This is a genomic window from Sphingomicrobium sp. XHP0239 (genome assembly GCF_039555325.1).
Taxonomy (GTDB): Bacteria; Pseudomonadota; Alphaproteobacteria; order Sphingomonadales; family Sphingomonadaceae; genus Sphingomicrobium; species Sphingomicrobium maritimum.
On record NZ_CP154608.1, the window covers coordinates 1 to 451,063 of the forward strand.

The 451,063-nt window shown below is 65.3% G+C and carries 441 protein-coding genes, 8 tRNA genes and 2 pseudogenes (1 of these 451 cut by a window edge); 217 read left to right on the plus strand and 234 right to left on the minus strand.

Translation table 11 applies throughout. The features are described 5' to 3' along the window. The first annotated feature begins 273 nt into the window (after window positions 1-273). The 5 genes from WJT74_RS00005 to WJT74_RS00025 all read left to right on the plus strand — a co-directional run bounded on the left by WJT74_RS00005 (window position 274) and on the right by WJT74_RS00025 (window position 11,938). Entirely contained in the window at window positions 274-5,970 is a 5,697-nt protein-coding gene (locus WJT74_RS00005; protein ID WP_432215242.1) for a DUF5801 repeats-in-toxin domain-containing protein, read from the plus strand. A gap of 72 nt (window positions 5,971-6,042) precedes the next feature. Next, window positions 6,043-7,458, plus strand: coding sequence for a TolC family outer membrane protein (locus WJT74_RS00010; RefSeq protein WP_343345345.1), 1,416 nt, complete (start codon window positions 6,043-6,045; stop codon window positions 7,456-7,458). Window positions 7,459-7,476: 18 nt separating this feature from the next. Further along, a complete protein-coding gene (locus WJT74_RS00015) occupies window positions 7,477-9,636 on the plus strand; it encodes a type I secretion system permease/ATPase (protein WP_343345348.1) in 2,160 nt (719 codons plus the stop codon). Further along, window positions 9,633-10,649 (plus strand): cell wall hydrolase, encoded by a 1,017-nt coding sequence (locus WJT74_RS00020; RefSeq protein ID WP_343345350.1) that lies wholly within the window; start codon window positions 9,633-9,635, stop codon window positions 10,647-10,649. Before WJT74_RS00015 ends, WJT74_RS00020 begins: the two co-directional genes overlap by 4 nt. Then, window positions 10,649-11,938, plus strand: coding sequence for an HlyD family type I secretion periplasmic adaptor subunit (locus WJT74_RS00025; protein ID WP_343345353.1), 1,290 nt, complete (start codon window positions 10,649-10,651; stop codon window positions 11,936-11,938). Before WJT74_RS00020 ends, WJT74_RS00025 begins: the two co-directional genes overlap by 1 nt. On the opposite strand, the gene WJT74_RS00030 is transcribed toward WJT74_RS00025, so the two are convergent. Beyond that, complete coding sequence (locus WJT74_RS00030) at window positions 11,935-12,774, minus strand: transglutaminase-like cysteine peptidase (RefSeq protein ID WP_343345354.1); 840 nt, start codon at window positions 12,772-12,774, stop codon at window positions 11,935-11,937. The two genes, WJT74_RS00025 and WJT74_RS00030, sit on opposite strands and share 4 nt — an antisense overlap. A 71-nt stretch (window positions 12,775-12,845) precedes the next feature. Further along, a complete protein-coding gene (locus tag WJT74_RS00035; RefSeq protein ID WP_343345356.1) occupies window positions 12,846-13,637 on the minus strand; it encodes an alpha/beta fold hydrolase in 792 nt (263 codons plus the stop codon). 65 nt (window positions 13,638-13,702) lie between these two features. On the opposite strand from WJT74_RS00035, the gene WJT74_RS00040 reads away from it, so the two are divergent. The 3 genes from WJT74_RS00040 (at window position 13,703) to WJT74_RS00050 (ending at window position 15,622) form a co-directional block, all read left to right on the plus strand. Continuing rightward, complete coding sequence (locus WJT74_RS00040) at window positions 13,703-14,242, plus strand: (2Fe-2S)-binding protein (RefSeq protein WP_343345358.1); 540 nt, start codon at window positions 13,703-13,705, stop codon at window positions 14,240-14,242. Between the two features lie 11 nt (window positions 14,243-14,253). Continuing rightward, window positions 14,254-15,270: an RcnB family protein gene (locus tag WJT74_RS00045; RefSeq protein ID WP_343345361.1), complete on the plus strand. Its 1,017-nt coding sequence runs from the start codon at window positions 14,254-14,256 to the stop codon at window positions 15,268-15,270. Between the two features lie 112 nt (window positions 15,271-15,382). Then, on the plus strand, window positions 15,383-15,622 hold the full coding sequence (locus WJT74_RS00050; protein ID WP_343345364.1) for a hypothetical protein: 240 nt from the start codon (window positions 15,383-15,385) through the stop codon (window positions 15,620-15,622). A gap of 72 nt (window positions 15,623-15,694) precedes the next feature. Here the strand turns inward: WJT74_RS00050 and WJT74_RS00055 are convergent, their stop codons facing one another. After that, window positions 15,695-17,287, minus strand: a complete 1,593-nt coding sequence (locus tag WJT74_RS00055; protein WP_343345366.1) for a lysine--tRNA ligase — start codon at window positions 17,285-17,287, stop codon at window positions 15,695-15,697. An 86-nt stretch (window positions 17,288-17,373) separates the two neighbouring features. Between WJT74_RS00055 and WJT74_RS00060 the strand changes: the two genes are divergently transcribed. Beyond that, the gene (locus WJT74_RS00060; RefSeq protein WP_432215243.1) at window positions 17,374-20,082 is read left to right on the plus strand and encodes an ATP-dependent DNA helicase; all 2,709 of its coding nucleotides are present in this window, start codon (window positions 17,374-17,376) and stop codon (window positions 20,080-20,082) included. Then, complete coding sequence (locus tag WJT74_RS00065) at window positions 20,075-20,575, plus strand: SixA phosphatase family protein (protein ID WP_343345369.1); 501 nt, start codon at window positions 20,075-20,077, stop codon at window positions 20,573-20,575. Before WJT74_RS00060 ends, WJT74_RS00065 begins: the two co-directional genes overlap by 8 nt. Here WJT74_RS00065 and WJT74_RS00070 read toward each other — a convergent pair. From WJT74_RS00070 to WJT74_RS00100, 7 genes are all read right to left on the minus strand, one after another. Next, window positions 20,572-20,952: a MerR family transcriptional regulator gene (locus tag WJT74_RS00070; protein ID WP_343345371.1), complete on the minus strand. Its 381-nt coding sequence runs from the start codon at window positions 20,950-20,952 to the stop codon at window positions 20,572-20,574. The two genes, WJT74_RS00065 and WJT74_RS00070, sit on opposite strands and share 4 nt — an antisense overlap. A gap of 10 nt (window positions 20,953-20,962) precedes the next feature. Continuing rightward, window positions 20,963-21,295 carry an integration host factor subunit alpha gene (locus WJT74_RS00075; RefSeq protein ID WP_343345373.1) on the minus strand — a complete coding sequence of 111 codons (333 nt, stop codon included), beginning with the start codon at window positions 21,293-21,295 and terminating at the stop codon, window positions 20,963-20,965. A gap of 116 nt (window positions 21,296-21,411) precedes the next feature. Beyond that, a complete protein-coding gene (locus WJT74_RS00080; protein WP_343345376.1) occupies window positions 21,412-22,374 on the minus strand; it encodes a beta-ketoacyl-ACP synthase III in 963 nt (320 codons plus the stop codon). Further along, on the minus strand, window positions 22,371-23,441 hold the full coding sequence (gene plsX / locus WJT74_RS00085; RefSeq protein WP_343345379.1) for a phosphate acyltransferase PlsX: 1,071 nt from the start codon (window positions 23,439-23,441) through the stop codon (window positions 22,371-22,373). Before plsX ends, WJT74_RS00080 begins: the two co-directional genes overlap by 4 nt. Before the next feature lie 24 nt (window positions 23,442-23,465). Further along, complete coding sequence (gene rpmF / locus WJT74_RS00090; protein ID WP_343345382.1) at window positions 23,466-23,645, minus strand: 50S ribosomal protein L32; 180 nt, start codon at window positions 23,643-23,645, stop codon at window positions 23,466-23,468. A gap of 134 nt (window positions 23,646-23,779) precedes the next feature. Continuing rightward, complete coding sequence (locus WJT74_RS00095; RefSeq protein ID WP_343345385.1) at window positions 23,780-24,451, minus strand: MBL fold metallo-hydrolase; 672 nt, start codon at window positions 24,449-24,451, stop codon at window positions 23,780-23,782. Next, window positions 24,444-25,691 carry a dipeptidase gene (locus WJT74_RS00100; protein ID WP_343345388.1) on the minus strand — a complete coding sequence of 416 codons (1,248 nt, stop codon included), beginning with the start codon at window positions 25,689-25,691 and terminating at the stop codon, window positions 24,444-24,446. Before WJT74_RS00100 ends, WJT74_RS00095 begins: the two co-directional genes overlap by 8 nt. A gap of 129 nt (window positions 25,692-25,820) precedes the next feature. On the opposite strand from WJT74_RS00100, the gene pabB reads away from it, so the two are divergent. Then, on the plus strand, window positions 25,821-27,560 hold the full coding sequence (gene pabB, locus WJT74_RS00105; protein WP_343345391.1) for an aminodeoxychorismate synthase component I: 1,740 nt from the start codon (window positions 25,821-25,823) through the stop codon (window positions 27,558-27,560). On the opposite strand, the gene pdeM is transcribed toward pabB, so the two are convergent. From pdeM to WJT74_RS00125, 4 genes are read right to left on the minus strand one after another with little or no spacing between them, the layout of a single operon-like run. Further along, the gene (gene pdeM, locus WJT74_RS00110; protein ID WP_343345393.1) at window positions 27,557-28,219 is read right to left on the minus strand and encodes a ligase-associated DNA damage response endonuclease PdeM; all 663 of its coding nucleotides are present in this window, start codon (window positions 28,217-28,219) and stop codon (window positions 27,557-27,559) included. The genes pabB and pdeM overlap by 4 nt on opposite strands. Window positions 28,220-28,246: 27 nt before the next feature. Then, window positions 28,247-28,702, minus strand: coding sequence for a hypothetical protein (locus tag WJT74_RS00115; protein ID WP_343345396.1), 456 nt, complete (start codon window positions 28,700-28,702; stop codon window positions 28,247-28,249). A gap of 11 nt (window positions 28,703-28,713) precedes the next feature. Beyond that, window positions 28,714-31,128 carry a ligase-associated DNA damage response DEXH box helicase gene (locus WJT74_RS00120; protein WP_343348204.1) on the minus strand — a complete coding sequence of 805 codons (2,415 nt, stop codon included), beginning with the start codon at window positions 31,126-31,128 and terminating at the stop codon, window positions 28,714-28,716. Continuing rightward, window positions 31,125-31,310, minus strand: a complete 186-nt coding sequence (locus tag WJT74_RS00125; protein WP_343345399.1) for a hypothetical protein — start codon at window positions 31,308-31,310, stop codon at window positions 31,125-31,127. Before WJT74_RS00125 ends, WJT74_RS00120 begins: the two co-directional genes overlap by 4 nt. A gap of 57 nt (window positions 31,311-31,367) precedes the next feature. Here WJT74_RS00125 and WJT74_RS00130 point away from each other — a divergent pair, with 57 nt between their 5' ends. The 3 genes from WJT74_RS00130 to WJT74_RS00140 are packed head-to-tail and all read left to right on the plus strand — an operon-like array spanning window position 31,368 to window position 34,181. Continuing rightward, entirely contained in the window at window positions 31,368-32,369 is a 1,002-nt protein-coding gene (locus WJT74_RS00130; RefSeq protein WP_343345401.1) for a ligase-associated DNA damage response exonuclease, read from the plus strand. Next, window positions 32,369-33,028 carry a hypothetical protein gene (locus tag WJT74_RS00135; RefSeq protein ID WP_343345402.1) on the plus strand — a complete coding sequence of 220 codons (660 nt, stop codon included), beginning with the start codon at window positions 32,369-32,371 and terminating at the stop codon, window positions 33,026-33,028. The genes WJT74_RS00130 and WJT74_RS00135 overlap by 1 nt, the downstream gene beginning before the upstream one ends. A gap of 40 nt (window positions 33,029-33,068) precedes the next feature. After that, window positions 33,069-34,181 (plus strand): NAD(P)-dependent alcohol dehydrogenase, encoded by a 1,113-nt coding sequence (locus WJT74_RS00140; protein WP_343345404.1) that lies wholly within the window; start codon window positions 33,069-33,071, stop codon window positions 34,179-34,181. A 3-nt stretch (window positions 34,182-34,184) separates the two neighbouring features. Here WJT74_RS00140 and pgmG read toward each other — a convergent pair whose 3' ends face one another. After that, the gene (gene pgmG, locus WJT74_RS00145; protein ID WP_343345407.1) at window positions 34,185-35,552 is read right to left on the minus strand and encodes a phosphoglucomutase/phosphomannomutase PgmG; all 1,368 of its coding nucleotides are present in this window, start codon (window positions 35,550-35,552) and stop codon (window positions 34,185-34,187) included. Between the two features lie 4 nt (window positions 35,553-35,556). Beyond that, window positions 35,557-36,342: a division plane positioning ATPase MipZ gene (locus tag WJT74_RS00150; RefSeq protein ID WP_343345410.1), complete on the minus strand. Its 786-nt coding sequence runs from the start codon at window positions 36,340-36,342 to the stop codon at window positions 35,557-35,559. A 61-nt stretch (window positions 36,343-36,403) separates the two neighbouring features. On the opposite strand from WJT74_RS00150, the gene panC reads away from it, so the two are divergent. Beyond that, window positions 36,404-37,255 (plus strand): pantoate--beta-alanine ligase, encoded by an 852-nt coding sequence (panC, locus tag WJT74_RS00155; protein WP_343345412.1) that lies wholly within the window; start codon window positions 36,404-36,406, stop codon window positions 37,253-37,255. Between the two features lie 127 nt (window positions 37,256-37,382). Beyond that, window positions 37,383-37,694: a hypothetical protein gene (locus WJT74_RS00160; RefSeq protein ID WP_343345416.1), complete on the plus strand. Its 312-nt coding sequence runs from the start codon at window positions 37,383-37,385 to the stop codon at window positions 37,692-37,694. A gap of 56 nt (window positions 37,695-37,750) precedes the next feature. Here WJT74_RS00160 and pal read toward each other — a convergent pair whose 3' ends face one another. The 6 genes from pal to ybgC are packed head-to-tail and all read right to left on the minus strand — an operon-like array spanning window position 37,751 to window position 42,057. Continuing rightward, window positions 37,751-38,266, minus strand: coding sequence for a peptidoglycan-associated lipoprotein Pal (gene pal / locus WJT74_RS00165; protein ID WP_343345419.1), 516 nt, complete (start codon window positions 38,264-38,266; stop codon window positions 37,751-37,753). A 15-nt stretch (window positions 38,267-38,281) separates the two neighbouring features. Next, entirely contained in the window at window positions 38,282-39,616 is a 1,335-nt protein-coding gene (tolB, locus tag WJT74_RS00170) for a Tol-Pal system beta propeller repeat protein TolB (protein ID WP_343345422.1), read from the minus strand. A gap of 12 nt (window positions 39,617-39,628) precedes the next feature. Continuing rightward, window positions 39,629-40,453, minus strand: coding sequence for a hypothetical protein (locus tag WJT74_RS00175; protein ID WP_343345425.1), 825 nt, complete (start codon window positions 40,451-40,453; stop codon window positions 39,629-39,631). Then, a complete protein-coding gene (gene tolR, locus WJT74_RS00180; RefSeq protein ID WP_343345427.1) occupies window positions 40,450-40,902 on the minus strand; it encodes a protein TolR in 453 nt (150 codons plus the stop codon). The genes WJT74_RS00175 and tolR overlap by 4 nt, the downstream gene beginning before the upstream one ends. 1 nt (window position 40,903) lies before the next feature. Continuing rightward, window positions 40,904-41,593 (minus strand): protein TolQ, encoded by a 690-nt coding sequence (gene tolQ, locus WJT74_RS00185; RefSeq protein ID WP_343348206.1) that lies wholly within the window; start codon window positions 41,591-41,593, stop codon window positions 40,904-40,906. Between the two features lie 14 nt (window positions 41,594-41,607). Further along, window positions 41,608-42,057 carry a tol-pal system-associated acyl-CoA thioesterase gene (ybgC, locus tag WJT74_RS00190; protein ID WP_343345429.1) on the minus strand — a complete coding sequence of 150 codons (450 nt, stop codon included), beginning with the start codon at window positions 42,055-42,057 and terminating at the stop codon, window positions 41,608-41,610. 183 nt (window positions 42,058-42,240) lie between these two features. Between ybgC and WJT74_RS00195 the strand changes: the two genes are divergently transcribed. From WJT74_RS00195 to WJT74_RS00205, 3 genes are read left to right on the plus strand one after another with little or no spacing between them, the layout of a single operon-like run. Then, on the plus strand, window positions 42,241-42,690 hold the full coding sequence (locus WJT74_RS00195) for a hypothetical protein (RefSeq protein WP_343345432.1): 450 nt from the start codon (window positions 42,241-42,243) through the stop codon (window positions 42,688-42,690). Between the two features lie 2 nt (window positions 42,691-42,692). Beyond that, window positions 42,693-43,160, plus strand: coding sequence for a hypothetical protein (locus WJT74_RS00200; RefSeq protein ID WP_343345435.1), 468 nt, complete (start codon window positions 42,693-42,695; stop codon window positions 43,158-43,160). Next, complete coding sequence (locus tag WJT74_RS00205; protein WP_343345438.1) at window positions 43,157-43,363, plus strand: helix-turn-helix transcriptional regulator; 207 nt, start codon at window positions 43,157-43,159, stop codon at window positions 43,361-43,363. The genes WJT74_RS00200 and WJT74_RS00205 overlap by 4 nt, the downstream gene beginning before the upstream one ends. Window positions 43,364-43,366: 3 nt before the next feature. On the opposite strand, the gene WJT74_RS00210 is transcribed toward WJT74_RS00205, so the two are convergent. Genes WJT74_RS00210 through ruvA form a run of 4 tightly spaced genes read right to left on the minus strand, consistent with a single transcriptional unit; the run spans window position 43,367 to window position 46,570 of the window. Beyond that, on the minus strand, window positions 43,367-44,500 hold the full coding sequence (locus WJT74_RS00210) for a DUF3089 domain-containing protein (RefSeq protein ID WP_343345440.1): 1,134 nt from the start codon (window positions 44,498-44,500) through the stop codon (window positions 43,367-43,369). 2 nt (window positions 44,501-44,502) lie between these two features. Next, window positions 44,503-45,537: a Holliday junction branch migration DNA helicase RuvB gene (gene ruvB / locus WJT74_RS00215; RefSeq protein ID WP_343345442.1), complete on the minus strand. Its 1,035-nt coding sequence runs from the start codon at window positions 45,535-45,537 to the stop codon at window positions 44,503-44,505. Window positions 45,538-45,587: 50 nt separating this feature from the next. Next, window positions 45,588-45,974: a hypothetical protein gene (locus WJT74_RS00220; RefSeq protein ID WP_343345446.1), complete on the minus strand. Its 387-nt coding sequence runs from the start codon at window positions 45,972-45,974 to the stop codon at window positions 45,588-45,590. Then, entirely contained in the window at window positions 45,971-46,570 is a 600-nt protein-coding gene (gene ruvA, locus WJT74_RS00225; RefSeq protein ID WP_343345449.1) for a Holliday junction branch migration protein RuvA, read from the minus strand. The genes WJT74_RS00220 and ruvA overlap by 4 nt, the downstream gene beginning before the upstream one ends. A gap of 103 nt (window positions 46,571-46,673) precedes the next feature. On the opposite strand from ruvA, the gene WJT74_RS00230 reads away from it, so the two are divergent. Further along, window positions 46,674-47,642 (plus strand): YncE family protein, encoded by a 969-nt coding sequence (locus WJT74_RS00230; RefSeq protein ID WP_343345451.1) that lies wholly within the window; start codon window positions 46,674-46,676, stop codon window positions 47,640-47,642. Here the strand turns inward: WJT74_RS00230 and WJT74_RS00235 are convergent. The 5 genes from WJT74_RS00235 to WJT74_RS00255 form a co-directional block, all read right to left on the minus strand. Continuing rightward, window positions 47,594-48,649, minus strand: coding sequence for a glycerophosphodiester phosphodiesterase family protein (locus WJT74_RS00235; RefSeq protein WP_343345455.1), 1,056 nt, complete (start codon window positions 48,647-48,649; stop codon window positions 47,594-47,596). The two genes, WJT74_RS00230 and WJT74_RS00235, sit on opposite strands and share 49 nt — an antisense overlap. Before the next feature lie 25 nt (window positions 48,650-48,674). Further along, a complete protein-coding gene (gene ruvC / locus WJT74_RS00240) occupies window positions 48,675-49,157 on the minus strand; it encodes a crossover junction endodeoxyribonuclease RuvC (protein WP_343345458.1) in 483 nt (160 codons plus the stop codon). Then, complete coding sequence (locus WJT74_RS00245) at window positions 49,154-49,906, minus strand: YebC/PmpR family DNA-binding transcriptional regulator (protein WP_343345460.1); 753 nt, start codon at window positions 49,904-49,906, stop codon at window positions 49,154-49,156. The genes ruvC and WJT74_RS00245 overlap by 4 nt, the downstream gene beginning before the upstream one ends. A 72-nt stretch (window positions 49,907-49,978) precedes the next feature. Continuing rightward, window positions 49,979-50,299 carry a heavy metal-binding domain-containing protein gene (locus tag WJT74_RS00250; RefSeq protein ID WP_343345462.1) on the minus strand — a complete coding sequence of 107 codons (321 nt, stop codon included), beginning with the start codon at window positions 50,297-50,299 and terminating at the stop codon, window positions 49,979-49,981. Between the two features lie 25 nt (window positions 50,300-50,324). Further along, the gene (locus WJT74_RS00255; protein WP_343345464.1) at window positions 50,325-50,567 is read right to left on the minus strand and encodes a DUF2312 domain-containing protein; all 243 of its coding nucleotides are present in this window, start codon (window positions 50,565-50,567) and stop codon (window positions 50,325-50,327) included. A 112-nt stretch (window positions 50,568-50,679) separates the two neighbouring features. Here WJT74_RS00255 and pyk point away from each other — a divergent pair, with 112 nt between their 5' ends. The 8 genes from pyk (at window position 50,680) to WJT74_RS00295 (ending at window position 59,501) form a co-directional block, all read left to right on the plus strand. After that, window positions 50,680-52,152 carry a pyruvate kinase gene (gene pyk, locus WJT74_RS00260; protein WP_343345467.1) on the plus strand — a complete coding sequence of 491 codons (1,473 nt, stop codon included), beginning with the start codon at window positions 50,680-50,682 and terminating at the stop codon, window positions 52,150-52,152. An 81-nt stretch (window positions 52,153-52,233) separates the two neighbouring features. Beyond that, entirely contained in the window at window positions 52,234-53,766 is a 1,533-nt protein-coding gene (locus tag WJT74_RS00265; protein ID WP_343348208.1) for an acyl-CoA carboxylase subunit beta, read from the plus strand. Beyond that, window positions 53,763-54,275, plus strand: coding sequence for a hypothetical protein (locus WJT74_RS00270; protein ID WP_343345470.1), 513 nt, complete (start codon window positions 53,763-53,765; stop codon window positions 54,273-54,275). Before WJT74_RS00265 ends, WJT74_RS00270 begins: the two co-directional genes overlap by 4 nt. Further along, on the plus strand, window positions 54,272-54,691 hold the full coding sequence (gene mce, locus WJT74_RS00275; RefSeq protein ID WP_343345472.1) for a methylmalonyl-CoA epimerase: 420 nt from the start codon (window positions 54,272-54,274) through the stop codon (window positions 54,689-54,691). Before WJT74_RS00270 ends, mce begins: the two co-directional genes overlap by 4 nt. Next, window positions 54,691-54,933 (plus strand): hypothetical protein, encoded by a 243-nt coding sequence (locus WJT74_RS00280; protein ID WP_343345475.1) that lies wholly within the window; start codon window positions 54,691-54,693, stop codon window positions 54,931-54,933. The genes mce and WJT74_RS00280 overlap by 1 nt, the downstream gene beginning before the upstream one ends. Before the next feature lie 37 nt (window positions 54,934-54,970). Continuing rightward, entirely contained in the window at window positions 54,971-57,100 is a 2,130-nt protein-coding gene (gene scpA / locus WJT74_RS00285) for a methylmalonyl-CoA mutase (RefSeq protein ID WP_343345478.1), read from the plus strand. Further along, entirely contained in the window at window positions 57,097-57,489 is a 393-nt protein-coding gene (locus WJT74_RS00290) for a hypothetical protein (RefSeq protein WP_343345480.1), read from the plus strand. The genes scpA and WJT74_RS00290 overlap by 4 nt, the downstream gene beginning before the upstream one ends. A 2-nt stretch (window positions 57,490-57,491) precedes the next feature. Beyond that, on the plus strand, window positions 57,492-59,501 hold the full coding sequence (locus WJT74_RS00295; protein WP_343345483.1) for an acetyl/propionyl/methylcrotonyl-CoA carboxylase subunit alpha: 2,010 nt from the start codon (window positions 57,492-57,494) through the stop codon (window positions 59,499-59,501). 3 nt (window positions 59,502-59,504) lie between these two features. Here the strand turns inward: WJT74_RS00295 and WJT74_RS00300 are convergent, their stop codons facing one another. After that, window positions 59,505-60,629 carry an alpha/beta hydrolase gene (locus tag WJT74_RS00300; protein ID WP_343345486.1) on the minus strand — a complete coding sequence of 375 codons (1,125 nt, stop codon included), beginning with the start codon at window positions 60,627-60,629 and terminating at the stop codon, window positions 59,505-59,507. A gap of 193 nt (window positions 60,630-60,822) precedes the next feature. Between WJT74_RS00300 and putP the strand changes: the two genes are divergently transcribed. Genes putP through WJT74_RS00355 form a run of 11 tightly spaced genes read left to right on the plus strand, consistent with a single transcriptional unit; the run spans window position 60,823 to window position 69,652 of the window. Further along, window positions 60,823-62,289 (plus strand): sodium/proline symporter PutP, encoded by a 1,467-nt coding sequence (putP, locus tag WJT74_RS00305; protein WP_343345488.1) that lies wholly within the window; start codon window positions 60,823-60,825, stop codon window positions 62,287-62,289. After that, the gene (locus tag WJT74_RS00310; RefSeq protein WP_343345490.1) at window positions 62,286-63,389 is read left to right on the plus strand and encodes an S-(hydroxymethyl)glutathione dehydrogenase/class III alcohol dehydrogenase; all 1,104 of its coding nucleotides are present in this window, start codon (window positions 62,286-62,288) and stop codon (window positions 63,387-63,389) included. The genes putP and WJT74_RS00310 overlap by 4 nt, the downstream gene beginning before the upstream one ends. Before the next feature lie 13 nt (window positions 63,390-63,402). Further along, window positions 63,403-63,789, plus strand: a complete 387-nt coding sequence (locus WJT74_RS00315; protein WP_343345493.1) for a VOC family protein — start codon at window positions 63,403-63,405, stop codon at window positions 63,787-63,789. Next, the gene (fghA, locus tag WJT74_RS00320; RefSeq protein ID WP_343345495.1) at window positions 63,786-64,628 is read left to right on the plus strand and encodes an S-formylglutathione hydrolase; all 843 of its coding nucleotides are present in this window, start codon (window positions 63,786-63,788) and stop codon (window positions 64,626-64,628) included. Before WJT74_RS00315 ends, fghA begins: the two co-directional genes overlap by 4 nt. A gap of 11 nt (window positions 64,629-64,639) precedes the next feature. Then, window positions 64,640-65,467 carry a universal stress protein gene (locus WJT74_RS00325; RefSeq protein WP_343345498.1) on the plus strand — a complete coding sequence of 276 codons (828 nt, stop codon included), beginning with the start codon at window positions 64,640-64,642 and terminating at the stop codon, window positions 65,465-65,467. A gap of 15 nt (window positions 65,468-65,482) precedes the next feature. Beyond that, on the plus strand, window positions 65,483-66,253 hold the full coding sequence (locus WJT74_RS00330; protein ID WP_343345500.1) for a sulfite exporter TauE/SafE family protein: 771 nt from the start codon (window positions 65,483-65,485) through the stop codon (window positions 66,251-66,253). Continuing rightward, complete coding sequence (gene moaA, locus WJT74_RS00335) at window positions 66,250-67,236, plus strand: GTP 3',8-cyclase MoaA (RefSeq protein WP_343345503.1); 987 nt, start codon at window positions 66,250-66,252, stop codon at window positions 67,234-67,236. The genes WJT74_RS00330 and moaA overlap by 4 nt, the downstream gene beginning before the upstream one ends. A 1-nt stretch (window position 67,237) precedes the next feature. Further along, on the plus strand, window positions 67,238-67,456 hold the full coding sequence (locus WJT74_RS00340) for a MoaD/ThiS family protein (protein ID WP_343345506.1): 219 nt from the start codon (window positions 67,238-67,240) through the stop codon (window positions 67,454-67,456). After that, a complete protein-coding gene (gene moaB, locus WJT74_RS00345) occupies window positions 67,453-67,965 on the plus strand; it encodes a molybdenum cofactor biosynthesis protein B (protein WP_343345509.1) in 513 nt (170 codons plus the stop codon). Before WJT74_RS00340 ends, moaB begins: the two co-directional genes overlap by 4 nt. A gap of 2 nt (window positions 67,966-67,967) precedes the next feature. Then, window positions 67,968-68,444, plus strand: coding sequence for a cyclic pyranopterin monophosphate synthase MoaC (moaC, locus tag WJT74_RS00350; protein WP_343345512.1), 477 nt, complete (start codon window positions 67,968-67,970; stop codon window positions 68,442-68,444). Next, complete coding sequence (locus WJT74_RS00355; RefSeq protein ID WP_343345515.1) at window positions 68,432-69,652, plus strand: molybdopterin molybdotransferase MoeA; 1,221 nt, start codon at window positions 68,432-68,434, stop codon at window positions 69,650-69,652. Before moaC ends, WJT74_RS00355 begins: the two co-directional genes overlap by 13 nt. Window positions 69,653-69,704: 52 nt before the next feature. Here the strand turns inward: WJT74_RS00355 and WJT74_RS00360 are convergent, their stop codons facing one another. The 3 genes from WJT74_RS00360 to WJT74_RS00370 are packed head-to-tail and all read right to left on the minus strand — an operon-like array spanning window position 69,705 to window position 76,443. Then, the gene (locus tag WJT74_RS00360) at window positions 69,705-69,899 is read right to left on the minus strand and encodes a hypothetical protein (protein WP_343345517.1); all 195 of its coding nucleotides are present in this window, start codon (window positions 69,897-69,899) and stop codon (window positions 69,705-69,707) included. After that, window positions 69,899-74,119, minus strand: coding sequence for a translocation/assembly module TamB domain-containing protein (locus WJT74_RS00365; RefSeq protein WP_343345520.1), 4,221 nt, complete (start codon window positions 74,117-74,119; stop codon window positions 69,899-69,901). Before WJT74_RS00365 ends, WJT74_RS00360 begins: the two co-directional genes overlap by 1 nt. Then, window positions 74,119-76,443, minus strand: coding sequence for an autotransporter assembly complex protein TamA (locus WJT74_RS00370; RefSeq protein ID WP_343345522.1), 2,325 nt, complete (start codon window positions 76,441-76,443; stop codon window positions 74,119-74,121). The genes WJT74_RS00365 and WJT74_RS00370 overlap by 1 nt, the downstream gene beginning before the upstream one ends. Before the next feature lie 101 nt (window positions 76,444-76,544). On the opposite strand from WJT74_RS00370, the gene WJT74_RS00375 reads away from it, so the two are divergent. Beyond that, window positions 76,545-77,591 (plus strand): YihY/virulence factor BrkB family protein, encoded by a 1,047-nt coding sequence (locus WJT74_RS00375; RefSeq protein ID WP_343345524.1) that lies wholly within the window; start codon window positions 76,545-76,547, stop codon window positions 77,589-77,591. A gap of 153 nt (window positions 77,592-77,744) precedes the next feature. Here the strand turns inward: WJT74_RS00375 and WJT74_RS00380 are convergent, their stop codons facing one another. Continuing rightward, a complete protein-coding gene (locus tag WJT74_RS00380) occupies window positions 77,745-78,746 on the minus strand; it encodes an extracellular catalytic domain type 1 short-chain-length polyhydroxyalkanoate depolymerase (protein ID WP_343345527.1) in 1,002 nt (333 codons plus the stop codon). A gap of 517 nt (window positions 78,747-79,263) precedes the next feature. Between WJT74_RS00380 and WJT74_RS00385 the strand changes: the two genes are divergently transcribed. Further along, entirely contained in the window at window positions 79,264-80,316 is a 1,053-nt protein-coding gene (locus WJT74_RS00385; protein WP_343345530.1) for a fatty acid desaturase, read from the plus strand. 160 nt (window positions 80,317-80,476) lie between these two features. On the opposite strand, the gene WJT74_RS00390 is transcribed toward WJT74_RS00385, so the two are convergent. The 8 genes from WJT74_RS00390 to WJT74_RS00425 form a co-directional block, all read right to left on the minus strand. Then, window positions 80,477-80,552: transfer RNA gene (locus tag WJT74_RS00390), tRNA-Glu, on the minus strand. 67 nt (window positions 80,553-80,619) lie between these two features. Continuing rightward, the gene (gene recJ / locus WJT74_RS00395; RefSeq protein WP_343345534.1) at window positions 80,620-82,365 is read right to left on the minus strand and encodes a single-stranded-DNA-specific exonuclease RecJ; all 1,746 of its coding nucleotides are present in this window, start codon (window positions 82,363-82,365) and stop codon (window positions 80,620-80,622) included. Next, complete coding sequence (locus WJT74_RS00400; protein WP_343345536.1) at window positions 82,362-83,969, minus strand: PH domain-containing protein; 1,608 nt, start codon at window positions 83,967-83,969, stop codon at window positions 82,362-82,364. Before WJT74_RS00400 ends, recJ begins: the two co-directional genes overlap by 4 nt. Next, window positions 83,966-84,505 (minus strand): PH domain-containing protein, encoded by a 540-nt coding sequence (locus WJT74_RS00405; protein ID WP_343345538.1) that lies wholly within the window; start codon window positions 84,503-84,505, stop codon window positions 83,966-83,968. The genes WJT74_RS00400 and WJT74_RS00405 overlap by 4 nt, the downstream gene beginning before the upstream one ends. Before the next feature lie 53 nt (window positions 84,506-84,558). Next, window positions 84,559-85,536, minus strand: a complete 978-nt coding sequence (gene glpX, locus WJT74_RS00410) for a class II fructose-bisphosphatase (RefSeq protein ID WP_343345541.1) — start codon at window positions 85,534-85,536, stop codon at window positions 84,559-84,561. Window positions 85,537-85,591: 55 nt separating this feature from the next. After that, window positions 85,592-86,068 carry a DUF2721 domain-containing protein gene (locus WJT74_RS00415; RefSeq protein WP_343345543.1) on the minus strand — a complete coding sequence of 159 codons (477 nt, stop codon included), beginning with the start codon at window positions 86,066-86,068 and terminating at the stop codon, window positions 85,592-85,594. 33 nt (window positions 86,069-86,101) lie between these two features. Then, entirely contained in the window at window positions 86,102-86,686 is a 585-nt protein-coding gene (locus WJT74_RS00420; protein ID WP_343345545.1) for a L,D-transpeptidase family protein, read from the minus strand. Window positions 86,687-86,811: 125 nt separating this feature from the next. After that, on the minus strand, window positions 86,812-87,450 hold the full coding sequence (locus tag WJT74_RS00425) for a trimeric intracellular cation channel family protein (RefSeq protein ID WP_343345547.1): 639 nt from the start codon (window positions 87,448-87,450) through the stop codon (window positions 86,812-86,814). 120 nt (window positions 87,451-87,570) lie between these two features. Between WJT74_RS00425 and WJT74_RS00430 the strand changes: the two genes are divergently transcribed. Beyond that, entirely contained in the window at window positions 87,571-89,259 is a 1,689-nt protein-coding gene (locus tag WJT74_RS00430; protein ID WP_432215244.1) for a PHA/PHB synthase family protein, read from the plus strand. Here WJT74_RS00430 and WJT74_RS00435 read toward each other — a convergent pair. Together WJT74_RS00435 and rarD are read right to left on the minus strand one after the other, a co-directional pair. Then, entirely contained in the window at window positions 89,256-89,474 is a 219-nt protein-coding gene (locus WJT74_RS00435; RefSeq protein WP_343345552.1) for a hypothetical protein, read from the minus strand. The two genes, WJT74_RS00430 and WJT74_RS00435, sit on opposite strands and share 4 nt — an antisense overlap. 15 nt (window positions 89,475-89,489) lie before the next feature. Then, window positions 89,490-90,407: an EamA family transporter RarD gene (gene rarD / locus WJT74_RS00440; protein ID WP_343345553.1), complete on the minus strand. Its 918-nt coding sequence runs from the start codon at window positions 90,405-90,407 to the stop codon at window positions 89,490-89,492. A gap of 81 nt (window positions 90,408-90,488) precedes the next feature. On the opposite strand from rarD, the gene WJT74_RS00445 reads away from it, so the two are divergent. The 6 genes from WJT74_RS00445 to WJT74_RS00470 are packed head-to-tail and all read left to right on the plus strand — an operon-like array spanning window position 90,489 to window position 94,277. Next, complete coding sequence (locus WJT74_RS00445) at window positions 90,489-91,169, plus strand: DUF4893 domain-containing protein (protein ID WP_343345555.1); 681 nt, start codon at window positions 90,489-90,491, stop codon at window positions 91,167-91,169. Next, entirely contained in the window at window positions 91,169-91,519 is a 351-nt protein-coding gene (locus tag WJT74_RS00450) for a ribose-phosphate pyrophosphokinase (RefSeq protein ID WP_343345558.1), read from the plus strand. The genes WJT74_RS00445 and WJT74_RS00450 overlap by 1 nt, the downstream gene beginning before the upstream one ends. Before the next feature lie 10 nt (window positions 91,520-91,529). Next, window positions 91,530-92,660, plus strand: a complete 1,131-nt coding sequence (locus tag WJT74_RS00455) for an RluA family pseudouridine synthase (RefSeq protein WP_343345560.1) — start codon at window positions 91,530-91,532, stop codon at window positions 92,658-92,660. Beyond that, a complete protein-coding gene (locus tag WJT74_RS00460; RefSeq protein WP_343345563.1) occupies window positions 92,657-93,343 on the plus strand; it encodes an HAD-IA family hydrolase in 687 nt (228 codons plus the stop codon). Before WJT74_RS00455 ends, WJT74_RS00460 begins: the two co-directional genes overlap by 4 nt. Beyond that, window positions 93,340-93,573 carry a hypothetical protein gene (locus WJT74_RS00465; protein WP_343345566.1) on the plus strand — a complete coding sequence of 78 codons (234 nt, stop codon included), beginning with the start codon at window positions 93,340-93,342 and terminating at the stop codon, window positions 93,571-93,573. Before WJT74_RS00460 ends, WJT74_RS00465 begins: the two co-directional genes overlap by 4 nt. Next, window positions 93,570-94,277, plus strand: coding sequence for an ATP12 family chaperone protein (locus WJT74_RS00470; RefSeq protein WP_343345569.1), 708 nt, complete (start codon window positions 93,570-93,572; stop codon window positions 94,275-94,277). The genes WJT74_RS00465 and WJT74_RS00470 overlap by 4 nt, the downstream gene beginning before the upstream one ends. On the opposite strand, the gene gmk is transcribed toward WJT74_RS00470, so the two are convergent. Beyond that, complete coding sequence (gene gmk, locus WJT74_RS00475) at window positions 94,274-94,915, minus strand: guanylate kinase (RefSeq protein WP_343345571.1); 642 nt, start codon at window positions 94,913-94,915, stop codon at window positions 94,274-94,276. The genes WJT74_RS00470 and gmk overlap by 4 nt on opposite strands. Window positions 94,916-95,074: 159 nt before the next feature. On the opposite strand from gmk, the gene WJT74_RS00480 reads away from it, so the two are divergent. From WJT74_RS00480 to murA, 3 genes are all read left to right on the plus strand, one after another. Further along, on the plus strand, window positions 95,075-95,818 hold the full coding sequence (locus WJT74_RS00480) for a phasin family protein (protein WP_343345573.1): 744 nt from the start codon (window positions 95,075-95,077) through the stop codon (window positions 95,816-95,818). Window positions 95,819-95,997: 179 nt separating this feature from the next. After that, window positions 95,998-96,324, plus strand: a complete 327-nt coding sequence (clpS, locus tag WJT74_RS00485; protein WP_343345576.1) for an ATP-dependent Clp protease adapter ClpS — start codon at window positions 95,998-96,000, stop codon at window positions 96,322-96,324. 41 nt (window positions 96,325-96,365) lie between these two features. Continuing rightward, the gene (gene murA, locus WJT74_RS00490) at window positions 96,366-97,649 is read left to right on the plus strand and encodes a UDP-N-acetylglucosamine 1-carboxyvinyltransferase (RefSeq protein WP_343345579.1); all 1,284 of its coding nucleotides are present in this window, start codon (window positions 96,366-96,368) and stop codon (window positions 97,647-97,649) included. A gap of 4 nt (window positions 97,650-97,653) precedes the next feature. Here murA and WJT74_RS00495 read toward each other — a convergent pair whose 3' ends face one another. Genes WJT74_RS00495 through WJT74_RS00505 form a run of 3 tightly spaced genes read right to left on the minus strand, consistent with a single transcriptional unit; the run spans window position 97,654 to window position 103,588 of the window. Then, complete coding sequence (locus WJT74_RS00495) at window positions 97,654-98,919, minus strand: DUF445 domain-containing protein (protein ID WP_343345582.1); 1,266 nt, start codon at window positions 98,917-98,919, stop codon at window positions 97,654-97,656. Between the two features lie 32 nt (window positions 98,920-98,951). Beyond that, a complete protein-coding gene (locus WJT74_RS00500) occupies window positions 98,952-102,404 on the minus strand; it encodes an efflux RND transporter permease subunit (RefSeq protein WP_343345585.1) in 3,453 nt (1,150 codons plus the stop codon). Beyond that, window positions 102,401-103,588, minus strand: a complete 1,188-nt coding sequence (locus WJT74_RS00505; RefSeq protein ID WP_343345588.1) for an efflux RND transporter periplasmic adaptor subunit — start codon at window positions 103,586-103,588, stop codon at window positions 102,401-102,403. Before WJT74_RS00505 ends, WJT74_RS00500 begins: the two co-directional genes overlap by 4 nt. A gap of 228 nt (window positions 103,589-103,816) precedes the next feature. Here WJT74_RS00505 and WJT74_RS00510 point away from each other — a divergent pair, with 228 nt between their 5' ends. Both WJT74_RS00510 and WJT74_RS00515 read left to right on the plus strand, forming a co-directional pair. Further along, window positions 103,817-104,083 (plus strand): GlsB/YeaQ/YmgE family stress response membrane protein, encoded by a 267-nt coding sequence (locus WJT74_RS00510; protein WP_343345591.1) that lies wholly within the window; start codon window positions 103,817-103,819, stop codon window positions 104,081-104,083. An 83-nt stretch (window positions 104,084-104,166) separates the two neighbouring features. Further along, on the plus strand, window positions 104,167-104,901 hold the full coding sequence (locus WJT74_RS00515) for an SIMPL domain-containing protein (protein WP_343345593.1): 735 nt from the start codon (window positions 104,167-104,169) through the stop codon (window positions 104,899-104,901). A 70-nt stretch (window positions 104,902-104,971) separates the two neighbouring features. On the opposite strand, the gene WJT74_RS00520 is transcribed toward WJT74_RS00515, so the two are convergent. The 3 genes from WJT74_RS00520 to WJT74_RS00530 form a co-directional block, all read right to left on the minus strand. Then, window positions 104,972-105,244, minus strand: coding sequence for a GlsB/YeaQ/YmgE family stress response membrane protein (locus tag WJT74_RS00520; RefSeq protein WP_432215223.1), 273 nt, complete (start codon window positions 105,242-105,244; stop codon window positions 104,972-104,974). A gap of 239 nt (window positions 105,245-105,483) precedes the next feature. Further along, window positions 105,484-105,783 carry a DUF1153 domain-containing protein gene (locus WJT74_RS00525; RefSeq protein ID WP_343345596.1) on the minus strand — a complete coding sequence of 100 codons (300 nt, stop codon included), beginning with the start codon at window positions 105,781-105,783 and terminating at the stop codon, window positions 105,484-105,486. An 89-nt stretch (window positions 105,784-105,872) separates the two neighbouring features. Beyond that, the gene (locus WJT74_RS00530) at window positions 105,873-106,067 is read right to left on the minus strand and encodes a hypothetical protein (RefSeq protein ID WP_343345599.1); all 195 of its coding nucleotides are present in this window, start codon (window positions 106,065-106,067) and stop codon (window positions 105,873-105,875) included. Window positions 106,068-106,142: 75 nt separating this feature from the next. On the opposite strand from WJT74_RS00530, the gene mnmA reads away from it, so the two are divergent. Further along, window positions 106,143-107,249 (plus strand): tRNA 2-thiouridine(34) synthase MnmA, encoded by a 1,107-nt coding sequence (gene mnmA / locus WJT74_RS00535; RefSeq protein ID WP_343345601.1) that lies wholly within the window; start codon window positions 106,143-106,145, stop codon window positions 107,247-107,249. On the opposite strand, the gene WJT74_RS00540 is transcribed toward mnmA, so the two are convergent. From WJT74_RS00540 to pdxH, 3 genes are read right to left on the minus strand one after another with little or no spacing between them, the layout of a single operon-like run. Further along, on the minus strand, window positions 107,246-108,037 hold the full coding sequence (locus tag WJT74_RS00540; protein ID WP_343345603.1) for a PhzF family phenazine biosynthesis protein: 792 nt from the start codon (window positions 108,035-108,037) through the stop codon (window positions 107,246-107,248). The two genes, mnmA and WJT74_RS00540, sit on opposite strands and share 4 nt — an antisense overlap. Further along, window positions 108,034-108,966: a cation diffusion facilitator family transporter gene (locus tag WJT74_RS00545; RefSeq protein WP_343345606.1), complete on the minus strand. Its 933-nt coding sequence runs from the start codon at window positions 108,964-108,966 to the stop codon at window positions 108,034-108,036. Before WJT74_RS00545 ends, WJT74_RS00540 begins: the two co-directional genes overlap by 4 nt. Continuing rightward, window positions 108,963-109,535 (minus strand): pyridoxamine 5'-phosphate oxidase, encoded by a 573-nt coding sequence (pdxH, locus tag WJT74_RS00550; protein ID WP_343348212.1) that lies wholly within the window; start codon window positions 109,533-109,535, stop codon window positions 108,963-108,965. Before pdxH ends, WJT74_RS00545 begins: the two co-directional genes overlap by 4 nt. A gap of 73 nt (window positions 109,536-109,608) precedes the next feature. Between pdxH and WJT74_RS00555 the strand changes: the two genes are divergently transcribed. Genes WJT74_RS00555 through WJT74_RS00575 form a run of 5 tightly spaced genes read left to right on the plus strand, consistent with a single transcriptional unit; the run spans window position 109,609 to window position 113,014 of the window. Continuing rightward, window positions 109,609-110,574 (plus strand): DnaJ C-terminal domain-containing protein, encoded by a 966-nt coding sequence (locus WJT74_RS00555; RefSeq protein ID WP_343345607.1) that lies wholly within the window; start codon window positions 109,609-109,611, stop codon window positions 110,572-110,574. Further along, complete coding sequence (locus WJT74_RS00560; RefSeq protein ID WP_343345610.1) at window positions 110,532-111,593, plus strand: YihY/virulence factor BrkB family protein; 1,062 nt, start codon at window positions 110,532-110,534, stop codon at window positions 111,591-111,593. The genes WJT74_RS00555 and WJT74_RS00560 overlap by 43 nt, the downstream gene beginning before the upstream one ends. Window positions 111,594-111,595: 2 nt before the next feature. After that, window positions 111,596-112,390 (plus strand): enoyl-ACP reductase FabI, encoded by a 795-nt coding sequence (gene fabI, locus WJT74_RS00565; RefSeq protein ID WP_343348215.1) that lies wholly within the window; start codon window positions 111,596-111,598, stop codon window positions 112,388-112,390. Beyond that, on the plus strand, window positions 112,387-112,656 hold the full coding sequence (locus WJT74_RS00570; RefSeq protein ID WP_343345613.1) for an acylphosphatase: 270 nt from the start codon (window positions 112,387-112,389) through the stop codon (window positions 112,654-112,656). Before fabI ends, WJT74_RS00570 begins: the two co-directional genes overlap by 4 nt. Next, window positions 112,631-113,014, plus strand: a complete 384-nt coding sequence (locus WJT74_RS00575) for a YkvA family protein (RefSeq protein ID WP_343345616.1) — start codon at window positions 112,631-112,633, stop codon at window positions 113,012-113,014. Before WJT74_RS00570 ends, WJT74_RS00575 begins: the two co-directional genes overlap by 26 nt. On the opposite strand, the gene WJT74_RS00580 is transcribed toward WJT74_RS00575, so the two are convergent. After that, entirely contained in the window at window positions 113,011-113,721 is a 711-nt protein-coding gene (locus tag WJT74_RS00580; RefSeq protein ID WP_343345618.1) for a class I SAM-dependent methyltransferase, read from the minus strand. The genes WJT74_RS00575 and WJT74_RS00580 overlap by 4 nt on opposite strands. Before the next feature lie 23 nt (window positions 113,722-113,744). Beyond that, on the minus strand, window positions 113,745-115,034 hold the full coding sequence (locus WJT74_RS00585) for an adenylosuccinate synthase (protein ID WP_343345620.1): 1,290 nt from the start codon (window positions 115,032-115,034) through the stop codon (window positions 113,745-113,747). Window positions 115,035-115,162: 128 nt separating this feature from the next. On the opposite strand from WJT74_RS00585, the gene WJT74_RS00590 reads away from it, so the two are divergent. Then, window positions 115,163-115,978, plus strand: a complete 816-nt coding sequence (locus tag WJT74_RS00590) for an aldo/keto reductase (RefSeq protein ID WP_343345622.1) — start codon at window positions 115,163-115,165, stop codon at window positions 115,976-115,978. An 11-nt stretch (window positions 115,979-115,989) separates the two neighbouring features. On the opposite strand, the gene serA is transcribed toward WJT74_RS00590, so the two are convergent. Together serA and WJT74_RS00600 are read right to left on the minus strand one after the other, a co-directional pair. After that, window positions 115,990-117,570 carry a phosphoglycerate dehydrogenase gene (gene serA / locus WJT74_RS00595; RefSeq protein WP_343345623.1) on the minus strand — a complete coding sequence of 527 codons (1,581 nt, stop codon included), beginning with the start codon at window positions 117,568-117,570 and terminating at the stop codon, window positions 115,990-115,992. Continuing rightward, entirely contained in the window at window positions 117,567-118,682 is a 1,116-nt protein-coding gene (locus WJT74_RS00600; protein ID WP_432215224.1) for a phosphoserine transaminase, read from the minus strand. Before WJT74_RS00600 ends, serA begins: the two co-directional genes overlap by 4 nt. Window positions 118,683-119,062: 380 nt before the next feature. Here WJT74_RS00600 and WJT74_RS00605 point away from each other — a divergent pair, with 380 nt between their 5' ends. The 3 genes from WJT74_RS00605 (at window position 119,063) to xth (ending at window position 121,159) form a co-directional block, all read left to right on the plus strand. Next, window positions 119,063-119,974: a M23 family metallopeptidase gene (locus tag WJT74_RS00605; RefSeq protein WP_343345628.1), complete on the plus strand. Its 912-nt coding sequence runs from the start codon at window positions 119,063-119,065 to the stop codon at window positions 119,972-119,974. A gap of 73 nt (window positions 119,975-120,047) precedes the next feature. Beyond that, window positions 120,048-120,371, plus strand: coding sequence for a HesB/IscA family protein (locus WJT74_RS00610; RefSeq protein WP_343345630.1), 324 nt, complete (start codon window positions 120,048-120,050; stop codon window positions 120,369-120,371). Between the two features lie 11 nt (window positions 120,372-120,382). Continuing rightward, window positions 120,383-121,159: an exodeoxyribonuclease III gene (xth, locus tag WJT74_RS00615; protein WP_343345633.1), complete on the plus strand. Its 777-nt coding sequence runs from the start codon at window positions 120,383-120,385 to the stop codon at window positions 121,157-121,159. A gap of 6 nt (window positions 121,160-121,165) precedes the next feature. On the opposite strand, the gene WJT74_RS00620 is transcribed toward xth, so the two are convergent. Next, window positions 121,166-122,041, minus strand: coding sequence for an SDR family oxidoreductase (locus tag WJT74_RS00620; RefSeq protein WP_343345635.1), 876 nt, complete (start codon window positions 122,039-122,041; stop codon window positions 121,166-121,168). Between the two features lie 131 nt (window positions 122,042-122,172). On the opposite strand from WJT74_RS00620, the gene WJT74_RS00625 reads away from it, so the two are divergent. Beyond that, entirely contained in the window at window positions 122,173-123,090 is a 918-nt protein-coding gene (locus WJT74_RS00625) for a hypothetical protein (RefSeq protein ID WP_343345638.1), read from the plus strand. Here WJT74_RS00625 and WJT74_RS00630 read toward each other — a convergent pair. After that, entirely contained in the window at window positions 123,087-124,223 is a 1,137-nt protein-coding gene (locus tag WJT74_RS00630; protein ID WP_343345640.1) for an N-acetyltransferase, read from the minus strand. The genes WJT74_RS00625 and WJT74_RS00630 overlap by 4 nt on opposite strands. 144 nt (window positions 124,224-124,367) lie before the next feature. Between WJT74_RS00630 and WJT74_RS00635 the strand changes: the two genes are divergently transcribed. Beyond that, the gene (locus WJT74_RS00635) at window positions 124,368-125,477 is read left to right on the plus strand and encodes a fatty acid desaturase family protein (RefSeq protein ID WP_343345643.1); all 1,110 of its coding nucleotides are present in this window, start codon (window positions 124,368-124,370) and stop codon (window positions 125,475-125,477) included. A gap of 10 nt (window positions 125,478-125,487) precedes the next feature. Here the strand turns inward: WJT74_RS00635 and lptG are convergent, their stop codons facing one another. From lptG to WJT74_RS00675, 8 genes are all read right to left on the minus strand, one after another. Continuing rightward, window positions 125,488-126,582, minus strand: coding sequence for an LPS export ABC transporter permease LptG (gene lptG, locus WJT74_RS00640; protein ID WP_343345645.1), 1,095 nt, complete (start codon window positions 126,580-126,582; stop codon window positions 125,488-125,490). Beyond that, on the minus strand, window positions 126,579-127,745 hold the full coding sequence (locus tag WJT74_RS00645; RefSeq protein WP_432215245.1) for an LptF/LptG family permease: 1,167 nt from the start codon (window positions 127,743-127,745) through the stop codon (window positions 126,579-126,581). The genes lptG and WJT74_RS00645 overlap by 4 nt, the downstream gene beginning before the upstream one ends. 225 nt (window positions 127,746-127,970) lie before the next feature. Continuing rightward, the gene (locus WJT74_RS00650) at window positions 127,971-129,908 is read right to left on the minus strand and encodes a response regulator (protein WP_343345650.1); all 1,938 of its coding nucleotides are present in this window, start codon (window positions 129,906-129,908) and stop codon (window positions 127,971-127,973) included. Between the two features lie 89 nt (window positions 129,909-129,997). Beyond that, window positions 129,998-131,254, minus strand: coding sequence for a serine palmitoyltransferase (spt, locus tag WJT74_RS00655; RefSeq protein ID WP_343345652.1), 1,257 nt, complete (start codon window positions 131,252-131,254; stop codon window positions 129,998-130,000). Further along, window positions 131,251-131,496, minus strand: coding sequence for an acyl carrier protein (locus tag WJT74_RS00660; RefSeq protein WP_343345655.1), 246 nt, complete (start codon window positions 131,494-131,496; stop codon window positions 131,251-131,253). The genes spt and WJT74_RS00660 overlap by 4 nt, the downstream gene beginning before the upstream one ends. A 69-nt stretch (window positions 131,497-131,565) precedes the next feature. Continuing rightward, window positions 131,566-132,471, minus strand: a complete 906-nt coding sequence (locus WJT74_RS00665; RefSeq protein ID WP_343345657.1) for an NAD-dependent epimerase/dehydratase family protein — start codon at window positions 132,469-132,471, stop codon at window positions 131,566-131,568. 10 nt (window positions 132,472-132,481) lie between these two features. After that, window positions 132,482-133,546, minus strand: a complete 1,065-nt coding sequence (gene obgE / locus WJT74_RS00670; protein ID WP_343345660.1) for a GTPase ObgE — start codon at window positions 133,544-133,546, stop codon at window positions 132,482-132,484. A 4-nt stretch (window positions 133,547-133,550) separates the two neighbouring features. Next, entirely contained in the window at window positions 133,551-134,108 is a 558-nt protein-coding gene (locus tag WJT74_RS00675) for a TetR/AcrR family transcriptional regulator (protein WP_343345663.1), read from the minus strand. A gap of 41 nt (window positions 134,109-134,149) precedes the next feature. On the opposite strand from WJT74_RS00675, the gene WJT74_RS00680 reads away from it, so the two are divergent. Next, window positions 134,150-135,070 carry a metal-dependent hydrolase gene (locus WJT74_RS00680; protein ID WP_343345666.1) on the plus strand — a complete coding sequence of 307 codons (921 nt, stop codon included), beginning with the start codon at window positions 134,150-134,152 and terminating at the stop codon, window positions 135,068-135,070. A 25-nt stretch (window positions 135,071-135,095) separates the two neighbouring features. On the opposite strand, the gene WJT74_RS00685 is transcribed toward WJT74_RS00680, so the two are convergent. The 8 genes from WJT74_RS00685 to WJT74_RS00720 all read right to left on the minus strand — a co-directional run bounded on the left by WJT74_RS00685 (window position 135,096) and on the right by WJT74_RS00720 (window position 140,650). Continuing rightward, window positions 135,096-135,632: a GNAT family N-acetyltransferase gene (locus WJT74_RS00685; RefSeq protein ID WP_343345668.1), complete on the minus strand. Its 537-nt coding sequence runs from the start codon at window positions 135,630-135,632 to the stop codon at window positions 135,096-135,098. Between the two features lie 176 nt (window positions 135,633-135,808). Beyond that, complete coding sequence (gene rpmA / locus WJT74_RS00690) at window positions 135,809-136,078, minus strand: 50S ribosomal protein L27 (RefSeq protein WP_343345670.1); 270 nt, start codon at window positions 136,076-136,078, stop codon at window positions 135,809-135,811. Further along, the gene (rplU, locus tag WJT74_RS00695) at window positions 136,078-136,593 is read right to left on the minus strand and encodes a 50S ribosomal protein L21 (RefSeq protein ID WP_343345672.1); all 516 of its coding nucleotides are present in this window, start codon (window positions 136,591-136,593) and stop codon (window positions 136,078-136,080) included. Before rplU ends, rpmA begins: the two co-directional genes overlap by 1 nt. A gap of 143 nt (window positions 136,594-136,736) precedes the next feature. Beyond that, window positions 136,737-137,072: a heat shock protein HspQ gene (gene hspQ / locus WJT74_RS00700; protein ID WP_343345675.1), complete on the minus strand. Its 336-nt coding sequence runs from the start codon at window positions 137,070-137,072 to the stop codon at window positions 136,737-136,739. Window positions 137,073-137,110: 38 nt separating this feature from the next. Continuing rightward, window positions 137,111-138,511: a sensor histidine kinase gene (locus WJT74_RS00705; protein ID WP_343345677.1), complete on the minus strand. Its 1,401-nt coding sequence runs from the start codon at window positions 138,509-138,511 to the stop codon at window positions 137,111-137,113. Continuing rightward, window positions 138,508-139,212: a response regulator transcription factor gene (locus WJT74_RS00710; protein WP_343345679.1), complete on the minus strand. Its 705-nt coding sequence runs from the start codon at window positions 139,210-139,212 to the stop codon at window positions 138,508-138,510. The genes WJT74_RS00705 and WJT74_RS00710 overlap by 4 nt, the downstream gene beginning before the upstream one ends. 70 nt (window positions 139,213-139,282) lie before the next feature. Next, window positions 139,283-139,840, minus strand: coding sequence for an EF-hand domain-containing protein (locus WJT74_RS00715; protein WP_343345681.1), 558 nt, complete (start codon window positions 139,838-139,840; stop codon window positions 139,283-139,285). A 117-nt stretch (window positions 139,841-139,957) separates the two neighbouring features. Further along, window positions 139,958-140,650 carry an SDR family NAD(P)-dependent oxidoreductase gene (locus WJT74_RS00720; RefSeq protein WP_343345683.1) on the minus strand — a complete coding sequence of 231 codons (693 nt, stop codon included), beginning with the start codon at window positions 140,648-140,650 and terminating at the stop codon, window positions 139,958-139,960. A 127-nt stretch (window positions 140,651-140,777) separates the two neighbouring features. Between WJT74_RS00720 and WJT74_RS00725 the strand changes: the two genes are divergently transcribed. Next, window positions 140,778-140,867 (plus strand) — tRNA-Ser (locus tag WJT74_RS00725). Between the two features lie 74 nt (window positions 140,868-140,941). On the opposite strand, the gene WJT74_RS12210 is transcribed toward WJT74_RS00725, so the two are convergent. Next, on the minus strand, window positions 140,942-141,220 hold the full coding sequence (locus WJT74_RS12210; RefSeq protein ID WP_432215246.1) for a helix-turn-helix domain-containing protein: 279 nt from the start codon (window positions 141,218-141,220) through the stop codon (window positions 140,942-140,944). Here WJT74_RS12210 and WJT74_RS00730 point away from each other — a divergent pair. The 4 genes from WJT74_RS00730 (at window position 141,199) to WJT74_RS00745 (ending at window position 145,341) form a co-directional block, all read left to right on the plus strand. Beyond that, a complete protein-coding gene (locus WJT74_RS00730) occupies window positions 141,199-141,774 on the plus strand; it encodes a hypothetical protein (RefSeq protein ID WP_343348218.1) in 576 nt (191 codons plus the stop codon). The genes WJT74_RS12210 and WJT74_RS00730 overlap by 22 nt on opposite strands. Window positions 141,775-142,046: 272 nt before the next feature. Further along, window positions 142,047-142,859, plus strand: a complete 813-nt coding sequence (locus WJT74_RS00735) for a hypothetical protein (protein ID WP_343345684.1) — start codon at window positions 142,047-142,049, stop codon at window positions 142,857-142,859. Between the two features lie 414 nt (window positions 142,860-143,273). Further along, window positions 143,274-144,467 (plus strand): autotransporter outer membrane beta-barrel domain-containing protein, encoded by a 1,194-nt coding sequence (locus tag WJT74_RS00740; RefSeq protein ID WP_343345685.1) that lies wholly within the window; start codon window positions 143,274-143,276, stop codon window positions 144,465-144,467. Between the two features lie 100 nt (window positions 144,468-144,567). Next, on the plus strand, window positions 144,568-145,341 hold the full coding sequence (locus WJT74_RS00745) for an energy transducer TonB (protein WP_343345687.1): 774 nt from the start codon (window positions 144,568-144,570) through the stop codon (window positions 145,339-145,341). 7 nt (window positions 145,342-145,348) lie between these two features. On the opposite strand, the gene WJT74_RS00750 is transcribed toward WJT74_RS00745, so the two are convergent. After that, window positions 145,349-146,881: an MFS transporter gene (locus WJT74_RS00750; RefSeq protein ID WP_343345689.1), complete on the minus strand. Its 1,533-nt coding sequence runs from the start codon at window positions 146,879-146,881 to the stop codon at window positions 145,349-145,351. A gap of 90 nt (window positions 146,882-146,971) precedes the next feature. Then, window positions 146,972-147,979: a LacI family DNA-binding transcriptional regulator gene (locus WJT74_RS00755; protein WP_343345691.1), complete on the minus strand. Its 1,008-nt coding sequence runs from the start codon at window positions 147,977-147,979 to the stop codon at window positions 146,972-146,974. Window positions 147,980-148,163: 184 nt separating this feature from the next. Here WJT74_RS00755 and WJT74_RS00760 point away from each other — a divergent pair, with 184 nt between their 5' ends. Genes WJT74_RS00760 through WJT74_RS00815 form a run of 12 tightly spaced genes read left to right on the plus strand, consistent with a single transcriptional unit; the run spans window position 148,164 to window position 166,290 of the window. Continuing rightward, a complete protein-coding gene (locus WJT74_RS00760; protein WP_343345694.1) occupies window positions 148,164-150,902 on the plus strand; it encodes a TonB-dependent receptor in 2,739 nt (912 codons plus the stop codon). Between the two features lie 60 nt (window positions 150,903-150,962). Beyond that, on the plus strand, window positions 150,963-152,450 hold the full coding sequence (locus tag WJT74_RS00765; RefSeq protein ID WP_343345697.1) for a tryptophan halogenase family protein: 1,488 nt from the start codon (window positions 150,963-150,965) through the stop codon (window positions 152,448-152,450). Next, the gene (locus tag WJT74_RS00770; RefSeq protein ID WP_343345698.1) at window positions 152,450-154,243 is read left to right on the plus strand and encodes an alpha-amylase family glycosyl hydrolase; all 1,794 of its coding nucleotides are present in this window, start codon (window positions 152,450-152,452) and stop codon (window positions 154,241-154,243) included. Before WJT74_RS00765 ends, WJT74_RS00770 begins: the two co-directional genes overlap by 1 nt. Continuing rightward, window positions 154,240-155,853: an alpha-amylase family glycosyl hydrolase gene (locus WJT74_RS00775; protein ID WP_343345700.1), complete on the plus strand. Its 1,614-nt coding sequence runs from the start codon at window positions 154,240-154,242 to the stop codon at window positions 155,851-155,853. The genes WJT74_RS00770 and WJT74_RS00775 overlap by 4 nt, the downstream gene beginning before the upstream one ends. A gap of 2 nt (window positions 155,854-155,855) precedes the next feature. Continuing rightward, window positions 155,856-157,877, plus strand: a complete 2,022-nt coding sequence (locus tag WJT74_RS00780) for a glycoside hydrolase family 97 protein (protein WP_343345704.1) — start codon at window positions 155,856-155,858, stop codon at window positions 157,875-157,877. A gap of 10 nt (window positions 157,878-157,887) precedes the next feature. Continuing rightward, a complete protein-coding gene (locus WJT74_RS00785; RefSeq protein ID WP_343345708.1) occupies window positions 157,888-159,387 on the plus strand; it encodes a tryptophan halogenase family protein in 1,500 nt (499 codons plus the stop codon). After that, complete coding sequence (gene zwf / locus WJT74_RS00790) at window positions 159,384-160,802, plus strand: glucose-6-phosphate dehydrogenase (RefSeq protein WP_343345710.1); 1,419 nt, start codon at window positions 159,384-159,386, stop codon at window positions 160,800-160,802. Before WJT74_RS00785 ends, zwf begins: the two co-directional genes overlap by 4 nt. Then, window positions 160,795-161,496, plus strand: a complete 702-nt coding sequence (gene pgl / locus WJT74_RS00795) for a 6-phosphogluconolactonase (RefSeq protein ID WP_343345713.1) — start codon at window positions 160,795-160,797, stop codon at window positions 161,494-161,496. Before zwf ends, pgl begins: the two co-directional genes overlap by 8 nt. A gap of 9 nt (window positions 161,497-161,505) precedes the next feature. Beyond that, window positions 161,506-163,311 carry a phosphogluconate dehydratase gene (edd, locus tag WJT74_RS00800; RefSeq protein WP_343345715.1) on the plus strand — a complete coding sequence of 602 codons (1,806 nt, stop codon included), beginning with the start codon at window positions 161,506-161,508 and terminating at the stop codon, window positions 163,309-163,311. Then, entirely contained in the window at window positions 163,308-164,294 is a 987-nt protein-coding gene (glk, locus tag WJT74_RS00805) for a glucokinase (RefSeq protein ID WP_343345718.1), read from the plus strand. Before edd ends, glk begins: the two co-directional genes overlap by 4 nt. Continuing rightward, window positions 164,291-164,905 carry a bifunctional 4-hydroxy-2-oxoglutarate aldolase/2-dehydro-3-deoxy-phosphogluconate aldolase gene (gene eda / locus WJT74_RS00810; RefSeq protein WP_343345721.1) on the plus strand — a complete coding sequence of 205 codons (615 nt, stop codon included), beginning with the start codon at window positions 164,291-164,293 and terminating at the stop codon, window positions 164,903-164,905. Before glk ends, eda begins: the two co-directional genes overlap by 4 nt. A 5-nt stretch (window positions 164,906-164,910) precedes the next feature. Further along, window positions 164,911-166,290: an alpha-amylase family glycosyl hydrolase gene (locus WJT74_RS00815; RefSeq protein ID WP_343345724.1), complete on the plus strand. Its 1,380-nt coding sequence runs from the start codon at window positions 164,911-164,913 to the stop codon at window positions 166,288-166,290. A gap of 13 nt (window positions 166,291-166,303) precedes the next feature. Here the strand turns inward: WJT74_RS00815 and WJT74_RS00820 are convergent, their stop codons facing one another. The 8 genes from WJT74_RS00820 to WJT74_RS00855 are packed head-to-tail and all read right to left on the minus strand — an operon-like array spanning window position 166,304 to window position 173,840. After that, the gene (locus WJT74_RS00820) at window positions 166,304-167,929 is read right to left on the minus strand and encodes an MFS transporter (protein WP_343345727.1); all 1,626 of its coding nucleotides are present in this window, start codon (window positions 167,927-167,929) and stop codon (window positions 166,304-166,306) included. A gap of 28 nt (window positions 167,930-167,957) precedes the next feature. Then, entirely contained in the window at window positions 167,958-168,455 is a 498-nt protein-coding gene (locus WJT74_RS00825; RefSeq protein ID WP_343345729.1) for a DUF3833 family protein, read from the minus strand. After that, on the minus strand, window positions 168,455-169,303 hold the full coding sequence (locus WJT74_RS00830) for an HpcH/HpaI aldolase/citrate lyase family protein (protein ID WP_343345731.1): 849 nt from the start codon (window positions 169,301-169,303) through the stop codon (window positions 168,455-168,457). Before WJT74_RS00830 ends, WJT74_RS00825 begins: the two co-directional genes overlap by 1 nt. Continuing rightward, window positions 169,300-169,749 (minus strand): MaoC family dehydratase, encoded by a 450-nt coding sequence (locus WJT74_RS00835; RefSeq protein WP_343345734.1) that lies wholly within the window; start codon window positions 169,747-169,749, stop codon window positions 169,300-169,302. The genes WJT74_RS00830 and WJT74_RS00835 overlap by 4 nt, the downstream gene beginning before the upstream one ends. Window positions 169,750-169,766: 17 nt before the next feature. Next, window positions 169,767-170,075, minus strand: a complete 309-nt coding sequence (locus WJT74_RS00840) for a hypothetical protein (protein ID WP_343345737.1) — start codon at window positions 170,073-170,075, stop codon at window positions 169,767-169,769. A 27-nt stretch (window positions 170,076-170,102) separates the two neighbouring features. Next, window positions 170,103-172,418, minus strand: coding sequence for a transketolase (locus WJT74_RS00845; RefSeq protein WP_343345739.1), 2,316 nt, complete (start codon window positions 172,416-172,418; stop codon window positions 170,103-170,105). A 17-nt stretch (window positions 172,419-172,435) separates the two neighbouring features. Further along, window positions 172,436-173,395 carry a calcium/sodium antiporter gene (locus WJT74_RS00850; protein ID WP_343345741.1) on the minus strand — a complete coding sequence of 320 codons (960 nt, stop codon included), beginning with the start codon at window positions 173,393-173,395 and terminating at the stop codon, window positions 172,436-172,438. A gap of 37 nt (window positions 173,396-173,432) precedes the next feature. Further along, window positions 173,433-173,840: a winged helix-turn-helix transcriptional regulator gene (locus WJT74_RS00855; RefSeq protein ID WP_343345743.1), complete on the minus strand. Its 408-nt coding sequence runs from the start codon at window positions 173,838-173,840 to the stop codon at window positions 173,433-173,435. Between the two features lie 95 nt (window positions 173,841-173,935). On the opposite strand from WJT74_RS00855, the gene WJT74_RS00860 reads away from it, so the two are divergent. Then, window positions 173,936-174,499: an FMN-dependent NADH-azoreductase gene (locus WJT74_RS00860; protein WP_343345745.1), complete on the plus strand. Its 564-nt coding sequence runs from the start codon at window positions 173,936-173,938 to the stop codon at window positions 174,497-174,499. Between the two features lie 18 nt (window positions 174,500-174,517). On the opposite strand, the gene WJT74_RS00865 is transcribed toward WJT74_RS00860, so the two are convergent. From WJT74_RS00865 to WJT74_RS00880, 4 genes are all read right to left on the minus strand, one after another. After that, a complete protein-coding gene (locus tag WJT74_RS00865; RefSeq protein WP_343345747.1) occupies window positions 174,518-175,813 on the minus strand; it encodes a dihydrolipoamide acetyltransferase family protein in 1,296 nt (431 codons plus the stop codon). Next, on the minus strand, window positions 175,813-176,817 hold the full coding sequence (locus WJT74_RS00870; RefSeq protein WP_343348220.1) for an alpha-ketoacid dehydrogenase subunit beta: 1,005 nt from the start codon (window positions 176,815-176,817) through the stop codon (window positions 175,813-175,815). The genes WJT74_RS00865 and WJT74_RS00870 overlap by 1 nt, the downstream gene beginning before the upstream one ends. A gap of 9 nt (window positions 176,818-176,826) precedes the next feature. Then, window positions 176,827-178,083: a 3-methyl-2-oxobutanoate dehydrogenase (2-methylpropanoyl-transferring) subunit alpha gene (locus tag WJT74_RS00875; protein ID WP_343345750.1), complete on the minus strand. Its 1,257-nt coding sequence runs from the start codon at window positions 178,081-178,083 to the stop codon at window positions 176,827-176,829. 150 nt (window positions 178,084-178,233) lie between these two features. Next, window positions 178,234-181,569: an amidohydrolase family protein gene (locus WJT74_RS00880; protein ID WP_343345752.1), complete on the minus strand. Its 3,336-nt coding sequence runs from the start codon at window positions 181,567-181,569 to the stop codon at window positions 178,234-178,236. Window positions 181,570-181,674: 105 nt separating this feature from the next. On the opposite strand from WJT74_RS00880, the gene WJT74_RS00885 reads away from it, so the two are divergent. Further along, window positions 181,675-181,962 (plus strand): DUF3297 family protein, encoded by a 288-nt coding sequence (locus WJT74_RS00885; RefSeq protein ID WP_343345755.1) that lies wholly within the window; start codon window positions 181,675-181,677, stop codon window positions 181,960-181,962. Window positions 181,963-181,993: 31 nt separating this feature from the next. On the opposite strand, the gene WJT74_RS00890 is transcribed toward WJT74_RS00885, so the two are convergent. After that, window positions 181,994-182,254 carry a hypothetical protein gene (locus WJT74_RS00890; protein WP_343345758.1) on the minus strand — a complete coding sequence of 87 codons (261 nt, stop codon included), beginning with the start codon at window positions 182,252-182,254 and terminating at the stop codon, window positions 181,994-181,996. Between WJT74_RS00890 and WJT74_RS00895 the strand changes: the two genes are divergently transcribed. The 5 genes from WJT74_RS00895 to WJT74_RS00915 all read left to right on the plus strand — a co-directional run bounded on the left by WJT74_RS00895 (window position 182,238) and on the right by WJT74_RS00915 (window position 186,413). Continuing rightward, a complete protein-coding gene (locus WJT74_RS00895) occupies window positions 182,238-182,639 on the plus strand; it encodes a hypothetical protein (protein ID WP_343345760.1) in 402 nt (133 codons plus the stop codon). The two genes, WJT74_RS00890 and WJT74_RS00895, sit on opposite strands and share 17 nt — an antisense overlap. After that, window positions 182,632-183,426 carry a PspA/IM30 family protein gene (locus WJT74_RS00900; RefSeq protein WP_343345762.1) on the plus strand — a complete coding sequence of 265 codons (795 nt, stop codon included), beginning with the start codon at window positions 182,632-182,634 and terminating at the stop codon, window positions 183,424-183,426. Before WJT74_RS00895 ends, WJT74_RS00900 begins: the two co-directional genes overlap by 8 nt. Continuing rightward, window positions 183,423-183,881 carry a PspC domain-containing protein gene (locus tag WJT74_RS00905; RefSeq protein ID WP_343345764.1) on the plus strand — a complete coding sequence of 153 codons (459 nt, stop codon included), beginning with the start codon at window positions 183,423-183,425 and terminating at the stop codon, window positions 183,879-183,881. The genes WJT74_RS00900 and WJT74_RS00905 overlap by 4 nt, the downstream gene beginning before the upstream one ends. Then, complete coding sequence (locus WJT74_RS00910) at window positions 183,878-184,108, plus strand: hypothetical protein (RefSeq protein WP_343345766.1); 231 nt, start codon at window positions 183,878-183,880, stop codon at window positions 184,106-184,108. Before WJT74_RS00905 ends, WJT74_RS00910 begins: the two co-directional genes overlap by 4 nt. A 136-nt stretch (window positions 184,109-184,244) precedes the next feature. Further along, entirely contained in the window at window positions 184,245-186,413 is a 2,169-nt protein-coding gene (locus WJT74_RS00915) for a TonB-dependent receptor (protein WP_343345768.1), read from the plus strand. An 11-nt stretch (window positions 186,414-186,424) separates the two neighbouring features. Here the strand turns inward: WJT74_RS00915 and WJT74_RS00920 are convergent. The 3 genes from WJT74_RS00920 to WJT74_RS00930 form a co-directional block, all read right to left on the minus strand. Next, window positions 186,425-186,497, minus strand: a tRNA-Thr gene (locus WJT74_RS00920). A gap of 22 nt (window positions 186,498-186,519) precedes the next feature. Continuing rightward, window positions 186,520-187,374, minus strand: coding sequence for a hypothetical protein (locus tag WJT74_RS00925; protein WP_343345772.1), 855 nt, complete (start codon window positions 187,372-187,374; stop codon window positions 186,520-186,522). 21 nt (window positions 187,375-187,395) lie between these two features. Beyond that, window positions 187,396-188,709 (minus strand): mechanosensitive ion channel, encoded by a 1,314-nt coding sequence (locus tag WJT74_RS00930; RefSeq protein ID WP_343345775.1) that lies wholly within the window; start codon window positions 188,707-188,709, stop codon window positions 187,396-187,398. Between the two features lie 155 nt (window positions 188,710-188,864). On the opposite strand from WJT74_RS00930, the gene WJT74_RS00935 reads away from it, so the two are divergent. Continuing rightward, entirely contained in the window at window positions 188,865-189,038 is a 174-nt protein-coding gene (locus tag WJT74_RS00935) for a hypothetical protein (RefSeq protein ID WP_343345777.1), read from the plus strand. Window positions 189,039-189,048: 10 nt separating this feature from the next. Here the strand turns inward: WJT74_RS00935 and WJT74_RS00940 are convergent, their stop codons facing one another. From WJT74_RS00940 to WJT74_RS00955, 4 genes are read right to left on the minus strand one after another with little or no spacing between them, the layout of a single operon-like run. Then, window positions 189,049-189,525 (minus strand): hypothetical protein, encoded by a 477-nt coding sequence (locus WJT74_RS00940; protein ID WP_343345780.1) that lies wholly within the window; start codon window positions 189,523-189,525, stop codon window positions 189,049-189,051. A gap of 31 nt (window positions 189,526-189,556) precedes the next feature. After that, entirely contained in the window at window positions 189,557-189,994 is a 438-nt protein-coding gene (locus WJT74_RS00945) for a hypothetical protein (RefSeq protein WP_343345783.1), read from the minus strand. Between the two features lie 58 nt (window positions 189,995-190,052). Then, window positions 190,053-191,393, minus strand: coding sequence for a replication-associated recombination protein A (locus tag WJT74_RS00950; RefSeq protein ID WP_343345786.1), 1,341 nt, complete (start codon window positions 191,391-191,393; stop codon window positions 190,053-190,055). Continuing rightward, window positions 191,386-192,534, minus strand: coding sequence for a glycosyltransferase family 4 protein (locus tag WJT74_RS00955; RefSeq protein ID WP_343345788.1), 1,149 nt, complete (start codon window positions 192,532-192,534; stop codon window positions 191,386-191,388). The genes WJT74_RS00950 and WJT74_RS00955 overlap by 8 nt, the downstream gene beginning before the upstream one ends. An 89-nt stretch (window positions 192,535-192,623) precedes the next feature. Between WJT74_RS00955 and WJT74_RS00960 the strand changes: the two genes are divergently transcribed. Further along, window positions 192,624-192,929 (plus strand): hypothetical protein, encoded by a 306-nt coding sequence (locus WJT74_RS00960; RefSeq protein ID WP_343345790.1) that lies wholly within the window; start codon window positions 192,624-192,626, stop codon window positions 192,927-192,929. Here WJT74_RS00960 and WJT74_RS00965 read toward each other — a convergent pair. Genes WJT74_RS00965 through WJT74_RS00980 form a run of 4 tightly spaced genes read right to left on the minus strand, consistent with a single transcriptional unit; the run spans window position 192,926 to window position 197,812 of the window. Then, entirely contained in the window at window positions 192,926-193,816 is an 891-nt protein-coding gene (locus WJT74_RS00965) for a phytoene/squalene synthase family protein (protein WP_343345792.1), read from the minus strand. The genes WJT74_RS00960 and WJT74_RS00965 overlap by 4 nt on opposite strands. A 49-nt stretch (window positions 193,817-193,865) precedes the next feature. Beyond that, entirely contained in the window at window positions 193,866-195,353 is a 1,488-nt protein-coding gene (locus WJT74_RS00970) for a phytoene desaturase (RefSeq protein WP_343348222.1), read from the minus strand. 5 nt (window positions 195,354-195,358) lie between these two features. Then, window positions 195,359-196,501 carry a lycopene beta-cyclase CrtY gene (crtY, locus tag WJT74_RS00975; protein WP_343345794.1) on the minus strand — a complete coding sequence of 381 codons (1,143 nt, stop codon included), beginning with the start codon at window positions 196,499-196,501 and terminating at the stop codon, window positions 195,359-195,361. A 15-nt stretch (window positions 196,502-196,516) separates the two neighbouring features. Next, a complete protein-coding gene (locus WJT74_RS00980; RefSeq protein WP_343345796.1) occupies window positions 196,517-197,812 on the minus strand; it encodes a cation:proton antiporter in 1,296 nt (431 codons plus the stop codon). A gap of 149 nt (window positions 197,813-197,961) precedes the next feature. Between WJT74_RS00980 and WJT74_RS00985 the strand changes: the two genes are divergently transcribed. From WJT74_RS00985 to WJT74_RS01000, 4 genes are read left to right on the plus strand one after another with little or no spacing between them, the layout of a single operon-like run. Next, the gene (locus tag WJT74_RS00985; protein WP_343345799.1) at window positions 197,962-198,399 is read left to right on the plus strand and encodes a hypothetical protein; all 438 of its coding nucleotides are present in this window, start codon (window positions 197,962-197,964) and stop codon (window positions 198,397-198,399) included. Window positions 198,400-198,451: 52 nt separating this feature from the next. Next, window positions 198,452-199,249 (plus strand): sterol desaturase family protein, encoded by a 798-nt coding sequence (locus WJT74_RS00990; protein WP_343348224.1) that lies wholly within the window; start codon window positions 198,452-198,454, stop codon window positions 199,247-199,249. Further along, on the plus strand, window positions 199,173-199,631 hold the full coding sequence (locus WJT74_RS00995; RefSeq protein WP_343345802.1) for a DUF2141 domain-containing protein: 459 nt from the start codon (window positions 199,173-199,175) through the stop codon (window positions 199,629-199,631). Before WJT74_RS00990 ends, WJT74_RS00995 begins: the two co-directional genes overlap by 77 nt. A 33-nt stretch (window positions 199,632-199,664) precedes the next feature. Further along, entirely contained in the window at window positions 199,665-200,582 is a 918-nt protein-coding gene (locus tag WJT74_RS01000) for a mechanosensitive ion channel family protein (protein ID WP_343345805.1), read from the plus strand. Here WJT74_RS01000 and wecB read toward each other — a convergent pair. The 9 genes from wecB to WJT74_RS01045 all read right to left on the minus strand — a co-directional run bounded on the left by wecB (window position 200,543) and on the right by WJT74_RS01045 (window position 209,876). Next, window positions 200,543-201,679 carry a non-hydrolyzing UDP-N-acetylglucosamine 2-epimerase gene (gene wecB / locus WJT74_RS01005; RefSeq protein WP_343345807.1) on the minus strand — a complete coding sequence of 379 codons (1,137 nt, stop codon included), beginning with the start codon at window positions 201,677-201,679 and terminating at the stop codon, window positions 200,543-200,545. The genes WJT74_RS01000 and wecB overlap by 40 nt on opposite strands. Before the next feature lie 75 nt (window positions 201,680-201,754). Further along, a complete protein-coding gene (locus WJT74_RS01010) occupies window positions 201,755-202,036 on the minus strand; it encodes an NADH dehydrogenase ubiquinone Fe-S protein 4 (protein WP_343345809.1) in 282 nt (93 codons plus the stop codon). A 32-nt stretch (window positions 202,037-202,068) separates the two neighbouring features. After that, entirely contained in the window at window positions 202,069-204,495 is a 2,427-nt protein-coding gene (gene hrpB / locus WJT74_RS01015) for an ATP-dependent helicase HrpB (protein WP_343345811.1), read from the minus strand. Window positions 204,496-204,582: 87 nt separating this feature from the next. Continuing rightward, the gene (locus tag WJT74_RS01020; RefSeq protein WP_343345813.1) at window positions 204,583-205,215 is read right to left on the minus strand and encodes a hypothetical protein; all 633 of its coding nucleotides are present in this window, start codon (window positions 205,213-205,215) and stop codon (window positions 204,583-204,585) included. Window positions 205,216-205,283: 68 nt separating this feature from the next. Beyond that, window positions 205,284-206,294, minus strand: a complete 1,011-nt coding sequence (locus WJT74_RS01025) for a polyprenyl synthetase family protein (RefSeq protein WP_343345815.1) — start codon at window positions 206,292-206,294, stop codon at window positions 205,284-205,286. 11 nt (window positions 206,295-206,305) lie between these two features. Next, the gene (locus WJT74_RS01030) at window positions 206,306-207,328 is read right to left on the minus strand and encodes an alpha/beta hydrolase family protein (RefSeq protein WP_343345818.1); all 1,023 of its coding nucleotides are present in this window, start codon (window positions 207,326-207,328) and stop codon (window positions 206,306-206,308) included. Next, on the minus strand, window positions 207,325-208,653 hold the full coding sequence (locus tag WJT74_RS01035; RefSeq protein WP_343348227.1) for an ATP-binding protein: 1,329 nt from the start codon (window positions 208,651-208,653) through the stop codon (window positions 207,325-207,327). Before WJT74_RS01035 ends, WJT74_RS01030 begins: the two co-directional genes overlap by 4 nt. Before the next feature lie 94 nt (window positions 208,654-208,747). After that, entirely contained in the window at window positions 208,748-209,425 is a 678-nt protein-coding gene (locus WJT74_RS01040) for a response regulator transcription factor (RefSeq protein WP_343345820.1), read from the minus strand. 88 nt (window positions 209,426-209,513) lie between these two features. Then, window positions 209,514-209,876 (minus strand): hypothetical protein, encoded by a 363-nt coding sequence (locus WJT74_RS01045; RefSeq protein WP_343345821.1) that lies wholly within the window; start codon window positions 209,874-209,876, stop codon window positions 209,514-209,516. Between the two features lie 128 nt (window positions 209,877-210,004). On the opposite strand from WJT74_RS01045, the gene WJT74_RS01050 reads away from it, so the two are divergent. Together WJT74_RS01050 and WJT74_RS01055 are read left to right on the plus strand one after the other, a co-directional pair. Further along, window positions 210,005-211,786 carry an ABC-F family ATP-binding cassette domain-containing protein gene (locus WJT74_RS01050; RefSeq protein WP_343345823.1) on the plus strand — a complete coding sequence of 594 codons (1,782 nt, stop codon included), beginning with the start codon at window positions 210,005-210,007 and terminating at the stop codon, window positions 211,784-211,786. Between the two features lie 37 nt (window positions 211,787-211,823). After that, on the plus strand, window positions 211,824-212,321 hold the full coding sequence (locus tag WJT74_RS01055; protein ID WP_343345825.1) for an MgtC/SapB family protein: 498 nt from the start codon (window positions 211,824-211,826) through the stop codon (window positions 212,319-212,321). On the opposite strand, the gene prsR is transcribed toward WJT74_RS01055, so the two are convergent. Continuing rightward, a complete protein-coding gene (gene prsR / locus WJT74_RS01060; protein WP_343345827.1) occupies window positions 212,318-213,688 on the minus strand; it encodes a PEP-CTERM-box response regulator transcription factor in 1,371 nt (456 codons plus the stop codon). The genes WJT74_RS01055 and prsR overlap by 4 nt on opposite strands. Continuing rightward, entirely contained in the window at window positions 213,685-215,751 is a 2,067-nt protein-coding gene (gene prsK, locus WJT74_RS01065; protein WP_343345829.1) for an XrtA/PEP-CTERM system histidine kinase PrsK, read from the minus strand. The genes prsR and prsK overlap by 4 nt, the downstream gene beginning before the upstream one ends. Before the next feature lie 85 nt (window positions 215,752-215,836). Here prsK and WJT74_RS01070 point away from each other — a divergent pair, with 85 nt between their 5' ends. Next, window positions 215,837-216,793: an aldo/keto reductase gene (locus WJT74_RS01070; protein WP_343345832.1), complete on the plus strand. Its 957-nt coding sequence runs from the start codon at window positions 215,837-215,839 to the stop codon at window positions 216,791-216,793. Here the strand turns inward: WJT74_RS01070 and WJT74_RS01075 are convergent. The 3 genes from WJT74_RS01075 to WJT74_RS01085 are packed head-to-tail and all read right to left on the minus strand — an operon-like array spanning window position 216,780 to window position 219,530. After that, window positions 216,780-218,099, minus strand: coding sequence for a M20 metallopeptidase family protein (locus WJT74_RS01075; RefSeq protein ID WP_343345835.1), 1,320 nt, complete (start codon window positions 218,097-218,099; stop codon window positions 216,780-216,782). The genes WJT74_RS01070 and WJT74_RS01075 overlap by 14 nt on opposite strands. A gap of 4 nt (window positions 218,100-218,103) precedes the next feature. Further along, window positions 218,104-218,730: a DUF4893 domain-containing protein gene (locus WJT74_RS01080; protein WP_343345838.1), complete on the minus strand. Its 627-nt coding sequence runs from the start codon at window positions 218,728-218,730 to the stop codon at window positions 218,104-218,106. A gap of 14 nt (window positions 218,731-218,744) precedes the next feature. Further along, window positions 218,745-219,530, minus strand: a complete 786-nt coding sequence (locus tag WJT74_RS01085; protein ID WP_343345841.1) for a 3-hydroxybutyrate dehydrogenase — start codon at window positions 219,528-219,530, stop codon at window positions 218,745-218,747. 106 nt (window positions 219,531-219,636) lie between these two features. Here WJT74_RS01085 and ypfJ point away from each other — a divergent pair, with 106 nt between their 5' ends. Further along, on the plus strand, window positions 219,637-220,512 hold the full coding sequence (gene ypfJ, locus WJT74_RS01090; RefSeq protein WP_343345844.1) for a KPN_02809 family neutral zinc metallopeptidase: 876 nt from the start codon (window positions 219,637-219,639) through the stop codon (window positions 220,510-220,512). Here ypfJ and WJT74_RS01095 read toward each other — a convergent pair. The 4 genes from WJT74_RS01095 to WJT74_RS01110 all read right to left on the minus strand — a co-directional run bounded on the left by WJT74_RS01095 (window position 220,509) and on the right by WJT74_RS01110 (window position 224,790). Then, window positions 220,509-221,813 (minus strand): FAD/NAD(P)-binding protein, encoded by a 1,305-nt coding sequence (locus WJT74_RS01095; protein WP_343345845.1) that lies wholly within the window; start codon window positions 221,811-221,813, stop codon window positions 220,509-220,511. The two genes, ypfJ and WJT74_RS01095, sit on opposite strands and share 4 nt — an antisense overlap. 93 nt (window positions 221,814-221,906) lie before the next feature. Then, complete coding sequence (locus WJT74_RS01100; protein WP_343345847.1) at window positions 221,907-222,668, minus strand: EcsC family protein; 762 nt, start codon at window positions 222,666-222,668, stop codon at window positions 221,907-221,909. A gap of 76 nt (window positions 222,669-222,744) precedes the next feature. Further along, the gene (locus tag WJT74_RS01105) at window positions 222,745-223,743 is read right to left on the minus strand and encodes an NADP-dependent oxidoreductase (protein ID WP_343345849.1); all 999 of its coding nucleotides are present in this window, start codon (window positions 223,741-223,743) and stop codon (window positions 222,745-222,747) included. 132 nt (window positions 223,744-223,875) lie between these two features. Beyond that, a complete protein-coding gene (locus WJT74_RS01110) occupies window positions 223,876-224,790 on the minus strand; it encodes an SWFGD domain-containing protein (RefSeq protein ID WP_343345852.1) in 915 nt (304 codons plus the stop codon). A gap of 220 nt (window positions 224,791-225,010) precedes the next feature. Here WJT74_RS01110 and WJT74_RS01115 point away from each other — a divergent pair. Beyond that, window positions 225,011-225,086 (plus strand) — tRNA-Ala (locus WJT74_RS01115). 239 nt (window positions 225,087-225,325) lie between these two features. Beyond that, window positions 225,326-225,949 carry a cation diffusion facilitator family transporter gene (locus WJT74_RS01120; RefSeq protein ID WP_343345854.1) on the plus strand — a complete coding sequence of 208 codons (624 nt, stop codon included), beginning with the start codon at window positions 225,326-225,328 and terminating at the stop codon, window positions 225,947-225,949. 126 nt (window positions 225,950-226,075) lie between these two features. Here the strand turns inward: WJT74_RS01120 and fixJ are convergent, their stop codons facing one another. Then, complete coding sequence (gene fixJ / locus WJT74_RS01125) at window positions 226,076-226,699, minus strand: response regulator FixJ (protein WP_265562450.1); 624 nt, start codon at window positions 226,697-226,699, stop codon at window positions 226,076-226,078. Continuing rightward, window positions 226,689-228,161, minus strand: a complete 1,473-nt coding sequence (locus WJT74_RS01130) for a two-component system sensor histidine kinase NtrB (protein WP_343345860.1) — start codon at window positions 228,159-228,161, stop codon at window positions 226,689-226,691. The genes fixJ and WJT74_RS01130 overlap by 11 nt, the downstream gene beginning before the upstream one ends. A gap of 156 nt (window positions 228,162-228,317) precedes the next feature. On the opposite strand from WJT74_RS01130, the gene WJT74_RS01135 reads away from it, so the two are divergent. From WJT74_RS01135 to WJT74_RS01155, 5 genes are read left to right on the plus strand one after another with little or no spacing between them, the layout of a single operon-like run. Then, the gene (locus WJT74_RS01135; protein WP_343345863.1) at window positions 228,318-229,007 is read left to right on the plus strand and encodes an alternative oxidase; all 690 of its coding nucleotides are present in this window, start codon (window positions 228,318-228,320) and stop codon (window positions 229,005-229,007) included. Between the two features lie 29 nt (window positions 229,008-229,036). Next, window positions 229,037-229,396 carry a histidine kinase gene (locus WJT74_RS01140; RefSeq protein WP_343345866.1) on the plus strand — a complete coding sequence of 120 codons (360 nt, stop codon included), beginning with the start codon at window positions 229,037-229,039 and terminating at the stop codon, window positions 229,394-229,396. A gap of 1 nt (window position 229,397) precedes the next feature. After that, window positions 229,398-229,733 carry a DUF1971 domain-containing protein gene (locus tag WJT74_RS01145; RefSeq protein WP_343345868.1) on the plus strand — a complete coding sequence of 112 codons (336 nt, stop codon included), beginning with the start codon at window positions 229,398-229,400 and terminating at the stop codon, window positions 229,731-229,733. Beyond that, a complete protein-coding gene (locus WJT74_RS01150) occupies window positions 229,730-230,230 on the plus strand; it encodes a group III truncated hemoglobin (RefSeq protein ID WP_343345870.1) in 501 nt (166 codons plus the stop codon). The genes WJT74_RS01145 and WJT74_RS01150 overlap by 4 nt, the downstream gene beginning before the upstream one ends. Further along, complete coding sequence (locus tag WJT74_RS01155) at window positions 230,223-230,696, plus strand: hypothetical protein (protein WP_343345872.1); 474 nt, start codon at window positions 230,223-230,225, stop codon at window positions 230,694-230,696. Before WJT74_RS01150 ends, WJT74_RS01155 begins: the two co-directional genes overlap by 8 nt. 425 nt (window positions 230,697-231,121) lie before the next feature. On the opposite strand, the gene WJT74_RS01160 is transcribed toward WJT74_RS01155, so the two are convergent. From WJT74_RS01160 to WJT74_RS01205, 9 genes and pseudogenes are all read right to left on the minus strand, one after another. After that, the gene (locus WJT74_RS01160) at window positions 231,122-232,420 is read right to left on the minus strand and encodes a hypothetical protein (RefSeq protein ID WP_343345874.1); all 1,299 of its coding nucleotides are present in this window, start codon (window positions 232,418-232,420) and stop codon (window positions 231,122-231,124) included. A 210-nt stretch (window positions 232,421-232,630) separates the two neighbouring features. Further along, window positions 232,631-233,551 carry a ParB/RepB/Spo0J family partition protein gene (locus tag WJT74_RS01165; RefSeq protein WP_343345876.1) on the minus strand — a complete coding sequence of 307 codons (921 nt, stop codon included), beginning with the start codon at window positions 233,549-233,551 and terminating at the stop codon, window positions 232,631-232,633. A gap of 93 nt (window positions 233,552-233,644) precedes the next feature. Continuing rightward, window positions 233,645-235,291, minus strand: a complete 1,647-nt coding sequence (locus WJT74_RS01170) for a hypothetical protein (RefSeq protein WP_343345878.1) — start codon at window positions 235,289-235,291, stop codon at window positions 233,645-233,647. A gap of 63 nt (window positions 235,292-235,354) precedes the next feature. Further along, window positions 235,355-235,636: a hypothetical protein gene (locus WJT74_RS01175; protein ID WP_343345880.1), complete on the minus strand. Its 282-nt coding sequence runs from the start codon at window positions 235,634-235,636 to the stop codon at window positions 235,355-235,357. Window positions 235,637-235,689: 53 nt separating this feature from the next. After that, window positions 235,690-236,349 carry a hypothetical protein gene (locus WJT74_RS01180; protein WP_343345885.1) on the minus strand — a complete coding sequence of 220 codons (660 nt, stop codon included), beginning with the start codon at window positions 236,347-236,349 and terminating at the stop codon, window positions 235,690-235,692. A gap of 80 nt (window positions 236,350-236,429) precedes the next feature. Then, complete coding sequence (locus WJT74_RS01185; protein WP_343345887.1) at window positions 236,430-238,130, minus strand: hypothetical protein; 1,701 nt, start codon at window positions 238,128-238,130, stop codon at window positions 236,430-236,432. A 149-nt stretch (window positions 238,131-238,279) separates the two neighbouring features. After that, window positions 238,280-239,061, minus strand: a pseudogene (locus WJT74_RS01190) (IS5 family transposase). 186 nt (window positions 239,062-239,247) lie between these two features. Continuing rightward, window positions 239,248-239,910 carry a hypothetical protein gene (locus WJT74_RS01200; protein WP_343345893.1) on the minus strand — a complete coding sequence of 221 codons (663 nt, stop codon included), beginning with the start codon at window positions 239,908-239,910 and terminating at the stop codon, window positions 239,248-239,250. After that, window positions 239,910-240,473 (minus strand): hypothetical protein, encoded by a 564-nt coding sequence (locus WJT74_RS01205; protein WP_343345895.1) that lies wholly within the window; start codon window positions 240,471-240,473, stop codon window positions 239,910-239,912. The genes WJT74_RS01200 and WJT74_RS01205 overlap by 1 nt, the downstream gene beginning before the upstream one ends. A gap of 489 nt (window positions 240,474-240,962) precedes the next feature. Between WJT74_RS01205 and WJT74_RS01210 the strand changes: the two genes are divergently transcribed. Together WJT74_RS01210 and WJT74_RS01215 are read left to right on the plus strand one after the other, a co-directional pair. Next, on the plus strand, window positions 240,963-241,595 hold the full coding sequence (locus WJT74_RS01210; protein WP_343345897.1) for a tyrosine-type recombinase/integrase: 633 nt from the start codon (window positions 240,963-240,965) through the stop codon (window positions 241,593-241,595). A gap of 500 nt (window positions 241,596-242,095) precedes the next feature. Then, window positions 242,096-242,317: a GDCCVxC domain-containing (seleno)protein gene (locus WJT74_RS01215; protein ID WP_343345899.1), complete on the plus strand. Its 222-nt coding sequence runs from the start codon at window positions 242,096-242,098 to the stop codon at window positions 242,315-242,317. A gap of 13 nt (window positions 242,318-242,330) precedes the next feature. Here the strand turns inward: WJT74_RS01215 and WJT74_RS01220 are convergent, their stop codons facing one another. Beyond that, complete coding sequence (locus tag WJT74_RS01220) at window positions 242,331-242,702, minus strand: bleomycin resistance protein (protein WP_343348229.1); 372 nt, start codon at window positions 242,700-242,702, stop codon at window positions 242,331-242,333. 412 nt (window positions 242,703-243,114) lie between these two features. Here WJT74_RS01220 and WJT74_RS01225 point away from each other — a divergent pair, with 412 nt between their 5' ends. After that, window positions 243,115-244,029 carry a hypothetical protein gene (locus WJT74_RS01225; RefSeq protein ID WP_343345902.1) on the plus strand — a complete coding sequence of 305 codons (915 nt, stop codon included), beginning with the start codon at window positions 243,115-243,117 and terminating at the stop codon, window positions 244,027-244,029. Between the two features lie 364 nt (window positions 244,030-244,393). On the opposite strand, the gene WJT74_RS01230 is transcribed toward WJT74_RS01225, so the two are convergent. Beyond that, entirely contained in the window at window positions 244,394-244,792 is a 399-nt protein-coding gene (locus WJT74_RS01230; protein ID WP_343345905.1) for a MerR family transcriptional regulator, read from the minus strand. Between the two features lie 67 nt (window positions 244,793-244,859). On the opposite strand from WJT74_RS01230, the pseudogene WJT74_RS01235 reads away from it, so the two are divergent. The 8 genes and pseudogenes from WJT74_RS01235 to WJT74_RS01270 all read left to right on the plus strand — a co-directional run bounded on the left by WJT74_RS01235 (window position 244,860) and on the right by WJT74_RS01270 (window position 254,079). Beyond that, a pseudogene (locus WJT74_RS01235) lies at window positions 244,860-245,478 on the plus strand (cation transporter). Beyond that, the gene (locus tag WJT74_RS01240; RefSeq protein WP_343345907.1) at window positions 245,471-245,854 is read left to right on the plus strand and encodes a DUF3703 domain-containing protein; all 384 of its coding nucleotides are present in this window, start codon (window positions 245,471-245,473) and stop codon (window positions 245,852-245,854) included. Before WJT74_RS01235 ends, WJT74_RS01240 begins: the two are co-directional and overlap by 8 nt. Before the next feature lie 486 nt (window positions 245,855-246,340). After that, entirely contained in the window at window positions 246,341-247,594 is a 1,254-nt protein-coding gene (locus WJT74_RS01245; RefSeq protein ID WP_343345910.1) for a TolC family protein, read from the plus strand. Then, window positions 247,591-248,769 (plus strand): efflux RND transporter periplasmic adaptor subunit, encoded by a 1,179-nt coding sequence (locus tag WJT74_RS01250; RefSeq protein ID WP_343345913.1) that lies wholly within the window; start codon window positions 247,591-247,593, stop codon window positions 248,767-248,769. The genes WJT74_RS01245 and WJT74_RS01250 overlap by 4 nt, the downstream gene beginning before the upstream one ends. 58 nt (window positions 248,770-248,827) lie before the next feature. Next, a complete protein-coding gene (locus WJT74_RS01255; protein ID WP_343348231.1) occupies window positions 248,828-252,091 on the plus strand; it encodes an efflux RND transporter permease subunit in 3,264 nt (1,087 codons plus the stop codon). Window positions 252,092-252,113: 22 nt separating this feature from the next. Beyond that, window positions 252,114-252,485, plus strand: coding sequence for an STAS/SEC14 domain-containing protein (locus tag WJT74_RS01260; RefSeq protein ID WP_343345915.1), 372 nt, complete (start codon window positions 252,114-252,116; stop codon window positions 252,483-252,485). Beyond that, on the plus strand, window positions 252,482-253,120 hold the full coding sequence (locus tag WJT74_RS01265; protein WP_343345917.1) for a cation diffusion facilitator family transporter: 639 nt from the start codon (window positions 252,482-252,484) through the stop codon (window positions 253,118-253,120). Before WJT74_RS01260 ends, WJT74_RS01265 begins: the two co-directional genes overlap by 4 nt. Beyond that, window positions 253,117-254,079, plus strand: coding sequence for a cation diffusion facilitator family transporter (locus WJT74_RS01270; protein WP_343345920.1), 963 nt, complete (start codon window positions 253,117-253,119; stop codon window positions 254,077-254,079). Before WJT74_RS01265 ends, WJT74_RS01270 begins: the two co-directional genes overlap by 4 nt. Before the next feature lie 449 nt (window positions 254,080-254,528). Here the strand turns inward: WJT74_RS01270 and tcmP are convergent, their stop codons facing one another. From tcmP to WJT74_RS01340, 14 genes are all read right to left on the minus strand, one after another. Continuing rightward, window positions 254,529-255,701 (minus strand): three-Cys-motif partner protein TcmP, encoded by a 1,173-nt coding sequence (tcmP, locus tag WJT74_RS01275; RefSeq protein WP_343345922.1) that lies wholly within the window; start codon window positions 255,699-255,701, stop codon window positions 254,529-254,531. Beyond that, window positions 255,701-256,450 (minus strand): DUF5131 family protein, encoded by a 750-nt coding sequence (locus tag WJT74_RS01280; RefSeq protein WP_343345924.1) that lies wholly within the window; start codon window positions 256,448-256,450, stop codon window positions 255,701-255,703. Before WJT74_RS01280 ends, tcmP begins: the two co-directional genes overlap by 1 nt. Window positions 256,451-256,575: 125 nt before the next feature. Beyond that, a complete protein-coding gene (locus WJT74_RS01285) occupies window positions 256,576-256,857 on the minus strand; it encodes a hypothetical protein (RefSeq protein WP_343345926.1) in 282 nt (93 codons plus the stop codon). Between the two features lie 141 nt (window positions 256,858-256,998). Further along, on the minus strand, window positions 256,999-257,775 hold the full coding sequence (locus WJT74_RS01290; RefSeq protein ID WP_343345929.1) for a hypothetical protein: 777 nt from the start codon (window positions 257,773-257,775) through the stop codon (window positions 256,999-257,001). 1 nt (window position 257,776) lies between these two features. Next, window positions 257,777-259,168: a deoxyguanosinetriphosphate triphosphohydrolase family protein gene (locus tag WJT74_RS01295; RefSeq protein WP_343345932.1), complete on the minus strand. Its 1,392-nt coding sequence runs from the start codon at window positions 259,166-259,168 to the stop codon at window positions 257,777-257,779. A 552-nt stretch (window positions 259,169-259,720) separates the two neighbouring features. Then, window positions 259,721-260,494, minus strand: coding sequence for an SDR family NAD(P)-dependent oxidoreductase (locus tag WJT74_RS01300; protein WP_343345934.1), 774 nt, complete (start codon window positions 260,492-260,494; stop codon window positions 259,721-259,723). Window positions 260,495-260,573: 79 nt separating this feature from the next. Then, window positions 260,574-261,404: a universal stress protein gene (locus tag WJT74_RS01305; protein ID WP_343345936.1), complete on the minus strand. Its 831-nt coding sequence runs from the start codon at window positions 261,402-261,404 to the stop codon at window positions 260,574-260,576. A gap of 11 nt (window positions 261,405-261,415) precedes the next feature. Next, window positions 261,416-262,897: a SulP family inorganic anion transporter gene (locus WJT74_RS01310; protein ID WP_343345938.1), complete on the minus strand. Its 1,482-nt coding sequence runs from the start codon at window positions 262,895-262,897 to the stop codon at window positions 261,416-261,418. Window positions 262,898-263,020: 123 nt separating this feature from the next. Continuing rightward, entirely contained in the window at window positions 263,021-265,990 is a 2,970-nt protein-coding gene (locus WJT74_RS01315; RefSeq protein WP_343345940.1) for a VIT domain-containing protein, read from the minus strand. 90 nt (window positions 265,991-266,080) lie between these two features. Beyond that, window positions 266,081-266,515 carry a DUF411 domain-containing protein gene (locus WJT74_RS01320; protein WP_343345942.1) on the minus strand — a complete coding sequence of 145 codons (435 nt, stop codon included), beginning with the start codon at window positions 266,513-266,515 and terminating at the stop codon, window positions 266,081-266,083. Between the two features lie 136 nt (window positions 266,516-266,651). Next, window positions 266,652-269,006 (minus strand): polyribonucleotide nucleotidyltransferase, encoded by a 2,355-nt coding sequence (gene pnp, locus WJT74_RS01325; protein WP_343345944.1) that lies wholly within the window; start codon window positions 269,004-269,006, stop codon window positions 266,652-266,654. A 169-nt stretch (window positions 269,007-269,175) separates the two neighbouring features. Then, window positions 269,176-269,445 (minus strand): 30S ribosomal protein S15, encoded by a 270-nt coding sequence (gene rpsO / locus WJT74_RS01330; protein WP_343345946.1) that lies wholly within the window; start codon window positions 269,443-269,445, stop codon window positions 269,176-269,178. 23 nt (window positions 269,446-269,468) lie between these two features. Continuing rightward, window positions 269,469-270,377: a tRNA pseudouridine(55) synthase TruB gene (truB, locus tag WJT74_RS01335; protein ID WP_343345949.1), complete on the minus strand. Its 909-nt coding sequence runs from the start codon at window positions 270,375-270,377 to the stop codon at window positions 269,469-269,471. A 4-nt stretch (window positions 270,378-270,381) separates the two neighbouring features. Continuing rightward, on the minus strand, window positions 270,382-271,014 hold the full coding sequence (locus tag WJT74_RS01340; RefSeq protein WP_343345952.1) for a thymidine kinase: 633 nt from the start codon (window positions 271,012-271,014) through the stop codon (window positions 270,382-270,384). Window positions 271,015-271,048: 34 nt separating this feature from the next. On the opposite strand from WJT74_RS01340, the gene WJT74_RS01345 reads away from it, so the two are divergent. Beyond that, a complete protein-coding gene (locus WJT74_RS01345; protein ID WP_343345954.1) occupies window positions 271,049-271,636 on the plus strand; it encodes a sulfite oxidase heme-binding subunit YedZ in 588 nt (195 codons plus the stop codon). On the opposite strand, the gene WJT74_RS01350 is transcribed toward WJT74_RS01345, so the two are convergent. From WJT74_RS01350 to rimP, 6 genes are all read right to left on the minus strand, one after another. Beyond that, on the minus strand, window positions 271,633-272,148 hold the full coding sequence (locus WJT74_RS01350) for a hypothetical protein (protein WP_343345956.1): 516 nt from the start codon (window positions 272,146-272,148) through the stop codon (window positions 271,633-271,635). The genes WJT74_RS01345 and WJT74_RS01350 overlap by 4 nt on opposite strands. A gap of 83 nt (window positions 272,149-272,231) precedes the next feature. Beyond that, window positions 272,232-272,630 (minus strand): 30S ribosome-binding factor RbfA, encoded by a 399-nt coding sequence (gene rbfA, locus WJT74_RS01355; protein WP_343345958.1) that lies wholly within the window; start codon window positions 272,628-272,630, stop codon window positions 272,232-272,234. 49 nt (window positions 272,631-272,679) lie between these two features. Further along, entirely contained in the window at window positions 272,680-275,163 is a 2,484-nt protein-coding gene (infB, locus tag WJT74_RS01360) for a translation initiation factor IF-2 (protein WP_343345960.1), read from the minus strand. Between the two features lie 3 nt (window positions 275,164-275,166). Next, window positions 275,167-275,904: a DUF448 domain-containing protein gene (locus tag WJT74_RS01365; protein WP_343345964.1), complete on the minus strand. Its 738-nt coding sequence runs from the start codon at window positions 275,902-275,904 to the stop codon at window positions 275,167-275,169. After that, on the minus strand, window positions 275,891-277,552 hold the full coding sequence (gene nusA, locus WJT74_RS01370; protein WP_343345966.1) for a transcription termination factor NusA: 1,662 nt from the start codon (window positions 277,550-277,552) through the stop codon (window positions 275,891-275,893). The genes WJT74_RS01365 and nusA overlap by 14 nt, the downstream gene beginning before the upstream one ends. Window position 277,553: 1 nt before the next feature. Next, complete coding sequence (gene rimP, locus WJT74_RS01375; RefSeq protein ID WP_343345968.1) at window positions 277,554-278,090, minus strand: ribosome maturation protein RimP; 537 nt, start codon at window positions 278,088-278,090, stop codon at window positions 277,554-277,556. A gap of 184 nt (window positions 278,091-278,274) precedes the next feature. Between rimP and WJT74_RS01380 the strand changes: the two genes are divergently transcribed. After that, the gene (locus WJT74_RS01380) at window positions 278,275-279,504 is read left to right on the plus strand and encodes a PQQ-dependent sugar dehydrogenase (protein ID WP_343345970.1); all 1,230 of its coding nucleotides are present in this window, start codon (window positions 278,275-278,277) and stop codon (window positions 279,502-279,504) included. 77 nt (window positions 279,505-279,581) lie between these two features. Here WJT74_RS01380 and WJT74_RS01385 read toward each other — a convergent pair whose 3' ends face one another. From WJT74_RS01385 to WJT74_RS01495, 23 genes are all read right to left on the minus strand, one after another. After that, window positions 279,582-280,238, minus strand: a complete 657-nt coding sequence (locus WJT74_RS01385) for a peroxiredoxin (RefSeq protein ID WP_343345972.1) — start codon at window positions 280,236-280,238, stop codon at window positions 279,582-279,584. Window positions 280,239-280,309: 71 nt separating this feature from the next. Further along, window positions 280,310-281,347 (minus strand): cysteine synthase A, encoded by a 1,038-nt coding sequence (locus WJT74_RS01390; RefSeq protein WP_343345974.1) that lies wholly within the window; start codon window positions 281,345-281,347, stop codon window positions 280,310-280,312. A gap of 38 nt (window positions 281,348-281,385) precedes the next feature. Continuing rightward, window positions 281,386-282,090, minus strand: a complete 705-nt coding sequence (trmB, locus tag WJT74_RS01395; RefSeq protein ID WP_343345977.1) for a tRNA (guanine(46)-N(7))-methyltransferase TrmB — start codon at window positions 282,088-282,090, stop codon at window positions 281,386-281,388. A gap of 37 nt (window positions 282,091-282,127) precedes the next feature. Next, window positions 282,128-283,363 (minus strand): methionine adenosyltransferase, encoded by a 1,236-nt coding sequence (metK, locus tag WJT74_RS01400; RefSeq protein ID WP_343345979.1) that lies wholly within the window; start codon window positions 283,361-283,363, stop codon window positions 282,128-282,130. Window positions 283,364-283,397: 34 nt separating this feature from the next. After that, the gene (gene lnt / locus WJT74_RS01405) at window positions 283,398-284,987 is read right to left on the minus strand and encodes an apolipoprotein N-acyltransferase (RefSeq protein ID WP_343345981.1); all 1,590 of its coding nucleotides are present in this window, start codon (window positions 284,985-284,987) and stop codon (window positions 283,398-283,400) included. 4 nt (window positions 284,988-284,991) lie between these two features. Beyond that, the gene (locus WJT74_RS01410) at window positions 284,992-285,870 is read right to left on the minus strand and encodes a hemolysin family protein (RefSeq protein ID WP_343345983.1); all 879 of its coding nucleotides are present in this window, start codon (window positions 285,868-285,870) and stop codon (window positions 284,992-284,994) included. After that, window positions 285,870-286,373 carry an rRNA maturation RNase YbeY gene (gene ybeY / locus WJT74_RS01415; RefSeq protein WP_343345985.1) on the minus strand — a complete coding sequence of 168 codons (504 nt, stop codon included), beginning with the start codon at window positions 286,371-286,373 and terminating at the stop codon, window positions 285,870-285,872. Before ybeY ends, WJT74_RS01410 begins: the two co-directional genes overlap by 1 nt. Then, on the minus strand, window positions 286,370-287,380 hold the full coding sequence (locus WJT74_RS01420) for a PhoH family protein (protein WP_343345987.1): 1,011 nt from the start codon (window positions 287,378-287,380) through the stop codon (window positions 286,370-286,372). The genes ybeY and WJT74_RS01420 overlap by 4 nt, the downstream gene beginning before the upstream one ends. After that, window positions 287,380-288,705: a tRNA (N6-isopentenyl adenosine(37)-C2)-methylthiotransferase MiaB gene (gene miaB / locus WJT74_RS01425; protein WP_343345989.1), complete on the minus strand. Its 1,326-nt coding sequence runs from the start codon at window positions 288,703-288,705 to the stop codon at window positions 287,380-287,382. The genes WJT74_RS01420 and miaB overlap by 1 nt, the downstream gene beginning before the upstream one ends. Then, window positions 288,702-289,478, minus strand: coding sequence for a lysophospholipid acyltransferase family protein (locus WJT74_RS01430; protein ID WP_343345991.1), 777 nt, complete (start codon window positions 289,476-289,478; stop codon window positions 288,702-288,704). The genes miaB and WJT74_RS01430 overlap by 4 nt, the downstream gene beginning before the upstream one ends. Then, complete coding sequence (locus WJT74_RS01435) at window positions 289,444-289,872, minus strand: Fur family transcriptional regulator (protein WP_343345993.1); 429 nt, start codon at window positions 289,870-289,872, stop codon at window positions 289,444-289,446. Before WJT74_RS01435 ends, WJT74_RS01430 begins: the two co-directional genes overlap by 35 nt. An 87-nt stretch (window positions 289,873-289,959) precedes the next feature. Beyond that, the gene (locus tag WJT74_RS01440; RefSeq protein WP_343345996.1) at window positions 289,960-290,382 is read right to left on the minus strand and encodes a MucR family transcriptional regulator; all 423 of its coding nucleotides are present in this window, start codon (window positions 290,380-290,382) and stop codon (window positions 289,960-289,962) included. A gap of 94 nt (window positions 290,383-290,476) precedes the next feature. After that, window positions 290,477-290,962, minus strand: coding sequence for a GNAT family N-acetyltransferase (locus tag WJT74_RS01445; protein WP_343345999.1), 486 nt, complete (start codon window positions 290,960-290,962; stop codon window positions 290,477-290,479). Continuing rightward, a complete protein-coding gene (tsaB, locus tag WJT74_RS01450) occupies window positions 290,962-291,579 on the minus strand; it encodes a tRNA (adenosine(37)-N6)-threonylcarbamoyltransferase complex dimerization subunit type 1 TsaB (RefSeq protein ID WP_343346001.1) in 618 nt (205 codons plus the stop codon). Before tsaB ends, WJT74_RS01445 begins: the two co-directional genes overlap by 1 nt. Before the next feature lie 86 nt (window positions 291,580-291,665). Next, window positions 291,666-292,244: a NifU family protein gene (locus WJT74_RS01455; protein ID WP_343346003.1), complete on the minus strand. Its 579-nt coding sequence runs from the start codon at window positions 292,242-292,244 to the stop codon at window positions 291,666-291,668. Between the two features lie 31 nt (window positions 292,245-292,275). Further along, window positions 292,276-293,178 carry a 3-hydroxyisobutyrate dehydrogenase gene (gene mmsB / locus WJT74_RS01460; RefSeq protein ID WP_343346005.1) on the minus strand — a complete coding sequence of 301 codons (903 nt, stop codon included), beginning with the start codon at window positions 293,176-293,178 and terminating at the stop codon, window positions 292,276-292,278. A gap of 11 nt (window positions 293,179-293,189) precedes the next feature. After that, window positions 293,190-293,966: an enoyl-CoA hydratase gene (locus WJT74_RS01465; RefSeq protein ID WP_343346008.1), complete on the minus strand. Its 777-nt coding sequence runs from the start codon at window positions 293,964-293,966 to the stop codon at window positions 293,190-293,192. Continuing rightward, window positions 293,963-295,021, minus strand: coding sequence for an enoyl-CoA hydratase/isomerase family protein (locus WJT74_RS01470; RefSeq protein ID WP_343346010.1), 1,059 nt, complete (start codon window positions 295,019-295,021; stop codon window positions 293,963-293,965). The genes WJT74_RS01465 and WJT74_RS01470 overlap by 4 nt, the downstream gene beginning before the upstream one ends. A 2-nt stretch (window positions 295,022-295,023) precedes the next feature. Continuing rightward, window positions 295,024-296,166, minus strand: coding sequence for an acyl-CoA dehydrogenase family protein (locus WJT74_RS01475; RefSeq protein WP_343346012.1), 1,143 nt, complete (start codon window positions 296,164-296,166; stop codon window positions 295,024-295,026). Between the two features lie 93 nt (window positions 296,167-296,259). Next, window positions 296,260-296,670 (minus strand): hypothetical protein, encoded by a 411-nt coding sequence (locus tag WJT74_RS01480; protein ID WP_343346014.1) that lies wholly within the window; start codon window positions 296,668-296,670, stop codon window positions 296,260-296,262. Then, a complete protein-coding gene (locus WJT74_RS01485; RefSeq protein ID WP_343346017.1) occupies window positions 296,663-297,151 on the minus strand; it encodes a hypothetical protein in 489 nt (162 codons plus the stop codon). The genes WJT74_RS01480 and WJT74_RS01485 overlap by 8 nt, the downstream gene beginning before the upstream one ends. Next, window positions 297,148-297,528, minus strand: coding sequence for a RidA family protein (locus WJT74_RS01490; RefSeq protein WP_343346020.1), 381 nt, complete (start codon window positions 297,526-297,528; stop codon window positions 297,148-297,150). The genes WJT74_RS01485 and WJT74_RS01490 overlap by 4 nt, the downstream gene beginning before the upstream one ends. A 78-nt stretch (window positions 297,529-297,606) precedes the next feature. Continuing rightward, a complete protein-coding gene (locus WJT74_RS01495; protein WP_343346022.1) occupies window positions 297,607-299,106 on the minus strand; it encodes a CoA-acylating methylmalonate-semialdehyde dehydrogenase in 1,500 nt (499 codons plus the stop codon). An 89-nt stretch (window positions 299,107-299,195) separates the two neighbouring features. Here WJT74_RS01495 and WJT74_RS01500 point away from each other — a divergent pair, with 89 nt between their 5' ends. The 3 genes from WJT74_RS01500 to WJT74_RS01510 are packed head-to-tail and all read left to right on the plus strand — an operon-like array spanning window position 299,196 to window position 303,296. Next, entirely contained in the window at window positions 299,196-300,611 is a 1,416-nt protein-coding gene (locus tag WJT74_RS01500; RefSeq protein ID WP_343346024.1) for a M20/M25/M40 family metallo-hydrolase, read from the plus strand. Between the two features lie 40 nt (window positions 300,612-300,651). After that, the gene (gene rnr / locus WJT74_RS01505) at window positions 300,652-302,916 is read left to right on the plus strand and encodes a ribonuclease R (RefSeq protein ID WP_343346027.1); all 2,265 of its coding nucleotides are present in this window, start codon (window positions 300,652-300,654) and stop codon (window positions 302,914-302,916) included. Continuing rightward, a complete protein-coding gene (locus WJT74_RS01510; protein WP_343346030.1) occupies window positions 302,913-303,296 on the plus strand; it encodes a hypothetical protein in 384 nt (127 codons plus the stop codon). Before rnr ends, WJT74_RS01510 begins: the two co-directional genes overlap by 4 nt. 15 nt (window positions 303,297-303,311) lie before the next feature. Here WJT74_RS01510 and dcd read toward each other — a convergent pair whose 3' ends face one another. Next, on the minus strand, window positions 303,312-303,866 hold the full coding sequence (gene dcd / locus WJT74_RS01515) for a dCTP deaminase (RefSeq protein WP_343346032.1): 555 nt from the start codon (window positions 303,864-303,866) through the stop codon (window positions 303,312-303,314). 92 nt (window positions 303,867-303,958) lie between these two features. Here dcd and WJT74_RS01520 point away from each other — a divergent pair, with 92 nt between their 5' ends. Both WJT74_RS01520 and WJT74_RS01525 read left to right on the plus strand, forming a co-directional pair. Then, window positions 303,959-305,452 (plus strand): replicative DNA helicase, encoded by a 1,494-nt coding sequence (locus WJT74_RS01520; RefSeq protein WP_343346034.1) that lies wholly within the window; start codon window positions 303,959-303,961, stop codon window positions 305,450-305,452. A 93-nt stretch (window positions 305,453-305,545) separates the two neighbouring features. After that, the gene (locus tag WJT74_RS01525) at window positions 305,546-307,651 is read left to right on the plus strand and encodes a prolyl oligopeptidase family serine peptidase (RefSeq protein ID WP_343346036.1); all 2,106 of its coding nucleotides are present in this window, start codon (window positions 305,546-305,548) and stop codon (window positions 307,649-307,651) included. Window positions 307,652-308,111: 460 nt separating this feature from the next. Here WJT74_RS01525 and astD read toward each other — a convergent pair whose 3' ends face one another. Then, on the minus strand, window positions 308,112-309,539 hold the full coding sequence (astD, locus tag WJT74_RS01530; RefSeq protein ID WP_343346038.1) for a succinylglutamate-semialdehyde dehydrogenase: 1,428 nt from the start codon (window positions 309,537-309,539) through the stop codon (window positions 308,112-308,114). A gap of 13 nt (window positions 309,540-309,552) precedes the next feature. Next, the gene (locus WJT74_RS01535; RefSeq protein WP_343346041.1) at window positions 309,553-310,974 is read right to left on the minus strand and encodes a protein adenylyltransferase SelO family protein; all 1,422 of its coding nucleotides are present in this window, start codon (window positions 310,972-310,974) and stop codon (window positions 309,553-309,555) included. A 43-nt stretch (window positions 310,975-311,017) separates the two neighbouring features. Here WJT74_RS01535 and WJT74_RS01540 point away from each other — a divergent pair, with 43 nt between their 5' ends. Further along, window positions 311,018-311,899: an alpha/beta fold hydrolase gene (locus WJT74_RS01540; RefSeq protein ID WP_343346043.1), complete on the plus strand. Its 882-nt coding sequence runs from the start codon at window positions 311,018-311,020 to the stop codon at window positions 311,897-311,899. Here the strand turns inward: WJT74_RS01540 and WJT74_RS01545 are convergent. Both WJT74_RS01545 and WJT74_RS01550 read right to left on the minus strand, forming a co-directional pair. Further along, window positions 311,896-312,498 (minus strand): SCO family protein, encoded by a 603-nt coding sequence (locus WJT74_RS01545; protein ID WP_343346044.1) that lies wholly within the window; start codon window positions 312,496-312,498, stop codon window positions 311,896-311,898. The two genes, WJT74_RS01540 and WJT74_RS01545, sit on opposite strands and share 4 nt — an antisense overlap. Continuing rightward, window positions 312,498-312,953: a copper chaperone PCu(A)C gene (locus WJT74_RS01550; RefSeq protein WP_343346047.1), complete on the minus strand. Its 456-nt coding sequence runs from the start codon at window positions 312,951-312,953 to the stop codon at window positions 312,498-312,500. Before WJT74_RS01550 ends, WJT74_RS01545 begins: the two co-directional genes overlap by 1 nt. Window positions 312,954-313,096: 143 nt before the next feature. Here WJT74_RS01550 and WJT74_RS01555 point away from each other — a divergent pair, with 143 nt between their 5' ends. Then, window positions 313,097-314,284, plus strand: a complete 1,188-nt coding sequence (locus WJT74_RS01555; protein ID WP_343346050.1) for a GGDEF domain-containing protein — start codon at window positions 313,097-313,099, stop codon at window positions 314,282-314,284. Here the strand turns inward: WJT74_RS01555 and WJT74_RS01560 are convergent. From WJT74_RS01560 to WJT74_RS01570, 3 genes are all read right to left on the minus strand, one after another. After that, window positions 314,281-315,876, minus strand: a complete 1,596-nt coding sequence (locus WJT74_RS01560; RefSeq protein ID WP_343346053.1) for an alkaline phosphatase D family protein — start codon at window positions 315,874-315,876, stop codon at window positions 314,281-314,283. The two genes, WJT74_RS01555 and WJT74_RS01560, sit on opposite strands and share 4 nt — an antisense overlap. A 71-nt stretch (window positions 315,877-315,947) precedes the next feature. Further along, entirely contained in the window at window positions 315,948-316,736 is a 789-nt protein-coding gene (locus WJT74_RS01565) for a DNA-formamidopyrimidine glycosylase family protein (RefSeq protein WP_343346055.1), read from the minus strand. Window positions 316,737-316,805: 69 nt separating this feature from the next. Continuing rightward, window positions 316,806-316,879 (minus strand) — tRNA-Cys (locus WJT74_RS01570). 157 nt (window positions 316,880-317,036) lie between these two features. Between WJT74_RS01570 and WJT74_RS01575 the strand changes: the two genes are divergently transcribed. The 8 genes from WJT74_RS01575 to WJT74_RS01610 are packed head-to-tail and all read left to right on the plus strand — an operon-like array spanning window position 317,037 to window position 327,485. Beyond that, window positions 317,037-317,708, plus strand: coding sequence for a protein-L-isoaspartate O-methyltransferase family protein (locus tag WJT74_RS01575; RefSeq protein ID WP_343346058.1), 672 nt, complete (start codon window positions 317,037-317,039; stop codon window positions 317,706-317,708). Between the two features lie 19 nt (window positions 317,709-317,727). Next, the gene (locus tag WJT74_RS01580; protein WP_343346060.1) at window positions 317,728-319,266 is read left to right on the plus strand and encodes a TolC family outer membrane protein; all 1,539 of its coding nucleotides are present in this window, start codon (window positions 317,728-317,730) and stop codon (window positions 319,264-319,266) included. An 18-nt stretch (window positions 319,267-319,284) separates the two neighbouring features. Next, a complete protein-coding gene (locus WJT74_RS01585; protein ID WP_343346062.1) occupies window positions 319,285-319,746 on the plus strand; it encodes a DUF2497 domain-containing protein in 462 nt (153 codons plus the stop codon). A 45-nt stretch (window positions 319,747-319,791) separates the two neighbouring features. Continuing rightward, the gene (locus WJT74_RS01590) at window positions 319,792-321,861 is read left to right on the plus strand and encodes a S9 family peptidase (RefSeq protein WP_343346064.1); all 2,070 of its coding nucleotides are present in this window, start codon (window positions 319,792-319,794) and stop codon (window positions 321,859-321,861) included. Window positions 321,862-321,900: 39 nt separating this feature from the next. Beyond that, a complete protein-coding gene (locus WJT74_RS01595; protein WP_343346066.1) occupies window positions 321,901-324,645 on the plus strand; it encodes a valine--tRNA ligase in 2,745 nt (914 codons plus the stop codon). Next, on the plus strand, window positions 324,642-325,625 hold the full coding sequence (hemB, locus tag WJT74_RS01600; protein WP_343346068.1) for a porphobilinogen synthase: 984 nt from the start codon (window positions 324,642-324,644) through the stop codon (window positions 325,623-325,625). The genes WJT74_RS01595 and hemB overlap by 4 nt, the downstream gene beginning before the upstream one ends. Beyond that, complete coding sequence (locus WJT74_RS01605) at window positions 325,622-326,917, plus strand: APC family permease (protein ID WP_343346070.1); 1,296 nt, start codon at window positions 325,622-325,624, stop codon at window positions 326,915-326,917. Before hemB ends, WJT74_RS01605 begins: the two co-directional genes overlap by 4 nt. After that, window positions 326,910-327,485 carry a GNAT family N-acetyltransferase gene (locus WJT74_RS01610; RefSeq protein WP_343346072.1) on the plus strand — a complete coding sequence of 192 codons (576 nt, stop codon included), beginning with the start codon at window positions 326,910-326,912 and terminating at the stop codon, window positions 327,483-327,485. The genes WJT74_RS01605 and WJT74_RS01610 overlap by 8 nt, the downstream gene beginning before the upstream one ends. On the opposite strand, the gene WJT74_RS01615 is transcribed toward WJT74_RS01610, so the two are convergent. Continuing rightward, entirely contained in the window at window positions 327,482-327,976 is a 495-nt protein-coding gene (locus tag WJT74_RS01615) for a hypothetical protein (RefSeq protein ID WP_343346074.1), read from the minus strand. The two genes, WJT74_RS01610 and WJT74_RS01615, sit on opposite strands and share 4 nt — an antisense overlap. 117 nt (window positions 327,977-328,093) lie before the next feature. On the opposite strand from WJT74_RS01615, the gene WJT74_RS01620 reads away from it, so the two are divergent. Further along, window positions 328,094-328,170, plus strand: a tRNA-Arg gene (locus WJT74_RS01620). 435 nt (window positions 328,171-328,605) lie between these two features. Here WJT74_RS01620 and WJT74_RS01625 read toward each other — a convergent pair. From WJT74_RS01625 to WJT74_RS01645, 5 genes are all read right to left on the minus strand, one after another. Further along, window positions 328,606-328,950 (minus strand): hypothetical protein, encoded by a 345-nt coding sequence (locus WJT74_RS01625; RefSeq protein WP_343346076.1) that lies wholly within the window; start codon window positions 328,948-328,950, stop codon window positions 328,606-328,608. A gap of 100 nt (window positions 328,951-329,050) precedes the next feature. Then, complete coding sequence (locus WJT74_RS01630) at window positions 329,051-330,301, minus strand: N-succinylarginine dihydrolase (protein WP_343346078.1); 1,251 nt, start codon at window positions 330,299-330,301, stop codon at window positions 329,051-329,053. Continuing rightward, window positions 330,298-331,317: an arginine N-succinyltransferase gene (locus WJT74_RS01635; protein WP_343346081.1), complete on the minus strand. Its 1,020-nt coding sequence runs from the start codon at window positions 331,315-331,317 to the stop codon at window positions 330,298-330,300. The genes WJT74_RS01630 and WJT74_RS01635 overlap by 4 nt, the downstream gene beginning before the upstream one ends. Beyond that, window positions 331,314-332,525: a hydrolase gene (locus WJT74_RS01640; RefSeq protein ID WP_343346083.1), complete on the minus strand. Its 1,212-nt coding sequence runs from the start codon at window positions 332,523-332,525 to the stop codon at window positions 331,314-331,316. The genes WJT74_RS01635 and WJT74_RS01640 overlap by 4 nt, the downstream gene beginning before the upstream one ends. An 11-nt stretch (window positions 332,526-332,536) precedes the next feature. After that, window positions 332,537-333,019 carry an RNA pyrophosphohydrolase gene (locus tag WJT74_RS01645; RefSeq protein ID WP_343348233.1) on the minus strand — a complete coding sequence of 161 codons (483 nt, stop codon included), beginning with the start codon at window positions 333,017-333,019 and terminating at the stop codon, window positions 332,537-332,539. Window positions 333,020-333,115: 96 nt separating this feature from the next. Between WJT74_RS01645 and WJT74_RS01650 the strand changes: the two genes are divergently transcribed. From WJT74_RS01650 to WJT74_RS01675, 6 genes are all read left to right on the plus strand, one after another. After that, window positions 333,116-334,978, plus strand: a complete 1,863-nt coding sequence (locus WJT74_RS01650; protein WP_343346085.1) for a 2-oxoacid:acceptor oxidoreductase subunit alpha — start codon at window positions 333,116-333,118, stop codon at window positions 334,976-334,978. A gap of 106 nt (window positions 334,979-335,084) precedes the next feature. Beyond that, window positions 335,085-336,095, plus strand: coding sequence for a 2-oxoacid:ferredoxin oxidoreductase subunit beta (locus WJT74_RS01655; RefSeq protein ID WP_343346088.1), 1,011 nt, complete (start codon window positions 335,085-335,087; stop codon window positions 336,093-336,095). A gap of 15 nt (window positions 336,096-336,110) precedes the next feature. Then, on the plus strand, window positions 336,111-337,028 hold the full coding sequence (locus tag WJT74_RS01660) for a metal-dependent hydrolase (protein WP_343346090.1): 918 nt from the start codon (window positions 336,111-336,113) through the stop codon (window positions 337,026-337,028). Further along, window positions 337,021-338,406, plus strand: a complete 1,386-nt coding sequence (locus tag WJT74_RS01665; RefSeq protein ID WP_343346093.1) for a cryptochrome/photolyase family protein — start codon at window positions 337,021-337,023, stop codon at window positions 338,404-338,406. Before WJT74_RS01660 ends, WJT74_RS01665 begins: the two co-directional genes overlap by 8 nt. Further along, the gene (locus WJT74_RS01670) at window positions 338,406-339,650 is read left to right on the plus strand and encodes a cyclopropane-fatty-acyl-phospholipid synthase family protein (RefSeq protein ID WP_343346096.1); all 1,245 of its coding nucleotides are present in this window, start codon (window positions 338,406-338,408) and stop codon (window positions 339,648-339,650) included. Before WJT74_RS01665 ends, WJT74_RS01670 begins: the two co-directional genes overlap by 1 nt. Before the next feature lie 115 nt (window positions 339,651-339,765). Further along, window positions 339,766-340,083, plus strand: coding sequence for a hypothetical protein (locus WJT74_RS01675; protein WP_343346098.1), 318 nt, complete (start codon window positions 339,766-339,768; stop codon window positions 340,081-340,083). Window positions 340,084-340,092: 9 nt separating this feature from the next. Here WJT74_RS01675 and WJT74_RS01680 read toward each other — a convergent pair whose 3' ends face one another. Next, window positions 340,093-340,803, minus strand: coding sequence for an SDR family NAD(P)-dependent oxidoreductase (locus WJT74_RS01680; RefSeq protein WP_343346100.1), 711 nt, complete (start codon window positions 340,801-340,803; stop codon window positions 340,093-340,095). 1 nt (window position 340,804) lies between these two features. Beyond that, on the minus strand, window positions 340,805-342,253 hold the full coding sequence (gene purF, locus WJT74_RS01685; protein ID WP_343346103.1) for an amidophosphoribosyltransferase: 1,449 nt from the start codon (window positions 342,251-342,253) through the stop codon (window positions 340,805-340,807). Between the two features lie 131 nt (window positions 342,254-342,384). Here purF and WJT74_RS01690 point away from each other — a divergent pair, with 131 nt between their 5' ends. The 4 genes from WJT74_RS01690 to WJT74_RS01705 are packed head-to-tail and all read left to right on the plus strand — an operon-like array spanning window position 342,385 to window position 345,295. Further along, on the plus strand, window positions 342,385-342,633 hold the full coding sequence (locus WJT74_RS01690) for a DUF7218 family protein (protein WP_343346105.1): 249 nt from the start codon (window positions 342,385-342,387) through the stop codon (window positions 342,631-342,633). Window positions 342,634-342,638: 5 nt separating this feature from the next. Next, window positions 342,639-343,073, plus strand: a complete 435-nt coding sequence (locus tag WJT74_RS01695) for a hypothetical protein (protein WP_343346108.1) — start codon at window positions 342,639-342,641, stop codon at window positions 343,071-343,073. A gap of 32 nt (window positions 343,074-343,105) precedes the next feature. Beyond that, window positions 343,106-343,495: a MerR family transcriptional regulator gene (locus tag WJT74_RS01700; protein WP_343346110.1), complete on the plus strand. Its 390-nt coding sequence runs from the start codon at window positions 343,106-343,108 to the stop codon at window positions 343,493-343,495. A gap of 3 nt (window positions 343,496-343,498) precedes the next feature. After that, complete coding sequence (locus WJT74_RS01705) at window positions 343,499-345,295, plus strand: acyl-CoA dehydrogenase C-terminal domain-containing protein (RefSeq protein ID WP_343346113.1); 1,797 nt, start codon at window positions 343,499-343,501, stop codon at window positions 345,293-345,295. Window positions 345,296-345,401: 106 nt separating this feature from the next. Here the strand turns inward: WJT74_RS01705 and WJT74_RS01710 are convergent, their stop codons facing one another. The 3 genes from WJT74_RS01710 to WJT74_RS01720 all read right to left on the minus strand — a co-directional run bounded on the left by WJT74_RS01710 (window position 345,402) and on the right by WJT74_RS01720 (window position 350,376). Next, window positions 345,402-348,041 carry an EAL domain-containing protein gene (locus tag WJT74_RS01710; protein WP_343346116.1) on the minus strand — a complete coding sequence of 880 codons (2,640 nt, stop codon included), beginning with the start codon at window positions 348,039-348,041 and terminating at the stop codon, window positions 345,402-345,404. Between the two features lie 140 nt (window positions 348,042-348,181). Then, window positions 348,182-349,426, minus strand: a complete 1,245-nt coding sequence (locus WJT74_RS01715; protein ID WP_343346118.1) for an MFS transporter — start codon at window positions 349,424-349,426, stop codon at window positions 348,182-348,184. Window positions 349,427-349,506: 80 nt separating this feature from the next. Beyond that, on the minus strand, window positions 349,507-350,376 hold the full coding sequence (locus WJT74_RS01720) for an alpha/beta fold hydrolase (protein ID WP_343346121.1): 870 nt from the start codon (window positions 350,374-350,376) through the stop codon (window positions 349,507-349,509). A 129-nt stretch (window positions 350,377-350,505) separates the two neighbouring features. Between WJT74_RS01720 and radA the strand changes: the two genes are divergently transcribed. From radA to WJT74_RS01745, 5 genes are read left to right on the plus strand one after another with little or no spacing between them, the layout of a single operon-like run. Next, window positions 350,506-351,867, plus strand: coding sequence for a DNA repair protein RadA (gene radA / locus WJT74_RS01725; RefSeq protein ID WP_343346125.1), 1,362 nt, complete (start codon window positions 350,506-350,508; stop codon window positions 351,865-351,867). 44 nt (window positions 351,868-351,911) lie between these two features. Beyond that, window positions 351,912-352,415, plus strand: a complete 504-nt coding sequence (locus WJT74_RS01730; protein WP_343346128.1) for a CvpA family protein — start codon at window positions 351,912-351,914, stop codon at window positions 352,413-352,415. Then, on the plus strand, window positions 352,412-353,725 hold the full coding sequence (gene cysS, locus WJT74_RS01735; protein WP_343346131.1) for a cysteine--tRNA ligase: 1,314 nt from the start codon (window positions 352,412-352,414) through the stop codon (window positions 353,723-353,725). Before WJT74_RS01730 ends, cysS begins: the two co-directional genes overlap by 4 nt. Further along, window positions 353,722-354,144, plus strand: coding sequence for an iron-sulfur cluster assembly scaffold protein (locus WJT74_RS01740; protein WP_343346134.1), 423 nt, complete (start codon window positions 353,722-353,724; stop codon window positions 354,142-354,144). The genes cysS and WJT74_RS01740 overlap by 4 nt, the downstream gene beginning before the upstream one ends. After that, window positions 354,141-355,997 (plus strand): monovalent cation:proton antiporter-2 (CPA2) family protein, encoded by a 1,857-nt coding sequence (locus WJT74_RS01745; protein ID WP_432215225.1) that lies wholly within the window; start codon window positions 354,141-354,143, stop codon window positions 355,995-355,997. Before WJT74_RS01740 ends, WJT74_RS01745 begins: the two co-directional genes overlap by 4 nt. Here the strand turns inward: WJT74_RS01745 and aroB are convergent. Together aroB and WJT74_RS01755 are read right to left on the minus strand one after the other, a co-directional pair. After that, entirely contained in the window at window positions 355,994-357,058 is a 1,065-nt protein-coding gene (gene aroB / locus WJT74_RS01750) for a 3-dehydroquinate synthase (protein WP_343346136.1), read from the minus strand. The two genes, WJT74_RS01745 and aroB, sit on opposite strands and share 4 nt — an antisense overlap. Next, window positions 357,055-357,594: a shikimate kinase gene (locus WJT74_RS01755; protein WP_343346138.1), complete on the minus strand. Its 540-nt coding sequence runs from the start codon at window positions 357,592-357,594 to the stop codon at window positions 357,055-357,057. The genes aroB and WJT74_RS01755 overlap by 4 nt, the downstream gene beginning before the upstream one ends. Window positions 357,595-357,690: 96 nt before the next feature. Here WJT74_RS01755 and WJT74_RS01760 point away from each other — a divergent pair, with 96 nt between their 5' ends. From WJT74_RS01760 to WJT74_RS01780, 5 genes are all read left to right on the plus strand, one after another. Continuing rightward, window positions 357,691-357,813 carry a hypothetical protein gene (locus tag WJT74_RS01760; RefSeq protein WP_343346140.1) on the plus strand — a complete coding sequence of 41 codons (123 nt, stop codon included), beginning with the start codon at window positions 357,691-357,693 and terminating at the stop codon, window positions 357,811-357,813. Beyond that, window positions 357,797-359,608, plus strand: coding sequence for a hypothetical protein (locus tag WJT74_RS01765; RefSeq protein WP_343346142.1), 1,812 nt, complete (start codon window positions 357,797-357,799; stop codon window positions 359,606-359,608). Before WJT74_RS01760 ends, WJT74_RS01765 begins: the two co-directional genes overlap by 17 nt. Beyond that, window positions 359,608-360,489 (plus strand): tyrosine recombinase, encoded by an 882-nt coding sequence (locus WJT74_RS01770; protein ID WP_343348239.1) that lies wholly within the window; start codon window positions 359,608-359,610, stop codon window positions 360,487-360,489. The genes WJT74_RS01765 and WJT74_RS01770 overlap by 1 nt, the downstream gene beginning before the upstream one ends. Window positions 360,490-360,526: 37 nt before the next feature. Continuing rightward, window positions 360,527-361,468, plus strand: a complete 942-nt coding sequence (locus WJT74_RS01775; protein WP_343346144.1) for an acetyl-CoA carboxylase carboxyltransferase subunit alpha — start codon at window positions 360,527-360,529, stop codon at window positions 361,466-361,468. 106 nt (window positions 361,469-361,574) lie between these two features. After that, the gene (locus WJT74_RS01780) at window positions 361,575-363,038 is read left to right on the plus strand and encodes a M48 family metalloprotease (protein WP_343346146.1); all 1,464 of its coding nucleotides are present in this window, start codon (window positions 361,575-361,577) and stop codon (window positions 363,036-363,038) included. A gap of 57 nt (window positions 363,039-363,095) precedes the next feature. Here the strand turns inward: WJT74_RS01780 and WJT74_RS01785 are convergent, their stop codons facing one another. Further along, a complete protein-coding gene (locus tag WJT74_RS01785) occupies window positions 363,096-363,275 on the minus strand; it encodes a Flp family type IVb pilin (protein ID WP_343346149.1) in 180 nt (59 codons plus the stop codon). A 110-nt stretch (window positions 363,276-363,385) separates the two neighbouring features. Continuing rightward, window positions 363,386-364,159 (minus strand): methyltransferase domain-containing protein, encoded by a 774-nt coding sequence (locus WJT74_RS01790; RefSeq protein ID WP_343346151.1) that lies wholly within the window; start codon window positions 364,157-364,159, stop codon window positions 363,386-363,388. Window positions 364,160-364,201: 42 nt separating this feature from the next. Between WJT74_RS01790 and WJT74_RS01795 the strand changes: the two genes are divergently transcribed. The 30 genes from WJT74_RS01795 (at window position 364,202) to WJT74_RS01940 (ending at window position 387,246) form a co-directional block, all read left to right on the plus strand. Beyond that, window positions 364,202-364,915, plus strand: coding sequence for a ComF family protein (locus WJT74_RS01795; RefSeq protein WP_343346153.1), 714 nt, complete (start codon window positions 364,202-364,204; stop codon window positions 364,913-364,915). A 42-nt stretch (window positions 364,916-364,957) separates the two neighbouring features. Next, on the plus strand, window positions 364,958-365,215 hold the full coding sequence (gene grxC, locus WJT74_RS01800) for a glutaredoxin 3 (RefSeq protein WP_343346155.1): 258 nt from the start codon (window positions 364,958-364,960) through the stop codon (window positions 365,213-365,215). Window position 365,216: 1 nt separating this feature from the next. Beyond that, a complete protein-coding gene (locus tag WJT74_RS01805; RefSeq protein WP_343346158.1) occupies window positions 365,217-366,041 on the plus strand; it encodes a carbon-nitrogen hydrolase family protein in 825 nt (274 codons plus the stop codon). Between the two features lie 35 nt (window positions 366,042-366,076). Continuing rightward, window positions 366,077-366,153 (plus strand) — tRNA-Arg (locus tag WJT74_RS01810). A gap of 50 nt (window positions 366,154-366,203) precedes the next feature. After that, a complete protein-coding gene (folE, locus tag WJT74_RS01815; RefSeq protein WP_343346160.1) occupies window positions 366,204-366,818 on the plus strand; it encodes a GTP cyclohydrolase I FolE in 615 nt (204 codons plus the stop codon). Window positions 366,819-366,871: 53 nt separating this feature from the next. Then, complete coding sequence (locus WJT74_RS01820) at window positions 366,872-368,425, plus strand: PAS domain-containing protein (protein ID WP_343346162.1); 1,554 nt, start codon at window positions 366,872-366,874, stop codon at window positions 368,423-368,425. 309 nt (window positions 368,426-368,734) lie between these two features. Next, window positions 368,735-369,298 carry a hypothetical protein gene (locus tag WJT74_RS01825; protein WP_343346165.1) on the plus strand — a complete coding sequence of 188 codons (564 nt, stop codon included), beginning with the start codon at window positions 368,735-368,737 and terminating at the stop codon, window positions 369,296-369,298. Beyond that, the gene (locus tag WJT74_RS01830) at window positions 369,295-370,605 is read left to right on the plus strand and encodes a DNA-packaging protein (RefSeq protein ID WP_343346168.1); all 1,311 of its coding nucleotides are present in this window, start codon (window positions 369,295-369,297) and stop codon (window positions 370,603-370,605) included. The genes WJT74_RS01825 and WJT74_RS01830 overlap by 4 nt, the downstream gene beginning before the upstream one ends. A gap of 27 nt (window positions 370,606-370,632) precedes the next feature. Then, window positions 370,633-371,775 carry a phage portal protein gene (locus WJT74_RS01835; protein ID WP_343346170.1) on the plus strand — a complete coding sequence of 381 codons (1,143 nt, stop codon included), beginning with the start codon at window positions 370,633-370,635 and terminating at the stop codon, window positions 371,773-371,775. Further along, window positions 371,772-372,083, plus strand: coding sequence for a DUF6127 family protein (locus tag WJT74_RS01840; protein ID WP_343346173.1), 312 nt, complete (start codon window positions 371,772-371,774; stop codon window positions 372,081-372,083). The genes WJT74_RS01835 and WJT74_RS01840 overlap by 4 nt, the downstream gene beginning before the upstream one ends. Beyond that, window positions 372,080-372,514: an HK97 family phage prohead protease gene (locus tag WJT74_RS01845; RefSeq protein ID WP_343346175.1), complete on the plus strand. Its 435-nt coding sequence runs from the start codon at window positions 372,080-372,082 to the stop codon at window positions 372,512-372,514. Before WJT74_RS01840 ends, WJT74_RS01845 begins: the two co-directional genes overlap by 4 nt. Continuing rightward, entirely contained in the window at window positions 372,504-373,601 is a 1,098-nt protein-coding gene (locus WJT74_RS01850; protein ID WP_343346178.1) for a phage major capsid protein, read from the plus strand. Before WJT74_RS01845 ends, WJT74_RS01850 begins: the two co-directional genes overlap by 11 nt. Window positions 373,602-373,734: 133 nt before the next feature. Further along, on the plus strand, window positions 373,735-375,978 hold the full coding sequence (locus WJT74_RS01855) for a hypothetical protein (RefSeq protein WP_343346181.1): 2,244 nt from the start codon (window positions 373,735-373,737) through the stop codon (window positions 375,976-375,978). Between the two features lie 2 nt (window positions 375,979-375,980). Then, window positions 375,981-376,112: a hypothetical protein gene (locus tag WJT74_RS01860; RefSeq protein WP_343346183.1), complete on the plus strand. Its 132-nt coding sequence runs from the start codon at window positions 375,981-375,983 to the stop codon at window positions 376,110-376,112. Window positions 376,113-376,160: 48 nt separating this feature from the next. Then, window positions 376,161-376,442 carry a hypothetical protein gene (locus WJT74_RS01865; RefSeq protein ID WP_343346185.1) on the plus strand — a complete coding sequence of 94 codons (282 nt, stop codon included), beginning with the start codon at window positions 376,161-376,163 and terminating at the stop codon, window positions 376,440-376,442. Beyond that, on the plus strand, window positions 376,442-376,972 hold the full coding sequence (locus WJT74_RS01870) for a head-tail connector protein (RefSeq protein WP_343346187.1): 531 nt from the start codon (window positions 376,442-376,444) through the stop codon (window positions 376,970-376,972). The genes WJT74_RS01865 and WJT74_RS01870 overlap by 1 nt, the downstream gene beginning before the upstream one ends. Beyond that, a complete protein-coding gene (locus WJT74_RS01875; protein ID WP_343346189.1) occupies window positions 376,969-377,304 on the plus strand; it encodes a phage head closure protein in 336 nt (111 codons plus the stop codon). The genes WJT74_RS01870 and WJT74_RS01875 overlap by 4 nt, the downstream gene beginning before the upstream one ends. Then, on the plus strand, window positions 377,301-377,504 hold the full coding sequence (locus WJT74_RS01880; protein ID WP_343346191.1) for a hypothetical protein: 204 nt from the start codon (window positions 377,301-377,303) through the stop codon (window positions 377,502-377,504). Before WJT74_RS01875 ends, WJT74_RS01880 begins: the two co-directional genes overlap by 4 nt. After that, window positions 377,501-377,899 carry a tail completion protein gp17 gene (gp17, locus tag WJT74_RS01885; RefSeq protein WP_343346193.1) on the plus strand — a complete coding sequence of 133 codons (399 nt, stop codon included), beginning with the start codon at window positions 377,501-377,503 and terminating at the stop codon, window positions 377,897-377,899. Before WJT74_RS01880 ends, gp17 begins: the two co-directional genes overlap by 4 nt. Then, entirely contained in the window at window positions 377,899-378,306 is a 408-nt protein-coding gene (locus WJT74_RS01890; protein ID WP_343348241.1) for a phage major tail protein, TP901-1 family, read from the plus strand. Before gp17 ends, WJT74_RS01890 begins: the two co-directional genes overlap by 1 nt. Further along, a complete protein-coding gene (locus tag WJT74_RS01895) occupies window positions 378,303-378,611 on the plus strand; it encodes a GTA-gp10 family protein (RefSeq protein ID WP_343346196.1) in 309 nt (102 codons plus the stop codon). Before WJT74_RS01890 ends, WJT74_RS01895 begins: the two co-directional genes overlap by 4 nt. Further along, window positions 378,608-378,793 (plus strand): phage tail assembly chaperone, encoded by a 186-nt coding sequence (locus tag WJT74_RS01900; protein ID WP_343346198.1) that lies wholly within the window; start codon window positions 378,608-378,610, stop codon window positions 378,791-378,793. The genes WJT74_RS01895 and WJT74_RS01900 overlap by 4 nt, the downstream gene beginning before the upstream one ends. A 1-nt stretch (window position 378,794) precedes the next feature. Then, a complete protein-coding gene (locus tag WJT74_RS01905) occupies window positions 378,795-379,337 on the plus strand; it encodes a tail tape measure protein (protein ID WP_343346201.1) in 543 nt (180 codons plus the stop codon). Then, entirely contained in the window at window positions 379,338-381,644 is a 2,307-nt protein-coding gene (locus WJT74_RS01910) for a DUF2460 domain-containing protein (protein ID WP_343346204.1), read from the plus strand. Beyond that, window positions 381,644-382,444 (plus strand): DUF2163 domain-containing protein, encoded by an 801-nt coding sequence (locus WJT74_RS01915; protein ID WP_343346207.1) that lies wholly within the window; start codon window positions 381,644-381,646, stop codon window positions 382,442-382,444. Before WJT74_RS01910 ends, WJT74_RS01915 begins: the two co-directional genes overlap by 1 nt. After that, on the plus strand, window positions 382,441-382,854 hold the full coding sequence (locus WJT74_RS01920; RefSeq protein ID WP_343346209.1) for an NlpC/P60 family protein: 414 nt from the start codon (window positions 382,441-382,443) through the stop codon (window positions 382,852-382,854). The genes WJT74_RS01915 and WJT74_RS01920 overlap by 4 nt, the downstream gene beginning before the upstream one ends. Beyond that, entirely contained in the window at window positions 382,842-384,986 is a 2,145-nt protein-coding gene (locus tag WJT74_RS01925; protein WP_343346211.1) for a phage tail protein, read from the plus strand. The genes WJT74_RS01920 and WJT74_RS01925 overlap by 13 nt, the downstream gene beginning before the upstream one ends. 3 nt (window positions 384,987-384,989) lie before the next feature. Continuing rightward, on the plus strand, window positions 384,990-385,487 hold the full coding sequence (locus tag WJT74_RS01930; protein ID WP_343346214.1) for a DUF2793 domain-containing protein: 498 nt from the start codon (window positions 384,990-384,992) through the stop codon (window positions 385,485-385,487). A 95-nt stretch (window positions 385,488-385,582) separates the two neighbouring features. Continuing rightward, a complete protein-coding gene (locus WJT74_RS01935; RefSeq protein WP_343346216.1) occupies window positions 385,583-386,452 on the plus strand; it encodes an outer membrane protein in 870 nt (289 codons plus the stop codon). 122 nt (window positions 386,453-386,574) lie between these two features. Continuing rightward, complete coding sequence (locus WJT74_RS01940; protein WP_343346218.1) at window positions 386,575-387,246, plus strand: superoxide dismutase family protein; 672 nt, start codon at window positions 386,575-386,577, stop codon at window positions 387,244-387,246. Between the two features lie 6 nt (window positions 387,247-387,252). Here the strand turns inward: WJT74_RS01940 and uvrA are convergent, their stop codons facing one another. From uvrA to thpR, 5 genes are all read right to left on the minus strand, one after another. Further along, window positions 387,253-390,198: an excinuclease ABC subunit UvrA gene (gene uvrA / locus WJT74_RS01945; protein ID WP_343346221.1), complete on the minus strand. Its 2,946-nt coding sequence runs from the start codon at window positions 390,196-390,198 to the stop codon at window positions 387,253-387,255. 123 nt (window positions 390,199-390,321) lie between these two features. After that, the gene (locus WJT74_RS01950; RefSeq protein WP_343346224.1) at window positions 390,322-391,398 is read right to left on the minus strand and encodes an NAD(P)/FAD-dependent oxidoreductase; all 1,077 of its coding nucleotides are present in this window, start codon (window positions 391,396-391,398) and stop codon (window positions 390,322-390,324) included. Continuing rightward, window positions 391,395-392,081, minus strand: a complete 687-nt coding sequence (locus WJT74_RS01955; protein ID WP_343346225.1) for a methyltransferase domain-containing protein — start codon at window positions 392,079-392,081, stop codon at window positions 391,395-391,397. The genes WJT74_RS01950 and WJT74_RS01955 overlap by 4 nt, the downstream gene beginning before the upstream one ends. Continuing rightward, window positions 392,071-393,141, minus strand: coding sequence for a type III polyketide synthase (locus WJT74_RS01960; protein ID WP_343348243.1), 1,071 nt, complete (start codon window positions 393,139-393,141; stop codon window positions 392,071-392,073). The genes WJT74_RS01955 and WJT74_RS01960 overlap by 11 nt, the downstream gene beginning before the upstream one ends. Before the next feature lie 14 nt (window positions 393,142-393,155). Further along, window positions 393,156-393,995: an RNA 2',3'-cyclic phosphodiesterase gene (gene thpR / locus WJT74_RS01965; RefSeq protein ID WP_343346227.1), complete on the minus strand. Its 840-nt coding sequence runs from the start codon at window positions 393,993-393,995 to the stop codon at window positions 393,156-393,158. A 122-nt stretch (window positions 393,996-394,117) separates the two neighbouring features. On the opposite strand from thpR, the gene WJT74_RS01970 reads away from it, so the two are divergent. Continuing rightward, window positions 394,118-394,855, plus strand: coding sequence for a Bax inhibitor-1/YccA family protein (locus WJT74_RS01970; protein WP_343346229.1), 738 nt, complete (start codon window positions 394,118-394,120; stop codon window positions 394,853-394,855). A gap of 208 nt (window positions 394,856-395,063) precedes the next feature. Here the strand turns inward: WJT74_RS01970 and WJT74_RS01975 are convergent, their stop codons facing one another. From WJT74_RS01975 to WJT74_RS01990, 4 genes are all read right to left on the minus strand, one after another. Continuing rightward, the gene (locus tag WJT74_RS01975) at window positions 395,064-395,687 is read right to left on the minus strand and encodes a glutathione S-transferase family protein (RefSeq protein WP_343346232.1); all 624 of its coding nucleotides are present in this window, start codon (window positions 395,685-395,687) and stop codon (window positions 395,064-395,066) included. A 31-nt stretch (window positions 395,688-395,718) separates the two neighbouring features. After that, window positions 395,719-397,362, minus strand: coding sequence for a M28 family peptidase (locus tag WJT74_RS01980; protein WP_343346234.1), 1,644 nt, complete (start codon window positions 397,360-397,362; stop codon window positions 395,719-395,721). A 63-nt stretch (window positions 397,363-397,425) separates the two neighbouring features. Further along, entirely contained in the window at window positions 397,426-399,804 is a 2,379-nt protein-coding gene (gene clpA / locus WJT74_RS01985; protein WP_343346237.1) for an ATP-dependent Clp protease ATP-binding subunit ClpA, read from the minus strand. Window positions 399,805-399,893: 89 nt separating this feature from the next. Next, window positions 399,894-400,085: a DUF1192 domain-containing protein gene (locus WJT74_RS01990; protein WP_343346239.1), complete on the minus strand. Its 192-nt coding sequence runs from the start codon at window positions 400,083-400,085 to the stop codon at window positions 399,894-399,896. A gap of 68 nt (window positions 400,086-400,153) precedes the next feature. Here WJT74_RS01990 and WJT74_RS01995 point away from each other — a divergent pair, with 68 nt between their 5' ends. The 7 genes from WJT74_RS01995 (at window position 400,154) to queA (ending at window position 405,447) form a co-directional block, all read left to right on the plus strand. Continuing rightward, complete coding sequence (locus tag WJT74_RS01995; RefSeq protein WP_432215226.1) at window positions 400,154-401,140, plus strand: NAD(P)H-quinone oxidoreductase; 987 nt, start codon at window positions 400,154-400,156, stop codon at window positions 401,138-401,140. A gap of 129 nt (window positions 401,141-401,269) precedes the next feature. Further along, the gene (locus WJT74_RS02000) at window positions 401,270-401,953 is read left to right on the plus strand and encodes a DUF1013 domain-containing protein (RefSeq protein WP_343348248.1); all 684 of its coding nucleotides are present in this window, start codon (window positions 401,270-401,272) and stop codon (window positions 401,951-401,953) included. 31 nt (window positions 401,954-401,984) lie between these two features. Next, window positions 401,985-402,239 carry an exodeoxyribonuclease VII small subunit gene (locus WJT74_RS02005; protein ID WP_343346241.1) on the plus strand — a complete coding sequence of 85 codons (255 nt, stop codon included), beginning with the start codon at window positions 401,985-401,987 and terminating at the stop codon, window positions 402,237-402,239. After that, a complete protein-coding gene (locus tag WJT74_RS02010) occupies window positions 402,229-403,140 on the plus strand; it encodes a polyprenyl synthetase family protein (protein ID WP_432215227.1) in 912 nt (303 codons plus the stop codon). Before WJT74_RS02005 ends, WJT74_RS02010 begins: the two co-directional genes overlap by 11 nt. A 3-nt stretch (window positions 403,141-403,143) precedes the next feature. Beyond that, window positions 403,144-403,641 (plus strand): pantetheine-phosphate adenylyltransferase, encoded by a 498-nt coding sequence (gene coaD / locus WJT74_RS02015; protein WP_343346243.1) that lies wholly within the window; start codon window positions 403,144-403,146, stop codon window positions 403,639-403,641. 82 nt (window positions 403,642-403,723) lie between these two features. Continuing rightward, window positions 403,724-404,416, plus strand: a complete 693-nt coding sequence (locus WJT74_RS02020) for a peptidylprolyl isomerase (protein WP_343346246.1) — start codon at window positions 403,724-403,726, stop codon at window positions 404,414-404,416. Further along, window positions 404,416-405,447, plus strand: coding sequence for a tRNA preQ1(34) S-adenosylmethionine ribosyltransferase-isomerase QueA (queA, locus tag WJT74_RS02025; RefSeq protein WP_343346248.1), 1,032 nt, complete (start codon window positions 404,416-404,418; stop codon window positions 405,445-405,447). The genes WJT74_RS02020 and queA overlap by 1 nt, the downstream gene beginning before the upstream one ends. Before the next feature lie 7 nt (window positions 405,448-405,454). Here queA and lysM read toward each other — a convergent pair whose 3' ends face one another. Beyond that, a complete protein-coding gene (gene lysM / locus WJT74_RS02030) occupies window positions 405,455-405,892 on the minus strand; it encodes a peptidoglycan-binding protein LysM (RefSeq protein ID WP_343346251.1) in 438 nt (145 codons plus the stop codon). Window positions 405,893-405,999: 107 nt separating this feature from the next. Here lysM and WJT74_RS02035 point away from each other — a divergent pair, with 107 nt between their 5' ends. Together WJT74_RS02035 and tgt are read left to right on the plus strand one after the other, a co-directional pair. Then, window positions 406,000-406,905: a DUF481 domain-containing protein gene (locus WJT74_RS02035; RefSeq protein ID WP_343346253.1), complete on the plus strand. Its 906-nt coding sequence runs from the start codon at window positions 406,000-406,002 to the stop codon at window positions 406,903-406,905. 21 nt (window positions 406,906-406,926) lie between these two features. Then, entirely contained in the window at window positions 406,927-408,051 is a 1,125-nt protein-coding gene (tgt, locus tag WJT74_RS02040; protein WP_343346255.1) for a tRNA guanosine(34) transglycosylase Tgt, read from the plus strand. Here tgt and WJT74_RS02045 read toward each other — a convergent pair. Together WJT74_RS02045 and WJT74_RS02050 are read right to left on the minus strand one after the other, a co-directional pair. Then, window positions 408,048-409,496 (minus strand): DEAD/DEAH box helicase, encoded by a 1,449-nt coding sequence (locus WJT74_RS02045; protein ID WP_343346257.1) that lies wholly within the window; start codon window positions 409,494-409,496, stop codon window positions 408,048-408,050. The two genes, tgt and WJT74_RS02045, sit on opposite strands and share 4 nt — an antisense overlap. 101 nt (window positions 409,497-409,597) lie before the next feature. Then, window positions 409,598-410,053: a hypothetical protein gene (locus WJT74_RS02050; RefSeq protein WP_343346259.1), complete on the minus strand. Its 456-nt coding sequence runs from the start codon at window positions 410,051-410,053 to the stop codon at window positions 409,598-409,600. Between the two features lie 210 nt (window positions 410,054-410,263). Here WJT74_RS02050 and WJT74_RS02055 point away from each other — a divergent pair, with 210 nt between their 5' ends. Continuing rightward, window positions 410,264-411,058, plus strand: coding sequence for a SapC family protein (locus WJT74_RS02055; RefSeq protein WP_343346261.1), 795 nt, complete (start codon window positions 410,264-410,266; stop codon window positions 411,056-411,058). A 76-nt stretch (window positions 411,059-411,134) separates the two neighbouring features. Here WJT74_RS02055 and WJT74_RS02060 read toward each other — a convergent pair whose 3' ends face one another. Next, window positions 411,135-411,977, minus strand: coding sequence for an N-formylglutamate amidohydrolase (locus WJT74_RS02060; RefSeq protein ID WP_343346264.1), 843 nt, complete (start codon window positions 411,975-411,977; stop codon window positions 411,135-411,137). Between the two features lie 93 nt (window positions 411,978-412,070). Here WJT74_RS02060 and cpdR point away from each other — a divergent pair, with 93 nt between their 5' ends. From cpdR to WJT74_RS02085, 5 genes are all read left to right on the plus strand, one after another. Continuing rightward, entirely contained in the window at window positions 412,071-412,448 is a 378-nt protein-coding gene (cpdR, locus tag WJT74_RS02065; RefSeq protein ID WP_343346266.1) for a cell cycle two-component system response regulator CpdR, read from the plus strand. 79 nt (window positions 412,449-412,527) lie between these two features. After that, window positions 412,528-412,602: transfer RNA gene (locus WJT74_RS02070), tRNA-Val, on the plus strand. 139 nt (window positions 412,603-412,741) lie between these two features. After that, a complete protein-coding gene (locus WJT74_RS02075; protein WP_343346267.1) occupies window positions 412,742-413,683 on the plus strand; it encodes an MBL fold metallo-hydrolase in 942 nt (313 codons plus the stop codon). Next, window positions 413,680-414,129 carry a YeeE/YedE family protein gene (locus WJT74_RS02080; protein ID WP_343346268.1) on the plus strand — a complete coding sequence of 150 codons (450 nt, stop codon included), beginning with the start codon at window positions 413,680-413,682 and terminating at the stop codon, window positions 414,127-414,129. Before WJT74_RS02075 ends, WJT74_RS02080 begins: the two co-directional genes overlap by 4 nt. After that, window positions 414,126-414,563, plus strand: coding sequence for a DUF6691 family protein (locus WJT74_RS02085; RefSeq protein WP_343346270.1), 438 nt, complete (start codon window positions 414,126-414,128; stop codon window positions 414,561-414,563). The genes WJT74_RS02080 and WJT74_RS02085 overlap by 4 nt, the downstream gene beginning before the upstream one ends. 12 nt (window positions 414,564-414,575) lie before the next feature. Here WJT74_RS02085 and WJT74_RS02090 read toward each other — a convergent pair whose 3' ends face one another. Further along, window positions 414,576-414,950: a response regulator gene (locus WJT74_RS02090; RefSeq protein ID WP_343346272.1), complete on the minus strand. Its 375-nt coding sequence runs from the start codon at window positions 414,948-414,950 to the stop codon at window positions 414,576-414,578. Window positions 414,951-415,211: 261 nt separating this feature from the next. Then, complete coding sequence (locus WJT74_RS02095; RefSeq protein ID WP_343346275.1) at window positions 415,212-416,042, minus strand: class I SAM-dependent methyltransferase; 831 nt, start codon at window positions 416,040-416,042, stop codon at window positions 415,212-415,214. Window positions 416,043-416,287: 245 nt separating this feature from the next. Here WJT74_RS02095 and WJT74_RS02100 point away from each other — a divergent pair, with 245 nt between their 5' ends. The 5 genes from WJT74_RS02100 to WJT74_RS02120 all read left to right on the plus strand — a co-directional run bounded on the left by WJT74_RS02100 (window position 416,288) and on the right by WJT74_RS02120 (window position 421,256). Further along, complete coding sequence (locus WJT74_RS02100; protein WP_343348253.1) at window positions 416,288-417,148, plus strand: UDP-2,3-diacylglucosamine diphosphatase; 861 nt, start codon at window positions 416,288-416,290, stop codon at window positions 417,146-417,148. Next, window positions 417,145-418,269, plus strand: coding sequence for a glycosyltransferase family 4 protein (locus tag WJT74_RS02105; protein WP_343346277.1), 1,125 nt, complete (start codon window positions 417,145-417,147; stop codon window positions 418,267-418,269). Before WJT74_RS02100 ends, WJT74_RS02105 begins: the two co-directional genes overlap by 4 nt. Before the next feature lie 201 nt (window positions 418,270-418,470). Then, window positions 418,471-419,142, plus strand: coding sequence for a DUF4331 family protein (locus WJT74_RS02110; RefSeq protein ID WP_343346280.1), 672 nt, complete (start codon window positions 418,471-418,473; stop codon window positions 419,140-419,142). Further along, complete coding sequence (locus WJT74_RS02115; protein WP_343346283.1) at window positions 419,142-419,849, plus strand: DUF4331 family protein; 708 nt, start codon at window positions 419,142-419,144, stop codon at window positions 419,847-419,849. Before WJT74_RS02110 ends, WJT74_RS02115 begins: the two co-directional genes overlap by 1 nt. A gap of 78 nt (window positions 419,850-419,927) precedes the next feature. Next, window positions 419,928-421,256, plus strand: a complete 1,329-nt coding sequence (locus WJT74_RS02120; RefSeq protein WP_343346286.1) for a tetratricopeptide repeat protein — start codon at window positions 419,928-419,930, stop codon at window positions 421,254-421,256. Window positions 421,257-421,260: 4 nt separating this feature from the next. Here WJT74_RS02120 and WJT74_RS02125 read toward each other — a convergent pair whose 3' ends face one another. From WJT74_RS02125 to WJT74_RS02160, 8 genes are all read right to left on the minus strand, one after another. Then, window positions 421,261-422,763 carry a CpaF family protein gene (locus WJT74_RS02125; RefSeq protein WP_343346289.1) on the minus strand — a complete coding sequence of 501 codons (1,503 nt, stop codon included), beginning with the start codon at window positions 422,761-422,763 and terminating at the stop codon, window positions 421,261-421,263. Window positions 422,764-422,906: 143 nt separating this feature from the next. Beyond that, window positions 422,907-423,164, minus strand: coding sequence for an ATP synthase F1 subunit epsilon (locus WJT74_RS02130; protein ID WP_343346291.1), 258 nt, complete (start codon window positions 423,162-423,164; stop codon window positions 422,907-422,909). A 10-nt stretch (window positions 423,165-423,174) separates the two neighbouring features. Then, window positions 423,175-423,624 (minus strand): hypothetical protein, encoded by a 450-nt coding sequence (locus tag WJT74_RS02135; RefSeq protein ID WP_343346294.1) that lies wholly within the window; start codon window positions 423,622-423,624, stop codon window positions 423,175-423,177. 5 nt (window positions 423,625-423,629) lie between these two features. After that, complete coding sequence (gene atpD / locus WJT74_RS02140) at window positions 423,630-425,096, minus strand: F0F1 ATP synthase subunit beta (RefSeq protein ID WP_343346296.1); 1,467 nt, start codon at window positions 425,094-425,096, stop codon at window positions 423,630-423,632. Window positions 425,097-425,117: 21 nt separating this feature from the next. Then, window positions 425,118-425,996, minus strand: coding sequence for a F0F1 ATP synthase subunit gamma (locus WJT74_RS02145; RefSeq protein WP_343346298.1), 879 nt, complete (start codon window positions 425,994-425,996; stop codon window positions 425,118-425,120). Between the two features lie 9 nt (window positions 425,997-426,005). Next, a complete protein-coding gene (atpA, locus tag WJT74_RS02150; protein ID WP_343346300.1) occupies window positions 426,006-427,535 on the minus strand; it encodes a F0F1 ATP synthase subunit alpha in 1,530 nt (509 codons plus the stop codon). 26 nt (window positions 427,536-427,561) lie between these two features. Beyond that, window positions 427,562-428,128: a F0F1 ATP synthase subunit delta gene (locus WJT74_RS02155; protein WP_343346302.1), complete on the minus strand. Its 567-nt coding sequence runs from the start codon at window positions 428,126-428,128 to the stop codon at window positions 427,562-427,564. A gap of 186 nt (window positions 428,129-428,314) precedes the next feature. Further along, window positions 428,315-428,782, minus strand: a complete 468-nt coding sequence (locus WJT74_RS02160) for a GNAT family N-acetyltransferase (RefSeq protein ID WP_343346304.1) — start codon at window positions 428,780-428,782, stop codon at window positions 428,315-428,317. Window positions 428,783-428,893: 111 nt separating this feature from the next. On the opposite strand from WJT74_RS02160, the gene WJT74_RS02165 reads away from it, so the two are divergent. Beyond that, on the plus strand, window positions 428,894-429,361 hold the full coding sequence (locus WJT74_RS02165; RefSeq protein ID WP_343346307.1) for a DUF1203 domain-containing protein: 468 nt from the start codon (window positions 428,894-428,896) through the stop codon (window positions 429,359-429,361). A gap of 7 nt (window positions 429,362-429,368) precedes the next feature. Beyond that, window positions 429,369-430,406: a bifunctional DNA-binding transcriptional regulator/O6-methylguanine-DNA methyltransferase Ada gene (ada, locus tag WJT74_RS02170; protein WP_343346310.1), complete on the plus strand. Its 1,038-nt coding sequence runs from the start codon at window positions 429,369-429,371 to the stop codon at window positions 430,404-430,406. On the opposite strand, the gene WJT74_RS02175 is transcribed toward ada, so the two are convergent. From WJT74_RS02175 to WJT74_RS02200, 6 genes are all read right to left on the minus strand, one after another. Then, window positions 430,403-431,953 carry a cryptochrome/photolyase family protein gene (locus WJT74_RS02175; protein WP_343346313.1) on the minus strand — a complete coding sequence of 517 codons (1,551 nt, stop codon included), beginning with the start codon at window positions 431,951-431,953 and terminating at the stop codon, window positions 430,403-430,405. The genes ada and WJT74_RS02175 overlap by 4 nt on opposite strands. Before the next feature lie 34 nt (window positions 431,954-431,987). Beyond that, entirely contained in the window at window positions 431,988-433,544 is a 1,557-nt protein-coding gene (locus tag WJT74_RS02180) for a tetratricopeptide repeat protein (RefSeq protein ID WP_343346316.1), read from the minus strand. A gap of 66 nt (window positions 433,545-433,610) precedes the next feature. Next, window positions 433,611-435,776 (minus strand): primosomal protein N', encoded by a 2,166-nt coding sequence (locus WJT74_RS02185; RefSeq protein WP_343346318.1) that lies wholly within the window; start codon window positions 435,774-435,776, stop codon window positions 433,611-433,613. Then, window positions 435,777-436,568: a phosphoribosylaminoimidazolesuccinocarboxamide synthase gene (gene purC, locus WJT74_RS02190; RefSeq protein ID WP_343346321.1), complete on the minus strand. Its 792-nt coding sequence runs from the start codon at window positions 436,566-436,568 to the stop codon at window positions 435,777-435,779. A 70-nt stretch (window positions 436,569-436,638) separates the two neighbouring features. Beyond that, complete coding sequence (locus WJT74_RS02195) at window positions 436,639-438,024, minus strand: PAS domain S-box protein (RefSeq protein ID WP_343346323.1); 1,386 nt, start codon at window positions 438,022-438,024, stop codon at window positions 436,639-436,641. A gap of 126 nt (window positions 438,025-438,150) precedes the next feature. Further along, window positions 438,151-440,967, minus strand: a complete 2,817-nt coding sequence (locus WJT74_RS02200) for a M16 family metallopeptidase (RefSeq protein ID WP_343346324.1) — start codon at window positions 440,965-440,967, stop codon at window positions 438,151-438,153. A gap of 73 nt (window positions 440,968-441,040) precedes the next feature. Here WJT74_RS02200 and WJT74_RS02205 point away from each other — a divergent pair, with 73 nt between their 5' ends. The 5 genes from WJT74_RS02205 (at window position 441,041) to WJT74_RS02225 (ending at window position 446,740) form a co-directional block, all read left to right on the plus strand. Further along, complete coding sequence (locus WJT74_RS02205; protein ID WP_343346326.1) at window positions 441,041-441,856, plus strand: JAB domain-containing protein; 816 nt, start codon at window positions 441,041-441,043, stop codon at window positions 441,854-441,856. 105 nt (window positions 441,857-441,961) lie between these two features. Next, window positions 441,962-444,238 carry a DNA topoisomerase IV subunit A gene (parC, locus tag WJT74_RS02210; RefSeq protein ID WP_343346328.1) on the plus strand — a complete coding sequence of 759 codons (2,277 nt, stop codon included), beginning with the start codon at window positions 441,962-441,964 and terminating at the stop codon, window positions 444,236-444,238. A gap of 60 nt (window positions 444,239-444,298) precedes the next feature. Beyond that, window positions 444,299-446,080 (plus strand): putative bifunctional diguanylate cyclase/phosphodiesterase, encoded by a 1,782-nt coding sequence (locus WJT74_RS02215; RefSeq protein WP_343346330.1) that lies wholly within the window; start codon window positions 444,299-444,301, stop codon window positions 446,078-446,080. Further along, window positions 446,073-446,324: a PilZ domain-containing protein gene (locus WJT74_RS02220; protein WP_343346331.1), complete on the plus strand. Its 252-nt coding sequence runs from the start codon at window positions 446,073-446,075 to the stop codon at window positions 446,322-446,324. The genes WJT74_RS02215 and WJT74_RS02220 overlap by 8 nt, the downstream gene beginning before the upstream one ends. Before the next feature lie 143 nt (window positions 446,325-446,467). Next, window positions 446,468-446,740 carry a PilZ domain-containing protein gene (locus WJT74_RS02225; RefSeq protein ID WP_343346333.1) on the plus strand — a complete coding sequence of 91 codons (273 nt, stop codon included), beginning with the start codon at window positions 446,468-446,470 and terminating at the stop codon, window positions 446,738-446,740. Window positions 446,741-446,742: 2 nt separating this feature from the next. On the opposite strand, the gene WJT74_RS02230 is transcribed toward WJT74_RS02225, so the two are convergent. Genes WJT74_RS02230 through WJT74_RS02240 form a run of 3 tightly spaced genes read right to left on the minus strand, consistent with a single transcriptional unit; the run spans window position 446,743 to window position 449,146 of the window. Next, complete coding sequence (locus tag WJT74_RS02230) at window positions 446,743-447,975, minus strand: CCA tRNA nucleotidyltransferase (RefSeq protein WP_343346336.1); 1,233 nt, start codon at window positions 447,973-447,975, stop codon at window positions 446,743-446,745. Further along, the gene (locus WJT74_RS02235) at window positions 447,972-448,553 is read right to left on the minus strand and encodes a CoA pyrophosphatase (protein WP_343346338.1); all 582 of its coding nucleotides are present in this window, start codon (window positions 448,551-448,553) and stop codon (window positions 447,972-447,974) included. Before WJT74_RS02235 ends, WJT74_RS02230 begins: the two co-directional genes overlap by 4 nt. 32 nt (window positions 448,554-448,585) lie before the next feature. Next, on the minus strand, window positions 448,586-449,146 hold the full coding sequence (locus tag WJT74_RS02240; RefSeq protein ID WP_343346340.1) for a DUF1285 domain-containing protein: 561 nt from the start codon (window positions 449,144-449,146) through the stop codon (window positions 448,586-448,588). A gap of 66 nt (window positions 449,147-449,212) precedes the next feature. Between WJT74_RS02240 and WJT74_RS02245 the strand changes: the two genes are divergently transcribed. The 3 genes from WJT74_RS02245 to WJT74_RS02255 form a co-directional block, all read left to right on the plus strand. After that, entirely contained in the window at window positions 449,213-449,962 is a 750-nt protein-coding gene (locus tag WJT74_RS02245) for an SDR family oxidoreductase (protein ID WP_343346343.1), read from the plus strand. Then, window positions 449,959-450,402, plus strand: coding sequence for a dihydroneopterin aldolase (locus tag WJT74_RS02250; protein WP_343346345.1), 444 nt, complete (start codon window positions 449,959-449,961; stop codon window positions 450,400-450,402). Before WJT74_RS02245 ends, WJT74_RS02250 begins: the two co-directional genes overlap by 4 nt. A 170-nt stretch (window positions 450,403-450,572) precedes the next feature. Next, window positions 450,573-451,063: the 5' portion of an energy transducer TonB gene (locus tag WJT74_RS02255; RefSeq protein WP_343346348.1), read on the plus strand. 208 nt of this gene lie beyond the right edge of the window; 491 of the gene's 699 nt are visible here — the first part of the coding sequence; it begins with the start codon at window positions 450,573-450,575; its stop codon lies off the right edge, out of view.

Here is a 451,063-nt window from a genome sequence, read left to right on the forward strand (position 1 = left end):
GAGTTCGCCGACGGCACGATCTCGATCGCGACCGGCAGCGATACGCTCGCGACGCTCGTCATCGACGGAGTGGACGTTACCAACGGCGGGATTGTGACCGGCGAAAGCGGCACGCTGACCGTCACCGGAAATCCCACCGACGGCTACACCTATACCTATGAATTGACCGAGGCGACCGACGACGTCGACAATGTCGCGGAAACCGACACGTTCACCGTGGTCGCGACCGACAGCGACGGCAGCACCGACGAAGCGCCGCTGGTCATCACCATCGTGGACGACGTACCGACCGCGCGCGACGACGAACGCAACGCGGAAAATGCCGACGATCCCGTCAAGGTGAACGTCATCGGGAACGACACCGCGGGTGCCGACGGCGTCGATCTGGCGACCGGCGTCAGCCTCGTGGCGGACAGCATTGTCGGGAACGGGACCGTCACCTACGACGGCGCCGGCTCCTTCACCTACACCCCCGGGACCAACGACGAGGGCCAGGTCAGCTTCGAATATCGCATCGTCGACGGCGACGGCGACGTCAGCATCGCCGAGGTTCGCATCAATCTGGGCGAAGACAGCGAACCCGTCATCGTGTCGAAGGACAATGCGACGGTCGACGAGGACGGGCTGCCGGGAGCCAATGTCGATGGCGACCCGCTGCAGTCGGATCCGCGCGAGGTCGACGGCTCGGAAAGCCGTGTCTCGGAGGGCCAGATCGTCGTCGACTACAGCGCCGATGTGCCGACCGATCTCACCGATGCGTTCCGCTTCATCAATGCCGACGATCTCGATGGGCAGCTGACCTCGGACGGAAACGAAATCGACTTCACGGTCGACGGCAATGGCGACCTGGTCGGTACGGCCGACGGCAACGAAGTGATCCGTATCGAGATCACCGGCGCGAGCGTCGATGCCGCCGGCGTCGCGACCTACGACTATCGCGTGACGCTGTCGGGCCCGGTCGACCATCCCGATGTCGACAACGAGGAAAACGATCTCGTCGACGCGAATGGCGATCTGCGGCTTCAGATCCAGTTCGACGTGACCGACAGCGACGGCACCGACACGACCGAAGGCAGCTTCTTCGTCAACGTGCTCGACGATGTGCCCACCGCGGGCGACGCGACCGTCGCCCAGCCCGAGGAAGATGGACCGGTCAGCATCGACCTGGCAACGGTCATCACGGCCGGTGCGGATGGGGTTAGCTTCGACACCGTGACCTACGAGGTGGTGTCGGGGGATCCTGCCAACCTCAGCTATGAGAATGGCGTCTTCACCTACACCCCGACCGCCGGCGAGGAAGCGGACGTGGTCTTCACCTACACGGTAACCGACGGCGACGGCGACGAAGCGACCGGCACCATCACCTTCGATCTGCAGGACGACGGTTCGCCCGAAATCGGCACGATCCCCACCGTTCAGGTGGACGAGGACGGACTGCCGGGTGCCAATATCGACGGCGCGCCGCAGGATCCCAGCGAAACCACGGGAAGCGGGAGCGCCAGCGGCGGGTCGAGCTTCCAGGTCGACTTCGGCAACGACGTACCGGACACGCCCGACGGCGCGGTGCGCTTCGTCGAAGCGAACGTCGGCGACTATGACGGTGTCTTCACCCAGGACGGACAGGATATCGAATTCGCCCTCAACGCCGACGGAGAACTCGTCGGTCGCGTCAACGGCGTGGGCGATCCCGTCATCACCCTTTCGATCGCCTATGTCAGCATCTCGAACGGCGTCGCCACCTATCAGCTGAACGTGTTGCTCGAAGGGCCGATCGACCAGCCGCTCGATGACCGCGAAGACGTGTCGACGACGCTCAACGTTTCGATCGAGGCGGTGGATAGCGACGGCAGCGTGTCGGTGCCCCAGACGGTCGGCGTGCAGGTCCTCGACGACGTCCAGACCCTGACCGTCACAGAAAGCGATGGAACCGGCGCCGGTCAGGTGGCGACCACCACCGACGTCGGCACCCCCGGCGCGTCCAACAGCGACCAGATCGCGATCGACGCCCTCGTCGATTATACGATCGTCGACAGCATCGACGGTCGCGCCGGCGAGACCGCGGACTATGCGCTCGTTCTCCTGTCGGGCGCCGCATCCAGCGGGCTGACCTCGCAGGGGGCAGCGGTCAACCTGTTCGTCGGTGGCGACGGCGTGGTCTACGCCTCGACGGCGAACGATCTTGCCGGTGCGATGGCCGATCCGGTCTTCACGGTCGCGATCTCGGGCGGCGACGTGGTGCTGACGCAATTCGCGCCGATCGATCACGCTGCGGGCTCGGACCTGCTGACCCTTGCCGACGATCTTATCGGCCTGTCCTACGACATCACCGTCGTCGACGGCGACGGCGACGTGGCGGACGAAAGCGGAACCATCGACCTGGGCGGCAATCTTGCGTTTGCCGACGATGCACCGCTCGGCATCGACGACGACAACAGCGTGGGCGAGAATGCGGCCGAGGTCGAAGGCAATGTGCTGACCAACGACGTGGGCGGCGCGGATGGCGGCCTCTCGGTCGTGGGCGCGGTTGCGGGCGACAGCGATGGCGGCAGCGTCACCGTGCCCGCCACGCCGCCGACCGGAGAATTGGAGGTCGATGGCCAGTACGGCACGCTCTTCATCCGCCCCGACGGCAGCTATCGCTACGTCCCCGACGACGGCCTCGATCTGAACGAGGGCCAGACGCTCGACGACGTGTTCACCTATACGCTCGTCGATCGCGACGGCGACGCCGACGAGGCGGTGCTGTCGATCACCATTACCAACGAGAATGCGCCCCCGACCGGCGACGCGCAGACCGCGATCGTATCGGAAGAAGGGCTGAGCGCGTTCGACCCCAATCCGGACGGGTCGCCCGGCAATGACGACACCAACAGCGCGACGGCCAGCGGCACGTTTGCCTTCGCCGACGGCGACGGCAATGCTCTGACCTATGGCTTCGGCACGCCGCCGTCCGGCTACAGCGCCGCCGACGGAACCGCGCTCGTGTGGCAGCCGGTCAGCGAAAGCAACGGTGTCCTGACACTGACCGCGACCGCTGGCATGAATGGCGATCCCTATTTGACCATCACGCTCGACGCCGACACCGGCGCCTTCAGCGTGACGCTCGAAGGGCCGCTCCAGCACCCCGATGGCACCATCGAGGACGAGTTCGACATCGTCGTTCCCGTGACCGTGGACGATGGCACCGCCACCGTGAACACGACCCTCACCATCGAGGTCGAGGACGACAGTCCCGAACTGTCCTTCGCCGCGACGCCCAACGATGACAATTCATTGAAGGTGGTGTCGAGCGACGCGACGCTTGGCGACGTCGATGTTTCGAGCGGAAGCTTTCTCGGGGAGTTCGGAACGCTCACCAAAAGCTATGGCGCCGACGGGCAGGGGCCCGCGGACGTCGCGAGCTATTCGCTGAGCGTGACCAACAGCGACAGCGGTCTGACCTCGGGTGGCAACCCGATCACCCTGGAAGTGAACGGTGACGGGGACGTCGTCGGCTCTGCCAACGGAACGCCCGTCTTTACCGTTTCGGTGGACGACAATGGCGTTGTCAGTGTTACCCAGACCGGCCCGATCGATCATGCGAACGGCAGCGATTCCATCGCGCTTCCGGATGGCAAGATCGCGCTCGATGTCGATGTCACCATCGAGGATGCCGACGGCGACGAGGCGAGCGCGAGCGACACGCTCGATCTGGGCGGCAACATCGTCTTCACCGACGACGCGCCGACCGTCACGCCGGGGAACGCCGACGGTGCGCTGGTGCTCGACGAGACCAACCTCATCGGATCCTCGATCAGCGTGTCGACCAATTATGCCGACAATTTCGGCCCGACCCCGTTCGATTACGGCAACGACGGTCCGGCGACGGCCGGGGCGGTCAGCTATTCGCTCGACCTCACGGCGAGCGGAACCGACCCGGTGGCTTCCGGCCTCTTCGCTCTGAATCCGAACTCGACCGGCATGGGCGAGCCGATCTATCTCGTCGAGGAAGGCGGCGTCGTCTACGGCACCACCGATCCCGACGCGCGTACCGCCGGCAACACCTATTTCCAGATCGCGGTGAATGCCACGACCGGGGAACTCACCTTCACTCAGACGAAGAACGTCTGGCACCCCAACACGGGCAGCGACAATGAAGCGGTGAGCTTCAGCCTGTCGGGCGGGAGCCTCGAGATCGTCCAGACGCTGACCGATTTCGATGGCGACAGCAGCAGTGCGGGCATCGATATCGGGAGCGCCTTCACGATCCTCGACGATGGTCCCGACCTCAGCGGATCGCCCGACTACACCACCTCGAACAACCCTTCTACCGCCGATTTCACGGGCTCGATCGGGATCGACGTGTCGACCGACGAGGGACAGACGTTCCAGATCAATGTCGATCTCAACGGGCTGACGTCGAACGGTTCGACGCTTACCCGGCAGGAAGGCACGGCGGACAACGTCTTCATCGCCGAGCGGGGTGACGGCACCGACGTCTTCACCATCACGGTGAATGCGAACGGGACCTACACGTTCGATATGCAACAGCCGCTCGATGGCAATGTTGTAGATGTCCCTATTGGCGGGAACACCGCCTTCGGTTCGGGACCCAACAGTGCGCAGATCCTGACGCCAGCTTCGCAGCCTTCCAACGACATAGCTGTCGTCGTTGGTTTCAATACGTCGAACTTCGACCGAACCGTTTTTAAAGCGGGCGGCTCGATCAGCAGTTCGCTTACCCCGGGCGAGGTCAACGGTTCGACCAATGGCTGGGGCGTTGATAACCAGAACTTCAACACCAATCAGTTCATGCTGTGGGATTTCGGCTCGGGCCCGCTGACCAACATTGACGGAGCGGGTGGATATACGCCTCCGTCTGGGGCCACGCTTCCGGATGCGAGCTACGCTGTATTCGAGTTCATCGGTATGCAGGGAACCACGATCGACTACGTCATCAACTTCACTGACGGTACCTTCACGAGCGGCACCTTCTCGCCCACATCCAGAAACTTCACGTTCCGTGCCCAGGGAACGGAGGACCAGCTTATTGCTGATGTCCAACTGTTCGGGGTGAATGCGGGGGGTGGCGGAAAGGTCGACCTCGTTTCCGTGGGAATCTACGAGGAGACGGTCGATGTGGAGATCCCGGTAACCATCGAAGTGACCGACGGTGACGGGGACAGCGAAACCGACTCGTTCATCATCAACGTAGAGGGCTCGGCGACGTCCCCGACCACCAATGGCGGCACCGCCGAAGCGCCCGCAGGGCACCAGGTGGCAGCCAACGACGATTTCCTGATCGCCGAGATGGAAACCGCCAACATGCTGGGCATGGTGTCGGCGATGGCGATCGGGGTTGGCCTGGCGGCCAGCCACCAGGCTTCATTCGATATGATGCCCGGCGGCACCGCCGAGGGGATCGTCATGGGCGACTTCGCCGCGATGAAGGGCCTCGATTTCGTTGCCCTGGCGCCCGATGCGCCGCTCGCTGCCGAAGCCTCGCTGCTCGTCGGCAGTGCCGGCGGCGGGAGCGATCCGATCGCCTCGACGCAGATGACCGACAAGGTCGCGGTCGACACGGACCTCGCCGCCGAGACGGCGCCGATGGCCGAGCCGACTGCGCCGATGGCCGATGCCGCTCCGGAGGCCGTGATGGCCGCGCCCGATTTCGGCGCCGACATCATGATGCCGGGTGCCGACGCGCTCGCCATGATGGCGGCCGCCCAAAAGGGCTCGGTCGATCTGAAGGCGATCGGCGCGGATGCGCTGGTCGGCGACGGATCGGGTGATGCGGTCGAGGCGGTTCTCGAGAGCGTCGGCGGGACCGACGCGATCGAGGCGATCGCGATGATCCAGCCCGCAAACGACGCCGTACCCATCTGGGACAGCGGCGCCATGGGTGGTTTCACCGCCGAGTTTTCCGCGAATATGGGGGCCGAAGCGATGATGCTCGCCCCCGATGCCGGCTCGCCGATGATCAACGGCTGACCGACAGAAGGCCGGGCGGTCCATCGTGGACCGGATCGCCCGGCCCATCACAATGACCAGAAGGGGCAAGTCATGAAGAAACAGGTGATGGGATTGATGGCAGCGACGGCTTCCATCGTCACGATGGGATCGGCGGCGACCGCAATGCCGCTGCAGGATGCGGTGCGCATGGCGCTCGAGACCAATCCGGAAATCCGCCAGGCGGTCTTCAACCGCGAGGCGACCTATTACGAACGCGAGCAGGCCGAAGGGCTTTATCTTCCGCGCATATCGGTCGAGGCATCGGCAGGCGTGCGCGAACTGCGAAACCCGACCCGCCGCGCGCTCGGTATCGCCAACGACACGCTCACCCCGCTCGAAGTCGGCGCGATCGTCGACCAGCTGCTCTGGGACGGCGGAGCACGGGAAGCGGAAATCCGCTACCAGGCCGCCCGTACCGATGCGGCATCGGCCAGGGTCGAGGAGCGGTCGGAATATGTCGCGCTCAATATCAGCCGCGCCTACATCGACTATATCCTGCAGCAGCGCCTCGTCGCCATTGCCCAGGACAATGCCGGTTTTCACACCGCACTGGCGAGCGATCTCCAGACCGGGGTCGACCAGGGCTCGATCTCGATCGCCGATCTCCAGCAGGCCCAGGAACGACAGGAAGCCGCGCAGGCGCGGGTCGTCGAGGCGCAGGAAGAGCTCGAGCTGGCCGCCTACACGTTCGAACGGCTGGTCGGCGCGCCGATCGGCGACGTCACCATGCCGCCCGATCTTGCCCGCTCGCTTCCGGGCTCGTTGACGCTGGCGGTCGACATGGCCCGCGCCGAGAACCCGCGGGTCGAGGAGGCCGAGGCGGATCTGGTCGCGGCGCGCAACCTTGTTGACAAGGCGCGGGGCGAAACCCGCCCCTCGATCAACCTCGAAGGCCGCGCCCGCTACGGCGAGGACATCGATGGCTTTGCGGGCGAAACCGAGGATTACCAGGCCCGCATCGTGGGACGTTGGACGCTCTTCAACGGCGGCGCGAACATCAACAACATCCGCGAACATCAGGCCCGCGCCAACGAAGCGCACGCCCGGCTGTTCGAAACCCAGCGCCAGGCGCAGGAAGATGCGCAGCAGGCGTGGTCGCGGCTTCGCAATCAGGGGCAGCTGGTGAACGAATTGCGCGCGCAGGCGAGCATTTCGGATGACCTGCTCGCCTCCTATCGCGAACAGTTCAACGTCGGCCGCCGCTCGCTGCTCGACGTGCTGGACGCGCAGAACACCCGCGCCAACGTGCAGGCCCAATACGAAACCGCGCAGCTGGCGCAGATGTATGCCCAGTATCGCGTGCTCGCATCGGTCAACCGACTGGTCGAGGCCATGGGGCTGCCGATGGCGCGCGCCACCTACGAAATGGAAGAACGAGGGATCGCTGCGCGTCCGCTCGACCCCGAAGATCGCGTCGAAACCAGCGTGCCCTATCCGTTGATGGGTCCGCCGGTGCCGCGCAATTGAGCATGACGAGGACAGGATATGAGCTTTTCTAGCTGGCTCGACAGCGACGCCTCGCGCGCGCTCGATCCTGTCCTCGACAGCCTGTCGTTCCTTGCCCGCCGCAACGAGCGCCCGTCTTCGCCTACGCAATTGCGGGGCGGGTTGGCGCTCGACGAGGCGGGTCTCCTTCCGTTTCACCAGATCGAACCCGCGCTCGATCAGGTCGGAATGCGCGGCGAGACGGTCGAGAAGCGCCTGTCGCGCCTGACCGATCGCGATCTTCCCGCGATCCTCGAACTCGACCATGGCCGCGCTGCGGTGCTGCTCGAGCAATCGGGGAGCCAGGTCCTCGTCTATGCGCCCGGTATTGAGGAAGCATTGTGGATCGATCGCGCCGAACTGGCGAACGCCTACGTGGGGCGTGCGGTGCGGGTCGAAGCCGATCCCACCGCCGAGCGCGCCAACGAGCGGCCCTTCGATCGTGCCACCAAACGCCACTGGTTCTGGTCCGAGATCTGGCGGGCACGGGGCCAGTTTCGCCCCGTGATCGTGGCGGCGATCGTGATCAACCTGCTCGCGCTCGCGGTGCCGCTCTTCACGATGAACGTCTACGATCGCATCATCCCGAACGAGGCGGTCAGTTCGCTATGGGTGCTGGCGGCGGGCGTCGCCATCGCGCTGGGCTTCGACTATCTCCTGCGTCTTGCGCGCTCGCGGCTGGTCGACGAGATCGGACGCAAGCTCGATGCGCGCTTCTCGCAGCGCATCTTCGAGAAGGTCATGAACCTTCCCCTCGCCGCGCGGCAGGGCTCGACCGGCGCGATCGCGCGCCGCGTGTCCGAATATGAGAATGTCCGCGACTTCTTCGCGTCGACCAGCGTCGTCCTGCTCGTCGATATCTCGTTCATGGTTATCTTCCTGGGATTCATCGCCTTCCTCGCGGGATGGCTGGTGTTCGTCCCCATCGGGATCATCACCGCCATGTTGTTGGTGGGGTGGTCGCTGCAGAAGGCCATGGGGTCGACCGCGCTCGACGCGCAGGCCGATTCCAGCCTGCAACATTCCATCCTCGTCGAATCGGTCGGCGGAGCGGAAACGCTCAAGGCCGCCGGCGCGGAGGGCCAGATGCTCGGTCGCTGGCAGCGGTTCGCGGGCATGTCCGCGAACACGCAGGAGCGGATGCGCCGGCTGACGGCGGTCGCTGTCAATCTTGCCGCGATTGCGCAGCAGACGATGAGCGTCGGGCTGATCATCGGTGGCTTCTACCTGTTCCATGCCGGCGACATCACGATGGGGGCCATCATCGCCATCGTCATGATCGCGGGCCGCGCGATGGCGCCAGTCGGGCAGTTCGCACTGCTGATGACCCGGGCCAAGCAGGCTGGAGCGACGCTCGACAGTCTTCAGACCATGATGCAGTTGCCGGACGAACGAAGCGCGGGCGCGCGGTCGATGGCGCCGGAGATCCGCGAGGGCGTGGTCTTCTTGGAAAACGTCGATTTCCGCTATCCCAACGCCACCGGGGACAGCCTTTCGCAGGTCTCGCTGTCCATTCGCCCTGGCGAGCGGGTCGGGATCATCGGACGGGTAGCGTCGGGCAAATCGACGCTCGGCCGCGTCATCTGCGGCCTCTACGCGCCGACCGACGGCGCCATGCTCGTCGACGGTCTCGACTGCCGCCAGTATCATCCGCACCAGCTCCGCGAGGCCTTCCGCTACGTGGGGCAGGATGCCGAACTGTTCTCGGGCACGGTCCGCGACAATCTTCTTCTGAGCGGCGCGCGGGCGAGCGACGAGGATCTGGTCGACGCAGTCCGCCGCGCCGGCGCGGACATCTTCCTCGCGCAGGGTGCCGCCGGCTTCGATCTCGACATCGGGGAGCGCGGCGCGCGACTGTCGGGTGGACAACGATCGCTGCTGGTTCTGGCGCGCGCGCTCGTCCGCCCGTCGAAGCTGCTGTTTCTGGACGAACCCACCGGCTCCATGGATACGCAGACCGAACGCTATTTCATCGACAAGCTGGATGCCGCCATCGCCAAGGATCAGGCGCTGGTCGTTTCGACCCACCGCCACCAGATGCTGCGCATCGTCGAGCGGCTGGTCGTGATCGACAAGGGACGCGTGGTCGCCGACGGTCCGCGCGACGAGGTGCTGGCGCAACTGGGTGCCGCCGCCAAGAGCGAAGGAGCCGCCGCGTGAAGAGCGATACTGGCCTCTCGCTTGAACGGATCGGTGCGGCGCTGGTCGCCCTGCTGCTGGTGGGCGCTCTTGCCTGGCCGCGGCCGACCCCCGCCGAACCTGCGAACCTGAAGCAAACCGTTTCCGCCCCCGAAGCCGACGTCATCGATGCCGCCACCGGGGAAGCGGTCGCCGCCGTCGCCGCGCTCGGAGAGGGTGCCGAACTCATTAACGCCGACTTGCCCTTCGCCGCCGGTCCCAATCCCGCCGCGCGCGGCTTTACGGGCTTGAAGGCGGGAAGCGACGCCTTCGCCCGCGCGCAACTCTGCCTCACCCAGGCGATCTACTACGAAGCCGGGTTCGAACCGATCGAGGGCCGCCGCGCGGTTGCGCAGGTGGTGCTCAACCGCGTGCGCCATCCCGCCTTTCCTTCCTCGGTCTGCGCGGTGGTCTACGAGGGCGCCAAGAAACCCGTCTGCCAATTCAGCTTCACTTGCGACGGATCGCTCGACCGCCGCCCCGCGACGGCGGCATGGGCCCGCGCCCGCCAGATTGCTGCCGACGCCCTCAACGGCAAGGTCGAGCCGAGCGTCGGCATGTCGACGCACTATCATGCCGACTATGTCGCGCCGCGCTGGGCCCCGATGCTCGCCAAGACGCACAAGGTCGGGGCGCATATCTTCTATCGCTGGCCGGGCGGATGGGGCCGTCCCGCCGCGTTCGACGATCCGTATCGCGGCGAACCGAACAGCATCGCCTCGCTGCAGCGCACTGCTCCGCCCGTGGTTTTCGACGCGATCGAGGAACTGGCCGAGGCGGTCGCCCCGGCACCCTTTCCGACCCGGGAAGAGGACCCGACCATCCGCCGCGCCGCCAACGATGTCGGCGGGCTCGTCGACATGACCAAGGAATGGCGCCCGAGCCTTCCCGATCCCACCGATATGCCAAGCGCCGCCGAGCGCGTGGCGAAGCAGCAGCATGGCGTGACGACACACGTCGTCGCCGTCGTCACGCTGCATGACGGAGTTCGCTGATGAACGCCTTTTCCTTCATCGCCCCCGACGACACGAAGGCACGTCGCCCCGCGAGCGCGGCGCGGACGATCATTCTGCTCGTCACCGGCGCTTTCGCGGCCTTCCTGATCTGGGCGGGACTGATCGCCGAGGTCGACGAGGTGACGCGCGGGCCGGGTCAGGTCATTCCCTCATCGAAGGTGCAGTTGATCCAGTCGAGCGAACCGGCGGTGGTCGAGGAACTGATGGTCCGGTCCGGCGAACGGGTCGCGGCGGGACAGTTGCTCGCGCGGCTCGACGATACGCAAAGCGCCTCCGAACTCGGCGAAATCGCCGCCGAGACCCGCAGCCTCCAGCAGCGCGAGGCGCGTCTTCGCGCCGAGGGAACGGGGGGCAGCCTCAATTGCGTCGGCGGCGATTGCGGCGTCGAGGGTGCGGTCATCGCGGCGCGGCGCTCGGCGCTCAGCAGTCGGGTCTCCGCCCTCAATGCCCAGGCCCGCCAGGCGCAGGCCGACGCGCAGGAAGCGGTCGCGACCATCAACAGCCTTTCGTCCTCGCTGCGCCTCGCCCGCGAGAATGTCGGACGGCTCGAACCGCTCGCCGCCCGCAACATCGTACCCCAGACCGACCTTTCCGACGCCCGCCGCGAAGTGATCGACCTCGAAGGTCGGATCAACGCCGCGCGCGAACAGCAGCGCCGAGCACAGGCCGCCGTTTCCGAAGCCAATGCCCAGGCCGCCGAAGCGCGCGCCGATTTCCAGCAACAGGCGCTCGACGAACGAAGCCAGGTCGCGGGACAGTTGGCGGTCAATCGCGAGCGGAGCCGGGGGGCGGAGGGACGGGTCGCACGGACCGAGCTGCGTTCGCCCGTCGACGGAGTCGTCAACAATCTGGCCGTGACCACCATCGGCGGCTTCGTGAACGCTGGCGAGAGCGTGATGGAAGTCGTTCCGGTCGGCGACAAGCTTCTCGTCGAGACGCGGGTCCGCCCTTCCGATATCGCCTTCGTTGCGGTCGGCGACGATGCGCTCGTCACCGTGACCGCATACGATTTCTCGACCTACGGGGGCCTCAAGGGCAAGGTGGTCGAGGTCAGTGCCGACAGCATCTATGACGAAGTCGAACGCGAAGCCTATTTCAACGTCATCGTCGAGACCGAACGCGCCTATCTGACCGCCGGATCGACGCGCCTTCCGATCACCCCGGGGATGATGACCGACACGCAGATCATCACCGGTCGCAAGAGTGTCCTCGCCTACCTGCTGAAACCGCTGAACAAGGCGCGCTCGGAAGCGCTGCGCGAACGCTAGAGACTGGCGACGCGCAGGTCGGGGGTCAGCCGGGTCGGCGCGAAGAGAGGCGCTACCCGGGGCTTCGTATAGCCGTGGGTCCAGGCCCGATTTCCGGAAAAAGTGAAGACGGGCCGGTAGTCGCGCACCGCATCGCTGTCGAGCAGTCGGTCGGTGCCGTTGTCGAGGACGAGAAAGCGGTCCTCGTGGCGCACGACCAGAACGGCATGATCGGCACGGCGGGCCAGATCCTTCAGAATCACGAAATGCAGATCGGCCGCATCGAACCCGGCGGCGCGGAGCAATTGCAGCTTGGCGATCGCATAATCCTCGCAGTCGCCGGTGCCGCGGCGAAGCGTCTCGGCGGCCGCACTCCAGTGATCGGGGCTGCCGTGCGCGTGATCGTCGCTGACGAAGGCGACCTTGGAATTCACGAAGGCGTTCGCGGCGAGGATGGCGTCATACCGGTCGAGACGACGAAGCGAGCGCGCGACCTTGTCGGCTTCGCCGAGCGCTGTCGCCTCGAGACTTTCACGAACGCGTGCGTCGAACGGCGTGCTGGCGAGCGAAAGCGCAATGCTCCCGAAGATATCGGGCCGTGCGGCATGCGCCAAGCGAGGGGACGCGCTTGCGGTGATCGGAACGCGCATCGCGACGGGAGTGATCGAGCCGGCGCGCTGACCGCCCTGACGTGCGAGGACCGCATCGAGCGCGGATGAAGCGGCACGGTTCACGCTCGGCAGCGCGCTGGTCGCGAGCGCGGCGGGCGGCGCGTCGCGGTACTGCTCGTTCGGCATGGCATCCGCGCTCGCGGGGGCGAGCAGGACAGCGGCGGCAAGGGCGAACGGCTTCCACATCGCCCCGCTTGTCGCAAACGGAGGCGAACATCCTCCTACGCAACACGGTTAACGGGGCGGAAAGATTCGACCTAGTCGCCGAGGCCGGCGATGAAATCCTCGACGATGCGATTGAAGGCGGTGCTGCGTTCCGCGTTGGGCAGATGGCCGGCCTGCGCAATGTCGGCCCGGCGCGCTCCCGGGATCGCCGCTTCCAGCGCGTCGGACAGGGCGGGGGGCGTCACCACGTCCGCGCTTCCGCACAGGACGAGCGTGGGACAGTCGATCGCCGCGACCCTTTCCGACAGATCGGCCAGCCATACCGCGCGGGCGCCGAGGCGGTAGGCGTCGGGATCGATCCGCGTCATGGTGGCGATGACCTCGTCGCGCAGTCCCTCGGGCGGTTCGTCGCCGAGCAGCCGGTCGACCCGGCTGTTGGCGAGTCCCTCCATCCCCATCTCGTCGAGCGCGGCCAGCGAACCGTCGTGGATCGTGCGTCCGTCGGGATGCACCGCGAACGTGTCGGCCAGCACGAGGCTCGCGACACGATTGGGGTGGTCGAGCGCCATCAGCATCGCGACGATCCCGCCGAGCGACAGGCCGCACACATGCGCTCGCCCGATCTGCAGCGCGTCGAGCAGCGCGATCATCGCTTCGGCATAGTCGGTGCGCGTCGCGTCCGGCACCGGATCGCTCGCCCCGTAGCCCGGATAATCGGCGGCGATCGCGCCGCGCGTCGCACCGAAGCGGTCGAGCTGCGGGCGCCACACGGTCCGGTCGGACCCGACGCCGTGCAGGAACAGGAAAGGCAGGCCGTCGCCGTCGCGACCCAGGCCCCGCGTCGAGACCCCGATCCGTCCCCGCTTTGTCTCGATTACCCCCATGCGACCTGACTTTATCCCCGCTGCAGCCGCTTGCAAGCTAGGCTTTTGGGGCTAGCGTGGCGGCAATGACCCGCATGACGATCAATGGCGAGCCGCTGGCGTTCGACCTCGACCCCGAGACGCCGCTGCTGCACGCGCTTCGCGATGCGGCGAACCTGACGGGCCCCAAGCATGGGTGCGACGATGGGAGCTGTCATGCCTGTACCGTTCTGGTGGATGGACAGGCGGTGCGCAGCTGCTCCCTGTCGATCGCCCGCGCGGAGGGGGCGCAGATCGTCACGGTGGAGGGCCTGCCCCCCGATCATCCCTTGTTCGCCGCCTGGATCGCGGTGCAGCCGACCATGTGCGGCTTTTGCGATCCGGGGTTCCTGTGCGCCCTCGCGGGGCTGCTCCAGGTCAACGTGGCGCCGAGCGATGCCGAACTGGCCGCCATCCCCAATCGCTGCCCGTGCGGCGCGGGTCCCCGGATCGCCGAGGCCGCCCGCGTCGCCGCCGGCGCGATCCGCAGCACCTCGAATGATGTTGAACCCGAAACGACCAACGGGTTCAGCCTAGGGTCAGATGGAATCGGCGATACGGAAGGCGTAGTAACGAGTAGTCCATAAGGAGAGCGCCCATGCGCACTGCATTGACCTTCGTGCTCGCGATGGCGCTTGCCGCGCCGGCAGCGGTCGAAGCCGAAACCACCGAACGATCCAGCGACCGCGCCGAAAGGGCGCAGGGCGCCGAACAGCCCGCACCGCGCCAGGCACGCGGCGAACGACGCGGCAACCGCGGCGAGGCCCGCAGCGACCGCGGCTCCACGCGCAGCGGCGTCGTGCGCCAGAGCCAGCGCGTCGAAACCGCCAGCCAGCCCGACCGCTCCGAGCGTCGCGCCGCGCGGCAGGATCGTCGCAGCGAACGCCGCGATGACAACCGCAACCAGCGCGCCGAGCGTCGCCAGGACCGCGCCCAGCAGGCGCAGCGCGTCGAACGCCGCATCGATGCGCGCGACCAGCGACTGACCGCGCAGCAGGCCGACCGGATCCGCGTCGAACGCGCCCGTGCCGCCGAGCAGCGTACTGATCGTCGCCTCGATCGCGCCCGCGCCGCCGAGCGCCAGGCCGATCGCCGTGGCGAAGGTAGCCGTGCCGACCGGATCACCGATCGCCGTCTCGAACAGGCGCGTCAGGCCGAACGTCGCGGGGATCGCCGCCTCGATCGGGCCCGCGACCAGCGCCGCGACGGCCGTGTCGAACGGGCGCGCCGCGTCTACAACGACGGCCGGACGGTCTATCGCGACCAGCGCGACAGCCGTTATCGCGACCATCGCGGCGAATATCGCCGCTGGAACCGCGACAACTGGCGCAACGACCGCCGCTACAACTGGCGCCACTATCGCGACCGCAACCGTTCGCTGTTCCGCATCGGCTTCTACTACGACCCGTTCGGGTGGAACTACAGCCGCTACGGGATCGGCAGTCGATTGCACTCGGGCTTCTATTCGAACCGCTACTGGATCAACGATCCGTGGCAGTATCGTCTGCCCGAAGTCTGGGGACCGTACCGCTGGGTCCGCTATTACGACGACGCGATGCTCGTCGATATCTACACGGGCGAAGTGGTGGACATCATCTACGACTTCTTCTGGTAAGCAAGCGCGGGGACGCAAAAGCGTCACGGGGCGTCGATCGAAAGGTCGGCGCCCCTTTCTTTTGGGAACGGCGAACGGGGCTCATCCTTTGGTAAGGCAAAGGAGAAGCAACATGGCTGACGTCAATTCCAACCCCAACCAGAAACATACCGGCGGGCCCTCGGTCCAGTCGACCGGCGAGGTCGCGCAGACCAACCAGCCCGACAGCCAGAAGGGCGCGGGCGCCAATGCGGTCGGCGCCAAGGACTATGTCGAGAAGAAGGGCGCGCCCGACGTGGCGCAGTCGGGCGGCAAGCAGCCGACCGATCCCGTCCAGTCGAAGAAGCCGATGGGCTCCGACGAAGAGGAATAGTCCTGTTTCCGACGCAATCGTCGGGAGAGGAAGCATCGAAGGGCTCGCCGGAAACGGCGGGCCCTTTCCTGTTCAACCCTGCGCCAGCGCGTCCGCGAGCAGCGCGCGGGTTTCCGCCACGCCGTAGAGCGCGATGAAACTGCCCATGCGGGGCCCCTGTTCGCTGCCGAGCAACGTCTCGTAGAGCGCGCGAAACCAGTCGCGCAGGCTGGCGAAATCGTGCCGTTTGCCGACCTCGAACACGATATTCTGATACTCCTCCGCCGTGGCGTCGGCATCCGCCTGCTCGAGTTCCGCACCGAGGTCGCGTAGCGCCGCGATCTCGACGCCTTCGGGCGCGCGGCGCTCAAGGCGCGGGACCACGAACTTCTGCGCATAATTGACCGCCAGCCCGATCATCTCGTCCAACCGGGGATTGGCCTCGGGCGACGTGTCGGGCGCGTACCGCTGGACGAACTTCCACGCCAGCGCCTTGTCCTGCACGCCCGGCAGGCTGACGAGGTTCAGGAGCAGGCCGTAGGTGATGGGCGGCACGTCCACGGGCACGTCGCCGAAATGCACATGGTGCACGGGATTGCCAAGCTTCTTGTCGAGCGGCTGGTCGGAATAGTTGCCGACGAACTGCCAATATTCGTCGACCGCGCGCGGGACGAGACCGAGGTGCAGGTTCTTGGCCTTCCTGGGCTCTCGATAGATGTAGAAGGACAGGCTCTCGCGCGTGCCGTAGGTCAGCCATTCCTCGATCGACAGACCGTTGCCCTTCGACTTGGAGATCTTCTCGCCGTTGGCGTCGAGAAACATCTCGTAGATCATGCCTTCGGGCTTCTTTCCGCCCAGCACCTTGGCGATCCGTCCCGACTGCACGCCGCTGTCGGTCAGGTCCTTGCCGTACATCTCGTAATCGACGCCCAGCGCGACCCAACGCATCGCCCAATCGACCTTCCACTGGCACTTGGACTGGCCGCCGAGCGCCGACTGTTCGACACGGCTGCCGTCTTCGTCGGTGAAGGCGATCGTTCCCGCGTCCGCGTCCACGATTTCGACCGGAACCTGCAGCACGCGGCCCGTGGTGGGACTGACCGGCAGGATCGGGGAATAGGTGGCGCGTCGTTCCTCGCGCAGCGTCGGCAGCATGATGTCGAGGATCGCCTGGTTGTTCCGCAGGACGCCGCGCAGCGCCTCGTCGAACCCCCCGCCTTCATACCGGTCGGCTGCCGACACGAATTCATAGTCAAATCCGAAGCGGTCGAGAAAGTCGCGCAGCATCGCATTGTTGTGGGCCGCGAAGCTTTCGTGATCGCTGCCGAACGGATCGGGGATGCGGCTCAATGGCTTGCCCAGATGGTCGGCGAGCCGGTCGCCGTTGGGCACATTGTCGGGCACCTTGCGCAGCCCGTCCATGTCGTCGGAAAAGGCGATCAGCCGCGTGCGCCCGTCCTCGGCGGCGTAGCCCATCAGCTCCTCGTACGCGCGCCGCACCATCGTCGTGCGCAGCACTTCGTTGAACGTGCCGATGTGCGGCAGCCCCGAGGGGCCGTAGCCCGTTTCGAACACCACCGGCCCGTCCTTGCCGTCGGGAAAGCGTTTCGCCAGCCGCTTGGCCTCTTCGTAGGGCCAGGCTTTTGAATTGCGAGCGGCGGCGGAGAGTTCGGCGGGATCGATCATTCGCTGGCGCTAGAGCGAAAGCCGGGCGGCTTCAACTGCGGAGCGAAGCGTTGCCCTTTCGTTCCTGCCGCGCCATCGTCGCCTCCGTGACCGACCGCCTGCCCTTTCCCGCGCTGCACGCCACCCATGCCGGCATGTGGATCGCCGATGGCGAGGGCAGGGTGCGCAGCGTCGGTCGGGGCGAGGCGCTGCAGCGGGCCGCCGCGACCCCGCACCTGCTTCTGAACGCCCCGATGGTGGGCGAGCGATTGGGCAGCGCGGATCTATCGGGCCTCGACCTGCTCGAGCTGTTCGCCTTCGTCCATCCGGCGCGCTTCGTGGTCCCGACGGTGACGGGATTGCAACGGCATTGCGGGCTCGAGGCGAGCGACGACCCCGAACAGGCCGCCGCCGATCTCGGGCGGATCGGGGCCGCGCTGCTGGCGGCGATGGAGGCGCCCGACTGGGCCGAGCGCGAGGGCGCGTGGACGGTCGCGCGTGCCTTGGGTCGGCACGGATGGAGCTGGTGGCAACTGGTCGGCGCACGTCTCAAGACACCGGGCGAGATGGAACGCAGCCTGTTCTCGCGTCTGCCCGAATGGGACGAGGAGGCACGTCCCGACCCGCCGCGCACCGTGCGCGTCGACGAGGTCGAGAGCCTTACCCGGCTGTCCAACCTGCTCGGTCCCGACGCCGAGGGCCGCGAGGGCCAGCGCGCGATGGCGGCGCAGATCGCGCCCGTTTTCGACCCCCGCCCGCGCGAAGGGCAGCCCAACATGCTGCTCGCCAATGCGGGAACGGGGATCGGCAAGACGCTCGCCTATCTCGCCCCCGCCAGCGTGTGGGCGGAAAAATCCGGCGGAACCGTCTGGGTGTCGACCTACACCAAGGCGCTGCAACGCCAGTTGGACGCGGAAGGGCCGCGGATCGAACCCAACGATGAGCGCCGTAAGGAACGCATCGTGGTGCGCAAGGGGCGCGAGAATTACCTGTGCCTCCTCAACCTCGAGGATGCCATGCAGGGCGGATTCCAGGGACGCGCGGCGGTGCTGGCGCAGCTGGTTGCGCGCTGGGCTGCCTATTCGAAGGACGGGGACATGGTCGGGGGCGATCTGCCCGGCTGGCTCCCCAGCCTGTTCCGCCGTGCGGGCGCCACCGCGCTGACCGACCGGCGCGGCGAATGCGTCTACGCCGGATGCGCCCACTATCGCCAATGCTTCATCGAGCGTGCCGAGCGGGCGGGACGGCATGCCGACCTCGTCATCGCCAACCATGCGCTCGTCCTCGTCAACGCGGCCCGTCAGCGACCCGATTCGCCGACGCGGATCGTGTTCGACGAGGGGCATCACCTGTTCGATGCCGCCGACAGCACCTTCTCCGCCGCGCTGACGGGGCGCGAGGCGATCGAGCTTCGGCGCTGGATCGTGGGTCCGGAGGGCAAGCATCGCGGGCGGCGGCGCGGACTGTCGGCGCGGCTGATGGATCTTGCCAGCTATGACGAGGAAGGCGCGCAGGCGATCGACCAGATCGTCGAGGCGGCGCAGGCGCTGAACAGCGAAGGATGGCCCCAGCGCGTGGCCGAGCGTGACCCGTGGGGACCGTTCGAGAAGCTGTTCGTGGCGGTGCGCGATACGACCTATGCGCGGGCCAAGGCGCAGGACGCGGGTTATGGCCTCGAAACCGCGCTCGTCGATCCCGACGGCGCGCTGGTGGAGGCGGCGAGCGGTGCGTTGGAGGCACTGGAGGCGCTGGCCAAGCCGATGGCAGCCTTGTCGCGGCGGCTGGAAGCGGTGCTGGAAGCCGCGCCCGACTGGCTCGATGCGCCTGCGCGCGCGCGGGTCGAGGGGGCGATCCATTCGCTGGGCTGGCGGCGCGAGGAGGTGGCCGGCTGGATCGCGATGCTGGCGCGGATCGGCGGGCCGGCCGATCCCGACTTCGTCGACTGGCTGGCGGTCGCGCGGGTCGAGGGGCGCGAATATGACGTGGGACTCCATCGCCACTGGCTCGATCCGACCCGCCCGCTGGCGAAGGCGGTGATCGAGCCTGCGCACGGCGTGCTCGTCACCTCCGCGACGCTCAAGAGCGGGGAGGGCGAATGGGACGAGGCGCGCGCCCGCACCGGTGCCGACCATCTCGAAACGCCCGTCCGCACGTTCGAGGCGAAAAGCCCGTTCGACTATGCCGCGAAGACGCAGGTGCTGGTCGTGACCGATGTCGGCCGTGACAATGTCGCTGCGCTGGCGGGCGCCTATGCGCGGCTGATCGAGGCCGCAGGCGGTGGGACGCTGGGCCTTTTTACCGCGATCAAGCGCCTGCGCGCGGTCCATGCGCGCATCGCCGACCGGCTGGCGCGCGCGGGCCTCCCGCTGTTCGCGCAGCATGTCGACCCGATCGACACAGGCACCCTCGTCGACATGTTCCGCGACGATCCGCGCGCCAGTCTGCTCGGCACCGACGCGCTGCGCGACGGGGTCGATGTGCCCGGCGATTCGCTGCGCCTCGTCGTCATGGAACGGGTGCCCTGGCCGCGGCCCACCGTCCTGCACGCAGCGCGGCGGCTCGCGAACGGCGGAAGCGCCTATGACGATCGGGTCGTCCGCGCCAAGCTGGCGCAGGCCTACGGGCGGCTGGTGCGGCGGCAGGGCGACGGCGGAACGTTCGTGCTGCTTTCCGCCGCCAGCCCCTCGCGCCTGATGACTGCCTTTCCCGAAGGCGTTTCGGTCGATCGCGTTCCGCTCGACGAGGCGATTGCGCGGATTGAAGACTTGCGTGCGGTGCGCCACCCTGTGCGCGAAGGAGCCGATGCCGATGCCTGATCTCTTGCTGCTGCGTCATGCCAAGTCGGACTGGAAGGACAGCTCGCACGCCGACATGGACCGCCCGCTCAACCCGCGTGGGCAGAAAGCGGCCCGCGCGATGGGGCGCTTCCTCGCCACGCGTCCGCCCGTCGATATGCTGTGGGCCAGCCCGGCGGCGCGGGTGCAGGAGACGGTCCGCGGTATCCGCAAGGTCACCGACGTCCTCCCCGACCAGCAGATCGTGCAGGCGCTGTACGGCGCGAGCGTACGGACGCTGTTGGACCTGTTGCACCAGGCGCGCGGACAGCGATTGCTGATGGTCGGGCACAATCCCGGGATGCATGAGCTTGCCATGCGATTGAGCGACGGGCGGGCGAGCGAGGCGCGCGAACGGATGCTCGCCAAATATCCCACGGGATCGCTGGCCGAACTGCGATTCGACGGCGAATGGGCGGACCTTCGCGAAGGCGGTGCGGAGCTGACGGGCTTCACCCGCCCGCGCGACCTCTAGGCTTCGAGCGCGGCGGCGATTCGATTACGGAGCGCCCTCAGCGCCGCGACATCGACGGCGGGGGCGGGCGCGTCGGCATGGTCGACCGGCGCGGTCGGGGCATGGTTCGCTGCGTCGGGTTCGTCGGAGAGGGTGCGCAACGCCTTCTGCGCGCCCTTGAGCGTATAGCCTTCGCGGTTGACCAGGCGGTCGATCGCGCGCGCCGTTTCGACGTCGGCGGGGCGGTAATAGCGGCGATTGCCCGCGCGTTTCAGCGGTGTCAGCTGCGGGAATTTCGTTTCCCAGTAGCGCAGAATATGCTGCGCCACGCCGATTTCCTCGGACAATTCTCCGATGGTGCGGAAGGCGCCTGAATCCTTCGACGTGGCCCTGGCCACCGCGTCGCGCCTAGCCGGCGATCCGGTCGCGCATGATCTGGCTGGCGCGGAAGGTCATCACGCGGCGCGGCGCGATCGGCACTTCGACGCCGGTCTTGGGGTTGCGGCCGATCCGCTCGCCCTTGTCGCGCAGGATGAAGCTGCCGAAGCCCGAAATCTTCACATTGTCGCCGTTCGACAGCGATTCGCACATGTGCGCGAGCACCCGCTCGACCAGCGAGGCCGACTCCGCGCGGCTGAGGCCGAGCTTGAGGTGGACGACATCGGCGAGATCCGCGCGCGTCATCGTGTTCGGTTCGGTGGTTGCGTTCCCGCTCGCGCGGGCGATGCCTGCATCTGCCATGGTCGTTCCTAAGCCCCCCGTGAAAAACTGTCGTCGAGGCGACTCTAGGCCTGCCTCGGGTCGGTCGTCAACGGGTTGATCTAGCGTCTTTTTTGACGTTCTGACAAGAGGGCGCGTCAATAGCGCAGCGCGGCCGCACCCCAGGTGAATCCCCCGCCCATCGCCTCGAGCAGAACCAGGTCGCCGCGCTGGATGCGCCCGTCGCGCACCGCCAGGTCGAGCGCCAGCGGCACCGAGGCCGCGGACGTATTGGCATGGCGGTCGACGGTGACGACCATCCTCTCGGCGGGCAGATCCAGCTTGCGCGCGGTCGCCTCGAGGATGCGGGCGTTGGCCTGGTGGGGGACGATCCAGTCGACGTCGCTTGGTTCAAGGCCCGCCGCGTCGAGCGTTTCGCGCAAAACCGCCGCAAGATTGACGACCGCGTGGCGGAAGACCTCGCGCCCCCGCATGCGCAAATGCCCGACCGTCTGCGTCGTCGAAGGGCCGCCGTCGACATAGAGCATGTCGTGATGTTCGCCCGCCGCATGGAGCCGCGCGGCGATGATGCCGCGGTCGGTATCGTCCTGCGCCTCCAGCACGATCGCCCCCGCGCCGTCGCCGAACAGAACGCATGTCCCGCGGTCTTCCCAGTCGAGAATGCGGCTGAAGGTTTCCGCGCCGATTACCAGCGCCCGTCGGCCCTGTCCGGCCTTGAGCATCGAATCGGCGACCGTGACCGCGTAGAGAAAGCCGGTGCAGACCGCCGCCACGTCGAACGCGATGCAGTCGGCGATGCCGAGGTTGGCCGCCACCCGTGTGGCGCTGGCCGGAAAGGTCTCGTCCGGGGTCGCGGTGGCAAGAACGATGAGATCGATGTCGTCCGCCCCGATCCCCGCAGCCTCGAGCGCGCGGCGCGAGGCGTCGGTGGCGAGGGTCGACGTCGTCTCGCCTTCGCCCGCGATATAGCGTTGGCGGATGCCGGTGCGCTCGACGATCCATTCGTCGGTCGTGTCGACCGTTTCGGACAATTCCGCGTTGGTCACGCACCGTTCGGGAAGCGCGCTGCCGGTGCCGAGGACGACCGAGCGAACGGTCACGCCGGGGTTCCGTTCGGCGTCGCGCCGTTCATGTCGTCGAGCGTGCGCGCGCGAAACGTGTCGAGGTCGGTGCGGATCTTCTGGGTGATGTCGTTGCGGACCATCGATCCCGCCACGCGAATGGCGTTGGCGACGCCCTTCGCGCTCGCGCTGCCGTGCGATTTCACGACGATTCCGTTGAGACCCAGGAAGACCGCGCCGTTGTGATTGTTGGGATCGAGATGGACCTTCAGGAGCTGCATCGCGGGCTTGGAGATGAGGAACCCCATCTTGCTGCGAAGGCTCGACTGGAACGCGCCGCGCAGAAGGTCGGTGACGAACCGCGCGGTTCCCTCGGCGGTCTTGAGCGCGATGTTGCCCGAAAACCCGTCGGTCACGACCACGTCGATCTCGCCGCGCGAAATCTTGTCGCCCTCGGTGAAGCCCGCAAAATGGAAAGGCAGATAGTCCGCTTCGTTGAGCAGCGCGGCCGCTTCCTTCAATTCCTCGGTGCCCTTCAGCGCCTCGGTCCCGATGTTGAGCAGTTTTACGCACGGACGCTCGTTGCCCATCACGGTGCGCGAATAGGCCGCGCCCATCACCGCGAACTGGACGAGGTTCTGCGCGTCGCACTCGGTGTTGGCACCGAGGTCGAGCATAACGAGGTCCTCGTCCTTCAGCGTGGGAAGCAGCGCCGACAAGGCGGGGCGGTCGATCCCCTCCATCGTGCGCAGCGCCAGCTTGGCGATCGCCATCAGCGCGCCGGTATTGCCGCCCGACACCGCGGCGTCGGCGTTGCCGGATTTCACCGCGCTCACGGCCTCGCCCATGCTGGTGCCCTTGGACTGGCGGATCGCCTGGCTGGGCTTGGCGCTACCCTCGATCACCTTGTCGCAGCCGCAGATCGTCGTCGCGGCGGACAGGTTGGGATATCGCTCCAGCTCGGCCGAAAGCTGCGCCTCGTCGCCATAGAGAGCGAAGCGCAGATCAGGGTCGCGGCGGCGCGCGATCGCCGCGCCTTCGACCATCACCGGCGGACCCACGTCGCCGCCCATGGCGTCGATCGCGATCCGGGGGGTTTTGGCCATAAAAAAACGCGGACCTAGGTCGGCTTAGTCTTCGGGGGCGATGATTTCACGGCCGTTGTAGTGGCCGCAGGCGTCGCACATGTTGTGGGGACGCTTGAGTTCGCCGCAGTTCGGGCATTCCTGAAACGCGCTGGGGCTCAACGCGTGATGGCTGCGACGCATGCCCTTCTTCGAGGGCGAGGTTTTTCTTTTCGGGACGGCCATGACGGCACCTTATCCTGTTGGTTTGGCACAAAAAATAAAGCGACCATCCACGCGCCGGTGCAAGGGCAGGCGCCGGGACGGCCGCTAGGCTGCGCGTGCTATAGCGAAATATTCGCTCGATGCAAGCCGGAGGGTCAGCCCCTCCCGAGCGCCGCGTCGCCCACGTGGGGATTGGTCGCCCGCTCCGCGCCGAACGTGCTCATCGGTCCGTGGCCGGGCACGAAATGGACATCGTTGCCCAGCGGCCAGAGCTTGGTCGTGATCGCGTCGATCAGGTCCTGATGGTTGCCGCGAGGAAAATCCGTGCGCCCAATCGACCCCTTGAACAGGACGTCGCCGACGATCGCCAGCTTCGACGCCTCGTTGAAGAAGACGACGTGACCGGGGGTGTGGCCGGGGCAATGATGAACGCTGAAAACGAGGTCGCCGACCGTCACCCTATCCCCGTCGTTCAGCCAGCGATCGCTCTCGAACGGCTTACCGGGAACGCCGTAGCGTGCACCGTCCTCCTCCAATCGCTCGATCCAGAACCGGTCGGCCTCGTGCGGCCCCTCGATGGGCACGCCGAGTTCCTCGGCCAGCACGCTCGCCTGTCCGCAATGGTCGATATGCCCGTGCGTCAGGATGATCTTCTCCAGCTCGACGCCGGTCTGCTCGACCGCGGCCTTCAGCTTGTGCAGGTCGCCGCCGGGATCGGACAGCGCCGCCTTGTTGGTCCTGGTGCACCACAACAGGGTGCAGTTCTGCTGCAGCGGCGTGACCGGAATGATCGCGGCCTTCAGCGGCGGGGTGATCGGATCAGTCATCGCGATCGCTCGTCGCAAGGCTGGGCGGCGTGTCGCTCATGCCGGCGGCCACCTGCTCCGCGCGCCGCATCACGCGCAGCACGTTGCCCCCCGCAAGTTTCGCGAGATTTTCGTCGGACCAGCCACGGCGCACCAGTTCGGCGAACAGGTCGGGATAATCGTCGACGCTGTCCAGTCCCTCGACCGTCTGGCTGATCCCGTCGAAGTCGCCGCCGATGCCGACATGGTCGTGTCCGGCGACGCGCGCGACATGGTCGATATGATCGGCGGCGTCCGAAATCGTCGCGATCGGCGCGGGATTGGCAGCGTCATAAGCTTCCATCGCCGCCGCGAGCGCGTCGGGGTTGCCGGTGTTGAGCGCGGACAGCCGCGCCTCTTCCGCATCGCGTGCCGCGTCCGCCTGCCACACCGCGTCGGACAGGAAGCTCGGGACGAAGGTGATCATCACCACCCCGCCATTGTCGGGCATCCGGGTCAGCACGCTGTCGGGAACGTTGCGCGGATGGCTGCCTACCGCACGCGCGGACGAATGCGAGAAGATCACCGGGGCGGCGGTCACGTCGAGCACGTCGTGCATCGCCTCCTCGCTGACGTGGGACAGGTCGACGAGCATCCCGATGCGGTTCATCTCGCCGATCACCTCGCGCCCGAAGTCGCTGAGGCCGCCGTGTTGGGGCGCGTCGGTGGCGCTGTCGGCCCAGCCGGTGGTGCGACTGTGGGTCAGCGTCATGTAGGCCACGCCCAGTCGCTTGAACTGTCGCAGCGCGGCGAGGTTGCCGTTGCCGATCTGGTGACCGCCCTCGACCCCCGCCATCGATCCGATCCGCCCGGCGCGGAACGCCTGTTCGACCGCGTTGGCGGTCGTCGCCCAGGCCAGCTGGTCGGGATAGGCCTCGATCATCCGGTCGACGATGTCGATCTGTTCGATGGTGGTACGGATCGCCTCGTCGCCGGTGATTCCGGCATTGATATAGACCGACCACATCTGCGCCCCGACCTGCCCCTCGCGCATGCGGGCGAGATCGGTCATCAGCGGCTGGGTATCCGCCTCCAGCCCCTCGACCGAGAAATCGCGCTGCCCGCGAACCTGGATCGGCAGGTCGTTGTGTCCGTCGATCAGCGGAGTCCGGGACAGCACCCGTTCGACCCGTTCGGCGACATCGTCGCGGTCCTGGGCGAGCGCGGGGGACGCGGCGGCCAGGACGGCCAGCAGCGCGGTGGAAGCAAGGAACGGGCGCATCAACATCTCCATCGAACAATCGTGCGCATGAAAAGCAGATGGCGAGGGTCGCGGCAAGGAATCGCGAGGGCGGGACGATGCACGATCGCTTGTGCGCTGCCGCGTCCGCGTCCAGAGGCTGGTGCCGTCATGCGGATCCTGTTCGACGATGCACGGCCCGGGGGCGATGCGAAGATGCGGCTGTTCGATGCGCCGCGCGGCATCGTGCGCGCCGACCGACTGGACGAGGTCGTGCCCGCGCTCGACCGGCTGCGGGCCGCCACGCGCGCCGGTCATCACGTCGCGGGCTATCTCGCCTACGAAGCGGGCTTCGCGCTCGACCCCGCGCTCGCAGACCTTGACCGCACCGACGGGACGCCGCTCCTCCTGTTCGGGATCTACGATGCGGTCCGGCGCGTGCCGAGTGCCGACCTGCTAGCGGAAGCGGGGCAGGCGGTGTGCACGCCGCCCCGTCCCGTCATTACGCGGGGCGACTATGAAGCCGCGGCGCGCGAGGTGGGGCGGGCGCTTGCTGCCGGCGATTATTATCAGACCAATCTCACCTTCCCCTGCCTGCTGCGCCACGGAGGCGATCCGCTGTCGCTCTACGCCCGGCTGGCGGGGCGGGGCGGCGGCGCCTGGGGGGGCGTCGTCGACCATGACGAGGGCGCACTCGTGTCGCTCTCGCCCGAGCAGTTCTTCACGCTTCGCGGCAACGAGCTGACCGCCCGCCCGATGAAGGGCACCGCGCCGCGCCGCGGCGACCCCGCGGCCGATGCCGCCGAGGCCGAGGCGCTGCTGACCGACGAAAAGCAACGTGCCGAAAATCTCATGATCGTCGATCTGATGCGCAACGATCTGGCGCGCGTCGCGGAAACGGGCAGCGTCGCGGTGCCCGACCTGTTCGCGCTCGAAACCTATCCGACCGTCCACCAGATGACGAGCCGCATCACCGCCCGGCTGCGCGAGGGCCTCGACGCCATCGACGTGCTGCGGACGATCTTTCCCTGCGGTTCGGTCACGGGCGCCCCCAAGATCGCCGCGATGCGCGCCCTCCACGACCTCGAACCGCATCCGCGCGGCGCCTATACGGGATCGATGGGATGGATCGCGCCCGACGGCGATGCGGCATTCAACGTGCTCATCCGTACGATCCAGATCGTGTCCGGCAGGCCACAGGCGCGGCTGGGGTTGGGATCGGGGCTTGTGGTCGACTCGGTGCCCCGCGATGAGTGGGCCGAGTGCTTACTCAAGGGGAGCTTTGTGGACCACGCCGCCAACGACTTCGACCTCATCGAAACGATGGCCTACGACCCGATGGAGGGGATCGCCGACCTCGAGCGGCATCTGGCGCGCATGCGCGATACGGCGGAGGAACTGGGGTTCGCCTTCGACCGTCACGATGCGCGCAACGAATTGCAGGCCGCGACCTTCGGTCACCGCGAGAAAGCCATGGTCCGGCTGCTCGCCAGCCCCAGCGGCGCGATCGCGATCGAGGTGAAGCCGATCGCGCCGTCGCCCGACGAGCCCGTCACGGTGCAGGTCAAGCCGCTGCCTGTCGGTGCCGACGATCTGCGGCTCCGGCACAAGACCACCGCCCGTGCCTTCTACGACGCGGCGCGCGACCCCGACGTGGCTTACGAAACGCTGTTCGTGGACGGCGACGGCTTCCTGACCGAGGGCAGCTTCACCAACCTGTTCGTCGAGAAGGACGGCATCCTCGTCACTCCGCCCCTCGCGCGCGGCCTGCTTCCCGGCGTCCTTCGCGCCCGGTTGATCGAGGAGGATCGCGCCATCGAGGGCGACCTCACCGTCGAGGACCTGTCGGGGCGTTTCTGTATCGGCAATTCGGCGCGCGGCCTGATGCGCGCCCGGCTGGTCGAGGGCTAGGCCGCCAGCGGGAAGCGCAGGACCCGGTCCGACACCGCGACCAGCGCGGCGGCGTTGCCGCCCATCGCGCGCAGGATCTCCGGGTGATTGGCGTCGAGCCCGCCCGTGAACGCGCCATAGGCGGGCAGGATCATCTTCCCCTCGCTCGCCACGAAACAGCGGCGCGATACCCGCCGCCCGCGCGCCTTCAACCGCAGCTTGGGGTGGAAATGACCCGACAGTTCGGGCCGCGTCTCGGCGGCCTCGGCCTCGTGGCGCAGCACCAGCCCGTCGACCACCATCTCGATCGCGATCCGCCCGCCGCAATGATCGATCATCGCCGCATCGTGATTGCCCGTGATCCAGACCCAGTCGACCTGTCCGGTCAGCCGCGTCAGATGCTCGCGCGCCGCCGCCGGAAGCCGGTCGCACCCGAAACTGTCGTGGAAACTGTCGCCCAGGCACCAGACCGCCCGCGCGCCCGTCGCGGCGATGTCCTCGTCTACCCACTGGATCGTCGCCTGGCTGTCGTAGGGCGGCAGCATCTGTCCGAAGCGCGCGAACCAGCTGCCCTTTTCCAGATGCAGGTCGGCGACGAGCAGGGCCTCCTGTTCATGCCAGTAGAGCGCCCCCGAAGGCAGCACCGAAAAGTTTCGGCCAGAGAACGAAAGGGGAACCATGACCCCCTCATAGTCAGCCCGCGCGATTCACGCCAAGTGATTTGTCACATGATCGCGCAACGCCCGCGCATCGTGCAGCGCATTGTGCGGCACCGCGCTGTTCGCGGCGGTCGAAAATCCCGACAGGTTCATCAGCTTGAGCGTGAGCGGCGGGAGGGTCACCATCTCCCCCGGGCCGATGATGGGCAGCATCGCGACATGGGCCAGATCCTCGGGCCAGTCGGCGACGATCTCCGGTGCCGCGTCGTGGCCGAGATAATGCGCCAGCGCCCGCGCCGCCGCCTCGCGCCCCATCGGCGCGTCCTTCAGCGCCTCGGGAACGGTGAACAGATAGGGGACCACGTGCCGCTGTACCCATTCGCTCGAGGCCTCGGCGGGCGCGATGACGGCGTAGAATTCCTCGCCGCCGTCCTCGGGCACCAGCGCGACCGACAGCAGTCGCCCGCCGAACCCGTCATATTCGGTATCGCAGAAATAGCGCATCGGATGCCTTCCTAGTCGAGCCGCATCGCCTCGTCGATCAGCGCCTGCTCCGCCTCGATCAGCAGCGCCTCGTCGGCCGCGCCGCCGGGCGCCTGTTCGCGGCCGATGACGACCATCAACGGCACCGCCATCGGGGTGACGCGGCTGGCCTGCACATGGACCATCGTGTCGCTCGCCCGCTCGACGAGGCGAACCAGCCGCCCCAGTTCGGTCATCCGCGCCCGCGCATCGTCCCACGCCGCGCGCATCAGCAGATGATCGGGCTCGTATTTCTTGAGCACGTCGTAGATGAGGTCGGTCGAGAAGCTGACCTGCTTGCCAGTCTTGCGCTGTCCCGGATGCTGCCGCTCGACCAGCCCGCCGATCACCGCCACCTCGCGGAACGCGCGCTTGAGCAGATGCGATTCCTCGACCCATTCGCGAAACTCGTCCTCGAGGATGTCGGCGGAGAACAAGGCCTGCGGATCGGTCACCGGTTCGAGGCTCGATACCGCGATGGCATAATCGTTGGCGACCCAATTGAGCGGCTTCATCCCCGCCCGGTCCATCCGCGCGGTCAGCAGCATGCCGAGGCTCTGGTGCGCGTTCCATCCGTCGAAGCTGTAGGCGACCATGAAATGCCGCCCTTCGTGCGGAAAGGTCTCGACCAGCAGTTCGTGCGGTTCGGGCAGCACCGACCGGCGCGACTGGACGTCGAGCCACTCGTTCACGTCGTCGGGGAAACGCGACCATTGCGACCGGTCGGCCAGGAAGCCGCGCACCCGCCGCGCAAGATGCGTCGACATGCTCATCCGCTGGCCGCCGTAGCTGACGATCCGCCCCTTCTTGGTCGAAGCGCGCACGACGATGTCGGTTTCCTTGAAGCTCTCGACCTCCACGCTGATACCCGAGAAATAGAAGGCGTCGCCGGGCTTGAGCGTCGCGCCGAACGTCTCCTCGACCCGCCCGATCTTGCGTCCGTTGCGGAAGCGGACGTCCATCATGACATTGTCGACGATGACGCCCGCATTGAGCCGGTGCTTCTGCGCCACGACGGGCTTGGTGATGCGCCATTGACCGGGCGCGTCCTCGGTCAACCGCTGATACTTGTCGTAGGCCTTGAGCGCATAGCCGCCGGTCGAATTGAGGTGCAGGATGCGCTCCCACACCTCTTCCGTCAGCCCCGAATAGGGCGCCGCCGAGCGAACCTCGTCGAGCAGTTCGGCGCTGTCGAACGGGCCCGCGCAGGCGATGCCCATCACGTGCTGCGCCAGCACGTCGAGCGTCCCGGGGCGGAAATCCTCGGGGTCCAGTTCGCCGTCGTCGATCGCGTCGAGACAGGCGCGCGCTTCCAGATATTCGAAGCGGTTGCCGGGCACGATCATGCCCTTCGACGGCTCGTTCAGTCGGTGGTTGGCGCGACCGACGCGCTGGAGCAGCCGGCTCGACCCCTTGGGCGCGCCCATCTGCGCGACCAGATCGACGTTGCCCCAGTCGAGGCCCATGTCGAGGCTTGCCGTCGCCACCAGCCCGCGCAGCCGCCCCTCGGCCATCGCCAGTTCGACCCTGCGCCGCGCTTCCTTGGACAGGCTGCCGTGGTGGACGCCGATGGGCAGCTGGTTGTCGTTGGCGCTCCACAGGTCCTGGAAGATCAGTTCGCACAGGCTGCGGGTATTGCAGAAGATGATGCTCGCGCCGTGCTGTTCGATCAGGCCCAGCACCTGGCTGGCGGCGTAGCGGCCCGAATGGCCCGACCACGGCACCCGTTCCTCGGGGATCAGGATCGACAGGTCCGCGGGCGCTCCCGGTTCTCCTTCCACCAGCCGCACCGTCTCGATGTCGCCATAGGGCGCAAGCCACGCGCGGTAGGCGTCGGGATCGGCGATCGTCGCGCTGAGGCCCACTCGGCGCACGCCCGGCGACAGTTTCGTCAACCGAGCCATCGCGAGGCTGAGGAGGTCGCCGCGCTTCTCCTTCGCGAAGGCGTGGACCTCGTCGACGATGATCGTCTTCAGATTGCCGAACATCCGGTCGGCGTCGGGATAGGACAGCAAAAGCGAGAGGCTTTCGGGCGTCGTCAGCAGCATCTGGGGCGGCTTGGTGCGCTGGCGCACCTTGCGGTTGGACGGCGTGTCGCCGGAGCGGGTCTCGACACGGATCGGCAGCCCCATCTCCTCGATCGGGGTCAGCAGGTTGCGCTGCACATCGACCGCCAGCGCCTTTAGCGGGGAGACGTAGAGAGTATGCAGTCCCTCGCTCGGCCGCTCGATCAGGTCGACGATGCTGGGCAGGAATCCCGCGAGCGTCTTGCCCGCGCCGGTCGCGGCGACGAGCAGGGCATGCTCGCCGGTGTAGGACGCGTCCAACATGCCGGACTGGTGCGTCCGCAGCCGCCAGCCACGTGCCGCGAACCAATCCGTTACAGTGTCGGGAAGCTTGGCGCTCAGGTGTCGTCGTCGCGGCGTTCGGCCGCGCGATGTTCTTCTTTGTAGATATCGTGCGTCGCCGCTTCGGTATGCGCGATGTCGCTCTTGCTGTCCTTCGCCTTGTTGCGGCTGATGGCATAGAGGAAAGCGATCAGAAGTAGGGCGGCGCCGATGATGGCGATGTAGCCAAGACCGTCGGGCATGGAGAAATCCTTTCGTTGCGCGCCGGAACGAACCGGCGGTTCACTGGCTATAACGGCATGAGCACGCGTTTGGGTTCCTGGATCGAGCCATTCCCCGAAGGGATCTACGTACGCCCTGCCGACGCGTGGGTCGATCCCATGCAGCCCAAAGACAAGGCGCTGGTCACCCACGGTCATGCCGATCATGCCCGCGGGGGCCATGGCGCGGTGTGGGCGACGCCAGAAACGCTGGCGATCATGGGCGTCCGCTACGGCGAACAGACGGAAAAGCCGGTGCAGTATGGCGAAACCCAGCGCGTGGGCGAGGTCGACGTCAGCTTCGTCCCCGCGGGCCACGTCCTCGGCAGCGCGCAGATCATCCTCGACTACAAGGGCGAGCGGGTGGTGGTGTCGGGCGACTACAAGCGCCGCAGCGATCCGACCTGCGAGCAGTTCGTCGTCACGCCGTGCGACGTCTTCATCACCGAGGCGACCTTCGGCCTTCCCGTCTTCAAGCATCCCGATACCGGGGCGGAGATCGACCGATTGCTGCAGCGCCTTCACGACGAACCCGGGCGGTGCGTTCTCGTCGGCGCCTACGCACTCGGCAAGGCGCAGCGGGTGGTCAAGGAACTCCGCAACCGGGGGCATTCGGACCCGATCTACTATCACGGCGCGATGGAGCGGCTGTGCAACCTGTACGAGGAACTGGGTGTCGATCTCGGCGAACTGCGCCCCGCCACCGGCGCCCCCAAGGACGAACTGCGCGACCGCATCATCATCTGCCCGCCGGGACAGCTCAACGACCGCTGGGCGCGGCGGCTGCCCGATCCGGTCACGGCGATGGCGTCGGGGTGGATGCGCGTGCGCCAGCGCGCGCGGCAGCGCAACGTGGAGCTGCCGCTCATCATCTCCGACCATGCCGACTGGGACGAATTGACGACCACCATCCGCGAGGTCGCGCCGCGCGAGGTATGGATCACCCATGGGCGCGAGGATGCGCTCAAGCATTGGTGCGAAACCCGCCAGATCAAGGCGCGCGAGTTGCGTCTGCTCGGGCGCGAAGAGGAGGACGATTGATGCGGACGATTTTTCTGTGCGGCCTGTTGCTGCTGCCCGCCGCGTGCGGCGGCGACGTCGAACCCGAGACGGCGGAGACCGAGGCGGCGGCACGGGAAGAGGCCGCCACGGACGGCGTCGCTGCCGTCGATCCGCGCGCCGACCGCGATGTCGAGGTCGACGAGGAGGGTGCGATGGTCCGCGCGTCCGCGCCGGAAAACAGCGTCTATACGAACCTTGCCGACTGCACGCTCGTCCGGAATGTCGAGGAAGGCGGCGGGTTCGAGCGCAGTTGCGAGGGACCCGGCGGCTGGCAGCTAACCTATACCCAGTTCGACTTGCGCGAGAATCTGACGCTCATCGGGGAGGACGGGTCGGAACACGAGCTGGGGCTGTCCGAGACGATCGCGCGCGGCGCCTTCAACGAGATCCGCGACACGATCGAATGGCGATCGAGCGACGAGACGTCCGACGTTCGCGCGATGATCGTGCGGATGAACGTCGCGCGGCCCGACCCGATGGAAGCCGACCGCAGCGTGCTCGCCGTGGTTCGCCTCGACGGTCCGGTCTGCCTGATCGGTACGGTTCCGCCCGGACCGGGGCAGAATGTCGCTGCACGCAGCCTCGTCGATCGCGAAAATCTTCCCGACTGTATCGGCGAGCGGGAACGCGGCGCCTGATTCGTTCGCTCCGCTGACAAGGTAGCAAAAGGAGACGAAGATGAAGGTCCATGGATATGGCGCGCTGGAAGCGGGCGCAAAGATGGTTCCCGTCCAGTTCGAGCGCGAGGAACTGCGCGCCGGCGAAGTGGCGATCGAGATCACCCATTGCGGGGTGTGCCATTCGGATCTTCACCAGGTGAACAACGACTGGAAGAACAGCCTCTACCCCTGCGTCCCCGGTCACGAGATCGTCGGCAAGGTGACGGCGGTCGGCGAAGGCGTATCCAAACACAAGGAAGGCGATGCGGTCGGGGTCGGCTGCATGGTCAATTCCTGCCAGCAGTGCGCGGCGTGCAAGGAAGGCGAAGAGCAATATTGCACCGGGCCCAAGGGTTTCACGGCGACCTATAACGGCCCCGCCAACCCCGACGGTACCAACAGCTATGGCGGCTATTCGAACGGCATCATCGTGCGCGAGGAATTCGTGGTGAAGATTCCCGATGGCCTCAAGCCCGAGGAGGCCGCGCCGATCCTGTGTGCGGGCATCACCACCTATCAGCCGATGAAGCATTGGGGCGTCTCGATGGGCGACCGCGTCGGGATCGCCGGCATCGGCGGACTGGGTCATCTGGCGATCGAGACGGCCAAGGCGCTGGGCGCGCATGTCGTCGCGCTGACGACCAGCCCCGAGAAGAAGGACGAGATCCTGAACGACCTCGGCGCAGACGAGGTCATCGTGATGAGCGATAAAAAGGCGATGAAGGAGGCGGCGATGAGCCTCGACTTCCTTCTGTCGACCATTCCGTACAAGCATGACATCAATCCCTATGTCGGACTGATGAAGAAGAATTCGACGATCTGTATCGTCGGCAACCTGATCGGCTTCGACAACATCAATACCGCTGGGATGGTGTTCAATCGCATCCAGCTGGCAGGCAGCCTGATCGGCGGGATCCCCGACACGCAGGAGATCCTCGATTTCTATGCCGAACACGGGATCAAGCCGGACGTCACGCTGATCTCGCCCGAGGATATCAACGCGGCGTTCGACCGGATGAAGAACGAGAATGTCCGCTTTCGTCACGTCATCGACATGAGCCTGTTGAAGGCGAACGACGGCGACGAGCAGATCAAGGCGCCGGTGCGCGGCGAGGTCACCGGGCGCGACTAGCCGCTAGCTGCGCGCGACGCCCAACTTCCCGAGTTCGGAGTCGATCTGGGCGACCAGGCGGTCGAGGGCCTCTTGGTCCTCGGCCTCGGCGCGGGCGGCGAGGACGTCCTGCGTGTTCGAGGCGCGGATCAGCCACCAGCCGTCGTCGGTCGTCACGCGCGCGCCGTCGGTTTCGTCGACGTCCGCGCCCGATGCGCGAAGATTGGCAAGCAACTGCTCGACCACGGCGAACTTATCCTTGTCGCCCACCGCGAAACGCATTTCGGGGGTCGCCACGCTTTGCGGCATCGCGTCCATCAGCTCGGTGAGGCTGCGCCCCGACGCGTCGATGGCTTCGATCAGCCTGACGGCGGCGTACAGGGCATCGTCGAACCCGTACCAGCGGTGCTTGAAAAAGATATGGCCGCTCATCTCGCCCGCCAGCGGAGCGCCGGTTTCCTTCATCTTCGACTTGATGAGGCTGTGCCCCGTCTTCCACATCAGCGGCGCGCCATCCAATTGGGCGATCCGCTCGAAGAAGGTCTTCGACGCCTTCACGTCGGCGATGATCGTCGCGCCCGGATGTTCGGCCAGAACGGGCTTGGCGAGCAGCATGAGGATCTGGTCGCCCCAGATGACGCGGCCCTTGCCGTCGATCGCGCCGATGCGGTCGCCGTCGCCGTCGAACGCGATCCCGAAGTCGAGATTCTCGCGCGCGACGAGATCCTTGAGGTCTGCGAGGTTCTTCTCGACCGTCGGGTCGGGATGGTGGTTCGGGAAGGCGCCGTCGACGTCGGTGTAGAGCGTGTGATGTTCGCCCGGAAGCGTCTCGACCAGCTTGTCGAGCGCGGGGCCGGCCGCGCCATTTCCCGCGTCCCAGCCGATGCGGAAGGCACCGCCGCGAAAATCCTCGGTCAGTCGGGCGACATAATCGTCGAGAATGTCGATCGACTTGAGGCTGCCCGACCCTTCGGACCAGTTCCCCGCCGCCGCGATCCGGCCCAGTTCCTGCACCTTCTCGCCGTGCACGCTATCGCCGCCGAGGAGCATCTTGAAGCCGTTATAGTCGGCCGGATTGTGGCTGCCGGTGACCTGGATGCCGCCGTCGACCTGTCTCGTCGCGACCGCATAATAGAGCATGGGGGAAGGGCCCATGCCGACGTCGAGCACGTCCATCCCGCCCGCGCGAAGACCCTCGATCAGCGCGGATTGCATAGCGGGCGAATGATCGCGCCCGTCGCGCGCGACCGCGAGCCGGGACAGGCCGCGATCGTCGGCCATCGTCGCGAAAGCGCGGCCGAGCGCGCGGGCATCGTCTTCGTGCAGCGTCTCGCCGACGACACCGCGAATGTCGTACTGGCGCAGGATCGAGGGATCGAAGTCGTGGGCCATGCAGCTAGCTCGCTTTCGCCTGTTCGTGGGGATCGGTGAGGCCGAGCCCCGAGACCATTTCGCGCAATTCCTGCCGCGCCGTGACATGCCCGATGCCGACGCCCGTCAGGTGCGGGAAATCGAGCAGGGTGAGCCCTTTGGGGAAAAGCTCGCGGAAGATGACGCGTTCGGCGAGACCGGGGATGACGCGAAAGCCGACGCGCGGCGCGAGCTGGCCCAAGGCATGGCCCATCCGCTCCTTGTTGTGGCTTTCGACATGCTGGAGCCGGTTGCGCAGCACGACCCAATCGACGCTGCGTCCCAGCTCCTTCGCGCGGCGCTGGCGCGATTGCCAGATGAGATCGGCGTAGAAGCTGGGCTTGGTCACGTGAAAGGTCTCCGCATCGACCTGGCCGATCAAGTCGAGATCCACGAAGCTGTCATTGATCGGTGTTACAAGCGTGTCGGCGAACAGGATGGCGGTGCGCGCCATGTCGTCGTCGCGGCCCGGCGTGTCGACGACCACGAAGTCTGCGCCCGTCGAGACGCGCGACAAGGCCGCGTCGAACGCCTCGTCGGTGCGGTCTTCCAGCACTTCGTAGGTGACCATCGGCAGGTCGGCGTCCATTCGCGCGGCGGTGGCATCGCGGTTTTCCAGATAGCGGGTCATGGTCCGCTGACGCTGGTCGAGATCCAGCGCGCCGACCCTGTATCCGCTCGCCGCCAGCGCGATCGCGGTATGGACGGCGGTGGTCGACTTGCCCGTGCCGCCCTTTTCGTTGGCGAAAATGATGAAATGCGGCTGGCCCATGGCCGTCCTGCCCCCTAGAAGAATGTCGATTTTCTGAAGCCTTATCGGAGGGGCAGGGCCGGTGCAAATCATTCGGGACAAACGCGAATTGAACGCGGCGCTCGCACCGGCGCGCGACCGGGGGCGCGTGGCGCTCGTGCCCACGATGGGGGCGTTGCACGACGGGCATCTCGCGCTCGTCCGTGCCGCCGCCGAGCAGGCGGAAACGGTCATCGCCAGCATCTTCGTCAATCCGCTGCAGTTCAACGACAAGGGCGACCTCGACCGCTATCCGCGCGACGAGGAGGCGGATGCGGAGAAACTGGACCGTGCGGGATGCGATCTCGTCTGGCTGCCCACTCCCGACGCACTCTATCCGCCGGGATTCGCGACCAGCGTCCACGTGGCGGGGCTGACCGATCGGTGGGAGGGCGACCATCGTCCCGGCCATTTCGACGGGGTCGCGACGGTCGTGACCAAGCTGTTCACCAATGTCCGTCCCGATGTCGCGATCTTCGGCGAAAAGGATTTCCAGCAGCTGGCGATCATCCGCCGGTTGAACGCCGACCTCGATCTCGGGGTCGAGATCGTGGGACTGCCGACGGTACGCGCGGAGGACGGGATGGCATTGTCGTCGCGCAACGCGCTGCTTTCGCAAGACGCGCGGCGGAAGGCGGCGTCGCTGAACGCGGCGCTCCGCGATGCGGCGGCGGGGATTGCGTCGGGCCGAGCGGTGGACGCCGCGTTGGCCGACGCGCGGGCGCGGCTGGAGGCGGCGGGCTTCGGCACGGTCGACTATGTTGCCTATGTGGATGCCGCGACGCTGGAACCGCTCGATGGCTTTCGATCGCCGGGCCGTCTGCTTGCTGCCGCGACCATCGATGGCGTGCGGCTGATCGACAATATCGCGGTCGGGATCGACGACCACGCGTGATTGTTGCCCGAAAGCCTCGCTTTTTCGAGAGGTCATCGTCGCGTTAACCATTTGTCAAATCGACAGGCCGATCACTGGAGCCACGGACCGGGAAGGGAAGCCCGGCGAGCAACAGGGAGACGGATCAATGGCTATTACGCAGGCAAGTGCCGACCGCATGATCGAAAGCCGCATCGCCGATGCGATGCACGGCAATGTGGACGCACTGTTCGACCTCGGTGTCGCATATTCGACCGGGCGCGGCGGGTGCGCGGTCGATCTCATCGAAGCGCACAAGTGGTTCAACATCGGCGCACTGAACGGCGATGCGCGTTCGCAGCAGTGCCGCGCGGAGATCTCGATCGAGATGACGGCGCGCGAAATCGCCGAAGCGCAGAAGAGCGCACGGGCCTTTCTCGCGATGGGCGGCGCGGGGGCGGCCAACCGCTACGCCGCATAGAAAAAAGGCCCCGCCCATCGGGCGAGGCCTTTGGAAATTCTGGCAGGTGCTGCGGTCTAGCGAACGACCACCGTCACGCTGCGACGGTTCTGCGCCCAAGCGCTTTCGTCTGAGCCGAGGGCGACGGGACGTTCCTTGCCCCAGCTGACCGTGGTCAGGCGATTGTTCGGCACGCCCATCGACACCAGATATTCGCGCGCCGCGTTGGCGCGGCGTTCGCCCAGCGCGAGGTTGTATTCGCGGGTCCCGCGCTCGTCGGCATGGCCTTCGATCGAGGCGTTGACGTTGGGGTTCGCGATCATCCAGCGCGCCTGCGCCTCGAGCGTGGCGCGCGCGTCGCCTTCCAGATTGTACTGGTCGGTCATGAAGTAGATCGTGTCCGATCCGGCGGCGGCGATCAGGTCGGCCTGCGCGCCCGGAAGTTCGACAAGGTCAAGATCGTCGTCGGCGACGACGTTCGATGCGGTCGTGTCCTCGACCATCTCGTCGGAGGCGGTCGCGATGTCGTCGTCGCGCGATCCGCAGGCGGCGAGGGTGGCGCAGGCCACGGTCACGAGCAGAAGCTTTTTCATGGGGTACACTCCTTCTTAGTCCTGCAGCGGCGACCAGCTGGGGTCCGAACCGCCCAAGGGGGTTGGCATGATACGTGCTCTACCGCCGTTCACCGGCACGGCATAGAGCGTTGCGTCTCCCGACCCGCGGTCGGTGCGATGGAACATGACGAACTGGCCGTTCGGCGCCCAGCTGGCACCCTCGTCCTGCCAGGCGCTGGTCAGCAGCCGCTCGCCGCCGCCCGTGGGGGCCATGACGCCGATGCGGAACTGGCCGCCGCCGATCTTGGTGAATGCGATCCGATTGCCCTGCGGGCTCCATGCGGGCGAGGCATATTGGCCGCCGCCGAAGCTGATCCGCTGCTGGTTCGAACCGTCGGCGTTCATCGTGTAAAGCTGCTGCGAGCCCGAACGGTCGCTTTCGAAGACGATCTGGCGCCCATCGGGGGAGAAGCTGGGCGACGTATCGACGCCCGGCATCGTGGTGAGCCGCTGCGGCGTTCCGCCGTTGGCGCCGACGACATAGATGTCGGTGTTGCCGCCTTCGGCCATCGAGAAGACGATCCGGCTGCCGTCGGGCGAGAAGTTGGGGGCGAAGGTGAAAGCCGTGCCGGGCACCAGCAGGCGCGACTGGCCCGTATTGAGATCGAGCACGTAGCTGCGCGGGCGACGGCCCTTGTAGCTCATGTAGACGAGCTGGCGACCGGTGGGGCTGAAGCGCGGGGTGAGAACGGTTTCCAGACCTTCGGTGAGGTAGCGATGGTTCTCGCCGTCCGAATCCATGATCGCGATGCGCTTCACGCGATTGGCCTTGCTGCCGGTTTCGGCGACGTAGACGACGCGGGTGTCGAGAAAGGCTTCCTCGCCCGACAGGCGCGAATAGATGGCGTCGGCGCACTTGGTCGCCGCGCGCCGCCAGTCGGAGGTCGACACGGCGAACCCGCGCCGCACGAGCTCGCGCCCCGAGGCGGTGTCGTAGAGATAGCAGGCGACCGTCAGCCGACCGTCGCTGGTATATTCGGTATAGCCCGTCACCAGCGCGCTCGCGCCCGAGCGGCGCCAGTCGGTCCAGGCGGGTGACGTCACTTCCTCGTTGCGTAGCCGGCGGATGCCGACCGGCCCGATCGGGGTGATGACCCCAGTGCGACGCAACTGGTCGGAAATGACGAGCGAGACGTTGTTGGACACCGTGTCGATGTTACCGAGCGCGCCGTTGGCGGGTCCGCGCGCGGCGAGTTGCGGCACGGCGACGGGCTGCGCCGCCTGTTGTCCGCCCTCGACATAGACTTCGACGGGGCCCGTGTCCTGCGCGAAGGCGGGAAGGGGCAGAACGAAGGCGATGAGCGCCATCCAACGTTTCGGCAATCGCATCGAGAGGTCTCCTTATCCGGGAAGCTTGTAGCGAGCGGTGATGGCTTTCCATCCCCCGCTCGGCGTGTCGTAGAGGTCGGCGGGTAGGCCGTCGTAGGGCGCGCAACCCTGGTAGGCCGCCACCGCAAGATCCTTCACCCGTTCTTCGTACCGGGCGTTGTCGCCGCTGGCGCCGCGGGTCGAGACCACGCGGGGCGCCCGCGAAAGACGGCCCGAGCGATCGAGCCGAAGATCGAGCGTGACTTCGATCTGATTGGCGCCGGGGCCCGGATCGATCTGGCGGTTGGCGCAGGGCTGGACCTGGCGCTGGATGATCGAAGCAACGCTGGCTGCGGCGCTCGCACTGAACGTCGGGGCGGCAGCGACAGGGCTGGGGGCATTGCCGCGGCGGCTGTTGCCGTCGGGAACGCCTTCGAGAATGTTTTCGAGGCCGGGGCTGCGCCGCGCGGGACGCGAGGGACGCGACGGGGCGGGGCGCGGCGTGGGGGTGGACGCGGACGGTGTGCTCGCGCGCGGGCGCGGCGTCGGCGAGGGGGTCGGGGACGGCGTCGGACGAGGCGCGGGGGCCGGTTCGATGCGCGGCGGCTCGGGCATCGGTTCGGGCGGCAGCGGGACATTGTCGACCGGATCGGTGGTCATCGAGCGCGCCGCTTCCTGCGCGATCGGGGTGGGAGCGCTGCTGGTCAGCCCGACGTCCTCCACGAACTCGACGAACACCGGCGCGCTCTCGGTAATCACGTCGGGCTTGGCGAGCGACAGGCTCAACGCCGCGACGAGCGCGACGTGAAGGCCGAGAGCCGCGGCATTGCCGCCCCATTCGGCTGCGTCCAGCCTCACGAATTGCCCTCGCCGACCGATACCAGCGCGACGCGGTTGAGGCCCGCGGCGTTCAGTTCGCCCATCACCCGCATGACGCGGCCATAGTCGAGGCTGCGATCGGCCCGCAGATAGACGCGCCGGCCTTCCTCGGGCGCGGGTTCGGCGGCAATCTCGGCCAGACGCGTTGCCAGATCAGTGTCCGCCACCGTGACGTCGTCGATCGAGATCACGCCATCGCCGTCGATCGACAGCTGAACCGGCTCCGATTCCTGATCGAGGGTCTCGGCGCGGCTTTCGGGCAGGTCGACCGCGACGCCCGCGACGAGCAGCGGCGCGGTGACCATGAAGATGATCAGCAGCACCAGCATGACGTCGACCAGCGGGGTGACGTTGATCTCAGCCATCGGCGCACGGCGCCCGGCACCGCGGCGACCCCGGCGGGGGGAAGAGGCGACGCCCATTGCCATGTCAGTGACGCTCCAGCTGGCGGCTCAACGTAGCCTGGAAGCGATCCGAAAAGCGCACCAGCTCGTTCTCGAAGGTGTCGAGACGATGGGTGAGGCGGTTGTACGCGATCACGGCGGGAATGGCCGCGAACAGACCGATGGCCGTGGCGAACAGCGCCTCGGCAATCCCGGGAGCGACGACCGCGAGGCTGGTATTGTTGGCGCCCGCGATGGCGGTGAAGCTGCGCATGATGCCCCACACGGTCCCGAACAGCCCGACGAACGGCGCCACCGAGCCGACGGTGGCAAGGATGTTCAGCCGATCCGACAGCTTTTCCAGCTCGCCCGCCATCGCATCCTCGGTTGCGACCGCGATGCGGTCGCGGACGGCGGCGCGGTCGGTCGATCCGGCGCGAGTCGAACGGTGGAATTCGTCGGTCCCGGCGCGCAGGATCCGCGCGGCCACCGTCTTGTCGTTGCGATGGCTTTCGAGGAAATCGTCGATGTCCTTCGTCTTCCAGAAGGCATCGGCGGTCTTGCGCGAGGCCTTTCGCGCGTTGGACAGCCGCGCCGAGTGGGTAAAGATGATCCCCCACGTCCAGATGCTGGCGACCAGTAGGCCCAGCATCACCGCCTTCACGACCAGATCGGCCTGCAGGAACAGGGTCAGCGGGCTCATCAGATTTTCGGTGGGGGCGACGCTGGCAAGCATCAGGCCGGAAATGATCAAACTTCTTGTCCTTCTTCGACGGCCCGGAATTTCTCGACCCAGTCGGACGGCTGCCGTCGCGGCCGTCCCTCGGGAGTCAGGAACGCGGCGGTGACCGTGGCGTGGGCCAGGAGTTCACGGTCGCGGCTGACCTGTTGATGAATGACGCAGCTCGCGGCGCGGACCTGCTGCACCCGGCTTTCCACGATCAGCGCGTCGTCGAGCTTTGCGGGACGCTTCCACGCCATGTCCATGGCGGTCACCGCATAGGCGCCCAGCCCCTCGTCGTGCGCGGCGCGCTGGTCGATGCCGACGGCACGAAGCATGTCCGACCGCGCCCGCTCGAAATAGCGCAGATAATTGGCATGATAGACGATCCCGGTCAGATCGGTGTCCTCGAAATAGACGCGCACCGGAAAACGGTGCGTCGTGCCCTCGAAGGCGCCGCTGGCGGGGACAAGTGTCATCGTGGCCTCTTAACGCGGGGCGATTCGCCGCGAAAGCGCAACTTGGCCGCCATCGTCGAGCCGACTCACAGGTGCGACGAACGGCAGATTTGCGCGGACCGTCATGTAACCTGAAGGTTACGCTTGACTCGTGTAACCCACGGGTTACTAGTAACGCCAAGGTTACACGAACGGAGCGTCCCGATGGGCTACAAGAATTCTTCCTACGATCCCAACTACCAGATGAATGCGGAGGATTTGCGGCGGCATCGCCGGCTCAATCTCGCGCTCGTCCCGGTCTTCCTCGTTTTCTCGATGCAGATGCTCGACGACGATCCCTCGATCTTCGTCCAGATCGCGTGGGTGAGCTACATCGTCCTCGAGCTCGGCATTCTCATGGGCTTCGGATATCGCCTGTGGGCCAAGGAAGAGCGGGCGATCCTGGAAGACGAACTGTCGCGGCATCACCAGGCGATCGCCTACAAATGGGGATTTCTGGCGGCCGTCGTGATGGGGATCATCGTCGTTCTCATCGCGCCCTACGGCAATCTCGACACGCGGGAGGCCGGGATGGTGGTCGTCCTCGCCGCGGTCGTCGCCGCCTGCATGCGCTTCGCGCTGCTCGAACGCGACGACGCGCCGGAGGTAGAGTGAGCATGGCCTATCGCAAGGACAATTACGATCCGAACTATCCCATGGGCGGCGAGGACATGCGCAAGCACCGCCAGCTGATCCTCATGCTGGTCCCGATCTTCCTGGTCATGAACATGATGTCGATCTTTCGCGATGACGAGCGCGACGTTGCCCAATGGGCGATCGAGATCATCACCGCGATCTACATCCTGCTCGTCTCGGGCGTGCTGACGGGCTGGTGGTATTCGATCTGGGCAGGGGACGCCAAGCCGGTGCTCGAGGACGAACTGACCGCCGTCAACCGGGCTTCCTCGCTGAAGTGGGGCTTCACCGCGACGGTCCTGGCCGCGCTGGCGCTGTTCCTGCTCGATCCCCTCGTTCAGGTGTTCGATGTCCGCAGCGCGACGATGCTCATTCTCTTCATCGCCCTGACCGTCACGACGGCGCGCTTCGTCTGGCTCGATCGTGACGAGGAGCTGGCGGAGGAATGACCGACGCGCTGGGCAACCATATCAAGCACTATCGCACCGAGGCCGGGTGGACGCAGGCGGATCTCGCACAAGCGTGCAACGTCAGCCGCAAGACCATCAACACGGTCGAGAACGGCGTGTTCGTGCCCTCGACCGTGCTGGCGCTGAAGATCGCGGCCGTGTTCGGACGGCCGGTGGAGGAAATCTTCTGGCTGGAGGAGTGAGGGTCAGCGACCGTGCGCGTCGTCGAGGCGATCGACCATCGCGATGAGGTCGTCCTGCGCGATCTGCATGTCCATCAGATGCTTGCCCCAGCCGGGGAGGAAGAAGCCGCCCATGCCCACTTCGCCGGCGATGCGATCGGTGCGCGTGTCCCCTTCTTCGCGGACGAGCCGGACCTGGAGATAGCCGCGCTGTCCGTCCTGGACGCAGCGCGCCTGAACGAGGTCGTCGCTCACGGCGAACGGGCTCGGCGGCGGGCCCTCGGCGGACCAGCGGATCGGGCCGCCCTTCACCGGATAGCTCGATTGCGCGAAATAGAAGCCGTCCATCGTCGCCCACGACGTCCGGTTGATTCCGAGCGCCTGCGGCAGATTGCAGACCGGCTGGCGTCCCGGCTGCTGGGCATAGCCGAAGATGGCCGCCGGACCCGGCGCGGTGCCGGCCCCGTAGGTTGACCAGCTGATCACGCAGTTGATGTCGGTCGCGGTGGCGCAGGCGGGCGTCTGCCGGAAGCTGCCGCCGACACGCTCGCCCTGCGGCACGGTGATGTTCCACCCGGCCAGGACCGCCCGCAGCATGCGGCGATGCGCGGGGCTGCCCTCGATCTCCTCGGCGATCAGCCGCTCCAGGTGGATCGACCCCTGGCTGTGGCCGACGAGGACGAAGGGACGTCCGTCGCTGCGGTTTTCGATATAGTCGCGAAAGGCGGCGCGCACGTCGCCATAGGCCAGATCGGCGTAGCGGGTGATGTCCGCGCCCGTCGCGGCCAGCGCGATGCTCGACGTGGTCATCTGGCGATAGAGCGGCGCGAACGGGCGGCAGGCGCTCGAGAAGCGCGCGAACTGGACCTGCCCGAACAGCAATTCCTCGGACCGTCCGGCATCGAGGTCGCTGTTCATGCCGCTGTCGCCCGACACGGTGGGATAGACGTAGAAACAGTCGATGCCCGCATCGGGATCGGGGCGGCTGGTGACGCGCGCGCCCCATCCGCTGGGCTCGAGCCGCGTGGCGCTGACGGGGCGCGAACAGATGTCGTCCCCGCCGGGAAGACATAACCAGTTGCGGTCCGCGGTATAGTCGGTCGTGGCAGGAGCGGGCTGGGCGCCGGCGAGGGCCGCGGCGGCGAGAATCAAACTCATCGTCATTCTTCTCCGTCGAACAAATCGGTCTGCGTATGGCGTGGCGGGGTCAGGCCGAGATGCGTCCAGCCCCGCCCGTTCAGTTGGCGTCCTCTTGCCGTGCGGGCGATGAGGCCAAGCTGAATGAGGTAGGGTTCGATCACGTCCTCGATCGTGTCTCGCGGTTCGGATAGCCCCGCGGCCAGCGTTTCCACGCCGACGGGCCCGCCGCCATACAGGTCCGCGATCATCGTGAGATAGCGCCGGTCCATCGCGTCGAGGCCGAGCGCGTCGATTTCCAGCCGGGTGAGCGCACGGTCGGCGCACGCCTTGTCGATACTCGTCGCGCCCTCGGCCTGCGCGAAGTCGCGCACGCGGCGGAGGAGACGTCCCGCCACGCGCGGGGTGCCGCGAGAGCGCTTGGCGATCTCATGCGCCCCGTCGGCGGCGAGCGGCGCGTCGAGCAGGCGGGCGGCGCGGCTCACGACCTGTTCCAATTCCTCGACCTCGTAGAAGTTGAGCCGGACGGGAATACCGAACCGGTCGCGCAACGGGGTGGCCAGCAGTCCCTGTCGCGTGGTCGCGCCGACGAGGGTGAAGGGCGGCAGGTCGATGCGGACCGAGCGCGCCGACGGCCCTTCGCCCACCATGATGTCGAGCGCGCGGTCCTCCATCGCGGGATAGAGAATTTCCTCCACCGCCGGATTGAGCCGATGGATCTCGTCGATGAAGAGGACGTCGCCTTCCTCGAGATTGGTCAGCAGCGCGGCAAGATCGCCCGACTTGGCGATGACCGGGCCGGAGGTGGCACGGAAACCGACCCCCAGCTCGCGCGCGACGATGCCCGCCAGCGTCGTCTTGCCGAGGCCCGGCGGCCCGAAGAAGAGCACATGGTCGAGCGCGTCGCCGCGCGCCTTCGCCGCCTCGATGAAGATGCGAAGGTTTTCTCGCGCGCCCTTCTGCCCGACGAATTCGGACAGCGATTTGGGGCGCAGCGCGGCGTCCGCATCCTCGGGGTTACGCTCGGGGCTGGTCAGGCGGTCGGGGTCGGTGGCCATCGTCCGGTCAGTCTTGCCGTTCGTCCCGAGCGAAGTCGAGGGCGAATGCCCTACGAACCCGACGCATCGGAACGGCGGACCGGACGCAGCAGGTGTCGCAGCGCGGCTCCGACACCGAGCGCTACCACCGCCGCCCACTGCATCGCCGGAACGAACAGCAGCGCGAACGGCGCTTCGGGGGTCGCGCGGGGTCCGACGACCTCGATCTCGTAGAACAACGCGCAGACGGTTATCGTCGCGACGATAACCATGGTGCCGACTTTCGATCGACCGACGATCCAGAACGCGGCGGCGGGCGCCGCAATGGCGAACAGCCAGATGAGGCTCGCGATCAGGAAAGTCGTTAGCCGATCGGGCTGGCCGACCCGTAGCATGACCGACGCCAGATGCAGGCCCGCGACGGCAAGCGCCGTAAGCTGCGCGTTTCGGACGGTCATTTCGCGGCTTTTTTGAGCGCGACCCGCACCAGTGCATCGAGGCTCGCGTCCGCGCCGAGTTCCTCCTGAGCCGCCGCGACGGCCCTCGACGCTTCGGCGGGCTTGAAGCCGAGGTTCGCCATCGCACTCAGCGCGTCCTTCGCCGCGCTGCCGGCCGGTATCGCGCCCGGGCCCGCGGCGGGGACGCCGGCGAAATCGCCATACTTGCCCGCCAGCTCGTTGCAGATGCGCGCCGCCAGCTTGGGGCCGACGCCGTTCGCGCGCGCCACCATCGCCTTGTCGCCGTGCGCGATCGCCGCGCCCAGTTCTTCGGGGCCAAGCACGCTAAGGATCGCCAATGCCACCCGCCCACCCACGCCTTGCACGCCGGTAAGCGCGGTGAAGCCCGCCTTCTCCGCCGCGCTGACGAAGCCGAACAGCGTCATCGAATCCTCGCGCACCTGCATCTCGGTCAGCAGCAACACGTCGCTCCCCACGCCGCCGACGGCGTCGAGCGTCCGCGCGGAAACGTGCACCAGATAGCCGACGCCCATGACGTCGAGCACCAGGGTGTCGGTGCCGATTTCGGCGAGGGTCCCGGACAGTCGTGCGATCATGGACCGACGCTAGCGGCCGAAACGCCAAAAAGGAATCGTCATTGCGAGAAGCGCGACGACGCGCCAATCTGTCGATCGATCCCGCGACGTCGAAAGGACCCGCATGCGCCACCTCCTGACCGTTATCGCAACGCTGGCGCTGGCCGCCTGTGCGACCATGCCCGCCGCTCCCGATGCCCGCCTGCTCGTCACCGGCAACAAGGCGGAAAATACGGTCAGCTTCATCGATCTCGACAGCGGCGCCGAACGCGCGCGGCTCGCTACCGGGGCGATGCCGCACGAGATCGCGGTCTCGCCCGACGGTCGGACCGTTGCCGTCGTGCATTACGGCGGATCCGCCGTCGAACTGTTCGACACGGACAGTCTGGCGAGCATCCGCACCATCGACCTCGGCACCAACGAAGGACCGCACGGCATCCAGTGGACCCGCGACAACCGGCTGGTCATCACCACCGAACGCAGCGGTACGCTAACGCTCGTCGACCTGGACGATGGCGACCGCGTCTCCTCGATCGCGACGGGGGCGGAGGTCAGCCACATGGTCGTCCTGTCGCCCGACGAGCGCACGGCCTATGTTGCCAACATGGGATCGGGCAGCGTCAGCGTGATCGACCTTATCGCCGGGGCGAAGGTGGCCGACATTCCCGCGGGCGATACGCCCGAGGGGCTCGCGCTGTCGCCCGACGGGCGTACCTTGTGGGTGGCCGACCGGGACAACGCCACCCTGGTCGCCTTCGAAACGGGGACGAACCGCGAAATCGGGCGCTACGATGTCGGCGCCTTTCCCATCCGCGTCGCGGTCAGCCCCGATGGTCGCCGCACGGTCACGTCCAACTATGCCGACGGATCGCTGTCGGTCCTGGGGACCGAGGGCGGCGATCGGACGATCCCCGTGTCGGGAACCCAAGACGCGGCGCAGGTCACGATCCTGTTCGCGGCGGACAGCCGCCATCTCTATGTCGCGGAAACCGGGCGGGCACAGGTCGCGCTGATCGACCTCGACACGGGCGCGGTGGTGCGGCGCTATTCGGCGGGCGAAGGGGCCGACGGGCTGGCGCTGGCGGGGCGCTGAAGCGCGTTCCATTCGCGCAGATTGTCGACGAAGAAACCGTCCGCACCCGTGTCGATCAACGCGCGCCAGAGCGGCGCGTAATTCCCGATGTCGCCCGATTTCTCGTTGGAGCGCAGTGGTTCGGGAAGGAAGGCGTTCTCTGCGCGCAAGGTCCATGCGTGGACCTGCAATCCCGCCTCGTGCGCGTCTGCGACCAGCGTCGTCGGGACGAGCGCATCGTCCACCAGCAGGCGGATGCTCACCCCGATCCCGGTCGCGAAACGGGCGATCGCGCGAAGCCGCTCGGGGGCGGCGAGTTCGGCATAGGTCACGCCCGGCGCATCGGCGGGTCCGCCCTCCGCCGCGAACAGGAGGATCAGCGGCGTCTCGACCCTCTCCGACAGGCGCTGCAAGGGCAGCATCTCGAAGCATTGGACGAACAGCGGCGCGTCCGCTCCGTCGAGCCCGAGGCGCTGCAATTCCGCCGCCATCATCGCCGTCACGTCGAACCCGCGCCCCGCCAGATAGGTCGGGTGCTTGAGTTCGGGATAGACGCCGATCGTCCGTCCCGTCGCCTCGCTTTCGCGCCGTGCCAGCGCGACGATCTCGGCGAAGGTGGGAATGCGGTAGCGTCCGTCGTGGCGCGTATTGGCCGGCCGTACGAGCGGCAGCCGCTCCTTGGCTCGGAGCGTGCGGATCTCGGCGAGCGTGAAATCCTCCGCGAACCAACCGGTGACGCGGCGTCCGTCGATGCTGCGGGTCGCCATGCGGTCGGCATATTCGGGATGATCGCCGACGTCGGTGGTGCCCGATAGCTCGGCTTCGTGCCGCGCGATGAGGTGACCGTCGCTCGTCGCCACTAGGTCGGGTTCGATATAGTCGACCCCCAGCTCGATCGCGCGGCGGTAGGCTTCCAGCGTATGTTCGGGCCGCTCCGCGCTTGCCCCGCGATGCGCGATCAGGAGCGGCGGGTCGGAAGAAGGGGCGGGGGAAGCGGTCATCAGCGCGGCGGCGATCCAGCTCAGCATCCGGCCACGATGACGCGCGCGTGTGTCACCGTCGAGACAACGCCGGCAAATGGTGCGCGTGACAGATCGCCACCGCCAGCGCGTCCGCCGCATCGGGTCCCGCCAGTTTCACCCCGGGCAGCAGCACTCTGACCATGTCCTGCACCTGGCGTTTCTCGGCATTGCCGACCCCAACGACCGCCTTCTTGACGAGGCGCGGCGCATATTCGCCGACCGGTATCCCGCGGCTCGCCGCCACGCACAGGAGCGCGCCGCGCGCCTGTGCCAGCTTGAGCGTCGACTGCGGGTTCTTGTTGACGAAAATCTCTTCGGCGGCCGCGCCATCGGGGGCGTGATCCGCGATCAACGCCTCCAATTGTGCTGCAAGGTGCGACAGCCGCGCGGGCAACGGCTCCTTCGCGTCGGACTTTATTTGCCCGTTCGCGAGATGGCGCAGCCGGTTGCCTTCGGCCTCGATCAGTCCCCAGCCGGTCGTGCCGAGACCGGGGTCGAGGCCAAGGATTTTCACTCCGCCTGCCCGAGCCGCTCCAGTTCGGCGTCGGAGAAGGTGTAGTTGCCCCACACCGTCTGGACGTCGTCATCCTCTTCGAGCGCATCGATCAGCTTGACGAGGACGTCGGCATCCTTGCCCTCGACTTCCTGCTCGATCTGCGGACGCCATGCGAGCTTCGCCGTTTCGGGTTCGCCGAGCGACTTTTCCAGCGCGGAGGAGACCTCATGCAGCTGGTCGGCCTCGGTCCAGATGGTGTGCGTTTCCTCGTCCGACTGGATGTCGTCCGCGCCGGCTTCCATCGCCGCCTCGAGCACCTTTTCCTCCGACAGTTCGTCGGCCTTGTATTCGATAAGGCCCAAACGGTCGAAGCTGTGCGCGACCGCGCCGGACGAGCCGAGGTTACCGCCATTCTTCGAAAAGATCGTGCGCACGCTGGTGGCGGTGCGGTTGCGATTGTCGGAGAGCGCCTCGACGATCAGCGCGACGCCGTTGGGGCCGTAGCCCTCGTAGCGAATTTCCTCGTAATCGTCGCCTTCGTTGGCGGTCGCCTTGTCGATCGCCTTCTTGATATTGTCCTTGGGCATCGACTGCTTGAGCGCGGTGTTGACCGCGAGGCGCAGACGCGGGTTCATGTCCGGGTCGGGCAGACCCATCTTGGCCGCGACGGTGATCTCGCGCGACAGCTTGCTGAACAGCGCCGAACGCTTCTTGTCCTGCGCGCCCTTGCGATGCTTGATGTTGGCGAATTTACTATGGCCGGCCATGGGGGTCCTCAAACGAATGAAACGGGTCGAGACCCCCTATAGCGGGCGGGACGCGGATTTCCAGCCGAGGCTCTATCCCAGCTTCACTGCGGTCCCGCTGGCGGTGACCATCAGCATCGAGCCTTCCTTGCCCAGCACCTCGTAGTCGAGGTCGATGCCGACGATCGCGTCCGCTCCCAGTTCGGCGGCGTCGCCCTGCAATTCCGCCAGCGCCTGGCGCCGTGCCTCGTCGAGCGCCTTCTCGTAGCTGCCCGAGCGCCCGCCGACGATGTCGCGGATGCCAGCGAAAAGATCCTTGAAGATGTTCGCGCCGACGATGACCTCGCCGTGGACGATGCCCAGATAGGCGCTGATCGTGCGGCCTTCGATGGTCGGGGTGGTGGTCTGGATCATGGCGCGGGCCTCCCTGTGCGGTTCGCTAGCTCAACCCGACAGCGGCGCGATAGGTTTCGAGCAGCGCGTCCTGTTCCTGAAGGTCGTGCGCCTCCATCTTCCGCAACCGCACGATCGCCCGCATGATCTTGGTGTCGTAGCCGTTCGCCTTGGCTTCCTTGTAGACGTCCGAAATGTCGTCCGCGATCGCCTTCTTCTCTTCCTCCAGACGCTCGATGCGCTCGATGAACAGTTTGAGTTGGTCGGCTGCGATGGCGCCATCGGCCATAACGAATCTCCTGGTTGGATTGGAATTGGCGCGTGGGTAGCCAAGCGGCAGTAGCCTTGCCAAGCGGCTTGGTTTAAGCCGCGGAAGATTCTCGGGGAGGCACTCTTTCGTAATGAGCGACATGATGAAACCGCGCGGCCGCAAGGTGAAGATTCTCGCGACGCTGGGCCCTGCGTCGAACACGCCCGAGGTGATCGAGGCGCTGATGCGCGCGGGGGCCGATGCGTTCCGCATCAACATGAGTCACGGCAAGCAGTCCGACAAGATCGCGCTGGTGGAGCATATCCGTGGGCTGGAGGATAAACTCGGCCGCCCGACGACGTTGGTGTTCGACCTCCAGGGGCCCAAGCTGCGCGTCGGGACGTTCGACGGTGGGTCGGCGGAGCTTTCCGAAGGCGCGACCTTCACGCTCGACCGCGACGAGGCGCCCGGCGACGCCACCCGCGCCAATCTTCCCCATCCCGAACTGTTCGAGGCGATCACCGAAGGCTCGACGCTATTGGTCGATGACGGCAAGATCCGGCTGAAGGCGACGTCGGTGACCGAGACGGCCATCGCTACGGAGGTGATGGTCGGCGGGACCATTCGCGACCGCAAGGGCGTCAACGTGCCCGACGTGCTGATCCCCATTCCCGCGTTGACCGAAAAGGATCGCAGCGATCTCCAGTTCGCGCTGAAGCAGGGGGCGGACTGGATCGCCCTGTCCTTCGTCCAGCGCCCCGAGGATCTTGTCGAGGCGCGCGAGCTCGTCGGGGATCATCCGGCCGCGATCATGGCCAAGATCGAGAAGCCGCAGGCTGTCGACCGTCTGGACGAGATCCTGCGCGAGGCCGATGCCGTGATGGTGGCGCGCGGCGATTTGGGCGTCGAACTCCCCCCCGAACTGGTGCCGCCGGTCCAGAACCGGATTGTCGCGATGGCGCGCCAGCACGGCAAGCCGGTGGTCGTCGCCACGCAGATGTTAGAGAGCATGATCTCCTCGCCCACCCCGACCCGCGCCGAGGTGAACGACGTCGCCGACGCGATCTACGACGGCGCCGATGCGGTCATGCTGTCGGCCGAAAGCGCGGCGGGCGATTATCCCGTGGAAGCGGTGACGATGATGGATCGAATCGGCCGCGCGATCGAGGCCGACGAACGCTATGGCGACCGCATCCATTTCACCGAGACGCTTCCCGACGCGACCACCGCCGACGCGCTCGCTGAAAGTGCCCGCGGCATCGCGCGGACGATCGATGCCAAGGCGATGGCCTGCTACACCTCGTCGGGCTCGACCGCGCGCCGGATCGCGCGCGAACGTCCCTCGGTCCCCATCCTCGTGATGACCGCGAGCCTCCAGGTCGCGCGCCGGCTGGGGTTGTTGTGGGGCACCCATGCGGTGCGCACGCGCGACGTCGACAGTTTCGAGGAAATGGTCGGCAAGGCGAAGCGGATGGCGCTGCGCAACGGGATCGCGGAGGGCGGCGATCGGCTGGTCCTGACGGCGGGCGTCCCGTTCGGCGTATCCGGCAGCACCAACGTCGTCCACGTCGTCAAGCTGTCGGGCGACGAGCTCGACACCTACCAGCAGCATCTGGAGCTGTAGGCCGCACGCCCTCGCCATCGGCGGGGAATTGACCTGTCCGCCCGACCCATGCCACCGCTCGCCCTCGAACAGGAGAGCATGATGGGCACGACGATCGAAGAACTCGAATCCCGCCGCGACCAGGCGCGCATGGGGGGCGGCCGCAAGCGTATCGACGCGCAGCACGCCAAGGGCCGCCTGACCGCGCGCGAGCGGCTGTCGGTGCTGCTCGACGAAGGCAGCTTCGAGGAAGTCGACATGTTCGTCGAACATAACGCCACCGATTTCGGCATGGACCAGGTGCATTATCCGGGCGACGGCGTCGTCACGGGGTCGGGCACCATCAACGGCCGCCTGACCTATGTCTTCGCGCAGGATTTCACCGTGCTGGGCGGGTCGCTGTCCGAACGCCACGCGGAGAAAATCTGCAAAATCATGGACGCCGCGATGAAGGTCGGCGCGCCGGTCATCGGATTGAACGATTCGGGCGGCGCACGCATCCAGGAAGGTGTCGCATCGCTCGGCGGCTATGCCGAAGTGTTCCAGCGCAACGTCCTCGCCAGCGGCGTCGTGCCGCAGCTCTCGCTCATCATGGGCCCGTGCGCGGGCGGGGCGGTCTATTCCCCCGCGATGACCGACTTCATCTTCATGGTCGAGGACACGAGCTACATGTTCGTGACCGGCCCCGAAGTCGTGAAGACCGTCACCAACGAGGAAGTGACGCAGGAAGAGCTGGGCGGTGCGATCACCCACACGCAGAAATCGGGCGTCGCCGACGCGGCGTTCGAGAACGATATCGACACCTTGCTCGCGACCCGGGATTTCTTCTCCTACCTCCCCGCCTCCAACCGCGACGACGTGCCGGAAGTGCCGACCGACGATCCGTGGGACCGCGAGGAGCCGCTGCTCGACCAGATCATCCCCGCCAACGCCAACCAGCCCTACGACATGCACGAGGTGATCAAGAAGGTCGCCGACGAAGGGCGCTTCTTCGAATTGCAGCCCAAGCATGCGGGCAACATCCTGATCGGCTTCATCCGCGTCGAGGGGCGGACGGTCGGTGTGGTCGCGAACCAGCCGATGGTGCTGGCGGGCGTGCTGGACATCAATTCATCGAAGAAGGCGGCGCGGTTCGTGCGCTTCTGCGACGCGTTCGAGATTCCGATCCTCACCTTCGTGGACGTGCCGGGCTTTCTTCCGGGCGTGGGGCAGGAGCATAACGGCATCATCAAGCATGGGGCCAAGCTGCTGTTCGCCTATGCCGAGGCGACCGTTCCCAAGATCACCGTCATCACGCGCAAGGCCTATGGCGGCGCCTACGACGTGATGGCGTCGAAGCACCTGCGCGGCGACGTCAACTACGCCTGGCCGAGCGCCGAGATCGCGGTGATGGGCGCCAAGGGTGCGGTCGAGATCATCTTCCGCAAGGACCGCGACGACCCCGAGAAAATCGCGGAAAAGACGAAGGAATATGAAGACCGCTTCGCGAACCCCTTCGTGGCCGCGAGCAAGGGCTTCATCGACGACGTGATCATGCCGCATTCCACGCGGCGGCGCGTCGCGGTGAGCTTACGCAAGCTCCGCGACAAGGCGCTGGAGAACCCGTGGAAAAAGCACGATAATATTCCGTTGTGAGCACCTTTTCCCTTATCAGCGCGATCGCGCTCCCGTTTCTCACAGCTGCCATAGGCTACCTGCTCGGAGTGCGACGCGATGCCACCAAACTCAACAAAGAGAAGCGGACGGAAGCTTATCTCGATTTTCTGAAAAAGAACTCCTTGTTCAGCCGAGAGATTGTGGGACAGGTAATCGCAAAAATGCTGAAGGGAGAAGATCTTCTGCTCGAAGAGAAGAGGCTTCTCGAGAGCATGGATTCGGAATTCTCAGATCTTCATGGTCGATTGTTGATCTATGGCTCGCCTGGATTCCTCAAAAAGCTCGTCGACTTCTATGACGGGTATCCCGGTGGTTGGCAGACCCCCGGTGGAGAAGATGCCTATGCTGCTTTAGTAGCGGAGATGCGAAAAGACAGCGTTTCCGAGGCTTACAAAGGTTACGATGAACACGTAAAGTCGCTGCACCTTTCCGGGATTGAGAAACGCAGAGATAGGCTGAGAAGCCTCGGAGAGAACAGAAGATCATGAAACTAGGCCGCCTAAACCACGTCGGGATCGCGACGCCTTCGATCGCCGACAGCATGGCGCATTACGAGAGCGTCCTGGGCGCGACCGTCACCGTCGAGCCGTTCGACCTGCCCGCGCAGGGGGTGAAGGTCTGCTTCGTCGATACGCCCAACAGCCAGCTCGAACTGATCGAGCCGCTGGGCGACAATTCGCCGCTCAACGGTTTTCTCGAGAAGAACCCGCTGGGTGGGCAGCATCATGTGTGCTTCGAAGTGCCCGACATCGAGGCGGCGCGCGCGCATTTCGAGGGGATCGGCAAGCGAATCCTCGGCCCCACCCGCACCGGCGCGCACGGCACGCCGATCTTCTTCCTCCACCCCAAGGACATGCAGGGCGTGCTGACCGAGATCATGGAAAGCCCGAAGCAGGCCCACTGATGTTCGGATCGGGTCGCCCGGAGGAGATCTTCGTCGGCATCGTCGCGGGCGTGCTCGCGCTCGTGCTGGCGGTGCGGATTCGCAATGCGCTGATCGAAGGCGTCATCCCGCTCTACCGCATCCGCAAGACCCGCGAAGAGATGGGCGAGGCGCGGTTTCTCGCGCTGGTCGCGATCAACGGCGTGGGGATGCTGCTCCTCGGCTGGATCGCCATCGATCTGATCTGGTTGCAGCGGGGCTGATTGCGGTTCGCGGCCATTGTCCGCTAGGAGCCTCGCCATGACCAATCGTGACGAATGGGCCGAGAAGGCCGCGAAGGAATCGAAGGGCCGCGACCTCGCGGTCGAAACGCCCGAGGGGATCACGCTGAAGACAGTCTACGGGCCCGACGACGCGCCCGATGCCGATCCCGGTTTCCCCGGCGTCGCGCCTTACACCCGCGGACCCTATGCGACCATGTATGCGGGCCGTCCGTGGACGATCCGCCAGTATGCGGGCTTTTCGACCGCCGAGGAATCGAACGCTTTCTATCGCCGCAACCTGAAGGCGGGACAGAAGGGGCTGTCGGTCGCCTTCGACCTCGCCACCCACCGCGGCTACGACAGCGATCACGAGCGCGTCGTCGGCGACGTCGGCAAGGCGGGGGTCGCGATCGATACGGTCGAGGATATGAAGCTGTTGTTCGACGGCATTCCGCTCGACGAGATGTCGGTCAGCATGACGATGAACGGCGCGGTGCTGCCGATCATGGCCTTCTACATCGTCGCGGGCGAGGAGCAGGGGGTCGAGCACAAGCAGCTTTCGGGGACCATCCAGAACGACATCCTCAAGGAGTTCATGGTCCGTAACACCTACATCTACCCGCCCGCGCCCAGCATGCGGATCGTCAGCGACATCATCGCCTATACGTCGGAAGAGATGCCGCGCTTCAACAGCATCTCGATCTCGGGCTATCACATGCACGAAGCGGGCGCGACGGCGGTGCAGGAGCTGGCCTACACGCTGGCCGACGGGGTCGAATATGCGCGCACCGCGATGGAAACCGGGCTCGACCTCGACACGTTCGCGCCGCGGCTCTCCTTCTTCTTCGGCATCGGCATGAATTTCTTCATGGAGATCGCGAAGCTGCGCGCGGCGCGCACGCTCTGGGCCGAGCTGATGGACGGCCTCGGCGCGAAGAACGAGAAGTCGAAGCTGCTGCGGACGCACTGTCAGACGTCGGGCGTCAGCCTGACCGAGCAGGATCCCTACAACAATATCGTCCGCACCACGATCGAGGCGATGGCGGCGACGCTGGGCGGCACGCAGTCGCTGCACACCAACAGCTTCGACGAGGCCATCGCGCTGCCGACCGATTTCTCGGCCCGCATCGCGCGCAACACCCAGCTCATCCTCGCCGAGGAAAGTGGCATCACCGCGGTCGCGGACCCGCTGGGCGGATCGTACTATATCGAAGCACTGACCGCCGAACTGGTCGACAAGGCCAAGGCGCTGATCGACGAGGTCGAGGAAGCGGGCGGGATGACCAAGGCGGTGGCCGAGGGCCTGCCGAAGCGGCGCATCGAGGAAGCGGCGGCCGAGCGCGCGGCCATGGTCGACACGGGCGAAGCGGTGATCGTGGGCGTCAACCGCTACCAGCTCGACGAAGAACCCGAGATCGACATCCTCGACATCGACAATGCCAAGGTGCGTCGCAGCCAGATCGAACGGATCAACCAGGTTCGCTCGAAGCGCGACGATGCGACGGTGAACAAGGCGCTCGAAGCACTCGAGGACGGCGCGCGGGGCGATGGCAACCTGCTGCGCCTGTCGGTCGAGGCGGCGCGGGCGCGCGCGACGCTGGGCGAGATCAGCGAGGCGCTCGAGAATGTCTTCGGGCGCTACGACACCAGCCCGACGCCGGTCAGCGGCATCTACGGCCGGCGCACGGACGCCGCGTGGCAGGCAGCGGTCGAGGGGACCGACGCGGTGACGTCGCGCCTCGGTCGCAAGCCCAAGATGTTCGTCGCCAAGATGGGACAGGACGGGCACGACCGCGGCGCCAATCTCGTCAGTTCCGCGTTCGGCGATCTGGGCTTCGACATCGTCGCGGGCTCGTTGTTCCAGACACCGCGCGAAGCCGCGCAGACGGCGATCGACGAGAATGTCGACGTGGTCGGCGCCTCCAGTCTTGCCGCGGGACACAAGAGCCTCATCCCCGAACTGATCGCGCATCTGAAGGAGATGGGTCGCGGCGACATCAAGGTCATCGCGGGCGGGGTCATCCCGCAGCAGGACTATGCCTTCCTGCGCGACAAGGGCGTGCAGGCGATCTTCGGCCCCGGCACCAACCTCGCCGACGCGGCGGCGCAGGTGTTGAGCCTGCTCGGCCACAACATGCCGCCAACAAATGAAAACACACCCAAATGATTTTTCGGGTATTGTTCTTCACTGTCACACTGACAGCCGCCGCTGAAGGATCTTCCGCATGTAAGGTTTACGCGACGGAAGAAAGCCGAGAAGGAGCCGACTTGGCGGCGAAGGCACGTGCTATGGAAACGGCTTTTGCGATTGTCGAAGGGAAAAAAATTTCAGCCGCCCCCGGATGCGTTGAGGGGCAATGCGGGGATCGCATTCTCGTTCATAAAATGCGCAAAGGACCATATCTCGAGACGTATCAACTGTCTGACGATAAGATCTTTATCAGTTGCCAAGTGAGCTGGAGCGAGCTCGACGAATTTGGTGTTTTCTACCTCGAACAAGATGCTGAATCCGAAGGTACTTACCTTACGGTCAGATTCGAGAAGAACGGGGAATAAGCATGTTCACAAAAATCCTGATCGCCAATCGCGGCGAAATCGCCTGCCGCGTGATGCGGACCGCGAAGCGGATGGGGATCGCGACGGTCGCGGTCTATTCGGACGCGGACGCGCACGCCCCGCACGTCGCCATGGCGGACGAGGCGGTGAACATCGGTCCCGCGGCGGCGGCGGAAAGCTATCTCGTCGCCGACAAGATCATCCAGGCCTGCAAGGACACGGGCGCCGAGGCGGTGCATCCGGGTTACGGCTTCCTGTCGGAACGCGAAAGCTTCGCCGACGCGCTCGACGAGGCGGGCATCGCCTTCATCGGACCCCCGGGCCCTGCGATCGCCGCGATGGGCGACAAGATCCAGTCGAAGAAGCTCGCCAAGGAAGCCGGCGTCAACGTCGTTCCCGGCTATCTGGGCGAGATCGCCGACACCGAGGAGGCCGTGAAGATCGCGGGCGACATCGGCTATCCCGTCATGATGAAGGCCTCGGCCGGGGGTGGCGGTAAGGGTATGCGTCTGGCCTACAGCGAACAGGACGTGCGCGACGGATTCGAGGCGACCAAGCGCGAAGGCCTCGCCAGCTTCGGGGACGACCGCGTCTTCATCGAGAAGTTCATCGAGGATCCGCGCCACATCGAGATCCAGCTGATCGGGGACAAGCACGGCAACATCGTCTATCTGGGCGAACGCGAATGCTCGATCCAGCGGCGCCACCAGAAGGTGATCGAGGAAGCGCCGTCGCCGTTCGTCGACGAAAAGATGCGCAATGCGATGGGCGAACAGGCCGTCGCGCTCGCACGGGCGGTGGATTACCACAGCGCGGGGACGGTCGAACTGATCGTCTCGGGCGCCGATACGACGGGGACTGGCTTCTACTTCCTCGAGATGAACACCCGGCTCCAGGTCGAGCATCCGGTGACGGAGGAGATCACCGGCATCGACCTCGTCGAACAGATGATCCGCGTCGCCTATGGCGAGAAGCTGCCCTTCACCCAGGACGACATCACCTATGACGGCTGGGCGATCGAGGCGCGTGTCTATGCCGAGGATCCCTATCGCGGATTCCTGCCCTCGACCGGGCGACTGACCACCTATTCGCCCCCCGCCGAGGAGCGCGAAGGCGCCGCGGTGGTGCGCATCGACGACGGCGTGCGCGAAGGCGGCGAGGTGAGCATGTTCTACGATCCGATGATCGCCAAGCTGATCACCCACGGCGAGACGCGCGAACAGGCGATCGACCTTGCCGTGGACGCGCTCGACGCGTTTGAGCTTGAAGGGCTCGCCGACAATATCGACTTCCTCTCCGCGCTGCTCCAGCACGAGCGGTTCCGGTCCGGCAATCTCACCACCAAGTTCATCGAGGAAGAATATCCCGAGGGCTTCGTCGGTGCGCCGGCGGACAAGACGCTACGCCGCGATCTGGTCGCCATCGCCGCGATCGTCGCGATGACGCACGAAACGCGGCTCAATCTCATCGACGGCCAGTTGGGCGATCCCGTCCTTCCGGCCAGCCGCCAGGTCGTGATGCTCGACGACACCAGCCACGACGTGACGATCGACCCGCAGGACGCCCTCACGCTGGTTTCGGTAGAGGATGCCGAACCGATCGAGGTAATCGCCGATTATACGCCCGGCCAGTCGCTGCTGATCGCCGACTGCGACGACCGTCGGCGGATCGTGCGGGTCGCCGCCAACGGACGCGGATTTCACCTCACCACGCGCGGCGCACGTCATCACGCGCGCATGCTGGCGCCGCACGTCGCGGCGCTGATGAAGCACATGCCCGAAAAGGTCGCGCCCGATCTGTCGCGGTTCCTGATGGCGCCGATGCCGGGGCTGCTGACCAAGCTGCACGTCAAGGACGGGGACGCGGTCGAGGCGGGCCAGCCGATCGCGGTGGTCGAGGCGATGAAGATGGAGAATATCCTGCGCGCCGAAAAGTCGGCCACGGTAAAGGCCACGCCCGTCGAGGAGGGCGCCAGCCTTCAGGTCGACGAAGTCATCGTCGAATTCGAATAGGCGCTATTCGTCGGTCGCGACCGGCCGGCCGTAGTCGTCGGGCGTGAAATTGCCGCGGGTCGGTTGCGATCCGGGCTTCATCAGCAGGCACCACCCGTAATAGGCGTCCGGGTCGGCATTCTTCGTTTCGTAGGACACCGTCCGCGCGATTTCACGGCGACATTCCCCCGCATCGAGGTTCGCGCGCGCCACTGGCCCGGCCGTCGGTCTGACCCCGTCGGCGTAGGCGAGCGGCAAGGAATTCCCCGTTCTTCCAGGTAACAGGTAGAGTGTCCGGAAGGCGTCGAGCCAGCTGATCAGCGCCATCGTCCGATGTTCCTCCGATCCCGACCGGTCGACGAACGCCCATTTCAGTCCCGCCGGCGTGTCGGCTTCAAGCGTATCCAGGATCTTCGACAGCCATTCGTCCTGATCGTTGCCGACGCCTTCGTCGCCCAGCGTGACGTAGAGCCGGCGATCCGACGGACCGTGATCCGCCAACTTGGCGGCATAGGTGTCCGCATAGGCGCCCTGGTCCCACCACGTGCTGGGTGTCAGCGCGATATAGTCGTCGAACATCTCGGGAGCTTCGGCGAAGGTGTCGAGCACGAACAGTCCGCCGAGCGACACCGAGGTCAGGATCTTGCGGTCGGTGCGGTAGCGCGACAGGGCCCACGGCATGACCTCTTCGGCAAGATAGCGGCGGAAGGTCGCCGCGCCGCCGCCGGAAATTCGGCCCGCGAAAGCTTCGTTCAATTCGTCCGGCATAGTGGTGGGCGGGGTCAGTTGCCGGTATCGGTCCTCGGTCTGCACGCCGATCAGGATGAACGGCTCGAAACTGGTCGAGAATTCGGCCTCTGCCGCAATGCCTGCCAGCAGTTCGAAATCCTGGTCCGGCCCCCCGTCGACCGAAAAGACCACGGGATAGGTCCGATCGGGTTCGTCGGCGTAACCGCGCGGCAACCGCACGGTGAGGATCTGCTCGCCACCATATACCGCCGAGTCCAGTCGATGGATGGAGCCGACGACGATGGGTTCGCCATCGGGGTCGGCGAGATTGGCATGCAGGGGCTTGTCCGCATCCTGCGCGAACGCGACCGTCGGGGTGGCGAAGAGCAGGGAAATCAAAGCGATGCGCAGCAGGTCCATCGGGGTCTTCCTTGGCGATTTCGGCAGAGGCTAGCGGGCCGGCGCCGGCGCGTCACGGCGTATTCGCTCGGCTTTCCCAGGCGGGAAATTGCGGCGACATGGAAGAGGGCCACTTGGTCCAGAATTTCCGTAAATGCGGTCTGATGTCCTCAAAGGTTTACGCGCCGGGCCTTCGCCCCTAGCTTCCGCGCGCATGGAAACCGGAACGCTTTTCTCGCTCGCCTTCTACTTCATCGCCATGATCGGAATCGGGCTGTGGGCCTGGAAACGGTCGACCGATACCAGCGAGGGCTATCTGCTCGCGGGGCGGAACCTGCCGCCCGCCGTGGCCGCATTGTCGGCTGGGGCAAGCGACATGTCGGGATGGTTGCTGCTCGGGCTCCCCGGGGCGCTCTATGCCGCGGGGCTGGTCGAGGCATGGATCGGGATCGGCCTGTTCCTCGGCGCGCTCGCCAACTGGATCATCGTCGCTCCGCGGCTCCGGAAGCAGACCGAGGAGCGCGGCAACGCGCTGACCATCCCCGAATATCTCGCCAATCGCTTTCCCGACAAGGCGATCCCGCTGCGTGTCGTCAGCGCGATCATCATCGTGCTGTTCTTCGCGGTCTATACCGCCGCCGGTCTGGTGGGCGGGGGCAAGCTGTTCGAGACGGCGTTCGCCGACGTCCTGCCGGGGATCGGATTGAGCGATTACATGACCGGCATCTGGATCACCGCGCTGGTGGTGCTCGCTTATACGATGGTCGGCGGCTTTCTGGCGGTCAGCCTCACCGATTTCGTGCAGGGCCTCATCATGGTCATCGCCCTCATCGTCATGCCGCTGGTCGTCCTGTTCGGCCCCGGCGGCGAGGCGGGCGGAAGCCTCGCCGACGTACCGGTCGATGGTTTTCTCGACATGACCAACGGGCTGACCCTCATCGGGTTCGTCAGCCTGATGAGCTGGGGGCTCGGCTATTTCGGACAGCCGCACATCATCGTTCGCTTCATGGCGGTGAAGAGTGTCGAGGCGGTTCGTCCGGCGCGCGCGATCGGCATGACGTGGATGGGGGTAGCGTTGCTGGGTTCGATCGGCATCGGCATCGCCGGGCGCGCGTTCGTGGAGCGCAACGGGCTGACGGTGGAAGACCCGGAGACGATCTTCATCGTGCTCGCCAATCTTCTGTTCCACCCGCTGGTGACGGGCTTCCTGCTCGCCGCGCTGCTCGCTGCGATCATGTCGACCATTAGTTCGCAGCTTCTGGTCGCCAGCTCCTCGCTGACCGAGGATTTCTACAAGCTGTTCCTGCGCAAGAATGCGTCCGAACGCGAAAGCGTCAACGTCGGGCGGATCTGCGTTGCCTTGGTCGCGCTGGTCGCGATCTGGATCGGGTCGGATCCCGACAGTCAGGTGCTCGGCCTCGTCGCCAATGCATGGGCCGGATTCGGCGCCGCGTTCGGGCCGCTGATCATCCTGTCGCTGACGTGGGACCGGATGACGGGGGCGGGCGCACTGGCGGGGCTCGTCACGGGCGCGGCGGTCGTCATCGGCTGGATCGCGTTCGATATCGGACTGATCTACGAGATCGTGCCGGGGTTCATTGCGGCGTGGGTGGCGATCTGGGCGGTCAGCAAGTCGACCACCGGCGCACCGCGTGTCACCACCGAAAGGAAAGCAATATGAAATCCCGCGCCGCTGTCGCCTTCGAGGCGAAAAAGCCGCTCGAAATCGTCGAGGTCGACGTCGAAGGCCCCAAGGCGGGCGAGGTGCTGGTCGAGATCATGGCGACCGGGATCTGCCACACCGACGCCTACACGCTCGACGGGCTCGACAGCGAAGGGCTGTTCCCGAGTGTCCTGGGCCACGAAGGGTGCGGCGTGGTTCGCGAGGTCGGCGAGGGCGTGACCTCGGTGAAGCCCGACGATCACGTCATTCCGCTCTACACGCCCGAATGCCGACAGTGCAAAATGTGCCTGTCGGGCAAGACCAATCTCTGCAGCGCGATCCGCGAGACGCAGGGCAAGGGCTTGATGCCGGACGGGACCAGCCGGTTCAGCTACAAGGGCGAGATGCTGCACCATTACATGGGCTGCTCGACCTTCTCGAACTTCACTGTCCTGCCGGAAATCGCGGTCGCGAAAATCCGGCAGGACGCGCCGTTCGATACCAGCTGCTATATCGGATGCGGCGTGACGACCGGCGTGGGCGCGGTGGTGAATACCGCCGACGTAAGGCCGGGCGACAATGTCGTCGTGTTCGGGCTGGGCGGCATCGGACTGAACGTCATCCAGGGCGCGAAGATGGCAGGGGCCGACCGGATCGTCGGCGTCGACATCAACGGCGACAAGGAAGAATGGGGCCGCAAGTTCGGCATGACCGACTTCGTCGACGCGACCGACGGCGGTGTCGTAGAGAAGATCGTCGCGATGCTCGACGGCGGGGCAGACTATAGTTTCGATTGCACCGGCAACACCGAGGTCATGCGCCAGGCGCTGGAATGCTGTCACAAGGGCTGGGGAACCAGCATCGTCATCGGCGTCGCCGAAGCGGGCAAGACGATCGAAACACGGCCATTCCAGCTCGTCACCGGACGAAACTGGCGCGGGACCGCGTTCGGCGGCGCGAAGGGTCGGACCGATGTGCCCAAGATCGTCGACTGGTACATGGATGGCAAGATCGCGATCGATCCGATGATCACGCACCGACTGACACTGGACGAGATCAACAGGGGGTTCGATCTGATGCACGAAGGCAAGTCGATCCGTTCCGTGGTCGTCTACTAGGAGAAACGAAACGATGTTCAGCCATATCATGCTTGGCGCCGACGACCTCGACGCTTCGCGCGCCTTTTACGACGCCACGATCGCGGCGATCGGCGGCAAGCCCGGGCGCACCGACGACAAGGGCCGCACCAGCTGGATGCACAACGGCTCGGTCTTCATGATCTCCAAGCCGATCGACGGCGAGCCGGCGAGTTGCGGCAATGGCTCGACGATCGGGTTCGGGTGCGCGAGCGAGGACATGGTCGATGCATGGCACGAAGCCGGCGTCGCGGCGGGCGGTACCGCGATCGAGGATCCGCCCGGCATTCGCGGCAATGCGTTCGGGAAGCTCTATCTCGCTTATTTGCGCGACCCCGCCGGCAACAAGGTCTGCGGCCTGTATCGCGTGCCCGCCGAATGAGCCTGAAACGAGAGGATTGCTGGAAGAGCCATGGCGGCTGGCAGGGCATCTATACGCATGACAGCGATGCGACGGGCACGCCGATGCGTTTCTCGCTGTTCCTCCCGCCCGTTCCGGAAGGCACGCGGGTCCCCATCCTGTGGTACCTGTCGGGACTGACCTGCACCCACGCCAACGTCACCGAAAAGGGCGAGTATCGCGCGGCGTGTGCAAAGGCGGGCATCGCCTTCATCGCGCCCGACACCAGCCCGCGCGGCGACGAGGTTCCCGACGATGATGCGTACGATTTCGGATCGGGCGCGGGCTTCTATGTCGATGCGACCGAGCAGCCTTTCGCGGAAAACTATCGCATGTGGTCCTACGTTACCGAAGAGCTTCCAGCGCTCGTCGCAGACAAGTTCCCGATCGACGCGAAGCGGCAGTCGATCACCGGCCATTCGATGGGCGGGCACGGCGCGCTGATCGCGGGACTGCGCCACCCCGGACGCTATCGCAGCGTCTCGGCGCTGGCACCGATCGCCAATCCGATGGCCGTGCCGTGGGGAAAGAAGGCGCTGTCGGGCTATCTGGGCGACGACCGCGACGCATGGCGCGCCTACGATGCCTGTGCGTTGATCGAGGACGGGGCGCGGCGCAGCGAGATGCTCGTCGACGTCGGCACGGACGACAATTTCCTCCACGAACAACTGAAGCCCGAGGCGCTCGAGGCGGCCTGCGGCGGCGCGGGGATCGAGCTTCACCTTCGTCGCCGGCCGGGCTACGATCACAGCTACTATTTCATCTCCACCTTCCTCGGCGAGCATGTGCGCTGGCACGCGGAACGGCTGACGGGCGACTAGAGGGCGACATCATGCAGACCATCCTCCTCCATGTTCAAGCCGACGATCGGGTCGACGGCCGTGTCGAGGATGCGCTCGCCATCGCGCGTTCGTGCGGCGCTTTCCTCGACGTCGTCCACATCACCCCCGACGACGTCGCGGCGGTGTACGAGAGTTTCGGCGGGATCGATCCTGATCGGGCCGGCCAGCGAAACTTCGAGGAGGCCGAGGACGCGCTGGAAGCGCGTATCCGCAACGAACTGTCCAACGAGGACGTCCAGTGGGACTATACCCGCGTGCGTGGGTCGACGGGGCACGCGCTGGCCAGCCGGGCGGCGCTGTCCGACCTCGTCGTGACCGGGCGGTTGTCGCACCGCTCGCAGTCGGACCGCCTCGCCCTGCGGATCATCGGCGATCTGCTCGTCAACACCCGGGCCCCGGTTCTCATCCGCGGCGACGAGGCCCAGCGCTTCGATCCGTCGGCTCCCGCCGTCATCGCTTGGGACGGCAGCTTCGAGGTCGCCAACGTCGTCGCGATGGGGCTCAACCTGTTGCGCGCTTCGGACGCGGTGCACGTCGTCCGGGTCACCGAAGGCGGCGAGGAAGTCGAGCCCGGCCTGTATCCGCTCACCCGTGTCCTGAGCTACCTGTCGCGGCACGGGATCAAGGCCGAATATTCGCGCATCGCCGAAGTCGACGGCAAGGTGGTTCCGGCGCTGCTGGGGTTCGCGGAGGAAAAGGGTGCGACCATGCTCGCTACGGGTGCCTACACCCATTCGCGCATCGGCCAGCGTTTCTTCGGCGGCGTGACCCGTTCGCTGCTGAAATCCTGTCCCATCGCGCTGTTGATGGCGCATTAGACACCCGATACCATCGTGAGCGTCGCCGAGCTCGCCGTCGCTTTCTTCATCACCGCTTTCTTCTATTCCAGCGTTGGGTTCGGTGGGGGATCGACCTACAATGCGCTGCTGGTGCTCGCGGGCCTACCGCTACGCCAGGTCCCGGTCATCGCGCTTTTGTGCAACATTCTTGTGGTCTCGATGGGGAGTCGCCAATTCGCCGCGGCGGGCGCCTTCGAATGGCGGCGCTTCTGGCCGCTGGCGTTGCTGTCGATCCCCGCCGCATGGCTCGGCGGTTATGTATCCCTTCCCGGATGGCTGTTCGTCGGTCTGCTGTCGGGCGCCCTGTTCATCGCTGGCGTCGCCATGCTGTATCGGCCCCTCGAAACCGTCACTGATCGACGGCGCGGCGAAGGGCGCGCGGCCGATCTCGCGAGTGGTGCGGGGCTGGGTTTCATGGCTGGTCTTACCGGGATCGGGGGCGGCATCTTCCTGTCCCCGCTTCTTCACCTGCGCCGCTGGGGAGGGGCTCGACTGATCGCGGGGACGTGCGCGGCATTCATCCTCGTCAATTCGCTGAGCGGTCTGGCGGGACAGGTCGCCAAGGGCCTTCCCTTCTCGTCGTCGGCCGAACTGCTCGGCTACTGGCCGCTGGGGCTCGCCGTATTGGCGGGGGGATGGATCGGTAGCCGGACGGGAGCGACCCGGCTAAAGGATTCGCACCTCAGGGCGATTTCTGCCATCCTCATCCTCTACGTTGCGGTGCGCTTGGGCGCCCGCGTCCCCGCCGAATGGGCAAGACCATGACACTAACCGACAGCTTCCAACGCCGGATCAGCTATCTTCGGCTGTCGCTGACCGACCGCTGCGATTTCCGCTGCACCTATTGCCTGCCCGAACATGCACGCTTCGCCGAACGCCACCGTCTGCTCAGCATCGAGGAACTCGACCGCGTGGGAAGCGCCTTCATCCGCATGGGCGTGCGCAAGCTGCGGCTGACGGGCGGGGAGCCGTTGGTGCGAAAGGGCGCGATGGATCTTGTTTCGGCGCTTGGTCGCCACCTCGCCACCGGGGCGCTCGATGAACTGACGCTCACGACCAACGGCAGTCAGCTGTCCCGTCATGCCGAAGACCTCGCACGAGCGGGCGTGAAGCGGGTCAACGTGTCGCTCGATCATCTGGACCCGGATCGCTTCGCGGCGATCACGCGGCGCGGCAACCTCGCGCCGGTGTTGGACGGCATTGCCGCGGCGCAGGACGCGGGCATTGCGGTGAAGATCAACACCGTCGTCATGCGCCGGGACAACCTCGACGTCATTCCCGACATGGTCGGCTGGGCGCACGACAAAGGCATGGCCATCACGCTCATCGAAGTCATGCCCGTCGGCGCGATCGGTGCCGATCGGGACGCGCAGCATGTTCCCATGCCCGAAGTCCGTGCCGCGATCGAGGCGCGCTGGCCGCTTGCCGACGTGGCGATGAGAACGGGCGGCCCCGCGCGCTATGCGCGCACGGCGAACGGCGGGCTCGTCGGGTTCATCACGCCGCTGTCGGCTCGGTTTTGCGACGGGTGCAATCGCGTTCGCGTCGGAGCCGACGGTACGTTGCACGCCTGTCTCGGGCGCGACACGGCCGTCGATCTCAAACCCGCGGTGCGCGAGCATGACGACGATCGCGCGCTGGAAGCGGCCATTGCCGACCTCGTCGCGATCAAGCCGCACGGGCATGATTTCGAGATTCGTGGACGCGCCGCGGCGGTCCGCCGTCCGATGGCCGCGACGGGGGGCTAGGATGGACGTCCTCTTCTTCGGCCGGCTCTCGGGCCTTGCCGCCGCCGGCCCGAGCGATGCGATCGACAGCGACACGTTCCGGGCCCGGCTGGCCGAACGGCATCCCGAACTTGCCGATCATTCGGTCCGCATGGTCGTGAACAAGGAAATGCTGTCCGAACCCTGCACCCTCGAGCCCGGCGACGAGATCGCCTTCCTTCCTCCGATGAGCGGCGGATGAGCGACCTCACCCCCGTTCGGATCGCGATCCTGACGATCAGCGACACGCGCGACGAGGCGAGCGACACGTCGGGCGCCTTTCTTGCCCGTGCGGTGGAGGAGGCCGGACATCGCCTGGTGGAAAAGCGGATCGTTTCCGACGACATCCAGTCCATTCGCGACACGGTGGGCGAATGGGTCGAGTCGGGAGAAGTCGATGCCGTCATCTCCACGGGCGGGACCGGTCTGACCGGACGCGACGTGACGCCCGAAGCCTTGCGCCCGATGTTCGACAAGGAAATCGACGGCTTCGCCTCCGTCTGGCATGCGGTCAGCTTCGAGAGCATCGGTTTGTCGACGCTTCAGTCGCGGGCCTGCGCGGGGATCGTGGGGTCGACCTACGTCTTTTGCTTGCCGGGATCGGGCGGAGCGGTGCGCGATGGCTGGACCAAGGTGCTGGCGCCGCAACTCGACAGTCGCACGCGACCCTGCAATTTCGTCGAAATCCTCCCGCGTCTTTCCGAACGATAGCGATGGCCGATCGCCTCTCCCATCTTTCGCCCGATGGTCGCGCGGCAATGGTCGACGTCGCCGACAAGCCCGAAACGCGTCGTGAGGCGACCGCCAGCGCCGTAGTGCGGATGCTTCCCGAGACGTTCGAGAAGGTGCGCGAGGGACAATCGAAGAAGGGCGATCTTTTCCGCACCGCCGAACTGGCCGGGATCATGGGGGCAAAGCGAACCGCCGATCTCGTTCCGTTATGCCACCCCCTCCCGCTGTCGAGCGTCGAGGTGAGGGTGCGACCCGATCCCCACGACCTTTGCCTGCGGGTCGAGGCGACCGCGCGCACGGTCGGGCGAACGGGGGTGGAGATGGAAGCGATGACCGCGGCCAGCGTCGCCGCCCTGACGCTCTACGACATGATCAAGGCGGTCGATCGCTCGGCGCAGGTCGACGCGCTCCGGCTCGAGGCGAAGAGCGGCGGAAAATCGGGCGAATGGAAACGCTGATACCCTACGAAGAGGCGCTGGCCCGGTGGCTCGATGCGCTCGCGCCGCTCGCTGCGGAAACCGTTTCGCTGGCGCAGGCTGGCGGGCGGGTTCTGGCGACCGATCTGGTCGCGTCGCACGATCAGCCCCCCGAACCGCGGTCGATCATGGACGGGATTGCGGTCGCTGGCGGCGAGCCGTCACCGGGGACGCAGTTCGCCTTGGTCGGCAGCTCCTATGCCGGCGCCCCGTACGACCGTCCCCTGGGCGCGGGAGAGGCGGTCCGCATCGCGACCGGAGCAGTGGTTCCCGATGGAGCGGAACGGGTTCTGCCCCAGGAATGGCTCGATTTTCGAGACGATGTCGTCGCGATCGAACGATGCGAAACGGCGGCACCGTTCATCCGCCCCGCCGCAACCGATTTCGCCCATGGAGAGACGTTGCTGACCGCGGGAACGAGGCTCCACCCTGCCGCTCTGGCGCTGGTCGCAGCGGCCAATGCGGGCAGTGTCGCCGTTCATCGTCGGCCGCGTATCGGCGTGGCGACATCGGGCGACGAGCTGATCGAGCCGGGCAGTCCGATGGAACGGGGCCGTACGATCGACAGCGGATCGACCCTCGTCTCCGGGCTGGCGAGCGATGCGGGGGCATCCGTGGCTCGATTGGCGAACCTGCCCGACACGCACCAGGCGGTTCGCGAGGCGCTGGAGCGGGTCCGCCCCGATCTCGACATCCTCGTGGTGATCGGCGGCGCGTCAGTCGGTGATCGCGATCATCTGCGCCCGGTCGTCCGCGAACTGGGCGGAACGATGCTGTTCGAACGCATTGCCATGCGGCCGGGAAAGCCAACGTGGGCCGCGCGATTGCCCGATGGTCTCCTCCTGCTTGGTCTACCGGGCAATCCGGGCTCTGCTTTCGTCGCTGCTCTGCTGTTCCTGCTTCCCGCGATCCGCATGATGAGCGGAGAAGGTTGCGACGCGTCCTCCGATCGTCCCGCGCGCTTCGTCGGCGACGATCCGATCCGCAACGGTCCGCGGGAAGCCTTTTTGCCTGCAGTCGCCGCGATTGCGGGGGAAGGCCTCGCCGTCCATCCCGCCGGTCCGCCCGATAGCGGTCTTCAACGCGCGCTGGCCTGCGCCAACTGCCTGTTGCGCTTGCCGCCCGATACGATTGTGGAGCAGGGCGGCTCTTGTTCGATTATCCTCTTCGGATCGACCGATCGGTTGTGATCGCTGTAGCTCGTTCGAGAACGATGAAAATCCAGGGCGGCCTGATCGGAAACTAGCGGGGCGGATCCGGTTCTTCCGGTTCGACTGGCTCTTCGGGCGGGGGCACTCGCTCCTGCTCGATGCTTTCGTCCAGCTCTTCGGCGCGTTCGAAAATCTCGTTCTTCGTATCGTCGAACCGCTCGTCGAAGGTCGGTTCCTGCCGACACCCGGCCAGCGCGACCATCAGAAGAACTGCCCGCCAGCGCATCAGTAATTCTTCTTGTACCGCACTTCGACATTGGTGGCCCCCGATCCGCCGGCTTGGCTCAGGAGCGAAAGGGCGGGGGTCAGCGCCACTTCGAGCTGGGTCGCGGTAAAGCCGCGCGCGTCGGTGATGAACTCGATGTAGATGTCGTCGGTGATATATTGTCCGGCGGCGAGCGCGGTTCCGCGGCCGGTGGTCTCGTCACCGCCGAGAATTCGAAGCCGGTCGATGCCCGTCGCCGAGCGCAGCTTGCCGAGGGGGTTGAGCCCGCCACCCGATCCGCGCAGCGAGTTGAGCGATGCGGCGAGCTGCACCGACTGGATCGCCGAGAGGTTGCCGACCGAACTGCCGAACAGGATGCGCGACAGGATTTCGTCCTGCGGCAGCCCCGGGGTACTGGCGAAGCTGATCTGCGGATTGGTCGCGCGGCCCGATACGTTGACGTTGACCGTGACGTCCTCGATCTCCTCGCTCGCGACCAGGGTGATGGTCGGGTCGATGGTGCGACCGCCGGTGAAGCCGACGCGTCCTTCGGCCAGTTCGAACGAGCGACCGGCGAAGCCGAGCGTGCCGCGAACGAGTTCGACCTGTCCCGAAACGCTCGGATTGGCGCTCGTCCCCGACAGATTGAGATCGGCGCTCCATTCGGATTCCAGTCCCATCCCCGACACGTAGAGGCGTTCCGGCGCCGAAAGGTCGATGTCGAGGCGGACCTGCTCGAGCAGGCCGGGCTGCGGCTCGACCGGTTCGTCGCCCGTGATGCGAACGGGCCCGCGCGGCGGTTTGAACCGGACGCCCGTCAGTTCGGGAACTTGCGCGGCGCCCTGCCGCACGATCTGGTAGCGCGTTTCGGGTAACACGATATTGCCCGAAAGGACGGCGAACTGACCGGCCGCCTTGGTCAGGCGGACCTGTCCCGTCGCGCTTGCCGACAAGGCGTCGCTGCGGGCAAGGCGCGCGTCGTCGAGTGTGGCGCGCACGTCCATCGGGTAGCCGCTGTCCGCAGCCAGGCTGACGAACCCCTGCGCTTCGACCGTTCCGTCGCCCGCCACTGCGCTCAGCCGCTCGATCTCGAGCCGGTCGCCCGAGAAGCGACCGACGACCGTCATGTCCGAAAGGCGCGTTCCGTAAGTCTGGTTCTCGTAGGTCAGCCGATTGGCGCGGATGATCCCGGCAAGCTGCGGCTGCGCAACGCGTCCCGAGAAGTCGGCCGCCACCCCGATGGGCCCGGACAGGCGCTGGTCTGCCGTTCCTGCAAACGAAAACAGGGTGTCGGCGGGCCCGTTGTAACGAATGCCGCCCGACAGCGGTGCCTCGAGCATGCGCGTGGTCCAGCTTCCCGAACCGGGCGGCAGCGGTCGCAGCGAGGCGACCATGCGGCCGATGACGCTGCCGCGCCGCCGGACGACCGCGCGGGCCTCGCCCCCGTCGGCCAGGAGCTTGCCGACGAAATTGATATTGACGGGCTGGCTGGTCGAGACGGCGGTGGTGCGCTGGAAATTACGGATCGTCAGGCGGGCATCGGCACGGGGGAAGGCCGACGGGCTGGCCTGGGCGAAGTCGAGACTGCCAGTGGCCGAGCCGTTGACGCCGAGGCCGGGCGAGAAGGCATTGAGGATCGCCATGTCGAGACTGTCGAGGCGGCTCTGGATCTTGATACCGTCGCCGTAATTCCCCGCGAGCCGTACGTTTCCGCGTCCGAAATCGATGCGGGTGGGAAGAAGTTCATACTCGCCGCCGCGCGGGATGATGCGCGCTGGACTGGTGGTGCGGAAGTCGATGCCGCGGACCCGGCCCTTGACCGCCGCGCGCCACAGATCGGGCTGCAGGTCGGCGTTGGCGGCGATCCGGAACGGGACACCGCTCGTTCCTTCTGCCAGCAGCCGTGCATCGCCGCGTCCGCCGCGATAATCGATCTCGACGCGCGCCGCATTGATGAAGGTCTCGCCATAGCGCGTGTTCTGGAACTGGGCGTCCGCGACGACATAGGGCTGGTCGTACAGGATCACCCGCGCATCGACGACGGCCGACCCGATCGAGAGCGCGGCCGGCCCTGGAAGGATGGTGTTGCGCGCCCGTGCGTTGACGATCGCCTCCTGATACGCGCCGTTGGCGCTCAGTCGCACGACGCCTCCGAAGCCCAGTCCGCGAGCGTCCAGCCGACCGGCGAAGGGTCCTGCCGCGGTCTGGCGCAGAGATCCGGCGAAATCGACCCCCGCGAGGTTGGCGTTATTGATGTCGAGCGTCAGTTGGGGCCCGGTGCCGAGAACGACGTCGGCGGTCAGCGCGCCATAATCGGTATCGCCGTCCGCCACGAGACGATAGCCATTGCCTGCCCCCGTGACCCGCGCAGTAAGGTTCGCCAGTCCGATGCCCAGCCCGGGACGTTCGGCGGTCACCGTTGCCCGCGGGTCGCTGATCGTTCCGGCCAGCCGCACGCCGACCGCGCCGTAGGCATCGGTGAAGCCGTCGGCATTGAAGACGATCTGACCATTGGGATTGTAGGAACCGCTTCCGTTGGTGATCCGCGCGGCAGGGGCCGTGAGCGTGAGATTGGAAAAGCGGACGATCCCGTCGGGGCCGTAGCGAACGTCGGTTGCTGCCACCGCATTGCCGCCGAGGAAGTCGCGCGCGCTTTCGTTGAACAACTGCGAGGATCGAGCGCGCACCCGCCCTGCCAGCGCGAATCCGCCGCCGCTCGCGCTTTCGAGATCGACGTCGGTATCGATGTCGAAGATCCCGACGCTTTCGACCCGATAATCGTCGATCCGACCGTCGATGGCGGCGGTGTAGAGACCTGTCGACATGTCGGCGAGCAGGATGAGGCGGCTGTCGATGCGGTCGGAGCGAAGCCGCAGATTGTCCGACAGGATGCGCGGACCGTCGATGGCAATATCGCCGTCGAGACGCACGTCGGCCAGCCGCCCGCCGGCGACGGTATCGAGCCCGCTGATCCGCGCGATGCGTGCCGAAACGGGGATCAGGATCTGGTCGGAATCGACGGTCGCGTCCCCGACCGCCGCAAACTGTTGCAGCGAAATATCGTTGATGCCGAGTTCGGCGGCCTCGATCTCGTAGTTGACGCGTGGCGTGGCGAAGGCGCCGTCGAGGCGCAGTCGTGCGAGGATGCCGCGCCCGCGCAGGTTCTCGGCCAGCACGGTGGGTTTCAGCAGGACCGCATCGACAGCGAGATCATCGAAGGCGCTCTCTCCAAGATCGACAAGGCCATCGAGATCGATGCGGACCGCGTCGCTCCCGATCGTTCCGGTGAGGTCGGCGCGTCGCTCGTCGAGCGCGGCCGTCAGATCGATGCTCGTCACTTCGCCGAGGAAGGCCGCAGTCTGTCCTTCGAACAGTCGCGCAGGACGTGCGGTACCCTCCAGCCCAAAGGTGCCGTCGCGCGCGGTGATGCCGAGACGGGCGAATTCGCTGCCCGCCAGATTGGCGGCGAACCGCCCGTCCCAGCGCTCCCAATCGCCCTCACCGCGCAGCTGCACCCGTACCGGATCGGTGAGCCCGGCAAGAGCGGCGAAGACGCCATCGCTGGGGGCGTCGAGATCGAGGTCGATGGCGAGGCGATTATCCTCGGGCACCGCGTCGATCATCAGCGCCAGGCGATCGCCGCCCGCCGCACCGTTTCCGCCGATGGTCTCGATATCGAGGTCGGCGACCGCGCGGCGATCCGCGATGTCGACCGTTCCGGCCATCGACAGGACCCGTCGCTCGCCCGTGACGGGTTCTTCCGCGACGAAGCGATCGATCTGCAGACGGCCGATGTCGATATCGAGATCGGGGAGAATCGGGCCTTCGCGTGTCGTCGGATTGAACTCGGGCAGCCGTCGCAAGGTAACGAGTTCGCTCGTCAATGCGCGGATATCGACGTGATTGTTGATGAACCTGAACGGTCGCCAGTCGAGCGCGATCTCGGGCGAGGTCAGGAACACGCCCTCGGGGTCGCTGACCGCGAGGTCGCGGATGATCATGTCGCCATAGATCGAGCCGTCGATCTCGCCGATGTCGATTTCCATGCCGGTCTCGAATTCGAGACCCGCGATCTGGCGGGTAATGAAGCGATGTCCGGACGAGGTGTCGAGCCACCAGTAGGCAGCCCCCACGAGCACCGCGAGAGCAACGAGCGCGATGGCCACGCCCTTCAGCACGCGCCGGGGCCAGGGATTGCGGCGCCGGGCGGGTGCCTCGTCGACGGTCGCTTCCTCGCTCATCAGAACGCCTGCCCGATCGACACGTAGACGTTGATGAGGCTTTCGCCGTCGCGCCGTCCGATCGGGGTCGCGACGTCGAACCGCAGTGGGCCGAAGTTGGTGTAATAACGGCCGCCCACGCCCACTCCGTAGCGGATATCCTCGAAGGTGGGGAATTCGTCCTCGTAGACCTGACCCGCATCGACGAAACCGACGATGCCGAAGTTGCCGAAGCGATAGCGCGCTTCCAGCGCGCCCTCGATGACGCTGCGCCCGCCGATCGGGCGGATGAGGAAGGGATCGCTTTCGTCCTCGGGATCCTCGGGGTCGAAGCGGGGGTTGGGCTCCAATACCTTGGGTCCGAGCTGCTGGTAGCCATAGCCGCGCACCGAGCCGCCGCCGCCGGCGTAGAGTCGCCGCGACGGGGCCAGTTCGAACCGCTCGATTCCCTGGATCGTCCCGACCCGCGCACGCGCCGCCAGGATCAGCGCATCGCCCGCGGGGAAATAGCCCGACGCATCGACGATGCCGCGGACATAGGGGATGAAGTCGGTTTCGAGTGCCGCCTCGGGCTCGATCAGCGCCGTGACACGGAAACCTTCGGTGGGGTTGAGCAGGTCGTCGCTGAGGTCGAACCCGACCTGCCCCGTCAATCCGCCGATGAAGAACGTGTCATTGACCCGCTCCCCGAGTTCCACGTCGAAATCCTGTTCGTTGGTGGCGAGCAGTTGTGCGCCATAGGCGTAGGTGAGCGTCTTCTGCCAGATCGGCGTCGAGACGTAGGTGACGAGACCCGACAGGCGACCCGTGTAGGCTTCGAACGCCTCGTAATCCGAATGGAGCGCTTCGAGCGTGAATTGCAGGCTGCGGTCGCGTTGCCCCCAGTTGGAGCGGCGGAACGTGACCCCCGCGCCCTGCTCGCGCGTGCCCAGAACGCCGTTGGCGATCAGCGCGCCTTCCGGCGGGAAGAGGTTGCGGTGCGTCCAGCTTCCCGCAATGCGCACGCCCTCGCCGGTGGAGAAGCCCGCGCTTCCCGCGATGGTGCGCGGCGGGCCGGCGTCCTGATCGACGAGGATGGTGGCATATTGCGTCCCGTCGGGCGCAAGCTCGCCGCTCTGTTCGGGAACGACCGACACGGTGTTGAACAGGCCCGTCGCGACCAGTGCCTGGCGCAGATCGTCGACTTCGCGGCTGTCGTACAGTTCCCCACGCTCGAACCGGGCCAGCGTCTCGATATGGTCGGCCCCGAACGCCAGATTGCCCGTGGTGCGGATGCCGCCGAAGCTCGATCGCGGACCGGTGGTCACCGGAAGCGTGTAGACGCCGTCGCCCGTTTCCTGATCGAGCAGGATGTCGCGCTGGCCGACTTCGGCGAAGGGATAGCCCTGTTCGGGCAGCGCGATCGCGACTTGCGCTTCGGCTCCCTGCACGCGCGTCGCGACGATCGGTTCGCCCGGCTGGATCGCGAGATTGTCGGCGATGAGATCCGCGGGTTCGGTGGGGTCGGCATCGATGATGACGTCGGCGAAGGTGTAGCGGGGTCCCGGCACCACGGTGATGACCGCGGTGATCGGCTGTCCGTTGGCGGTCTCGGACCGGTCGATGCGCGTTTCGGCAGTCGCTCCGTACCAGCCTTCCGCAGCGAGGATGCGCTGGATGAGCAGGCTATCCTCGGTCAGCCGCGCCGACACCTGCGCGAGATTGTCGGCCTCGCCATCGCCGTCGTAGAGCGCCGACAGGGCCTCGAACTGGTCGATGACGGCGATCTCGGTCTGGCCGTCTGCTTCCTCGAGACCGTCGACCCGCACGGCATAGTCGATCTCGACCACTTCCGTGTCGCTCGCTTCCTCGGCGAATTCGACCGGTTCCACCTCGAACGTCTCGAGCGGGGGGAGGGGGGCGGCCAGTTCGGGATCGGTGATGGGCGCGTCGCCGATCTCCTCGACCACGTCGCCGTCCGCCAGCGCGGGGTCGCCCAGCGGCGCCTCTTGCCCTTCGGTCGGCTCGGCGTCCGCCTGCTCTGCGGCCAATCGCCTCTCGAACTCCTCGATACTCTCGAGCGGCATGTCGAGTGCCGGGTCGTCGTCCGCCAGCTCGGGGACTTCGTCGGCGAATTCCTCGTCGGAGATGATGGGATCTTCGGTAACGGGCAGGTTCGCGTCGGGAGGCGGCGGCGGGATCGTGTCGTCGATGTCGCCGACATTTTCTTCGGATGGCGGCGGCGCCTCTTGCGCGAGGGCCGGTTGAGCGAGGAGCAGCGCGAGGACAAAGAGGCTCGCCTGCCCGCAGCGGGCACCATTTCGCCGACAAGCGGTTGAAGAACGGAAGGACAGGGGAAGAAACATTGACGGACGATCGACCTCGAAACGCTCGCTCGACCGCGGATCGTCCCGGCACGGCCCGCCAAGACGAGCTCGATGTCGAACCCCACCCCCGGTCGCAAACCTTGCCCACAAACGCGCCCGGCGCAACCGCTAATTCACCGCTCGAGCTTCCCCGGCGGGCGTGGATTCAGGTCATCAAGCGCATTTTCACGATGTGGGGTTTTCACAACCTTTCGCTTCTGGGAGCAGGGGTCGCCTTCTTCACCTTCCTCTCGATCACCCCGCTCCTGGCCTCGACGGTCATGATCTATGGCCTCGTCGGAGACGTTTCGTTGGTGCAGGACCAGATGCAGACACTCTCGCTGTTCCTGCCCGCCGAAGTCGCCGCCCTGGTCGAGGATCAGCTGATCGCGATCGTCTCCACCAATTCGGGCGTCGGCGGACTGGCGCTCGCCGTGGCGCTGCTCTTCGCCGTCTATGGGGCGATGCGCGCAGCGAACGGCATGGTCGGCGCGCTCAACGTGATCAACGAGGAGCATGAGACCCGCGGCATCGTCGGCCGCACCTTGCGCGTCGCGCTTCTGACGTTGGCGGTGATCTTCGTCGCGTTGACCGGGATCGTCAGCGCCGGCTCGTTCGCTTGGCTCGAATATCAGACACAGGCGGCGCTCGGCCCGTCGGTGGAAGGCGCTGCGCGGGTCGCCACCTGGATCACGGCAATGTCCCTCGGCACCGCGGGGTTCGCGATCATCATGCGCTACGGTCCCGACCGGCGGCTGGCCAAGTGGCGCTGGGTACTGCCGGGTGCCATCCTCGCGACGTTTCTGTGGGTGATCATCACCTTCGGCTTCTCGCTCTACGTCGGCTACATCAGCGACTATAGCGCGACCTACGGGTCGCTGTCGGCGATCATCGTCTTTCTGATGTGGCTGTTCCTCTCGGCCTATGGCGTGCTGGCGGGGGCGCTGCTGAATGCGGAGATCGAACGACAGACGAGTGTCGATACTACTACGGGCGACGATCTCCCGATCGGGGAACGGGGCGCGGTGCTCGCCGATCTGACCGAGGGCAATTTGACGATCGAACAATGGCTCAAGAAGTCCGAGCAGCGCGCCATCGGTCGACAGATGAAGCAATGGCGCCCCTTCAAGGGTCGCGACGCGGAGTGATGGGTCGAAGACGAGCCGCGCAAACGCCACGCGCCCGAACGAGCCCTCATCGATCAAGAATGGTGAAGCCTGACGCTCGAACAGGTCGGGATCACCACCTTTTTCGTCGGCGCACGGAGTGGCTGTTCAGGAATGCACCGTTCGGCGATTTTTTCAGCGAAGCAGGCCCGCGGCCTGGAGCGCCTGCTCGATCGTGCGTTTGATGTCGTTCGGTACGGGGCCGGTTTTTCGACTGTCGGTCTCAGGCAAAGGGGCAGTACGATCGGGCGATACCGCTTCGTCTGTTGCAATTTTCCAGAACTGAAGAATATGCGTCGTCGAGGAAATGCCCGCTTCGAGCATGTGCGGCCCTGCCATCTCTCCCGAACCGGAATGACGGGTGCTCAAGGGTGTGCCGTGACCCAGTCCCGCAATCTGATATTCCTCGATGACATCACGACCGTGCGCGTCCTGCCAGACATGATGGACATGCCCGTTCACCATATCGGATCGCTGCGGATCGCCGGGTGCGGCATGAAGCGCGCGCCATTGGTCGACGATCGCACGGGCGTTGCTGCGGTCTACCGTTGCATCCTGCGTGCCGTGCCACACCGAAAGCGTCGGCCACGGGCCTTCGTGCTGGGACGCCGATCGTACGATCTGGCCCAGTTTGCCGGCATCAGGCACGTCCTGACCGCGCATCCGCTCGAGGGCTTGCGGCACGTTGTTCGCCGTGGCGTAGGGAAGGCCGGCGATGACCGCGCCACCCGCGAACGTGTCGGGATAGGCGGCCAGCATCACGGCTGCCATCGCACCGCCGGCCGACAATCCGGTCACGAATATCTGCTTTTCATCGACATCGAAGCGGTTCGTGACCGATTGGATCATTTCCGCAATCGACGCCGCTTCTCCCCGCCCGCGGCGTGCATCGCGCGGCGAGAACCAGTTGAAGCATAAATTGGGGTTGTTGGCGCGCTGCTGCTCGGGGAACAGCAGAATGAACCCGTGATCGTCGGCAGCCTTCGTCCATGCCGCGCCGCGGTCATAGGCTGCAGCAGTCTGCGTACAACCGTGCAAAACGACGACGAGAGCGGCATTGGGCTTTATCGAAGCCGGAACGTAGAACCAGCCTTCCAAATCGCCCGGATTGGGGCCGAAATCGACAAGCCGGGCCAAGGCGCGGGGTTCGCCCCGCACGTCTGGCCGAGACACGGAGCGGAGGCGATGATGCAGTTTGGCAAGCGTATTCATCGACAATACTCCCAGAAAACGGTGAGCGCGCGATATGGGGACTTATGCTGCGCTGCACAATGGCCTTGCTGCATCGCAGCATGGCGAGGTGGTAATTTCAGCTTCGGCTAAGGAGAGGCCTTTGTGGGAGTACAGCACTGGACTGGAGCAGGTATTCACGAAAAGGCGTTCGTAAAATTCGACGTGATTGTTATCCATCTAGATGTGCGGAGCTTCGACTTACCCTAAGACCTGGCATGCCGTTGAATGAGGGGCGCCCCGCCCCGGACCAACAGTTGTGGGCGATGAGGCGAAGAATTCCTACCACAATTCAGTTATTTAAGACTAAGGTCATTTGATTCGAGAATCGCTAGATGTCTCGATTGCCGAGTGCTCACGCAGTTCGATCGAACGGACAGCGCCGAGCCGAAAAGACCTCAATTCTGCAAAGATGGTGTTTCGATTGACCCAACTGTCCGCCCCTTTCCGCACGCCCAACGTCGACTACGGAAGCGACATCTCGGATCTGAAGGATCTGGGCAGACGATTGTCCGGATATGCCAAGCCCCGGGTGATGCGTAGCGTCGTCGAACTCGCCACGACGCTCGGCCTCTTGATACTGGCGTGGACCGCCATGTTGATCGGCGTGAAGGCAGGCTGGCCGATCGTGCTCATTCTCGCAGCGCCCGCCGGCGGCCTGTTATTGCGTCTCTTCGTCATCCAACACGATTGTGGCCATGGCGCCTTCCTGCCCAGTCGGAAGGCAAACGATCGTGTGGGCGCTTGCCTGGGGGTCCTGACCTTCACTCCCTACAGGGTATGGAAGACGTCTCACGCCTGCCACCATGCGACATCGGGCAACCTTGGGCGACGGGGCACCGGCGACATCGATACCCTCACCGTCGCGGAATATCAGGCGCTGTCACGTAGCCGTCGATTTGCGTACCGACTCTATCGGCATCCCGCCGTCATGTTCGGCATCGGCCCCGCCTATCTGTTCCTGCTACGTCACCGACTGCCCGTCGGGCAGATGAAGGCGGGATGGCGACCGTGGACGAGTGCCATGGGCACCAACGCGGCGACCGTCGGCCTGTTCGGATCATTGTCGCTGGTTTGGGGGATCGGCACCGTCGCACTGGTCCTCCTCCCCGTCGTTCTCTTCGCCGCGACGCTCGGGGTCTGGATGTTTTTCGTCCAGCACCAGTTTGAGGAAACATCCTGGTCGAACGAGGAGGAGTGGACCTTTCACGCTGCCGCCATTCACGGCAGCAGCTTCTACGCACTGCCACGTGCGCTGCACTGGTTCAGCGGCAACATCGGCTATCACCACATCCATCACCTGGTGAGCCGCATCCCGTTCTATCGGCTACCGGACGCCATGAAGGACAACGAGGCGCTCAGCGGGATCGGTCGGGTGACCCTGGGCGAGAGCTTTCGCAACGTTCGCCTCGCTCTGTGGGACGAAGACCGCCGTTGCATGATCTCGTTCCGGGCCGCTCGCAAGCTGCTCGGGTGACGCAATCGGCATCCGTTCGACGACCGTCGGTGTCTCGGGGAGAAATGTTGGCGATTGGCGACGGGCGAAGGGTCTTAACCTCTCGAAGTCGCGGCTGAACGCTGCGCCCATCGAAGCCAGCAATTTCGGAAAGATCCGGAACACCGAGGCATGGTGAAGATGGTGACCCCTACGGGACTCGAACCCGTGTTTTCGCCGTGAAAGGGCGACGTCCTAGACCGCTAGACGAAGGGGCCACATGCGTGGTGTGCGGCGCGGACTAAGAGAATGAGGGCGCTTCGTCAAGCGGGTCGTGACGCTTTTTCAGGCGGGGGCCGCATCCTCGACGTGAAGCTCCGCCGCATCGCCGCCGGTCCAGTCGTCGCGCTTCATCACACCTGCGAGCCAGAAGCGCTGGTCGGGCCGTGCGGCGAGCAGCGCCTGGCCCATGTCGGTATCGGCGGCACGAAAGGCGATCGCCTTGAAGCTGCGCTGGTCATCGCCCAGTGCCACGAAGCGGACATGCCCATTGCCGACGACGCCGGGCCGCAGCAGGCGCGCGGGGCCGACAGCGATGCGCGGCGCCGGCCAACCCGCGCCGAAGGGGCCCGCCTGTTCGATCCGGTCGCACAGGCTGCCCGCGACCCCGCCGGGGGTCAGCATGGCGTCGATCACCAGCGCACGTCCGGCGCGGGCGGCCTCGACGTCCTTCTCGAGGCGGTCGGACAGATAGTGCGCCAGTTTGGTAATGGCCGGCTGTAAGACAGTGACCCCCGCGGCCATCGCGTGCCCGCCCCCGGCTACGACGAGCCCTTCGGCCTTGGCGGCGAGAATCGCGGAGCCGAGATCGACGCCGGAGATGGACCGTCCCGATCCCTTTCCTACACCGTCTTCGTCCTCGCCGATCACGAAGGCGGGGCGGCCGTAGCGTTCCTTGAGGCGGCTGGCGACGATGCCGACCACGCCGGGATGCCAGCCCGCACCCGATACGCAGATGACGGCACGGTCGGCCTGCGCCTCGGCAGCCTCCATCGCGGCTTCGGTCACGGCAGCCTCGATCGCGCGGCGTTCCTCGTTGTAGCGGTCGAGACGCTCGGCGATCTGGGCGGCTTCGTCAGGGTCGTCGGTGGTCAGCAGGCGCACGCCGAGATCGGCCTCTCCGACCCGACCGCCCGCGTTGATGCGCGGGCCGAGCGCGAAGCCGAGATCGCGCGACACGACTGCCTTCTTGAGACCCGCGACACGTGCAAGTGCGGTCAGACCGATGTTCTGCTGACGCGCCATGATCTTCAGGCCCTGCGTCACGAAGGCGCGGTTGAGCGTACGCAACCGTGCGACGTCGGCGACCGTGCCGAGCGCGACGAGATCGAGCAGCGGCAGCAGATCGGGTTCGGGCGTGCCGTTCACGAATTTTCCGCGGCGGCGCAGTTCGCGGAGCAGCGCGACGCCGAGAAGAAAGGCCATGCCGACGGCGGCGAGATGACCGTGGGCGGCGCCTTCCTCGCTTTCATCGAGGCGATTGGGATTGATGATCGCGAACGCCTGCGGCAGCCGGGTGTCGCACTGGTGATGGTCGCAGACGATGACGTCGAGACCCGCATCGGCGGCCTCGTCCAGTGCCTCGAACGCCTGCGCGCCGCAATCGACCGTGACGCACAGGTCGGCGCCCTGATCCTTGAGGCCTCGCAGCGCCGCGCCGGAGGGCCCGTAGCCTTCCATGAGGCGATCGGGAATGTAGAGAAGCGGGTCGCTGCCGAGCTGGCGCAGCAGTCGGGCAAGAAGCGCGGCGGAGGTCGCGCCGTCGACGTCGTAGTCGCCGAACAGCGCGATCCGCTCGCCCGCCTCGAGCGCGTCGGCGATGCGCACCGCCGCCTTGTCCATATCCTGGAAAACGGAAGGGTCGGGGAGGAAATCGCGCAGCCGCGGAGCACGCTGGCGGGGAAGGTCGTTTTCCTCCACCCCGCGCGCCAGCAACAGCTGGTCCGTGAGGTCGCGGGTGAGGTCGTCACCGCCCTTGTAGCGCCATTGCCATGGCTGTCCCGACAGGCTGGACCGGATATCGAGGGTCATCGCACCGGCTCCAGCAACGCCTCGCGCAGCGCCATTGCCTCGTCCGGGGTCACCGCGTCGATCCCGTGCGCGGAGAAGCCGCCGCCCCCCGCCACCCCGATGCGCACGTCGGCGATACCGAAGACCCGGTCGATGAAGTTGCGCTTCACGTCGATGCTCTGGATCCTGCCGAGCGGCAGCACAACGAGCCGCTGCCGCCACCATCCCGAACGCATCACGAAACGGTCGCCGTCGAGCGTGTGGCGGCGGTGGCGATAGTCGAGCCAGCGCGACAGCGCCGATAGCAGATAGATGGCAAGGAAGACTGACCCGAAGATCGGGAGGAACTGCGCTACAGCGTTTTCCAGGTCCCAGTCGCCCGACCACATGATGCCGGCGACGGCCGCCGCGGTCCCGAATGCGATGAGGATGACGATCGGAAGCGACACGAGCAGGGAGCTGGTGACGAACGCCGGTCGGGGGCGATCCCAACCGCGGGTGTCGGTCGACAGGGCGCGCCATTCCATTTCCTCGACGATGCCCTCGATCTCGCTTCTGGTGCCGAGCGGCGCGAGGGTATGATCGCCCGCGTTGCCGGTGTCGCTGCCCAGGCTCTGCACCTTGAATTCGAAATAGCCGCTGCGCCGCCGGACCGGACCGGTGTCGAGGATCGCGGCCTGCACGCGCTTCAGCGGGATGACGACGTCGGTCAGCGTGAAGAGGCCGCGCTGACGCCGGAACCCCGTCTCGGTCCGTCGCAGCGTGAAATTCCATTCACGCGGGATGACCCGGACGAAAGCGGTGAGGAAACCGGCAAGCATCAGGCTAGCGATACCGAACAGGATGGTGAGGGCGCGGTTGGCGAGCACCAGTTCCTGCAAGGGGCCCGACCGGGCGACGATGCCGGCCCAGAAATCGGGATCGAAGAGATCGAGACCGAGCGCGTCGCCGTAGGTCTGGGCGAGACCGAAAAGCGCGCCGACGATGGCAAGCGAGAAGCTGAACAGGCAGAGGGTAAGGATGCGACGCGGGCTCATCGCGAAGATGACGGGGCGCTCTTCCTCTTTCGCGATGGCGGTCTCGGCAGCGTCGCCGACGGTAACGCGGCGCCCTTCGCCCGCACGGTGGGCGCGGATGCGGTCGCGCAGCTCGTTGGCGCGCGCCAGCGTGATCGAATCGAGGCTGCCGTCGTCACCGGCGTTGGCGCCCGCCGAGGCCCCCGTCTCGAATTTGACGCGCGCGAGGCCGACGAGGCGGTGCAGCAGCCCCTGTTCGATGTTGACGTCCTGGATGCGGTCGAAAGGGATCGAGCGTTCGTTGCGGCTGACAATCCCGCTGGCCATGTCGATCTCGTCGGCTTCGACGCGATAGGAGAAGGACAGGTAACGCGCCCCGATTCCGAGCAGGCTGACGACGAAGACGCCCCCGACGAGGAAGAGCGCCCAGTACCAGTTGCCCTGGCTGACGAAATAGACGCTGCCCAGCAGCGCCGCCCACGCGCCGCGTACCGCCGCGCCGAGGCCGGTGAACAGCGTCAGGGGATGGAGCCGTTCGCGCGCGTCCGCTGGCTCGTCCGCCAGCGTCGCGGGCGGGTCGTCGATCGTCTGTACTCCCGCTTCGCTCACTGCCAGTCCGTCTTGATCTCGGCGCGGATGGTGTCGCGCAGCGGCAGCGCGTCCTCGGGGTCGAGGCCGGGGAGGGAGACCACGCTATTGTGGGTGCCGGCCGTGTGGACGATCAGGCTGGCGGTCCCGAACAGCTTGTCGATCGGGCCGCGCGCGACGTCGATATGCTGGACGCGCACGAAGGGCACGATCGTGTCGGTATGCCACAGCCAGCCCTTGGTGATGCGCAGCTGCCGGTCGCCCAATCGATAGCCGAGGCGGCGCCAGATCCGGTGCGGTGCGAAACCGACGACGAGGATCATCAGGAACAGGACGACGCCGGTGAGGAGGCCGCGGAAGGGCTGGCCCTCGAACGCGAAATTGTCGAGCACGAGCGCGCCGACGAGGAAGGGCAGCCAGACGAGGAGGAAGATGGTGCGGAGCACCGAGCGGTACGCGGGCTCGACCGGTTGCAGCCCCGGCGGCAGGAGCGCGCGGTCGGGATCGATCGCGTCGGGTAGCGGGCTGTCGGGGGCGGCGGCGATACTGTCGGTCATGGGCAAGACCGTATCGCGCGGCGCCCCGCGATCAAAGCGCTATTCGACGAGTTTCAGGCGACGCCCTTGCGATGTTCGGTGCGCACCGTACGCACGGTGCCCGAGGAGGCGCGCATGACGATGGTCTCGGTCTCGATGCTGCCCGACTTGCGGCGCTTGACCCCGCCCAGCAGCGATCCGTCGGTGACCCCGGTCGCCGCGAAGATGCAGTCGCCCGATGCCATGTCCTTGAGCTTGTAGATGCGGTCGAGATCCTCGATGCCCCAGCGTCGTGCGCGGGCTTTCTCGTCCTCGTTGCGGAAGACGAGGCGGCCCTGCATCTGTCCGCCCACGCACCGCAGGGCGGCGGCGGCGAGAACGCCTTCGGGCGCGCCGCCGGTGCCCATGTAGATGTCGATGCCGGTGGTCTCGTCGGTGGTGGCGATGACGCCAGCGACGTCACCGTCGGGGATCAGCTTCACCCCGCAGCCGAGACGGCGCAGTTCGGCGATGATCTCGCGGTGACGGGGGCGGTCGAGAACGCAGGCGATGATGTCCTCGGGGCCGCAGCCCTTCGCTTCCGCCAGGCGGCGGATGTTGGTCTCGACATCGTCCTCGAGCCGGATGGTCTTCTTGGGATAGCCCGGCCCGATGGCGATCTTTTCCATGTAGGTATCGGGGGCGTTCAACAGGTTGCCCTGTTCCGCAATCGCCAGCACGGCGAGCGCGTTGGGACCTGCCTTGGCGGTGATGGTCGTGCCTTCGAGCGGATCCAGTGCGATGTCGATCTCGGGTGCGCCTTCTTCGGCCTTGCCGACCTTTTCACCGATGTAGAGCATCGGGGCCTCGTCGCGCTCGCCCTCGCCGATGACGACGGTGCCTTGCATGGGAAGGTTGTTGAGCGCAGCGCGCATGGCTTCGACCGCGGCGGCGTCGGCGGCCTTTTCATCGCCCCGCCCGATCAGCCGCGCGGCGGCGATGGCGGCGGCCTCGGTGACTCGCACCATCTCGAGGACGAGGACGCGGTCGAGAACCGATGAAGCCTTGGGCATACTCACTCTCCTGTTGGTCCAGCCGCTTTGACAAGGCGGCCGGGGAAAGTCGAGGCTAGTCGCGTTCGTCCATCATCACCTGATGTTCGAGCAGGTCGGAGGAAACGTGGATCCAGCGGCTGGCGACGCGGGTCTCGACGAGGAACAGGGCGAAGCCCGCGGCGATCGACAGCATCGCGAGTGCGAACAGTCCGGCGATGATGTCGTACCAGAGGATGTTTGCGACAGCGGCGACGAACAGCAGGATAACAACGAGGCAGATGAGGACGGCGGCGAGCACGACCAGCCCGATTGCACCGTTCACGAGGCCGATGCGGCGATTGATGGCGCGCAGTTCCTCGCGGATCGAATCGTGCTGGTGCCCGGTCGCCTCGACGAGGATCTGGCCGCGCGAACGGGCCCGATCCACGACGCGGGCGAGCCGCCCCGAGAGGACATTGAGGAAGCCGCCCGCGGCGACCAGCAGGAACACGGGCGCGATCGCCAGCTCGATGGTCTGGCCGAGTGCATTGACGTCGCCGGGATGGATCATGCGGGGTGCCATAGGTCAGGCACGCGCCGCGGCCTAGCCCTCGACGATCACCTCGTCGCCCCGGGTCGTCAGCGCGAACAGCTTGGCGGCGAATTCGTTGGGAAGGCGGATGCAGCCGTGGCTGGCGGGGGCGCCGGGGTTGTGACCGCCGTGAAGACCGATGCCGAAGCGGTCCATGCGCTGGAAATAGGGCATGGGGGCGTTGTCATATTTGCGGCTCCTATAGTCCTTGTGCTTCGACAGGATCGGCCAGAAGCCCAGTTGCGTTTCCTTGCCTGCCTTGCCGGTCGACACCGACGCCGCGCCGACGAGCGTGTCGCCCTTCCAGGCGTAGGTCATCTGGGTCTTGAGATCGACGATCACCTTGACCGCGCCCTCTTCGGGGATGGTGTCGGCCCAGACGAACTCGTTGGCGGGGATCGTGTCGGTGCCGAAGGTTTCGGCCATCGCCGCGTGGCTGCGCGGTCCGTGGCCGTGGCTCCAGCGATACCCTTCGGGCATGACGAAGCCGACGGGTTTCTGGTCCTCGATCACCGGCACGGCGGCGGTGATGGTGTCGGGGGTGGAAGCGCAGGCGGCGAGCGCGAGCAGCGGGACGAGGGCGAGAAGAATACGCATGGAAAAGACCCTGTTGGATGATCGGCGTGCAGGATAGCGCGCGGCGGGTCGGGGCAGGAGTGGCGGTTCCGGCACTCTGGCGCTGCGGACCGGCGGTTCGCCGTTAACCCTTTAACCCGTTGCGGCTAAAGATTTTCCTGACTGGGGGCGTGATAGCTCGGCAGCCCCAGTCCGCGCGCGACCGCCGCACCGCGCAGCGCGAAGCCGAGCAGCGCCGCGATACCGCCGGCCATGACGACCGGAAGGCCTAGGAGGATCATCACCACGAAGCTGCCCGAGGAGAGCGCGGCGGCGGTGACGTACAGTTCGGGGCGCATCAGGATGGAAGGTTCGCCCGCCAGCACGTCGCGGATGATGCCGCCGACACAGGCGGTCATCACGCCCATCACGACCGCCGGCAGCGGGGCGATATCGTAGCGCAGCGCCTTGGACGCGCCATAGACGCTGTAGGCCGCCAGCCCGATGGCATCGAACCAAAGGAGCGGCTTTTCGGTGCGTTGCAAGCCCTTGATGAACCAGACCGCCAGCGCGGCGGCGACGATGACGAACAGGGTCTCGTTGTGCTGGACCCAGAAAACGGGCGCGCCGATCAGAAGATCGCGGAGCGTTCCGCCGCCGACCCCGGTGACGAGCGCGAAGAAGAAGAAGGTGACGAGCGTCTGCCCTTTCTTGGCGGCGAGCAGCGCGCCCGATACCGCGAACACGCCGATGCCGACGAAGTCGAGCGCGACGAGCGGACCGGAGGGGATGAGCGTTTCTTCCATCGCAAGGCGCCCATAACGGAGCCAAGCGACGACGCAATCCATTTAGTCTATGCACAAGATGTGGAGGAGAGGCCCGTGAGCGACGAACCGAAAACTGCCGGACCCGAGGACTGGGCCAGCATGATGGCGACCACGCAGAAGATGTGGATGGACGCGTGGGCCGACAGTTTCGCGACCAGCGCGGAGAAACCGGGGCTGGGGTTCGAGCCGCCGCCCGGCGATCCGATGGGCGCCGACCCGATGGCGGTGATGAACGCGGGCGCACAGGCCTGGTCGCAGGGCCTCGAGGCGTGGGGCAAGATGATGGCCGACATGCAGGCGGCGGGGCAGAAGCCCGATCGCCGCTTTGCCGCCGAGGAATGGTCGGGCCATCCCCTGTTCGCTGCGATGAAGCAGAATTATCTCGCCTGGAGCGAGAGGATGACGGGCACGGTCGAGGCGCTGGGCGGGCTGGACGAGGATGCGCGCAAGCGTCTGATGTTCGCCACACAGGAATTCGTTGACGCGATGAGCCCGGCCAATTTCGCGCTGACCAATCCCGAAGTGCTGGCGCGCGCCGCCGAGACGCAGGGCGACAGCCTGGCGCAGGGGATGAGCAATTTCCTCGCCGATCTGGCGAGCGGGCAGGTGACGCAAAGCCCCGAAGGCGCGTTCGAGCTGGGCCGCGACCTCGCGACGACGCCGGGCAAGGTGATCTTCGAGACCGAGCTGTACCAGCTGATCCAATATGCCCCGGCGACCGACAAGGTGCTCGAGACCCCGCTGGTGATCTTTCCGCCGTGGATCAACCGTTTCTACATCCTCGACCTGACGCCCGAGAAGAGTTTCGTGAAATGGGCGGTCGAAAAGGGGGTCAGCCTGTTCATGGTCAGCTGGAAATCGGCGGACGAGAGCATTGCGCACATCCAGATGGACGATTACGTCGCCGCGCAGGAGCAGGCGATCGACACGGTTCGCGACCTTCTCGACGTCGAGAAGGTGCATACGATCGGCTATTGCGTGGCGGGGACGGTCCTGTCGATGACGCTGGCGCAACTGGCGGCGCGGGGCGAGGCGGACAAGGTCGCCAGCGCGACGCTATTCACCGCGCAGGTCGATTTCGCGGATGCGGGCGATCTCACGATGTTCGTGTCGGACGAAACGCTGGCGACGCTGGGGCAGCTGTCGGCCGAGACCGGCGTGACCGACGGGCGGGTGCTGGCGGCGACGTTCAACCTATTGCGCGGGCGCGACCTCGTCTGGAACTACGTCGTCAATAATTACCTGATGGGCAAGGAGCCGCGGCCCTTCGACCTGTTGCACTGGAACAGCGACGTGACCAACCTGCCCGCGGCATGGCATCGCGACTATCTTGCGCGGCTGTATCGCGACAATCTGCTGGTGCAGCCGGGCGCGATTGCGATCGGCGGGCATCCCATCGACCTCACCACGATCGAGACGCCGATGTACGTGCAGGCGGGCGAGCAGGATCATATCGCGCCGGCCGCCAGCGTGTGGAAGATCCGCGATCATGTGAAGGGGGCGGTGAAGTTCCTGCTGGCCGGATCGGGGCATATCGCGGGGGTGGTCAACCCGCCGAGCGCGCAGAAATATCATTATTCGGTGATGGGCGATGGCGAAGAGGCATCGAGCCTCGACGACTTCCGGAAGGGCGCGACGCGGCACGAGGGCAGCTGGTGGCCCGACTGGATCGAATGGCTGAAGGGCATCGACGACGCCGAGGTCGAGGCTACCGGCGCACGGGTACCGGGCGAAGGCAAGCTCGACCCGATCGAGGATGCGCCGGGGCGCTACGTCAAGACGCGCTAGATCCCGCCGAGCAGCAAGAGGCGCGCCAGCATCAGGACGAGGATGACGGCGTTGAAGTTGCGCCCGCTCGTCTTGGACGACATGGCCCCGAGCACGATCCCGATCACCGGGATGATCATCCAGAAGACATTCGTCCAGCCCAGCGCGGGGATCTGGCCGATGATCAGGAACGGGATGGCGAGGATCCCGACGATGTAGGAGGCGATGTTCAGCATGATCCCGACATAGGGTCAGCCGGACTGTTCTACAAGGGTAACACGCTTCTCCCGCCGCGATTCGCGGATCAGCGAGATGGTGTAGAGGATGACCGCGCTCCAGATGGCGGCGAAAGCCATCATCCGGTTGGGAGTGAACGCCTCGTCGAACAGGAGGACGCCCAGGAAGAACTGCACCGTGGGGGCGGAGAATTGCAGGATGCCGATGGTCGAATAGGGCAGCCGCCGCGCGCCTTCGGTGAAGAGGAGCAGGGGTACGCAGGTCACGGCACCCGACGCGAGGATCAGCCAGAAGTGATAGGGCTCGGGACCCCACAGCGGATCGCCCATGTCGCGAAAGGCGAGGAGCCAGAGCGCGAACAGCGGGGCGAGCAGCAGCGTCTCGAGGAACAGGCCGGGGGCGGCGCCGACGTCGACTGTCTTGCGGAGCAGTCCGTAGACGCCGAACGACAGCGCCAGCGACAGGGTGATCCAGAGGTCCTGGAGCGCGCCGAACGCCAGCACCGCGACCCCCACACCCGCCACCGCCAGCGCCGCCCAGCGGAAGGGACCGAGGGCTTCCTTCAAAATGAAGCGCCCGAGGAGAATGTTGAGGAGCGGGTTGAGGTAGTAGCCGAGGCTGGTCGCCAGCACGCGGTTCGAGTTGACGCCATAGACGTAGACGACCCAGTTGATCGCGATCAGCACCGCGCTGGCCAGCAACGTCCACAGCACGCGGCGATTGAGCAGCGCGACGCGGACCTCGTCCCACTTCCTGAGGACGAACAGGAAGATCGCCAGCGTCGGAACGCCGAGCACGACCCGCCAGGACACGATGTCCATCGAGTCCATCGGGATCATCGCCTTGAAGAACAGCGGGATGACGCCCCACAGGGCAAAGGCGCTCAGGGCATAGACATAGCCGCTGCGCGATCGGGATTGGGGCGTGGCCATCGCTTCGCGGCGCTGCTGTCCCGAAGGGGGAAAGTCAATCGACTTGCGCAACCGTCGGCCCGCCGCAACGTTGCCTGTTCGATGCGCCCGTCCCTTGCCGCCACCGTGACGACCCTCGCCGCCCTGACGAGCGGGTGTGCCGCCCTGACCGCGGACGAGGGGTTGGTGCCGGTGGCGCCGAGTGCCTCGATCGAACCCGAACTGGACCCCGATGCGAACTGGCGCGGCTATGCGGCGCCCGCCGATGCCGACCGGATCGAAATGCTGGGTGCGGCATGGACCGAAGGGCTGGCGGCGGCGCGCGAGGCCGATTTCGTGACCGCGATCGAGGAGCAGGGCGCCCTGCTCGACCCCGAGGCGGGCCTCGAGCGGCCCGACCCGACGCCCGGAAGCTATCAATGCCGGCTGGTGAAGCTGGGCGCGGCGTCGCCGGGCGACCCCGCCTTCATCGCCTACCAGCCCTTCTTCTGCTACGTCGAGATCGAGGCCGACCGGTTCACGATTGTCAAGCAGACCGGGAGCCAGCGCCCCGCCGGGCGGCTCTACGATGCGGGAAACCGGTACATCTTCCTCGGCAGTCTGGCGCTCGGCAGCGAACGCGAGCCCATGTCCTATGGCGAGGATCCGACCCGCGATATGGCCGGCGTGTGGGAACGGGTGGGACCGTTCCGGTGGCGGCTGTCGATCCCCTATCCCCGCAACGGCGGTATCCTCGACGTGTTCGAACTGGTGCCGACCGGCGAACAGCCCGACGCGGGCTGATGGCGCTGGACGATCCCGACGAGGTGCGCGCGCATCTGGTCGGTGCGGCCAAGGCAGGCGCGGCGCTGACCTATTCCGAATTGCTGGAGCATCTGGGGTACCGGTTCAGCCGGCCCAGGATGCGCGCGTTATGCGTGACGCTGGCCGATGTCGATGCACAGGCACGGGCGCGGGGCGAACCCGACCTGGCGGTGCTGGTCGTGCGCCAATCGGACGGATTGCCGGGGCAGGGATGGTGGATCGGGCTGGATAGCGGCGACTATGGAGGTCGCTGGGAAGGCGCGGAGGCGGCAGCCTATATCCGTGCGCGACAGCAAAAGGCTTTCGACTATTGGGGCGCAAGGCGCTAGGGCGGCGCGGATGAGCGACGACGTGAGAAATTACACCGTCGAGGAAGAGGATGACGGCATCCGCCTCGACCGCTGGTTCAAGCGCCACCAGCCCGAGACCAGTTTCGGCACCATCGCCAAATGGGCGCGGACGGGACAGCTCAGGCTGGATGGCGGACGGACCAACCCGGGCGATCGGATCGCCACGGGCATGCAGATCCGCGTGCCCCCCGACACCGAACCGCGCGAACGGCCGCAAAAGGCCAAGGTCGACCTGACCGACGACGAACTGGACGCGGTGCAGAGCATGGTCATCGCCAAGACGCCCGACGCCTACGTTCTCAACAAGCCGCCGGGGCTCGCGACGCAGGGCGGGACCAAGACCAACAAGCATCTCGACCGGCTGCTGCACGGGCTGGACGAGGACGACAAGGGCAAGCCCAAGCTGGTCCACCGGCTCGACAAGGATACGTCGGGCGTGATCCTTGTCGCACGCGGGCCGCGGGCGGCGGCCCATTTCTCCAAGGCCTTTTCGGGGCGGACGGCCAAGAAGGTCTATTGGGCGATCGTGACCGGTTTCCCCGAGGTCACCGACGGGATCATCGACCTGCCGCTCTCGAAGCAGCCGGGGTCGGGCGGCGAAAAGATGCATGTCGACATGGAAGAGGGCCAGACGGCGCGCACCAAGATCCGCGTCATCGACCGCGCGGGCAGCCGTGCCTCCTTCGTCGAGCTGCAGCCGCTGACGGGTCGAACGCATCAGTTGCGCGCGCACATGGCGGCGGTCGGCCATCCGATTGTCGGGGACGCCAAATATGGCGGCGCCGACGCGATGCTGACGGGCGGGGTCAGCCGCAAGCTGCACCTTCACGCGCGGCGGCTGCGGATCAGTGCGCCGGGCGGCAAGACCATCGATCGGCAGGCCGACCTGCCGACGCATTTCGCCGAAAGCCTTGCCAATCTAGGGTTCGAGGCGCGGGACGGCGACAATCTGCCGCTGACGACGCCCGATCCGGGACAGAGCCTCGAGGCGAAAATCCGTCGCAAGAAGAATATCCAGAAGGATCTGAAGAAGGAGCGTAAGGTCAAGCGATCGAGCCGCGGCGCCCGCGGGCGCGGCAACCCCGCGCGCAAGCCACCGCGCAAGGGTCGCCGTAAGTGAGCGCGCAGCCAAAGCCGCTGGCGATCTTCGATTGCGACGGCACGCTGGTTGATAGCGGCGCGACCATCCACCGCGCGCTCGACGCCTCGCTGCGCCACCACGGGCTGGAATGTCCGCCGCGCGAGGAAGCGCAGCGGGTCATCGGCCTGTCGTTGGTAGAGGCGATGAAGGCGCTCGTCCCCGATGCGGACCATGACGCGCTGGCGGAGACCTATAAGGAGGCGTTCGTCGACTTGCGCGAACGGGGCGAGGCGGTGGAAAGTCCCTATGACGGCATTCCCGACCTGCTGACGGCGTTCGCCAATGCGGGTTGGACGCTGGCGGTGGCGACGGGCAAGTCGGAAAAGGGGCTGCGGCATGTCCTCGACCTCAACGGATGGAGCGACCGGTTCGCCTGTCTGCATACGGCGGACGGCCACCCGTCGAAGCCCAACCCCTCGATGATCTTTTCCGCCATGAACGAATGTTATGCCGATCCGAAGGACACGGTGATGATCGGCGACACGTCCCACGACATGCGGATGGCGCGCAACGCGCGCGTCGGCGCGATCGGAGTGGCGTGGGGGTATCATCCGGTCGCCGAACTGGAGGAGGGCGGCGCCCACGCGATCGCCGGCAAGGCCGAGGACGTGCTGACGCTGGCGCAGGCGTGGCGCGCGGGAGCATGGTGGGGCGGGGCATGACACCCGAGGAAGACGAGGCGCTCTGGAAGGAGCGGTTCCAGGCCTTCGCGGCGGTACGGATGTGGGGATTGCTGCTGACGCTTTCGGGGCTGTTGCTGGCGCTGCGCAATCCGTTCTTCGACGAGGTGCCCGCGCTCGGCGCGCCGATGGCGGTGGTCGGCGGGCTGCTCGTGCTGCTCGGCCCCAAGATGCTGCGGCGGCGATGGGATCGCGAGGACGAGGGCGCGTGAAGCGTTTCTGGACGGAGGCGAAGGTCGTCGCGGGCGACGGGGCGTGGGGGATCGAGCTCGACGGACGTACGCTGAAGACGCCCGCCCGCGCTGATCTCCGGTTGCCGTCGGAGGCGCTGGCGCAGGCAATCGCGGCAGAATGGAACGCGGCGCCGCAGACCGACATCGATCCGCGCGAAATGCCGCTGACAGGGCTTGCCAACGCCGCGATCGACCGGATCGCGGCCCAGCACGATGCCTTCGCCGCCGATCTGGCGGGGTTCGCGACCAACGAGCTGCTTTGCTATCGCGCGATCCACCCCGACCCGCTCGTCGAGCGCGAGCGGGCGGCGTGGGACCCGCTCCTCGACTGGGCGCGCGAGCGGTACGACGTTTCCTTCGAGATCACGCAGGGCGTATCGCCTGTCGACCAGCCGCCGGCGACCCTCGAACGGCTGGCGGCGGCGGTGGCGGCGGAGGATGCGTTCGCACTGGCGGGGCTGTCGCACCTGGTGCGCGGGGGAGGTTCGCTGATCGCAGCGCTCGCGGTTCGCCACGAGGCGTTTTCGGTCGAGACGGCGTGGGAGGCGGTGGAAATCGACCGCCTGTACCAGATCGAACAATGGGGTGCGGACGAAGAGGCCGAAAAAGCCGCAGCGGCACGGCGCGAGGATTTTCTTGCCGGCGCGCGGTTCCTGACGCTGCTGTCGGGGTCGTCGACCTAGTTCGGCCGTTCGACCATCGCGCGGACCAGCGTCGGCAATTCGGGGTGGCGGATCTTGCGCAACCGTTCGGCCGCGACGATCGAGCGGACCTGTTCGAGGCAGGTGTCCACGTCTTCGTTGATGAGGACGTAGTCGTAGCTGTCCCAGTGGCCGATCTCGCCCGCGGCGCGCTTCATGCGACCCTCGATCACCTCCTCGCTGTCGGTCGCACGGGCGCGCAGGCGACGTTCGAGCTCGTCCATCGAGGGGGGCAGGATGAAGATGGGGACCAGCTCGTTCCCGAATGCGTATTCGAGGCTCTGCGTCCCCTGCCAGTCGATGTCGAACAGGATGTCGCGACCCTTGCGGAGCGCTTCCTTGATCGGTTCCTTGGGGCTGCCGTAGCGGTGATCGAAGACGTAGGCCCATTCGGCGAACTCGCCCGCATCGACCATCCGGTCGAATTCCGCATCCGACACGAAATGATAGTGAACGCCGTCCTTTTCCCCCGGGCGGGGCGCGCGGGTCGTGGCGCTCACCGACATCGAAATCGTGGGGTCGCGCTGCATCAGGGCGCGGCTTATCGTGGTCTTTCCCGCCCCCGACGGGCTCGACAGCACGATGAGCAATCCGCGGCGATCATTGGAGAGGCGTTCCATCGTCCGGGGATGGCGAGCGGGGGCGCGTGCGTCAAGCCGTGGCCACGCCGCGCCGCATCGTTGTGCAGCGCAGCATAGACCTTGACATTTTGTGCGCTGCACCATAGAATGGGCACAAGATCGAAACACGCCTATAGCAGACCAAAGACAGGTACCCCCATGACCGACCAGAAGAACACGAACAAGACCACCGCGCAGATGACCAAGAAGATCGTCGAGAAGAACGCCGAGGCGCTCACCGAGACGACCGAGAAAGTCGCCGAGGCGCAGACCGAAGCCGTCCAGAAGACTGCCGATGCCGCGAAGGCGAACGTCGCCAAGACCGCGAAGCGGGCCAAGCGCACCACCGCCAAGGCTGCCAAGGCTCAGAAGAAGACGATCGACGGGGCCGCGAAGGCCGCCGCGACCATGAACAAGAAGACGAAGGAAAACACGATGACCAATTTTGACATGAACAGCTGGTTCGGCGGCTATGACGTTCCGAACGCCCAGAAGGTCGAAGAGATGATGACCAACGCCGGCAAGCAGGGTGAGGAATTCATCGCCAAGTCTCGCGTCGCGACCGAGCAGCTCGCCGAGATGACGAAGGCGAACGTCGAAGCGATGATCGAATCGACCCGTATCGCCGCCACCGGTGCCAAGGACCTCGGCACCGAGCTGATTGAGGAAAGCCGCAGCCAGTTCGAGAGTGCCTCGGACAACATGCGTCTTCTCGCCGAAGCGAAGACCCCGCAGGACTTCATGGCGATCCAGGCCGACCTCTATAAGTCGAGCTTCGACCGCATGATCTCCGAGAGCAGCAAGATGACCGAACGTATGGTCAAGCTGGCGGGCGACGCGATGCAGCCGGTTTCGAACCGCGCCAGCGTCAATGCCGAAAAGGTCAAGAGCCTGATGGCGTAACGCCGTCCGGTACGACCCACGGATCAAGAGGGCCGCCTTCCCGAACCGGGAGGGCGGCCCTTTTTCGTATCCGCGCTTTTTTCACGCTCTGGCGCATTGCGGACCTTCGTCCGGTTGCGGAGCGCCCGAACCATCCCATATCTAGGCCGATGATGTTCCAAGACCCGAATCAGTTCACGATGGCGGGCCCCGCCGATACCGACGATCACGATTCCGATACCGGCATCGCCGTCCAGACGCGTCCCAAGACCAAGAAGCCCAGCAACTACAAGGTGCTGATGCTCAACGACGACTACACGCCGATGGAGTTCGTCGTGCTGGTGCTGCAGCGCTATTTCAACATGGGGATCGAGGATGCGACCCGCGTGATGCTGCAGGTGCACCAGCAGGGCGTCGCGGTATGCGGGGTATTCCCGTACGAGGTCGCGGAGACGAAAGTCAGCCAGGTGATGGATTTCGCGCGCGAGAACCAGCACCCGCTGCAATGCACGCTCGAGAAGGCCTAGACCCTTGCGCTGACCGGTGGGCGCGTTAAGCCCTCCACCTCATGGACACGATCTGGATCGAAGGCGGCAAGAAGCTCGAGGGGAAGATTCCCATTTCGGGCGCCAAGAATGCCGCGCTCACGCTAATTCCCTGCGCGCTTCTCACCGAGGAGCCGCTGACGCTGACCAATCTGCCGCGACTGGCGGACGTCGACAGTTTCGCGCACCTCATGAACCATCTGGGCGTATCGACCAGCGTCGCGGGGCAGAAGCCCGGCACGTTCGGGCGGGCGATGACGCTGACCGCCGACAATATCGTGTCGACCGAGGCGCCCTACGATCTCGTCCGCAAGATGCGCGCTTCGGTCCTCGTTTTGGGACCCATGCTGGCGCGGATGGGCGAGGCGACCGTTTCGCTGCCCGGCGGCTGCGCGATCGGCGATCGGCCCATCGACCTGCATCTGCAGGCGATCGAGGCGATGGGCGCGGAGATCGAGATCGAGGCCGGCTACGTGCGCGCAACCGCGCCGAACAAGGGCCGACTGCCCGGCGGTGAATTCAGTTTCCCGATCGTGTCGGTCGGCGCGACCGAGAATGCGGTCATGGCGGCGGTGCTGTGCGATGGACAGGTCCAGCTGTTCAACGTCGCGCGCGAGCCCGAGATCGTCGACCTGTGCGAATGCCTGGTCGCGATGGGCGCGCAGATCGAGGGGATCGGCTCCTCGCATCTCATCATCACCGGGGTCGAGAAGCTCCACGGCTGCACCTACGAGGTCATGCCCGACCGGATCGAGGCGGGCAGCTATGCCTGTGCCGCGGGGCTGACCGGCGGATCGATCGAGCTGACGAGCGCGCGGCCGCGCGACATGCTGGCCACCACCAATGCGTTGGCGGCGGCGGGGCTGCTGACCGAATTCACCGACGAGGGGATCAAGGTCTCCTCGACGGGCAAGCTGCGCCCGCTGGCCATCTCGACCGCGCCCTATCCGGGCTTCGCGACCGACATGCAGGCGCAGTTCATGGCGATGATGACGCTGGCGGACGGCGACAGCTATCTCGAGGAGACGATCTTCGAGAACCGCTACATGCACGTGCCCGAGCTGCGCCGCATGGGTGCCGAGATCGAGACGCGCGGCCGCAGCGCGATCGTGCGCGGGGTCGATCAGTTGACGGGGGCCAAGGTGATGGCGACCGATCTTCGTGCCTCGATGAGCCTCGTGCTCGCGGGATTGGCGGCGGAGGGCGAAACCGAGGTGCTGCGCGTCTATCACCTCGACCGGGGCTACGAACGTCTCGAGGAGAAGCTGGCGGCGGTCGGCGCGACGATCGAGCGACGCTCCGAATAAGGGTTCAGATCCCGAACTTGCCGAGTGCGTGCAGGCTGGCACCCACGAGTCCGCCCACCAGCGTGCCGTTGATGCGGATGTACTGGAGATCGCGTCCCACCGCGCCTTCGAGGCGGTCGGTGACCGTGGAGGCGTCCCACGAGCGGATCGTGTCGCTGACGAGGGTGACGATATTGTCGCCGTAGCTGGCCGCCATGCCGACGACGGTGCGGCGGGTGAAGCGGTTGATCGCGGTCTTGAGCGCCGGATCTTCCTCGAGGCTGGTGCCCATCGAGCGCAGGACTTCGCCCAACTGTCCCGCCATCGCGGTGTCGGGGTCGTGCGCGGTATCGATGATGCCGCGGCGAAAGCGTTGCCACAGATCGTCGAGCCACAGCGTGAAAGTGCCGTTGTCGAGGGCACGGACCTTCCACGCTTCGACCTTGGCCTGCAGCACGGGATCGCTTTGCAGGTCGTTGGCGAAGTCGGCGAGCCGTTCCTCGATCTTGATGCGCACGGGATGCGCGGGGTCGTTCGCCATGTCGCGGAACAGTTTGCGCAGCCCCTCGACGAGTTGGTCGGCGATCTTCTCGTCGACGGTCGCCATGCGCAGGATCCAGCTGGTGCGCTGATGAACCATCTGGCGGATCATGTGCTCGCTGTCCTCGAGCGCGTCGGCCAGATAGTGCACCGCGCGTTCGATGATCGGCAGGTGGCGATCCTCGTTGATCGCGACGGCCATCGCGCGGCCGATTACCGGCGCCACTTCCATCCGCTTGAGCCGCGAGGAGATGGCGGACTTGGCGATGCCGCCCAGCCGTTCGTCGTCGAGACTGGCGAAGGCGTCGGCAATCAACCGACTGGCCCCGCTGCGCATCCGACTTTCCGCGCCGGAGGGGCGCGCAAGAAAGCGGCCCGCCGCGCCTGCGACGTCGACCCTCTCCATGCGCCGTGCGATTACCTGCGGGGTGAGGAAGTTCTGGCGGATGAAGCGCGACAGCGCATCGCCGATCCGCTCCTTGTTGCGCGGGATGATGGCGGTGTGGGGGATGGGCAGTCCCAACGGGTGGCGAAACAGCGCGGTGACCGCGAACCAGTCGGCCAGCGCTCCGACCATCGCGGCCTCGGCGAAGGCTTCGACCCATTCGAGCCACGGATAGGCCGGTTCCAGCTGGCGCGAGGCGAAATAGGAAATCGCCATCAGCACGAGCAGGCCGGTGGCGAGCCGCTTCATGCCGCTGGCGCCCGGCTGGTCGGGGTCGAAACGCGAAAGGGGGGCGGGGCCGGCCATCGTCCCCGCCTAACGCACTATCGCGGCAAAAGTCACTCCGCAGGCAGCGCGCGCGGTTCGTCCCCCTGCTGGCGGATACGGCCCTGCTCGTTCTCGTTGACGAGACCGGCGAAGCGCGCCCCCAGCTTGCGTTCCAGATCCAGCGCGAGACTGAAATAGGCGGGCACGAGAAGGAGCGTCAGCAGAGTGGAGAAGAGCAACCCGCCGATAACGGCATAGCCCATCGGTTCGCGCCAGCTGCCGTCGCCGTGCAGCGACAGCGCGATCGGGATCATCCCCGCCACCATCGCCACCGTGGTCATGACGATGGGCTGGGCGCGCTTGTGACCCGCTTCCTCGATCGCCTTTTCCTTGTCCATGCCGCGGTCCATCATGTCGATCGCGAAATCGACCAGCAGGATCGAGTTCTTCGCCACGATTCCGAACAGCAGAAGCACGCCGATGAAAACGGGAAGCGAGATCGGCTTGCCCGCGAGATGCAGCGCGATCGCCGCGCCGAGCGGTGCCAGCAATAGCGAGCCCATGTTGACGAAGGGCGACAGGAAGCGGCGATAGAGCAGCACGAGCACCGCGAACATCAGCAGCACGCCGGAGCCGAGGGCGATGAAGAAGTTGTTGAGCAGTTCGGCCTGCCATTTCTCCTCGCCCAGTTCGAGACGGCGGACGCCACGCGGCAGTTCCTGCAGCGTCGGCAGTTCGTTGATCGCCGCGCGGGCGTCACCGATTTCCGTTTCGGGCGCGATGTCGGTCCCCACCGCAATGCGGCGCAACTGATCGGTGCGCTGGATGGTGGTCGGACCGGAGCCGAAGCCGATTTCCGCGACCGAACGCAGCGGCACCGAGCCGCCGTTCGACGTCGGCACCGGCAGGTTGAGAAGCGTATCGATATTCTCGCGCTCTTCTTCCGACAGGGCGACGCGGATCGGGACCTGACGGTCGGACAGGCTGAAACGGGCACTGTTCTGTTCGATCTCGCCCAGCGTCGCGATGCGGATCGTCTGGCTCAGCGAGGTCGTGGTGACCCCGAGGTCGGCGGCAAGGTCGAAGCGCGGGATGATGTTGATCTCGGGACGGATATCGTCGCCGGTCACGCGCGGACCGACCAGCATGTCCAGTCCGCTCATTTCCTCGGCGATCTGGTAGGCTGTTTCCTCGAGCAGCACGGGGTCGGACGAGCCGAGATAGACGGTGATGGCCTGACCGCCGCCGCCGGGGCCGCCGCCGCCCTGCGTCTGGAAATTTATGCGCGCATCGGGGATCTGCGTCAGCGAGGGCGCGATCTCGCGTTCATATTCATAGGAAGGTTCGGGCCGGTCCTCCTTCCACAAGACGTTGACGTTGCCATTGCCGGTGAAGATCCGCTGGAAGACGGTGTCGACCTGCGGATGCTCCTGCACCGTGGCGGCGACCTGTTCGACGATCGCGGCGGTCTGTTCGATGGTCGCGCCGGGGGGCAGGCTGATGTTCACGGTCGAGGAATCCTGATCCTCCTGCGGGGAGAATTGGAACGACAGGCTGGTGAACAGGAAGAAGGTCGCGATCAGCGTGAGCACGCCGCCCGCCACCGCCGCGAGGCGATGGTCGCGGAAGCGCGCCCCGACGCGATAGAGACGATACTTGCCGCGTGCGCCCCAGCCGTTGCCGCTGGCGAACACGCCGACGATCGCGGCGAGGAGCATGGAGAGAATGCTGAGCGCCAGCGCCATGACGAGGAACGTCAGCCCGTAGAAAAGCGCGAACTCGAACAGCGAGGGAATCCCGTCGAAGCTCTTGGGTTCGCCCATCGTGCCGTCTTCCTGCGGACGGGCGATGAAATAGGGAAGCAGCGTGACGACGAACGCGGCGATCGCGGCGAGGATCAGCGGGACCTGACGGTAGACGCGCTTCATCGGCGGTTCGTCGAGTGCCTCCAGCTTCTCCTTCGACTTGCGATGCGACAGGGTCCAGCGCAGCACCGAGAGATACTTGCGCATCAGCCAGCCGTCTTCCTTGTGCTCATGCCCCTCGTCGCGGAGGAAGTAGGCGGCCATGAGCGGGGTGATCATGCGCGCCACGAACAGGCTGACCAGCACCGCAAGGACGACGGTGAAGCCGAAGTTCTGGAAGAATTGTCCCGAGATACCGGGCATCAGCGCGACCGGCAGGAACACGGCGACGATAGTGGTGGTGGTGGCGAGCACGGCCAGCGCGATCTCGTCGGCGGCATCGATACTCGCCTGATAGGCGGATTTGCCCATTCGCATGTGTCTGACGATATTCTCGATCTCCACGATCGCATCGTCGACCAATACCCCCGCGACCAGCGCGAGCGCGAGCAGGCTGAGGAAATTGAGGTTGATGGACATGAGGTCCATGAAGAAGAAGGCCGGGATGGCCGACAGCGGGATCGCGACCGCGGCGATGATCGTGGCACGGAAATCGCGCAGGAACAGGAAGACGACCAGCACCGCCAGCGCGGCGCCTTCGATCAGTGCCTGGATCGAGCTGTTATACTGGACCATCGTATAGTCGACGCTGTTCGAGATCTCGATGAAGTCGATGCGCGGATCGTCGGTCTCGATCTGAGTCAGGACGTCCCAGCCGTTGTTGTAGGCATTGACGTCGGACTGGCCCTTGGCGCGGGCGAAGTTGAAGACGACGACTTCCTCGCCGTTCATCCGCGCGTAGCTGGTCTGCTCGCTGGAGGAATCGCGCACTTCGGCAATGTCGCGAAGGCGCACGGTCGTGCCGCGCCCGGTGGCGATCTGGGTCTGCGCGAGGTCGGCGGCGCTGGAGGCGTTCCCGAGGACGCGCACGGTCTGCCGCGTGCCCGCCAATTCGGTCTGTCCCCCGGCGGCGTTGATGTTGAGCTGGCGAAGCTGGTTGTTGACCGCCGCGGCGGTCAGGCCCTGCGCCTGCAGCGCTTCGGGACGGAGCGTCACGCTGATCTCGCGGTTGACGCCGCCGAAGCGGCTGACCTCGGCCACGCCTTCGGCGCCGAGCAGTTGGCGCGACACTTCGTTGTCGATGTACCAGGACAGCTCCTCGAGCGTCATGTCGGTGGTGCGCGCGGCGATGAAGCTCAGCGAATCGCCCGAAATGTCGACGCGGCTGACCTGCGGTTCGAGGATGCCGGCGGGAAGATCGCCGCGGATCTGGCCGATGGCGTTGCGGACGTCGTTGACGGCGCGGTCTGTCTCGGTGCCGATCTCGAACTGGACGAAGGTGTTGGAATAGCCCTGGTTGATCGAGCTGTTGATTTCATCGACGCCCTCGATCGAGCGGATCGCGGCCTCGACGCGCTGCGTGACCTGGTTTTCCAGTTCCTCGGGCGCGGCGCCCGGCTGGGAAATGCCGATGGTCGCGGCGGGAAAGTCGATGTCGGGCTGGTTGGTGATTTCCATTTCCGCAAACGACACCGCGCCCGCCAGCAGCAGGATCGCGAAGAGGACGATCGGCGGGACGGGATTGCGTACCGACCAGGCGGAAATATTGCGGAAGTTCATTCGGCCGCTCCGGTCCGCGCGCTCTCGCGGATCGGGGAAACCTCGCGCCCGATGGTGACGAAACTGCCCGCGCGGCTGATGATCCGCTCGTTCCCGCTGATACCGCTGGCGATGGTGACACCGCGATCGTCGACATTGCCGATGCGCACGTCGCGCCGCTCGACGATATTGTCGTCGTTGACGATCATCACGTAATTGCCCTGCGCGTCGGCGAGAACCGCCGATTGGGGCAGCAACGGCGCGGTGGTGGCGCCGGCGCCGATGCGCGCCTCGGCGAACCCGCCGGGACGGATCGCGCCGTCGTAGGGGATCGCGATGCGCACTTCGCCCTGGCGGCTCTGCGGATCGATGGTCGGTTCGACCTGCCACACGCGGCCCTCGAACTCGTTGTCGGTGCCGGTCGGCCTCACGACCGCGGGCATGCCGACGTTGATCGCGCCGAGATCGTCCTGGCTGACCTGTGCGCGCATTTCCATCTCGCCGCCCCGTGCCATGCGGAAGGCGTTGGTGCCGCCGCCCACGACCTGGCCGACCTCGATGTTGCGTTCGAGGATGAGGCCCGAATTGGGCGCGCGAATGTCGAGAAGGCCGATCGAGGCCTGCGTCTGGCGAAGCTGGGCGCGGGCGACTTCGACCCGGGCGACCGCGCTGTCGTAGGTCGCCTGCCTCTGGTCGACGTCGGCCTGGCTGACGAAACCGCGGTCGACGAGCTGGCGCGCGCGTTCCAGATTGTTGCGGGCGAGTTCGGCGTCGGCCTGCGCGGCGTCGATGCTGGCGCGCTGTTGTGCGGCCTGCTGGACCTGAACGTCGCGTTCGATCGAGGCGAGAAGCTGGCCAGCCTGGACGAAATCGCCCTGCTCGACGAGGACGCGGGTGACACGGCCGCCCTGTCCCGACACGCCGATCGACTGGTCGCGCCGCGCCGCAAGCGTGCCGGCGGCGACGATGGTCTGGCCGATTTCGCTGGTGCCCGGCACGATGACCGACACCGTCGGAGCGCCGCCCGCGCCCTGCGCCTCCGCGGCGGCGGGGCCGCTGGGGCCGCTTTCGCCTTCCTCGCGCATCAGGGCAAAGGCCGCGAAGAGCGCCACGATGATGACGCCGATCCCGACGAGGAGCGCGATCCGGCGCCGCTTGCGTGCCCGGGCGGCGTCTTCGGTCAGCAGCGGAGTTTCGCGGTTCATCCTGTCCATTTCTTTCCCATTCCCCCGGGACCATAGCCCCAGCCTCGCGCCGCCGTATCATATCAGTAGCACAGTTGCCCATGCGAAAACGCGCTCCGGCCCTTCCCGGCCAGTGCTTTTCGACGAATGGGCGCGCTTGCGCTGACGACGGGCGGCTCTATCCTCCGCTCCGAAGGGAACCGCGGGCGATACCGGGCGTATCGGTCGATGAGCCCATCAATAGGGAGAATGAATATGCTCGCAGATTATGGCGTCTTGGTGTGGATTCTGATTGGACTGGTCGCGGGCGGGATCGCCAAGCTCATCATGCCGGGCAAGGATCCCGGCGGTTGTATCGTCACCATCCTGCTCGGCATCGCCGGCGCGCTTCTGGCAGGTTTCCTCGGCCAGGCTGTCGGCTGGTACGAACCGGGCGAGGGCGCAGGCTTCTTTGCCGCGATCGTCGGCGCGCTCATCCTGCTCGTCATCTACCGGCTGGTGGCCAAGCGCCGCTAGGCCGCCCGGACCCTTATTCAGTGACCCGAAAGCCGGTCCGTGCCGAAAGGTCCGGGCCGGTTTTTCGTTGTGGAGAAAAAGACATGACCAATCGCACGATCCTCGCGCTGGCGCTGGGCGCCGCCTGCCCTGCCGTCCTCGCCGTGCCCGCCGCCGCGCAGGTGGCCAGCCCCGTGACGGTGCAACCCGTCACCATCGACATCAACGCGACCGGAACGGTCGACGCGGTCCCCGATCTCGCCATCGTCAACGCGGGCGTGGAGGTGCGCGCCCCGACTGCCGCCGCCGCGCTGCGCGAGGCGAGCGACCGGATCGAGGCGATCCTCGGCGCGCTCGAGGCGGCAGGGGTGGAGGATCGCGACATCCAGACGTCGCGCGTAAGCCTCAACCCGCAGTTCGATTATTCGGAGCGCAGCGAGCCGCGGCTGACCGGCTATGCCGCCAGCAACACTGTCAACGTCCGGTTTCGGGACATCGAGCGAGCGGGGACGATCGTCGATGCGCTCGTCCAAGCCGGCGCCAACCAAGTGAACGGTCCCAGCTTCACCTTCGCCGACCCCGATCCGCTGACCGAACGGGCACGGATGGAGGCGCTTCGCATGGGCGAGGAACGGGCCCGCGCCTATGCCGCGGCGCTCGGCAAGCGCGACGTGCGGCTGGTCTACGTGTCCGAGGGCGTCAACGGGATGGCGCCTCCGCCGGTCCCGATGGCGATGGCCGAACAATCGATCACGGTGACGGGCGCGCGCAAGGTGCCGCTGCGACCGGGCGAACAGGAGATCGGTGTCGGCCTGTCGATGCGCTACGAACTGCGCTGATCGATCATAAAAAAGGGGCCGGGCGACGCGATGTCGCCCGGCCCCTGCTATTTTGGTGAGACGCTGGCGTCTAGCGGACGGAACCGCGACGCACCAGGTTCACGATGGCAAGCAGGATGATCGCGCCGAGAAGCGAGATCAGCAGGCTCGAGATCGAGAAGTCGCCACTGGTGATGCTACCGCCACCCAGTAGCGGAGCAAGCAGCAGGCCACCCAGCACCGCGCCGACGATGCCGACCACGATATTGAGAAGAATGCCCTGCTGGGCATCGGTGCGCATGACGATGCTGGCAAGCCAGCCCAGAATACCGCCAACGATGATGATGAGAATCCACGTCAACATTTGATGTTCTCCCTGATTGTCCGCCGTCTGTCGCGGCGGTTCTGTCCAATTAAAGAGGGAAGTGGGCGGATTGTTCCGGATGCGACACTGTTGTGCCCGGACGACAGGCAAAAGAACGGCCCCGTCCGGGAGCAGACGGGGCCGTTCGCCAGCATGTGTCGGGGTGTCTTTTCGCAAGAAAAGACGTTGGGAAGGGACCCGAGACCGGCCGGTGAAGGAAATCTCTTGTCGACGCCCCGCTAGAGGCGCTGCTGGCGCTCGTACTGGTCGCGATAATGCTTGAGCCGCGTGACCCGGAGCCCGGGCATCCCCGAACGGTCGACCGCACGCTGCCAGCTGGTGAACTCCTCGAGGCTGAGGGCATAGCGCTCGCAGGCTTCGTCGACGGTCAGCAGTCCACCGTTCACCGCGGCCACCACTTCGGCCTTGCGCCGGACGACCCAGCGAGTCGTCGAGGGCGGCGGGAGCGAGTCGAGCGTCAGCGGTTCGCCGAGCGGGCCGATCACTTGCGCAGGCTTGATGTTCTGGTTCTCGAGCATTTACATCCTCAACTCATCGCTTCGTTACGGCTTCACCGTTTAATTCGCGGGCTTGAACAAATGGTCACGCTCGCTGGTTAACGGGCCGCTCAACTATCGTTACGCCGCGTTAACCGTGTCGACGGGGCGAACGTCCCGTCGAGGCCTTCTTCGATTTCTTCCCCTGCGAGGAAGCGAATCAGCAGATCATCGCGCGGACGATCGGCGAACCGGTCGGCGTGCTCCGCCGCCATCCGGCCGATGGGCAACGGCTTGCCCTCGAATTGCTTTTCGTGTTTCGCCACCCGCGTCCCTCATTTTTCGCTCATGGTTCAAGGGACCTATGCGAACAGGGTGAATTTCCGGTAAAGATCGCCGCCATGCTTCCCGCCTTCGACCTTCCCTGCGCCCCGGGCGACGCGCGCATCGTCGTCGCCATGTCGGGCGGCGTGGATTCCAGCGTGGTCGCTCACCTGGCGCACGAAACCGGCGCCGAGGTGATCGGCGTGACGCTCCAGCTTTACGATCATGGCGAGGCGGCGGCGCGTTCGGGGAGCTGCTGCGCGGGGCAGGACATCTACGATGCGAAGACGGTCTGCGACACGCTGGGCATCGCGCATTACGTGCTCGATTACGAATCGCGCTTTCGCGAGGGGGTGATCGACCAGTTCGCCGATCAATATGCGATGGGGCGCACGCCGATCCCGTGCAGCCAGTGCAACCAGGGCGTGAAGTTCGTCGACCTGCTCGCCTTCGCGCGCGAACTGGGGGCGACCTGCCTTGCGACCGGTCATTACGTTCGCCGCCGGACTGGCGACGACGGCAAGCCGCAGATGTGGAAGGGCCGGGATCCGCGTCGGGACCAGAGCTATTTCCTCTACGGAACCACGCTGGACCAGCTCGATTTCCTTCGCTTCCCGCTCGGCGACCTGCCGAAGGACGAGGTGCGTTCGCTGGCGGCGAAGGCGGGGCTGGAGGTTGCCGACAAGCCCGACAGCCAGGACATCTGTTTCGTCCCCGACGGGGATTATGCGTCGCTGGTCAAGAAGCTGCGCCCCGAAACCGCGGCGCCCGGTGCGATCGTCGATCTCGACGGCAACCGCCTCGGCGAACATCCCGGCGTCGTCCATTATACCATCGGCCAGCGGCGCGGGCTCGATATCGGCGGCCAGCCCGAACCGCTCTACGTCGTGCGCATCGATCCCGACGCGCGCGAGGTGGTCGTGGGACCGAAGGCCGCACTGGCGATCGCATCGGTGGGCATCGAGGATGTGAACTGGATCGGCGAGGACCAGCGCACGGTGGAAGCGAAGGTCCGCAGCCTCGCCCCGCCCGTCTCCGCCATGCGGGTCGAGGACGGCGTGCGATTCGACGCGCCCCAGTATGGGGTCGCGCCGGGCCAGTCGGCGGTCTTCTACGACGGCGATCGGTTGTTGGGCGGCGGCACGATCGTCTCGACGCAGGCGGCGGTTCGCGAAGCGGCCTAGAGCCGGAACTCACCCTCGATCACGGTCACGCAGCGCCCGCCGAGCGCGACCCGGTCGTCCCGGACCTCGACGTCGAGCATGCCGCCGCGATCGCTGGCCTGCAGCGCGCTGAACCTGGTCCGTCCCAGCTGGTTGGCCCACCACGGCGCGATCGCCGCATGGGCGGCGCCGGTCACCGGGTCCTCGTCGATACCGTAGGCAACCGCGAACACGCGGCTGGCGATGTCGGTCGCCTCGCCCGGGGCGGTGACGACCACCAGCGCATCGTGGGACCGCAGCGCGGGATAGTCGGGCGCGCAGGCGCGAACGGCGGCCTCGTCGTCGACCAGCACCAATAGCGCATCCTCCGCCGCGCCGGTGGTCCGCATCAGCGCGCGCGGCATGACGCCGAGCGCCTCGATCAGCGCATCGTCCTCGACCGGTTCGAGGCCGGTCGAGGCGGGCAGATCGACGACCAGCCGGCCTTCCTCGCGTTCGACCGTCAGCAGGCCGGCGCGGGTGGCGAAGCGGACGCGATCGCCGGACCCGATCAGCACGTGGCCGCTGGCGAGGGTGGCGTGACCGCACAGGTCGACTTCGGATCCGGGCGTGAACCAGCGAAGGTCCCAGTCGGCCTCGCCGTCCGAACGCTTCAGGAAGGCGGTCTCCGACAGGTTGTTCTCGACCGCGATGGCCTGCAGCAGATCGTCGGGAAGCCAGTCCTCGAGCACCATGACCGCCGCCGGATTACCCGTCAGCGACTTGCCGTCGAGGACGAAGGCATCGACCTGGGTGAAAGGAATCTTCATTCGGGCGTGGTGTCCTGTCCGGGTTCGTCCAGTCCCTTGGGATCGGGGTGGATGAGCACTTCGGTGCCGGGGAACTCCCGATGGATCCGCGCCTCAATCTCGTCCATCACGTCATGCGCTTCCGAAACCGTCATTCGGGGATCGAGCCAGATGTGAAACTGCGCGAAATCCTGTCCGCCCGAGGTGCGGGTCTTCAGTTCGTGGATGCCGTGCATGTCGGGATGCGCCTTGACCATCTCGAGGAACCGCTCGCGTTTGTCGGGAGCCCATTCGCGGTCCATCAGCTGGTCGATCGCATGGCTGCCCCCGCGCCATGCGCCCCACAGCAGCCATGCCGCGATGGCGACGCCGAAAATGGGGTCGGCGAGCGGAAAGTTGCCGACCTGGTCGAGCAGCAGCGCGGCGATCACCGCGAGATTGAGCAGCAGGTCAGACTGGTAATGGACATGGTCGGTCTGGATCGCGACCGAATTGGTGCGCGCGATGACGAACCGCTGATAGGCCAGCAGGGCGAGGGTCACCGCGATGGCGACCGCGCTCACCCCGACGCCGAGTTCCAGTTCTTGCGTCCGCTCGCCCGATCCGAACCGATCGATCCCGCGCCATGCGATGCCGATCGCGCTGACCGAGATGAGGATGATCTGGAACAGCGCCGCGATCCCCTCGGCCTTGCCGTGACCGAAGCGATGCTCTTCGTCGGCGGGCATGGCGGCGTAGCGGACCCCGAAGAAGGTCACGAGGCTGGCGATGAGATCGAGGGCGTTGTCGGCAAGGCTGCCGAGCATCGCGACGCTGCCCGTCTCCCACGTCGCCCACAGCTTGATCCCGACGAGGAACAGCGCGACCGAGACCGAGAAGATCGCCGCCCGCGTGGTCAGCTGCGCGCGCTCGCCCTGATGGTCATGGTCGTGATGATGAACGCCGCTCATGGGTACAACAGTCCTTCGGTCCAGTCCTTGCCCTCGCGCACGAACAGAAGGCGATGGTGCATGCGGGTCTGCGTGCCTTCCCAGAATTCGATCCGGTCGGGAACGAGTCGATAGCCACCCCAATAGTCGGGCCGCGGCAGGTCGCCGGACGGATATTGCCGCTCGAGCGCGTCGATGCGGTCGAGAAAGGTCTCGCGATCGGGCAGCGGCCGGCTCTGGTCGCTGGCGACCGCGGCGAGCTGCTTGTCGCGGTCGCGGCTACGGAAATAGTCGTCGGCGGTGGCGGCCTCGACATGGTCGATGCGGCCTTCGATGCGCACCTGCTTGTAGATCGATTTCCAGTGGAAGGTGGCGGCGGCGCGCGGATTGGCGGTCAGTTCCTCGCCCTTGCGACTTTCCTTGTTCGTATAGAAGACGAAGCCCTCGGGGCCGTGGTCCTTCAGCAGCACGATGCGGACCGACGGGCGACCGTCGGGTGTCGCGGTACCCAGCGCCATCGCGTTGGGATCGCTCGGCTCGGCACGCTTGGCCTCGTCGTACCATTCGTCGAACAGGGGGAACGGATCCATGCGATCCGCGTAGGGGGCAGGAAGGAGCGAGGCAAGGCTGGCCTTCCGTCCCGCATTGCGCCAGAGGTGTGTCATGGACCTATATCAGCAACTGGGCCTGAAGCGCGGCGCGTCGGAAGCCGAGATCAAGACGGCCTACCGCAGCCTCGCCAAGCAGCTCCACCCCGATCGCAACAAGGACAATCCCAAGGCGGCCGAGCGGTTCGGCAAGGTGACGCAGGCGTACGACATTCTGTCCGACAAGAACAAGCGCGCCCAGTACGACCGGGGCGAGATCGACGAGGACGGCAACCAGAAATCGCCTTTCGGCGCAGGCTTCGGCGGCGGCGGGGGCGGCAGCCCGTTCGGTGGTCGCAGCGGACGCTCGCAGGGCTATCCGGGCGCCGGCGCGGGGCAGCAGGGGTTCGAGGAAGCCGATCTATCGGACCTGTTCGAGGGATTGTTCCGCGGCCAGCAGCAACAGCAGCAACAACAGCGCCAGTCGCGCGGCCCGTTCGGGCGCCGGGCCGAACCCCCGCGCAAGGGCGCCGACACCAATTATCGACTGACGGTACCGTTCGTCGACGCGGCGACGCTCGAGACGCAGCGGGTCAAGCTGTCCGACGGATCGACGCTCGACATGAAGCTGCCCGCTGGGGTCGAGGACGGGACCAAGGTGCGGCTCGCCGGGAAGGGCGATGCCGGCCCGGCGGGTCGCGGCGATGCGATCGTCACGGTCAAGATTTCGGGGCACAAGCATTTCCGCCGCGACGGCAACGACATCCGCCTCGACCTGCCGATCAGCCTCAAGGAGGCGGTCGAAGGGGGCAAGGTGAAGGTGCCGACCGTCGACGGAGCGGTCACCATGACCATCCCGGGCGGAACCAGTGGCGGCACCGTGATGCGGTTGAAGGGCAAGGGCTTTTCCAAGCGGACGGGTGGTCGCGGCGACCAGCTCGTCACGCTGGAAATCGCGATCCCGAAGGATGATCCCGCGCTGGCGCAGTTCGTCGCCGGATGGTCGCATCCCGGGAACGTGCGCGAAGGAATAAGCGGCTGAGTTCGCGCTCGCCCCATTCCCCCGAGGCGCGACGGCGGCGCCTCGCTGCGCTGCGGGCGAAATTCGGCAAGGACGCGATCCGCCGATTGCGCGACAGCGACCGCCCGTGGGAAGTCACCAAGCGAGTCGCGATCGGCGTCTATTCGGACGGGTTCATCCATGCCGGCAACCTCGCCTACATCTCGATGCTGGCGATCTTTCCCTTCATCATCCTCGCCACCGCGATCGCGACCCTGATCGGCGAGGGCGGGGCGAGCGACAGCGCCATCCTCACCATCCTGTCGCGGCTGCCGCCCAACGTGGCCGAGGCGCTGGCCGAGCCCCTGTTCGAAGTGTCGGAGCGTCGGCCGGGACCGCTGTTGTGGTTCGGGGCGCTGATCGGCCTGTGGACGACGGGCAGCTTCATCGAGACGATCCGCGACGTGCTGCGCCGTGCCTATGGGGTTCGGATGGTGGCACCTTTCTGGGAATATCGACTGGCGTCGATCGGACTGATCGTGGGATCGGTGTTCCTCCTCATCGTCGCTTTCGCGACCAGTCTGACGCTGTCGAGCATCCAGCAACTGATCACGCAGTTCCTGCCCGTGACCGAGGAGGGGGCGGGCGTGGTCGCGCTGTTGCGGATCATTCCCGCCATCACGCTGTACGTCACCGTCTACATCATCATCTGGACGCTGACCCCGACCCGCTATCGCCGCGAGAATTGCCGATTGTGGCCGGGGGCGCTGGCGATCACCCTGTGGTGGCTGATCACCGTCGCGATCCTTCCGGTGGCGGTGCAGTCGTTCGGCGGCTACGGGCGCACCTACGGCAGCCTGGCCGGCGCGATGGTCGCGCTCATCTTCTTCTACATCGTCGGGCTGGGCGTCGTGATCGGCGCCGAACTGAACGCCGCGCTGGCCGACGCGGGGGACAAGGCGCTAGAAGGCGAAGAATATGATGGCCCGCACGCCGCCGAGCTCGACTATGAGGAGCGCGGCGAGGACGAGGCGGACAAAGAGGAGGAAGAACGGGCATGATCATGAAGGGCAAACGCGGGCTCATCATGGGGTTGGCGAACAACAAGTCGCTGGCCTGGGGCATTTCGAAGAAACTGGCGGACGAAGGTGCCGAACTGGCGTTCAGCTATCAGGGCGAGGCTCTGGAAAAGCGGGTGCGTCCGCTCGCCGAGGAACTGGGCAGCGATTTCCTGATCGAGTGCGACGTCGCCGACATGGACAATCTCGACGCCGCCTTCGCGACACTGAAGGAGCGGTGGGACAGCCTCGACTTTGTCGTCCACGCGATCGGCTTTTCGGACAAGAACGAGCTTCGCGGAAAGTATGTCGACACCAGCCTCGACAACTTCCTGATGACCATGAACATCTCCGCCTACAGCTTCGTGGCGGTGGCCAAGCGGGCGCGCGAGATGATGAGCGAAGGCGGGTCGATCCTCACGCTGACCTATTACGGCGCTGAGAAGGTCATCCCCCACTACAACGTCATGGGGGTCGCGAAGGCGGCGCTGGAGACCAGCACGCAATATCTAGCGGCCGATCTGGGGCCCGAGGGAATTCGCGTCAACGCGATCAGCGCGGGGCCCATCAAGACGCTGGCGGCCAGCGGGATCGGCGATTTCCGCTACATCCTCAAATGGAACGAATATAATTCGCCGCTCCGCCGCAACGTGACGATCGAGGACGTCGGCGGGTCGGCGCTCTATCTGCTCAGCGATCTGGCCAGCGGCGTGACGGGCGAGGTGCTGCACGTCGACGCGGGCTATCATGTGGTCGGGATGAAGGCGGAGGACGCGCCCGACATCACCACCGCCGGATGATCGCGCGGCGCGTCTCGATCACCGGAAAGGTGCAGGGCGTGTTCTTCCGCAAGACCACGCAGGAGGAAGCGCGGGCGCTCGGCGTCATCGGCTGGGTGCGGAACTGCGACGACGGGAGCGTGGAGGCGCATCTGGAGGGCGAGCAGGATGCGGTCGATGCACTGATCGACCGGCTGCGGTCCGGGCCGCCCAATGCGAAGGTCGACGCACTCGATGCGCGCGCGGTCGAGCCCGAAGGCCATGACGGGTTCGCGGTCCGTCACTGACTGCTGGCGCGGATGGGCGCGGCGGTTCAAGGCCGATGCGCTGCTCGTATGGCTGGCGGCGCGCGATCCCGCGGTCCCGAAAGGAGCCAAGCTGCTCGCGTTTCTGACCGCGGCCTATGCGTTCAGCCCGGTCGACCTGATCCCCGATTTCATCCCCGTGCTCGGGCTGCTCGATGACCTCGTCATCGTGCCGCTGGGGGTGTGGCTGACACTGCGACGGATACCTGAAGGGCAGGTGTCGCGTCTGCGCCGCGAGGCGGCGGCGCTGGCGGAAAAGCCGGTCAGCTGGATCGGACTGGCGGCGGTGGTCGCCTGTTGGATTCTGATCGCCCTGTGGGTGTGGCGCGTGCTGGTCTAGGCGGGCTTGCGGCCGATCAGCGTGCCCTTTTCGCCGCCTTTCCAGAGATGGAAGTCCATGTCGGGAAATTCGCGGCGCCAGCGGCGTGCCACCATCCGTTCGCCGGGACGGCTGGCATCGTCGAGCAGCACCGTCGCGCCGGGCGCGAGGTGGCGGAACAGCCGCGCCGCCCCTCCGCGCGTCATCGGGTGGATGGTCCACGGCGGCCCGTCGATGATCATCAGGTCGATGCCGTCTTCCAGCGGACCGGTATCGTAGAAGAGGCCGGGCCAGTCATCGTCGATAGGCTGGAGCGCGGCGTGACGAATGTCGGCGGTCAGACCGTGCTCGGATAGCCAGCGCGACGTCTGTTCGACGAAATCGGCGTGCTGATCGAAGCTCGTGTGCGGCGGGCAGTCGGCCTTCTGGAGCGCTCGCGCGATGACGAGGCTGGAGGCGCCGCAGCCGAATTCGACGACCCGCTGGGGTCGAAGTTCGGCGATCAGATCGCAGACGAGATGGAGGAGGCCGGTATCGGCCTTCCACGAACCGAGGTTCGGCAGCGCATCGTCGGGCAGATCGAGGCGCCGCAGCAGCCGCGCCTTTTCGGCCTTTGACCCGCCGCGCAGGCTCTTGATCAGGAACGGCGCGGTAGCAGGGGCGAACAGGGCCCAAGTGAGCTTGTCGCGGAGCCCGACATGGGCGTCGGCCTCGTGATCCTTGGGCATGAAGCCCGTCTGCTCGCGGCTGGTCACTGGCTGAAGGGGTCCGAGACGAGGATCGTGTCGTCGCGCTCGGGGCTGGTCGATAGCAGCGTGACCGGACAGCGGACCAGCTCCTCGATCCGGCGGACATATTTGATCGCGGCGGCGGGCATGTCGGCCCAGCTGCGCGCGCCCGCGCTGGTTTCGGACCAGCCGGGCATTTCCTCGTAGACCGGTTCGATCCGCGACTGGAGCCCCGCGTTGGCGGGCAGATAGTCGTACTCCTCGCCGTCGATGCGGTAGCCGGTGCAGATCTTGACGGTGTCGAGGCCGTCGAGAACGTCGATCTTCGTCAAGGCGATGCCGTTGATGCCGGTGACCGCGACCGATTTTCGGACCAGCACCGCGTCGAACCAGCCGCAGCGGCGCTGGCGGCTGGTGACCGTGCCGAATTCATGGCCGCGTTCGCCGAGACGCTGGCCGATCTCGTCGTGCAGTTCGGTCGGGAAGGGGCCGGAGCCGACGCGGGTGGTATAGGCCTTGGTGATCCCCAGCACGGTGCCAGCGGCGCTCGGCCCCATGCCGCTGCCCGCGCCCACGGTGCCGGACACGGTGTTGGACGAGGTGACGAAGGGATAGGTGCCGTGATCGACGTCGAGGTGCGTGCCCTGCGCGCCTTCGAACAGGATGCGCTTGCCCGCGCGGCGTGCCTCGTCGAGGTCGCGCCAGACCGGGCGCGCGAAGGGCGCGACGAAGTCCGCGATGCCGCGCAAGTCCGTCATCAGCTTGTCGCGGTCGATCGGGTTCTGCCCGAAGCCCGCGCGCAGATGGTCGTGGTGGGCGCAGAGCCGTTCGAAGATGGGCGCGATCTCGTCGAGGTTGGCGAGGTCGCACACGCGAATCGCGCGGCGGCCGACCTTGTCTTCGTAGGCGGGGCCGATGCCGCGCCGGGTGGTGCCGATCTTGCCCTTTTCCAACGCATCCTCGCGCAGCGCGTCGAGATCGCGGTGGATGGGGAGAATGAGCGGCGTGTTCTCGGCGATCCAGAGCTTGTCGGGCGTGATGTCGAGACCCTGTCCGCGCACCTTCTCGATCTCGTCGCGCAGCGCCCAGGGATCGAGGACGACGCCGTTGCCGATCACGCTGGGTGTGCCGCGGACGATGCCCGAGGGAAGGAGCGACAATTTGTAGGTGGTGCCGCCGACGACCAGCGTGTGGCCGGCATTGTGCCCGCCCTGGAAACGGACGACCAGATCGGCGCGTGCCGCCAGCCAGTCGACGATCTTGCCCTTGCCCTCATCGCCCCACTGGGCGCCGATGACGGTAACGTTGACCATTGTAGTGGGAATCCTGCCCTGGACGGTTCGCCCGCTGGCTAGGGCATCGGCGCGCCAGCGTCCAGTCCGTGTGGAACCTGCGCGGCGCCGTACACGCTTGAGGAAGGAGACAAAGGAGCGCCCGAAAAATGACCGACCAGCCGATGCTGACCCTCAACGACGATCGCCAGATGCCGCAACTGGGATTTGGAACCTACAAGATCGATACGCGCGATGCGGTCGAGGCCGTGCAGAGCGCGGTCGACGTCGGCTACCGGCTGATCGACACCGCCGCCATCTACGGCAACGAGGAGGGCGTGGGCGAGGCGCTGGCCAAGCATCCCGACATCTGGCTGACCACGAAGGTGTGGAACGAGGACCAGGGCTACGAGGAAGCCAAGACCGCGTTCGGCCACAGCCTCAATCGGTTGGGCCGAGAGGACGTCGACCTGCTGCTGATCCACTGGCCGTGCCCCGACAAGGGCAAGTTCGTCGACACGTGGAAGGCGCTGATCGAATTGCGCGAAGAAGGACGGGCCAAGTCGATCGGCGTTTCCAACTTCCGTGAGGAGGATCTGCGGCTCCTGATCGAGGAGACGGGGTTCGCACCGGCGGTCAACCAGATCGAGCTGCATCCCGATTTCCAGCAGTCGGCGCTTTACAGGGTGCACGAGGAGCTCGGCATCGTGACGCAATGCTGGTCACCGCTGGGGCAGGGCGACGCGATGAAGTCGGCGGTGGTCCAGCGGCTCGCCAAGACGCACGACGTGTCGCCCGCGGCGATCGTGCTTCGCTGGCATCTCCAGTGGGGCCTGTCGGCGATCCCCAAGGCATCGAGCCGCGAGCATATCGAGGCGAACTATGCGGCGACGCACATCCGGCTGAGCGACGAGGAAATGGCCCAGATCGACGCGCTCGACGATCCGGACGGTCGAATCGGGCCCGATCCGAACGAATTCTGCTAGTCGAACCGCCCCTAGTCGAACCGAAGCGCGACGACCTGGCGCACGTCGGGTAGCGAGCGCAGCGCGTCGAGAAGGCCGCGCGAGGGCGGGCTGTCGATCGCGATCAGTGCCAGCGCCTCGCCCCCGATATCGCGGCGACCGAGCGCGAAGGTCGCGATGTTGACGCCCGCATCGCCGAGCGTCGAGCCCAGCGCGCCGATGAAGCCCGGGGCGTCGGCGTTGACGATGTAAAGCATCGGGCCGTTGATCTCGGCCTCGATCGGAACGCCGAACATTTCCACGAGACGGGGATTGTCGCTGCCGAACAGGGTACCCGCGACCGATCGCTTAATGCCGTCGCGGAGCGTCGCCTTGACCCGCACGAGCGTGTGATAGTCGCCTTCGTGGCGGTGACGCACCTCGCTGACGTCGAGGCCGCGATCCTTGGCCAGCACGGGGGCGTTGACCATGTTCACGCTGCTGGAATAGCTGCCCATCAGCCCCGCCAGCACTGCGCCCGAAATGGGGGTGATGTTGAGTTCGGCGGCCGCGCCCTCGACCCCGACCGAGATGGCGGCGACATCCTCGCCCAGCACCTGTCCGACGAGGCGGCCGAGATTGGTCGCGAGCCCCATGTAGGGTCGGACGCGCGGCGCTTCCTCCGCGCTGATCGAGGGGGAATTGATGGCGTTGGTGACTGCGCCGGTGAGGAGATAGTCACTCATCTGTTCGGCGACCTGGATGGCAACGTTGACCTGCGCCTCGGTGGTCGATGCGCCAAGATGGGGGGTGGAGACGAAGCCCGGGGTGCCGAACAGCGGGCTGTCGGTGGCGGGTTCCGTTTCGAACACGTCCAAGGCCGCGCCCGCGACCTGGCCGCTGTCGAGCATGTCCTTGAGCGCGGCCTCATCGATGAGGCCGCCGCGCGCGCAGTTGACGATGCGGACGCCCTTCTTGGTCTTTTCCAAGGACTCGCGCGAAAGGATGCCGCGGGTCTCGTCGGTCAGCGGCGTGTGGAGAGTGATGAAGTCGGCGCGCTTGAGAAGATCGTCGAGCGTCACCTTTTCGATGCCGAGATCGACCGCGCGTTCCTCTGTCAGGAAGGGGTCGTACGCGACGACCTTCATGCGGAGGCCCTGTGCGCGGCTGGCGACGATCGAGCCGATGTTGCCCGCGCCGATCAGGCCCAGCGTCTTGCCGGTAAGTTCGACGCCCATGAAGCGCGACTTTTCCCACTTGCCCGCCTGAGTCGAGGCGTCGGCGGCGGGGAGTTGGCGGGCAAGCGCGAACATCAGCGCGATCGCATGTTCGGCGGTCGTGATCGAATTGCCGAAGGGCGTGTTCATCACGACAACGCCCTTTTGGGTGGCGGCGGGAATGTCGATGTTGTCGACGCCGATGCCCGCCCGGCCGATCACCTTGAGGTTGTCGGCAGCCTCGAGAATGGCGGCGTTCGGCCTGGTCGCGGAGCGGACGGCGAGGCCGTCATACTGGCCGATGATGGATTGGAGGTCGTCGGGCGAGAGGCCGGTTTTCTCGTCCACGTCGATCCCCCGTTCGCGGAAGATCTCGGCGGCACGCGGATCCATCTTGTCGGCGATCAGAACCTTCATTGCGTTTCACTCCATGCCCAGTCGAGCCACGGCCCGAGAGCCTCGATGTCGGCGGTGTCGACGGTCGCGCCGCACCAGATCCGGAAGCCCGGAGGCGCGTCGCGATAGGCGCCGAAGTCATAGGCGACGCCCTCGTCCTCGATCATCCGGACCATCGCCTTGATCCGGTCGGGATCGGCGTCGGCGGTGAGGCAGACGCCCGTCACGCTGCGCAACGCGGGATCGGGGCAGAGGTGATCGAGCCAGTCGCGCGCATCGACCAGTCGGTCGACCGCGGCGGCATTGGCTTCGCTGCGCGCGATCATGCCGTCGAGGCCGCCGACCGACCGGGCCCAGTCGAGGCTGTGGATCGCATCCTCGACGCACAGCATCGAGGGGGTGTTGATCGTCGCGCCGGTAAAGATGCCCTCGTCGAGCTTGCCGTCGCTCTTGGTCAGCCGGAACAGCTTGGGCAGCGGGCGGTCGGGGACGTGGGTTTCGAGGCGTTCGACCGCTCGGGGCCCGAGGATGAGGACGCCATGCGCCGCCTCGCCGCCGAGCACCTTCTGCCACGAGAAGGTGGCGACATCGACCTTGTCCCACGGGATCCGCATCGCGAACACCGCGCTGGTCGAATCGGCGAAGGTCAGGCCGGCGCGATCGGCGGGGATCCAGTCGCCGTCCGGCACGCGCACGCCCGAGGTGGTGCCGTTCCAGGTGAAGAGCACGTCATGGTCGAAGTCGACCGCGCCCAGGTCGGGAAGTTCGCCATAGTCGGCGGTGACGAGATTGCCTTCGACGTCGAGCTGGTCGGCGACGTCCTTGACCCAGTCCTTGCCGAAGCTCTCCCAACCCATCGCGGTGACGGGACGGGGGCCGAGCATGGTCCACATCGCCATTTCGAACGCGCCCGTGTCGGAGCCGGGAACGATTCCGATTCGGTGGCTGTCGGGAAGGTCGAGCAGTTCGCGCATGAGCGCGATGCAGTGCGCCAGACGCGCCTTGTTGTGCGCGCCGCGATGCGACCGGCCGAGGCCGTCGAGGTTCAGCTTGTCGGGGCTCCATCCCGGCGGCTTGGCGCACGGTCCGGACGAGAAATAGGGGCGCACGGGGCGCTCGGTCGGCTTCGTCATCATATGCTCTCCTCCCAGAGAGGTGCGCCGCGTTGGGGCGGCGTGGCCCGTGTTTTGTCTAGCGCGCGGGCGGAGGACGGGAAAGGCGCGATCGAGGCCGTAGTGAAGGATTCACTAAAGATCGGCTGCAGACCCTTAAAGCGCCTCGAATTAGTTAACATGGGATAAGAGTTGCCTCAACTCATCCCAGCGTTTTCACATCTCGTCCGGGTTTCGGGAACATCGGCTTGAGTTTCTTAAGGTTTAGCCGACACGTCTGGCTTACGAATTTCGGGCGGCATCCGTGTCGCTCGTGGGGAATAGGCGGTGGGGACCGCCTTTTTGGGATGGATCGGCTCGATCAAGACGGGCCGGACGGAATATTCGGGAGCGGGTGGACAATGGCAGCAACGAACAAGCGCACGGGTATCTTTCGCGACAGGGAAATCTTCCTTCGTGACGGCGAACGGGTGACCCGGGTGAAGGTTTCGATTTTCGCGCAGGTTTTCGCCTTCGCGATGCTGTTCGGCCTGACCGGCTGGTCGGGCTTCGCCACCGCGCAGCTCATCAACGAGCGTGAAGCGAGCCTCAGCCTCGAGCAGGAAATCGCCTGGCACGAGCAGATCGAGGAGCGTCAGCGCGTTCTCGCCACGCTCGCCAATCGTCTGCTCGACGAGCAGTATGCCGCGCAGGTCAAGGAACTCGAGCATCTCGGCGTCGCCGACCGCCTCGAGACGGCCACCGGCCAGGGCGGTCCGTTCGAAAGCGCCAGCGAGGGCGATGAAACCTTCGCCAAGCTGTTCAAGAGCTGGAAGCGGCTCGACAATCTCGCCGACGGCGCCATCGCGGTTCCTTCGGCCAAGCCCGTCGAGGCGGCGCGCCTGACCTCGAGCTACGGTACGCGTAACGACCCCTTCAAGAATCGCCGTGCGCGCCACGCCGGTATCGACCTTGCCGGACCCATCGGGACGCCGATCCAGGCGACCGCCGACGGTGTCGTGAAGCGGGCCGGCTGGAATTCGGGCGGCTACGGCAACCTCGTCGAGGTCGATCACGGCAACGGTATCATCACCCGCTACGCCCACCTGTCGCAGGTCGGTGTCCGTGCGGGCCAGCGCGTCACCCGCGGCGAACAGATCGGCAAGATGGGTTCGACGGGTCGTTCGACCGGCAGCCACCTACACTACGAAGTGCGGATCGACGGCCGCTCGGTGAACCCGATCCCCTTCATGGAATCGACCGATTATCTCCTCGCGCTGCGCGACGCCGATGCGGCGGACGCGATGCACGGCCTCGGGGGTGCCAACGACTGATTGCGCCGTAGACCCTAAAAGGCTCCACGACGGGCGGGTTGCTAGCGCGGCCCGCCCTTCTTACATGCCGATCATGAGCAAACCCGTCCTGACCCCCGCCGCCGCGACCCGCGTTCGCGCGATCGCCGACAAGCAGGAACGTCCCGCGATGCTGCGGCTGTCGGTCGAGGGCGGAGGGTGCGCCGGTTTCACCTATCGATTCGAACTGGGCGAGCCAGAGGAGGGCGACATCCGTACCGAGACCGACGGCGTCGCGCTGCTCGTCGATCCGACCAGTTTCGACTTCCTCGACGGTTCGTCGGTGGATTTCGTGGAAAATCTGGGCGGCGCGAGCTTCCAGGTGACCAACCCCAATGCCCAGTCGGGCTGCGGCTGCGGCACCAGCTTCTCGATCTGAGGCGCCAATAGATGCCGAGCATCGTAACCTTCAACATCAACGGCATCCGCGCGCGGTTGGCGCGGCTGACCGAATATCTGGCGAAGGAAAAGCCCGACATCGTCTGCCTTCAGGAACTGAAGAGCATGGACGACAGCATTCCCAAGAAGGAATTCGAGGAGGCGGGCTATCCGGGCATCTGGCACGGGCAGAAGAGTTTCAACGGGGTCGCGATCCTGGCGCGGGGCGAGGAGCCCGAACTGATTCGCACGGGGCTTCCCGACGACCCCAATCCCGACCAGTCCCGCTACATCGAGGCGGACGTGATGGGCATGCGGGTCGCCAGCATCTACCTGCCCAACGGCAATCCGGTGGGGACGGATAAATTCACCTACAAGCTGGAATGGCTCGAGCAATTGCGGTTGCACGCCGCCGACCTCCTGGCGCGCGAGCGGCCGACGGTGCTGGCGGGCGATTACAACGTCATTCCCGAGGATCGCGACACATGGTCGCGCTCGGCGATGGCGAACGACGCCCTGTTCCAGCCGGAGAGCCAGCAGGCGCTGCGGCGGATCGTGGCGCAGGGGTGGACCGATGCGCTGCGCAGCTTTCATCCCGACGAGGCGAAACTCTATACCTTCTGGGATTATCAGCGCGGCGCGTGGCAGCGCGATGCGGGCTTTCGCATCGACCACCTGCTCTGTTCGCCCGCGGCGGCGGACCGGCTGACGGGGGCGGGCGTCCACAAATGGGCGCGCGGCGAGGAAAAGGCCTCCGACCACGCGCCCGTATGGGCCAATTTCGCGTGACGCCGACTAGCCGTTGACGATCGTCCCGCCGTTGGGGTGGAGGACCTGTCCGCTGATGTAGCTGGAATCCTCGCAAGCAAGGAACAGGTAGCTCGGCGCGACCTCGTTGGGCTGGCCGGGGCGGCCCATCGGCGTGTCCTCGCCGAAGCTGTCCATCTTTTCCGGCAACATTCCGCCCGAGGGGTTGAGCGGGGTCCAGATCGGGCCGGGCGCGACCGCGTTCACGCGGATGCCGTCCTCGACGAGGTTTGCGCTCAACGACCGCGTGAAGGCCGTGATCGCGCCCTTGGTCGCCGAATAGTCGAGCAGGACCGGTTGGCCCTTGTACATGGTGATCGAGGTCGTGTTGATGATCGAAGCGCCCTTTTTAAGATGCGGGCGCGCGGCCTGCGTCAGGAAGAACATCGAGAAGATGTTGGACTGGAAGGTGCGGCGAAGCTGCTGTTCGCTGATGTCGGTGATCGCCTTGTCGGGATGCTGTTCGCCGGCATTGTTGACGAGCACGTCGAGGCGGCCGAATTTCTCGATCACGCGGTCGACGACCTTCTGGCAGGCATTGCTGTCGCCAAGATCGGTGGCGATCCCGAAGGCGCGCGCGCCTTCGTCCTCGCACAATTTCACGGTCTTTTCGGCGTCCTCGTCCTCGTTGAGGTAGACGAGCGCGATGTCGGCGCCTTCGCGCGCGAACAGGATGGCGACCGCGCGTCCGATGCCGCTGTCCGCGCCGGTGACGAGCGCGACCTTGCCCTTCAGCCGATCGGAGCCTGCGTAACGGGGCATGTACTCGGGGGTCGGATCGAGTTCGGCCTCGGAGCCCGGAAGGTCGGCCTCGTGGAGGCGTCTCTCGGTCGGGTCGGCGGGGATGGTTTCGATGGTGCTCATGGGAAATTCTCCTTTGTTCGTCGAACATTCGTGGCGTCGGCTGGTGCCTTGTGCTGCGACCAATCGGGGCAACATTGCGTCGCTCGCCGCGTTGAGGGGGCGAGGGCGGCCAGAATTCGAGGGAGATGATCATGTTCGCAAGGATCGCCGCCGCCTGGATGACGGGCCTGTGCGTGTTCGCCGCCGCGCCTGCCGCCGCGCAGGATCCCGATGACGAGATCATCATCGAGAAGCGCATCGAGGTCGACGGCCAGAAGGCCCGCGAACAGGCGCGGGACATCACCGCGCGCACGAACAGCTACAGCGAGCCGATGGCGCGGTTCCAGGGCGAGATCTGTCCCGGCGTGTGGGGATTGCTGGAAGACAATGCGCAGGCCGTGATCGACCGCATCTTCGCCAATGCCGAGGCCGCCGACGTGCCGGTCAACCGCGAACCCAATTGCAAGGCGAACGTCTGGGCCATCGTCGTCAACGATCCCGCCGCGACCTATGCCGAGTTGCTGGAGGACAACAGTCCGCTCGTCCGTACGCTCAGCAAGGCGGAGCGCAATGCGGTCAGGGAGCAGCAGGGTCCGGTGCGCGCGTGGAACATCGTCAGCACGCGCGACGAGGACGGCAATGCCGTCCTGACGGGCTTCGAGCTGGCGGCCGAATGGCAATCGGCGATCACCAACGGCACGCCGCCGCCCAGCGTCCCGACAAGCCGCATGTCGCGGCTGCACATTCCCGTGCGCGTCGACCTGGAACTGTCGGTGGTGCTGGTGGCGCGCTCCTCGCTCGGCGACATCGACAGCTATGCGCTGGCCGATTACGTCACCATGCGGGCACTGGCGCGGACGCAGGAACCCGACGAGCTGACCGATTTCGACACGGTCCTGTCGCTGTTCGCGGAAGGCCGACGCGCGGACCGGATGACCACCTTCGACCGCGCCTATCTGCGCAGCCTCTATCTATCGAGCGCGCACCGACCGAGCCGGATCGCGATGGCGAGCCTGACCAAGCTGATGGAAGAAGAGCTGAACGCGGGCGCGCCGCCTGAGCCGCGCTAGAGATCCCGTCCGTAGATTCGGTAGGTATGGTTGATGCCCGCGCCGGGCAGTTCGGCGATCGACATCATGCCGGCATTGTCTTCCAGTACCCAGCCGAACTCGCCCTGGTGGATGCCGTACTTCTCGACGCAGACGAGCCGCGTATATTCGATCAGCATGAAGGCCAGCTGGCTGGCGAGGCGGCCGCGCTGATGCGACTTGCGCACCCCCATGAGCGGCACACGCACGCGGCTGGCCCTCGCAGGATCGCGTAGGCGCCAGAGCAGCTTCGCCCAGCCAAAGGGAAACAGGCTGCCGCCGAGGTCGCGCAGATGTTCGTTGATGTCGGGAATGGTGATCATGAAGGCGACGGGTTCGCCGTCATATTCGGCGATCTTGACCAGATCCTCGACGATGATCGGTTTGAGTTTCTTGCCCGCATATTCGATCTCGGCGTCGGTCAATGGCACGAACCCCCAATTGTCCGACCAGGCGTCGTTGAGGATGTCGAGGATGATCGCGGCTTCCTCGTCGAACTTGGACCGGTCCACGTCGCGGATGACGATCCGGTCGGATTTGGCGCCCGCCTTGATCAGCCGATCGACGACGGGAATCATGTCAATGCGGATGTCGAGCGCGAAGGTATGGAGATCGCGGACCTTCTCGTAGCCCGCGCTCTCGACCCAGTGGCGATAGTCGGGGCGATGATGGCCCATCATCACCATCGGGGCTTCGTCGAACCCGTCGACCAGCAGGCCGGGTTCGTCCCAGATCGAAATGCTGAAGGGGCCGAGCGCCCGTTTCATGCCGCGATCGCACAGCCATTGGCGGGCGCGGTCGAGAAGCGCGTGGGCCGTTTCCTCGTCCTCGGCCTCGAACAGGCCCCAATGACCCTCGCCGGGGTAGCGATCGGTCCAGAGCGTGTCGATCTGCGCGCTGATCCGACCGACCACCCGCCCGTCGCGTCGAGCGAGGAAGAGCGCCAGCTGTCCGTGCGCGAACCAGGGGTTCCGGCCCGGGTCCAGCAGGGCGCGCGTTTCGGAGCGAAGCGGCGGCACCCAGACGGGATCGTCGGCGTAGAGACGGTAGGGCAGATCGACGAAGGCTCGGCGATCGGCCCGGGAGGTGACGGGGGTGATGGTCAACGCGGCCATGTGCCTGCGCTAGCGCGGGGCGGGCCCCGTGTCATCCTGGCTTCATGTTGCACCTGCCAGACCGGTCCCCATATCGGGTCTGCGCCGCCTTGTTCGTGCCGTATTTGCGGCATAGTTCGGCGCCCGACCCTAGGAAATCTGTGGATGAATCTGGAACGACACGCCTTTTCGCCCGACCATGCGGGTATCGACGACAATGTCGCGCCGCCGCGCCCCACGCGCGGACGGGTGGACGACGACGTGTCGATGCTGAAGGCGGCGGCGAGCCTGACGCGCGATCTGAACCGGCCCGATGCCAAGGTGTTTTGGGGCGATCTGATCGCCTCGGTGGTGATCGGCTACGGCGCGCTCATCGGAGCGATGGGGACGACGGCGTTGGCCTGGAAGCTGGCGCTGGGCGTGGTGGCGATCCTCGCCATCTATCGCGCGGGCAGCTTCATCCACGAGATCGCGCACATCAAGAAGGGCGATCTTCCTCATTTCCGCACCGTCTGGAACCTGCTCGTCGGGATTCCGCTGTTCGCGCCCAGTTTCATGTACGAGGGCGTGCACAACCAGCATCATGCAAAGACCAAGTTCGGGACGATCGACGATCCCGAATATCTCCCGCTCGCCTCGATGAAGCCGTGGAGCCTGCCGCTGTTCATGATCTACGGCACCTTCGCGCCGTTCCTCCTGCTGTTCCGGTTCGCCGTGCTGGCGCCGTTGAGCTTCTTCTCGAAGCGGCTGCGCAAGGAAGTGGTCGAGAAATATTCGGGGCTGCAGGTCAATCCCGATTTCCGCCGCGCGTGGCCCGAGGGCGATGCGGCGCGGCGCTTCACGCTGCAGGAAGTGGGCGGGACGATGTGGGCCTGGACGCTGCTGGCGCTGGTCGTGACCGGTACCTTGCCGCTGCATGCCTTCGCGACCTTCATGGCGGTGGCGTGCGGGATGATGGGGATCAACCAGTTGCGCACGCTGGTCGCGCATTTCTGGGAAAATGACGATCGCCAGCCGATGAGCGTGACCCAGCAGTATCTCGACAGCGTGAACGTGCCGCCGCCCGCGCTGCTGCCCGCGTTGTGGGCGCCGGTGGGCCTGCGCTATCATGCGCTGCATCACCTGTTGCCGGGCGTGCCCTATCACAACCTCGGCAAGGCGCACCGGCTGCTGGTGCGCGAGCTGGAGGCCGATTCGTCCTATCACAAGACGAGCCGGTCGGGGCTGTGGGTGCTGATCGCCAACCTGACGCGCCAGTCGTTCGCACGCCGCTAGGGCGCGCGATCTACTCCTCGGACCGGATCAGGATCGTCTCGCCCAGCGCGGCGAACAGCGCGACGGGCCCCCATGCGGCGAGCAAGGGCGGATAGACACCCGCATTGCCGAGCGCGAGCGCGAGATTGTCGGTCACGAAATACGCGAACCCCAACGCCATTCCGATCACCGCGCGCAGCAAGAGCTGGCCCGAGCGCGCCAGACCGAACGCCGCGACCGCCGCCAGGAGAGGCATGAGGACGGTCGAGAGCGGTCCGGTGATCTTGTGCCACCAGCCGGCCTCCGCGAAGGTCGTCGGCAGTTCGGCGGCCTCCAGATCTTCGATGGTGCCCTTGAGCGTGAAGATGTCGATCGCCTCGGGGTCGACCTTGGCGAGACGGAACTGTTGCGGCTCCAGTCCCTCGAGGCCGCGGCCTTCGTCGGCTTCGGTCACGAGCGCCATCTGCGCGTCGTAGCGGGAGATGCCCTCGAACGCCCAGGCGTTGCCCGCGGGGCGCGCGCGGTCGATCTCCACGATCCGTTCGATCCTCCCGTTCTCGCGCTGATAGAGGGTGAGGTCGGTGAGGCGGAAGTCGGCGTCGTCGCCGGCGGCGCGGCGGGCGTGAAGCAACGTCTCGTCCTGGCTCAACCAGATGTCGGCATATTCGCCGGTTTCGGGTTCGACGGGTTCGTAGTCGGCATCCTTCCAGACATTGACGATCCGCGCGGCATCGACGGTGACGGTCTCGTTGAACACGAACAGGCCCGCCGCCACCACGCTCGCGGCGAGGATCATGGGGGCGAGGATCTGGTGCGCGGACAGGCCCGCCGCCTTCATCGAGACGACCTCGCTGTTCTGGTTGAGGCTGGCGAAGGCGATGAGGCAGCCCAGCAGCACCGAGAAGGGCAGGAAGCGGGTCACCAGCATCGGAAGGCGCAGGCCCGCGTAGCGCCACAGGTCGGCCTCGGTATTGCCCTCGACCCCGAGAATCTTGCTCGATTCGCCGAGAAGGTCGAGCATCAAGAGCACCATGATGAGCGCGAGCAGGACCGCCAGGCTGCGCGTCACGAACAGCTTGATCATGTAGAGCGCGATCGCGCGGCTGGGGAGAAAATCGAAGTTCATGCGGTTCGCGTATCGGCGAGGGCGCGGCGCTGGCGGGCGCGGGCGCGCGGATCGGGAAGGAGCTTGCGGACGGTCTTGCCGAGCTTGGCGAATACCGCCTCGAGCGCGCCGATCGGCTGTCCCCCGGGACGGTGGGCGATGACGTGATACATCCAGCCGATGAGGACGACGAGCAGGAAGAAGGGGACGTAGAGCGCCAGTTCGGGATTGAGCCGCCCCTGCGCGCCCGCGCCTTCTGCCCACTGATTGATCTTGTGATAGGTCACCACCATCACGATCGCGATGAAGATGCCCAGCGAGGACGACGAGCGCTTGGGCGGCACCGCCAGCGCCACGGCGAGCAACGGCAGCATCAGCATCATCAGGACTTCGACCAATCGAAAATGCAGGTTGGCGCGGGCGGCCAGCTGGCGTTCGGGATCGACGCCCGGTTGCAGATAGGCGACGCGGGCGAGTTCGGGGAGATAGAGTTCCTTGATCTCCTCCAGCCCGCGCGAACGGAAGGCGCCGACCTCCGGCAGGCTGACGGGCAGGTCGTAGGTCTCGAACGAGAGAGTCCGCGGGGTGGCGAAATTGCTGTCGTCCTGAATCAGGCGTCCGTCGCGCAGGCGGAAGATGATCGTGTCGGGATCGTCGGTGGCAAGGAATTCGCCCGCGCTGGCGGTGGCGGCGACGTCCATCTCGTCGTTCTGGACCGCGACGAAGATGCCCTGCAGCTGCATTCCGTCGTCCTCCGACCGGTCGATGCGCAAGGTGATGTCGCCCAGCCGGTTGAATTCGCCGACCTTGATCGACGCGCCGAGCGTGCCCGAGCGCAGGTCGAAGCGCAGCCCCTCGTAATTGTAGCGGGCATAGGGCTCGACGAACCCGACGATGAAGAGATTGAGCGCGAGCATCGCGATGGCGTAGATGTAGGGGACGCGGAGCATCCGCCCATAACCGACCCCGATGCCGCGAAAGGCGTCGAGTTCGCTCGACAGGGCCAGTTTGCGAAAGGCGAGCAGCACGCCGAGGAGCAATCCGATGGGGATGCCGAGCGCGAAATATTCGGGCAGCGAGTTGGCGAGCAGTTCGAACACCACGCTGACGGGGCCGCCAGCGTCGATGACGAAATCGAACAGGCGCAGGATCTTGTCGAGCACCAGCAGCATCGCGGCCAGCATCAGCGTGCCGAGCAGGGGCACGAAGATGGTCTTGGCGAGATAGCGGTCGATCAGCGCCACGGGGGCTCCCATTCCAGTATGCGACCACGAAATCGCCGCGTTCACCCGGCAGCGGGTGGTCCGGACACGGGGCGGCGGCCGCGCGTTGCCTGTGCCTTCCGACGGGAGCGAGTGTCAATCATGTGGAAAGACCGGGTGTCCGGCGCAAGGGGCGCGCGGACGCGGTCAGGCGGTTCCGGTGGCGCGGGTGTCGTCGGAGCCCGTCGCGCGGCGCAGCGTCTCGGTCACGGCCGCGGACAGTGCGCCGACGGTGAAGGGCTTGCGCAGCAGTTCGTAGCCGCGAAGTTCGTCATTGTCGCCTTCGCCGACGTAGCCGGTGACGAAGAGGACGGCGATGTCGGCCTGTCGCCGCTTGAGTTCGGTCACCATCTGCGGACCGGTCATTTCGGGCATGATGACATCCGAGATGACGAGGTCGAAGCGGTCCGGTTCGAACAGCGCCAGCGCCTCCGCGCCGCTTGCGCAAGCGACGGGATCGTAGCCGAGGTCCTCGAGCGCGCCCATGGTGGCGGTACGGACCCGCTGATCGTCCTCGACCACCAGGATGCGCGCGTTGACGCAGACGGGATCGGCATCGTCGGTGGCGGTCTGCGCGGCGGCGGGGTGAAGATGCACGTTGTCGGCGACGCCTTCGGCGCGGGGCAGGTAGATGGCGACGGTGGTACCTTCGCCCACGACGCTGTCGATGCCGATGTCGCCGCCCGACTGGTGCGCGAAGCCGAAGATCTGGCTGAGGCCGAGGCCCGTTCCCTTGCCGACCTCCTTTGTGGTGAAGAAGGGTTCGAACGCGCGTTCGCGCACCTCGTCGGTCATGCCGGACCCCGTATCGACGACGGCGATACGGATATACTCACCCGCGCGGAGCGACCCGACCTGGTCGGTGCCGAGGCGGACGTTTTCCGAGCGGATGATGAGATCGCCTTCGCCCTGCATCGCGTCGCGCGCGTTTAGGGCGAGGTTGAGGAGCGCGTTTTCGAGTTGGTGCGGATCGACGAAGACCGGCCAGACACCCGGGGCGACGTCGTAGCGGATGGTGATCTGCTCGCCCAGCGACCGGTCGAGGAGATCGCGCATGGCGTCGATCATCGCCGCCGGATCGACGGCTTCGGGAAGTAGCGGCTCGGAACGGGCGAAGGAGAGGAGTCGGCGGGTGAGCGCGGCGGCGCGATTGGCGCCGTCCATGGCGTTCGACAAATGGTTGAGGACTTCCGAGCGTGGCCCGTCGATGCGGCGACGGGCGAGATCGAGCCCGCCGACGACCACCGCGAGCATGTTGTTGAAATCGTGCGCGATGCCGCCGGTCAGCTGGCCCACGGCCTCCATCTTCTGCACCTGGCGTAGCTGCGCTTCGGCGGTGGCGCGTTCTTCGGCTTCGGCGCGCAGCGCCTCGTTGGCGGAGCGCAGTTCGGCGGTGCGTTCGGCGACCGCCTCTTCCAGCACGCTGGCGCGTTCGGTCTCGCTCTCCGCCTGTTTGCGCGTGAGGGCATATTGGCGGAACACCTCGAACGCGAAGCCACCGAGGATGACCGCCATCGATCCCGCGAGAATGCCGAGAACGATGAGATAGTTGTTGAGCGAATTGGCGCGCGCCGAGAACGTCCGCGTTTGGTCGATCGAATTGACGAGCGTGTCGCGTTCGGCGGCCGCGATGTCCTGCATCTGGCGGCGAAGCAGCGGGCCGGTGTCGGACCGTCCGGCGGCGTAGAAAAGGTTGATGCCCCCTTCGCGTTCCTGCGCGGCGGCGGCGCGGGCGGCGGCGCTCAATTCCGCGTCGCGAGCACGGAACAGGTCGATGAGGACGGCGACGCGCTGCGCCTGTTCGGGATTGTCGAGGGTTAGCCGATAGAGCTGATTGAGTTGCTGGCGGGCAAGTCGCCAATTGTCCTGGTAGAGATTGCCGCTTTCATTCTCCTCGTCGAGGACGAAGCGGCCGAGCGCGGCCTCGGAGCGCGAGATGCTGGCGTCGATGGTGCGGGTCAGCAGCGTGACGTCGTAGGCGCTGCGCTCGCGCTGCATCGCCTCGTCGCGCATTTCGGACGAGGTCGCGACCAGCCAGATGGTGACGACCAGCGCAATCATGGCGACCGCGGCGATGGCGGCCACCCCTACGCGACGCCAATCGGCCGCGCCCTTATGTTCCCCGTCAGACATAGACGATTGATTCATAGGCCGAACGGGTGAATTGGCCAAGTCTAGATCGCTCCGACTGCCTTGCCGGCGCGTTCGAACATCCCGAGAATCTCTCCAACCTGCTCGTCGGTATGGAGCGCGCAGAGCGAACAGCGCAGCAGCGTCATGCCCGCAGGCGTGGCGGGCGGGCGGGCAAGATTGACATAGAGACCCTCGTGAAGGAGCGCCTCCCACATCTTCGCGCCGCGTTCGAGGTCGGGCATGATGACGCTGATGATCGCCGATTGGGGTTCGTCGGTGCCGAGCTGGAAGCCGAGGTCCTTGAGGCCGCGATGAAGGCGGCGCGAATTCTTCCACAGATGCGCGCGCTTGTCCGATGCGGACATGATCTTGCGGATCGAGGTGGCGGCGGTGGCCATGACACTGGGCGGCAGCGAGGCGGTGAACACGTAGCCCCGGCTGACCAGTCGCATGATTTCGAACTTGGGATGGTTGGAGACACAATAGCCCCCCACCGTGCCGACCGATTTGGAAAAGGTGCCGATGATGAAGTCGACGTCGTCGAACACGCCCTGTTCCTCGGCGACGCCGCGGCCATTTTCGCCGATGAAGCCCATCGAATGCGCTTCGTCGACGAGCACCATCGCGCCATGTTCCTTGCATAGGGGCACCATCTCGGCGAGCGGCGCGGCGTCGCCGAGCATTGAATAGACGCCTTCGAGAATGACCAGCTTGCCCGCTTCGGGCGGGAGCCGCTTGAGGCGCTTCTCGAGCGCCTCGACGCTGTTGTGGCGGAAGGGGACGATCTGCGCGTCGCCCATCGCGCAGCCATCGAAGATGGACGCATGGCTGTCCATGTCGAGGATGATGTAATCCTCCTTCCCCGCGATCGTGCTGATAATCCCGGTATTGGCGAGATAACCGGTCGAGAAGACCATCGCATGATCGGTTCCGAAGAACTCCATCAGCGCGGCTTCGCAGTCCTTGTGGGGGGCGTAGGTGCCGTTGAGGACGCGGCTGCCGGTCGTGCCGGAGCCGAAGTCGTCCAGTGCCTTCTTGCCCGCCGCGATCACGTCGGTATCGAAGGTCATGCCCATGTAATTGTAGGTGCCGAGCAGGATCGTCTCGCGCCCGTTGCACATGGCGACGGTGGGGGAGACGACCTCCTCCATTACCAGGCTGAAGGGATCGGTGACCCCGGTCGAAAGAAGTGCCTCGCGCTGGTCGATCAGCGGCTGGAACTTGTCGAACAGGTCGCCGCGATGATCGTCGGGGGTCGGCGCTGCGGAGACCGGGAGATCGCTGCCCGTGCCGCTCATTCGGAGACCATCTTCGTGACGGCGTCGACGAGCTGGCCGACCTTCTCGATCTCGGCCTGCTGGTTCATGGTGATGAGGATGTCGAATTCGTCCTCCACCTCGGCGACGAAGTCGAGAACGGTGAGGCTGTCCCATTCGAGGTCCTGCGCGAAGCGGGTTTCCTCGGTCACCTCGACGCCCTTCTTGTTGAAGTCGTCGATGAGCTTGAAGACGCGGGTCTTCACGTCGTTACGGTCGGTCATGGCGGTTTTTCCTAAGGTTCGGCGCGGCCAATGGCAATGGAATGGGGCGGAAAGAGGGCCGGAAAGGCGCTACAGCCAGCCCGCCTCGCGGTACCAGGCAGCGGTGTCGGCGAGCCCCTTCTCGGTCGCGACCTGCGGCTGCCACAGGTCGGGTTCGGGCCGTTTCAATGGGTTCACGGCCCAGTCGGGATGACAGAAATAGGCGGCGCGGTCGGGGGTGAGCTTGGCCTTGTCTCCGCGCAGCATCCGGTCGATCCGGGCGCCCGCCTCGACGATCGGCTTGGGCATCGAGAGGGTGACGTTGCCGCGCCCCACGGCGCGGCCGAGGACCTTGGCGAACGCGACATGGGTCCACGCATCGGCGGTGCCGTCGTCGGGTTCGAGGACGAGGCCGCTGCGCCCCGCACCGTCGGCGAGGGCGATCAGGAGCCGCGCCAGATCGTCGGCGTGGATCAGCGACAGCTTGCCCCGCGGCGGCAGCATGACGATTCCGCGCCGCGCCATCTTGAACAGCTCCAGCGTTTCGCGGTCGCCGGGGCCGTAGACGGCGGGCGGGCGGACGATGACATGGTCGAGCCCGGCGGTCTTCACGGCGGTTTCGCTACGCGCCTTCGACGCTCCGTAGAGCGAGAGCGAGGGTTCGCGGGCGGCGAGGCTGGAGACATGGACGAAGCGGGAGACGCCGGCGTCCTTCGCGGCGGCAAGCACGTTCTTCGTGCCCTCGACATTGCCGCGCTCGAAGCCCTCGGCATCGGGGGCGTTGATGACGCCCGCAATGTGGATGACGGCATCGGCACCGTCGCAGAGGTGGGCCAGCGCGGCGGGATCGTGAAGGTCGCCTTCGACCCAGGTCACGCCGTCCCGCGGTTCCTGCGGACGGCGGGTCAGGCAGGCGAGGGGGCGGTGTTTCTTGGCCGCGAGCGCGAGCAGGCGACCGCCCACGAAGCCGGTCGCACCGGTGACGGCGAGGGTCACTCCGCCATCCTCACAGCGGAGACCAGTCCGGCTCCTCCGGCTCGTCGCCGTAGCCGCTGTCGTCGCTGGTTCCGGCCGCTTTCTTTTCCGGAAGCAGTTCGGCGATGCAGTCGAGCAGCGTGCCCATGCCGGTGCCGGTCATGGCGCTGACCTCGAGCACATCGGTGACGCCGACGCCGGCCAATTCATCGCGCGCGATGGCGAGCACGTCCTCGTCGACCGTATCGACGCGGCTGAGGCAGACGATCTCGGCTTTGTCCTCCAGCTCCTCGCCATAGGCCTCGAGCTCGTCGCGGACGGTGCGATAGGCCTTCGCCGGATCGCCGCCATCGGCATCGACGAGGTGGACGAGCAGCTTGGTGCGTTCGACATGGCCGAGGAACCGGTCGCCGATCCCCGCTCCTTCCGCTGCGCCTTCGATCAGTCCGGGGATGTCGGCCATCACGAAATCCCGGCCCTTGTGATGAACCATGCCGAGCTTCGGATGGATGGTCGTGAAGGGATAGGCGCCGGTCTTGGCCTTGGCGTTGGACACGGCGTTGACCAGCGTGGACTTGCCCGCATTGGGAAGGCCGACGAGGCCGACGTCGGCCAGCAGTTTCAGGCGCAGCCAGACCCATGCTTCCTCGCCCGGCATCCCCGGCTGGTGCTGGCGCGGGGCACGATTGGTCGAGGTCTTGTAGGACAGGTTGCCGCGGCCACCGATGCCGCCGTGCAGCAGGCGCACTTCCTGCCCTTCCTTCTCGAGGTCGGCGATCAGGCTGCGCTCCTCGTCGTCCGCGAGGATCTGGGTCCCGACGGGGACGTCGATGATCAGATTCTTGCCGCCAGCACCGGTCTGGTTGCGGCCCGCGCCGCCTTTGCCGCGCGGGGCCTTGAAATGCTGCGTGTAGCGAAAGTCGATCAGCGTGTTCAGCGCGGGAACGGCGCGGAAGACGATGTCGCCGCCCTTGCCGCCGTTGCCGCCGTCGGGGCCGCCGAATTCGATATGCGCCTCGCGGCGGAAGCTGACGGCACCGGGTCCGCCGGCGCCGCTCGCGATGAAGATTTTCGCCTGGTCGAGAAAATGGGCCATCGGTCTAGAGCCTTTCGCGGAGGACGGCGAGGATCTGCCGGACGGCAATCTCGTGTGCGGCACTGGGGGGCAGGTCGCAGGCGCGCGCGACCTCGTCGCCGACGAGCGCGTCGCCGATCGCGAACAGGACGAGGCCGAGGGTGGCGCGGTCGAGCGGGCGTTTTTCGCCCGGCCGGCTGATCTGGTCGATCACGCTGGCGATGGCGCGTTCGACGGGTTCGAGCGCCTCGCGGCGGCGCGACAGGACGACCCAGGCGATGAGTTCGCCGAATTTCTGTTCGCGGAATTCGGCGAACATATTCTCGACGACCGAACGCAGCTTGACCTGCCCCGCCTGGTAGCGGCCGATCGAGCCGGCGATGCTGGTCGCGACTTCGCGCGCGATCTCGTCGGCCAGGGCGGCGTGGAGTTCATCGACCGATCCGAAATGGTGGAGCAAGGCGGCGTGGGTACGGCCCATCCGGCCCGCCACCGCCTTCAGGGTCACCGCCGCCGCGCCTTCGGAGCGCAGCAGTTCGCGCGCCGCGTCGACCGCGACGACCCGGCTTTCCTCGGGCGTCATGCGTTTACGGATGGGTAAGGTTGTTGACATAAATGTCAGTAATGTCCATCTTATGGTTGAAGACAGTCCCTAGGAGCATTTTCGTGACGACCGCAACCGTTACCCCCGCCGACCTGACCATCACGCCGCGCGACCGCCAGTTCGGCAAGGACGAGGCGACGGCCCGCTGGTGGCATTCCGGCGACCCGTTCGCGACCGCGATGTACAATGCGCTGTCCGCGACCTTTCCCGAAGGCGAGGCCTTTTTCGTGCGCTCGGTCCGCAAGTTCGCCGAGGGTACGCCCGACCGGCTGGCGGCCGACATCAAGGCGTTCACGACGCAGGAGGCGATTCACAGCCGCGAACATGACGCGTTCAACAAGCGCGCTCACGAGGCGGGCTACGACATGGAGCCGCTGTACGCGCGGGTACACGAGCGGATCGAGATCCTGAACGACAAGCCCGAGATCGCCAGCCTCGCGGCGACGATGGTGCTGGAACATTATACCGCGATCCTCGCGCACGAACTGCTTGCCGATCCCCGCCACCTCGAGGGGGCGGACGAGGCGACGCGCGAATTGTGGAAATGGCATGCCGCCGAGGAGATCGAGCATAAGGGCGTGGCCTACGACACGTGGCTGCACGCGACGCGTGGCTGGAGCCGGTGGAAGCGGTGGAGCGTGAAGGCCAAGGTCATGCTGTTCGTGACCAGCCATTTCTTCCCCGACCGGTTCCGCGGGGCGCTCTACCTGCTCGAGCAGGACGGAATTACCGGCTGGAAGGCCAAATGGGGCCTGTTCCGCTACGGGTTCGTCGCGCCGGGCATGTTCCGCAAGATCCTGGGCGCGTGGGCGGCCTTCTTCCTGCCGCGCTTTCACCCGTGGAACGACGACGATCGCGAACTGATCGCCGCCTACGAGGAAAGCGGCGCGCACAAATTCGAGCGCAACGGACGCAAGGTGCGGCGCGCGGTCGCGGCCTGAGAACCCTTTTTCGCGGCGGCGATCGCTACGCCGCCGCGACCTGGTCCCGATCCTGGGCCGTCAGGTCGAGCGCGTACATCACCACTTCGACTTCCTCGTCACGGCCGCAACTCGTGCGCATGACGGTGTCGCCGGTGGGCACGAAGCCGAGCTTCCGCAGCACCCGGCCGCTGGCCGGATTGTCGATGAAGTGGCCGGCTTCGATGCGGCGGTGGCCGAGCGTGCGCATGATCTCCAGCCCCGCGCGGCCCGCTTCGGTGGCGTAGCCCTTGCCCCAGTGCGAGCGGGCGATCCAATAGCCCATGTCGATCGAGCCGTCGGCCATCCGGTCGAACCCGAGGATGCCGACGATCCGCGCATCGGCGCGGGTGGTGACGAGCATCACGGGAAGCGAAGCCGCGGCCATGCGGGCGAGATGCTCGCGGGCGTCGTCGATGCCGTAGGGCCAGGGTGCGCTGGCGAGATTGCGGACGATCCCCTTGTCGGCGATCGCGGCGGCAACCGCTTCGGCATCTTCGGCCCAGCCGGGGCGCAACAGCAAATTCTCCGTCACCGCGAACATCGTCTCGTCTCCCTCGCGCGGGCCCCTATCGGGGGCTCGTGACACGTCCGGGAGAAGGCGAGGACGCTTTCGTGACGATCCCAAAAAGAAAAGGGACCGCGGACGGTCCCTTCTCCCTTTTGTCTTGTTGTCCGGACCGTCCTTGTTTGGACCGGTCCTTTATCGACGAGGTCCTGTTATTCGGCTGCTTCGCCCATCGCTTCGACGTGGACGTATTTGCGGCCAAGTTTCCCGTCACGAAACGTGACTTGGCCGTCAATAAGCGCAAAAATCGTGTGGTCGCGGCCGAGGCCGACGTTCGTGCCCGGGTACCATTTGGTGCCGCGCTGGCGCACGATGATGTTGCCCGCGACGACGCGTTCGCCGCCAAACTTCTTGACGCCGAGATACTTCGGATTGGAATCGCGGCCGTTACGCGACGAGCCGCCTGCCTTCTTATGTGCCATTACTTCTTCTCGGTCTTCTTGGCCGCGGGCTTCTTCGCAGGAGCCTTCTTCGCGGCGGGTTTCTTCGATTCTGCCGCCTTCTTAGCAGGTGCAGCATCCTTTGTCGATTTCTTCGGGTCGTCGGCCTTCGCCGCCTTCTTGGCGGGCGCCTTCTTCGCGGCCGGCTTGTCGTCGGTCTTCGCGTCGGCCGCCTTCTTGGGCGCGGCCTTCTTCTTCTCGCCGCCGATCGACACGATCTCGAGGATCGTGTGCTGCTGGCGATGGCCGCGCTTGCGGCGATAGTTGTGGCGGCGACGCTTCTTGAAGACGGTCACCTTCTCGCCCTTGGCCTGCGCGATGACCTTGGCGCCGACGGTCAGGCCGTCGGTCGACTTGAGGTCCGAGCCTTCGCCCGCGAGCAGGACATCGTCGAGGGTAATCTCGTCACCGGCTTCGCCGTCGATCTTCTCGACCACGATCTTGTCTCCGGCGGCAACCCGATATTGTTTGCCGCCCGTGCGCACGACTGCGAACATTGGCTTTTCTCTTCAATAATTAGCGTTTTCCCGCGCCGTGACGCGTTCGGTCTGAAACATCCGGCGCGAGGGGATGGGGCCACCTATGGAATGGGCGGCGCGAAGTCAACCGATTGTCACCGAAAAAGCGGCGCAAAGCGCCTCTAGTGCCGCCGTTCGGGGCGCAGGTGGTAATGGCCGGGTTCGAAGCCGGAAAAGATTGCGGGGATCGCCGGATGCTCGACCGGCTCGTCCGCACCGTCGGCGACGAGGTTCTGCTGGCTGACGTAGGCGATGTAGCTCGTCTCGTCATTCTCGGCGAGCAGATGGTAGAAGGGCTGGTTCTTGTGCGGACGCAGGCCCTCGGGAATGGCATCGTACCATTCGTCGGTATTGTCGAATTCGGGGTCGACGTCGAAGATCACCCCTCGAAAATCGAGCAGGCGGTGGCGAACGACATCGCCGATGCCGAAGGCGGCGACGGGAATCATACTGGTCATGCCCTCAATGTAAGGGGTCGGGACGGGGCGGCAAGGGTTCAGGCGGGGAACAGGAGCCGCGCCTCGAGCCCCGGAAGGCCGTCGCCGCGGTCGGCGAGGACGAGCGTGCCGCCGTGACGGCGCACGATGGCCTCGACGATGGCCAGCCCCAGCCCGTGGCCGCCGGTTTCGCGATTGCGCGAGCTTTCCGCCCGTTCGAACGGTCGCTTGAGCCGCGCGCGCTCGGCAGCCGGGATACCGGGGCCGTCGTCGCGGACGAGAAGCGCGACCCGGTCCTGCGGATCCCGTTCGAGGACGAGGTCGACATGATTGGCGTGGCGAAGCGCATTGTCGATGAGGTTGCGCACCGCGCGGCGGACCGCGGCCTCGTCGCCGGGGAAGGGATGATCGCGATCCGCGTGGAGCGCGACCGAACGGCCTGCCTCGCGATAGCGGCTCGTCACGCTGCGCAGCAGGGAAAGTGGGGCGACCGTGCTGCCCGGCGCGATCGCACGGTCGGAGCGGGCGAGTTCGAGAATCGATTCGAGCTGGCCGTGGAGCCGCTCGACCTGGTCGACGAGGGCGGTCCGGCGCTCGGCGTCCTCGACCCCCTCGGCCTCGAGGCGGAGCGCAGTGAGCGGGGTGCGCAGGTCGTGACCAATCGCGCCGAGCATGACGTCCTTCTCATCGAGCATGGCGAGGATGCGCGCCTGCATGTCGTTGACCGACCGGATCAGCGCCGCGACATCGCGCGGCCCGTCGGGTTCGACGGGGACGAATGCGCTGCCGCGCTGACCGTCGAAGCTTTCCGCACTGGCGGTCAGCCGACCCATCGCCAATCCGACCCGCCGCAGCAGGAAGAGGGTGGGCACGAGAATCAACAGCCCGATCAGCAGATGCAGAACGATCAGCCGCCCGAGCACCGGGGCGATGGCGTCGGGGCCGGGGGCGGCGAGGCTGATCCAGCGGCCATCGTCGAGCGGGACTGCCAGCAGCATCCGCGGCGGACCCGGATCGGTGCGCAGGCGCGAGGGGCGGGGCGGAAGGCGTACGACCCGCGCACCGCTGCCATCCACACCCGCGTCGGAAAGCGCGGTCCGAAACGCCCGCTGGGCATCGTCCAGCCTGATTGCGTCGGGGGCGATGGGACTGGTTTCGGAGACGTCGAGGAAGCGGCGCTGGCCGCGTCGCCCGTCGGGCCCGCCGCCGCGCCGGAACCGGCGACGTTCGAAGCGCGGGCGGTCGCCATCGGTAAAGCGTTCGGCCATCCGCGAGCGCCGCTCCAGCCGCTCCGGATCGGCGATTAGCAGTGCGATCCGTTCGGCGGCGGGACGCACGGCGCGCTCGGTCATCTGGTCGCGGCGATTGTCGAGCGCGATGGCGACGCTGACCCCTTGCGCGACCAGAAGGGCGATCACTACGATCAGGGTGACTTGCGTAGCGAGCGACAGCCGTTTCACGCGCCCTCCACCGGGACCGCGAGACTGTAGCCGACGCCGTGGACGGTGCGCACGATCTCGCTGCCGCGTTCGCCCAGTTTCTTGCGGAGCCGCAGGACGGCATTGTCGATCGCGCGGTCGAAGGGGTCGGCTTCGCGACCCCTGGTGAGGTCGAGCAGCTGGTCGCGCGACAGCGGGCGCCCGGCCCGCTCGATGAGCGTGAGGAGCAAGCGATAGTCGCCGCTGGTGAGGTCGACCGGCTCGTCCTTGCGGAAGAGCTGCTGGCGGGCGGTGTCGAGCGTGAAATCCTCGAAGCGGTAGAGAGTGCCGGCTTCGGGTGCGACTTCCTTCGCTTCGCTTCGCCGCAGGATGGCTCTCAGCCGTGCGGTCAGCTCGCGCGGATTGAAGGGTTTGGTGAGATAGTCGTCGGCGCCCATTTCGAGCCCCACGATCCGGTCGACGTCCTCCGCGCGCGCGGAGAGGAAGAGGATGGGCAGATCGCCGCCTTCGCGGATCGAGCGGGCGAGGCTCAGCCCGTCTTCGCCTGGCAGCATGATGTCGAGCACCGCGGCGTGGAAGGCGTAGGCGTCGAGCGCCGTTCGGGCGGCGGCGGCATCGGCGCAGGGGGTGACCCGGAACCCCTCGCGCTCGAGATAGCGCGCCAGTGGCGTGCGGATCGCGGGCTCGTCCTCGACGAGCAGAAGGTGGGGGCGGTTCGCCATCGGTGGGTCGGGAATGGCAAGCGGGGGCCGGTGTGACCAGCCCCCGCGCGCGTTGCCTGTGGCGGGTTCTCTAGCGGTTGGCGCGGCGGTTCTGGCGATTGGCGCGCATCTGTTCGCGTGCCGCCTGCCGTTCGGCCTGCGTCAGCGTGCCGTCGTTATCGGTGTCGATGCGCTGGAAGCGTTCGACTTGGGGCGCCTGGAATTCGGCCAGCGTGATGGAGCCGTTGCCGTTCGCGTCGAGCCGGTCGAAACCGCCGCCGCGGCCCATGCGCATGCCGCGCATTCCGCGCTGACCGCGCCGTTCGGCCCGGTCGCCGCGACGTTCGCCGCGCATCTGCTGTCGCTGGTCGCGGGCGGCTTCCAGTTCGGCTTGTGTCAGCGCGCCGTCGTTATTGGTGTCCATCCGGGCGAAGCGGGCATCGCGACGCGCTTCGCGCTGGGCCTCCATCTCGGCCTTCGACACTTGGCCGTCGCCATTGCGATCCAGCCTCTGGAAGCGTTCGGCGCTGCGTTGCTGCATCTGTTCGAGCGTCACGTCGCCCTGCGGAGCGCGGTTGTTGGGCTGGGCCGCGGCGGCGGCGGGAATGGCGAGCGCCGTGGCGGCGAGCATCAACGTCATCTTCTTCATGCGAACATCGTCCTTGTTGGTGTCTGTCGATGATGCGGTTCTACGGTCCCTGTGTCGCAGCCATATCCTAGCGCGCGGCGCGTTTGTCGCAAAATGTCGCACCGAGCAGCGACACCCTCAGGCGGGAACGGGCTCGCCAGCATAGTCGAAATGGCCGCCGCTGTCGGCGGGGGCGAGGTTCGCCAGCACGTCGAGAAGGGCGTTGGCGCTATGTTCGGGCGTGAAGAGCTTGTCGTCGGCGACATTGCCTTGGAACGGCTGCGACAGGGACGTGTCGACGGTTCCGGGATGGAGCGCGGCGACGATGCCCTTTTCGTGGGTGCGGGCGAGTTCGATGGAGAGCGTGCGGATGCACTGGTTGAGCGCCGCCTTGCTCATCCGGTAGCTGTACCAGCCGCCGAGCCGGTTGTCCGAGATCGACCCGACGCGCGCGGACAGGGCCGCGAAATGGAAACGTTCGCTCCGCGGCAGGAGTGGCACGAAGTGGCGCGCGACGAGCGCAGGGCCGATGGCGTTGATCGCCATGACGCGGGCCATGACGTCGGCATCGAGCATCCGGTAGCTCTTTTCCGGTCCGAAGTCGTCGGCGTGAAGGATCCCGCTGGCGACGATGACGGCGTCGTAGGGCGCGTCTCCGGCGAGCGCCTCGGCGGCGGCGGCGATCGTGGAGGGGCGAAGGAAATCGATCGAAGGATCGCTGTCGCGGCCGAGGCGGCGGGCGGTCCCGCCCCGCGCCTCGATGGCGTCGGCCAGGGCGCCGCCGATGCCGCCGCCCGCCCCGATGACGATCGCTTGGGAAAAGTCGCTCATGCCGGAAGCAATGGATGAGCGAGCCCGCAGGTCCACGCGGACCCGCGGCCATAAAGGCTTTGCAAAGCGGCCGACCCGTTGCTAGGGGCGCGCTTCATCCCGCGGCGCCCCGTGCGCCGAGACCTGCGGAGAGGTGCCGGAGTGGTCGAACGGGGCGGTCTCGAAAACCGTTGTGCGGGCAACCGTACCGTGGGTTCGAATCCCACCCTCTCCGCCATTTGCTTTGAGCGATAGGCTCTAGCAGGTGACTTCTTCCACAAAGGCCGATCGCAAAGAGGGATCGGCGGCAGGTTATTCGCCCGTTCCGGCGACCCTTGCGGCCCAGCGTCTCATCCGGACAGCCGCATCGAGCGCCTGGATGCGGCCACGCTCCACCTCACTCGGTTTCAGGCCGTAGGCGGCTTTGAATGCGCTCGAGAAATGGCTGAAATTCCAGAAGCCGACTTCAAGCGCGATGTCAGAAATTCGTCTCGCCGGGTGCGACATGAGAAGTCGATGCGCCTCTTCCAGTCGGCGGCGGCGGACGAAGGACGCGAGCCCGCCGGCCCCTGCGAACGCGCGGTAGAGCAGGCGATGACGTGCTGATCGGCAATGGTGGTGCGGACGTCATCCGCGGCGGCGCGGGCGACGACCTGATCGCCATTTCCGATCTGATGTTCGCGGCCATCGACGGTGGCACCGGCGATGACACGCTGCGGTTCGACGGTGCGGGCATGGTACTCGACCTCACCTCGATCCCGCCCGCCGCAATTCAGTCGATCGAGCGGATCGACCTTTCCGGCACCGGGCCCAACGGCCTCATCATCGACGCGCAGGCTCTGTTCGATCTTACGGAGGAGCGTGCCTCCGGCGAGGCGATATTGATCGTCGACGGAGACGCCGGGGATAACGTGACCGCGCTGGGCTTCACTGCGAACGGTACGCAGACGGTCGATGGCATCACCTACGATGTCTATGAAATGGGCGGCGCTACCTTGCTCGTGGCGCAGGGCGTATCGGTCGCGATTTCGTCCGACAGTGGTGCGGGTCAGGCTATAGGCCCGCTCGACGCGGGTGAGGCTCCGTTCGTTCACGACGCAGTGGTCGACCTGATGATTTATCCCGACAGCGGCTGGCTCATCTAGTTGAGTCGTTTCGAACCCTTGCGTCGCCGCCAGATCGACCGCGCTTTGTCATGGTCCTGGCAGAATAAAAATTATCTTCGGGTACTCGACCTATACAGAGCTTGCTTTCAGCCAAAATCGATCGGGCGGACAAAAGGAAACACGCACGGCGGGCCCAGCCGAACAGGGTGAGAAGCAAATTTCGGCATAGCATTGCCAGCCGTGCTGCTATCCTATTCCGGGCGTTTGTTGATCTATGCTAAGGATCACGCTACCGTTCGGGAGGCTGCGAGATGAGGATCGCGAAAAGGTACCTTGTTGAGTATTCACTCCTTGCTGGCGTGTCGATCGTCAGCGTTCTTGGTTTCTGGGATTTCTATTTCGGGAGAGAAGCGAATCCGCAGCCCTACCATCACTTGCATGTGATCACCGTGTTTCTGTGGCTGCTGCTGCTTCTGGTTCAACTCAATTCCATCTCGAACGGAGGGATCGCGAAGCACCGCAGGAACGGACTGTTTGTCCTGTTCATGGCCCCCTTTCTGATCGCGACCGTTGCATCGCTTTCGGTCCTCTCCGCGCGGCGTGCGGCTGCTTCGGGCACGGCGGATCCCCTGCTCGTCCAAAATGTCATGGTATCGCTTCAACTTGGCTTGCTCGTCGTTCTTGCCTTCTTGTTCAAGAAACGGAGGGCAGTTCACGGTTCCCTGCTGTTCAGCACGCTCATTCTGTTTGGCGGCATCGCCGTCTTTTTTGCTCTTTTGAGCTTCGTTCCGATGTTCAGGATCGACGGGCCGGAAACCTTTTACCGGTTTGGAACTGCGGCAATCACGGGCCTCGTCATCTGCGTCGCAGTCTCGTTGTCGCTGTTCGTCTCGGCTCCCAAGACCCGCTGGCCCTATCTCCTGGCTGCCGGGTTTTTCCTTTTCAACGTCGCGATCAATGGCGCTCTGAGCGGCTTGCGCCTGGACTCTCTCGCAACCGACATGGTTGGCTCGCTCGACCCCCTTTGGACCTTCGCCGGAGCCTTTGTGGTCCAGTTCACGCTTCTAGCTCTGCTCGTTTCACCGATCACCCGGCCATCCACGATCCGCCAAAGCCGTCGCTGAACGACGGATTTCCATTGAGGTCGAAAGTGGGTGCCCAGTTCAAAGCGCGCCGAGTGGCCGCTTCCACACCTGTCGAGTCTGCAAGATGTTCGAACCGGACCGTCCGCAAACGACCGATCTTTGCCCACCGTCTACATCGGGTAATGGTTGATCTCAGTGTCACCCCATTTCTTGCCCATCGCACCGGCGCAAACTGAAGCAAGTGCGACTTCATCTGACAGCGCCGCCATTGCAAAAGGCTGTCCGCATTGGGCGGCCCTTTTGCATTTGGGGGCTGTGGCCCAAAGGCATCAGCCGTTGCCAAATCGGAGGATTGGCGGAAACGCTTGGGAAATCCACGCTTTATCCGTTATGGTTACGAAATTCTTCCGCCGTGCGCACGCGCGGCCGGATCCATGCGAAGGGGGTTTCTTCATGCGTACATCCACATCACGACTTCTTGCCGGCGCGGCGACGGCCTGTGCCATCGGCGCCTTGGCGACCCCGGCGGCCGCCCAGCAGGTCGGAACGATCGACGGCACCAACTATCCGAGCGCCGTCCAGTCGCTCAACACCTACGCGCCGCATTGGCAGAGCCTGATCTCGGACCTGGCCGATTGCGACAATCTGGGACTGAACGAGGATCCGGCCGGATGCACCGGAAACGTGCGGATCCTGGCAGGCGGCGACTACCGCTGGAGCGACGTCGACGGCGATCCGCTGGCCGCGGGCTATGACGGCGAGACTCTCAACGTCATGGGCGGCCTGGCGATCGACGCGGGCTCGAGCGTGCAGATCGGACTTCTCGGCGGGTACATCGAGAACGAATTGAACTTCACCGACTTCGCGATCCAGCGGATGGACGGCTGGCAGGTCGGTGCCTTCATCGATACGCAGGCCCCGGTCGGCCTGTATGGTCGCGCGATGGGCGCGATCGCGTTCCTCGACGGGTTCGGTTCCCGCGTGGCCCCGGTCGCCGGTGGGTTCAACGCGAATTACGATCTCGAACATTATCTGCTCGGCGCCGAAGTCGGCTATCGCCTGCCGCTCAGCGACGCCTTGCTGCTGACGCCCTATCTGGCGGGCGGATACAGCAACGTCGACCAGGACGAGGTGGACGACACCGACTTCCTGCTTCCCGAAGTCAGCGAGGACCGGTTCCACGCGACGGGCGGGGGCAAGCTGAACTTCGATCTGGGCGCGTTCGCGGCCGAGCTGAAGGCCGGCTATCGCTGGCAGTCGGGCGACGATTTCGTCGTTCTCGACGGCCGCAATTGCAGCTTCGACGTCTGCCCCACCAACCTGTTCTCGGTCGATTATGGCGGTGACGCCGTGGTAGCGGGTGCGGGCCTCGGCGCGCAGATCGGACGGCTGGCCGCGATGGCGAGCTACGAAGGCGAGTTCGGCGACGGACGCGATCATCATGCCGCCCGGCTGACGCTGAAGCTGCCGCTGGGGCTGACCCCGCCGCCGCCTCCGCCGCCGCCGCCGGCACCGCCGCCTCCGCCGCCGTGCCCCGACGTGGTGACCTGCCCCGACGGCACGATCATCAATGCGTGCGACACCTGTCCGCCGCCGCCGCCGCCTCCGCCGCCGCCGCCGCCGGCACCGGAACCCGAACGCGGCTAGAAACGGACGGGCGCGCTTCCCCACCGGAAGCGCGCCCGTTTTTCGCGCAAAGAGCGAACATTAAGGAACCCGTCAGCGCCCCTGTGGTGTTGATGAGGCCATGTATCGCCCGCAACAAAGTCCGACCGAACGCTATGGGACCGTCGCTCTCGTCGTCGCGCTTCATGCGGGGCTGGCGGCGTTCATCCTGGCAAACGGCGGCGTCGCGGTGGTGACGGGCGAGGAGGAGCCGCTCGAGACGTTCGACGTGACCTTGCCGCCCCCGCTCGAGGAGCCGGAGCCCGACCCCCCCGAGCCGCCGGTGGTCGAGGAGGTCGTCGATCCCGAAGAGGCGCTGCCCGAGGAAGAGGGCGAGGCGGCCCCCGAACAGGTCGAGAGCCAGGCGACGCCGGTGGTGCGTCCCGATATCACCCCGCCCATTCCCGTCCCCCCGTCGATCACCAGTGCGACCGAGGCGGGCACCGGCAGCGACGCGACGCAGGGCGCGGGCGAGGTCGACGAGGGCGGCACCGGCGCGGGCGGGCAGGGCAGCGGCACCGGCGCGGGCGGATCGGGCGACGGCACCGGCGGGGGAGGGACCGGCACTGGGTCGCGGCCCAGCGTCATTCCGGGCACCACGCTGACGCAGGGCGACTATCCGCGCTCGATGCGGGATCGCTGGCCGCGCGGTGGTTCGGTCCTGGTCGCGGTGCGCGTCCAGGTCGATGGCCGGGCAACGGACTGCAAGGTCAATCGCGGGTTCGGAGATCCCGAGATCGATGCCGCGACCTGTCGCCTGGTCGAACAAAGGGTGCGGTTCGAGCCGGCGCGCGATGCGCAGGGCCGGCCTTATGTCGACTGGTACGGCTACATGCAGCGCTGGGTCGGGCGCTAGTTCCTCGTCAGGCCGCTGCGACGCCCTGCGTTTCCGCCTCGTCGATCCGCAGCATCGACAGCGCCGCCAGCGCCATCACGCCCGCGGCGAACAGCATCGTCCAGATCGGCTCGGTCGGGAAGAAGGCCTTGAGGACGCTTCCCATCAGGGTCGCGACGATCAGCTGCGGCACGACGATGAAAACGTTGAAGAGGCCCATGTAGATGCCGAGCTTTCGCTGCGGCAGGCTGGACGCGAGGATCGCATAGGGCATGGCGAGGATCGAGGCCCAGGCGATGCCGACCAGGATTTCCGACAGATAGAGCATGTTGCGGTCGGCGAAGATCAGGAAGCTCAGGTAGCCCGCCGCCCCGCACAGCAGGCCGACCATGTGGGTCTTCACCTTGCCGATCGCCTTGGCGAGCGCGGGCAGCAGCGCGAGCGCAGCGATGGCGGCGACGCCATTGTAGACCGCGAACAGGTTGCCGACGAAATTGCCCGCTTCCTGGAAGGCTGCGGACGCACTGTCGGACGTGCCGTAGAATTTCTGCGCCACGACCGGTGTCGTATAGATCCACATGATGAACAGCGCCGACCAGCTGAAGAATTGCGCGAGCGCGAGTTTCTTCATGAGGCTGGGCATGCCGGAAAAGTCGCCGACGATCTGGCTGAGCATGTTGGCCTTCTCGCCGCGCCGTGCGAGCGCGATGGCGGCGAGCGACGCGAGTCCGTAGGCGACCAGCAGCCCGGCGAGCAGGTAGACTTCCTTTTCCAGATCGAAGGCGGCGACAATCAGGACGAGCAGCGCGCCCGCGCCGATCCACCCCAACGCGCCCGCGCGGTTCTTGGCAGCCAGCGCGCGGATCGAGCCGCCGGTGGCGACATCGTGCGCTTCGCCATTGAAGCGAGCCATCTGTTCGGGGTCGTATTCGTTAGTCGAAAGGACGGTCCACAGAACGGCGAGAAACAGGGCCGCGCCCCCGAACCAGAAGCTGTAGCGGACGGTGTCGGGAATGCTTCCCGCCGCCGCGACGTTGCTGACCCCCAATTCGGTCATCAGCGTGGGGAAGAGCGAGCCGACCACGGCGCCGACCCCGATGAAGGCGGTCTGCACGGCATAGCCTGCCGTGTGCTGGTCGCGGTTCAGCATGTCCCCGACGAAGGCGCGGAACGGCTCCATCGAGATGTTGAGGCTGGCGTCCAGCACCCACAGCAACACGGCAGCCGCGAGCAGGACGGGGGCCAGCGGCATCAGGAACAGCGAGAGACCCGCGAGGATCGCGCCGGCGAGGAAATAGGGACGCCGCCGCCCGAGCCGTCCGAGCCAGGTCCGGTCCGACATGTAGCCGATGATCGGCTGCACCAGCAGGCCGGTGAGCGGCGCGGCGACCCATAGCGCCGGAAGATCGTCGAGCGAGGAGCCCAATGTCTGGAAGATACGGCTCATGTTCGCGTTCTGGAGCGCGAACCCGATCTGGATGCCGAAGAAGCCGAAGCTGATATTGACGAGGCCGCGCCAGTCCTGGCGGGGTTTCTCGGCAAGGACCTGATGCTCGTTCATAACGCGTCTCTCCCCTGACGTGGGCGGAGACTGGCAGCGTGAAAGGCGCATGACAATCGCATGCGCGCTGCATACGAATGCATGGATTCCTCAGGCGCTGTCGCGGACAACCAGTTCGACGGGCAGGACGACGCTTTCGGGGGCGCGATCTTCCAGCTTGGTGAGCAGGGTGTCGATCAGCATTTCGGCGGCGCGGCGCGTGTCCTGGTTGACCGACGTCAGGCCGGTATGATGCGCGGCGTTGCTGTCGTCGAAACCGATCAGCGCGACATCGTTAGGAACCGCTCGGCCGCGGTCGGTCAGTTCCTGGCGCGCGCCGATGGCGATCAGGTCGGATGCGGCGAAGATGCCGTCGACGTCGAGGTCGTCGTGCATCAGTGCGGCGAGAGCGGCGCGGCCCGATTCCTCGGTCGGAATGGCGTCGTAGTGACCGACGGGTTCGAGCCCCGCTTCGCCGAGCGCGTCCTTCAGCCCCTCGTAGCGTTCGAGAAATTCGGGCGCGCCCGCGTCGGCGGTGCCGAGGAAGGCGATGCGCCTGCAACCCCGTTTGACGAGGTGCCGGCCCGCCTGTCGACCGCCATCGCGATTGTCCGAGCCGACCGTGGTGCCGACCTGTCCCTCGACGGTCGCGCCCCAGCGAACGAAATGCGTGCCCTGTTCGATCAATTGTTCAAGCCGCGGGCGGGCCTGCAGATAGTTGCCGTACCCCAGAAGGATGATGCCGTCGGCCTTGCGGCTGTCCTCATAGTCGGTGTGCCAGTCGGCGGAGAGCTGCTGGAAGCTGATGAGCAGGTCGTAGTCGGCGCTGGCGGCGGCGCGGGTCAGCGCGCCGAGCATCGAGAGATAGAAGGGGTTGATGCCGCTCTCGTCCCGGGTGGGGTCCTCGAAGAAGAGGAGCGCGATGGTGCGCGACGCGCCCGAGCGAAGGTTGGAGGCGTTGCGGTCGACCTTGTAATTGAGCTTCTCGGCAGCGGCCACGACGCGCCGACGGGTTTCCTCCGACACCGCCTTGTTGCCCGACAGCGCGCGGCTCACGGTCGGCTGCGAGACACCCGCCGCGGCGGCGATATCGAAACTGGTCGGTCTGCGGCTTGCCATCCGATCTTCCAGCCCCCGAGCGGCGTTGCATCGAGGTCACAGCGGAGACCTCGGTGAAATGTTAACGGCGCTGCATACGTATGTATAGCGACATTGAGGGAACGGTGGCGCACCAATGTCACCGTTCCGTCATCGTGCCCCACGCGCACGGCGACGGCCGGGTGAGGATATTAGGGGAGCTTCCATGAGGAAATCGGACTTTTTCGCGCGTCTGTCGCTGACGAGCAGCGCGTTCGCACTGGCCATCGCGGCCAATCCGGCGCTGGCGCAGGACACGACGCCGCCAGAAGACAATATCACCGAGGAAGCCAATCCCAATCCGACCGTCGAGGAAGAGGATGTCGACGATCCCGAGATCGTCGTTACCGGCTTCCGCGAATCGCTGGCCAACGCGGTTGCGACCAAGCGCCGCCAGGAACTGATCGTCGAAAGCGTCAGCGCCGAAGACATCGGCCGCCTGCCGGATGCATCGATCGGCGAAAGCATTGCGCGTCTTCCGGGTATTACGTCGCAGCGGCTGAACGGTCGTTCGAACGTCATCTCGATCCGCGGTGTGGGTCCCGATTTCTCGCAGACCACGCTGAACGGGCGCGAACAGACGTCCACCGGCGACACGCGAGCGGTCGAGTTCGATCAGTATCCGTCCGAAATCGTCAATCAGGTCGTCGTCTACAAGTCGCCGAGCGCGAACCTGATCGGCCAGGGCCTGATCGGCACCATCGACATCCGGACCATCCGTCCGCTCGATTATGGCGAACAGGTGCTGGCGATCGGCGGCCGTGCGTCGCTGACCGATCTCGGCGCGCTGAACGCCGGATCGACCAACAAGGGCTATCGCGTCAACGGGACCTTCGTTGACCAGTTCGCCGACGACACGATGGGCATCGCGATCGCCGCGGCCTATGTCGACGAACCCTATCAGAACCAGGAATTCAACGCCTGGGGCTATGCCGGCGACGGCAGCGATGCGAGCCCGCGAGTCATCGGCGGCTCGAAGAGCTTCGTCACCTCGACGCAGCTTAAGCGTCTCGGCCTCATGGGCACGTTCCAGGCGGAGCTGACGCCCGAGTGGATGTTCACGCTCGACAGCTTCTATTCCAACTTCGACGACGACCAGCTGAAGCGCGGCATCGAATTGCCGCTGGGCTTCAGCGGAGCGCCGACCTCGATCGGGACGGTATCGGGCGGGTTCGTGGAAAGCGGTACCTTCTCGAACGTGCGCGGCGTCATCCGCAACGACATCTTCGCGCGGCAGGCCGACCTCTACAGCTTCGGCGGCAACCTCGCCTACGACCCCGACAATGGCTGGAACCTCTTCGTCGACCTGTCCTACTCGCGGACCGACCGTAACGAACTGTCGATCGAAAGCTATTCGGGCACGGGCTTCGGCAGCGGCAACGGCGCGGCCGACACGATCGGCTTCCAGTCCGGGCCGACGGGCACCTTCTTCACGCCCACGCTCGACTATTCCGATCCCTCGCTCATCCGCCTGACCGACCCGCAAGGGTGGGGCGGCGGCGTCATTCCGCAGGCCGGCTACTACAACAACCGTATCCTCGATGACGAACTGCGCCAGGCGCGGATCGAGATCGAGCGCGAGCTGAACGGCGGCTTTATCAGCGCGGTGCGCGTGGGCGGCAACATCACCGACCGCGACAAGTCGCTGACTCCGGACGAATCGATCCTGCGCCTGCGCGGCGGGGCGACCGAGCTCGCCATTCCGCAGCAGTTCATCACCGGATCCACCGACCTCACCTATCTGGGGCTGGGGCCGATCCTGTCCTACGATCCGCGCGACCTGATCGAGGCCAATATCCTGATCCTGGAGCCGAACATCGTCCAGGACGTGCTGCAGAAGGCCTATTCGGTCAGCGAGACGGTTTCTACGCTCTACGCCATGGCCGATATCGATGCGGTCGTCGGGTTCGGCGAACTGACCGGCAACATCGGCGTCCAGGCGATCAACGCCGACCAGTCATCGAGCGGGCTGGCCTTTCCTAACGGCGTTCCGACGCCGGTCGAGGCCGGCGACAATTACTGGGACTATCTGCCCAGCCTCAACCTTTCGCTGCGCATGCCGAGCGACACGGTACTGCGCTTCGCGGCGCGGCGCGAGCTGCAGCGTCCGCGTCTCGACGACATGCGGGTGGCCATCGGCTACGGCATCGACGTCAGCGTTCCGACCCCGATCATTCGCGGCGGCGGGGGCAACCCGCGTCTGCGGCCGTTCGAGGCCAACTCGGTCGATTTCAACGTCGAGCAGTATTTCGGCGGCGGCGACGGCTATGTCGCGCTCCAGCTGTTCTACAAGGACATCACCGAATATATCGCCGGCACGCGCGTCGACTTCGACTATACGGGCTTCCCGCTGCCGGCCAACGCCGTGACGCCGCCCAGCCTGATCGGCACGCTCGACACCAATGCCAACGTCGACGGCGGCGAGATCAAGGGCGTCGAAGTGGGGGCGACCCTGCCGTTCGACGTGCTGACACCAATGCTGTCCGGTTTCGGGATCACGGGCGGTGTCGGCTATACCGAGACCAAGATCCAGGACGGCGACAATGTCGGGTCGATCCCGGGCTATTCGGAATGGGTCGCCAACGGCACGGTGTTCTACGAGAATTCCGGCTTTAACGCTCGTGCGAGCGCGCGTCACCGGTCGAGCTTCCTCGGCGATTTCACCGGCTTCGGCGGGTCGCCGACGCGGCGCCTTGCCTTCACCGAGACGATCATCGACGCGCAGGTCGGGTACGACTTCCCCGAAGGTTCGAGCCTCGATGGTCTGTCGATCTACCTCCAGGGTCAGAACCTGACCGACGAACGGTTCGCGTCGAAGGCCGTCGCCGACGATCCGCGCACTGTGCTGGACTATCAGATCTACGGTCGTCGATTCCTCGGTGGGTTCACCTACCGCTTCCGCTAGGATCGTGAGGGCCCGGCGCGCTGTTGCGCCGGGCCCGCCACGACGGGCAGGAGACGGTACGTGGAGCCTCAACCCCAACGGGTAGTGATCGCCGGCGGCGGCAGCGCCGGTTGGATGGCGGCCGCGGCCATCGCGCGAACGATGGGCCGGGCGGTGCGCCTCACCCTTGTCGAATCGGAGGCCATCGGCACCGTCGGCGTGGGCGAAGCGACGATTCCGCAGATCCATCATTTCAATCGGCTGCTCGATCTTCGCGAAGGAGAGTTTCTCGCCGCGACGAAGGGCACGCTGAAACTCGGCATCGAATTCGACGGCTGGCATCGGCCGGGCGCAAGCTACATGCATGCGTTCGGCACGGTCGGGCGCGGCTTCGGGATCGCGCCGTTCCGCCACGCCTTCGCGTGGGCGCGGGCAAGGGGGATGGAGGCACCGTTCGGAGCATTCTGCTTCAACGAGGTCGCGGCGCGGGCCGGACGCTATCATCCGGATGCGGCAACGAGCACGATCCCGCCGCTGGTCCATGCCTATCATTTCGACGCGGGGCTCTATGCATCGCTGCTGCGGACCAAGGCCGAGGACATGGGCGTGGAGCGCGTCGAGGGGCGGATCGACGAGGTCGCGGTTCGGGACGGTCGCGTCACGTCGCTACGATTGCAGGACGGAAGCGAGGTCGCGGGCGATCTCTTCATCGATTGCTCGGGCTTCCGATCGCTGCTGATCGGCGAGGCATTGGGGGTCGGGTTCGACGATTGGAGCGAATGGCTGCCGTGCGACCGCGCGGTGGCGGTGCCGTCGGCGGGCGGGGAGTTGCGACCCTACACACAGGCAATCGCGCGGCAGGCGGGATGGCAGTGGCGCATCCCGCTTCAGCATCGCACGGGCAACGGGCATGTGTTTTCGAGCCGTCACATGAGCGAGGACGAGGCGACCGCCACCCTTCTCGACAATCTGGAAGGCGAAGCGCTGGCGGAACCGCGGGTGATCAGATTCACGACCGGACGGCGTGCCGAACCGTGGCGCGGCAATGTCGTTGCACTGGGGCTGGCCGCCGGATTCATGGAGCCGCTGGAATCGACCAGCATCCACCTTGTCCAGTCGGGGATCGAGCGGCTGTTGCAGCTATTTCCCGACGGCAGCGAGGATGCGGCGCGGCGATCGCGATTCAACGACCAGTCGACACGCGAATGGGAAGCGATTCGCGACTTCCTGATCGCCCATTATCATCTGAACGCGCGCGAGGGGCAGGCTTTCTGGGACGAACGTCGTGAGGCGGGCGCACCGGAAAGCCTGACGACCCGGCTCGCCGCGTTCCGCGAAGCGGGGATCGTCGTGCGCGATGCGGACGAACTGTTCACTGACGAGGGTTGGCAGCAGCTGTTGATCGGGCAGGGGGTGACGGCCGAACGCTGGCACCCCGCCATCGACGCGATGGATGGGGACGAACTGATAGCGTTCCTCGACACGCTGGCCCGCGCCTACGAAGCGCGCGCGAAGACATTGCCGCGCCACGAAGATTATCTCGATCATGTCATGAAGGAGGCCGCCTGATGGTCCTGTCGCTCCTCGCCGCGAGCATCGCCGCCGCGCAACCCGCGCCCGCCGCCACGGCGCCCGCCGACTATCTCCAGCGCCGGCCCGAGGACGAGATCATCTATTTCGTGTTGCCAGACCGGTTCGACAACGGCGATCCGTCGAACGATCGGGGCGGGATCGCGGGCGGGCGGCTCGATCACGGATACGACCCGACGGCGCGCGGCTTTTACCACGGCGGCGACCTTGCCGGGCTGACGCAGCGGCTCGACTATCTCCAGGGAATGGGGATCACCGCGATCTGGTTCGCGCCGATCTTCAAGAACAAGCCCGTGCAAGGGCCGAGCGGCGACGAGAGCAGCGGCTATCACGGCTATTGGGTGACCGACTTCACGCGGATCGACCCGCACTTCGGGACCAACGCGGAGTTCGAGGCCTTCGTCGATGCGGCGCACGGGCGCGGCATGAAGATCTACATGGACATCATCACCAACCACACCGCGGACGTCATCAAGCACCGCGAGGACGATTACGGCTATCGTTCCAAGGCCGATTATCCCTATTCGACCCGCGGCGGCGTCGACGGCGAGCGGATCAACATCGGGTTCGAGGGCGACAACGTCCGCACGGTCGAGAATTTCGCGAAACTGACCGATCCGCGCTTCGCCTATGACGTCTACGTCCCCGAGGGCGAGCGGAACGTGAAGGTGCCCGCCTGGCTCAACGACCCGATCTATTACCACAACCGGGGCGACACGAATTTCTACGGCGAGGACAGCCTGTACGGGGATTTCGTGGGGCTCGACGACCTGTTCACCGAGAACCCGCGCGTGGTCGGCGGGATGATCGACATCTTCGGTTCGTGGATCGACCGCTTCGCCATCGACGGTTTCCGCATCGACACCGCGCGGCACGTGAACCCCGAATTCTGGCAGACCTTCGTCCCGGCGATGGAGGCGCGTTCGGAAGCGGCGGGCATTCCCTATTTCCACATGTTCGGCGAGGTGTATCGCGACACGCCCGACAACGGCTACATCGCGCAATATACGGTTCGCGACGGCTTTCCCGCGGTTCTCGACTTCGCGTTCCAGGCGGCGGTGCGCGAGGTCTTGGGCCGCGGGGCGGGCACCGACGTGCTCGCCGGCCTGTTCGCGGGCGACGTCCTCTATCGGGGCGGCGCGGAGGCAGCCAAGGCGCTGCCGACCTTCCTCGGCAATCACGACATGGGGCGGTTCTCGGGACTGCTGAAGGCCGACATGCCGGAAATCGATCAGGACGAACTGCTGGCCCGCGTCGCACTGGGTCATGCGATGCTGATGACGCTGCGCGGCAGCCCGACCATCTATTATGGCGACGAGCAGGGATTCGTGTCCGATGGCAACGACCAGCTGGCGCGCGAGAACATGTTCGAAAGTCGGGTGTCCGAATATAACGACAACGATCTCATCGGCACCGACGCGACAACGGCGGGCGACAATTTCGACCCGGACCACCCGCTCTATCGACAGGTCGCGGCACTGGCGGCGATCCGGACGGGGAGCGCGGCGTTGCGGCGGGGCGACCAGGTGACCCGTCATTACCAGGCCGAACCGGGCCTGTTCGCCGTGTCGCGGTTCGATCCCGAAACGGGGGCCGAGACGCTGCTGATGTTCAACACCTCGACCGAGGCGATCGAGGGTCAGGTCGAGATCGACATGACCAGCGAGCGGTTCGTGGCCCGGTCGGGGGAATGCGCGACCATGCCCAGCGCACCCGGTAGCCTGTCCTATACGATGGCGCCGCTGTCGTGGGCGATCTGCGAGGCGCAATGAACGCGCGCGATTCCCGATTGGCGACCGGCGCCGTCGACACCGCTCCGTGGTGGAAGGGCGCGGTGATCTATCAGATCTATCCGCGCAGCTTTCGCGACAGCAACGGCGACGGCATCGGCGATCTGGCCGGGATCACCGAACGGCTGGACCATGTCGCGGAGCTCAGGTGCAACGGGGTGTGGATCAGCCCCTTCTTCACCTCGCCGATGGCGGACTTCGGCTACGACGTCGCCGACTATTGCGGGGTCGATCCGATCTTCGGCGATCTGGCCGACTTCGACGCGCTGGTGGCAAAGGCGCACGCGCTCGGGCTGAAGGTGCTGATCGATCAGGTGTACAGCCATTCGAGCGACGCGCATCCCTGGTTCGAGGAAAGTCGCCAGTCGCGCGATAATGCGAAAGCCGACTGGTACGTCTGGGCCGATCCGAAGCCCGACGGGTCGCCGCCGAACAATTGGCAGAGCGTCTTCGGCGGAGCCAGCTGGACGTGGGACGCGCGGCGCGGGCAATATTATCTGCACAATTTCCTCAAGGAGCAGCCCGACCTCAACGTTCACAATGCAGAGGTCCAGGACGCACTGCTGGGAGTCGCGGAATTCTGGCTGGAGCGCGGGGTCGACGGATTTCGACTGGATGCGCTGAACTTCGCGATGCACGACCGCGCGCTGACCGACAATCCGCCGGTGGAAAACCCCGTCGACCCGACCCGCAGTTTCGATTTCCAGCATCATTACCACAACCAATCCCAGCCCGAACTGATCGGGTTTCTGGAACGGATCCGGAATCTCGTCGATCGCTACGACGGCATCTACACGATGGCCGAAGTCGGCGGCGAGCAGGCTGGTCGCGAGATGAAGGAATTCACCGCGGGCGATGATCGGCTCCACAGCGCCTACGGCTTCGACTATCTCTACGCCAAGGAACTGACCCCCGACGTGGTGCGCGAGGCAATCCGCAGCTGGCCGGGCGGGGCGGAGGAAGGTTGGCCCAGCTGGGCCTTTTCCAATCATGACGCGCCGCGCTTCGCCAGCCGCTGGTGGGACGGCGATGCGCGCGAGCCGATGACGAAAGTGGCGCTCCTTCTGCTGATGAGTCTGCGCGGCAACGCGATCCTTTATCAGGGCGAGGAACTGGGGCTTCCGCAGGCCGAGGTGCCGTTCGAGCATCTGCAGGACCCCGAGGCGATCGCCAACTGGCCGCTGACGCTTGGGCGCGACGGGGCGCGAACGCCGATGGTGTGGGACGACAGCGAGGACGCCGGTTTCGGGAGTCAGGAGAGCTGGCTGCCCGTCAGTCCCGACCAGCGCGTGCTTCACGCCTCCGGCCAGCGCGGCGATCCCGGCAGCGTCCTCAACTGGACACGGCAGACGATCGCGCTCCGGGAGGCACAGCCAGCGCTCCGCCAGGGAACGATCGCATTGCTCGCCGAGGAGGGCGAACTGCTGGCGTTCGAGCGCGCGGTCGACGGCCAGCGGCTCCATTGCCTGTTCAACCTTTCAGACCGGGCCATCCCGCGCGGCCGCTTTACCGGCGGGCGTCCCCTGATCCAGATCGGCGGTGTCGAGCCCGACACGATGCCGCCCCATTCCGCCATCGTCCTGGAGATATGACCATGTTGCTTCGCCTCTCCGCCGCCGTCTCCATGATCGCGCTCGCGCACCCGGCTCATGCGCAAGAGGTCGTCACGTCGCCCGACGGGCGGATCGAAGTGACGGTGAACGTCAACGGCGAGGGGCGGCCTTTCTATACGATCGAACGCGACGGGACGTTGCTGCTGAACGAAAGCCGGCTCGGCTTCCTGATGGCGGACCAGGACAAGCTGGAACGGCGCCTGGCGATCGCGGATGCGAATGTCGAAGAGCGCGAGAGCCGCTGGGAGCAGCCGTGGGGCGAGCGGCGGTTCGTCGAGGATCGCCATCGCGAGCTGACCGTGACCTTCGTCGAGGACAGCGACGAGGCGCGGCAGTTCGGTGTCACGTTTCGCGTCTTCGACGACGGCATCGGCTTTCGCTACACCTTCGACCATCCCTCGCTGGGCGACACGATCCGCATCGCGGACGAGTTGACCGAATTCAACGTCGCGCAGAACGGCACCGCATGGTGGATCCCGGCGGGCGAATGGAACCGCTACGAATATCTCTACGAACAGACGCCGATCCGCGAGGTCAGCTTGGTCCATACGCCCTTCACGATGCGGCTCGACGACGGGACGCACCTGTCGATCCACGAAGCCGCATTGACCGATTTCGCGGGCATGTGGGTGAAGCGCACGACGGGCACCAATCTGCGCGCGACGCTGGCGCCGACGGGCAGCACCGCGGCGCGGGTGGAACGGGCCAACGGTTTCTCGACGCCGTGGCGGACGATCCAGATCTCGCCCGATGCGCCCGGGCTGGCGAACAGCGACCTCATCCTCAATCTCAACGAGCCCAACCGGATCGCCGATATTTCCGACTGGTTCACGCCCCACAAATATGTGGGTATCTGGTGGAGCCTGCATCTCGACGAGGAAACGTGGGGGTCGGGCGAACGGCACGGGGCGACGACCGCCAACGCAAAGCGCTATATCGATTTCGCCGCCGAAAACGGTTTCGACGGGGTGCTGGTCGAAGGGTGGAACATCGGCTGGGACGGCAACTGGTTCTTCAACGGGTCCGAGTTCAGCTTCACCGAGAATTATCCCGACTACGACTTTGCCGAAGTCGCGCGCTACGCCGCCGAAAAAGGCGTTCCGATCGTCGGACATCACGAAACGTCCGGAGACATCGGCAATTACGAGGCTCAGCTCGAGGAGGGCTTCGACCTCATGGCGGCGCGGGGGGTGAAGGCGATCAAGACGGGCTACGTCACCGATGCGTGCAACCTGCGCTTCGAACATGCCGACGGGCGCGAAACGCGCGAATGCACCGAAAGCCAGATCACGCAGCGCCACCACCTGCGCGTCATCCAGGAAGCGGCCGAACGGCGGATCGTCATCAACCCGCACGAACCGGTGAAGGATACGGGGCTTCGGCGCACCTACCCGAATTGGGTAAGCCGGGAGGGCGCGCGGGGGATGGAATTCAATGCCTGGGGGGTACCCGACAACGGACCCGATCACGTCCCCGACATGGTCTTCACGCGGATGCTGTCGGGACCGATGGACTATACGCCGGGCATCCTTAGCCTCGAAGGGCGGGGGCAGCCCCTGTCGATGACGCAGGCGCGGGCGCTGGCCGAATATGTGCTGATCTATTCGCCCATTCAGATGGTCGCCGACCTGCCCGAGCATTATGCCGAGCATCCGGAAGCCTTCCGGTTCATTCGCGACGTGGCGGTCGACTGGGAGACGAGCCGCGTCCTGATGGGCGAGGTCGGCGATTATGTCGTGACGGCGCGCAAGGACCGCAACAGCGGGGACTGGTATCTGGCGGGCGGGACGGACGAGGATCCGCGCACGGTCTCGGTGCCGCTGACGTTCCTGGAGGCGGGCAGCTATACTGCGCAAATCTATCGCGACGGCCCCGCCGCCAGCCTCGACGGCGATGCGCGCTTTGACATCGTGATCGAGGAGCGCAGTGTCCGCGCTGCCGACACGCTCGATCTCGCGATGGCCGAGGGCGGGGGCTTCGCGATCCGCTTCGTTCCGCAATAAAATCGGGGCGATGCATCCTCGTTCGATCACGATCCTCGGCGGCGGGACGGCAGGCTGGATGGCGGCCTGCCTGTTCCAGCATCATTGGCCCGACTGCCGCATCGGACTGATCGAATCGAGCAGGATCGGCATCGTCGGCGTCGGCGAAGGGTCGACGCCGCAGTTGAAGGCATTCTTCAAGCGTATCGGAGTGGACGAGGCCGAATGGATGCCCGACGCCCACGCGACCTACAAGGTGGGGATCGCGTTCGAAGGTTGGGACGACGATCGGGACGCGTACTATTTCCATCCGTTTCCCAGCGATCTCGACCTGCATACGCGGCGCGACCTGTATCTTGCCGCCCACCTTCGCCGCACCGGGCGCGACGTGCCCGCGCATCCCGACCGCTTTCTGCTGCCGGGGCGGCTCGCAGCGTCTCGGCGAGGGCCGGGGCACGCAGACGACTGGCCGTTCGAGGTCAGCTATGGCTATCATTTCGATGCGCACGAGGTGGGACAGGTGCTCAAGCGCGTCGCGACGGTGCGCGGTGTCGAGTGGATCGATACGGAGATCGCCTCGGTCGACGTGATGGGCGGTGATGTCGCGGCGCTGGTCGGCACGGACGGCACGCGGCACGAAGCCGACTTCTTCGTCGATGCATCGGGTTTTCGTGCGATGATCGTCGAGGACGCGCTGAAGGGCGATCACCGGTCCTACGCCGACCGACTGTTCAACGATGCGGCGGTCGTCATGCCGACGCCGGTGGCGGGCGAGGGTCCCGAATGCGCGACGCGCGCGGTGGCGATGGAGGCCGGGTGGCGCTGGTCGATCCCGCTGACGCACCGGACGGGCAACGGCTATGTCTATTCGACCCGCTACGCGTCCCCCGAAGCGGCCGAGGCCGAGCTTCGCGACGCCCTCGCTGTTGGCGACGAAGTCGAGGCGCGGCATCTGAAATTCCGGACCGGGCGGCTGGCGGAAAGCTGGCGCGGCAATGCACTGGCGATCGGGCTGGCACAGGGATTCCTCGAACCATTGGAGGCAACCGCGCTGCATCTCGTCATCGCGAGCCTCGAAGGCTTCGTGGCGGTGGTGGAGCGCGACGGTCTCGGTGAGGACGCACGCCGCACCTTCAACGAGGATATCGCCGCGCGCTACGACGGCATCCGCGACTATATCCACGCCCACTATCGCTGTCAGAAGCGGCGGGACACGGCCTATTGGCGCGACTGTGCGGCGACGGACGATCTTTCGGACGATCTGAAAGCGGTGATGACCGCTTGGTTCACCGGGCAGGACGTGACCGCCGAGATCTCCGCGCGCGGGATGGATCGCTATTACAATGCGGTCAGCTGGCACTGCCTGCTCGCTGGCTATGGCAATTTCCCCGACGATGGGCGACTGAGGGAACCGGGTGTGAACGATCCCACGATCGACATGGATCGCATCGAGCGGTTCCTGGATGCCTGCGAGACACATTACCGCCCGCACAACGACATGCTGGCGGCGCTGGAAAAGGGGGCCCGATGAGCTCGTCGACACTGTTGCTGTTCGGAGCCACGGGCGATCTGTCGCGGCGGATGCTGCTGCCCTCGCTCTACGGCCTGTTCGCCGACCAGCTTCTCCCCGACGACGTGCAGATCATCGGGACGGCACGCAGCGAACTGAGCGACGAGGAATTTCGCGAGACGGCCATCAAGGCGCTGCGCGAACGGTTGCCGAGGGATTTCTTCAACGAGATCGTGGCGCGCAAGTTCGTGACGTTGCTGTCCTATGTCGCGGTCGATGCGACCACACCGGAAGGCTATGACGAGCTTGCCCGGCGGATCCCGATCGACAAGGGCGTGTCGATCTTCCTGTCGACCGCGCCGAGCCTCTTCACCACCGTGATCGAGAACCTCGAGCGCGTCGGACTGGCGGGGACGACGGTTCGGCTGGCGCTCGAAAAACCGATCGGCGACGACCTGGAAAGCAGCAAGGCGATCAACGATGCGGTGGCCGCCGCCTTTCCCGAAGAGCGGACGTTCCGGATCGACCATTATCTCGGCAAGGAGACGGTCCAGAACCTGCTCGCACTGCGCTTCGCCAACTCGCTGCTCGAGCCGGTGTGGAACGCCAGTCATATCGACCATGTCCAGATTACCGTCGCGGAGACGGTCGGGCTGGAGGGGCGCGCGGAATATTACGATACCAGCGGGGCGAGCCGCGACATGTTGCAGAACCACATGCTGCAGATGCTGGCCCTGGTCGCGATGGAGCCACCCGCCGATTACGATCCCGACGCGGTGCGCGCGGAGAAGGTCAAGGTGCTGCGCGCGCTGCGTCCGATCACGCCCGACACCGTCGAACGCGACGTCGTGCTCGGCCAGTATGACGATTACGCGGGCGAACTGGGACAGGAAAGCGACACCGAGACCTTCATCGCGCTGAAGGCGCATGTCGACAATTGGCGCTGGTCGGGCGTGCCCTTCACGCTGCGGCACGGCAAGCGGATGAAGCGCCGGAAAACCGAAATCTATATCCAGTTCAAATGCGTACCCCATTCGATCTTCTCGGGGTTGGGGGCCAAGACCGATCCCAACGAACTCATCATCTCGATTCAGCCCGAGGAGAATATCCGGCTGAAGCTGATGACCAAGACGCCGGGTCTGGATCGCGGGGGAATGAGCCTTCGCGAGGTGCCGCTCGACGTCACGATGGAAGAGGCGTTCAGCGACTATCGCCGCCGCATCGCCTACGAACGGCTGCTGCTCGATCTGATCGAGGGGGATCCGACGCTGTTCGTGCGGCGCGACGAGGTGGAGGCGCAATGGGTCTTCATCGACCGGCTGCGCGCCAGCTGGCAGGAGGCGGGCATGACCCCGGACCCCTATGAATCGGACGGATGGGGCCCTAAGTCGTCGGCGACCTTGATGAGCGCCGATGGGAGAGCCTGGAATGATTGACGCCGAATGGTGGGAATATGACGATCGCGACGAGATGGCGGCTGCCGTCGCGGGCGATATCGGATTCATCATCGAAAGCGCCATCGAAGCGCGGGGCGAGAGCCTGGTCGCCTTTCCGGGCGGATCGACGCCGCTGCCGATCTACGAGAAACTGGCCGAGAAACAGCTGCCGTGGAAACGCGTGACGATCATACCGGGGGACGATCGGCTGGTTCCCGTCGACAGCGACCTGTCAAACATTCGCGCCATCGCGCAGGCGATGATCTCGACCGGCGCGCGTATCTATCCGATCGCGGCCGAGAACGACGATTATGTCATGGCGGGCCATGCCGCCGACGCGCGGCTGAAGAGCCTGAAATGGCCGCCCGACGTCGTCTGGCTGGGCATGGGCACCGACGGACATACGGCCTCGCTCTTCCCCGGTCCCGATCTCGACGCGGCGATGGACGCGCCCAAGGCGAAACTGGCGATGGGCGTAAAACCCGATCCGATGCCCGAGGACGCACCCGTCGAGCGGGTCACGCTGACCCGCGCGGCGATTCTCCAGGCGCGGGCGATCACCGTCAGCATCACGGGGCAGGAAAAGCGCGACATTCTCGAGGCCGGGCTGGAGGACGGGCAATCGTCCAAGCTGCCGATCGTGCGCGTCCTGGCCGAAAGCGAATTCCCGATCGACATTCACTGGGCACCCTAAAAGGATCCGATGGCGACACTCGACCCCCGCATCGCCGCGGTCACCGACCGCATCATCGAAAAGTCCAAGAAAGGCCGCGCGGCCTATCTGAAGCTGATGGACGAGGAGGGCGAGCGGGGCATCGACCGGTCACGCCTGTCGTGCGGCAACTTCGCGCACGGCTTTGCGGCCAGCGGCGACGACAAGAAGGCGATTCGCACCTTTGCGGGGCCGAACATCGGCATCGTCACCGCCTACAACGACATGCTGTCGGCGCACGCGCCTTACTACCGCTATCCCGAACAGATGAAGGTGTGGGCGCGCGAGGCGGGTGCCACCGCGCAGGTCGCGGGCGGCGTGCCTGCCATGTGCGACGGCGTGACGCAGGGACAGCCGGGCATGGACCTGTCGCTGTTCAGCCGCGACAATATCGCGATGGCGACCGCGGTCGCGCTGTCCCACGGGATGTTCGAGGGCCTGGCGCTGCTCGGCATCTGCGACAAGATCGTGCCGGGGCTGCTGATCGGGGCGCTGCGCTTCGGGCATTTGCCCGCGCTGCTGGTGCCCGCGGGGCCGATGCCCTCGGGCCTCGCCAACAAGGAGAAGCAGCGCGTTCGCCAGCTCTATGCTGAGGGCAAGGCGACCAAGGAAGAACTGCTTGCCGCCGAAAGCGCCAGCTATCACGGGCAGGGCACCTGCACCTTCTACGGAACCGCCAATTCCAACCAGATGATGATGGAGATGATGGGGCTGCACATCCCCGGCGCGGCGTTCGCCAACCCGGGCACCAAGCTGCGACAGGAACTGACGCGCGCGGCGGTGCACCGCGTCGCCGATCTCGCCACGAAGAGGGCGCGGCTCTGCGACACGGTCGACGAACGCGCCATCGTCAATGCGGCGGTGGGGTTGATGGCAACGGGCGGATCAACCAACCACATGATCCATCTGCCCGCCATCGCGCGTGCCGCCGGGATCACGTTCGACTGGCAGGATCTGGCCGAGATCAGCCACGCCGTTCCGCTGATCGCGCGGGTCTATCCCAACGGATCGGGCGACACGAACGACTTTCACGCGGCGGGGGGGATGGCGTTCGTGACGTATACGCTGCGCGAGGCGGGGCTGCTGCACGACCACCGGTCGGCGGGAAGCGACGATTTCGCCGCCTATGCCACCAATCCGGTCGAGGACGACAGCGGTCTGCGCTGGGAAGCGGTCCGCGAAAGCTCGAACGACACGATGCTGAAGCCGGTGTCCGATCCGTTCCAGCCGGATGGGGGGATGCGGCTTCTGGCGGGTAACCTGGGCCGTGCTTGCTTCAAGACCAGCGCGGTCGATCGGGAACGCTGGACCATCGAGGCGCCGTGCCGGATCTTCTCCGACCAGAAGGCGGTGGTGGACGCGTTCGAGGCGGGCGAGCTCGACCGAGATACGGTCGTCGTCGTGCGTTTCCAGGGTCCGCGCGCCAACGGAATGCCCGAGCTCCACAAGCTGACCCCGCCGCTGGGCGTGCTGCAGGATCGCGGGCATCGGATTGCGCTGGTGACCGACGGGCGGATGAGCGGCGCGTCGGGCAAGGTGCCCGCCGCGATCCACTGTTCGCCCGAAGCGCTGGGCGGCGGGCCGCTCGCCTTTCTTCGCGACGGCGACGTCGTGAAGGTCTGCGCCGAAACCGGCGAACTCTCGTCGAAAGCCGACCTAAGCGCACGCGAGGCGGCAGAGGCACCGCCCCCGCCGGTGGGGACGGGACGCGAACTGTTCGCGCTCTTCCGTCTTCATGCGGACGAGGCGGAGAAGGGCGGGTCGGCGATGTTGGCGGCGATGGAGCAGGCACTATGAGGATCGCGGTCGCCGACGTCGGGGGCACCCACGCCCGCTTCGCTATCGCCGAAATGGACGGTGCGCAGGTGCTGAGCCTGTCCGACCCGATCACGCTCGGGACATCGGATCACGCCAGCTTCCAGACCGCGTGGCGCGACTTTTGCGAGCAGAACCCGGGCCCCGAACCCGACGCGTTGTCGGTGGCGTTCGCCGGGCCGGTCGAAGGCGAAGTGCTGAAGCTCACCAACAATCCGTGGGTGATCCGCCCCGCGCTCGCGACCGAGAAACTCGGCGTCGCGAAATTCACCATCGTCAACGATTTCGCCGCCATCGCCCATGCGGTCGGGGCGCTTCCCGACGACGACTTCCTGCACATCACGGGGCCCGACGGGCCGTTTCCCAAGCATGGCGTCACCAGTGTCGTCGGGCCCGGCACGGGGTTGGGCGTGGCGCAACTGCTGCGCACGCCCGAGGGGAACATGCACGTCATCGCGACCGAGGGCGGGCATATCGACTTCGCGCCGCTCGACAGTCTGGAGGACCGAATCCTGCAACGGTTGCGCAAGCGGTACGTGCGCGTTTCGATCGAGCGGGTGGCGTGCGGATCGGGGTTGGTGAACATTTACGAGGCGCTGGGCGCGATGGAGGGCAAAGCCGTTCGCGAGATGGACGACATCGAATTGTGGACCGCCGCGCTGGAGGGCAGCGATCCGCTGGCGGCGGCGGCGCTCGACCGTTTCTTCCTGACGCTCGGGGCGGCGTCGGGCGATCTGGCGCTGGCGCACGGATCCAACGCGGTCGTGCTGGCCGGGGGCCTCGGCTATCGCATTCGCGATCGGTTCGAACGGTCGGGGTTCGCGGGACGCTTCGTCGCCAAGGGTCGGTTCGAGCGGCGGATGCAGAACATTCCGGTGAAGCTGGTCACCCATTCGCAACCGGGCCTCTACGGCGCGGCGGTCGCTTTTGCGAAAGAACATTCCCTAAAGGATATGGGCGCATGAACATCCACGACATCATGACGATGGCGCCGGTCATCCCGGTGTTGGTCCTCGACGACGACGGACCCGATCCGGTGGCGCTGGCCGAAACATTGGTCGCGGCGGGGTTGCCGGTGATCGAAGTGACGCTGCGCACCGACAATGCGCTCGATGCGATGGAGAAGATGGCCGGCGTCGACGGAGCGATCGTTGGCGCGGGCACCGTGCTGGGACCGGCACAGCTACTCGAAGCCTGCGACTATGGCGCGCAGTTCATCGTGTCGCCGGGAATGACCGAAACGCTGGTGCGCACCGCGAACGACAAGCGCGTTCCGATCCTGCCCGGCGTCGCGACAGCGGGCGAGATCATGCGGGGGATGGAAATGGGCCTGTCGCACTTCAAGTTCTTTCCCGCGGAAGCCAACGGCGGACTGCCCGCGCTGAAGGCGATCGGCGCACCGCTCGCCGCTGCGAAGTTCTGCCCGACGGGCGGGGTCAGGGCGGACACGGCGGCCGACTGGCTGGCGCATGACGCGGTGCTGTGCGTCGGGGGAAGCTGGATCCTGCCGTCGGGCGAGAAAGATCTGGACAAGGTCGCGGAACGGGCGCGCGCCGCCGCCGCGCTGAAGGAGTAGAGCGGATGGGGAAATTGATGGCGGCCGGCGCCCTGCTGGCGATGATCGCGGCCCCGGTCGCCGCGAACGCGCAAACGATCGATCCCTGGGCGGGTCGGACCCATGTCGACTGGTCCCGCGATGCGGTGATCTATCAGATCAATACGCGGCAGTTCACGGCGGAAGGGACGTTCGCAGCCGCCGAGGCGGAATTGCCGCGGCTGGCGGAAATGGGCGTCGACATCCTTTGGCTCATGCCGATCCATCCCATCGGGACGGTCGAGCGCAAGGGATCGCTCGGCAGCCCTTATTCGGTGCTGGACTACAAGGGCGTGAACCCCGAGTTCGGCGATCTCGACGACTTCAAGAACTTCGTCGATGCCGCGCACGCACAGGGGATGAAAGTCATTCTCGACTGGGTCGCCAACCATACGGCGTGGGACCACCCGTGGGTCGAGGAACACCCTGAATGGTATCAGCGCACCGACGACGGGGGGCTCATCAGCCCGTTCGGTTGGACCGATATCGTGGTGCTGGATTATACCCAGCAGGGCGTTCACGACGCGATGATCGACGCTTTGTCCTATTGGGTCCGCGAGGCGGACGTGGACGGGTATCGTGCCGATGTGGCGGGGTTCCTTCCCAAGCCGTTCTGGACCCGCGCGAGTGCCGAGCTGGACGCGATCAAGCCCGTCTGGATGCTGGCCGAGTATGAGGATCGCGACCTGCACGAGCAGTTCGACGCGACCTATTTCTGGGAGTGGGAAAAGCATCTTCAGAAACTGGGCCGCGGCGAGGAGACGGCGGACACGATCTGGGGCCTGTACGAGGACCAGGGGGTCGAATGGCCGAGCGGTGCGCAGCGGATGATCTTCACTTCGACCCACGACGAGAATGCCTGGGCCGGACCGGCCCGCGAGCGGTTGGGACCGGCGTTGGAGAATGCCATCGCGCTGACGTTTCTCGCGAAGGGCATTCCGCTCATCTACAACGGGCAGGAAGCGGGGCTGAACAAACGGCTGGAATTCTTCGAGAGGGATCCGATCGTGTGGCAGGACCATCCGCACGACACGCTGTTCCGCGACCTGATCGCTCTGCGAACGCAATATACGTCGCTGCACAACGCGCCGTGGGGCGCGCCCATGACCCGGGTCGGCAATTCGGACGAGGAGCGGGTGTTCAGCTTCGTTCGCGCGAACGAGGCGGATGCCGTCATGGTGCTGCAGAACTATTCGGCCGAGGCTGTGACCGTCACCCTGTCCGACTTTGCCGAGGCGGGGACGTGGATCGAACATTACGACGATACGCCCGAAGCGCTGCGGCCCGCGCCGGTATCCATGGGAGAAGGGAAAGAGCTGGGGCTTTCGCCCTGGTCGACGCGAATTTTCTCCCGGCTCGACCGCTAGGCGGCGATCGGCACTAGTGGAGCGGCTGACCGGGCTTTTCGCGCCAGAAGAGCAGCGAACAGACGACGCTGAGCGCGACGAAGAAGATCGGATACCATAGCCCGGCGTAGATATCGCCGGTCGCGGCGACGATCGCGAAGGCGGTGACGGGCAGGAAGCCGCCGACCCAACCGGTGCCGATGTGATACGGCAGGCTCATCGCGGTATAGCGTGTTCGGGTGGGAAACATCTCGACCAGCGCGGCGGCCTGGGGTCCATAGAGGGCGGTCGCGGCGACGGTGAAGACGATCAGCCAGAAATAGAGCGTCGCATGGTCGATCTCTTGCGGATCGGCGGCGGCGGGATAGCCTGCGTCGAACAACGCCGCGTCGAGTTCGTTGCGGCTGATCGTGCCGTCGGCATCCGGATAGAGCGTCGTATCGCCGACGCAGACGGTCGTCGTGCCGTCCATGCTGTCGTACCGTTCGTAGCTTACGCCGCTCTCGATGATCGCTCGGCTCGCGAGGTCGCAGTCGGTGGTATAATCGGCGGTGCCGATCAGATCGAACTGGAAGGAGCAACCGGACAGCTGCGTATCGAGGATCACGGGCGATTGCTCAAGCGCGGTGGCCATACGCGGGTTCACGGCCTGAGTGATTGCCTGAAAGCCCGGGTAGAAGGCGAGAAGGCCGAGGATCATGCCGCCGACCATGACGGGCTTTCGACCGAGGCGGTCCGACAGCCAGCCGAAAAAGACGTAAAGCGGCGCGGAGACGAGGGTGACGGTGAGGATGATCCAGTTCACCTCTGCCCCCGGCACGCCGAGGTTTCGTTCGAGGAACACCTGGACGTAGAAGAAGGCGCAATACCAGAGCGCGCCCTGCGCCGCCATGAAGGCGAAGAAGGCGGTAAGCACCTTCTTGAGGCTTTCCTTCTCGGCGAACGCTTCGCGGAGCGGGGTCTTGGTGACCTGGTTCTCGGCCTGAAGCTTCTGGAAGGCGGGGCTCTCGGAGAGCTTGAGCCGCATCCAGACGCTGATGAGCAAGAGGAGCACGCTGACGAGGAAGGGGATGCGCCAGCCCCACTCGAGAAAGGCTTCTTCGCCCACGGTCGTGCGCGTAAAATAGATGACGAGCAGCGCGGCGACGAGGCCGAAGGCGGCGGAGGACTGGATCCATCCGGTGGCCGCACCGCGTTTGTCGTCGTCGGCATGTTCGGCGACGTAGATGGCCGCGCCGCCATATTCGCCGCCCAACGCCGTTCCCTGGCAGATGCGCAGGATGATGAGCAGGATCGGCGCGACGATGCCCGCCTGCGCATAGGTGGGCAGCACGCCGATCGCGAAGGTCGCGCCGCCCATCAGGCTGACGGTGGTGAGAAACGTCGCCTTGCGCCCCACCCGGTCGCCCATGGCGCCAAAGATGATCGCGCCCAACGGACGGAAGGCGAAACCCGCGGCGAACAGGCCGAGCGCCGCGATGACCCCCGCGGTCTCACCGAGGCCCGCGAAGAAGACCTGCCCGATGGTGCTGGCGAGCGCGCCGAAGATGAAGAAATCGTACCATTCGAACGCAGTGCCCGCTGAGGATGCGATCACGACGCGTTTCATCGACCATGGCCGGTGCTTCGGCCTGGCTTCGGCGATTGCGGTGTCACTCATGAATCCCCCCCGGGCCCCTCTTCAGGTCTCACTGCTTGACGATTGTCTCGTCCAATCGTGCGACATTCAAGCCCCATTTGTAGGCGTCGAGGCGGTTGCGGACGGTGGTGCCGTCGGGCTCCAGCGCGAGGGTCTGCTCGATGCGCTCGCCTTCGGTCTCGTAACGGATCGTCATGCGGTTGCCGTCGGTATACGCCTCGACCTCGCCGACCGCATCGGTAAGGCTGCCGCCGTAGCGACCATCGCCCTCGTCGGTCATGATCCATGTCCGGGTGCGCGCGGGCTTGTCGCCTTCGCTGATCCGCTGGACGAGTTCGAGGCTGCCGTCGGGGCGCAGCGTTCCCTCGCTTTCGACGTCGATCCGGTGGGTCTTGCCCGTGACCAGCACCAGCGTGCCGCTACCCTCGGTCTGGCCCTCGAAAAAGGCGATCGGGTCGAGCCGGGGCGTCTCCGCTTCCTCTGGAAGGTCCACCGCCGGCAGACAGGCGGCCAGCGCAAAGGCCAGCGGAATGGCGGCGAGGCGCATCAGCGCCGGGCGCGGGTGAGGAGGGTCTCGGCCTGCGTGAGGTGCGGGCGGTCGACCATCTTGCCGCCGACGTCGAGAACGCCCGCATCGGGCTGCGCCGCGAAGGCATCGACGATGGCTTTCGCGCGCGCGACCTCGACATCGGAGGGCGTGAAGGCGGCGTTGATGATGTCGACCTGGTCAGGGTGGATCGCGAGCTTGCCGGTGAAGCCCTCGGATGCGGCGGCGCGGGCTTCTTCCTTCAACGCATCGAGGTTGCGGAAATCCGTATGGACCCCGTCGACCGGCTGCGCGCCCGCCGCGACCGCGCCGGCGAGGCATAGCGAGCGGGCAAGTCGGAACGTGAAACCGAGATTGCCGTCCGCATCATACTTGCTGCGCGCGCCGAGCGCGGCGGACAGGTCTTCCGCGCCCCAGCTCATCGCCTTCAGCGGCGCCTGGCTTGCGGCATAGGTGCCGAGGTTGAAGAGGCTGGCGGGAGTCTCGGTGACGATCGCGTGGATCGGGATGTTGCCGGTCGAATGGGCAAGATGTTCCAGATCGTCGGCGCTTTCGGCCTTCGGAAGGACCAGACCTTCGAACGCGGCCTTGCCGAACAGCTTGATGTCCTCGCGATGTTCGGGCGCGAACAGGGGATTGATGCGTACCCACCAGCGCGGTCCGTCCTTCCGGTCGCCGAGCGATTTGAGGACGTCGCGGGCGTAGGCCTTGTTCGACGGCGCGACGCTGTCCTCGAGATCGAAGATGATCGCGTCGGCCGTGCCGAGCAGCGCCTTCTCTACCTTCTTTGGACTGTCGGCGGGGACGAACAGCCAGCTGCGCGGCGGGGGGAGGCTGTGCTCGCTCATGCCGATTTCTTGAGCAGCGCGGAGCGGGAGAAACTGAGCACCAGTTCGTCCGACTGGTTGTAGGCCCGGTGTTCCCAGGTGACGATGCCGGCGTTGGGGCGCGAGTTGCTTTCGCGCAGCGCCGTCACTTCGCTTTCGATCCGCAGCGTGTCGCCGACGAACACGGGCCTGGGAAACTTGAGCGCGTCGTATCCGAGGTTCGCGACGAGCGTGCCGAGGGTCGTTTCCGCGACCGAAATGCCGACGGCGAGCGAGAAGGTGAAACAGCTGTTGACCAGCGGTCGGCCGAATTCGGTCTGGCCGGCGACCTCGTGATCGAGATGCAGCGGCTGCGGATTGTGGGTGAGCGTGGTGATGAGGAGATTGTCGGTCTCGGTCACCGTGCGGGTGATCGGATGGCGGACAGTGTCGCCGACCTGCCACTCATCGAAGAAACGTCCGGACATGGCGCCGTGGGTAGGCGCTAGGCAGCCTTGTCGCAAGCCGCCTCGCGCGATCGGCGCGCGGCCTCGAGCGCGGCGGGCAGTAGCTTCATCTTCAGATCGTGCATCCCGATGCCATCGACGGTTTCGCAGCGGTTCTCCGAACGAACGACATTGGCGATGTGGCCGAGCATCTGCATCACGATGTCGATCGTCTGCAGGCTGGTGCAATGGTTGGTGATGACGTCGATGTCCGCCGACAGCGCATCGCCCATCACGTCGAGAAGCTTGCGCGCTTCCTCGATCTCGGCGGCGAGCGAATGGTCGAGCTTGTCGGGGATTCGGGTCATCACTTGTCCGCGATTAAGCGGAAAGGGTTAAGAGGTCGTGAGGAGCAGTTCGGCGACGCTCTCGGTGATCGCGGCCTGGTCGAGGCGATAGCGAGCGTAGAGATCGGCGAGGCTGCCGGTCTGGCCGAACTGTTCGACACCGAGCGGCGCGACGCGGTGACCCGCGACCCCGCCGAGCCAGCTCAACGATGCGGGCGCAGCGTCGCACAGCGTGACGAGCCCCGCTCGGCGCGAGAGCGGCTCGAGCAGGCGGGCGATGTGGCTGGGTTCGTGGCGACCCTGCCAGCGCGCCTTCTGCGCCGCGGTCCATCCACGGTGGAGCAGGTCGGGCGAGGTGACCACCAGAAGGCCGAGGCCCGGCAGCTCGTCCTTCAGCTCGTCGTGGGCAGCGATCGCTTCGGGGAGGAGGGCGCCCATCGCGACGATCGCGGCGTCGGCGTTCGGCTGGGGCGTGTGGAGCCAGTAGCCTCCGTCGAGCGCCCCCTGTTTCCACCCGTCGTCCTCGCGCGCGACCTGCTGGATCGGGCGGGTCGATAGGCGCAGATAGGTGCTTTCGCCATCCTCGGCGTCGATGAGGCGGAAGGCATGCTCCATCATCGCGGCCAGTTCATCGGCGAAGGCGGGTTCGTAGTGGCGAAGCCCCGGCTGACCCATCGCGATCAGTGGCGGGTTGATCGACTGGTGCGCGCCACCTTCCGAGCCAAGCGTGAGGCCCGACGGCGTGGCGACGAGGAGAAAGCGCGCATCCTGGTAGCAACCGTAATTGAGCGCATCGAGACCCCGCGCGATGAAGGGGTCGTAGAGCGTCCCGATGGGGAAGAGCCGGTGATCGTACTGGTCGCCCGCAAGACCCGCGGCGGCGAGCATCAGGAACAGATTGGATTCGGCGATGCCGAGTTCGATATGCTGGCCTGCCTGCGTCGCGGCCCATTTCTGTGCACTGGGAATTCTGGCGTTGGCGAAGACGTCTTCCATGTCGCGGCGCTTGAACAGGCCGCGCTGGTTCACCCAGCCGCCGAGGTTGGTCGAGACCGTCACGTCGGGGGACGTCGTGAGGACGCGGTCGGCGAGGTCGCTGCCCCCCTTCGACAGATCCATGAGAATCCGGCCGAAGGCAGCTTGCGTCGCCTGTTCCTTGCCCTCGGGCGCTGGGATGGCGGGGATGGTGACGGTGCCGAAGGTGCGCGGCTTCTTCTCGCGCTGGATGCGGGCATTCTCGATCAGCGCCTCGACCTTGGGCGACAGGTTGTCGGAAAGCCCGGCGAGGCGGTCCCATTCTGCCCCCTCTTCGATGCCGAGTTGTTCGCGCCATTCGGCGATCTGCGTCGGGTTCATCAGGCCCGCGTGATTGTCCTTGTGGCCCGCGAAGGGCAGGCCATAGCCCTTGATCGTCCAGGCGATGAAGAAGGTCGGGATATCGTCCTTCGAAGCGTCCGCGAACGCTTCGGTCAGCGTTTCGAGGCAGTGGCCGCCAAGGTCGTGCATCAGGTCTAAGAGGCGCTCGTCGTCGTAGGCGTCGAGGAAGGTTTCGGCCTTTTTCCCGAGGTCGGCGGCGATCCGCTCGCGCCATTTTTCGCCGCCCTGATAGTGGAGGACGGAGAGATCGGCGTTGGGGAGCGTATCGAGCCAGTCGCGGATGGCCTTGCCGCCCTCGGCGTCCAGCGCCGCCTCGAGCTTCTTGCCGTAGCGAAGCTCCACCACCCGCCAGCCGCAGGCGGAGAAAATCTCGTCGAACCTCTCGAACATCCGGTCGGCACTGGTCGCGTCGAGGCTCTGCCGGTTGTAGTCGACGATCCACCACAGGTTGCGCACGTCATGCTTGGCGCCCTCGATGATGGCCTCGTAGATATTGCCTTCGTCGAGTTCGGCATCGCCGATCAACGCGACGAAACGACCGCGATCGTCGGGCGCGACCCGATCGCGCGCAGTCAGATAATCCTGGATCAGCGAGGAGAAGAGCGTGATGGCGACGCCGAGGCCCACGCTGCCGGTCGAGAAATCGACGGGGATCGCGTCCTTGGTGCGGCTGGGGTAGCTCTGCGCGCCGCCGAGGCCGCGGAAATTCTCGAGATTTTCACGGCTCTGCGAGCCCATCAGATAGTGGATCGCGTGCAGGATCGGCCCGGCGTGCGGCTTGACCGCGACGCGGTCGTTGGGGCCGAGCGCGTCGAAATAGAGCGCGGTCATGATTGCGCTGATCGAGACGGAAGACGCCTGATGCCCGCCGACCTTCACCCCGTCGGCCTTGGGACGGACGTGGTTGGCGTGGTGGATCGTCCAGCTGGCGAGCCAGCGCAGGCGCTCGTCGAGCGCGGAAAGGGCGGCGATGTCGGGCGTGGTCATGCGTTTGGCCTAGGGACTTAAAGCGCGCCCGCCAACTGCCAGGCGACGTAGGCGACATAGGCGAGGACGAAGATCGCACCCTCGCGTCGGCTGATCGTCCAACCCGTGCGCAGGAATAGCATCAGCAGCGCGGTAATGCCGGTAAGGACGAAGATGTCGAAGGCGGCGATTTCGGCTGGGGCGGGAAGCGGGACGATCGCGGCGGTGATGCCGAGGATACCGAAGATGTTGTAAATGCCCGAACCGACGATGTTGCCCAAGGCAACGTCGGGCTCCTTCTTGAGCGCGGCGGCGACGCAGGCGACCAGTTCGGGCAGGCTGGTGCCGACCGCGACGATGGTGAGCCCGATCACTGCCTCGGAAATGCCGAACCCGCGCGCGAGCGTGACCGAGCCTTCGATCAGCCATTGTGCGCCGAAAACGACCCCCACGATGCCGCCCGCGGTCATGGCGATGAGCGCGAACAGCGCGCGCTTGGTATCGGGCTTCTGCGCCTGGTTGCGCTCGTGCCGCTCCGCCTCGGTATCGTGGCGGTCCTTGTCGGTGATGTAGGCGGCGATGACGTAAGTCACCAGCATCATGACAAGCAGGATGCCCGACAGGCGGTCGAATCCGCCGAGCAGCACCCCCGCCAACACGCCCAGGGTGGCCATGCTGAGCGCGAAGCCGTCGCGGTAGAAGGCGGGCGGGGCGATGGGGAGCGGAATGATCGTCGCGCTGACGCCGAGGATCAGGAGGATGTTGGCGATATTCGAGCCGATGACGTTCCCGACCGCGATGGCGGGAGAGCCGGTGGTGGCGGCCTGAAGGCTCGTTACCAGTTCGGGCGCCGACGTGCCGAAGCCGACGATTACCAGACCCGCGAGCAACGGAGACACGCCCATTCGACGCGCCAGTCCGACGGTGCCGCGGACGAGAAATTCGCCCCCGAGGGCGAGGGCGACGAGGCCGGCGAGGATGAGCAGCGTGATGGTCATGGCCCGCCTTTAGCCAACCGCAAATGTCATTGCGCCCCTAAACTTCGTCCTCGCGCGCGTCGTAGCGGGACTGGGCCGCGCGAATGCAGTCGATATGTTCGATCGCCCAGTCGCCCAGTGCCTTGACGGGTGCGGTGAGCGAGCGACCGAGATCGGTCAGCGCATAATCGACGCGCGGCGGGATCGAGGCGGTGACGGTGCGGTCGACCAGTCCGTCGCGTTCGAGGCCGCGTAGACTGCGCGTCAGCATACGCTGCGAAATGCCGTCGATCTCGCGCTTCAGTTCGGAAAAGCGCCGGTCGCCGGTCGCAAGCACCATCACGATTAGCATCGACCATTTGTCGCCGACGCGATTGAGCACGGGCGCCACATTCTTGCACCCGGCAAGATGAAGATGTTCGAGCGGCTGGTCGACCTCGTTCGAAGCGATCGCGGTATCAGCCATGTGCCTTACCTCCAGAAAAGTGCCGTCTTGAAGCGGGAACAGATGGGTACGATGTGCGTCTAGGTATCAAACGGTAACCAAGAAAGCGACCCCTTATGAAGATCCTCCATATCGATAGCAGCACGACCGGTGCAGACAGCGTCACGCGCGAACTGACCGCGCACGCGATGCGCCAGCTCAACGAGGCGTATCCGGACGCCGAGGTAATTCGTCTCGATCTCGACGCCGACACGATCCCGCATCTTGAGGACGGGCGCCCCGAACCCAACCGCTATGTCGAACAGGTCAAGGACATCGACCTGTTCGTGATCGGAGCGCCGACCTACAATTTCACGGTGCCGACGCAGCTCAAGTCCTGGTTCGACCGTATCGCGATGGCGGGCGAGACGTTCCGCTACACTGAGGACGGACCCCAGGGTCTCCTGTCCGACAAGCGCGCCATCGTCGCGATCGCGTCGGGCGGCAATTACGACGACGGGCACGCGTTCGAGCACAACAAGAGCTATGTGAAGGCGTTCCTCAACTTCCTCGGCATCGAACCCGAGATCGTGGAAGCGCGCGGGCTGGCCATCAGCGAGGACGCGAAGGCCGAGGCGATCGCGGAGGCGAAGCAGGCGATCGACCAGCTGGTGGGCAAGAAAGAGCTCGAGCCGGCCTAGGGCCGCCTCTGCGCGACTCTAGGCACTCAGGAGCCGGATCGGGTTCTCGATGAAGGTTCGCAGATGCTGGAGGAAGCTTGCCGCGTCCCATCCGTCGACGACGCGATGGTCGCATGACAGCGAGAGGTTCATCTTCTTCTTCGCGACCAGTTCATCGCCCTCGATGACGGGCAGTTCCTGCATCTTGTTGACCGCGATGATCGCGACCTGCGGAGGCGTGATGACCGGCGTCGAAGTGATGCCGCCCATCGGGCCGAGCGAGCTAAGCGAGATGGTCGCACCCTGAAGGTCGTCGCGGGCGATCTTGCCCGAACGCGCTTCCTCGGCGAGACGATTGATGTCGGCAGCCAGCTGCCAGACGGTCTTGCCGTGCGCGTCCTTGATGACGGGAACCATCAGGCCCGCATCGGTCTGCGCGGCCATGCCAAGATGCATCTTGCCGTGTCGCGTGACGACGTTCGCATCGTCGTCGTAGGTCGCGTTGAGCATCGGGAAGTCGGGCAGCGCGCGAGCCATGGCGACGATCAGGAACGGAAGGACGGTAAGCTTGGGCTTGTCGCCGCGATCCTGGTTCATCATCGCGCGCGTTTCCTCAAGCGCGGTGACGTCGAATTCATCGACCAGCGTGAAATGCGGGATGCGGCGCTTGGCGGCCTGCATGTTCTCCGCAATCTTGCGGCGCATGCCGACGACCTTGATCTGTTCGTCGGCGCGGGGCGCGGTGGCGCCGTGCGAGACGCTGCCGCCGTTGTAGAGAAGATAGGCGTCGAGATCGCCGTGGCGGATGCGGTCGGAGGTCGTCTTGACCTGCGTGAGGTCGATGCCGAGATCGGTGGCGCGCTTGCGGACCGTGGGGCTGGCTAGGACCTTCGCCTGCGGCTCGCCTTCGGGTTCGTCCCGCGGTTGCGGCACGGGAGGCTCGGCATCCTCGTCGGTGTCGAGACCGGGGAGGGCCTCCTCCTGCTCCTTGTTGAGAGGTTCGGCGCCGTCCGCGATGGGCTCTTCCTCCGATGCGTCCTCGACATCGGGGGAGGCATCGGCGGAGGGGGCGTCTTCCTGAGCCGGGGCGTCGCCCTCGGTCTCGATCTCGACCAGCACCGAACCGATCGCGATCTGGTCGCCGACCTCGCCGGCAAGCTTCACCACCTTGCCCGCGACGGGGCTTTCCATCTCGACGGTGGCCTTGTCGGTCATCATGTCGGCGAGATGGGCGTCTTCCTCGATCACGTCGCCGACCGCGACGTGCCATTCGACGATCTCGGCCTCGGCGATGCCTTCGCCGATGTCGGGGAGCTTGAAGTTGAAGGTCGCCATCAGTCCGCCATCACTTTCTGTAGTGCGTTCTTGATCCGGGCAGGCCCGGGGAAATAGGTCCATTCGTAGCTGTGCGGGTAGGGCGTATCCCAGCCCGTCACGCGCTCGACCGGCGCTTCGAGGTGATAGAAGCAGCGTTCGGTCACCAGCGCGGACAGTTCGGCGCCGAAGCCCGAGGTCCGCGGCGCCTCATGGACGATGAGGCAGCGACCGGTTTTCTTCACGGAAGCCTCGATCGTTTCGATGTCGAGGGGGACGAGCGTGCGCAGGTCGATGATCTCGGCATCGACATCGGCTTCTTCCATCGCGGCGAGCGCGACATGGACCATCGTGCCGTAGGCAAGCACGGTCAGCGCGGCGCCTTCGCGGGCGATACGGGCTTTGCCGATCTCGACGGTGTAATGCCCCTCCGGCACCTCGGCGCGCGGATGCTTGCTCCACGGCGCGACCGGCTTGTCGTGGTGGCCCGAGAAGGGGCCGTTGTAAATGCGCTTGGGCTCGAAGAAGACGACCGGATCGGGGTCCTCGATCGCCGCGAGCAGCAGGCCCTTGGCGTCGTAGGGGTCGGACGGAATGACCGTCTTGATGCCGGCGATGTGGGTGAAGAGGCTTTCGGGCGACTGCGAGTGCGTCTGGCCGCCATAGATGCCGCCGCCGTAGGGCGAGCGGATGACCATCGGCATCGGCCATTCGCCGGCGGTGCGATAGCGCATCTTGGCGACTTCGCTGACGATCTGGTCGTAGCCGGGGTAGATATAGTCGGCGAACTGGATCTCGATGCAGGGCTTGAGGCCGTAGGCGGCCATGCCGACCGCGGTGGCGACGATGCCGTTCTCGCTGATCGGCGCGTCGAACGCGCGCTGCTTACCGAATTCTTCCTGCAGGCCCGCGGTGACACGGAACACGCCGCCGAAATAGCCCGCATCCTCGCCGAAGACGACGACGTCATCGTCGGCGCGCATCGCGACCTTGTGCGCATCGTTGAGCGCCTGGATCATGTTCATGACCGGCATCTACTTGCCCTCCTTCAGCGCGGCGTCGCGCTGTTCGGCGATATGCCAGGGCATCTCGGCATACACGTCCTCGAACATCGTTTCGCGTCCCTCGTCGCCCTGATCCGACAGGACGCCGCGTTTCTCGGCGGCCTTCTGCGCGGCGCGGACGGTGGCGGAGAGCTCCTCCTCCATCGCGCCATGACGCTCGTCGTCCCATTCGCCGAGGCCGATCAGGTGCGCCTTCAACCGCTCGATGGGATCGCCCAGCGGCCAGTTCTCGCTCTCTTCCTTCGGACGATAGCCCGTGGGGTCATCGGACGTGCTGTGTCCCTCGGCGCGATAGGTGAAATATTCGATGAAGGTCGGACCGTGGTTCGATCGTGCCCGTTCGGCGGCCCAGCGGGTGGCGGCGTAGACCGCGAGCGCATCGTTGCCGTCGACGCGCAGGCTGGCGATACCATATCCGATTGCGCGGCTGGCGAAGGTCGCCTGTTCGGCGCCCGCGATGCCGGAGAAGCTCGAGATCGCCCACTGGTTGTTGACGCAGGCGAGGATGACGGGCGCCTGGTATACCGACGCGAAGGTCATCGCGGCGTGAAAGTCGCCTTCCGCCGTCGCGCCGTCGCCGATCCAGCCCATCGCGATGCGGCTGTCGCCCTTGATCGCGCTCGCCATCGCCCAGCCGACGGCCTGCGGAAACTGCGTCGCGAGGTTGCCGGAAATGGAGAAGAAGCCCTTTTCCTTGTCCGAATACATGATCGGCAGCTGGCGGCCCTTCATGTGATCGCCGCTGTTCGAATAGATTTGGCACATCATCTTTTCGAGCGGATAGCCGCGCGAGACCAGCAGGCCCTGCTGGCGATAGGTCGGGAAATGGATGTCCTCCATGTCCATCGCGGCGGCGGCGGAGGTCGCGATCGCCTCCTCGCCCGTGCACTTCATGTAGAAGCTGGTCTTTCCCTGCCGCTGAGCGCGGTACATGCGATCGTCGAAGATGCGGACCGTGACCATGTCCTTGAGGATCTTGCGCAACACTTCGGGGTCGAGCTTGGGGTCCCACGGCCCGACCGCCTGGTGATCGTCGTCGAGAACGCGGACCAGTTGGGTCGCGAGCGGGATCGTGTCCTTGTCGTCGCAGGCCGTGTCGGGGCGCGGCGCGCTGCCCGCGGCGGGCACCTCGAGGTGCGAATAATCGGGCGTGTCGCCGGGCCGATAGGGCGGCTCGGGAACGTGCAGTTTCAGCGCCGGGCGGTTGGCGCGCTCTTCTCGTGCCATGAATGTCCTCTCCTGCCGCCAACGCCGGAAAAGCGGGCGGCGATCCTTTGCCCGTCCCCCTAAACGCCAAACGCCCCGGCCTCAAGAGAGGGCGGGGCGCGTGGCTCGGCCGACCGCAGTGTGCTTCGGACGTTTGGGCGTCGGTGTGCCTCAATGCTCTCCGTGCGTGTGCGTATCGGTCGCCGCTGTCGCGGTGTAGGCCGCGCCCGCCTCCTGCTGGAACCAGAAGGGATCGACGCCACCTTCCCCGCCCGCGACGATGCGCAGGTTGCTGTCGTAGAGCTTGCCGTCCTGCATCACCATGTTGACGGTCGCGGTATTGCGGATGTTCTCGAGCGGATTGGCGTCGAGAACGACGAGGTCGGCGAGCTTGCCCGGTTCGATCGAACCGAGATCCTGCGAGAGCCCCATCGTGAGCGCCGGATACATGGTCGCAGTGCGCAGCGCGTCATGATTGCTCATGCCGCCCAGCGCGTAGCTCCACATCTCCCAGTGCGCGCCGAGGCCCTCGCGCTGTCCGTGGGCGCCGATGTTGGTGTAGACGCCCCGTTCCTCGAGCTTCTTCGCCTGCGCGGCGACCAGTTCGAGGTTGTTCTCGCTTTCGGGGAAGAAGACCCCGCGTCGCGCAGAGGCGTCGAGCGAACCGCGCGGTACCCATTTGTTGAGAATGGGATCGGCCCAGACGTTCGTCGTCTGATACCACCACAATTCGCCCCAAGGGCCGCCGTAGGCGACGTTGAGGGTCGGGGTGTAGGCGGTCTTGGGACTGTCCTTCGATCCCCACATCTGCAGCACGTCGTCATAGATAATCTGCACGGGCAGCGCATGTTCGATGGTGGTATGGCCGTCGGCGACCATCGTCATGTTGTGCATGAACAGGCTGCCGCCTTCGGGCATCACGTCCATCTCGAGCCGACGGGCGGCTTCGAGAACCATCTGGCGCTGGTCGCGGCGAGGCTGGTTGTAGCTCTTCACGCTCCATGCGCCCATCGCCTTCAGCCGGCGCAGGTGCGAGAGCGCGTCGTCGACCGTATCGATCTTGGCGGTAAACGGGGTAGTGGCGCCGTAGAGGATCGTGCCGGTCGAATAGATGCGCGGCGCAACGATCCGTCCGGCGCGCTGATATTCGCCCGCCGCGAAGACGGTGTAGCTGTTGTTCGAGGGATCCCAGACCGTCGTGACCCCGTGCGCCAGGCTGGCGGCGTGGGCCCAGTTCTGCTGCGGGATGGTGAGGCCAGCGCCCATCGGTCCGTGCCAGTGCGCATCGAAAATGCCGGGGATGATGGTCTTGCCGGTGACATCGATGACCTCGGTTCCCTGCGCCCAGCTCATCGCGGCCAGCGGGCCGACGGCGGCGATGCGGCCGTTGTCGACCATGACCGCGCCGTTTTCGATGACCTCGTCGCCGTTCATCGTGATGATCCGCGCGCCCGACAGGACATAGGTCTCGTCGGACAGATCGGTCTGTGCGGTGATGGCGAGATCGGCGACGCGAATGCCCTCGACCGTTTCCTGATCTCCCTCGGGCGCTTCGAGATCGGCGATCGCGGCGATGTCGCGGCGATAGAGCGTCGGACCTTCGGACCAGTAGAGCGTGTCGCCGTCGGCGGACCAGTGCACCCAGTCGCCGACGTCCTTGGTGACCTGCGCCTGCGGCAGGGCGCCGCCGCCCGGGGAGACGTCGAGCGTGCGGCCGGTCTTGGCGAAGGGAAGGACGTAGGTCTGGAACCGTTCGGTCCAGGCGACGAATGCGTCGTCGGGCGCGATGCGATAGTCGCCCGCATTGTCGCTCGACAGGTGATCCTGCCGCTCGCGGCTGTCGAGAAGGATCGACTGGAGGATGAACTTGTCGTCGCGGCCGGTGAGATAATAGAGCCGGTTGGGATCGGCACCGAACTGCGGGTCGGTCCCGCCTTCGCTGACCAGCATCGGCTCGCCGCCCGATAGGGGGACGCGATAGATGCCGGGTTCGGTCGAATAGAGCGGGCTGGTGATATAGCCGCCGCCCGTCTTGCGATAGACGAGATGCTCGCCGTCGGGAGAGAAGGTCGGTTCGACGAAATGGCCGGTTCCGATGTTGAGCGTGCGGGCGCGGCTGCCGTCGGCGCGGGCGACACGAATCCGCGCGAGATCGTCGTCGTCCCATTCCACCCACGCGAGCTGGCGTCCGTCGCGCGAGAAGGTCGGATAGCTCTGCATCGTGTCGGTGTCGGGGGTCAGTGCGCGGGTGCTGCCCGAACGCAGGTCGCGCAGGTGAAGCTTTCCGAGCGCCTCGAACACCACGCTGTCGCCCGACGGGTTCACCGTCGTGAAGCGGAGCGCCTTGGTCTCGAAGGTCGGCTGGCCGATGCGCTTCTGGTTGCGGACCGCATCGGCGACCCAGCGCTGGCCCTGAACGCGGAACGGGATTTCGCGCACGTCGTGGCTGGCGACGTTGACGCGCTGGATCCCGCCCTTGCCCCAGAAGACGATGTCCTCGCTGTCGGGGGTCCAGGCCATGTGCGGATAGACGCCGTGCACCGCCCAGGTTTCCTGCATGTCGCGGTCGAGCTGGTCGGTGACGGGAGTGATGCGGCCGCTCTCGAGGTCCATCACCATCAGCGTCGACTGGTAGCGGATACGGCGGACGAAGGCGAGTTTGCTGCCGTCGGGCGAAGGCGTCGGGCGGATCGCGCCGCCGGGGCCGGAGACGATCGTGTCGATGTCGCCCGTTTCGCGGTCGAGCCGACGGATCACATAGATCTGGCCGTTGACGTCCTTGGAATATTCGAACGTGTCCCCGGGCGTCGCATCGTCCGAATAGTACATGTAGCGTCCGTCGGGGCTGAAAGCGGGTTCGCCGGTATCCTTCTGATCGGTGCGCTTCTGCGTCATCTGGACGCCGTCGCCGGTGCCGGATGCGGCATAGAGCCACATCTCGCCCGCGCCGAGGCTGCGGGCCGAGGTGAAGTGTTTTCGACCCACGACATAGTCGCCGTCGGGCGTCCATTCGGGCTGGGTCAGGAGGCGGAAACTTTCGTCCGACACCTGCCGGGGGCTCGTGCCGTCGCGGTTCATCACCCACAGATTGTCGCCGCCACCGCGGTCGGACGTGAAGGCGATCTCGCTCCCGTCCGGGGAGAAGACGGGTTGCATGTCCCACTGGTGACCGGTCGCGATCGGCACCGCGTCGCCGCCTTCGATGGGCAGCAGATAGAGATCGCCCAGCAGATCGAACACGATCTCGCTGCCGTTGGGGCTGACGTCGAGGCTCATCCACGTGCCTTCGGTGACGTCGAGGTTCACCATGTCGCCGCTTCCGCGCATCTGCGCGACGTCCCAGCTGTCGTTCTCGGGTGCTTCGGCGGCAGGTTCGCCCGTCGGCATGTCCTCCATCAGCGGTTCGACCGGCGGACCCTGTTCGGGCGTAGGCTCGTCACTGTCCTGCGCGAGGGCGGGGGTGGCGATGAAGGCGGACCCGATCAGAAGGGCGAGGCGGATGGACATGATGGTAAGCTCCCGGTTTTCTCGGGCAGCGTTATGGGCGAGGCCGCGCCCGCTTGGCAATCGGCACAATTGACGGCGGCGGCAGGGTGGCGCTAGCGCAGGGCCATGAGCGAAAACGACACCCCCAAGAAGACCGAGCTGCCCGACCGGCTCTCGATGGATCCCAAGAGCGCGCACTTCAACGGCGAGCTGCTGCAACGCGGCGTGGGCATCAAGTTCAACGGCCAGGAAAAGGTCGGGGTCGAGGAATATTGCCTGTCCGAAGGCTGGATCCGCATCGCCGCGGGCAAGAGCCGGGACCGTTTCGGCAATCCGATGACGGTCAAGCTGAAAGGCAAGGTCGAACCCTATCTCGAGGACGAACAGGAAAAAGGCGACCCGTCCGAGGACTGATCGCCTTTTTGTTTTGTCGAAGGTCTGACGCCTACGGCGTCGCGGTCTGGGCCGGCGGTGTCGCTACCGGCGCCGCGCCATCGGGATAGGCGACATCGCGGGCCTTGGCCCTACGGCGCCAGTCGAGCGCCTTCTTGGCGACCCAGCCGGCAGTCAGTGCAGCGCCGAGCGGCCCGAGCCCGCGCTTGGCGATGAAAGGCAGTGCGGCCACGGCGGCAGCGCCCGCGGCGCCCCCGCCCATCTTCTCGGCAACTTTCTTGCCTGCGATCGCGGTGATGATGTTCCTGATCATAGCTTTGACTCCTGATTTTTCGTTTCGCCTCTTCAACGCATCATCGCCACCAAAGCTCCTCGCTCCCCCACGGCTCGACTTGGCGTCGCACCCCAAATCTGTGTGGGAAATCCCACCAATGCCAGGGTGTGGTTCGTGCTTGCCTTTGTTTTTATTGACATTTTTCAACTGGCACACCTCCTGCATATTGTTTGGCAGGCAGTTCATGACGGGCTGCCCGAACAAAAAAGGGAAGTGGGAAAGAATCATGGAAAAAGGTGCCATTCAACGTCGGATCGTCGCGCTCGCTGCGGCATTCCTGATGAGCAGCATCGCGGTCGGATCGGCGGTCATGCCCGCGGGCGACCTCAACGCGATGCCGATCGGTCAGGCGGTCTATGCCTAATCTGACCCCCATCGAAGCCAAGCCGAAAAAGCGGGTCCGCACCCTCGAACCGATGGTTAGCGGACCCGTCACGGCCAGTCCCGTACGCAAGACCGGCGCGCTGTTGAGCGGACCGATCTTCACCCGGGCGCGCGACATCATTGCGGCCAACGTCAACGAACTGCTCGACCGCAGCGAAGACCCGGCCAAGATGATCCGCATGATGATCCTCGAGATGGAAGACGTGCTGGGCGAAACCCGCGCGACGGCCGCCCGAGCGATCGCGGATCTGAAGGAAATGCGCGCCACGCAGGAGCGCCTGGATTCGATGGCCGCCGACTGGACCGCCCGCGCCGAACTGGCGCTGGAAAAGGGTCGCGAGGACCTGGCACGGCAGGCGTTGATGGAACGCGGGCGGATCGCCGACATGCTGGACGGCATGACGAGCGAGATGAACGACATCGAGACGGTCCTGAAGGGCTACGAACAGGATATTCAGCGGCTGCAGGCCAAGCTCGCCGAGGCGCGCACGCGGCAGGCCGCGATCGCCGGGCGCATCGAGCGCGCCATGCACCAGGTCAGAGCGCGCGAGACCCTCTACGGTGGCCGCACGCGCGAAGCGTTCGCTCGCTTCGAGGAACTGGAACGCGCCGCCGACCTTGCCGAGGGCCGGGCCGAAGCGGCGGGGCTGGCGAGCCGGACGCTGGAAGAGGAAATTGCCGAGCTGAAGGCCGCCGAACGGGTCGACCTGGCGCTCGAGGAACTGAAGAAGAAGCGCACGGGCGCCGAGGAAGGGAAACAGGGATGAGCAAGGTCAAGCAGGTATTCAACGACGACAAGCGCATGCTGCTGGGCGGCGCGAGCGAAACCGCCAAGCGGCTCGGCATCGACGTGCTGTTCGTGCGCATCGCGCTGGCCTTCATGTTTCTCGTGGTGGAGTGGGAGCCGACCGTGGTCGCCTATCTCATTGTGTCGGCAGCCTTCTATTTCGCCGCGCGCAAGGAAATTCCGTCGCTCGACCGCACCGAACGCCGGTTGCGCTCACGATCCAAGAGCGGGTCGGTCCACGACATGCGCACCAAGCTCGATACCAACGACCGGCGGATGATGGCGATCGACCAGCATCTTTCGAGCGCGGAAAGCGACAAGCTGGCGCGGGAGATCGAGGAACTTCGCGCCAAGGTCGACGCCAAGAAGGGTGTGTCCAGAGATCCGGCCGCGACCGCCGACGATGCGGCCGGGAGCAAGGGAGACGAAAAATGACCGATCCGACGACCATTCTCGCCATCGGCACGTCGGTGCTGGCGGTGACTGCGCTGATCGCCGTCGCCGGCCTGCGGGCCTTCGGCGAATGGCTGAGCCTGCGCCGGTTCGAACTCGACCGGCAGATCGACGAGCAATTCGCCCCGACGGGCAACCTCATCGAGATTGCCGACCTTCGAGAGCGGGTGCGCAAGTTGGAAGCCATCGCGGCAGGGATCGATCCTTAAGCGGCGCATCGATCCCCGTTCCCGGCGGAAGGCCTTGGCGGAAACGCCGGGGCCTTCTTGCATTCGAGGCGTGCGACCAACCGTTGGTCGATCACCATCTTGCAATGATATACTATCACCACCATAAGCCCGCCCCATGACGATTCATCTTCTCGCGACCAGCGCGCTCGCCCTCGCCCAATCCGTATCCACCCAGCCGCCCCCCGGCGACCCGTTGCCCCCGCAGCGCGAGGTCGACGTCGACGTGCGCCCCGACCCCGACGCCCCAAGCGAACCCGATCTCGATGCGCGCGAGCGGATCGTCATCACCGGCCACGTGATCGAAGGACTCGATCTGCTCGCGGGTGCGACGGTGGTCGAGGGCGAGGAACTGGTCCGCAACGTCGAGACTCAGATCGGCGACACGCTGGCGCGCCAGCCGGGTGTATCCGCGACCAGCTTCGCGCCCGGTTCTTCCCGTCCGGTCCTTCGCGGCTTCTCTGGCACGCGTGTTCGCGTCCTCAACGACGGCATCGGGTCGATCGACGTGTCCAACACCAGCGTCGATCATGCCGTGACCATCGATCCCCTCACGGTCGAGCGGGTCGAGGTGCTTCGCGGTCCCGCCGTCCTGATCTTCGGCGGTCAGGCGATCGGCGGCGCCGTCAATGTCATCGACCGTCGCATTCCGCGCACGGTCGGCGCGGAGGATTTCCATCTCGATGCGCTCGCGCAGGTCCGTTCGGCCGACGAAGGAGTGGCTCTGGGCGCGGCGGTCGACGTCAATCTGACCGACCGGATCGTCCTGCATGCCGACGCCAGCTGGAACCGTGCCCAAGAGGTCGACACCGGCAACCGCATCCTGTCGCGCGAACTGCGGCGTGAACTGGAAGGGGAAATCGCGGAAGAACGCGAACTCGGCGATCTCGAGGAAGTCGAGGAGCTGACCGAATTCGTGGGGCTGGAGGGCGAACTGCCCAACAGCCAGTCCGAACAGGTCTCGGCAGCGCTCGGCGCGGGCTACCTCGGAGATCGGCTCGAGATCGGGGCCTCCTACACCCTGTTCGACACCGACTACGGCATTCCCGCACGGCCCGGTGCCGGCCATGCGCACGGCGAGGAAGAGGAAGGCGAAGGCGGCGAGGGCGAGGAAGAGGAAGGTCCCGTGACCATCGACCTTCGCCAGCATCGCTTCGACACCCGCATCCAATATGCGCTCGACGGGTTTTTTCAGGACGTCACGCTGCGCGCCGCTTATGCCGACTATACGCACACCGAATTCGAAGGCGACGAGGTGGGGACCGTCTTCAACTCCAACGGCTTCGAAGGGCGGTTGCAGTTGAAACAGGCAGACCGCGATGGTTGGCACGGCGCTCTCGGCGCACAGTTCTACACCCGCGATTTCGAGGCGATCGGCCCCGAGGCCTTTCTGCCGCCCAACACCAGCACCAGCCTCGGCCTGTTCGCGGTCGAAGAATATCAGCCGAACTCTCTGGGCATCGAAGGCGCGCTCCGCGTCGATTTCACCGATCACGAAACCGACCTGCTCGGACTGCAGCGCGATTTCACCACGGTGAGCGGCGCGGCCGGTGTAAACTACGAGCTGACGCCCGACCTCGTCGTCGGAGCGAATGCGAGTTACACCGAACGTGCGCCCAGCCCCGAGGAACTGTTCTCGGACGGTCCGCATCTGGCCACGCAGGCGTACGAGCGCGGCGACCCCGATCTGACCACCGAAAGCAGCATCGGCGGCGAACTGTTCGCCCGCTACGAAGGCCGGAATTGGGCCCTCGCGGCGACGCTGTTCGCCAACGGGTTCGACGACTTCATCTATGCACAGGACACCGGAGCGGAAGAGGACGAACTCCCGCTGTTCGTCTATCGACAGCAGGGCGCGGATTTCGTCGGGTTCGAGATCGAGGGGTCGGCGTTCCTGTATCGCGATGGCGACTTCACCTTGTCGAGCGACCTCGTCGCGGACGGCGTTCGCGCGACGCTCGACGACGGCTCGCCGGTACCGCGCATCCCCCCACTGCGGGTGCTGACGGGCCTCGAGGCCGAGCAGGGCGACGTCGCGGTCCGGGCCGAGATCGAATATGTGACCGAGCAGGATCGGGTAGCCGCCTTCGAAACCCGAACGTCGGGCTTCGCGATGGTGAATACCTCGATCCGCTGGCGTCCGTGGGGCGAGGACAACGAAACGCTGTTCCTCCTGCAGGCAAACAACCTGTTCGATGTCGAGGCGCGGCGCCATGCCAGCTTCACCAAGGATTTCGCCCCGCTCGCGGGTCGCGACGTCCGGGCGACGGCACGGTTTAGTTTCTAGGGAGGGCGCGGTGCCGGCTGCAGGAGTCGAACCCGCGACCTTCGGTTTACAAAACCGCTGCTCTACCAGCTGAGCTAAGCCGGCTCCGCGACGGCGCTCCTCATAGCTAGATCACGCCGAAGGTCCAGCCTTCGGTTCGCGCGATGTCGGGCGTGAGAGCGGGCGGAGCGAAGGCCTGCGGTTCGGTGTGCAGGACGTGGCGCATGCCCGCGGCCGTGACGAGCGCATCGCTTTCGTGGTCGCTGGGATCGCGATCGAGTGCGACGCGCGGGCTCCCGAGCGCGGCGAGCGCCGCGTCGAGATCGGCAAGCGTTCGAAGCTTGCGACCGGAAAGTCCCGCACGGCGGATATAGAGGCGTCCGTAGATTTCGACGATCGCGCTGCGCCCCGGCTCGATCGGATCGAAGGGCCAGATCGGAACGCGCCCGGCTAGCCGGTGAAGAAGCCGCATGCCCGCGAAGCTGGCCTTGGCCACCTGCGCCGCGCCGATGGCGTCGAAGACGGTCGCCGCCTTGCCGCCCCCAGCGGCATTCAGCACCTGCTCGCATTGGCGGAAGTGCATGTAGTCGGCCTTGGTCCCGTCGGCCTTTCCGAAATAGAAATGCCGGCGATGCCGCTGTTCGAGGAAGCTCGCCGCGCCGAGATCCTCGTCCGCGCTGACCGCCTCGACATAGGCCCAGAAGGCCTTGGCCTCGCTCGGCACGTTTTCGCCTGGAAGATAGGCGCCGCGTTCGACGAGAGGCGGGGCGAAGCTGAAGTCGAAACCGACGAGCGTCGGCTCGCGCTGCAGTTGATCGGCCAGCCAGTCGAGGATTTCGGTCCGCGACCAGACATGGTCTGGACGGACGAGAGCGGGGGCATCGTCGCCGCGCGCCTGCGCGACGGCGATGCCCTTGTGCCGCTTTCCCTTCGCCCCCGACCAGTCGATCGCGATGGTCGAGGCGAACCGCTGTCCCGTCATTCCGGTCGCGGCGGTCCCGTTCTAGACCAGCGGGGTCTGACCGCCGTCGTCATCCTCGGGCGTTGCCTTGCGGATGCGGCGGGGGGCGGGGCTGCGCGGAGTGCCCACGTCCTGCTCCGCCTGCCACTTCTCGAGCTGACGCGCCGCTGCATCGCGACCGCCGAGACCGAAGGCCAGCGCCGTCGCGACCGCCGCCGAACCGAGGATCAGGCCGAAGGCGAGGATCACGATTTCGTTGGCGAGGCCCATGAACGTGAGGCCGATGGCCGTGAACAAGGCGATGACGGCATAGCGCACGATGGTCTGTGCGTAGCTTCCCTCGCCCGCGCCTTCGCCGACCAGCCGCGCCAGCAGCCGCGCGAGGAAGAAGCCCGCGAGGATGATGAGCGTGCCGAAGATGACCTTGCCGCCAAGCTCGGTGATCTGCAGCAGAAGGATCGCGATGCGATCTCCGCCGATCGCCCGCATCGCCTCGATCGCCGCGAACAGCATGACGGTGACGAATGCGACCGATCCAAGAATCCGGCTTGGCTGGACGTTTTCGTCGACCACGCCGATCGAACGGATGGCATTGTCGAAGCCGAGGCCGGGGAAGACCGTCTCGATCAGCGACTTGACCCAGCGCGCGATGACGTAGGCCACCGCCAGCCAGAGCAAGGCCACGATCACCATCGGGATCGCGGACAGCACCGTCTGGAGCATGTTGGTGAGCGGTTCCGACAGCGCACGCAGTTCGAGCACGTCGAGCGCCGCGATCGCGACCGGAATGATGATCAGCGCGAAGACGATCATGCCGACGGCGCGGGCGATTCCGTGCCGCGTGCCGGTCGGGCCGTCCTCGACCACTTCGCCATCGCTGGCCACCGCGACGCGGTCGTTGCTGACCGGCATCCCGGCCTTGCGTGCCCAGCCTTCGATGTCGATCGCACGCATCGCGGCCTCGACCAGATGCTTCGCGACCCGCGCCAGGATCAGACCGATCACGAAGATCACCAGCGCGCCGATGAGATGCGGCAGGAAGGTGAAGACCTCGTTGGTCAGCCGGGTGACCGGTTCGAGCACTTCATCGAGCCCGAGCGGCTGGAGCGCCGCCACGAGACCGACGAGCCATACCAGCCAATAGCCGATCCGCCCCAGTTCCTTGCCGATCGAACTGCCGTCGAGATCGGGGTCCTTCTGGAGCGCGGGGACTTTCTTGACGGCCTTGGCAATGCCCCATTCGACCGCCTTGGCGATGAAATGGGTGGCGATGAGAATGAGGAGCGCGAACAGAAGCCGAGGCCCCCATTCCAACAATTGCTCCTGCCAGTAGGCCGGTACGTCGTCGCGATACATGCTTGGTCCCCTGCTATGTTGCGTGAACGCACCCTAAGCCGCGGAAGAAACTTGCGAAAGGGGGCGCAGGAAATCAGGAATTCATTGATGAACTCTTCGGTTGTTGTTTTTTTGCAACTATGCTACAAGGGCGTAACGATCGACACAGGAGCAACATGCAGTACGGATCAGGAACCATCGGTCGCGCCTTCGAACTAGCGAAGGACAGCGACAGTCTCGACGACATCAGGAAGCAGCTGAAGGACGAGGGGCATTTCAATGTCGATGCCCATTTCTCGGGCCGTCAGATCAAGGCGGACCTGCGGCGCGTGATGGAAGCGCGGGCCTAGAAGCCGCTCCTTATTTCGAACTGGCGCGTACGAGCCGCTCGAGGGCGGCTGGCGCAGCGCCGTCCGTACAGCGAAGATAGCTCATCCCGTCCATATCGAACCGCTCGGGTCCCGGGATGGCAATTTCGAACTGCGCCGTGGTCCGCGACCCGTCGTACGTGTTCTCGCAACTGTTCTCGACCCGATAGTCGATCGGGCCGACCTTGGTCGTAGATGACCGGCACGCGCGGGTCGCCGACCCCGATAGTCCCTTCCCATTCCAAATTCTGAAACCCGCATTGGGCGGGTTGTCGCAGGCAATGCCATCCTGGACATAGACGCCCGGCCGAAGCGGTAGCGGTTCGCGCCGATCGGGCTCTTCGAACTCCATCTCGGCACGGCTCGTCTCAGTACGTGGTGGCGCCTGATTGGCTGACGCCGGATCGTCGCTCTCTCCACAGGCGGACAGGGTGAGAATGATGGCAGCGGCGGCCACACGGTCGATCATTGCGAGCATTCCTTGAACAGACGTGTGGCGCCTAGTCGCGGGTGGTGGGACCGCAGCGGACATAGTCTCTCGATTGTTCGGAAAGACCATCGCGTATGCGGAACCGCTCCTCTCCCAGATCGCGCAGATAGAGGGTCCGAAGGACATCACCGTCGGCGTAAGTGTCGCGCAGCGTCACCGCGGCCGCAGGTCCGTCGACGTCCACATCTGTGACGGGTCCGCCGTTTTCGAAGAAACGGACGTCGTTCGCGAAGACCCGTACGTTCTGGAAAGCGGGTTGGTAGGTGTAATCCTCCTCGCACGCCCTTCGATCGAGCGCGAACAGTCCCTGGAACCGATCCGGGACGAACGGAGCGGAAACGGGCGTGTTGTCGGGCGCTTGCGCGGCGGTGGTGTCGGGAGGTGGCGCTGCCGTGCAGGCAGCAACGCATGTCGCGCACAGCGCCGCGAAGATCATCTTTTCGGTCATCGAAAGACGAACATCGTAGCGGAACCGCATGTTCCGCTTTGTCGCCGCGCGGAAGCGCCTATCGGGCGGGCGGTTCTCCACCGGTGCGCGCGCGTTCGCGCCGCGCATCCCAGAAGGCCATTCGCTCGGCGATTTTCGCTTCCAGTCCCCGATGCACCGGGGCGTAGAAGCGCTGGGGCTCCATTTCCTCGGGCCAGTAATCGTCGCCCGAGAAACCGTCCTCGGCATCATGGTCGTAGGTATAGCCCTTGCCGTAACCGATGTCCTTCATGAGCTTCGTCGGGGCGTTGAGGATATTTTGCGGCGGCATCAGGCTGCCCGTTTCCTTCGCGCTCCGGAAGGCGGCTTTCTGTGCCTTGTAGGCGGCGTTCGATTTGGGCGCGGTCGCGAGATAGAGGCACGCCTGTACGAGCGCGAGTTCGCCCTCCGGCGAGCCGAGAAAATCGTAAGCGTCCTTGGCCGCGAGGCATTGGGTCAGCGCATTGGGGTCGGCGAGCCCGATGTCTTCCGACGCCATGCGGACCATACGACGACACAGGTAGAGCGGGTCTTCGCCCGCCACCAGCATGCGCGCCAGATAGTAGAGCGCGGCGTTGGGATCGGATCCCCGCACGGCCTTGTGAAGCGCGCTGATGAGATTGTAATGCCCCTCGCGATCCTTGTCGTAGACCGCGACGCGGCGCTGCAGCAGGTCGGCGAGCGCGCGGGGGTCGAGCGCCTCGGCAAGGTCGAGGTCGAACAGCGTTTCGGCCTGATTCAAGAGAAATCGCCCGTCGCCGTCCGCCGACGCCACGAGCGCGGCGCGGGCGTCGTCGGTCAGGGGCAGTTTCGTCTCGACGAGACCCTCGGCCTTTTCGAGCAGCTTACTCAAGGCCGGCTCGTCGAGCCGGTGGAGGATGAGCACCTGCGCGCGGCTCAGCAGCGCGGCGTTGAGTTCGAAGCTCGGATTCTCGGTCGTCGCGCCGACGAGGGTCACGGTGCCGTCCTCGACGACGGGAAGGAAACCGTCCTGCTGGGCACGGTTGAAGCGGTGGATCTCGTCCACGAACAATAGCGTGCGCTGTCCCGCGCCCGCCATCTTTCTGGCTTCGGCAAAGGCTTTCTTGAGGTCGGCGACGCCCGAGAAAACCGCCGACAGCATGGTGAAACGCAGGCCCACCGCGTCGGCGAGAAGCCGCGCGATGCTGGTCTTGCCGGTGCCGGGCGGGCCCCACAGGATCATGCTGGACAGCTTGCCCGCCGCGACCATCCGGCCGATCGCGCCGTCCGGGCCCGTCAGATGCTCCTGCCCCACCACGTCAGCCAGCGTCGCGGGTCGCAGGCGATCGGCGAGGGGGGCATTCTCCGCCGGGGTGTCGGGCGCGGACGCGTCGGGTTCGCCTCCGAAGAGGTCAGCCATTGGCGGCGATCACCTGACGATAGGTTTGCAGCACGACGTCGTTGATCGAATCCCAGTCCATCGTCCTGGCCTTGGCCAGCCCCGCTACCCCGTGTGCTTCACGCATCGCGGGGTCCTTCTGATAGACGGCGAGATGATCGGCGAGCCCCACGATGTCGCCCGGAGGAGCGACGAGGCCGGTGGTGCCCGGATCGACGAGGCTGTTGGTGCCGGTCGCGCTGATCGCGACCACGGGCAACGCGCAGGCCATCGCCTCGAGCGTGACGTTGCCGAAAGTCTCGGTGATCGAGGGGTTGAGGAAGATATCGGCGCTGGCGAGCGCGCGAGCGAGATCGGGGCCTTCCTGATGTCCCACGAACACCGTGTCGTCAGGCAGATGTTCGGCGAACCAGTCGCGCGCGGGGCCGTCGCCGATCACGAGGACTCGGTGCGGAACTCCCTTCTTCGCCAAGGCGGCAATGGTTTCGGAAAAGACGTCGAGGCCTTTCTCCATGACGATCCGGCCGAGAAAGGCGATCGCCATTTCATCGTCGCCGATGCCGAGGTCGCGGCGCCACTGCATGTCGCGGCGCCCGGGGTGGAACTGGTCGCGGTCCACGCCCCGCGCCCAGATCGTGATCGCATCGTTCATCCGCTGCTCGCGCAGGACGTGCGCGGTCGAGGGGGCAGGAACGAGCAGCGCGTCGCACTTACGGTACAGGCGACGGAGCCACGCGCGCATCCACGGCTCGAGGAACTCCATGTGATAATATTGGAGATAGGTCTCGAAGCGGGTGTGGACGCTGGCGATCGCCGGGATGTGGTTTTCCTTGGCCCACGAAACGGCGCGGGTCGCGACGATGTCGGGCGAGGAGATATGGACGATGTCCGGATCGAACTTCTCGAGATCCTCGCGCACTTTCTTGGAAAGGCGGAAGGCGAAATGATATTCGCCGCGTCCTGGGATGGGGAAGCTGGGCACGCTGACGAGATCGCCCGTCGGCTCGAACGCGGGTTCGTCCACGGTGGGCGAATATACCCGCAACTTCACGCCCTGACGGAGCAGATAGTCCGCAAGCCGATTCAACGCCTGGTTGGCGCCGTCGCGGACGTAATTGTAATTGCCCGAGAAGAGGGCGACGCGGATTTCCGAGGATTCCATGAGGCGCGGTTCTAGCGAAGCGCGAACGCCGCGCCAAGCGGCGGCGAAGGGCCCTTCACGCGGGCCATTCCTGTCGCCATTGTAGGGAGATGAGCGACGACGACGATGCCACCGACGGCCGGGACAAGGATCAGCGACTGAGCATGGTCGACGAGGCGCTGGTCGCCTCTTCGATCGCCAACACCAACGGGCTGCTGGTGATCCTCGCGCGCCTGGTGGCGAGGGGCGTGTTCGGGGAAGAGGATCTGCAGGCCTTTTCCGACAGCTACTCCAAGCCGCTCGACCACGAGGGGATGCGTGAGAACGAGCTCATCACCCAGATGCAGGACCAGATGGAGCAGACGCTGGCGCAGCTGATGACCTACCTGTCGAACCAGCAGGACGACGAGAGCTAGTCGAGACGCGGCCTCGTCCAGAGGTTCTTGCGGTTGATCGGCTCGGGACGCCGGGTCGTGTCGCGGAGTGCGGCACCGACGAGCCGGATTTTCTCGCGCTTCGGGACGGAGAGCCGCTGGTCGAACGCGTCTTCGTCGGCGGCGTCGGCCTTTTCCGCGATGCGGCCATAGATTCGTGCGGCAGCGAGGACCGCCCAGCGGCTGCGGAACGGCAGACGGGCGGCGCCGACCCGCGCGCTCATCCCGTACAGCCGCGCCATGGCGGCGAGACGGCGGCGCATGGCGACGACGATGGCGGGGGTTTCGGGCGCGGCGGGGTCGATGCGATCGACGCCCGCTTCGGCGAGCCAGTCGGTCGGCAGATAATTGCGCCCGACCGCGGCGTCGTCCACGATGTCACGGGCGATGTTGGCGAGTTGGAAGGCGAGGCCGAGATCGCTGGCGCGGTCCAGCGTGTCGGTGTCGTCGGCCGCAACGCCCATCACTTGCGCCATCATCACCCCGACCGCCCCCGCCACTTGGTAGCAGTAAGAGAGCAGGTCCGCCTCGGCCCGTGGCTGCCATCCGTCGGCATCGCGCGCGAAGCCGGCGAGATGATGGTCGGTCAGCGCGGGATGGATGGCGCATTCCGCGGCGACGAGCCCCAGGGCGTCGAAAGGGACGAGGCCGGTCCGCTCGCCCGCCAGCGCCTCGGCCGTCCGGGCGCGCACGAACGAAAGCCGCTCGCGCGGGTTCTCGGGGGTTTCGGCGCCACGGCCCAGAACCTGCCCGTCGGTGATGTCGTCGCACGCGCGGCACCAGCTATAGAGCAGCCAGGAACGTTCGCGCGTCCGCTCGTCGAACAGCTGGCTGGCGACCCGAAAACTCTTCGAGCCGGCGGCGATCATGTCGCCCGCTTTCGCGACGAGGGCGGCGCGGTCGGTCAGCGTCCGTGCCCTATGCCGGCTCGAGCATGAGGCGCGCTGTCGCTTCGGCCGAACCGACGACACCCGGAATACCGGCACCCGGATGCGTGCCCGCGCCGACGAAATAGAGATTGTCGATCACGTCGTCGCGGTTGTGGGTGCGGAACCAGGCGGACTGGGTCAGCACGGGTTCGAGGCTGAACGCGCTGCCGAGATGGGCGAACAGGTCGGTCGAAAAATCCTTGGGCGTATAATGGAATTGCGTCCGGATCCGGTCGCGGATGTCGGGGATCAGCCGTTCGGCCAGCGTATCGAGCACGACATCGGCATAACGCGCCCCGAATTCGTCCCAGTCGACATCGGCCTTGCCCATGTGGGGGACGGGAGCCAACGCGTAGAATGTGCTGCAGCCTTCGGGCGCCATCGAGGGATCGGTCTGCGTCGGGTGATGCAGATAGAGCGCCGGGTCCTGTGCGAAATTTCCGTGTTTGTAGATGTCCTCGAGCAGCCCTTTGTAGCGGGGGCCGAACAGAATCATGTGGTGCGGGATGTCGAAAGTGCCCTCGAGCCCGAAATGCAGCACGAACAGCGAGGGGCTGAACCGCTTCTTTGCCATGCTCTTGTGCTGCTTGCGGCCGCGCTTGTGGTCGAGCAGGCCGTAGCTCGCGACGACGTCGCCGTTGGTGGCGACCGCCTCGGCCGTGCCGGACCAGCCAGAGGCGGTCTCGACGCCCGTCACCCGGTCGCCCGAAGTCGTGATCCTGGTCACCGGATCGTCGAGGCGCAGCGTGCCCCCGATCCGTTCGAACAGCGCGACCATCCCCGCGATGAGCCTGTTGGTCCCGCCCTTCGCGAACCATACACCGCCGTCGCGCTCCAGCTTGTGGATGAGCGCGTAGATCGACGAGCAGGTCATCGGATTGCCGCCCACCAGCAGCGTGTGGAAGGACAGCGCCTGACGCAGCTTCTCGTTCTCGATATAACTGGAGACGATCGAATAGACGCTCCGCCAGGCCTGGTATTTCGCCAGAGCGGGAGCGGCTTTCAGCATGTCGCCGATGCTCAAAAAGGCCTTGGTGCCGAGCTTCTCGTAGCCTTCGTGGAAGACGCCCGCCGAATAGTCGAGGAAGCGCCGATAGCCCTCCACGTCGGCGGGATTGAGCTCGTTGATCTGCGCGAACAGGCGCTGGTCGTCGTTGGTATAGTCGAAGCGCGTGCCGTCGGGCCAGTCGAGCGCGTAGAAAGGATCGACCGGCACCAGATCGACATCGTCCTCGATCCGGTTGCCCGACAGGTTCCAGAGCGCTTTCAGGCAATCGGGATCGGTGATGACGGTAGGGCCGGCATCGAAGACGTGGCCGTCCCTGACCCAGTGGTAGGCGCGGCCGCCGGGCTTGTCGCGCGCCTCGACGATGGTCGTTTCGACCCCCGCCGACTGGAGGCGAATGGCGAGCGCGAGGCCGCCGAACCCCGAACCGATGACGATGGCGTTCCTTGGGGCATTCTTGGGACGGGGCAGGACTATTACTCCATGAGGGCGCGGACCGCCCGCAGGATGGGGACGGGCGGCTTGCCGGCGAGGATGCGGACCTTGTCGGCAAGCGTGGACTTGCCCGCATAGAAGCGTTCGATCAACCCGTCGGGAAGACCGTAGAAGCGCTGGAAGATCTTGTACCGATCCGCGGGGTCGGCGGCGCGGAACAGCATCTTGCCGAGCAGGCGGTAGAAACGACCGTCCCGCCATTCGCGCTCGCCCTGCGATCGGGTCGCGGCGGCAAGGGTGCGGCCATCCATCGGCATGGCGTCGGCCAGCCAGAAGGCGAAGCGGACCGCGTCGGGGAGCGAATAGCTGGTGAGTGGATGAAAGAAGCCGCCCGCCACCCCGGCGCGCGCGACGACGTCTTCGGCAGGCCAGAATTCATCGAACTCCCCCCCGATCACGACGGGAAGGACGCCCTTTTCCTCGTGCAGAACGCGGTGATTTTCCCACCCCTGGCTCGCCACAAAGGCGCCGATCCGTTGCGACAGCAGGCGGCGGTCGAGCGCCGCGCCTTCCTGATAATAGGTGTCTTCGACGAAGATGCGTTCTTCATCGAAGGGAAGCAGATAGACGAAGCGATAGCCGTCGGACTGGTCGACGGTAGCATCCATGATGATCGGCTGGGCCAGCCCGTGGCCGCCCTTCACCTCGATCATCTGACCGACGAACTTCTGCCAGCCGCAGTCGAGCCCCTCGGGCGCCTCGGAAATCCCGCGCGCGTCGAGCACGGCGCGGGCGGGCAGGTCGGTGCCGTCGGCGAAGGTGATGCCGTCGGGGCGCAAGGCCACCACGTCGGCGTGGACGATGTTCTCGCCCAGCCTGTCGCGCAGATGCGCGTGGAACCGGTCCGAGGTGATCGACTGGTAGCGCGCATCGAGCTGGCGACGGCGTCGTGGAAAGCGCACCGCATTGCTCTCCCACCGTTGGACGATCAGCGGCGCGAGAAGCGGATGATGGTCGGGCGCGATGTCGCTGTCGAAGAAGGACCAGACGTGGTTGCCGCCAAGGCTGTCCTGACGCTCGATCAGCCGCAGTTCGAGATCGGGCTTGCGGTCGGCCAGCGCGAGTGCGGCCAGCCCTCCCGCCAGCCCGCCGCCGACGATGACAAGATCGGGTTTGCTGCTCACTCAAGCCTTATCGGGTCAGGCGCGTTCGCTCGCAAGCTCCGCGTTCGGTTCGTCGTCGTCGAGCGCAGGCTGGGGCCGCTCGTGCGTGGCGGCATCGACGACGCTTCCCGCGCTGAATCCGTGAACGATCGTCGATACCAGGATCGTGAAGCCGACCGTGGCCCACAGCGCGCCTTCGTTCACGAGATCGAGCTGACCGCCCGCATAGGCCAGATAGTAGATCGATCCCAGTCCGCGTACCCCGTAGAAGGCGACGACGGCACGCTGGCGCACCGACAGGCGAGTGCCGATCAGCGCGAGCATGCCCGTGGCAGGCCGGATCACGAAGATGAGCGCCAGCGCCAGAACGGCGTACGTCCAGTCGAGGTAGGGAAGAAGCGCGGGCAGTGCACCGCCGAGCAGCACGAGGAGGATCGCGGTGATCGAATGCTCGAGCGCCTCGGAAAATCCGTGCAGCCGGGCGTGATATTCGTGATCCGCTTCCTCGCGTCGCAGGGTGAGGCCCATCACGAAGGCGGCGATGAAGCCGTATCCCTCGACCAGTTCGGTGGCCCCGTAGGTGACCAGCACGCCGGCCAGCGCGATGACCCCCGAACTGCTCTTGGCGAGTGGATTCTTGCGCGGAATGGCGAACAGGATCTTGGCAAGCAGCCAACCCGCGGCCAGCCCGGCAACCGTTCCGATGACGATCTTGTAGACGACGTAGAGGCCCAGCCATTCGCCCACCCAGCCCCCGCTGCCGTTCGCGGCGACGAGGAGGATGCCGAGATAGACGAACGGGAAAGCTAGGCCGTCGTTAAGCCCTGCCTCGGTCGTCAGGGCGAAGCGGACGGGATGTTCGCCTCCTTCGAGCGGGGGGCCGACCTGGACGTCGGCGGCGAGCACGGGATCGGTGGGCGCAAGCACCGCGGCGAGCAGGATCGCTCCCGCAAGGGTCATGCCGATCGCCAGTCCGCCCAGCGTGATCGCAAGGATGCACAGCGGCATCGCGATGGCGAGCAGGCGCGCGGCGGGCGACCATTTTCGCGGATTTTCCACCCGGTCGAGACGCATTCCGGTCCCGAACAAGGCGATGATGACCGCCAGTTCGGAGGCCTTCTCCCAGATGGCGGGCCGGTCGATCGGGCTGAAGGCTTCCGGAACCCCCGGCAGCAGCCCGAACGACAGCAGTCCGCCGGTGATGAGCAGCCCCGAAGCAGCCGGCTCGCGGCCCGAGAAGAATCGCGGGATCCAGTAGGACAGGACGATCGCAGCTCCGCAGCCCGCGAGCATGATATGATAACCGTCGATGCCGAAGAATGGTTCGTCCATCAGGTCCTAACAAACGGGAACGTCCGCAGTTGCCCCCGCTGGACCGCGCGCCGGGCGCAGGTGTACAGCGGGGGCATGTCCATGGTCGTCGCCCTATGCCGCTCCCGTCCGTCTGCGTGGTCGCCTCGTCTCGAGCGGACGGCCCGTCAATGAGGGCCCGTCTGGTATCGTTGGTCGTGCCCTTGCTGACATGCGCGGCGTGCGAGGACGACGCGGGCCGAGAGGCGCCGCCCGCGCCGCCGCCCGCGGTGGCTCCCGATCCCCAGGCGGCCCGCGACCTGGTGACCGCCTATCTGTCCGCCGATCCCGCCGGGGGGCGCGACTATTGGTGCGATCCGGCAGGGGCCGACGCGATCGCGCCGCGTCTCGCCGATCTCGCGCCCTATCGGCCCAACGTCAGCGAAGCGTTGCCGGACGGGGCGGGTTCCGCGAGCGTCTCGCTGCAATTGCTTCGAGCCGACGGGGAAGAATTGACGGCGCTATCGGATGGATCGGCCACGGTCCGGACCCCGGCGGGCGGGTCGCCCGATACGCCCTGCATCCATTCCGTTGCTTTGCAGCCACCACCCCTGCCCATTGCGCTGTGAAGACACGGCTTCTTCATTGTATCGCAAGCACTTGGGTGGCATGAGCGCGCAAATGGGGTGGGCCATTTTTCTTTCCGCCGTCGCCATGACGGCCATTGTCGCGGTGCGCTATCTCGCGACCAGCGGACTGTTCGCGGCCTGGACCGCGCGGCGCTTTCCCGGTCGGCTCGCCGGACAGGGCGCACAGGTGCGGCGCGAGATCGGCTGGTCGCTCGCCAGCGCGGCGATCTACGGCATTCCCGCGGGCGTCATCGCCTGGGGATGGGACACGCACGGCTGGACCCGCATCTACACCGACGTCGCCGCCATGCCGCTCTGGTATGTGCCGCTCAGCATCTTCGCCTACCTATTCGCGCACGATACCTGGTTCTACTGGACCCACCGCGCAATGCACTGGCCACCGCTGTTCAAGCGCGCCCACGCCGTCCATCATGCCAGCCGCCCTCCGACCGCCTGGGCGGCGATGAGCTTTCACCCCTGGGAAGCGCTGACGGGGGCGATCGTCATTCCGTTGCTCGTCTTCCTCGTTCCCATCCACATCTACGCCCTCGGCTTCGTGTTGTTCGTGATGACCTTCATGGGCGTCACCAACCACATGGGCTGGGAGATTTTTCCAAAATGGTGGGTTCACGGGCGGTTAGGCAAACATATGATTACTGCCAGCCATCACGAACTCCATCATCAGAAGTATCGGTGCAATTATGGTCTCTACTTTCGTTTCTGGGACCGCGTGTGCGGAACCGACCGTGGCCTCGGCAGCTTTGCGGTCCCGCGTGAAGATCGCGCTGCTCGCCTTGCCGCTCGTCGCCGCCGCGCCGCCGCAGAACGCCCCGTCGCGCTCGACCACTGAGACCGCGCCCGCGACGCTGCGGCTGCACCTCTTTAACGTCCGCAACGACGAGGGCGACATCCACATCTGCATGACCCAGCGGGTCGAGGCCTTCATGGATTGCGAGGACGATCCCCACGCCGTGACGCGGCGGGTGAAGGCCACGCGCGATGAAGGGATCGTCGATCTGAAGGGACTGCGGCCCGGCCAGTGGACCGTGCTCGTCCTCCACGACGAGAATGGCGATGGAAAGATGCGCACGTCGATGGGCATCCCGCGCGAGGGGTTCGGCTTTTCGCGCAACCCCGCGATCCGGATGGGTCCGCCGCGCGCGGACGAAGTGCGCTTCACGCTGCCCCCGGGCCCGAGCGTGCAGCAGGTGAAGATGAAATATATCCTCTAGCCGTTCCGGAACCGCATTCCTAAGATCGCGGCCATGGCAGGACAGCAAGCTGGAGACATCGCCGAGGGCGTCGCGGAAGGCGCGGTCGACACGACCATCCGTCTGGGGCAGAGCCTGGAGGAAATCGCGCTGGTCGTGGGCACCTACCGCGTCAGCGTTCTCGACGTGCTCACGATCCTCGTCACCGCGCTGATCCTCTTCATCGGCGCCAAGCTCCTGCTGTGGTTCCTCAAGCGCGTCATCCGCCGCGCCCGGCGTCTCGATCCGGCGCAGAGCCTCCTGATGGAAAAACTCGCCAGCATCGCGGTGCTGGCGCTGGCCTTCTTCATCGGCATCGATCTCGTCGGCTTCGATCTGTCGACGCTCGCGGTGTTCTCGGGCGCGGTCGGCCTTGCGGTAGGCTTTGGCTTGCAGAAGACGTTCGGCAACCTGATCGCCGGCATCATCCTCCTGATGGACCGGTCGGTGAAGCCCGGCGACGTGATCGTGGTCGGCGAGAGTTTCGGCGCGATCAGCAAGATCGGCACCCGCGCCGTTAGCGTCATCACGCGCGACGGCAAGGAGCATCTGATCCCGAACGAACTGCTGATGACCGAGCCGGTGGAGAACTGGTCCTATTCCAGCCGCAACGTGCGCGTGCAGATCCCCGTGGGGGTGAGCTATGCGAGCGACATGCGGCAGGTCGAGGACATCCTGATCGAATGCACCTTGGCCTGCGACCGGGTGCTGCGCGATCCCAAGCCGGGCATCTGGATGACCGAATATGGCGACAACAGCGTCAATTTCGAGATCCAGGCGTGGATCATGGATCCCGAGGAAGGGGTCGGCAACGTGCGCAGCGCCGTGCTCAAGAACGTCTGGTGGCGGTTCAAGGAAGAAGGGATCGAAATTCCCTTCCCGCAGCGCGACGTCTATCTGAAAACCGTCCCCGAAGGCTTCGGGAAGGGCTGAACGCCGCCGTCGTTGGCGGCGCTGCCGACGCGGGCGCGTCGGTCGAGCCAGTCGCCGACGATTGCCGCGATCCGCTCGCCCGTCTTGCCGTTGCCATAGGGGCGCGCACGACGACGCATCCGCGCCCGCATCCAGCGGCGGCGAAAGAAATTCTCGACCTCGGTGACGATGGTGTCGGCGTCGGTGCCGATCAGTTTCAGCTGGCCGGTCCGGATCCCCTCGGGGCGCTCTGTCGTGGCGCGAAGGATGAACAGCGGAGTGCCCAGATAGGGCGCTTCCTCCTGCATTCCTCCCGAATCGGACAGGATGAGATCGGTATCGCGCATCGCGACCAGCATGTCGCGATAGGACAGCGGTTCGTCCAGCGTGACGCCCGGACGATCGGCGAGGCACGCGCGCCACCGCGCCTGCACCGCAGGGTTGGGATGCATGATCACGCGTACCAGCGCCAGTTCGCGGCGTGCCAACCGGTCGATCGCGCCCATGATCCGGTCGAGCGGCGCACCCCAATGTTCGCGCCGGTGGCAGGTGACGAGAATGCGACGCTTGTTGTCGTTGGGCGGCGGCGGGTCGAGCGTTTCCATCGTGCGCATCACCGCATCGACGCCGCTGTTGCCGGTCACGTGGATGTCTCCGCGCAGCCGTTCCTCGCGAAGCCGGTCGCGGGCCAGCGCGGTAGGCGCGAACAGGAGGTCGGAAGCGCGGTCGATCGCGATACGGAAATCCTCTTCCGGCCAGGGATTGCGACGATCGAAACTGCGAAGGCCCGCTTCGACATGCGCGAGTGGCAACGCGCCGAGGGTCGCCGCGCGGGCGCCGCCATAGGCGCTGGCGGTGTCGCCCTGAACGATCACGAGCGCGGGCGGCGGTTCGACCCGCTGGCGCAGCGCGGTCGCGACCCGCCCGACGTAGGCGAAGGGATCGCAATCGACCTCGATATCGAGGTTGACCAGCGGCACGTCGGGAAAGGGCGCACGCTGCCAGTCAGGCAGCGGGTGCTGCCCGGTATGGAGAATGCGAAGATCGCGGCCGGTGGCGTGAAGCGCGCAGGCGACGGGGGCGAGCTTGATGGCCTCGGGGCGGGTGCCCAGAACCATGTCGATCCGTTGCTGTGACAGTCATCCCCCTAGCTTCGGCATCGCCAGTATGGCGCACCGGACGGGGAATTCAACTCACTTGAAATTGTCGGCGTAGGCCTGGAGTTTGAGGCGGTGCGGCGGCGCCTTCACCACATGATAGGTCACACCGCGCTCGTCGCAGTAACGCTTAGCATCTTCCAACGTCGGGAAGGTCAGCCGGATCTGCGTGTTCGTATCCCCGGACCCGGGCCAGCCGGTGAGGGGGTCGGGCGTCATCCGCTCCTCCCGCTCGAACATCAGCAGCCAGCGCCCGGCCTGGGCCTTGCCCGACTGGGTGGTCTTGCGGACTTCCTCGATGATGCGCGCGGTGGTCATGGATCGCGATGTGACGCGATGGACGGCGACGGTCAAGATTTTTGGGCGCGCTTGGTCTTGAGGCTCGGCGTCGCGGCGGCGGGATCGTCGGGCCAATGATGCTTGGGATAGCGGCCGCGCATTTCCTTGGCGACGTCGTTCCAGCTGCCCTTCCAGAAGCCGGGCAGATTGCGCGTCGTCTGGATCGGGCGGCCTGCGGGACTGGTCAGGCTGAGGACCAGCGGCGTGTCGCCGACCGTCGGGTGCCGTGTCAGGCCGTAGAGCGCCTGAACCCGGACCGTCACGGTCGGCCCCGCCTCGGCATCGTAATCGATGTCGTGACCGGTCCCGGCAGGGGTGGAAAAACGGCGTGGAGCGAGCCGATCGATCGACTGCATCGCGGGATAGCCGAGCAACGTCTCGAGCGCCTGCCGGAGATGAGCGGGATCGAGCCGGTCGAGGCGGGTGACCTCTCCGAGCAGGGGGCCGAGCCAGTCCTCGCGCCGTTCGATCAGCGCGGCGTCGGACAGATCGGGGATCGACCCGTCGGCGCGGCGCGCATAGGCCGCACGGGTTCGCAGTAGGTCGGCAGCCCTGTCGAACGGTAGCGGGTCGAGGCCGTGTTTCGCGACGCCGTCGAGCAGTGCCTGTGCCAATTTGCCCGGATCGACCGCGCTGTCGCGACCCGACGACAGGGCGATCCTCCCGAGCCGACTTCCCGACTTGGGAAGCGCCCTCCCGGTGGCGGGGTCGTAGCCGACATCCGCAAACGCCTCGATGCGCTCGGCGAACAACGTCTCGATCTCCGCTTCCTCGATCCGCGCGGCCGACAGGATCCGCGCGCCCGCCGCGGCGCCCGCCACTTCGCCAACCGCCAGCCAGTCGGCGCTCGACAGCGGGCTGGCGGGATCGAGGGTGAATCCCCGCCCCCCGACCGATTCCCAGCGGGTGCCGTCCGCGCCACGCCGCCGCGCGAGCCGGTCCGGGCAGGCGAGGGCGATGGCGGCGGCGATATGGGTGGCGGCGAGCCGTTCGGGGCAATCGATCCGCCGAAGCCATCCGCTCGCCAGCCCGAGCGCAGCCTTCGTTCGCGGCGAGCGATCGGACAGCGCGCGCCTCGCCCGCGCCTCGAGGTCTTCTCCCCGCCCGCCGAGCCCCCGCTCGCCCAGCAGTATCGCGGCCAGCGCGGCGCTTCCCGCCATGCCGCGCACGGCAGCGGCGAGCAGCATGTGCGCCAGCCGAGGTTCGAGCGGCAGCGCCGCGATCGCACGACCGTGACCGGTCAACTGTCCACTCTCGAGCGCCCCCAGGTCTTCGAGCAGGCCTCTTGCCGCCGTGAGGGCCGCCGCGGGCGGGGGCGTCGCCAGCGGGAGCGCCGCGGGATCGCGCTCGCCCCACGTGAGGCTGGAGAGCAGCAGCGGCGCAAGGTCGGCGTCGAGGATTTCGGGCGGATCGTGCGGCGCCAATGCCGTATTCGCCGCCTCTTCCCACAGCCGGATCGCGGTGCCCGGACCCTGGCGTCCCGCGCGTCCCGCCCGCTGGGTGATCGCCGCGCGGCTGGCGCGTTCGGTGACGAGGCGGGTGAGACCAGCGCCCAGATCGAAGCGCGGCCGGCGCGCCAGCCCGCTGTCCACCACCGTTCGCACATCGTCGACCGTCACGCTGGTCTCCGCGATCGCACTTGCGAGGACGACCTTGCGTCGACCGGCGGGCGGCGGCGCGAGCGCGGCCCTTTGCGCGGCGGGATCGACCTGGCCGTGAAGCCGGTGGAGAATGGTGTCGGCCGGCAGCGCGCCGAGGGCATCGGCGGTGCGTTCGATCTCGCGTACGCCGGGAAGAAAGGCGAGGATCGATCCGCTTTCGGACGCGAGCGCCGCGCGGATGGCGACCGCGACCTGCGGCTCGATCGGGCGGGTCGGATCGCGGCCGATATGGCGAAGTTCCAGCGGGTGACTGCGCCCCTCGCTCTCGATCACGGGCGCATCGGGCAACAACGGTCGGAAGGCCTCCACGTCGAGCGTTGCGGACATCAGCAAAAGCCGCAGATCCTCGCGCAGCGCCGCACGGCTTTCCAGCGCGAGGGCAAGCGCGAGGTCGTTATCGAGGCTGCGTTCGTGGATTTCGTCGAACAGGACGGCGCCGACCCCCGGAAGATCGGGCTGCGCCTGGATCCGCGCGAGGAAGACGCCGTGAGTCATCACCGTGATGCGGCTGCCGGGGCGGCTGTCGAGCCGCGTGGCATAGCCGATCGTCCGACCCGCCGGCTCTCCCGCCGCGCGCGCCATATAGTCGCCCGCCGCGCGCGCCGCGAGCCGTCGGGGGACCAGCAGCAGGATTTCGCCCTCGCACCAGTCGTCGTCGAGAAGCGCGGGCGCCACGCGGGTGGTCTTGCCCGCCCCGGGCGGCGCGATCAGGAGCGCGCAGCCCTGCTCCGCGAGCGCGGTGCGGACATCGGAAAGGACGGCGTCGATCGGAAGCATCGCGTCGCGGCTATGCCATGCGCGGGCGAGAGTGGCGAGGGCGAGGCGAACGGCTTGGCGCCCACCCGCACACGTAGATAGCGGCGTTCAGCGCAGCAGGCGGCGGCGCACTTCTTCCATGCTCAGCTTGTTGGCTTCCGCTTCGGGGTCCGCCGCGGTGAGAACGGCGGCCAGCCCGCGCAGCAATTGTTGCGAGCTTTCGAGACGGGTCAGCGCGCGAGGATGTCGCATCACCACGATGGGGTCTTCGGCGAAGGTATCGAGAACGCGACCAAACTGCCGCTCGAGCAGCTGAAGCTCTTCCGCGATGCGCTCGTGAATGGGCAGGTTGCTCGGCAGGGCGAGATCGTTGGCGCGACGGCCGGGCGATTCGCCACGCCGATCGCCGAGCCGGCGATCGTCTTCCGAGGCCTCGATGATCTCGCGCATCGCGGTATGGGGAAGCCAGCGCGGCAGCTGGATGGTCTCGCGGAAATGAAGGCCTCGCTGCCGTCCTTCGCAGCGGATGATGCGCGCCTCGACCCGCAAGTCGCCGCGAAGCAGCGTGACCAGTCCCAATTCGGGCAGGTCGTTGCCCTCGATCAAGGCGCCGCTCTCGGACAGATTGCGCACCACGACATCGCGTGTGACGTCGCCCGCGCGCTCCAGCTTGGCCTTCAGAAAGGTCCCGGAGCGTTCGGCTATTCGGGTGCGATCCATCGGTACCACGGCCATCATCATGCAAGGCGCGATAGCCGCCGTCACCTCACCGGGAGGTTGTTATTTGGTCCGTTTCGGACCGAATCGGATCAGTAGGCGCGTGCCACCGCGAATTCGGCGGCCTCGATCATGGCACGATGCGCGGCGCTGTCGGGAAAGGCGGACAGCGCGTCGATGGCGCGGCGCGCATAACCGCGCGCGCTCTCGAGCGTGTCGTCGAGCGCGTTTGTGTCTCGCATCAGGCGCACGGCGTGTGCGAGGTCCGCGTCGCTCGACCGGTCGCCCTGCATCGCGGCCTTCCAGAAGGCGCGGTCCGCCTCGTCCCCGCGTGCGTGAGCAAGGATCACGGGCAGCGTCATCTTGCCGTCCCGAAAGTCGTCGCCCAACCCCTTGCCCATCGTTTCCTCGTCGGAGGAATAGTCGATCGCGTCGTCGACGAGCTGGAAGGCGATCCCGAGGTTGCGGCCATAGCTTTCGAGCGCGCTTTCGGCCTTTTCGCCCGCTTCGGCCACGACAGGGCTGACCTGGCAGGCGGCGGAGAAGAGCGCGGCGGTCTTGGCACCGATGATCCGCAGATACTCCTCCTCGCCAGTGGCGATCTGGCGCTGCGCGGTCAGTTGGTCGACCTCGCCCTCCGCGATCACAGCGCTGGCGTTGCTGAGGATCTTGAGCACCTTGAGACTGCCGTCCTCGACCATCAGTTCGAATGCGCGGCTGAACAGGAAATCGCCGACCAGCACGCTCGCAGGGTTCCCGTAGACGAGGTTGGCGGCGGTCTTGCCCCGGCGCATCGCGCTGCCGTCGACGACATCGTCGTGAAGCAACGTGGCGGTATGGATGAACTCGACCGCGGCGGCGAGCTTGTGATGCCGCGTGCCGGGATAGTCGAGCAGTCGCGCGGCCGCGAGCGTGAGAAGCGGGCGCAGCCGCTTGCCGCCACCCGCGATGAGGTGCCCCGCAAGCTCGGGGATCAGCGCGACCTTCGATTGCATGCGATGGAGGATGATCGCGTTGACCGCGTTCATGTCGTCCGCAACGAGCGACAACAGCGGGGCGAGCGACGGCGCGGCGTCGCCGCGAAGGGAAGTGACCGAGGACATGGGCGGCGTTCCTAGCGTGATGCGTCCGCTAGCGGAAGCGCGGGGATCGAGCGTTCGGTTAGGGATGGCATCAGCTCCGGCGGGATCGGCAAGTCGAACAACCAGAAATACATTCCGAGGCGCGCGGAGGCCTTGCGGCCGGGCGGTAGGCTGCTCCAGCCGTGCTCCATTCCTGCGATTTCCCAATAAGCGAAATGGCGATTTCCTGCCTCGCGAAGCCCATCGACGAGGCGTCGTGCGCTCGCTACCGGTACGCTATCGAAATCCTGCTCCCCATGAACGATCAGTAGTGGAACGCGGTTATCCGCGAGCGGCGCGATCAGCCGCGAATGGAGGCGGCTGTCCCATGTGGCCGGGCTTTCGCCATTCCACCGACCGACGCGACTGAGATGGTCGGCGATTCGCGTGAAGTCGGCGCGCAGGTCGGCCAGGCAGGCAGGCCGGTCGCTAGTCGTTTCTTCGGGACAGACCCAAAAATCTTCGAAGTGCTCGGCCATCGTGAAACCGCCGCCCATTGCTCCCAGAACCGCGCGTGTCGTCGTCGGACGGTAGGAGAGCAGTTGTGCGCCGATATCGCCGCCGTCCGACCACCCCCATAGATAGAGATCGCCATTCCACCAGTCGGCTTGCGCCCCAAGATGCTGCAGAACGCGCAGGTGATCGGCCACTCGGTTGGCAATAGTGTAATGCCGATGGAATTCGTCGCTGCAGGTCAACGCATCGAAAAAGTCGGCAGTTGGATCGACGCCCGGCTTCTCGATCTGCAATCGGGCGTAGCGGAACGGCGCGTCGGGACCGGGTCGGTAGAAGCTGCGTCCTCTTTCGCGCAACTGCCCGACACACCCCGAACCGTCGATCATCAGCAGGATCGGAACGTTGGATCCGTCGGCTGGCCAGTCGAGGTAGAATTGGATGTTTCTCTGATCGATCCCGACGATCCGATGGGTCTCCTCGTAGATCCAGCGATCTTCAGATTGGGCTGCAGCCGGCAACGCAAGCAGGGCCGCGATCGACAGAAGCAGGAGGCGCATCATGGGCCCGGCGATGCCGAAGGCGCGGCGGGGAGCGAGAGGCGGGCGAGGAGGCCGCCCAGGTCCTCGCTCTCCGACAGCGCGACGTCGCCGCCGTAGATTTGCGCCACGTCGCGCACGATGGCGAGGCCGAGCCCGGTGCCGGGCTTGCCGGTGGTGTCGAGGCGGGCGCCGCGCGCGAAGATGGCGTCGCGTTCGGCTTCGGGGATGCCCGGTCCATCGTCCTCGATCATGATGTCGACCATCGGCGCCGAATGCTCGACGGTGACGAACACCCGGCCGCCCCCATATTTGGCGGCATTCTCGATGAGGTTGCCGAGCATTTCATCGAGATCCTGCCGCTCGACGCGCGCGGCGACCTCGCGATCGCCCGTTACGTCGACGGTGACGCCGTCGTAGAGCCGGGTGACGGCGCGTTCGATGGTGACGACGCTTTTGGCGACGTTCGAGCGGGCCTGCGCACTGGCGCGGCGCCCGATCGCGCGGGCGCGGGCGAGATGGTGATCGACCTGGCGACGCATGACGCTCGCCTCGCGGCAGACGAGCTGGTCCAGCTCGCTGTCGCCCGCGGTCGCGGCGTTGGTGATGACGGTCAGCGGGGTCTTCAGCGCGTGCGCGAGATTGCCGGCGTGGCGGCGCGCTTCCTCGGCCTGCGCCTCGCTGTGCGCGAGCAGTTCGTTGATCTCGTCGACGAGCGGATGGATCTCGCGCGGGAAATCCTCGTCGACCCGCTGGCGTGCACCGGTGCGGATCGCCACCACCTCGTCGCGCACGCGGCGCAGCGGCCACAGGCCATAGACTGTCTGCAACGCCGCCATGATGATCAGCCCGAGCGCCAGGACCGCGAACGACCAGCCGAGCGTCGAGCGAAGCTGCGCGATCTGCGCGTCCAGTTCCTCGCGGCTTTCGGCGACCTGGAAGCGCAGCCGGGCGTCGCTTCCGGGCAGGATGATGTCGCGTTCGGCGATGCGGAGGGGTTCGTCCTCGAATTCGTAACTGTTGCGATAATGGACGTCGAGATCGTCGTGGCGAACCGACGGGTCGAGCCGACGGTCCCACAGGGAAGGCGAAGGCAGGGGCTGATAGCCCTCTCCGCTGATCTGGTAGTAGAGCCCGCTGTAGAGCTCGACCACGCGCTGGTCGGTGATTTCGCGGGTCAGCGCGATTTCGTCGAAACTGTTGATCTCCGCCGCGGTGATGAGCGCATTCAGCTTGCGCTCCAGATCGCGGTCGAAATTGTCGATGACGGTATCGGTCAGCACCCGGTCGAGCGCGAACCCGCCCAACGACAGCAGCACGACGATCCACAGCGCCGCGATCACGATCATGCGGCGGGTCAGCGACTGGCGATGCTGACCTTCCCGCGCCGGTTCGACCCCGGAAAGATCGGGGGACGCGTCGCCCGCCGAAGCGGGAGGCGGATCAACCCTCGACACGTTCCTCGGGATCTTCGAGACTGTAGCCCAGCCCGCGGATCGTCGTAATCGTCTCGGCGCCCAGCTTCTTGCGGATACGCGTGACGAACACTTCGATCGTGTTCGAATCGCGGTCGAAATCCTGGTCGTAGATATGTTCGATCAGTTCGGTGCGGCTGACGACCTTGCCCTTGTGGTGCATCAGGTAGGAGAGGAGCTTGTATTCCTGCGCGGTCAGCTTGACCGGTTCGCCTTCCTTGGTGACCTTCCCCGAACGGGTGTCGAGGCGGATGTCGCCCGCTTCCAGCACGCTCGAGGCATGGCCCGCCGAACGACGGATGAGCGCGCGCAGACGGGCAATCAGTTCCTCGGACTGGAACGGCTTGGCGAGATAGTCGTCGGCACCCGCGTCGAGGCCGGCGACCTTGTCGGACCAGCTGTCGCGCGCGGTAAGGACGAGGACCGGCATGTCGCGATCCGCCTTGCGCCATTTGTTGAGGATGGTCAGTCCGTCCATTTCCGGAAGGCCCAGATCCAAGACGACCGCATCGTAGCTCTCGGTCTCGCCGAGGAAATGACCGTCCACCCCGTCGGTCGACAGATCGACCGCATAGCCCGCGCCTTCCAGCGTGGACCGAAGTTGCTGGCCCAGATTGGGTTCGTCCTCGACGATCAGAATGCGCATGATTTTCCCCGATGTTCCGCGTGTCATTGCAGGCTCAACACGTCATGGCAGGAAGGGTTGCGCGGCGCCAGTCGGCTCGTTGCGCCGTCTAGCGGCCCGACGTCCCGACGACGCGGCCCGAACGGGGATCGACGTCGATCCAGACGAGGCGCCCCTCGCGCACGAACTTCAATCGGTAGAGAGCGCCGTTGCTCTCCGCACCGAGATACTCGTAACCGCGCATGCGCGGCACCACCTGTCGTTCGACGGAGCGGAGCGACATGCGCTGGCCGCGGCGATTCTGTTCGAACGCGCGATCCTGGTCGTCGCGGAAGCTGTTGACCTGCGGCGGACGCGCACGGTCGCGCTCGGCGGCCGGTGGCGTTTCGGGCGCGATCGAGGGGAAAGCGGTTGCGGGCGCAATCGCGAGCATGGCCGCAATCGCGGCGATAGGGGCAAGGTATGGACGCATGGACACGATCTCTTTCTTGCGACCCTTCTAGGAAGAAAGCATTGAATAACCCATGAATATCGGTTTCGCGCGGCGTTCAGGAAGAATGGGTGACGAAAGCGGTCCGAAACGCTACGCGCTGTGACATTATGGCACCACCGATCCTCAGCCTCGAAGACGTCCGCCTGCACCATGGCGACGGCATCCTGTTCCAGGACCTCACCCTGCACGTCGGTCCGCGCGACCGACTGGCGCTGATCGGTCGCAACGGCGCGGGCAAGACGACCCTGTTCCGCGCCATCATGGGCGATCTGGAACTGGACGGCGGCAGCCGCACAGTCATGCCGGGCGTCAACATCGTCTGGCTGGAACAGGATCCCGACATGAGCGGTCATGCCAGCCTGCTCGACTGGGCGATCAGCGGCGATCGCGCGCCCGCCCAGCACAAGATCGAGGCGATCGCCGACCAGATGGGCATCGACCTCACGCGCGAGGCGCGCACCGCCAGCGGCGGCGAACGACGCCGCGCCGCCCTTTCGCGCGCGCTGGCGAGCGAGCCCGACCTGTTGCTCCTCGACGAGCCGACCAACCACCTCGATCTTGGCGCGATCGAATGGCTCGAAAGCTGGCTCGCGCGCTACAACGGCGCGTTCGTCGCGATCAGCCACGATCGCGCCTTCCTCAAACGTCTCACGACGAGTTGCATCTGGCTCGACCGCCGGACGTTGCGGCGGGCGGAGATCGGCTATGGCGGGTTCGACAAATGGACCGAGGAAGTGCTGGAGGAAGACCGTCGGCGGCTCGAGAAGCTCGACGAGAAACTGCGCCAGGAGACCGAATGGCTGCACCGCGGCGTGACCGCGCGCCGCAAGCGCAACCAGGGACGGCTTCGCCACCTGTTCGAACTGCGCGCCCAAAGCGCGGCGATGATCGGCATGCAGGGCACGGCCAATCTCGCGCTCGCCAAGGACGAGGTGAAATCCAAGGTCGTGATCGAGGCGAAGGGCGTGACCAAGTCCTTCGACGACCGTCCGATCATCGACGATTTCACGCTAACCATCCAGCGCGGCGACCGGATCGGAATCGTCGGAGCGAACGGCGCGGGCAAGACGACCTTGCTGAAACTGCTGACCGGCGAACTGGACCCCAACGAGGGGAAGATCAGCCAGTCGAAGACGCTGTCCGGGATCATCGTCGACCAGCAGCGCAAGTTGCTCGATCCTGCCAAGAAGGTGCGCGACATCCTCGCCGAGGGCGGCGACTGGATCGAGGTCCGCGGACACAAACGGCACATCAAGGGCTATCTGAAGGAATTCCTGTTCGATCCCGAACTGTCCGAGGCGCTGATCGGCACCTTGTCGGGGGGCGAGCGGCACCGGCTGTTACTGGCCCGCGAATTCGCGCGCGAATCGAACCTGCTCGTGCTCGACGAACCGACCAACGATCTCGATATGGAGACGCTCGATCTCCTGCAGGAGGTTATCTCCGACTATGAGGGGACGGTCCTGCTGGTCAGCCACGACCGCGACTTTCTCGACCGGACGGTGACGATCACGTTGGGCCTCGACGGATCGGGCAAGGTCGACGTGGTCGCGGGCGGCTACGAGGACTGGGCCAAGCGGCGCACCCGTCGCGGCCCGGCCAAGGCGAAGGCGAAACCCGAGGCGGCAAAGGACGAGGCGCCCTCCACCGCGCCGACGAAGCTCTCCTACAAGGACCAGCGCGACTTCGACCGGCTCCCGGCCGAAATCGAACGGATCGAGCGCGAGATCGAGAAGGCGGAGGCCGCGATGGCCGACCCCGACCTGTTCACGAAGGATCCCGATCGCTTCGCCAAACTGAACGCGCTGCTCGAACAGCGGCGCGACGAAAAGGAAGCGGCCGAAGAACGCTGGCTCGAGGTCGCCGAGATGGCGGAGGAACTGGGGTAGGGCCGCAACCGTCACCGCCCGCGATTGTTACAGTTACATGACCAGTCTTTTTACCCCCGACACGTTGCCGTGGGCCGACGTTCTCGTTCGCATGGCGGCGGCGACCATCCTCCCGCTGCTCATCGGTCTGGAACGGTTCGTTCGCGACAAGCCTATCGACTTTCGCCCGTTCGTCATCATTTCGGTGGGGGCTTGCGGGTTGCTGATCGCCTCGATGGAATTGCTCCAGACGGCTTCCGACCCGAATTCGCAGATCGACCCGACCCGGGTGATCGAAGGCGTCATCACCGGCATCGGGTTCCTCGGCGCGGGCGCGATGTTCCGCCAAGGCAATTTTGTTCAAGGCGCCGGCTCGGCTTCGGCCATCTGGGCGGCGGGTGCGATCGGACTCACCTGCGGCCTTGGCGATCTGTGGCTCGCCGGTCTGATGACGCTGATCGTGCTCGTTCTGCTGATCGTCAGCGGCCCCGTCACCGAAAAATGGGACGCCGGGCATGCCGAAGACCCGAATGAGGATGACGCTGAAAAAGCCTAGGCGCTCAGCTTGTAGGCCTTCATCAGATCGTAGAGCGTCGGACGGCTGATCCCCAGCAGCTTGGCCGCGCCCGAGATGTTGTTCTCGGTTCGCGTCAGGGCCTGGTGGATCGCCCGGCGGTCGGCGATCTCGCGCGCGGCGCGCAGGTTGATGGGGCTGGCATCGCCCACATCCGCCCCCGCCTGAAGGTCGAGGTCGCCCGCACCCACCAGCTTGCCGTCCGCCATGATGACCGCGCGCTTGATGCGGTTTTCCAGCTCGCGGACGTTCCCCGGCCACGGATGCGCATCGATCGCCTCGACGGCGTCGGGCGCGAGGCCCGACAGGTTACGGCCCAGTTCCTTGGCGTAGCGATGGACGAAATGGCGGGCGAGCAGGACCGCGTCGCCGGTTCGCTGGGCAAGCGGCGGGATAGGCACGACGATTTCGGCGAGGCGATAATAGAGATCTTCGCGGAACGAGCCGTCGGCGGTCATGGCGTCGAGATCCCGGTGGGTCGCGCAGACGATCCGCGTATCGACGGCGATGGGCCGGCGCCCGCCGATCCGCTCGATGATCCGCTCCTGGAGGAAACGGAGCAGCTTCACCTGGAGCGGAAGCGGGATGTCCCCCACCTCGTCGAGGAACAGGGTGCCGCCCTCGGCCTGCTCGATCTTGCCCTCCGTCGTCTTGACCGCCCCGGTGAAGGCGCCGCGCTCGTAGCCGAACAGCTCGGCCTCGAGCAGGTTTTCGGGGATCGCCGCGCAATTGAGGGCGACGAAGGCGCCCTTCCCGCGCGGGCTCTGGTCGTGGACCGCACGGGCGAGCAGTTCCTTGCCGGTCCCGCTCGCGCCCAGCAACATCACCGACACATCGGCGCTGGCGACGCGCTCGATCGTGTGCGCGACCTTGAGCATTTCGGGGCTTGCCGAAACGATCGAGCCCAGCACCGTCCGGCTCTCCCCCGCCTCGCTCTCGAGCCGGCGGTTTTCCTCCTCCAGCGCGTGCAACTGATAGGCGCGCTTCACGATATGGCCGAGTTCGTCGATATCGACGGGCTTGCGATAGAAATCGTAGGCACCGAGCGCGATCGCCTTCAACGCGCTTTCATGCGCATGGTGGCCCGAGGCGACGATCACCTTCGTGTCGGGCTTGAGGCTCTGGATATCGCCGAGCGTCGCGAAGCCCTCGGTCGTGCCGTCCGGGTCGGGCGGCAGGCCGAGGTCGAGCGTGACGACGGCCGGTTCGTGCAGCCGAAGCAGCTCGATCGCCTGCGCGCGGCTGGTCGCGGCGACCACCTCGTAATCCTCGTACGCCCATTTCAGCTGGCGCTGCAGGCCTTCGTCGTCCTCGACGACGAGCAGGATGGGACGAGTGGACTTGGTCATGCGGATTTCCTGACGGGGAGGGGCTCGGCAGCGGCGAGCGTGATGGTGAAGCGGGTGCCCTTGCCGGGCTGGCTGTCGACGTCGAGCCGACCGCCCATCGCGAGAACGAGCCCACGCGCCTCGAAGGCGCCGATGCCGAACCCGCCTTCCTTGGTCGATGCGAAGGGTTCGAACAGGCGCGCGCGCAGGAACTCGGCGTCCATGCCGCCGCCCTGGTCGATGATGTGGACGCGGACTTCGCGGGCATCGCCCTCGACCCGGACGGTGACGGGCGCCTGCGCGGGACTTGCATCGATGGCGTTCTGGACCAGATGGCCGATCGCCTGCTCGAGCCCCTGCGCCTCGCCGATCGCCCAGCGGTCGGGGTTGCCGAGCATCCGGATGTCGTGGGCGCCGCGCCGTGCGGCGATGGCGAACGACGTGATCTCTCCGACCGATACCGGCTCGGCGCGGTTGCCGCGCGTCGCCGATCCCGGCGCGAGACGGGCGAGCAGATCGTTCATCTTTTCCACCGAGCCCTTCAGCGTCGCGACCATGTCGGCGCGGAATTCGGGATTGTCGGCATGACGTTCGGCGTTGCGCGAAAGGAGCGACAGCTGGCTCACCAGATTCTTGATGTCGTGCATGATGAACGCGAACCGGCGATTGAACTCCTCGAACCGTTGCGCCTTGGCGAGCGCATCCTGGACGAGCTTTTCGGCAAGCGCGTTGGCGGCCTGCTGGCCGGCAGTGCGCAACAGGTCGAAATCCTCCCAGTCGAGCGCGCGATGCGGATGGGGCGCGCCCAGGACGACCAACCCGACCAATCGCCGGTCGTTGAACAGCGGCACGCCCACCCATGCCGACGGCACCGCGGCCAGCCATTCGGGAAGCCCGTCCTCGCCCTTGCCGTCGAGGTCGAGAATATGACCCTGCTCCTCGATCCTGGTCCAGAAGGCCGCTTCCGCTTCCTCGTCTATTCGATGGGGCGGGTCGATGCGTCCGCCCTGCCACCCCTGCTGCGCCGAGACGCGCAACCGGTCCTCCTCGTCGCGGACCAGCAGTACCCCACCGGGGGCCTCGACCATTTCGGTGAAGGCGCGCACGATCCGCGTGGCCAGGGACGATCGCTCGGTATCGAAACCGCCCAGCGTCTCCGTGAAGCGCAGCCATTCGGTGCGATAGTCGTAGCGATGCTCGAAGAAATGCTTGGCGATCTTCACGCGGATCCATGCCCGTGCGCGGCGGTTGGACAACAGCGCCATCGCCGCCACGGTAAGAAAGGCGAGCAGGATGAGCGCGATCCCGTCCATCCAGCCCCCCGCGGCCGGCCGAACGGCGTTGGCAAGCACCGCCATGACCGTGAAATAGGCACAGATCGAGAGGACCGACAGCGACTGGAAGGTGGCGGCACGCGAGAGACGGAAACGCCATCCGTCCTCCGACCGGCTGCCGATCGCGAACAGCGGCGCAGCCAGCGCGGCGGCGATGCCGCGGGCGTCCGCCGTCGCCTCGCCCGCCGTGTCCGACCAATAGGCGATCGTGTAGAGATTGAGATCGTAGAACCACAGGCCCGACAGACCGAGCATGGCGTAGCGGATCGTCGACCGGCTTCCCGGCGCGGCCTGGCCGTAGAAATTGTGGACGAGGATCAGTCCGCCCGCCGCCGCCAGCATGCCGAGCAACTGGCGGACGTCGACGATCAGCGGAAAACTGGTTTCATTGTCGGGAATGCCCGGCGCAAAGGCGAGCGTGATCGACGTCATGATCGTCAGACCTAGAACCGCTGCGACCGCGCCGTAGACGAGGCTCAGTCCGCCCTTCTGCTCGCGCCCGTCGGCCTGCACCGCGAGACCGTGCAGCAAGCCGATCCAGACGAGATTGCGCGCGGTTTCGGCGAGGTCGGTCAGCAGCGCGCCGGGATAGAGCGCCTCGAACCAGGCCCACAGTCCGGTTAGGGCGAAGGCCGCCACCAGCGTGCGTTGCCCCGCCGAACGGGGCGCCCGCACCACCTGCCATACGGTCAGCAGCCCGAACAGCGCCGCGGCGGCAAGATGGCTGACAAGCCGAAGTTCGACGTCCATTCTGCCTCCCCGGTGTCAAATCGTCCGACGGTTCGGCACGGGTGTCGGATAAATTTACAAACAAGTGGTGAACGGGAGAGCGAAAATGCAACGACGCACGATGGGGACGAGCGGCATGACGGTCGCGCCGCTCGCGCTCGGCGGCAACGTGTTCGGCTGGACCGCCGACGAAGCAACGAGCTTCGACCTCATTGACCGGTTCGTGGACGCGGGCGGGAACATGATCGACACCGCCGACAGCTATTCGGCCTGGGTACCGGGTCACGAGGGCGGGGAGAGCGAGCGCGTGATCGGCGGATGGCTCCGTCGTTCGGGTCGCCGCGAAGATGTGCTGATCGCCAGCAAGGTGGGTTTCATGGAAGGTCTCGCGCCCGACGTGGTCGCCCGCGCCTGCGATGCCTCGCTCGACCGGCTGGGGACCGATCGCATCGATCTCTACTACATGCACAAGGACGATACCGACGTCCCGCTCGCCGACAGCCTCGGAGCCTTCGACGCGCTGGTGAAGGCGGGCAAGGTCCGCGGCATCGGCCTGTCCAACTTCACCGCCGAACGGATCGACGAGGCGATGCGCGTCGCCGAGGAGAACGGGCTGACGAAACCCGTCGCGCTCCAGCCGTGGTACAATCTCGTCGAACGCGAGCGGTACGAGGGCGATCTGCGCGACGCCGCGGACCGGCACGGGCTTGGCGTCTTCACCTATTATTCGATCGCCAACGGTTTTCTCGCCGGCAAGTATCGCTCGAAGGACGATCTCGACAAGTCGCCGCGGGGCCTTCGGAATATCGGCTATCTGGAGGGCAGGGGGCCTGCCGTGCTGGCGGCGCTCGACGAGGTCGCGGCACAGACCGGCGCCCGGCCGGCGACGGTGGCGCTGGCTTGGCTCGCGGCCCAGCCGACCGTGACCGCACCCATCGCCAGCGCCACCGGCGAAACGCAGCTATCCGAACTGCTCGCCAGCCTCACGCTCGAACTGAGCGAGGAGCAGCGCGCTCGGCTCGACGCCGCCAGCGCCTGGCCGCAACGGGCTACTCGGCGTTGAACCGGTCGATGGCGAGCGCGGTCAAGGCCTCGGTCGCGGTCGAGATCACGGCTTCTGCATCGGGCGCCCAGAAGGGGCTGTGGAGACTGGGCAGTTTGGAGGCATCGCCGCCCGCGGCCTGCCACTTGTCCATCGGCTGCCCGCCGACCCAGAAGATGAGGCTGTCGATGCTCTCGTCGGCGAGACGATAGCGCGAGAAATCCTCGCCCCCCATCACCGGCGGGGTCTCTTGAACCCGCTCGTCGCCGAAGCGCGACTGGAACATCGCCAGCGCATGGTTCGCCAGTTCGGGCGTGTTGTAGGTCGATGGCGTATATTCGTCCTCGCGGATGGTCACGATGGGCATCCGGTCCTCGGGCACGCCCGCGGCCATCGCCTCGGCCATCGCGATGCGCTCGATTGCGGCCAGCAGTTGGGCGCGCGTTTCGGGCGAATAGCTCCGCACCGTCAGCAGCAGTTCGGCCTCGTCCGAGATGATGTTGTGCTTGGCGCCCGCATGGAAGCTGCCGACGGTCACGACGGCGGCTTCCTGCGGATCGATCTCGCGCGCGACGATGGTCTGCAGCGTGGTGACGATCCGGCTGGCGATGACGATGGGATCGCGGGTGGTGTGCGGATAGGCGCCGTGCCCGCCGATCCCGCGCACCGTGATGTCGACACTGTCCACGTTGGCGAGGGCGTAGCCCGGCGAAATCCCGATCATCCCCGCGGGCCCTGCGGCGGCGTCGTGAAAGGCGATCGCCGTGTCGGGCTTGGGAAAGCGCTCGTACAGCCCGTCCTCGAGCATCATGCGCGCGCCTTCGCCGGTTTCCTCGGCCGGCTGCAGGATCATGACCAGCGTGCCCGACCATTCGTCGCGTCGTTCGACCATCTGCATGGCCGCGCCGACCCAGCTGGCCATGTGCGTATCGTGCCCGCAGGCATGCATCACGCCGGTCTCGACCCCCGACTGCGGCGCCGTCGCGCGCACCGTGCTGGCAAAGGGAAGCCCCGTATCCTCGACCACCGGCAGCCCGTCCATGTCGGCGCGCAGCATGACCGTCGGACCCTCGCCATTCTCCAGCACGGCGACCACGCCCGTACCGCCGACCTGCTCGGTCACGGTGAAACCCAGTTCGCGCGCGATCGCGGAAAGATAGGCAGCGGTCTCGCGCTCCTCGCCCGACAGTTCGGGATTGGCGTGCAGCCAGCGGTAATGCTCGATCAGCGTCGGCATGTCCTCGGCGACCGAGGCCCGCAGATTGTCCTGCGCCTGTGCCGGAGCGGCGAAGGCGGTGGCGGCAAGGGCAAGCAGGGCAAGGCGCATGGTTCTACTCCTGGACGAGGTGGATGATGTCGAGCTGGGATTCGTACCGCGGTTCGGGGATGAGCAGGCGATATTCGTTCTCGCCGATCCGCTGGAAGGCGCCGATGACGTCGCGTTCGGGGTCGGCCCCGTACCGCATCGCCCGGTCTTCATCGCCCAGCACCAGCGTGCCGAGGAACACCGCGCGATAGGCGTCGTCGGGAAAAAGCAGTCCGACCTGCCGCTGCGAACCGGTCACCTTGGCGAAACCGTGGACGGCACCCTCCGGTCGGATACGGCACTGGAAGAAGGGATAATCGACATAGGCGAGCGTGCCGTTGCGGCTGCCCAGCTTGATCGTGCGACACCGAAAGGTCCCGTCGGGCAACGACCCGAGCTGGAGCGCGGCATCGGGGTCCGCGATCGCGCCGAGCGTCTCGATCTGGTCGCCATAACCCGCCGCGACCGCCTCCGCCCGCGCGTCGAGGAAGGTCGCGCGCATCCCGCGCAGCCGGTCGGCATCCGCCTGCATCGCGGCGGCGCGCCAGCCCGTCTGCGCCGTCCGGTCGGCAAGAGGCGTCCCGGGTACTTCGGCGCATCCCGCCAACGCGGCGAGGCCGATGAATGAAGAAGCGATGCAAAAACGCGTCATCGTATCCGTCTGTCCTACTGGGCGGTCCAGCCGCCATCCATGCTGATGTTGGCCCCCGTGACCGATCCCGCCTGTTCGCCGCTGAGAAACAGCGCCAGCGCGGCGACCTCTTCGGGGGTCACGAACTTTTTGGTCGGCTGCGCCTTCAGCAGCACGTCGTTCATCACCTGCTCGCGGCTCATGTTGCGCGAGGCCATCGTGTCGGGGATCTGCGCCTCGACGAGCGGCGTCCAGACATAGCCGGGCGAGATGCAGTTGACCGTGATATTCTCCTCGGCGACCTCCAGCGCGACGGTCTTGGAAAAACCCGCCACCCCATGCTTGGCCGCGACGTAGGCGCTCTTGTTGGGGCTCGCGACCAGACTGTGCGCGCTCGCGGTATTGATGATCCGGCCAAATCCCTTCTGACGCATCATCGGAACGATCGCGCGGGTCGTGTGGAACACCGCCGTCAGGTTGAGCGCGATGATCGCGTCCCATTTCTCGGGCGGGAAGTCCGCGATCGGCGAGACGTGCTGGATCCCCGCATTGTTGACGAGGATGTGCGGGCTGCCGATCTCGTCGACGCAATGCTCGATCATCCCGTCGATCGCATCGGCGTCCATCAGGTCGGCATCCGAATAGATCGCCCCCGCGCCCGAACGGTTGGCGAGATCGGAACGTAGCGCCTCGATCTCGTCCGCATCACCGAACCCGTTGATCATCACCGCCGCCCCCGCGTCGGCAAAGGCGATGGCGATGGCCTTTCCGATGCCCGAGGTCGAGCCGGTGATCAAAGCGCGCTTGCCCGTTACATCCATCAACCAATCTCCTTTGGATGACAGGAATGAAGCCGTGTACGGCAACATGCAACCGTCTCGCGGTCGCGACCGTTTGAGAGGTGCAACGAACAGGGGACCCAAGCCAATGCGCCTAGAAGACCGCGACAGCGACAATTTCATCGACCGCACCGGACAGCGCGGTCGCGGCGGCGGCCTCGGCGGCGGTGCCATGTCCAGCGGCATCTTCATGCTGCTGGCGCGCTTCGTCTTCAACAAGTTCGGCCTCGTCGGCATCTTGATCCTCGGCCTCGGCTATTGCGCGCTGTCGGGCGGCCTCGGCGGAATCATGGGCGACGGCGGCTCGCCGCAGGGCGCCTCGTCGAGCGGCGAAAGCACGCTCACGTCGGAAGAGCGCGACCTTCTGGTCAACACGCTCGAAAGCACGGACGAAATCTGGGGGCAGCTGTTCGCGCAGGCGGGAAGCCAATATCGCGAACCCGAACTCGTCGCCTACGAAGGCGGCACGCAGACCGCCTGCGGCTACGGACAGGCGGTGATGGGACCCTTCTACTGCCCGGGCGACAGCCGCATCTATATCGATCCCGATTTCTTCACCGAACTGTCGCGCCGTTTCGATGCGCCCGGCGATTTTGCCGCGCGCTACGTCATCGCGCACGAAGTCGGCCACCATATCCAGAACCTCGAGGGCACGCTCCAGAACGTCCAGCGCCAGCAGCAGCGCGCGGGACGCAGCGAGGGTAACCAGCTCCAGGTCGGCGTCGAACTGCAGGCCGACTGTTATGCGGGTGTCTGGGCGGCGCAGACCGGCGCGATGGAGCCTGGCGACCTCGAGGAAGGGCTGCGCGCCGCCGAAGCGATCGGCGACGATGCGCTACAGCGGCAGGCGGGCCAGGCGGTCCAGCCCGAAAGCTTCACCCACGGCACCAGCGCGCAGCGGATGGAGGCGCTCCGTCGCGGCCTGTCCAACGGCAATCCCGCCGATTGCGACTACGCGGGTTAGGAGCCGCGCGCTCTCGCCAGCGTGTCGGCCAATCGCTCGGCCTGAACGCGGATGTCGGGGACGGCGGTCGATTCCCAGAAGGTACCGCGTGTCGGAGGACCGAGTGCCCACAGCCCTTGCTGGCCGACGACCGCAAGGTTCTTCGTGACCGCGATCCCGATCCCCAGATCATCGATGGGAGCGATGCCGTCGATCACGAGCTGACGGACAAGCGGGTTATCGAGGTGGCAGATGGAGGCATTGGGTCCGGTCGCGTTGATGACGGCATCGACGCGAAGAATGTCCCCCGACCCGGTAGCGCCTCTCGGTGCGACAACGATCTCCACGCCCTCGTCGGTCAGGCTCGCGGACCGAACACGCCCCGCACGAACGTCCAGCCGTCCGTCGTGGCGCATCCGTTCGATGCGCTCGGCGACCTGCGGGGCGAGGCGGTGACGATGGACATTCCACCACGGCAGGGCATGCCGCAGGAATCGGCGCCGATCGGCCGGCGCGAAGCTCGACCAGAGCGCAGCGCTATGGGGTCGAAGCGAGTCCACCGCGGCACGCCATCCACACGCCTCGGCTCGGGCGCGCAACCAGCGCATTGTTTCCGTAACAGACCGGGTGGGAATGTCGGCGAACTCGACGGGCGATGGGGTGACGGCACCATGGCCGAGCGGAAGCTGTCCGCGACGCGACAGCGCGGTCATCGTGCCCCGCTTGCCACTGACGTCGTAGAGCAGCGCGGCATCGACCATCGTCAGTCCGCTTCCGAGAACCAGCAGGTTGGAAAGCTGACGGTCGCGCAGCGCGGCGCGTGCCGCCTCGGACCATGGATTGGCGATGAATCGGTCCCCCAGACCCTTGGCCCATAAGGGAGTATCGGGCGGCTCGTTGCCGGTTGCGAGAACGACGTCTTGCGCGTCGAGCGTGCTGCCGTCCGAAACATGCACCGTCCACCCGCCCCCGCGGCGCTCGAGCCGATGGGTACGCCGATGGATTGATCGGACGAGCCCGGTTTCGACGGCGGCACGATGAAGCGATGAAAGATAGGTGCCATAATCACGCCGGATCGCAAAGCGACCGGGATCGCCACCGGCGGCGAAGTCATCCGGCTCGTCGGGCCATGCCGACATTCCGCGCGCCGGGACATTCAGCAGCAACGCAGGCTCGGCCATCGAGTAAGCGGTGCCCGGTCCATGCTCCGGCCGCGGATCGACGAGGATGCTGGAAATGTCCCGCCTCGCCAGCTGCGCGGCGACCATCGTTCCCGAAAATCCGGCGCCGATGATGACGATGGGAAACGACATAGAGGACATGCGAACGACCGATCGTCACAAGGGGCGCCCGCGAACGGGACGCGACTTCATCGACAACTGCGAAAGGGCTTGAAGGCTCCCGCGCCCTGATCGCTACACTGACGCGGACGGTCCGGAAAGACGTTCGGGAGGCCCCGATTGGGACAGCAGACGGCGCTCCTGATAGGCGAAACGCGCGGCCTTCGACACGTCGCGCTGGAACGAGGCGTTGACCGCTCCGCCGACGAGCGCACCGACGATCGGCACCGCCATCCCGGCCCGTCGGCCTGCGGACGCGAAGGCGAGGGCACGCGATACGCGTTCGATGACCTGGTCGAGAAGCGGCGAGATGTCGTGGTTCTCCATCGGCACGAGCCCGCCGGTGGGATCGAGCGATGCGTCGATCTGGGCGATGATTTCCTCGCGACGATCGCCGCCGCCGGTCGCGGCCAGTTCCAGCACGCGCAGCCGCAGCATCCGTTCTTCGGGGCCATCGCCTTCATACCCGTACGCACGGCCCGTCTGCCGGATATTGGCCAGCGCAACGCCGATGGTGGTCGGAATGTCGGCGCTCATCGTGAGGATGCCGCCGAAACCCGCCGCGGCGCCCGTCGAACCGTTGAGCGCCTGGGCCCGCCGCTGGATCTTGCCCGACAGTTCGCGTGCCTCGTCGAGGCCGCGGGGCGCGTCGGCTGGGTCGATCGAGGGCAGGCGGGCGACCGCCTTGTCGAGCCCCGACAGGACCTTCTCGACAAGCCCATTCGGGACCATCGACGCCGCGAACTTGCCCAGCGGATGGGCCAGCCGCTCGATCCCCCGTCCCACGAAGGAGGGCGAGGAGCGGCGGAATTTGCGTTGTTCGGCGACGATGTCCATGGTGGCTGACCCTTTTTACTTTCGGTACCGATCCAATGGCCGGCCGGGGTGCAGCGTTCCGGGAATCCCCGGCGATCTAGAGCTTTACCAGCATCTTGCCCGTATTCGCCCCTTCGAACAGGCCGAGGAAGGCGTCGAACGTCTTTTCCAGGCCCTCGTGGACGGTCTCGCGCGTCTCGACCTTCCCAGATTGTATCATCGGCACCATCTGCTGATAGAATTCGGGCATCCGGTTCTGGTAATCGGTGAAGATGAAGCCTTCCAACCGCAGCCGTTTCCCGATCGCCAGTGCGAGATATTTGAAGGGGTAGGGGTCCTCGTGGTTCACCGCGTCGATCGCGCCGCATAGCGCGAAGCGCGCGTTCTGGTTGGCAAGCGCCAGCGCGGCGTCGAGGTGATCGCGGCCGACATTGTCGAAATAGACATCGATCCCCTTCTTCCCGATCTCCTTCAGCGCGCCGTGAACGCCCTTCAGGATCGGCGCGGCCTTGTAGTCGACGCACTTGTCCGCGCCGAGGCTTTCCACCCACGCGCATTTGTCCGCGCCGCCCGCCGAACCGATGACGGTCATGCCCTTGGCCTTGGCGATCTGTACCACGGTCGACCCCACCGCGCCCGCGGCGGCGGAGACGAAGACGGTGTCGCCTTCCTTGGCCTGCGCGACGTCCATCAGCCCGAACCAGGCGGTGCCGCCGGTCAGTCCCAGCGTCGAGAGAAAGTGGAACGGGTCCACGCCCAGATCCGGAATCTTGTGCGCTGTCTTGCCCGGCACGACCGCTTCGTCGCGCCAGCCGCCGAAATGCATGACCTTGTCGCCTTCCGCGAAACCATCGGCCTTGCTGGCAACGACCGTGCCGACCGCGCCGCCGTCCATCGGGGCGTCGAGTGCGAACTTCTCGAAATAGCCTTCCTGGTCGTCCATCCGAACGCGCATGTAGGGATCGACCGACAGCCAGTCGTTGCGGACATGGATCATGCCGTCGGAAAGCTCGGGCAAAGCGATCTCGCGCAGTTCGACATCGTCATGGGTGGGCTTGCCCTTGGGGCGCTGCGTGAGGTGCCATGCCTTAGCCATCGTCGTCTCTCCATCGGTTTCTCGTTGCCACCGACCTAAGAGGCGGTGGGAATAAAGGAAAGGCCCGACCGATGGGCCGGGCCTTCCTGTCGTCCGGGTGTGGAGACCCGGGCGATCAATGCGTCTTGCGACCTAGTAGTTGTCGGCAAGGCTGCGGTTGGTCATCCGCTCGCTCTGCGCATCGTCGCTATAGCTGCGGTCGGTGGACAGATTGTCCGAACGACTGCGGCGACGGGCTTCCGACTGGTCGATGTTGAGCATCACCTGATCGTTTTCGACCCGGTCGAACTCACGACACGAAAAGACGTTCAGCGAGTCCGTCTCGCCTTCACCCTTCACGATCATGCGATCGCCACGGATGCTCTGGATCGTTCCGATGGTCTCGCCATCCGAACCGACCACGGTCGTTCCTTCGTTCAGTTCGCTCATCTGGCTGCGCTTCGAATTGCGCGTCTCGCGCCAGGACGAAAATTCGTCGTCGAACCGTTCCTGGTTCTCGCGGCGCCATTCGCGATAATCGTTGTCGAGCGCGTCGATCTGGCGGGTCCGCCATTCGTGATAGTCGCGGTCACCGGTGAACTCGCCTTCGGTCTGCGGACGCGAAAAGCGGTTCTGCGTGTAGCCACGGTCGTAATCGTACGTGTCGGTACGATCGAAGTCGCGCCCCTGCTGACGGCCCTGCTGCTGGCGGCGGCCATAGCCACGGCCTTCGGCACGCGAGCCATACTGGTCATTGTCGTCGGAAAAGCGGCTGCTGCCGTATCCCGCCGAATTCTGCGACATGTCGCGGTCGCGGCCGGTGTAGGGGCGACGATAGCCTTCGTTCGAGTTGCGCATCCGTTCGAAGTCGAAATGCTGATTGCGATATCCATCGCCCGAATGGCCATAGCGCTCGTCCATGTTGCGGCGGGCTTCGGCACGTTCGTCGCCGAACCAGCTACGCACTTCGTCGCCGGCACGGTCGAAGAAGTCGCGGTCGTCGCGATCGTAATTCTCGCGCGAACTGCGCGGTTCGCGATCGTAGCGTTCGCGGCTTCTCGAGCTCATTCTTTCGTGGCGGTCGTTGCGGTCATATCCCATGAAAAGTCTCCCTTTTCTCGTACTTCTTGCGGGTCGGTCGATTACCTAACCCTTTACGATTCAACGGAAGATGCGGCCCGCCGTTCCGGCCTCGGAAGGTCGATCGGACGGGGCGTGGGATTGCGTCGCCAAGTTGTTGCAATGGGGACAGCGGAAGGCTAAAGAGCCGCTTCCGCCGATGGTGCACGGGGCTGTAGCTCAGTTGGGAGAGCGCTGCAATCGCACTGCAGAGGTCGGGGGTTCGAATCCCCCTAGCTCCACCACCCTCGGCTATTATTTTCCCACAGCTTAGCTGGTCGAGAGCTCAACGGACTTTTGCAGTTCCGGGCTCCTGGTATCGCACTGGTATCGCAATCTTCGGACCGGAGTGATTGGGCGCCAAGCATTCTGACAGTTGCTGGGCCGGTTGCCGACAGTCCGCTTCTGGAGACTAGGCGGCGAGAAGCCGACGTTCCCCTAGCGACCAGTTGCAGACACGCGTTGCGATCCCCTAATTGACCCCATGTCTGCAGATTGTTGTTCCGCCAAGTCGACCGAGCTGGAGAAGCTGGCCCGCCAGGCCGAGCAGCGTCGAGTGCTGGTGGCCGTGCTGGCCATTAACGTGTTCATGTTCGTCGTCGAGTTCAGTGCGGGCGTAATCGCCGGTTCTACGGCGCTCATGGCCGATGCAGCCGACATGCTCGGCGACGCGGTGGTTTATGCTGCCAGCCTCTACGCCCTTGCCCGGTCCGACCGGTGGAAGGCCGGAGCAGCGATGCTCAAAGGGGTCGTCATTTTCGGGCTCGGAGTTGGAATTTCGTTCAACGTGGCGGCCAAGATCAGCAGCGGGGTCGCTCCGTCTTCTACCCTGATGCTGATTTTCGGTGGGCTCGCGCTCGTCGCCAACCTGGTTTGCCTTCGTCTGTTGACGCGCTTTCGTCATCAGGACGTGAATATGGCGAGCACTTTCGAATGCTCTCGCAACGACGTAGTTAACAATTGCGGGGTGCTACTCGCGGCTGGGCTCGTCTGGTGGCTGGTCTCGCCCTGGCCCGACATCATCATCGGCAGTCTCATGGCGGTGATCTTTCTGCGCTCGGCTTTCCGCGTTATTCGCGAGGCAGCGCCGCAAATGCGCGCGACTTGAGTCGCTTTCTACCCCGTTCCGGTCGTTCGATACAGCACCACGTTTGCACCGAGAGGCTCGACGGTTCGTGGGCCGGTTACTGGCTGCCCGCTTGCGTCTGGAATGCGGTGAAAAAAGACGAGCCAACTAGCCCAGTCGGGCGATCGTCAGCATGCGCACGAGATCGGAGAGGGTCTTTGCTTGCATCTTCATCATCGCATTGGCGCGGTAAACTTCGACTGTCCGCGGGCTGATGTCGAGATCGAAGGCGATCACCTTGTTAGCTTTCCCGTCCACAAGGCCATCGACCACCTCGCGCTCCCTTGCGGAGAGCAAACCGAGACGGTCGAGCACTTCGCGGCGTTCGTTCTGTATCTGCTCGTCGCCAGTGCTGTCGGTCAGCGCCTTGCGGATGGCCGCAAGTATCGCCTCGTCGTCGAATGGCTTCTCGATAAAATCCGCAGCGCCCGCCTTCATTGCCTGGATCGCTAACGGCACGTCGGCGTGACCGGTGATGATGATCACGGGCACCCTATCGTCGCGCTCCTTCAGTTTGTCGGCCAGTTCGACACCGTTCGTTCCGGGCATACGCACGTCGGTCACCACGCAGGCGCCGGAAAGTGGAGGCGAAGATTTCAGAAAAGCATCGGCCGACACGAACGAGCGGACACGGATTTCGGCAACGTCGAGAAGAAACTCTAGCGAGTGCCGCGCGCTCTCGTCGTCATCGATGATGTAGACGATCGGATCACTGGCACCACTACTCGCCATCGTATAGTTCCTCACTCGCGACACGCTGCACCGTAAAGCCGAACTCCGCCCCGCCGCCGGGAATTGGCAGGGCCCAGATACGCCCTCCATGCGCCTCGACGATCGTGCGCGAGATCGACAGCCCGACGCCCATACCCGTGCGCTTGGTGGAGATGAAGGGCTGAAATAGCCGGTCCGCGACTTCGGGATCGATACCGGGACCGGTGTCGGTCACCGATACCTGCGCCAGATCGTCGACTGCCGGTTCGATCACGATCGTCAGATCGCGCTGCGAACAATCTGATTCGGCCATCGCATCAATCGCGTTTCGCACAAGGTTTAGCACGACCTGTTGGATCTGCACCTTGTCGACCAGCACCAGATCGATTGCGGGACTGAAGTTATATTGCACTCGGATGCCATGCTCCTTGGCACCGACGAGCGCGAGGGCGCTGGCTTCCTCGACGAGTTTAGGCAGACTTTCGATTGTGCGTTCGGTTTCGCCGCGGGCTACGAAGTCCCGCAGCCGACGAATGATGTCGCCTGCCCTGAGCGCTTCCGCAGCAGCCCGGTCGACGGCTTCCGCCACGCGCTCGTGCTGCACCTCTTCTCGCATGAGCAGCATCCGGCTGCCCTTGAGGTAGTTGGCGATTGCCGAGAGCGGCTGGTTGATCTCGTGCGCCAGCGCAGACGCCATTTCGCCCAAGGCGGTAAGCCGCGAGACGTGCACTAGCTCGCTTTGCAGTTCCTGCAACCTTGCCTCGGCCTGCTGGCGCTCGGTCAGGTCGCGGATGAACCCGGTGAAAAAGCGCTGCCCTTCCGCCTGCATCTCGCCCACGGCAAGCTCGAGCGGGAAGGTCGAACCGTCCTTGCGCTCGCCGACGACAACGCGGCCCTTGCCGATGATCCTCCTCTCGCCGGTGCGGTAGTAGCGCTCCAGATAGCCGTCATGTGCGCTGCGATAAGGATCGGGCATCAGCACATTGACGTTCTGACCGGCCACCTCTGCCGCCTGCCATCCGAACATCCGTTCGGCTGCGGGACTGAAATCGCGGATCAAGCCAGCTTCGTCTATGACGATCATCGCATCTGGCACGGTGTCGAGGATCGATTGCAGGTGAGCTTCACGCCTTGCGAGAGCGACGGCCGCGGTTTCGGTTTCGATTCGCGCGCGCTGGAACCATTCGCCGCCGATGGCCACGGCGATGCCGATGAGCACGAATGCCGCGGCGGCAATTAGGCTTCCGTTCTCGATCGGTCCACTCAGCGCGTCGCACCACAGACCGGCGGCAGCGCCGACCACGGCCGCGAGACCACCTGCGCGAAACCCGGAAAGCGCGCTGGCGACAACCACGCCGGGAACGAAGAAAATGAAGGTGGCGCGCTGACCGAGTTCGTCGGCGGCGAGCAAGCGGACCGCGACGCCAGCCGCTATAGCCAGCAGCGCCAGCAACAGAGCGGTGGAAAACGACAGGCGCGGCAAGAAGCGGCTGACAAAACTGGTGCGCCCCACCTCCGGTAAGGCCCTTAGGGTGCTTGGCTTAGGGTGATCATCCAAATTTCGCGGTTCCGTGGATCGGCATAGAAGGAGGTCATCAGCGGCGCTCCAACAACATCTGCCGCAAGCGGAGAAACTTCAATGACTTCACCTTTCATCGATCTCGGTGTTCACCACAACCCCCGCGGAATGTCGGACCGGATCGCGTTCGGCTTCACCAAGGCGCTGCGCTGGTGCGCTGACACTTTCTTCGCCGAGCGTTACGGCCACCGCGCCGTCGTGTTGGAAACGGTTGCCGCCGTGCCGGGCATGGTCGGGGCAACGATCAACCATCTCGCCTGCCTGCGCCGCATGTGCGACGACAGGGGCTGGATCAAGACGCTCATGGACGAAGCCGAAAACGAGCGCATGCACCTCATGACATTCATCGAGGTCTCGCAGCCCACATGGTTCGAGCGAGCGGTGATCATCGGGGTGCAATGGGTATTCTACCTCTTCTTCTTCGCGCTCTACCTGGTGAGCTCGAAGACCGCGCACCGAGTCGTGGGCTACTTCGAGGAAGAGGCCGTCATCAGCTACACGCATTACCTCGCCGAGATCGACGAAGGTCGCAGCCCGAACGTGCCTGCTCCGGAGATCGCCAAGCGCTACTGGGGGCTTCCTGAGGATGCCACGCTGCGCGACGTGGTGTTGGTGGTGCGCGCCGACGAGGCACATCACCGCGACGTCAACCACGGCTTCGCCAATGAGCTTGCGGGTCTGCCGGTCGGCGAGGTCGCCGAGTGCCCCCCTCATGTGGCTCTTGAACCCAACTGGAAGAACGCGGCCTGATCGAGGCTGCCCGGGGAGGGGGACGGAACATGGTCGATCGAGCCAAGATCCTGTTGTTGGTCGAAGATATCTCCGTCCTCTCCGCGCTTCGTTTCTCCCTCTCAATCGAAGGGTTCGAGATCGCCGAATGGATTGGAATGATCGACAATCCTTCCATGGTGGCCGCTCTGGTCATCGACGAACGCTACGGTGGCGACGCTCTTGCCGCGCTCGATGGGTTGAAGAAAAAGGGCTGCTGCGCGCCGGCGATAATCCTGGCCACCAATCCTACTGCCCAGCTACGAGCCCGTGTCGCCGCCGCAAATGCCGAGTTGATCGAGAAGCCGCTTCTGGGCGACGAGCTGAGCAGTGCGATCCGCGCCATCTTAGAAACGCGAAAGGCGGCCTGAGGTGACCACCAACCTTCCCGACGGCCTCGAGCCATACAAGCGCACCGCAACGTTCACCGAAGACACCGTGCCGGCAGGTCTGCTGACCGAGCATTCCACCAAGGACGGCGTCTGGGGTCTCATCCAAGTGGAGGAAGGCGCCTTACGTTATGTCGTGACCGATCCGCGCCGCGCGCCGGCCGAATCGCTGCTCACGCCCGAAGATGAATTCGGCATAATCGAACCGACAATCCTTCACCGTGTTGAGTCGGTCGGAACGGTGCGGTTTCACGTCCAGTTTCTGCGCTTCGCAAGCGTAAAGCCTCCGGCTTCCACACCCGATGGGAGGGGCTCATGACCAGCGTCCCTATCCGTTCGCATGCGGCCGATCCCGACACCCGCTCCTTCGCGCAGCAAAAGCGAGCTGAGAAGCGCGCAGCGGCAGAGGAAATCGGAATCGACGCGGCGTTCATCGATCACCTGGTCGAAGCATTCTACGACAAGATACGCGAGGATGACCTTCTCGGCCCGATCTTTGCCGAACGCATCGCCGACTGGCCGCCGCATCTTGCCAGAATGAAGGCGTTCTGGCGTTCGGTGCTCCACAACAGCGGCGAGTTTTCGGGCAATCCGATGCTCAAACATCTCGCCATTCCCGGCCTCGAGCTCCGGCATTTCTCGCGCTGGCTCGACCTCTTCTACGAAACGCTGCGGGAAGCCGAGGGGTACCCCGCCGCGACCGATCTCGTCGGCGCGCGCGCGAGAATGATAGCCGACAGTTTGCTGACTGGCATTGAAATGCGCCGAAACGGACTGGCCGGGGGGCGCGCAGGAAAGGACCTACCCTATGTCTGATGCCGTTCTCCGCACCCAGGCCGTGCCGCTACGAGAATACCGCGATGCGCTGTCCGACGTTATGGCGCCCATTGCCGGGCTCGAGGCCAACGACAACAGTACGCTTACGCCGCCGCAGCAGCCTGAAACACGAATGTTCGAGCTGCCGGCAAGCGTCTGGAGAGCGATGATTGCCTGCTATGCCACCTTTCTTATTGCCTTGCTTGGCGCGACCGGCGGGGCTCATGCAGCGTTCGCGATCGCCATATCGACGATCTACGTCGCCATGTTCTTCGGAACCGCTCGCGTGATGTTGCGGCACGCCCCGCCGCAACCGGGAAGTCCGCTGAAACATCGAGGCGCCATTTTGCAGACCGCTTCCGGCTGCTTGGCTCGCGGCGAGGTATATGGTCAGGTGTTGATCGTTCCAGCGACTATTGCCGTATTCGGCATCGGAATCTGTTTGATCAGTGCGATATTGATGTAGGTCCAGCAGTAACGTCAGTTGTCCGGAGGAAAGAAAATGATCTGTCCTTATTGCAGCGAACTCGGCGCTCCAGGCCCACTGGATGTGCGTAGTTGTGCGCCGCGCCTGGGCACAAGGAGCAACCCAAGGTTGGGTCTGCTCTCTCGTTTTTCGCAATGGCTTTCGACTTTGCAGATAAAGTCGCGATAGCTGGCGCACGTAGCTGAGAAGCCTTCACGTGATTTCATCGGAAAGTGCCACGCGCATTGCAGTCATCGGATCGAGCCAGAAACGAAGGGCAGATTTAGGAGCCGAGGAATGGTCAATGAAATGACCACGATAAGGGCGCTTAGCTGTCAACCGCTGCATTCTAAACGAACGACAGCTTTTGGGTCTCGACGAAGGCGTGTCGAACGGCCGATATGGGGCGCGAAGCGGACATGAGCTCAGAAGGCATCGGAGGGAGGGTGCCGATGAACGCTCGTGAAAGCATCGACTTCCCGCCAAAACTCTTCGACGCCCTGAATGAATTCTCGTAGATAGTCTGGTCGAAGGTGATCATACTTCCCGCCGGTTCCCGTGCTGGTGGCATGTCCTGCGGCGGTGTCGATTTGAGCCTTCGGAACTCCGCGAGCGGACAAATAGGTATGCAACGAGTGCCGCAGGGTATTGGGGGTCCCGACGCCCTTCCATGCCAACCGGCCCTCGGTCTCGCCAAATTTAGTGCGGGCCGGAAGGATTTTTTGACGCCCTGAAGCGTCGAGCAATGGTCGCCGCAGCCCTCTATCTGGATAATGTTCGCCAGCGGCGACGAGGCAAGCATCGAAAGCTCTACCGATGTCTTTGATCGGAGCGCGAACCTGCCTTTTGCCATTTTGATCGGCTGCTGACCGATATTGAATGACGTGACCTGCGCGTCCGGCAAGCCAAGGTGCCAGCGTCGGAGCAACCGGAACGATGGGGCGCATCTTTTGGGTCTGAATCCGATCAGGGTGATTGAAATGGATAAGACCGTTTCTGATCTGATCAGCACTATCGAGTTCCAAAATGGCCTGCGACCGGCCATGAGACGACATCGCAATCATCACGTAGGTGGCAACGTGCATTCGGTCGGGGATCGATACGGCCGCCTCTAGGATTGCTGCTATTTGTTCGGGGCCGTAGACCAACGCCCGCGCCACGCTTCGTCCTTTCACATCTTTGATGCGAGGAGCCGATGCGAGGATGTTCTCCTCGAGCGCCCAGTTAATGGGTCCCCGGATCGCAGCCAGGTCGCGCGAGATCGTGGGCGCTGAGGCACCTTCCTCCTGACGAAATGCGACAAAATCGCGGATGAAGGAAGAACGCACCGTCGCTACGGTGAATGGATCCGGCATTCGTCCAGCCTTGCGCGCCGCCTCGTAGAAGCGCTCAAGGGCCAGCACGGAATAAGCATAGCGCGTTGGATCCGCGAGATGGGCTACGTGATGGGTTAACCACTGCCGGGTGATATCCTCAACGAGAACTTCGCTGGGTTTCGCTTCGAACACTTCCGATTGTTCGGTCGCCGTAAAGTGTTCTGCTAGGGCAATCTGGGCTTCTTCTGGCGGATGATCCGCATCGCCGCCGCCGATGCCGAGACTTTTTCGGCGAGTGGTTCGTCCGTCGAGCCAACAGATGCACCAGTCGTCGCGGTCTTTTCGAAACCAAAGCCAGTATCGCCCAAGCTGAAGCCGTCCGCCTTTGGCGCCTTTGCGTTTTGCCATTTTCTTCTCATTTCATCCTGTTTCAATTCACACAGGACCATGAAAATTGGAGAGGTCAGGAGTGCCTGCGCGTGCTCGTGCTCGAGATGCGCCCGGGACTCGTTTCTAGCGGCGCGTTCGAGCCGCTTCAGGATTTCTCCGAAGACGCCCTCGCCTTCTTGCAACGCTTCGTACTTCACACTGCGCGAGCCCCATCGATGAGACGCGCGGTCACCGGCTTTCCGACGACGACGACGGCATAGCTTCGCGGTCTTTTTCTGAGTCGGACTTATGCTTTTCCGGAAGCAGCAGCTTCGACAGCTCACTGTGCAGCGATTTTAGAAGCGCTTTTCGGGCCACCAGATTCTCAGGTTCAAAAGAAATTTCTTTGATATTGACGAGAGTTGCCCCGCAGCGCTTCCGTTGGATCGAAGCGTGCTTTTCGATACCGCTGAATGATACATAGCGGGTTTGCCGAGTTTGACGTTCGGAGGGGCTCAGGCAGAGCGCGTCGAGCAAACCCGCGGGACTGAATAGAACGCCGTCTGCCGCCAAAGTGTGGGCTATCTGCTCGGCTTTGCGAACCTTTTCTTCGCTATCATGATGTCTGAAAAAGTCGGTTGCGAAATGAACGCTTACAGCCTCGGGATCTCGCAGTGCCTGCAAGACGCCCTTGGGTAGGTCGAGAAGCCGCAGCGTTCGCGACACGGTCGAGGCTGGCAACCGGATGACTTCTGCGAAATCTTTCTGGCGGCCTTCATGGAAACGATCGATCGCATATGCCCAGGTTCGCGCCTTTTGGATCGGCCTGAGGTCGCGCCGGTTGGCGTTCTCCTTGTCGGCAATCTGCCAGGCTGTCTCGTCGGACACATCGCAGACCATCGCCTTCAACTGCCGGCCGGGTTCCGTTTCTTTGATCGCTAGGATCGCTCCGAGGCGCCTTCTGCCTGCGATGACCTCGTAGCCGCCCTCAATAGGTCTGACGAGAACACTTGAGATCTGACCATTCGTGCGAATATCCTCAACTAAGGACGACTCCCTTTTCGCATCGAACGTAGCTTCTGCTCTTCCATTACCGGGAAATATCCGACACTGCGTCGGATCGATTTTGATAGGTGCCGCTGAAGGGCTGTGCTTAACGTCCTGTTCCATTTCTTAATCTCCTAACCATCGGCTTTGACGATGATTGAGAGAATAAGATGGAGTGCCGCTTTGGAGTCTTCAGTCCACTCGCCGTCGCGCTCTCTAAGCAGTCAACCGGCGGGCTCGTGGTTGCACGATACTGCCATCGAGCCGGGCCCACAGGCTCGATTCGAAAAGCCAATCTAGATACTCGACCTGTGGATCTTTGGGGTGAGCCAATCGATACCTATTAATGGGTGCCACATCCGCGACCTTACTCGAGCTAAAACCGAGATGAGAGGCCACCATCTCCTCGGGCGACGCTTGCGCTCCAAATTTTACAGCCATTTCGGGATCCAGCCGATCACAGTCTTGAGGACTTAGCAGGGGGTCCTGGGGCGTCAATTTGTCTTCAACTTCGTATATATGCGGATTCAACCTTTGATCGCGAATATAAAGAGCCCTATAAATTCCCGCAATGTCATCTCTGATCCTCCGTAATTCGACATCAGAGAAGTACTGATGATCGAGACTATCCGGACCGTAATTTGTTAGGATGCGTTCATCTTTAGGGATTTTGTTCATTGCCGAAAGCACTCTATGGCTTAGGTATAGCAGACCGGTTTGTGTTGTTAGATTGAATCGAATTGTCGATACACTAGCATTGGCTTCTAAGATTCCCTTACAGTTGTCGCGAGCATGGATATCGTGCTTTCTTTTTTCACCACCGGTTTTATTTTTGTCCCGACTATCATTGTCGCGACTTATGCGTGCCATGTCGTGATGCCTGACACGGTCTTCTAAAATTTTTTGCAGATCGGCGTCCATTCTTTGGACCCGTCGTTTCAGTTCGTTCATGAATCTTAGAAGTTTACGTCGCTCCGATTTTGAAAGCGGGCTGTCAGGGTCTGTTTTCATGAATTCAGCGTGGCGCCGCGCGATATCCTCCAATCCATTTTCCTCGATGAAGTCTAATAGCTTTGCGTCGAGATCGGCGCCGTCTTCTCCGCGCTTAAAACTTTGCTCAAGTTGTTCCGCTTTTTTGATAAGTTCTTGAAGCATATTTCTGAATGAGGCGACGGTGACATTTTCGGGGTCAAACATTCCCCCCTTCTCATAGGCGTTCCACTCGGCATGAAATAATCTAGTAGTCATAATCTGCATATCTAATAGACACCAATAGACGTGCATCTTACGAATTGTCTTTTGCAGTTTATTCGAACAGCACTTCGTCTTTTCTACTAGGTTTGGTATCTCATGAAGGTTTCCTTCTATAAGTTTCTTCACAATCACGCTCTCGTCAGGATTTTTTAGATGCTCGTTGAGTTGACGGCCGACAACCTCCGGTGAGAGACCGCTGAGTTCCCCGTTGACGCTCTTAGTGTTCTTTAATGCCTTTAGGATGAGGGAAATAGTCGCAGCGTTACGACGGGAGTCGATCATCCATCGCAAGTGATCCCTCATCTCGAGCTCCGAGTTCGACAGTGACGTTACGATGTCATCGAAATCGAACAGCACTCGGTGAGTGTCCAACAAACCCGAGCGGCAGTGGTACAGATCACGCAACTCCGGGCATTCTGGGAGTTCGCCATTCGTAATTTTCCCAATCCGCAATAGCGCTCGCCCCAGCGCCCGGGGGTCGTTTGTGGCTCCAACGAAATCTGGGCTGAAGCGCGCGAGGTCCCAGCTCTTGGCCAGAATTTTCCCTATATTTCTGCACTTCGGATCGATGCCGACGATAGACTCCAGGATACGACGGGGGAGGGTCATTTGAGTACTTTCACTAGAAAGGCTTTTGAACATATGGGGAACGGGGTAAAGAGTTCGTTAAGCTCAACCCGACCCCTCAAGATTTCGAAGGTGGCCCTCGAAAATGTGCAGCGATTTTGTCAGTTTTCGGTGTTGAGTTTGGACATTCTTAAGCTCGTCCAGTAACTTTTGAGGCGATGACGAGCCACCTTCTTGCTCCGCTTTCAACGACAATAGTCGCGCCTCAAGCGATCCTATCTCCGTAGTAAGCTTCTCTACATTCGAGCGTATGGATTCGATTTTTCTGTCGTGGGTCTCCGTTGCTTCGTTGAAGTGCTCGGTCAGTCCCTGAATTGATTTTTCCATATTTTTTTTTCCTTTATCGAGGTTCGTAGGTACGGTGGTTGATAACGAGGCCCTCACTCGGTCCACGGGGGCAGTTCTTTGGGGATGCGCCAGAAGTCGGGGTTCGCTACATGGACCGCGATCCAATCGTGTGCCGCACCGCGCGACGAGAAGGCCGGAGCTTTAATTTCGAGACGTAGTTCGATGGCTTTGATCCGATATTCCTGAAATTCGGTGATCGAATCTTTCCGCCAGCTTCTGCTTGGGTTCTTGGCCTGGCGCTTGTTGAACTCGCGAGTGCGCTGTTCGTCTGCTGCCTTGGAGAACTCCATGCTGATGCGAGCGCCCTCTTTCTCGCACCACTCAAGGCGACGGGGGCACGAGAAGATATAGCGCAGTATCGTGCCGCGATCCGTCGCCTCGGTTTCAGACGCAGCCTGAGCTACGAAGGTGGCATATAGGGTTCCATGAGCCTCCAAGCCGAGGATCGCCTCGTCGCTAATATCGAGATATCCGAGCTTTTCAGCGACCGCCCCTTTCCCGAAAAGCTTCTGCGATCGGGACGTATTTCGTCGACGGGCGGCGCGCTGATCTCGAAGATGTCTTTCGAAGTCTCGGGCGTCGATCGCCCGCTGCCCTGCAGTCGCGCGGGCAACCTGGGCCCGCGCGGTGAGGTTTCGCAGGTGAGTCCCGAGAATTGACCGATAAGGAGGTTTGTTTTCAAGTTCGCTCATCCCGCCATCCTAGAGAATAACGAGGAGGAGTATTCTTCACTCCGGTCCCATCAATTCCAGAGAGGCGGGATCAAATTCGGCTAGCCTCGGCCCTGATTTTGAGACTCTTTCCAAAGCCTGAAAAGGTCATCTGCCGAGATCTCCTCCGACTCGGGCAAGAGCGGGAATATTCTCGATGGCCATTCCGACTGATCGGCCTCCGGTTCGGGAAGTGCCGCCGAAATCTCCCGGCAATACGCTTCGCCCTCCTTCGATCGCCTCAATGCTTCCCAGTCAGCGAGCAAAGGCTCTTCGGACGCGCTCAGCGCGTATGATCCATCGCCGCGGTGCAAGGCGCTGAATTCCATGTTAGTGATCGCACTGCGAACGCGCCTAAGGACTGGAATGATAGATTCGTCCTTTATTGGGTGATTTGCGGCGGCGCGCGCCTCTGCCGTCTGAAGCGAGCGGATCGCTTGAATGATCGCCTCCCCAGCCTCAATTTCTTGTTTTTGTCTTTTCAATGCCGTGACACAGGCGTCTTCGAACTCATGGATTTCGTTCTCAAGCCGATGGAGGGCTTCAGACATCCCCTTTCGAACGGGGATCAGCAGCTCTGAACAAATCTGCCAGCATCGTTCGAGCTTATCACCGGCATTGAGCAGTCGAGTTGCCGCCTGCCGTAGTCGACCGCTCTCAAAAAAGGCTTTCCGCGCTTCTCGACTCTCCGTCTCGGCCTTGGCGACAGCACGTTCCTGGCGAGTGCGTTCCGCGCCTTTCTTTGTATTGCCCGGACTGACCTCGCCTCGCTCAGCCCGCGAAAGATATGTCCAGCGCGCCCTATGACCGCCCGCCGCGAGTGCTCGGTTCAGGGTTCGAGCGACGAATTTCCGTTGAAGTTTGAGGCCAGCAGGCGTGTTCAGCCACGTGCTCTTCGAAGCTGAGAATTCCCATTGATATGCCGTGATTCGCTTCATCGGTCTAAGACTTAGGACCAGATGAGCGTGGTAATTTCGCTGATCACCGTCTTGGTCAGGGTGATGGAGGGCCGCGTAATATGGGAGTCCCATACGGCGAAGAGGCTGCACTAGTTCGGCGAGCACCTGCACACGTTCGGTAGGACTATTTTCGTGAGAAAGGGCGACAATGACGTGGATATAGACGCCCGCACCTTTACGGGCGAGCCGCTCGATCTCTTCGATTTTCTGTGAACAGTGGACGGCTTCGCCCATATCGTCACCCATATTGGTGACCACGTTGCCTTCAACATTTTCGAGCGCAGCCTCTCTGCCGATGTAGCGAATTTTTCGCCCCATCTCACCTGACTTCCATGGCGTGGTTCTCGAACTCGTCCGCTTGGTTCCAGAGCGAGCGTAATTTCGCCCTCGACCAGAACTCAGCCCTCTGCCGATCCACTCGAAATATAAGTCTCGATTGGTCGGACCACGCGCCACCTGCTTCGCTTCGAATTGTTTGAATAGCTGTGTTGGTGGTGATCGCCGGAATAGACGTCGTTCCTCTCGCCTTATGGATGCGCCCAAACGGGCGTGCTCACGCGCTCGTTCGAGATCTTCAAGTTGCCGTTTTCGGCGCATGAACGCTGTTTTGGTTCGGTCCTCATGCTCTTGTTTTCGCCCGTTGGACTTCTCGGTCCCACGGGAACTGGCTTGCTGAGCCTGGGCTGCTCGATCCGCTTTTTCTTTGCGTGAAATTTTACAGCGGTCGCGATGAGATTCTCGCAACACAGCAGCTGCTCGCATTCTGTCTGCGAGCGGGACGATCTCGATATTTTGCTTTTCCATTGGGGTCTCCCTGACCCCGTTTTTTAAATGAGAATATTAGTCCCTTTCCTTCAGTCCACTGAAAGCCCGTATATCTGACCAGAGCATTTTTCGGTGCGTTTTCGTGTCGATTGCAAATTTGCAATCGACAAGCAGAGCATCGCGTTATCTTAGGCCGTGTTGACAAAAGACTTCAGCCATAGGCGAGTGGCGGCGAGGTTGAGGAAACTCTCGAAGGATAGGATGGTCTTGTCGTAGCGGGTGGCGATTCGGCGCTGTTGCTTGAGCTTTCCGAACATGCGCTCGACGCGATTGCGGTCCCGGTAGCGGCGATAGTCGGGATGGTCGGGCACCTTGCGGTTTGAGCGGGGCGGGATGATGGGCAGGATGCCCCGGATCAGCAGGCTTTCCCGGAAGCGATCACCGTCATAGCCTTTGTCTGCCAGCAGCGCCTTGGGCGCGGCGACGGGGATCTCCATCAGCGGCTCGGCAGCGGTGTAATCGGAAGCCTCCCCGCCGGTCAGGATGAAGCCGAGAGGCAGTCCTTGATTGTCGCAGCGGGCGTGGATTTTGCTCGTAAAGCCGCCGCGTGATCGACCAAGAGCGTTCGCACAAGCCCCCCTTTTCCGCCCGCTGCCGAGACATGGCCGCGAACGCTGGTGCTGTCGATCATGTGCTGCCAATCGTCGGTTAGACCCAGATCGACCAGTGTTTGCAGCAGCGCATCCCAGACACCCTGTTCGGCCCAGCGCCGGAACCGGACATAGACCGAGTTCCACTTGCCGTATCGCTCGTGCATGTCGCGCCAGGGGCAGCCGACTCGCAGCACGTGGAGCATGCCATTGAGGAAGCGCCGGTTATCGCCAGCAGGACGCGCCCAGCGACCACGCTCAGGCGGTAGCAGCGGCCCGATCAACTCCCATTCCGCATCCGACAAGTCCCCACGACCCATGACTGCTCCTCAAAAAGCAGTCTTGAATCAGAACTCGGGGCAAATGGGAATCCCTTTGTCAACACAGCCTAAATTTTAGAGGGGGGAGAAAGCGTGTCTTGCAATGTGAATTGACAAGACGTTGACGCGCCTCCCCCCAACTTCCTTCTCTCTGTTGAGCTTTAGACTACGGACGAGGGTGCAGGTTCAGACCGAAGGTGGTTTTGACCTTTTGCTCCACGACGAGATCGCGACGTTTCGACCCTCGTCGCTAGCGACGATCCGATCGACTGTCATCCAACCAAAACGAGACAGCCGTCCAGCTAGGATGAGCGCGTGAACATGACCCGGCGCATCGCTCCCGACCAGGTAAGGGGCATGCAGGATCAAGATGATGGGCACCCTCATGCCGACGACATAATGATCGCGAAGCCATGCGCGGCATTCTTCGTACGGCCCGTGAAGGTTGGGTGCGTTGGGAAACCTTATGGTCACTTGCGCGAAGCCAGTAGGTTCGCCTTCGGGTAGCCATTCCTCATAGCGCCGGACGAGGCGATCGACGTCGGCATATTCTTCCGGTGCGTCCGTGGGTAGAAGAATTTCGACGCGGGCGGCCGTGTCGGAAGAGGCTTCGGCCGCTGCGGGCCGCCGCTTCTTCAGGATCTGCGGCACGATCGAGGCTCGCGGCCCTCGGCCCGGTTCCCAATAGAACCTCGCGAAGCCGAACGTGTCGTCCAGTTCATCCGCGTGGAAGAACCCTTTTAGCGGGCGCTCGACATCCGCGGCAGCAATTTTCGGGCGCTGTACCTTCTTCACGACCTTCTTGGTCGCGACAGCCTTCCGCGGGGGTTTAGCCTTGCGCGCGACCATTACAGCCACCCCGTCGAGGCGACCGACAGCAGCTCGCTGCCCCACTGAATGCCACGATACCGCTCGACCTCGTCGTCGAACGGCGGTTCATTGACCAGTTCCATGCCCTTACGATCAAGACGCACATGCGGGCCATCGCCGACCGACGGAATGAGATAGGCGTCGCCGGAGGGTTGAGGGCGCCATAGGAAATACCCGCACAGCATTCGCGACATGCCGGCAATCTTGACATCGAAGGTCGCGAGATGAGGTCGCGGTTGGTCCGTGCTGCGGACAATGATCGCGTCGCGCGACACGGCGTCGGCCACATGGCCGACTTCGCGTAGCAATAGAGGTCGGCGGCAGCCGGTTCCCGCGATGATGATCCCCGCTTCCGGTGCGAGGAAGCAGTTCTCCAACCACGGGTGATGAGCCTCGGGCTCCTGATCGAGATATCCGTCGATCACGATCGCTGTCGCCAACATCAGTCGCTTGACGAGCTCGCGCGGCTCGGGAATCGGATCAACGAAATCCGGGCGGAATTCTTCGGTATATTGCATTTGAAATGCCTTCTTTTGCTTCATTGAAGCCCTCGAAGGCCGAGCAGTGATGCTCGAGGGCGACTTTCATCCTTTCGGCTCAGCCGCCTTCATGAGTTCCCTCAGTTTTTTCAGGCCAGCAGGGGGATCGGTGACGGATCGTTCCTGCCTCCTTCCAATGGTGAGCGATGCCATCTCACGTGGCGTAGAAATTAGGATTAGATCGTGAGCCACCGGAAAGTTGTCAGTCTTTTGCGTGTGGCGATTGGCATGCGTCCAGTTGAACTCAAATTGGGGCTACGCTCTCGGGAGGCCTAGCGTTGGCAAGTGAGGCATCTCGGGCGAAAACTCCTAAGAACTGCTCGAAGCGAATGTCAGATTCGCGCCCCATTGCGGTCGTTCGCACATCCAAGCATCTGGTCGTGAGCTGCCTGACCGGTGCGACCACGACGCCAAGCGAGCCGCTTCGGCCCCCTTCGCCTTCCCGTGCGCGACCGTTTCTCTTCTGGCCATGCCGGCCAGAGGAGAAGTCAGATGGGAATGTCAGAATTCGATTCGCGCGCGCGTTCGATGCGCCCTTGGAACGCAGGCACACAGGTTGGCCCAAAGCGGCCGCTGACGCAGAAGCAGATCTGGGCGATCCGTTTTCACCTCGATAGGGAGCAACGCTTTCGTGACAGGGCGCTGTTTGATCTCGCGATCGACAGCAAGCTACGAGGCTGCGATCTCGTCGAGCTGAAGATCGGCGACCTGGTAGCAGGCGCGGAGATCCGACACCGAGCCACGATCATCCAACGGAAAACGAAGCGACCGGTGCAGTTCGAAATCGCTCAGGACGCTCGAGCGAGCCTGCTGGCCTGGCTCGAGCTTCGTGGAGGCAGCGTCGAGGACTTCGCCTTCCCCAGTCGGGTCGATCACGATCGGCATCTGAGTACGCGGCAATACGCTAGGCTCGTCGATGAATGGGTCACCGCGGTCGGGCTCCGAAGAAAGGATTATGGCACCCACTCGCTGCGTCGAACGAAAGCATCGATCATCTACAAAGCGACAGGCAATCTCAGGGCCATTCAAATCCTGCTCGGCCATTCCAAGATCGAGAACACCGTGCGCTACCTCGGCGTCGACATCGAAGACGCGCTCACGTTGTCTGAGAAAATCGAGATCTGAGAGCTGCGCCAGTCTCCGCGAGAGGCTGGCGCACCAACCAAGCGGCCGGTTTCATTTGATTTTGAGCGCTTCAGCGGCGACCGATTAGGGGTGGAAAGCGGACGGAAAGAACTATGGCGTGTTGATAGCTCTTGAGGCATTAGCGCCGCCATGAAGCATGACAATAAGATCGCTCCCGTCGCCGCTGTAACGAGCTTCGGCGGGCTGTTTGCAGCAGCCGCGTGCTGCGTCCTACCGCTTGCACTTGCCAGCGTCGGCGTCGGGGCTGGCGCGCTGGCTTCGCTTAGCCCGCTCCATGTTCCTCTTAGTGCCATCGCGCTGGCTGCCGTTTTGGCTGGCTGGTATTTCTACGCCAAGAAGTCTCGGGCGTGTGCCACCGATACCAGCTGCGAGCGGCCCTCGCGGGCGACAGCGCCACTCCTCGCTGTCGCCACGGTGCTAGTTGGTCTGTCCGGTATTTGGCCTTTCATTGAAGCTCCGTTGATGAGAGTATTCGCGCAGTGATCGAACTGAAATCCACGCTCACTTGCCCAAATTGCGGTGGGACGACTTCCGAGGAAATGCCGACGAACGCGTGCTGGTTTTTCTACGACTGCGTGCATTGCGCCGCAAAACTGCGCCCCTTGGCTGGCGACTGCTGCGTCTTCTGTTCCTATGGGGACGTTCCATGCCCACCGATCCAAGAGGCGCGCGCTAACGGCACTTCTGCACGTTGCTGCTGAAGAACTTGGTCGTCTAGTTCTGGATGAGACGCACAAGCGAACCGTCAAGATCGACCATATACGCAATGGTCTTTCCACTGGCTTCCTCGCTTGCCGGATGAAGTCGAGGCCAACCCCAGCACTGCTCCGGCAAGCCCGCGCTCTTACATAGGTCGTAAAAGGCAGGCATGTCGTCCAAGCGAAGGCAGCAACTAAAATTGCCTGTGGCAGGGTCCAGCTCAGCGTGAGGAAAAAATTCCACGGTAAGATCGCCGCGCTTTAGAATCATCCACCCTTGGTCGCGCCAGCCTTCTTCAAAGCCTAATCGCTCATAAAACTGGGCGGTTGCCTCGAAGTCACGACTTGGCAAATTTGGGGTGGCATGGTCCAAAAGGCATTCCTTCACGCCAAAGTTATCACTGGCGGGTTGATGTCCGCAATGGGTCGATTGCTGCCTGGCAGGTTCGGGGTGGGAGGCGATCATGCATTGGCACGAAGCAATTGATGGCGGCGGCGATGAAGTCGCTCAGGCTCCATCCGAAATCGCCTTTCACCAATTGAACGCTGAGAGGGACAAGCATGATTCCCCCAGCTGCCGGCCAAGCCGCGATGCGCCACGCTTGCTGCACCAGCTACTATTTTCAGCGCCACCCTGTCGCATCGCCCATCTCCTACCTTGTTGGGGGGAGAACATACCGCTGCCGTCCATGAGAAGCATGAGGGAGTTGTGAGGATCTCGTGAAAAGCGGGTTGTGTAGGCACAATCGGTGGAGCTCCGCGTTCATCGCCGCTTAGCGTGACTAGAAAGGTGTGATGCGATGACCCAGACTTTCCGCGACGCAGCCGCGGTGGCCACACTGCTAATGCTGGCGGCATGCAGCGGCGCTGACGAGGTAATCCAGACTCCGGATGGTTCGGGCGAGGCGGCCGTCCAAGACTCCTCGGCCGATCCCTCCGCCACGCCTTCGTCTGCTGCCCTGGACCCGTCTGCCCCCGCGTGGGACATGCAATCGAGCGGTGAAGGGGTGGCGCTGGTGTTTCCCGGCTCGGGCGAAGCGGCGGTGCGGATGTTTTGCCCCTCGCGGCAGGACCGCATCCTCGTCAACGTCCCCGCCTTCCGTCCTATCGGCAGCGAGGAGCGATTGAGCTTCGGTAGCGGCGGCAACGCCCACGCGCTCGTCGCCGATACCCGTGGGGATCGCCAGCGCGGCGGGGTCAGCGGCACCGGAGCGGTGCCGGGCAACCTCGACGCGCTGATCGATGGGCCAGTCTCGGTTACCTACGGCGCACAAAGCAGCGGCCCTCATCCCGCGCCGCCGCGAACCATCACCCGTGCCTTCGCCGCCGCCTGCCACGCGAGCCCCCCCACGGCAACCACGACGAGCTCCGCGACCGGCAAAGTGAGCGCCTGCCTGATCCAGGACGGCAAGCGCCTCGCCGTCACCCCTTTGCGCGCGATCGGCACCGAGCCCTTCTGGGGCGCGAAGATCGAAGGCCGCTGCGTCACCTATTTGCATCCCGAAGACCAATCGGGCACGCGGGTCTGGACCACCTACACCCCCGACAGCGGAGGGGGCGGCACGTGGTCGGGCGCGCTCGACAACCAGAAATTCGAACTGCGAACCCGTCCGCAAAATGGCTGCTCGGACGGGATGTCCGACAAGCGCTATCCCCTTGCGGTCGAACTGCTGGTGGGGGGTGAACAGCGCACGGGTTGCGCGGAGGCGCGATGAGTCTGCTCGACCAAACCCGGGGATACCGGGGGTTGCCGGTTTAGCCTTGGGGAAAAGTCCGCTTTCATGTCGTCGTTACCGAAAGCGGACAGTCCTCTCTCGGCCTAAGAGCCGCCATTCACTTTCCCGAGGCGAGACGTCCGGGCCTCGAAACAGAAATTTCCCAGCAATTTGAGTGCCCATTTTTGTCATCTATGGGGCACCATTTTCAAGATTGACCGAAATTCGCCATTTTTTGGTCACCCCAATCAAGACAGCTGAGAACTTCTAAGCATAGAGGCCGCTTTCATGTCAGCTTAGCGCCCTAATGTCGGCCATTCCATTGCTTCTCTGGGTGATCCATAAGCAGAGGGTCATCAAGGTCTCACATGACGCTTTGGCGCCCCAGGCTATCGATGATCTGACACTCGCCGATCTTGTCCGCCTGGCAGGACCGTAACATCTGTCCCAGCTCGTCACGCAGCGCGGAGAGATCGGCGATCTTGCGCTCGACCTCGGCCAGTTGTTGCTGGACCAGCAGGTCAACATCCAGGCACGGCTTTTCGTCGTGCTCGGACAGGGCGAGCAGTTCGCGAATCTGTGCCATGCTGAACCCGAGCTCGCGCGCCCGGCGCACGAAGGTGAGTGTCGCCAAATGGTCGGTGGAGTAGTCGCGATAATTGCTGTCCGTCCGGTCGGCTGCTGGCAGGATGCCTTCGCGCTCGTAGTAGCGGATCGTCTCCGGCTTCGTGCCGGTGGCCCTTGCCAGTTCGCCTATACGCATCGCTTGACCTTGTAGTTGCGACAAGGCGCATATGCTCCTGCGACTCGAACGTTGCAAGGAGAGCGGCATGAGCAAGTCCTGCTGCCAGACACCCGAACCCGATGACATTGCGCACAACAATCCACGCTGGCGCCGGATACTCTGGATCGCGCTTATCGCGAACGCAGCGATGTTCGTAGTGGAGATTGTCGCTGGGGTCGCAGCGGACTCGCGTGCACTTCAAGCTGACGCGCTCGACTTCTTCAGCGACGCGGCCAACTATGCGATCAGCCTTGGAGTTGCGGGCCTCGCGCTCTCGTGGCGCGCTAAGGTCGCGCTGATGAAGGCCGACCATGCTCGCTTTCGGCGTGTGGGTGATCGGCTATGCAATCTACGGTTTTGTCGCTGAATCGAACCCAGAGCCCCAGACCATGGGCGTGATCGGCACGCTGGCGCTGGTGGTCAACGTATTCGTCGCGCTGTTGCTGTTCCGTTACCGCGAAGGCGATTCCAACATGCGATCCGTCTGGATCTGCTCGCGCAATGACGCGATCGGCAACATTGCGGTCCTGGGCGCGGCGTTAGGGGTGTTCGGCACAGGACAGGCTTGGCCCGATTTACTTGTAGCGGCGATCATGGCGGGGCTGGCGATCTGGGGCAGCGCCGAAGTCTTCGGCCAGGCACGCCGGGAGCTGTCCCATGGATAGCAATACCATTCCCAGCAGGGATGCATTTCTCACAGAAGAATACAGACGCGCAGCGAAAGCTTCGGAAGAGCAGAATTTCGACGAAGCCCGGCACCATCTCGAACGGGCCCACGTAGTTGCTCAGGACCGCTTGGAACCGCACTGCGTCTCGCATTGGCGTATGCTGGAGCTTGCGTGGAGAACGCGTGATTGGCGCGAAGTTCACGGTCAGATATTCCGACTTTCCCTTGCCCCCATAGGCAACATCACCGGCAGACTTCAAATAGGAAACAGTGGTCGTTCGAATGTAAGCGCATTCGCTCGGATGGAAATAGAACCGGAGATCAGTCGTATGCTGGGTCAATCGCCAGCTCAAGATGTTCGTGGCTCGAAGTAGATCGATGGTTTTGTTATAAAATCACATTCCGTCTCGCGAGATAGTTCTTTCGCAGCCACGCCGCCAATGCTACCGGACACACTATGACCCGGCTTTTCGCCCACTCCCTCTTGCTTCAGCTGATCACGCTGTGCACTGCATTCGGTGTCCTGTTGGCTCCGGTGGCGGAAGCGTCCGAATGCGCGGGAGAGCCTCCGGTAGCATCCCAACTCGAGCAGCACGACGAGCCCGGCGATGATGACCGTGGTCCGGAGAAGCACGGCGCCTGTGCGCATGGCCATTGCCATCATGCTTCGCAGGCTGTCGGGCGGTCGTCTGACGCCTTTGTCTTGGGCTCGGTCATGAGTGCCCTGCGCGCTGGCGATCAGCCCTCTTTTGCGTCCAATCTGACCGAACTGGCAACGCCCCCTCCTCGCGGCTGACGTTCGCCGCGCGTCGGACCTGTTTTCCGACGCTAACTGAACGTCACCAGAGGAATACCCATCAATGTTCGCCATATCGTGGCGAGCAGCCCCCGTCTGGGGGCTGATACTCGCCCTGTCCCCGGGGCCTGCCAGCGCGCAGGACCCGCGTGTCGTCACGCTCGACGACGCCCTCGAACTCAGCGGGGTCGCCGCTGAGGCCGACACCGCCATCACCAACCCCCGCCTCGTGGGGCCCCGCGCTGAAACCGACGCGGCGGTCGCGCTTATCGATCAGGCTCGTCTGAGCCCGAACCCCGAAATCTCGTTCGACGTCGAGAACGTCGCCGGCAGCGGCGCATTCTCGGGTCTCCAGTCTACCGAATATACGCTCTCCGTCGGCCAGCGTCTCGAACTCGGCGGCAAGCGATCCGCGCGGATCGGTGCGGCCGAAGCCCAGGCCGAACTGGCATCTCTCAGGGCCGACCTTACCACGGTCGAACTGGGACAGCTGGTGCGCGAGCGATATCTCGCAGCTGCTGCAGCTGCTGCGCGGGTCGAACTTGCCGAAGATGTCGTGGCGCGCAACGAGGAACTGGCTCGCATTGCTGGTGTCCTGGTCGAGGTCGGCCGAGAGCCGCCTCTGCGCGCATTGAGGGCGGATGCGGCTCTTGCCGAAGCGCGCGCGCATCTGGTCGAGGCAGAGGCGGAGAGCCTGTCGGCTCGAACAGCGCTCGCGGCTCTATGGGCCGGCGGTGAAGCGCCGCTCGTTCCGGCGGAATTTCCGGATCTCCCTCCGCCCGCTTCGCTTATGTCCGAGGCGCAGGAAAACCTCACCTACAGGGTCGCGCGAGCCGAGAGCAAGGTTGCGGCAGCGGAGATCGAGCGACAGCGGAGCCTGCGGATTCCCGATCCGACGGTCTCTGCGGGCGTGCGGCGCTTCGGGGAAAGCGGCGACAATGCCTTCCTAGTCGGCGTATCGATCCCCCTTCCTTTTCGCGACCGGAACCAGGGCAACATCGCCGCTGCCGAGGCTCGGTTGCGGGCAGCGAATGCCCGTGAAGCGGTGGCTCTCGCGGATTACGAGCAGGCGGTCGCCACGGCCCGGGCAAGGTATCTTGGTGCCGAAGCGCGCGTCGAGACCCTTTCGCAGACATCGCTGCCGCAGGCAGAGGAGGCGCTGCGCCTCGTTCGCATCGGATATCGCAACGGACGTTTTCCCCTGATCGAAGTTCTCGCAGCCGCAGAGGCACGCGACACGATCCGCGAGGCGCTCATCGCCGCCCGCGAGCAGAGGGGCCTGGCCGCAGCCGAACTGATCGGGCTGGCCGCACAATGAAGGATACATCAATGACACGCAGAAAGCTGGCGATCCTCGTCGGTATCGTCATCGCGGTTGGCGCTATGGCGCTGATATTCTGGCCAACCTCCGAGGTCGACGACCATGCACGTGAGGATGACCATGCGCAGGAAGAAGCTGCGACCGAGACACCTGAAGGGGTGATCACGCTTAGCGAAGAGCAAATTGGCGAGGCTGGGATACAGCTGGCCGCCGTTCGGTCTGGCGCCGCTGTCGAACTCGTCTTCCCGGCGACTGTCGCGGCGAGCCCCACAGCCTCAGCTCGTATCGATGCCCGGGCCTCGGGGGTCGTCCGCTCCGTCGGCAAGACGCTGGGAGACTACGTTGCGCGCGGCGAGACCGTCGCCCGCATCGAGAGTGCGGATGCCGCCGCGCTCGCCGCGCAACTCAGCGCGGCACGGGCCCGGGTGACCGAGCTGTCTGCCGCCTACGAACGCGAGCGGCGTCTGTTCGAGGAAAATGTCACGGCCCGCCAGGATCTGGAAGCCGCGCGGGCGAACCTCAGCGTAGCACGTTCGGAACTTCAGCGGGCGCAGGCCGCGGTAGCGGCAGCTGGCGTCAGCGGCGACGGGCGTTCGCTGGCGGTCACCTCTCCCTTGGCTGGCAGGATCACCGCGGCACCGATTGTGCTCGGGGCCTTCGTCGATGCCGGCGAGGAACTCTACCGCGTGGTCGATCCCAATGGCCTCCAGATCGAGGTGGCGCTGCCTTCAGCCGAAGCCTCTCGTATCCAACCTGGTGACGAGGCCGTGCTGGTGGTCGGCGACGGTAGGGAAATCGGCGCCCGGGTTCGTTCGGTGACGCCGTCGCTCGATCCGGAGAGCCGCAGTGCGACCGCGGTCCTGTCGTTATCGCGCGGCGTTCCGGGGCTTCAGCCGGGTGCCTTCCTTCAGGCGCGCATCAGGCCTTCGGGCGAGATCGACCGCGACCGCATCGCGGTGCCGGAGGACGCTATCCAGGTTGTCGAAGGACGAGACGTGGTCTTCGTCCGGACGAAGACCGGCTTCCAGGCCCGCGACGTGGAGCTCGGGACACGATCCGCTGGTCAAGTGACGATCCTCTCCGGACTTCAGGAGGGATGGCGGATCGCTGTCGCCAACGCCTTCCTGCTCAAGGCCGAACTCGGGAAGGAGGGCGCGACTCATGGTCACTGAGACTCGGACCGAGCCCGCCATGGAAACCCATGCAGATACGGGCAGCCATCGCCACGGTTTGATCGGAGCCATCCTCGACATCGCCGTGCGGTTCCGCTGGGCGGTCATCGTCCTCACCGTTTTCGCAGCCATCTACGGCGCCATGAACCTCTTGCGCCTTCCGATCGATGCGGTGCCGGACATCACCAACACGCAGGTGCAGATCAACACGAGCGCGCCTGCCCTCTCTCCCTCACAGGTGGAGACGCAGGTGACCTTCCCCATCGAGACCGGGCTTGCCGGGATCGAAGGGCTGGAGATGACCCGCTCGATCTCGCGTAACGGCTTCAGCCAGGTCACTGCGATCTTCGAAGAAGGCACCGACATCTACTTTGCGCGCAGCCAAGTGAACGAACGGCTAGCCCCGATCGGTGCGTCGCTGCCGGAGGGAGCGGAGCCCACCATGGGACCGATCTCGACCGGCCTGGGCGAAGTGCTCATGTATACGATCGAATACGAGTATCCGGGAGGTCGCGATGCGCCCAAGGGTGGTCGAACAGGCTGGCAGTCGGACGGGAGCTTCATCACCGAACGCGGTGATCGCCTCGACACCGAGGTCGCCAAGGCAGCCTATCTTCGCACAGTGCAGGACTGGGTCGTGGCTCCGCTCATGCGTTCTATTGACGGCGTTGCCGGGGTGGATTCGATCGGCGGCTATGAGAAACAGTTCCTCGTCCAGCCCGATCCTGCCCGTCTCACCGGCTACGGCCTGTCGTTCGACTCCCTGATCGAGGCCTTGGAAGCGGCGAACCTCACTGAGGGCGCCAACTTTGTCGATCGTGCCGGAGAGGCTCTGCTCGTCCGCGTCGATGCGCGACTTGGGGGCACACAGGACATCGAACAGGCAGTGGTCGCGACCCGCGAGGGCGTTCCGATCCGGATCGGGGATGTCGCCTCGGTTCGCATCGGCGGCGACCTCAGAACCGGTGCTGCCTCGCTCAATGGAGAAGAAGCGGTCGTGGGCACGGTCCTCATGCGCAGCGGCGAGAACAGCCGCACCGTGGCTGCCGCCTCGGCCGAGCGACTGGAAGAAGTCCGCGCCTCGCTCCCTGCCGGAGTGGTCGCCGAGATCGTCTACAACCGCTCGTCGCTCGTCGATGCGACCATCGCCACGGTCGAGAAGAATCTCGTCGAGGGCGCGCTTCTAGTGATCGCCGTCCTGTTCCTGATGCTCGGCAATATCCGTGCTGCGATCATCGCCGCATTGGTCATTCCGATATCCATGCTGATGGCCGCCGTCGGAATGAACAGGCTTGGTGTCTCGGGCAACCTGATGAGCCTCGGGGCACTGGACTTCGGGCTTATCGTCGATGGCGCCGTTATCATCGTCGAGAACAGCGTCGCGCGGCTCGCCGCCAGACAGCACCGCGAAGGCAGATTGCTCAGCCTCGGCGAACGGCTGACGGAGACACGGCTGGCTGCGCAGGAGATGATCAAGCCGACCGTCTACGGTCAGGCGATCATTTTGCTAGTCTATGCGCCGCTGCTCACCTTCACGGGGGTCGAGGGCAAGACGTTCTCGCCCATGGCCATCACGGTCATGTTGGCACTCGCCTCCGCCTTCGTGCTGTCCCTGACTTTCGTGCCGGCGATGATCGCGGTGCTCCTCAATCGCAAGCTGACCGAGAAGGAGGTCAAGCCCGTTCGGATGGCGAAGGAACGCTATGGCCCGGCAGTGCGCCGCGCCATCGCACGTCCCTGGCCGGTGATCGGTGCGGGCGTCGGGCTCTTCGCCGTAGCGGCTTTCGTGTTCACCTTCCTCGGCAGCGAGTTCACACCGCAGCTGGATGAGCGCGACATCGCGGTTCAGTCGCTGCGGATACCGTCGACCTCGCTCGAACGATCACTCGCCATGCAGAGACAGGTGGAGGACAGGCTCGAGACCTTCCCGCAAGTCGAGCTGGTTTTCTCGCGCACCGGCACGGCCGAGGTCGCGAGCGATCCGATGCCGCCGAACGCGTCCGACGCCTACGTGATCTTGAAGCCGCGCGAAGAGTGGCCCGATCCCGACCTGTCGAAGGATGAACTCGTCGCCGAGATGGAGGAATCGCTCAGCGGTCTGGTCGGTAACCTCTACGAGTTCAGCCAACCCATCGAACTGCGCTTCAACGAGCTGATCGCGGGTGTTCGCGGCGACGTGGCGGTCAAGCTCTACGGAGACGACCTTACCGCGCTAACCCGGTCAGCCGGAGAAGTGGCCGAGGTGCTGCGCGGCGTCGAGGGTGCTGCCGACGTCAAGGCCCAGCAGGTCACTGGCTTTCCTACGCTGGACATCGCCTTCGATCGCCCGACGATCGCCCGATACGGTCTGACCGTGGAGGAGGTCGCACAATCAGTGGCTATCGCGCTGGGGGGTCGTCCGGCGGGACTGGTATTCGAGGGTGACCGCCGGTTCGATGTCGTCGTGCGGCTTGCCGATGCGACCCGGGACGATTTCGATCAGCTCGGCGCTCTGCCCATAGTCCTCGAAAGCGGGGTCACCGTCCCGCTTCGCACGCTGGCGGATTTCAAGGTGGTCGATGGCCTCGCCGAGGTTCGGCGTGAGCAGGGTCGCCGACTGGTGATCGTGTCGGCGAACGTGCGCGAACGCGATCTCGGGTCGTTCGTGGAGGAGGCCCGCGCAGGCGTCTCCGAAAGCGTCGAATTGCCGGCCGCCTCCTTCATCGAATGGGGAGGGCAATACCAGAACCTCCAAGCCGCGCAGGCAAGGCTCGCACTCGTCGTTCCGGTCTGCTTCGCGCTGGTGTTGCTGCTCCTGTTCATGGCGCTCGGCGGGTGGGTTCCGGCTCTCGCGGTTTTCAGCGCGATCCCGATGGCACTGGCAGGCGGGGTCTTCGCGCTTGCCTTACGGGGGATGCCGTTCTCGGTGTCCGCTGCCGTGGGGTTCATCGCCCTATCGGGTGTCGCGGTATTGAACGGGCTCGTGATGATGACCGCGATACGCCAGCGGCTCGACAAGGGAATGCCTCTCGATGAGGCGATCTGCGATGGTGCACTGGCGAGACTGCGACCGGTGTTGATGACGGCGCTGGTCGCCTCGCTCGGCTTCGTGCCGATGGCCCTGGCGACCGGAACTGGCGCGGAGGTCCAGCGTCCGCTGGCCACTGTCGTGATCGGTGGATTGATCACCGCGACTGCGCTCACGCTCTTCGTCCTGCCAGCGATCGCGCGGCTCGTGCTCAATCGATCGGACGATGAGCGCAGCTGGCGCGAGAAGTGGTGGGATCGCCTGCGTCGAAACGTGACCAGCGACGAGCAGCGCGAACTGACGGACATCGCATGACCAATTTGGAAAGGAGAATACCATGCTGGCAATTAAGGAAGAGAAAGGTCTGCTCTGGATACGCGCCTCGGGGAAATTAGAGGACGAGGACTACAACCGCTTCGTCCCTCAATTCGAGGAAATCGCCGAACGGGAGCCCGGCACCGTGGCGATGGTGATCGAACTCGCGCCGGATTTCTCCGGATGGGATCTCGGTGGCCTTTGGCGCGACCTCAAGTTCGACGTCCGGCACAAGGACAGCTTTGGTCGCATTTCCATCGTCGGCGATAACCAATGGGAAGAATGGGGCACCGAGGTTTTCGATCCGCTCTTCCGTGCTGAAATGGAATTTTTCCACCCTACCGAACGCCAAGCTGCCGAAGTCTGGGCGCGATCCGATGAGAGCATGTCATGAGCGGCAACCACGATATCGATATCGGCTCGGTTGAGAAACGCCGAACACTTTGGATCGTCCTCTGGCTGAATGTCGCCATCGCGATAGGTTTTTTCGTCGTGGGCTACTTCGCGGATTCGAACGCGTTGCTGGCCAACGGTCTCGACAATTCTTCCGATGCGATCGTCTATGCCCTGAGCCTTCTCGCGTTGACCCGTTCGCGTGTCTGGCAGCGGGGCGCCGCACGCTTCTCCGGCATCATGCTGCTGATCTTCGCCGCGGGGGTCATCGCCGATGCGGTCCGCCGTTACCTGGAAGGCTCGGAGCCAGGTGGATTTATGATGCTCGCGATGGCGGCGGTCGCAGCCGTGGTAAATCTGATCTGCCTGCGGATGCTCCAGCGGACAGAGGACAAGGACGTCAGCATGCGCGCAGCGACGACCTTCAGCTTCAACGATTTTATTGCCAATGGCGGGATCATCATCGCGGGCATCGTCGTGATGCTCACCGGCGCCAATTGGCCCGACCTGGTGGTAGGCGTCGCTGTGGCATGCATTGCCCTTTATGGCGGCATCCAGATCCTACGCGATGCTCACATGGACATCCATGACGAGGAGGGGACCCAGCACGAGAGAGGCGATCAGTTTAGGCGATGAGCGACGATCACGATCATGGCGGCGGACACGTTGGTCACGGGCATGCCGGCCATAGCCACGGCGAGGAGAACCTGAGCGATCGCCAACTGATTTTCGCTGTGGCGATCAACGTGCTCCTGACGGTGGCGCAGATTGTCGGCGGTATCGTTTCGGGTTCGCTCGCCCTTATCGCCGACGCGCTGCACAATTTCAGCGATGCGGCGTCGCTGGGTCTCGCCTGGTTCGCTCGCCGTATTGGACGGCGTCCTGCCGACAAACTGATGACCTTCGGCTACGCACAGGGAGAGGTCGTCGCTGCCCTCATCAACCTGACGACGCTGCTTATCATCGGGTTCTATCTACTCGTTGAGGCGATCAACCGCTTCGCCGATCCGCAACCCATCGAAGGATGGACGGTGATCGCCGTAGCGGGCGTGGCATTGGTGATCGATCTGGTGACCGCTTTCATCACCCACCGCGGCGCCAAGGACAGCATCAACATGAAGGCGGCGTTCCTGCACAATGTGTCCGATGCCATGGCCTCTGTCGGGGTGATCGTCGCCGGGGTCCTGATCCTGCTATACGATCTCTACGTGGCCGATCTGGTCATCACCGTCATCATCGCCGCCTATGTGATCTGGCAGGGGGTGTCGCTGATGCCGCGCACGGTTCGCCTGCTTATGGGCGCGGTGCCAGATGACGTCGAGCTGCAAGAAATCATGGACGAACTCGAGGCGATCGAAGGGGTCGAGAGCATCCATCATCTGCATGTCTGGAATTTGGGAGAGCACCGCCGCGCCCTCGAGGTCCACATCGTGCCATCCCGCCCGTCACTCGAGCGGTTCGAAGAACTGAAGCGAACCGTGCGGCAGCGCGTCTCCTCCCGGTTCGGCATTAAGCATGCAACGCTGGAAGCTTGCCTAGCAGCGGACTGCGACGAAGGGTTGATAGCCCGAACCGGGCATTCTGGAAGTTTCTGAGGAAGGCGACGGGGCGCTCGAGTTTGTAGGACGGGACGTTCCGCGCAAAAAGGGAAAGCTGCCGGCGAGAACTAAATTCCAGGCGTTTGGCATCGCGTAATGCTAGGCATTTCGTGTCCGCAATCTGCAGTCATGAGCCGAAGAGCGGACAGACAGCTGTCGGCCCAATTTTAGCAGGTCGGCAATGCGCCCTATATTTGGTCGTTCGAGTTTGCTCAAATTTTTCTAAAAAGCTGCCGTTCATTTGGATCGATCGTGCGCACGGGTTCGCAGAGGACACGAGGGGCAAGGTGGAAGCGATGCACTGGTATAGGGTCAAGAGCCTTGCTGGGACCGCCTCGGAACTGCACGCGCGCCACATGAGGACCGAGAGGGCCGGCAAGAGGCATACCTCCTCTGTCGCTAACCTCGTCAGTCGGTTTGCAAAGGATAAAAGGTCTCTGCGCGGATCATTTCTGCCCTGCTTTCTTGCCTGAGATGATTACCACACCCTTGCTGGGCTTAAAGGATCGAGCGGGCATCCCTTCAAAAGCAATATGCCCTTCTCTATTTGCAGCGACTAGCTGATCCTTAAACTCCGGCTCAGTGATCGAGTAGCGTTCAAGCGCAGCCTGCATCAAAAGGTGATAGTCGACGGGGCGGGTAGCGACAGCGTGCTGCAGCCAAACTGGCACGTGCTCGTGGTCTTGTAGGCGGGGATCACTTCCGACAGCTTCCGAGGGCGGCCCTAGAACATCTAGGAAGGTCCCCTGTCCGGTTTTCTCCTGCAGTGCGGCATCGCGCGCCTGAACGCGGATGCTCCCTTCTGCGGACAGCACCTTCTTCTCCACGCTACGGAACGCTGTCAGACCCTTCTCGTGCCGGGTGCCATAGACGAGATGGAAATGGGTTTTCTCTGCGAGGGGGTGCCGAACCCGCGCGCTTGCAACGTGTTGATAGCCACCGACGCTCTTCAGCTGGGCCTTGAAGACCTCTAGCACTGCGGTCTCCTTGGGAACTCCTTGCTCAATCAGTGAGGCATACTTTGGTCGCCACTCCGGGCCACCTAAAGCACGGTCCTGAGAGCCGCGAATTTCGGGCCGCTTGTCGTCAATGAACCGACGGAAATGCTCATACATGAAATTCACCAGAACCTCTCCCGGTCGGTGGGAAAGAAGCGGCGATAGATTCCGGAGGTCGTAATTCCAACCAGTCGGGTCGAGGAAGAAAAGCGCGAAGGAGTGGCCAACCTCCTTCAGAATACGGGGTATGTGATCCTCAAGCTTGCCGTGCAGGGGAGTAATTGGCACGTCCGCCTCTGACACCGATGCAGCCGACAGCCGGTCGAATGCGGCCCGCCGCTTTTCCACGAACACGCACCGCACTTCTCTGGAGCGCGCGTTGTCGGCCCATGCCTGTCGAGCCGCGCGTAGCTGGGCCAATGAGATGCCAAATGAAGTGTCGCTAAGGTCGTCTCTTGCGTTTTGCCAAGGGCCTGAAAACCCGTCGACAAAAACGAACTCCGGGTATTTGGACAAAATAATCATTGCGGCCCGCTCAAGGTATGCCCGCAACACTTCATGCTTGACGAATGACTGTGCGCGACGTCGATAAGCAGACGGAAGCATCACAGGCCCCGCCATCAGTCAGCCTTTTCCATCGCTGCCTTAAGTTGTTGGGGGAAGTCGTTCCACTCCCGCCCATCGAGTTCTCTGCCGCCGTCCTTAGGTCGGAACCCGCCCCATTGCTTGAAGAAGAAGGCAACGTCCTGTCCGATACACTGGTCGCGCACTTCACGCACCCAACGGGGATCGACAGGCCGTGCTCGTGGGCCGCTTTCTCCTCCAACAATTACCCAATCGATATTGAAGAGGTCCAACTCTCCTACGGCTCCAACCAGCGGCTCGATCGAGAGAAACCTTGCTCCTGCGGGAGCGCTTTGGAGGTGCGAAACGCGGCTTTTTGCTTGAGCATCCTCAACCGACACGCCGCACCAAATGTGTTGTGGACAGGGCCGCTCACTGTACCGCTGCTGGAGGTACTTCGACATGAGGGAGCTTCGCTTTGTGAGGAGCTGATAAACGTGCCAGTCGGCCCGCTCCATCGTATCGAAGACCCTATCGACGTACTCAAACGGAACTGACTTGTGCCACAGGTCTGACATCGAGTTCACGAAGATCATCCGAGGACGACGCCAGCCAAGCGGCTGCTCCAACCGTGCAGGACGTAATGCCAGATCAAAGCCGTTCTCGAATGGGTGTCCCGGAACTCCTCTGAACCTCTCTGAGAATCTCTCAGCGTAGCAGTTGTCACAGCCTCGGCTTATCTTGGTACATCCTGTAACAGGATTCCAAGTTGCGTCGGTCCACTCGATTGCGCTGTTGTCAGACATGATCCGCCACTGAGAACATTAATAGAACACTAGTTGCTAGGTAGTTCAAAGGCAAGACTGCGCTGCGGCTGTGCAACTTTCTCGCCTCGTGTTCGACCATGAGTTCGCTTTCAAATTCGGCAACCTCAAAGGGGGATCTTGGGATCCTGCAAGTTTTGACCGCGCTTGAAACGTTGCGCGATCGGGAAAGAAGCGCGGTCGCTGGGTTGTGACGAATACCTGGTCGCAAGCTCCTGCGAGATCTCATATTGGTATGGCGGAAAGATGCGATACTCTTCCTGCGCTCGTTCGTCGCCCAGGAATTCGAGCCAGGGTTCACAATCGTCACCGGCTTGAAAAATCCGGATCTTCCCTCCCGGCACCACACCGAATGAACGCATCGCCGTGTTTATACCGCCGTCGGACATTGTCGCAACATTCAGCGTCGATTAGCGCCGCGCACCAAATCCCAGTCTGACCCGACCGCTCGGCCTCTTTGCGCTTCAAGTTGATTACGACCGGCGCCCCAACCCAGATATGCTGGACGGCGATTGTATCCTGCTGCTGACCTAATTAGTGAAGCCGGGAAGCTCCAACTGCTCGCCGAAGCCGGAGAATTGGGTCGGCATCTCATCCCCGAGCAGAGCATCTGCTAGCTGTCGTGGCCCACCAAAAGTGCTGAGGACATCGTTCGGATAGATCGCCTGCTCGATTGCCACGATACGGTGGAACGACTCCTCGTTCAGCTCCCGTTCGATGAATGCGCGCAGCGCCGAACCGGGACGGAAGTGCCAAAGGAGGATGCGCCGGCTAGCCCGCAGAAGATTGCCGTCGATCGAAGGGTTGGGCAGCAAATTGACGTCGATCGAGCGTTTGGCCAGCCGTTTGAGATAATCCGGTAGGGCATGGACCTTACGCTTTTGCACCTCGTAGCAGATCGCGTCACAATCGAAGAAAGTGGTAAAGACAAGATCTGCTAACGTGTCTGTGCGCACCAGTCCTACGGATGAAGCCCAGGTGTTTGGCAGGGACCAGAAATCTATCTTCCAGTGCGGTTGGACCGAAGCGAAGCCGCCGAAACGGTTTGGCGTAGCATTCAACTCCGCGGCCAACGCGGCGACGCGCGCCGGCTCGGCATCAATCACTAGGTCAATATCGGATCGGAAGCCTACCTTTCCTTTGCGTGCGATATCGCGCACCAAGCCGCCGATGATTGCTACCGGCCCCAGCGGCTCGAATTTGGTCGCCAAGATCTCGCGTAGGCGCTGGATCGGCATCCCATCCTCGCGCCACAGATAGTCGTCGATGCGGCGCTTGAGCTTCGGCAGTGTTTCCGCCGGTGTCACCTTATTGCATGCCTTTCAGCTCGTCCCAGAGTTTGATCGTGAAAGTGTCCGTCATGCCCGAGAGCATATCCGTCAGCAGGCGCAGCTCGCGGTAACGAACCGACGCAGCGATCCCGTCGGCGTTGGCAGCGCGGGATGCGTCCTCAAGGTAATTCTGGCTGATCAGCGCGAAGACATATTTGTTCTTCGCACCGGACCGGCGGGCCAAGATGTCGCCGAAATTTTCCGGTGGACGGTCGTGGATCGCCTCCCAGAAGGCGGTCAGAAGACCGTCAATCGCTTCTGCTCCGCGCGCCTCCATCCGCAACACGCTGGGATTGCCGAAGGCGTGCTCCCGGGCGAGCGACTTTAGTTTTTCGCACAGGGTGCTGTCGTCCATCAGCGGGGTACGATGTGAGAAGGCTGTGATCGCTGCTCCTGCGGCAACAAAGCCGTCGCTGGCATGTTCGATCAGCGCTTCTATGAAATAGGCTCGCAGAAATCCGATCTTGATGTCGCGGGCGAGTTCCGGACGCCTGCCAGCGGACTCAACCTCTTCGAACTTGGATTGCGCCTTTGCCACCGCGGTGTGCGCGGAAGTGGTTGAGTCAGCTTGTAGGCTCGCGAGCACATCATCCGGTGAGATGACGCCTTTCTTCATGGCGTCGTCGACGTCGAGGACCGAGTAGGCGATGTCGTCGCAAGCCTCCATGATCCAGGTGAGCGGGTGGCGCTGCCCTTCGCCCAACCCGATTTCTTTGCGGAGTCCACCCACAAGCGCGCGTTCCGCTTCGAAATACCCATACTTTTTTGCAATGGGGTTCTTTTTGTCGCGGTTTGCAGCACCGACGGGATACTTGATCACTGCGGCCAGCGTTGCCGAGGTTAGGTCGAGGCCCAGATGAGCGATGTTCGTCTGGAGCTTGGTAATAAGCCGGAGCGTCTGCGGGTTGCCGTCGAACTTTAGGAACTCGGCATGGAGATCATCGGGGATGGCGGTCGGCAACCCGCGCGCGCCCTCATCATGGTTCGTGAATATCCAGTCCTTACGAAGCTCGAACCAGCGGCCGATTGCGGTCTCCCCCTGATGTCCGAACGGCGGATTGCCTAGATCATGTGCAAGACCGATCGCGGACAGCATCGGCTGGATCACTTGATGAAGGTCGGCCCCGGAGAACAGTTCCACATTCGCTGTGTGGATTCGGGTGCCGATCGAGCGCGCAAGGTTGGCCACTTCGTGCGAGTGGGTGAGCCGGGTGCGCACGCCGTCATTGTCATCCATCGGCCAGACCTGAGTTTTATCCGACAGTCGGCGAACGGGCGTCGAGAACAGCAACCGGTCATAGTCCTGCTGGAACCGCGATCGAGCCGGGTCGGTTGTGACGTCCGGCGGGTTCTCGGTCAGCTCACTCACCCTTCGATTAGACCAAATCGTCGCCATCTGAATCCACCATCATCTTGTTAGCCGGGACCGGTTAAGGCCGCAGGTTTGCGCTTCCAAATGCGCATTGCATCTCGACCAGATCTACGTCGAATGGAGCCTAATGGGAACAGCGTGCTTGACGTTCGGCGAGAGCTAATTTCGCTTTAGGGATGCCGGGCCCTTACAAGCAGGCCGTCCCTCAGCGGCCATAATCTGTTGGGTGATTGAGCATCTCGTTTACACCCAGAGCGTCGGCCGCCAATGTCCGCTTGCGGCACATATCGCTCCAAAGCTGCACGGCTGCTTTCGGCCCAGTCACCGCCATCCAAATTCTAGCGTGGCCGTCGACGCCAACGTAAAGCGCGACGATGCTTGGTATCGCACTGGTATCGCAAATTTGACGATTTATGCTTTTTAGGGCGCTTTTTCCCGACGCGAGAGTACGGTTTTCTGCCAAAAATCGCTAATCTCATGCAATCGCACTGCAGAGGTCGGGAGTTCGAGCCTCCCTAGCTCCACCATCGGCGGCATCATCCGACAGCGTCAGAGCAGCTCGCCGATCGGCGGTTGGCCGTTGCTCGCCGAGCAGCCGCCATCGACCGGGAGCTGCACGCCGTTGACGAACGCGGCATCCTCGCTCGCGAGGAAGGCGACGGGCCCCGCCACGTCCTCGGGAACGCCGGTCCGGCCCAGCGGGATGCGCGTCTTGAATGCGCTGATCAGCTTGTCGTTGTCGAACATGTCCTCGGACAGATCGGTGCGGATGAGACTCGGGTTGACCGCATTGACACGGATGCCGTGCCGCCCCCAGTCGAGCGCCAGCGCGCGGGTCAGGTTGGTGACCGCGCCCTTGGACGTATCGTAGATCGCCAGGCCCCAGTCGCCGCCGATCCCCGACACCGAGCTCGTGTTGACGATGCAGCCCTTCACCTTCTTGAGGTGCGGAAAGGCGGCGCGGCACATGTGGATGACGCCTGTGACGTTGACCGCGAGCACGCCGTCGATGTCGTCCTGGCTCATCTCCTCCAGCGGTCCCATCGCGGCGATACCGGCATTGTTGTGCAGGATATGAAGCCCGCCGAACCGCTCGACCGTGTCGGCGACGATGCGTTCGCACGCATCGGGATCGGACACGTCGCCGCAGGCGATCAGCGTCCGGTCTTCGGGAAAATCGCCTTTCACCTCGTCGAGTTCGGACGGGTCGTTCGAATTGAGAACGACGTTCGCGCCCTCCTCGCTGAACCGTTTCGCGCAGCCTAGCCCGATGCCGCTCGAGGAACCGGTGACGATGACGGTCTTGTCGGTGAAACGCTGCATGATCTTCTCCCTTGGTTCAGGGGAAGAACGGCGGGGCGGCGGCCCGCGATCCGTCGCTTAGTCCCGGCCAGAGCGCCGATCAGCGGAACAGGAGGACGGAGATCGGCAGCGCGCGAAGCATCGCGGTCGTGGTCGATCCGACGATCATGGTGCGCAACGGGCTGTGTCCGTAGGCGCCCATCAGCAGCATGTCGGCCTCCACGCGCCGCGCTTCGGCGGTCAGCGCGCCTTCGACGTCGCCGGGCAGGCTCTCGCAGCCGAGAAGGCGATCGCCGACCGTTTCGCAGGCCCATTCGAGCGAACTGTCCTCGCCGACCTGGACGACGTGGATTTTCGCCCCCTCGAACAACGGCGAGGTCGCCGCCATCGCGATCGCCTTGCGCGACGTGGCACCGCCGTCGAACGCGACCATCACGGTCTCGACCGGCGCGAAGGACCGGCTGGCGACCAGCACCGGGCGATCGGACTGGCGCACCACCCGCTCGACCTTGCTTCCCAGATGCCCCTTGGCGAAATCCGCATGGGCGCCGCGCTTGCCGATCACGACCATGTCGGCGTCCGCCTCGCGCTCGACGATCGTCTCGACGATATCGCCGTGGCGCATGAGCTTCGCGACATCGGCGATCCCCGCCTCGGCGAGCCTGGCGGCGGCATTGGCGAGGAGGGCGTCGCCCTGTTCGCGGGCGAGCCGCGCCTCGGTTTCCTCGATCCCGACCAGCTCTTCCATCAAGTCCGAGCGTGCACCGAGGCCCAGCGCCCCCGACAGATCCTTGCGCCGCGTCACGGCATCGCGCCGCTGGATGACGTGGAGCAGTTCGACCCTGCCGCCCAGCGCCGAGGCGACCCATGCGGCATGGTCGGCGACGCTGGTCGCATAAGGCGACAGATCGAGGGCGGCGAGAAGGTTCATGGCGGCTGTCCTTAGCGGGGGGCGGCGGTGACTGCATCCTGATCGTCGCGGGTCGAGAAGCCGCGTACCATCGTGGCGCTGGCCTCGTTCATGCCGATGATCTCGACTGCGGTCCCTTCGCGGCGGAACTTGGCGACGGTCTTGTCCAGCGCGCCGACCGCGCTGATGTCCCAGAAATGCGCCCGGGTGACGTCGATCACGACGCGGTCCAGCACTTCCTTGTAATCGAACGCCGCGACGAAGCTATCCGCGCTGGCGAAGAAGACCTCGCCCAGCACGTCGTAGGTGCGGGTGCGTCCATCGTCGCTCAGGCGGCTTTCCATCCGCGACAGGCTCGTCACCTTGTGCGCGAAGAAGATGCCCGACAGCAGCACCCCGACCAGCACGCCCTGCGCCAGATCGTGGGTCGCCACCGTGGTGACGACGGTGGCCAGCATCACCACGCTCGAATGCCACGGGTGCGTGGCGATGTTGCGGATGGAGGACCAGCTGAACGTCCCGATCGACACCATGATCATCACCGCGACCAGCGCGGGCATCGGGATGTCGGCGACCAGCGGACCGAGCAGCATCATCAGCGCGAGGAGCGTGACGCCCGCCGTCATCGTGGACAGGCGCGAGGTGCCGCCCGACTTCACGTTGATGACCGACTGGCCGATCATCGCGCACCCGCCCATGCCGCCGAAGAAGCCGGTGACCATGTTGGCGATCCCCTGGCCGCGGCTTTCCTTGGCCTTGTCGCTGTCGGTATCGGTGAGATCGTCGACGATCTGCGCGGTGAGCAGGCTTTCCAGCAGCCCGACCGCGGCCATGGTCAGCGAATAAGGCGCGATGATGCGCAGCGTCTCCAGCGTGAAGGGCACCTGCGGAATGCCGAACGGCGGCAGCGTGTCGGGCAGGTCGCCCATGTCGCTGATCCGGTTGACCGGCAGGTCGAGCGCGAAGGCCAGCATGGTCAGCACGACGATCGCCACCAACGGCGAGGGGATGGCGCGCGTCAGCAGCGGGAAAAGGTAGATGATCCCCAGCCCCGCACCGACCATCCAGTAGGTGTGGATGCTGACATCGACCAGCTGCGGCAGCTGCGCCATGAAGATGAGGATCGCCAGTGCGTTGACGAAACCCGTGATGACGCTGCGCGACACGAACTGCATCAGCCGGTCGAAGCGCAGCAGGCCGCCGACCATCTGGATGACGCCCATCAGGATCGTCGCGGCGAACAGATACTGAAGCCCGTGGTCGCGCACCAGCGGCACCACCAGCACCGCGACGGCGGCCGTGGCTGCGCTGATCATGCCGGGCCGCCCGCCCACCAGCGCGATGATCATCGCGATAATGAAGCTGGCGTAGAGGCCGACCGACGGATCCACCCCGGCGATGATCGAAAATCCGATCGCCTCGGGGATGAGCGCCAGCGCGACGACGATCCCGGCGAGGATGTCGGAACGGGGATTGGCGAACCATTCGCGGCGGAGGCGGGCGGGGTTGATCATGAGGCGGGATCGCGAAACGCGGATCGCGCGTCGCTCGATGGACTTTCGTGAAAACATTGGAAAAAGGCCGCCGAAACGGTCCTCGGCGGCCTCATACAGGTTTCGCGTTGCAACGCAAGGCGGTCAGGGCGCGCCGCCCTCCGTCTCCGCGTCGCCCGGCACCGTGCCCGCAGGGCCGAGCCGGATCGACCCGATCAGCGTGTCGCGCCGCTCCTGTCCCATCTCGAATTCGACCAGTTCCTCGCGCTGGTTCGGCCGTCCGAAATCGCGGATCAGCCGGGCGCGCAGTCGCGGCTTGCCGTTGGGATCGATCCGATCGCTCGCGAACAGGTTCGACCGCACGTCGAACCGTCCGCCCGGCGCGCGACGGATCACATATTCCTCCGGCCCGAACCCTGCGGTCATGTCGTCGGTCATGCGTCCGCCGATATGGCTCGTCCGGTTGCCGTAGAAGACGTTCTCGCCTGACGGTTCGAGGACGTGGAGATCGAGGTCGACGGCATCGGCGGTCCATTCCATCACCACGCGAACGTCGCTGTGCAGGTTGGCGACCAGACGCTCGTCCAGATCCGCGCTTCCGCCCAGCCGTTCCAGCCGGGGGATGAGCGCATTGGCTTCGCGCAGCGCGATGATTTCGATCCCGCTCCAGCGTGGATCGACGGGGGTCAGCGCGACGGTCTTGAGCAATCCGATCGCTTCGGCCAGCGCGGCCCGCGCCTCGGCCTCGCGCTGCTGCGGCGTCAGGTCGCTGCGGGCGAGCACGAGTTCGGCCTGCCGCGCCAGCGCCAGTGCGAGAAGGCGACTGGCCTGCGGGCGGTGGGTCTCGAGGCTTGCCTGCTTGCGGCGTAGCCATACGGGCGCCAGTCCCCATGCTTCGCGCTTGTTGGCGACCATCGCGTAGGTCGTGGCGTTGGCGAGCGGCAGTTCGAGCGCGCTGTCGAGGACGCGTAAGGCCCGGTCGCGGCGTCCCTGCGCCCACAACCAGTCGGCGGTATCGAGGTAGAAGCTCGGCAGGTCGCCGGCCTTCGCGTCCCATTCGGCATAGAGCGCGTCGAAGTTCGTGGGGTTCGCGTCGTAGGCCGCCAGATAGTCGCGATCCGGATAGCGCGCGTCGAGCGCGATGCGGATCGAACCGTCGTCGGCCGCTTCCTCGCTCATCTCTGCGGCCTGATCCGACAGGGCGGCAACCGGACTGACCGCCGACATCGAGTCCCGACCGACACGCGATCCCGTCACCACGATGCTTTCGCCGACGTCGGTATCGAGGTCGAGCTGTGGCGCAGGCGGCGGCGGCGGCGGTGGTGGTGGCGGTGGAGACGGCGGCATGTCGCCGCCTCGTTCGGGAACAGGTGGGGGCGAAGCGTCCGAGGTGCGCTGCGGGCTCACGGTCGGCGGCGGCACCCCGTTCCGCCGCTTGGGATCGGTCGACGGTGCCCGCCAGCTCAGGTCGAACTCGCGGCCCCACCATTCCTTCTCCGCTTCCCACATCGCCAGCACCGCGACGAAGCGATCCTCCTTGTCCTCCGCCTCGCGGATCGCGGCGTCCCGCGCGAGGCGACGATAGCGGGCGAGTTGCGGATGGTCGGCCTGCGGCGACACTCCGAACTGCACGTAATCCTCGATCCGATCGAGGCTCAGGAAAGGCAGGGTGGGCGAGGCGATCCCGTATCGGCGGCTGTGCGCGACGAACGCCTCGCGGTCGAGACCGGCGTCGAGCCGCGCCGCTTCGCGTGCTTCGAAGAGCACCGAGGCGCCGCTGGTCGCGGGCAGGTCGCCCGCAATCACGCGATGATCTCGGGTATCGGATCCGAATTCGACCCGCACCGCTTCCGGCATCCGCTCGCCCAGCTTCGCGATCAGTCGATACTGACCCTCGGGCGCGGGCAGCGCGACGAAGGGCGCCGCCACGCCGCCCGCCACCACCCGTTCGATGCCGGGCGCCGACCAGTCGGCGATCTCGCCCGCACGCAGCACGCGCCCGCCGCCGCGCGTCATGCTCTGGAGCAGCGGGAGGTTGGGCGCGGGCCCCGTCGCGATGACGTAGGTGCGCGCGCAGTCGGGGCCCGTATCGCCCGTGCCGTCGCTCACCTGTCCGTCGCTGACGTAGAAACAGGTGTCGGCATCGACCGGCGTCGGTGCGGCGTTGGCGCCGACATATTGCATGTCGCCGATCCGCGCGCGCATCGCGTCGATCGTGGTAAGGCCGCGACCCCGCCCGTCGTCCATCGTCGGCGCGAACGCCAGCCGTTCGGGCGACAGTGCGGTCACTGCCGCTTCGATCGTGCGCAGCGCGGCGGCATGGTCGTGATCGCGGCGCGAACGGCTGTTGTCCCAATGGACCGCCAGCGTCCCCGCTCGCCGTACCCGGCTGCGGGGCAGGTCGCCCGCCAGCTGGACATAGGTCTCGCCGGTCGCACCGTGGCGGCTGGCGAGCGTCGCATGATCGCCGGGCTCGAGCGCGGCGACGACCTCGCCCGTGCCGTCGCCCGATCGCGTGCCGCCGGGGTGCGTCACACTCCACCTCCCTGTCGTCTCGCCGAACCGCCACGCCAGGCTCGGGCGATCGCCGACCGGCACGGTGTAGCGCAGCACGATCCGGCGACCCTCGGGCCCCACGGGAAAGACCCGCGTGGTGAAGGCGCCGTCGCGCGTGATCTCGCCCAGGCCGGGATCGACCTGTCCGCGGACGAGCTGATCGAAACTCTCCACCGCCCGCGACTGATCGACGAGCGCACCCTCGATCAACTTGCCTTCGATCTCGAGCGCGTAGCCGGTGACGATCGCACCGGGGGGCAGGTCGATCGTCAGCCGCCCCTCGGTCCCCGCCTCGGGCGCGGTGAAGGTCATGTCCTGCCGGACCATGCCGACCGCGCCGCGGACGTGCACGTCGGCCTCGAATCGCGCCAGTGTCAGCGGGCGCACCATCGCCTCGTCTCGCACCCCGCGGGCGTAGGCGACCATAGAGGGATTGAGCGGCGCGGGTTCCTCGGCGGCCACATTCGCGGGCGCGGCCTGCTGCGCGAGCGCGGGCGCGGACGCGACAATGAGGGCAGTCAGACAGATGCCGACGCGAAGCGGAGAAAGATGACGCATGAACGATGTCCCCGAACCTGTGTTCGGAGAGATTTCATCGCAAAGCATTGAACAATCGGTGAATGGCGCGCCCGAGGCGCCCGTTCGTCTCTAGCTGTGCCGCGCCCAGACCCGCGTCGTCCCGTCGCGCATCAGGAGAAGCGTCGTATAGGGCTGGACATGGTCGCCATGCTCCATGCCGGGCGATCCCATCGGCATTCCGGGAACGGCAAGGCCTATCACGCCCCTGGGCTTTTCCTTCAGCAGCCGCTCGATGTCGGCCACGGGAACGTGCCCCTCGATCGTATAGCCCTCGACGCGCGAGGTGTGGCAGCTGGCATAGCCGCTCTGCACGCCCGCCTTGGCCTTGAAGGCCATCATGTCGGCTTCGTTCACGACGCGCACCTCGTGGCCCGCCGCTTTCATCCGTTCCGCCCATTTCAGGCAGCAGCCACAGCCCTCGCTGCGGTGCATGACGATCTCGGCCGCGTGCGCGGCGGTCGTCGAGAAGGCGAGGAGGAGCGCGACGGCGGTGTGGCGAAACATGGTGCAATCTCCGACAGGAATGACCTTGTCGCCTATATACCGGTCGATGACGAATGCGTGAACGAAAAACCCCCGGCGTCCCTGACAGGGAAACCGGGGGTCCTTCTCTCCTGACGGAGCCCGTCAAGTTTCTCGTTTAGTCGTCGTCGTCGCCGACGAGGAAGGCGGGCTTGTGGTCGGGGTTGCCGTCCTGCTTGCCTTCGCCGCCATTGTCGTCACGACCACCGTCGCGCCGGGGGCCGCGTCCACGACCGCCACCGTCGCGACCGCCGCCGCGGGGACCGCGACCACCGTCACGACCACGGCCACCGCCATCACGACCGCCGCCGTCACGACCGCCATCCCTTCTGGGGCCTTTCTCGCGGGGCGGGCGGCTGTCTTCCAGCTCTTCGCCGGTTTCCTGGTCGACGACACGCATCGACAGGCGGACCTTGCCGCGATTGTCGATCTCGAGCAGCTTGACGAGGACTTCCTGTCCTTCGCTCAGCTCGTCGCTGACCTTCTCGACCCGCTCGTTCTTGATTTCCGACACGTGGACGAGGCCGTCCTTGCCGGGCATGAACGTCACGAACGCGCCGAAATCGACGATGTTGGCGACCTTGCCGGTGTAGATCTTGCCCACTTCGGGCTCGGCGACGATGCCTTCGATCCACGCCTTGGCGGCCTCGATCTCGCTCACGTCGGACGAGGAGATCTTGACGATTCCTTCGTCGTCGATGTCGACCTTGGCGCCGGTTTCCGCGACGATTTCGCGAATGACCTTGCCGCCCGTGCCGATGATGTCGCGGATCTTGTCCTTGGCGACCTGCATCGTCTCGATCCGCGGCGCGTGCGCCGACAGTTCGGTGCGGCTGGTGTCGAGGGCCTTGGCCATTTCGCCGAGGATGTGCTTGCGGCCGTCGCTCGCCTGGGCAAGCGCGGTCTTCATGATTTCCTCGGTGATGCCGGCGACCTTGATGTCCATCTGAAGGCTGGTGATGCCTTCCTCGGTGCCCGCGACCTTGAAGTCCATGTCGCCGAGGTGATCTTCGTCACCCAGGATGTCCGACAGAACGGTATAGTCGTCGCCCTCGAGGATGAGGCCCATCGCGATGCCCGACACGGGACGTTCGATCGGAACGCCCGCATCCATCATCGACAGACAGCCGCCGCACACGGTCGCCATCGAGGACGAGCCGTTCGACTCGGTGATGTCCGACAGGATGCGGATGGTGTAGGGGAAGTCCTCCTGGCTCGGCAGCACCGGGTGCAGCGCGCGCCATGCGAGCTTGCCGTGACCGGTCTCGCGGCGGCTGGTGAAGCCGAAGCGGCCCACTTCACCGACCGAATAGGGCGGGAAGTTGTAGTGCAGCATGAAGGGCGAGTAGCTGAGCCCCTCGAGGCCGTCGATCATCTGCTCGGCGTCCTTGGTGCCGAGCGTGGTCGTGCAGATCGCCTGCGTTTCGCCGCGGGTGAACAGCGCCGAACCATGCGTGCGGGGCAGCAGGCCGACCATCGCTTCGATCGGGCGGACCTCGTTGGTCTTGCGGCCGTCGATGCGCTGGCCATCCTTGAGGATCGCCTTGCGAACGATGTCGCTTTCCAGCTTCTTCACGAGCTTCAGGCGGCCCATATATTCGGCCGGATCGCTTTCCTCGAGGCTGGAATAATGCTCGCGCGCCTTGGTCCGCGCGTCGTTGATCGCGTTCTGCCGCTCTTGCTTGTCGGTGAGCTTGTAGGCAGCGGCGAGGTCGTCGCCGATGACGCCGCGAAGTTCGTCGATCTTCGATGACTTGTCCTCGACCGTGTCCAGTTCCCACGGATCCTTGGCGGCCTTTTCGGCCAGTTCGATGATCGCCTTCACAACCGTCTTCGACGCATCGTGCGCGAACTGGACGGCGCCGAGCATTTCCTCTTCGGTCAGCTCCTTGGCTTCCGATTCCACCATCATCACGGCGTCGTGCGTGGCGGCGACGACGAGGTCGAGACGACCTTCCTCGAAGATGTCCGAGACCTTGGGGTTCAGCACATATTCGCCGTCGACGAAGCCGACGCGTGCGGCGCCGATCGGACCCATGAAGGGCACGCCCGAGATCGTCAGCGCGGCCGATGCCGCGATCATCGCAAGGACGTCAGGCTCGTTCTCGCCGTCATAGCTCAGCACCTGTGCGATGACGTTGATTTCGTTGTAGAAGCCCTCAGGGAACAGCGGGCGGACCGGACGGTCGATCAGGCGGCTGGTGAGCGTTTCCTTTTCGGTCGGTCGAGCCTCGCGCTTGAAAAAGCCCCCGGGGATGCGCCCGGCGGCTGAAAACTTTTCCTGGTAATTCACGGTGAGCGGGAAGAAGTCCTGGCCTTCCTTCACGCCGCGCGCGGCGGTGACGGCGCACAGCACCACGGTTTCGCCGAGCGTCGCCATGACGGCTCCGTCGGCCTGACGGGCGACGTGGCCCGTTTCCAGCTTGAGGGTCTGATCGCCAAGCTGGGTTTCAACAGTTTTGATATCGAACATATATGGTGTCACCCGCCGGCCGGATGCCGCTGCGGGGCCTCTTGATGTGCAGGCTGTCCGGCCTGCGGCGGTTCGGGGCTGTAGTCTTCTGCCCCGCGGATGGCCCCACCGGATTGCGGGGCGCGGATAAGAGAAAGGGCGCCGCTGGGACGCCCTTTCGTGAAACTGGCTACTTACGCAGGCCGAGGCTCTTGATGAGGTCGGTGTAGCGGTCGTGGTCCTTGCGCTTCAGATAGTCGAGAAGCGAACGACGCTTGTTGACCATCATGAGAAGGCCACGACGCGAGTGGTTGTCCTTCTTGTGGTCCTTGAAATGGTCGGTGAGCGTGTTGATGCGGTCGGTCAGGATCGCGACCTGCACTTCGGTGGAACCGGTGTCGCCTTCGCCGCGACCATATTCCTTGGCCAGTTCGGCCTTGCGTTCAACAGTGATCGACATCGGGTCATCCTTTCGTCAAAAATCTACAGATTGAACCCGCGCAGGACGGCGACTTCGCCATCCACCACCTCGACCAGCGCGATGGGGGTATCACCCTCCATCGCCAGATGCTGCCCGGGCGGTGCGGGGTGCCCGTCGAGGCGCTGCCCATGTTTGAGGGCGCGTGCTTCGTCGGGCGTCACGAAGAGGGCCGGGATGTCGTCCAGCCCCGCCGTCAGCGGGAGAACCCCCTCGTTCAAGGAGCGCGCCTTAGCCATTTCGTCCCATTTGTCCAGCGAAATCGCCTGAGCCAGGCCGAACGGACCGGCGCGCGTCCGTCTCAACATGGTGACGTGTCCGCGCGATCCAACCGCCAATGCGATGTCCCGTGCGAGGGATCGGATATAGGTTCCCTTCGAAACGCTGGCCGTCAGCGTGATTTCCTCCAGCCGGTCGTCCGGCGACGCATCGTCCGGCGGATCGCACACGGTCAGCGAATGGATCGTGACCGTGCGACTGTCCAACACCACGGCCTCGCCCGCCCGGGCGCGTTCGTAGGCCCGCTTTCCGTCGACCTTGAGCGCGCTGTAGGCGGGGGGCATCTGCTCGATCGTCCCGACAACTTCCACCATCGCGTCAGCTAACTGTTGCCGTGTCGGGCGATGGTCGCTGGTGGCGATCACCGCGCCCTCGGTATCCAATGTTTCGGTCTCCTCGCCGAACCGGATCGTGAACGTATAATCCTTGCTGGCATCGAGCATCCGGCCCGCCAGCTTGGTCGCTTCTCCGATCGCGATCGGCAGCACCCCGCTCGCGAGGGGGTCGAGCGTGCCGCCGTGGCCGACCTTGGGCTTGCGGAACCCGGCCTCGCGAAGACCGCGCTTGATCCGCGACACGCAGGGCGTCGAGCCGATGCCGACCGGCTTGTCGAGGATGATCCAGCCGTGAAGCACGCGATCAGGCCTGCGAGGGACGCGGGATGTCGAGCCCCAGCTGCCGCTCCACCCCCTCGGCCTCGCGAAGCGCGGCGAAGAAGTGGCGGCGGCACAACGCGACGTAGCGATCGTTCCCGCCGACCTCCGCCTGCGGGCCTTCGCGGACCGCGAACCCGTCGGCATCGACGCGAAGGTTCATCGTCGCCTTCGCCCCGCATTCGCAGACTGCTTTCAGCTCGACGAGCTTGTCGGCCAGCGCCAGCAACGCGGCGCTGCCGGGGAAAAGCCGACCCTGGAAATCGGTGCGCAGACCGTAGCAGAGCACCGGTATGTCGAGCCCATCGACGATCTCGACCAGTTCGAGCACGTGGCGCTGAGTCAGGAACTGGGCTTCATCGACGAGCACGCAATCGACGTCCTGCTGCGCTTCCTGCCGCATCACGGTCGCGAGCATCGAGGCATCGTCCGAAAAGGCGAATGCCTTGGATTCCAGCCCGATGCGCGATCCGATCCGCCCCGACCCCTCGCGCGTGTCGATCGCGCTGGTCCAGAGCATGGTGTTCATGCCGCGCTCGCGATAGTTGAAGTCGGTCTGCAGCAGGGTCGTGGACTTGCCCGCATTCATCGCCGCATAATAGAAATAGAGCTTGGCCATGAGGCCTCTTAGCTTCCCAGACCAAATGGTGACAATGACCCGTCCGACGAAACATACGCGCGCCATTCTGTGGGGAGTGCTCTCGCTTCCGGGCTTGTGGATCGCCTCGCGATGGCTCCTGACACCCGACGATTATGGCTACGGACATGCGATCGGCGACACCGGCGACTGGGCAGCCTGGTTGCTGATGGTGACACTCGCGGTCACGCCGATCAAGCTGGCGTTCCGGCGATCGAGGATCGCGAAATGGCTGGTGCGCCGACGCCGCGATCTGGGAGTTGCGAGCTTCGTCTATGCCGCGGGGCACACGGCGATCTACCTGTGGCAGAAGGGATCGTTCGATACGATCGCATCGGAGTTCGGCACCGACTATATTTGGACGGGTTGGGCTGCGCTGGCGCTGTTCGTGCCGCTGGCGCTAACGTCCAACGACGCGTCGATGCGCTGGCTCAGGCAATCGTGGAAAACGTTGCACCGCCTCGTCTATCCGGCGACGCTGCTCGTCTTCCTGCACTGGGTCTGGTCGGCGTTCGATCCGACCACCGCCTGGATCCACGTCGGGATCATGGCGGCGATCGTTTCGATACGGCTCTGGTTGGAGTGGCGGGTGCGCCGTTCCTAGAGCGTGACGTACTGGCGGAAGCGCGCGACCTCGGCCTCGTCGACATATTTGCCGATCTCGCGGTCGAATTCGGCCATGTCCTCGTAGGGACGATATTCCTCGAACTCGTGAACCATCTGGTCGGTCATGCCGGGGACGAGACGAATGGCCTCTTCGCTGGCGTCGTTGAGGTTGATCGGCACGAACAGCCGCTCGCGCACCGCCGCGGCCTGCGCATCGTCGAGCGATCCCATCAGCACGTCGTTGAAGGCGACGACATCGGCATAGGGCTGCCCCGCGACGATCGCGGCGGCAAGTTCGGGGCTGACGCCGTCGATCGCGGCAAGCTGCTCTTCGCTGGCAGTGCTTGCATCGACAACACCGTCGGTGGCCGCCATCTCGGACGTATCGGCGGCCATGTCATCGGCCATCATCTCGTTGGTCGTGGGGGCCTCGGCGGTGGTCTCGTCGGCATCGCCACAAGCGGACAAGGCGAGCGCGCCGGCGAGGGTCAGGGAAAGAGTATAACGCATGAATGATCCTTTATTGCTAAGGGTTCGCATTAGCATGTTTTGCGTGGAAGCGAAGCGAATTCGCAGATGCGGACGGAAGGCTCTTATTCTTCCCCGTCACCCAGGTCGCGCGCCACCTTGTCGGAGCGCAGCAGGCTGTCGATCTTCCCGCCCGCGTCGAAACTCTCGTCGCGCTTGAACTTGAGGCTGGCGGCGAACTTCATCTGCACGCGCTTCGACACTTCTCCGCGCAGGTAGCGAACGTTGCGTTTCAGGGCGTCGAGGATCTCGTCCTCGTTCTCGCCGAGAAGCGATTTCACGAAAACGGTCGCATGTTTGAGGTCGGGGCTCATGCGCACTTCGGTGACCGAAACGGTCGCCGATGACAGCGCTTCGTCGTGCACGTCGCCGCGCGAGAGCACCTCGGCTAGCGCGTGGCGCACCTGTTCGCCGACGCGGAGCATGCGGACGCTGGGTTCGGTGGAGGAGGCTCGGTTCTTCATCGTCTCATTCCCGGGGCGGCGGGGGCAGGGCGGCCTGCCCCCGTCCGGCTCAGAGAACGCGTTCGCGCTCTTCGACTTCGAAGATTTCGAGCATGTCGCCCGCTTCGATGTCGTTCGTGTCTTCGAGGACGGCACCGCATTCGGTTCCGGCTTCGACTTCCTTCACGTCGTCCTTGAAACGGCGCAGCGAGGCGATCGTGGTCTTGGACACGATGACATCGTCGCGGGTCAGACGGGCGTGGAGGCCCAACTTGATGACACCGTCGACAACGAGGAGGCCCGCGGCCTTGTCCTTCTTGCCCGACTTGAAGACCTGCTTCACCTCGGCGCGACCGACGACATGTTCGATCATCTCGGGGCCGAGTTCGCCCGCCATCGCTTCCTTCACCCAGTCGGTGAGGTGGTAGATGACGTCGTAGTAGCGGAACTCGACCTGGTCGCGCTTGGCGATTTCCTTCGCCTTGGCGTTGGGCCGCACGTTGAAGCCGATGATCGGCGCACCCGAGCTGGCCGCCAGCGTGACGTCGCTTTCGGTGATGGCGCCGACGCCCGAATGGATGACGCGCACCTCGATATCGTCGGTCGAGATCTTGTTGACCGCGTTGACGACCGCTTCAGACGTGCCCTGAACGTCGGTCTTGACGATCAGCGGGAAGGAGATCGTTTCCGAGCCCTTCTTGTCGAACATGCTTTCCAGGCTCATCGGCGCGGTGGTGGTGCGCTTCTTGTCGAGTACGCCCTGACGATATTCGGCGACCTCGCGGGCACGCGTCTCGTTCTCGACGACCGTAAAGGCATCGCCCGCAGCGGGAACGCCCGACAGGCCGAGCACTTCGACGGGGAAGGCGGGACCCGCCTCCTTCACGCGGCGACCACGATCGTCGACCAGCGCGCGGACCTTGCCCGCCGCCGGACCCGCGACGAACACGTCGCCGACCTTCAGCGTGCCGCGGTTGACCAGCACGGTCGCGACGGGGCCGCGGCCCTTGTCGAGCCGGGCTTCCACCACGGTGCCGTCGGCGGCGCGGTCGGGATTGGCCTTCAATTCGAGCAGTTCGGCCTGCAGGTTGATCGCCTCGATCAGCTTGTCGATGCCGGTGTTTTCCTTCGCGGACACCTCGACGTCCTGCACGTCGCCCGACATCGCCTCGACGATGACTTCGTGCTGCAGCAGTTCTTCGCGAACTTTCTGCGGGTTGGACCCGGCGGTGTCGATTTTGTTGATCGCGATGATCATTGGCACCTTGGCGGCCTTGATATGGTTGATCGCCTCGATCGTCTGCGGCTTGATGCCGTCATCGGCGGCCACCACCAGAATGGCGAGGTCGGTGACGTTGGCACCGCGCGCGCGCATCTCGGTAAAGGCCTCATGGCCCGGCGTGTCGAGGAAGGTGATCGGATCGGCGTCCTTGGGCGCGACCTGATAGGCCCCGATATGCTGGGTAATGCCGCCGGCTTCGCCCGCCTGGACATCGGCGCCGCGGATGGCGTCGAGCAGCGAGGTCTTGCCGTGATCGACATGGCCCATGACCGTGACGATCGGCGGACGCGCCTTCAGCGTCTCTTCGGCATCCACGTCCTCGGTCGTGTCGATATCGACATCCGCCTCGGAGACGCGTTTCACCGTGTGACCGAATTCGTTGACGAGCAGTTCGGCGGTGTCTTGGTCGATGTTTTGGTTGACCGTCACCATCATGCCCATGTTGAAGAGCGACTTGACGAGATCGGCGGCCTTTTCGCCCATTCGCTTGGCCAGATCGCCGACCGTGATGCTGTCGGGCACCTGGACGTCGCGATACTGCTTCTCGCGCGGACCCGAATGGCCCTGCTGCGCCCGCTTTTCCTTCTCGCGGGCGCGCTTCAATGCGGCGAGGCTGCGTGCGCGGCCACCGCCGTCACCGCGCAGCGCGCGATTGACAGTCAGCTTGCCCGAACGGCGATCGGGGGCCGGACGACCCTTGTCTTCCTTCTTGCGGCTGGGCTTCACACGGCGATCGTCGCCCACGGGCGCCTTGCCGGCGGGGGCGGCCTGTGCGGGCTGCGAGGCGGCGCGCTTAGCGTCTTCCTCGGCCTTGCGGGCATCCTCTTCGGCCTGGCGAGCGGCTTCTTCCTCGGCCTTGCGATTTTCCTCGGCGCGACGGGCTTCTTCCTCTTGCGCGTTGGCCTTGGCCTTCTCGTCGCGGCGACGCGATTCCTCCAGCGCTGCCATCCGCGCGTCCTCGGCCTCACGCGCCATGCGGGCAACACGCTCGCGGCGCTCGGCGTCGCTTTCGGCGCGCTTGGGCGCGGGCTTCGCTGCTTCGGGCTTGCGCGCCTTGGGCTTGGGCGCAGGTTCGGGCGCTTCGGTCTTCTTGACCTCTTCCTTCGCCTCGGGCTTCGCGTCGCCCGGCTTCAGGATGCGCCGCTTCTTGACCTCGACCACGACGGTGTTCGACCGGCCATGACTGAAGCTCTGCTTGACCTGTCCCGCCTCGACTGTCTTCTTGACGCCAAGCGGGGCACGGGTTCCAAGCTTTTTCTTCTCGTCGCTCAACTCTTATTCCTTCGTTTCATCGTCATCGCCGACAGCGGCCGGTGCGGCGGAAGGCCCGCCGTTTAGCCCAGCATCGGTTCCATTGAAAGCATGCCAGCGGGCGAGCGATTGGCGCACCCGTCTGGCGGCACCGCCATCGACCAGCGCGAGATGGACGGCGTTACCGCGTCCCAGCGCTGCTGCCAATGTGGTGCGATCGAACGGCAGAACAAGGCCCTGCCGGTGGCCGATCTCTTCGCTGCCCCCCATGCGCCAGCCCTGCGCAAGCGAGGATTTGCCGTCCTCGCCCGCATCCGCCGCGTGGAGGAGGAGGTGCACTTCGCCCTTGCGACAGGCGACCTCGACACGCTCGGCACCGCTGATGAGCTGGCCGCTGCGGGCTTCGAGGCCCAGGCGATCGAGAAAATGCCGCTTCAGCTGCGCGTCCACCATTCCCGCGAGGTCGTCGGGGATGATCAGCTTGCCGGTCTTGAAGGCGCGGGACAGCGCGCCCTTCAGCTTGCCCGACGCCTGCGCTTCATCGAGTTCGGTACGGGTCGCGCCGACATAGGCGCCGCGTCCTGGCGCACGGGCGCGGATGTCGGGCGCCACCTGTCCTTCGGGCCCGAGCGCAAGGCGCACGAGGTCGTCCTTGGGCGCACGGCGGCGGGTCAGCACGCACATGCGCTCCGGCCCGCGCTCCTCGTTCAGCGCGGTCGCTTCGACGTCAGTGGCGTCTAGAAGGCGATCATTGGTTCCCATCCGCGTCCGCGTCCTCCTGTTCGGGCGCGGCGTCGGCGGGAGCCTTTGCCTCGTCTTCGTTGCTCGTGTCTTCGTCTTCGAACCAGTGGGCACGGGCAGCCATGATGATCTCGTTGCCTTGCTCTTCGGTCAGGCCATAGTCGCCCAGCACGCCGCCCTTGTCCTCGACCTTGCGCGTGTCGTTGCGGCGGCGGGGACCCTGGTTGCGCTTCTGGATCAGCTCGTCGGTGGCCAGATCGGCGACATCGTCGAGCGTCTTCAAGCCCGCTTCGCCCAGCGTCACGGCCATCGCTTCGGTCATGTGCGGCAGATCCGCGACATCGTCCTCGACGCCGAGTTCACGGCGCTTCTCGCGCGCCGCCTCTTCCTGACGATCAAGCGCTTCCTTGGCGCGGCTTTGGAGTTCCTCGGCGATTTCCTCGTCGAGGCCTTCGATGGTCGAGAGTTCTTCCTGCGGAACGTAGGCCGCTTCCTCGAGGCTGGTGAAGCCTTCGGCGACCAGCAGCTGCGCGAGGGTCTCGTCGACGTCCAGTTCTTCTTGGAACATCTCGGTGCGCTCGGCGAATTCCTTCTGCCGCTTCTCGCTGGCATCCTCTTCGGTGAGAATGTCGATCTGGCTGTCGGTCAGCTGGCTGGCGAGGCGCACGTTCTGGCCGCGACGCCCGATGGCGAGCGACAGCTGGTCGTCGGGAACGACTACTTCAATGCGGCCCTCTTCCTCGTCGATCACGACGCGGCTGACCGTGGCGGGCTGGAGCGCGTTGACGACGAAGGTCGCAAGGTCCTCGGACCAGGGAATGATGTCGATCTTCTCGCCCTGCAATTCCTGGACGACCGCCTGAACGCGGCTGCCCTTCATGCCGACGCAGGCGCCGACGGGGTCGATCGAGCTGTCGTAGCTGATGACGCCGATCTTGGCGCGGCTGCCCGGGTCGCGCGCGGCGGCCTTGATCTCGATGATGCCGTCGTAGATTTCGGGGACTTCCTGCGCGAACAGCTTGCGCATGAAATCGGGGTGAGCGCGCGACAGGAAGATCTGCGGACCGCGGGTTTCGCGGCTGACGCGCAGGATCAGGCTGCGAATGCGATCACCGACGCGGACCATTTCGCGCGGAATCTGCGCATCGCGGCGGATGACGCCCTCGGCGCGGCCGAGATCGACGACCACGTGACCGAATTCGACGCGCTTCACGACGCCGGTGATGACCTCGCCGCCGCGGTCCTTGAATTCCTCGTACTGGCGCTCGCGCTCGGCATCCCTGACCTTTTGGAAGATCACCTGCTTGGCGGCCTGCGCCGCGATGCGCCCGAATTCGATCGGGGGCAGCGGATCGACGATGAAGTCGCCGACCGATGCGCCATCCTGCAGCTTCTGCGCGGCCTTGGGGTCGATTTCCTTGAACTGGTCCTCGACCTCTTCGACCACTTCCAGCACCCGCCACAGGCGAAGGTCGCCGGTATTGCCGTCGAGCTTGGCGCGAATGTCGTTTTCCTGGCCGTAACGGGCGCGAGCGGCACGCTGGATCGCGTCTTCCATCGCCTCGATGACGATGGCTTTGTCGATCAGCTTCTCGCGCGCGACCGCGTCGGCGATGGCAAGCAGTTCGGCCTTGTTCGCGGTGGCCGCGGCAGGAGGCGTGGTAGCCATATTACGCGTCTTCCTCTTCGGTGATATCGTCGGCGCCCTCGGTCGAGAGCGGCTGGGTTTCCTGAATGAGCTTTTCGGTGAGCAGCAGCTTGGCATCCTCGATCATGTCGAACGGAATCTCGTGCTGCTTGTCGTGATCGTCGGTCAGCGCGATCATCCGCGCGCTCTCGTCGAGACCGTCGATCGTGCCCTTGTACTTGCGCTGCCCGTCCTTCTTCGCTTCCAGCGTGATCCGCGCAAGATGACCTTGCCAGTCGGCAAAGTCCTGCAAGCGGGTCAGCGGGCGATCGATGCCGGGCGAGGACACCTCGAGGCGATAGGCATGGTCGATCGGGTCGGCGGCTTCCAGCGGTTCGTCGAGCGCGCGGCTGATGTCGGCGCAATCGTCGATCGTCAACTGACGCGTGTCGGGACGCTCGGCCATGACCTGCAACGTCGGTTCATCGGATCCACCGATCATCGCGACGCGCACGAGGTTGAATCCCATCGCTTCCACGACGGGTTCGATGATCTCGGCGATGCGTTTCGTATCGGCCAATCGGCGCTCCTTGAACAATGCATATCCCATTGCCGCCGCAACCGGCTTCGGCTGCGGCCCTATCATCTCGCGATGTCAGGGATGAGGCGCATATAGGCACAATGTCCCCTTCACGCAAGGCGCGATGCAGCTATGGTGGTGGTTGATGCGTTCCCCCCCGCGAGACCCTCAGGAGACACACTTCATGCGCCTTTCGCTAATCGCCCTCGCCCTGCCGCTCGCCGCCTGCTACGGCGCAACGACCGAACCCCAGACTGCCAATCCCGGCATGCCGGCACCCGACACGGGCGAAGCGCCGACGAACAGCGCGGCACCCGTCACGCGGCCCGCCTCGAAGATTTCGGGCGATGCGCGCCCGTTTACGGTGCAGTCGCTCGGCCAGTATGACGAGCCGTGGGGGGCCGAATTCATGCCGGGCAGCAACCTGCTCTTCATCACGGGCAAGAAGGGCGAGTTGTGGTTCCGCGACGTCGAGACCGGTACGACGGGAGAGGTCAGCGGGCTGCCGCAGGTCGATTATGGCGGCCAGGGCGGTTTCGGCGACATCGCCTTCGGACCCGACTGGGAAAGCCCGATGGGGCAGGGCGGCGATCTCTACATGAGCTGGGTCGAAGCGGGCAGCGGCAACAGCCGGGGCGCGGTGGTCGGCAAGGGCAAGCTGCTCTGCGAAAGCCCGACGGCCTGCGAACTGACGGGCGTCGAGGTGCTGTGGCGGCAGGACAAGACCGAAGGACGCGGGCACTATTCGCATCGCATCCATTTCTCGCCGGACGGGCAGTATCTGTTCGTCACCAGCGGCGACCGCCAGGAACAGGATCCGGCGCAGGATCCGTCGAACAATCTGGGCACGGTGCTGCGTCTCAATCTCGACGGCACCGCGGCAAGTGGCAATCCGATGTACGATCAGGGCGGCAGCACCGCGCAGATCTACAGCTGGGGACACCGCAACAGCCTCGGCCTCGATTTCGCCCCCGACGGACAGCTCTGGCAGATCGAGATGGGCCCCAAGCATGGCGACGAATTGAATTTGATCCGCGCCGGCCAGAACTATGGTTGGCCCGAGCGCAGCTACGGCGACAATTACAACGGCGTTCCGATTCCCGACCACGAGCCGGGCGACGGTTTCGCCCAGCCCGCCGCCTACTGGGATCCGGCGACCAGCCCCGCGAGCCTCCTGATCTATTCGGGCAACCTCTTCCGTGCCTGGACCGGCGATGCGCTGATCCCGGGGTTGTCGGGACAGGAACTGAACCTCGTCTCGCTCGACGGCGGCCGTGCCACGTCGATGGAGGTCTATGACATGGGCGCCCGCATCCGCGAAGTCGTCGAAGGACCCGACGGTTCGGTCTATCTTCTCGAGGACGACGGTCGCGGCAGCGAAGGACGGCTTCTGCGTCTGCGACCGCGCGGCTGACGGACACGGTCTACCTATGAAAAAAGGGGCGGCGCCTTTCGGCACCGCCCCTTTTTCGTTCGTTCAGTTCTCCGAAACTACTGCGGCTGCGGGATGCGGCGGAGATACGGCTTGTCGGCCTTGAACTCGCCGTACTTGGCGCGCGCGTCCTCGTCCGAAACGCTCGGGGGGATGATGACATCGTCGCCGGGGTTCCAGTTGACGGGCGTGGCGACCGCCTTGTTCTCGGTAATCTGGATCGAGTCGAGCAGGCGCAGCACCTCGCCGAAGTTGCGGCCAGAGGTCATCGGGTAGAGCAGCATGGCGCGGATCTTCTTGTCCGGCCCGATGATGTACACGGTGCGAACCGTCGCATTGGTCGCGGCGGTCCGGCCTTCGCTGCTGCCCTCTTCGTCGGCGGGGAGCATGTTGTAGAGCTTCGAGACCTCGAGTTCGGTATCGCCGATCACGGGATAGTCGACCTCGTTCCCCGATACGTCATTGATGTCGGGAAGCCAGCGCTGGTTGTCGTCAGTGTCGTCCACCGACAGGGCGATGATCTTCGTGTCGCGCTTGGCGAACTCGTCCTTGAGGCCCGCCATGTAGCCGAGCTCGGTCGTGCAGACGGGTGTGAAGGCCTTGGGATGCGAGAAGAGGATCGCGTAGCTATCGCCGATCCAGTCGTGAAAGCTGATCTCCCCCAAGGTCGTCTGGGCAGTGAAATCGGGGGCGGTCGAGCCGATCGAAAGCGTCATGGATGCGTCTCCTCGTAATACGTCGCGGGTTCGGGGCTTAGATGGGGCGCGCGGTGCGGCCCGCAACCCCTTCAGTCGGCGACCGGTTCGAACGGCACGTCGATTTCGCTGCGCCGTTCGAGGAACGGCGGCACGCGAAGGCCCTTGGAGCGCAGGAAGTCGGGATTGAACAGCCGCGACTGGTAGCGCGAGGCCGGGTCGCACAGGATGGTCACGATCGTGTGGCCGGGTCCCATTTCCTTCGCCATGCGGATCGCCCCCGCGACATTGATCCCCGACGACAGGCCGAGCGCCAGCCCCTCTTCCTCAAGCAGGCCGAAACTGACGTCGAGGCTTTCCTGGTCTTCGACGCGGAAGGCGTGATCGACCTCGAGTCCCTCGAGGTTGCCGGTGATGCGGCCCTGTCCGATGCCCTCGGTGATCGAGGATCCCTCCGCGGCCAGTTCGCCGGTCGTGAAGTAACTGTAGAGCGCCGCGCCCGGAGGATCGACGATTCCGATCCGGATATCCGCTCGCCGATCGCGCAGCGCCATGGCGCAGCCGGCCAGCGTTCCCCCGGTCCCGACCGCACAGACGAAACCGTCGACCTTCTCCTCCGTCTGCTCCCAGATTTCGGGCGCGGTCGTTTCGACATGGGCTTGGCGGTTGGCGGGATTGTCGAACTGGTCGGCGAACATCGCGCCTTCGCCCAGTTCCGCCGCGAGCTTCTCGGCAAGGCGACCGGCGATCTTCACGTAATTGTTGGGATTTTTGTAGGGCACGGCGGGGACCTCGACGAGCTGCGCACCGAGCATTCGAAGCGCGTCCTTCTTCTCATCGGTTTGCGTTTCGGGAATGACGATGACGGTCTTCATGCCGAGCGCGTTGCCAACCATCGTCAGTCCGATACCGGTGTTGCCCGCGGTGCCGTCGACGATCGTTCCGCCCCGTTCGATCCGTCCCTTGTCCATCGCATCGAGGACGAGAAACTTGGCCGCGCGATCCTTGACGGACTGGCCGGGGTTCATCCATTCGGCCTTGCCGAGAATGGTGCAGCCGGTTTCTTCGCTGGCGCGGCGGAGCTTGATGAGCGGCGTATTGCCGATGGCGTCGAGGACGGAGTCTTTCATGACGTCCAACCTAGGAAGCGCGGCGCAGCGACGAAACCCTATTTGCGCCGATAGCGCAGATAATAGGGCCGCCGTCCCTCGCGCCGCGCCTTGGCGGCGTAGCGGGTATCGATCCAGCCCCCCGGCTTTTCCAGAAATCCGTCGGCGTCCTCGCAAAGCCATTCGAACCGCGAGCGGTGCGCGCTGCGCTGCATCACCATCAGGCTCCACGCGAGATAGACCGGATGATCGGTCGCGAGGCGGAATTCCCCGCCGGGTTGGAGCTTGGCGGCGATCAGGTCGAGCGGGCCGTCGTTCATCATCCGCCGCTTGGCGTGCCGCGCCTTGGGCCAGGGGTCGGGGTGGAGCAGATAGACGAACATCAGGCTGGCGTCGGGCACCCGATCAAGCACCGGCAGCGCATCGCCCATCTCGACCCGGACGTTTGCGAGCGCACCGTCGCGGATATGGGTCAGCGCCTGCGCCGCGCCATTGATGAAAGGCTCGCAGCCGATAAAGCCGTGATCGGGCAGCAGATCCGCACGATGGGCGAGATGTTCGCCCCCGCCGAACCCGATCTCGAAATGCAGCGGGCGGTCGTCTCCGAACAGGCGCCGCGCCGTAAGCGGGCCGTCGGCAGGCACCGCGATCTGCGGCAACAGGCTGTCGATCAGGTCCTGCTGACCCCGTCGCAGCTTGCGCGTGCTGGTCCGGCCGTACAGCCGGTTGATGGTGGTCGGATCGCCTTTGGAAGATGCGGACATGGCAACAGGACGGACGTGGGGACGACGCGACGTGCGCCTAGCCTTCGACCGCGGCCTTCAGATCCTCGACCAGGTCGGTGCGTTCCCACGGGAAGTGATCGCCGTCGGCGGTGCGGCCGAAATGGCCGTAGGCCGCGCTCTTCTCGTAGATGGGCTTGTTGAGGCCCAGTACCGTGCGGATCCCGCGCGGAGTGAGACCACCCAGTTTCTCGATCCTTCCGATCGCGGCCTCGAGCGCGTCGTCGGCATGCGTGCCAGTACCATCGGTATCGACATAGAGCGACAGGGGCTCGCTGACCCCGATCGCATAGGCGAGCTGGATCGTGCAGCGCTTGGCGAGGCCTGCGGCGACGATATTCTTGGCCAGATAGCGCGCGATGTAGGCGGCCGATCGATCGACCTTGGTCGGATCCTTGCCGCTGAAAGCACCTCCGCCGTGAGGGGCCGCGCCGCCATAGGTGTCGACGATGATCTTGCGACCGGTCAGCCCCGCGTCACCATCGGGACCGCCGATCTCGAACGCGCCAGTCGGATTGATGTGCCAGACGGTGTCGTCCGACAGCCAGCCTTCGGGCAACACGTCCCGAACGACGCCGCGAACATAATTCTTGAGTTCCGCTTCCTTGTCGCCCTCGTGATAGCCCTTGGCATGCTGCGTCGACACGACGAGCGCGGTGCAGGCGACGGGACGGCCGTCTTCGTAGCGCAATGTCACCTGGCTCTTGGCATCGGGTTCGAGGAAGGGGGCGGCGCCCGACTTGCGATCGGCCGCGAGCTTCTCGAGGATCTTGTGACTGTAGTCGAGGGTCGCGGGCATGAAGTCCGGCGTCTCGTCGCAGGCGAAACCGAACATGATGCCCTGATCGCCCGCACCCTCGTCCTTGTTGCCTGCCGCATCGACGCCCTGCGCGATTTCGGACGACTGGCCGTGGAGGTGGTTCTCGAAGGTCAGGCTTTCCCAATGAAAACCGTCCTGCTCGTACCCGATTTCGCGGACGGTGCGGCGCACCGCCTGTTCGATCTCGTCCCGCGCGCCGGGGGCCCAACCGCCATTCTCGGCCCAGTCGGCATTGTTCATGTCGTACATCGACGCGCAGCGGATCTCGCCCGACAGGATGACGCGCTGGGTCGTGGTCATGGTCTCGCAGGCGACGCGCGCCTCGGGATCCTTGGCGAGCATCAGATCGACGATGGCGTCGGAAATCTGGTCGGAAACCTTGTCGGGATGGCCCTCGGAAACGCTTTCCGAGGTGAAGAGATAGGTTTTGCGCATGGAAATCCTGTTGGGTCCGAATTGGCGTGGAGGTCTAGCGAGCGCGCCGGGCGAGGGCAATGGCGAGACCGACGAGGAAAGCGGCGAACAGAAGGGCGAGGATGTTACCGACCCGCGCGAACAGCGGCGGGCTTGCCGCCGCCGGTGGAAGCGCGGTGTCGATCACTCCCTCCACGCCCATGCCGAGATGCTCCAGCAAGGTGCCGTCGGCAGCGATCATCGCGCTGATGCCGGTGGGGGTCGAGCGGATCACGGGCAGTCCCTCCTCGGTGGCGCGGAGCCGTGCCTGGGCCAGATGCTGCGGCGGTCCCCACGCGCCGAACCAGGCGTCGTTGCTGGGATTGAATAGGAAGTCGGGACGGTTCGAGCGATCGGCAACCTGTCCCGAGAAGATGATCTCGTAGCAGATCTGGACGCCCATGCGTCGGTCGATGCCGTCAAGGTCGAGGGTGCGTGCCCCGGGCCCCGGGCGATAGTCGAATGCGCCCGGAACGAGCCGCGACAGTCCGAGCGGTTCGAGCAGCCAGCGCATCGGCAGATATTCGCCGTAGGGGACGAGATGCGCCTTGTCGTAGCGAATATCGAGCGCGGCGTCCGCATCGCCGAGGCTCGCCCGTGTCGGTGGCGTACCCGGGTCGAGAACGAACACGCTGTTGAGCGCTTCGGACACCGTTTGCCCGTCCTCGGTGAGGACCCCGATCCCGCCCGTGACGAGCGTTTGGTCGGGGCGGATCCCGCGCAGTGCGCCGGCACGTTCGATCGCGGCGAGACGCTGTGCCCCGGTGCGCTCGTCGAGCAGCGGGCGAAGGACCGCCACCTCCGGCCAGAATACCACCGCCGGTGTGACGTCCGAAGGCGCCGTGCCGAGCCGGGTAAGCTTGTCGGCGGCGATCTGCTCGAATCCCGGACGCCATTTGTCGTCCTGCGAAATGTCGGGCTGCACGATGCGAACCTGCGGCGCCCTGGCTGGACCGGTGTCGGAAACGACCTCGGGCCGCGGGAGGATCGTCGCAACGAGAATGGCGGCCGCGGTTGCAATGGCGGCAACCGCGCGGCGCTGAGCGAGCCAGAACAGCAGCCCGCCCAGCAGGACCATGATCCCGGACAACCCATAGGTGCCGATCCACACCGAAAGATGACGCAGCGGCGTATCGACCAGCGCGACGCCGACGGGATTCCAGGCGAAACCCGTGAAGACGAAACTGCGCAACCATTCGCCGACGATCCATCCCCCCGCGAGGGCGAAGGGCAGGGCGAGCGTGCTCGTGCGGCTGGCGAACTTGGCGATCAGCGCGGCGATCGCGGGATAGACCGCGAGGTAGAAGGACAGCAGGACGACGGCGACCCAGCCGAGCCAGGCGGGCATCGCGGCCTGGTAGGTGAAGGCGGTGGCGATCCAGTTGAGGCCCAGCACGAACTGGCCGAGGCCGAACATCCATCCATTGAAGGTTGCGAGCCGCCAGGTGGGTGCCTGATGGATGAGGAAAATGAGGCCAGCGAACGAGATAATCGTGAGAGGCCAGAGTCCGAGCGGCGCGAAGCCGACCGCGGACAGGAGGCCAAGCCCGAGAGCGAGCCACGGCGCAGTCCGACGACCGGCGGCAAGGGCGCGAAGCCGCTCCACCGGTCTAGCCGTCGAGCGTTTCGTCGATTGGCGGTGTCGGGCGATGCAGTCGCAGGCGCGTCATCCGCTTGGGTTCGGCGGCGACGCATTCGATCTGCCAGCCCGAAGGATGCTGGACCGACTGGCCCGGCTCCATGATCCGCCCCGCCAGCAGGAAGGCGAGCCCTCCCAGTGTGGAAACCTCGTCCTCCTCCCACGCCAACGCGCTGTCGACATGGTCGATGACCTCTTCCATCTCGACCCGCGCATCGGCTTCCCAGACGCCTTCATCGAGAATCATCAGCATGGCGGTCGGTTCCTCGTCATGCTCGTCCTCGATCTCTCCGACGATTTCCTCGACTACGTCTTCGATGGTGACGAGACCTTCGGTGCCGCCGAACTCGTCGACGACGATGGCGAGGTGGACGCGCTGCGTGCGCATCGAGGCGAGGATGTCGATTACCCCCATGCTCGTGGGAACGAACAACGGATCGCGCATGACCGCCTCGACCGTCTGCGGCTTCTGACCGACCTTGGCGGCGAACAGGTCCTTGATGTGAATCATCCCGACGATGTGATCGAGACCGTCGCCGACGACCGGCAGGCGGCTGTGCTCGGCGTCGGCGAATTCGGCTACCAGGCTCTCGAAATCGGCATCGCGGTGGACCGAGATGATGTCGCCCCGGGGCACGCAGATGTCGCCCGCGGTTCGGTCGCCGAAGTGGAGAAGATTGCGGAGCATGATGCGCTCGTGCTGCGACAGGTCGCCGACTTTGGCGGGCTCGGCGTCCGCTTCATCGATCGCTTCCTCGATCTGGTCGCGCAGGCTCTGGTCGTCCTCGCCGAAGAACAGGGCGCGCATTCCGCGCCAGATTCGCGAACCTTCATCGGGCCGGGTGGCCATCAGTCATCTTCTCCATAGGGGTCGGGGTGGCCAAGGCGTGACAAGGCTCGGGTCTCGCGCGCTTCCATGTCTTCGGCGCTCGGATCGTCCTGATGGTCATAGCCCAACAGGTGGAGCATACCGTGGACGACGAGATGGGTCGCATGCCGCTCCAGCGCGATCTGCTTCTCCTCCGCCTCTCGACTGCAAACACCGTGCGCAAGGGCAATGTCGCCGAGGAGAAGCGGCGGGCCGTCGGTTGCCGCGAGCGCGTCCGCATCGGCCATCGGAAAGCTCAGCACGTTGGTGGGCTTGTCCTTGCCGCGCCACTGGCGATTGAGCGCGTGAACCTCCTCATCGGTCGTGAAGGCGAGGCTGACCTCGACCTCGCGCGACGCATCGGCAAGGTGCGGGTAGGCGCTTTCGGCAATGGCCGCGCGCAGGGCCGGGTCGGCGATCGCGTCCCAGGACGCGCTGCTACTGTCCCAGTCCCCGTCGGTTTCGATCGCAATCGAAAGGCTCATCGGCCGGGGCCCTCGTAAGCTTCGACGATGCGCCCGACGAGCGGGTGGCGCACGACGTCGGCGGCGGTGAAGCGGACCGTGGCGATTCCCTCGACGCCTTCCAGCTTGTTCACCGCGTCGGCGAGGCCGGAGCCGCCCGCGTCGGGAAGGTCGACCTGCATAGGATCGCCACAGATCACCATCCGCGCACGCATGCCGAAGCGCGTGAGGAACATCTTCATCTGCGCCGGGGTGGTGTTCTGTCCCTCGTCGAGAATGATGAAGGCGTCGTTGAGCGTCCGCCCGCGCATGAAGGCGATCGGTGCGATCTCGATCTCACCCGAGGCGATCCGCCGCTCGACCTGTTCGGCGGGAAGCATGTCGTAGAGAGCGTCGTACAGAGGACGGAGATAGGGGTCGACCTTCTCCTTCATGTCGCCGGGAAGGAAGCCCAGGCGTTCACCCGCCTCGACGGCGGGGCGCGACAGGATGAGCCGTTCGACCGTTCCGGTGATCAGCATGCTGACCGCCTGCGCGACCGCCAGATAGGTCTTGCCAGTACCCGCCGGACCGAGCGCGAAGATCATGTCCGACTTGGCCAGCGCGTGCATATATTCGGTCTGCATCGCGCTACGCGGCGCGATCGTTTTCTTGCGCGTGCGGATGAGGACGCGGGGCGGATCCTTGACCTCGTTGTGGACGATGCCCGCCAGTTGCGGCTGGTTGGCCATGCCGATGACGGCCTCGACCGCTTCGGCATCGACGTCCTGCCCCTGGTCGAGCCGTTCGTAGAGGCCGAGCAGCACCTCGCGCGCGCGCGCGGCCGCATCGGCCTCGCCCTCGATCATGACTTTGTTGCCGCGCGCGGCGATGTTCACGCCGAGACGGTCCTCGATGATGACAAGATGTCGATCATATTCGCCGAACAGCGGGCCGAGCAGGAAGGGCTGGTCGAATTCCAGTTCGAGCCGGGCTCGGTCCTGGGGGGCACCCGGGCGAAGTGGGGCGACAGCGTCGCGTTTTGCCATTAAGCGGCGGCCTCCTTGGGCGTGGCGATTCCATGCAGACTGTTGGGCAAAGCGTCGGCGATGTCCACTGTTATGACGTCGCCGACCCGCGCGCTCGTCTCGGTGAAGACCGACTGCAGCCACGGCGACTTGCCGATCATCTGTCCCGGACGCTTGCCCGGACGTTCGATGAGAATATCCATCGTGGTGCCGATCTTCGAGCGGTTGAAGGCGAGGCTCTGCTCGGAAAGAAGCGCCTGCAGCCGCTGTAGCCGTTCGTCCATGACGGCTGCCGCGACCTGTCCATCCATCTCCGCGGCCGGCGTGCCGGGGCGGGGCGAATATTTGAAGCTGTAGGCACTGGCGTAGCGGGCATCGCGCACGACCTGCAGCGTTTCCTCGAACTCCGCGTCGGTCTCGCCGGGAAAGCCGACGATGAAGTCGCCCGAAATTGCGAGGTCGGGGCGGGCGGCGCGAAAGCGTTCGACGAGCTTCAGATAGCTCTCGACGGTGTGGTGCCGGTTCATGGCCTTCAGGATCCGGTCGCTGCCCGCCTGCACGGGCAGGTGGAGATAGGGCATCAACTTGGGTTCTTCGCCGTGCGCCGCGATCAGGCCCTCGTCCATATCGGCGGGGTGCGAGGTGGTGTAGCGGATGCGTTCGAGACCATCGATCTTTGCGAGGCGGCGGATCAGCAGTTCGAGACCCCCCGCACCGCCCTTGTCGTCCTCGCCCGACCAGGCGCTGACGTTCTGCCCGAGGAGCGTGATCTCCTTCGCGCCGCCATCGACCAGCGCGAGCGCCTCGTCCACGATGTCGGCCCAGGGGCGGCTGATCTCCGCGCCGCGGGTGTAGGGCACGACACAGTAGGTACAGAATTTGTCGCACCCTTCGGCGACCGTCAGGAAGGCGCTCGGTCCGCTGCGACGGCGCTTGGGCATGGCGTCGAACTTGCTGATCGCGGGCATGTCGGTGTCGACGGGACGTTCGCCCCGCGCCGCGCCCGCGACCAGGTCGGGAAGCCGGTGATAGGCCTGCGGACCGACCACGATGTCGATATGTTCGGATCGACGCTGCGCTTCGCCGCCCTCCGCCTGCGCCACGCATCCGGCCAGCGCGACCATCGGTTTCTTCTCGCCCTTAGCGAGACGACCGACGTCCGAATAGGCCTTCTCCGCCGCCTTTTCCCGGATGTGACAGGTGTTGAGGACGACGAGATCGGCATCTTCCCCCTCCGCCGCGGCGCGCATGCCGGTGTCGCCGAGCAGTTCGCTCATGCGCTCGCCGTCGTAGACGTTCATCTGGCAGCCGAAGCTCTTGATTCGGAAAGTCTTTGGGGTGGTCATGCGGCTCCCTTAGGCGAAGCGGTCGCTTCGTCCAAGCCGAGCGCTCCTGCGATCGCATCCTGCGCCTGCCGTGCCATCGACTTGCGATCGCCCGTCAGCGGGATTTCGGCAAGGATATGCACGACCACGCGCAGCGGACGGCGGCGGATCAGGATCTTTCGCGCATTGTCGCTGCCCGGCTCGCCGTCGAACCAGGCGATGGTCTCGGCGTCCTCGTAGCCGAGTGCGACGGGAACCAGTTTGGCGCCCTCCGGGGCGGGAGTGACCGCCTTCAGCAGCGGCGAGCGGAAGGGTTTGAGGCAGGTGCCATCGTTGGTGGTGCCTTCGGGAAAGAGGCACAGCGGGAGATAGTGATCGAAGCGACGGCGAACGGCAGCGATCTGGGCATCGACGTCGCGCCGCGCCTGTCGGTCGACGTAGAGCGTCTCGCGCTGGTCGGCGAGCCACTTGATGAGCCAATGGTCCTGCACTTCGGCCTTGGACACGAACGCGCATCCCATGAACCCGCCCATGACGACGATGTCGAGCCAGCTGACGTGATTGGCGAGGATCAGCGTGCGATGGCCGGGATGGGCGCCGATCCGGGTCACGCGCAGCCTGAGAATCCATCCCACGACGCGCAGGAAGAAGCGCGCGACACCGCCGCGTCCGGTCACGGCACGAAAGAGGATGTGAAGCGGCGCGATCAGGAGGAGCGCCAGCACAAGGAGAGTAACGCGAACGCCGATCAGCGCGCGGTCAGCGGTCCTTGTCGCGATCGATGGCGACGCCATAAAGCTCCATGCGATGATCGACGAGGCGGTAGCCGAGCTTCTCCGCGATTCGCTTCTGCAATTCTTCCAGTTCGTCATCGACGAATTCGACGACATCGCCGCTTTCCACGTCGATCAGATGATCGTGATGCGCGTCGCTGGCGGCCTCGTAGCGCGACCGGCCGTCGCCGAATTCATGGCGTTCGAGGATGCCCGCCTCCTCGAAGAGGCGCACGGTCCGATAGACGGTCGCGATCGAGATATTGCTGTCGACCGCCGAGGCGCGCTCGTGGAGCATCTCGACGTCGGGATGGTCGTCGCTCTCGCCCAACACCTTCGCGATGATGCGACGCTGTTCGGTGATGCGCAGACCCTTTTCGGCGCAGATGGCTTCGATGTCGATCTTGCGGGACATGGAATGCGAGGTAGCGACTGGGGACGCACAAGAAAAGGGGCGGCCCGCATTGTGCGAACCGCCCCTTCGAACGAGTGCCGTGCGATCCTACTTGCGCTTGCCGCGTTTGGCCTTCGTACCGAGCCCGATCTTCTTGGCGAGCTGACGACGCTGTTCGGCATAATTGGGGGCGACCATCGGATAGTCCGAGGGCAGGTCCCACTTGCGACGATAATCGTCGGGGGTCATGTCGTAATGCGTCATCAGGTGACGCTTGAGCATCTTCAACTTCTTCCCGTCCTCGAGGCAGACGATATAGTCGGGCTTCACCGACGAACGGATCGACACGGCGGGCTTCAGGTCTTCTGCAGGCTTTTCGGCAGTGCCGTGCAGCTTGTTGAGTGCGCCGTGGACATTCTCGATCAGCGTCGGGACATCCCCGACCGCGACGAGGTTGTTCGACAGGTGCGCCGATACGATATCGGCAGTCAGCGCGATGAGGGTATCGTCGCGAAGGTCTTCGTCTTCCATGATGATTGGTCTTTCCGAGCTAGGGGAACGTCTTCGACGCGACGACTATTGTCGCCCGGGACGTCAATACTGGAGCGAGCGGGTAAATGAGCGGCTATTCGATGTAAAGCGAATAGGTCAGCGCATCGTGTCGTTCGTTGTCGCAACCGCGATAATAGTCGCAGCGACGACCGGCTAGATGAAAGCCGGCCTTTTCATACAGGCCGACCGCGGCATTACCGTCGCGGACTTCAAGGTGAAGGCGCCGCGCACCCTCCTGCTTTGCCTGAACCAAGAACTGCGCGAGTAAAGCGCTGCCGATCCCATGTCCTTGCGCGGTCGGGTCGACGCCGAGTAGCAGCAGTTCGCTGTCGCCCGCTATCGTGCGCCACAGGGCAAACCCCAGCGCCGTGCCGCCAGCGGTGCGGGCGAGCCACATCTCTACACCCCGCATCGGGAGGATCCCGCCGCACTGCGAGCGCGACCAGGCTTCGCCGAAACAGGGATCGAACGCCGCCTCCATGATGGGCATGACCTGGTCGAGATCGTCGAAGCAGCCTCGCTGAAGCAGAAGTTCGCGGGGCCGCGGCTGACTGGCCATCAGGCGGCTTTCGGCTTGGCATCGGGCGCCCGCACGTAGAGCGGCATCGGCGCAAGTGACGTCAGCGCGGGCGGTAGCAGCGCGGCGTATCGCGCGAGCGGATCAAGCGTCATCACGCTGCCGCTCGCCCCCGCTTCGGCCAGCGCCTCGGCTGCCGGTCCCGCGAGCAAATCGCGATCGTGCGTGGTCGCCGCGGCATTCGGGACGAGACTTTGCGGAGCATCGACGGGAGTCAGCGGATCACCGCCATAGCCCTGGACGAACAATTCGCCGTGCCCGCCCTGCATCACCGCGGTCACGTCCGCCGCGTCGCCGTGGTCCGATCGCGCTGCGGCGGCGAGGAGGGCGAGCGAGGAGAAACTGGTGACCGGTACCTGCCACCCGATCGAGAGACCCTGCGCGGCGGCAATCCCCACGCGGATCCCGGTAAAGCTGCCCGGGCCTGCGGAAACGAGAATGTGCGTCGGAACACGGCTCCCGAGCAGTTCGTCGATCATCGGGACGAGCCGTTCGGCATGGCCCCGACCGATCCGTTCCTCGCGCGCGTCGAGCACCTCGCCGCCCTCGATCAGCGCGGTGCTGCACATTCCCGTCGAGGTCTCGATCGCGAGGATCACGTCACTCTCCTGTTCCGAGTCGACAGGACGACATGCTTTGATCCGAATGGCAAGCCCGAGCGGGGTCGCATCCGGCGCGGCGCGCCCTAGATCGCCTCGACGCTCGTCACCTCAGGGACATAATGCTTGATCAGTCCCTCGATGCCGTTCTTCAGCGTGATGGTCGACGACGGACAGCCCGCGCACGCTCCCTGCAGAGCCAGATAGACGTTCCCGTTCTTGTAACCGCGATAGACGATGTCGCCTCCGTCCTGCGCGACGGCGGGGCGGACGCGGGTGTCGATCAATTCCTTGATCTGCTCGATGATGTCGGCATCGGCGGGATCGTCCTCGACCGCGAACTCCTCCGGCGGCGCGACGTGGATGTCGGACGCGCTGCCGGGCTTGAACAGCGGCGTCTCGGTAAGGAAATGGTCCATCAGGATCTGGAGGACTTCGGGCTCCAGCACGGTCCACTCGACCGTCGGCGCGGCACTGACCGATACGAAATCGCGCCCGAAATAGACGCCGTCGACCATCCCGGTCGCGAAGATCGCTTCGGCGAGCGGGCTGATCTCGGCGCTTTCGGGCGTCGGAAAATCGCGGCCGCCGCTTTCCATCACGGTACGTCCCGGAAGGAACTTGCGGGTGGAGGGATTGGGCGTTTTTTCGGTTTGGATCAGCATGCGGTCGATGTGGGGCGCGTGCGTCCCGCGATCAACCCTGCTTGTCGCCGTCCCAGCTGTCGTCGATCATCCGGATGATTCCGGAAAAGTCCTGCGCCTCGCCGCCCAGATCGACGAAGCGCTGGTAGAGGTCCATCGCCTCGCCGCCCATCGGGGTGTAGGCGCCGTTCTTCTGCGCGGCTTCCATCGCGAGCTTGAGATCCTTGAGCATCAGCGCCGAGGCGAACCCGCCCTGATAATCACGGTCGGCGGGGGTTTCGGGGCCGACACCGGGAACGGGGCAATAGCTCGTCATCGACCAGCTCTGGCCCGAAGCCTGGCTGGAAATGTCGTAGAAGGTCTGAAGGTCGAGCCCGAGCTTCTCGGCGAGCGCGAAGGTCTCCGCGGTCGCGGCCATCGTCGCGCCCAGCAGCATGTTGTTGCAGATCTTGGCGGCCTGCCCCGCGCCCGCGTCGCCCGCATGGATGACGGCCTTGCCCATCTTGTCGAGGATCGGTTGCGCCTTGCCGAAGGCCTCTTCGGTCCCGCCGACCATGAAGGTGAGCGTCCCCGCATCCGCCGCGGCGATTCCGCCCGAGACGGGGGCGTCCACCATGGCGAGCCCGGCATCGGCAGCCTGCTCCGCGACCTTCCGTGCAGTGGCGACGTCGATGGTCGAGCAGTCGATCAGGATGGCGTGCTTGTCGGCGTTGGGGATGACGCTGTCGGCGTAGACCGATGCGACATGTGTGCCCGCAGGAAGCATGGTGACGATCGCCTCGGCGCCGGTCACTGCCGCGACCGCGTCATCGACAGGCGTGCAGCCATTGTCGCGCGCCTTCGAAAGCGCGTCTTCGGAAAGGTCGAACGCGACGACCTCATGTCCCGCCTTGACGAGATTGGCGGCCATCCCGCCGCCCATATTGCCGAGGCCAATGAAGGCGACTTTTGCCATGACGCTTGCTCCTACTTGTTCTTCCAATTCCCTGGACGCTTCTCGACGAAGGCCTTCATGCCTTCACTCTGGTCTTCGGTGCCGAACAGGCCGTGGAAGAGGCGGCGTTCGAAGTTGATGCCTTCGGCCAGCGTCATCTCGTAGGCGGCGTTGACCATTTCCTTGTTCGCCATCGCGGCGAGGGGGGCCATGCCGGCGATGGTGGCGGCGGTCTTCATCGCTTCGTCGAGCAAATCGTCGGCGGGGACGACCTTGGCGACAAGTCCCGCGCGTTCCGCGTCCTCGGCACCCATCATCTCGCCCGTCAGGCACATGTGCATCGCCTTCGCCTTGCCGATGGCATGGGTGAGGCGCTGGCTGCCGCCCATGCCGGGGGTGACGCCCAGCTTGATCTCGGGCTGGCCGAACTTGGCCGTGTCGGCGGCTATGATGAAGTCCGCCATCATAGCGACCTCGCACCCGCCGCCCAAGGCGAAGCCCGCGACCGCGGCGATCCACGGCTTGCGGGTGCGGGTGACCTGCTCCCAACCCTTGAAGAAGTCGCTCCGGTACATGTCGGCGAACGACTGGTCCTGCATTTCCTTGATGTCGGCGCCCGCCGCGAAGGCTTTCTCGCTTCCGGCGAGGACCAGGCAGCGCTGGCTGTCATCGGCGTCATAGGCGGCAAAGGCCTGCTGAAGCTCGGACAGCACCTGGCTGTTGAGCGCGTTCAGCGCCTTGGGGCGATTGAGGGTGACGAGGGTGACCGCGTCACGCTGTTCGACGAGGATCGTTTCGTAGTCGCTCATTGCTGGGCCTCCGGGTGCGGCGTCCATCGTTCTTTTTCGGGAAGCGGTTCGAACAAGGCATCGACCGTCGCGTCATCGACATCGGCGGGCGTGGGCGGATCGAACTTGGGCTCGTTGTCCTTGTCGACCAGCAGCGCGCGAACTCCCTCGATGAAATCGTGGGTGCGCACGACGCGGCTCGCGAGCGCATATTCGCTGACCATTTCCTCCGCGAAGTCGTCGCGGGTGGCGCCCTCGCGAACGAGGCGGAGCGACACCTTGAGGCTCAACGGCGACTTGGTGCCGATCGTGTCGCGCTCGGCGCTGGCCCAGTCGGTCTCGCCATTCTCGAGGCTCTCGCAGATCGCCTCGACACTATCATGGCTGAAGTGCTTGGCGATAAGGCTCATATTGTCCGCGATGCGCGCGTCGGGCGGCGTCGAGGACGCGTTGCCGAGCGCGCCCTGCATCCGCGCGGGCGCGGCGGCGAAGCGTTCCTTCAGATCTTCCAGATCGGCACTCGCGACATAGTGGGTCGCGAGACCCAGGTAGTGACATTCTGCGCCGTCCAACCGCGCCCCGGTCAGCGCCATGAACTCGCCGACGTTGCCGGGAAGGCGCGACAGATAATGCCCGCCGCCTACGTCGGGAAACAGGCCGATGCCGGTTTCGGGCATGGCTAGGCGCGTGTTTTCGGTCGCCACGCGATAGGTGCAGGGCAGGCTGATCCCCACGCCGCCGCCCATCGTGATGCCATCCATGATCGCGACGACGGGCTTGTCGTAGGTGAAGAGGAGATGGTTCAACCGATATTCGGCATGAAAGAAGGCGGCCGCTTCCTTCCCGTCCGACTTGCCGGAGCGGTAGAGCGCGACGACGTCCCCGCCCGCGCAGAAGCCGCGGCCGGTGGCATGATCGATCATGACCGCGTCGATGTCGTTGTCCGATTGCCAGTCGATGAGCGCGGCGCTCATCGCTTCGCACATCTCCTGGGTCAGCGCGTGGATGGCTTCGGGACGGTTGAGCGACAGGATGCCGAGGCGGCCCTCGCGGCGCGCGATGATCTGGTCGGTCATCTCTACTGCCTCAACATGTCGCGGCTGACGATCAGTCGCATGATCTGGTTGGTTCCCTCGAGGATGGAATGGACGCGAAGATCGCGCCAGAAACGTTCGATCGGATAGTCTGACAGATAGCCATAACCACCGTGCAATTGCAGCGCGCGATCGACCACGCTCGATCCCGTGTCGGTGGCGAGCCGTTTGGCCATCGCGGCGAAGCGCGTCTTGTCGGGCGCATTGTCGGTCACCTTGACTGCAGCGGCATAGAGCAATTGGCGGGCGGCCTGCAGTTCGGTCTCCATGTCGGCGAGCGTGAATTGCGTGTTCTGGAAATCGGCGATCGCCTTGCCGAACTGGTGCCGTTCCCTAGTGTAGGAAACCGCTTCGTCGAGGCAGCGCTGCGCCCCGCCCAACGAGCAGGCGCCGATATTGAGGCGCCCTCCGTCGAGCCCCATCATCGCAATCCGGAAACCTTCGCCCTCCGCGCCCAGTCGGTTGGACACGGGAACGCGAACGCTGTCGAAATTGACCTGACACGTAGGCTGCGAGTGCCAGCCCAGTTTCTTCTCCTGTGCGCCGAAACTGACGCCCTCCATGTCCTTCTCGACGACCAGCGCGGTGATGCCCTTGGGGCCTTCCTCGCCGGTACGGGTCATCACAACATAGACCTCGTTCTCGCCGCCGCCCGAAATGAAGGCCTTGGAGCCGGAAACGACATAATGGTCGCCATCGAGCACCGCCTTGGTCTTCAGCGCGCTGGCATCGGAGCCCGAGGAGGGTTCGGTGAGGCAATAGCTCGCCATGCGCTCCATCGGGATGAGATCGGGGAGATATTTCTCCTTGAGCGCCGCGTCGCCGAAGCGGTCGATCATCCAGGCGCACATGTTATGGATCGAGATGAAGGCGCTGGTCGACGGACAGCCATAGGCCATCGCTTCCATGATCAGCGCGGCCTCGAGCCGTCCGAGGCCGATACCGCCCGCTTCTTCCGAAACGTAGATCGCGCCGAAGCCCAGTTCGGCGGCGGCGCGGATCGTGTCCTTGGGGAAGATGTGCTCCTCGTCCCACTTGCCTGCGTGGGGGGAGATTTCATCGGCGGTGAACTTCTGCGCCATCTCCTGGATCTGGCGCTGGTCGTCGTTGAGGTCGAATTGCGTCATGGGCGCGGGGACTAGCCCGATGGCCCGCATTAGGGAAGGGGGCGCTCTGGCCCTGTTGCGCAGGTCGCTCCGGTCCGGTCCGATCCGGGCGGGTCAGCGGCAGCGGGCGTAGACGGTGCGAAGCGCGGGATCGTCGGAGAAGCGGATCAGCCGGTCGTTCTCGATCCGCACCCGCTCCTCGCTGTCGGCATCGTCCCCCTCGGCGCGAAAAAAGTACGTGCCGTCTTCTCCGTATCGGGCAAGGGGACGCGCCACGCCCTGGTACACGAGTTCATCGCCCGAGATTTCCACCACCTCGTTCATGTAGCGATTGTCGGCGTTGCAATCGGCAGCCGTCACGCCGTAGCGCGCTTCCTTCAGGGCCGGCGCGGCGTCGATCTCGCCGGCGATCGAGGGATCGGGAAGGGGCGACTCGGCGTCGGGCCCGGCGACGGTCTCGCCGTCGTCCGGGCCGCACGCCGCGACCATCAGCATCGGGAGGAGCGCGAACAGCGCTCTAGGCATCAGGGCAGCGACGATAGCGCGTGTTCCCCGCATTCTCTCCGCCGATGATGCTGCGCCGCAGGGTGCGTCCGCCGTCGCTGTCCACGAACCCCTCGCGGGTGGTGACGATGGGGTCGCTCTCGGTATCGAAAATGGCGAAAACGGTGTTGCGGCCCTGGCTTTCGACCTCGCGGATGACGGCGTTGGTGCCCGCGACCACGTAACCATTCTCCACGATCGTGATGACCGTATCGAGGCTCGTGTCGCAATCGGCGGCGGTGGGTTCGGGATCTTCCACGTCGGCTTCGGCGAAGGTCGCGCGCATCGCGAGCGGCATAGTGCCGTCGGGCGCGAGCGGTGCGTCGGGGGCAGCCTCCGGGATCGGTTCGAGCTCGGGCTCGGCGGTTGTTTCCTCGGGAGTGGGAGCGGGAGCTTCGGCGGGTTCGGCGGAGCAGGCGGCGAGGGCCAGCAGGGCCGGCGCGGTCAGTGAGATAAGTTTCATGGCGCCACGAACGCTTCAAGTTCGATTTCGACCCGCCATTCGGGGTCGAGAAGTGAATTTATCACAATCATGGTCGCTGCGGGGCGGATTTCCGCGAAAATTTCGGCATGGACCGCACCGATCGCGTCGGCGTCCGCGGGGTCCGTGATGTACATCCGGGTGCGAATGGTGCCGGTCAGGCTGCCGCCGAGGTCCTCCAGTGCGGCTCGCGCGATGGCGAAACAGCGGCGCGCCTGCGCGGCGGCATCGCCCGGCTCGGTCCCGCCGCCCTCCGCCACGGGCCCGGTGCCCGCGACGATGATCCGGTCGCCGACGCGGACGGCGCGCGAGAAGCCATATCGCGCTTCGTAGGGACTTTCGCCCTTAGTCTTGCGCACGGATCACACGGGTTTCGAACGACGGCAGTTTTACGTTTTGTCTCCACCCCACCGGCGCGACGAGAAGCCACACCGGCGTCAGCCCATCGTGGGGATGACGAAGGCATCCTTGTTGTCGCCGTCGGCGGTCCCGTCGGGCCAGCGCTGGGTCACGGTCTTGCGCTTGGTCCAGAACTGCACGCCCTCGGTACCGTGCTGGCCGACGTCGCCGAAGCCCGACCGCTTCCAGCCGCCGAACGTGTGATAGCTGACGGGCACCGGGATCGGCACGTTCACGCCGACCATTCCGACTTTCACGCGGCTGGCGAATTCGCGTGCTGCGTGGCCGTTGCGAGTGAAGATGGCGACACCGTTGCCGTACTGATGATCGCTCGGTAGGCGCACGGCCTCCTCGAAGTCGGCGGCGCGGACGATCTGGAGCACGGGGCCGAAAATCTCTTCCTTATAGCTTTCCATGTCGGGTTTGACGTGATCGAAGAGGGTCGGGCCGACGAACCAGCCGTCGGTGCCCTGCAGTTCCAGCCCGCGCCCGTCGATGACGAGTTCGCCGCCTTCGTCCTCGCACTTGCCGATCCATTCCTCGACCTTGGCGCGATGTTCCTTGGTGACCACGGGGCCGTAATGCGCCTCGTCGTCGGTCGAGACGCCGACGCGCAGCCCCTTGATCGCCGGGATCAGCTTGTCGCGCAGCCGTTCCGCCGTGTCCTCGCCTACGGGAACGACGACGGGCAGCGCCATGCAGCGTTCGCCCGCCGAGCCGAAGGCCGCGCCGGTCAGATCGTTGACGACCTGGTCGAGATCGGCGTCGGGCATCACGACGCCGTGGTTTTTCGCCCCGCCGAACGCCTGGACGCGCTTTCCGTTCTTGGTGCCGGTCGAATAGATATATTCGGCGATGGCCGACGAACCGACGAAGCTGACGCCCGCGATGTCGGGGTTGTGGAGAATGGCATCGACCATCTCCTTGTCGCCGTTGACGACGTTGAGAATACCGTGGGGAAGGCCCGCTTCGACCATCAGTTCGGCGAGGCGGACGGGAACACTCGGGTCGCGTTCGGAGGGTTTCAGGATGAAGGCGTTGCCCGCGGCGATGGCGGGGCCGAACATCCACATCGGGATCATCGCGGGAAAGTTGAACGGGGTGATGCCCGCGCCGATGCCGATCGGCTGGCGCATCGAATAGACGTCGATGCCGGGGCCCGCGCCGGGGCTGTAGTCGCCCTTCATCAGATGCGGGATGCCGCAGCAGAATTCGATGACGTCGAGCCCGCGCTGCACGTCGCCGCGCGCGTCGGCGACGACCTTGCCATGTTCGGACGCCAGCAGCTCGGCGAGGCTGTCCATCTCGGCCTCGACCAGTTCCTTGTATTGATAGAAGACCCGCGCCCGCTTCTGCGGATTCATCGCGGCCCATTCGGGCTGGGCGGCCTTGGCGGCATCGACGGCCTGCGCAAGCAGATCGGCATCGCCCAGACCGACTTCGGCCTGCTGCTTTCCTTCGCTGGGATTCCAGACGGGATGCTTGCGGGTGCCCGACGAAACCGACTGGCCGTTGATAAAATGATCGATGCTGCGCATGGTGTGCTCCTGAAAATTCTGGCCGCTGCCTAACCGAGCCGCCCGGGCTTGGGAAGGCGGGCCGTCCGTGGCTCATCAGGAGAAACGCCTTGCGTCCCATCGCCGTTGCACCGTTCATCGTTGGCGCCGCCATCCTCGCCACTCCCGCCGTCGCGCAGGAGCATCATCATGAAGGCAACGAGGACCATCACGTCGCCAACGGCGCGATGCTCGCGGGGCTGTCGCAGGACGTCAGCGAGGCGCGGCTGCGTGCCGATATCGACGGGATGGTCGGGTTCGGTACGCGGCATACGCTGTCGAGCCAGGACGATCCCGATCGCGGCGTCGGCGCGGCGGTCGACTGGGTATTGGCCGAGATGGAGCGGATCGGGCTGGAGCCGGTACGGGTCTGCGAGACGGTCACCGTACCGCCGCGCATTCCCGAACCCACGCGCGTCTGCAACGCGGTCGGGATCAAGCGCGGAACCACGCGGCCCAACGATGTCGTGATCTACACCGCGCATCTCGACAGCCGGGTCAGCGACGTGATGAATTCGACCGCCGATGCGCCGGGCGCCAACGACAGCGCCAGCGGGGTCGCGGGCGGACTGGAGGCGGCGCGGCTGCTCGCGGACCAGGAGTTTCCGGGCACGATCATCATCGCGGCGCTGACGGGCGAGGAGCAGGGGCTGGTCGGGGCGCGCATCCTCGCCGATTACGCGGGGGCGCAGGGCTGGAACGTCGTCGCCAATTTCAACAAAGACATGATCGGCGCCAATTGCGGGTCGGACGGATATTGCGAGCCCGACGTCATCCGGGTCTTTTCCGAAGGGCCGCGGCGGCAGGGCAACGACGAGGCGATGCGCGCGGCGATGCACCGGCTGGGCGGCGAGAACGATGCGCCGAGCCGCAACCTTTCCCGCTGGCTCGACGATCTGGCGGACCGCGTCGATGTCGGCCTCGACGTGCGTCAGGTGTGGCGCACCGATCGCTGGGGCCGGGGGGGCGATCATATCCGCTTCCTCGAAGCCGGCTACCCCGCGGTGCGCGTGACGGTGCCGGTCGAGGATTACGACCACCAGCATCAGGACCTGCGGACCGAAGACGGCACGTTCTACGGCGATGTGATCGCGGAACTGGATTTCGGTTACATGGCCAAGGCGACGCGGCTCAACACCGCTGCGATGGCCGCGCTGTCGCTGGCCCCGCCGCCGCCCATGGGGGTGGAAGCCGCAGGCGCGGTGCAGACCGATACGACATTGATGTGGGACGCCGTGCCCAGTGCGGACCATTACAAGGTCGTATGGCGGCGGACCGACGCCAGCAACTGGGGCGAGGAACATGCCCGTGCGGACGCGGCCAACTGCAATGCCGAGGGGCGGTGCGAGCTGGTGCTGGAGGGTATCCGGGTCGACGACTGGATGTTCGGGGTGGCCGCGGCCAGCGCCGACCATTTCTACAGCCCCGTCGTTTCGGCGGTGCCGGGCGGCGATTTCGCGCCCGTCGAGGAAAGCCAAGAAGAGTAGGATTTGCTTTGTGACGAACGGCACCCCACCTAAGGGGCGAATGAATACAAAGACAAAACGCAAAGCGCCCCGCCGCAAGACGCCGCAGGGGCTTCCGACACAACAACAGATCCTGGATTTCATCGAGAGCGCCGACACCGCCGTCGGCAAGCGCGAGATCGCCAAGGAATTCAAACTGCGCGGTCCCGACAAGGTCGCGCTGAAGAAACTTCTCAAGGACATGGCCGACGAGGGCCTGATCGACCATTCGCCCGGCCGCGCCTTTCACAAGATGGGCGGCGTGCCGCGGGTGACCGTGCTGCGCGTCGTCTCGACCGACGACGGGCAGGTGCTTGCCGAACCCGAACAATGGCAGGCCGAGGGCAAGCCGCCCAAACTGCGGGTCATCGAGCGCGGCAATCGCACGGGCCTCAACGTCAACGACCGTGTGCTCGCCCGCACCGAAGAACGCGGGCAGGGCCAGGTCGCGCACGTCATGAAGAAACTCGCCCGCTCGGCGGAAATGCTGATGGGCGTGGTGCGCAAGGAAGGTTCGCGCCATTTCCTCGCCCCGATCGACAAGAAGACCCGCGACGTTTTCGAACTGAGCGATCTCGGCGAAGCGGAGGTCGGTGACCTCGTGCTGGCCGAACCGTTCGGCAAGGGCCGCGCCAAGAAGGCGAAGGTCGATGCCGTGCTGGGCGATCCGTTCGCTCCCAAGGCCTTCTCGCTGATCGCGATTCACAAATACGGCATCCGCAACACCTTTCCCGACGAGGTGCTCAAGGAGGCCGAGAAGGTCGCCAAACAGGACCTCGGCGAACGCGAGGATCTCACGCATCTGCCGATTGTCGCGATCGACCCCGAGGATGCGCGCGATCACGATGACGCGATCTGGGCCACGCCGGACGACAGCGAGGACAATCCGGGCGGCTACAAGGTGGTCGTCGCGATCGCCGACGTCAGCTTCTACGTGCGCCCCGGCAGCGAACTCGACCGCGAGGCGCTGAAGCGCGGCAATTCGACCTACTTCCCCGACCGCGTCGTGCCGATGCTTCCCGAGGAACTGTCGGCGGGCATCTGCTCGCTGAAGGAAGGCGAGGATCGCGCGGCGATGGTCGCGCACATCACCGTCGATTCGGGTGGCAACATCAAGTCGCAGCGGTTCAGCCGCGCACGCGTGCGCATCGCGGCAAACATCGCCTACGAGGACGCACAGGCCGCGATCGACGGCGAGGACGTGGATGTCGAAAATGAAATCCTCGACGAGGCGCTGAAGCCGCTCTGGCAATGCTGGACCGTGCTCAAGCAGGCGCGCGACAGCCGCGAGCCGCTGGAACTCGACCTCCCCGAACGGCGCGTCCAACTGGACGAGAAGGGCCGGATCACGTCGGTCGCCGCGCGCGAGCGGCTGGATGCCCACCGGCTGGTCGAGGATTTCATGATCCTTGCCAACGTTGCGGCGGCCAAGGCGATCGAGAAGAAGAAGCGGCCTGTCATGTACCGCATCCACGAGACGCCCGACCGCGAGAAGCTGACCGGGCTCAAGGATTATCTCGATACGTTCGACATTTCCTTCGCGCTGGGTCAGGTCGTCCGCCCCAAGACCTTCAATGCGATCCTCTCGAAGCTCGGTCCCGATCACGACAATATCCACGAGATCACGATCCAGATCCTGCGCAGCCAGATGCAGGCGCGCTATGGCGTCGAGCCGCTGGGACATTTCGGGCTGGCACTGGGAAGCTATGCTCACTTCACTTCGCCCATCCGCCGCTACGCCGACCTCGTCGTGCATCGCACGCTGGTCGAGGCGTACAATCTCGGCCCGGGCGGCACCGCCAAGAACGATCCCGCCGAGTTCGCGCGGGTCGGGGAGATCATCTCCGGCCTCGAACGGCGGTCGATGGAGGCCGAGCGCGACACGGTCGATCGCTACGTGGCCGCCTATCTCGCGGACCGCGTGGGACAGATCGTCAAGGCGCGGATCACCGGGGTGCAGCCCTTCGGCTTCTTCGCCACGGTGGAGGACTTGGGCGGCGACGGACTGGTGCTCGCCAAGTCGCTGGGCCGCGAATATTTCCGCTACGACGAGAAGCGCCAGGCGCTGATCGGCGACAAGAGCGGCGACGAGTTCGTCGGCGGGCAGAAGCTCGATCTGAAGCTGGTCGAGGCCGATCCGGTTTCGGGCGCGCTGCGCTTCGAACTGCCCGAAGGCAGCTACGGCGGCGACAGCAACGACGGCCCGCGCAAGAAGCGGCGGGACGACCGGCGCACCGGTTCGCGAAGCCGTAAGAAGGACGGCGGCGGACGACGCAAGAAGGCGTGACGATCCGGTCTAAAATCCGCAATTCAACGGGGATGGGCTTATATGCGCTGAGGCGGTTCGCAGAGGCCCGCGACGTGTTCCTTTTCGAGTTTCCATTGGAACACCCAAAAGACCGCGTCGCTTATCTGGCGTTCGTTCAATGTCTGTTTTTCGATGATCCGCAGGCGATGGCTGAAGAACTAAGAGAGAGGATGCATCGACTGGAGCCAACTACGGACTTCGAACGTGTCTTTTTGCAAGCTCATATCGACGCCGCTTTCGGAAACAGGGAGGGTGCTGTTGAAGGTTTTGCGCTGGCAAAGGGGCTAAAAAGTCGATCGGAGATGACAGACCGACTTTTCGTTCCGACGGTAAAGGACTGCGAAGCGCTCAAGGAATGAACGGTAATCTGACGTCTAGAGCTTGGGCAGCGTGACTCCGCGCTGGCCCATATATTTGCCCGCGCGATCGGCGTAGGTGACTTCGGGGCGCTCGTTGCCTTTCAGGAACAGGAACTGGCAGGCGCCTTCGTTGGCGTAGATCTTGGCGGGCAGCGGGGTGGTGTTGGAGAATTCCAGCGTCACATGCCCTTCCCAGCCGGGTTCGAGCGGGGTGACGTTCACGATGATCCCGCACCGGGCGTAGGTCGATTTGCCGAGGCAGATGACCAGCACGTCGTCGGGGATGCGGAAATATTCCACCGTGCGGGCGAGCGCGAAGCTGTTGGGCGGGATGATGCAGACGTCGGTCTGCTTGTCGACGAAGCTGTTGGACGCGAAGTCCTTCGGATCGACGATGGCGCTGTCGATGTTGGTGAAGATCTTGAATTCGTCGGCAACGCGCGCGTCGTAGCCGAAGCTCGACAGACCGTAGCTGATATTCCCCTCGCGCCGCTGCGCTTCGACGAAGGGTTCGATCATCTGGTGCTCGCGCGAGGCCGCGCGAATCCACTTGTCGGACAGGATGCTCATGCCGCCTTGCGTAGCGCGGTTTTCCACAGCTTGCCCACCACAGATTTTTTCGCGGTCCGCACGAGCCGAAAAGTTGTGCTAGAGCGATCCGCATGGCCGAAGTGATCAAGATGAGCGAGAGCGGGGGCTCCGCCGAACCGAATGCGTTGCCCGCCAACGTCGAAGCCGAAGCGGCGTTGCTGGGGGCATTGATGATCGACGACCGGTTGGTCGAGGACGTGCAGATGCGGCTGCGCGAAGAACATTTCTTCGAGCCGCTGCACGGCCGTATCTATGCCGCGATCCTGCGCCAGAACGACAAGGGACTGGTCGCCAATCCGGTCACCCTCAAACCCCTGTTCGATCAGGACGAGGCGATGAAGGAGGTCGGGGGGCCTTCCTATCTCGCCAAGCTGACCGGCTCGGGCGCGAGCGTCATCGGCGCGCGCGATTTCGCCAAGCAGATCTACGACCTCGCACTTCTTCGCGCACTGGTCGGCGTCGGCCGCGACATGGTCGAAGGCGCGATGGACACGTCGGAGGACGTCGCGCCGTTGCAACAGGTCGAGGCCGCCGAAAGCGCCCTTTACCGAGTCGCCGAGGAAGGCGGTGCGGAGGGCAAGGCCAAGAGCTTCGGCGAAGCGTCGAAGATCGCCATCAAGCAAGCCGAAGTCGCCTTGCAATCCGGCGGGCACATCTCCGGTCTGACGACCGGGATCGAGGGCATCAACGCCAAGGTCGCGGGTCTTCACAAGTCCGATCTGGTCATTCTTGCCGGCAGGCCCGGCATGGGCAAATCGTCGCTCGCCATGAACATCAGCTTCGCCGCCGCACAGCGCTGGGTTCAGGACGAGCGGGACGGCATCGACGTGGAGAAACGCGTTGGTGCGCCGGTGGCGTTCTTCAGCCTCGAAATGTCCGCCGATCAGCTCGCTTCGCGCGTTCTGGCCGAACAGTCGGGGGTCAGTTCGCAGGCGTTGCGGTCGGGCAAGATCTCCAAGGACGAGTTCCAGTCGCTGGCCCGCGCGTCCGCGGAACTGGCGAACCTGCCGCTGTATATCGACGACACGCCCGCGCTGACGATCGCGGCGCTCCGGACTCGGGCGAGGCGACTGAAACGCCAGAAGGGGATCGGGCTGGTCGTGGTCGACTATCTGCAGCTGCTGTCCGGATCGAACCGGGCGTCGAACGAGAACCGCGTGCAGGAAATTTCGGAAATCTCGCGCGGGCTCAAGCAGCTGGCGAAGGAATTGGACCTTCCCGTTCTCGGCCTGTCGCAGCTTTCGCGTGCGGTCGAACAGCGCGAGGACAAGCGCCCGCTGCTCTCGGATCTCCGCGAATCGGGGTCGATCGAACAGGATGCGGACATGGTCTGGTTCGTGTTCCGGCCGGACTATTATCTCGAGATGCGCAAACCCGACGAGGGTCATCCGGATTTCGCGATGTGGCAGGAAGAGATGGCGCGCGTCTACGGCACCGCCGAACTCATCGTCGCCAAGCAGCGCCACGGCTCGACGGGCCGGGTGAAGATGCTCTTCGACGCGAAGACCACGCGCTTCAAGGATGCGCCGATGGACGAGGTCTACGCCCCCGAAATGCGGGGCTGACCTCGCACCTCGCCACGCCGTTCGTCGAACGCGCCCTTGCTTATCCGCCCCGGATCGGCACCATCCCCGGCAATTGGTTCGGGGAGAGCAAACATGATCGCACGTCACCTTCTGGCCGCCACCTCGCTCGTCGCGATGGCGTCCACCGCGCAGGCACAGGATACGATGGAACAGGACGACCCCTACATCTGGCTCGAGGAAACGCGCTCGGATCGCGCGCTGGAATGGGTGCGCGCCGAGAATGTGCGGACCGAGGAGCAAATCTTTACCGATCCCCGGTTCGAGGAACTGCGGTCCGACGCCTACGCCATCCTGACCGCCGACGACCGCGTTCCGGGCGTGTCGATCTGGCCGCAGGGGCTGATGAATTTCTGGCAGGACGATGCGAACCCCAAGGGGCTGGTGCGCTTCACGACTATGGAGAGCTATCGCACCGACGATCCCCAGTGGGACGTGGTGCTCGATATCGACCGGCTTGCCGCCGAGGAAGGACGCGAGTGGGTCTATCGCAGCATGAATTGCCTGGGACCCGAGCGGCGCTATTGCCTCGTCAGCCTGTCGGATGGAGGCAAGGACGCCAACGAACTGCGCGAATTCGACCTCGAAAGACGCGAATTCGTCGAGGACGGCTTCTTCTTTGCCGAGAGCCTCGGCGGGGTGCAGTGGATCGACAAGGACACGCTGATCGTCACCCGCGACTGGGGCGAGGGCACGATGACCGAGAGCGAATATCCGTTCGTGTCGAAAGTCCTCAAGCGCGGCCAGTCGATGGACGAGGCGGTCGAGATCTTCCGCGGCGAACCGACCGACGTGTCGGCGGGCGCCAACGTCGTGCGCGACAAGGATTATGTCATCCAGGGACGCATGGCCTCGCGCGGGCTGAACTTCCACGAGCGCGAATATTATTGGGAGATGGACGGCGAGTGGGTGAAACTCGATATCCCCACCAAAGTCTCTCCCGCGGGCATCGTCGATGGACGGATGCTGATGAGCCTCAGCGAACCCTGGACGGTGGGCGGTCGGACCTTCCCGACCGACAGCCTCGTCTCGGCGGACCTCGAGGCGTTCAAGGCGAACCCCAACGACGTCGCCTGGGAAACCGTCTGGACGCCGGGCGAGCGGCAGACGATGCAGGGCTTCACCACGTCGGCGGGCTCGATGTACTTGGGCGTGCTCGACAATGTCCGCGGGCGGGTCTTCAAATATAATTACGTCGACGGCGAATGGGTCAGCAAACCCGTCGGCCTTCCCGACAATGCGACCCTGTCGATCGGTTCGGCCAGCGAGGAGAGCGACGAGGTCCTCCTCTATTCGACCGACTTCCTGAACCCGACGACCACCTGGTTCTACAACGGCGAGACCGACGCTCTCGAGACGCTGAAGCAGAGCCCCGAGCGGTTCGACGCGTCGGGCTACGTGATCGAACAGCATCAGGCGACGAGCGCCGACGGGACGCGGATCCCTTATTTCGTAGTGCGCGCCGAGGACACGGTCATGGACGGCTCCACGCCGACCCTGCTGTCGGGCTATGGCGGCTTCCAGGTCAGCCGGCTGCCCAACTATCTGGGTTCGACGGGCAAGCTGTGGCTGGAACGCGGCGGCGCCTACGTGCTCGGCAACATGCGCGGTGGGGGCGAGTTCGGTCCCGAATGGCATCAGACCGCGATCCGCGAGAACAAGCAGCGCACGTGGGACGATTTCATCGCCATTGCCCAGGACGTGGTCGACCGCGGGCTCACCAGCCCCGACCATCTTGGGATCGAGGGCGGCAGCCAGGGCGGCCTGCTCGTCGGCACCGCGTTCACGCAGCGCCCCGACCTGTTCGACGCCGCGATCGTCGCGATCCCGCTGTTCGACATGTTGCGCTATCACGAAATCGGGCGCGGCGCGTCGTGGATCGGCGAATACGGCGACCCGCGCATCCCCGAGCAGCGCGCGTGGATCGAGGGCTATTCGCCCTACCAGAAGCTGGTCGCGGGCAAGGATTTCCCCAAGCCGCTTTACGTCACCTCCACCGCCGACGACCGCACCCACCCCAGCCACGGCCGCAAGGCCGCCGCGCGGATGGCGGGCAACGGTCAGGATTATCTTTATTACGAGGACATGACCGGCGGCCATTCGGGCGGCAACGACCCCGAGCAGCAGGCGAAGCTGCTGGCGCTGCGGTATACGTATCTGATGCAGCAGTTGATGGATTGAGGCATCAACTCGGTGGAGTGGGGGACACTTTCGGCAGCTTCGGGTATTGCGGTAGGTATAGGCCTGCTCGGCTTTCTACTGATCGACAAACCCGAAATTCCAATGCCAACCAAGGACAGCCTATTCGGTTGCTATCGGGCTGATGGCGGGCCCGACTGGGAACTCGGACCTTCGGGATTGATGATCCATCAGGAGGAGCCGTTACTTCTTCCGTTTGGAGTGTCGTATTCAAAGAGCGGCTATATGTTGGACGTAGGCAGACCCCTCGCGAGCGCACTTGACGGCACCGATGTGCATTTTCGTATCGCCGACCGCGGGATTGGCATGACGTATAGGACCGGCGAGCGGTATTTCGATCGTTCTGGGAAAGCGCCGGAGATTGAAGAGTTTGAAGTGTTTCATACGAGCGGCCCTCCGCTTCAATATCGGCGGGCTACTGAAACACCATGTCCCTGAGCGATTAGTCTTCCAGCATCACCGGATCGGCCAAGCCCTGCGCGATGGTTGCTCGGCAGAGGTCGCTTTCGACGCTGGTCACAGGATAGGCGCAATAGTCCGCCGCATAGAAGGCGCTGGGGCGGTGGTTGCCGGAGAGGCCGATGCCGCCAAAGGGGGCGCTCGACGGCGCGCCGTTGGTGGGCTTGTTCCAGTTGATGACGCCGGCGCGGGCGTTGGCCCAGAACTTGTCGTACTTCGCCGGGTCCTTGGTCAGCACGCTGGCGGCAAGGCCGAAGCGGGTGTTGTTCGTCTCCGCAATGGCGGTGTCGAAGTCGGGGACGCGGACGAGTTGGAGGACGGGGCCGAAGATTTCCTGGTCCAGCCGCTGGAAGCTGTCGGTGACGTCGACGATGGCGGGGGACAGGAACGGCTTGTCTTCGTCCGCGCGGACCAGCGGTCGGATCGCCTTGCCGCCTTTCGACAAGAGGTCGAGATACTGCTCCTGCACCGTGTCGGCGGCGTCGTTGTCGATGAGCGGACCCATGAACGGGCCGGGATCCGCGTCGGGAGCGCCGACGATGATCCGGTCGACGAGCTTGAGCACCTCGCCCATCAGCTTGTCGTGCTGCCCGTCCTCGACGATCAGGCGGCGCGCGTTGGTGCAGCGCTGGCCCGCCGACAGGAAGGCGCTCTGCACGACGATGGCGGCGGCGGCCTGGAGGTCGGCGACGTCCCATGCAACGAGCGGATTGTTGCCGCCCGCCTCGATCGCGAGGATCTTGTGCGGCTTGTCGGCGAATTGGCGCGCGAGCAGACGACCGCCGCGCGCGGAGCCGGTAAAGAGCAGCCCGTCGATCCCGTCCTCGCCCGCCAGCGTCTTGCCGACCTCGACCCCGCCCTGCACGCAATGGAGCACGTCTTCGGGAATGCCTGCCTCGTGGAAGCAGTCGACGAGGAACTTGCCGACGGCGGGGGTTTTCTCGGACGGTTTGAAGACGACTGCATTGCCCGCGAGCAGCGCGGGAACGATGTGGCCGTTGGGAAGGTGTGCGGGAAAATTGTAGGGGCCGAGCACCGCGAGCACGCCGTGCGGCTTGTGCCGGACCGCGACCTTGCTGCCCATCGCGCCCTCCGCCTTTGTATTGGGCGTGCGCGCCGAATGGCTGTTGATCGAGATGTCGACCTTGCCGACCACCGCACCGACTTCGGTCGTGGCCTCCCACATCGGCTTGCCCGTTTCCGCCGCGATCAGCGAGGCGAGCGTCGATTCCTTCCCCCGGACCACGTTGGCGAAGCGGCGCAACGCCTCCGCGCGATAGGAGAAGCTGGTCGTCGCCCATTCGGGGAAGGCGGCACGGGCCGAGGCGACGGCGGCGGATGCATCGCCTTCCTCGCCCTTCCAGATGGTGTCGCCGGTGGCGGGATTGGTGCTGATCATCGACATGCGCAAGGTGGCTCGCAGGCTAGGGCGCGCGGGTCAAGGCGGGAGGCGCGGGCATGCCGACGCGCATCGCCTCGCCCATGCGGCGGATATCGGCGATCTTGGTCTCGAACGGCTGCCAGTCGTCGTTTTCCGCGATGGCGGTCCAGCGCGCCTCGACCTCGTCGATATGCATCGAACAGGGCGCTTCGCCCGACCAGTAGGGATGGTCGCGCGCGGCGGCATTGTCGCGGCCCTCGAGCAGGTCGGCGAGTGGCGCGAACTCGGGCGCGGAATAGCGTTCGCCGTCGGGCACGCGACCGCCACGCCAGTCGAAGAAGAAGCGGTCGATCTTGACCGTCTCCGTGGCGAGGCCGGCGACGATGGTCCTTGCAAGCGCGGTGTCCGCGTCCTGATCGGCGGGGGCGATGCCGAGGCGCCAGAGAAGGGACGCGGTCAGCGCGCGATCGAATTCGTCGGGCCAATCGGCGAGGACGCGATTGAGATGCTCGTGTCCCGTGACGAGGCCGAGCACACCGCCCAGTTGCGCGAGATTCCACTGAATCGCCTGGGGCTGGCGACCGAAGGCGTAGAGCCCCCCGCCGTCGAAATAGGCGGCGGTAAAACCGTCGTTCCAATAAGGCGTGAAGCGCCACGGACCATAGTCGAAGCTCTCGCCCGTGATCGCGATATTGTCGGAATTGAGGACGCCGTGGACGAAACCCGCGGCGAGATAGCTGGCGGCGAGCCGCGCGGTGGCGAGGCCGACGAGATCGAACAGCGCCGCGGCGTCCTTCGCGGCGCTGCCGCTCGGTTCGACGCCGTAGAGATGCTCGAGGCAATAGGCGACGAGCGCGTTGACGGCATCGGTGTCGCCCTTGAAGGCGTAGCGCTGGAAGGTGCCGATGCGGATGTGACCGTGCGACAGGCGGGTCAGAACGGCGGATCGGGTCGGCGAGGGTTCGTCGGAGCGCCACAATTCCTCGCCCGTTTCGAACAACGCGAAGCTCTTGGAGGTATGCACGCCCAACGCCTCGAGCATCTCGGTGGCGAGGACTTCGCGATAGCCGCCCTTGAGCGTTAGCCGCCCGTCGCCCTGACGGCTCCACGGCGTCCGACCCGACCCCTTGGTGCCCAGGTCGAGCAGGCGTCCACGTTCGTCGCGAAGCTGGGCGAACAGGAAGCCGCGCCCATCGCCCAGATCGGGATTGTAGTGACGGAACTGGTGGCCGTGATACCGGAGTGCGAGCGGGCTGGCGAGATTGTCGGGTAGGGGCTCGAAGCGCGCGAAATGCGCTTCCCAGTGATCGCGGACGTAATGGCCGAGCCCGACGCGCCTGGCCCACCGATGATTGGCGAAGCGCAGCGTCTGCTCGGGGAACTCGGCGGCCGATACTTCGTCATAGAATTCGTCGCCCAGTTCGAGGATCCTGGGGTCGGGCGTATAAGCGGGTGACGTGGCCATGGCTTTGCGCGATAGACGGGGCGAGCCGAAGGGGAAAGCGTCAATGGCCGGAGAAGGCCCTGCCTACAAGGACCGCTACTGGAACAGCCCCGAGGGGCTGAAACTGCATTATCGCGACTATGACGGGCCGCTGGACGGGCCGCCCTTGCTGTGCCTGCCGGGCCTGACCCGCAACGCGCGCGATTTCGAACCCGTGGCGGCGGCGTTCGCGCCCAAGCATCGCGTCATCGCGGTCGATTTTCGCGGTCGCGGGTTGAGCGATCCCGATCCCGATCCCTCGCGCTACGAACCGCGGACCTACGTCGCCGACGTTCTCAAACTGCTCGACCAGTTGGGCATCGCCGACGCGATCTTTGTTGGTACTTCACTGGGCGGCATCGTGACCATGCTGCTGGCCTCGATCGAACCCGAACGGATCGCGGCGGCGCTCCTCAACGACATCGGTCCCCAGCTGGAGACCGCGGGTCTCGACCGGATCAAGGATTACGTCTCGCGCGGGGTGCAGGCACCCAGTTTCGAGGATGCGGCGGCAGCCTATTCGAGCGGCATGGCCGACGTCTATCCGCGGTGGGACAAGGCCCAATGGGAAGTGTTCGCGCGGCGGGTGCTGCACGAAAAGGACGGCGCAGTGCGCTCCAACTACGATCTCGCCATCGGCCGGAATGTGGTCGCGGGCGAAGATTCGGCGCCGATGGATGCCTGGCATTTGCTCGAAGGGTTGAAGGACACGCCCGTCACCATCCTGCGCGGCGAACATAGCGACCTGTTCTCGACCGGCGTCGCGAAACGGATGATCGAGGAATTGCCGCGCGCCGAGCTGGTGACGGTACCCGACGTGGGTCACGCGCCTTCCTTCGACGAGCCCGAATCGATCGCGGCGCTGGCCGCTTTGATCGAACGGGTGCCCGACTGGAACGACGGCTAAGCGGCGATCCGTTCGAGTTTCTGGCGGGCGACTTCGCGAGGTTCCTCGGGGCTGATCGTCGAGACGAACTCGCCGTTGCGGTCCATCAGGAAGACGTTGGCCGTATGGTCGACCCCGTAGGTCTCGGGGTCTTCGCTGTCGCGGCGCGCGACGATCCCGAACTGCTCCATCGCCGCTTCGACCTGTCCCTCGGTTCCCGTCAGCCCGATGATCGGACTGTCGAACAGGTCGGCGTAGCGCCCGACTTCCTTGGGGCCGTCACGGTTCGGATCGACCGAGATGAACACGATCTCGAAAGCGTCGTCGCCGCCCAGGTCCTCTCGAAGGCGGACGAGATCCGACAGGGTGGTCGGACAGATATCGGGGCAGTTGGTGAACCCGAAGAAGACGGCGTGCGGACGTCCGGCCAGCCGCGTGCTGGAAAAGGGTCGACCCTCGCCATCGACCAGCTCAAAAGGCCCGCCGAAGGTGACGTTCGAATTGGGATCGGGGCGGGTTTCCATCATCGGTCCCGGCTCGGGCCGGTTGGAGTTGAGATAGAGAAAACCCACCGCCGCGAACGCGACCAGCACCCACAGGACAATCCGTACCCGTTTCATCAGCGCGCTCCGGCCTCCACCACTTCGACCGTGACGGTGCGATCGTCCCCGGTCTCGAAATCGAGCAGGAGATCGAAGCGATCGCCCGCCTCCAACGGCGCGGACAGGCCCATGATCATCACATGGTCGCCCTGCGGTTCCAACCGTGCGCTCGAACCCGCCTGAACCCCGAGCCCGCCGACGATCGGCCGCATCGAGGCGACGCCGTCTTCGATGACGGTGCGGTGGAGGCTCGCCATGCCGATATCGGTGGAGGCGGCGAGCAGGCGCACGTCTTCGTCGCTGTCGTTGACGATCGTGAAATAGGCCGCGGCGCCCGTCTGTCCCGGCGCGGTGGCACGGGCCCAGGCGTCGTCGATCCGGACCGTATCGCCCCCGTCGTCGGCGGGAGGGGCGCAGGAAGCAATCAGCAAGGCGAGGGGCAGGGCCACGAAATGGCGAAGATGGCTGTTCATGCGGCGCGCCCTAGCAGCCTCGATCGCCCCTGACCAAGAGGCTTTCGGCCACCCCTGCACCATCAATTTTGCCGAATTCGCACCGATCCGGACCTGGCTGTCAAACATCCGTTTATCTTTTCGCCCTATCGTCGCTCGCGCGCATGCCTGGCTTGATCCCCTCTCCCACGATTCACGGAGCCGACCGCGAGATGCGGCGGGCGACGATCATTCGCGCGCAAAGCTCGACCCCGGTCAACTTCGTGGCGCTGCTGCTGGCCTGCTCGTTCATGTGGGTGGTCGACTATTGGCCGATGCTCGCGATCGCGCTCGGCCTGCGGGTAGTTTCCATCGTCCTCGTGCATCAGCGAAGCGTCCGATTGCTTCGCGCGCTCGATGGAAACGAGGACGCCGAGGCGGAGCTTCGCGACTGGTCGAACGTGATGGTCATCGCGGGAATGAGCTGGTCGCTGCTGCTGTGGTGCATCCCGGCAGGCGAGATGGGGACGTTGCCCGCGCAGGGGCTGTTCGCCATTCTCCTGTTCGGGGTCGCATCGATCATCAACACGATCGTGGTCGAACGGCGCGCTCTCTTGTCCTTCGCGGGATCGTTTGGCGTCAGCGCGCTCGCCTACTTCATCGCGGTGATACCGGTGGTCGGCAGCCTTCCGCTGCTGACGGCCATCCTCGGCGCCGGGGTTGTCGCGATCTTCGCGGTGCACGTCTATCGGCAGCAGATGCACATCAGCACCGTGTTCGCCGACAACGAGATGCTTGCCCATTCGCTGCAACAGGCCAATGTCGAACTGTCGGACGCGCTCGCGATCGCGGATCGGCTCGCGCACTACGACCAGCTCACGGGGCTTCGCAATCGCCGCTGCTTCGAACAGGAAGCGCGCCGGATCCAGCGTGGCCGCCAGTGCGGCGACCGCTATCACCTGCTCCTGCTCGACATCGACCGGTTCAAGGCGATCAACGACCGGTTCGGCCATGCCTTCGGCGACCGCGTCCTCCACCATGTGGGAACCGCGCTCGAGGAACTGGGTGAGCGCACGGGCGACCTCTTGCCCGCGCGCCTGGGGGGCGAGGAATTCGCGATCATTCTCGGTGGGCAGCGCGAGGAGGACGTGCGCACGCTGGTGCGCGAGATTCGCCAACGGATCGCGGGTGCGTCGCCCGCACTCGGCGAGGCGCACGTCGATCTGACCGTCTCGATCGGAGTGACCTGCTGGCGTGAGGACGAGACCGTCCATACCGCGATGCTGCGCGCCGACCGGATGCTCTACGCCTCCAAGGATGCGGGCCGCGACCAGGCGAGCTTCGATTTCGGCGGGGGCCGCCGGGTCGCCTAGGCGCGCTGGATCCCGGGACGCCCCGGCGCGACGGCGAAGCTGGCCGCGGTCCGGACCGGCGCCCCGCGCGTGGTGACTTGGTCGACCACCCGATGGTGCGTGGTCCACTGGTCGCGGGTGACTTCGCACATGCCATAGCCGCGCTGATAGTTGTTGAAGACGAGCTGCGGATTGGCGGCCTGGATTTCGACCATGTCGGGCCGCTGCACCATGCCGTCGCCACCCGAGGAGATCGACGTGGTCACGAATTCGGTGGCGATGGGCCCACCGTCGCGCTGCGTTCCGTCGGCGTAGAGATTGCCGGCATAGTGCTGATGCTCGTCGCCGGTCAGGACGATGGTACTGTCCAGCCCGCGTTCGGCCAGCGCGTCGAGGAAGGCGCGGCGAGGGACGCGATAGCCGGCCCAGCTGTCGGCGTTGACCTGAAGCCCCGGTTCGTCCGGTGCCCGGTCGAGATCCATCATCATCACCTGCTGCGCGGCGACCTGCCACGTCGCGTCCGACCGGCTCATATTGTCGAGCAACCAGTCGAGCTGCGCCCGACCGAGCACGTCGGCATCGGGGCGGTTGATCTCGTCGCAGCCGGAGGGATAGCGATCGCCGCACGGCTGGTCGGAGCGGAATTGGCGCGTGTCGAGCAGGTTCACGTCGGCCAGATCGCCCCACGGCATCCGGCGATAGATCTGCATCGCCGGTCCCACCGGAAGCGATGCGGCCCGCAGCGGCATGTTCTCGTAATAGGCCTGCATCGCCATCTGCTGTCGCAGCTTGAAGATGGCGGCGGGGGTGCCGTCCTGGTCCTCGTGCCCGACCCAATTGTTGTCGATCTCGTGATCGTCCCACACGCTCACCCACGGCGCGGCGGCGTGTGCTGCCTGCAGGTCGGCGTCCATCTTCGCCTCGGCGTAGCGGCGGCGATAGTCGGCGATTGTGTAGATCTCGCTGCCGTTCGACATGCGGATATTCTCGACCGGACCGTCGGGACCGTTCCAGATCCGTCGCCCGCGATACTCGTAGATATAGTCGCCATAGCAATAGACGAAGTCGGGATTCTCCGCGGCGAGGTGGCGGTAGGCGGTGTAATAGCCCTGCTCGTAGGCCTGACAGCCCGCCACCGCGAACCGCAGCCGGTCGACCGAGGCGCCGATCGCGGGCGTAGTGCGCGCACGCCCCGTCAGACTGCGCTCGCTTCCCGCCTGGAAGCGGTAGAAATAATCGCGGTCCGCCGGCAGACCGGCCAACTCGACATGCACGCTATGCCCCAGTTCGGGGCGCGCGATCGCGGTCCCCTCGGCGACCATTTCGCGAAAGCCGCGATCGGCGGCGACCTGATAGCCGACTTCGACCGCTTCCATCGGCATCCCGTAATTGCGCGCGAACGGATCGGGCGCGAGGCGGGTCCAGATGACGAAGCCGTCGGGTGCCGGATCGCCCGACGCGATGCCCAACTGAAACGGATAGTCGGCGAAGGTCGGATGCGCGATCAATCGCGTCGGCGCGCCCATCGCAAGGCCGAAGAAGGCCGCGCCTCCGAACATCTTGAGCGCGTGACGGCGGGACAGGTCGAGGCGGCGGTTACGGGTGTCGGTCATTTTGGGGGGCCTATCGCGAAAATCGAAATCGGGACAGGCCTATCGCCGCTCGATGACGAAAATGCGACGGCCTATTTCGACTGGTGCGTATCGCAGAAATAGGCGGAGCGCCCGCCGACCTTTTCCTTCACGATCGTCCCGTCGCAGCGACGGCAGTCCACGTCCTTCTTGCAATGCCGGATCAGCCAGTCGTCGGGCAGTCTGGAATAGGTCGCATCGGTCTCGCACACGCCCGTCAGTGCGCTGCGCATCGTGGCGTAAAGGTCGCCGAGCTGCTTTTCCGAAAGGCTCGAAGCCTTGGTCGACGGATGGATGCCCGTCTGGAACAGCGTTTCGTCCGACCAGAGATTGCCGACGCCCGCCAGCTTGCGCTGAGCCAGCAGCGCGCCCTTGATGGTGCCGTTGGTCGAACCGATCACGTCGCGAAAGGCATCCTCGCCGATCTCGAGCGCATCGGGACCGAAGCCGATTTCCTCGATATGCGCGGCGGGGTCGTCGATCACCCGCACCCAGCCCAGTTTGCGCGGACAGCGGAAGGCAAGGCGGCGGTCGCCCTCGAATCGGATCAGCAACTTGGTATAGTCGGGCGTTTCCTCCTCCCCCTCGTCGAAGGGCAGCAGCTTTCCCGTCATGCCGAGGTGGACCCCGATCCACGGCCCGGTCTTCGAACCCGCGAAGATCAGCTTCCCGTGACGCCGCGTTTCGGTGAACTGATGGCCGACCAGCCGTCCCCGCTCGTTGTCGCCGGGAAGTTCGATATAAGTCGTGTCGTCGCCCAGCTCGACGGCTTCGATCGTGCGGTGGAGACAATGGTCCGCGATGCGGCGTCGATTGCTCTCGGCTTCGGGAAGTTCGGGCATGGGATGCGAACGGCGCGTCGCGCCTTGCCGTTCCCGCGTGGGGAAAATGCCGTTCCCGCAAGGGGAAAATGGAGGTCCGAGCCGGAATCGAACCGGCGTACACGGATTTGCAGTCCGCTGCGTCACCACTCCGCCATCGGACCATCCAATGCGGTGAAGGCGCCAATTGCCCGACGCCCCCCACGCCTGTCAACGCAAATGGTCGGTCCGCTTTCGACGAATGGCGGGCCGCAGCGCTTGGCGATGCGCGTCTGAGCGGTTAAGGACGGGAAAGATCAACTGTATTAGGACGACGACACAGTGAGCCAGGCCGACCTTCTCGACGGAATCGATGCGCAGGACGCGCGCACCGACACGCGCGCTGCGCGCCGCGCGATGATCGACAGCCAGCTTCGGCCCAACGACGTCAACGACAAGGTCCTCCTCGCTGCGGTCGAGCGAATCGCGCGCGAGGATTATCTGCCCGCCGATCGCCGCGCCGTCGCCTATCGCGATCGCGCCATTCCGCTGGGCGATGGCCGCTTCGCCCCCGCGCCGACCGTGCTGTTCAAGCTGATCGACCGGGCGCAGGTCCGCGAAGGCGAGCGGGCGATGGTCGTCGGTCCCAATGCCGATTATGCCGCGGCGGTGCTCGCCGATCTTGGGCTCACCGTCATCGCGCTCGACACCGTCGCCTCGACCGGGCCCGCGCACGATCGTGTGGAGACCAGCAAGGGCGCGCTCGAACGCGGCTACGGTGCCGACGACAGTTTCGACCTTATTCTCGTGACCGGCGCGATCGAGCAGGTATCCGACGCCCTGATCGCGCAGCTGAAAGCCGATGGTCGCATCGCCGCCCCGGTGATCGAGGGCGGAGTCAGCCGTCTCGCGATCGGGCGCAAGGTCGGCGAGCAGATCAGCTTTCGCAGCTTCGCCGATGCGCAGGTCGCGCGCCTCGCCGCATTCGATGCGCCGCAGCGGTTCACCTTCTAGAGTTCGCAAAGGGGAGGGGATGATGACGACCGCACTGGCCGCCGGCTTCATGGCCCTCGCGATCGCCCAGCCTGCCGAGGCGCAGCCGGTCGAGACGCAGCGTATCCTTGCCCAGGCGCCCGATCCCTCCGACGATCGCGACACGCTCGCGGAGGCCTTGCGGCAGACCTATTTCACCAACCCCACGCTGACCGGTCAGCGCGAGGGGTTGCGCGCCACCGATGCGCTGGTCGAAATCGCCCGTTCGGCGGGCCGTCCCAGCGTCAGCGGCACGGTCGGCGTGACCCGCGACCTGACCCAGTCGGGCGTGTTCCGCAGTTCGGGGCTGGGGCCGTTCCTCAACGGGCGCGTCGACGTCAACTATCCGATCTTCAACGGCGGGGCGATCCGCAACGACATCCGTGCCGCCGACGCGCGGGTCGACGCCGGACGCGCCACCCTGCGCGCGGTCGAGGGCGATATCTTCGTCGAAGCGGTGACCGCCTATCTCGACGTGCTGCGCGACCGCGCGGTGGTCGAACTCAACGAGAATCAGGTCGAGGTACTGCAGACCAACCTGCAGGCGACCAGCGACCGGTTCGAGATCGGCGACACCACCCGCACGGACGTCGCCCAGTCCGAATCGCGGCTGCAACTGGCCCGCGCCCGCCTCGCGACCGCCGAGGGTACGCTGGCGTCGAGCGAGGAGAATTACCGCCGCGTGATTGGCGAGGAGCCCGGCGATCTGGCCACACCGCCGCCGCTTCCGCCCCTCCCCGAGACCGCGCCAGAAGCGGTGCGGATCGCGCTTGCCGACAATCCCGACCTGATCGCCGTCGCGCGGCAGACCGACGCGGCGGGCTTCGACGTCGCCTCGACGCGGGCCAGCCGATTGCCGACCGTCTCGGCCAACGCCAACGGCCAATATGTCAACACGATCTCCGGCGACGTCGGCAGCAATCCGATCACCGGCGCCAGCAACCCTCGGACCGGCACCGCGACCGCGGCGGGCATCAACGTTCGCATTCCGATCTTCCAGGGCGGTTTGCCTTCGGCGCAGCTGGCCCGCGCCCGCGCGCTGGAGGGGCAGGCGTTCGAACAGCTGGTCGCGACCGAACGTTTCGTCATTGCCAATGCATCGAGCGCGCTGGCCCGATACGAAGCCTCGCTCCGCTCGATCGAGGCCAACGAAGTGGCCGTCGACGCCGCCGAACTGGCGCTCGAAGGCGCACGGCTCGAACGGTCGATCGGCAACCGCTCGGTGCTGTTCGTCCTCGATGCCGAACAGGAATTGCTGAACGCGCAGGTCGATCTTGTGACCGCCGAGCGCAACGCCTACGTCAATGGTTTCCAGCTGCTCAACGCGATGGGCCAGGCGGAGGCAGAGGACCTCGGGCTCGACGGCGGAGCGCTCTACGATCCGCTCGGCAGCTATCGCGAAGTGTCGGATGTCTGGTGGGACTGGTCGGGCGATCGGCCGAGCACGCTCGACGCGACCCGCACGGTCCGCCCCGAGGAACTGCCCAAGAACCCGGTCGTGACCGAGGAACTGCTCGAGGACGTGACAGAGACGCCATAATCGGCGATAGGGACGCTGATGACCCGGCCCAACGAACCCTCGATGGAAGATATTCTCGCCTCGATCAAAAAGGTGATCGCGGAAGACCGTCCGACTGTCGGCCCGTCGGCCGTCGATGACGATGAGCCCGGCCCCGATCCCGCCAACGACGCGGCGGACGAGGAAACGGCCGAGGACGTTCTCGACCTCGATGCCGCCAGCATGGCGACGCGTCCCGGCACCGGGCACCAGCCCGCGACGCCGCCCGCGTCGGTCGCTTCGCTGATGGCCGAGGAAACGGCCAGCGGCACCCGCGCGCGGCTCGACGAACTGGCGAATGCGGTGGCCAGCGCGCCCGCGGGCGTCGCCAACCCGCTCGAGGAAATGGTCCGCGAGATGCTCCGCCCGATGCTTAAGCAATGGCTCGACGAGCGGCTGCCCGGCATCGTCGATGAACATGTCCGCAGCGAGATCAGCCGCATTACCGGGCGCAAGCTCTAGCCGGTTCCGCTTGCGAAACGGGGCCGCCTCGCTAGCCTCCGCCCCATGAAAACGACTCTCGCGCTCGCCGCGCTCGCCACCGCCCTCTTCCCCGCCGCCATCGCCGATGCGCGTCCGATGACGCCCGAGGACCTGGTCCGCATTCCCCGCGTCGGGTCGCCGACCGTGTTGCCCAATGGCAAGGTGGCGCTCGTGCCGATCTCCTATGCCAAGGATGATCTTTCGGGACGCGAGACGCGGCAGGCGATCCTCAATCTCGACAACGGAAACTTGACGTTCGGCACCCCCGACGGTGATGCCTTCTCTATTCCCGGCGCGCGGATCGGCGGCGACGGCAACGTCTATTACGTCTCCGACGATGACGGCAGCGCCCAGCTCTATCGCGTCGTTCCGGGCGAGCGGCCCGCGGTAGTCAGCGGTTTTTCGGGCGGCGAGATCGACGATTACGTACTCTCGCCCAACGGCGAATATGTCGTGTTTCTGGCGACCCGGGACCTTGATTGCACAGACTTCGCCTGCGGCAATGTCGAGGCGCGCGACGAAGGCGGTAACGCGCTCGAATTCAACGAGATTTTCGTGCGGCAGTGGGACAGCTGGGTCGATCCCGGCGTGAAGGCGCAACTCTACGGCTATCGGATCAAGGACGGGCGCCTCGTCGGCAACGGCGTCGTGCTGGGGCGGGGACTGACCGGCAATACTCCCTCGCGGCCTTTCGGCGGATCGGAAGAAATCAGCGTCGCCAACGACGGCATGGTCTATTTCGCGCAACGCGCGGGCGGATCTGCCGAGCCCACCTCGACCAACCTCGATATCTATGCCGCTTCGATCGACGGTACGGTCGATCGTCGCAATCTCACCGACGATAACGAGGCATACGACAGCCTCCCGACGGTTTCGCCCGATGGCCGGATGCTGGCTTATGTCGCGATGGAGCGACCGGGGTACGAGAGCGACAAGCTCAGCCTCATGGTCCGCGATCTCGCCAGCGGTCGGACGCGAAACCTGTCGGAAGGCTGGGACGTCAGCGTCGGCTCGATCGCATGGAGCCCTGACGGGCGTTCGCTCTACGTCACGACCGGAGAGGTCATGGAACATCCGTTAACCATGATCGACGTGGCGAGCGGTCGCCGCACCCGGCTGGTCGAGGAAGGCAATGTCGGTTCGGTGGTGCCGCTCGCCAACGGGCGAGTCCTCTATTCGATGAACAGCATCACCAGTCCCACCGAACTTTATCTCTACGACCCGGCGAGCCGGTCCTCGCGCCAGCTGACCAACGTCACCGGCCCCGCGATGGGCGAAATCGACCCCGTCACCTTCGACAAGTTCAGTTTCGAGGGCGCCGAAGGCGACACCGTCTGGGGCTTCCGCCTCAAGCCCGCCGACCGCGTCGGCGACCTTCCCGTCGCCTTCGTCGTCCACGGAGGGCCGCAGGGCAGCTTCGGCAACAGCTGGTCGACGCGCTGGAACCCGCGCATGATCTCGGCGCCGGGCTATGGCGTCGTGTCGATCGATTTCCACGGGTCGACGGGTTACGGACAGGATTTCACCGACAGCATCAACCAGGACTGGGGCGGCAAGCCGCTCGAGGATCTGCAGTTGGGTCTCGCCCATGCGCTCCAGATGGACGAACAGCTCGACGGGGATCGTATCTGTGCGCTGGGCGCCAGCTACGGCGGGTTCATGATGAACTGGATTGCGGGCAACTGGTCCCACCGGTTCGACTGCCTCGTCAATCACGCCGGTCTCTTCGACACGCGCAGCTTCTATTATGTGACGGAGGAATTGTGGTTCCCGCGTTGGGATTTCGGCGGCAGCTACGCCGAACAAAGCGAGGTCTACGAGCGGTGGAATCCCGTCAATCATGTCGACGACTGGCAAACCCCGATGCTCGTCATCCACGGGCTGAAGGACTATCGCGTTCCCTACGGCCAGGGCCTCGGCGCCTTCACCGCACTGCAGGAACGCGACATTCCCTCGAAGCTCCTGATCTTCCCCGACGAGAACCACTGGATCCTCGACGGCGAGAACTGGATCCGCTGGCAGAGCGAGGTGCACGAATGGATGGCCCACTGGACCGCGCCGGAGATCGACCGCAGCCTCGACATGATGGAATAGCTTGATGGTGGGGGCGGGGACCATTACCCGCTCAAAACCATGACCGAGCTATCCAAGACGTTCGAACCCGCGGCCATCGAGGCCAAATGGTACCAGCATTGGGAAGAGGCGGGGCTGTTCCGTCCCGACCGCCCCGATGCCGAGCCCTATACGATCATCATGCCGCCGCCCAACGTCACGGGCGTGCTGCACATCGGCCACGCGCTGGACGATACGCTCCAGGACATCCTCATCCGCAAGGCACGGATGGAGGGCAAGGACGCGCTCTGGGTCGCGGGCATGGACCATGCGGGTATCGCCACGCAGATGGTCGTCGAACGCCAGCTCGACGAGCGGCAGATCAAGCGCACCGACCTCGGCCGCGAGACGTTCGTCGAGAAGGTCTGGGAGTGGAAGGAAGAAAGCGGCGGCCAGATCACGCGCCAGCTCCGCCGCCTCGGCGCCAGCTGCGACTGGGAAAACGAGCGCTTCACGATGGACGAGGGGTTCAACCGCGCCGTCACCCACGTCTTCGTCGAACTTTACAAGCGCGGACTGATGTACCGCGCCAAGCGGCTCGTGAACTGGGATCCCAAGTTCAAGACCGCCATCTCCGATCTCGAGGTCGAGAACCACGAGGTCGCGGGCCACATGTGGCACTTCAAATATCCGCTCGCGGGCGGGAAGACCTACACCTACGTCGAGAAGGACGAGGACGGGAACGTCACGCTCACCGAGGAGCGCGACTATATCTCGATCGCGACGACGCGCCCCGAGACGATGCTCGGCGACGGCGCGGTCGCGGTGCATCCCGACGACGCGCGTTATGCGCCGATCGTCGGCAAGCTGTGTGAGATCCCGGTGGGGCCGAAGGAGCACCGCCGCCTGATCCCGATCATCACCGACGACTATCCCGATCCCGATTTCGGTTCGGGGGCGGTGAAGATCACCGGCGCGCACGACGAGAACGACTATGGCGTCGCGCAGCGCAACGGCATCCCCATGTACCGGCTAATGGACGATGCCGCGGCGATGCGCGCCGACGGCGTGCCCTATGCCGAGGCGTCGGCGGCGGCGATGGAGATCGCGAAGGGCGGCGAGGTCGATCCCGACGCGGTCGATGCGCTCAATCTCGTTCCCGACGAATATCGCGGCCTCGACCGCTACGAAGCGCGCAAGCGCGTCGTCGCGGACATCGACGCCGACGGCAACATGATCCGCGTCGAGGACAAGACGATCATGCAGCCCTTCGGCGACCGGTCGGGTCTGGTCATCGAACCGATGCTCACCGACCAATGGTACGTGGATGCCGAGACGTTGGCGAAGCCCGCCCTCGACGCGGTGCGCTCGGGCGACATCGCCGTCGTGCCCGAGACGTGGAAGAAGACCTGGTACAATTGGCTCGAAAACATCCAGCCGTGGTGCGTGAGCCGCCAGCTGTGGTGGGGGCATCGCATCCCCGCCTGGTATGACGAGAGCGGCGAGGTCTATGTCGCCCCGACGCTCGAAGATGCACAGGATCAGGCGGGCCCGGACAAGGTGCTTCGGCAGGACGAGGATGTGCTCGACACCTGGTTCTCGAGTGCGCTGTGGCCGTTCGCGACCCTCGGCTGGCCTGAGGAGACCGAGACGCTCAAACGCCACTATCCCAACGACGTCCTCATCTCGGGCTTCGACATCATCTTCTTCTGGGATGCCCGCATGGCGATGCAGGGCTTCGAGTTCATGGGCGAGAAGCCGTGGAAGACGCTCTATCTCCACGGTCTCGTCCGCGACGCGCAGGGCGCCAAGATGTCCAAGTCGAAGGGCAATACGGTCGACCCGCTCGAGATCGTCGATCGCTACGGAGCCGACGCGCTGCGCTTCACCCTGTGCGCGATGGAGAGCCAGGGGCGCGACATCAAATTGGATGAGAAGCGCGTCGAGGGTTACCGCAATTTCGCGACCAAGCTGTGGAACGCCGCGCGGTTCCTCCAGCACAACGGCATTGGCGCGAGCGACAGCATCGCGGCACCCGCGGCGGAAAAGGCGGTCAATCGCTGGATCGTCGGCGAGACCGTCCATACGCTCGCCAGGCTGGAAAAAGCCTTCGAGGAACTGCGCTTCGACGGCATGGCCGACGCCGTCTATCACTTCGCGTGGGGCACGTTTTGCGACTGGTACGTCGAACTGATCAAAGGCGAGATGGACGAGGAGACCAAGGCGGTCGCCGCCTGGGCGTTCGACCAGATTCTCGTCATGCTCCATCCCTTCATGCCCTTCGTGACCGAAGAACTTTGGCACAGCATGGGGACACGCCCCTACGATCTGATCGTGGCGAAATGGCCGCAGCCGGAAGCCGAAGTCGATGCGCAAGCGAAGGCGGACGTCGACTGGGCGATCGCGCTGGTGTCGGAGGTGCGGACCTTGCGGGCGGAACTGAACGTCCCCTGGTCGAACAGGTTGACGCTGCACCCGCTCGACGGCGGGCCGACCGATGCGGGCGACGCGCTCGACCGGATGGGCAAGGCCGAATGGGGCCGACCGGTCGACAGCGCCGAGCCGGGTTCGGCGCAGATCGTCGTGAAGGGAAAGAGCTACGCCGTGCCGCTGGCGGAGGCCATCGACCTCGACGCCGAACGCGCTCGCCTGTCGAAGGCGGCGGACGCCGCGGAGAAGGAAGTGAAGTCCCTCGAAGGGCGCCTCAACAACGCCAACTTCGTCGAACGCGCCAAGCCCGAAGCGGTCGAGAAGGCGCGCGCCGACCATGCCGCGCGCAGCGAGGAGGCGCAGCGTCTCCGCGCCGCGCTGGAGCGGTTGGGGTGAGCTTCCCCTCCACTCGGATGCGCCGCCGCCGCACCGCGCCGTGGATGCGCGCGATGCTGCGCGAACATCGGTTGCATCCCAGCGATCTGATCTGGCCGTTGTTCGTGTGCGAAGGGTCGGGCGAGGAGCAGCCGGTCGCCGCGCTTCGCGGCGTGTCGCGCTGGTCGGTCGACGGGATCGTCGAGCGCGCCCGCGAAGCCGCCGCCGCGGGCATTCCCGCGGTTGCCCTGTTTCCGAACACCGCCGACGCCGACCGTAGCGAGGACGCCGCGGAGGCGCTCAATCCCGACAATCTCGTCTGTCGCGCGATTCGCGCGATCAAGGATGCGGACATCGCGATCGGGGTGATGACCGACGTCGCCCTCGATCCCTACACCAGCCACGGCCACGACGGCATCGTCGACGAGGCTGGCCGCGTCCGCAACGACGCGACGGTCGAGATCCTCGCCCGGCAGGCGGTGGTACAGGCCGAGGCGGGCGCCGATATCGTCGCCCCGTCGGACATGATGGACGGGCGCATCGGCGCGATCCGCGACGCGCTCGAGGAGGCGGGCCATCCCGATACGGCCATCATGGCCTATGCCGCCAAATACGCCTCCGCGCTCTACGGGCCCTTCCGCGAGGCGGTGGGCTCGGGCGACCGGCTGAAGGGCGACAAGCGCGGCTACCAGATGGACCCCGCCAACGGGGTCGAGGCACTGGACGAGGTCGAACTCGACATCGACGAAGGCGCCGATTTCGTGATGGTGAAGCCCGGAATGCTCTATCTCGACGTGGTGGCACGGGTCGTCGATGCGTTCGAGACACCCGTGTTCGCCTACATGACCAGCGGGGAATATGCGATGATCGAGGAAGCGGCGGCGGCGGGCGCGGGGAACCGCGAGGCGATGCTGATGGAAGCGCTCACCGCGTTCAAGCGCGCGGGTGCGACCGGCATCCTCACATACCACGCCCTCGAGATCGCGCGGAAGATCGCATGAGCCAGCTGAAGCAATCGACCGGCAAATATGCCCGCACGATGGGCACGTTCGGCGTGTTGCTCCTGGTCGTCAACGGACTGATCGGCGCCGGCATCTTCGGGCTCCCCGAGGTGCTGCACGAGGCGGTCGGCACCTTCGCCCCCTGGCTGCTGCTTCTCGGCGGCATCCTCGTCGGCTGCATCGCCATCTGCTTCGCCCAGTTGACGAGCCTGACGGACCGTTCGGGCGGCCCACAGCGCTTCACCACCGATGCCTTCGGCCGTTTTCCGGGGTTTCAGGTCGGCTGGCTGTTCTATTCCGCCCGCGTGGTCAGCGACGGTGCGAACGTCCTCGTGCTGCTGGCATATGCCGCCGCCATCTGGCCGCTGATGGAAGGCGGGCTGGCGCAGGATATCGCGATCGTCGCGATCGTCGGCGCCATCACCATCGTCAACATCGTCGGCCTCAAGAATGTGGTCGCGGTGCTCGGCACCATGACCATCTTCAAGCTCGTCCCGCTGTTCGTCCTCATCGTCGTGGGCCTCGGCGCGGCCGCCGCCCCCGGTCCCGTCGTCCTGCCGCAGGTCTCCGCGGTCGAAGGGATCGCGCTGGCCGCGCTCTACGCCTTCGTCGGATTCGAGAATGCGACCATTCCGGCGGGCGAGACCAAGAACCCGCAGCGCGCCATGCCGCGTGCGCTGCTGACGGGCCTCGCGTTCGTGACGCTCGTCTATTTCGCACTGCAATGGGCCTACAGCCTGTCGCCGCTGGCGGGCTCGGGGGCCGAAGCGCCGCTCGCCGCACTGGCGGGGAACCTGGGGGGCGAGATCGGCACGATCCTCCTGTCGGCGACCGTGGTCGTCAGCGTGCTCGCCAACCTCACGGCGGGTCAGACGTCCGCTTCGCGGATGACCCCCGCGCTGGCCGACGATCAGCTGCTTCCCGCATGGTTCGGCAAGGTCGGGCGCTTCGGAACGCCGGTCAACGCGATCGTCTTCCACGGCGTCCTCGGCATCCTGTTCGCACTGACGGGGACGTTCCTCGAACTGGCGATCGTCTCCACGCTCGCGCGATTGCTTGCCTATGTCGCGTCGATCTGTTCGCTGCCCATCCTGCGGCGCGAGGCGGGACGGCGCGCGATCACGCTTCCGCTCGCCCTCGTCATGGGTATCGCGCTCGCGCTCAGCCTGTGGCTTTCGGCGCAGGCGGACCAGCAGCGCTGGATCATGCTCGCCATCTTCGCCGCCGTCGGCACCGGTCTTTACTTCATCGCGCGGCGCGAGCCCCAACCGGTGCCCGACGCGAATGCCTGACCCGTTTCGGCACGAGACCGAGCGACTGATCCTGCGCGACTGGCGCGAGGAGGACAGCCGCCGCTTCTGGGAGGCGACGAACACGCCGGCGGTAATGCGGTGGCTGGGCGGGCCGCAGCCGTTCGAGAACTGGCACGCCGGCTTCACCCGGCTTCAGGGCTACGTCCGCGACTACGGTCATTGTTTCTGGCTGGTCGAACGACGCGAAGATGGCGAACTGCTCGGCTTCTGCGGCCTCAAGAAGGTCAACTACGAGGGCGCCCCCAACCAGGGAACGCCCGAAATCGGCTGGCGCCTCCGCGAGGAAGCGTGGGGCAGGGGCTATGCACGCGAAGCCGCGATCGCGTCGATGGATCTCGCCTTCGACCGTTTCGGCTATGATGAGGTTACCGCCATCACCGTCACGGGGAACGAGTCCAGTCGCACGCTCATGGAGCGGCTCGGCATGATCGAGGACCCCGGCCTCGCCTATCACGACGGCAAGTATAGCGACGCCTACGGCCCCGCGCGCCAGTGGATCATGACCGCGGATCGCTGGCCCGACGAGCGCGCGCGCCTGTCAGCCTAGCCGCTAAGGCGGGCCGACAGCGACGCGAGCTGCGAACGCTGCTCCTCCGACACGCCCCGGGCCATGACGAGTTGCTCCTTCGCCGCGGCGCGGTCGGTGGGGGACGCCCATCCGTCGGCTTCGATCTGGTCGGTGACGAGCCGGTCGAGATCGGCCACCGCGACCGCGACATCCTCGTGCGCCCGTTCGAGCAGCGACAGCGCTTCCAACGCGACGACCCAATTCTCGCTTCCCCGTGCTCCCGCGTTCGCCACCCGCGTCTGTGTCGGGCCCAACTGCCGGTCGAATTCTGCCCGGCCGGTCGTCAGCGCACGCTCGATGGCGTCGAGACGGTCGGCAATCGTGAGCGGACCCGGCGGCGGCTCGGGCGAACCGACGGGCAGCCGCGGATCGATGGATTCGGCGGGGCGGACGGCCAGCGAGGGACCCTCGAGGCTCGGCTGGCATGCGCCGAGCAGCAGGAGAACGAGGATGAAGGCGATGAAGCGCATCCCTGATTGCCTAGCCAGCGCCGCCGCACTGCGCAATGGCGGCACGACACGGGCCCCCCTTGCCGGAAAAAAGCCTTGAAAGCCCTCGGCCTGCCTTCTAATGCCCCCTCAGCCCAAGCGCCCGTAGCTCAGCTGGATAGAGTACCTGACTACGAATCAGGTGGTCGGAGGTTCGAATCCTTCCGGGCGCGCCATAATAGGAAAGGCCGCGGTCCCCATCGGGATCGCGGCCTTTTTTATGTCCTGCGTGGATTGTGGCGAGAGTTCAGGCGTATTGCGCCTGGACCGCTTCGGCCCGCTCGGCGAACCGGCGGGCGAGAAGTTCGTGTCGCTGGCGCGCGGCGTCGGTCAACGATCGGGCCGCCATGTTGCGCTCCTGTGCCGCACGGCGTTGAAAGAAACGCAAATCCGATTCGACCCGAAGCATGATGTCCCCCGCATCCATATGATATCTCCCCGCAGAGTGTCCCACGGGCCCAGTGTCGCGAAGAATGGTTAAGGCCGAGTGAATTGCAAGGGGAGCGCTTCGCGCCTTCCGCCCTTTTCCCGCTTTCCCGCCAGATTCCGGTGCGCCGCCCAAGGCGCGATTAACGGCGGTCCGGTGAATCCTCGGTCCCGCGGAGCGGATTTCAGCGGTGGACGGCTTCTTTTCCGCCTCCGAGTCGCGGGCGTCGGTCGCTCGCGCGGCGCCGGCGGCGCGAGCGCAGTTCGGCGCCGCGATAATGGCGGGCCGGCACCCGCCACGGGCCCTGCGCGATGGCGGGCTGCCGCGTGCGGACCGCGTCGAACAGCTTGGCCCCCGCGACGAACACCACGCCGAGACAGGCGACCGCCATCGCGATGCCGAGCCATCCGGGATATTGCTGGAGGAAGAGAAAGCCGCGAACCACGGCCCCGCTGGCGATCGCATAGGTGACCAGCGCCGCCTCGAAGCGGGTCTTGATCGTGAACAGTCTGGCGATTCGCTTGAGCATGAGAAGTGTTAAGCAAACCCCGTGCCAGCGGCCAAGTTCCTAGCAAAAAGAGTTAATCCCGGATCGGGATGTCAAGTTTTCCGACAGTTGAAATAGCCGATCAGGCCAGTTCGCCGAGGTCCAGCTCATCGAGCATGGCCCGCCGTGCGTCGGTGACCGCGCAAACCAGCGTCTCCGATTGCAGCTCGCGCGCGTCGATCTGTTCGGGCCAGCTTTTCTCGACCACCGCTGCCATCCGGTCGAGCTTGTCTGCGTCGACGAGGAAGCGCGGATCCACGTCGGCAGGGTTGCACGCCACGCGCAGCCGAAGACAGGCCGGCCCGCCTCCGTTCGCCATCGACTGGCGCACGTCGACCACCTCGACGCGGCGGATCGGGCCGTTCCCCGCCAGGTGCGCTTCCAGCCACCGCCACACGCTCGGCGTCTCGCGGCATTCGCCGGGGACGATCAGCGTCTGCTCGCCCGAAGGAAGCGTCACCAGCTGCGCGTTGAAGAGATAGCTAGCGATCGCGTCGGCTAGCGGAACGTCGGCGTCGGCCACTTCCACCAGTTGCAGATCGGGGAACCGCTCCCCGATCGCCGCCAGCGTCCCGTCCCGGTCCTCGAACGCCTTTTCGTGCGCGAACAGGGTGCGCTCGTTGGCGACCGCGACGACGTCGTTGTGAAAGGCGCCGGCGGCGATCGCCTCGCTCGATTGCTGCACGAACAGGGTGCGTTCGGGATCGAGCCGATGAAGCCGCGCGAGCGCCCGGCTCGCCTCGACATGCTGGCGCGCGGGATAGGGGCCGCCCGACACCCCGTAGACGAAGATCTCGATCCCCGGATCGGAATGGCTGGACGCCAGCCGCATGAAATTGGCCGCGCCCTCGTCGCCGAATGCGGTCGGGACCGGGCCGTGCACCACGAAGGCGTCGGCACCGAATGCCAGCCGCAGCTGCGCCAGCGTGTCGGGCCACTCGTGGCTGCGGTGCGGCATGGTCTTGAGGTTCGCGACCGTCAGGTGGCAGCGCCCGTCCGCCGTGTCCGGCGCGGGGCTGACCGTGGCCGCGTTGGCCGCCCACATCGAGGAGGCCGACAGCGCATTGACCGCGATCCCGCGCGTCGCACCGAGGAAATCGGTGCCCAGCTGCTCGAGCCATTCGTGATGCGGACGCGGCAGCGGCATGAAGACGCCCTGCACCAGCCCCAGCGCCAGGTTCGCGCGCATCTTCTCGATGCCCTGCACCGCGGCGGCGCGCGGCTGCGACACGTCGCCCGCATGGCGCGTGGAGGCCAGGTTGCCGAGGCTCAGCCCGGCATAATTGTGGCTCGGCCCGATCAGCCCGTCGAAATTGATCTCGCGGATCGTCATCGCCGCGCCACCGCCAGCACCCGGTCGCCCGGTTCGAGATCGAGCGTTTCCAGCGCCAGCGGGTCGAGCCGCAGCGTGTCGCCGTCCACGATCCCGCGCGCATGGCAGGCGCGAAAGCTCTTGAGCCGTCCGACCGCGCACAGCATCTGCTCGCCGTCCTCCTCGACCGGCGCATCGCCGACGATGTGCCAGTCGCTGTTGGCGATCGAGGCGACGCGGTCGGTGCGACCGGTCATCGAGGGTCCGCCGTCGAAGATGTCGACATAATCGGTGAAACTCAGATTCTCGTTCTCGAGCATCCGCATCGCGGCGCGGCCCGACGGGTGCGGCTGTCCGATCACGGCGCGCGCGGCTTCGGGCAGCATCGAGACGTAGATGGGCGTCTTGGGAAACAGGTCGGCGATGAACTGGGTCCCGTGCACCGCGTTGAAACCGTCGGCCTCGGGGAAGGTCATGCCGAAGAAGCGCCCGCCGATCGCGTCCCAGAAAGGCGAATGGCCGCCGTCGTCGATCACGCCGCGCAGTTCGGCGAGGATGCGGTCGCCGAACCGCGGGCGATGCTGCTTGATGAACAGGTAGCGCGAGCGGGCGAGGAGCAGCCCCAATCCCCCGGCACGCGCGGCAGGATGGAGGAACAGCCCGCCGACCTCGCTCGACCCTTCGAGATCGGTCACGAGACTGAGCAGCCTGTTGCGAAAGATCGTATCGAGCTCGCCCGATTTCTGCGTCAGCGTCGAGAGGCGGTAGCTGTAGAAGGGCTGGGTGGTGCCGACCTTGCCGAAGATCTGGCAGGTGCCGCGGATCGCGCCCGTCTCGCGCTCCTCGAGCATGAAGATGTACAGATCGTCCGCGGGTTTCTCGCCCTGCCGTTCGAAACTGGCGTCGGACTTCTTCAACCGCTCGGACAGGACGCCGCGGTCGGCGGGCAGGTTGGTGAACCCTCCGCCGGTCAGCTTCGACAGGTCGTAGAGCGCATCGAGATCGTCGATGTCGGCGGCGCGAAGGACGTGGCTCATTCGCTGATGAGCCTCGCGATGGTCAGCGCGGACAATGCCGCACGTTCGCCGATGCTCTCGACGATCAGGAATTCCTTCGGGCTGTGGATCGCGCCGCCGCGCACGCCCATCGTATCGACGACGGGGACGCCGGTCGCGGCGATGTTGTTGCCGTCGCACACGCCGCCGGTGGCCTTCCAGCCGATCTCCTGCCCGAGATCCGCACTGGCCCGTTTCACCAGCCCGAACAACTCCTCCATTGGCGGGGTCATGGGCTTGGGCGGCCGTCCGAACCCGCCGTGGACGTCGATTTCGACCTCGTGCTCGGCCGCGACCGACGCGACATGATCGGCGACCAGCCTCTCCGCGCGCGCCTGGTCGTCGAGATCGACGCAGCGGAAGTTGATCCGCAGGATGGTAAGATCGGGCACGACGTTGTTCGGCCCGCCGCCGTCGATCTTCGCAGGGTTCACGGACAGCGTATCGTCCATCTCGCCCTTCAGGCGCAGCGCGAGGTCGGCCGCCGCGACCAGCGCGTTGCGCCCGTCGCGCGGATTGCGCCCCGCATGGGCCGATCGCCCGCGGATCGTGATCGCGTAATTGCCGCTCCCCGACCGTGCGCCCGCCAGCGTCCCGTCGGGCAGCGCGCTGGGTTCGTAGGTGAAGGCGGCGCGCTTGCCCTTGGCAGCCTGGCGAAGCAGCGGCTGCGAGGAGGCAGAGCCGATTTCCTCGTCCGAATTGATCACCACCTCGTAGCCGAAGCGGTCGGCATAGGGGCTGTCCTCCAGCGCCTTCAGCGCCGCCAGCATCACCGCGATCCCGCCTTTCATGTCGGTGATCCCGGGACCGTTCAGCACCTTGCCTTCCTCGATCCACTCCAGCTTCTGGAACGGATGATCCTCGCCGAACACCGTGTCCATATGACCGGTGAAGAGCAGCTGCACCGGCGCCTCCGGGCGGACGGTCAGGTGCAGGTGGCGGCCATGCTCCAGCGCGACTTCCTCGCCCGCCTCGTCGACCGCGCTGACGGGCGCGGGCTCGACCATCTCGATCGTTCCGGGCAACACCGAGAATGCCGTCTCCAGCTCGTTCGCCACCCGCGCGAGGCCCGCCAGGTTGCGGCTCCCCGAATTGATCGCGGCCCATCCCTGCGCCTGCGCGAACGCCTCGTCATGCCGTGCCTTCGCCGCCTCGACGACGTGGCGCTCCTCGTTGGTCAATCTGTCCATGAGGAGCGCGTCTAGCGCGGGCCGATGAAGTCGGCAAACCCTGCGAGGATCGCCCGGTACATCTCGCGCTTGAAGGGAACGATGAGGTCGGGAAGCAGGTGCGGCTCGGCCCATTGCCAGTGCGAGAATTCCGGTTCCTCGGTCTCGATGTTCACGTCCGCATCGCTGCCGGTGAAGCGAAGCAGGTACCAGTGCTGGCGCTGGCCGACCCACTTCCCGCCCCACAACTTGCCGCGCAGCCCGTCGGGAAGGTCGTATTTCAGCTCGAGCATCGGCGACCCGTCGACCCGGTGCGCGAGCGAAGCGGGAATTCCCGTCTCTTCCTCCAGCTCGCGGAGCGCGCCGTCCCAGCTGTCCTCGCCCTCGTCGACCCCGCCCTGCGGCATCTGCCAGGCCTCGTCGACATTATCGATCCGCCGCCCGATCCAGACATGCCCATGCTCGTTCAGCAGCATCACGCCGGCCCCGAAGCGGTATTTGTCGTCCTTGCCGATGGAAACTCTCCCGTTGACTTTCGCTCCGTCCTTGCGAGGGACGCGCACGAGACGCAAGCGCTCGCAATGACGACCCGATGACGTTAAGGACAGGCGATGGCCACCGCGACCCACGAAATCTCCCCCGACGATCCCCAGACCGAGGAGCGCGACGCCGTCGTCGTCCGCTTCGCCGGAGACTCGGGCGACGGGATGCAGCTAACGGGTGGACAATTCACCCTGTCGACCGCGCTGGCGGGCAACGATCTCGCCACCTTTCCCGACTTCCCGGCCGAGATCCGCGCGCCGCAGGGGACGACCTTCGGCGTCAGCGCCTTCCAGATCAATTTCGGTTCCGCCGCGATCGAGACCGCGGGCGACCAGCCCGACGTGCTGGTGGCGATGAACCCCGCCGCCCTCAAGGTGAACATCGAGAGTCTTCGCGAAGGCGGGCTCGTCATCGCCGACACCGGCGAGTTCTCCGCGCGCAACCTCGCCAAGGCAGGGTATGAGGAAAGCCCGCTCGAAAACGACAGCCTCGCGAAATACAACGTCCTCGCCTTCGACATTTCGGCGCGCACGCTGGAGGCGGTCGAGCCGTTCGGCCTCAATCGCAAGGAAGCGCTCCGCTCCAAGAACATGTGGACGCTCGGCCTCGCGCTGTGGATGTTCGACCGCAGCCGCGACCCCGTCGTCCAGTGGCTCAAGAGCAAGTTCGCCAAGATGCCCGAGATCGCCGAAGCGAACATCGCGGCGCTCAACGCGGGCCACGCCTATGGCGAGACGGCGGAGATCGGTGGCCAGGTACGCCAGCGCCACCTCGACGCCGCCCCCGCCGAACCGGGCCTCTACCGCACGGTCACGGGGGCCGAGAGCCTCGCGGTCGGCCTCGTCGCGGGCGCACAGCTTGCGAACCTCAAGATGTTCTTCGGCGGCTATCCGATCACGCCCGCCTCCGCGCTGCTCCACCACCTCTCGCGCCTCAAGCATTTCGGGATCACCACCTTCCAGGCGGAAGACGAGATCGCCGCCATCTGCGCCGCCATCGGTGCCAGCTATGCCGGCAGCCTCGGGGTAACGTCTTCCTCGGGTCCCGGCATCGCCCTCAAGACCGAGGCAATCGGCCTCGCCATCATGACCGAACTGCCGCTGGTCATCGTCAATTCGCAGCGCGGGGGCCCCTCGACCGGGCTTCCGACCAAGACCGAGCAGTCCGACCTCTACCAGGCGGTCTACGGGCGCAACGGCGATGCGCCGCTGCCGGTCGTTGCCGCCCGCTCTCCCGCCGACGCCTACGAATGCGCGATCGAGGCGGTGCGCATCGCGGTCCAGTACATGACCCCCGTTATGCTGCTCACCGACGGCTATATCGCCAACGCGGCCGAACCGTGGCGCGTCCCCGACGCCGCCGAACATACGCCTTTCGCGGTCGAATTCGCCCATGCCGAAGGCACCATGCCCTACCAGCGCGACGAACGCGGCGCGCGTCCGTGGATCCGTCCGGGCACCCCCGGTCTCGAACATCGCATCGGCGGGATCGAGAAGGCGCCGATCACGGGCGACATCAGCTATCTGCCCGAACATCATGTCCAGATGACGCAGGAACGCTTCGCCAAGGTCGCGAACGTCGCCGACAGCATCCCCGACCAGGACGTCTGCCTCGGCGACCCCTCGGGCAAGCTCGCCATCGTCGGCTGGGGCTCGACCTTCGGTCCCATCCACCAGGCGGTCCGCCGCGCGCGCAAGCAGGGCCGCGACGTCTCGCACGTCCATATCCGCCATCTGGCTCCCTTCCCGAAGAACCTCGGCGACCTGCTGCGCGGCTACGAGAAGATCATCGTTCCCGAAATGAACGCGGGCCAGCTCAAGACCATGCTGCGCGACCAGTTCCTCGTCGACGCGCGCCCGATGAACAAGATCGCGGGGCAGCCCTTCCGCATCGCGGAAATCGCCGCGGCGATCGAGGAGGCGCTGGCATGAAGGTCAACAACGACCCCAACAACATGAAGCCGATGAACCCCTGGCCGCTGATCGCCATGCTGATCGTGGTCGGCTACCTCGTCGCGAACCTGAACGGCTGGATCTGATGAACGAAGTGACGAAATTGACCGCCAAGGACTGGGCCTCGGACCAGGAAGTGCGCTGGTGCCCGGGGTGCGGCGACTATGCCGTGCTGAAGGCCATGCAGCGTACCATGCCCGATCTTGCCGAGGCGAAGGAGAATGTCGTCTTCATCTCGGGCATCGGCTGCTCGAGCCGCTTTCCCTATTACATGGCGAGTTACGGTTTCCACACCATCCACGGGCGCGCCGGCGCGGTCGCGACGGGGGTGAAGCTCGCCAATCCCGAATTGGACGTTTGGATCATCACCGGTGACGGTGATGCGCTGTCGATCGGCGGCAACCACACCATGCACTTGCTTCGTCGCAACCTCGATTGCCAGCTGCTGCTCTTCAACAACGAGATCTACGGCCTGACCAAGGGACAATATTCGCCCACCAGTCGCATCGGCACGCGCTCGCCCTCGACCCCGTTCGGATCGGTCGACCGTCCCGCGCTGCCCGCCAGTTTCGCATTGGGTGCGGGCGCGCGGTTCGTCGCGCGCGGCATCGACGTGTCGAAGAACCTCCCCGACGTCCTCAAGGCCGCGCATGCCCATCGCGGCGCCGCCTTCGTCGAGATTTTCCAGAACTGCGTCGTCTACAACGACGACGTCTTCGCGCCCTTTACCGATCGCAAGGTCGCTGACGAGAAACAGCTGTGGCTCGAAGCGGGCGAACGGATGACCTTCGCTTCCGGCGAGAAGGGCATCGCCTTCGACGTCGAGACGAAGACCCTGAAGGTCGTCGCCGGGGACAGCGACGAGGTGCTGGTCCACGATCCGAAAAGCCGCGCTCTCGCGCTGCTGCTCGCCGAAATGCCCGCCGACATCATGCCCGTCGCGATGGGCGTCCTGTACGAGGATCCTGCGCCGACCTTCGAAAGCGCCGTGGTCGAACAGAACCGCCAGGTTTCGGAGGGCAAGACCCCCGATCTCCAGGCGCTGCTCAACCAGGGCCAGACGTGGCAGGTGACCAAGGAACCGCGCGAGCATTAGGGGCTTTGGGGCGACGTGGACAACATCACCCATAGCCTGATGGGCGGTCTCTTGAGCCAGATGGGCTTGAAGAAACTGACCGCCCGCGCGACCCCGACGCTGATCATCGCGGCGAACCTTCCCGACGTGGACGCGGTCACCGTACTGATGGGGGTCGAACATCTGGCGATGCGCCGCGGCCTGACGCACGGACCGATCGCGATGTTGGTCCTCCCGTTGCTGCTCACGGGTCTCATGCTGCTCTACGATCGGTGGCGCCCGGCGAAGGACAAGGTGCGGCCCGGCTGGCTCCTCCTGCTCGCCTTCATCGGCACGCTCTCGCACCCCGCGCTCGACTGGCTCAACGTCTACGGCATCCGCCTCCTCGAACCCTTCAGCGATCGCTGGTTCGCGGGCGACACGCTCTTCATCATCGACCTGTGGGTCTGGGTCATGCTGCTGTTCGGCTTCACGGTGTCGCGGCGCTGGGAAAAGCGCGGCTCGCGGCGGTACACTATCCCCGCGGGCGTCAGCTTCCTTCTCATCGGCGCCTACATCGCCTTCAACGGCTGGCTCACCGGGCAGGCCGAACGCACCTCGCGCGAACTGGTCGGCAAGCAGTATCGGCTCGAACCGCAGGCGGTCGTGGCGGCGCCGGTGCCGATCGAATTCTGGCGGCGCGAGATTCTCTGGCGGGGCGGCAACCTCTACGGCTTCGGTCGATACGGTTTCATCGACGGCGTCCTCCTGACGGGCGGCGGCGAGCCGACGGGGCTGGGCAATCGCGCCCTCCTCGCCGCGCGCGGGCGCGAGGATGTCGACGCTTTCCTGTTCTGGTCGCGGATGCCGGTAGTGCTGGAGGAAGATGGCCGCGCCATCCTCGCCGACCAGCGCTATCTCGACCGCCGCGCCCGCGACAACTTCTCGATCGACCTCGGCCCCGTCGATGAGTGACGACACCCCCGTCACGATCCTCTGGTTCCGCCGCGACCTGCGCCTCTCGGACCAGGCCGCGCTGCGCTCTGCCGCGGGGGAAGGGCGGGTGGTGCCCGTCTACGTCCTCGACGACGACACGCCGGGGGATCGCAAATATGGCGGCGCCTCGCGCTGGTGGCTCCACCACAGCCTCGCCAGCCTCGCCGCCGATCTCGAGGACAAGGGCTCCCGGCTGATCCTGCGCCGCGGCCGCGTCGATCATGTCCTGCCGCAGCTCGCCGACGAACTCGGCGCCGCGCGGATCCACGCCATCCGCCACTACGAACCCTGGTGGAAGGAGGCCGAGGATCGCATCGCCGACCAGGTCGAGCTGTGCCTCCACGACGGCAATTACCTCGAACCTCCCGGCGCCGTGACGACGGGGTCGGGCGATCCCTACAAGATCTACACCCCCTTCTGGCGCGCGTTGAAGGAACGGATGCCCCCCGCCGAACCCGAACCGCGCCCCCGCACGATCGATGCGCCCGACGCCTGGCCCGACAGCGACGATCTCGACGACTGGAAACTCCTTCCGACCGATCCCGACTGGGCCGGCGCCATGCGCGAGGAGTGGGAGCCGGGCGAGGACGGCGCGCTCAAGCGCCTGCGCGCGTTCGAGGATGCGGCCTCGTCCTACGACGGACAGCGCAACTGCCCGTCGATCGAGGGCACCTCCAAGCTCAGCCCCCACCTCCATTGGGGCGAGATATCGCCCGCCCGCGTCTACGACCGCGTCAAGAACGCCGGCGGCACCGTCTCGACCTTCCTCTCCGAACTGGGCTGGCGCGATTTCGGCCAGAATCTCATCCACCAATTCCCCGACTATCCCGAGAAATCCTATCGCGACTTTGACGATTTCGAATGGCGCGACTTCCGTTCCTCGACCGCGCGCGAGGATTTCGAGGCCTGGACGAAGGGCCGGACCGGCTATCCCATCGTCGATGCGGGAATGCGCCAGCTGTGGGCGATCGGCTGGATCCACAATCGCGTCCGGATGATCGTCGCCAGCTTTCTCGTGAAGCATCTGCTGATCGACTGGCGCGAGGGCGAGCAATGGTTCTGGGACTGCCTCGTCGATGCGGACTACGGATCGAACGGCACCAACTGGCAGTGGATTGCGGGCACCGGCGTGGACAGCAACATGTTCCCCCGCATCATGGCGCCCCTGTCGCAGTCCGAGAAGTTCGACGCCGCCGACTATATCCGCCACTGGGTGCCCGAACTCGCGGACCTGTCGGACGCGGACATCCACGATCCTTCCGACGACCGGCGACCCGCCGATTATCCCGCCCGCCGGATCGAACATAAGGAAGCGCGCGAACGGGCGCTCGACACCTACCGCGCGATGAAGGGCTGATGGCGAGCCGGGGGGAACATCTGCTGCGCGGCGACCGCGGTTTTGCGACCGGCGACAGCCGGATCGGACGGCTGCTCGCGCCCGCCTTCGCCAAGGTCATCGACCAGTTGGACGCGCGGCTCGAACGGGGCGGCATCCACGGGACGCTTCCCGACGGCACGCGCCGCGACGTCGGCTTTCACGCGCCCGGTCATGTCGCGACCTTCCACGTCCATTCCTACATGGCGCTGGTGCGGCTGGCGCTGGCCGGATCGGTCGGCCTCTACAAGGCGTGGGAGCGGGGCGAATGGTCGTCGCCCGACATCGTGCCGCTGTGCGCCCTGTTCATGGACAATGCCGCCAGCCTCGACGATGCCGCGCGGGCCAAGGGTCCCATGCGCCTTCTCAACGCGGGCATGCACCGGCTGCGCGACAATGGCATCGGCCGCGCGCGCGAGAATATCGCCGCCCACTACGACCTCGGCAACGATTTCTACGCTGCCTGGCTCGACCCGACGATGAGCTATTCGAGCGCCATCTGGGCCGAAGGCGACGATCTGGAAACGGCGCAGCGACGCAAGATCGACGCCTTGCTCGACCGGCTCGAGGTCAAGGAAGGCGCCCGCCTGCTCGAGATCGGCTGCGGCTGGGGCAGCCTCGCCATCGCGGCGGCGCAGCGGGGCGCCCGCGTCACCGCACTGACCCTGTCCACCGAACAGAAGGGCTGGGCCGAACGGCATATCGCCGCCGCGGGCCTGTCCGACCGGATCGAGGTCCGGTTGCAGGATTATCGCGAATGCGAAGGCCCCTACGACGCCATCGCCAGCGTCGAGATGGTCGAGGCCGTGGGCGAACGCTGGTGGCCGGCGTGGTTCGACGCCATCGCGCGCAATCTCAAGTCCGGCGGCCGCGCCGCGATCCAGTATATCGCGATCGACGACGCGCTCTTCCCCGCCTATCGCAAGAGCGCCGATTTCATCCAGACCTACATCTTCCCCGGCGGCATGCTGGTGAGCGAGGATCGTTTCCGGTCGCTTGCCGCCGATCGCGGGCTCGACTGGGTCGATCGCCACGATTTCGGCCTCGATTATGCGCGCACGCTCGCCTGCTGGCGGCAGCGCTACGACCGGGCGGTCGCGACCGGCGCGCTCGACGGGTTCAGCCGCCGCTTCCACGACCTGTGGCGCTTCTACCTCGATTATTGCGAGGGGGGCTTTCGCGGCGGGGGGATCGACGTTGCGCAGGTGACACTGGTCCGCGGCTGAGCCGCCTTTTCGACGAAGGGCGGGGGTGACCGATTGGCGTTTTTCGCTTGGTCGTGCTATTTCATCCCGTCAAATCAATGCGTCGATCCGTGTCGGCGCTAGGGAGTTTGTTCAGATGATTCACTACGCCGTTCTCGCCATGACCGTCCTTTTCCAGCCCGTGTCCGGGGAAACGCCCAGCGATGCGCAGGCCGACGTCGATCGCGACGGGATCGAGGAAGAAGCGGTCGTCACCACGACCTCGGAAGAGATCGAGGCCGCGGCGCAGGTCGACGAGCCGGTCATCTGCAAGCGCACCACGATCGTCGGCAGCAAGTTCAAGAAGAAGGTCTGCGGCACGCCGTCCGAATGGGCAGTCATGGAAGGCCGCAGCCAGGACGTCACCGGTCAGATGCAGCGGCGCGGCAAGGGCATGGACCCCAACGGGCGCTAATCGCCCGTATCAGCCCTCGACGCGAAACGTCTCGCCCGAGGGGGCGTCCGACCGGAGGCGTTCGACCAGCGCCTTCGCCACCACTTGCGGCTCCTTCACCGTCTCGGGATTCTCGCCCGGAAAGGCGCGCGCCCGCATCGTCGTGCGCGTGGCCCCGGGGTCGAGCAGGTGGACGCGGATCCGCCCGTGATTCTCGTTTTCCTGCGCGTAGGACTTGAGCAAGGTCTCGAGCGCCGCCTTGCTGGCGCCGTAGGCACCCCAGAAGGCACGCGGGCTCGCTCCGACCGACGAAGTGACGCCGACGACCTCGGCCTGCCCCGCTTCGCGCAGCAACGGGTCGAACGCCCCGATCAGCGCCTGATTGGCGAGCAGGTTGAGGCTGACCAGCCGCACGAACTCGTTGCCGTCGATGGCCTGCACGGGCGTCAACGTGCCGAGCGTCCCGGCATTCAGCACGAGCATATCGAGCTTGTCCCACCGCCCGGCGATCGCCTGGCCCAACCGGCCGATATTGCCGTCTTCCAGAAGGTCCATCGGCGCGATGGTGGCGCTTCCGCCCGCCGCGTGAATGCGTTCCTCGACCTGTTCCAGATCGTCAGTGGACCGCGCGACGAGGATGACGTGCGCGCCCTCTGCTGCCAGTTCCTCGGCGATGGCCGCGCCGATGCCGCGGCTCGCGCCCGTGACGAGCGCGGTCTTGTCGGTAAAATTCTGGGTCATTCTATTCGTCGGCCACCAGTTCGAGTTGTTCGGGGGGCGTCTCGCGATCCCGATCGGTCAGCGTGGTCGGATAATCGCCCGAGAAGCAGGCATCGCACCGCTGCGGCGCCGCATCGTCGCGGCGATCGCCCAACGCGTGATACAGGCCTTCGAGCGAAATGAACGCCAAGCTGTCGGCCTGGATATGCTCGCACATCGCCTTCAGATCCATGTTCGCCGCGAGCAGCTTGTCGCGCTCGGGCGTATCGACGCCGTAGAAGCAGGAAAAGCGCGTCGGCGGAGAGGCGATGCGCATATGCACCTCGCGCGCGCCCGCATCACGCATCATCTGCACGATCTTGAGGCTTGTGGTGCCACGAACGATGCTGTCGTCGACAAGCACCACCGACTTGCCCTTGACCAGCGCCGCATTGGCATTGTGCTTCAGCTTAACGCCCAGGTGCCGCACCCCGTCGCCCGGCTGGATGAACGTCCGCCCGACATAATGCGAGCGGATGATCCCCAGTTCGAACGGAATGTTGCTCGCCTGCGCGAAGCCGATCGCCGCGGGCACCCCGCTGTCGGGGACGGGCACGACCAGATCGGCCTCCACCGGCGCCTCGCGCGCCAGTTCGGCCCCGATCGACTTTCGCGTATGATAGACGCTCGTCCCCTCGACGATGCTGTCGGGGCGCGAGAAATAGACATGTTCGAAGATGCAGGGCCGCGCCCGCCGCTCTTCGAACGGAAAGCGGCTTTCCACGCCCTCGTCGGACACGATCACGATCTCGCCCGGCTCGACGTCGCGGATATATTCCGCCCCGATGACGTCGAACGCCACGCTTTCGGACGCGAACACGATGCTGTCGTTGAACTGGCCCATCACCAGCGGCCGCACGCCCAGCGGATCGCGGCACGCCACCAGCCCGTCGGGCAGCAGGCACACGAGGCTGTAGGCCCCCTCGACCTTCTTGAGCGCCTTCACCAGCCGCTTCACCGCGGTCGCCTTGGTCGACGTCGCGACGAGATGGATGATCACCTCGGTATCGCTGGTCGACTGGAAGATGCTGCCGTTCGAGATCAGCTTGTCGCGCAGCGTCATCGCGTTCGACAGATTGCCGTTGTGCGCGATCGCGAACCCGCCGGTGGCAAGATCGGCGAACAGCGGCTGCACGTTGCGCAGCGCCGTCTCGCCCGTCGTCGAATAGCGCACGTGGCCGATCGCCGCGCGTCCCGCCAGCTTGCGGATGATGTCGTCGCGATCGAAGTTGCCCGCGACATGGCCCATCGCGCGGTGCGAATGGAAGTTCGCGCCGTCGTGCGCGACGATCCCCGCGGCTTCCTGTCCGCGATGCTGCAGCGCATGCAGCCCGAGCGCCACCACGCTGGCGGCGCCGTCGGCGCCCCACACGCCGAACACGCCGCATTCCTCGCGCAATTTGTCGTCGTCGAATGGATTGGTCGTGAGCATCTGGCTATCCCGGTCCCGCAGCAGTGATGCGCATATAGGAAGCGTCGGGCGCTTTGTCTCCTGTTCGTCAAGAAAAGGAGCCGGAACCCCTTTTCGAGCATTGGCAGATCGGACCGAGAAGGAGCAAGAAGATGGCCAAGGACCACGGCGACAGCATCAAGAACGACAAACTCTACGAGGACCTGCGCGAGGAAGGCTATTCCAAGTCCAAGGCCGCGGCGATCTCGAATGCCGAGGCGAACGACGACATCGAACGCGATTCGCGCCCCTACGAGGAGCGCACCAAGGAAGAGCTCTACGACCTGGCGCAGGAAATCGATCTCGAGGGGCGCAGCGACATGACCAAGGACGAACTTATCGCGGCCCTGCGCGACCAGTGAGGGTCGTGCCGATCGCCGCCGCGCTGCTCGCGCTCGCTGCCTGCGGGGGAGGGGACGATGCTTCCGACGCGCCTTCCACCGCCGCGCCGGGCGAGGGGCTGGGGCCCGCTTTCTACGCATTGGGCGAACGCAGCGGCCTATGCGCCGCCTCGGACAACGGCGCCGCCATGATCGTCTATGCCGACGACACCGACGCCAACTGCATGGTCGAAGGACAGATCGTCACGGGCGAGGGCGGCGCACTCGCGCTGGTCCCGCGCGGCGACGACCAGTGCCGCATTCCGATCGAGGATCGGGGCCAGTCGATCCGCCTCGGCGACGGGGGCGAGGCCTGCGCCTATTATTGCGGCGGCGATGTCAGCTTTGCAGGCCGAGAACTCACGAAGAATTGGGACGAAACGCCCGATCTTCGCGATGCGGCAGGGGACCCGCTCTGTTGACCTTTACGGAAACGTAAAGTATAAATGCGGGCATGTTGGCGAAGCAACACGACCCGCAGGACAGCTACACGATCGGCGAGATGTGCGATGAATTCGACGTCACCGCGCGGGCGCTTCGCTTCTACGAGGACGAACGGCTGATCGCGCCGCGGCGGGTCGGGACCCAGCGCCTCTATTCCGAGCGTGACCGCGCCCGCGTCGCCTGGATCCTGCGCGGCAAGCGCGTGGGGTTCAGCCTCAAGGACATCGGCGAACTGCTCGATCTCTACGACCTCGGCGACGCGCGCAAGACGCAGCGCGCGGTCACGCTCGACAAGTGTCAGCAGCGGATCGACGCGCTGACACGCCAGAAAGCCGATATCGACGAAACATTGGAAGAACTGGAAGGCTTCGTGCGCCTTCTGTCAGCTCAAGAGGATTAGACCATGCCCGTTTACGAAGCCCCCGTGCGCGACACCAAATATCTGCTCGAGCAGATCGTCGGACTGCCCAACTACGCCAACCTGCCCGGCTTCCAGAACGCCGACGCTGACGTGGTCGAGGCGATCCTGACCGAAGGGGGCAAGTTCGCCGCCGAAGTGCTCGCGCCGTTGAACCGCATTGGGGACGAGGAAGGCTGCACCCGTCACGACGACGGCAGCGTGACCACTCCGCCGGGCTTTCGGGAGGCATTCGAACAATTCCGCGAGGGCGGGTGGGGCACTCTGGCCTTTCCCGAACAATATGGCGGACAGGATCTGCCCCACGTGCTGTCGACCGCGTTCGCCGAATATGTGACCGCCGCGAACCAGGGGTTCGAGATGTACAACGGCCTCACCCAGGGCGCGATCGCCGCGCTGCTGGCCGTCGGGTCGCAGGAGCAGAAGGACACCTACGCGCCCAAGATGGTGTCGCTCGAATGGACCGGCACCATGAATCTCACCGAGCCGCATTGCGGTACCGACCTGGGGCTCATCAAGACCAAGGCAGTCCCGCAGGACGACGGCACCTACAAGATTTCGGGCACCAAGATCTTCATTTCGGCGGGCGAGCACGACCTGTCGGAAAACATCGTCCACATGGTCCTCGCCAAGATGCCGGACAGCCCCGACAACGTGAAGGGCATCTCGATGTTCATCGTGCCCAAGTTCCTCGTGAACGAGGACGGGTCGCTGGGCGAACGCAACGCCGTCTTCTGCGGTTCGATCGAGGAGAAGATGGGCATCCACGGCAACTCGACCTGCGTGATGAATTATGACGAGGCGACCGGCTATCTGATCGGCGAGAAGGAGAAGGGGCTGGCCGCGATGTTCATCATGATGAACGCCGCCCGCCTCGGCGTCGGGCTCCAGGGCCTCGCGCAGGGCGACGCCGCCTACCAGAATGCGGTGGCCTATGCGAAGGACCGCCGCCAGGGCAAGGCGCTGGTCGCCGACGAGCGCGAAGAGGGCGCGAAGGCCGACAGCATCATGGTCCACCCCGACGTGCGGCGGATGCTGATGAACGCCCGCGCCTTCACCGAAGCGTCGCGCGCGCTGATCCTCTGGGGGGCGCTCCAGGTCGACCTTGCCCACAAGGCGCAGACCGAAGAGGAACGCGAGCGGGCCGACGATCTCATCAGCCTGCTCACCCCCGTCATCAAGGGCTATCTGACCGACAAGGGCTTCGAGACCGCGGTCGAGAGCCAGCAGGTCTTCGGCGGTCACGGCTATATCCGCGAATGGGGCGTCGAACAGTTCGTGCGCGATGCGCGGATCGCGCAGATCTACGAGGGCACCAACGGCATCCAGGCGATGGATCTCGTCGGCCGCAAGCTGGCCAAGGATGGCGGCCGCGCGGTGCGCGCCTTCTTCGAGATCGTCGGCGAGGATATCGCCACCGCCAAGCAGTCGGGCGATCCGGCGGGCGTCGCCGAACCGCTCGAAAAGGCGATGGGTCATCTGCAGGGCGCGACCATGTGGCTGGCCCAGAACGGGCCGAGCAACCCCAACAACGTCGGCGCCGCAGCTTATGCCTACATGGACCTCATGGGCCTCGTGTCGCTCGGCTGGATGTGGCTCAAGATGGCGGGCAAGAGCGCTGCGCTGAAGGACGAAGCGGGCGAGGACGCGGCCTTCCACGACGCGAAGATCACCACCGCGCGCTACTTCGCCGAACGGATGCTTCCGGAAGCCGGATCGCTGCGCCGCAAGGTCGAGGCCGGTGCCGAAACGCTCATGAAGCTGCCGGCCGAAGCCTTCTGATCCGACGGCCGACAGGCTGCGCGGCCGTAGGATCTCGACCGGTCTGTAGGAAATGGGAGCGGTGGGAGGAAAAGACCTTCCACCCTCCTTTCAGGTAACTGTTGCCCTATCCGGCCTTGCGGGCGCTGCCGTACATCGACGCGGAAAAACCGGGCATCGCCCCGCTCTTGTTCTTGCGGATGGGGGCGAGGCGGGTGAGATCGAAACCCTCGTCGAACTGGATCCCGAAACGGCCCGACTGCGCCCAGCGCACCGTACCCTTGATCGGCCCCGTTCCGACGATATCGACCGTCAACTGCGTGCCCGGCATGACCGCCACCGGACATTCGATCAGCGCGCCCATCGCCGAGATGTTGCGCAGCCGCACCTCGACCCGTTCGCCGCGCAAGCCCACGAGCCCGCGGCGCATCAGGCGGTGTCGCGGCTCGCGCGAATTCTGGTGGCCGTCGGGCGACACGGCAGCGTTCTTGACCAGCTCGCCCGCTTCCTCCGAAGTTCCCGGCTGGCCGAAGATGTAACCCTGGATCTGGCTGCATCCGAGTTCGCGGATGAGGTGGAGATCGTCGTGCGTTTCGACGCCCTCGGCGGTGGTGTCCATGTTGAGGCTTTCCGCCAACGCGACGATCGCCCGGATGATGGCACTGTTGCGGCTCTTGGGGTTGGACGCCCCGCGCACGAAGCTCTGGTCGATCTTGATTTTGTCGAACGGCGCGGTCTTCAGATAGCCGAGCGAGGAATAGCCCGTCCCGAAATCGTCGAGCGCCAGCCGTACTCCGATATTCTTCAGCCGCGAGAAGATCTCGTCGGTCGCCTCGCCCTCGGACAGGAAGATGCCCTCGGTCAGTTCGAGCTCGAGCCGCTCGGCGCGCATTTCATGCGCCGCCAACAATGCGGCGATAGTCTCGGACAGCTTGGGATTGTTGAACTGGATGGGCGACAGGTTGACGGCCATGCGCACCGTTTCGGGCCATTTGGCGGCGGTGGCGATCGATTCCCGAAGCACGAAATCGCCGAGCCGGTTGATGAGACCGCATTCCTCGGCAATGCCGATGAAGACTTCGGGCGAGATCGGCCCGCGGGTGGGATGTTCCCAGCGGACCAACGCCTCGAAACCGCAGATTTCCTCGCTCGCGGCGCGAACGATCGGCTGGTAGCGAACCGACAGTTCCTCGCGGTCGAGAGCGCCCCGGAGGTCGTTCTCCAGCACCTGCCGGTCGGTAGCCTCGCTGTGCATTTCGGGTTCGAAGAAGGAGAAGGTGCCGCGCCCCGCAGCCTTGGCGGCATAGAGCGCCAGATCGGCGTTGCGCGTAAGACTGTCGGCGCAGGCGCGGCCCGGATCGGCGATGGCGATGCCGATCGAAGCACCGATGGTCACCCGATGGCCTTCGATCTGATAGGGCTGCGAGACCTGTTCGATCATCAATCGGGCGAGATTTTCGAGCAGCCCAGCCTCGACCGCGCCGGGAAGCACCGCCTTGAATTCGTCGCCTCCCAGTCGCCCGACCTGGCCATGGTTGCCCATCACGTTCGTGAGTCGTGCCGCGACCTGTCGCAGCAACTGGTCGCCGACCGGATGGCCGAGCGTATCGTTGACGTTCTTGAAACGGTCGAGATCGATCAGGAAGAGCGCGCAACCCTTCTGGCGGCGCGCGGCATTGCGGAGCGCTTCGTCCAGCGTCTGGCGCATCATGGCACGGTTCGGCAGGCCGGTGAGGCTGTCGAAGCGGGCGAGGCGGCTGATTTCCTGTTCGTTGCGCCGCTGTTCGGTCAGGTCGGTGCCGATGCCGCGGAAGCCGAGGAAGCGACCGTTGGTCTCGTTGAAAATGGGATTGCCCGACAAGGTCCAGAAGATCTCCTCGTCGCGTGCGGCGCGTACCACGACGTCGGAGAAGGGGAAGCGAGCCGAGAGGTGGAAGCCTAGCGTCCGCTCCTCGCGCAACGCATCCACGTCGCTCTGGTCGTCGACCGAGAGGAGATCGGTGAATTTCCGCCCGAGAAGGTCGGACGGGTCGCATTCGAAATCGTCGGCCAGTTGGTGACTGACGTAGGAGAGCACGCCTGTCGAATCGGTTTCCCAGAACCAGCCGCGCCCCGAACTTTCGAATTCGGTGACGAAGCGTAGCGCCTGATGCGCATGGGCATCGAGCATCATCCGCCGCCGCGCGGTGGCGAGGTTGGTGCGGGTGAAGGCCGTGGCGTAGGCCGATACGATCAGCGCCATTGCGGCAATGCCAGCCGTCACGACGCTCTGGCCCGTGAAGACGAATGTGGAAGCGGCGCCCGAAAGCCCCAGGACGATGGCGATGGCAGGGGCGGTCGTCGCCGCCACCGACATGGCCACGATGCCGCTGCCGATCATCGCGGCGGCGACGGCGAAATTGGCGTCCGAAGCCTCGAGCAGCCGAACGCTGAATTCGCCCCAGACCGCAGCACAAATCGCCACATAGGCGGTCAGTAAGCGAGTGATGAAGAAGGGTCGCACCTCGAGGTTGGTGGCGACACGAATGCCGACGATCATCGCGACATCGAGGGCGATGAGACCACCCAAAATATGGAAGATGAAGTTCCCTGACCCGAGCGAGAGCAAAAGGCAGGCGACCAGCGTGACGAGATGGGAAATCCCGATCAGGACGGGGATATGGTGGAACTGACGCTGCCGCTGTTCTGCGATGGCTTCATCGCTGTCGTCGCCGGGCTGGCTGACGTCGAACGACAGGGCCTCGCGGATGTCGACATCCGCGGTCATTTCGCTCTTTTGCGTAACTCCAAGACGTCGCCGCCGCATACTCATCAACCTACTACGAGAAGCGTCCGGCTAACCCACCGGTATTAACAAGTGCTTCAACGATAAAGGTTGAAATCGCGTTACCTAAACCCGGTCGATCGTCAGCGGTCCGGGGGTTCGAACGTCCGCGCATTGCGCAGTTCGGGGAACTTCACGCTCCAGAGAATGACGACGAGGATCGCGCCCATGCCGCCGACGAACGCGGCAAAGGTCGGGCCGAGCAGGCTGGCCATGAGCCCGCTCTCCGCATCGCCCAGCTCGTTGGAAGCGGAGATGGTCAGCGTGGAGACGGCCCCGACGCGACCGCGCATCTCGTCGGGGGTGTAAAGCTGGATCAGCGACTGGCGGATGTAGACCGAGAACATGTCCGACGCTCCGATCAGCACGAGGAGCCCGAAAGTCAGCACGACGCTTCGCGAGAAGGCGAATCCGACGGTGGTGAGCCCGAAGACGCCGACGGCGAGCAGCATCTTTCGACCCACATCGCTTTTCAGGGGACGGATGGCGAAGATGATCGCCACGGTCGTCGCACCGACGGCGGGTGCCGCACGCAGATGGCCGAACAGGTCGGGACCGCCGCCGAAGATGTCGGTGGCGAAGATCGGAAGCAGCGCGGTCGCACTGCCCAGCAGCACCGCGAAGAGGTCGAGGCTGATCGCCCCGAGCACGAGCCGGTTGTCGCGGACATAGCGGAGACCGTCGCGGATCTGGGCGATGGGGTGACGCTTGGACGGCGCTTTCTTCTGATCGGTGGTGCCGATGAGGAACAGGCCGACCAGGGCGGCCGCAAACAGCGCGGTCGCGACTTCGTAGGCCAGCGCGATGTCGACCGCCAGCAGATAGCCGCCCAGCGCCGGTCCGAGGATGGTGCCCGCCTGCCAGGCGATCGACGAGAGAGCGATGGCGTTGGGAAGGATGGCGCGCGGCACGATGTTGGCACCAAGCGCGGAAAGCGAGGGCCCCATCAGCACGCGGCTGACCCCGACGAAGACCGCGATGATGTAGATGATGGGCAAGGTGATCGTGCCCGCGGCGGTGAAGGCGGCGAGCGCCCCGGCGCAACCGATCTCGATGGCGATGGCGGCACGAGCGACCCAGCGCCGATCCACCCGGTCGGTCAGCCACCCCGCCCAGGGCGCGAGAAAGAAGAGCGGGACGAATTGTACCAGCCCGATCAGCCCCAGCCGAAGCGCGGCGGCCTGCGGGCTCATCGTTTCGCGGGCGATCGCATAGACCTGATATTCGATCGCGGTTATCATCGCGAGCTGCGCGAGCGTCGCGAGCAGCCGTGCGGACCAGAAGGCCCGGTAGTTGGCGATGCGCAGAGGTTCGGGAAGCCAGCTCATGAGGGTTGCCGGGCGCTAATGCACGAAGGGCGGCACGGCAATGCCGCACCGCCCTTCGGAGGGTATTTAGGCGAGCCCGATCAGACGGTTTCGGTTGCGGAGAGCGGAATGGCGCTCTGCTGGCCCATCGCCTTGTCGAGGAAGCCCTTCACGTCGTCGATCACGCGATCCTGATCGGTCGCAAGGACAGCGTGCGGGCTGCCTTCATATTCGATCAGTTCGGCATTCGGCAGCTTTTCGGCGACGACCCGCGAGGTGGCATCGATCGGCACGGTCTTGTCCTTAGTACCGTGGATAACGAGCGTCGGAGAGTCGAAGTTCTCGAGGTCGGGCAGGAAGTTCGTGGTCGCCCAGGCATCCGCGGACGCGAGGATGTTCCGGATGCTTGCCTGCATCGCCTGCCGGAACGTATCGCGGCGGACCCCTTCCGAAACCGCATCCTTGTCCTCGTCGAGCCCGAGAAACTCGTCGAAGAACCCTTCGAAGAAACCCTGGTGGTCGTCCTTCAGCGATTGCGTGATTTCCTGCAGTGCGTCTTCGGGCACGCCGTTCGGGTTCTCGTCCGATTTGGCGACGTGGGGAACGACCGAGCTGATCAGTACCGCAGCCGCACTGCGGCCCGGAAAACGCGACTGGAAGCGCGCGACTTCGCCGCCGCCCATCGAGAAACCGACGATCGCAATCTTTTCCGAAATACCCGCATCGTCGAGAATGGCGTTCACGTCATTCGCGTAGGTGTCGTAGTCGTTGCCATCCCACGTCTTGTCCGAACGCCCGAAACCGCGGCGGTCGGGGATGATTGTGCGATAGCCGTTGCCGGCCAGTTCCATCCCCATCCGGTCGAACGTGTCGCCGGTGAGCGGCCAGCCGTGCATCAACACGACCGGACGTCCTTTTCCCCAATCCTTGTAGTAGAGTTTCGCGCCGTCCTTTGCGGTTGCATATGCCATGTGCTGTGTTCCTTTTGTCTGTTCGAAGCATCAACGTGCGGCGCCTCTGACAATGTCCGTGACCCCGAGGGGTCCGGCGGGCGGAGGAAACGACTTGCCGCAGCGATGCGAAGTTGCGAGCGTGGCGGCATGGCAAAAATCAAGAAACGCTATGTCTGCCAGGCGTGCGGATCGGTCGCGAACCGCTGGCAGGGGCAGTGCGGCGATTGCGCCGAATGGAATACATTGGTCGAGGATGCGGGGGCGGTGGTGACGACCTTCGCGAAGAAGCACGACCTGCAGGGCGGTGGACGACGGATCGATCTGGTCGGGCTCGATGCCGACATCGCCATTCCCGACCGCATGACAACCGGGCTTGCCGAATTCGATCGGGCGCTGGGCGGGGGTTTAGTGCCAGGATCCGCCACGCTCATCGGCGGGGATCCCGGGATCGGCAAATCGACGCTGCTGCTACAGATTGCGGCGCGGGTCGCCAGCGCTGGCGTTTCGAGCGTGTACGTTTCCGGCGAGGAGGCCGCCGATCAGGTGCGCCGCCGCGCGCTACGGCTGGGGCTGGGCGAGGCGCCGGTGAAGCTCGCCGCCGCGACCTCGGTTCGCGATATCCTCACGACCCTAACGGAAGAGCGTCCGCAATTCCTGGTGATCGATTCGATCCAGACGATGCATTCGGACATGATCGAAGGTGCGCCGGGCACCGTCAGCCAGGTTCGGGCCAGCGCCCACGAACTCGTGCGCTTCGCGAAGGAGAAAGGCTGCGCGCTGATTCTCGTCGGCCATGTCACCAAGGATGGGAATATCGCGGGCCCCCGGGTTCTCGAACATATGGTCGACACGGTTCTGGGGTTCGAGGGGGAGCGGAGTCATCAGTACCGGATCCTACGCGCCATCAAGAACCGCTTCGGCGGGACCGACGAGATCGGAGTCTTCGCGATGGAGGGGCATGGATTGGACGAGGTCGCCAATCCGTCTTCGCTGTTCCTGACCGATCGCGGCGAAGAGGTCAGCGGCACGACCGTCTTTCCGGCACTGGAGGGTACGCGGCCGGTGCTCGTCGAACTGCAGGCGCTGACCGTGCGGCTCGCCAGTGGCGCGACGCCGCGACGAAGCGCGGTGGGGTGGGATTCCTCGCGTCTGGCGATGCTGCTCGCAGTCCTGGAAGCGCGCTGCGGCATCAGCTTCGCGAACGTCGAAGTGTATCTCAATGTCGCTGGGGGCTATCGGCTGTCCGATCCCGCCGCCGACCTTGCGGTCGCGGCCGCGCTGGTATCGGCGCTGTCCGAGCGTCCGCTTCCCGGCGGGACGGTGACCTTCGGCGAGGTCGCGCTGTCGGGCGAGGTCCGGCCCGTCGCGCACGCGCCCCTCCGCCTCAAGGAAGCGGCCAAGCTGGGCTTCGAGCGCGCCTGGGCGCCGTCGGGTGCCAATGCCAAGGGAATACGCGTCGAAACGTTCGACCGGCTCGGGAAGCTGACCGACCGGTTGCTGGGGCGCTAGGGACTGGCACCCGCGCCCCCAACCCGCTAGCCGACACGAAAGCCATGACCGCACTCGACGTCCTCATCATCCTGATCCTCGCCGGCGGCGCCCTTCTCGGCTTCGTCCGGGGATTCGTGCAGGAAGTTTTCTCGCTGCTCGCCTGGGTGGCGGGGATCGTGGCGGTAAAGATGGGCCATGGGCGGGTCACCGAATTGCTGCTCACCCAGATGGAGCGCGAAACCGCCGCCATCGCGCTGGCGCTCGTCCTGCTGTTCGTTCCCGTCTATCTGGCGGTTCGCTGGCTCGCGTTGCGACTGGGACGGCGGACGCGGCGGTCGATCATCAATCCGGTCGACCGGTTGCTCGGCGGGCTGTTCGGTCTGCTCAAAGGACTGCTGGGGGCGACCATCCTGTTCCTGATCGCCAACCTCGCGGTGGATTCGGTGTACGGCGAGGAAGCCGAGCGGCCTCCTTGGATGGCGGAAGCGCGTACCTACGCGCTGCTCAACGCCAGCGCCCGCGCCACGGTCGATCTGGTCGAGGCGCGGCGGGAGGGGCGGTTGTGACGATCCGGCTCTATGACAGCGCCGCACGCGAAAAGCGCGATTTCGTGCCGCAGGATCCCCGGCGGATCACCATGTATGTGTGCGGCCCCACCGTCTATGCGCGCGCCCACATCGGCAATTTTCGTCCCGAAGTGACCTTCGACCTGCTCGCCCGGTTGCTGCGTCACGACTATCCGGATGCCGAACTGGTCCATGCCCGCAATTTCACCGACATCGACGACAAGATCATGGCGAAGGCGAGCGAGCGGGGCGTGTCGATCGACACGGTGACGACCGAGGCCGAGGAATGGTATCTGGAAGACGCCCGGACCCTCGGCATCGAGACGTTGCCGGAGGCGCCGCGCGCGACCGAGCATCTCGATACGATGATCGCGCTGATGACCGATCTGATCGAGGGTGGTCACGCCTATGCCGCCGAGGGCCATGTCCTGTTCGACGTGGAAACCGATGGCGACTACGGCAGCCTGTCGAACCGCCCGTTGGACGACATGATCGCGGGTGCGCGGGTCGAGGTGGCGCCCTACAAGATAAACCCGCGCGACTTTGTGCTGTGGAAGCCGAGCGCGGAGGACCAGCCGGGGTGGGACAGTCCGTGGGGACGCGGGCGACCGGGTTGGCATACCGAATGCTCGGCCATGATCCGGTCGATGCTGGGCGAGACGATCGACATCCACGGCGGGGGCATGGACCTCAAGTTTCCGCATCACGAGAACGAAGCCGCGCAGAGCCGCTGCGCTCACGGCGGGGCGCCGCTGGCGCGCTACTGGATGCACAACGGTTTCCTGAAGCTCGACGACGCGACCATGTCGAAGAGCGTCGGCAATACGGTCACCGTCGACGGCCTGGCCGCGGCGGGGCATCGGGGCGAGGCGATCCGGCTAGCGATGCTCACGGGGCATTACCGGCAGCCGCTCGAATGGAGCGAGAGCTTGCTCGAACAGGCGAAGACGACGCTCGACGGACTGTATCGCAAGGTCGGTGACGCCGGCGCGGCCATGCCGGACCGGGGGTTCGTCGACGCGCTTCGCGACGATCTCAACACGCCGCTGGCGCTGGCGCGGCTCGGCAAGATCGAGGATCCGGCAACTCTGAAGGCGAGCGGCGATCTGATCGGAATCCTTCGATTGACGCAGGACGACTGGTTCCGCAGCGGTGCCGACGACACGAATGTCGAGGCGCGGATCGCCGAACGGCAGAATGCCAAGGCGAACCGCGATTTCGCGACCGCGGACCGGATCCGCGACGAGCTTGCGGACGAGGGCATCGTTCTGGAGGACGGTCCCGAAGGGACGACATGGCGGCGGGGGTGAGGAGCGAGCCCTACAGTCGCGAGATCCTGCGGCTGGCAGCGTCGCTGCCCGAACCCGTCACCCTCTCCCGCACCGACGCACAGGTGGAAGTCCGGTCCGAAAGCTGCGGCAGCATCATTCGTCTCGCGCTGAACCGCGAGGATGATCGGGTCACGGCGCTGAGCGCCATCGTCTCTGCCTGCGCCTACGGACAGGCTTCGGCCGCGCTGATGCTCAACCATGCCGCCGGCCGCTCCGCCTCCGGAATCGAGCAAGCGCTGATCGCGATCGACGACTGGCTCGAAGGGTCGGACGCGCTCGTCCCCGACTGGCCCGGGATCGAGGTGCTCGCTCCCGCACGGGATCGGCCGGGACGCCATGGCGCGGTCCTTCTGCCCTTTCGCGCGTTGGCCCGCGCCATGCAGGCCACCGAACGATGAGCGCCGAGATGGCCGCCGCCGATACGCTCGACCATGGCGGGGGAAGTGGAGCGGCCCATGCGCTGACCGGCCAATTGATCGTCGACGGCGCGATCATGCTGGGAGCTGCGCTCGTGTTCGTGACTTTGTTCCGGCGGCTGGGTCTGGGCGCTACGCTCGGCTACATCGTCGGCGGCGCGATGATCGGACCCTATGTTCTCGGTCTTGTCGGCAACGCCGAAAGCGTGATGGCGATCAGCGAATTCGGCATTGCGTTGCTGCTTTTCATCGTAGGGCTGGAATTGCATCCCAGTCGGCTGTGGCGCCTGCGCCGCGACATCTTCGGACTGGGGATCACGCAGGTTCTGACCTGCGGTGCTGCGCTGGCGGCGCTCGCGCATTATGTTCTCGGGTTCAGCTGGGGGGCGAGCCTCGCGATCGGGATGCCCCTCGGCCTGTCCTCGACCGCGCAGGTTCTTCCCATGCTGCGCTCGACGGGCGATCTGCACCGTCCGCACGGCGAGCGCGCCTTCTCCGTTCTACTCCTCCAGGACATCTCGATCGTTCCGCTGATCACGCTGATCGCCGCGCTCAGCCGTGCGCCGGATGCCGATGCGGGGCCGGGGGGATGGGTGCTGGCGGGCTATACGGTCGCGGCCATCGTGGGACTGATCCTCGTCGGGCGGTTCGTCATCAATCCGCTGTTCCGCGTCATCGGGCGCTTGGGAGAGCGCGAACTGTTCGTGGTCGCGGGGCTGTTTACCGTCGTGTCGGCGGCAGCGGTGATGAGCGTGCTTGGCCTGTCGACCGCATTGGGCGCGTTCATCGCGGGCGTGATGCTCGCCGAAAGTCCCTATCGCCACGAGCTCGAAAGCGACGTCGAGCCCTTCCGCTCCATCCTGCTCGGATTCTTCTTCCTGTCGGTCGGCATGATGCTCGACCTTTCGGTGATCGCCGCGCGGCCGGGCATGGTGGTCGCCATCGCCGCCGCCATCATTGTGGTGAAGGGGGCCATTCTGACCGGGCTGGGCCGCGCCTTCGGCCTCGATCCGTTCCAGTCGCTGCGCTTCGGCCTGCTCCTGAGCCAGGCGGGGGAGTTCGGCTTCGTCCTCCTGGCGCAGGCGAACCAGGCGCAACTGGTCGCGCCGGAAGCCGTCTCCATGTTCGGCGCAGTGATCACGCTGACGATGGCGTCGACCCCGTTCCTCATGATGCTGATCGACCGCTTGGAAGCGCGGCAGATGGCCGGCGGCGAGAAGCGAGAGGGGCCCGAGGCGGCGTCGCGCGGTTCGGTCATCGTGGTGGGCTTCGGTCGGTTCGGCCAGACGGTGAGCATGATGCTGATGGCCAAGAATATCGATGTCACGCTGGTCGATTCGAAGACCGATCAGATCGATACGGCCGAAGAGTTCGGCTACAAGGTCTATTATGGCGATGGAATGAGGGTCGATCTGTTGCGCACCGCGGGCGGAGAAAGCGCCAAGGCGATCCTGTTCTGCAACGACAATGCCGACGGGGGACTGACCGCCGAAAAGATCGAGGGGGTGATGGAAGCTTTTCCTCAAGCGGCGATCATGATTCGCAGCTACGACCGCCGCCATTCGATCTCGCTGGATGGCGTTGATCTTGCCTATTGCATCCGCGAGGTGTTCGAGAGCGCGGTATCGATGGGCAATCGGGCGCTTACCGAACTGGGGTTCAGCCAGGACGAGGCCAACCGCGTCGAGAGCGCCTACCGCGAACGCGATTCGATGCAACTCGAACGGCAGAGCGAGGCGGGCGACCTGCACGCCGGACGAGACCTGTCGTTCGACCAGGATCCGAAATCGGGAATGGACGGGGACGGCAGCGCGCCGGAAGGCGGGCGCGCCTAGCGGCCTTCGAGAAACGCGCGCAATGCGTCGGGATCGACATCGCGGGCGATGAACGCATCCCCGATCGCGCGCATCAGGATGAGATTGATCGCCCCGTCCTCGTTCTTCTTGTCGGCCAGCATCGGCGCGAACAGAGATCGGGGATCGACGTCGAATGCCGATGGATCCGTCGGAAGATCGAGAGCGGCGAAATCGCTCGCGATGCGATCCGCATTTCCCTTGCCGAGATACCCCAACCGTTCGGACAGCCGCGCTGCCATGACCATCCCGATCGCGACAGCCTCTCCATGCAGGACCGTGCCGAGACCCGCGACCGATTCGATCGCGTGGCCGAAGCTGTGCCCAAGGTTGAGGAGGGAACGGCGTCCGCTGCGGTCTTCCAGATCGCCGTCGACCAGATTCGCTTTTGTCCCCACCGCCAATGCGATCGCGCGTCGCGCAGCCTCGACGTCGTGAGCGATCAGGGCCTTTCCGCCACCATCGGCGACGAGCCAGTCGTACATATCGGCATCGCCGATCAGACCATATTTGATCGTTTCGGCTACTCCGGCGTGCAATTCGCGTGGATCGAGCGTGGCGAGGAAGGCGGGATCGGCGTGGACGGCGACGGGCGGATGGAAAGCGCCGACGAGATTTTTCTGGCCGTTCGCGTCGATAGCAGTCTTTCCGCCGACGCTGCTGTCGACCATCGCGAGCAGCGTCGTGGGAACCTGGATGACCGGGCACCCCCGTTTGAAGAGCGAGGCCGCTAGGCCGGTCAGATCGCCGATCGCCCCGCCCCCGAAGGCGATGACCGGATCGCCGCGCTGCTGACTGCGCGCGGCCAGGAACGCGATGAGCCGCTCCAGTTCGTGCCAGTTCTTCGCCGCTTCCCCGCGCGGGACGAGGTGCACGTCGCAGGTCAGCGCTTGTTCGATGACGTTGCCATGGAGGCGCCAGACATGGTCGTCGCTGACGAGGGCGATGCTTCCGGTGCTTGATGACATGGGGCCGAGATGAAGCGCGCCGATCCGGACCGGATAGGTCGCGCCGTCGCGGCCCGGGACGGTCAGCACGGTCATGCCAGATGCTCGTCGAGCGCGATCAGGATCCTGTCGACGACGTCCGCGTGTGCCGCCTTACTGGAACGGACATGAAGATGGGCCTCGGCGTAGAAGGCGCGGCGGTCGTCGAGCAACTGGCGCAGCTTGGCCTCGCGGTCCGTGCCGCGCAGCAGGGGGCGCGTGTCCCGTCGGCCGGTCCGCTCGGCAAGAATTTCGACGGGCGCGTCGAGCCACACCGTGTGGCAGCGCGCGTTGAGCAGGGCGCGGGTTTCGCCATCGACGAAGGCACCCCCGCCGGTCGCGATGACCCGGAGCGGGCCGTCGGCGAGCCGCGCGACCAGTCGCCGCTCGCCATCGCGAAAGTCCGCCTCGCCGAATCGCTCGAAGACTTCGGCGGCAGTGTAACCCGCAGCGTCGGCGATCTCCTCGTCGCTGTCGACGAACCGCAGGTCGAGCCGTTTGGCGAGCCGTCGCCCGATCGTCGATTTACCCGCGCCCATCAGTCCGACAAGAACGATCGATCGATCGAGGCGCGAGGCAAGCGGGTGGCTCATGGATAGGGGCTATACTGTGTGGGCTGGCTAAGGCAAAAGCCTTCCCGACTGCGCAGGTGCGCACGAATGAGGAGTGGTTTTGGTATGCGATTGATCTTGATTCTGTTGCTTCTTGTAGGGCTCGTCGTGGGAGCGGCGTTCCTGCTCGGCGGAATGGCGAGCGAAGTCGAACAGGAGACGATCGAGCAAGAGGTCGAGTTGGGTGACGACGAAGCGTAAACCGCTTTTTCTGGCGTTCGGAAGTCTGATCGCGGCGGGCGGACTGCACGCGGCGCTGGCCGCGCAGGATGCACCGGAATCGCTGCTTCCACCCGGATTCGAACAGCCGACCCCGGAGCCGACGCCCGCGCCGTCTCCCCGGCCGACACCGACGCCGACACCGACTCCTACACCGACACCCGCACCCGTACCGCGCGATACCGGACCTGCGGATAGTGAGACTGACCCATCGTCCGATCTCGACGAGGACGACGAGGAGTCGCTCGATACCGCGGCGGACGACGAGAATAGCGAAGATGTCGCGGGCGGTTTCGCGGGTTCGAGCGGCTCGCTGTCGCTGACGGGCGAGGCGCCATGGGGAGCAGTCGACGGACGGTTCCACAAGATCTTGATGCGACGTCTCGACGTGCCCTTGGCATCGCGCTGGGCGCATATCGGCTTGCGCAGTGCGCTGATGAGCAACGCCCCCGCGCCGGGCGACCTCGGCGCGCAGGACTGGTTGGCCGAGCGTGTATGGCTGCTTCTGCGGATGGGCGAGGCGGATGCGGCGCGATTGATGCTGGCCGCCGGGCGGGTGAGCACTGCGTCCCCCAAGCTGGCGCAGGTCATCTTGCAGACCGCGCTCGCGGCGTCCGATCCAGCGGCCATGTGCCCGGTTCCCACGAGACTGGACGATGCCGAGCCCGACGCCGAACCGCTCGTCCGCGCAGTCTGTGCGGCGTTGTCTGCACAGCCCGAGATCGCGTCGGACATCATCGCCCGCTCTCGCCGGGGAGGCACGCTGGACGCCATTGATCTGGCGCTGGTCGACAAGCTGATCGGGGCCGGTTCGGGCACAGGAAGGGCCACGACGCTGGAATGGGAGCCGGTCGACCGGCTCAACAGCTGGCGGTACGGTCTGGCAACGGGAACGGGCGTCCTTCCTCCCGAAACATTGATGGATAATGTCGCGCCGCGCGTTCGTGCCTGGGCCGCCAGGGCGCCTTTGCTGAGCGCCGACGCGCGCCTGCCTTTCGCGAGGACGGCCGCCGGCATGGGCGTCTTCTCGGGGCAGGCGCTCGTCGACCTCTATTCACTCGAATATGATCGCCTGCCGCCCGAAGATCTGTCGGGCACTGACGCCTTGTTGCTGCGCCGCACGTTCGCCGAGCCCGATCGCGCCGAGCGTCTGGCGGCGATGCGCGAGTTCTGGGCGCTTGGCGACGGCGAACCGCACGAGCGTATGGCTTCGCTTGCCGCCACGGCGCTCGCCGCCGTACAGGTTCGGCCCGATGCCGCACTGGAAGCGGAAGCGCCCGATCTCGTCGCTGCCATGCTGACCGCGGGGTTCGTCGAGCAGGCGCTGCGCTGGAACAGCGTTCTTGACGACATGGACGATGCAGCCGCCGACGGCGTCTGGTCGCAGCTCGTGCTCGCGGGCGCTCGCGGCGAGGTTTCCCCGCGGCGAGTGCGTGCCTTCGTTTCGCGCGACGATGCCGATGGCAAGCGTCGCTCCGCCATCCTCGTCGCCTCGCTGGCGGGACTGGGGCTGCTCGAGGACGCGCAAGTCGCCGATCTGGACGAAGACGAAGGCTGGGGCATCATGCGCGAGACGCGGTTGACCCAGCTGCTCGGCGCTGCCGCGAGCCGGGGCGACCAGGGCACGGTCATGTTGCTGGCCGCAGTGGCGCTACAGGCCGACACGGTCGGCGCGATTCCGCCCGCCTATTGGCGCGCGTTGATCGCAGCGCTCGATACGGTCGGGCAGGACTTCCTGGCACGGATGATCGCGGCGGAAGCGGTCGCACGGGCGTGATCGCCGACGACCGCGCGCTGGTCGATCGCTTTCTCGACATGATGGCTGCCGAAGCGGGGGCTTCGCCCAATACGATCGCCGCTTATCGTTCGGATCTCCGCAAGGCTTCCGAATCGCTTCCCGCCGGCCTGGGCGAGGCCGACGCGGACGCGCTGGGCCTGATGGCGCAGGCTTGGAAATCGGCCGCAGCCTCCACCGTCTCCCGGCGGGCGTCGGCGTTGCGGCGTTTCTATGGTTTTCTGGTGGAGGAAGGGCTTCGCGAGGACGACCCGTCCGATGCCTTGCCCCGTCCCCGGCAGTCGCGGCCCCTGCCCAAAATCCTGTCGATCGAGGAGACCTCGGCGCTCATGGCAATGGCCGAGGAAGAGGCGCGGGGCGGACGGTCGACGGCGTTGCGCAATCGCGCGCTGCTCGAACTGCTCTACGGATCGGGGCTGCGCGCGAGCGAACTCGTGTCCCTGCCGCGCCGGGCGGTGCGGAAGGGCGATCCGATGCTCGTCCTGCGCGGAAAGGGCGCGAAGGAAAGGATGGTGCCGGTCGGCGATCATGCCCACGCCGCTATCGCCGACTGGGTGGCGAGCGGGGTCGACGGACGATGGCTCTTTCCGGGACGCGGCGATCAGCATCTTTCGCGCATGCGACTGTATCAGATCGTCCGCGAAATGGCAGCGCGGGCGGGGATCGCGCCCGAACGAATAAGCCCCCATGTCCTGCGCCATGCCTTCGCGACGCATCTGCTCGACGGCGGTGCCGACCTTCGCGTCCTGCAGGCGCTGCTCGGCCATGCCGACATCGCGACGACACAGATCTACACCCATGTCGATGCCCGGCGACTGGTCGATCTGGTCAACCAGCGACACCCGCTGGCGCGCGGGACCTGATTGACCTTGAAGCGGATGGAGGGGTAGGCGCGCAGACATGACAGTCTTTCTCGAATTCGAGCGGCCGATTGCCGATCTGGAAGCCCGCGTGGCCGAACTGCGCGATACGGCGCAGGGCGGCGACGTCGATATCGATCCTGAAATTCGCCGGCTCGAGGTCAAGGCCAAGAAGATGCTGCGCGAGACCTACGGCAAGCTGACGCCGTGGCAGAAGACGCTCGTGGCGCGCCATCCCGAGCGGCCCCATTTCAAGGATTATGTTGCCGGCATCGCCGACGACTTCCTGCCGCTCGCGGGCGACCGCAATTTTGCGGAGGACGAGGCGATCGTGGGAGGGCTGGCCCGGATCGACGGACGCGGCGTCATGCTGATCGGGCACGAGAAGGGCAGCGATACCGCGAGCCGTCTCAAGCATAATTTCGGGATGGCCAAGCCCGAGGGCTATCGCAAGGCGATCCGCCTGATGGAGCTGGCCGATCGGTTCGGCTTGCCCGTGGTCACGCTGGTCGACACGCCGGGCGCCTTTCCGGGCGTACAGGCCGAGGAGCGCGGCCAGGCGGAGGCGATCGCTCGGGCGACCGAGACCTGCCTGTCGCTGAACGTCCCGATGGTTTCTGCTATCGTGGGCGAGGGCGGGTCGGGGGGCGCCATCGCCATCGCCGCGGCAAATCGCGTCATCATGTTCGAACATGCCGTCTATTCGGTGATCTCGCCTGAAGGCTGCGCTTCCATCCTGTGGCGGACGGCGGAAAAGGCCGCCGATGCTGCGGAAGCGATGAAGATTACCGCACAGGATCTTCAGCGGCTCGGAATCATCGACCGTATCGTCAAGGAACCGCTCGGCGGGGCGCATCGCAAGCCGACCGTTGCCATGAAGCGGCTCGGGGATGCGATCGGAGCCGAACTCGACAGTCTCTCGGACACGGACGGTCCCGCGCTGCGCAAGGAACGGCGCGACAAATTCCTCGCAATGGGGTGATGCGTTTCATTACGCTCCCGAACGGAACCAGCTCTTCACACGCGGGGTTGAACGGTTGAAGCGCCTCACCGGCGCAGCGAGATCGTCATTACCCGGAGAGAGTATTATGTCCCGTATCGCCCCCTATTTCGCCGCCGCCAGTGCGTTGGCGCTCGCCTCGTGCGCCAGTTACGCACCCGATCCGCGCATCTCGCCGCAGGAGGCGCAGGTCGCGGCGCAGAACAATGAAGCGATCCTCGCCGAATTCGGCGGCGCGCTCGGTGGACCGGTCGGTCAGTATGTCGAGCAGGTCGGCGACCGGGTCGCGTCCTATTCGCAGACCCCCAACGCGGCGCAGGCCTACACCTTTTCGGTCCTCAATTCGCCGGTCGAGAATGCCTTCGCGATTCCCGGCGGCCGCGCCTATATCACGCGCGAACTGATGACGCTGATGGAGGACGAGGCCGAACTGGCGTTCGTTCTCGGCCATGAAGTCGGCCATATCGCGGCCGATCATGCCCAGGGTCGTCAAGCCACCGCGCAGAACAATGCGCTGGGAGGTATCCTGGGGGCAGTGGTTGGTGGACTGATCGGCGGCGATGCCGGCCGGCTCGTCGCCCAGGGCAGCCAGCAATATGCGCAGTCGAGGACGTTGTCCTATAGCCGCGATCAGGAATATGAAAGCGACACGCTCGGCATTCGCTACATGGTCGGGGCGGGTTACGATCCGCTCGCGGCTGCAGGAATTCTGAATTCGCTTGGCGCGGCAAGCGCTCTGGAGGCGCGAACCCAGGGGAACGACGCGCGGCAGACCCCCGAATGGGCGCGAACCCACCCGCTGTCCGAGAACCGCACGGCGCGCGCCGTCGAACTGGCACGGCAGACGCCTCTGGCCGGAACGGGCCAGCGCAACCGCGACCAGTTTCTCTCGCGCATCGACGGCATCTATGTGGACGATGATCCTCAGCAGGGCATTGTCGACGGGCGCCGGTTCACGCATCCGGATCTGCGACTGCAGTTCGTCGTCCCGACGGGCTTCAGGATGCAAAACGGCACCCGCGCCGTCTCGATCGCCGGAAGCTCGGGGCAGGCGCAGTTCAGCCTCGCGCAGTTCAACGGCAATCTCGACCAGTATGTCGCGAGCGTCATCCGCGGCGTCGTCGGTCAACAGGCTCAGGTGCAGATTCCGCAGCCGCGTTCGACCACCATCAACGGATTACCGGCCGCCTATACCACGACGCGGGTGAACACGCAGAACGGCGCTGTCGATCTGTCGGTGATGGCCTATCGTTTTTCGAACGACCGCGCCTATCATTTCGCGATGATCACGCAGGCCGGGCAGGGCATCGGGCCGTTCGCGAGCATGGTCGAGAGTTTCCGTCCGATCAGCGCCCAGGAAGCTGCGGCCATTCGTCCGCGCGTGATCGACGTGGTGACGGTGCGCAACGGCGACACGATCCAGTCGCTCAGCCAGCGCATGGCCTACAGCAATTATCAGGTGGAGCGCTTCCTCACGCTCAATTCGCTTCAGAGCAATGCGCGTCTGACGCCGGGCCAGAAGGTGAAGCTGGTCGTTTACGGGCAGCGGTAATCGGCGCGTGCGCGGGCATCGAGTCCGCGCACGCTGAACCGGCTTCTTCGCGAACGATCACATATGTTCGTTCGCGAGGTTGCCGAGTTCACCCCACATTCCCCCGGTCCCGCCGCCGAGCGCGGCGAGCGCCTGCAGGATCGCCACCGCGATGAGCGCGACGATCAGGCCATATTCAATCGCCGTCGCACCACGCTCGTCCAAAGCGAGGGTGCGCAAAAATTTCGGGATAGCCACCGCCATCCTCCTTCTGGTCTGGTCCACGCTCCGACCGTAGCGGGACAGAAGTTAAGAAAGTCTCGGCGGCCAAAGGTTAACTCGCTGGTGATCAACCGATCGGCAGGGATCTAGGCCGGCGCCCATCCCATGAAATGCAGCAATTCGATCGTCTCGCTGACGCGTCCGTCCCTGGTATCATCGATGAACGCCGCTTGCGCGCGGGAACGGGCAGCCCTGCTCATCGGCTGGCGGCTCCGTTCGACGAGGACATTGGTGGCCCCCATGCCGCGCAAGTCCCGAACGAGATCGGCCATCGCCGAATAGCGAATCTCGACCCGGTCCACGTCGACGACGGGCATTTGCAACCCGCTGGCGGCGAGAAGTTGTGTCAGACCCGCGGGATCGAGCCGTGGGTGAAAGCGCGGAGAGTGGCGCTGGCGGTCTGAATCGGCGGCTGCCATCGCGCGTCGGAGTTGCGGCAACAGGTCGCCGCCCGCCACGAAGCCGATCAGCAGTCCCTCCGCATCGAGCAGGAAACGAAGACGCAGCAGAACCTCGGAAAGGTCGTTGACCGTGGCCAGCGTTCCGGACGCGACGATCAGATCGAAGCTGCCCGGATCGAAGTCGATCTCATTCTCGTTCGCGCGACGGCCGTTCGCGTTCGTGGCTGCGCGGGGAGACGGATCGACGACCTCGAGCCGGTCGACGCGACGCGCGAGCATCGCAACGTGCGCAGGATCGAGTGCGCCGATCAACAATGCCCGGTCGAACCGGCGCGTGATGGTATCGAGGCGCTCGCAGACATCTTCGATGGCGCGTTGCTCGAGGAAGGTTTCGGCGTCGTTGCGAACCGCGCGGTCGCGGCGCTGGACGCGGGCAGTCATGTCGAACAGGTCGGCCATTCGGCGGCTTGTGAAGAGCGCTTGCCCGCGCGACAAGGGGGTATGGCCGTCCTTGCCTCGACCGCGCGATCGCTACTCGACCTGGCTTTGCCGCCGCGTTGCGCAGGATGCGGCGAGATCGTCTCGAGCGTGGGGGATTTCTGCGCCGACTGTTTTATGGCCATCGACTGGTCGGGCACGGACGCCTGCACCCGCTGCGCCCATCCGCTCGAGGCGCTGGACGAGCGCGAATGCGCGGCGTGTCTGGCGCGTCCGGGGCCGATTGATGCCTTGGTCGCGGCGACCCACTATGGCGACATTACCCGCGCGATGGCGCTCAAGCTCAAATATTCGCGGCGGGTCGCACTGGCCCGGGTGATGGGCCGGGCGATGGCGCGGCGATTGGGGGAACGCGCCGTCGACGATGCTCTTCTCGTTCCGGTCCCGCTGCATCGCTGGCGCATCTGGAAGCGGGGATACAATCAGGCGGGGTTGCTGGCGGCGGATATTGCGCAGCGATCGGGAATTGCGTGGAGTGCCGACGCCCTGCAACGAACGCGGGCGACGCGATCGCTGGGAACGATGACCGCGCGCCAACGCGAGCGACAGGTGCGCGGCGCGTTCGATGCGGACGCGAGGCAGGTATCGGGCAGGACCGTGATCCTGGTGGACGACGTTCGTACCACGGGAAGCACGCTGTCCGCCTGTGCCGAAGCGCTTCGACGCGCCGGCGCGGCACGGGTCGAGGCGGTGGTCTGGACCCGCGTGGTGCGTTGAAGCGGGCTCGTGCGTTGACCGAGTGAACAAATGAGGAAATCCATGAGTGACGTCGAAATCTATACCAAGGCCACCTGCCCTTTCTGCATCCGCGCCAAGCGAATGCTCGACATGAAGAATGTCGATTATCGGGAAATCGAGATCAGCGGTGACGAGGAAAAACGCGCCGAAATGATTGAGCGATCGGATGGCGGGCGGACAGTGCCGCAGATCCTGATCGGCGGAAAGGCGATCGGCGGCTGCGACGAACTGTTCGCTCTCGAACGACAGGGCAAGCTCGACGCCATGCTGGCGGACTGACGTGACGCGCGTTGCGCTCTACCAATCGAACAGCGGGATCGATGCGGCGGCCAATGCCGAAGCGCTCGTCGATGCGGCGGGTCGTGCAGCGGATGGCGGGGCAGCGATGCTGTTTACCCCTGAAATGGTCAACCTCCTCGACCGCGATCGGAGGCGGGCGGCGGAAGCGATCGTTCCGGAACACGACGATGCGACGGTCGCGGCGGCTTGCCGAGCGGCAGGCGATCACGGGCTTTGGATCCATCTGGGATCGGTGGCGGTGGCCACGGACGACGGGAAATGGGTGAACCGTTCGATCCTCGTCGATCCCAGCGGCTCGATCATGGCGCGCTACGACAAGATGCATCTGTTCGACGTCGACGTGGGTCCGGGCAATCGCTGGCGCGAGAGCGACGTCTACCGCGCCGGGCAGCGGGCGGTACGCGTGAAGGATACGCCGGTCGGGGCGATGGGAATGACCATCTGCTACGATCTTCGCTTTCCGGCCTTGTTCGCTCGCCTCGCCGAGGCGGGCGCGAAGGTGGTGACGGTCCCCGCGGCGTTCACCGTGCCGACCGGCGAGGCGCACTGGCACGTGTTGCTGCGTGCCAGGGCGATCGAGGCGGGCATGTTCGTGATTGCGGCGGCGCAGGACGGGGTGCACGCGGACGGGCGCGAAACCTATGGCCACAGTTTGGTCGTCGATCCGTGGGGCGAGGTGCTCCTGGACATGGGCAACGGCGCGGGCGTGGGGTTCGCCGACATCGATCTGGACCGTATCGACGCGGTGCGGGAAAGGATTCCCGCGATATCCCACCGCCGCGAGGTGGCGCGGCTGGATGATTGAACTGCCCCGCATTGCAGGATAGATCGTCGGCGAAGGGCTCCGTAGCTCAGCAGGATAGAGCAGCAGTTTCCTAAACTGAAGGTCGCAGGTTCGAATCCTGCCGGGGCCACCAATTGTGATTTTTCGCGGTTTATCGGGATCGCGCTGTAGGAGACATCCAACATGAGCGACGATACTCCCACTGCCGGCGACCTCGTGACCGCCCCGCCGCGGATCGAGGTTCCCGAGGACGTACAGGAAGCGGTCCGGACGCTGCTACGCTGGGCGGGTGAGGATCCGGAGCGCGAGGGGTTGCTCGACACGCCGGCGAGGGTGGCGCGCGCATGGGCGGAGTATGCGCGCGGATACAGCGAGGATCCGGCCATCCACCTCGAGCGCACGTTCGAGGAAGTGGGCGGGTACGACGAGATCGTGCTGCTGAAGGACATCCCGTTCCAGTCGCACTGCGAGCATCACATGGCGCCGATCATCGGGAAAGCGGCGATCGCCTATTTGCCCGGCGACCGGGTGGTGGGAATTTCCAAGCTGGCGCGCGTGCTGCACGGGTTCGCGCGGCGTTTGCAGGTGCAGGAGCGGCTGACCGCGCAGGTAGCCGATTGCATCTGGGATCATCTCAAACCGCAGGGCGTGGCCGTGGTGATCGAGGCAAGCCATGCCTGCATGACCGCGCGCGGGGTCAACACGCCGGGCGTGATGATGACCACGAGCCGGATGATGGGGACGTTCCGCCAGGATCCGCGCAGCCGCGAGGAAGTGCTGGCGCTGATGGGCTACTGAACCAAGAAATTTCTTTCCCCAAAGCAATTTAGTCGATAGCGCTCCGTCTCGTTATGGCTGCGTCACTATCCTCCGCTTTCGCGAACGAACCCTCGCCCGCCTATTGCAGCGTGGAAGGCGACGACGCCCGCGTCGAGATCGTCGCGTCGTTCGACCCCGACAGCCTCGACGACGATCCAGAGCTCAACGCGCTTCGGCAGTTTGCCGCCGATCTGTGTGAGGCGCCGGCAGCGCTGATCACGATGGTCGAGAAGGACCGGCAGCGGTTCCTGTCGCGCCAAGGCACGGAAGAAACGGGAACGCCGCGAAGCATCAGTTTCTGCCAGCATGCGATGGTCGAAGGCGATATTTTCGAACTGCGCGACACGCGCAAGGACGAACGGTTCGCGGAAAACCCGCTGGTGATCAGCGAGCCGTACATCCGTTACTATGCGGGCGCGCCGCTGGTGTCGGTCGAGGGAGCGCCGCTCGGTACCCTATGCGTGCTGGATTTCGAACCGCGACCCGATGGGTTGACCGATCTGCAGCGGGACGGGTTGAAAGTTCTCGCACAGGCCGTGATGCGGCGGTTGCAGGCACGGCGCCGCGATATCGAATTCAGCCACGGCCGGGCGGAGGCCGACCGTCTGCTGCGCGAAAGCCAGCGGCAGTTCGACAATCTGGCCGATGCCCTGCCGCAGATGGCGTGGTCGACCGACGCCGATGGCATGGTCGATTATTTCAACGCCCGCTGGTACGATTTCACCGGCGCCGAGATCGGCGACCATGACGGCGACAAATGGGCCGAGGTCCTGCACCCCGACGATCGCGAGCGCGCGAGCGAGGTGTGGCGGAAGGCCGTCGAGAATATCGAGCCCTACGAAGTCGAGTATCGTCTGCGAAGGCACGACGGCGAATATGTGTGGACGCTGGCGCGCGGACTGCCGGTGACCGATGGCGACGGCAAGGTGCTTCGCTGGTTCGGGAGCAACACCGACATCCACCAGAACAAGATGCTGATGGAGAGCCAGGAGCTGTTGTCGCGCGAGCTCAGCCATCGCATCAAGAACATCTTCTCCGTCGTCACGGGGCTGGTCACCTTCGCGAGCCGATCGCATCCCGAGATGAAGTCGGTGACGACGTCGATCGGGGATCGCATCAATGCGCTGGGCCGTGCGCACAATTACGTGCGCCCGATGGCCGATCAGCCTGCGGAGGCGACGTGCCTGAACGAGGTCCTGGCCGATCTGTTCGCGCCTTATGCCGAGGGCGATCGACAGCGGGTGCGAATGGAGGGCGGCGCGATCGATATCTCCGAATCGAGCCTGACGCCGTTTGCGCTAATCTTTCACGAACTGGCCACCAACGCCGTCAAATATGGCGCGCTGTCGGTGGACGAGGGTCATGTCGACCTCAAGATCGTCGAGGATGGCGACGACGTGCTGATGGAATGGCGCGAACGCGGTGGTCCGCCCGCCGAGGAGCCCGAAGTGAAAGGGTTCGGTAGCGATCTTCTGGAGACGAGTCTGGTCCGTCAGTTGAAGGGTTCGATCGAGCGCCGCTGGCTCGACAGCGGGCTTGAGATGGACGTCCGCCTGCCGCGCGAACGGATCGTCGCGGGCGCCTGAACCTTTCGGGCGGTTCGCCGCTTGGGTGCGCGCCGCGCGGCCGTAAACCCTCCGAATTCCGAATCTCTGTCGTTCCGGCCTTCCGTGGTGATCCGGTAAGGACGCCTGTTGTCCTCGGTGGACCGGCAACGCGAACAAAAAGAACCAAAACGGTAAAAACGGCTTGACATTGTCACGCTGTTTGGGTACCACTTGGGAACAGTCGAAAATTGGGTCTCGCGGGGTTGGCGGGGTTTCAGAACCACGGATGGGGATCCGGCGGTTCGATCGACGGTGCATGGAGTTCGGGGCGAGCGGGAGGGAGCGGTCGTGCCCAGCAAAGACAAGGTCGTGGCGTTGCATCTGGAAGCGGGGGCGACGCCGAGAATGAAGAGCAAGCCCAACAGGATCAGCAAGGCGCAAGATACGGCGTTCTTCGATCATCTCGCGGCAAGCTGCAACGTCAAAAGGTCGGCACAGGCGGCGGGAATATCGCCGCAGCATTGCTATTCGCGGCGGCGCAGCGACGCGGCCTATCGGCGGCGCTGGGAAGACGCGTTGGCGGAAGGGTATGCGAAGCTCGAGCTGGCGTTGCTGGAACGGGCGATCCTGGGATCCGAGAAGGTCACGACGGCCTATGACGAGGAGAAGAAGGAAGTGCGATCCACGGTGGTGCGCGAATATTCGAACGCACTGGCGATGAGCCTGTTGAAGATGCACCGCGAGACGGTCGAGCTGGCGAGCCAGGCGCGGGGGGCCGGGTTCGACGAGCAGGCGGTGCGCGAGGCGCGCGCGGCGATCGAGACGAAACTGGAATTGCTAAGCGCGCGGGCGGCGGCGCGGCTGGCGGAGACGCATGCGGGCGGGACGGAGCGCGGGGGCGGCGCGTCTTGAGCCTGACGCTGCGGCAGATGCAGCTGCTCGCCGATCTGCCGCCCGCGCGACGACAGGAGATGCTGAACCGGTTGGAGACGGACGAGACGGTGCATCTCGACCGGCATTTCATGGCATGGGCGCACGCATCGCAGCTGCCCCCGCCGGGGGAGGCGTGGCGGACGTGGCTGCTGATGGGCGGGCGCGGTTTCGGCAAGACGCGCGCGGGATCGGAATGGATCTGCGGCCTGGCCGGACCGCGCAAGCGGCAGCGGATCGCGCTGGTCGGTGCGACGCTGGACGAGGCGCGGACGATCATGGTCGAGGGACGAAGCGGGTTGCTGGCGACGGCGGCGGCGCAGGGCGTGGCGCTGACGTGGGAGCGGTCGAGCGGGCTGCTGCGCTGGCCCGGCGGAACGGTCGCGCAGATCTTTTCGGGCGAGAGTCCGGAGGCGCTGCGCGGGCCCGAACATCATCACGCGTGGTGCGACGAACTGGGCAAGTGGGGCCGGGCGCAGGAGACATGGGACAATCTGCAGATGGGGCTGCGCGCGGGGGAGCGGCCGCGGTGCCTTGTCACGACGACGCCGCGGCCGTCGAAGCTGCTCGAGCGGTTGATGGCGGATGGGGATTGCGTGGTCACGAAGGGGCGGATGCAGGACAATATCAACCTGCCGCCCGCGTTCGTGGTGGCGATGGAAGCGCAGTATCGCGGGACGCGGCTGGGGCGGCAGGAGCTGGACGGCGACTATCTGAAGGAAGTCGACGGGGCGCTGTTCCCGCGCGACCTGCTGGCGCGGGGCCGTTGTGCGGTGGCGGAGAGTTACGAACGGATCGTGGTGGCGGTCGACCCGCCCGCGAGCGCCCGGGGCGATGCGTGCGGGATCGTGGTGGCGGGGCGCACCGGGGCAATGCGCCACGTCCTCGCCGATGCCAGCGTCGAACGGCCGAGCCCCGAACAATGGGCGCGGGCGGTGCGAACGGCCTTCGAGGCGTGGTCGGCCGATACGGTGGTGGCCGAGGCGAACCAGGGCGGGGACATGGTGAGGAGCGTGCTGCGCGCGGCGCACGCCACGATGCCGGTACGACTGGTCCATGCGCGGCGCGGCAAGAGCGTGCGGGCCGAGCCGATCGCCTGCGGGTTCGAGGCGGGGCGGATCGCGCTGGCAGGAACCTATCCGGCACTTGAGGACGAGTTGGCGGCGATGCGATCGGGCGGCGGCTACGAAGGGGAGGGGCGATCTCCCGACCGGGCGGATGCGATGGTGTGGGCGCTGTGGGCGCTCGAGGACGGACAGGCGGGGCAGCCGCGCGTGCGGCAGCTTTAGGCAGGGCAACAGACAAGGGAGCCAGTAATGAAGTGGCTTGAACAATGGCGGGGCGCCAAGAGCGCGCCCGCGCCGACGGGTGTGGCGTCACGCCGTGTGCCCGACTGGCTGACGGGCGGGGGCGCGGTGGGCGGCCCGGCACGGGGCTATGACGCGCGGCTCGAGGCGGCGGTGCTGAACAATCCGGTCGGGCATCGGGCGGTGAAGCTGATCTCGGGGGCGGTCGGCGGGCTGACGGTCGAGGCCATCGGCGAGGCGGGCGAGGCGGCGGCGGCGCTGGTCGGAGCCGAAGGGTTTCTCGAGACGGTGGCGATGCACGTGCTGCTGCACGGCAATGCCTATGTACAGGCGGTGCCGGGCGCCGACGATGCGCCGCAGCAGCTGGTGGCGTTGCGGCCCGAGCGGGTGAGCGTGCTGACCGACGGGGCGGGATGGCCCACGGGGTTCGCCTATCGGATCGGAAGCAAGACGCAGCGGATCGCGGCGAAGGACGCGCTGGAGCGGCAGCAGGTCGTGCATATCCGCGCCTGCCACCCACGCGACGACCATTACGGGCTGGGCAGCCTGGACGCGGCGATCGCACCGGCGAGCGTGCACAATGCGGCGGCGCGGTGGAACCAGGCGCTGCTGGACAATGCAGCGCGTCCGTCGGGCGCGCTCGTCCACCGAAGCGAGGACGGGACGCCGCTGACCGACCAGCAGTTCGCGCGGCTGAAGGCCGAATTGACGAGCCAGTACGAAGGCGCCGGCAATGCCGGGCGGCCGTTGCTGCTGGAGGGAGATCTCGACTGGCGGGCGTTCAGCCTGACCCCGGCGGACATGGATTTCGTGAAGCTGAAGGAAGCGGCGGCGCGCGACATCGCGCTGGCGTTCGGCGTGCCGCCGGTGCTGCTGGGGCTGCCCGGCGATGCGACCTATGCCAACGGGCGCGAGGCCGGACGCGCGCTGTATCGTCAGACGGTCCTGCCGCTGGCGAAGAAGATCCTGCGCGGCGTGGAGACGATGCTGTCGGACTGGATCGAACCGGTGCGGTTCGTGATCGACGAGGATCAGCTGTCTGAACTGATGGAGGACCGGTCGCGCCTGTGGACGGCGTTGAACGACGCGGATTTCCTGACCGACGGCGAGAAGAGGGCGATGCTCGGTTTCCCCGCGGAACGGCCCGAATGAGCGCCAAGAGCGTGCTGGCCGAGCTGTTCCGGCAAGCGGACGAGATGGGCATGGAGGCGGTGACGCTGTCGGCGCTGATCGAGGAGGCGAGTGAGCGCGGCGCGCGCCGGGCGCTGACGAGCCTGGGTCTCGAGGACAAGGCGGCGCGGCGGGACATGGACGATCTGCGCGAGCTGCTGGGCGCGTGGCGGAGCGCGAAGAAGAGTGCGGGCGCGGCGGTGGTGAGCTGGGTCGTAAAACTGGCGCTGGCGCTGCTGCTGGTAGGACTGGCGGTGCGGGTCGGGATGGTGCCGGGGATCGGGCGGTGACGCGCTTCGCGGGTTATGCCGCGCTGTTCGACCTGCCCGATGCCGGGGGCGACGTGATCGCGCGGGGCGCCTTCGCGCGCAGCCTGGCGACGAGCGGGGGCAGGGTGCCGCTGCTGATCCAGCATCGTGGCGGAGTCATCGCGGGCGAGATCGAGACGCTGGCGGAGGACGAGCGGGGGCTGCGCGTGATCGCGCGGCTGGGCCGACACGCGGCGGGGCGGTCGGCGCGGCGGTTGCTGAAGGCGGGAAAACTGAACGGATTGAGCTTCGGCTATCGCACGACGCGGGCCGGAAGAGCGGGCCCGCACCGGCGGCTCGACGAGGTGGAGCTTGTCGAGGTGAGCCTGGTCGCGAGGCCGATGCAGCCACGGGCGCGGGTGCACAAAATCGAGGAGGACGATGGTGAAATTGGAGACCAAAATGGCGAATGAGACATTGCTGGCGAGCTTCGAGGACGGGACTTCGGTCGAGGTCGCGGCGCTCAAGGACGAAGTCGCGGCGCTGAAGCGACGGATGGCGGGGTCGGCGGAGCGCGTCGCGCTGGGCGAGACCAAATCGGCGGCGGCGAGCGGGTTTTCGGATCGCTACCTGCGGCGCGGCGATGCGGGCGGGCTGGAAGCGAAGAGCCTGGAATCGAACGATGCGCTGGGCGGCTATGCCGTCCCGCAGGAGATCGACGGCAAGATCGACGCGACGCTGAAAGCGATTTCACCCATCCGTTCGATCGCCAATGTGGTCACCGTCGGAAGCGCGGGCTATCGCAAGCTGGTGGCGTCGGGCGGAACGCCGTCGGGATGGGCCAATTTCGAGGAAGCACGTCCCGAAACGGCGACGCCGACGTTCCACGAGATCGTGCCGGCGTCGGGCGAACTGTTCGCCAATCCGGCGGCGACGCAGCAGATGCTGGACGATGCGGTGTTCGACGTCGAGAGCTGGCTGGCCGAGGAGGTGGCGACCGAATTCGCGCGCGCCGAGGGGGCCGCCTTCGTCAACGGGACGGGCGTGAACCAACCGTTGGGGTTCCTTTCCTCGCCGGTTTCGGCGAACGGCGACGGCAGCCGCGCGATGGGCACGTTGCAGACGGTGGGAACGAGCGTGGCGGGCGGTTTTCCCGCGAGCGATCCCGGCGACGTGCTGCTGGACCTGATCCAGACGCTGAAGCAGCCGTATCGGCAGGGCGCGGTGTTCGTGATGAACAGTTCGACCGCGGCCACGATCCGCAAGTTCAAGACCGACGACGGTGCCTATATCTGGCAACCCGGGCTGCAGGCGGGCGTGCCGTCGAGCCTGCTCGGCTATCCGGTGATCGAGGCCGAGGACATGCCCGATATCGCAAGCGGCAGCCTGTCGATCGCGTTCGGCAACTTCAAGGCGGGCTATACCATCGCCGATCGCGGCGAGACGGTGGTGCTGCGCGATCCCTATACCAACAAGCCGTTCGTGCATTTCTACGCGACGCGACGGATCGGGGGTCAGGTAACCAATTCGGAGAGCATCAAGCTCCTCGAATTCGCCTGATCATCCGTAGGCGGTGGGCGGGATATGCCCCCGATGCCCGCCCGCCGCCGCTTTCCAGTCTCGCTGGTTCGAGACATGACGCCCCTCGGCTTCGTTCGGGACGAACGGGGGAGGCTATTCGTGGAAGACGCCTATGACCGATGTGAAGTTTGCCGATCTGGTTCGTGAGACGACCACGACGAGCGGCACCGACAATCTGATCCTGAAGGGGCCGCCGGCGGGCTATCGCGCGTTCGCCGATGCGCTGGAGCCGGGAGACGAATTCTATTATTCGATCGTCAACCAGTCGCGACCCGACGAGACCGAGACGGGTGTCGGCCGGCTGGAGGGCGATGGAACGATCGCGCGGACGCCGACGAGCGGAGAGGCGACCGATTTCTCGAACGGCGCGAAACAGGTGGCGCTGGTCGTCGGCGCACCCTGGTTCGAGGAGGTCGCCAAGGGCGGTGCCGGCAATGGCGGCGGGACGCCCGACCTTCCGAGCCTGGGGTTCGTCAACGTCACCGAATTCGGGGCGATGATCGATGAGAACAGTTCGGTCGGCTCCGATGCGAACCGACAGGCTTTCGCCGATGCGGCGTCGGCGGCGGTCGCGCAGGGCAAGGACCTCAAGGTGCCTGCCGGAACCTACTGGATCGACGCCGCATCGGGGACGGCGTCGGGCGTGCGGATCAGTATTCCCGACGGGGAGCGGCTGCGGATCGTGGGAGAGCCGGGCGCGGTCATCAAGCGCCGCGCGGCGCCGACGATGAGCGCGACGTCGAGCCTGATGTTCCTGATCGGCAATGCGGGGTCGACCTACGAATTCCACAACATCACGTTCGACGGGAACGAGGCCAATTGCGAGTTCGACGCGGAAAATCTCTTTGCCGAGGAGCAGTCGGCTAACGTGAAATGGTTGCTGGGGACGGGAACGCCCAAGGCGATCCGGTTCTTTCACTGCGACGTGGGCAGGAACCGTGTCGGCGACGGCTATCACCAGAACATCCGCATCGAGCATTTCATGGCGTCCGATTGCGCGACCGTGGACGCGGCGGTGCGGCGACCGCGGGCGGACTGGCAGTTTTCCTATTATTCGACGTTCGGCACGATCATGACGAATTGCGAATGCAACAGCTGGGAGAGCGAGCCCTACGCGACGCCCGCGACGATGACGCTGATGCTGTCGAACATGGTGATCCATTCGACGCTGGACCTGGCGGGGGACAGCAACGGAACCGAGATCAACCCGGTGCGGGCGCAGTTCGACAATGTCACGGTCCGGTCGGATACGGCCCGGTCGGGGCTGCCGTTCGTCAATTTCTATCGCGTGCACGGGTCGTTTTCGAACTGTCGGCTGGCGGGCATCCGGCGCATCCAGCGTTGCAAGCTGACGATCGCGAACAGCGACATCATCGTGCATGACGCGGGCGGCGGCGCGGCCAAGGCGCTGGAGATCTGGCACGACCAGATTTCGGAGAGCTATGCGCCTTATACCGAGCGGTTCGGCAATGCGGTGACGTTCGACCATGTGCGCTTCAAGGCGGGGCCGGGCGTGGTCACGGGCGGCTATGTCGACGGCCCGAACGCGGTCACGCTGGCGGGACAGCTGGGCCCCAAGATGGTGCGGGTCTCGTTCCACCATTGCGAGGTCGTCGACCCCCTCGACTATGTCGCGAGCTTCGGGAGCGCGGGCGATGTGGAGGCGGTCGGCGGTGCGCTGAAGGCCAACGCGTTTCTGTTCAAGGCCAATACGGGGGGCAGCTATTTCACGCGGATGCTGCTGAGTGCCTGTCCATTGTGGGATGCGCCGCTGTTGCTGGACTTCGCGTCGCCGCCGAACGTCGCGGGGGCGCATTTCATCCTGTCCGGCGAGCTGCTGGCCGACCGGCTCGGGGGCGGGGTGATGCAGCTGGTGCCCTATCATACGGCGGACCCGGCCAACATCACCTGGCACGTGACGATGACCCTGTTGGTGTCGAGCGATCCGAACGGGACCTACAAGACCGTGCCGGGGCTGCGAGCCAAGATCGCGCGGCCCGAGCGGGGGCGGCCGGTGAGCTACATCGCGTCGCACGCGAGCTTCAACACGCATCGCAATTTCGGCGGAACGGTGTGGGACGTGCTCGACCAGCCGCTGCTGTCGGGAAGCAAGGCGGTGAGCGGGCTGGCCGTGGCAGCGGGCGAGCGCAAGACGGCCACCACCGTGACCGTAACGGGCGCGCGGGTCGGGGACATGGTCGCGGGCGTGTCGCTGGCAGCGGGGCTGCAGGGTGTCGAGGCGCGCGGCGAGGTCACGGCCAACGATAGCGTGACGGTCACCGTCCATAATCCGAGCGGGAGCGCGGTCACGCTGGCGGCGAGCGTCTGGCACGTGCGGCTGCGAAAGGCGGTGTGACGATGAGCATCTCCGCCCCCGCCGTGTCCGAGGCCGCCATCGGCGAGATCGATGGCCGGTCGCAGCGTCGCGTGCCGCCAAAACGCCGGATCCAGTCGCTGGCCGACCGGATCGCACAGCCCGAGCCGCGCTGAGCCGCTGCCGACCTTCGCAACAAGCGAACAGAAGAAAAGGAAGACGTGATGAGCCTGATCCTGAAGGATCCGCAGGCCGCGCTCGACTACGAGATCGACTGGGGTGCGGATTATCTCGACGGCGATACGCTGGTCGAGAGCAAGTGGAGTGTGTTTCCGCACGGCGAAGGCGGGGTGGCGGTGAGCGCGTCGCGCTTCGCGACGACGGTGGCGACGGTGACGGTCGAAGGCGGACTGCCGGGACATGTCTATCGATTGTCGAACCAGGTCGTGACGGCGGGTGGACGGAGCGACCGGCGGTCGATCATGTTGCGCGTGGAGGCGCGCTGATGAGCGGGACAATCGACAAGGGCGCGCTGCCGGTGTCGATCGGCGAAGCGCAGGCGTTCGTTCGGGTCGAGACCGGCGAGGAAGAGGCGCTGCTCGCGGCGCTGGTGCGGACGGCGAGCGCGGTGTGCGAACAGTTCATCGGGCAATGGATCATGGACCGCGCGTTCGAGGCGATCGTGGCGAGCAGCGGAGACTGGGTGCGGCTGGCGGTGACGCCGGTCAACGCGATCACGGACGTGGCCGCGGTGCTGCCCGACGGAACGCGGCAGGCGCTGGCGTTCGGGTCGTACGAGGTGGATATCGACGCGGACGGTGTAGGCTATGTGCGGTTGCCGTCCGGAGGGTCGGCGCAGCGCCTGGCGGTGGCCGGACGTGCGGGGATGGCGGCCGAGCAGAACGAGGTTCCCGAACCGCTGCGGCAGGGGATCCTGCGGCTGACCGCGCATTTCTTCGCGCATCGCGATGCCGACGATACGCCGCCGGCGGCGGTGACGGCATTGTGGAAGCCGTATCGGCCGGTGCGCCTGTGAGCCACGCGGAGGAGTTCGCCGGACGGCTGCGGGAGCGCGTCGTCATCGAAGCGCCGGTCGAGGAGCGAACGCCGACCGGCGTGCGCGTCGGCGAGTGGCGCGAAGTGGCGCGGTGCCTGGCGGCGATATCGGCGCGGGGAGCGGGCGCGGAGGCCGAGGGCATGGCGCTGTCTGCCATGGGACGCTTCGTGGCGACGATCCGCTGGCGAGACGGGATCGCGATGGGACAGCGGCTGCGCTGGCGCGGGCGGCTGTATCTGATCCGGCGGCTGATGGACGACCCGCGGCTGCCCGATCGCATCGAACTGGAAATCGAGGAGTGGCGCGCATGAACTGGGATGCGGCGGTGGCGGCGCGGGGCAGGCGTGCCGCGGAGATCGAGGCGATGCGGATCGCGGCGGCGCTGGGGGATGCCGGTCGCGGCCTTCGGATCGAGCGGAACGGAGCGGAGGTGCGCGTGGTCGCGAGCGGGTTGTTCCAGCGGATGCTGCACGAGCCCGCGTTGCGCTTTGCCGCACGGTGGGGCCGATGAGCGCCGGGGCGGCGTTGCAGGCCGCGATCGTGAGGGCGCTGGAGCCCGTCGACGGCCTGAGCGGCATCTACGACGGGCCACCGGCGCGTGCGGCCTATCCCTACGTCGCGGTCGACGCGCGGGACGAACGCGACTGGGGGCACAAAACGGGCGCAGGCCGCGAGGTGCTGGCGGCGGTGACGGTGTGGGACGACGTACCCGCGCGGCTGGAGGCGCTGATCGAAGAGGTCGAGCCCGCGCTGGCGGCGATCGGGCCGGTCGAGGGGTGGCAGCTGGTGACGCTCAACTTCGTGAAGCGGGGGCTGAAACGCGACGTGGCGGGGCCGTGGGCCGGGCAGATGGATTTTCGGGCGCGCCTGTTGGCGGCCCCAGAATATACTGAGGAGAGCGAATGATGGCGGCGGAAAAGGGCAGCGCGTTCCTGCTGAAGATCGGGGACGGCGGAGCGCCGATCACCTATGCGACGGTGGCGGGGCTGAAGACGACGAACCTGACGATCAACGGCGACGCGGTGGCGATCACCAACAAGGATTCCGGCGGGTGGCGCGAACTGCTGTCGGGCGCGGGAGTGCGGTCGGTGAGCGTGTCGGCGAGCGGGATCTTCACCGGGTCCGATGCGGAGGTCCAGGTGCGTGGACTGGCGCTCGACGGGGGCATCGACGACTACGAACTGAGCTTCGAGAGCGGCGAGACGATGCGCGGGCGCTTCCTGGTCAGTCGGCTGGATTATGCGGGCGATTACAACGGGGAGCGGACCTACACTTTGAGCCTCGAGAGTAGCGGGCGGGTGACGAGCCAGTGAATCCGGCGCGCGGCGAGGCGAGCTTTCGCGTCGGGGATGCCGAACTGACGCTGCGGCCGAGTTTCGCGGCGCTGGTGGCGGCGGAAGGCGAAATCGGACCGTTGTTCGCGTTTGCCGAGCGGGCGGCGGAGGGGCAGCTGGCGTTGGGCGAGATTGCGGTGCTGTTCGACCATCTGTCGCGCGAGGGGCGGCCCGCGGCGGTCACGCGCGAACGGATCGGCGAGGCGCTGGTCGCGGGCGGCATGGTCGCGGCGATGCCGGCGGTAAAAGCGGTCCTGACGCAGGTGCTGTCGGGGCGGGCGTGACGTTCGCGAAGAGCGCGGCGCGGCTGGCGGGGCTGGCGGCGCGAGGGTTGGGATGGACGCCCGATACCTTCTGGGCGGCGACGCCGCAGGATTTACTGAATGCGCTGGGGTTGGGCGACGGCGGGCAAGGGCTGGCGGACGAGGACGTGCGCTCGCTGCGGGTATTGATGGACGGGGAGTGAGATGGCCGAGGAACTGGACGAACTGGTGGTGCGGGTGCGGGCGGATACGCGCGCGGTTCGGCAGGAGCTGGACGCGGTGCGGCGCGAGGTGAACGGGCCGCTGGCCGAGGGGCTGGACCTACTGGGCGGGCGGATCGAAGGGGCGCTGTTGCGCGGCATACGGCAGGGCAAGCTCGGGTTCGAGGATCTGCAGCGAAGCGCGATGTCGGCGATGAATTCGATCGCGGCGGCGAGCTTGCGCGCGCTGCTGCCGGGCGGGCGGATCGGAGGGTTGAACCTCGGTTCGTTGCTCGGCGGGTTGGTGGGATTACCGGGGCGGCAGACGGGCGGGGCGGTCATGGACAACCGGCCCTATCTGGTCGGCGAGCGGGGACCGGAGCTGTTCGTGCCGGGATCGGCGGGGCGGGTCGAGCCGATGGCCCGCGCATCGGGAGCGGTGAACGTGTCGGTGTCGCTGCGCGCGCCGCCAAGCGAAAGGGAGGCGGCGATCCTGTCGCGAAGCTCGCGCCAGCTGGCGGCGGCGGTGCGGCGGGCGGTACGATAGATGCGGTTCTGGTATGCCAAACCGGACGCGCCGCTGGAGCGGTCGCCGGTCAAGCGCTTCGCGCCCAAGCATTGGACGGTCAATTTTCCGCGCGGGACGATCGCCTGTCTGCGGCTGGGCGAGGCGTCGCACCAGCTGCTGGTCGATGCGGAGTTCCTGCGCGAGGGCGACTTGGTCGGGCTGATCTGGGAAAGCGAGGACGAGTGGAGCCACCCGGCGCACGCACGGGTGACGGCACGGGATTATTCGGGAACGAAGCTAAGATTTCGCTGGCGGAGCGAGGGGCTGATCGCTCTCGACCAGATCAACGGGCCGACACTTACCATCGAGGGACGCGACGCGGACGGCAATCCGCGCGGGTGGTATGTGCGACTGTGGAACTACGCGAGCGGGTCGCCCGACGATGCTACAGTAAGTCTCGATTTCGACGCGATGGCGAGCGGGTGGGAGGCGGACGATCCGGTCGATCCGAGGGACATCGACAGGATGTTCATTTCGCTGGTGCCGCCCGATTACGTGCAGGGATCGGACGTCGTGCGCTCGGCGCCCGCGATCGGTTCGGTCGCGGTGACGGAGATCGAGTGCACGGGACCGGGAAGCGTGATCCTGGAAGGATCCAGCTGGCAACCGAAGCATCCGTTCAACGCGTGCACCGCCTATGACGACCTCTATAACCTGCCGCCCGAACGGGTGGCGGAGGCGGTCGATCGGCTGGGGCACGGCCCCATCGTCAATCACTATGTCGGCATGAGCCATTACATGGCGCTGGGCGGCGACGGGCGGATCGATACCGCGCGGCGCATGAACGGGCCCGCGCGGGTGTGGCACGAGGCCTTGGTGAAGGCGCTGCACGCTCAGGGGCGGCAGTTCATCTGGTCGTTGAGCTTCGAGCTTCTTGACGAATTCTGTCCGGAGCCGTGGAAGCAGCGGCGGTCTAACGGCGAGCCGGGGCTGACGGGATGGGTGCCGCCGTCCGCGCTGGTGTCGCCCGCGAACGATGCCGCCATCGAGTATCTGGGCACGATCCTGGACGAATGCCTCGAGATCGGATCGGCGGCGGGACTGGCGCCGAAGATCCAGATCGGCGAGCCGTGGTGGTGGATCGAGCCCGAGGACAAGCATATCTGCCTGTACGACGATGCGGCGCGGGCCGCGTTCGGGGGCGATCCGCCAGTGATCGAGCGGGTCGACGGTGACCTCTCGCAGGAAGAGAAGGATCTGCTCGACGAGGCGGGCGTGCTGCTGTCGGCGGCGACGCGGGCGCTGGTCGACCGGGCCAAGGCGAAGGAGCCGTCGACGGTATCGCACCTGTTGGCCTACCTGCCGAGCATCCTTGCGCCAGAGGCACCCGAGGCGAAACGGGCGAACCTGCCGATCGGCTGGGCGAGCCCGGCATTCGATGTGCTGCAGCTGGAAGACTATGACTGGGTGACCGACGATGTCGGGACGGGGCTGCGCAAGGCTGCGCTCGCCGAGGTCGATGCGCGGCTGGGCTATCCCACCGACGAGCAGCATTATCTGGCAGGCTTCGCGATCAACGAGACGACCGCGCGGGCGAACTGGCCGTTGATCATCGACGCGGCGAACGCGGCGGTGACGCGCGGCGTGGCGGACGTGTTCATCTGGGCGCTGCCGCAGATGATCCGCGAAGGCATCGTCATCTTTGGAGAGGAAGAGGCCGTGGAAGCCGTGAAGGATGTGGAGTTCCCGATCGCAGTCGGGGCGGAGGCAGGCGTGCGTCCGACCTTCTCGACGCAGGTGGTGGTGTCGGCGAGCGGGCACGAGCAGCGCAATGCCGACTGGCAACAGGCGCGGCTGGAATATGACGCGGGTCCCGGCGTGCGGTCGGACGCGGAGATGCGGGCGCTGATCGACTTCTTTCGTGCCCGGCGCGGGCGGGCCGAAGGCTTTCGTTTCCGCGATCCGTTCGATCATTCGTCGGCGCCGGACGGCGGCGATCCACGGCCGGAGGACCAGGAAATCGCGATCGCCAACGGGGTGCAGACCCGCTTCGCGCTGCTGAAGCGATACGGAGACGGGGAGACGCGGCGGATCACCCGCCCGGTGGTGGGTAGCGTGCGCGTGGCGGTCGACGGGGACGAGCAAGCGGCGGGCTGGACATTGGGCGAGGGGGGGATGGTCGAGTTCGCCGTCGCACCCGGCGAGGGCAGCGTCGTAAGCGCAGGTTTCCTGTTCGACGTGCCGGTGCGGTTTGCGGAGGATCGGCTGGACATCAATCGCGCGAGTTTCCTGGCAGGCGAGGCGCCGAGCGTTCCGCTCATCGAAGTGCGCGAGGGGGCGGCGTGATGCTGGATGCCGCGGTGATGCGGCTGGCATTCTGCTGGACGATCGAGCGGCGGGACGGCGCGGGGCTTGCCCTCACCAGCCACGACGAGACGATCACGATCGATGGCGTGCGGTTCACGCCCGGCGCAGGGTTGACGCCGCGCCAGCTTCGCTTCGACGGGGCGAGCGAAGAGGGCGAGAGCGCGGTGACGGGGGCGGTGTCGAGTGCATTGCTCGACGAGGAATCCTTGCTGGCGGGGCTGTGGGACGGGGCGCGGGTGCGGATGTTCCTGGTCGACTGGAGCGATCCGGCGGACGGCGAGGTGGAGCTTCTGGCAGGCGAACTGGGCGAGGTCGGAAAGGTTGGCGCGGAATTCGAGGCGTCGTTGTTGACCGCCTTCGCGGCGTTGGAAGGACCCGCCTGTCCACGAACATCTCCGCTGTGCCGAGCGCAGCTGGGAGACCGGAAGTGCCGTGTCGACATGGAAGACTTGCGGCGATTTGCCGTGGTCGTTTCGTCCGATGGCGAGAAGATCGACGTGGCGGGCGGGAATGCCGACGGAATGGCGTTCGGGACCGCGCGCTTGCTCGACGGACCCCATCGGGGCGAGCGGTTCGTGGTCGTGGAGGCCGCGGGGGGCGGCATGCGACTGCGTGAGGCGCCGCGCTGGCCTATCGAGCCGGGGATGCGGTTGGAGTTGGTCGAGGGGTGCGACAAGACCTTCGCGACCTGTGTCGCGCGGTTCCACAATGCTCGCAACTTTCGGGGCGAGCCTCACCTTCCCGGCTCCGACCTGCTGACGCGGTATCCGGGCGCTTGAACATATTCGTGGCGCGGGCGCGCACGTATGTCGGCAGCCCCTTCCGGTTCCAGGGGCGCGAACACCAGAGCGGGTTCGATTGCGTCGGGTTGATCGTCGAGGTGTTCGCGCTGGAGCGTGACGCGATCCCGTCGGACTACGATTGGCGTGAACGGCGGGCGGACATGGACGCGATCGCAGGGCGGTACTTCGATGTCGGGCGCGGCGTGCCCGAGGAGGGTGATGTTCTGCTGATCCGAACGGGCAGGGGTCGCCGGCACCTCGCCATCTGGACGGGAAATGGGATCATCCATGCCGATGCGGTGCAGGGGCGGGTGGTCGAACGGCCCGGACACGTGCCTTGGCCGGTGGAGGCCGTCTGGCAACGCCGCCGCAACGACAAGGAAAGGACGGCGACATGGCGACCCTAGTCTTGCAATCGGTGGGTTCGGCGGTGGGCGGACCCCTGGGCGGCGCGATCGGCGCGCTGGTCGGACAGCAGATCGATCAGCGGGTGTGGGGACCCGGGCCACGGCGCGGGCCGCGGCTGGGCGATCTGGCGGTACAGGGGTCGCACTATGGCGCGGCGGTGCCGGCCATCTACGGCACGATGCGGGTGGCCGGCACGATCGTCTGGGCAACCGACCTGCAGGAATCGGAAGCAGTCAGCGGCGCAAAGGGGCAGCCGGACCGCATCACCTACAGCTATAACGCCAATTTCGCGATCGCCCTGTCGTCGCGGGTCAAGGGTTCGATCGGGCGGGTCTGGGCGGACGGCAAGCTGCTGCGCGGCGTGGCCGGAGACCTGAAGGTCCCGGGAGTGATGCGCGTTCTCGGGGACGGCGAGGCGCGTGATGTGGACCCGCTGATCGCGAGCGTGGAAGGCCAGACGCCGGCGTATCGAGACTATCTGGTCGTGCTGTTCGAGGGGCTGGAATTAGCGGCATTCGGCAACCGGATCCCGATGCTGACCTTCGAGGTGGTGGCCGACGAGGCGATCCCGCTGCGCGAGATTCTGAAAGATGCGACGGGCGGCGTTCTTCGCTGCGCCGACGAGCGTCCCGTGCGTGGCTACGCGGTTCATGGCGACACGATCGGCGATGCGCTGGAGCCGCTGTTGAAGATGGTCGATCGACCGATCGAGGCGCGTGGCGACCGGCTGGAAATTTCGGACACTGGCGCGAGCATCGGCATCCGCGCGGAGCATCTCTCTGCCGGCGCCGAAGAGGCGGGCAGTCCGGCGCAGGAGATACTGCTTCCCGATGCGCGGATGCCGAACCGGATGGCGGTCGACTATTACGATCCCGACCGCGACTATCAGGCCGGGCGCAGCGTCGCCCATTCGTTCGGCGGTCGGCGGGAGGTTTCGATCGAAGCGCCGATGGTGCTGAGCGCAACCGACGCAAGGAGCTGGTGCGAGGACGCAATGCGGCGGGCGTGGCGGTCCCGGCGCACCCTGGAGGTGCAATTGTCGCCCGCCCACCTGGATTTGCGGCCGGGGACGCGCATACGGCTCGGCGGCGGGCCATCGACGTGGGAAGTCCTGTCGGTGGAGATCGAGCGGTTCGTGGCGAGAATTCGCGCGCGGTGGATCGGCGATCGGCTGGATCGCGCCGTCCTTCCGGCGGATCCGGGCCGGCATTTGCCATCGCTGGACGTCGAGCGGGCGGCGAGCGTGGTCGCGCTTGCCGAACCCCCCGATCTGGACGGGAGCGGACGGTGCGTGGCGATGCTGGCATGCGCGAATGCCAGTCCCGGATGGTCGGCGGTTCCCGTCGACGTCGCGGTCGGCGAACGGTGGTCGACGATGCAGAGCGCCGGGCGGGAAGCGATCATCGGATCGGTGGAAGGGGCGCTGGCCGACGGGCCGTCGGCGCTGGTCGATCGTCGATCGAGCCTAGTCGTGCGACTGATCGATCCGGCGCTGTCGCTGGTGTCGGTCGGGGAGGCCGCGCTGTGGTCGGGAGCGAACATGGCGATGATCGGCCGCGAACTCGTGCAGTATCAGCATGCGGAAGCGATGGGGGAGGGGCGGTTTCGATTGTCCGGTTTCCTGCGCGGCCGGCGCGGGACGGAAGACATGACCGCGTCGCACGGGGAGGGCGAGATGTTCGTGCCCGTCGATCCCCATCGCATGACGCTGGTCGATCTCGATCCCGAACGGGTGGGCGCGCGGGTTATCGCGGTGCCGGTCGGGTTCGCGGATGCGAGCAGCCAGGAAGCGGACATGATTTTCGAGGGTCTCGCGCTGCGGCCGCCCTCTCCGGTTCATCTGGTGGGGTCGACGGACGGCGAAACGCTGTCGCTGCGTTGGGTGCGGCGAAGCCGGATGGGGTTCGGCTGGGCGGACGGGATCGATGCGCCGCTCGGCGAAGCGCGTGAAGCCTATCGCTGCGAGATCGTCGGAGCGGACGGGACGGTGACCGTCGAGACCGAACAGCCCAGCTTGAGCGTGTCGATCGGTTCACTGGCGCCAGCGGGGGCGGGGCCATGGACCGTCAGAGTGTCGCAGATCGGCGATCGCGCGCTGTCGTCTGCCGCAACAATCACGATCGAGGAGTAAGCAATGTCACGGACGGCACGATACGGCCTGGCCCTGATCCAACCCGGACAGGCGCAGAAGGAAATGACCCATAACGAGGCGCTGAGCCTGATCGACGCGCTGTTGCACACGACCGTGGAAAGCGGACCTGTAGACACACCGCCCGCAGCGCCGGAGCCGGGGGAGTGCTGGATCGTGGGCGACGCGCCCACGGACGCTTTTTCGGGGCAGGCGCAGGCGTTGGCATTGTTTACCGAGGGTGGCTGGCGCTTCGTGGCGGCGCGCGAGGGAATGATGTGCCGCGATCGAATCACGGAGCGTAGCTGGCGCTATGCCGACGGGAGCTGGATCGACGGGCAGATCGAAGCGTCGACCGTCCGGATCGGGAATCGGCAAGTCGTCGGTGCTCGGCAGCCTGCGATCGCTGATGTGGCAGGCGGTGCGACGGTCGATGGCGAGGCGCGATCGGCGATCGGCGCAATCCTGGCGGCGCTGCGCACGCATGGCCTCATCGAAGGCTGATCGAGGCATTATCCCACGACCGTCACGAAACCCTCTCAAATCGGGGTTAGGCGACGATGCATCACGTGACATCACGGACGTTCGAGGGAATGAACATGCGCACTTTTCTGATTTCGACCATGCTGGCGGGCAGCCTGGCAGCGACCCCCGCACTGGCCCAGGATCGCGGACTGTATATCGGGTTGGATGGCGGACTGCTGATCGTCGACGACACCGATCTCGATCTCGTTGTCACGGTCGTCGATGTCGCCGACGGATCGACGAGCCCGCTGGTGGCGGCGGACGGGGTGAGCCTCGAGTATGGCGCCGGTTGGACCGTCGCGGGGCAGGTCGGGTACGATTTCGGTGTGATCCGGGCCGAACTGGAAGGGCTCTATCAGCGGGCCGACATCGACACGGTGTCGGTCGCGACATTAGGGTCGGTCGACGATCCGGGCCTGGCGCAGACCTACGCGGGCATGCTCAACCTGCTGCTCGACCTCGGCAATTCCGACGGCGTGAACTTCTCGGCGGGCGGCGGTGTCGGGCTGGCCAACGTCAACCACGAATTGAACATTCCGGGCGTCACGGCTTTCGACGAGGGGGACGGCAGCTTCGCCTATCAGGGAATCGCGCAGCTGCGGCTTCCGATCAGCCGGGCGCTCGATGTGGGCCTCAAGTATCGATATTTTCGCACGGGCGATTTCGACTTTGCGCCGCCCACGACGCTGGGCTTTTCGAACCTGCGGCTCAACGACGGAAATTGGGCGTCGCACAGCGTCCTTGCCGGACTGACGCTGAACCTGCGCGGTGAGGACGAGGTCGTGGTCGCGCCGCCCGCTCCGCCGCCTCCGCCGCCGCCGCCGGCTCCGCCCGCGACCATCACTTGTCCGGACGGCACCGTGATCCTGGCCAGCGAGGAATGTCCTCCGCCGCCGCCTCCCCCGCCTCCCCCGCCGCCGATGCCGGAGCCGGAGCGCGGCTAAACCGAGGCTACCGCGCGATCGGGTAGAGGTTGCTGAAGGCCTCGGGTGCATCGACTGACGGGAAAGTGAACTTGAGGGCGTTTCAGTTCGTTCGGGTGGAAACACGCGAAGGAGAAAGAGCGATGCGCACGATCATGGCAGTAGCGGTTCTGGGACTGGCGGTGGCCAGTTGCGGCGATGCGCCCGAGGAAGAAGTCGAGACCGATACGGCGGTCCAAGATGACATGGCGGCGCCCGAAATGCAGCAGGCCCAGCTGATGGATGCCGACGGCAATTCCGTCGGAACGGTCGAGTATCGGGACGATGGCACGAACCTCACGCTGATGGTTCAGGCATCGGGGCTCGCCGAAGGGCCGCACGCGGTTCACCTGCATGAAACGGGTATGTGCAAGGGCCCCGAGTTCCAGAGCGCTGGCGGGCACTGGAACCCCGAGGGAAACCAGCATGGCCGCGACAATCCCGAAGGTGCGCACCTAGGAGATCTTGCCAACATGACGGTCGGTGCCGACGGCATGGGCCAGTCCAATTTTATCGTCGAGGGGGTGGGCGTCTCGTCAGGTCGCTACAGCCTTAGCGATTCGGACGGGACGGCGCTGATGATTCACGCCGAGGCCGACGATTATCAGACCGATCCCGGCGGCGACGCAGGATCGCGGGTCGCCTGTGCCGTTCTGGCCGCGCCGAGCGGCGGCGGGATGAATGGTCAGACCGGCATGTCCGGTAACGACGACGGCGCATCGAGCGCGATGGACGCCACGACCGGCGGCAACAGCATGGAGCCGACGACCAACTAAGTCGGACTATTTTGCAGATGCGAGGTCGGCGTCGGAAGGCGTCGACTTCGCTTTTTTGCTGTTCGACGTTTTCTTTTCGAGCATCGGCGCGAGGTAGCGGCCGGTGTAGCTTTCCTTGCTCTTCGCGACCTGTTCGGGCGTGCCCTTGGCGACGATCATGCCGCCGTTGACGCCGCCACCGGGTCCGAGGTCGAGGATATGGTCGGCGGTTTTGATGACGTCGAGATTATGCTCGATCACCACGACGGTGTTTCCCTGCTCGACCAGAGCGTGGAGCACTTCCAACAGTTTGCGAACGTCTTCGAAATGCAGGCCCGTGGTGGGTTCGTCGAGGATGTAGAGCGTTCGCCCGGTCGCGCGTTTCGACAATTCCTTGGCGAGCTTGACGCGCTGCGCCTCGCCGCCCGAGAGCGTCGTCGCCTGCTGGCCGACCTTCACATAGCCGAGGCCTACGCGCTGGAGCATTTCCATCTTGTCGCGGATGGACGGCACCGCCTTGAAGAAATAGACCGCATCCTCGACGGTCATGTCGAGAACGTCGGCGATAGACTTGCCCTTGAACGTCACCTCCAGCGTTTCGCGATTGTAGCGTTCGCCGTGGCAGACGTCGCAGGTGACATAGACGTCAGGCAAGAAGTGCATTTCGATCTTGAGGAGACCGTCGCCCTTACAGGCCTCGCATCGCCCGCCCTTCACATTGAAGCTGAACCGCCCGGGCTTGTAGCCGCGCGCTTTCGATTCCGGCAGGCCCGCGAACCAGTCGCGGATCTGGGTAAAGGCACCGGTGTAGGTCGCGGGATTGGAGCGCGGCGTGCGGCCGATCGGCGACTGGTCGATGTCGATGACCTTGTCGAGATGGTCGAGCCCGTCGATGCGGTCGTATTTTCCCGACAGGATGCGCGCACCGTTCAGGGCGCGAGCGGCGGCGGCGTAAAGCGTGTCGATGGTGAAGCTGGACTTGCCCGATCCCGAAACGCCGGTGACGCAAGTGAAGGTCCCGAGCGGCACGGAAGCGGTCACGTCCTGGAGATTGTTGGCGCGGGCGCCCTTGAGCGTCAGTTTCTTGCCCGTGCCCTTGCGGCGCTTTTCCGGGACCGCGATTTCGCGTCGGCCCGAGAGATAGTCGGCGGTAAGGCTGTCTTCACAGCTCATGATGTCGTCGAGGGTTCCGGAGCAGACGACTTCGCCGCCGCGCACGCCCGCGCCGGGCCCCATGTCGATGACATGGTCCGCAGTGCGGATGGCGTCCTCGTCATGTTCGACGACAAGGACCGTATTGCCGAGACCGCGGAGCCGCTTGAGCGTCTCGAGCAGGCGGTCGTTGTCCTTCTGATGAAGCCCGATCGAGGGTTCGTCGAGGACGTAGAGCACCCCCGACAGGCCGCTGCCGATCTGGCTGGCGAGGCGGATTCGCTGGCTTTCGCCGCCCGACAACGTGCCCGAGGTGCGGTCAAGATTGAGATAGTCGAGACCGACATTGTGCAGGAAGCCGAGCCGTTCGTTGATTTCCTTCAGGATCGGCCCGGCGATCTCGCGCTGCTGCTTGGTCAGCGTTTCGGCGACACTGCCAAACCATTCGACCGCATCCTCGACCGAACGGCGGGCGGACATGGAGATGTCTTCTCCCGCGATCTTGACCGCCCGCGCTTCAGGCTTGAGACGCGCGCCGCCGCAGGTCTCGCAGGGGTGGGCGGCCTGGTAGCGCGACAGTTCCTCGCGCATCCACGCGCTTTCGGTGGTGCGAAGCCGGCGTTCAAGATTGCCGATGACACCCTCGAACGGTTTCTTCACCTCGTAGCTTTTCCGATTGTCGACGAAGCGGAGCGTCACGGGCTTGCCCTTCGTGCCGCGAAGAATCACGGCCTTGGCTTCGTCCGATAGGTCGGCCCACTTGTCGTCGAGACTGAAGTCGTAGGCGCGCGCGAGGCTGCCGAGGACCTGCATGTAGTAAGGCGACGGCGGCTGGCTTTTCGCCCAGGGAACGACCGCGCCTTTCTTGAGTGTAAGATCGTGGTTGGGAACGACGAGATCCTCGTCGAATTCCATCATTTCGCCGAGGCCGTCGCAACTGGGGCATGCGCCCTGCGGCGCGTTGAAGCTGAACAGCCGCGGTTCGATCTCGCTGATCGTGAAACCCGAAACCGGGCAGGCGAAGCGCTGGCTGAACACGATGCGGCCGGGCACGCCGTGATCGAGCTTCATGCCCGACTGCTTGGCACTTTCCTCGGGCGGGTCGACGGGGTCGAGATAGGCGAGGCCGTCGGCCAGTTCGAGCGCGGTCTCGAAACTGTCGGCGAGACGCGGTTCGATACCGTCCTTGATGACGATCCGGTCGACGACGATCTCGATGTCGTGCTTGTACTTCTTGTCGAGCTTCGGCGCTTCGTCGATCGAATAGACTTCGCCATCGAGCCGGATGCGGGTGTAGCCGGCCGCCTGCCATTCGGCGATTTCCTTGCGATACTCGCCCTTGCGGCCGCGAACGACGGGCGCGAGCAGGAGGTGGCGTGACTTGGTCGGCAGCTTCATCGTGCGGTCGACCATCTGGCTGACCTGCTGCGCCTCGATCGGAAGACCGGTTGCGGGTGAATAGGGAATGCCGACCCGCGCCCAGAGCAAGCGCATATAGTCGTAGATCTCGGTGACGGTCGCGACGGTCGAGCGGGGGTTGCGGCTGGTGGTCTTCTGTTCGATCGAAATGGCCGGCGAGAGTCCGTCGATATGCTCGACATCGGGCTTCTGCATCATTTCGAGGAACTGGCGCGCGTAGGCGCTGAGTGATTCCACGTAGCGGCGCTGCCCCTCCGCGTAGATGGTATCGAACGCGAGGCTGGACTTGCCGCTTCCGGACAGGCCGGTGATGACCGTCAGGCTCTCGCGCGGGATGTCGACGTCCACGCCCTTCAGATTATGTTCGCGTGCGCCACGCACGCTGATGTTGGTGAGCGCCATCCGGATCCTCGATATTCTTGTTTTGTTCTACGCCGCGATAGCGCATGTGAGGCCAACGGGCCAAGCCCCGATGTGGGTTCCGCGCGCCGACGATCAAGGCATCGGCACGTCCGGTCGGAACGGTCAGATCCGGCTGAGCCGCATCGCGAGGTGGGCGAGGGCGGGAACCGTGGAGGTAGCGCGTCGGAGCAGGCGGGCTCCCAGCTCCGTTTCTCCCAATTTCCAGAGCAGTTCCGCCGCGGCCACGGGACGGCGCGAGCGGGTGAAGAAGCGGCGCTGGTAGGACGAAGCTGCCGCGACGCCGCCAACGCGATAGAAATCCGATGCCATTCGTGCGCTGGCGAGCGCGATCCCCATGCCCTCCCCCGCCAGCGAGGGGATGACGGCGGCCTGGTCCCCGAGGCGGAAAAGTCCCGGTTCCGTATCGCGGGCGCGCCAGCCGTAAGGGACCGCGGCAATGGTATCGATTGCGACGTCGAAAGGGACTTCGGCCAAGCGATCGGCGAAGCGGGGCGAGTTCTCTGCCAGTCGGTCGAGAAGCGATCGGGGATTGCCGCCGGCTTCCAAAAGCAGCGACTTTCGCAGCGCGAGACAGATGTTCGCGCGGCCGTTTTCCTGAAGGACGATGCCTGCGTAGCCCCCCGCGAAGAGATGCAGTTCGATTCCATCCGAGACCAGTCGGGCGAGCTTATCGGTTGCGCGACAGTGGATGCGCAGGCCGAGCGCGGGATCGTCTGCGTCGCGTGCGCGACCAATCCCGCGGACGTCGGTTTTCCCCGTCGCGAGGAAAATCGCGTCGCCATCGTAGGTCGCCGTTTCGCCCTCGACACGCCCCGGTGTCACGGTCCGGATGCGATCCACCTGGAACGGCACGCCCTGCGCGATAGCCAATTCGCGGAGTCGGCCGTCCATCGTCTGTCGCGACAGGCCGTATCCGGGAGCGGGGAGGGTCGCTTCCGCCATCGAGCGACCCGCAAACAATGCAAGCCGGCGAACCTCGGGCGCTCCGGCGTCGAGGGGGTCAAAGCCAAGAGTGCGTAGCCGAGAAGCGGTCTGCCAACTCAGGAAGCCGCCGCAGATGGGGTCTCCTGCGGTGGCATCGCGGTCGATCAGAAGCGGGGTCGCGCCTCCGCGAGAAAGGTCAATGGCGGCGGCACACCCGGCCGGACCGGCGCCGATGATGATCGGCCGCCTCGTCATCGTGTCTTGCCGACGCAGAGCCGAAACGGAAAGCGCCGTTCGACGCGCGCGCCGTGGACCCCGGCGTCGGCGAGCAGAGCGTCCCAATCTTCTCGTCGGAAAGAGCGCGCGATCGAGACATGGCCGTCGTGTCGAACGATGGGATGCCAGCGCATCAGCCGTGCCAGCAGCGGCCAGCCGAGATAGGCGGCGCCGTGGCGGTGGAGGTCGTTGACGAACCAGCCGAGCCGCGCGTTTTCGTGCATGAAACGCAGGAATGAGACCAGTTGCTCGCGGCTCATGTGATGCGCGACAAGACTGGAAATGATGAAATCGAACGGTTCATTCGCCAAGTCGGCATAATCGCCGGTGCGATAGTCGATAGCATCGCTCGCCGCGGTTACATCCTCGGCCGCGGCGAGACTTCGCGGATTGAGATCGATACCGACGAGGTCTGCCTTCATTCCTCGCTTGCGCGACCAGGCTGCGATCGCACGAAGCATGTCTCCGTCGCCGAACCCCACGTCCAGAAGCCGGAAAGTGCGGCGGCTACCGAGCGCGCGGCCGAGAAAGCCCAGCGTGGGCCGCCGGGCCAGCGTGACCGTATTCACCTTCGCAAGGTCGTGGACGACGTCGCGATAGATTGTCGGATCGAGATCCGGATCGTCCATCCGCTCCTCGGCGATACGCCGTTCAGCCAGCATCGGACCAGCCGAACGAGAACCCTTCCATCGCCAGGCCCGGCCCGAACGCCAGCGCGATGCCCTGTGCCGGTCGACGGTCGAACAGGGCGGCGAGCACGAACATCAGCGTCGAGGACGACATGTTGCCGAAGTCCGCGAGTACCTGTCGCGAGGCCCGGAGCGCCGAAGGGTCGAGCGCGAGACCCTTTTCGACCGCATCGAGGATCGAGCGACCGCCCGCGTGAACCGCGAAGGCATCGATAACAGCGGGATTGCGATCGCCGAAAATCTGGTCGCGAACCTCAGACCGATCCAGCGCGGCGGCGAGGCGCGAGGGAACCTCGCCAGACAGGTGCATGATGAAACCGTGGTCGCCGATGTCCCAGGTGATGAGATCGCCGCTGTCCTCGAGAGCGGCGGAGATGCCGGGACCGAGTGTAAGCCCCGTGCCATCGCCCGTCACGATCGCTGCCGCCGCCCCGTCTCCGAACAGTGCCCCCGCCAGCAGCGGCTCGATCATGTCGGTATCGCGGTGGTGGAGGCTGGACAGTTCCACCGTCACCACGAGGACCCGTGCCGACGGTTCGGACCGGACGATGTGCCGCGCCGTTCGCAGCGCGGTTGCGGCGGCATAACAGCCCATGAACCCGATGAACGTCCGCTCGATCCGCGGCGAGAGGTCGAGCCGACGGGCGATGATCTGGTCGATCCCGGGGGCGACAAAGCCGGTGCAGCTGGCGACGACTAGGTGGGTGATGGCCCCGACCTCCGACAGTTTTCCGATGGCGGCGAGTGCCAGTTCGGGTGCTTCGCGCTCGTAGATCGACATTCGCTCGGCGGTGGTGGGCGGGGCGGCCGAATAGAAGCCGGACCCGCGATCGAGTTTGGCATCGTCCTGCCCGAGGACCGACCAGCGATGCTCGATCCCCGCGCGATCGGCCATCCGCGCGAACAGTTTGCGTTCGCGCGGGTCCGCGAGCCGTTCTTCCGCCCATCGTCGATAGTCGGCGTGAAAATCGGTCGCCGGTACGGCGGTGGCGATGGAGACGATGGTGGCCAGGGACTGCCTTTCGGGAACGATGCGTCCGAGACGCTTTAGGAAGGGTGGGCGCCCAGCGCTACCGAGGCAATGGTCTCGTGTTGCGGCCCGTCGCGAAACAGCCTGCTTTGAACGAGGTCGAAGCCGTCGACGGGAACCGATGCGCTTTCGAGGCCCGCCCATCGTTCGGCCCAGGCACGGGCGTCGATCGAGCCACCCGACCATCGCGCCAACGTCACGTGCGGCAGATAGGCGCGGCGTTCGGGGGGAAGCCCGCACCGCTGGATCGCGCGGTCGATCTTGTCATGCAGCGCTTCAAGCGGTGCCTTGGGGGCCAGTCGGGCCCATAACGCGCCGCCGCGGCGTTTCTCGAACTGCCCGACGCCGGCGACCCGAACGTCGAGCGATGGGGAGTGTATCGCGGATAACGATTCCGCAATATCCTCGGCCTCGTGCCGCCCGACCTCACCGATGAAGCGGAGCGTGCAGTGCAGTTGCTCTTCCGGCATCCACCGCAAGTTGGGCGGTCCGCCCTCCATCGCCGGGGCGAGCGTGTCGACGAGGGGTTCCGGACAGGCAAAGGCGACGAACAGGCGCATGCGTTCAGCGGGCCTTGCCGCGCCACGCGAGCGATTGGCGCTCGAGGGCGGCAAGATCCGCTGTCCCGGCCAGCACCTCCTCGCCGAGCGCGACCGCGCAACGGAGCGTTCCCTCGTCGGCATTTCGATAGGCTGGCGGTGCGATTTCGGATCGCCAGAAGTCCCGACAGCATTGTCGAGCAGGACGCGCTGGAAACAATGGTCGAAGCGGATCGGCCAGCCGCGTTCGGCGGCGCACGCAGGCAGTTCCTCGCGGGTAAGTTCGGACCACCGTTTCTCCAGCGTTTCCCGTTTCATGGCCGTTCAACGAAAACAGGCCGGAGCGAGGTCCGGTTTTGCTTGAAATAAGAGCGGACTGCCCCGATATTGTCCGCATAGGCAAAACGCGTCTTGCCATGTGCAGGACGGAGAGGAGAAAAATGGCCGACAAGTACGACAATCGCACGCAGTTCGGGAGCTTTACGCCCGGCACCACGACCAGCGTGCCGCGCGCCGCGCGCGATGTGGGGCTGCGCAGCTACATGCTCAGCGTCTACAATCTCATGGGTTCGGGCGTTTTGTGGACCGGGATCGTGGCCCTCGGGCTGGCGATGAGCGGCATTGCCGCTTCGCTCTGGTCTTCCGGTCTGGGCATCGTGTTCGCGCTGGCGCCGCTGGCGTTCGTCGTGATCCTCGGTTTCCGCTGGCAGAAGATGAGCACGGGCGCACAGCGCACGACCTTCTGGGCGTTCGCCACCGTCATGGGCGTCTCCATGTCGGTCATCCCGCTCATCTATTCGGGCGTCTCGATCGCGCAGACCTTCTTCGCGACCGCGGTGGCCTTCGGCTCGCTGTCGCTGTGGGGTTACACGACCAAGAAGGACCTGTCCGGCTGGGGCACGTTCCTCATCATGGGCGTGGTCGGTCTGATCGTGGCGATCGTCTTCAATCTCTTCCTGCAGAGTGCCGCGCTCGACTTCGCCATCTCGGCGATCGGCGTGCTGATCTTTGCCGGACTGACGGCGTACGACACGCAGAAGATCAAGAGCATTTACGCCCACGTCGCGCATAGTGCCGACGATACGCGCCGCGCCATCACGATGGGCGCGCTGATGCTCTATCTCGACTTCATCAACATGTTCCAGTTCCTGCTCACCTTCATGGGCGGGCGCGAATAGAACGGACCTTATCGCTTCGGCGTGACAGGAAGGGCCTGGCGGGCGACCGCCGGGCCCTTTTTTCGTGCCTCCAACCGGCGACAGGAGTGCTGCAGATGCCTCCCCGTTCTTGCCGCTGCGGCCGCGATCTCGACGCCGGTAGAAGAGCCCTGCGAGAAGACGATCGATCGGATCGACCGCAGAGTCCCGCCGCGCGACGTAGCGACCGTCAGGCGGACCCCATCTTCTCCATGAGTTCGGCGTCGATAGCCTTGGCGGCTCGATAGGCGTCGCGAGCGGTCAGGCGTTCCGCGTAGGCAAGCAGGCTGTCGTGCTTGGGAAGCGTCTCGAACTGCGTGCCCCAGATGACCTGCGCGCCGAGATAGACGTCGGCCATCGTGAAGCGATCGCCGCACACATATTCGCTCTTCGCGAGGAAGCCGTCGAGCGTCTCGACCATTCGGTCGTAGCTGCCGTATCCTACCATGCCCTGCTTTTCCGGATCGACGACGTCGAAGCCCATCGAGCGGTTGGTCACCGCCGCCTCGACCGGACCCGCTGCGAAGAACATCCAGCGGTAGTAGTCGGCTCGCTCGTCGTCGCGCGGGCCGAGATCGGCGTCGGAGAAGACATCGGCGAGATAGGCGCATATGCCTGCGCACTCCGTAACGATCCGGCCGTCGTGATCGATCGCGGGCACCTTGGCCATCGGATTGACGGCGCGCTTGTAGTCGCCCCTCATCTCATCGCCATAGCCGACGATGCGATGTTCGTAGTCGGCGTCGACTTCGTGCAGCGCCCAGCGGACGATCTGCCCGCGGCTCATTGGGTTGGTGTAGAATGTGATACTCATCTTGCCTCTGTCCCTTCAGTCCTACGAACGCTCAGTCTCGCTCGCTCGCGCTCTCGTCGCGAAGCGCGCGGAATTCGCTGTCTTGGCTCCAGTTGGGCCAGATGTCCTCGTTCCCCAACCGGCTGGCGACCGCGTAGAGAAGCTCGGCATCGCGCACGATGCCGTCGAAGTTCCAGTCTGCCGACCATTCGTCGCTCTGCTGGTGGTAGTGGTTCGCGGTATAGGCCTCCGCGATCTCGCGCGACCGTTCGGCGCCGCCCTCCATCAGTTCGACCCCCGACTTGAAGCTGACCGCCGGAACGCCGGCCTGCGCAAAGGGGAAATGGTCGGAGCGGTAGAATCCGCCCGAGGCGGGGTTGGGATCGGGCGTGAAACTGCGCTCCTGCTTCGACCCTTCCTCGATCATCAGATCGAGAAGACCCAAGCGAGCCGTTCCCGCGATGGAGAAATCGCCGGCCGGGCCGAACACGCCGGGGCTGTCGGTATTGAGAACGCCGGCCGTCCTGGCGAGCGGATAGAGCGGGTTGGCGGCATAATAGCGCGAGCCGAGCAGGCCGCCTTCTTCTGCAGCGACGGCGAGGAAAACGAGGCTGCGGTCGGTCCCGCCCGTCTCCACGAATGCGCGCCCCATTTCGAGGAGCATTGCGGTGCCCGTCGCATTGTCGAGCGCGCCGTTGTAGATGGAATCGCCGTCCTCGTCAGGCTCGCCCACCCCGAGATGATCGTGGTGCGCGGTGAAGAGGACATATTCGTCGGCCCGCTCGTCGCCCGGCACCATCCCCACCACGTTCTTGGCCGAGAATTCGTCGAGCTGGGCAAGGATCGTGGCATCGAGGGTCGCGTCCAACTCCATCGGTGTGAAATTCTTGCGCTGCGCCGCCTTCTTGGCATCCGCATAAGTGGTGCCGGCTGCCTCGAAAAGCCGCTTCGCCACGTCGAGATGCATCCATCCCTGCAATCCGGTGTGATAGGCGCCGGGATCCTGACGCACGATGTCGCGCGTCTGGTCGTTGTTGACCGAGATGACTCCCCACGGATAGCTCGCCGGCTCGGTCTCATGGATAACGAGAACACCGGCCGCGCCGCGCCGTGCCGCTTCTTCGAACTTGTAGGTCCAGCGGCCGTAATAGGTCATGGCATCGCCGCCGAAGTCGCCTTCGCCGCCCTCGAAATCCGGATCGTTGACCAGGGCGACCATGATCTTGCCGGTCAGGTCGACATCCTTGAAGTCCGACCAGTCGCGCTCGGGAGCGTGGGTGCCGTAGCCGACGAACACCAGCGGCGCATCGTCGATCTGGACCTGTGCCATGCCGTTGACCGGCGCGCGGACGGCAAGATCCTTGTTCTGGATCATCGGGATGCTCTCACCGGCCATGTTGAGCATCAGGACCGGATCATCGACCATGTTCGAGCGGAACAGCACGACATCCTGCGTCCACGCGCGCGTCCCGTCCGCACGAACGTCACCGCCGGGCTGAAGCCCGGCGGCGGCCATCGCGCCCGACAAATAGGCAACCGTCTTTTCCTCGCCGGGGGTGCCGGGAGCGCGTCCCTCGAACCAGTCGTCCGACAGGGTGCGGACGTGATGAGAAATCCGTTCGGCGGAGAAATCCTGCGCCTGGACGGGAGTGGCGATAAGGGAGAGGGCGCTGGCGCCGAGAAGGAAACGCATCATGGTCGGGTCACTCCTGATCAATGGTGTGACCCGACCATAGCGTCGTCGATGACGGTGGAAAGCCTACTCGGCCTTGTTGTCGTCCGAAGTCGTGTCGGCCTTCTTGGCCGGTTCCTTCTTCTTCGCCGCCGGCTTCTTCTTCGCGACGGGCTTGCGCTTCTTCTTGGGTGGCTTGGGCACGATCTCGAAGGCGGGCTGACCCTCCTTCATGTGGACCTTGACCTCGCCGCCATCGACCAGTTTGCCGAACAGCAGTTCCTCGGCCAGCGGTTGCTTGATCTTTTCCTGGATCAAACGGCCCATCGGACGGGCGCCGTACAGTTTGTCATAGCCCTTCGACACCAGCCAGTCGCGCGCGGCCTGGTCGAGATCGATCGACACGTTGCGATCTTCTAGCTGCATTTCGAGCTGCAGGATGAACTTGTCGACGACCCGCTTGACCACCGCCGGGGGGAGATAGCCGAACGGCACCACCGCATCGAGACGGTTGCGGAATTCGGGCGTGAACATCTTGCGGATCGCATCGTCCTGCACGTCTTCGCGCGTGATATTGCCGAACCCGATACTCTCGCGCGCCATGTCGGCGGCGCCGGCATTGGTGGTCATGATCAGGATGGTGTTGCGGAAGTCGACGGTCTTGCCGTGGTGATCGGTGAGCTTTCCGTTGTCCATCACCTGGAGCAGGATGTTGAACAGGTCGGGGTGCGCCTTCTCGATCTCGTCCAGAAGCAGGACGCTGTGCGGGTTCTGGTCGACCGCGTCGGTCAGCAGGCCTCCTTGGTCGTAGCCGACATAGCCCGGAGGAGCGCCGATCAGGCGACTGATGGCATGACGCTCCATATATTCCGACATGTCGAAGCGTTGCAGCGGAATGCCCATGATGCTCGCGAGCTGGCGCGCCACCTCGGTCTTCCCGACGCCCGTGGGGCCGGAGAAGAGATAGTTGCCGATTGGCTTGTCAGGGTCGCGCAGGCCAGCGCGGGAGAGCTTGATCGCGCTCGACAGTTTCTCGATCGCAAGATCCTGTCCGAACACGACGCGCTTCAGGTCCTGCTCGAGCTTTTCCAGCGTGCGCTTGTCGTCGGTCGAAACCGATTTCGGCGGAATGCGGGCCATCGTCGCGACGACGGCTTCGATGTCCTTCACCGAAATCGTCTTCTTGCGCTTCGAGGGCGCCTTCAGCATCTGCATCGCGCCCACTTCGTCGACCACGTCGATTGCCTTGTCGGGCAGCTTTCGGTCGTTGATGTAGCGATCCGACAGTTCGACTGCCGACTTGATGGCGTCGGGGAGGTAGCGGACCTTGTGATGCTCCTCGAAATTTGAGCGCAGGCCCATCAAGATCTGCACCGTCTCATCGATTGTCGGTTCGTTGACGTCAATCTTCTGGAACCGCCGCAACAGCGCACGGTCCTTTTCGAAGTGATTGCGGAATTCCTTGTAGGTCGTGGAGCCGATGCAACGGATCGCGCCGGACGACAGCGCCGGCTTGAGCAGATTCGACGCATCCATCGCTCCGCCGCTGGTAGCGCCCGCGCCGATGACGGTGTGGATCTCGTCAATGAACAGCACCGCATTCGGAAGCTTCTCGAGCTCAGAAACGACCTGCTTCAACCGCTCCTCGAAATCGCCGCGATAGCGCGTGCCGGCGAGAAGTGCGCCCATGTCGAGCGAGTAGATCACCGCTTCGCGCAGCACTTCGGGGACGTCGCCCTCGACGATCTTGCGGGCCAGGCCCTCGGCGATCGCGGTTTTCCCGACGCCGGGATCGCCCACGTAGAGCGGGTTGTTCTTCGAGCGGCGGCACAGGATCTGCACCGTCCGGTCGACTTCGGGACCGCGTCCGATCAGCGGGTCGATCTTGCCGTCCTTTGCCCGCTGATTGAGGTCTACGGTGAACTGCTGGAGCGCGCTTTCCTTCTTGCCGCCCTTGGCCTGTTCGCTCTCGGTCGGCCCGCCCTCGTCACCGTCCTCGTCGTTCGGATCGCCCGCGCCCGATCCCTCGGCCTTGCCGACGCCGTGCGAGATGAAGGTGACCGCGTCGAGACGGCTCATGTCCTGCTGCTGCAGGAAATAGACGGCATAGCTCTCGCGCTCGGAAAATAGCGCGACGAGCAAATTCGCGCCGGTCACTTCGTCGCGGCCCGAGGACTGGACGTGCAGGATCGCGCGCTGGACGACGCGCTGGAACCCGCTCGTCGGGTTGGGGTCGGTGGCACTGTCGCTCACCAAGGCACCCAGTTCGGCATCGAGATACTGCTTCACGGTGGCGCGCAATTCGTCGCGATCGACGCCGCATTTAGTCATCACTTCGGCGGCGTGATTGTCGTCGACCAGCGCGATCAACAGATGTTCGAGCGTCGCATATTCGTGGCGACGCTTGCTCGCCTCGCCCAGCGCATTGTGCAGCGTCTGTTCGAGTTCGCGGGCAAAACTTGGCATGAATTTTCTCCTTGTCCCAACAAGATGAGGGTTGGGAAGGGCCTCTTCAAGACGGTCCTAGGCAGGCCATGACGGACGGTTCCTGAACGTCATTTGCGGAACAGGGCGTCCGCCGCCGACATGTGGCTCGACTTACCCGTCATGTGGGCCTCGGTCCGGTCGATCTCCGCCTTCAGCCGCCGGATCCGCGCTTCCAGTTCCTCGACGCTCAAGGGATCGAGATCCTGGCGACCCAGTTCGACGATCGGCTCGCCGGGTTTGAAATCGTCTTCGTCGTCCATGTCGAACATCGTTGACCCGCCATAGCCCTGAGTCAATATGACCGCCGATTGATCCGGGGGCCGACACGATGAACCAACTTCCTACCACGATGCGTGGCATCGTCGCGCCCGAGGCGGGCACGCTGGAAATGGTCGAACGGCCGATGCCCGAACCCGGTCCCGACGAGGTTCTCATCCGTGTCGCCGCCGCGGGGGTGAACCGTCCCGACCTGCTCCAGGCAAATGGCCACTATCCTCCGCCCGAAGGAGCGAGCGACATCTTGGGTCTCGAATGCGCGGGCGAGGTCGTCGCGGCGGGCGAGGGGGGCGGAGCATGGGTAGGGCGCCGCGTCTGCGCGCTGGTTGCGGGCGGCGGCTATGCCGATTATTGCGTCGCCCCCGTGGGAACGTTGCTCCCCGTGCCCGAGGCGCTGACGCTGGCAGAGGCGGCGGCGATGCCCGAAACGCTCTTCACCGTCTGGTCCAATCTTTTCGAACGCGGTTTTGCGGCGGAGGGCGACACCGTGCTCGTCCACGGGGGGACCAGCGGCATCGGCACGACCGCGATCAAGCTGTGCAACCTTTATGACATCACCATCATCGTGACATGCGGATCAGACGAGAAATGCGCCGCGGCGGAACGGATCGGCGCCGACCGTGCGATCAATTACAAGACCGAGGATTTCGCCGCCGAGGTGAAGGACATGACCGAAGGGCGCGGGGTGGACGTGGTGCTCGACATGGTCGGCGGCGACTATATAGCGCGCAATCTCGACTGCCTTGCCGACGAAGGGCGCCATGTGTCGATCGCCTTCCAGAGGGGGGCCGAAGGGACGCTGCCGATTCCAAAGATCATGCGACGCCGCCTGACGCTGACCGGATCGACGCTGCGCGCGCGATCGGTGCGTTTCAAGACGATGGTCGCCGACGAATTGCGCAGCACGGCCTGGGGCTTCGTCGAGGGTGGGCGACTGAGACCGGTGATGGACGAGGCGTTTCCCCTCGCCGACGCGGCCGACGCCCATGCGCGGATGCAGGCGGGCGAACATGTCGGAAAGATCGTCCTCATCCCCTGAAAAAAAGCTGCCGCTTGATCGACGGGGCGCGAGCGCGTAGATCGGGTTCCATATTCCGGCCGCTCCGAAAAGGGGCGGCCTCACTTGTTTCTACGGGAGCCGAAAATGGCCGAACAACCCAAGCCCCTCATGCCCCATGCGACCGCCAGCTGGCTGGTCGAGAACACGTCGCTGGGCTTCACACAGATCGCCGAATTCTGCGGGCTGCACATCCTCGAGGTCCAGGCGATCGCCGACGAGACCAGCGCGACCAAGCTGACGGGACGCGACCCCGTTCGCGCGGGCGAACTGACGCACGAGGAGATCGAGAAGGGTCAGGCCGACAGCGACCACGTGCTTAAGATGCACAAGGCGCCCGAGGCGATCACCCGCACCAAGGGCCCGCGCTATACCCCGGTGTCGAAGCGGCAGGACAAGCCCGACGGCATCGCTTGGATCATCAAGAACCATCCCGAGGTGAGCGACGGCCAGATCGGCAAGCTGATCGGCACGACGCGCACGACGATCAACGCCATCCGCGATCGCTCGCACTGGAACATGTCCAACATTCAGGCCAAGGATCCGGTGACGCTTGGCCTGACCACGCAGCGCGAACTCGACGCCGCGGTCGCCAAGGCGCAGAAGGCGGCAGGCACCGAAGCTCCGGCTCCCGATGCGAACATCGACGACGATCGCGCCGCGCTCATCGACGAATTGCGCAAGGAGCGCCAGCAGCAGGCTGCGGATGCCGAGGCCGCGCTGGCGGCGGAAGAAGCGGGCGACGACGGCGTCCCCGAGATCGTTCCGGGCATCAAGGACCCGTTCAAGCGTTGATGTCTTCCGGCGCAGCATGCAGGACCACGCCATGACCGACCCCGCACCCCGTCCCGATATTGCCTCGATGGGTTTCGAGGAGGCGCTGAGCGAACTGGAAACGATCGTCCGCACGCTCGAAGCGGGCGACGAGAAACTCGACAAGTCGATCGAGCTGTTCCAGCGCGGCGAGGCCTTGAAGGCGCATTGCGAGGCACGGCTGGCGGACGCGCGCGAGCGGATCGAGAAGATCAGCCGCGACTCCGATGGAAAGCCGACCGGCACCCAGCCTTTCGATGCAGGCTGAGCGCGTGGTCGCCCCCGACCTGATGGCCGAGGCGCGCGCCGCGGCGAAGGACGTGGACGCGCTGTTCGCCGCCTTGCTCGCCAGCCCCGGCGACAGCCGCGACCCCCTCTACGAAGCGATGCGCCATGCCGCCATCGACGGTGGAAAGCGCATGCGCCCGCTGCTGGTGCGGGCGGCGGGACGCTTGTTCAACCTATCCGATGAACGCGTGCTGCGGGTCGGCGCAGCGATCGAGGCGATCCACGTCTATTCGCTGATCCACGATGACCTGCCCTGCATGGACGACGATGACCTTCGCCGCGGCAAGCCGACGTTGCACAAGGCCTATGACGAGGCGATCGCGGTGCTGGCGGGGGACAGCCTTCATGACCTCGCCTTCGCGCTGCTCGCGCACGAGGCCACGCATCCCGAGGCGCAGGTTCGCGTCGATCTCATCGCCGAACTGGCAAAGGCCGCGGGGCCGGACGGAATGGCGGGCGGACAGGTCATGGACCTTGAAGCCGAGAAAGCCGAACCGCTCGACCTCGATTCGATCACCCGGCTCCAGCAACTGAAGACCGGCGCGCTGATTGAATATGCGGTCGAAGCAGCCTGCATCCTCGGCCAGGTCGGGGAGGGGCTGCGCATTCCGTATCGCGGCTATGCCCGCAACGTCGGCCTCGCCTTCCAGATCGCCGACGACCTGCTCGACGTCGATGGCGACGAAACCAAGGCGGGCAAGCGTCTCAAGAAAGACGAGGATGCGGGCAAGGCCACGTTCGTCTCGCTAATGGGCGAACAGCGCGCCCGCGAACAGGCGGCGATGCTGGTCGAACAGGCCAACGAGCATCTCGCCCATCATGGCGGGGAAGCCGACCTTCTCCGCGCGATCGCCCGCTATTCGATCGAAAGGGATCGCTAAACCATGACCCAGCGCATCGGTCTTTACCCCGGCACCTTCGACCCCATCACGCTGGGGCATCTCGACATCATCCGCCGTGCTGCGCGGCTGGTCGACAAGCTGGTGATCGGGGTGACGACCAATCCGTCCAAGTCGCCGATGTTCGATCTCGACGAACGGATGGCGATGGTCGAGGCGGAGACGAGCGATATCGAGGGCGTGATCGAGGTCGTGAGCTTCAATGCGCTGCTGATGCATTTCGCGCGCGAGGTGGGGGCGAATGTGGTCGTTCGAGGTCTGCGCGCGGTCGCCGATTTCGAATATGAGTATCAGATGGCGGGGATGAACCAGCAGATCGACGATGATATCGAGACCGTCTTCCTGATGGCCGATGTGTCGCTGCAGCCGATCGCCTCGCGGCTGGTCAAGGAGATCGCCCGTTACGACGGCCCCATCGACAAGTTCGTCACGCCCGCCGTCGCCGACGCCGTGGCGGTGAAGGTGGAGGCAGAGCATCGCTGAGCCAGCCCGCGTTCAGCAAATGCTTGGCAACAAGCGCACCAACCCGCTAGAGACGGGGCCGACCGGTCAAATGAGGATCAACATGTTCAAAAGTTTCGGGAAAACCCTGTTCGCCGCCGTGGCGCTGACGCTCGTCGCCACGCCTGCCGCCGCGCAGGATCGCGGCAAGTATCGTTCGGCTATGCCGAGCCTTACCCATGCGGTCGTCCCGCCGGAGATTGCCAACGACCCCGCCAATCGCGTGACGATGACGCTCGACAACGGTGGGATCGTGGAAATCCAGCTTCGCCCCGACGCCGCGCCGCTGCACGTCCACCGCGTCCAGACTTTGGTGGCCTCGGGCTTCTACGACGGTCTTACCTTTCACCGCGTGATCCCGGGCTTCATGGCTCAGGGCGGCGATCCGACGGGTACCGGAGCAGGCAACAGCCAGCTTCCCGATTTGCCGGCCGAATTCAATCGCCTGCCGCATCTGCGCGGCGCGTTCGCGATGGCGCGCGAGGGTGCGCCCGAGAATGCGACCGAGGAACAGAAAACCGCGGCCGAGAATACGGCTAACAGCCAGTTCTACATCATGTTCGCTCCGCGCTTCGGTATCGACGGGGAATATACCGTTCTGGGCCGCGTCGTCCGCGGGATGAATACGGTCGACACGGTTGCGGTCGGCGAGCCGCCGGAAAATCCGACTCGGATCGTCAGCGCGCGCCTCGGCGGCCCGGTCCCCGCGGCGCCGATGGCGACCGACGCGATCACGGAAGCCAGCCGGCAGGACTGATGAAGGTCGACGCGTTCGACTTCGATCTTCCCCAGGACCGTATCGCGCTTCGTCCCGTCCGCCCGCGGGACGCGGCGCGCATGCTGCTGGTCGATGGCGATGACATCGCCGACCGGCAGGTCCTCGACCTTCCCGATCTTCTCGATCCCGCCGATTGCCTCGTCTTCAACGACACCAAGGTCATTCCCGCCCAGCTCGAGGGGCGGCGGGGCGAGGCGAAGATCGGCGCGACGCTTCACAAGCGAGAGGGACCGCGCGACTGGCGTGCCTTCGTGCGCAATGCCAAGCGAGTTCGCGAAGGCGACCGGATCGATTTCGCCGCGGATGTCACTGCCATCGCAGGCGAACGCGGCGCGGACGGAAGCATTCTCCTGTCGTTCGAAGGCACGGATCCCGTCGAACTGTTGCTGACTCGCGCCGGCACTATGCCGCTGCCGCCCTACATCGCGTCGAAGCGCGCGATCGACGAAGCCGACGCGGACGATTACCAAACGATGTTCGCGCGCGAGGAAGGCGCGGTCGCGGCCCCCACCGCCTCTTTGCACTTTACCGATCGGCTGATCGAGGCGATCGATGCGAGAGGCATCGCGCGCGAGACGCTGACGCTGCACGTCGGTGCGGGCACCTTTCTACCCGTGAAGGCCGACGATATAGCGGATCATCGAATGCATGCGGAATGGGGACGGATCGACGCCGATACGGCCGAGCGTCTGAATGCCGTCCGCGCGAACGGGGGGCGTCTGATCGCGGTCGGGACGACGGCGCTGCGTCTGCTCGAGAGTGCGGCAGACGAAGACGGCGTCATTCATCCCTTCGCCGCCGACACCGACATCTTCATCACTCCCGGTTATCGCTTTCGCGCGGTCGGGGGGCTGATGACAAATTTTCACCTGCCGCGCTCGACACTCTTCATGCTGGTCAGCGCACTGATGGGGCTGCCGCAAATGAAAGCCGCCTACGATCATGCGATCGCAGGCGGCTATCGTTTCTACAGCTACGGCGACAGCAGCTTGCTCCTGCCGCCGCGCTAGAAGGGCGTTACTGCGGAATGCGGAGAACCTGGCCGGGATAGATCTTGTCGGGACTTTCCAGCATCGGCTGGTTGGCCTCGAAGATACGGTTGTAGGCATTGGCGTCGCCATAATGCTCCTTGGCGATGCCCGACAATGTGTCGCCGCTTTCGACCGTGTGCCATTTGGCCGCATTGCCCGGGCGGTCGGTGGCAAGGTCGTCGTCCTCGACGCTGTCGATATGCTTGGTGTTGCCGGCGATGGCGAGCAGCTTCTCCTTGGTTTCCTGATCGGGAACCTTGCCGGAAATCTTCACCTTGCCGCCGTCGACGCGCACCTTGATGTCGCCTTCGAGGCCCATGCGGTCGATTTCGGCGCGAATGCGCTCGGCCTTCTCTTCCGCCGCGCTGTCCTCGCGGAAAAGCTCCTTGCCCTTGTCCTTCTTGAAAATGTCGAAAAGTCCCATTGCACGTCTCCTTATCGATGGTTGTTGCGCGAAGAACGGACGGTCGAAGGCCCCCGTTCCGCCAGGCCCCGTTTGCGGCTATGGGGCCGGCGAGAAGGGGAAACACCATGATGACGACGATGATCGCCGCCGCGCTGGCGGCTGCCCAGCCCGCCGAGCTGCCTGAGGGGATTGCCGATCTCATCGAACAGGCCGGGGAAACGGGCGATGCCGCGGCCCTCGACACGGTGATGGGACTGGCCCGCGCATCCTATCCCGATCGTCTCGACCGGCTGTCGGTTCTGGAAACGAGTGCCCGCGCGCGACTGGCCGAGCGCGCGGAAGCCCAGGCGGCGGCGGAGCGGGAAGCGCTGCGGGAGGCATCGTTCGTCGAGAACTGGGCCGGGCGTGGCGAGTTGGGGGGCTTCTACGCCACCGGATCCAGCGAGGAAGCCGGCGTGTCGGCGGGTGTCAAACTGGTGCGCGAAGGCATCGACTGGCGGCACAACTTCAACGCGCACGTCGACTATCGCGAAAGCGCGGGATCGACGACGCGCGAGCAGTTTCTCGCAGGATACGAACCCAATTACGAGATCAACGAGCGACTGTTCGCCTACGGCCTGGTGCAGGGAGAGCGCGATCGCTTTCAGGGGATCGACAGCCGCCTGTCGCTATCGGCCGGGGCGGGCTATCGGATCTTCGATGCCGATGATCGGTCGCTGTCGATCAAGGGCGGCCCCGCCTATCGCCGCACGAACCGCATCGGCGCGCCGGGCGACGAGCAGATCGCTGCTCTCGCCGCACTGACGGGAAACTGGCAGATCAGCGACACCTTCGGGATCACTCAGGATGCCGACGCCTATTTCGCGGAGGGCAACTCGACCTTCCGTTCGGAAACGGGGTTAGAGGCCGACCTCGGGGGCAATTTGCTCGCTCGCGTGGCCTTTCGGATCGATCATGAAACGTCGCCGCCGATCGGCGCGGAAGCGACCGATACGCTCACCCGCATCACGCTCGTCTATGATTTCGAATAGGTCCGCGCTAACCGCTCGCCCATGACACGGTTCGAATTCCAGGTTTCCGCGACCGACGGCAAGGCGCGGCACGGCCAGATCGCCATGCAGCGGGGGACGATTCAGACCCCCGCCTTCATGCCCGTCGGCACGGCCGCCACCGTCAAGGCAATGCGTCCGGGCGAAGTCGCGGCGACCGGTGCCGATATCCTGCTCGGCAATACCTATCACCTGATGCTGCGCCCCGGTGCAGAGCGGGTCGCTCGGCTCGGCGGGCTGCACGACTTCATGGGATGGGACAAACCGATCCTCACCGACAGCGGCGGCTATCAGGTGATGAGCCTATCGGACCTGTCGAAGGTCACTGATGAAGGCGTGACGTTCAAGAGCCATCTCGACGGCTCGCGGCACCTGCTGACGCCGGAACGCTCGATCGAAGTGCAGCGGTTGCTCGACAGCGACATCATCATGCAGTTCGACGAGCTCGTCCGTCCCGACGTCGGTGCCGACAAGCAGCGCGAGGCGATGGACCGCTCGATCGCCTGGGCCAGACGCAGTCGCGACGAGTTCGATCGCGGCGGCGAACATGCCACCCGCGCGGCGATCTTCGGTATCCAGCAGGGTGTTCTCGACGAGACGCTGCGCCGCGAGAGCGCAGATGCGCTGATCGATATCGGGTTCGATGGCTATGCAGTGGGCGGGCTTGCGGTGGGCGAGGGGCAGGAAGCGATGCTGGCCTGCCTGGATTTCGCGCCTGACCAGCTGCCTACCGACAAACCGCGCTATCTCATGGGTGTCGGGAAGCCCGACGACCTGATCGAGGCGGTTCGGCGGGGGATCGACATGTTCGATTGCGTGCTGCCGTCACGATCGGGCCGCACCGGTCAGGCCTTCACCCGCGACGGGCCGATCAACATCCGAAACGCGAAGTTCGCGGAAGACCAGGCGCCCATCGACGCGGACTGCGGCTGTCCCACCTGCGCCGGCTTCAGCCGCGCCTACGTCCATCATCTCGTGCGTTCGGGCGAGATCCTCGGCGCGATGCTCATGACGGGGCACAATCTGCACTTCTATCAGGACTGGATGCGCGCCATGCGCGAGGCCATCGCCGAACAGCGGTTCGACGCTCACGCCGCTGCGGCACTCGACCGCTATCGGGGCAGCTAGCCGATCTTATTCTGAAGAAAGTCGGGAAGCGGACCGTTCCAATCGGAATTGTAGGTCGGCACGACGCTGGGCGCGGTGGAGGACGAACTGTCCTCTTCCGGCTCGCTCGGAGCAGGCTTGTCGGCGGATTTGCGCGCGGGCTTGCGATCCGAGGCAGGTTTACGCTCGGTGTCCCGCTTGGCCTTGCGGTCGGTCTTCTTGCCGTCCTTCTGACCCTTTTCGTCCTTCGTATCGTCATCGGCCGCCTTCTTCGGGCGGCGAGCCGGCTTCTTCGCGGGAGCTTCGTCCTCGCTCTCGTCGACGGCATCCTGTTTCGGCACCGGGACCTTTTCGTCCTCTCCGATACGACGGATCTTCTGCTTCGTGAGCTTCTCGATATTATCGATATTCTCTTCGTCCGCCCGGGTTACCAGCGTGTAGGCGGTGCCCGTCGCACCGGCACGACCGGTACGGCCGATCCGATGGACGTAATCGTCGGGATGGAACGGGGCATCGAAGTTGATGACCGTGGACACGCCCTTGATGTCGAGGCCGCGGGCGGCGACGTCGCTCGCGACCAGAATGTTGATCTCGCCCGCCCGGAAACGGTCGAGTTCGGCGATGCGGTTGGACTGGTCCATGTCGCCGTGGATTTCGCCGACCCGGAGCCGCCCGCGCCGAAGACTGGTCGCCAGTTCGCGCACCGTGGTCTTGCGATTGCAGAAGACGATCGCCGTTTCGACCTCGTCCTGGCGCAGGATGTCGCGCAACTTGTCGCGCTTTTTCGCAGAGGCCACAGGAACGAGGATCTGCTCGATATTCTCGTTGGTACTGGCGGCACGTGCCACCTCGATTGTCTTGGGATCGCTGAGAAACTTGTCCGCGAGCTTCTTGATCGGCGGCGGCATGGTCGCGCTGAACAGGAGCGTCTGACGATTCTTCGGTAGCTTGGAACAGATGCTCTCGATATCGGGAATGAACCCCATGTCGAGCATGCGGTCCGCTTCGTCGATGACGAGCAGGTCGCAACCGGTCAGCAGAATCTTGCCGCGTTCGAACAGGTCGAGCAGGCGGCCCGGTGTCGCGATGAGCACGTCGACCCCGCCATCCAGCGCCTTGATCTGATCGCCCATCTGCACGCCGCCGATCAGCAGCACCATCGAGAGCTTGTGATACTTGCCGTACTTGTCGAAATTCTCGCTGACCTGCTGCGCAAGTTCGCGCGTCGGGGCGAGAATGAGGCTACGGGGCATGCGGGCGCGGCTGCGTCCCTGCGCCAGCACGTCGATCATCGGCAGCACGAAGCTGGCGGTCTTGCCCGTTCCTGTCTGAGCGATGCCGATGAGGTCCTTGCCCATCAATACCGGCGGAATGGTCCCCTTCTGGATCGGAGTCGGCTCTGTATAGCCAGAATCGTCGATCGCTTTCAGGAGTTCATCGGAGAGGCCGAGTTCGGCAAAACCCATTCATTCGTTCCGGTTCGTCGGGAGGGAAGGGAAAGGCGCACGTCCATCGCGCACGATACGTGGCGACCCACTGCCCGCTATCCCGGGCAAGGTCAAGGAATCTAGCGTTGCGCCGGGACGGGGCGCAACTGCTGGAAAGTCTCGATCCGGCAGGACGAGCCCATGCGGGTCCGGATCGCGTCGCGCCGGGCGCACAGGCGTTCGTCGTCCGGATGGACGTAGAAACCGCCGTAGAAGTCGAGGCTGGGGCAGTCGCGGTCCGTCGTCATCCGCATCATGCCCTTGTCGCGCATCAGGAAGTCGATCGAGCGGCTGCCCGCAATCCGTGCGCCGACGATGTCCTCGCTGTCGAGGCATCGCGGTCCATCCTCGAGCGTGAAACGCGTGGTCCCCGCCCGGCGCGGCCGCACGGGAATGCGAATGACGAGCTGGTTGCGGATGATGACCCGGCGTACCCTAGCGTCGGCCTGCTGCGGCGCGACGCTATTGTCGCTCGCCAACCCTTGGGCGTTGGCAAGCGCGATGAGCGGGGCGATGCTGAGGCCCAGAAGGATCAAGACGCACATTCCATGATGACTGGCCGACTGACATGGCGGCCTTGAACCGCAAATGAATTTATCGGGCTGCGCGTGGGCGGAGCAGGGAACGCTTGAATGTCTCCGGACGCTTGAGTAATGGCGGGCCTTCGCTTTCCCGGTCGGAGGTTTCCGGTGCGATTTTCGACGCGCCGCCCCCTCGACCTATCAACACCTTAGGAGACGATTTCAATGGCGACCAACCCGGAAAAAGGGGTGCTGCCCGTCCTGTATAGCGGCCTCGAGCCGATCACCAAGGAAAAGCACGGCAACCTCTACTACAAGAACATGACGAGCATGCCGTTCGCCGCGAACACGCACGCGGTCCCGGTCACGGTCGAGGAAATTCCGCTGCTTCAGCGCACTTTCCCGATCGTCTTCACGTCGGGCGAGAACATGCTGCCGATCGCGCTGATGGGTCTCAACGAGGGGGTCAATGCCTTCTTCGACGACAACGGCGAACTGACCGACAAGAACACCTATCTGCCGGCCTATCTGCGTCGCTACCCGTTCATGCTCGCACGCTTGAAGCAGGACAGCGAAGAATTGTCGCTGTGCATCGATCCGACGTCCGACCTCGTCAGCGAGGACAAGGACGGTCAGCCCATCTTCGAGAACGACGAGCCGTCTTCGCGCACCAAGGATATCCTGCAGTTCTGCGAACAGTTCGAAGCCTCGGCGCAGCGCACTGGCGCGTTCATCGAAGAACTGAAGAAGATGGACATTCTGATGGACGGCGAAGTCTCGATCCAGCCGCAGGGCATGGAGAAGCCCTACGTCTATCGCGGTTTCCGCATGGTCAACGAAGAGAAGTTCCGCGAGCTGAAGGGCGACCAGCTGCGCAAGATGAACCAGAGCGGCATGCTCTCGGTTCTGATCGCGCACCTCTTCTCGCTCGGCAACATCCGCGAACTCTTCTCGCGCCAGGTTCGTGCCGGCAAGGGTCCGGTGTCGCAGACCGAAATGAGCGGCGACGACAAGAAGTAAGACACGCTGCCGCCGTTCGTTCGGCGTTATCGTTGGAGGACTAGAGGCCTCGCCGCATCGTCGGCGGGGCCTCTTTTCATTCGGCGGCGCGTAGCGTCTCGCTCTGCGCGGCGTCCTCCAGCCGCGCGGCCATTGCGGTCAGCAGCGATTGGATCCTGCCGATCCCCGCGCCGGGTCGCCGCAGGTTGCGGTCGAGATAGAGCGACCGGTCGATCTCGATCTGGAGGACGTGGACATTGTCGGCCGGGCGGCCGTGCGCGGCCGCAATTTCTCCGCCCGCATAGGGCCGATTGGTGGCATGGGGCAGCGCGCGATCCTCGAGGAGCGCTTCGACGACGCCGCTTACCCACGGAGCGGCGCTCTGACCGAACCGGTCGCCGATGACGACGAACGGACCGCGCGCGCTGAGCGGCGGCATCGAGTGACAGTCGAGGAGGATAGCAACACCGTGTCGGGCGCGCGTCCGGTCGATCAAGTCTTCAAGTGCGCGGTGGTAGGGATGCCATGCGCTGTCGAGCCAGCGTTCGAAGGCATCGTCCGGAAGCTTGTCGCGCCACAGAGGTTTGCCGTCGACGCCGCGTCCGATGACAATGCCGAGCCCCCGAGCCGCCTTGCTGTCGGCGGGGGGCGGAGCGGCGTCGAGATGAACCTGTGGGTCGCAGGCATCCACAGAGCGGTTGACGTCGATCGCGGCGCGGGGTGCACGGGCGATGACCGCTCCATGTCCCTCGTCCAAAAGCGGCTCGACGAGAAAATCGACATACGGATCGGCGAGCCGCTCGATCGATCGGTCTCCGCCGCGCGCCGCCCGCGCCAGCTCGGCGGGAATTTCGCGCCCCGAATGCGGGACCGACACGATGACCGGCCCCACCCTCGTCGGCGCGATGACAGTCGGTGGAGGGAGGGCGAAGTCGAACATGGTTTCGATCGGAACCGTATCACGTTGGTACAGTGCGACGAAGGGAAGCGTTGCGGACTGGAACCTCGCCCGTTTTCGACGCATAAAGACTGTATGTCCAGAATCCTCCTCGCAGAAGACGACACCTCGATGCGCGATTATCTCTCGCGCGCTCTGCAACGCGTCGGATACGAGGTGACGAGCGTGGGATGCGGAACCGACGCGGTCCCGCACCTGGAAAGCGAGAAGTTCGATCTTCTCCTGACCGATATCGTAATGCCTGAAATGGACGGGATCGAGTTGGCGCAGAAGGCCAGCGCCATCGACCCCGATATCCGTGTGATGTTCATTACCGGCTTCGCGGCGGTCGCGTTGGAGGCGGGACGGACCGCGCCCGAGGCGAAGTTGCTGTCCAAGCCCTTCCATCTCAAGGACCTGGTCGCCGAAGTCGATCGCATGTTCCAGACCGAGGACCAGCACGGGCGTCTCTGACGCCGCGGGAGCAATACGAGCCGCCGAATTTTAGGGGTTGGCAAGTACGGCGACGGTCCGTAAACGGCGCCTCCAGCATGGGCGTGTAGCTCAGTGGTAGAGCACTATGTTGACATCGTAGGGGTCGCAAGTTCAATCCTTGCCACGCCCACCATTCTCCCCCCGGTGTCGCAATTCCTGACAAAGACTTGCTCGCCGCTGTCGATCGATGATCGGCGGCGAAAATGCACCTTTCGCAAAGGCTTGATCGGGCCGGCCACGCGACTAGGTTCGGTGGCGAGGAGAGCGATCCCATGAACGATGAAGCCCTGTCCGTCGCCGCACGAGTCATCGAGGCGGCATTGGTCGACGAGGCCAGGCGCCCGACGATCGCGGGTTTTTTTGACGAGGCCACCAATACCGTCAGTTATGTCGTGCACGACGCCGCCACGATGCGCGGCGCGATCATCGACAGCGTGCTCGACTATGACGCAGCCTCGGGGCGGACCGAGACGCGGTCGGCGGGGCTGATCGAGGATTATGTCGGGAAGAAGGCGATCGGCGTCGACTGGGTGATGGAGACGCATGCCCATGCCGATCATATCTCGGCGGCGCCGTTTCTTCAGCAGCGGCTCGGCGGCAAGCTGGCGATCGGTCGCGACATCGTTCGTGTCCAAGACGTGTTCGGCAAGATCTTCAACGCCGGCACCGACTTCGAACGGGACGGGTCGCAGTTCGACCACCTGTTCGAGGACGGGGAGCGGTTCGCGATCGGCGACCTCGATGCCGTCGCATTGCATGTGCCCGGTCATACTCCTGCCGACATGGCGTATGTCGTCGGGGACGCGGCCTTTGTCGGGGATACGATCTTCATGCCCGATTTCGGAACCGCGCGAACGGATTTTCCGGGGGGCGACGCACGCGAACTTTATCGGTCGATCCGGCGGTTGCTCAAACTACCGCGCGCGACGCGCATCTTCCTGTGTCACGACTACAAGGCGCCGGGACGGGAAGATTACGCGTGGGAGACCACGGTAGGCCAGCAGCGTGACGAGAACGTCCATGTCCATGACGGTGTAAGCGAGGACGAATTCGTGGACATGCGCACGACCCGCGACAGGACACTGTCGATGCCCGAACTGATCATGCCGAGCGTGCAGGTGAACATCCGCGGCGGGCGTCTGCCCGACCCCGAAGACAATGGCGTGAGCTATATCAAGATCCCGATCAACGTGTCGCTGGAAGACGGGCAGTGACCCTTCCCGGATTTCCCGACGCCATGCCGCTGGAGGGACTCCTCGGCGGTGTAATGATCGGCCTCGCCGCAGCGATCATGCTCTTGGGCATTGGCCGTATCGCGGGCGTGAGCGGCGTAACCGCCCGCGCGATCGGACTTTCGGACGGCGGCATGCCGCGCTCGCTCTCCTGGCTGTTCGTCGGAGGCCTGGTGATCGGCGCGTTGCTGGTCCAGCTTTTCAAGGGGCCGATCATGGCGCGCTTTCCCGACGCCATCCTGCCTTTCCTTCTTGGCGGGCTTCTTGTCGGTTTTGGAACGCGGATGGGGTCGGGGTGCACTTCGGGTCACGGCGTATGTGGCATGAGCCGGATGTCGCGCCGTTCCATCGTCGCGACGCTGACCTTCATCGCGTCTGGTGTCGCGACCGTCGCAGTCGTGAATGCGATGGGCGGAGGCTGGTCGTGAGGGCGCAGGCGCTGACGGCCCTTGCCGGTATCCTTTTCGGCGCAGGTCTGGCCGTTTCGGGAATGCTCGATCCGCTCCGCGTGCGCGGTTTCCTCGACCTCTTCGGCGCGTGGGACCCGACGCTAGCATTCGTGATGGGCGGGGCCTCGTGCGTCATGGCCATCGCCTGGGCCGTCCAGAAAAGGCGCGAGGCGCCCATCGCCGCCGCGCAATTTCATCTGCCGGACACGACGAAGCTGGACGGACGGCTGATCGGCGGGGCCGCACTGTTTGGAACGGGATGGGGGTTGTCAGGGCTCTGCCCCGGCCCGGCGATCGCTTCCCTCGGCGTGAACTTCGCCCAAGTCGCTTTTTTCGTCGTGGCGATGCTCGTCGGGATGGCGTTGCACGACCTTCCGCGGCGCTCAATGACACCGCGAAACCAGGCTGCGTAAAAGCTGCCCCCTCTACTTCGCGGGAATTACCCTGCGCAGAGCCTTGAGCAGTTGCTCGCCCTCGACCGGTTTCTGAAGGCGCGGACGGTCCTGCCATTCTTCCGGCATCGACCAGTCGGCGTAGCCCGACGTGATGACGAAGGGGATGCCGCGCTCCTTAAGCACGCCGAGGACCGGAAAGATTTTCTCGCCCCGGATGTTGAGGTCGACGATCGCTCCGTCGATCTGTTCGCGTCCGCCAAGATCGAGCGCCGCCGGCATGTCGTAAGCCGGACCGACCACGAAATAGCCCGCATCGGTCAGCAAGTCCTCGGTCTTCAGAGAGACGACCGGACTGTCCTCCACGACAAGAATGCGGGCGCCATTGCCCTGTTTTTCTTCGCTCAACTCGGTACACCCCTTTGATAGACGCGGCGGCACGAAAGAATATCGCGCCGGACTGATCACATAATGTCGGGGCGGTTGTCGAGGTTCCGACTCAATCGGCGCCGAAAATAGAGCGGGACACAACGGGGCCACATACGAGAGCGCTGTGGCCACCGGATCGCCGCCGAACCGCCAACCCGCGACGGGTCGGCACCGCGCGCAGACGTCGCGAGAAAGAGGACGCGGCGCCCCTCATTAGGCACCGCGTCCATTCGCAACCAATCAGACCGGTTTGCGGAACTTGAGCGTCATGCGGTCGCTTTCGCCGATCGCCATGTACCGGGCCCGGTCGGTGTCGCCGAGACGCAGCGTGGGGGGAAGGGTCCAGACGCCCTGCGGATAATCCGCGGTATCGTTGGGATTGGCGTTGATCTCGCTGGAGCCGACATATTCGAAGCCCGCGGCCTCGGCGAGCCTGCGGACACTCGAGGTCTTCATGTATCCCGACGTGCGCTCGAGCGCGCTGTCGGCCGTTTCGGGCAGCCGGTGCTCAACCACACCCAGCGTGCCGCCCGGGCGGAGCATCGCGTACATCTGGCGGAAGGCGTCGTCGCCGAAAGGCGCGTCGCCCATCTGCCAGTTATGGACGTTGCGGAAAGTGAGAACCACGTCGGCCGCCCCTGCGGGTACCATCGTGTCACCTGCGCGCGCCGGGAAAGCGGCGTAGTTGATGGTCGATGCGTAGGCCGGATTGTCGCTGGCGAAGGTCCGAACGCCGTTCAGCCCGCGCTCGCTCGCCACTGGCCAGTAGCTTCCGCCGCCTTGTGTCAGATAGGGCGCCAGGATCTGGGTATAATAGCCGCCGCCCGGCCAAACCTCGACGACCGTATCGTCGGGCTGCACACCGAAGAAGGCGAGCGTCTCGACGGGATTGCGATACTGGTCGCGCGCCACAAAGGCGTCGTCGCGAAGGCCGAGCCCGACAGCGTCCCGAATGAGATCGACGAGAACCGCCTGTCCGGCCGTGCGGGCGATGTCGCCGGTGCCGTAGTTGGCGCAGGCGGTCAGCGCGACGGCGGGCAGGGCGAGGGTGGCAATGATGGTTTTCCGCATGAATATTCTCCTGGCGATGGAAATCGTCGGGGGGCGAACGCGCGGCATCGCCCCGAATATCCCTGCGGTCCGTGCGGGTCCCGATGCCGATGACGCTGTCGTCGATCTGTACCGAAATCGAAACCCAATCGGCACGCCGGAGAAGCAGGCATGTCGCCTCCCTCCGTTAGGATATGCCCGAAGCGGCGGGAGGCAAGACGATGGGCAGAGCAGGTTCGGACCGGTTAGTGGAGCGCGGCGGTGCGATGTTCGCGAGCTGGCTCGACGAGGCGGCAAGGTCTCCCGAGAGCTTCCGGCCCCGGCGCCGCTACCGCACCGTTTTCATTTCAGACACGCATCTGGGGACGCCGGGATGCAATGCCGAGTTGCTTCATGATTTTCTCCGTTCGGTAGACTGCGACACACTGTATCTCGTCGGCGACATCATCGACGGCTGGAGACTGAAGAAGGGCTGGTATTGGCCGCCGCGCCACAACGACGTCGTCCGTACCGTCCTGAAGCATGCGCAGGGCGGCACGCGGGTCGTGTTCATCCCCGGAAACCACGACGAGCTGTTTCGCGACTATATCGGCCTGTCGATGGGCGGGATCGAACTGGCCGAGGAAGAGATTCACGTCACCGCCGACGGTCGAAAGCTGTGGGTACTGCACGGCGACCGTTTCGACGGCGTCGTGAAGTATCACAAGTGGCTCGCCTACTTGGGCGACCATGCCTATTCGGTGCTGCTCAAGGCCAACATCTGGGTCAATCGTGCGCGGCGGTTGTTCGGCAAGCCCTATTGGTCCCTGTCCGCCTATCTCAAGCTCAAGGTGAAGAATGCGGTCACCTATATCGGCCAGTTCGAAACGGTGGTCGCCGAGGCCGCCCTCGAGCGCGGGGTCGACGGGGTAGTTTGCGGACATATCCATCACGCCGAGATCCGTCAGATCGGGGCGATCACCTATCACAACGATGGAGATTGGGTCGAAAGCTGCACGGCGCTGGTGGAGGATTTCGACGGCCACCTGTCGCTGCTTCACTGGGCGGATGAAAAGGCTGCACTCTCCGATCAGGTGCGCGAGCGCACGACGGCGCCCGGCATCGCGGAAAGCGAACCTGCCGCGTGACCATTCTGATCGTCACCGATGCCTGGCACCCGCAGGTGAACGGGGTCGTTCGCGCGCTCGACATGACGGCGCGCGAACTGCGGGCTGCGGGTCATACCGTCGAAATCCTGTCGCCCGATGGCTATCGGACCATTCCCTGTCCGACCTATCCGGAAATCCGATTGGCGATGGTGCGATACCGTACGATTGCGAAGCGGCTGGATACGATCCGCCATCGGCTGACCCACGTGCATATCGCGACCGAAGGGCCGCTGGGTCGCAAGGTGCGGCGCTATTGCCGGCGGCACGGCATGGCCTTCACCACCAGCTTCCACACGCGCCTTCCCGACTATGTCGCGATGCGCAGCTGGCTGAGCGCGGACTGGATCTGGCCGAGCGTTGCGCGGTTTCATTCCGCCGCTGCACGGACGATGGTGGCGACCGAGCGGCTGGGGCGCGAACTGGTCGAGCGGGGTATCCCCCGCGTCGAACGCTGGCCCCTCGGGGTCGATACCAGCCTGTTTCACCCAGGGCACGCGCCGCACCCGGCGCTGGCGGGCCTGCCGCGTCCCCTACGCCTCTACGTCGGGCGCGTGGCGGTGGAAAAGAACCTCGAGGCTCTGCTCGATCTTCCGCAGCGCGGTTCGACAGTCGTCGTGGGCGGAGGCCCTGACCTTGAGATGCTGTCTCGCCGCTATCCCCAGTGCCATTTTCTTGGCCCCAAGCACGGCGAGGAACTCGCCAGCCTCTATTGCGGCGCCGACGTCTTCGTCTTTCCCAGCAGATCGGACACTTTCGGGCTGGTGATGATCGAGGCACTGGCCTGCGGTACCCCCGTCGCCGCCTTTCCGGTCCGCGGTCCGATCGACATCGTGGGTCCGGAGGGCACCGGTATCCACGACGGGCGCCGTATCATCGGATCACTCGATGAACGGCTCGGCGCGGCGATCCACCATGCACTCCGCGCGAACGCCGCCGATTGCGTGGCGGAGGCGAGACGATATGCGTGGTCCGCGTGCACGCGCCGCTTTCTGGCGGCGCTGGTCCCCGTCGACGGATCGTCATCTGCCGAGTCACGCGCCCAGCCGAGCCCGAAAGGATGGCGATCGCACGCGCAGACGGCATCGAGGGCCGCGGCGTAGCATTCCTTGTCGGGCGAATGAGAAGTCGTCTGTGACGGTTCTAGAACCCACTCCCCAGTCGCGCGCGAACGCGCGAAGTCCCGAGGTGTTTCATGGTTTAATGATATTAATTTTTCGTTCAACGCATTGACGTTCAATAATATTTTCTTAGGCTGCAGGGCTTTCGGGCAATCCCGCTCGGATCTGAAGGGGCTTCTCCTCATGAAGAAACTCACCAAGGGAGTGATCGGCGGGGGAGCGGCATTGGGCGCGCTGGCTCTGGCGTTCAACTTCGCCGAAGTGCCGCTCATCGCGGCCGATCACCTCGATCCACCGCAGCGGACCGACCCCAGTGTCGACGACACGCCCGACCGGGCGGCCGACATCGCTGACATCTACACCTTCTTCGATGACGAAAACGTCGTCATGATCCTGACCTTCGCCGGACCGGCGCCGACGAACCAGCCGGCGACGTACGATCCGGATGTGCGCTACTATCTCAACGTTTCCAATGATGAGCCGCGCACTGAAACCAACATCCCCATCCTGATCCAGTTCGGCGAGGATGCGAGCCAGGCCGGTAATCAGTTCGGCGTCCGCGTGGCGAACCTGCCAGGAGTGGATGGCGACATCATCGGTCCCGTGGAAACCGATCTCAGCAAGGATGGCGTGAGGGTCCGCGCGGGTCTCTTCGACGATCCCTTCTTCTTCGACCTTCAGGGCTTCCGGGAAACGCGTGATACCGGGACACTGTCCTTCGACAGCGACCGCGATTTCTTCGCGGGGCAAAACATCACCGCCGTCGTCATCGAAATTCCGCGTGATCGGATCGAGAACGACGACAATCTCGTGGACATCTGGTCCGAAACGCTGCGCCTTGGAGGGAATCTCTAATGAAAAACCCATTTTCCATCGCCGCCCGGACGCTCGTTCCGTTGATGCTGATCGGGGGCCTCGCCGCCTGTTCGGACAGCGACGACAATGAAGATGTCGTCGTCGTGCCGCCGCAGCCCGATCCCGGACCCGGTCCTCAACCCACCGGTTTCGACGTGACCCCCTGCCTCGAGCAAGAAATTCCCGGCACGGGCCTCACCGTGGCCGAGGCGGTCGTTCCGGACACGCTGACGATCAACTTCTCGGCGCCTTCGGGCTTCCCGAACGGTCGTGCGCTGCCGGATCCCGTGATCGACGTCACTCTGGCCGTCATCTTCCTCGATTTGATGACGCATGATCCGACGGCCTTCTTCGAGCTGCCGCTCAACCCGCCGGCGAACGACGTTTCGTTCCGAGGCAGCTTCCCGTTCCTTGCGAATGCACAGGGAATGCCTCCGCGGGCCGATACCAGTGGTTCGGGCTTTTCGTTCAACACGCAGGCCGACAGTGCCTACGACCGTGTCGATCGCATGGGGATGCCCGCGGTTTCGACGGCGCTGATTCCGACGGATACGAAGGTCCCGTATAACGACGCCAATCCGGCGATCGATGCGACGGGCGAGTTCGTACCGGAGATCGCGATGGTCCTGACCGATCTGACGAACGCGTTGGCGGACGACCTTACCTCGCTGGGCTTCCAGCCCTGCGCGGTCCCTGCCGGCTCCTAACGGCCAATCGGCTTAGGGGAGGGCGGGAGTGTTCCGTCCTCCCCATTCTCTTTCTGAACAATAGCTGGAGACGATCCCATGGCTGCATCCATTCGCTATCTTCTGTTGGCCACCGTCGCGCTCGTCGTGCTCGGCCTTCTATTGATGGCGACCCGACAGCCGGTCGTTCACCAACTCTCCAGTCTCGAAGCCAACGGCTATGGCGCGCGTAATTTCGACGCGGGTCTCGCCGAGCGGCAGATCGAACTCGAACGGACCGTTGCCCACCGCGAACGCCAGGACGACAGCTGGCTCGCGCGGGAGCATGAAGCGATGGCGCGGTTCAGTCATGCCAAGCTCGACGGCAGCTTTTCCGGAATGGACCGTGCCTACCGTCAACTGACGCAGGCCATGGCGCTGGCCCCCGACATGAGCGGGCCGCAACGTTCCCGCGCCATCCTCGCGCTGGCGATGCACCGGCTCGACGAAGCCGAAATCGCGCTCGACACCATTGAGGCGCGTCCCGTGCGACTTCGTGCGACCGAACGCGCCGAAGTCATGGCGATGCGCGGCGATATCGCTTTCTATCGCGGCGACTATGCGGACGCGAAGACGCTCTACGATTCCGCGATCTATCTCGACCCGCATCCCGGACAATATGTCCGGCTGGCGAACTGGCACCAGCGGATGGGCGATCTGGACGCATCGCTTGCAGCCTTCGACCGCGCAGCGTCGGTATCGGACCGGGTCTCGCCCGAGCTTGCCTCGACGTTGCTGCTTTATGCCGGCGGCGCTCATCTGAAGCGCGGACAGTGGGACGAGGCGCGCGACTATTTCGAACGCGCGGACGAAGCTTGGCCGGGCTACTGGCTCACCGAGGCGCACCTTGCTCAGCTCGATGCGGCAAGGGGCGATCTTGCGACGGCCGAGCGCCGCTATCGTGCGATCCTCGCCGACCATCAGGAGCCGAGCGTGATGGCCGCCTTCGCCACCGTTCTCGAGGCGCAAGGAAAAAGGGCAGAAGCGGAGCGATTGACGCGCCGGGCCGAAACGATGTTTGCCGAGCAGGCAGAGGCCTATCCTGAAGCCTTCGCAGACCACGTCCTCGACGGAGCGATCGGGGCGGGGGATATGGATGCGGCGCTGGCCGCAGCGCGCGCCAACCACGCCGCGCGGCCTTATGGCGATGCCAAGGTGGGCATGGGCCGCGCGTTGATCGCGGCGGGCCGACCCGAAGACGCGCGCAAGTGGCTACAGCAAGTCCACGACAGCGGCTGGCGTTCGACCGAGCAATATGTCGCGATGGCCGATGCGTGCGAAGCGATGAACGATCGCGACTGCGTTCGCGAAGCGCGGCGCCGCGCCGAGGACTTCGATCGGATGGCCTTTGCCGACGGCGGCGAGTTTCTCGCCTTCGGAAACCACTAGGACGCTACAGGCACGCCTCGAGGAACGGCTGGTCGAACCCGAACTGCTTGGCCTTGTCGAGCGTGTAGGGGCGAAGGCCCATGCTCGCATATTCGCCGATGATTTTCCCGTCGGGCGTCTCATCATGATATTCGAACTTGAACAGTTCCTGCGTGACGATCACGTCGCCTTCCATCCCGATGACCTCGGTGATGTTGGTCGTCCGACGCGAGCCGTCGCGTAGGCGCTTCACCTGCACGATGAGATCGACCGAATCGGCGATCTGTCGTGAAATGGCGTCCTTGGGGATCTTGATGTCGCCCATCATCACCATGTTTTCCATACGCGCGAGACATTCGCGGGGCGAGTTGGAGTGGAGCGTGGCCATCGAGCCATCGTGACCCGTGTTCATTGCGGCCAGCAGGTCGAAACATTCCTGCCCGCGGATTTCGCCCAGGATGATGCGGTCGGGGCGCATACGCAGCGCGTTGATGACGAGGTCGCGAATGTGGATCGCGCCTTGCCCTTCGAGGTTCGCCGGTCGCGTTTCCAGCGGCAACCAGTGCGGCTGCTGAAGCCGAAGCTCGGCCGCATCCTCGATGGTGATCACGCGTTCGCCCGGGTCGATCATCTTCGACAGCGCGTTGAGCATCGTCGTCTTGCCCGAACCCGTACCGCCCGAGATGACGATGTTCATACGGCACGCGCCCGCAATCTTCAGCACGGTGGCCATCTTTTCGGACATCGATCCAAAGCCGCGCATCATGTCAATCGTGATCGGCTTGTCGGAGAACTTACGAATCGAGATCGCCGTGCCCTTGAGCGACAGCGGCGGGATGATCACGTTAACGCGGCTTCCGTCCTTCAGGCGGGCGTCGGCAAGCGGCGTGGTCTGGTCGACACGGCGGCCGACCTGGTTCACGATCCGCTGCGCGATCTGGAAGAGATGCTCCTCGTCGCGGAACTGGATCTTCGACAGGGTCAGCTTGCCCTTGCGCTCGACGAACGTCTGGTCTGGGCCGTTGACCATGATGTCCGAAATCGCGGGGTCGGACAGCAATTCCTCGAGCGGACCCAATCCCAGCAATTCGTCGACCAGCACCTTCTCGAGCGCGAATTGCTCGCGCCGGTTGAGCGTGATCTTCAATTCCCCGAGCACTTCGGAGATGATCGGGCGGAATTCCTCGGCCAATTCGTCCTTGCCGAGCGTTGCGGCAGCCTCGGGATCGACACGTTCGAGCAGGCGGGGGAGAACCTGGTCCTTGATCTTGTTGACCGATGCCTCGAAGCCCTCGGCCGTGTCCTTTTCCTGCTCCTCGGAGTTCATCCGCTTGTTGAGCTTGTCCATCGCCGACAGGCTTGCGGCCTGATCGGAGCCGGAAGAGATCGTCTCGATCTCGGGCGGGGCGTCGTCGTTCTGCTCTTCGGATGATTTCGAGCCGCTGGACGGGCCACCCTTCATCGGGCGCGCCACCCCGAAGCTCGGGCGCGGGCCCGATGAATTACCGCGTTTGCCGAAGGCGTTCATACCCCATTCCCCGTAATCTGGCTCGCTTGTCGGGAATGGTGAATGGCACGCAAACTTTTAGAAAAGGCTAATACGATAATGAAAAGGCCTCCCGCTGCCGTGAGGGCAGGGGAAGCCGTTCGTTCGCTCCGCGCGACGCAGCGTCAGGCTTCGACGGACTCCGCGAGAACGGTGAGACCATTGTTGCCGACTTCGGCAAACCCGCCGGACACGGTGACCCGTTCGGGTGCGGCGCCGGCGGTGGTATAGATGTCGAGCGCGCCGTCCTTGAGCGTCGTCATGAAAGGCGCGTGGCCTTCCATCACGCCGAAATCACCCTCGACGCCCGGAACGACGACCATATGGACATCGTCGGAACGGACGAGCTTTTCGGGGGTCACGAGTTCGAATTTGAGCGCCATGGATGGGTCCTTATTGCTTGGCGGTGTCTCTAGCGAAATTGTCGTTTCTGTCCAGCCACAAGAACAGGGCGAGCGCGCCGCCGATCCCGTAGCCGATGAAACTGAGTGCGTCTGCCAGCGTCGGTCGCATGATCGCGCCCTGGCTGCCGAACAGCGGCATGATCGCGATCATTCCGGCGGTGATGACGAAAGGCCAGAACAGCCTCGCCGTCTTTCCCCGCGCCATCTGCACGAGGCAGAAGAAGTTCGCCGCGACGAACGGGAAGGCAAAACCGTACAGCCACAGCGGGCGAGGCGGTTGCCCGAGCGCGTCCTGCGCTACCGTCGCAAACCCCGCGTTCAAGGCCTGCCACCACGACACGCGCGCTTGATGGATGTCGAAGCCCGAAATGACGAGGAAGACGACAATGCCTGCTAGGGCGAGGCGCCGGCGCAGTGTATCGACCTGCCCCGGCGCCATCGTGCTTAGCTGTCTTCCGCCATCTTCTCGGCCTTGGCGACTGCATCGTCGATGCCGCCGACCATGTAGAAGGCCGATTCGGGCAGATGGTCGTACTCGCCGTTCACGACCGCCTTGAAGCTGCGGATCGTGTCTTCGAGCTGGACGAACTGGCCCGGGATGCCGGTGAAGACCTCGGCGACGTGGAAGGGCTGCGACAGGAAGCGCTGGATCTTCCGGGCACGGGCCACGGTCAGCTTATCTTCTTCCGACAGTTCATCCATGCCGAGGATGGCGATGATGTCCTGAAGCGACTTGTACTTCTGCAAGGTTTCCTGGACCGCACGGGCGGTTTCGTAATGCTCCTGCCCGACGACGCGCGGCTCGAGCACGCGGCTGGTCGAATCCAGCGGATCGACCGCCGGATAGATGCCGAGTTCCGAGATGGCGCGCGAAAGGGTCGTGGTGGCGTCCAAGTGGGCGAACGAGGTGGCGGGGGCCGGATCGGTCAAATCGTCCGCGGGGACGTAGATGGCCTGCACCGAGGTGATCGAGCCCTTGTTGGTGGAGGTGATGCGTTCCTGCAGCGCGCCCATGTCGGTCGACAGCGTCGGCTGGTAACCCACGGCCGACGGGATACGACCGAGCAGCGCCGACACTTCCGAACCCGCCTGCGTGAAGCGGAAGATGTTGTCGACGAAGAAAAGCACGTCCTGGCCTTCCTGGTCGCGGAAATATTCGGCCTGGGTCAGGCCCGAGAGCGCCACGCGGGCACGCGCGCCCGGCGGTTCGTTCATCTGGCCGAACACGAGCGCCACCTTAGAGCCTTCGGAGATGGCATTGCCGTCCTCGTCCTTGGCGATGACGCCTGCGTCGAGGAATTCGTGATAGAGATCGTTGCCTTCGCGGGTGCGTTCGCCGACGCCGGCGAACACGCTGACGCCGCCGTGACCCTTGGCGATATTGTTGATCAATTCCTGGATGAGCACGGTCTTGCCCACGCCTGCGCCGCCGAAGAGGCCGATCTTTCCGCCCTTCGCGTAGGGAGCGAGAAGGTCGATGACCTTGATGCCCGTGACGAGAATGTCGGATTCGGTCGACTGATCGACGAACAACGGCGCATCGGCGTGGATCGGCATGTGCTTGTCCGACCCGATGGGGCCGCGCTCGTCGATCGGCTCACCGGTGACGTTCATGATGCGGCCCAGCGTCTTGGGACCGACGGGAACCTCGATCATGCTGCCCGTGGCGTGCACGTCCTGACCGCGGGTAAGCCCCTCGGTCGCGTCCATCGCGATGGTACGGACGATATTCTCGCCAAGGTGTTGCGCAACCTCGAGGACGAGGCGCTGGCCGTTGTTGCTGGTTTCCAGCGCGCCGAGGATCGGCGGCAGCTCGCCGTCGAACTCGACGTCGACGACGGCGCCGATGACCTGCGCGATGCGGCCCATCGTGGTGTTGGTTGCCTTGGCGGCGGGTGCGGCGGTGGCCATGGTTCTTGTTCCTCTGGCTTCTTAGAGCGCTTCGGCGCCCGAGATGATTTCGACGAGTTCGGTGGTGATCGCGGCCTGGCGCTGGCGGTTGTACTTGATCGACAGCTTGTTGATCATGTCGCCGGCGTTGCGCGTGGCATTGTCCATCGCGGTCATCTGGCTGCCGTAGAAACCGGCGTTGTTTTCCAGCATCGCGCGATAGATCTGGATGGCGACGTTCTTTGGCAGCAGGTCGGCGAGAATGGCTTCCTCGTCCGGTTCGTATTCGACGGCGGCGTCCGCGCCCTCGCTCGCTTCGCCCGCGTCCGGCTTGACCGGGATCAGCTGATCGACGCGCGGCGTCTGCGTGAGCGTGCTTTCGAATTCGGCATAGGCGAGGTGGGCGACGTCGAACTGCCCCGACTGGAAGCGGTCGACGATTTCGTCGGCAATCGCCTGCGCCTGAGCATACTCGGGGTTCTTCGCCTGCGACGTGTCATATTCGCCCGAGATGGTGTCGGGGAAAACGCGGCGCAGCAGCGGCTTGGACTTGCGGCCGACGACGTAGAACTGGACCTCCTTGCCCGACGCGATCAGCTTCTCGGCCTTCACGCGGGCAGCCTTGGCGATGTTCGTGTTGAACGCGCCCGCCAGCCCACGATCGCCCGACGCCACGATGATCAGATGCTTTTCGTCCGCTCCCGAGCCCGCGATGAGCTTCGGGCTCTGGGGCCCGACGGTGATGCGGCTCGCGAGGCTGGAGACGACGTCCGACAGACGCTGGGCGTAGGGCCGCCCGGCCTCGGCACGCTCGGTCGCCTTGCGCAGCTTCGCAGCCGCGACCATCTTCATCGCCTTGGTGATCTTCTGGGTCGACTTGACCGAGTTGATCCGGCCCTTGAGTGCCTTGAGGCTGGCCATGATTGCTCCTTAGGCGAACTGCTTGCCGAACTCGGTGAGCGCGGATTTGAGCTTGTCGGCGGTGTCGTCCTCGAGCTTCTTGGTCTCGCGGATCGTGGTCAGCACGTCAGCATGATCGCTGCGCATGTAGCTCAGCATCGCGGCCTCGTAGCGCGTCACGTCATCGACGTTCACATCGTCGATGAAGCCGTTGGTGCCGGCGTAGATCGAAACGACCTGCTCTTCCATGGGCATCGGCTGATACTGCGGCTGCTTCAGCAATTCGGTCAGGCGTGCACCGCGAGCGAGCAGCTTCTGGGTCGACGCATCGAGGTCCGAGCCGAACTGGGCGAAGGCGGCCATTTCGCGATACTGCGCGAGCTCCAGCTTGATCGAGCCAGAGACCTTCTTCATCGCCTTCGTCTGCGCGGCCGAGCCGACGCGGCTGACCGAGAGACCGACCGAAATCGCCGGGCGGATGCCTTGGTAGAACAGGTCGGTCTCGAGGAAGATTTGGCCGTCGGTGATCGAGATCACGTTGGTCGGGATGTAGGCTGACACGTCGCCGGCCTGCGTTTCGATGATCGGCAGTGCGGTCAGCGAGCCAGAGCCATTATCCTCGTTCATCTTCGCGGCGCGTTCGAGCAGGCGAGAATGGAGATAGAAGACGTCGCCCGGATAGGCTTCGCGGCCCGGCGGGCGGCGCAGCAGCAGCGACATCTGGCGGTAGGCGACGGCCTGCTTCGACAGATCGTCGTAGACGATAACGGCGTGCATGCCATTGTCGCGGAAATATTCGCCCATCGCGCAGCCGGTGTAGGGCGCGAGGAACTGCAGCGGCGCAGGCTCCGAAGCGGTCGCGGCGACGACGATCGAATATTCCATCGCGCCGTTTTCTTCCAGCGCGCGGACGATCTGCGCGACGGTCGAACGCTTCTGGCCGACGGCGACGTAGATGCAATAGAGCTTCTCGCTCTCGTCGTCGCCCTGGTTGACGTTCTTCTGGTTGATGAAGGTGTCTAGCGCCACAGCGGACTTGCCGGTCTGACGGTCGCCGATGATCAGCTCGCGCTGGCCGCGGCCGACGGGAACGAGCGCGTCGAGAGCCTTGAGACCCGTCTGCACGGGCTCGTGAACCGACTTCCTCGGGATGATGCCAGGGGCCTTCACTTCGACGCGGCTACGTTCGGTGAACTCGATCGGGCCCTTGCCGTCGATCGGATTACCGAGCGCGTCGACGACGCGGCCGAGAAGACCCTTGCCGATCGGCACGTCGACGATGTCGCCGGTGCGCTTGACCTGGCTGCCTTCGGCCACTTCGCGGTCCGACCCGAAGATGACGACGCCGACATTGTCGGCTTCGAGGTTCAGGGCCATTCCCTTCACGCCGCTGGCGAATTCGACCATCTCGCCGGCCTGGACCTTGTCGAGGCCGTGGACGCGGGCGATGCCGTCGCCGACCGACAGCACGCTGCCCGTTTCGGTGACCTGCGCCTCGGCGTCGAAATTCTCGATCTCGTCGCGAATCACGCGGGAGATTTCAGCGGCACGGATATCCATGTTCAGCCTTTCCTTGGCGGCGCGCTCTAGAGCGCCGTTCCGCCCGCCATCCGGTTGGCGAGCTGGTTGAGTTTGGTCTGGACGCTGGCATCGATGAGCTGCGAGCCCATCTGGATGCGCACCCCGCCCAGAAGATCGGGGTCGATGTTGGTGTCGATGTGGACGGTGCGGCCCGCACGTTGCGTGAGCTTCTCCGACAGGGTCTTCAGCTGCGCGTCGGTCAGCGGACGCGCGCTGGTGACGGTGGCGCGGGCTTCGCCGCGGTGCGCCGCGACAAGGGCGTCGAACACGCGGATCGCGTCGGGAAGCGCTGCGAGGCGGCCTTTCTCGGCCATGACGCCGAGGAAGTTCGCCGTCATCTTGTCGAGCTTCATCTCCACCGACAGCGCGCGCATCACTCGTAGCGAGTCATCGCGCGAGATTGCCGGGGAGGTGAGAAGGGCACCGAGTTCGGGCGACTGCTTCAACGCATCGCTCACCTTGTCGAGGCTCCCCTTGACCGTGTCGATCGCGCTTTTCTCGCGCGCAAGGTCGAACAGGGCGCTTGCATAACGTCCCGCCAAGCTGGCCTTCATCCCGCCGCTGATATCCACCTGGATGCTGCTCCGGTCTCGAATAGTGTCATTGCATGCCAAAAGGAGAGCTTCGACGCGCTTTTTCCGAAACCGGAAAATCGAGCTCCCCGCATGGGTTGGCGCGCCCCTAGCAAGGGGTGGGCGGGAGTGCAAGGCGTGCGAAACGCTTTTGCGCGCAGTCGGGCGCGCGACGCCGCGAACCGCTCAGATTGCGCGCGTGTAGAACAAGGTGAAATCGCTCGCTCGATAGCCGCCGAAGGGGCCGCATCGCTCGATTCCGGCGGCGCGATACAGGCGGTTGGCAGGCTCGAAGAGAGCGCCCGTCCCAGTCTCGAGCGACAGTCGGGTCATGCCGTTCGTGCGGGCTTCTGCAACGATCGCGTCCAGCATCGCACGTCCGGCGCCCGTTCCCCGTGCACCGTCCGCGACCCGCATCGACTTGATTTCGCCGAGCGTCGCGTCGAGCGTCCGCAGCGCCCCGACGCCGAGCAATTCGCCATCGTCGCCGCGAAGGCTGAGAAACAGGATGTCGTCTCGGACCAGCGCGTCGGCGGTCATGACGTGGCAGGCGCTCGGCGGCGATCCGGCGCGCATTTCTGTGAAGTGCTGTGCCAGCAGTTCGCGCACGTCGTCGTGCTGCAGTTCGCCGTGATGGATGCTTCGTTCGCCCATTGCGATGGAGTGCGAAACGCCTAGCCGCTCGGCAAGGTGAATCTTTGACCGCAAGGATCGGGACGCGAGCGCGCTCCGACGGCGCTAGTCCGAAAGCGAAAGGAACCCGATATGACCTATCGCATCTGTGGCCTCGAGCCGTCCCTTATCGACCGATTTCGCGATCTCGACGATGAAGCGCTTGATCAGGTCGGCGCACGGCGTGTGATTGCCGATGCCGATCGCGGCTTTCCTTGCCGTGCCAGCCTTCGCGACGCTGACAGGGGAGAGGCGCTCATCCTTTTTCACCACGTCAGCCACGACGTCGCGACTCCCTATCGCTCGGCCTATGCGATTTACATTCGCGAGGCCGCCGATCGGATGGCTTGTGGCGAAGGCGAGATACCACCAGTGTTCGAGGGCCGCCCACTGGCCCTGCGTCAGTTTTCGGCCAATGGCATGCTTCGGGCCGCGTCACTTGCAGAGCCGGGTGAGGCGGATGAAAAGCTGCGCGAGGCGTTCGCCGATCCGTCAATCGAGTATGTCGACGTCCACAATGCGGCGCATGGCTGTTTCGCGGCGCGCGCGGAGCGGGCATGATCGCATAATGGACTCGATCCGCCTTACCGATGACGAGCGATGGGCACGGGTGAAAGCACGCGACCGACGCGCCGACGGGCAGTTCGTGACCGGCGTGCTGACGACCGGCATCTACTGCCGCCCTTCGTGTGCCGCGCGCCATCCCAAGCGCGAGAACGTCCGCTTCTTCGCGGACGGCGCAGCGGCGCGCGGCGTGGGCCTGCGCGCGTGCAAGCGCTGCTCGCCCGATCATATCGCTCCCGACGAGGCAGCGGTCGCTGCTGCAGTCGCGCGGCTCGACCAAGGGCCCGCGACCCTCGAGGATCTCGCCGCGCTCAGCGGCTATTCGCCGACCCATTTTCAGCGTGTCTTCAAGCGCGCGATGGGCGTCTCTCCCGCGCAGTATGCGCGGGCCCGCCGCGCCGAGCGGGCCGGCGAGGCGCTAGCCCGAAGCGGCAAGGTCGTCGAGGCGATCTACGCGGCGGGATACGCAACCTCCAGCCGCTTTTACGCCGACGCCGACCGGCTGGGCATGGCACCTTCCGCGTGGAAGCGTGGAGGTAAGGGCGTGACGATCCGCTATGCCCGGGTCGAAAGCGCCTTGGGACCGATGCTGGTGGCGGCCACCGACAAGGGCATCTGCCGATTGAGCTTCGACGAAGACGAAGCTGCGCTAAGGACGCGCTTTCCCCATGCCGAGATCGTCCTCGACGGCGGCACTATAGCCGCATGGGTGGAGGGGGCCGTTCGGGCCGTCGAGGCGCCCTTGGCCATGCCCGACCTGCCGCTCGACGTCGTTGGCACGGCTTTTCAGGAAGCGGTTTGGCAGGAACTCCAAAAAATCCCGCCCGGCGAGACGCGAAGCTACGCCGAAGTCGCCGCGGCCGTCGGCAAACCCGGAGCGGTCCGTGCGGCGGGAAGCGCGAACGGCGCCAATAATGTCGCGGTTCTTATTCCCTGTCACCGCGTCGTACGGTCCGACGGCAGCCTCGGCGGCTATGCCTACGGTCTGGAGCGCAAGCGCAAGTTGCTTGAGGCGGAAGGCGCAGCGCCGAGCCTGCTCTAATGCGCGTAGTCCTCGGTCTGCGGCTGTAGCGATCTGAGAAACTTCGCCGCGCTGTCGCGATATTCCTGTCGCTTCTCCTCGCTCATCCGGTCCCAGGTGGAATAGATCCGCCCGATCCGGTGATTGCTCTCCAGTTTGTCGCGATTGCGGTCGAGAAAGTCCCAGTAGAGCGGATTGAACGGGCAGGCATCCTCGCCCGTCTTTTTGCTCACCGAGTATCGGCACTTCTTGCAGTAATCGGACATCTTGTTGATGTAATTGCCGCTCGCAGCATAGGGCTTCGACGCCATGTCGCCCCCATCGGCGTAGAGCGCCATGCCCACCACGTTGGGCTGTTCGACCCATTCGTAGGCATCGGCGTAGACGACCAGAAACCAATCCTGGACCTGTTCGGGCTTGATCCCCGCGATGAGCGCGAAGTTGCCGAGCACCATCAGTCGCTGGATATGATGGGCGTAGGCATGATCGCGGGTGGTGCGCACGGCTTCGGACAGGCAGCGCATCTCGGTGTCCCCCGTCCAGTAGAAATCGGGCAGGTGGCGGCGATTGCCGAAGAAGTTCTCGTCCCGGTAGCCCACCCCCTCATACCAGTAGATGCCGCGGATATATTCGCGCCAGCCGAGGATCTGGCGGATGAACCCCTCGACCGCCTCGATCGGCGCACGACCGTCCGAATAGGCCTTTTCCGCGCGGCGGCAGACGTCGAGCGGATCGAGCAGGCCGCAGTTGATGCTGGTCGACAACAGCGCGTGGTTCATGAAATCCTCGCCCGCCAGCATCGCGTCCTGCGTCGCGCCGAAGCAGGGCAGGCGGTTCTGGATGAAGTCGTCGAGCGCCTCTTCGGCTTCGGCGGCGGTGACGGGCCAGGCGAAGGCATCGAGCGTTCCGAAATGATTGTCGAAACGGGATCGGACGAGGTCGAATACCTCTTGCGTGATGTCATCGGGTTCGAAGATCGGACGGTCGGGGAAATCGGTGTCGGGCGACGCGCTGTCGCGGTTTTCCTTGTCGTAATTCCAGCGTTTCCCCACCGGCTCGCCGCCGTCCATCAGCAAATCGTGTTTCTTGCGCATGATCCGATAGAAAGTTTCCATGCGCAGACTGTTCTGTCCCTCCGCCCAGCCGCAGAATTCCTCGATCGTGCACAGGAAGCGCGTGTCGGGAAGAATGGTGACGGGAAGGTCGAACTTCTTCTCCCAGCCGGCGATCGCATCGGCAACCCGCCGCTCGCCCGCCTCGACGATCCGGATCGAGGCCACATCGTGTCGGGCGAGCGCGCGTTCGACCTCTCCCGTAAAACTGCCGCTGTTACCGTCGTCGTCGAGCTTGACGTAGTCGACTTCGAACCCGCGCTCCTCCAGCTCTGCGGCAAAGTGGCGCATCGCCGAAAAGAGCAGCGCGATCTTCTGGACGTGATGGCGGACGTAGGTCGCCTCGTTGTGCACCTCCATCATCAGCACGACGACGTCGGAGGGGTCCTCGTCCGGAAGGCTGGCGAGAGAATGCGACAGTTGATCGCCGAGAATGGGGACGAGGATCTTGGCCATGGACGTCAAAGCCCCCGCAATCCCCTCCGGTTCCTCATTCGTCTTCGGGCGGCTCCCACCCGTGCGGCCTCGGGGCGAGCATTTCCATCAGCTTGGCGCGATCTTCATCCTTTTCGCTGCGGAAGAGAGCCATCATTTCCTGGCCATCCTTGGAATGGGGATCGTTCATCAGCGGTGTCATGACCACGAAGGCTTCGTCGCGGCGCCCTTCGTTCATCAGCAGGTGCGCCAATGTGCGACGGATCGAGCGATCGTAGGTCGCCTCGCGATGCGCCGCCTCCAGCGCCAACGCGACACTGTCGTTGATTTCACGATCGTCGAGGATGTGCGCCAGATAATAGCCGTTCAGGGCACGCGGATCGTCGTTGTCGATGCGGTTCGCGGCGGCAAAGCGCAGTCGCGCCTCGTCGTAATGGGCGGCATCCTTCGCACCGCGTGCCAGCGATACGCGCGCACGATAGAGCGCGGCGCCCATGCTGTCGGAATCGATCGCAAGGGCGGCGTTCGCGAGGCGTTCGGCTTCGTCGAAATTGTCGTTGTCGAACTCGACCTCGGTCGCCGCCAGAAGCACGGGAACGCTTTCCGGATATTTCTCCACCGCGGAACGTGCCTGCGATAGTTGGCCGCGGGCTTCCTTCTCGGTCACACCGGCATTCGACTGCGCGACCATCCGGATCACTTCTGTTTCGGCGTCGGTCAGCCGTCGGACGGACAAGCGCGGTTCGCTCGTGTCGTAGTAGGGGATATGCAGGATCCGGGCATTGGATCGGCGATAGGCATCGAGTTCTGCGTCGAGCGCATCGAGATCGCCGAAGACCTCTTCAGCAGCGGAGCGCGAATTTCGGCCTTGGTTGAGCAGGGTGAGGTATCGGCTCAACTGGCCCGAGCGGCGGGGGTCGAGCAGCAGATGCGACGAGAGCAACCACCCATGACCATAGACACGTTCCGATTCGATCCGGTCGACGTCGTCTCCCTCCTTCGACCCGAACATCTTGCGTGTCTCGGGGCGCATCGTGCCGAGCGAGTAGGCGCGGCTCGCGGGCGGCTCACCGATCGTGAAGCGATCATCGCCGAGGTCGATCGTATAGAAGAGTTCGGCAAAGCCTTCGCTGTACCAGGCCGGATAGGCCGCGGGCGCATGGCGGTACATGAAATAGTGCGCATATTCGTGATACAGCACGCCCGTGGGATCGAGCTCGAGGCCCGACGCCTTCTGGCCCAGGCCTCGAACCTTGGTCGCCGTCTTGGGTACGAAGGCGACGGGCTGGCCGGCGCGGGGAATGAAGAACCCTCCGACCCACCGCGATCCGGCAAGACGACCGATGTCCTTGCCTTCTCCGAACCGGAAGACGGTCACCTTGTTGTAGGAAGGGCTGGGCTCGCGGGCGGGGCCGATCCCGGTCAGGATCCGCATCACCTGGTCGAGCCGCTCAAGGTCGCGGGCGAACGCCTTCGTGTCTGCCTCGTCGTCGTAGGAATAAAGAAGAAAATTGTCGGTCTCGACGAGATACCAATCGTCCGCCCGTGCCTCGCTCGCCATCACCGTCGTCAGCGCAAGCAACAGCGCCCACCACAACTTCAGTCGCACCATGTCCCAACCCCAACTCTTTTGAACCGAGCGCAGAGCATCCTATTGGTTTGACGGCCGGTTACAACATCAGACGAAGGAATAGGGGTCCACATCGACCGCAACGCGGACTTTGGCGGGCCATTCGACACCGTCGAGCCAGTCGCGAATCGCCGCCTGCACGTCGACGCGGCGTTCGGCGTGGACCAGAAGTCGTTGTCGATGACGTCCGCGCAGCATGGCGAGCGGAGCCGGGGCCGGGCCATAGATGGCGATGCCGTCGATCTGCGGGCGCGCACGGCCGAGATTGGCGGCGATCTGCTTGGCGGCACCCTCGTCCTCGCTCGACACGATGATCGCGGCGAGGCGACCGAAAGGGGGCATGGCGGCAGCGCGGCGCGCCTCGGTCTCGGCGGCGATGAAGCCGGGCCCGTCGCCCGAGACCAGCGCTTCCATGACCGGGTGATCGGGTTCGTGCGTCTGGATGAAGACGCGGCCGGGCTTTTCGCCTCGCCCTGCGCGCCCCGCGACCTGGCTCACTTGCTGGAAGGTGCGTTCGGCCGCGCGAAGATCGCCACCCTGCAGTCCCAGATCCGCATCGACCACACCGACCAGCGTCAGGTTGGGAAAGTGGTAGCCTTTGGTGACAAGCTGGGTGCCGATCACGATGTCGATTTCGCCACCCTCCATCGCGCGGACGAATTCGGCGGCCTTCTTGGGGCTCCAGATCGTATCGGAAGTGACGATGGCGGTGCGCGCGTCGGGGAGCAGCAGCGCGACTTCGTCCGCGATCCGCTCGACACCGGGGCCGCAGGCGACGAGGCTGTCCTCCTCTCCGCATTCGGGACAAGCGGCTGGCGGCGGCATGACGTGGCCGCAATGATGACAAGCGAGGCGGGCAAGCAACCGGTGCTCGACCATCCACGCCGTACAGTTGGGGCACTGAAAGCGGTGCCCGCAATTGCGGCACAGCGTCAGCGGCGCAAAGCCACGTCTATTGAGGAACAGCAGGGATTGCTCGCCCGCCTCGAGATTCGCTTCCAGCTCGCGCACCAGTTTGGGCGCGAGCCACTTGCCCGGGAGCGGCGGATCCTGCGTCAGGTCGATCGCCGCGAGGTCGGGGAGCTGCGCCTCGGCATGCCGTTCGGTCAACGTCACCTCGTCGTATCGCCCGATCTCGACCATGTGGCGCGTTTCGATCGCGGGCGTCGCGCTCGCCATGACGACCGGCAGGCCTTCGAAATTTCCGCGCATGACGGCGACGTCGCGAGCATGATACTGGACCCCGTCCTCCTGCTTGAAACTGGTTTCATGGGCCTCGTCGATGATGATGAGGCCGAGGTTCGCATAGGGCAGGAACAGGCTGGACCGCGCGCCCACCACGACCTTCGCGCTGCCGTCGGCGATCGCACGCCAGGCCCGCCGGCGCTGCGAGGATCGCTGTCCCGAATGCCAGGCCACCGGGGCGGTGCCGAACCGTTTCTCGAAACGCGCAAGGAACGGCTCGGTCAGCGCGATTTCGGGAAGGAGGACGAGAATTTGTCGGTCCTGTCGCAAGGCCTCGGCGACGGCCTCGAAATAGACCTCGGTCTTTCCCGATCCCGTCACCCCGTCGAGCAGGATCGGCGCAAAGCCGCCGCCGATCGCCGCCGTCAATCGCTCGGCGGCGCTGCGCTGCTCGGGGCGAAGCTTCACGGGCGCGAAATCCGGATCGGGCTTCGGGAACGGCGCATCGGCGTCGACCTCGACAGGCTCCAGTGCGCCCGCCTTCACCAGGCCTCGGATCACGCCATCCGAGACATCCGCCGCGCTCGCCAGTTCGCGAACGCTGCCCTGGCGATCATCCAGCGCCCGTATGGCTTTCTCTCGGGTCGGCGTCATGCGCTCCGGTGTGGCGCCGGTCAGCCGATATTCGACGAGGCTGCGCGGATTTGCGAACGCCGCGCTCGGCAGCATCATTCGAAGTACGGCGGCCAGCGGCGAGCAATAATAGGTTGCGGCCCATTCGGCGAGGCGGCGCAGCGGTTCGGACAGCGGTGGAACGTCGACCGCGCCGATCAGATAGCGGAGACGATTGTCGCCGACCTCTTCGGTCGGTAGCCGATCCGCTTCCCAGACCACCGCTACCAGTTGTCGAGGGCCGAGCGGGACGGTCACGAGAGTACCGGGCGGCGCCTCCAGTCCATCGGGCAGTCGATAATCGAGTGGCCCCAACGCGGCATTCAGCGTGACGACCCGGACGCGGCGGACGGTCAATTACTGCCCGTCGCGCTTCTTCTTGGCTTCATCGAAATCGAGCACGGCGCCGTCTTCCTCGCCTTCCTCGCGCTTCAGGAGACCGAGGCGGCGGGCCACTTCCTGATAGGCTTCGGCTTCCTCGCCGAGATCCTGCCGGAAGCGGTCCTTGTCGAGTTTCTTGTTCGACTTCATGTCCCACAGGCGGCAGCTGTCGGGGCTGATTTCGTCGGCCAGGATGATGCGCGCATAGTCGTTTTCGTAGAGCCGACCGAACTCCAGCTTGAAGTCGACGAGCTTGATTCCGATCCCCGCGAACAGGCCGCTCATGAAGTCGTTCACGCGGATGGCCATGTCGGCCATGTCGTTCATCTCTTCCTGGCTGGCCCATCCGAAACAGGCGATGTGCTCGTCCGCGATCAGCGGATCACCCAGCGCGTCGTCCTTGTAGTAATATTCGATGATCGTGCGCGGCAGCTGCGTACCTTCCTCGATCCCGAGACGCTTGGTCAGCGTGCCCGCCGCGACGTTGCGCACGACGACCTCGATCGGCACGATGTCGACCTGCCGAACCAGCTGCTCGCGCATGTTCAGTCGGCGGATGAAATGGGTCGGTACGCCAATCGCCCCCAGCGACGTGAAGATATATTCGCTGATGCGGTTGTTGAGGACACCCTTGCCCGCAATCTGGCCCTTTTTCTGGGCGTTGAAGGCAGTCGCATCGTCCTTGAAATACTGGATGATCGTGCCGGGCTCGGGACCCTCGTAGAGAATCTTCGCCTTGCCTTCGTAGATCTGCCGCCGTCGTGCCATGGTTGTCCTGCTTCGATTGTGCGCGGGCTATAGAGGAGGGCGACGGTGGGGGCAATCGACGTTGCCGACGCTATTGCAGGGGGGAGACCTCGCGCCCGTCCGATTCGAGTTGAGCGAGCGGCGCGGCGATCTTCCAGACCACCCCTTCCGGTTCCAGCCGATAGTCCACCGAAGCGCCCAGCGTCGCCTTCGGATTACGCTCGATGAGGATCGTTCCGAACCCCTTGCGCGACGCGGCCTCGACCGGCGGACCGCCATGCTCGGACCAGGAGAGCCCGAAGCGGTCGTCCGACCGGTCCACCGTCCATTGGATCGCGACACCGCCCTTCTCGTCCGAAAGCGCTCCATATTTGATGGCGTTGGTAGCGAGCTCGTGGATCGCCAGCCCGATCACTTCCGCGGCGCGCGGGGTCACGAGAAAGTCCCGGTTGCCATCGAGATTTATGCGCTCCCGGTCGATGCCGAGCGAGTCGAGCTGCTGCAGGACGATCGCGTCGACGGGCGCCCCCGTCCAGTTACGCTTGATGAGCAAATCCTGGTTGGCGGCGAGCGACATGACCCGATGCTGCAGTCGCTCGCGGATATCGGGACTGTCGCCGGCGATACGGTTCACGAGCGACTGGATGATCGCCAGCATGTTCTTCGAGCGATGATTGACCTCGCTCATGAGAAGTCGGATCGCTTCTTCATGTTCGAGCTGGCGGGTGATGTCGGTATTCGTGCCGAACCAGAAAGCAACGTCGCCATCCGCATCCTTCTTCGGCATCGCCCGAGAGAGAAAGCTCCGGTACTTTCCATCGCTACCGCGTAGCGGAAAGGTGTCCTCCCACGGTTCGCCCGAGACGATATGGCTTCTGAACTTCTCGGTCACGCGCTCGACATGATCGGGATGGTGGACGTCTCGCCATCCCCAACCGCGCATTTCCTCCTCGTTCGTGCCGGTATAATCGTACCAGCGGCGATTGTACCAGAAGATCGATCCGTCGGCCTCGGCCATCCAGGCGAGCTGGGGGATATTGTTCGCCATGGTCCGAAACCGCAGCTCGGCCGCCTCGAGTGCAGAGCGGGTTTCCGCCCATTCGCGAATGTCGTTCGCGATCTTGGAGGCGCCGACGATCTGCCCGCTGTCGTCACGGATCGGCGAGACGGTGATGGCGACGGGAACGAGGCTGCCATCCTTGTGCTGGCGTAGCGTCTCGAACTTGCGAACGCGTTCGCCCGCGCGGATCCGGCGCAGGATGAGATCTTCCTCGTCCATCCGATTGTCCGGGATGATCTTCCGTATCGAACTGCCGACCATCTCGGCACGGCTGTATCCGAAAATCCGTTCCGCCGCCGGATTCCAGTCGGTGACGGTCCCGTCGAGCCGCTTGGCGACGATCGCATCGTCCGCGCCATCGACGATGGCCTGAAGACGTGCGCCTTCGAAGGCTGCGTCGTTCGCGCCCTCCTTCATGCTTCGCCGTCCATCATCGCCCACTCCCTGGCCATGTCAGTCGAAAGCGGCCGGCAGGCCGATAGTTCCCATCGGCCGGAGGGAGCGGGGTCGGTTTGCGACCGACCCCATTGGAAGAACGATGCCCTACTCCGCGCCGAGCTTGCTCGACGTGATGCGCACCGGAATGAGCGCGTCGTCGGTCAGATAGCGCTGCGCCAAGGCCTGCAGGTCCTCGGCAGTCACCGCCGCTAGGATCGCATCGAAGTTGCGCGCCCGATCGAGGCGTGCGGGATCGCGCTGGGCGAGGTTTGCGTAGCCGAGCCAGTAGCCATTCGAACGCTTGGCATCGGTGCGGCTTTCGACGATCGGCGCCCGCGCGCGCTGGAGCGTGTCGGCATCGACGGGTGACGCGCGGAGCGACGCCGCCACCTCGCGATAGGCGTCGAGAGTGGCGTCCATCTGGGCCGGATCCACGACCGACTGCACGGTAAGGTTGCCGTAGCCCTCGTACCAGCGGTCCTGCGTGTTCGATACGCCGACGCCGTAGCTCGCACCCAGCTCCTCGCGCACCTTGTCGGTCAGTTCGAGGTCCATGACGGCGCGCAGCAGCGACAGTCCGACCACCTGCTCGAAATCCTCGTCGTCATCGGTCGGCCAGTAAGCGGCGATCAGTGCCTGATCGGCCTCCCCCTCGTGCGTGAGTTCGATACTTTCGCCACCGTCGACGATGGTCACCGGGTCGAGCGTATAGTCGGTGATCTGCTCACCGCGCCGGTCGAGCGTTCCGAAGGTATTGGCGACCGCGGCAATCACCGCATCCTCGTCCATCGCGCCGACGACGCTGACGGTGACGGCATTGTTCGAGAGCATGTCGCCGATCTGGCTTTGCAGAATGTCGGCGTTGAAGGCCTCGAACGTTTCGGCATCGGGAAGGACGAAGCGCGGATCACCCCCGGTGATCGCACCCGGAGCCTGGGTCCCGAAGACCGAGGCAGGCGAGGCGGTCAACTGGGGCAGGATCAGCGGGACGATGTTGGCCCACCGAGCGTCCGCTTCCTCGCGGTAGCCGTAGTCGGTGAGATAGGCCGCGGCGATGCGCATCTGCTCGGGCAGAAATTCGGGCGCAAGCGAACCGGCCATCTGGATCCCGGTTTCGCTGATCGTGAAACCGGTGCCGATCGGGCGGCCCGCGATATATTCGTCGATTTCGCTATAGGGATGCGCGTTCGTTCCGCCGAGGCCCGACGCGAGCTGGGCGTAGAGGGTCGGAGCGAAGCTTTCGGCGCCCAGCAGCAACGAACCGCCGTCCACCGAGACGCTCCACGATACCGCATTGTCCTGAAAATCGGTGGTCTTGAGATTGAGCCTGACGCCATTGTCGAAGGTGATGGTGCGGATGCCGAGATCCTCGATCGTGGTGTCGGAAGCGATGCTTCCCGCCGCACCCCAGTCGGCGTAGGCGAAATCGGCGCTCTCCGTATCCTCATTGGCGGCAACCGCCACCGTCCGACTATTTTCCAGCGCGGCAAGCGCGGCGGTTGCGCTCACTTCCTCCTTGCCGGAAATGTAGACGAGCGGCTCGCTGCCGGCGAACAACTCGGCAAAGGCGGCGTTGGCCTCTTCCAGCGTGATCGTATCGGCGAACTGCTCGATATACTGGCGCTGGATCGCCGGCGCAGTGATGAAATAATTTTCGCCGACAGCGCCGAGGATCTGGTTGGCAAGCTGGGCGTGCGTGCGGTTTTCGGATTGCTCGGCATAGGTGCGGACCTGCTGCAACCGCTCGCGCTTCACCCGTTCGAACTCGCGTTCGGAAAAGCCGTATTCGACGGCCCGGCGCGCTTCCTGTTCGAGGAGGCCGATGGCGCTTTCCCATTCGCCATCCCGGACGGTCGCGTTCAGGGACGTATAGAGGCCGAGGTCTTCCTCTCGCCCTTCGCTCACCCCACCGCCGAGGATGATGCTGTCGGGTTGTTCGGCAATGCGCTGCATGCGGTTGTTGAACATGGCGACCGCCCAGCTTTCGACCGTGCTCTCGCGGCGACGTGCAAGCGTATCGGCGGGGTCCTCGTCGGGGCGATAGGTGCGGATGGTGACGCCGCTCACGGCCGCGGGATCGGCGAAACTGGTCGCCGCCGCGGGCCGGTCGAGGTCGAGGCTGCCGCGGTCGATCGGTGCTCCGGCATTCCCGGGCGCGTCCCAGTCGGCGAACGTCTCGCGGATACGGCGCTCGATGGCATCGGGATCCACGTCCCCGACGAACACGAAGGTCGTATATTCCGGACGGTAGTAGCGATGGTAGAGGTCGCGCATCGTTTTGCCGGTCGCGGTCGTCAGCACTTCTTCCGTTCCGATCGGAGAGCGGTCCGCATAGGGCGCATCGGGGAGGAAGAATTCGAGGTTCGAAAGCGCGTTGCGAAGCTGCCAATTGTTGCGGGTCCGGCGCTCGCCGAGGATAACGCCACGCTCGCGGTTCACGGCCTCTTCGTCGAACTGGATCTCGCTCGCGGTCTCGCGCATCAGAAAGAAGGCGGCATCGAGCCGTTCGTCGTCGACCTGCGGCAGGTCGAGCATGTAGATCGTGCGATCGAAACCGGTCGACGCGTTGGTGTCCGCACCGAAAGCCAGACCCAGTCGCTCGAGCATCGAGATCATCTCGCCCTCGGCCACGTTGGTGGTGCCGTTGAAGGCCATATGCTCGATGAAATGGGCAAGGCCGCGCTCGTTCTCGGCTTCCTGCACCGCGCCGAAATCGACGTGCATCCGCACCGCCGCCTGACCCGGGCGGTAGTCGTTGGGCATGATCGCGTACTTCATGCCGTTGTCGAGAACGCCGTAGCGGATGGTCTCGTCGGCGGCGACGTCGGTGGGGGCCAGGCCCCAGCCTTCCTGCGCGGCGGCGGGGGCGGCGGCGAAGGCGAGGGCGGTACTGGCGGCAAGCAGCGTGGCGAGGCGGCGCATAGGGTCGTATCTCCTGTTATACTGCTTTTCCGTCGCGAAAAGCGTGAGCGGGCCAAGGTTTAACGGCGGAGCCGTGCATGACAAGCGACGGATCGACGAACGGGGCGCTCAGACGGGCGTGGGGCGGCCGGAGCGGCCGTCGATTACTCAGGTTACTCCATATCGGCGTCCGATACGCACCGTCTTATTCGTGCATTTCGGAAGGTTGTCGCGCCAGATCGGCGGCATGTTGGAACGGTTCGACTTCCTAGGCTGCGGGGCCGACGCGGAAGGTCCCGATGGGCGGGCGTTGTTGGCGCGCGTGCTGCAAATGGCCGGTGTTCCGGGAGCGGACATCGAGGCGGCGCGGCTTTGGTCGCGGTTCGGCAGCGTAAACGACTTGCTTGCTGCCTCGCCCAAGGCAATTGCGGAGGTGGCGGAGGGGCGCAACGGGGAGCGGGTAGTAGAGGCTCTGGCTTGCATGCAGGCGCTTATGACCCATGCGGAAACCGAGGCAGCACTTCGCACAGACTTGGGACGTTCACCCGAAGGGGTTGTGCGGCTGTTTTCCCCACGGATCGCCTTTTCGCCTATCGAAGTCGTTGTCGCTGCACTGTTTGACAGGGGTGGGCGACTAATCGGGGTCGAGGAGATTGCGCGCGGCGGAATGCGAGGCGCCACGGTTGAAGTGCGAGCGGTAGCGCTGGCGGCATTGTCACGGAGCGCAGCAAGCATCGTACTGGCGCACAACCACCCCAGCGGCGACCCTACCCCCAGCGGACCGGACCGCCGCTGGACGCGCAAGCTTAACACCCTACTCGCCGACCTTGACGTGCGCCTAAGCGACCACCTCATCTTGGCGCGGGGCCGGTGGATTTCGATGCGACGGGAGATGCCGGAGATCTTTTGATCCGCGAGCGAAAGACTATCGTGCGTTTATCGACGCGCGACATCAATTTCATTGGTGCCTCCACGCCTCTCGACCCGAGCCAAGCCGTTTGTCATTAGAGTTCGCATGACCACAGAATCCTCCATCATCGATGAGCCTTTCGCGTCGGCCCTCTCCGAGCGCTATCTCGTCTACGCGCTGTCCACCATTACCGCGCGCTCGCTGCCCGACGTTCGGGACGGGTTGAAGCCCGTGCATCGGCGGCTGCTCTGGGCGATGCGGAAGTTGCGGCTCGAGCCGACGGGGCCGGGGGCGGCTTCGCTCACGGCCAGCAACAATACGGCGTTCAAGAAGTCGGCGCGGGTCGTGGGGGACGTGATCGGGAAATATCATCCGCACGGGGACAGCAGCGTCTATGACGCGATGGTGCGGTTGGCGCAGGGCTTTTCGCTGCGCTACCCGCTGGTCGAGGGGCAGGGGAATTTCGGGAATATCGACGGCGATAATGCCGCGGCGTACCGTTATACCGAGGCGCGGCTGACGCGGACCGCGATGCGGTTGATGGACGGGCTCGACGCGGGGACGGTGGCGTTCCGGTCGACCTACAATGGCGAGGAGGAAGAGCCGGAGGTGATGCCGGGCCTGTTCCCCAACATGCTCGCCAACGGGGCGGCGGGCATCGCGGTGGGGATGGCGACGAGCATCCCGCCGCATAACGTCGGCGAACTGTGCGATGCGGCGGTGCACCTGATCGGGACGCGCGATGCGCGCGACGAGACGTTGATGAAGTACGTGAAGGGGCCGGACTTTCCGACGGGCGGCGTGCTGGTCGACGACGAGGCGAGCATTTTGAAAGCCTATGTGACGGGGCGGGGGTCGTTCCGGGTGCGGGCGCGGGTGGTGCGCGAGGATCTGAAGGGCGGGGGCTACCAGCTGGTGGTGACCGAGATCCCCTATGGCGTGCAGAAGGGCAAGCTGATCGAGCAGATCGCGGGGCTGATCGGGGACAAGAAGCTGCCGATCCTGGCCGACGTGCGCGACGAGAGCGCGGAGGATATCCGCGTGGTGCTGGAGCCGCGGAGCCGGACGGTGGATGCGGCGCTGCTCGAGGAGAGCTTGTACAAGCTCTCTGATCTTGAGAGCCGGTTTTCGCTTAACCTCAACGTGCTGGAACATGGGCGCACGCCGGGGGTGATGAGCCTCAAGGAAGCACTGCTCAGCTGGATCGATTTCCAGTTCGATGTGATGCGCAACCGGGCGCGGTTCCGGATCGGGAAGATCGAGGATCGGCTGGAGCTGGTGGGGGGGTATCTGATTGCCTTCCTGAACCTCGACCGGGTGATCGAGATCATCCGCACCGAAGACGAACCCAAGGCGGTGATGATGGCCGAGTTCGCGCTGACCGACCGGCAGGCGGAGGCGATCCTCAACATGCGGCTCAGGAGCTTGCGCAAGCTGGAGGAGATGGAGCTCAAGAGCGAGCAGGAGAGCTTGCGCGCCGAGAAGACGGAGCTGGAGGAACTGCTCGGCGACGAAGAGAAGCAGAAGGCGCAGCTCAAGGACGAACTGCGCGCGCTCAAGAAGGAATATCGGGACGATCCACGGCGCACGCGCGTCGAGGAGGCCGAGGATGCGGGCGATCTCGACTGGACGGCGATGATCGACAAGGAGCCGGTGACGGTGATCCTGTCGAAGCGCGGGTGGATCCGCGCGATGAAGGGGCATGTCGACCTCGCCACCGTGCCGGAAATGAAGTTCCGCGAAGGGGACGAGGCGGACCATGCCTTCCACGCGCAGACGACCGACCGAGTGCTGATCGTCGGGGCGAACGGGCGGATCTTCACGCTGGGGGCGGACAAGTTGCCGGGCGGACGCGGGTTCGGGGAGCCGGTGCGGCTGTCGATCGATCTCGAAGACGGGGTCGAGATCGTGGCGGCGATGGCGGTGGATCCGAAGGCGCGATACCTGGTGGCGGCGAGCGACGGTCGCGGCTTCCTGACGCCGGGCGAGACGCTGACGGCGGAGACGCGCAAGGGGAAGAATCTCGTCAACTTGCGCAAGGGCGCGCGCGTTAAGCTGGTCCGGCGTATGCCGCAGGACGCCGATGCGATCGCGGTCGTGGGGGAGAACCGCAAGATGCTGGTGTTCCTCGCCGAGGAGATGCCCGAACTGGCGCGCGGGGCGGGGGTGCAGCTGCAGCGCTATCGCGATGGGGGATTGAGCGATGCCTTGCCGTTCAAGCTGGAGGACGGCCTCAGCTGGGCGATGGGCGGAGGGACGCGCAATCGAACGGAAACCGACGTCAGTCCATGGAAAGTCGCGCGCGGTGCTGCCGGGCGAATGGCGCCGCAGGGCTTCCCGCAGGAGAATGTCTTCACCCCGCCCGTCGTGAAGGACGAGTGATCGGGGCTTTCCCTATGTTAAATACCCGCCATTAACCCTTGCGTCGCTATGGGTGCGGTGATGAGTGCCGTACCTTCCCTGTCCGAACCGCCTGCGGGTTCCGATCGCCTCGTGTCGCGGGTTGAGGCGGGGGACGACCCCCTTCTGCATGCCCTGCCGATCCCCGGCGCGATCATCGTACTTGAGGAGCGAGACCTTCGCATCGAGGCGTGCAACGACGCTTTCCTGAAGGCATCGATGGATCATGCAGCGCGGCCCGATCGCAGCGCCGATGCCGCGATGAAGATGGCGGGCGAGGGGCCCGTCGGCGACTTCCTCCGCGCCTATCTGAGCGAACCGGGAGCGGCGCAGGACGAAATCGAACATCGCACCGATGAAGGCCCCGGCGCGCGCGAATTCAGGCTGAAGGTCGCGCCGCTCCCGTCGATCGAGGGACGACGGCGGTGTCTGTTCACCGCGCTCGACCAGACGCCCGAGCGACAGGCACAGAAGAACCTTCGCGACCAGATGGTGCAATGTTCGTTGACCGGACTGGCCAACCGGCTGGCTTTCACCGACGCGGTGGAGGAAATCGCGGAGGACGAGGCGCGCGCGGCGGGCCACGCGATCCTGTTGATCGACCTGGCGCGTTTTTCCCGGATCAACCAGTCGATGGGATCGGTCGTCGGCGACGAATTGCTGATCAGCTGCGCGAGCCGCCTGGTAGGTGCCTTGCGCGACGGTGACATGCTGGCGCGCACGGGCGGCAACGAATTCGGCCTACTGTGCGGATTGAAGGGCGGGGAGACGGATGCCGTCCTGGCCGCCGAGCGGATCTGCGGGGTCCTTCGCGAACCCTTCACGTTGGGGACGAACGACATCCGGGTCGATTGCGCGATCGGAATCGCGCTGCTGACGCATGGCGAGGATGGCGAAGAGCTGTTCCGCAACGCCCAGTTCGCGGTGAAGCGCGCGAAGCGGACCGGACAGCCGACGGTGTATCGCGACGAGGAAGCCAGCCTTGCGCGCCGCCGTTTTTCGATCGAGACCGAATTGCGTCGCGCGCTGGAGCGCGACGAACTCAAGCTCGCCTATCAACCGCTCGTCGAACTGAAGACCGGACGGGTCACGGGGTTCGAAGCCCTGGCGCGGTGGACCCACGAGGAGCGCGGCGAGATCGGCCCCAGCGAGTTCATTCCGGTCGCCGAGGAGAGCGGGTTGATCCTCGAGCTGGGGCGCTGGGCGATGGATCGCGCCGCCCGCCAGCTGGCGACCTGGGACGCGGCGGAGGCGAGAACGCTACCCATCGGGCTGTCGGTCAACCTGTCGGCGATCCAGGTCGCGCGCGACGACGTGTCCGAACTGGTGGGATCGGCGCTGCGCGCGCATCGCATCGGCGGCGAGCGACTGACCGTCGAGCTGACCGAAAGCGCGATCGTCCAGGATCCGACGCGCGCTACGCGGGTGCTGGAGACGATCAAGGGGTTGGATGCGCATCTGGCGATGGACGATTTCGGAACCGGATATTCCAGCCTTGCCTATCTTCAGAGGCTGCCGATCGACCTGCTCAAGATCGATCAGCGATTCATCAAGGGGATGCTGAACGATCCCGACAGCATCGCGATCGTGCGAGCGATCCTGGGCCTGGCCGATGCGCTGGGGATGGAGACCACCGCCGAAGGGATCGAGAGCGTCGAGCTGGAAACGACGCTGGCGACGCTGGGCTGTGCGCATGGACAGGGATTCCATTTTTCCAAGGCAGTCGATGGAAACACCGCGCTGGCCTACTGGCGGGCGCGAGAGCAGAAGGCTCTGCGCGAAGGGAGGATCGACGCGTCGCCGGTCGCCAGACTGCATGGCTGATGCCGACCCGAAAATGCGCAAGGTGCGCACGGGCCTGTCGCTCGAGGGCGTGCTGACCGACAGCGACGGCGGGCGTGTGGCGGTGACCGTGCGCGACCTGTCCCCGAACGGATGCCGGCTGGCGACCGATGGCTCGCTGATGACGGGCGAGGAAGTCGTACTGGCGGTAGGCAAGTCCGCACCGGTGCGGGCCGTCGTGCGCTGGGTCGACGGGGCCTACGTCGGAATAGAGTTTTCCGGCTGAAAATGAAGCACTGCCGGCAGCGATCGCGACGCCGACCCTTTACCGCATCTTAACCCTGCGAGCTTACTTCATGTATTTCAGATCGAAGCCAGGCGGTCGCGGGCGGTCCTGCGCTCGAACGGCACCAAGGGAACATGCGAAACATGCGACGCAATGTGGGCGAAGTGAAACGGGCCAAGCGGATCGACGTCAGTCACGACGGTCTCCTGATCGACAGCGACGGTTTGTCGAACAATGTTCGCGTCCTCGATCTGTCTGCCGACGGTTGCCGTCTGCGCACGGACAGCACGCTCAGGATCGGCGAGGACGTGCAGTTGCGCGTCGGGCGATCGGGAGATTATCCCGCGCAGGTGCGCTGGTCACTGGGCAACGAGGCGGGGCTGAAGTTCACGGGCCCCAGCCAGCCGGTGTCTTGACCCTAGCCGGACTGGCGACAGCTTGAATCTTCGGAAAGGTGGCGTTCGGCGATCGCGTCGAGGGCGCTGTCATCGAAATCCTGTTCGATCCATTCGTTCTCGATCGCACGCAGGCAGCGCGCGACGGCGGGGCCGGGCTCGAGCCCGCGTTTGATGAGGTCGCCGCCCTTGAGAGGAAGGACGGGAACCGACCATTTCTCGATGTAGCGAACCGCTTCCTCGCGGCTCCCCGCGCGTTCGGGCTCCCACCCCGGGGTGAGGCAGATGCGGTCGATCGCGTAGAGCGGGCCCAACCGGTACGCGAGCTCGCGCGCGGTGCCTTCGGCGGGATTGGCAGCGCTCGACAGGCGGTCGCGCTGTTCCTTGGAGAATTTGAGACGCGCGGCGACGTCGCGCGCGGTGTCGGGGTCGCGCGGCAGCAGGGCGGCGAGGCGACGGATGGCGCGGAACTTGCGGCCTGCCGCCTGCTCGAATTCGAGGAGGGCGGCGAGGCGATTGACGCCCGGGCCGGTGATTTCGGGCAGTACGGGAGCGAAGATGCCGCGCTGCTCCATCACGCGCACGGTCGCGAGCGGATCGGGGAGCGCGAGGAGTTTCAGCACCTCGTCGGCGATGCGTTCGCGGGAGAGCGATTTCATCGTATCGGCAAGCGCGGCGCAGGCTTCGAGCCCTTCCGCGTCGGGATCGCCGGTGCCGAAGCGGGCATGGAAGCGGAAGAAGCGCAGGATGCGGAGGTGATCCTCTCGGATGCGCGCTTCGGCGTCGCCGATGAAGCGGACCGTGCCGGTGTCGATATCCTCGAGCCCGCCATGATAGTCGAAGATCTCGCCGGTCAGCGGGTCGGCGTAGAGCGCATTGATGGTGAAATCGCGCCGCGCGGCATCTTCTTCCCAGTCGGTGGTGAAGCCGACTTCGGCGTGGCGGCCATCGGTATCGAGGTCCGCGCGCAGGGTCGTGATCTCGACCACCGTGCCGTCGCTGACGGCGGTGATCGTGCCGTGCGCGATGCCGGTGGGCACGGCCTTGATCCCCGCTTCCTCGAGGTAGCCGACGGTGCGCGCGGGTTCGAAGATGGTGGCGCAGTCGAGATCGCTGACCGTCTCGCCCATCAGGCTGTCGCGCACCGCGCCGCCGACGAAGCGGATGCCGCCCTCCGAGGCGCGCATCGCCTCGAGCAGCGCGTCCATTCCCTTGCGGTCGGTGAGCGTGGCGATATCGAGGGTGCGCGCGCTCATGCGGCCAGCCTGCGGGACAGGTTGACGATCATCGCCGCGGTGGCTCCCCAGATATCGTAATCCTCATAGTCTATGCGCCAGTAGCGTCTCATGCGCCCTTGCCAAGCTGCTTCTTCCTCGCGCGCATGCGCGGGGTCGAGAAGATGGTCGAAGGGCGCCTCGAACCAATGGTCGACCTCGGCCTCGTTGGCGACGAGCGGCAGGTCCGGGGGAAGGATCGCGAGGACGGGGGTCACGATGAAACCGGTCCCGGTGATGTAGGGGTCGAGCGTCCCGACGAGGCGCGGGGTCGCGGGGTCGAGCGCCAGTTCCTCGTTCGCCTCGCGCAATGCCGCCTCGATCGGGGTTTCGCCCGCGTCGATGCGCCCGCCGGGAAAGGCGACCTGGCCCGCATGGGTACGCATGGCGGCGTTGCGCTTGGTCAGCAGCAACGCGGGACGATCTTCGCGGTCGATCACGCCGACGAGGACGGCAGCGGGCGAGGCATCCGGAAATTCGTCGGGATCGAGATCGGCGGCGAGCAGCGTTGCGGGCGCGGGGACGCGCAGGGCGCGGGCGAGGCGGGCGGAAAGGCTCATCGGGGCAACAGCGTCTGCGGAGGGTGCGGGGTTCAGGACAGGGTGAACTTTTCGCCGTTCGACCAGATGGCCGGCGGATCCGCTTCTTCTTCGAGCGCGATATCGGCCAGCTCGTAATAGAGAGGCCGCGCGATCTCCGCCTCCAGGCGGCCACGGACGTGGACGCGGGGCGAGGGGCCGGCATCGGTATCGACGACACGGATCGGATGATCAGGGCCTGCGATCACCACTTCTCCGCTGTTGAGCGTGAAGGCGAGGCGGCGCGCCCGGCCTTCGCCTTCGCTCTTCATGCGAACGGCGAGGAAGGGAAGGCGCTCGACCTCGATGGCGAGTTTTTCGACCGGGGTGACGAGAACATAGCTGTCGTCGGGCTCGCGGCGCAGCACGCTGGCGAACAGACGCACCATGGCGGGACGGGTGATGAGGCCGCCCTGATGGTACCATTTCCCGTCGGCGGCGATCCGCATTTCGCTATCCCCGCACGAAGGCGGATCCCATCGTTCGACCGGCGGCGCGGTGCCCTCTTCCAGCATCGCGGCAATCTCGTCGAACGAGGCGTGGTCGAGGTCGGGGGGCGGACGCGTTTCGGGCATGAGAAGGGACGTAGGGCGCGGCGCGGAGCTTGCCTAGGGGCGGCACGCCCGCCTACAGCGCGGCGCATGGAAAAGGTCGCTCTCGTCACCGGCGCCCGCCATCGGCTGGGCGAGGCCATCACCCGTCACCTCCTCAAGCAGGGATGGCGCGTTTTTGCGCATGTCCGCGATGCCGCCGACGAGGTGGCCGACGGCGCCGACAAGGTCGTCGCCGATCTTTCGCATGCGGACTGCGGCGAGAGGATCTTCGCGCAGATCGACGGACCGCCACCCGCGCTTCTGGTCAACAACGCCTCGCTGTTCGAGGAGGATCGGTTCGGTGCCATCGACGCTGAGGGGTTCCAGCGTCAGATGGCGGTCAACGCGCGCGCGCCGATGCTGCTTACCGATGCCTTTGCGCACGCGGAGGCGCCGGTGGGCAGCGATCGGCTGATCGTGAACATGGGCGATGCCAAGCTCGCCGCGCCGCACCCCGATCATCTCAGCTACACACTGACAAAGGGAGCGCTGAAGACGCTGACCGACGTCTCGGCCCGCGCACTGGCCGGGCAGGGGATACGGGTGAACATGATCGCGCCGGCCATGGTGCTCCCCTCGCCCGACATGAGCGAGGCGCAATATGAGGCGATGCACGCGTTCAACCCGCTCGGCCGCGGAGTGGATAAGGCGCATCTCCTCGCCGCGCTCGACCATCTGATCGCCAATACGGTGGTGACGGGGACCTGCCTGTGGCTCGACGGTGGCCAACGGATGATGCAGCTGAAGAACGACGTGGCACTGATCCAGATGGATGATGTGGCGGAGGAGAGGGAATGAGCGAGGTCATTCACGGCCTGGTGGCGCACGAGCCGCAATCGGTGCGCCTGTTTCTGGACCGGCTGGAGGTGATGGCCGACATCGGCTTCCACGATTTCGAGGTGGGAACGCCGCAACGTCTCTTGGTGTCGGTCGAGGTTTGGATCGATGCCGCGCGGCTGCCGACCGAGGACGAAGAGGTCCAGGCCTGGAACTACGATCGGCTGCGGACCTGCGTTCGCTCGATCGTGGCGGCGCGGCGCTACAATCTTCAGGAGACACTGATTCGCGCCATCTTCGATACGGTGGCATCGATGTCGGGGGTCGAGGCGCTGAGGGTCCGTTCGGTGAAACCGGACATCTATGCCGACGCCGAGGGTGTCGGCGTGGAAGTCGCCAGTTTCCAAGGAGCTTGGCCCCGCAAGGTCGACGGATCGCGCGCGGTCGTGTCGGCAACCTAACAATTGCCCTTGCCGCGAGGAAATCGGAGCGATAGGAACACGCTCTGAATGGCCGATGTCATAATGCATCATTAAGCCGAACCGAATTAACTCTCGGTTATTCGAAGCCGGGAACGCCCTCCGCGCAACGAGCGTTGGCGAGAGGGAGAAACTAGGAGACGAGCGACTCAATGTCCTACGCAGCCAAGCGAGAGATGAGTTCCAACAAGACGGTGCCGATCGTCATCGTCGTCCTGCTCCACGTCGCGCTGGGCTATGCCCTGGTGAGCGGCCTCGCCATGTCCGTGGTCGAGCAGGTGCAGGAAGATCTGACGGTGTTCGACGTGGACGAGCCGCCGCCCCCGCCGCCTCCGCCCGAAGAAATTCCTCCTCCGCCCGAAACGCCGCAGCAGCAGACGCCCCCGCCGGTCGTCTCGCCGCCGCCGATCGTGCGGACCAATCCCACTCCTCCGCCGATCACGACGGTGCGCACCGCGCCCCCGCCGCAGGTGACGCGAACCGCTCCGGTCCGGCCTCCGGCTCCTCCGGCCCCTCCGGCGCCGCCTCCGCCGCCGCCTCCGCCGCCGCGGATCGAGCCGGCCGCCGCCCAAGGTGACGTCCGTGCGCTGTTCAGTGCCGACGACTATCCCTCGCGCGCCCAGCGCAATGGCGAGGAAGGGAC

Bases quoted from the DNA above. Each gene is read 5' to 3' on its own strand.
- WJT74_RS00300 (WP_343345486.1), bottom strand. From the start codon at position 60,629: ATGGACCTGCTGCGCATCGCTTTGATTTCCCTGCTCTTCGCCACCCCG.
- WJT74_RS01390 (WP_343345974.1), bottom strand. From the start codon at position 281,347: ATGAAAGACTCCGTCCTCGACGCCATCGGCAATACGCCGCTCATCAAG.
- pal (WP_343345419.1), bottom strand. From the start codon at position 38,266: ATGAAAAAGCTTCTGCTCGTGACCGTGGCCTGCGCCACCCTCGCCGCC.
- rpsO (WP_343345946.1), bottom strand. From the start codon at position 269,445: ATGTCGATCACTGTTGAACGCAAGGCCGAACTGGCCAAGGAATATGGT.
- WJT74_RS02120 (WP_343346286.1), top strand. From the start codon at position 419,928: ATGGCTGCATCCATTCGCTATCTTCTGTTGGCCACCGTCGCGCTCGTC.
- WJT74_RS00430 (WP_432215244.1), top strand. From the start codon at position 87,571: ATGATGGCGACCACGCAGAAGATGTGGATGGACGCGTGGGCCGACAGT.
- WJT74_RS00950 (WP_343345786.1), bottom strand. From the start codon at position 191,393: ATGGCTGACCTCTTCGGAGGCGAACCCGACGCGTCCGCGCCCGACACC.
- scpA (WP_343345478.1), top strand. From the start codon at position 54,971: ATGACCAATCGTGACGAATGGGCCGAGAAGGCCGCGAAGGAATCGAAG.
- WJT74_RS01555 (WP_343346050.1), top strand. From the start codon at position 313,097: ATGCCTGGCTTGATCCCCTCTCCCACGATTCACGGAGCCGACCGCGAG.
- WJT74_RS00980 (WP_343345796.1), bottom strand. From the start codon at position 197,812: ATGGACGAACCATTCTTCGGCATCGACGGTTATCATATCATGCTCGCG.
- WJT74_RS01930 (WP_343346214.1), top strand. From the start codon at position 384,990: ATGTCACGGACGGCACGATACGGCCTGGCCCTGATCCAACCCGGACAG.
- WJT74_RS00315 (WP_343345493.1), top strand. From the start codon at position 63,403: ATGTTCAGCCATATCATGCTTGGCGCCGACGACCTCGACGCTTCGCGC.
- WJT74_RS00520 (WP_432215223.1), bottom strand. From the start codon at position 105,244: ATGTTGACGTGGATTCTCATCATCATCGTTGGCGGTATTCTGGGCTGG.
- WJT74_RS02195 (WP_343346323.1), bottom strand. From the start codon at position 438,024: ATGAAGGAGGGCGCGAACGACGCAGCCTTCGAAGGCGCACGTCTTCAG.
- WJT74_RS02165 (WP_343346307.1), top strand. From the start codon at position 428,894: ATGACCTATCGCATCTGTGGCCTCGAGCCGTCCCTTATCGACCGATTT.
- WJT74_RS01935 (WP_343346216.1), top strand. From the start codon at position 385,583: ATGCGCACTTTTCTGATTTCGACCATGCTGGCGGGCAGCCTGGCAGCG.
- rpmA (WP_343345670.1), bottom strand. From the start codon at position 136,078: ATGGCACATAAGAAGGCAGGCGGCTCGTCGCGTAACGGCCGCGATTCC.
- hspQ (WP_343345675.1), bottom strand. From the start codon at position 137,072: ATGACCAGTATGATTCCCGTCGCCGCCTTCGGCATCGGCGATGTCGTT.
- WJT74_RS01385 (WP_343345972.1), bottom strand. From the start codon at position 280,238: ATGACGCTTTCGATCGGCTCGACCGCCCCCGATTTCACTGCCCAGACG.
- WJT74_RS00625 (WP_343345638.1), top strand. From the start codon at position 122,173: ATGTTCGCAAGGATCGCCGCCGCCTGGATGACGGGCCTGTGCGTGTTC.
- WJT74_RS01010 (WP_343345809.1), bottom strand. From the start codon at position 202,036: ATGACCACCGCGCGCATCATCGAGGAAGTCCGCAAGACCACCCAGTCG.
- moaB (WP_343345509.1), top strand. From the start codon at position 67,453: ATGAGCGACCTCACCCCCGTTCGGATCGCGATCCTGACGATCAGCGAC.
- WJT74_RS01270 (WP_343345920.1), top strand. From the start codon at position 253,117: ATGAGCGACGATCACGATCATGGCGGCGGACACGTTGGTCACGGGCAT.
- WJT74_RS00745 (WP_343345687.1), top strand. From the start codon at position 144,568: ATGTATCGCCCGCAACAAAGTCCGACCGAACGCTATGGGACCGTCGCT.
- WJT74_RS02045 (WP_343346257.1), bottom strand. From the start codon at position 409,496: ATGGGTTTTGCCGAACTCGGCCTCTCCGATGAACTCCTGAAAGCGATC.
- WJT74_RS00905 (WP_343345764.1), top strand. From the start codon at position 183,423: ATGAGCAAGGTCAAGCAGGTATTCAACGACGACAAGCGCATGCTGCTG.
- WJT74_RS01690 (WP_343346105.1), top strand. From the start codon at position 342,385: ATGGCCAAGGACCACGGCGACAGCATCAAGAACGACAAACTCTACGAG.
- WJT74_RS01780 (WP_343346146.1), top strand. From the start codon at position 361,575: ATGTCCCGTATCGCCCCCTATTTCGCCGCCGCCAGTGCGTTGGCGCTC.
- WJT74_RS02135 (WP_343346294.1), bottom strand. From the start codon at position 423,624: ATGGCGCCGGGGCAGGTCGATACACTGCGCCGGCGCCTCGCCCTAGCA.
- fixJ (WP_265562450.1), bottom strand. From the start codon at position 226,699: ATGGCGAGTAGTGGTGCCAGTGATCCGATCGTCTACATCATCGATGAC.
- WJT74_RS01180 (WP_343345885.1), bottom strand. From the start codon at position 236,349: ATGAGCGAACTTGAAAACAAACCTCCTTATCGGTCAATTCTCGGGACT.
- miaB (WP_343345989.1), bottom strand. From the start codon at position 288,705: ATGACCACCCCAAAGACTTTCCGAATCAAGAGCTTCGGCTGCCAGATG.
- WJT74_RS00710 (WP_343345679.1), bottom strand. From the start codon at position 139,212: ATGGCGAACCGCCCCCACCTTCTGCTCGTCGAGGACGAGCCCGCGATC.
- WJT74_RS00570 (WP_343345613.1), top strand. From the start codon at position 112,387: ATGATCGCGCGGCGCGTCTCGATCACCGGAAAGGTGCAGGGCGTGTTC.
- WJT74_RS01045 (WP_343345821.1), bottom strand. From the start codon at position 209,876: ATGCGTCCATACCTTGCCCCTATCGCCGCGATTGCGGCCATGCTCGCG.
- WJT74_RS00930 (WP_343345775.1), bottom strand. From the start codon at position 188,709: ATGTATCGCGACGACGTACCGGCCTACTGGCAGGAGCAATTGTTGGAA.
- dcd (WP_343346032.1), bottom strand. From the start codon at position 303,866: ATGAGCATCCTGTCCGACAAGTGGATTCGCGCGGCCTCGCGCGAGCAC.
- WJT74_RS02225 (WP_343346333.1), top strand. From the start codon at position 446,468: ATGCGACGCAATGTGGGCGAAGTGAAACGGGCCAAGCGGATCGACGTC.
- WJT74_RS00660 (WP_343345655.1), bottom strand. From the start codon at position 131,496: ATGACCGACCGTAACGACGTGAAGACCCGCGTCTTCAAGCTCATCGAC.
- WJT74_RS00150 (WP_343345410.1), bottom strand. From the start codon at position 36,342: ATGGGCCAGCCGCATTTCATCATTTTCGCCAACGAAAAGGGCGGCACG.
- ruvA (WP_343345449.1), bottom strand. From the start codon at position 46,570: ATGATCGCACGACTGTCCGGGACCCTCGCCGAAATCGGCACCGACACC.
- WJT74_RS00575 (WP_343345616.1), top strand. From the start codon at position 112,631: ATGACGGGTTCGCGGTCCGTCACTGACTGCTGGCGCGGATGGGCGCGG.
- WJT74_RS00585 (WP_343345620.1), bottom strand. From the start codon at position 115,034: ATGGTCAACGTTACCGTCATCGGCGCCCAGTGGGGCGATGAGGGCAAG.
- WJT74_RS01915 (WP_343346207.1), top strand. From the start codon at position 381,644: ATGCTGGATGCCGCGGTGATGCGGCTGGCATTCTGCTGGACGATCGAG.
- WJT74_RS00340 (WP_343345506.1), top strand. From the start codon at position 67,238: ATGGACGTCCTCTTCTTCGGCCGGCTCTCGGGCCTTGCCGCCGCCGGC.
- WJT74_RS00130 (WP_343345401.1), top strand. From the start codon at position 31,368: ATGAGCACGCGTTTGGGTTCCTGGATCGAGCCATTCCCCGAAGGGATC.
- WJT74_RS00420 (WP_343345545.1), bottom strand. From the start codon at position 86,686: ATGCGTATTCTTCTCGCCCTCGTCCCGCTGCTCGCGCTCGCCGCCTGC.
- WJT74_RS01150 (WP_343345870.1), top strand. From the start codon at position 229,730: ATGACCAGCGTCCCTATCCGTTCGCATGCGGCCGATCCCGACACCCGC.
- WJT74_RS00505 (WP_343345588.1), bottom strand. From the start codon at position 103,588: ATGAACCGCGAAACTCCGCTGCTGACCGAAGACGCCGCCCGGGCACGC.
- WJT74_RS01950 (WP_343346224.1), bottom strand. From the start codon at position 391,398: ATGACGAGGCGGCCGATCATCATCGGCGCCGGTCCGGCCGGGTGTGCC.
- ada (WP_343346310.1), top strand. From the start codon at position 429,369: ATGGACTCGATCCGCCTTACCGATGACGAGCGATGGGCACGGGTGAAA.
- murA (WP_343345579.1), top strand. From the start codon at position 96,366: ATGGACACGATCTGGATCGAAGGCGGCAAGAAGCTCGAGGGGAAGATT.
- WJT74_RS00560 (WP_343345610.1), top strand. From the start codon at position 110,532: ATGGTCGCATCCCGGGAACGTGCGCGAAGGAATAAGCGGCTGAGTTCG.
- WJT74_RS00360 (WP_343345517.1), bottom strand. From the start codon at position 69,899: ATGCGCTGGCGGGCAGTTCTTCTGATGGTCGCGCTGGCCGGGTGTCGG.
- WJT74_RS00265 (WP_343348208.1), top strand. From the start codon at position 52,234: ATGGGCACGACGATCGAAGAACTCGAATCCCGCCGCGACCAGGCGCGC.
- WJT74_RS00545 (WP_343345606.1), bottom strand. From the start codon at position 108,966: ATGAGCGGCGTTCATCATCACGACCATGACCATCAGGGCGAGCGCGCG.
- WJT74_RS00870 (WP_343348220.1), bottom strand. From the start codon at position 176,817: ATGAACATGATCCAGGCGCTCAACGATGCGCACAAGGTCGCGATGCGC.
- WJT74_RS01410 (WP_343345983.1), bottom strand. From the start codon at position 285,870: ATGGCCACCCGGCCCGATGAAGGTTCGCGAATCTGGCGCGGAATGCGC.
- mce (WP_343345472.1), top strand. From the start codon at position 54,272: ATGAAACTAGGCCGCCTAAACCACGTCGGGATCGCGACGCCTTCGATC.
- WJT74_RS00990 (WP_343348224.1), top strand. From the start codon at position 198,452: ATGGGGTGGGCCATTTTTCTTTCCGCCGTCGCCATGACGGCCATTGTC.
- spt (WP_343345652.1), bottom strand. From the start codon at position 131,254: ATGAGCGGCACGGGCAGCGATCTCCCGGTCTCCGCAGCGCCGACCCCC.
- WJT74_RS02100 (WP_343348253.1), top strand. From the start codon at position 416,288: ATGTTCGCGAGCTGGCTCGACGAGGCGGCAAGGTCTCCCGAGAGCTTC.
- WJT74_RS01030 (WP_343345818.1), bottom strand. From the start codon at position 207,328: ATGATGCGCCTCCTGCTTCTGTCGATCGCGGCCCTGCTTGCGTTGCCG.
- WJT74_RS01445 (WP_343345999.1), bottom strand. From the start codon at position 290,962: ATGGCCAGTCAGCCGCGGCCCCGCGAACTTCTGCTTCAGCGAGGCTGC.
- WJT74_RS01755 (WP_343346138.1), bottom strand. From the start codon at position 357,594: ATGAGCCACCCGCTTGCCTCGCGCCTCGATCGATCGATCGTTCTTGTC.
- WJT74_RS01210 (WP_343345897.1), top strand. From the start codon at position 240,963: ATGGGAATGTCAGAATTCGATTCGCGCGCGCGTTCGATGCGCCCTTGG.
- ybgC (WP_343345429.1), bottom strand. From the start codon at position 42,057: ATGACACTTGTCCCCGCCAGCGGCGCCTTCGAGGGCACGACGCACCGT.
- pyk (WP_343345467.1), top strand. From the start codon at position 50,680: ATGAGCGACATGATGAAACCGCGCGGCCGCAAGGTGAAGATTCTCGCG.
- WJT74_RS00325 (WP_343345498.1), top strand. From the start codon at position 64,640: ATGCAGACCATCCTCCTCCATGTTCAAGCCGACGATCGGGTCGACGGC.
- cpdR (WP_343346266.1), top strand. From the start codon at position 412,071: ATGTCCAGAATCCTCCTCGCAGAAGACGACACCTCGATGCGCGATTAT.
- WJT74_RS01880 (WP_343346191.1), top strand. From the start codon at position 377,301: ATGAACTGGGATGCGGCGGTGGCGGCGCGGGGCAGGCGTGCCGCGGAG.
- prsK (WP_343345829.1), bottom strand. From the start codon at position 215,751: ATGGACGTCGAACTTCGGCTTGTCAGCCATCTTGCCGCCGCGGCGCTG.
- WJT74_RS02060 (WP_343346264.1), bottom strand. From the start codon at position 411,977: ATGTTCGACTTCGCCCTCCCTCCACCGACTGTCATCGCGCCGACGAGG.
- WJT74_RS00890 (WP_343345758.1), bottom strand. From the start codon at position 182,254: ATGATCAGGAACATCATCACCGCGATCGCAGGCAAGAAAGTTGCCGAG.
- WJT74_RS00605 (WP_343345628.1), top strand. From the start codon at position 119,063: ATGGCAGCAACGAACAAGCGCACGGGTATCTTTCGCGACAGGGAAATC.
- WJT74_RS00445 (WP_343345555.1), top strand. From the start codon at position 90,489: ATGCGCCCGTCCCTTGCCGCCACCGTGACGACCCTCGCCGCCCTGACG.
- WJT74_RS01640 (WP_343346083.1), bottom strand. From the start codon at position 332,525: ATGGACAGATTGACCAACGAGGAGCGCCACGTCGTCGAGGCGGCGAAG.
- WJT74_RS01465 (WP_343346008.1), bottom strand. From the start codon at position 293,966: ATGAGCGACTACGAAACGATCCTCGTCGAACAGCGTGACGCGGTCACC.
- WJT74_RS01525 (WP_343346036.1), top strand. From the start codon at position 305,546: ATGATCGCACGTCACCTTCTGGCCGCCACCTCGCTCGTCGCGATGGCG.
- WJT74_RS00985 (WP_343345799.1), top strand. From the start codon at position 197,962: ATGAGGGCCCGTCTGGTATCGTTGGTCGTGCCCTTGCTGACATGCGCG.
- WJT74_RS00770 (WP_343345698.1), top strand. From the start codon at position 152,450: ATGGTCCTGTCGCTCCTCGCCGCGAGCATCGCCGCCGCGCAACCCGCG.
- WJT74_RS02250 (WP_343346345.1), top strand. From the start codon at position 449,959: ATGAGCGAGGTCATTCACGGCCTGGTGGCGCACGAGCCGCAATCGGTG.
- WJT74_RS00855 (WP_343345743.1), bottom strand. From the start codon at position 173,840: ATGGCTGATACCGCGATCGCTTCGAACGAGGTCGACCAGCCGCTCGAA.
- WJT74_RS00820 (WP_343345727.1), bottom strand. From the start codon at position 167,929: ATGAGTGACACCGCAATCGCCGAAGCCAGGCCGAAGCACCGGCCATGG.
- WJT74_RS01165 (WP_343345876.1), bottom strand. From the start codon at position 233,551: ATGGAACAGGACGTTAAGCACAGCCCTTCAGCGGCACCTATCAAAATC.
- WJT74_RS01440 (WP_343345996.1), bottom strand. From the start codon at position 290,382: ATGGAAGACGAAGACCTTCGCGACGATACCCTCATCGCGCTGACTGCC.
- WJT74_RS01205 (WP_343345895.1), bottom strand. From the start codon at position 240,473: ATGAAGCAAAAGAAGGCATTTCAAATGCAATATACCGAAGAATTCCGC.
- WJT74_RS00095 (WP_343345385.1), bottom strand. From the start codon at position 24,451: ATGACTGATCCGATCACCCCGCCGCTGAAGGCCGCGATCATTCCGGTC.
- WJT74_RS00160 (WP_343345416.1), top strand. From the start codon at position 37,383: ATGGCTATTACGCAGGCAAGTGCCGACCGCATGATCGAAAGCCGCATC.
- WJT74_RS00115 (WP_343345396.1), bottom strand. From the start codon at position 28,702: ATGCGCTATTTCTGCGATACCGAATATGACGGGTTCGGCGGGCGACTG.
- recJ (WP_343345534.1), bottom strand. From the start codon at position 82,365: ATGACCCTCGATATCCGGTCCAGCCTGTCGGGACAGCCATGGCAATGG.
- WJT74_RS01680 (WP_343346100.1), bottom strand. From the start codon at position 340,803: ATGACCCAGAATTTTACCGACAAGACCGCGCTCGTCACGGGCGCGAGC.
- WJT74_RS01105 (WP_343345849.1), bottom strand. From the start codon at position 223,743: ATGGCTAAGGCATGGCACCTCACGCAGCGCCCCAAGGGCAAGCCCACC.
- WJT74_RS00915 (WP_343345768.1), top strand. From the start codon at position 184,245: ATGACGATTCATCTTCTCGCGACCAGCGCGCTCGCCCTCGCCCAATCC.
- fabI (WP_343348215.1), top strand. From the start codon at position 111,596: ATGAAGGGCAAACGCGGGCTCATCATGGGGTTGGCGAACAACAAGTCG.
- WJT74_RS01340 (WP_343345952.1), bottom strand. From the start codon at position 271,014: ATGGCCAAGCTCTATTTCTATTATGCGGCGATGAATGCGGGCAAGTCC.
- WJT74_RS01455 (WP_343346003.1), bottom strand. From the start codon at position 292,244: ATGCTGATCCAAACCGAAAAAACGCCCAATCCCTCCACCCGCAAGTTC.
- uvrA (WP_343346221.1), bottom strand. From the start codon at position 390,198: ATGGCGCTCACCAACATCAGCGTGCGTGGCGCACGCGAACATAATCTG.
- WJT74_RS01580 (WP_343346060.1), top strand. From the start codon at position 317,728: ATGATGACGACCGCACTGGCCGCCGGCTTCATGGCCCTCGCGATCGCC.
- glk (WP_343345718.1), top strand. From the start codon at position 163,308: ATGAGGATCGCGGTCGCCGACGTCGGGGGCACCCACGCCCGCTTCGCT.
- WJT74_RS00760 (WP_343345694.1), top strand. From the start codon at position 148,164: ATGAGGAAATCGGACTTTTTCGCGCGTCTGTCGCTGACGAGCAGCGCG.
- WJT74_RS00045 (WP_343345361.1), top strand. From the start codon at position 14,254: ATGCGCACTGCATTGACCTTCGTGCTCGCGATGGCGCTTGCCGCGCCG.
- WJT74_RS01720 (WP_343346121.1), bottom strand. From the start codon at position 350,376: ATGGCATATGCAACCGCAAAGGACGGCGCGAAACTCTACTACAAGGAT.
- WJT74_RS02055 (WP_343346261.1), top strand. From the start codon at position 410,264: ATGGCGACCAACCCGGAAAAAGGGGTGCTGCCCGTCCTGTATAGCGGC.
- pgl (WP_343345713.1), top strand. From the start codon at position 160,795: ATGATTGACGCCGAATGGTGGGAATATGACGATCGCGACGAGATGGCG.
- grxC (WP_343346155.1), top strand. From the start codon at position 364,958: ATGAGTGACGTCGAAATCTATACCAAGGCCACCTGCCCTTTCTGCATC.
- obgE (WP_343345660.1), bottom strand. From the start codon at position 133,546: ATGGCCCATTTTCTCGACCAGGCGAAAATCTTCATCGCGAGCGGCGCC.
- WJT74_RS00850 (WP_343345741.1), bottom strand. From the start codon at position 173,395: ATGACCATCACGCTGCTCATCCTCGCCGGCCTCGTCGCCCTCGCCCTC.
- WJT74_RS01585 (WP_343346062.1), top strand. From the start codon at position 319,285: ATGACCCGGCCCAACGAACCCTCGATGGAAGATATTCTCGCCTCGATC.
- serA (WP_343345623.1), bottom strand. From the start codon at position 117,570: ATGAAGGTTCTGATCGCCGACAAGATGGATCCGCGTGCCGCCGAGATC.
- WJT74_RS00205 (WP_343345438.1), top strand. From the start codon at position 43,157: ATGACCGACGCGCTGGGCAACCATATCAAGCACTATCGCACCGAGGCC.
- WJT74_RS00455 (WP_343345560.1), top strand. From the start codon at position 91,530: ATGAGCGACGACGTGAGAAATTACACCGTCGAGGAAGAGGATGACGGC.
- WJT74_RS00885 (WP_343345755.1), top strand. From the start codon at position 181,675: ATGAGCGAAAACGACACCCCCAAGAAGACCGAGCTGCCCGACCGGCTC.
- purC (WP_343346321.1), bottom strand. From the start codon at position 436,568: ATGGCACGACGGCGGCAGATCTACGAAGGCAAGGCGAAGATTCTCTAC.
- zwf (WP_343345710.1), top strand. From the start codon at position 159,384: ATGAGCTCGTCGACACTGTTGCTGTTCGGAGCCACGGGCGATCTGTCG.
- WJT74_RS01790 (WP_343346151.1), bottom strand. From the start codon at position 364,159: ATGGCCGACCTGTTCGACATGACTGCCCGCGTCCAGCGCCGCGACCGC.
- queA (WP_343346248.1), top strand. From the start codon at position 404,416: ATGAAGGTCGACGCGTTCGACTTCGATCTTCCCCAGGACCGTATCGCG.
- WJT74_RS00030 (WP_343345354.1), bottom strand. From the start codon at position 12,774: ATGTGGAAGCCGTTCGCCCTTGCCGCCGCTGTCCTGCTCGCCCCCGCG.
- WJT74_RS01260 (WP_343345915.1), top strand. From the start codon at position 252,114: ATGCTGGCAATTAAGGAAGAGAAAGGTCTGCTCTGGATACGCGCCTCG.
- WJT74_RS00210 (WP_343345440.1), bottom strand. From the start codon at position 44,500: ATGAGTTTGATTCTCGCCGCCGCGGCCCTCGCCGGCGCCCAGCCCGCT.
- tcmP (WP_343345922.1), bottom strand. From the start codon at position 255,701: ATGGCGGGGCCTGTGATGCTTCCGTCTGCTTATCGACGTCGCGCACAG.
- WJT74_RS01890 (WP_343348241.1), top strand. From the start codon at position 377,899: ATGGCGGCGGAAAAGGGCAGCGCGTTCCTGCTGAAGATCGGGGACGGC.
- WJT74_RS01670 (WP_343346096.1), top strand. From the start codon at position 338,406: ATGGCGAGCCGGGGGGAACATCTGCTGCGCGGCGACCGCGGTTTTGCG.
- pnp (WP_343345944.1), bottom strand. From the start codon at position 269,006: ATGTTCGATATCAAAACTGTTGAAACCCAGCTTGGCGATCAGACCCTC.
- WJT74_RS00255 (WP_343345464.1), bottom strand. From the start codon at position 50,567: ATGGCCGATGGCGCCATCGCAGCCGACCAACTCAAACTGTTCATCGAG.
- WJT74_RS01110 (WP_343345852.1), bottom strand. From the start codon at position 224,790: ATGAGCTCGAGAAGCCGCGAACGCTACGATCGCGAACCGCGCAGTTCG.
- WJT74_RS00835 (WP_343345734.1), bottom strand. From the start codon at position 169,749: ATGTCCGGACGTTTCTTCGATGAGTGGCAGGTCGGCGACACTGTCCGC.
- WJT74_RS02130 (WP_343346291.1), bottom strand. From the start codon at position 423,164: ATGGCGCTCAAATTCGAACTCGTGACCCCCGAAAAGCTCGTCCGTTCC.
- WJT74_RS01990 (WP_343346239.1), bottom strand. From the start codon at position 400,085: ATGGACGACGAAGACGATTTCAAACCCGGCGAGCCGATCGTCGAACTG.
- WJT74_RS00500 (WP_343345585.1), bottom strand. From the start codon at position 102,404: ATGAACTTCCGCAATATTTCCGCCTGGTCGGTACGCAATCCCGTCCCG.
- WJT74_RS00370 (WP_343345522.1), bottom strand. From the start codon at position 76,443: ATGTTTCTTCCCCTGTCCTTCCGTTCTTCAACCGCTTGTCGGCGAAAT.
- WJT74_RS01705 (WP_343346113.1), top strand. From the start codon at position 343,499: ATGCCCGTTTACGAAGCCCCCGTGCGCGACACCAAATATCTGCTCGAG.
- WJT74_RS01540 (WP_343346043.1), top strand. From the start codon at position 311,018: ATGGCCGGAGAAGGCCCTGCCTACAAGGACCGCTACTGGAACAGCCCC.
- WJT74_RS00940 (WP_343345780.1), bottom strand. From the start codon at position 189,525: ATGATCGACCGTGTGGCCGCCGCTGCCATCATTCTCACCCTGTCCGCC.
- atpA (WP_343346300.1), bottom strand. From the start codon at position 427,535: ATGGATATCCGTGCCGCTGAAATCTCCCGCGTGATTCGCGACGAGATC.
- tolQ (WP_343348206.1), bottom strand. From the start codon at position 41,593: ATGCTTGCCAGCGTCGCCCCCACCGAAAATCTGATGAGCCCGCTGACC.
- WJT74_RS02235 (WP_343346338.1), bottom strand. From the start codon at position 448,553: ATGAGCCTTTCCGCCCGCCTCGCCCGCGCCCTGCGCGTCCCCGCGCCC.
- clpS (WP_343345576.1), top strand. From the start codon at position 95,998: ATGGCGGGCCCCGCCGATACCGACGATCACGATTCCGATACCGGCATC.
- WJT74_RS02200 (WP_343346324.1), bottom strand. From the start codon at position 440,967: ATGCGCCGCCTCGCCACGCTGCTTGCCGCCAGTACCGCCCTCGCCTTC.
- wecB (WP_343345807.1), bottom strand. From the start codon at position 201,679: ATGGTTCTGGGCACCCGCCCCGAGGCCATCAAGCTCGCCCCCGTCGCC.
- trmB (WP_343345977.1), bottom strand. From the start codon at position 282,090: ATGTCCGCATCTTCCAAAGGCGATCCGACCACCATCAACCGGCTGTAC.
- WJT74_RS01650 (WP_343346085.1), top strand. From the start codon at position 333,116: ATGGCCACCGCGACCCACGAAATCTCCCCCGACGATCCCCAGACCGAG.
- WJT74_RS00280 (WP_343345475.1), top strand. From the start codon at position 54,691: ATGTTCGGATCGGGTCGCCCGGAGGAGATCTTCGTCGGCATCGTCGCG.
- WJT74_RS02220 (WP_343346331.1), top strand. From the start codon at position 446,073: ATGGCTGATGCCGACCCGAAAATGCGCAAGGTGCGCACGGGCCTGTCG.
- WJT74_RS00925 (WP_343345772.1), bottom strand. From the start codon at position 187,374: ATGACGGGACAGCGGTTCGCCTCGACCATCGCGATCGACTGGTCGGGG.
- WJT74_RS00435 (WP_343345552.1), bottom strand. From the start codon at position 89,474: ATGCTGAACATCGCCTCCTACATCGTCGGGATCCTCGCCATCCCGTTC.
- pabB (WP_343345391.1), top strand. From the start codon at position 25,821: ATGCGGATCCTGTTCGACGATGCACGGCCCGGGGGCGATGCGAAGATG.
- WJT74_RS00035 (WP_343345356.1), bottom strand. From the start codon at position 13,637: ATGGGGGTAATCGAGACAAAGCGGGGACGGATCGGGGTCTCGACGCGG.
- thpR (WP_343346227.1), bottom strand. From the start codon at position 393,995: ATGAAACGGGAAACGCTGGAGAAACGGTGGTCCGAACTTACCCGCGAG.
- WJT74_RS00355 (WP_343345515.1), top strand. From the start codon at position 68,432: ATGGAAACGCTGATACCCTACGAAGAGGCGCTGGCCCGGTGGCTCGAT.
- WJT74_RS01865 (WP_343346185.1), top strand. From the start codon at position 376,161: ATGAGCCTGATCCTGAAGGATCCGCAGGCCGCGCTCGACTACGAGATC.
- WJT74_RS01470 (WP_343346010.1), bottom strand. From the start codon at position 295,021: ATGACCGACCAGATCATCGCGCGCCGCGAGGGCCGCCTCGGCATCCTG.
- WJT74_RS01940 (WP_343346218.1), top strand. From the start codon at position 386,575: ATGCGCACGATCATGGCAGTAGCGGTTCTGGGACTGGCGGTGGCCAGT.
- rpmF (WP_343345382.1), bottom strand. From the start codon at position 23,645: ATGGCCGTCCCGAAAAGAAAAACCTCGCCCTCGAAGAAGGGCATGCGT.
- WJT74_RS01565 (WP_343346055.1), bottom strand. From the start codon at position 316,736: ATGCCCGAACTTCCCGAAGCCGAGAGCAATCGACGCCGCATCGCGGAC.
- WJT74_RS01055 (WP_343345825.1), top strand. From the start codon at position 211,824: ATGACCAGTCTTTTTACCCCCGACACGTTGCCGTGGGCCGACGTTCTC.
- glpX (WP_343345541.1), bottom strand. From the start codon at position 85,536: ATGCCCAAGGCTTCATCGGTTCTCGACCGCGTCCTCGTCCTCGAGATG.
- rnr (WP_343346027.1), top strand. From the start codon at position 300,652: ATGAATACAAAGACAAAACGCAAAGCGCCCCGCCGCAAGACGCCGCAG.
- edd (WP_343345715.1), top strand. From the start codon at position 161,506: ATGGCGACACTCGACCCCCGCATCGCCGCGGTCACCGACCGCATCATC.
- WJT74_RS01020 (WP_343345813.1), bottom strand. From the start codon at position 205,215: ATGATGATGGCCGTGGTACCGATGGATCGCACCCGAATAGCCGAACGC.
- WJT74_RS00295 (WP_343345483.1), top strand. From the start codon at position 57,492: ATGTTCACAAAAATCCTGATCGCCAATCGCGGCGAAATCGCCTGCCGC.
- radA (WP_343346125.1), top strand. From the start codon at position 350,506: ATGGCAAAAATCAAGAAACGCTATGTCTGCCAGGCGTGCGGATCGGTC.
- putP (WP_343345488.1), top strand. From the start codon at position 60,823: ATGGAAACCGGAACGCTTTTCTCGCTCGCCTTCTACTTCATCGCCATG.
- purF (WP_343346103.1), bottom strand. From the start codon at position 342,253: ATGCTCACGACCAATCCATTCGACGACGACAAATTGCGCGAGGAATGC.
- rplU (WP_343345672.1), bottom strand. From the start codon at position 136,593: ATGTTCGCAGTCGTGCGCACGGGCGGCAAACAATATCGGGTTGCCGCC.
- WJT74_RS01995 (WP_432215226.1), top strand. From the start codon at position 400,154: ATGAACCAACTTCCTACCACGATGCGTGGCATCGTCGCGCCCGAGGCG.
- WJT74_RS02035 (WP_343346253.1), top strand. From the start codon at position 406,000: ATGATGACGACGATGATCGCCGCCGCGCTGGCGGCTGCCCAGCCCGCC.
- nusA (WP_343345966.1), bottom strand. From the start codon at position 277,552: ATGGCTACCACGCCTCCTGCCGCGGCCACCGCGAACAAGGCCGAACTG.
- WJT74_RS00135 (WP_343345402.1), top strand. From the start codon at position 32,369: ATGCGGACGATTTTTCTGTGCGGCCTGTTGCTGCTGCCCGCCGCGTGC.
- WJT74_RS00465 (WP_343345566.1), top strand. From the start codon at position 93,340: ATGACACCCGAGGAAGACGAGGCGCTCTGGAAGGAGCGGTTCCAGGCC.
- WJT74_RS00075 (WP_343345373.1), bottom strand. From the start codon at position 21,295: ATGGCAGATGCAGGCATCGCCCGCGCGAGCGGGAACGCAACCACCGAA.
- WJT74_RS01265 (WP_343345917.1), top strand. From the start codon at position 252,482: ATGAGCGGCAACCACGATATCGATATCGGCTCGGTTGAGAAACGCCGA.
- WJT74_RS00675 (WP_343345663.1), bottom strand. From the start codon at position 134,108: ATGACGCCCGAGGAAAGCCGGGTCGTCGCGGTCGACGCGGCGCGCGAA.
- WJT74_RS01475 (WP_343346012.1), bottom strand. From the start codon at position 296,166: ATGACGCAATTCGACCTCAACGACGACCAGCGCCAGATCCAGGAGATG.
- WJT74_RS01495 (WP_343346022.1), bottom strand. From the start codon at position 299,106: ATGCGCAGCATCGATCATTTTATCAACGGCCAGTCGGTTTCGTCGGGC.
- WJT74_RS02215 (WP_343346330.1), top strand. From the start codon at position 444,299: ATGAGTGCCGTACCTTCCCTGTCCGAACCGCCTGCGGGTTCCGATCGC.
- WJT74_RS00610 (WP_343345630.1), top strand. From the start codon at position 120,048: ATGAGCAAACCCGTCCTGACCCCCGCCGCCGCGACCCGCGTTCGCGCG.
- WJT74_RS02125 (WP_343346289.1), bottom strand. From the start codon at position 422,763: ATGAACGCCTTCGGCAAACGCGGTAATTCATCGGGCCCGCGCCCGAGC.
- WJT74_RS02160 (WP_343346304.1), bottom strand. From the start codon at position 428,782: ATGGGCGAACGAAGCATCCATCACGGCGAACTGCAGCACGACGACGTG.
- WJT74_RS00010 (WP_343345345.1), top strand. From the start codon at position 6,043: ATGAAGAAACAGGTGATGGGATTGATGGCAGCGACGGCTTCCATCGTC.
- atpD (WP_343346296.1), bottom strand. From the start codon at position 425,096: ATGGCCACCGCCGCACCCGCCGCCAAGGCAACCAACACCACGATGGGC.
- WJT74_RS01625 (WP_343346076.1), bottom strand. From the start codon at position 328,950: ATGCTCAAGCGAATCGCCAGACTGTTCACGATCAAGACCCGCTTCGAG.
- WJT74_RS01070 (WP_343345832.1), top strand. From the start codon at position 215,837: ATGCAACGACGCACGATGGGGACGAGCGGCATGACGGTCGCGCCGCTC.
- WJT74_RS00680 (WP_343345666.1), top strand. From the start codon at position 134,150: ATGTCCATCTTATGGTTGAAGACAGTCCCTAGGAGCATTTTCGTGACG.
- WJT74_RS01160 (WP_343345874.1), bottom strand. From the start codon at position 232,420: ATGGCAAAACGCAAAGGCGCCAAAGGCGGACGGCTTCAGCTTGGGCGA.
- WJT74_RS02230 (WP_343346336.1), bottom strand. From the start codon at position 447,975: ATGAGCGCGCGCACCCTCGATATCGCCACGCTCACCGACCGCAAGGGA.
- WJT74_RS01025 (WP_343345815.1), bottom strand. From the start codon at position 206,294: ATGTCCTCGGTCACTTCCCTTCGCGGCGACGCCGCGCCGTCGCTCGCC.
- WJT74_RS01835 (WP_343346170.1), top strand. From the start codon at position 370,633: ATGAAGTGGCTTGAACAATGGCGGGGCGCCAAGAGCGCGCCCGCGCCG.
- WJT74_RS00830 (WP_343345731.1), bottom strand. From the start codon at position 169,303: ATGAGCGAGCACAGCCTCCCCCCGCCGCGCAGCTGGCTGTTCGTCCCC.
- WJT74_RS00140 (WP_343345404.1), top strand. From the start codon at position 33,069: ATGAAGGTCCATGGATATGGCGCGCTGGAAGCGGGCGCAAAGATGGTT.
- aroB (WP_343346136.1), bottom strand. From the start codon at position 357,058: ATGACCGTGCTGACCGTCCCGGGCCGCGACGGCGCGACCTATCCGGTC.
- WJT74_RS01170 (WP_343345878.1), bottom strand. From the start codon at position 235,291: ATGACCCTCCCCCGTCGTATCCTGGAGTCTATCGTCGGCATCGATCCG.
- WJT74_RS00785 (WP_343345708.1), top strand. From the start codon at position 157,888: ATGCATCCTCGTTCGATCACGATCCTCGGCGGCGGGACGGCAGGCTGG.
- WJT74_RS01545 (WP_343346044.1), bottom strand. From the start codon at position 312,498: ATGAAACGGGTACGGATTGTCCTGTGGGTGCTGGTCGCGTTCGCGGCG.
- WJT74_RS00515 (WP_343345593.1), top strand. From the start codon at position 104,167: ATGACCAATCGCACGATCCTCGCGCTGGCGCTGGGCGCCGCCTGCCCT.
- WJT74_RS00720 (WP_343345683.1), bottom strand. From the start codon at position 140,650: ATGAGCGACTTTTCCCAAGCGATCGTCATCGGGGCGGGCGGCGGCATC.
- WJT74_RS01155 (WP_343345872.1), top strand. From the start codon at position 230,223: ATGTCTGATGCCGTTCTCCGCACCCAGGCCGTGCCGCTACGAGAATAC.
- WJT74_RS00235 (WP_343345455.1), bottom strand. From the start codon at position 48,649: ATGCTGAGCTGGATCGCCGCCGCGCTGATGACCGCTTCCCCCGCCCCT.
- WJT74_RS01050 (WP_343345823.1), top strand. From the start codon at position 210,005: ATGGCACCACCGATCCTCAGCCTCGAAGACGTCCGCCTGCACCATGGC.
- WJT74_RS01745 (WP_432215225.1), top strand. From the start codon at position 354,141: ATGAGCGCCGAGATGGCCGCCGCCGATACGCTCGACCATGGCGGGGGA.
- WJT74_RS01185 (WP_343345887.1), bottom strand. From the start codon at position 238,130: ATGGAAAAGCAAAATATCGAGATCGTCCCGCTCGCAGACAGAATGCGA.
- WJT74_RS01250 (WP_343345913.1), top strand. From the start codon at position 247,591: ATGAAGGATACATCAATGACACGCAGAAAGCTGGCGATCCTCGTCGGT.
- WJT74_RS01730 (WP_343346128.1), top strand. From the start codon at position 351,912: ATGACCGCACTCGACGTCCTCATCATCCTGATCCTCGCCGGCGGCGCC.
- WJT74_RS00750 (WP_343345689.1), bottom strand. From the start codon at position 146,881: ATGAACGAGCATCAGGTCCTTGCCGAGAAACCCCGCCAGGACTGGCGC.
- WJT74_RS00815 (WP_343345724.1), top strand. From the start codon at position 164,911: ATGGGGAAATTGATGGCGGCCGGCGCCCTGCTGGCGATGATCGCGGCC.
- WJT74_RS00405 (WP_343345538.1), bottom strand. From the start codon at position 84,505: ATGACCGACAGTATCGCCGCCGCCCCCGACAGCCCGCTACCCGACGCG.
- WJT74_RS00050 (WP_343345364.1), top strand. From the start codon at position 15,383: ATGGCTGACGTCAATTCCAACCCCAACCAGAAACATACCGGCGGGCCC.
- WJT74_RS00840 (WP_343345737.1), bottom strand. From the start codon at position 170,075: ATGACCCGAATCCCCGACAAGCTCGACCATTCGCTCGCCGCCGAGATC.
- WJT74_RS00955 (WP_343345788.1), bottom strand. From the start codon at position 192,534: ATGGAATCCTCGGAAATCCGCGTCGCCCTCTTCTCGGGCAATTACAAT.
- WJT74_RS00715 (WP_343345681.1), bottom strand. From the start codon at position 139,840: ATGAAGAAGATGACGTTGATGCTCGCCGCCACGGCGCTCGCCATTCCC.
- gmk (WP_343345571.1), bottom strand. From the start codon at position 94,915: ATGGAACGCCTCTCCAATGATCGCCGCGGATTGCTCATCGTGCTGTCG.
- WJT74_RS01085 (WP_343345841.1), bottom strand. From the start codon at position 219,530: ATGGATGTAACGGGCAAGCGCGCTTTGATCACCGGCTCGACCTCGGGC.
- WJT74_RS00685 (WP_343345668.1), bottom strand. From the start codon at position 135,632: ATGTTCGCGGTGACGGAGAATTTGCTGTTGCGCCCCGGCTGGGCCGAA.
- WJT74_RS00845 (WP_343345739.1), bottom strand. From the start codon at position 172,418: ATGACCACGCCCGACATCGCCGCCCTTTCCGCGCTCGACGAGCGCCTG.
- WJT74_RS01615 (WP_343346074.1), bottom strand. From the start codon at position 327,976: ATGCGCTTCATCGCCTTCATCCTCGTTCTCCTGCTGCTCGGCGCATGC.
- WJT74_RS00025 (WP_343345353.1), top strand. From the start codon at position 10,649: ATGAACGCCTTTTCCTTCATCGCCCCCGACGACACGAAGGCACGTCGC.
- WJT74_RS00965 (WP_343345792.1), bottom strand. From the start codon at position 193,816: ATGATCGCCGCCGGCTCGAAGAGTTTTCGGGTCGCCAGCCAGCTGTTC.
- moaC (WP_343345512.1), top strand. From the start codon at position 67,968: ATGGCCGATCGCCTCTCCCATCTTTCGCCCGATGGTCGCGCGGCAATG.
- WJT74_RS01520 (WP_343346034.1), top strand. From the start codon at position 303,959: ATGGCCGAAGTGATCAAGATGAGCGAGAGCGGGGGCTCCGCCGAACCG.
- WJT74_RS01975 (WP_343346232.1), bottom strand. From the start codon at position 395,687: ATGAGTATCACATTCTACACCAACCCAATGAGCCGCGGGCAGATCGTC.
- WJT74_RS01980 (WP_343346234.1), bottom strand. From the start codon at position 397,362: ATGATGCGTTTCCTTCTCGGCGCCAGCGCCCTCTCCCTTATCGCCACT.
- WJT74_RS01315 (WP_343345940.1), bottom strand. From the start codon at position 265,990: ATGCGTCATCTTTCTCCGCTTCGCGTCGGCATCTGTCTGACTGCCCTC.
- WJT74_RS01850 (WP_343346178.1), top strand. From the start codon at position 372,504: ATGGCGAATGAGACATTGCTGGCGAGCTTCGAGGACGGGACTTCGGTC.
- WJT74_RS00825 (WP_343345729.1), bottom strand. From the start codon at position 168,455: ATGCGCCTCGCCGCCATTCCGCTGGCCTTTGCGCTGGCCGCCTGTCTG.
- WJT74_RS01675 (WP_343346098.1), top strand. From the start codon at position 339,766: ATGATTCACTACGCCGTTCTCGCCATGACCGTCCTTTTCCAGCCCGTG.
- WJT74_RS01095 (WP_343345845.1), bottom strand. From the start codon at position 221,813: ATGTCCTCTATGTCGTTTCCCATCGTCATCATCGGCGCCGGATTTTCG.
- WJT74_RS01225 (WP_343345902.1), top strand. From the start codon at position 243,115: ATGACCCAGACTTTCCGCGACGCAGCCGCGGTGGCCACACTGCTAATG.
- hrpB (WP_343345811.1), bottom strand. From the start codon at position 204,495: ATGCTTCCGATCGACGCCGTCCTTTCCGATGTCCGCACCGCGCTCGCG.
- WJT74_RS00780 (WP_343345704.1), top strand. From the start codon at position 155,856: ATGTTGCTTCGCCTCTCCGCCGCCGTCTCCATGATCGCGCTCGCGCAC.
- WJT74_RS01795 (WP_343346153.1), top strand. From the start codon at position 364,202: ATGGCCGTCCTTGCCTCGACCGCGCGATCGCTACTCGACCTGGCTTTG.
- WJT74_RS02000 (WP_343348248.1), top strand. From the start codon at position 401,270: ATGCCCCATGCGACCGCCAGCTGGCTGGTCGAGAACACGTCGCTGGGC.
- fghA (WP_343345495.1), top strand. From the start codon at position 63,786: ATGAGCCTGAAACGAGAGGATTGCTGGAAGAGCCATGGCGGCTGGCAG.
- WJT74_RS01655 (WP_343346088.1), top strand. From the start codon at position 335,085: ATGAACGAAGTGACGAAATTGACCGCCAAGGACTGGGCCTCGGACCAG.
- WJT74_RS01245 (WP_343345910.1), top strand. From the start codon at position 246,341: ATGTTCGCCATATCGTGGCGAGCAGCCCCCGTCTGGGGGCTGATACTC.
- WJT74_RS00040 (WP_343345358.1), top strand. From the start codon at position 13,703: ATGACCCGCATGACGATCAATGGCGAGCCGCTGGCGTTCGACCTCGAC.
- WJT74_RS00590 (WP_343345622.1), top strand. From the start codon at position 115,163: ATGACCGACCAGCCGATGCTGACCCTCAACGACGATCGCCAGATGCCG.
- WJT74_RS00935 (WP_343345777.1), top strand. From the start codon at position 188,865: ATGCAGTACGGATCAGGAACCATCGGTCGCGCCTTCGAACTAGCGAAG.
- xth (WP_343345633.1), top strand. From the start codon at position 120,383: ATGCCGAGCATCGTAACCTTCAACATCAACGGCATCCGCGCGCGGTTG.
- WJT74_RS01320 (WP_343345942.1), bottom strand. From the start codon at position 266,515: ATGTTTCGCCACACCGCCGTCGCGCTCCTCCTCGCCTTCTCGACGACC.
- WJT74_RS01000 (WP_343345805.1), top strand. From the start codon at position 199,665: ATGGCAGGACAGCAAGCTGGAGACATCGCCGAGGGCGTCGCGGAAGGC.
- prsR (WP_343345827.1), bottom strand. From the start codon at position 213,688: ATGACCAAGTCCACTCGTCCCATCCTGCTCGTCGTCGAGGACGACGAA.
- WJT74_RS01305 (WP_343345936.1), bottom strand. From the start codon at position 261,404: ATGAACCTTCTCGCCGCCCTCGATCTGTCGCCTTATGCGACCAGCGTC.
- WJT74_RS01610 (WP_343346072.1), top strand. From the start codon at position 326,910: ATGCCTGACCCGTTTCGGCACGAGACCGAGCGACTGATCCTGCGCGAC.
- WJT74_RS02005 (WP_343346241.1), top strand. From the start codon at position 401,985: ATGACCGACCCCGCACCCCGTCCCGATATTGCCTCGATGGGTTTCGAG.
- WJT74_RS01840 (WP_343346173.1), top strand. From the start codon at position 371,772: ATGAGCGCCAAGAGCGTGCTGGCCGAGCTGTTCCGGCAAGCGGACGAG.
- WJT74_RS00310 (WP_343345490.1), top strand. From the start codon at position 62,286: ATGAAATCCCGCGCCGCTGTCGCCTTCGAGGCGAAAAAGCCGCTCGAA.
- metK (WP_343345979.1), bottom strand. From the start codon at position 283,363: ATGCGCAAAACCTATCTCTTCACCTCGGAAAGCGTTTCCGAGGGCCAT.
- WJT74_RS00635 (WP_343345643.1), top strand. From the start codon at position 124,368: ATGAATCTGGAACGACACGCCTTTTCGCCCGACCATGCGGGTATCGAC.
- WJT74_RS00230 (WP_343345451.1), top strand. From the start codon at position 46,674: ATGCGCCACCTCCTGACCGTTATCGCAACGCTGGCGCTGGCCGCCTGT.
- WJT74_RS01925 (WP_343346211.1), top strand. From the start codon at position 382,842: ATGGCGACCCTAGTCTTGCAATCGGTGGGTTCGGCGGTGGGCGGACCC.
- WJT74_RS00910 (WP_343345766.1), top strand. From the start codon at position 183,878: ATGACCGATCCGACGACCATTCTCGCCATCGGCACGTCGGTGCTGGCG.
- WJT74_RS01700 (WP_343346110.1), top strand. From the start codon at position 343,106: ATGTTGGCGAAGCAACACGACCCGCAGGACAGCTACACGATCGGCGAG.
- WJT74_RS01485 (WP_343346017.1), bottom strand. From the start codon at position 297,151: ATGAAACTTATCTCACTGACCGCGCCGGCCCTGCTGGCCCTCGCCGCC.
- mmsB (WP_343346005.1), bottom strand. From the start codon at position 293,178: ATGGCAAAAGTCGCCTTCATTGGCCTCGGCAATATGGGCGGCGGGATG.
- WJT74_RS00600 (WP_432215224.1), bottom strand. From the start codon at position 118,682: ATGACGAAGCCGACCGAGCGCCCCGTGCGCCCCTATTTCTCGTCCGGA.
- WJT74_RS00555 (WP_343345607.1), top strand. From the start codon at position 109,609: ATGGACCTATATCAGCAACTGGGCCTGAAGCGCGGCGCGTCGGAAGCC.
- WJT74_RS00250 (WP_343345462.1), bottom strand. From the start codon at position 50,299: ATGATCCAGACCACCACCCCGACCATCGAAGGCCGCACGATCAGCGCC.
- WJT74_RS01345 (WP_343345954.1), top strand. From the start codon at position 271,049: ATGACCCGTCCGACGAAACATACGCGCGCCATTCTGTGGGGAGTGCTC.
- WJT74_RS01230 (WP_343345905.1), bottom strand. From the start codon at position 244,792: ATGCGTATAGGCGAACTGGCAAGGGCCACCGGCACGAAGCCGGAGACG.
- moaA (WP_343345503.1), top strand. From the start codon at position 66,250: ATGACACTAACCGACAGCTTCCAACGCCGGATCAGCTATCTTCGGCTG.
- WJT74_RS00495 (WP_343345582.1), bottom strand. From the start codon at position 98,919: ATGGCCGGCCCCGCCCCCCTTTCGCGTTTCGACCCCGACCAGCCGGGC.
- WJT74_RS00525 (WP_343345596.1), bottom strand. From the start codon at position 105,783: ATGCTCGAGAACCAGAACATCAAGCCTGCGCAAGTGATCGGCCCGCTC.
- plsX (WP_343345379.1), bottom strand. From the start codon at position 23,441: ATGGCCAAAACCCCCCGGATCGCGATCGACGCCATGGGCGGCGACGTG.
- WJT74_RS00900 (WP_343345762.1), top strand. From the start codon at position 182,632: ATGCCTAATCTGACCCCCATCGAAGCCAAGCCGAAAAAGCGGGTCCGC.
- WJT74_RS01855 (WP_343346181.1), top strand. From the start codon at position 373,735: ATGACCGATGTGAAGTTTGCCGATCTGGTTCGTGAGACGACCACGACG.
- ruvB (WP_343345442.1), bottom strand. From the start codon at position 45,537: ATGGCCACCGACCCCGACCGCCTGACCAGCCCCGAGCGTAACCCCGAG.
- WJT74_RS01630 (WP_343346078.1), bottom strand. From the start codon at position 330,301: ATGACGATCCGCGAGATCAATTTCGACGGGCTGATCGGGCCGAGCCAC.
- WJT74_RS02145 (WP_343346298.1), bottom strand. From the start codon at position 425,996: ATGGCCAGCCTCAAGGCACTCAAGGGCCGGATCAACTCGGTCAAGTCG.
- WJT74_RS01590 (WP_343346064.1), top strand. From the start codon at position 319,792: ATGAAAACGACTCTCGCGCTCGCCGCGCTCGCCACCGCCCTCTTCCCC.
- WJT74_RS02245 (WP_343346343.1), top strand. From the start codon at position 449,213: ATGGAAAAGGTCGCTCTCGTCACCGGCGCCCGCCATCGGCTGGGCGAG.
- lysM (WP_343346251.1), bottom strand. From the start codon at position 405,892: ATGGGACTTTTCGACATTTTCAAGAAGGACAAGGGCAAGGAGCTTTTC.
- WJT74_RS02110 (WP_343346280.1), top strand. From the start codon at position 418,471: ATGAAGAAACTCACCAAGGGAGTGATCGGCGGGGGAGCGGCATTGGGC.
- WJT74_RS00945 (WP_343345783.1), bottom strand. From the start codon at position 189,994: ATGACCGAAAAGATGATCTTCGCGGCGCTGTGCGCGACATGCGTTGCT.
- parC (WP_343346328.1), top strand. From the start codon at position 441,962: ATGACCACAGAATCCTCCATCATCGATGAGCCTTTCGCGTCGGCCCTC.
- WJT74_RS01480 (WP_343346014.1), bottom strand. From the start codon at position 296,670: ATGCCTAGAGCGCTGTTCGCGCTCCTCCCGATGCTGATGGTCGCGGCG.
- WJT74_RS00645 (WP_432215245.1), bottom strand. From the start codon at position 127,745: ATGCTGGCCGCGATGCTGCTGGTGCTCGACAAGATCCTGCGCCTGTTC.
- WJT74_RS01035 (WP_343348227.1), bottom strand. From the start codon at position 208,653: ATGATCGTGATCGCGGCGCTGTGGATCGTCGTGCTGCTGTCGTTGGGC.
- WJT74_RS02075 (WP_343346267.1), top strand. From the start codon at position 412,742: ATGAACGATGAAGCCCTGTCCGTCGCCGCACGAGTCATCGAGGCGGCA.
- WJT74_RS01140 (WP_343345866.1), top strand. From the start codon at position 229,037: ATGGTCGATCGAGCCAAGATCCTGTTGTTGGTCGAAGATATCTCCGTC.
- WJT74_RS00480 (WP_343345573.1), top strand. From the start codon at position 95,075: ATGACCGACCAGAAGAACACGAACAAGACCACCGCGCAGATGACCAAG.
- mnmA (WP_343345601.1), top strand. From the start codon at position 106,143: ATGCTTCCCGCCTTCGACCTTCCCTGCGCCCCGGGCGACGCGCGCATC.
- ypfJ (WP_343345844.1), top strand. From the start codon at position 219,637: ATGCGCCTAGAAGACCGCGACAGCGACAATTTCATCGACCGCACCGGA.
- WJT74_RS01820 (WP_343346162.1), top strand. From the start codon at position 366,872: ATGGCTGCGTCACTATCCTCCGCTTTCGCGAACGAACCCTCGCCCGCC.
- WJT74_RS01175 (WP_343345880.1), bottom strand. From the start codon at position 235,636: ATGGAAAAATCAATTCAGGGACTGACCGAGCACTTCAACGAAGCAACG.
- WJT74_RS00125 (WP_343345399.1), bottom strand. From the start codon at position 31,310: ATGCCCGACGGTCTTGGCTACATCGCCATCATCGGCGCCGCCCTACTT.
- tolB (WP_343345422.1), bottom strand. From the start codon at position 39,616: ATGCGATTGCCGAAACGTTGGATGGCGCTCATCGCCTTCGTTCTGCCC.
- WJT74_RS00875 (WP_343345750.1), bottom strand. From the start codon at position 178,083: ATGGCACGAGAAGAGCGCGCCAACCGCCCGGCGCTGAAACTGCACGTT.
- coaD (WP_343346243.1), top strand. From the start codon at position 403,144: ATGACCCAGCGCATCGGTCTTTACCCCGGCACCTTCGACCCCATCACG.
- WJT74_RS00200 (WP_343345435.1), top strand. From the start codon at position 42,693: ATGGCCTATCGCAAGGACAATTACGATCCGAACTATCCCATGGGCGGC.
- WJT74_RS00880 (WP_343345752.1), bottom strand. From the start codon at position 181,569: ATGTCCATCCGCCTCGCCCTTCTGATCGGGTCCGCCTTCATCGCCACC.
- WJT74_RS01300 (WP_343345934.1), bottom strand. From the start codon at position 260,494: ATGCAGCGTTTCACCGACAAGACCGTCATCGTCACCGGTTCCTCGAGC.
- WJT74_RS01075 (WP_343345835.1), bottom strand. From the start codon at position 218,099: ATGCGCCTTGCCCTGCTTGCCCTTGCCGCCACCGCCTTCGCCGCTCCG.
- WJT74_RS00860 (WP_343345745.1), top strand. From the start codon at position 173,936: ATGAAGATCCTCCATATCGATAGCAGCACGACCGGTGCAGACAGCGTC.
- WJT74_RS01970 (WP_343346229.1), top strand. From the start codon at position 394,118: ATGGCCGACAAGTACGACAATCGCACGCAGTTCGGGAGCTTTACGCCC.
- WJT74_RS01870 (WP_343346187.1), top strand. From the start codon at position 376,442: ATGAGCGGGACAATCGACAAGGGCGCGCTGCCGGTGTCGATCGGCGAA.
- WJT74_RS00735 (WP_343345684.1), top strand. From the start codon at position 142,047: ATGAGGATCGCGAAAAGGTACCTTGTTGAGTATTCACTCCTTGCTGGC.
- WJT74_RS00415 (WP_343345543.1), bottom strand. From the start codon at position 86,068: ATGATCCATCCCGGCGACGTCAATGCACTCGGCCAGACCATCGAGCTG.
- WJT74_RS00100 (WP_343345388.1), bottom strand. From the start codon at position 25,691: ATGCGCCCGTTCCTTGCTTCCACCGCGCTGCTGGCCGTCCTGGCCGCC.
- tolR (WP_343345427.1), bottom strand. From the start codon at position 40,902: ATGGCAATGGGCGTCGCCTCTTCCCCCCGCCGGGGTCGCCGCGGTGCC.
- WJT74_RS00450 (WP_343345558.1), top strand. From the start codon at position 91,169: ATGGCGCTGGACGATCCCGACGAGGTGCGCGCGCATCTGGTCGGTGCG.
- WJT74_RS01665 (WP_343346093.1), top strand. From the start codon at position 337,021: ATGAGTGACGACACCCCCGTCACGATCCTCTGGTTCCGCCGCGACCTG.
- WJT74_RS00195 (WP_343345432.1), top strand. From the start codon at position 42,241: ATGGGCTACAAGAATTCTTCCTACGATCCCAACTACCAGATGAATGCG.
- WJT74_RS00245 (WP_343345460.1), bottom strand. From the start codon at position 49,906: ATGGCCGGCCATAGTAAATTCGCCAACATCAAGCATCGCAAGGGCGCG.
- WJT74_RS01380 (WP_343345970.1), top strand. From the start codon at position 278,275: ATGCGCCTTTCGCTAATCGCCCTCGCCCTGCCGCTCGCCGCCTGCTAC.
- eda (WP_343345721.1), top strand. From the start codon at position 164,291: ATGAACATCCACGACATCATGACGATGGCGCCGGTCATCCCGGTGTTG.
- WJT74_RS00425 (WP_343345547.1), bottom strand. From the start codon at position 87,450: ATGGAAGAAACGCTCATCCCCTCCGGTCCGCTCGTCGCGCTCGACTTC.
- gp17 (WP_343346193.1), top strand. From the start codon at position 377,501: ATGAGCGCCGGGGCGGCGTTGCAGGCCGCGATCGTGAGGGCGCTGGAG.
- rarD (WP_343345553.1), bottom strand. From the start codon at position 90,407: ATGGCCACGCCCCAATCCCGATCGCGCAGCGGCTATGTCTATGCCCTG.
- WJT74_RS02010 (WP_432215227.1), top strand. From the start codon at position 402,229: ATGCAGGCTGAGCGCGTGGTCGCCCCCGACCTGATGGCCGAGGCGCGC.
- WJT74_RS01955 (WP_343346225.1), bottom strand. From the start codon at position 392,081: ATGCTGGCTGAACGGCGTATCGCCGAGGAGCGGATGGACGATCCGGAT.
- clpA (WP_343346237.1), bottom strand. From the start codon at position 399,804: ATGCCAAGTTTTGCCCGCGAACTCGAACAGACGCTGCACAATGCGCTG.
- WJT74_RS01240 (WP_343345907.1), top strand. From the start codon at position 245,471: ATGGATAGCAATACCATTCCCAGCAGGGATGCATTTCTCACAGAAGAA.
- pdxH (WP_343348212.1), bottom strand. From the start codon at position 109,535: ATGGATCCGTTCCCCCTGTTCGACGAATGGTACGACGAGGCCAAGCGT.
- WJT74_RS00960 (WP_343345790.1), top strand. From the start codon at position 192,624: ATGAGCGACGACGACGATGCCACCGACGGCCGGGACAAGGATCAGCGA.
- WJT74_RS01135 (WP_343345863.1), top strand. From the start codon at position 228,318: ATGACTTCACCTTTCATCGATCTCGGTGTTCACCACAACCCCCGCGGA.
- WJT74_RS00580 (WP_343345618.1), bottom strand. From the start codon at position 113,721: ATGCCCAAGGATCACGAGGCCGACGCCCATGTCGGGCTCCGCGACAAG.
- WJT74_RS00065 (WP_343345369.1), top strand. From the start codon at position 20,075: ATGCCTGATCTCTTGCTGCTGCGTCATGCCAAGTCGGACTGGAAGGAC.
- WJT74_RS02095 (WP_343346275.1), bottom strand. From the start codon at position 416,042: ATGCGGAAAACCATCATTGCCACCCTCGCCCTGCCCGCCGTCGCGCTG.
- WJT74_RS01595 (WP_343346066.1), top strand. From the start codon at position 321,901: ATGACCGAGCTATCCAAGACGTTCGAACCCGCGGCCATCGAGGCCAAA.
- ybeY (WP_343345985.1), bottom strand. From the start codon at position 286,373: ATGAGCCTTTCGATTGCGATCGAAACCGACGGGGACTGGGACAGTAGC.
- pgmG (WP_343345407.1), bottom strand. From the start codon at position 35,552: ATGGCCCACGACTTCGATCCCTCGATCCTGCGCCAGTACGACATTCGC.
- WJT74_RS01365 (WP_343345964.1), bottom strand. From the start codon at position 275,904: ATGGGAACCAATGATCGCCTTCTAGACGCCACTGACGTCGAAGCGACC.
- WJT74_RS01100 (WP_343345847.1), bottom strand. From the start codon at position 222,668: ATGGACATCGTCGCCGAACAACGCAAATTCCGCCGCTCCTCGCCCTCC.
- WJT74_RS00510 (WP_343345591.1), top strand. From the start codon at position 103,817: ATGAATATGCTCGCAGATTATGGCGTCTTGGTGTGGATTCTGATTGGA.
- WJT74_RS01280 (WP_343345924.1), bottom strand. From the start codon at position 256,450: ATGTCTGACAACAGCGCAATCGAGTGGACCGACGCAACTTGGAATCCT.
- WJT74_RS01285 (WP_343345926.1), bottom strand. From the start codon at position 256,857: ATGTCCGACGGCGGTATAAACACGGCGATGCGTTCATTCGGTGTGGTG.
- WJT74_RS01605 (WP_343346070.1), top strand. From the start codon at position 325,622: ATGAGCCAGCTGAAGCAATCGACCGGCAAATATGCCCGCACGATGGGC.
- WJT74_RS00630 (WP_343345640.1), bottom strand. From the start codon at position 124,223: ATGGCCGCGTTGACCATCACCCCCGTCACCTCCCGGGCCGATCGCCGA.
- WJT74_RS01040 (WP_343345820.1), bottom strand. From the start codon at position 209,425: ATGCGCATTCTGATCGTCGAGGACGAACCCAATCTGGGCCAGCAACTT.
- WJT74_RS00755 (WP_343345691.1), bottom strand. From the start codon at position 147,979: ATGGCAAGCCGCAGACCGACCAGTTTCGATATCGCCGCCGCGGCGGGT.
- WJT74_RS02115 (WP_343346283.1), top strand. From the start codon at position 419,142: ATGAAAAACCCATTTTCCATCGCCGCCCGGACGCTCGTTCCGTTGATG.
- WJT74_RS02175 (WP_343346313.1), bottom strand. From the start codon at position 431,953: ATGGCCAAGATCCTCGTCCCCATTCTCGGCGATCAACTGTCGCATTCT.
- WJT74_RS01200 (WP_343345893.1), bottom strand. From the start codon at position 239,910: ATGGTCGCGCGCAAGGCTAAACCCCCGCGGAAGGCTGTCGCGACCAAG.
- WJT74_RS00740 (WP_343345685.1), top strand. From the start codon at position 143,274: ATGCGTACATCCACATCACGACTTCTTGCCGGCGCGGCGACGGCCTGT.
- WJT74_RS01905 (WP_343346201.1), top strand. From the start codon at position 378,795: ATGGCCGAGGAACTGGACGAACTGGTGGTGCGGGTGCGGGCGGATACG.
- WJT74_RS01635 (WP_343346081.1), bottom strand. From the start codon at position 331,317: ATGAGCCACGTCCTTCGCGCCGCCGACATCGACGATCTCGATGCGCTC.
- WJT74_RS00290 (WP_343345480.1), top strand. From the start codon at position 57,097: ATGATTTTTCGGGTATTGTTCTTCACTGTCACACTGACAGCCGCCGCT.
- pdeM (WP_343345393.1), bottom strand. From the start codon at position 28,219: ATGGTTCCCCTTTCGTTCTCTGGCCGAAACTTTTCGGTGCTGCCTTCG.
- WJT74_RS01860 (WP_343346183.1), top strand. From the start codon at position 375,981: ATGAGCATCTCCGCCCCCGCCGTGTCCGAGGCCGCCATCGGCGAGATC.
- WJT74_RS01120 (WP_343345854.1), top strand. From the start codon at position 225,326: ATGTCTGCAGATTGTTGTTCCGCCAAGTCGACCGAGCTGGAGAAGCTG.
- WJT74_RS01435 (WP_343345993.1), bottom strand. From the start codon at position 289,872: ATGTCCCGCAAGATCGACATCGAAGCCATCTGCGCCGAAAAGGGTCTG.
- WJT74_RS01080 (WP_343345838.1), bottom strand. From the start codon at position 218,730: ATGACGCGTTTTTGCATCGCTTCTTCATTCATCGGCCTCGCCGCGTTG.
- WJT74_RS00620 (WP_343345635.1), bottom strand. From the start codon at position 122,041: ATGAGCACCATCGAAACCATCCCCGCCGACCCGACCGAGAGACGCCTC.
- lptG (WP_343345645.1), bottom strand. From the start codon at position 126,582: ATGAACTTCGATTTTCTCCCCAGCCGCGCGATCGCGCTCTACATGATC.
- folE (WP_343346160.1), top strand. From the start codon at position 366,204: ATGAGCGACGATACTCCCACTGCCGGCGACCTCGTGACCGCCCCGCCG.
- WJT74_RS01430 (WP_343345991.1), bottom strand. From the start codon at position 289,478: ATGGCGTCGCCATCGATCGCGACAAGGACCGCTGACCGCGCGCTGATC.
- WJT74_RS01710 (WP_343346116.1), bottom strand. From the start codon at position 348,041: ATGACCGCGGATGTCGACATCCGCGAGGCCCTGTCGTTCGACGTCAGC.
- tgt (WP_343346255.1), top strand. From the start codon at position 406,927: ATGACACGGTTCGAATTCCAGGTTTCCGCGACCGACGGCAAGGCGCGG.
- WJT74_RS01560 (WP_343346053.1), bottom strand. From the start codon at position 315,876: ATGACCGACACCCGTAACCGCCGCCTCGACCTGTCCCGCCGTCACGCG.
- WJT74_RS01775 (WP_343346144.1), top strand. From the start codon at position 360,527: ATGACAGTCTTTCTCGAATTCGAGCGGCCGATTGCCGATCTGGAAGCC.
- WJT74_RS00015 (WP_343345348.1), top strand. From the start codon at position 7,477: ATGAGCTTTTCTAGCTGGCTCGACAGCGACGCCTCGCGCGCGCTCGAT.
- WJT74_RS00540 (WP_343345603.1), bottom strand. From the start codon at position 108,037: ATGAAGATTCCTTTCACCCAGGTCGATGCCTTCGTCCTCGACGGCAAG.
- WJT74_RS01420 (WP_343345987.1), bottom strand. From the start codon at position 287,380: ATGGCAAAACGCGACGCTGTCGCCCCACTTCGCCCGGGTGCCCCCCAG.
- WJT74_RS01550 (WP_343346047.1), bottom strand. From the start codon at position 312,953: ATGAACAGCCATCTTCGCCATTTCGTGGCCCTGCCCCTCGCCTTGCTG.
- WJT74_RS00365 (WP_343345520.1), bottom strand. From the start codon at position 74,119: ATGAGCGAGGAAGCGACCGTCGACGAGGCACCCGCCCGGCGCCGCAAT.
- WJT74_RS01350 (WP_343345956.1), bottom strand. From the start codon at position 272,148: ATGCGTTATACTCTTTCCCTGACCCTCGCCGGCGCGCTCGCCTTGTCC.
- WJT74_RS00220 (WP_343345446.1), bottom strand. From the start codon at position 45,974: ATGACCGTCCGAAACGCGCAGCTTACGGCGCTTGCCGTCGCGGGCCTG.
- WJT74_RS01910 (WP_343346204.1), top strand. From the start codon at position 379,338: ATGCGGTTCTGGTATGCCAAACCGGACGCGCCGCTGGAGCGGTCGCCG.
- WJT74_RS02180 (WP_343346316.1), bottom strand. From the start codon at position 433,544: ATGGTGCGACTGAAGTTGTGGTGGGCGCTGTTGCTTGCGCTGACGACG.
- WJT74_RS00055 (WP_343345366.1), bottom strand. From the start codon at position 17,287: ATGATCGATCCCGCCGAACTCTCCGCCGCCGCTCGCAATTCAAAAGCC.
- WJT74_RS01715 (WP_343346118.1), bottom strand. From the start codon at position 349,426: ATGAGCTGGCTTCCCGAACCTCTGCGCATCGCCAACTACCGGGCCTTC.
- WJT74_RS02020 (WP_343346246.1), top strand. From the start codon at position 403,724: ATGTTCAAAAGTTTCGGGAAAACCCTGTTCGCCGCCGTGGCGCTGACG.
- WJT74_RS00865 (WP_343345747.1), bottom strand. From the start codon at position 175,813: ATGGCGACCTTCAACTTCAAGCTCCCCGACATCGGCGAAGGCATCGCC.
- WJT74_RS02240 (WP_343346340.1), bottom strand. From the start codon at position 449,146: ATGCCCGAAACGCGTCCGCCCCCCGACCTCGACCACGCCTCGTTCGAC.
- WJT74_RS00775 (WP_343345700.1), top strand. From the start codon at position 154,240: ATGAACGCGCGCGATTCCCGATTGGCGACCGGCGCCGTCGACACCGCT.
- WJT74_RS01535 (WP_343346041.1), bottom strand. From the start codon at position 310,974: ATGGCCACGTCACCCGCTTATACGCCCGACCCCAGGATCCTCGAACTG.
- WJT74_RS01310 (WP_343345938.1), bottom strand. From the start codon at position 262,897: ATGATCAACCCCGCCCGCCTCCGCCGCGAATGGTTCGCCAATCCCCGT.
- rbfA (WP_343345958.1), bottom strand. From the start codon at position 272,630: ATGAAGAACCGAGCCTCCTCCACCGAACCCAGCGTCCGCATGCTCCGC.
- WJT74_RS00895 (WP_343345760.1), top strand. From the start codon at position 182,238: ATGATGTTCCTGATCATAGCTTTGACTCCTGATTTTTCGTTTCGCCTC.